This is a genomic window from Paenibacillus sp. JT22N12 (assembly GCF_056269365.1).
On the sequence record NZ_JBWDNU010000004.1, the window covers coordinates 346029 to 807401 of the forward strand.

At 51.1% G+C, this 461373-nt stretch carries 375 protein-coding genes, 3 tRNA genes, 6 pseudogenes and 2 riboswitches (2 of these 386 running past the window's edge); of the genes and pseudogenes, 316 read left to right on the forward strand and 68 right to left on the reverse strand.

Annotated features, from left to right (window positions below; all coding sequences use genetic code 11):
* Together AC0YOA_RS17200 and ilvA are read right to left on the reverse strand one after the other, a co-directional pair.
* On the reverse strand, positions 1-104 hold the beginning of the coding sequence (locus AC0YOA_RS17200) for an MFS transporter (protein WP_475769750.1). 1087 nt of this gene lie to the left of the window's left edge; the window shows 104 of its 1191 coding nt (coding positions 1-104); the start codon lies at positions 102-104; its stop codon lies beyond the left edge, outside the window.
* A 273-nt stretch (positions 105-377) separates the two neighbouring features.
* Positions 378-1652, reverse strand: a complete 1275-nt coding sequence (gene ilvA, locus AC0YOA_RS17205; protein WP_475787623.1) for a threonine ammonia-lyase IlvA — start codon at positions 1650-1652, stop codon at positions 378-380.
* Between the two features lie 607 nt (positions 1653-2259).
* Here ilvA and AC0YOA_RS17210 point away from each other — a divergent pair.
* The 10 genes from AC0YOA_RS17210 (at position 2260) to AC0YOA_RS17255 (ending at position 11259) form a co-directional block, all read left to right on the forward strand.
* The gene (locus AC0YOA_RS17210) at positions 2260-3471 is read left to right on the forward strand and encodes an oxalate decarboxylase family bicupin (RefSeq protein ID WP_475787624.1); all 1212 of its coding nucleotides are present in this window, start codon (positions 2260-2262) and stop codon (positions 3469-3471) included.
* Positions 3472-3529: 58 nt separating this feature from the next.
* On the forward strand, positions 3530-3946 hold the full coding sequence (locus AC0YOA_RS17215; protein ID WP_475769753.1) for a DUF4395 domain-containing protein: 417 nt from the start codon (positions 3530-3532) through the stop codon (positions 3944-3946).
* Between the two features lie 168 nt (positions 3947-4114).
* The gene (locus tag AC0YOA_RS17220) at positions 4115-4789 is read left to right on the forward strand and encodes a response regulator transcription factor (RefSeq protein WP_475787971.1); all 675 of its coding nucleotides are present in this window, start codon (positions 4115-4117) and stop codon (positions 4787-4789) included.
* Positions 4786-5763 carry a HAMP domain-containing sensor histidine kinase gene (locus tag AC0YOA_RS17225; RefSeq protein ID WP_475787625.1) on the forward strand — a complete coding sequence of 326 codons (978 nt, stop codon included), beginning with the start codon at positions 4786-4788 and terminating at the stop codon, positions 5761-5763. Before AC0YOA_RS17220 ends, AC0YOA_RS17225 begins: the two co-directional genes overlap by 4 nt.
* A gap of 189 nt (positions 5764-5952) precedes the next feature.
* A complete protein-coding gene (locus AC0YOA_RS17230) occupies positions 5953-6873 on the forward strand; it encodes an ATP-binding cassette domain-containing protein (protein ID WP_475787626.1) in 921 nt (306 codons plus the stop codon).
* The gene (locus tag AC0YOA_RS17235; RefSeq protein WP_475787627.1) at positions 6870-7655 is read left to right on the forward strand and encodes an ABC transporter permease; all 786 of its coding nucleotides are present in this window, start codon (positions 6870-6872) and stop codon (positions 7653-7655) included. Before AC0YOA_RS17230 ends, AC0YOA_RS17235 begins: the two co-directional genes overlap by 4 nt.
* Positions 7656-7947: 292 nt before the next feature.
* Positions 7948-8559 carry a TVP38/TMEM64 family protein gene (locus AC0YOA_RS17240; RefSeq protein ID WP_475787628.1) on the forward strand — a complete coding sequence of 204 codons (612 nt, stop codon included), beginning with the start codon at positions 7948-7950 and terminating at the stop codon, positions 8557-8559.
* A gap of 79 nt (positions 8560-8638) precedes the next feature.
* Positions 8639-9460: a VanW family protein gene (locus AC0YOA_RS17245; RefSeq protein ID WP_475787629.1), complete on the forward strand. Its 822-nt coding sequence runs from the start codon at positions 8639-8641 to the stop codon at positions 9458-9460.
* Positions 9461-9484: 24 nt separating this feature from the next.
* The gene (locus tag AC0YOA_RS17250; protein ID WP_475787630.1) at positions 9485-10393 is read left to right on the forward strand and encodes an effector binding domain-containing protein; all 909 of its coding nucleotides are present in this window, start codon (positions 9485-9487) and stop codon (positions 10391-10393) included.
* Between the two features lie 11 nt (positions 10394-10404).
* Entirely contained in the window at positions 10405-11259 is an 855-nt protein-coding gene (locus tag AC0YOA_RS17255) for a sugar phosphate isomerase/epimerase family protein (protein ID WP_475787631.1), read from the forward strand.
* 457 nt (positions 11260-11716) lie between these two features.
* Here the strand turns inward: AC0YOA_RS17255 and AC0YOA_RS17260 are convergent, their stop codons facing one another.
* Positions 11717-12547 carry a phytanoyl-CoA dioxygenase family protein gene (locus AC0YOA_RS17260; RefSeq protein WP_210043020.1) on the reverse strand — a complete coding sequence of 277 codons (831 nt, stop codon included), beginning with the start codon at positions 12545-12547 and terminating at the stop codon, positions 11717-11719.
* A 128-nt stretch (positions 12548-12675) separates the two neighbouring features.
* Here AC0YOA_RS17260 and AC0YOA_RS17265 point away from each other — a divergent pair, with 128 nt between their 5' ends.
* The 4 genes from AC0YOA_RS17265 (at position 12676) to AC0YOA_RS17280 (ending at position 17757) form a co-directional block, all read left to right on the forward strand.
* Positions 12676-13539, forward strand: coding sequence for a helix-turn-helix transcriptional regulator (locus tag AC0YOA_RS17265; protein ID WP_475787632.1), 864 nt, complete (start codon positions 12676-12678; stop codon positions 13537-13539).
* Positions 13540-13607: 68 nt separating this feature from the next.
* Entirely contained in the window at positions 13608-15425 is a 1818-nt protein-coding gene (locus tag AC0YOA_RS17270) for a DUF5693 family protein (RefSeq protein WP_475787633.1), read from the forward strand.
* Positions 15422-16828, forward strand: coding sequence for a glycoside hydrolase family 26 protein (locus AC0YOA_RS17275; RefSeq protein ID WP_475787634.1), 1407 nt, complete (start codon positions 15422-15424; stop codon positions 16826-16828). Before AC0YOA_RS17270 ends, AC0YOA_RS17275 begins: the two co-directional genes overlap by 4 nt.
* A gap of 254 nt (positions 16829-17082) precedes the next feature.
* Positions 17083-17757, forward strand: coding sequence for a DUF421 domain-containing protein (locus tag AC0YOA_RS17280; protein ID WP_475787635.1), 675 nt, complete (start codon positions 17083-17085; stop codon positions 17755-17757).
* 3 nt (positions 17758-17760) lie between these two features.
* On the opposite strand, the gene AC0YOA_RS17285 is transcribed toward AC0YOA_RS17280, so the two are convergent.
* A complete protein-coding gene (locus AC0YOA_RS17285) occupies positions 17761-18579 on the reverse strand; it encodes a PPK2 family polyphosphate kinase (protein ID WP_475787636.1) in 819 nt (272 codons plus the stop codon).
* A gap of 187 nt (positions 18580-18766) precedes the next feature.
* Between AC0YOA_RS17285 and AC0YOA_RS17290 the strand changes: the two genes are divergently transcribed.
* The 20 genes from AC0YOA_RS17290 (at position 18767) to AC0YOA_RS17385 (ending at position 35784) form a co-directional block, all read left to right on the forward strand.
* Positions 18767-19291: a YfiT family bacillithiol transferase gene (locus AC0YOA_RS17290; RefSeq protein WP_475787637.1), complete on the forward strand. Its 525-nt coding sequence runs from the start codon at positions 18767-18769 to the stop codon at positions 19289-19291.
* A 168-nt stretch (positions 19292-19459) separates the two neighbouring features.
* Entirely contained in the window at positions 19460-19912 is a 453-nt protein-coding gene (locus AC0YOA_RS17295; RefSeq protein WP_475787638.1) for a GNAT family N-acetyltransferase, read from the forward strand.
* A gap of 15 nt (positions 19913-19927) precedes the next feature.
* Positions 19928-20941, forward strand: a complete 1014-nt coding sequence (locus AC0YOA_RS17300; RefSeq protein ID WP_475787639.1) for a TIR domain-containing protein — start codon at positions 19928-19930, stop codon at positions 20939-20941.
* Positions 20938-21123, forward strand: a complete 186-nt coding sequence (locus AC0YOA_RS17305; RefSeq protein ID WP_475787640.1) for a hypothetical protein — start codon at positions 20938-20940, stop codon at positions 21121-21123. Before AC0YOA_RS17300 ends, AC0YOA_RS17305 begins: the two co-directional genes overlap by 4 nt.
* Before the next feature lie 300 nt (positions 21124-21423).
* Complete coding sequence (locus AC0YOA_RS17310; protein WP_475787641.1) at positions 21424-21639, forward strand: hypothetical protein; 216 nt, start codon at positions 21424-21426, stop codon at positions 21637-21639.
* A 259-nt stretch (positions 21640-21898) separates the two neighbouring features.
* Entirely contained in the window at positions 21899-22087 is a 189-nt protein-coding gene (locus AC0YOA_RS17315) for a hypothetical protein (protein WP_210042986.1), read from the forward strand.
* Between the two features lie 308 nt (positions 22088-22395).
* Positions 22396-22842 carry a tellurite resistance TerB family protein gene (locus AC0YOA_RS17320; protein WP_210042984.1) on the forward strand — a complete coding sequence of 149 codons (447 nt, stop codon included), beginning with the start codon at positions 22396-22398 and terminating at the stop codon, positions 22840-22842.
* A 137-nt stretch (positions 22843-22979) separates the two neighbouring features.
* Positions 22980-23570, forward strand: coding sequence for a TerD family protein (locus AC0YOA_RS17325; RefSeq protein ID WP_475769770.1), 591 nt, complete (start codon positions 22980-22982; stop codon positions 23568-23570).
* Positions 23571-23618: 48 nt separating this feature from the next.
* Positions 23619-24194, forward strand: coding sequence for a TerD family protein (locus AC0YOA_RS17330; protein ID WP_475787642.1), 576 nt, complete (start codon positions 23619-23621; stop codon positions 24192-24194).
* A gap of 91 nt (positions 24195-24285) precedes the next feature.
* Complete coding sequence (locus AC0YOA_RS17335; RefSeq protein WP_475769771.1) at positions 24286-24864, forward strand: TerD family protein; 579 nt, start codon at positions 24286-24288, stop codon at positions 24862-24864.
* An 87-nt stretch (positions 24865-24951) separates the two neighbouring features.
* Entirely contained in the window at positions 24952-26220 is a 1269-nt protein-coding gene (locus tag AC0YOA_RS17340; RefSeq protein WP_475787643.1) for a TerD family protein, read from the forward strand.
* Between the two features lie 22 nt (positions 26221-26242).
* Positions 26243-26989 (forward strand): TerC family protein, encoded by a 747-nt coding sequence (locus AC0YOA_RS17345; RefSeq protein WP_475787644.1) that lies wholly within the window; start codon positions 26243-26245, stop codon positions 26987-26989.
* Positions 26990-27092: 103 nt separating this feature from the next.
* Complete coding sequence (locus AC0YOA_RS17350) at positions 27093-28298, forward strand: HpcH/HpaI aldolase/citrate lyase family protein (RefSeq protein WP_379114197.1); 1206 nt, start codon at positions 27093-27095, stop codon at positions 28296-28298.
* Positions 28243-29667 (forward strand): phosphoribosyltransferase family protein, encoded by a 1425-nt coding sequence (locus tag AC0YOA_RS17355; RefSeq protein WP_475787645.1) that lies wholly within the window; start codon positions 28243-28245, stop codon positions 29665-29667. The genes AC0YOA_RS17350 and AC0YOA_RS17355 overlap by 56 nt, the downstream gene beginning before the upstream one ends.
* Complete coding sequence (locus AC0YOA_RS17360) at positions 29664-30815, forward strand: cysteine protease StiP family protein (RefSeq protein WP_475787646.1); 1152 nt, start codon at positions 29664-29666, stop codon at positions 30813-30815. The genes AC0YOA_RS17355 and AC0YOA_RS17360 overlap by 4 nt, the downstream gene beginning before the upstream one ends.
* Complete coding sequence (locus AC0YOA_RS17365; RefSeq protein ID WP_475787647.1) at positions 30812-31642, forward strand: HAD family hydrolase; 831 nt, start codon at positions 30812-30814, stop codon at positions 31640-31642. Before AC0YOA_RS17360 ends, AC0YOA_RS17365 begins: the two co-directional genes overlap by 4 nt.
* Positions 31639-32670: an ATP-grasp domain-containing protein gene (locus tag AC0YOA_RS17370; RefSeq protein WP_475787648.1), complete on the forward strand. Its 1032-nt coding sequence runs from the start codon at positions 31639-31641 to the stop codon at positions 32668-32670. The genes AC0YOA_RS17365 and AC0YOA_RS17370 overlap by 4 nt, the downstream gene beginning before the upstream one ends.
* 452 nt (positions 32671-33122) lie before the next feature.
* Positions 33123-33866, forward strand: coding sequence for a hypothetical protein (locus AC0YOA_RS17375; RefSeq protein WP_475787649.1), 744 nt, complete (start codon positions 33123-33125; stop codon positions 33864-33866).
* A 16-nt stretch (positions 33867-33882) separates the two neighbouring features.
* Positions 33883-34989, forward strand: coding sequence for a toxic anion resistance protein (locus AC0YOA_RS17380; protein WP_475787650.1), 1107 nt, complete (start codon positions 33883-33885; stop codon positions 34987-34989).
* A gap of 240 nt (positions 34990-35229) precedes the next feature.
* The gene (locus AC0YOA_RS17385) at positions 35230-35784 is read left to right on the forward strand and encodes a hypothetical protein (RefSeq protein WP_475787651.1); all 555 of its coding nucleotides are present in this window, start codon (positions 35230-35232) and stop codon (positions 35782-35784) included.
* 429 nt (positions 35785-36213) lie between these two features.
* On the opposite strand, the gene AC0YOA_RS17390 is transcribed toward AC0YOA_RS17385, so the two are convergent.
* A complete protein-coding gene (locus tag AC0YOA_RS17390; protein ID WP_210042907.1) occupies positions 36214-36729 on the reverse strand; it encodes a hypothetical protein in 516 nt (171 codons plus the stop codon).
* Positions 36730-36944: 215 nt separating this feature from the next.
* Between AC0YOA_RS17390 and AC0YOA_RS17395 the strand changes: the two genes are divergently transcribed.
* Entirely contained in the window at positions 36945-37283 is a 339-nt protein-coding gene (locus tag AC0YOA_RS17395; RefSeq protein ID WP_475787652.1) for a YrdB family protein, read from the forward strand.
* Between the two features lie 26 nt (positions 37284-37309).
* Here the strand turns inward: AC0YOA_RS17395 and AC0YOA_RS17400 are convergent, their stop codons facing one another.
* Positions 37310-38446 (reverse strand): transglutaminase domain-containing protein, encoded by a 1137-nt coding sequence (locus AC0YOA_RS17400; RefSeq protein ID WP_475787653.1) that lies wholly within the window; start codon positions 38444-38446, stop codon positions 37310-37312.
* 189 nt (positions 38447-38635) lie between these two features.
* Here AC0YOA_RS17400 and AC0YOA_RS17405 point away from each other — a divergent pair, with 189 nt between their 5' ends.
* The 10 genes from AC0YOA_RS17405 (at position 38636) to AC0YOA_RS17450 (ending at position 50424) form a co-directional block, all read left to right on the forward strand.
* Positions 38636-39280, forward strand: a complete 645-nt coding sequence (locus AC0YOA_RS17405; protein WP_475769783.1) for an SOS response-associated peptidase — start codon at positions 38636-38638, stop codon at positions 39278-39280.
* A 225-nt stretch (positions 39281-39505) separates the two neighbouring features.
* Entirely contained in the window at positions 39506-40177 is a 672-nt protein-coding gene (locus AC0YOA_RS17410) for a response regulator transcription factor (protein ID WP_475787654.1), read from the forward strand.
* A gap of 20 nt (positions 40178-40197) precedes the next feature.
* The gene (locus AC0YOA_RS17415) at positions 40198-41523 is read left to right on the forward strand and encodes a sensor histidine kinase (RefSeq protein ID WP_475787655.1); all 1326 of its coding nucleotides are present in this window, start codon (positions 40198-40200) and stop codon (positions 41521-41523) included.
* Positions 41524-41639: 116 nt separating this feature from the next.
* Positions 41640-42515 (forward strand): carbohydrate ABC transporter permease, encoded by an 876-nt coding sequence (locus AC0YOA_RS17420; protein ID WP_475787656.1) that lies wholly within the window; start codon positions 41640-41642, stop codon positions 42513-42515.
* Between the two features lie 13 nt (positions 42516-42528).
* A complete protein-coding gene (locus AC0YOA_RS17425; RefSeq protein WP_475787657.1) occupies positions 42529-43494 on the forward strand; it encodes a carbohydrate ABC transporter permease in 966 nt (321 codons plus the stop codon).
* Positions 43495-43610: 116 nt separating this feature from the next.
* Positions 43611-44771, forward strand: coding sequence for an efflux RND transporter periplasmic adaptor subunit (locus tag AC0YOA_RS17430; protein WP_475787658.1), 1161 nt, complete (start codon positions 43611-43613; stop codon positions 44769-44771).
* Positions 44772-44829: 58 nt separating this feature from the next.
* Positions 44830-46236, forward strand: coding sequence for an ABC transporter permease (locus AC0YOA_RS17435; RefSeq protein WP_475787659.1), 1407 nt, complete (start codon positions 44830-44832; stop codon positions 46234-46236).
* A gap of 18 nt (positions 46237-46254) precedes the next feature.
* Positions 46255-47628, forward strand: a complete 1374-nt coding sequence (locus tag AC0YOA_RS17440) for an ABC transporter substrate-binding protein (protein WP_475787660.1) — start codon at positions 46255-46257, stop codon at positions 47626-47628.
* A 118-nt stretch (positions 47629-47746) separates the two neighbouring features.
* The gene (locus AC0YOA_RS17445) at positions 47747-48457 is read left to right on the forward strand and encodes an HAD family hydrolase (protein WP_475787661.1); all 711 of its coding nucleotides are present in this window, start codon (positions 47747-47749) and stop codon (positions 48455-48457) included.
* Between the two features lie 215 nt (positions 48458-48672).
* Positions 48673-50424, forward strand: a complete 1752-nt coding sequence (locus tag AC0YOA_RS17450) for a methyl-accepting chemotaxis protein (RefSeq protein WP_475787662.1) — start codon at positions 48673-48675, stop codon at positions 50422-50424.
* A 226-nt stretch (positions 50425-50650) separates the two neighbouring features.
* Here AC0YOA_RS17450 and AC0YOA_RS17455 read toward each other — a convergent pair.
* Together AC0YOA_RS17455 and AC0YOA_RS17460 are read right to left on the reverse strand one after the other, a co-directional pair.
* Positions 50651-52189, reverse strand: a pseudogene (locus tag AC0YOA_RS17455) (sulfatase family protein).
* A 19-nt stretch (positions 52190-52208) separates the two neighbouring features.
* Entirely contained in the window at positions 52209-53003 is a 795-nt protein-coding gene (locus tag AC0YOA_RS17460) for a helix-turn-helix transcriptional regulator (RefSeq protein WP_475787663.1), read from the reverse strand.
* Positions 53004-53124: 121 nt separating this feature from the next.
* Here AC0YOA_RS17460 and pyk point away from each other — a divergent pair.
* From pyk to AC0YOA_RS17475, 3 genes and pseudogenes are all read left to right on the forward strand, one after another.
* Positions 53125-54156: pseudogene (gene pyk / locus AC0YOA_RS17465) on the forward strand (pyruvate kinase); the annotation flags it as partial.
* 96 nt (positions 54157-54252) lie between these two features.
* Positions 54253-56256, forward strand: coding sequence for an ABC-F family ATP-binding cassette domain-containing protein (locus tag AC0YOA_RS17470; RefSeq protein WP_475787664.1), 2004 nt, complete (start codon positions 54253-54255; stop codon positions 56254-56256).
* Between the two features lie 120 nt (positions 56257-56376).
* Complete coding sequence (locus tag AC0YOA_RS17475; RefSeq protein ID WP_475787665.1) at positions 56377-56526, forward strand: hypothetical protein; 150 nt, start codon at positions 56377-56379, stop codon at positions 56524-56526.
* Between the two features lie 25 nt (positions 56527-56551).
* Here AC0YOA_RS17475 and AC0YOA_RS17480 read toward each other — a convergent pair whose 3' ends face one another.
* Positions 56552-57190, reverse strand: a complete 639-nt coding sequence (locus tag AC0YOA_RS17480) for a TetR/AcrR family transcriptional regulator (RefSeq protein ID WP_475787666.1) — start codon at positions 57188-57190, stop codon at positions 56552-56554.
* A 228-nt stretch (positions 57191-57418) separates the two neighbouring features.
* On the opposite strand from AC0YOA_RS17480, the gene AC0YOA_RS17485 reads away from it, so the two are divergent.
* Positions 57419-58681: a cytochrome P450 family protein gene (locus AC0YOA_RS17485; RefSeq protein ID WP_475787667.1), complete on the forward strand. Its 1263-nt coding sequence runs from the start codon at positions 57419-57421 to the stop codon at positions 58679-58681.
* Positions 58682-58977: 296 nt separating this feature from the next.
* Here the strand turns inward: AC0YOA_RS17485 and AC0YOA_RS17490 are convergent, their stop codons facing one another.
* Complete coding sequence (locus AC0YOA_RS17490) at positions 58978-59592, reverse strand: cysteine hydrolase family protein (RefSeq protein ID WP_475787668.1); 615 nt, start codon at positions 59590-59592, stop codon at positions 58978-58980.
* Between the two features lie 165 nt (positions 59593-59757).
* Here AC0YOA_RS17490 and AC0YOA_RS17495 point away from each other — a divergent pair, with 165 nt between their 5' ends.
* Complete coding sequence (locus AC0YOA_RS17495) at positions 59758-60732, forward strand: LysR family transcriptional regulator (RefSeq protein ID WP_210042845.1); 975 nt, start codon at positions 59758-59760, stop codon at positions 60730-60732.
* Positions 60733-60746: 14 nt separating this feature from the next.
* On the opposite strand, the gene AC0YOA_RS17500 is transcribed toward AC0YOA_RS17495, so the two are convergent.
* Both AC0YOA_RS17500 and AC0YOA_RS17505 read right to left on the reverse strand, forming a co-directional pair.
* A complete protein-coding gene (locus AC0YOA_RS17500) occupies positions 60747-60935 on the reverse strand; it encodes a hypothetical protein (protein ID WP_475787669.1) in 189 nt (62 codons plus the stop codon).
* A 39-nt stretch (positions 60936-60974) separates the two neighbouring features.
* Positions 60975-62369 (reverse strand): amidase, encoded by a 1395-nt coding sequence (locus tag AC0YOA_RS17505; RefSeq protein ID WP_475787670.1) that lies wholly within the window; start codon positions 62367-62369, stop codon positions 60975-60977.
* 332 nt (positions 62370-62701) lie between these two features.
* On the opposite strand from AC0YOA_RS17505, the gene AC0YOA_RS17510 reads away from it, so the two are divergent.
* The 6 genes from AC0YOA_RS17510 to AC0YOA_RS17535 all read left to right on the forward strand — a co-directional run bounded on the left by AC0YOA_RS17510 (position 62702) and on the right by AC0YOA_RS17535 (position 69436).
* Positions 62702-63679, forward strand: coding sequence for an ABC transporter ATP-binding protein (locus AC0YOA_RS17510; protein ID WP_475769801.1), 978 nt, complete (start codon positions 62702-62704; stop codon positions 63677-63679).
* Between the two features lie 101 nt (positions 63680-63780).
* Positions 63781-65433 (forward strand): ABC transporter substrate-binding protein, encoded by a 1653-nt coding sequence (locus AC0YOA_RS17515; protein WP_475787671.1) that lies wholly within the window; start codon positions 63781-63783, stop codon positions 65431-65433.
* Between the two features lie 17 nt (positions 65434-65450).
* Positions 65451-66395, forward strand: a complete 945-nt coding sequence (locus AC0YOA_RS17520) for an ABC transporter permease (protein ID WP_475787672.1) — start codon at positions 65451-65453, stop codon at positions 66393-66395.
* A gap of 146 nt (positions 66396-66541) precedes the next feature.
* Positions 66542-67438 carry an ABC transporter permease gene (locus tag AC0YOA_RS17525; RefSeq protein WP_475787673.1) on the forward strand — a complete coding sequence of 299 codons (897 nt, stop codon included), beginning with the start codon at positions 66542-66544 and terminating at the stop codon, positions 67436-67438.
* A 14-nt stretch (positions 67439-67452) separates the two neighbouring features.
* Positions 67453-68439, forward strand: coding sequence for an ABC transporter ATP-binding protein (locus AC0YOA_RS17530; protein ID WP_475787674.1), 987 nt, complete (start codon positions 67453-67455; stop codon positions 68437-68439).
* 52 nt (positions 68440-68491) lie between these two features.
* On the forward strand, positions 68492-69436 hold the full coding sequence (locus AC0YOA_RS17535) for a carbon-nitrogen hydrolase family protein (protein ID WP_475787675.1): 945 nt from the start codon (positions 68492-68494) through the stop codon (positions 69434-69436).
* Between the two features lie 212 nt (positions 69437-69648).
* On the opposite strand, the gene AC0YOA_RS17540 is transcribed toward AC0YOA_RS17535, so the two are convergent.
* The 3 genes from AC0YOA_RS17540 to AC0YOA_RS17550 all read right to left on the reverse strand — a co-directional run bounded on the left by AC0YOA_RS17540 (position 69649) and on the right by AC0YOA_RS17550 (position 71896).
* Entirely contained in the window at positions 69649-70086 is a 438-nt protein-coding gene (locus AC0YOA_RS17540; protein ID WP_210042798.1) for a Dps family protein, read from the reverse strand.
* A gap of 107 nt (positions 70087-70193) precedes the next feature.
* Complete coding sequence (trxB, locus tag AC0YOA_RS17545) at positions 70194-71174, reverse strand: thioredoxin-disulfide reductase (protein WP_475787676.1); 981 nt, start codon at positions 71172-71174, stop codon at positions 70194-70196.
* A 320-nt stretch (positions 71175-71494) separates the two neighbouring features.
* Positions 71495-71896, reverse strand: coding sequence for a secondary thiamine-phosphate synthase enzyme YjbQ (locus AC0YOA_RS17550; protein WP_475787677.1), 402 nt, complete (start codon positions 71894-71896; stop codon positions 71495-71497).
* A 171-nt stretch (positions 71897-72067) separates the two neighbouring features.
* On the opposite strand from AC0YOA_RS17550, the gene galU (AC0YOA_RS17555) reads away from it, so the two are divergent.
* Complete coding sequence (gene galU / locus AC0YOA_RS17555) at positions 72068-72952, forward strand: UTP--glucose-1-phosphate uridylyltransferase GalU (protein WP_210042779.1); 885 nt, start codon at positions 72068-72070, stop codon at positions 72950-72952.
* Positions 72953-73299: 347 nt separating this feature from the next.
* Here the strand turns inward: galU (AC0YOA_RS17555) and AC0YOA_RS17560 are convergent, their stop codons facing one another.
* On the reverse strand, positions 73300-73743 hold the full coding sequence (locus AC0YOA_RS17560; RefSeq protein WP_475787678.1) for a DUF6220 domain-containing protein: 444 nt from the start codon (positions 73741-73743) through the stop codon (positions 73300-73302).
* A gap of 194 nt (positions 73744-73937) precedes the next feature.
* Between AC0YOA_RS17560 and AC0YOA_RS17565 the strand changes: the two genes are divergently transcribed.
* The 3 genes from AC0YOA_RS17565 (at position 73938) to AC0YOA_RS17575 (ending at position 77623) form a co-directional block, all read left to right on the forward strand.
* Positions 73938-75068 carry a substrate-binding domain-containing protein gene (locus AC0YOA_RS17565; RefSeq protein ID WP_475787972.1) on the forward strand — a complete coding sequence of 377 codons (1131 nt, stop codon included), beginning with the start codon at positions 73938-73940 and terminating at the stop codon, positions 75066-75068.
* A 141-nt stretch (positions 75069-75209) separates the two neighbouring features.
* Entirely contained in the window at positions 75210-75905 is a 696-nt protein-coding gene (gene araD / locus AC0YOA_RS17570; RefSeq protein ID WP_475787679.1) for an L-ribulose-5-phosphate 4-epimerase, read from the forward strand.
* 41 nt (positions 75906-75946) lie between these two features.
* Positions 75947-77623, forward strand: coding sequence for a ribulokinase (locus AC0YOA_RS17575; protein ID WP_475787680.1), 1677 nt, complete (start codon positions 75947-75949; stop codon positions 77621-77623).
* A 298-nt stretch (positions 77624-77921) separates the two neighbouring features.
* Here the strand turns inward: AC0YOA_RS17575 and AC0YOA_RS17580 are convergent, their stop codons facing one another.
* The 4 genes from AC0YOA_RS17580 to AC0YOA_RS17595 all read right to left on the reverse strand — a co-directional run bounded on the left by AC0YOA_RS17580 (position 77922) and on the right by AC0YOA_RS17595 (position 83941).
* On the reverse strand, positions 77922-78305 hold the full coding sequence (locus tag AC0YOA_RS17580; RefSeq protein ID WP_475787681.1) for a hypothetical protein: 384 nt from the start codon (positions 78303-78305) through the stop codon (positions 77922-77924).
* A gap of 694 nt (positions 78306-78999) precedes the next feature.
* The gene (locus tag AC0YOA_RS17585) at positions 79000-79611 is read right to left on the reverse strand and encodes a superoxide dismutase (protein WP_475787682.1); all 612 of its coding nucleotides are present in this window, start codon (positions 79609-79611) and stop codon (positions 79000-79002) included.
* 203 nt (positions 79612-79814) lie between these two features.
* Complete coding sequence (locus AC0YOA_RS17590; protein ID WP_475787683.1) at positions 79815-81356, reverse strand: S-layer homology domain-containing protein; 1542 nt, start codon at positions 81354-81356, stop codon at positions 79815-79817.
* Positions 81357-81514: 158 nt separating this feature from the next.
* Positions 81515-83941 (reverse strand): O-antigen ligase family protein, encoded by a 2427-nt coding sequence (locus AC0YOA_RS17595; protein WP_475787684.1) that lies wholly within the window; start codon positions 83939-83941, stop codon positions 81515-81517.
* 291 nt (positions 83942-84232) lie between these two features.
* Here AC0YOA_RS17595 and AC0YOA_RS17600 point away from each other — a divergent pair, with 291 nt between their 5' ends.
* The 29 genes from AC0YOA_RS17600 to folE all read left to right on the forward strand — a co-directional run bounded on the left by AC0YOA_RS17600 (position 84233) and on the right by folE (position 115139).
* Positions 84233-85021 carry an ABC transporter permease gene (locus AC0YOA_RS17600; protein ID WP_475787685.1) on the forward strand — a complete coding sequence of 263 codons (789 nt, stop codon included), beginning with the start codon at positions 84233-84235 and terminating at the stop codon, positions 85019-85021.
* Between the two features lie 14 nt (positions 85022-85035).
* Entirely contained in the window at positions 85036-86250 is a 1215-nt protein-coding gene (locus AC0YOA_RS17605) for an ABC transporter ATP-binding protein (RefSeq protein ID WP_475787686.1), read from the forward strand.
* Entirely contained in the window at positions 86247-89252 is a 3006-nt protein-coding gene (locus tag AC0YOA_RS17610; protein ID WP_475787687.1) for a glycosyltransferase, read from the forward strand. Before AC0YOA_RS17605 ends, AC0YOA_RS17610 begins: the two co-directional genes overlap by 4 nt.
* Positions 89253-89263: 11 nt before the next feature.
* Positions 89264-90556: a rhamnosyltransferase WsaF family glycosyltransferase gene (locus AC0YOA_RS17615; RefSeq protein ID WP_475787688.1), complete on the forward strand. Its 1293-nt coding sequence runs from the start codon at positions 89264-89266 to the stop codon at positions 90554-90556.
* Positions 90557-90593: 37 nt separating this feature from the next.
* Positions 90594-91481, forward strand: coding sequence for a UTP--glucose-1-phosphate uridylyltransferase GalU (gene galU / locus AC0YOA_RS17620; protein WP_475787689.1), 888 nt, complete (start codon positions 90594-90596; stop codon positions 91479-91481).
* Between the two features lie 39 nt (positions 91482-91520).
* Positions 91521-93488 (forward strand): hypothetical protein, encoded by a 1968-nt coding sequence (locus AC0YOA_RS17625; protein ID WP_475787690.1) that lies wholly within the window; start codon positions 91521-91523, stop codon positions 93486-93488.
* A 261-nt stretch (positions 93489-93749) separates the two neighbouring features.
* A complete protein-coding gene (locus AC0YOA_RS17630; RefSeq protein ID WP_475787691.1) occupies positions 93750-95222 on the forward strand; it encodes a hypothetical protein in 1473 nt (490 codons plus the stop codon).
* 251 nt (positions 95223-95473) lie between these two features.
* Positions 95474-97342, forward strand: coding sequence for a hypothetical protein (locus AC0YOA_RS17635; RefSeq protein ID WP_475787692.1), 1869 nt, complete (start codon positions 95474-95476; stop codon positions 97340-97342).
* 32 nt (positions 97343-97374) lie between these two features.
* Positions 97375-97725, forward strand: a complete 351-nt coding sequence (locus AC0YOA_RS17640; protein ID WP_475787693.1) for a DMT family transporter — start codon at positions 97375-97377, stop codon at positions 97723-97725.
* A gap of 17 nt (positions 97726-97742) precedes the next feature.
* Positions 97743-98867, forward strand: coding sequence for an FAD-dependent oxidoreductase (locus tag AC0YOA_RS17645; RefSeq protein WP_475787694.1), 1125 nt, complete (start codon positions 97743-97745; stop codon positions 98865-98867).
* Positions 98864-99847: a glycosyltransferase gene (locus tag AC0YOA_RS17650; protein WP_475787695.1), complete on the forward strand. Its 984-nt coding sequence runs from the start codon at positions 98864-98866 to the stop codon at positions 99845-99847. Before AC0YOA_RS17645 ends, AC0YOA_RS17650 begins: the two co-directional genes overlap by 4 nt.
* A 22-nt stretch (positions 99848-99869) precedes the next feature.
* Complete coding sequence (locus tag AC0YOA_RS17655; protein WP_475787696.1) at positions 99870-100646, forward strand: pyridine nucleotide transhydrogenase; 777 nt, start codon at positions 99870-99872, stop codon at positions 100644-100646.
* A complete protein-coding gene (locus AC0YOA_RS17660; protein WP_475787697.1) occupies positions 100643-101455 on the forward strand; it encodes a sugar phosphate isomerase/epimerase family protein in 813 nt (270 codons plus the stop codon). Before AC0YOA_RS17655 ends, AC0YOA_RS17660 begins: the two co-directional genes overlap by 4 nt.
* Before the next feature lie 20 nt (positions 101456-101475).
* Positions 101476-102276 carry a glycosyltransferase family 2 protein gene (locus AC0YOA_RS17665; RefSeq protein WP_475787698.1) on the forward strand — a complete coding sequence of 267 codons (801 nt, stop codon included), beginning with the start codon at positions 101476-101478 and terminating at the stop codon, positions 102274-102276.
* On the forward strand, positions 102273-103016 hold the full coding sequence (locus tag AC0YOA_RS17670; RefSeq protein ID WP_475787699.1) for a sugar phosphate nucleotidyltransferase: 744 nt from the start codon (positions 102273-102275) through the stop codon (positions 103014-103016). Before AC0YOA_RS17665 ends, AC0YOA_RS17670 begins: the two co-directional genes overlap by 4 nt.
* 18 nt (positions 103017-103034) lie before the next feature.
* The gene (gene rfbC / locus AC0YOA_RS17675; RefSeq protein ID WP_210042716.1) at positions 103035-103592 is read left to right on the forward strand and encodes a dTDP-4-dehydrorhamnose 3,5-epimerase; all 558 of its coding nucleotides are present in this window, start codon (positions 103035-103037) and stop codon (positions 103590-103592) included.
* An 11-nt stretch (positions 103593-103603) separates the two neighbouring features.
* Positions 103604-104626, forward strand: coding sequence for a dTDP-glucose 4,6-dehydratase (rfbB, locus tag AC0YOA_RS17680; RefSeq protein ID WP_475787700.1), 1023 nt, complete (start codon positions 103604-103606; stop codon positions 104624-104626).
* Positions 104623-105480: a dTDP-4-dehydrorhamnose reductase gene (gene rfbD, locus AC0YOA_RS17685; RefSeq protein WP_475787701.1), complete on the forward strand. Its 858-nt coding sequence runs from the start codon at positions 104623-104625 to the stop codon at positions 105478-105480. Before rfbB ends, rfbD begins: the two co-directional genes overlap by 4 nt.
* Complete coding sequence (locus AC0YOA_RS17690; protein WP_475787702.1) at positions 105480-106439, forward strand: glycosyltransferase family 2 protein; 960 nt, start codon at positions 105480-105482, stop codon at positions 106437-106439. The genes rfbD and AC0YOA_RS17690 overlap by 1 nt, the downstream gene beginning before the upstream one ends.
* A 90-nt stretch (positions 106440-106529) precedes the next feature.
* The gene (locus AC0YOA_RS17695) at positions 106530-107936 is read left to right on the forward strand and encodes an undecaprenyl-phosphate glucose phosphotransferase (protein WP_475787703.1); all 1407 of its coding nucleotides are present in this window, start codon (positions 106530-106532) and stop codon (positions 107934-107936) included.
* Positions 107937-107967: 31 nt separating this feature from the next.
* Positions 107968-108912, forward strand: coding sequence for a glycosyltransferase family 2 protein (locus AC0YOA_RS17700; RefSeq protein ID WP_475787704.1), 945 nt, complete (start codon positions 107968-107970; stop codon positions 108910-108912).
* A 341-nt stretch (positions 108913-109253) separates the two neighbouring features.
* On the forward strand, positions 109254-109676 hold the full coding sequence (locus tag AC0YOA_RS17705; protein WP_475769834.1) for a GNAT family N-acetyltransferase: 423 nt from the start codon (positions 109254-109256) through the stop codon (positions 109674-109676).
* 144 nt (positions 109677-109820) lie between these two features.
* Positions 109821-110372, forward strand: coding sequence for a DUF402 domain-containing protein (locus AC0YOA_RS17710; RefSeq protein ID WP_475787705.1), 552 nt, complete (start codon positions 109821-109823; stop codon positions 110370-110372).
* 7 nt (positions 110373-110379) lie between these two features.
* Positions 110380-111042 carry a signal peptidase I gene (lepB, locus tag AC0YOA_RS17715; RefSeq protein ID WP_475787706.1) on the forward strand — a complete coding sequence of 221 codons (663 nt, stop codon included), beginning with the start codon at positions 110380-110382 and terminating at the stop codon, positions 111040-111042.
* Positions 111043-111089: 47 nt separating this feature from the next.
* Complete coding sequence (gene queG / locus AC0YOA_RS17720; RefSeq protein ID WP_475787707.1) at positions 111090-112304, forward strand: tRNA epoxyqueuosine(34) reductase QueG; 1215 nt, start codon at positions 111090-111092, stop codon at positions 112302-112304.
* 263 nt (positions 112305-112567) lie between these two features.
* Complete coding sequence (locus AC0YOA_RS17725) at positions 112568-113116, forward strand: methylated-DNA--[protein]-cysteine S-methyltransferase (protein ID WP_475787708.1); 549 nt, start codon at positions 112568-112570, stop codon at positions 113114-113116.
* Positions 113113-114177, forward strand: coding sequence for an HD-GYP domain-containing protein (locus tag AC0YOA_RS17730; protein WP_475787709.1), 1065 nt, complete (start codon positions 113113-113115; stop codon positions 114175-114177). The genes AC0YOA_RS17725 and AC0YOA_RS17730 overlap by 4 nt, the downstream gene beginning before the upstream one ends.
* 105 nt (positions 114178-114282) lie before the next feature.
* The gene (locus tag AC0YOA_RS17735) at positions 114283-114504 is read left to right on the forward strand and encodes a YneF family protein (RefSeq protein WP_210042675.1); all 222 of its coding nucleotides are present in this window, start codon (positions 114283-114285) and stop codon (positions 114502-114504) included.
* A gap of 38 nt (positions 114505-114542) precedes the next feature.
* The gene (folE, locus tag AC0YOA_RS17740) at positions 114543-115139 is read left to right on the forward strand and encodes a GTP cyclohydrolase I FolE (protein ID WP_475787710.1); all 597 of its coding nucleotides are present in this window, start codon (positions 114543-114545) and stop codon (positions 115137-115139) included.
* Positions 115140-115271: 132 nt separating this feature from the next.
* Here folE and AC0YOA_RS17745 read toward each other — a convergent pair whose 3' ends face one another.
* Both AC0YOA_RS17745 and AC0YOA_RS17750 read right to left on the reverse strand, forming a co-directional pair.
* A complete protein-coding gene (locus AC0YOA_RS17745; RefSeq protein ID WP_475787711.1) occupies positions 115272-116528 on the reverse strand; it encodes a Fe-Mn family superoxide dismutase in 1257 nt (418 codons plus the stop codon).
* 415 nt (positions 116529-116943) lie between these two features.
* Positions 116944-118089, reverse strand: a complete 1146-nt coding sequence (locus tag AC0YOA_RS17750; RefSeq protein WP_475787712.1) for an alpha/beta hydrolase — start codon at positions 118087-118089, stop codon at positions 116944-116946.
* A gap of 235 nt (positions 118090-118324) precedes the next feature.
* Here AC0YOA_RS17750 and AC0YOA_RS17755 point away from each other — a divergent pair, with 235 nt between their 5' ends.
* Positions 118325-119071: an IclR family transcriptional regulator gene (locus AC0YOA_RS17755; protein ID WP_475787713.1), complete on the forward strand. Its 747-nt coding sequence runs from the start codon at positions 118325-118327 to the stop codon at positions 119069-119071.
* Positions 119072-119277: 206 nt separating this feature from the next.
* Here AC0YOA_RS17755 and acnA read toward each other — a convergent pair whose 3' ends face one another.
* Complete coding sequence (acnA, locus tag AC0YOA_RS17760; protein ID WP_475787714.1) at positions 119278-121989, reverse strand: aconitate hydratase AcnA; 2712 nt, start codon at positions 121987-121989, stop codon at positions 119278-119280.
* 463 nt (positions 121990-122452) lie between these two features.
* Between acnA and AC0YOA_RS17765 the strand changes: the two genes are divergently transcribed.
* The 8 genes from AC0YOA_RS17765 (at position 122453) to AC0YOA_RS17800 (ending at position 130046) form a co-directional block, all read left to right on the forward strand.
* Complete coding sequence (locus tag AC0YOA_RS17765; RefSeq protein WP_475787715.1) at positions 122453-123613, forward strand: amidase domain-containing protein; 1161 nt, start codon at positions 122453-122455, stop codon at positions 123611-123613.
* Between the two features lie 81 nt (positions 123614-123694).
* Entirely contained in the window at positions 123695-124831 is a 1137-nt protein-coding gene (locus tag AC0YOA_RS17770) for a D-alanine--D-alanine ligase (RefSeq protein ID WP_475787716.1), read from the forward strand.
* 115 nt (positions 124832-124946) lie between these two features.
* Positions 124947-125264 carry a hypothetical protein gene (locus tag AC0YOA_RS17775; RefSeq protein ID WP_475787717.1) on the forward strand — a complete coding sequence of 106 codons (318 nt, stop codon included), beginning with the start codon at positions 124947-124949 and terminating at the stop codon, positions 125262-125264.
* The gene (gene uvsE / locus AC0YOA_RS17780) at positions 125261-126328 is read left to right on the forward strand and encodes a UV DNA damage repair endonuclease UvsE (protein ID WP_475787718.1); all 1068 of its coding nucleotides are present in this window, start codon (positions 125261-125263) and stop codon (positions 126326-126328) included. Before AC0YOA_RS17775 ends, uvsE begins: the two co-directional genes overlap by 4 nt.
* A gap of 201 nt (positions 126329-126529) precedes the next feature.
* On the forward strand, positions 126530-127306 hold the full coding sequence (locus AC0YOA_RS17785) for a sulfite exporter TauE/SafE family protein (RefSeq protein ID WP_475787973.1): 777 nt from the start codon (positions 126530-126532) through the stop codon (positions 127304-127306).
* A 95-nt stretch (positions 127307-127401) separates the two neighbouring features.
* A complete protein-coding gene (locus AC0YOA_RS17790; protein ID WP_475769850.1) occupies positions 127402-128259 on the forward strand; it encodes an inositol monophosphatase family protein in 858 nt (285 codons plus the stop codon).
* A gap of 293 nt (positions 128260-128552) precedes the next feature.
* On the forward strand, positions 128553-128945 hold the full coding sequence (locus AC0YOA_RS17795) for a GntR family transcriptional regulator (RefSeq protein ID WP_210042631.1): 393 nt from the start codon (positions 128553-128555) through the stop codon (positions 128943-128945).
* A 6-nt stretch (positions 128946-128951) separates the two neighbouring features.
* Positions 128952-130046: a DUF1648 domain-containing protein gene (locus AC0YOA_RS17800; RefSeq protein ID WP_475787719.1), complete on the forward strand. Its 1095-nt coding sequence runs from the start codon at positions 128952-128954 to the stop codon at positions 130044-130046.
* A gap of 228 nt (positions 130047-130274) precedes the next feature.
* Here AC0YOA_RS17800 and AC0YOA_RS17805 read toward each other — a convergent pair whose 3' ends face one another.
* Both AC0YOA_RS17805 and AC0YOA_RS17810 read right to left on the reverse strand, forming a co-directional pair.
* Positions 130275-131594 carry a glutamate-1-semialdehyde 2,1-aminomutase gene (locus tag AC0YOA_RS17805; protein ID WP_475787720.1) on the reverse strand — a complete coding sequence of 440 codons (1320 nt, stop codon included), beginning with the start codon at positions 131592-131594 and terminating at the stop codon, positions 130275-130277.
* Between the two features lie 128 nt (positions 131595-131722).
* Positions 131723-132856, reverse strand: coding sequence for an LCP family protein (locus AC0YOA_RS17810; protein WP_475787721.1), 1134 nt, complete (start codon positions 132854-132856; stop codon positions 131723-131725).
* 477 nt (positions 132857-133333) lie between these two features.
* Between AC0YOA_RS17810 and AC0YOA_RS17815 the strand changes: the two genes are divergently transcribed.
* Genes AC0YOA_RS17815 through bcp form a run of 4 tightly spaced genes read left to right on the forward strand, consistent with a single transcriptional unit; the run spans position 133334 to position 136587 of the window.
* Complete coding sequence (locus AC0YOA_RS17815; protein ID WP_475787722.1) at positions 133334-134461, forward strand: ABC transporter ATP-binding protein; 1128 nt, start codon at positions 133334-133336, stop codon at positions 134459-134461.
* Positions 134454-135248 (forward strand): ABC transporter permease, encoded by a 795-nt coding sequence (locus AC0YOA_RS17820; protein WP_475787723.1) that lies wholly within the window; start codon positions 134454-134456, stop codon positions 135246-135248. The genes AC0YOA_RS17815 and AC0YOA_RS17820 overlap by 8 nt, the downstream gene beginning before the upstream one ends.
* 6 nt (positions 135249-135254) lie before the next feature.
* Positions 135255-136049 (forward strand): ABC transporter permease, encoded by a 795-nt coding sequence (locus AC0YOA_RS17825; RefSeq protein WP_210042600.1) that lies wholly within the window; start codon positions 135255-135257, stop codon positions 136047-136049.
* Between the two features lie 58 nt (positions 136050-136107).
* A complete protein-coding gene (gene bcp / locus AC0YOA_RS17830; protein WP_475787724.1) occupies positions 136108-136587 on the forward strand; it encodes a thioredoxin-dependent thiol peroxidase in 480 nt (159 codons plus the stop codon).
* 505 nt (positions 136588-137092) lie between these two features.
* Here the strand turns inward: bcp and AC0YOA_RS17835 are convergent.
* The gene (locus AC0YOA_RS17835; protein ID WP_475787725.1) at positions 137093-137959 is read right to left on the reverse strand and encodes a hypothetical protein; all 867 of its coding nucleotides are present in this window, start codon (positions 137957-137959) and stop codon (positions 137093-137095) included.
* A 323-nt stretch (positions 137960-138282) separates the two neighbouring features.
* Between AC0YOA_RS17835 and AC0YOA_RS17840 the strand changes: the two genes are divergently transcribed.
* The 18 genes from AC0YOA_RS17840 (at position 138283) to purD (ending at position 162096) form a co-directional block, all read left to right on the forward strand.
* A complete protein-coding gene (locus tag AC0YOA_RS17840) occupies positions 138283-139317 on the forward strand; it encodes an AAA family ATPase (protein ID WP_475787726.1) in 1035 nt (344 codons plus the stop codon).
* On the forward strand, positions 139314-140909 hold the full coding sequence (locus AC0YOA_RS17845) for a DUF58 domain-containing protein (protein WP_475787727.1): 1596 nt from the start codon (positions 139314-139316) through the stop codon (positions 140907-140909). Before AC0YOA_RS17840 ends, AC0YOA_RS17845 begins: the two co-directional genes overlap by 4 nt.
* Complete coding sequence (locus tag AC0YOA_RS17850; protein WP_475787728.1) at positions 140890-143511, forward strand: transglutaminase TgpA family protein; 2622 nt, start codon at positions 140890-140892, stop codon at positions 143509-143511. The genes AC0YOA_RS17845 and AC0YOA_RS17850 overlap by 20 nt, the downstream gene beginning before the upstream one ends.
* Positions 143512-143555: 44 nt before the next feature.
* Positions 143556-143864: a hypothetical protein gene (locus AC0YOA_RS17855; RefSeq protein ID WP_475787729.1), complete on the forward strand. Its 309-nt coding sequence runs from the start codon at positions 143556-143558 to the stop codon at positions 143862-143864.
* Positions 143865-144046: 182 nt separating this feature from the next.
* Positions 144047-145585 (forward strand): glutamine-hydrolyzing GMP synthase, encoded by a 1539-nt coding sequence (gene guaA, locus AC0YOA_RS17860; RefSeq protein ID WP_475787730.1) that lies wholly within the window; start codon positions 144047-144049, stop codon positions 145583-145585.
* A 145-nt stretch (positions 145586-145730) separates the two neighbouring features.
* Positions 145731-145831, forward strand: a riboswitch (purine riboswitch).
* 159 nt (positions 145832-145990) lie between these two features.
* On the forward strand, positions 145991-147388 hold the full coding sequence (locus tag AC0YOA_RS17865; RefSeq protein WP_475787731.1) for an NCS2 family permease: 1398 nt from the start codon (positions 145991-145993) through the stop codon (positions 147386-147388).
* Positions 147389-147653: 265 nt separating this feature from the next.
* Positions 147654-147755, forward strand: a riboswitch (purine riboswitch).
* Positions 147756-148017: 262 nt separating this feature from the next.
* Positions 148018-148503 carry a 5-(carboxyamino)imidazole ribonucleotide mutase gene (purE, locus tag AC0YOA_RS17870; protein ID WP_475787732.1) on the forward strand — a complete coding sequence of 162 codons (486 nt, stop codon included), beginning with the start codon at positions 148018-148020 and terminating at the stop codon, positions 148501-148503.
* Positions 148500-149780: a 5-(carboxyamino)imidazole ribonucleotide synthase gene (purK, locus tag AC0YOA_RS17875; protein ID WP_475787733.1), complete on the forward strand. Its 1281-nt coding sequence runs from the start codon at positions 148500-148502 to the stop codon at positions 149778-149780. The genes purE and purK overlap by 4 nt, the downstream gene beginning before the upstream one ends.
* A 5-nt stretch (positions 149781-149785) precedes the next feature.
* Complete coding sequence (gene purB / locus AC0YOA_RS17880; RefSeq protein WP_475787734.1) at positions 149786-151081, forward strand: adenylosuccinate lyase; 1296 nt, start codon at positions 149786-149788, stop codon at positions 151079-151081.
* A 300-nt stretch (positions 151082-151381) separates the two neighbouring features.
* Complete coding sequence (locus tag AC0YOA_RS17885; protein WP_475787735.1) at positions 151382-152272, forward strand: phosphoribosylaminoimidazolesuccinocarboxamide synthase; 891 nt, start codon at positions 151382-151384, stop codon at positions 152270-152272.
* Between the two features lie 157 nt (positions 152273-152429).
* Positions 152430-152672 (forward strand): phosphoribosylformylglycinamidine synthase subunit PurS, encoded by a 243-nt coding sequence (gene purS, locus AC0YOA_RS17890; RefSeq protein ID WP_210042497.1) that lies wholly within the window; start codon positions 152430-152432, stop codon positions 152670-152672.
* Positions 152673-152675: 3 nt separating this feature from the next.
* Entirely contained in the window at positions 152676-153371 is a 696-nt protein-coding gene (gene purQ, locus AC0YOA_RS17895) for a phosphoribosylformylglycinamidine synthase subunit PurQ (protein ID WP_210042480.1), read from the forward strand.
* Positions 153349-155592: a phosphoribosylformylglycinamidine synthase subunit PurL gene (gene purL, locus AC0YOA_RS17900; protein ID WP_475787736.1), complete on the forward strand. Its 2244-nt coding sequence runs from the start codon at positions 153349-153351 to the stop codon at positions 155590-155592. The genes purQ and purL overlap by 23 nt, the downstream gene beginning before the upstream one ends.
* Positions 155577-157058 (forward strand): amidophosphoribosyltransferase, encoded by a 1482-nt coding sequence (gene purF / locus AC0YOA_RS17905; protein ID WP_475787737.1) that lies wholly within the window; start codon positions 155577-155579, stop codon positions 157056-157058. Before purL ends, purF begins: the two co-directional genes overlap by 16 nt.
* 127 nt (positions 157059-157185) lie before the next feature.
* The gene (gene purM, locus AC0YOA_RS17910; RefSeq protein WP_475787738.1) at positions 157186-158229 is read left to right on the forward strand and encodes a phosphoribosylformylglycinamidine cyclo-ligase; all 1044 of its coding nucleotides are present in this window, start codon (positions 157186-157188) and stop codon (positions 158227-158229) included.
* Complete coding sequence (gene purN / locus AC0YOA_RS17915; protein ID WP_475787739.1) at positions 158229-158879, forward strand: phosphoribosylglycinamide formyltransferase; 651 nt, start codon at positions 158229-158231, stop codon at positions 158877-158879. Before purM ends, purN begins: the two co-directional genes overlap by 1 nt.
* A 355-nt stretch (positions 158880-159234) precedes the next feature.
* Complete coding sequence (purH, locus tag AC0YOA_RS17920) at positions 159235-160782, forward strand: bifunctional phosphoribosylaminoimidazolecarboxamide formyltransferase/IMP cyclohydrolase (RefSeq protein WP_475787740.1); 1548 nt, start codon at positions 159235-159237, stop codon at positions 160780-160782.
* 45 nt (positions 160783-160827) lie between these two features.
* Positions 160828-162096: a phosphoribosylamine--glycine ligase gene (purD, locus tag AC0YOA_RS17925; protein WP_475787741.1), complete on the forward strand. Its 1269-nt coding sequence runs from the start codon at positions 160828-160830 to the stop codon at positions 162094-162096.
* 813 nt (positions 162097-162909) lie between these two features.
* Here the strand turns inward: purD and AC0YOA_RS17930 are convergent.
* Positions 162910-166230 (reverse strand): DEAD/DEAH box helicase, encoded by a 3321-nt coding sequence (locus AC0YOA_RS17930; RefSeq protein WP_475787742.1) that lies wholly within the window; start codon positions 166228-166230, stop codon positions 162910-162912.
* Positions 166231-166499: 269 nt separating this feature from the next.
* Here AC0YOA_RS17930 and AC0YOA_RS17935 point away from each other — a divergent pair, with 269 nt between their 5' ends.
* From AC0YOA_RS17935 to AC0YOA_RS17960, 6 genes are all read left to right on the forward strand, one after another.
* Entirely contained in the window at positions 166500-168317 is a 1818-nt protein-coding gene (locus AC0YOA_RS17935; protein ID WP_475787743.1) for a sensor histidine kinase, read from the forward strand.
* Position 168318: 1 nt separating this feature from the next.
* On the forward strand, positions 168319-169866 hold the full coding sequence (locus AC0YOA_RS17940; protein WP_475787744.1) for a response regulator: 1548 nt from the start codon (positions 168319-168321) through the stop codon (positions 169864-169866).
* A gap of 209 nt (positions 169867-170075) precedes the next feature.
* Positions 170076-171596, forward strand: a complete 1521-nt coding sequence (locus tag AC0YOA_RS17945) for an ABC transporter substrate-binding protein (protein WP_475787745.1) — start codon at positions 170076-170078, stop codon at positions 171594-171596.
* A gap of 72 nt (positions 171597-171668) precedes the next feature.
* Positions 171669-172607 carry an ABC transporter permease gene (locus tag AC0YOA_RS17950; RefSeq protein ID WP_475769877.1) on the forward strand — a complete coding sequence of 313 codons (939 nt, stop codon included), beginning with the start codon at positions 171669-171671 and terminating at the stop codon, positions 172605-172607.
* Positions 172608-172626: 19 nt separating this feature from the next.
* The gene (locus AC0YOA_RS17955; protein WP_475769878.1) at positions 172627-173538 is read left to right on the forward strand and encodes a carbohydrate ABC transporter permease; all 912 of its coding nucleotides are present in this window, start codon (positions 172627-172629) and stop codon (positions 173536-173538) included.
* A gap of 141 nt (positions 173539-173679) precedes the next feature.
* Positions 173680-174999: a glycoside hydrolase family 125 protein gene (locus AC0YOA_RS17960; protein WP_475787746.1), complete on the forward strand. Its 1320-nt coding sequence runs from the start codon at positions 173680-173682 to the stop codon at positions 174997-174999.
* A 218-nt stretch (positions 175000-175217) separates the two neighbouring features.
* Here the strand turns inward: AC0YOA_RS17960 and murI are convergent, their stop codons facing one another.
* Positions 175218-175997, reverse strand: coding sequence for a glutamate racemase (murI, locus tag AC0YOA_RS17965; protein WP_475787747.1), 780 nt, complete (start codon positions 175995-175997; stop codon positions 175218-175220).
* Positions 175998-176708: 711 nt separating this feature from the next.
* Here murI and AC0YOA_RS17970 point away from each other — a divergent pair.
* From AC0YOA_RS17970 to AC0YOA_RS18005, 8 genes and pseudogenes are all read left to right on the forward strand, one after another.
* The gene (locus AC0YOA_RS17970) at positions 176709-177725 is read left to right on the forward strand and encodes a polysaccharide deacetylase family protein (RefSeq protein ID WP_475787748.1); all 1017 of its coding nucleotides are present in this window, start codon (positions 176709-176711) and stop codon (positions 177723-177725) included.
* 262 nt (positions 177726-177987) lie between these two features.
* Positions 177988-179355: an FG-GAP repeat domain-containing protein gene (locus AC0YOA_RS17975; RefSeq protein ID WP_475787749.1), complete on the forward strand. Its 1368-nt coding sequence runs from the start codon at positions 177988-177990 to the stop codon at positions 179353-179355.
* Positions 179356-179456: 101 nt separating this feature from the next.
* A pseudogene (locus tag AC0YOA_RS17980) lies at positions 179457-179825 on the forward strand (response regulator transcription factor); the annotation flags it as partial.
* Positions 179826-180041: 216 nt separating this feature from the next.
* Positions 180042-180407: a winged helix-turn-helix domain-containing protein gene (locus AC0YOA_RS17985; RefSeq protein ID WP_475787974.1), complete on the forward strand. Its 366-nt coding sequence runs from the start codon at positions 180042-180044 to the stop codon at positions 180405-180407.
* Positions 180408-181829 (forward strand): sensor histidine kinase, encoded by a 1422-nt coding sequence (locus AC0YOA_RS17990; protein ID WP_475787750.1) that lies wholly within the window; start codon positions 180408-180410, stop codon positions 181827-181829.
* Between the two features lie 483 nt (positions 181830-182312).
* Positions 182313-183413, forward strand: coding sequence for a DUF3048 domain-containing protein (locus AC0YOA_RS17995; RefSeq protein ID WP_475787751.1), 1101 nt, complete (start codon positions 182313-182315; stop codon positions 183411-183413).
* Between the two features lie 533 nt (positions 183414-183946).
* On the forward strand, positions 183947-184558 hold the full coding sequence (locus AC0YOA_RS18000) for a DUF47 domain-containing protein (RefSeq protein ID WP_210042353.1): 612 nt from the start codon (positions 183947-183949) through the stop codon (positions 184556-184558).
* A gap of 20 nt (positions 184559-184578) precedes the next feature.
* Positions 184579-185580, forward strand: a complete 1002-nt coding sequence (locus AC0YOA_RS18005; RefSeq protein ID WP_210042351.1) for an inorganic phosphate transporter — start codon at positions 184579-184581, stop codon at positions 185578-185580.
* A 196-nt stretch (positions 185581-185776) separates the two neighbouring features.
* Here the strand turns inward: AC0YOA_RS18005 and AC0YOA_RS18010 are convergent, their stop codons facing one another.
* On the reverse strand, positions 185777-186304 hold the full coding sequence (locus AC0YOA_RS18010) for an aminotransferase (RefSeq protein ID WP_475787752.1): 528 nt from the start codon (positions 186302-186304) through the stop codon (positions 185777-185779).
* Between the two features lie 210 nt (positions 186305-186514).
* Between AC0YOA_RS18010 and AC0YOA_RS18015 the strand changes: the two genes are divergently transcribed.
* The 4 genes from AC0YOA_RS18015 to rlmD all read left to right on the forward strand — a co-directional run bounded on the left by AC0YOA_RS18015 (position 186515) and on the right by rlmD (position 190247).
* Positions 186515-186805 carry a YerC/YecD family TrpR-related protein gene (locus tag AC0YOA_RS18015; RefSeq protein ID WP_188996801.1) on the forward strand — a complete coding sequence of 97 codons (291 nt, stop codon included), beginning with the start codon at positions 186515-186517 and terminating at the stop codon, positions 186803-186805.
* Positions 186806-186808: 3 nt separating this feature from the next.
* Positions 186809-187705, forward strand: coding sequence for a sirohydrochlorin chelatase (locus AC0YOA_RS18020; protein WP_475787753.1), 897 nt, complete (start codon positions 186809-186811; stop codon positions 187703-187705).
* A 160-nt stretch (positions 187706-187865) separates the two neighbouring features.
* Positions 187866-188780 carry a diacylglycerol kinase gene (locus tag AC0YOA_RS18025; protein WP_210042347.1) on the forward strand — a complete coding sequence of 305 codons (915 nt, stop codon included), beginning with the start codon at positions 187866-187868 and terminating at the stop codon, positions 188778-188780.
* Between the two features lie 30 nt (positions 188781-188810).
* Positions 188811-190247 carry a 23S rRNA (uracil(1939)-C(5))-methyltransferase RlmD gene (gene rlmD, locus AC0YOA_RS18030; protein ID WP_475787754.1) on the forward strand — a complete coding sequence of 479 codons (1437 nt, stop codon included), beginning with the start codon at positions 188811-188813 and terminating at the stop codon, positions 190245-190247.
* Between the two features lie 374 nt (positions 190248-190621).
* On the opposite strand, the gene AC0YOA_RS18035 is transcribed toward rlmD, so the two are convergent.
* From AC0YOA_RS18035 to AC0YOA_RS18050, 4 genes and pseudogenes are all read right to left on the reverse strand, one after another.
* A complete protein-coding gene (locus AC0YOA_RS18035) occupies positions 190622-190960 on the reverse strand; it encodes a 2-dehydropantoate 2-reductase N-terminal domain-containing protein (protein ID WP_475787975.1) in 339 nt (112 codons plus the stop codon).
* Positions 190961-190999: 39 nt separating this feature from the next.
* The gene (locus tag AC0YOA_RS18040) at positions 191000-191203 is read right to left on the reverse strand and encodes a helix-turn-helix domain-containing protein (protein WP_475787755.1); all 204 of its coding nucleotides are present in this window, start codon (positions 191201-191203) and stop codon (positions 191000-191002) included.
* 124 nt (positions 191204-191327) lie between these two features.
* A pseudogene (locus AC0YOA_RS18045) lies at positions 191328-191487 on the reverse strand (transposase); the annotation flags it as partial.
* A 106-nt stretch (positions 191488-191593) separates the two neighbouring features.
* Positions 191594-192904, reverse strand: coding sequence for an alpha/beta fold hydrolase (locus AC0YOA_RS18050; RefSeq protein WP_475787756.1), 1311 nt, complete (start codon positions 192902-192904; stop codon positions 191594-191596).
* 422 nt (positions 192905-193326) lie between these two features.
* Here AC0YOA_RS18050 and AC0YOA_RS18055 point away from each other — a divergent pair, with 422 nt between their 5' ends.
* The 5 genes from AC0YOA_RS18055 to AC0YOA_RS18075 all read left to right on the forward strand — a co-directional run bounded on the left by AC0YOA_RS18055 (position 193327) and on the right by AC0YOA_RS18075 (position 197348).
* The gene (locus AC0YOA_RS18055; RefSeq protein WP_475769894.1) at positions 193327-193908 is read left to right on the forward strand and encodes a DUF4256 domain-containing protein; all 582 of its coding nucleotides are present in this window, start codon (positions 193327-193329) and stop codon (positions 193906-193908) included.
* A gap of 317 nt (positions 193909-194225) precedes the next feature.
* A complete protein-coding gene (locus tag AC0YOA_RS18060) occupies positions 194226-195173 on the forward strand; it encodes a helix-turn-helix transcriptional regulator (RefSeq protein ID WP_475787757.1) in 948 nt (315 codons plus the stop codon).
* Between the two features lie 207 nt (positions 195174-195380).
* On the forward strand, positions 195381-195785 hold the full coding sequence (locus tag AC0YOA_RS18065; RefSeq protein WP_475787758.1) for a VOC family protein: 405 nt from the start codon (positions 195381-195383) through the stop codon (positions 195783-195785).
* 291 nt (positions 195786-196076) lie between these two features.
* On the forward strand, positions 196077-196646 hold the full coding sequence (locus tag AC0YOA_RS18070; protein WP_475787759.1) for an SF0329 family protein: 570 nt from the start codon (positions 196077-196079) through the stop codon (positions 196644-196646).
* Positions 196647-196868: 222 nt separating this feature from the next.
* Complete coding sequence (locus AC0YOA_RS18075; RefSeq protein WP_210044765.1) at positions 196869-197348, forward strand: RidA family protein; 480 nt, start codon at positions 196869-196871, stop codon at positions 197346-197348.
* Positions 197349-197519: 171 nt separating this feature from the next.
* Here the strand turns inward: AC0YOA_RS18075 and AC0YOA_RS18080 are convergent, their stop codons facing one another.
* The gene (locus AC0YOA_RS18080) at positions 197520-198260 is read right to left on the reverse strand and encodes an alpha/beta fold hydrolase (protein ID WP_475787760.1); all 741 of its coding nucleotides are present in this window, start codon (positions 198258-198260) and stop codon (positions 197520-197522) included.
* A gap of 466 nt (positions 198261-198726) precedes the next feature.
* Here AC0YOA_RS18080 and AC0YOA_RS18085 point away from each other — a divergent pair, with 466 nt between their 5' ends.
* On the forward strand, positions 198727-199461 hold the full coding sequence (locus AC0YOA_RS18085) for a phosphotransferase family protein (protein ID WP_475787761.1): 735 nt from the start codon (positions 198727-198729) through the stop codon (positions 199459-199461).
* A gap of 188 nt (positions 199462-199649) precedes the next feature.
* Here the strand turns inward: AC0YOA_RS18085 and AC0YOA_RS18090 are convergent, their stop codons facing one another.
* Complete coding sequence (locus AC0YOA_RS18090; protein WP_475787762.1) at positions 199650-200042, reverse strand: YmaF family protein; 393 nt, start codon at positions 200040-200042, stop codon at positions 199650-199652.
* Positions 200043-200419: 377 nt separating this feature from the next.
* Between AC0YOA_RS18090 and AC0YOA_RS18095 the strand changes: the two genes are divergently transcribed.
* Positions 200420-201541, forward strand: coding sequence for a helix-turn-helix domain-containing protein (locus AC0YOA_RS18095; protein ID WP_475787763.1), 1122 nt, complete (start codon positions 200420-200422; stop codon positions 201539-201541).
* 118 nt (positions 201542-201659) lie between these two features.
* On the opposite strand, the gene AC0YOA_RS18100 is transcribed toward AC0YOA_RS18095, so the two are convergent.
* Entirely contained in the window at positions 201660-202064 is a 405-nt protein-coding gene (locus AC0YOA_RS18100; RefSeq protein WP_475787764.1) for a VOC family protein, read from the reverse strand.
* 425 nt (positions 202065-202489) lie between these two features.
* Here AC0YOA_RS18100 and AC0YOA_RS18105 point away from each other — a divergent pair, with 425 nt between their 5' ends.
* Together AC0YOA_RS18105 and AC0YOA_RS18110 are read left to right on the forward strand one after the other, a co-directional pair.
* Positions 202490-203143: a M48 family metallopeptidase gene (locus AC0YOA_RS18105; RefSeq protein WP_475787976.1), complete on the forward strand. Its 654-nt coding sequence runs from the start codon at positions 202490-202492 to the stop codon at positions 203141-203143.
* A gap of 26 nt (positions 203144-203169) precedes the next feature.
* Positions 203170-203646, forward strand: a complete 477-nt coding sequence (locus AC0YOA_RS18110) for a GNAT family N-acetyltransferase (protein ID WP_475787765.1) — start codon at positions 203170-203172, stop codon at positions 203644-203646.
* A 543-nt stretch (positions 203647-204189) separates the two neighbouring features.
* Here the strand turns inward: AC0YOA_RS18110 and AC0YOA_RS18115 are convergent.
* Positions 204190-204567, reverse strand: a complete 378-nt coding sequence (locus AC0YOA_RS18115; RefSeq protein ID WP_475769904.1) for a MerR family transcriptional regulator — start codon at positions 204565-204567, stop codon at positions 204190-204192.
* A gap of 165 nt (positions 204568-204732) precedes the next feature.
* Here AC0YOA_RS18115 and AC0YOA_RS18120 point away from each other — a divergent pair, with 165 nt between their 5' ends.
* The 7 genes from AC0YOA_RS18120 (at position 204733) to AC0YOA_RS18150 (ending at position 211295) form a co-directional block, all read left to right on the forward strand.
* The gene (locus AC0YOA_RS18120; protein ID WP_475769905.1) at positions 204733-205371 is read left to right on the forward strand and encodes a nitroreductase family protein; all 639 of its coding nucleotides are present in this window, start codon (positions 204733-204735) and stop codon (positions 205369-205371) included.
* A gap of 941 nt (positions 205372-206312) precedes the next feature.
* Positions 206313-206969 (forward strand): hypothetical protein, encoded by a 657-nt coding sequence (locus AC0YOA_RS18125; RefSeq protein ID WP_475787766.1) that lies wholly within the window; start codon positions 206313-206315, stop codon positions 206967-206969.
* 4 nt (positions 206970-206973) lie between these two features.
* Positions 206974-207276, forward strand: a complete 303-nt coding sequence (locus AC0YOA_RS18130; RefSeq protein ID WP_475787767.1) for a hypothetical protein — start codon at positions 206974-206976, stop codon at positions 207274-207276.
* 58 nt (positions 207277-207334) lie between these two features.
* Positions 207335-207724 carry an iron chaperone gene (locus AC0YOA_RS18135; protein ID WP_475787768.1) on the forward strand — a complete coding sequence of 130 codons (390 nt, stop codon included), beginning with the start codon at positions 207335-207337 and terminating at the stop codon, positions 207722-207724.
* 359 nt (positions 207725-208083) lie between these two features.
* Positions 208084-210027, forward strand: coding sequence for an ABC-F family ATP-binding cassette domain-containing protein (locus AC0YOA_RS18140; RefSeq protein WP_475787977.1), 1944 nt, complete (start codon positions 208084-208086; stop codon positions 210025-210027).
* A 224-nt stretch (positions 210028-210251) separates the two neighbouring features.
* Entirely contained in the window at positions 210252-210446 is a 195-nt protein-coding gene (locus AC0YOA_RS18145; protein WP_475769909.1) for a DUF3934 family protein, read from the forward strand.
* A 210-nt stretch (positions 210447-210656) separates the two neighbouring features.
* On the forward strand, positions 210657-211295 hold the full coding sequence (locus AC0YOA_RS18150) for a hypothetical protein (protein ID WP_210044742.1): 639 nt from the start codon (positions 210657-210659) through the stop codon (positions 211293-211295).
* A gap of 54 nt (positions 211296-211349) precedes the next feature.
* Here the strand turns inward: AC0YOA_RS18150 and AC0YOA_RS18155 are convergent, their stop codons facing one another.
* The gene (locus AC0YOA_RS18155) at positions 211350-211961 is read right to left on the reverse strand and encodes a transglutaminase-like domain-containing protein (RefSeq protein WP_475787769.1); all 612 of its coding nucleotides are present in this window, start codon (positions 211959-211961) and stop codon (positions 211350-211352) included.
* A gap of 33 nt (positions 211962-211994) precedes the next feature.
* A complete protein-coding gene (locus AC0YOA_RS18160; RefSeq protein WP_475787770.1) occupies positions 211995-212588 on the reverse strand; it encodes an ANTAR domain-containing response regulator in 594 nt (197 codons plus the stop codon).
* A gap of 407 nt (positions 212589-212995) precedes the next feature.
* Here AC0YOA_RS18160 and speB (AC0YOA_RS18165) point away from each other — a divergent pair, with 407 nt between their 5' ends.
* From speB (AC0YOA_RS18165) to AC0YOA_RS18210, 10 genes are all read left to right on the forward strand, one after another.
* Positions 212996-213985, forward strand: a complete 990-nt coding sequence (gene speB, locus AC0YOA_RS18165; RefSeq protein ID WP_475787771.1) for an agmatinase — start codon at positions 212996-212998, stop codon at positions 213983-213985.
* 56 nt (positions 213986-214041) lie between these two features.
* Positions 214042-215019: an agmatinase gene (gene speB / locus AC0YOA_RS18170; protein WP_475787772.1), complete on the forward strand. Its 978-nt coding sequence runs from the start codon at positions 214042-214044 to the stop codon at positions 215017-215019.
* Positions 215020-215123: 104 nt separating this feature from the next.
* Positions 215124-216770: an ABC transporter substrate-binding protein gene (locus tag AC0YOA_RS18175; RefSeq protein WP_475787773.1), complete on the forward strand. Its 1647-nt coding sequence runs from the start codon at positions 215124-215126 to the stop codon at positions 216768-216770.
* 27 nt (positions 216771-216797) lie between these two features.
* The gene (locus AC0YOA_RS18180) at positions 216798-217799 is read left to right on the forward strand and encodes an ABC transporter ATP-binding protein (RefSeq protein WP_210044737.1); all 1002 of its coding nucleotides are present in this window, start codon (positions 216798-216800) and stop codon (positions 217797-217799) included.
* A 19-nt stretch (positions 217800-217818) separates the two neighbouring features.
* Positions 217819-218856 (forward strand): ABC transporter ATP-binding protein, encoded by a 1038-nt coding sequence (locus tag AC0YOA_RS18185; RefSeq protein WP_475769914.1) that lies wholly within the window; start codon positions 217819-217821, stop codon positions 218854-218856.
* The gene (locus tag AC0YOA_RS18190; RefSeq protein WP_475787774.1) at positions 218849-219799 is read left to right on the forward strand and encodes an ABC transporter permease; all 951 of its coding nucleotides are present in this window, start codon (positions 218849-218851) and stop codon (positions 219797-219799) included. The genes AC0YOA_RS18185 and AC0YOA_RS18190 overlap by 8 nt, the downstream gene beginning before the upstream one ends.
* A 26-nt stretch (positions 219800-219825) precedes the next feature.
* Positions 219826-220755, forward strand: coding sequence for an oligopeptide ABC transporter permease (opp4C, locus tag AC0YOA_RS18195; RefSeq protein ID WP_475787775.1), 930 nt, complete (start codon positions 219826-219828; stop codon positions 220753-220755).
* 44 nt (positions 220756-220799) lie between these two features.
* Positions 220800-222095: an MFS transporter gene (locus AC0YOA_RS18200; protein WP_475787776.1), complete on the forward strand. Its 1296-nt coding sequence runs from the start codon at positions 220800-220802 to the stop codon at positions 222093-222095.
* 294 nt (positions 222096-222389) lie between these two features.
* Positions 222390-223112, forward strand: a complete 723-nt coding sequence (locus AC0YOA_RS18205) for an isochorismatase family protein (protein WP_475769918.1) — start codon at positions 222390-222392, stop codon at positions 223110-223112.
* A 100-nt stretch (positions 223113-223212) separates the two neighbouring features.
* Positions 223213-224202, forward strand: a complete 990-nt coding sequence (locus tag AC0YOA_RS18210; protein WP_475787777.1) for an aldo/keto reductase — start codon at positions 223213-223215, stop codon at positions 224200-224202.
* Positions 224203-224211: 9 nt separating this feature from the next.
* On the opposite strand, the gene AC0YOA_RS18215 is transcribed toward AC0YOA_RS18210, so the two are convergent.
* Entirely contained in the window at positions 224212-225150 is a 939-nt protein-coding gene (locus tag AC0YOA_RS18215) for a LysR family transcriptional regulator (protein ID WP_475787778.1), read from the reverse strand.
* A 293-nt stretch (positions 225151-225443) separates the two neighbouring features.
* On the opposite strand from AC0YOA_RS18215, the gene AC0YOA_RS18220 reads away from it, so the two are divergent.
* The 7 genes from AC0YOA_RS18220 (at position 225444) to AC0YOA_RS18250 (ending at position 234070) form a co-directional block, all read left to right on the forward strand.
* A complete protein-coding gene (locus AC0YOA_RS18220) occupies positions 225444-226145 on the forward strand; it encodes an isochorismatase family protein (protein ID WP_475787779.1) in 702 nt (233 codons plus the stop codon).
* 75 nt (positions 226146-226220) lie between these two features.
* Positions 226221-226928 carry an isochorismatase family protein gene (locus AC0YOA_RS18225; protein WP_475787780.1) on the forward strand — a complete coding sequence of 236 codons (708 nt, stop codon included), beginning with the start codon at positions 226221-226223 and terminating at the stop codon, positions 226926-226928.
* A gap of 57 nt (positions 226929-226985) precedes the next feature.
* A complete protein-coding gene (locus AC0YOA_RS18230) occupies positions 226986-228602 on the forward strand; it encodes an ABC transporter substrate-binding protein (protein WP_475787781.1) in 1617 nt (538 codons plus the stop codon).
* Between the two features lie 47 nt (positions 228603-228649).
* Positions 228650-229597 (forward strand): ABC transporter permease, encoded by a 948-nt coding sequence (locus tag AC0YOA_RS18235; protein WP_210044728.1) that lies wholly within the window; start codon positions 228650-228652, stop codon positions 229595-229597.
* A gap of 66 nt (positions 229598-229663) precedes the next feature.
* Positions 229664-230563, forward strand: coding sequence for an ABC transporter permease (locus AC0YOA_RS18240; RefSeq protein ID WP_475787782.1), 900 nt, complete (start codon positions 229664-229666; stop codon positions 230561-230563).
* Positions 230564-230619: 56 nt separating this feature from the next.
* Positions 230620-232773, forward strand: a complete 2154-nt coding sequence (locus AC0YOA_RS18245) for a dipeptide ABC transporter ATP-binding protein (RefSeq protein WP_475787783.1) — start codon at positions 230620-230622, stop codon at positions 232771-232773.
* Complete coding sequence (locus AC0YOA_RS18250; protein WP_475787784.1) at positions 232760-234070, forward strand: MFS transporter; 1311 nt, start codon at positions 232760-232762, stop codon at positions 234068-234070. The genes AC0YOA_RS18245 and AC0YOA_RS18250 overlap by 14 nt, the downstream gene beginning before the upstream one ends.
* A 172-nt stretch (positions 234071-234242) precedes the next feature.
* Here the strand turns inward: AC0YOA_RS18250 and AC0YOA_RS18255 are convergent, their stop codons facing one another.
* Positions 234243-234968 carry a hypothetical protein gene (locus AC0YOA_RS18255; RefSeq protein WP_475787785.1) on the reverse strand — a complete coding sequence of 242 codons (726 nt, stop codon included), beginning with the start codon at positions 234966-234968 and terminating at the stop codon, positions 234243-234245.
* 332 nt (positions 234969-235300) lie between these two features.
* Here AC0YOA_RS18255 and AC0YOA_RS18260 point away from each other — a divergent pair, with 332 nt between their 5' ends.
* The 26 genes from AC0YOA_RS18260 (at position 235301) to AC0YOA_RS18385 (ending at position 267982) form a co-directional block, all read left to right on the forward strand.
* The gene (locus tag AC0YOA_RS18260; protein ID WP_475787786.1) at positions 235301-236179 is read left to right on the forward strand and encodes an NAD(P)-dependent oxidoreductase; all 879 of its coding nucleotides are present in this window, start codon (positions 235301-235303) and stop codon (positions 236177-236179) included.
* Positions 236180-236197: 18 nt separating this feature from the next.
* Complete coding sequence (gene larA / locus AC0YOA_RS18265; RefSeq protein WP_475787787.1) at positions 236198-237469, forward strand: nickel-dependent lactate racemase; 1272 nt, start codon at positions 236198-236200, stop codon at positions 237467-237469.
* 149 nt (positions 237470-237618) lie between these two features.
* Complete coding sequence (locus tag AC0YOA_RS18270) at positions 237619-239922, forward strand: helix-turn-helix domain-containing protein (protein WP_475787788.1); 2304 nt, start codon at positions 237619-237621, stop codon at positions 239920-239922.
* A gap of 423 nt (positions 239923-240345) precedes the next feature.
* Entirely contained in the window at positions 240346-241206 is an 861-nt protein-coding gene (locus AC0YOA_RS18275) for an ABC transporter permease (protein WP_475787978.1), read from the forward strand.
* A 15-nt stretch (positions 241207-241221) separates the two neighbouring features.
* Positions 241222-242118 (forward strand): carbohydrate ABC transporter permease, encoded by an 897-nt coding sequence (locus tag AC0YOA_RS18280; protein WP_475787789.1) that lies wholly within the window; start codon positions 241222-241224, stop codon positions 242116-242118.
* Between the two features lie 126 nt (positions 242119-242244).
* The gene (locus tag AC0YOA_RS18285; RefSeq protein ID WP_475787790.1) at positions 242245-243912 is read left to right on the forward strand and encodes a type 2 periplasmic-binding domain-containing protein; all 1668 of its coding nucleotides are present in this window, start codon (positions 242245-242247) and stop codon (positions 243910-243912) included.
* 188 nt (positions 243913-244100) lie between these two features.
* Positions 244101-246341 carry a glycoside hydrolase family 95 protein gene (locus tag AC0YOA_RS18290; RefSeq protein WP_475787791.1) on the forward strand — a complete coding sequence of 747 codons (2241 nt, stop codon included), beginning with the start codon at positions 244101-244103 and terminating at the stop codon, positions 246339-246341.
* 223 nt (positions 246342-246564) lie between these two features.
* On the forward strand, positions 246565-248019 hold the full coding sequence (locus AC0YOA_RS18295) for an aminotransferase-like domain-containing protein (protein WP_475787792.1): 1455 nt from the start codon (positions 246565-246567) through the stop codon (positions 248017-248019).
* A 16-nt stretch (positions 248020-248035) separates the two neighbouring features.
* The gene (locus tag AC0YOA_RS18300; RefSeq protein WP_475787793.1) at positions 248036-249247 is read left to right on the forward strand and encodes an aminotransferase class I/II-fold pyridoxal phosphate-dependent enzyme; all 1212 of its coding nucleotides are present in this window, start codon (positions 248036-248038) and stop codon (positions 249245-249247) included.
* A 39-nt stretch (positions 249248-249286) separates the two neighbouring features.
* Positions 249287-249610 (forward strand): hypothetical protein, encoded by a 324-nt coding sequence (locus AC0YOA_RS18305; protein WP_475787794.1) that lies wholly within the window; start codon positions 249287-249289, stop codon positions 249608-249610.
* Positions 249611-249687: 77 nt separating this feature from the next.
* On the forward strand, positions 249688-251652 hold the full coding sequence (locus tag AC0YOA_RS18310; protein WP_475787795.1) for an ABC transporter substrate-binding protein: 1965 nt from the start codon (positions 249688-249690) through the stop codon (positions 251650-251652).
* Positions 251653-251761: 109 nt separating this feature from the next.
* Positions 251762-252760 (forward strand): ABC transporter permease, encoded by a 999-nt coding sequence (locus tag AC0YOA_RS18315; protein WP_475769936.1) that lies wholly within the window; start codon positions 251762-251764, stop codon positions 252758-252760.
* Positions 252757-253917, forward strand: coding sequence for an ABC transporter permease (locus AC0YOA_RS18320; RefSeq protein WP_475787796.1), 1161 nt, complete (start codon positions 252757-252759; stop codon positions 253915-253917). The genes AC0YOA_RS18315 and AC0YOA_RS18320 overlap by 4 nt, the downstream gene beginning before the upstream one ends.
* A gap of 12 nt (positions 253918-253929) precedes the next feature.
* Positions 253930-254949: an ABC transporter ATP-binding protein gene (locus AC0YOA_RS18325; RefSeq protein ID WP_475787797.1), complete on the forward strand. Its 1020-nt coding sequence runs from the start codon at positions 253930-253932 to the stop codon at positions 254947-254949.
* 52 nt (positions 254950-255001) lie between these two features.
* On the forward strand, positions 255002-255985 hold the full coding sequence (locus AC0YOA_RS18330; protein WP_210044779.1) for an ABC transporter ATP-binding protein: 984 nt from the start codon (positions 255002-255004) through the stop codon (positions 255983-255985).
* Positions 255982-256371: a hypothetical protein gene (locus AC0YOA_RS18335; protein WP_475787798.1), complete on the forward strand. Its 390-nt coding sequence runs from the start codon at positions 255982-255984 to the stop codon at positions 256369-256371. Before AC0YOA_RS18330 ends, AC0YOA_RS18335 begins: the two co-directional genes overlap by 4 nt.
* The gene (locus AC0YOA_RS18340; protein WP_475787799.1) at positions 256364-256831 is read left to right on the forward strand and encodes a hypothetical protein; all 468 of its coding nucleotides are present in this window, start codon (positions 256364-256366) and stop codon (positions 256829-256831) included. The genes AC0YOA_RS18335 and AC0YOA_RS18340 overlap by 8 nt, the downstream gene beginning before the upstream one ends.
* Positions 256832-256838: 7 nt before the next feature.
* Positions 256839-257603, forward strand: a complete 765-nt coding sequence (locus tag AC0YOA_RS18345; protein ID WP_210044711.1) for a DeoR/GlpR family DNA-binding transcription regulator — start codon at positions 256839-256841, stop codon at positions 257601-257603.
* A 64-nt stretch (positions 257604-257667) separates the two neighbouring features.
* Positions 257668-258573: a helix-turn-helix domain-containing protein gene (locus tag AC0YOA_RS18350; protein ID WP_475787800.1), complete on the forward strand. Its 906-nt coding sequence runs from the start codon at positions 257668-257670 to the stop codon at positions 258571-258573.
* Positions 258574-258909: 336 nt separating this feature from the next.
* Entirely contained in the window at positions 258910-259923 is a 1014-nt protein-coding gene (locus AC0YOA_RS18355; protein ID WP_475787801.1) for an NAD(P)H-quinone oxidoreductase, read from the forward strand.
* A gap of 199 nt (positions 259924-260122) precedes the next feature.
* Positions 260123-262423 carry a helix-turn-helix domain-containing protein gene (locus AC0YOA_RS18360; protein ID WP_475787802.1) on the forward strand — a complete coding sequence of 767 codons (2301 nt, stop codon included), beginning with the start codon at positions 260123-260125 and terminating at the stop codon, positions 262421-262423.
* Between the two features lie 656 nt (positions 262424-263079).
* Positions 263080-264048: an ABC transporter permease gene (locus AC0YOA_RS18365; protein WP_475787803.1), complete on the forward strand. Its 969-nt coding sequence runs from the start codon at positions 263080-263082 to the stop codon at positions 264046-264048.
* 19 nt (positions 264049-264067) lie between these two features.
* Complete coding sequence (locus AC0YOA_RS18370) at positions 264068-264964, forward strand: carbohydrate ABC transporter permease (protein ID WP_475787804.1); 897 nt, start codon at positions 264068-264070, stop codon at positions 264962-264964.
* An 85-nt stretch (positions 264965-265049) separates the two neighbouring features.
* A complete protein-coding gene (locus AC0YOA_RS18375) occupies positions 265050-266744 on the forward strand; it encodes an extracellular solute-binding protein (RefSeq protein ID WP_475787805.1) in 1695 nt (564 codons plus the stop codon).
* 120 nt (positions 266745-266864) lie between these two features.
* Positions 266865-267152 carry a hypothetical protein gene (locus AC0YOA_RS18380; protein WP_475787806.1) on the forward strand — a complete coding sequence of 96 codons (288 nt, stop codon included), beginning with the start codon at positions 266865-266867 and terminating at the stop codon, positions 267150-267152.
* Positions 267149-267982: a phytanoyl-CoA dioxygenase family protein gene (locus tag AC0YOA_RS18385; RefSeq protein ID WP_475787807.1), complete on the forward strand. Its 834-nt coding sequence runs from the start codon at positions 267149-267151 to the stop codon at positions 267980-267982. Before AC0YOA_RS18380 ends, AC0YOA_RS18385 begins: the two co-directional genes overlap by 4 nt.
* Before the next feature lie 98 nt (positions 267983-268080).
* Here the strand turns inward: AC0YOA_RS18385 and AC0YOA_RS18390 are convergent, their stop codons facing one another.
* Positions 268081-268653, reverse strand: coding sequence for an SLOG family protein (locus tag AC0YOA_RS18390; protein WP_210044703.1), 573 nt, complete (start codon positions 268651-268653; stop codon positions 268081-268083).
* Between the two features lie 205 nt (positions 268654-268858).
* On the opposite strand from AC0YOA_RS18390, the gene AC0YOA_RS18395 reads away from it, so the two are divergent.
* Positions 268859-269296: a hypothetical protein gene (locus AC0YOA_RS18395; RefSeq protein ID WP_210044702.1), complete on the forward strand. Its 438-nt coding sequence runs from the start codon at positions 268859-268861 to the stop codon at positions 269294-269296.
* Between the two features lie 75 nt (positions 269297-269371).
* On the opposite strand, the gene AC0YOA_RS18400 is transcribed toward AC0YOA_RS18395, so the two are convergent.
* Positions 269372-269632, reverse strand: coding sequence for a YqkE family protein (locus AC0YOA_RS18400; protein ID WP_475787808.1), 261 nt, complete (start codon positions 269630-269632; stop codon positions 269372-269374).
* A 252-nt stretch (positions 269633-269884) separates the two neighbouring features.
* Between AC0YOA_RS18400 and AC0YOA_RS18405 the strand changes: the two genes are divergently transcribed.
* The 4 genes and pseudogenes from AC0YOA_RS18405 (at position 269885) to AC0YOA_RS18420 (ending at position 273414) form a co-directional block, all read left to right on the forward strand.
* Complete coding sequence (locus AC0YOA_RS18405) at positions 269885-270973, forward strand: DUF4272 domain-containing protein (protein WP_475787809.1); 1089 nt, start codon at positions 269885-269887, stop codon at positions 270971-270973.
* 302 nt (positions 270974-271275) lie between these two features.
* Positions 271276-271413, forward strand: a pseudogene (locus AC0YOA_RS18410) (YiaA/YiaB family inner membrane protein); the annotation flags it as partial.
* A gap of 84 nt (positions 271414-271497) precedes the next feature.
* The gene (locus tag AC0YOA_RS18415; protein WP_475770048.1) at positions 271498-271689 is read left to right on the forward strand and encodes a YiaA/YiaB family inner membrane protein; all 192 of its coding nucleotides are present in this window, start codon (positions 271498-271500) and stop codon (positions 271687-271689) included.
* Between the two features lie 246 nt (positions 271690-271935).
* A complete protein-coding gene (locus AC0YOA_RS18420) occupies positions 271936-273414 on the forward strand; it encodes a multicopper oxidase domain-containing protein (protein ID WP_475787810.1) in 1479 nt (492 codons plus the stop codon).
* A gap of 294 nt (positions 273415-273708) precedes the next feature.
* On the opposite strand, the gene AC0YOA_RS18425 is transcribed toward AC0YOA_RS18420, so the two are convergent.
* From AC0YOA_RS18425 to AC0YOA_RS18435, 3 genes are read right to left on the reverse strand one after another with little or no spacing between them, the layout of a single operon-like run.
* Entirely contained in the window at positions 273709-276207 is a 2499-nt protein-coding gene (locus AC0YOA_RS18425; RefSeq protein ID WP_475787811.1) for an alkaline phosphatase family protein, read from the reverse strand.
* Between the two features lie 18 nt (positions 276208-276225).
* Positions 276226-278406 (reverse strand): alkaline phosphatase family protein, encoded by a 2181-nt coding sequence (locus AC0YOA_RS18430; RefSeq protein WP_475787812.1) that lies wholly within the window; start codon positions 278404-278406, stop codon positions 276226-276228.
* A gap of 13 nt (positions 278407-278419) precedes the next feature.
* Entirely contained in the window at positions 278420-282352 is a 3933-nt protein-coding gene (locus tag AC0YOA_RS18435; RefSeq protein ID WP_475787813.1) for an S-layer homology domain-containing protein, read from the reverse strand.
* A 434-nt stretch (positions 282353-282786) separates the two neighbouring features.
* Between AC0YOA_RS18435 and AC0YOA_RS18440 the strand changes: the two genes are divergently transcribed.
* From AC0YOA_RS18440 to AC0YOA_RS18450, 3 genes are all read left to right on the forward strand, one after another.
* A tRNA-Thr gene (locus AC0YOA_RS18440) sits at positions 282787-282862 on the forward strand.
* 64 nt (positions 282863-282926) lie between these two features.
* A tRNA-Arg gene (locus AC0YOA_RS18445) sits at positions 282927-283003 on the forward strand.
* A gap of 6 nt (positions 283004-283009) precedes the next feature.
* Positions 283010-283086, forward strand: a tRNA-Pro gene (locus AC0YOA_RS18450).
* A 59-nt stretch (positions 283087-283145) separates the two neighbouring features.
* Here the strand turns inward: AC0YOA_RS18450 and AC0YOA_RS18455 are convergent.
* Both AC0YOA_RS18455 and AC0YOA_RS18460 read right to left on the reverse strand, forming a co-directional pair.
* Positions 283146-284600 (reverse strand): 4-hydroxyphenylacetate 3-hydroxylase family protein, encoded by a 1455-nt coding sequence (locus tag AC0YOA_RS18455; protein ID WP_475787814.1) that lies wholly within the window; start codon positions 284598-284600, stop codon positions 283146-283148.
* The gene (locus AC0YOA_RS18460; RefSeq protein WP_475787979.1) at positions 284597-285055 is read right to left on the reverse strand and encodes an RrF2 family transcriptional regulator; all 459 of its coding nucleotides are present in this window, start codon (positions 285053-285055) and stop codon (positions 284597-284599) included. Before AC0YOA_RS18460 ends, AC0YOA_RS18455 begins: the two co-directional genes overlap by 4 nt.
* A gap of 315 nt (positions 285056-285370) precedes the next feature.
* On the opposite strand from AC0YOA_RS18460, the gene AC0YOA_RS18465 reads away from it, so the two are divergent.
* The 7 genes from AC0YOA_RS18465 to AC0YOA_RS18495 all read left to right on the forward strand — a co-directional run bounded on the left by AC0YOA_RS18465 (position 285371) and on the right by AC0YOA_RS18495 (position 294487).
* Complete coding sequence (locus AC0YOA_RS18465; protein WP_210044688.1) at positions 285371-285880, forward strand: CYTH domain-containing protein; 510 nt, start codon at positions 285371-285373, stop codon at positions 285878-285880.
* Between the two features lie 273 nt (positions 285881-286153).
* Positions 286154-287728 carry a response regulator gene (locus tag AC0YOA_RS18470; protein WP_475787980.1) on the forward strand — a complete coding sequence of 525 codons (1575 nt, stop codon included), beginning with the start codon at positions 286154-286156 and terminating at the stop codon, positions 287726-287728.
* Positions 287725-289545, forward strand: a complete 1821-nt coding sequence (locus AC0YOA_RS18475; protein ID WP_475787815.1) for a cache domain-containing sensor histidine kinase — start codon at positions 287725-287727, stop codon at positions 289543-289545. The genes AC0YOA_RS18470 and AC0YOA_RS18475 overlap by 4 nt, the downstream gene beginning before the upstream one ends.
* 101 nt (positions 289546-289646) lie before the next feature.
* Positions 289647-290573, forward strand: coding sequence for a carbohydrate ABC transporter permease (locus AC0YOA_RS18480; RefSeq protein WP_210044685.1), 927 nt, complete (start codon positions 289647-289649; stop codon positions 290571-290573).
* Positions 290574-290583: 10 nt separating this feature from the next.
* Positions 290584-291396 carry a carbohydrate ABC transporter permease gene (locus AC0YOA_RS18485; RefSeq protein WP_210044684.1) on the forward strand — a complete coding sequence of 271 codons (813 nt, stop codon included), beginning with the start codon at positions 290584-290586 and terminating at the stop codon, positions 291394-291396.
* Between the two features lie 95 nt (positions 291397-291491).
* Positions 291492-292967 carry an ABC transporter substrate-binding protein gene (locus AC0YOA_RS18490; RefSeq protein ID WP_475787816.1) on the forward strand — a complete coding sequence of 492 codons (1476 nt, stop codon included), beginning with the start codon at positions 291492-291494 and terminating at the stop codon, positions 292965-292967.
* 29 nt (positions 292968-292996) lie between these two features.
* Entirely contained in the window at positions 292997-294487 is a 1491-nt protein-coding gene (locus AC0YOA_RS18495) for a sulfatase family protein (protein ID WP_475787817.1), read from the forward strand.
* A gap of 63 nt (positions 294488-294550) precedes the next feature.
* Here AC0YOA_RS18495 and AC0YOA_RS18500 read toward each other — a convergent pair whose 3' ends face one another.
* Complete coding sequence (locus AC0YOA_RS18500; RefSeq protein WP_475787818.1) at positions 294551-295363, reverse strand: AraC family transcriptional regulator; 813 nt, start codon at positions 295361-295363, stop codon at positions 294551-294553.
* Positions 295364-295379: 16 nt separating this feature from the next.
* Positions 295380-296138, reverse strand: a complete 759-nt coding sequence (locus AC0YOA_RS18505; RefSeq protein WP_475787819.1) for a phytanoyl-CoA dioxygenase family protein — start codon at positions 296136-296138, stop codon at positions 295380-295382.
* Between the two features lie 470 nt (positions 296139-296608).
* Here AC0YOA_RS18505 and AC0YOA_RS18510 point away from each other — a divergent pair, with 470 nt between their 5' ends.
* The gene (locus tag AC0YOA_RS18510; RefSeq protein WP_475787820.1) at positions 296609-301672 is read left to right on the forward strand and encodes an S-layer homology domain-containing protein; all 5064 of its coding nucleotides are present in this window, start codon (positions 296609-296611) and stop codon (positions 301670-301672) included.
* A 378-nt stretch (positions 301673-302050) separates the two neighbouring features.
* Here AC0YOA_RS18510 and AC0YOA_RS18515 read toward each other — a convergent pair whose 3' ends face one another.
* Entirely contained in the window at positions 302051-302596 is a 546-nt protein-coding gene (locus AC0YOA_RS18515; protein WP_210044678.1) for a GbsR/MarR family transcriptional regulator, read from the reverse strand.
* Positions 302597-302912: 316 nt separating this feature from the next.
* On the opposite strand from AC0YOA_RS18515, the gene AC0YOA_RS18520 reads away from it, so the two are divergent.
* The 7 genes from AC0YOA_RS18520 (at position 302913) to AC0YOA_RS18550 (ending at position 309254) form a co-directional block, all read left to right on the forward strand.
* Positions 302913-303737 carry a carbohydrate ABC transporter permease gene (locus AC0YOA_RS18520; RefSeq protein WP_475787981.1) on the forward strand — a complete coding sequence of 275 codons (825 nt, stop codon included), beginning with the start codon at positions 302913-302915 and terminating at the stop codon, positions 303735-303737.
* A 29-nt stretch (positions 303738-303766) separates the two neighbouring features.
* The gene (locus AC0YOA_RS18525) at positions 303767-304609 is read left to right on the forward strand and encodes a carbohydrate ABC transporter permease (protein WP_475769968.1); all 843 of its coding nucleotides are present in this window, start codon (positions 303767-303769) and stop codon (positions 304607-304609) included.
* Positions 304610-304637: 28 nt separating this feature from the next.
* Positions 304638-306008 (forward strand): ABC transporter substrate-binding protein, encoded by a 1371-nt coding sequence (locus tag AC0YOA_RS18530; RefSeq protein WP_210044676.1) that lies wholly within the window; start codon positions 304638-304640, stop codon positions 306006-306008.
* Between the two features lie 14 nt (positions 306009-306022).
* Positions 306023-306808: an HAD family hydrolase gene (locus AC0YOA_RS18535; protein ID WP_475787821.1), complete on the forward strand. Its 786-nt coding sequence runs from the start codon at positions 306023-306025 to the stop codon at positions 306806-306808.
* Positions 306805-307146 carry a DMT family transporter gene (locus AC0YOA_RS18540; protein ID WP_379114647.1) on the forward strand — a complete coding sequence of 114 codons (342 nt, stop codon included), beginning with the start codon at positions 306805-306807 and terminating at the stop codon, positions 307144-307146. Before AC0YOA_RS18535 ends, AC0YOA_RS18540 begins: the two co-directional genes overlap by 4 nt.
* A 130-nt stretch (positions 307147-307276) precedes the next feature.
* The gene (locus tag AC0YOA_RS18545; RefSeq protein WP_475787822.1) at positions 307277-308143 is read left to right on the forward strand and encodes a metallophosphoesterase family protein; all 867 of its coding nucleotides are present in this window, start codon (positions 307277-307279) and stop codon (positions 308141-308143) included.
* 112 nt (positions 308144-308255) lie between these two features.
* Entirely contained in the window at positions 308256-309254 is a 999-nt protein-coding gene (locus AC0YOA_RS18550; RefSeq protein ID WP_475787823.1) for an ABC transporter substrate-binding protein, read from the forward strand.
* Positions 309255-309647: 393 nt separating this feature from the next.
* Here the strand turns inward: AC0YOA_RS18550 and katA are convergent, their stop codons facing one another.
* Positions 309648-311105: a catalase KatA gene (gene katA, locus AC0YOA_RS18555; protein ID WP_475787824.1), complete on the reverse strand. Its 1458-nt coding sequence runs from the start codon at positions 311103-311105 to the stop codon at positions 309648-309650.
* 663 nt (positions 311106-311768) lie between these two features.
* On the opposite strand from katA, the gene AC0YOA_RS18560 reads away from it, so the two are divergent.
* Together AC0YOA_RS18560 and AC0YOA_RS18565 are read left to right on the forward strand one after the other, a co-directional pair.
* Positions 311769-312038: a hypothetical protein gene (locus AC0YOA_RS18560; protein WP_475787825.1), complete on the forward strand. Its 270-nt coding sequence runs from the start codon at positions 311769-311771 to the stop codon at positions 312036-312038.
* A 501-nt stretch (positions 312039-312539) separates the two neighbouring features.
* On the forward strand, positions 312540-313691 hold the full coding sequence (locus AC0YOA_RS18565; protein ID WP_475787826.1) for a slipin family protein: 1152 nt from the start codon (positions 312540-312542) through the stop codon (positions 313689-313691).
* On the opposite strand, the gene AC0YOA_RS18570 is transcribed toward AC0YOA_RS18565, so the two are convergent.
* Positions 313615-314868 (reverse strand): MFS transporter, encoded by a 1254-nt coding sequence (locus AC0YOA_RS18570; RefSeq protein WP_475787827.1) that lies wholly within the window; start codon positions 314866-314868, stop codon positions 313615-313617. The two genes, AC0YOA_RS18565 and AC0YOA_RS18570, sit on opposite strands and share 77 nt — an antisense overlap.
* Before the next feature lie 685 nt (positions 314869-315553).
* On the opposite strand from AC0YOA_RS18570, the gene AC0YOA_RS18575 reads away from it, so the two are divergent.
* Positions 315554-316168 (forward strand): P-loop nucleotide/nucleoside kinase family protein, encoded by a 615-nt coding sequence (locus AC0YOA_RS18575; RefSeq protein WP_475787828.1) that lies wholly within the window; start codon positions 315554-315556, stop codon positions 316166-316168.
* On the opposite strand, the gene AC0YOA_RS18580 is transcribed toward AC0YOA_RS18575, so the two are convergent.
* A complete protein-coding gene (locus AC0YOA_RS18580; RefSeq protein ID WP_475787829.1) occupies positions 316149-316826 on the reverse strand; it encodes an LrgB family protein in 678 nt (225 codons plus the stop codon). The two genes, AC0YOA_RS18575 and AC0YOA_RS18580, sit on opposite strands and share 20 nt — an antisense overlap.
* Entirely contained in the window at positions 316826-317200 is a 375-nt protein-coding gene (locus AC0YOA_RS18585) for a CidA/LrgA family protein (RefSeq protein WP_475787830.1), read from the reverse strand. The genes AC0YOA_RS18580 and AC0YOA_RS18585 overlap by 1 nt, the downstream gene beginning before the upstream one ends.
* Positions 317201-317323: 123 nt before the next feature.
* On the opposite strand from AC0YOA_RS18585, the gene AC0YOA_RS18590 reads away from it, so the two are divergent.
* The 21 genes and pseudogenes from AC0YOA_RS18590 to AC0YOA_RS18690 all read left to right on the forward strand — a co-directional run bounded on the left by AC0YOA_RS18590 (position 317324) and on the right by AC0YOA_RS18690 (position 343370).
* Positions 317324-318235: a LysR family transcriptional regulator gene (locus AC0YOA_RS18590; protein ID WP_475787831.1), complete on the forward strand. Its 912-nt coding sequence runs from the start codon at positions 317324-317326 to the stop codon at positions 318233-318235.
* Positions 318236-318373: 138 nt separating this feature from the next.
* Entirely contained in the window at positions 318374-319210 is an 837-nt protein-coding gene (speD, locus tag AC0YOA_RS18595; protein ID WP_475787832.1) for an adenosylmethionine decarboxylase, read from the forward strand.
* Positions 319211-319214: 4 nt separating this feature from the next.
* Entirely contained in the window at positions 319215-319466 is a 252-nt protein-coding gene (locus tag AC0YOA_RS18600) for a hypothetical protein (RefSeq protein ID WP_475787833.1), read from the forward strand.
* 375 nt (positions 319467-319841) lie between these two features.
* Positions 319842-320492: pseudogene (locus tag AC0YOA_RS18605) on the forward strand (glycosyltransferase); the annotation flags it as partial.
* 120 nt (positions 320493-320612) lie between these two features.
* The gene (locus AC0YOA_RS18610) at positions 320613-321683 is read left to right on the forward strand and encodes a glycosyltransferase family 2 protein (protein WP_475787982.1); all 1071 of its coding nucleotides are present in this window, start codon (positions 320613-320615) and stop codon (positions 321681-321683) included.
* A gap of 79 nt (positions 321684-321762) precedes the next feature.
* The gene (locus tag AC0YOA_RS18615; RefSeq protein WP_475787834.1) at positions 321763-323784 is read left to right on the forward strand and encodes an exosporium glycoprotein BclB-related protein; all 2022 of its coding nucleotides are present in this window, start codon (positions 321763-321765) and stop codon (positions 323782-323784) included.
* 402 nt (positions 323785-324186) lie between these two features.
* Positions 324187-325476: an ATP-binding protein gene (locus tag AC0YOA_RS18620; protein ID WP_475787835.1), complete on the forward strand. Its 1290-nt coding sequence runs from the start codon at positions 324187-324189 to the stop codon at positions 325474-325476.
* Positions 325477-325630: 154 nt separating this feature from the next.
* Positions 325631-326617, forward strand: a complete 987-nt coding sequence (locus AC0YOA_RS18625) for a bile acid:sodium symporter family protein (protein WP_475787836.1) — start codon at positions 325631-325633, stop codon at positions 326615-326617.
* Between the two features lie 124 nt (positions 326618-326741).
* Positions 326742-327584 carry a metallophosphoesterase family protein gene (locus AC0YOA_RS18630; protein ID WP_475787837.1) on the forward strand — a complete coding sequence of 281 codons (843 nt, stop codon included), beginning with the start codon at positions 326742-326744 and terminating at the stop codon, positions 327582-327584.
* A 14-nt stretch (positions 327585-327598) separates the two neighbouring features.
* Positions 327599-328228, forward strand: a complete 630-nt coding sequence (locus tag AC0YOA_RS18635; RefSeq protein WP_475787838.1) for a glycerol-3-phosphate responsive antiterminator — start codon at positions 327599-327601, stop codon at positions 328226-328228.
* A gap of 542 nt (positions 328229-328770) precedes the next feature.
* Positions 328771-330126 carry an ABC transporter substrate-binding protein gene (locus tag AC0YOA_RS18640; protein ID WP_475787839.1) on the forward strand — a complete coding sequence of 452 codons (1356 nt, stop codon included), beginning with the start codon at positions 328771-328773 and terminating at the stop codon, positions 330124-330126.
* A gap of 165 nt (positions 330127-330291) precedes the next feature.
* Entirely contained in the window at positions 330292-331203 is a 912-nt protein-coding gene (locus AC0YOA_RS18645) for an HAD family hydrolase (RefSeq protein ID WP_475787840.1), read from the forward strand.
* Positions 331157-332227, forward strand: a complete 1071-nt coding sequence (locus AC0YOA_RS18650; RefSeq protein ID WP_475787841.1) for an ABC transporter ATP-binding protein — start codon at positions 331157-331159, stop codon at positions 332225-332227. The genes AC0YOA_RS18645 and AC0YOA_RS18650 overlap by 47 nt, the downstream gene beginning before the upstream one ends.
* 1 nt (position 332228) lies before the next feature.
* Entirely contained in the window at positions 332229-333101 is an 873-nt protein-coding gene (locus tag AC0YOA_RS18655; protein ID WP_210044654.1) for a carbohydrate ABC transporter permease, read from the forward strand.
* 156 nt (positions 333102-333257) lie between these two features.
* Positions 333258-334040, forward strand: coding sequence for a carbohydrate ABC transporter permease (locus tag AC0YOA_RS18660; protein WP_475787983.1), 783 nt, complete (start codon positions 333258-333260; stop codon positions 334038-334040).
* A gap of 25 nt (positions 334041-334065) precedes the next feature.
* A complete protein-coding gene (locus AC0YOA_RS18665; RefSeq protein ID WP_475787842.1) occupies positions 334066-334806 on the forward strand; it encodes a glycerophosphodiester phosphodiesterase in 741 nt (246 codons plus the stop codon).
* 944 nt (positions 334807-335750) lie between these two features.
* Positions 335751-337385 carry an ATP-binding protein gene (locus AC0YOA_RS18670; RefSeq protein ID WP_475787843.1) on the forward strand — a complete coding sequence of 545 codons (1635 nt, stop codon included), beginning with the start codon at positions 335751-335753 and terminating at the stop codon, positions 337383-337385.
* Entirely contained in the window at positions 337382-340000 is a 2619-nt protein-coding gene (locus AC0YOA_RS18675) for a Z1 domain-containing protein (protein WP_475787844.1), read from the forward strand. Before AC0YOA_RS18670 ends, AC0YOA_RS18675 begins: the two co-directional genes overlap by 4 nt.
* Before the next feature lie 401 nt (positions 340001-340401).
* Positions 340402-341679 (forward strand): DNA (cytosine-5-)-methyltransferase, encoded by a 1278-nt coding sequence (gene dcm / locus AC0YOA_RS18680; protein WP_475787845.1) that lies wholly within the window; start codon positions 340402-340404, stop codon positions 341677-341679.
* The gene (locus tag AC0YOA_RS18685) at positions 341672-342127 is read left to right on the forward strand and encodes a very short patch repair endonuclease (RefSeq protein ID WP_475787846.1); all 456 of its coding nucleotides are present in this window, start codon (positions 341672-341674) and stop codon (positions 342125-342127) included. Before dcm ends, AC0YOA_RS18685 begins: the two co-directional genes overlap by 8 nt.
* Positions 342128-342152: 25 nt before the next feature.
* Positions 342153-343370, forward strand: a complete 1218-nt coding sequence (locus AC0YOA_RS18690) for a type II restriction endonuclease (protein ID WP_475787847.1) — start codon at positions 342153-342155, stop codon at positions 343368-343370.
* Between the two features lie 144 nt (positions 343371-343514).
* Here the strand turns inward: AC0YOA_RS18690 and AC0YOA_RS18695 are convergent, their stop codons facing one another.
* Positions 343515-344231, reverse strand: coding sequence for a hypothetical protein (locus AC0YOA_RS18695; protein WP_475787848.1), 717 nt, complete (start codon positions 344229-344231; stop codon positions 343515-343517).
* Between the two features lie 314 nt (positions 344232-344545).
* Complete coding sequence (locus AC0YOA_RS18700) at positions 344546-344758, reverse strand: helix-turn-helix domain-containing protein (RefSeq protein WP_475787849.1); 213 nt, start codon at positions 344756-344758, stop codon at positions 344546-344548.
* Positions 344759-344959: 201 nt separating this feature from the next.
* Between AC0YOA_RS18700 and AC0YOA_RS18705 the strand changes: the two genes are divergently transcribed.
* The 10 genes from AC0YOA_RS18705 to AC0YOA_RS18750 all read left to right on the forward strand — a co-directional run bounded on the left by AC0YOA_RS18705 (position 344960) and on the right by AC0YOA_RS18750 (position 354711).
* Positions 344960-345403 carry a HEPN domain-containing protein gene (locus AC0YOA_RS18705; RefSeq protein WP_475787850.1) on the forward strand — a complete coding sequence of 148 codons (444 nt, stop codon included), beginning with the start codon at positions 344960-344962 and terminating at the stop codon, positions 345401-345403.
* 95 nt (positions 345404-345498) lie between these two features.
* Entirely contained in the window at positions 345499-345753 is a 255-nt protein-coding gene (locus AC0YOA_RS18710; protein ID WP_475787984.1) for a LytTR family transcriptional regulator DNA-binding domain-containing protein, read from the forward strand.
* Between the two features lie 260 nt (positions 345754-346013).
* Positions 346014-346190, forward strand: coding sequence for a hypothetical protein (locus AC0YOA_RS18715; RefSeq protein ID WP_475769999.1), 177 nt, complete (start codon positions 346014-346016; stop codon positions 346188-346190).
* 197 nt (positions 346191-346387) lie between these two features.
* Positions 346388-347278, forward strand: a complete 891-nt coding sequence (locus AC0YOA_RS18720; RefSeq protein ID WP_475787851.1) for a helix-turn-helix domain-containing protein — start codon at positions 346388-346390, stop codon at positions 347276-347278.
* A gap of 60 nt (positions 347279-347338) precedes the next feature.
* Positions 347339-348034: a nuclease-related domain-containing protein gene (locus tag AC0YOA_RS18725; RefSeq protein WP_475787852.1), complete on the forward strand. Its 696-nt coding sequence runs from the start codon at positions 347339-347341 to the stop codon at positions 348032-348034.
* Between the two features lie 40 nt (positions 348035-348074).
* On the forward strand, positions 348075-348743 hold the full coding sequence (locus AC0YOA_RS18730; protein ID WP_475787853.1) for a hypothetical protein: 669 nt from the start codon (positions 348075-348077) through the stop codon (positions 348741-348743).
* Between the two features lie 850 nt (positions 348744-349593).
* A complete protein-coding gene (locus AC0YOA_RS18735) occupies positions 349594-349794 on the forward strand; it encodes a hypothetical protein (protein ID WP_475787854.1) in 201 nt (66 codons plus the stop codon).
* Positions 349791-350192 carry a type II toxin-antitoxin system VapC family toxin gene (gene vapC, locus AC0YOA_RS18740; protein WP_475787855.1) on the forward strand — a complete coding sequence of 134 codons (402 nt, stop codon included), beginning with the start codon at positions 349791-349793 and terminating at the stop codon, positions 350190-350192. Before AC0YOA_RS18735 ends, vapC begins: the two co-directional genes overlap by 4 nt.
* Before the next feature lie 262 nt (positions 350193-350454).
* Positions 350455-350835, forward strand: a complete 381-nt coding sequence (locus tag AC0YOA_RS18745; protein WP_475787856.1) for a (deoxy)nucleoside triphosphate pyrophosphohydrolase — start codon at positions 350455-350457, stop codon at positions 350833-350835.
* Between the two features lie 498 nt (positions 350836-351333).
* Positions 351334-354711 carry a DUF4832 domain-containing protein gene (locus AC0YOA_RS18750; RefSeq protein WP_475787857.1) on the forward strand — a complete coding sequence of 1126 codons (3378 nt, stop codon included), beginning with the start codon at positions 351334-351336 and terminating at the stop codon, positions 354709-354711.
* 226 nt (positions 354712-354937) lie between these two features.
* On the opposite strand, the gene map is transcribed toward AC0YOA_RS18750, so the two are convergent.
* Both map and AC0YOA_RS18760 read right to left on the reverse strand, forming a co-directional pair.
* A complete protein-coding gene (gene map / locus AC0YOA_RS18755) occupies positions 354938-355684 on the reverse strand; it encodes a type I methionyl aminopeptidase (protein ID WP_475787858.1) in 747 nt (248 codons plus the stop codon).
* Between the two features lie 27 nt (positions 355685-355711).
* Complete coding sequence (locus AC0YOA_RS18760) at positions 355712-356443, reverse strand: TetR/AcrR family transcriptional regulator (RefSeq protein ID WP_475787859.1); 732 nt, start codon at positions 356441-356443, stop codon at positions 355712-355714.
* Between the two features lie 568 nt (positions 356444-357011).
* Between AC0YOA_RS18760 and AC0YOA_RS18765 the strand changes: the two genes are divergently transcribed.
* From AC0YOA_RS18765 to AC0YOA_RS18835, 15 genes are all read left to right on the forward strand, one after another.
* Positions 357012-358205 (forward strand): MFS transporter, encoded by a 1194-nt coding sequence (locus tag AC0YOA_RS18765; RefSeq protein ID WP_475787860.1) that lies wholly within the window; start codon positions 357012-357014, stop codon positions 358203-358205.
* 281 nt (positions 358206-358486) lie between these two features.
* Positions 358487-359653 carry an iron-containing alcohol dehydrogenase gene (locus tag AC0YOA_RS18770; RefSeq protein WP_475787861.1) on the forward strand — a complete coding sequence of 389 codons (1167 nt, stop codon included), beginning with the start codon at positions 358487-358489 and terminating at the stop codon, positions 359651-359653.
* A 208-nt stretch (positions 359654-359861) separates the two neighbouring features.
* Entirely contained in the window at positions 359862-360815 is a 954-nt protein-coding gene (locus tag AC0YOA_RS18775; RefSeq protein ID WP_475787862.1) for an aldo/keto reductase, read from the forward strand.
* A gap of 125 nt (positions 360816-360940) precedes the next feature.
* The gene (locus AC0YOA_RS18780; protein WP_475787863.1) at positions 360941-361969 is read left to right on the forward strand and encodes a sugar phosphate isomerase/epimerase family protein; all 1029 of its coding nucleotides are present in this window, start codon (positions 360941-360943) and stop codon (positions 361967-361969) included.
* A gap of 21 nt (positions 361970-361990) precedes the next feature.
* Positions 361991-362896, forward strand: a complete 906-nt coding sequence (garR, locus tag AC0YOA_RS18785) for a 2-hydroxy-3-oxopropionate reductase (RefSeq protein ID WP_475787864.1) — start codon at positions 361991-361993, stop codon at positions 362894-362896.
* Positions 362893-364341, forward strand: coding sequence for a four-carbon acid sugar kinase family protein (locus AC0YOA_RS18790; RefSeq protein WP_475787865.1), 1449 nt, complete (start codon positions 362893-362895; stop codon positions 364339-364341). Before garR ends, AC0YOA_RS18790 begins: the two co-directional genes overlap by 4 nt.
* A gap of 248 nt (positions 364342-364589) precedes the next feature.
* A complete protein-coding gene (locus AC0YOA_RS18795; RefSeq protein ID WP_475787866.1) occupies positions 364590-365141 on the forward strand; it encodes a GNAT family N-acetyltransferase in 552 nt (183 codons plus the stop codon).
* Positions 365142-365296: 155 nt separating this feature from the next.
* Positions 365297-365887 (forward strand): glycerol-3-phosphate responsive antiterminator, encoded by a 591-nt coding sequence (locus tag AC0YOA_RS18800; RefSeq protein ID WP_475787867.1) that lies wholly within the window; start codon positions 365297-365299, stop codon positions 365885-365887.
* A 165-nt stretch (positions 365888-366052) separates the two neighbouring features.
* Complete coding sequence (locus AC0YOA_RS18805; protein ID WP_475787868.1) at positions 366053-366961, forward strand: ABC transporter permease; 909 nt, start codon at positions 366053-366055, stop codon at positions 366959-366961.
* Between the two features lie 52 nt (positions 366962-367013).
* A complete protein-coding gene (locus tag AC0YOA_RS18810; RefSeq protein WP_475787869.1) occupies positions 367014-367916 on the forward strand; it encodes a carbohydrate ABC transporter permease in 903 nt (300 codons plus the stop codon).
* Between the two features lie 124 nt (positions 367917-368040).
* Complete coding sequence (locus AC0YOA_RS18815; protein ID WP_475787870.1) at positions 368041-369675, forward strand: type 2 periplasmic-binding domain-containing protein; 1635 nt, start codon at positions 368041-368043, stop codon at positions 369673-369675.
* Positions 369672-371003 (forward strand): sulfatase family protein, encoded by a 1332-nt coding sequence (locus AC0YOA_RS18820; protein WP_475787871.1) that lies wholly within the window; start codon positions 369672-369674, stop codon positions 371001-371003. The genes AC0YOA_RS18815 and AC0YOA_RS18820 overlap by 4 nt, the downstream gene beginning before the upstream one ends.
* A gap of 26 nt (positions 371004-371029) precedes the next feature.
* Positions 371030-371839 (forward strand): HAD-IIA family hydrolase, encoded by an 810-nt coding sequence (locus AC0YOA_RS18825; RefSeq protein ID WP_475787872.1) that lies wholly within the window; start codon positions 371030-371032, stop codon positions 371837-371839.
* 5 nt (positions 371840-371844) lie between these two features.
* Positions 371845-372750, forward strand: a complete 906-nt coding sequence (locus tag AC0YOA_RS18830) for a metallophosphoesterase family protein (protein ID WP_475787873.1) — start codon at positions 371845-371847, stop codon at positions 372748-372750.
* 122 nt (positions 372751-372872) lie between these two features.
* The gene (locus AC0YOA_RS18835; protein WP_475787874.1) at positions 372873-374198 is read left to right on the forward strand and encodes an ATP-binding protein; all 1326 of its coding nucleotides are present in this window, start codon (positions 372873-372875) and stop codon (positions 374196-374198) included.
* A gap of 60 nt (positions 374199-374258) precedes the next feature.
* On the opposite strand, the gene AC0YOA_RS18840 is transcribed toward AC0YOA_RS18835, so the two are convergent.
* Positions 374259-375353, reverse strand: coding sequence for a sensor histidine kinase (locus tag AC0YOA_RS18840; RefSeq protein WP_475787875.1), 1095 nt, complete (start codon positions 375351-375353; stop codon positions 374259-374261).
* Positions 375350-376036, reverse strand: coding sequence for a response regulator (locus AC0YOA_RS18845; RefSeq protein WP_475787876.1), 687 nt, complete (start codon positions 376034-376036; stop codon positions 375350-375352). Before AC0YOA_RS18845 ends, AC0YOA_RS18840 begins: the two co-directional genes overlap by 4 nt.
* A gap of 151 nt (positions 376037-376187) precedes the next feature.
* Between AC0YOA_RS18845 and AC0YOA_RS18850 the strand changes: the two genes are divergently transcribed.
* Positions 376188-378254, forward strand: coding sequence for a multicopper oxidase family protein (locus tag AC0YOA_RS18850; protein WP_475787877.1), 2067 nt, complete (start codon positions 376188-376190; stop codon positions 378252-378254).
* On the opposite strand, the gene AC0YOA_RS18855 is transcribed toward AC0YOA_RS18850, so the two are convergent.
* Complete coding sequence (locus tag AC0YOA_RS18855) at positions 378243-379814, reverse strand: histidine kinase N-terminal 7TM domain-containing diguanylate cyclase (protein WP_475787878.1); 1572 nt, start codon at positions 379812-379814, stop codon at positions 378243-378245. The two genes, AC0YOA_RS18850 and AC0YOA_RS18855, sit on opposite strands and share 12 nt — an antisense overlap.
* Before the next feature lie 296 nt (positions 379815-380110).
* Between AC0YOA_RS18855 and sigJ the strand changes: the two genes are divergently transcribed.
* The 4 genes from sigJ (at position 380111) to AC0YOA_RS18875 (ending at position 392720) form a co-directional block, all read left to right on the forward strand.
* Entirely contained in the window at positions 380111-380968 is an 858-nt protein-coding gene (sigJ, locus tag AC0YOA_RS18860; protein WP_475787879.1) for an RNA polymerase sigma factor SigJ, read from the forward strand.
* Between the two features lie 635 nt (positions 380969-381603).
* Complete coding sequence (locus AC0YOA_RS18865; protein WP_475787880.1) at positions 381604-385080, forward strand: PA14 domain-containing protein; 3477 nt, start codon at positions 381604-381606, stop codon at positions 385078-385080.
* A gap of 27 nt (positions 385081-385107) precedes the next feature.
* On the forward strand, positions 385108-386892 hold the full coding sequence (locus tag AC0YOA_RS18870) for an S-layer homology domain-containing protein (RefSeq protein WP_475787881.1): 1785 nt from the start codon (positions 385108-385110) through the stop codon (positions 386890-386892).
* A 26-nt stretch (positions 386893-386918) separates the two neighbouring features.
* Positions 386919-392720, forward strand: coding sequence for a GH92 family glycosyl hydrolase (locus AC0YOA_RS18875; protein WP_475787882.1), 5802 nt, complete (start codon positions 386919-386921; stop codon positions 392718-392720).
* Between the two features lie 142 nt (positions 392721-392862).
* On the opposite strand, the gene AC0YOA_RS18880 is transcribed toward AC0YOA_RS18875, so the two are convergent.
* Both AC0YOA_RS18880 and AC0YOA_RS18885 read right to left on the reverse strand, forming a co-directional pair.
* Positions 392863-393285: a DUF2752 domain-containing protein gene (locus AC0YOA_RS18880; protein WP_475787883.1), complete on the reverse strand. Its 423-nt coding sequence runs from the start codon at positions 393283-393285 to the stop codon at positions 392863-392865.
* Complete coding sequence (locus tag AC0YOA_RS18885) at positions 393239-393586, reverse strand: DUF4234 domain-containing protein (protein ID WP_475787884.1); 348 nt, start codon at positions 393584-393586, stop codon at positions 393239-393241. The genes AC0YOA_RS18880 and AC0YOA_RS18885 overlap by 47 nt, the downstream gene beginning before the upstream one ends.
* 437 nt (positions 393587-394023) lie before the next feature.
* Between AC0YOA_RS18885 and AC0YOA_RS18890 the strand changes: the two genes are divergently transcribed.
* The 6 genes from AC0YOA_RS18890 (at position 394024) to AC0YOA_RS18915 (ending at position 405012) form a co-directional block, all read left to right on the forward strand.
* Positions 394024-395151, forward strand: coding sequence for an ROK family transcriptional regulator (locus tag AC0YOA_RS18890; protein WP_475787885.1), 1128 nt, complete (start codon positions 394024-394026; stop codon positions 395149-395151).
* Positions 395152-395164: 13 nt separating this feature from the next.
* Entirely contained in the window at positions 395165-396496 is a 1332-nt protein-coding gene (locus AC0YOA_RS18895) for an extracellular solute-binding protein (RefSeq protein WP_475787886.1), read from the forward strand.
* A 24-nt stretch (positions 396497-396520) separates the two neighbouring features.
* Complete coding sequence (locus AC0YOA_RS18900) at positions 396521-397405, forward strand: carbohydrate ABC transporter permease (protein WP_475787887.1); 885 nt, start codon at positions 396521-396523, stop codon at positions 397403-397405.
* Positions 397402-398250 (forward strand): carbohydrate ABC transporter permease, encoded by an 849-nt coding sequence (locus AC0YOA_RS18905; protein ID WP_475787888.1) that lies wholly within the window; start codon positions 397402-397404, stop codon positions 398248-398250. Before AC0YOA_RS18900 ends, AC0YOA_RS18905 begins: the two co-directional genes overlap by 4 nt.
* A 55-nt stretch (positions 398251-398305) precedes the next feature.
* A complete protein-coding gene (locus AC0YOA_RS18910; protein ID WP_475787889.1) occupies positions 398306-403819 on the forward strand; it encodes an S-layer homology domain-containing protein in 5514 nt (1837 codons plus the stop codon).
* A 185-nt stretch (positions 403820-404004) separates the two neighbouring features.
* Complete coding sequence (locus AC0YOA_RS18915) at positions 404005-405012, forward strand: ROK family protein (RefSeq protein WP_475787890.1); 1008 nt, start codon at positions 404005-404007, stop codon at positions 405010-405012.
* Positions 405013-405786: 774 nt separating this feature from the next.
* On the opposite strand, the gene AC0YOA_RS18920 is transcribed toward AC0YOA_RS18915, so the two are convergent.
* A complete protein-coding gene (locus AC0YOA_RS18920; RefSeq protein ID WP_475787891.1) occupies positions 405787-406500 on the reverse strand; it encodes a TioE family transcriptional regulator in 714 nt (237 codons plus the stop codon).
* Between the two features lie 274 nt (positions 406501-406774).
* Here AC0YOA_RS18920 and AC0YOA_RS18925 point away from each other — a divergent pair, with 274 nt between their 5' ends.
* The 5 genes from AC0YOA_RS18925 (at position 406775) to AC0YOA_RS18945 (ending at position 413906) form a co-directional block, all read left to right on the forward strand.
* Positions 406775-407668, forward strand: coding sequence for an ABC transporter permease (locus tag AC0YOA_RS18925; protein ID WP_475787892.1), 894 nt, complete (start codon positions 406775-406777; stop codon positions 407666-407668).
* Between the two features lie 3 nt (positions 407669-407671).
* Positions 407672-408568 (forward strand): carbohydrate ABC transporter permease, encoded by an 897-nt coding sequence (locus AC0YOA_RS18930; RefSeq protein WP_475770018.1) that lies wholly within the window; start codon positions 407672-407674, stop codon positions 408566-408568.
* 65 nt (positions 408569-408633) lie between these two features.
* Positions 408634-410334 (forward strand): type 2 periplasmic-binding domain-containing protein, encoded by a 1701-nt coding sequence (locus AC0YOA_RS18935; protein ID WP_475787893.1) that lies wholly within the window; start codon positions 408634-408636, stop codon positions 410332-410334.
* 172 nt (positions 410335-410506) lie between these two features.
* Positions 410507-412297: a cache domain-containing sensor histidine kinase gene (locus tag AC0YOA_RS18940; protein ID WP_475787894.1), complete on the forward strand. Its 1791-nt coding sequence runs from the start codon at positions 410507-410509 to the stop codon at positions 412295-412297.
* Positions 412298-412307: 10 nt separating this feature from the next.
* Positions 412308-413906 (forward strand): response regulator transcription factor, encoded by a 1599-nt coding sequence (locus AC0YOA_RS18945; RefSeq protein WP_475787985.1) that lies wholly within the window; start codon positions 412308-412310, stop codon positions 413904-413906.
* A gap of 134 nt (positions 413907-414040) precedes the next feature.
* Here AC0YOA_RS18945 and AC0YOA_RS18950 read toward each other — a convergent pair whose 3' ends face one another.
* Positions 414041-414814: an IclR family transcriptional regulator gene (locus AC0YOA_RS18950; protein ID WP_475787895.1), complete on the reverse strand. Its 774-nt coding sequence runs from the start codon at positions 414812-414814 to the stop codon at positions 414041-414043.
* A 428-nt stretch (positions 414815-415242) separates the two neighbouring features.
* Between AC0YOA_RS18950 and pxpB the strand changes: the two genes are divergently transcribed.
* The 23 genes from pxpB to AC0YOA_RS19065 all read left to right on the forward strand — a co-directional run bounded on the left by pxpB (position 415243) and on the right by AC0YOA_RS19065 (position 447927).
* Entirely contained in the window at positions 415243-416001 is a 759-nt protein-coding gene (pxpB, locus tag AC0YOA_RS18955; RefSeq protein WP_475787896.1) for a 5-oxoprolinase subunit PxpB, read from the forward strand.
* The gene (locus AC0YOA_RS18960; RefSeq protein ID WP_475787897.1) at positions 415998-417077 is read left to right on the forward strand and encodes a 5-oxoprolinase subunit C family protein; all 1080 of its coding nucleotides are present in this window, start codon (positions 415998-416000) and stop codon (positions 417075-417077) included. The genes pxpB and AC0YOA_RS18960 overlap by 4 nt, the downstream gene beginning before the upstream one ends.
* Positions 417049-417825, forward strand: a complete 777-nt coding sequence (locus AC0YOA_RS18965) for an ABC transporter ATP-binding protein (RefSeq protein ID WP_210046315.1) — start codon at positions 417049-417051, stop codon at positions 417823-417825. The genes AC0YOA_RS18960 and AC0YOA_RS18965 overlap by 29 nt, the downstream gene beginning before the upstream one ends.
* A gap of 58 nt (positions 417826-417883) precedes the next feature.
* A complete protein-coding gene (locus AC0YOA_RS18970) occupies positions 417884-418687 on the forward strand; it encodes an ABC transporter permease (RefSeq protein WP_475770024.1) in 804 nt (267 codons plus the stop codon).
* Positions 418688-418765: 78 nt separating this feature from the next.
* A complete protein-coding gene (locus AC0YOA_RS18975; RefSeq protein WP_475787898.1) occupies positions 418766-419842 on the forward strand; it encodes an ABC transporter substrate-binding protein in 1077 nt (358 codons plus the stop codon).
* Positions 419843-419884: 42 nt separating this feature from the next.
* Positions 419885-421309, forward strand: a complete 1425-nt coding sequence (locus AC0YOA_RS18980) for a UbiD family decarboxylase (RefSeq protein WP_475787899.1) — start codon at positions 419885-419887, stop codon at positions 421307-421309.
* 143 nt (positions 421310-421452) lie between these two features.
* A complete protein-coding gene (locus tag AC0YOA_RS18985) occupies positions 421453-422226 on the forward strand; it encodes a LamB/YcsF family protein (RefSeq protein ID WP_475787900.1) in 774 nt (257 codons plus the stop codon).
* Positions 422227-422257: 31 nt separating this feature from the next.
* Positions 422258-423955 carry an FAD-binding protein gene (locus tag AC0YOA_RS18990; protein ID WP_475787901.1) on the forward strand — a complete coding sequence of 566 codons (1698 nt, stop codon included), beginning with the start codon at positions 422258-422260 and terminating at the stop codon, positions 423953-423955.
* Positions 423956-423977: 22 nt separating this feature from the next.
* The gene (locus AC0YOA_RS18995) at positions 423978-424289 is read left to right on the forward strand and encodes a 2Fe-2S iron-sulfur cluster-binding protein (protein WP_210046309.1); all 312 of its coding nucleotides are present in this window, start codon (positions 423978-423980) and stop codon (positions 424287-424289) included.
* 72 nt (positions 424290-424361) lie between these two features.
* Positions 424362-425207, forward strand: a complete 846-nt coding sequence (locus AC0YOA_RS19000; RefSeq protein ID WP_475787902.1) for an FAD binding domain-containing protein — start codon at positions 424362-424364, stop codon at positions 425205-425207.
* A 24-nt stretch (positions 425208-425231) separates the two neighbouring features.
* On the forward strand, positions 425232-426191 hold the full coding sequence (locus AC0YOA_RS19005) for a substrate-binding domain-containing protein (protein WP_475787903.1): 960 nt from the start codon (positions 425232-425234) through the stop codon (positions 426189-426191).
* A 24-nt stretch (positions 426192-426215) separates the two neighbouring features.
* A complete protein-coding gene (locus AC0YOA_RS19010) occupies positions 426216-426701 on the forward strand; it encodes a (2Fe-2S)-binding protein (RefSeq protein WP_210046306.1) in 486 nt (161 codons plus the stop codon).
* A complete protein-coding gene (locus AC0YOA_RS19015) occupies positions 426698-428935 on the forward strand; it encodes a xanthine dehydrogenase family protein molybdopterin-binding subunit (RefSeq protein ID WP_475787904.1) in 2238 nt (745 codons plus the stop codon). Before AC0YOA_RS19010 ends, AC0YOA_RS19015 begins: the two co-directional genes overlap by 4 nt.
* 72 nt (positions 428936-429007) lie before the next feature.
* Positions 429008-430135 carry an XdhC family protein gene (locus AC0YOA_RS19020; RefSeq protein ID WP_475787905.1) on the forward strand — a complete coding sequence of 376 codons (1128 nt, stop codon included), beginning with the start codon at positions 429008-429010 and terminating at the stop codon, positions 430133-430135.
* Positions 430128-430736, forward strand: a complete 609-nt coding sequence (locus AC0YOA_RS19025; protein WP_475787906.1) for a nucleotidyltransferase family protein — start codon at positions 430128-430130, stop codon at positions 430734-430736. The genes AC0YOA_RS19020 and AC0YOA_RS19025 overlap by 8 nt, the downstream gene beginning before the upstream one ends.
* Positions 430737-430903: 167 nt before the next feature.
* A complete protein-coding gene (locus tag AC0YOA_RS19030) occupies positions 430904-431848 on the forward strand; it encodes a serine O-acetyltransferase (protein ID WP_475787907.1) in 945 nt (314 codons plus the stop codon).
* 118 nt (positions 431849-431966) lie between these two features.
* The gene (locus AC0YOA_RS19035; RefSeq protein WP_475787908.1) at positions 431967-432530 is read left to right on the forward strand and encodes a GNAT family N-acetyltransferase; all 564 of its coding nucleotides are present in this window, start codon (positions 431967-431969) and stop codon (positions 432528-432530) included.
* A gap of 135 nt (positions 432531-432665) precedes the next feature.
* Positions 432666-434765 carry a class I SAM-dependent methyltransferase gene (locus AC0YOA_RS19040; protein ID WP_475787909.1) on the forward strand — a complete coding sequence of 700 codons (2100 nt, stop codon included), beginning with the start codon at positions 432666-432668 and terminating at the stop codon, positions 434763-434765.
* 586 nt (positions 434766-435351) lie between these two features.
* Positions 435352-443679: an S-layer homology domain-containing protein gene (locus AC0YOA_RS19045; protein ID WP_475787910.1), complete on the forward strand. Its 8328-nt coding sequence runs from the start codon at positions 435352-435354 to the stop codon at positions 443677-443679.
* An 87-nt stretch (positions 443680-443766) separates the two neighbouring features.
* Positions 443767-444963: a HupE/UreJ family protein gene (locus AC0YOA_RS19050; RefSeq protein WP_475787911.1), complete on the forward strand. Its 1197-nt coding sequence runs from the start codon at positions 443767-443769 to the stop codon at positions 444961-444963.
* Between the two features lie 29 nt (positions 444964-444992).
* Positions 444993-446096 (forward strand): permease, encoded by a 1104-nt coding sequence (locus tag AC0YOA_RS19055; protein WP_475787912.1) that lies wholly within the window; start codon positions 444993-444995, stop codon positions 446094-446096.
* Between the two features lie 10 nt (positions 446097-446106).
* A complete protein-coding gene (locus tag AC0YOA_RS19060; RefSeq protein WP_475787913.1) occupies positions 446107-447021 on the forward strand; it encodes a TIGR03943 family putative permease subunit in 915 nt (304 codons plus the stop codon).
* A gap of 36 nt (positions 447022-447057) precedes the next feature.
* Positions 447058-447927, forward strand: coding sequence for a hypothetical protein (locus tag AC0YOA_RS19065; RefSeq protein ID WP_475787914.1), 870 nt, complete (start codon positions 447058-447060; stop codon positions 447925-447927).
* Positions 447928-447935: 8 nt separating this feature from the next.
* Here the strand turns inward: AC0YOA_RS19065 and AC0YOA_RS19070 are convergent, their stop codons facing one another.
* Together AC0YOA_RS19070 and AC0YOA_RS19075 are read right to left on the reverse strand one after the other, a co-directional pair.
* Positions 447936-448340, reverse strand: a complete 405-nt coding sequence (locus tag AC0YOA_RS19070; RefSeq protein WP_475787915.1) for a VOC family protein — start codon at positions 448338-448340, stop codon at positions 447936-447938.
* A 174-nt stretch (positions 448341-448514) separates the two neighbouring features.
* On the reverse strand, positions 448515-449972 hold the full coding sequence (locus AC0YOA_RS19075) for an amidase family protein (protein WP_475787986.1): 1458 nt from the start codon (positions 449970-449972) through the stop codon (positions 448515-448517).
* A gap of 577 nt (positions 449973-450549) precedes the next feature.
* On the opposite strand from AC0YOA_RS19075, the gene AC0YOA_RS19080 reads away from it, so the two are divergent.
* The 8 genes from AC0YOA_RS19080 to AC0YOA_RS19115 all read left to right on the forward strand — a co-directional run.
* Entirely contained in the window at positions 450550-451323 is a 774-nt protein-coding gene (locus tag AC0YOA_RS19080) for a GntR family transcriptional regulator (RefSeq protein WP_475787916.1), read from the forward strand.
* 256 nt (positions 451324-451579) lie between these two features.
* Positions 451580-453241, forward strand: coding sequence for an extracellular solute-binding protein (locus tag AC0YOA_RS19085; protein ID WP_475787917.1), 1662 nt, complete (start codon positions 451580-451582; stop codon positions 453239-453241).
* Between the two features lie 19 nt (positions 453242-453260).
* Complete coding sequence (locus tag AC0YOA_RS19090; RefSeq protein WP_475787918.1) at positions 453261-454196, forward strand: ABC transporter permease; 936 nt, start codon at positions 453261-453263, stop codon at positions 454194-454196.
* A gap of 16 nt (positions 454197-454212) precedes the next feature.
* Positions 454213-455109 carry a carbohydrate ABC transporter permease gene (locus tag AC0YOA_RS19095; protein ID WP_475787919.1) on the forward strand — a complete coding sequence of 299 codons (897 nt, stop codon included), beginning with the start codon at positions 454213-454215 and terminating at the stop codon, positions 455107-455109.
* A 28-nt stretch (positions 455110-455137) separates the two neighbouring features.
* On the forward strand, positions 455138-457069 hold the full coding sequence (locus AC0YOA_RS19100) for a CehA/McbA family metallohydrolase (RefSeq protein ID WP_475787920.1): 1932 nt from the start codon (positions 455138-455140) through the stop codon (positions 457067-457069).
* A 33-nt stretch (positions 457070-457102) separates the two neighbouring features.
* Positions 457103-459886, forward strand: coding sequence for a phosphodiester glycosidase family protein (locus AC0YOA_RS19105; protein ID WP_475787921.1), 2784 nt, complete (start codon positions 457103-457105; stop codon positions 459884-459886).
* Positions 459887-459923: 37 nt separating this feature from the next.
* Positions 459924-460460: an MgtC/SapB family protein gene (locus tag AC0YOA_RS19110; protein WP_475787922.1), complete on the forward strand. Its 537-nt coding sequence runs from the start codon at positions 459924-459926 to the stop codon at positions 460458-460460.
* Between the two features lie 175 nt (positions 460461-460635).
* On the forward strand, positions 460636-461373 hold the 5' portion of the coding sequence (locus tag AC0YOA_RS19115; RefSeq protein WP_210046295.1) for an NUDIX hydrolase. 27 nt of this gene lie beyond the right edge of the window; 738 of the gene's 765 nt are visible here — the first part of the coding sequence; the start codon lies at positions 460636-460638; its stop codon lies beyond the right edge, outside the window.

The following is a 461373-nucleotide window of genomic DNA, read 5'->3' on the forward strand; positions in this document are numbered from 1 at the left end:
AGGAAGCTGATCAGCATGGCCCCTCGCATAAATTCCACCAGAAACAGAATCGCCGAAAACAGGATGATCTCCGGTCCAAACCATGTTTTGCGAATCGTACTCACTCCTATAAGGATCGAATGTGCTCCTCCCATTATATGCAAGTTGGGGCAAAAGTCCAAGAAGAGGGCATCCGTCAGGCAGGGAGCTGATTATTTATTAAACGAGCGTCAGCGGACAAAAGATGCAATTTTCTCAATAATAGCCAATAAGACCGTTCATCCTGCAAGATTATTCTGTCGGGATGTTAAAAAGAGGCCGCCGGGAGCGAAACCTCCTTGACGGTTCGCTCCCGGCGGCCTCTTTATTTGAAGGACGGCCAGCCGCTGCAGCTATTCTCAGATAAGCAGATTATACAATATCGGATCCTTGTTCAGCTCCAGGAACTGCAGGTCCTTCCGGCGCATTCTCCCGACCAGCGGTTCATAGTCTTCCCGATGCTTGAGCTCAATGCCGACCAGGGCGGGACCGTTGTCCTTGTTGTGCTTCTTCGTATATTCAAATCTTGTAATATCGTCTTCCGGACCGAGCACTTCGTCAAGAAATTCGCGGAGAGCCCCGGCGCGCTGCGGGAAATTAACCATGAAATAGTGCTTTAATCCTTCGAATATAAGAGAGCGCTCCTTGATTTCCTGCATCCGGTCCACGTCATTGTTGCCTCCGCTGATGATGCACACGACCGTCTTGCCGGCAATCTGATCGCGGTACAGATCCAGCGCGGCAATCGGCAGCGCGCCGGCAGGCTCCGCGACGATGGCATTCTCGTTGTAGAGATCAAGCATCGCCGTACAGGCTTTGCCCTCGGGCACAAGCAGCACATCATCAAGCAGCTCGCGGCACATGCGGAAGGTCAGGTTGCCGACCCGCTTGACAGCCGCCCCGTCTACGAATTTATCGATCGTCTCAAGCGTCTTCACCTCGCCGGCATCCATCGATACCCGCATGGATGGAGCGCCTTCCGGCTCAACGCCGATCAGTCTCGTCCCCGGCGATACCGTCTTGACATAAGCTCCGACGCCTGCGGCAAGACCTCCGCCGCCGATCGTAAGGAAGATGAAATCCGGCGCCGCCTCGACTGACTCCATTATTTCTTTGCCGATGGTTCCATTGCCCGCAATGATCTTCGGATCGTCGAAGGGATGGATGAAAGCCAGATCATCCTTGCGGCTGGCTTCAATCGCTTCATTGAAGGCATCGTCGAAGGTATCTCCGGTCAGGATGATCTCCACATCGGGGCCGCCGAAGAAAGCGACCTGGTTCACCTTCTGCCGCGGCGTTGTGCTGGGCATATATATCTTGCCGGGAATCCCGAGCGCATGGCACGAGTAAGCTACGCCCTGCGCATGATTGCCGGCGCTGGCGCACACAACGCCGCGGGCAAGCCGCTCGGCAGGCAGCGACTTCATCATATGGTACGCGCCGCGCAGCTTGAAGGAGCGTACCACCTGCAGATCCTCGCGTTTGAGCAGTACCGTGCAGCCATAACGGGCGGATAACACGCGGTTGTGCTGGAGGGGGGTTCTTGCTGCAACCTCCTTGACATGCATTTGGGCCTGTGCAATCTCGGTAAGGCCCACGGTATAGCTGTTCGTGTGAAGGGATTCATTTGCCATTGCGCCTCGCCTCGCTTTCTTGTTCCAGCTATGAATATAAAAATACTCTAAATATACAAAAAAACCCCGTCCCTCAAGGGACGAGATGCATCTCGTGTTACCACCCTAGTTCCGTCGTCAGCCCTCATGGAGCTTGCGACCGGCGCTTAGTCGCGTACCAGCATACGCGCTCCGTGTAACGGCGGATTCCGTCCGGGCTTATTGTTTCCCTCGCGTCCCGTTATTACAGGACCGGCTGGTGCGCCAAGGCGCAGCACCCTAAGGAATGTTCAGCACGGCTTCTTCGGGAGGATATGTCAATTGACGGCAAACGTTGGCTTTCAGCGGCGTGCCAACTCTCTGGGGATTGCCCGGCTCAAACGCACCTGTTCCCATCAGCGAATTTCTCAGGATTTCGGATTATTATTGTTATACTCCTGCGCGAGCGTTTTTGTCAACCGGCAATCGCCGTTATCTATTTGAGAATGGCATCGGCGGGGCACATAACCTTGAAGCCCGCCTCATAAATTAATTAAATGTGATCCTGATAACGGACCGGAGACAACCTAATAGCTGCAGATGGAAGATGGGGCAAAAAGGGCAATTTGAACAGGAGGGGAATTTGTTTATGGAAGATACACCGAATCAGGTAAGGGGCAAAAAAGTCGAAATACCGGAGCCTATACGCCGCAGTGATGGAGCTGGGGCAACGGACCCGGGGCCGCGCGATATTATGCGCGATCTGGAGAACCCGGATATGCTCGTTCCTCCGGTAACAGATTCAGGTCTTCTGCCGAATTTGAAATTCTCATTCTCCGACACCCATATGCAGCTGAATCAAGGAGGCTGGTCCCGGGAAATTACAGTCCGGGATTTACCGGTTGCGACTACGCTTGCGGGCGTGGATATGCGCCTGACTCCGGGCGGCGTTCGCGAGCTGCATTGGCATCAGCAGGCGGAATGGGCTTATATGCTGTGGGGCTGTGCGCGTGTGACCTCGGTTGATCAGAACGGACGCAACTTCATTGCCGATGTCGGGCCGGGGGACCTCTGGTATTTTCCCGCCGGAATCCCCCATTCCATTCAGGGGCTGGAAGAGGGCTGCGAATTTCTGCTGGTCTTTGACGACGGCAGCTTCTCCGATCTGAATACCCTCTCGATATCCGATTGGTTCGCGCACACGCCCAAAGAGGTGCTTTCCGCGAATTTCGGCGTGCCGGAGCATGCCTTTGACGCTATTCCGTCCGGGCAGGTCTACATTTATCAGGGCAGCATTCCAGGCTCGCTGGAAAGCCAGGCGGTCCAATCGCCGTATGGAACCGTTCCGCAAAGCTTCACCCATAAGCTCCTGGCCCAGACGCCGCTCAAGACGCCGGGCGGGAGCGTGCGGATCGTGGACTCCAGCAATTTTCCCGCGGCCAAAACGATCGCTGCCGCTCTGGTAGAGATTGAACCGGGAGCCATGAGGGAGCTTCACTGGCATCCCAATAATGACGAGTGGCAGTATTATCTCACCGGGCAGGGGCGCATGACCGTATTTGCCGGCAACGGGATCGCCCGGACCTTCGATTACAGAGCCGGGGATGTGGGCTATGTGCCGTTTGCATACGGGCATTATATCCAGAACACAGGTACTCAGACCTTATGGTTTCTGGAGATGTTCAAGAGTGACCGCTTTGTTGACGTATCGCTCAACCAGTGGATGGCGCTGACGCCCCGCGAACTGGTAGAGAGCAATTTGCATGTCGGACCGGAACTGCTTGATGCGCTGCGCAAGGAGAAATGGCCGGTCGTCGAATATCCGGGCTTCTCCTTTATTCCCCCAATAAACAGGTATTGAATTAATAATCCAAATCGGTTAAGTTGGAATTATCTGAACGAACAGGGGAGGTGGCACGGTGAAAGAAGTGCCGATGCCCTATATTAAGGCCAACCAGGCGGGAATTGTGCTGCTGGCTGCTGCCGCTTTTATTTTTCAGGAGCCATGGATCATTGCCGCGCTTTGGGTAATTCAGACTGCAGGTCTGCTGCTTGGGGGACAATGGAATCTGTTTGTCCGGATCGCGAAGCCGTTCCTGACCGTGGCTGGCCGGGAAACGCAAGCCCTGGAGCTGCAAAGGTTCAACAACACCCTGGCGGTCTTGTTCCTTACACTGTCGCTGGCGTCATTTGCTCTTGGCTGGACCATTGCGGGTTATGCGTTTGCCGTGCTGCTGGTGATCGCCGCCGGAGCTGCGCTGCTGGGAGCCTGCATCGGCTGCGTGGTCTATTTTCAGTACAAACAGTTTATGGCCAGAAGACGCCTCAGAACGTAAGCCCGGCTTGATGATTGCGGTAACGGCAGTCAGGCGGAATAAGACATCTCAAGGCACCTTTGCGGGGTGTCTTTTTTCTATCGAAACATAAGGGGAGAGCTCTCGCATCCGGCGAAGCGCGGAATGGGCGATGAGTGGATTGTATGATACGATAAACCAAGGTGATGAATAATGAAAAAGATATTGTACATAGAGGATGATCCGGAAATCGGAAGCTGGGTTGTGGAAGAGCTGGAGCAAAGGGGATTTGCAGTGAAATGGCTCATGTCGGGCGAAGGGGCGGACAAGGAAGGCCGCAACCATGATCTTGTTATCCTCGACGTCATGCTTCCCGGCCTGGACGGCTTCACGGTTGGACAGCGCCTCAAAAAAGAATCTCCCCAATTACCCGTATTCATGCTGTCCGCACGATCGGCTGTAGACGACAAGCTTCAGGGCCTGCAGTTTGCGGACGATTATCTGACCAAACCGTTTCATCCCGACGAGCTGGCTGCGAGAGTGGAGGTTTTGTTGAGGAGGTCGGGTTCGGTACCTTCGAATACGGTCATGCTTGGTCATATTCGCGTCAACCTGTCCGAGAACACGGTCAGGGACGACCGGACGGGAGAGGAAATCAAGCTGACAGGCAAACAGTATCAAATATTGATGTATTTCCTGCGCCACCCGAATCAGATTCTGATGAAAGAACAAATCTATGAAGCGGTTTGGGGCGAGCCCTATATCGAAGGGGATAAAACATTATTGGTCCATATCCGGCATCTTCGGGAAAAATTGGAACTGAATCCGGGCTCCCCCGAAATTGTGGAGACAATCCGCGGCCTGGGTTACAGGGTAAAGCAATGAAACCGAAAAAATCGCTATTGAATCCCTATTTATTGATTAATTTTTTGACGGTGACGCTTTTGCCAATCCTGATCCTGGTAGTGTCCGTTGGTGTTTTTCCAAACTTCAGCGAATACAATCCTTATCTTAATTATATGATCGCAATCGTAACGATCCTGGGTGTCTTTATTCTGATCTCCTGGCTGTTTTTCTACAAAATAAGAAAAAGACTGATGCATCTGCAGGAAGCGATGGCCAAGCCGGCCGGCAATGGGATTCCTCTTCCAATCCGCATTGACAAGAGAGACGAGATTGGCCAGCTGGGGGATTCCTTCAACAAAATGGTTCATGAGCTTGAAATCAGCCGTCAGCGCGAAAAAGAGGAAGAAGCGCTTAGACGGCAGCTGATTTCCAATCTGTCCCATGATTTAAGAACGCCTCTAACTGCGATCAGGGGTCACGCCTATCGGTTGAAGAAAGAATCCTTAAGTCCGAAGGGCCGGGAGTCGCTGGACGCCATCGATCATAAAATCAGTCATCTCGGGCAATTGCTCGAAAATCTTCTCTCCTATACATTGCTGACATCGGGAAAGTATCCGTACCGCCCGGTGAAGACAGATATGATCCGCCTGCTGAAGGCCTCCTTTACCGGCTGGTACCCCGCTTTTGAGAATATGGGCTTCTGCATTGAATTGAAATGGCCGGAAACCGCTTTTCACTGGGAAATCGACCCCCAATGGATGGAACGAATACTGGACAACCTTTACCAGAATATTAACCTTCATGCCAAACAGGGAAAATATATCGGGATAAGCGCAGATGCACAGCTGGAACGGATTATCATTGAAGACCGCGGACCGGGGATGCACGTTGAATCAGCTGCCGGCGGAGCCGGGATCGGTCTGTCGATAGCGGGTCTCATGCTACAGGAAATGCAGCTTCATTGGGGAATTGAAACTAATGAGCACGGAACGAAAATATGGATCAAAAAATGAATGCAGGAGCAAACAGGGGCTGAAGCGGGTTTCAGCCTCTTTTTTGTGCGCAGATAGAGCGGAGAAAATTAACCCAAATTTAAACGCGCCGCCCCTGGTTCTTAACCTTGACAAGCTAATATGAAGGCCGGGGTGAGGATCAGGAGTGGAATGATCGAAACCATCAATAAGAGAGGAGATGCCGTCAGAGTGAGCGACTACGTTCTGAGAACGAATCAGCTGTCCAAGGAATACGGGGGTCATAACGCGCTGGACCATGTCGATCTTTCCATCCGCCGAGGCAGCATTTACGGTTTTATCGGGCAAAATGGAGCGGGCAAATCGACGCTTATGCGGATTGTAACCGGACTCGCCTTCCCGACAAGCGGCTCGATCGAGCTGTTCGGGAAAAGCGGAGCGCAGGAGATCATGGGGGCCAGATCGCGCATAGGCACAACCATTGAAAGCCCGGCCTTGTTCCCGTTCATGACCGCTTACGAGAACATGGAAGTACAGCGGCTGCAAAAGGGAATCAGGGATAAGGAAGCCATTGAGGAAACCCTTGCGATGGTCGGGCTGCAGGAGACCGGCAGGAAGCTGGCGGGAGATTTCTCCCTGGGAATGAAACAGCGGCTTGACCTTGCCATCGCACTGCTGGGACAACCGGAATTTCTTATTCTCGATGAGCCCACGAACGGGTTGGATCCGATGAGCGTCGTAGAGCTAAGGGGGCTGTTAAAGAGGCTGAACCGTGAGAGCGGGATAACTATCCTGATTTCCAGCCACATTTTAAGCGAGCTTCATCTGCTGGCCACGCATTATGGAATCATTCATCAAGGAGAACTGCTGGAGCAGCTGACATTGAAAGAGCTGAGCGGGAAGTGCCGGCAGTATCTGCATATCAAAGTGGACGATTCCGGGCGGGCTGCCGAGGTGATGGGGCGGGAGCTTGAGGGTGCCGAATTCGAAGTGATGCCGGATGGCATCATCCGGCTGTTCAACCCTGTCGAGCATCCGGGCAAAATCTCATCCATGCTGGCAGCCTCAGGTCTCGAAATCGAGCAGTTTACGCCGATGGGCGAGCATCTGGAAAGCTATTTTGTCCAGCGGATCGCCAGGTGCGGGGCATGAGCCATTTGATAGCGTCGGAGTGGTACAAGCTGAGGAAGAACGGCCTGTTCCGTATCATCTGCTTTTTTATGGTTGCGGCGGCGGTCATTTTTCCGTTGTTTACTTATTGGAGTTATCCGAAGGACGGGGGATCGGGCATCACGCTCACCGGAATCGAAATGTATGTGAACGCGATGATGATGAATCAATTTTTTCTTAAAATTTCGCTGGGCCTTCTGGCCGGGTTTTTCATTTCCAGCGAATATTCCTCCGGCGTGTTAAAGAGAACCGTATCTGCCGGGAACAGCAGAAGGCAGGTTTATGTTTCGAAGCTTATGATTTACTCGCTTGGTGTGGGCCTGACCTCCCTGCTGGCTCCTGTCCTCAGCGTCGTCATCGAAATTCTGATGAGCGAAGCCGGCCTGCTGTCCGGATTCGGGCAGCCCACGGGAATTTCCACGATAGCGTATGTGCTCAGAACGCTGGGGTTCACCGTCCTGTTTGCCGCCGCTTTCGCATCCATCGCCGCATTTGCCGCCGTTGTCCTGGCTGACAACGGCAAAACAATCGGCTTTTCCATCCTGTTTTTCCTTTTCGTCGATCAGATTCTCCATTCTTTGGGTAATTACGTGCCTCTCTTCAAGATGGTGTATGATTACTCGCTTTTCAAGCTGTTCACGACGACGATCGAATTCAGAATGGATAACAGCGATCTGTTCCTGTCTATCGTCATGCCGGCCGCAACATTCGCGGTCTTTGCGTTATGGGGGATCTATATTTTCCGCCGGAAAGAAATTCAATGACGGCAAGTCCAGCTCGTGCAAAGGGGTGATATCGTGAAAAACAGCATATATATTATAGTCGGAGTCATTGTAGTGGCGATTGTGCTGCTCATGTTTCTGATGCCGGCCCCGAATAACTAAGACAGATGGACGCAGTTGGATAAAACAAGCAGGCAGCCGGGAGTTTTCCTTGGGCTGCCTGCTGCTGCATGGAGCAGTTCACAAGAATATCCGGATTGCCTGCGTAATCCGAGGGTTTATTTGGTAAGATGAAGAAAGAATCACCAACACGATAAACAGGATGTGCTCATAGATGGATATATCGTCGCTGCTTACGGAGGACAATCTGCATGATCTAATGGAGCGGTACCGGTCATTCGGGCCGCTTCCGGGCATCCTCCTGACGTTTCTGAAATCCTTCATCCCTCCGCTCCCGACGCTGGTTATCGTGGGAGTCAACGCTGCCGTATACGGCTTGTGGCTTGGTTTCTTCTATTCCTGGCTGGGCCTCATGCTGGGCTGCACGGCGACCTTCCTGATTGTCAGAAGAATTGCCCGCCACCCTTACATGCAGCGTTTTGCGGATAAGCCCAAAGTAAAACGCAGCATGGAATGGGCCCGCCGCAATGCGTTCAGCTATGTGATGCTGCTCAGCCTGTTTCCGGTAGGCCCGTTTGTTGTGATCAACATTGCTGCCGCCTTGGCCGGAATGCGCCTGCGGTCGTTTGCGGCGGCGCTTGCAATCGGTAAAGCCATTATGGTGTTCGCCGTTTCCTATATCGGCTACGACCTGTCCCGTTATGCGGAGCATCCGGTTCAAGTGCTGTATGTGGTTGTGTTCCTTGCGGCTTCCATCTTCGTAAGCAAGAAAATTGAGGCCTTCTTCGCACGCAATGCCGCAAAACAGACAGACCCGGACCAATAGGGAGGCCGCCGATTGCTTGCTTCCTTCCTGCTCCATGAGGTTAGTAGTAAGTAGCTCATCCGAAGGAGGCGGTGAAATCATGAAGAGACCCGTACCGCGATCAAGAATGAGACTGGCGGCAGGACGAACCTATTTTATGTGGAAAAGGTATCTGCAGTGGGTGCTGGACCGCACAGCGTTCGCCAGGACATTTTCGGAGATGGATTTGGCGCACAGCATTTTTCGGCACGAAACGCCAACCCTGCGGGAGCTGAGGGATGTCGACATGTGGCTGCAGCATAACAAGGAAACGAATTTGCAATTGGCTGCAAAGCGGCTGAACGGGCTGATTCTCCGTCCCGGCGAGACGATGTCTTACTGGCGGCTGATTGGCAGCCCCAGCAAGCGCAAGGGCTATAAGCCGGGAATGGTGCTGTTCTACGGCGGTTTCAAACCGGGCATCGGCGGCGGCTTATGCCAGCTCTCCAATCTGATCTACTGGATGACGCTGCATACACCGCTGTCCGTCATTGAACGTCACCGCCACAGCTACGATGTGTTCCCGGATTCCAACCGGACGCAGCCGTTCGGAAGCGGCGCAACCTGCGCTTATAATTATCTGGATCTGATGATTCATAATCCGACGGAATCTTCGTATCAGCTTAAGGTTGAGGTTAGAGACCATCAATTAAAGGGCGAATGGCGCGGGACGGCGCAGCAGGTGTACACCTATGAGGTATACGAGAAGGATCACCGGATTACACAGGAATTCTGGGGCAGCTACGTCAGACATAATGTGCTTCACCGGCGGGTTTGCCGGCTCGATGGGGAGCCGCATGGCGATGAATATATTACGGAAAATCATGCACTCATGATGTATTCGCCGCTTTTGGAGCAATCTAACAGAAGCGAACATGAATAATTACGTTTAAGGGGGATTCCGGAAGTGACGAGGCAAAGCGAAACCGAACCATCCATGCAGGTTAGTACGGTTGTGATTGAGAAGATCCATCTGGTCGGTCTGCTGAGTCGGGACGGGCTGAAGAAGGAGCCGGAGCTGCGCGGGGAATTGAGTGCGAGGGCGGCCGAGATTGCAAACCGAACCGGGGAAGACCAGTATCTGGTCATTATCCCCGGGGGGCTGCTCGCAGCCGTGCCTGTGACGAGCATCGCGGATGTTCCTGATGGAATGATGGGCTATACCCTCATGGGGGATGAGTATGTATCGTTCAGTTTTGAAGCCGGCCAGGCCGCGGCATTTTGGGATTTTTTCGGCAAACCGGAGAATCTTGCACGCTATCATCTGGATACTGAAAAGCCGCGTTTTGAAATAATGAGGGAGGCACTGCAGCTCTCGGGCAGGACAGAGGTCTATTTTCCGTTGAAGGAGCGGGATGTGAAGGTGGTGGTGCTGCCGGAGCTGAAGCTGATCGGTATTCGTGTGGCGGCCGCAGATGCCACGGGATACGCGGAGCAAATTCCGCCGGCCTTTGAACGGCTGCGGGCACGGCGGGAGGAGATTGCCGGCAGAGTGGAGCCGGAGAAGCTGTACGGCGCGTTTTATGTCAGCAGCGAAACAGAGCGGGAGGAAGGCTACTGGGCCTGCACGGAGGTGGAGGATATTTTGTCTGTTCCAGAAGGAATGGAAGCAATGAAAGTGCCGCCGCAATCGTATGCGGTTACGGATCACCGGGGACAAATCAGTCAAATATTTCAAACCTATGAGCAGCTGCATAAGTGGATTGCGGACAAGGGCTATGAGCGCGTCCTACATGCCTGGCATCTGGAGCAGTATGAAGCTGCCGGCAGGGGGGCAGTGATCGTTCATTTGCATGATACGATTACCGTAGATTAAGGGGGGAAACCATGATTCGACTTGGAGGATCCATACCTGGAGCTGACGGAGATCCGCAGCAGCTGGCCAGGGCTTATCGTGAATTCGGCTATCGCGCCGCGATTTGTCCGGAGGTTGAGGGGAGCGATTCGGCAGGCATCCGCAGCATACGGGATGCCTTCGCCGGGGAGGACGTCCTGATCGCGGAGGTCGGCTGCTGGTCCAATCTCGTAGACTCGGAGGAGGCCCGGAGGAGGCGCAACCTTAATTTTGCTTATGAGCGCTTGAATTTGGCGGAAGAGGTCGGCGCGCTGTGCTGCATTACATATATCGGCTCCGCCGCTGCGAATACGCAGTATGACCCGCACCCGTTCAATCTGTCGCCGGAAGGCTTCGAGCTGGCGGTTGATACCGTCCGCGGCGTGATCGATACGGTGAAGCCGAAGAGAGCCAGGTTTGCGCTGGAATTTATGCAGTGGGTGCTGCCGGATAGTCCGGAGGCCTGCCTCGATCTGATCAAGGCTGTGGACCGGCCGCAGTTTGCCGCGCATCTGGACCCCGTCAATATCATTCTGACGCCGCGTCAATATTTCAATAACGGAGAATTGATCAAACGCTGCTTCAAGCTGCTGAGCCCTTATATCGTGAGCTGTCATGCCAAAGACATCAAGCTGGGCAACAAGCTGTCTTTGCACCTTGATGAGACGCTGCCGGGAACGGGGAACCTGGATTACGGAACATATCTGCGCGAGCTGAACAAGCTGCCGGGCGAAATCCCGCTGCTGCTCGAGCATCTCCACACCGTTGAGGAGTACGCGCAGGCGCGGGATCATTTGACTGCCGTCGGCAGGGAGGAAGGCATCCTCTTCTACGGAACGGAGCAATAGAGTCCGCCAGTCTGCGGGAGCTTGAAGCTGTGGAGGAACATGAAAAGGGTTTATGGCTGCCGGCAGACAATAATCTGCAGCGTCCATAAACCCTTTTTTTAAAAATATAAGCAAGTATAAACTCCCCCATACTTTGCTTATATTTCTAAGGGAAGAAACTCCCTCTGCCGCCAAAAGGACGGGACAACCGTTTCTTCTTGAAATATGAGCACGTATAAACTCCTCCATACTTTGCTTATATTTCTAAGGGAAGAAACCCCCTCTGACGCCAAAAGGACGGGACAGCCGTTTCTTCTAAAAATACCGGCAAAGTATAAATTTTATCCTGTTCTTTCCGATATTTCAGAGAGAATAGCTTTTTTTTGGGAGCCGCCAGGGGACGATCTCAACCGTTTCTTCCTGCTGCTTGTGCAGCAGTTCGCCTGTCACGCGGCTGATTTTCCCTGCTTGGGTCGCTTCAGCACTCCGCTTTGGTCATTTCATTGGTGAAAATCCGTTTATACTCCTGCGGTCTCAGCTTGACCGCCGATTCCGGGGCATAATGGAACTGAAGCGCGCGGCGGCGTTTGTCCGAGAAGTTGTACGGCGTTCCGTGATAGGTCAGACCGTGGAAGAACAGAATGCCGCCTGGCTTCAGAGGTACGGCAGCATCCCGGTCCACAGGGACATTGGTATCGCAGATCTGCCAGTCGCGGACGGCGTAATGAGGCGTCGCGCCGATCATATGGGAGCGGGGGATCACATGCATGCAGCCGTTATCAATTCCCGCCTCGTCCAAGGCAATCCACACGCCGATCACCGGCTTGTCGAAGGCCAGCGGACCGTAAGCCATGTCCTGGTGCCAGGGCTTCTCGCCGCCGCCGTGCGGAGGCTTGAGCAGAGCCATATCCTGGGCCAGCTTCGATGCTTCTCCCAGCAGCTGCTCAATGATGGCAAGAATACCTGAATGCCCGGCCAGGACGCGCAGCCGCGGCTCCACATCGACAAAGTTGTGGACCTTGCGGACGGCAAGCTCCATCTCCTCTCCGGGTGCAAGCTCGCTCCGCGGTTTGACGAATTCCACTTGCGCACCCGTGTCGGGATCGCCGATAATATCCGAGATTGCCTGCACAGCGGATTGAATTTCCGCATCCGACAGCATGTTCTCAATGGCCAGGAAGCCCTGCTCGTAGAACTGTCTGATATGCTCTCCGGTGAATTCAGCTCCTGAGGCCAGCGGAGTGTGTACAGTCTTGATCGGATACAGCCGTTCATTGATTTCCTGCGGATTGACGGCAACTTTTCTCATCTGCTTCAACTCCCGTTTCGTGGTTGGTTTCTATCTCCAATTTAACCGATCAGGGGGCGGATCCAAATGGCGGAAAAGGCTTTATTTTTGTAGGAAACGGCATAAGGGCAAGAAATGGGGGAAAAGTGATGGAGCCTGGTATGGAGGATATAGGAAGCTGGCATTTCAACAATGCGGGCGCTTGCGGCAAAGCGGTATGCGAACCGGAGTGGCGTTGGGACCCTCCTGCCCCCATGGAGGATTATGACATTTGGTACGTGATGGAAGGGCAGGGAATGATCCAGATCAACGGAACGGCTTATCCCGTCAGCCGGGGCACCTTTGTGCTCCTCTATCCGGGGGACGTCATCCAGGCCCGCCACGAGCCGGATGACCGGTTGACGGTCATTTATGTTCACTTTCAGTTTGAACCGGAAGGAGGGCTTGCGCCCGGACAATCCGGGCTGCCTCGCTATTTGTGTCTGGAGGACCCGCAGTGGCTGGAAATGTATCTGCTGCGGGTGCTGGAGGTGGATCGCTGGGAGAGCAAATGGAAGGAAGAAGAGTTTGACCTGCTGCTCAGGCTGATCATGATCCGTCTTATACGCGAGACGGAGCTGCAGGAGCAGGAAACGCCTGTCTCCCGAATGAACCGTCAGCGGATACAGAAGGTGACCGATTACATGCGCCAGCATATGCGCGAGCGGCTGACACCCGGGCAAATAGGCGATGTCTTCGAATGCTCCCCCCGTTATTTAAGCAGGCTGTTCAAGCAGTATACGGGAATTTCGCTGAAGGAGACTATCACCAGGATCCGTATGGAGCGGGCGACGGTGCTGCTGGCCGAAACCTCGATGACCATCACGCAAATAGCGGAAGCCGTCGGATATTCGGAGCTTTTTTATTTCTCGAAGCTCTTCAAGCATATCCACGGTGTCTCCCCGCAGCATTTCCGCTACAAGGGTGTGCTGTCTGAGAAGCATACTGTATCCCGCGAGCCGGATAAGAGCTGAATCAGCCGTGAGCGGCCTGTTTAATTATGGTATAATAAGGAATAATTTTGCGAATTTGAGGTGTTATTTTGTCAAAGATTGTAAAAGTAATAATATTTGCCCTGCTGGCTGTTACCGTGCTGGGCTCTCTGCCGCTGCTTGCGGAGCGCTGGAAGGCTGAGCATAACGACCGCCGGCTGGAGATAGCCGTCCCCGGAGCCTGGGTTCTGGGAGCTGAGGGACAAGCGGACGGGCCGAAGGCGAAGCGCTGGAAACAGGCGGGAGCAACGACCGTTATGCTGGATACAGCTTTGCTGCCGGGGAAACAGGCAAGCCCGGATAGACAGCTGCCTGAGTCGTATCGCGCTGCGGCAGCTGCGCTGCGTCAGGAGGGCCTGCAGGTTACCGCTTATGTCCGTGCGGTGGCTGTTCCTGAGGATGAGGCGCGAATAAAGGAGCTGTTCCGCGAGCTCGCGGATGTCGGAATTGACCGCGTCCAGTTCGCGGGAATGGAGATTCCGGGCTACCCGGACAAGCTGGGGCCGCTTGCCGGGAGCATTGTGGACAACGGGCTCCATTCCGTTCTGGTGAAAAGCCAGAGAGGGGCGCTTGAGCTCTCGCGGCAAAGCGGTTATCTGTCAATCCGCAGTTTGTTCTTCGACATGCCGAAGCTTGCGTCAATGCCGGTCAGAGAAGCTGCCGACGCTTTTGAGCTTGGCGTCCGTGAACGGGGAATCCGCCTTATTACATATATGCCTGAATCGCCAGGCAGTCTGCAAGATAATGGGGGAGAAGCCTCCGGTACTTATCAGGACCATGTTCAAAGCATCATAGAGACGCTGCGGGCAGAGCTCGGTCCCGAATTTGCTTTTGGCGGGGCAAAGCCGATTACCGGTCATATGGAAGCTCCCGGCAAGCTGCCGCGAGCCATTCCGGTTATCGGAATAGGAGCCCTGTTCCTGCTTTTGGGCAGCTGCCTGTTCGGCGCTTTAACGCGGACACTGCAGAGAGCTGTCGTGTTCGTCGTGGCCGCGGCGACTTTGCTTCTATTGGCGGCATGGTTATTCGCGCCTGCGCCTTGGGATGGCCGGATAGAGAGCGTCATCGCCTTGTGGGGCGCCGTATCGGCGCCATCGGCTGCGGTATTGTGGCTTCGCGGAAGATTGCGAAGCTTCCATCACGCTTCGGCTGCAGATCGGCAGCGGGGAGAGCGGCCGCAAAGTCCGATCGTTTCGGCGATTGCGTCATATATCGGTGCTTTGGCCATCACACTGGCCGGCATCGTCTACGTAACTGCGCTTCTAAGCGATATCTCCTATCTGGCGTATGTCGATCTGTTCCGCGGCGTCAAACTGCTGTATATCGGACCGATTGCGCTTATATCGGCCTGTCTGCTGGTCGATGGCGGCTGGCGTGGCATATGGCCCAAACGTACTTCCACAGCTCTGAAGGGTGGCGGCTCCTTGAAGCCACGCAGATTATGGCTTGGCGGAGCCGCCGTGCTTGCCGCCGCGGTGCTGCTGGTCTTCCTGCTTGCCCGCACCGGCAACAGCGATCTGGTGCTTCCCTTTGAAGCGGAGCTGCGCCAGCAGCTGACAGACTGGTTCGGCATCCGTCCGCGGACGAAGGAATGGCTGATCGGCCATCCGCTGCTCATGGCTGCCGCATGCCTGCTCGCCTATCGGAACAGGGGCGCAATTGTCCTTCCGGTGGCGGCGATCGGCCTCTGCTCCATGATGAATACCTTCACGCATATTCATTCCCCGCTTGCGGTTTCCCTGACCCGTTCATGGACAGGGGCATTGATCGGAGGAATACTCGGACTTGTAGTCTACATTGCAATGTTCAGCAGGAGTGCGCAACAACATAGATCCAAGAAAGCTGCGTTGGAGGGAAACAAACTGTGATTGTAACAGATACAAAGCGCCGTAAACGGCCGGTTTGGCTGTGGATTCTGTGCGGGCTTGTCATGCTGATGCAGCTGGCGATGTTCGGATATGTAGGCTATAACCAATACCGGGTTGTAGATAAGAAGGACTGGACAATCCGCACCAGCCTGAGCGATTACCCGCTTGCCAAGGCAGAGCCGGTCGAAGGTATTTATCTGGGCGGCTATGTGCTGCAGAACCCCGCCATCGAATTCAGCATGAAGACGTTTAACGAACGGACAGGCCGCCCCCACGCGAGCTTTTTCAAATATGTCGGATACGGCCAGCCGTTCCCGGCCAAATGGGTGGAGCAGGTGAAATCCATCGGCGCTGTGCCGCATATTGCATTCGAGCCCAATGACGGGCTTGATGAGGTGCTCGATGATGCCTATTTGCAGGGCTTTGCCGATGAAGCCGGCAAGGCCGGCGTGCCCATATTCATGCGGTTCGCCTCGGAGATGAACGGGACGTGGACGGCCTACAGCGGTGATCCGCAGAAATATATGGAGAAGTGGAAGCTGGTGCAGGGTATATTCAAGGAAAGGGCGCCCAACATTGTCATGGTCTGGGCCGTCCTGTCGGTCCCCGAGGAAACGATAGAGAGCTTCTACCCGGGAGACGACTATGTCGATTGGGTCGGAGTTAATATTTATAGCGTTAAATACCATAACGACAGCCGGCTTCATTCTTCTGACTTTGAGGATCCGCTCGATCTCCTCAATTTCGTCTATAACCGCTTCAGCCGCACCAAGCCGATAATGGTCTCGGAATACGGGGCGACGCATTATTCGGTTACCGACGAGAAGACTGACCTCGCGTTCGCTGCGGGTAAGATCAGCCGCTTCTACCGCGAACTGCCGGACAAGTACCCCCGCGTAAAGGCGGTCTTCTACTTCGATGTCAACAATACAGCCGAATACAACGCCGATCGGCGGATTAACGATTATTCGGTGACGACGGAGAAGGATGTGCTTTCCGCATACAGCGGGACGATCACAGGTCCGAATTATTTAAGCAAGGTTGAACCGCATAGCATTCAGGGGACGAAGACAGAGCAGCTTTTCACTTACAGAGGGCTTATTTACAGTAAAGGCGATGAGGTATATGCCGACCAGACGTACTTTACGCGCACGCTTGGTCTTCGTCTTGAGCAGGATGGCGCCGCGGTCAAGGTCAGCAAAGGAGAGCAGTCCGTACAGGTCCGCTCCGGCAAGAAACGGATCTGGGCAGGCTATCATTATATGAATTATCTTCCCCGCTACCGCTCCATGGTGATGCTCCCGCTGAAGCAGACGCTTGAGCCTCTCGGGTACAAGATTGGAGTCAGCGGCCTGGATGTGACCGTGAAAGAAGCGTCAGGGGACTCCGGCAGCGCGCCATAACCAAATAAAAGACAGCAGACAGGGAATGAACGCACTGGTTCAAGGCTCTGTCTGTTTTTTTGAAATTCCAGAACGTATAAAATAAGTTTTCCTTACTCGATGTTTCTGAGAGAGGCACTGGTTTTACCGTCAATGGTCGTCTTCCGCCGTTTCTTATTAAGGTGGGAAATGATCTCAAGCCGTGTTCCGGTTCACCCCGTTCCCCTAACGGGTATAGGATGCATAAACGGGATATTCTGAAATGGGGAAGCGCTATGGATTATACGTATATTGCGGTCAAATTGGTCACTGCATTTGTTGGATTATGGATCATGACCAAGCTGCTGGGGAAGAAGGAAATTTCACAGCTGACGCCTTTTGACTTTATCTCGTCCCTGATGTTGAGCGAGCTTGTCGGGAACACCATTTATGACAGGGAAGTCCGCTATGGGGAGCTGCTGTTCGCACTTGCCCTATGGATGGTATTATCGCTAGCGCTGGAAAAAGTCGCGGAGATCTTCCCGCAGCTGGCCACAACTTTGAGCGGCAGACCGGATATTATTATACGGGATGGAAAAATTGACGAGAAGGCCATGAAGCGCAATAATCTGGATATGCACCAGGTCGGAATGCTGCTGCGGGAGCAGGAGGTATTCAGCCTGCGGGATGTGGCCTATGCGATCTTCGAAACCAACGGCAATTTGAGCGTGCTCAAATCGTCTGCTGCGGAGAATATCACACGCAAGGATCTTAAGCTTCCTGTGGAACCTGTATATCTGAGCCGCATCCTCATTGATAAGGGCTTTGTCGAGAAGGATGAGCTTCATGCGATCGGCCGCGACGAAGCCTGGCTGCTTGGGGAGCTGCAGGCCCAAGGCATAACCAGACTTGCGGACGTCATCTATGCGGAATGGTCGGAGGACAGCGGCTTGTACGTACAGCGAAGATAAAGATCAGTTCTGCGGTTCTTCGAGATTGAACAGGCTGGAAGCGTCGAGATCGACCTTGGGATAAGACAGCTTCAGGTCGTGCACCGCTTTGACGATAATTTTCAGCACCAGATAGTCGCGGAACCAGCGGTTGTTGGCGGGCACGATATGCCAGGGACAGTCCTTCGTGCCGGTTGCGGCGAAGGCATCCTCGTAAGCCTGCTGGTAGTCATTCCAATACCGGCGTTCTTCCAGATCGGTCGGATCGAACTTCCACAGCTTTTCGGGATTTTCCAGCCGGTCTTTAATCTTGTTCAACTGAAAATCACGGGAAATATGCAGAAAAATTTTGATTACGGCAATTCCGCTGCCCTGCAGAAGCTTCTCGAAGTGGCGGATATGCTTCAGTCTGGACTTGACCTCTCTCTCGTCAATCAATCCGTGGACGCGGGTAATCAGCACATCCTCATAGTACGAACGGTTAAATGAAGTCAGGTAGCCTTTGGCCGGAGTAACCTTGTGTGTGCGCCAGAGAAAATCATGCGCCGCCTCGTCGGTAGTCGGCTTCTTGAAGCTTTCCGCCCGAAATCCCTGGGGATTCAGGTTCGCCAGCACCTTCTTGATAACCCCGTCTTTCCCGCTGCAGTCCATGCCCTGGAATAATACCAGCACGCCGTTTGTTTTGCTTGCGAACAGCTTTTCCTGCTCGTCCTGAAGCTCTTCCTTCAGACGCTCGAATTCTTCCCTGATATCATCTTTACTGCCGATCGACGCGGTGTCTTCGGGATCGAAGCTGCTCAGCCTGACCGTCTCCCGCTTGTTTAACCGATAGTGATTCAGCATGGTATGAAACGCTCCTTTGCTTACAAACAGGTATGGAATGCATTTACCTCAATGGGAACGGTTGAATCACGATTCTAAAGAGGAACAGCCTGTCTAAATATGGGCTCTCCTCTTATTATAGTTCAGTTTTAAATAATTATGGATTATAATGATGGCAAATAATTGAATCGAGAGGGTGGTGCCCCAAATGGAACAATTGCGATTTCCGATCGGAGCGTTCAAGCGTGAGGACGCGCTGGATGAAGTGCGGCGGGCAAGCCTGATCGGCGTGCTGGCACAAGCGCCGGCTTTACTGGGACAGGCCGTATCGGGACTGACGGAGCAGCAGCTGGATACTCCCTATCGGCCAGATGGCTGGACAGTAAGACAGGTGGTCCATCATTTGGCGGATGCGGGTATGAACGGCTATATCCGCACCAAGCTGCTGCTTACTGAAGACCAGCCCATGGTGAAGACGTTTGACGAACAGAGCTGGGCGGAGCTGCCGGATGCGAAGAGCGTGCCGATTGAGCTGTCTCTGACGCTGCACGACCGGCTGCACCGCCGCTGGGTGATGCTGCTGAAGTCGACGCCTGCCGGAAGCTATGCGCGCCAATACAATCATCCTGAGAACGGTCTGTGGTCATTGGATGAAGCACTGTCTTTCTTTGCCTGGCACAACCGTCACCATATCGCGCATATTACCTCGCTGCGTCAGCAGAAGGGCTGGTAAGCAAGGAATGTACCGGAACTCAATTTAATCGACAAACGGAGGTAGATGACGACAGCAGCAAAAGATCATGAACAAGCTGGAGCAGATAGGAACGGAGCAAACCAAACAGACCCTGTATCTGTTAACATGGAGAGTGACTAACCTGTCACAAGAGAGCAAGGTGAGCATTTGACAAGCATAGTGGTGCGTGAAGTGAAGGATTTGAACGAATATGATTTGTCTTCTATGCTTCAGGAGAGTATGAAGGAAGGGTTCCGGCATGTGAGCCGGCTGCTGCAGGATTACGCGGACGGAAGCAACCGTTTCGACCGGGAGGGCGAAGCCCTATTTGCAGCTCTTCATAATGGAAGCGTTATCGGAGTCGGCGGCTTGAATCTGCTTGCGGCAGAGCAGGGAGGCTCAAGCCGGGTCGGCCGCGTGCGTCGGGTTTATGTCCTGCAAAGAGCAAGAAGACTCGGGGCCGGCAAGCTGCTGATGGAGGCGATAATGGAGCATGCCCGCCCCTATGTTTCGGTGCTGGCTCTGCGGACGGAAAATCCGGCCGCGGACCTGTTTTACCAGGCTCTTGGTTTTGTGCCCGCCCCCGGAAAAGAGACTGTTACGCATCAGCTGCTGTTATAGAAAAGGAGTATTGCGGTGACAATTAAACCCAAAGTTTTTATCGGTTCCTCACGGGAAGCGATGGCTTATGTGAATGCCATTCACGATCAATTATCATTCAGCGCAGAAGTCACCCCGTGGCATGCCGGCGTGTTTCGGGGGAATGACTACCCTATGGAAGCGCTCGAGAGACAGCTGGAATCCAATGATTTTGCCGTATTTGTATTATCCCCCGATGACGTCATCCGAATGCGGGGGAAAACCTATTTTATTGCACGGGACAATACGATGTTCGAAATGGGGTTGTTCTGGGGCAAGCTCCGGCGGGGGCGCGTGTTCTTCATGATTCCGGATCAGGTTCAAACCGGCAGGGACGGCCAGGAAGTGGATCAGTATCATCTGGCAAGCGATCTGGAAGGCCTGACGGTGCTGAAATACGAGGCTCACCGGACGGACGCCAACCGCATCGCAGCAGTCAACCAGGCATGTTCGTTCCTGATAGGCCGCATTCATGAGCTTGGGTTCTTCCTGACACCGGATAAAGAATTGGAATCAGCTCATCTGGAGTTAGCTCTTCTTCGCTCCGTCGTTCATTTCTACCGGGATTTCAACAAGGGAATTCTGGAAAGGGACAGGCATGAGAACGAGCTTATCGATGCCGTCCGCAATGCCTACGAAGCAAGCTGCATCCACTATAAAGTAAAAGGCGCCGCCCTCTGGGAAGCAAGCTCTGATGAAATCCGGCAAATTGCGGGTAATGTAGGTAAAGAGCGCATATACTCCATTCAGGCCAATAATAAGCTGGGAGCAGGAGAACCGCGCAAGCTCGTGGTGGATGCCTACCTGAACAGCAAAATTGAGTTCATCCAGATCGGTCAGGATGTTGTAAACGAATATTTGCTGTGCTATCCTATTAGCAGTTCGCATGTCATCAGCATTCACATCACGGGGCATTCACCGGTTAGTCCCGATGATTTTGAACGGTTGTTTCAACAGAATCAGGGACTTATGGGAATCATACATCATTTATTCGGAGGGGATTGGGCATGAACAGATCATTCGACCGCAAGCATGGCGCGAAAGGCATACCTGTTTATACCGTCCATGGATCCAATGCGCCGCTCAGGCGGGAGAAGCAGGCTGTCGGCTCTGTTCCGACTACGGATGGCGATAAGGAAGGCATCGTCGTTTTTTCCAGAAAAGCCGTCTACATGAAACCTTCCTTTCTATAACCAATAAGGCTCCTTCCAGTTCGCATGAAGGGTTTTATTGACAAGACAATCGCTCCTTCAGGTTTACCTGAAGAATTTTACTCTTTCGCCGACAATGCTCCCTCCGGTTTTCCGGAGGGATATTTTTTTATTGACCCGGTTCTATTCGCCGCAGGTTTGGAATAAGATTAGCAGGTATGGCAAATATTACAATGTTACAATTTTGTAGCAAGTTGACCATTGGATTGAAAGCGTTCTCTCTATCCCCTATACTTAGCCTAGATATTGATTTCACTATTTTAAGATTAGGGAGGGCGGAAAGTGGTTAAAGAATGGGTAACCATAAGTGTTATTGCGTTTGGTGTAATTATCGCCGTTATCGGCGTGGTTGCCTATCTGCGTATGTACAAAAAAATCGCCTGGACGTCCTCTCCTCCGCCGGAGCAGTCCCAGCAGACGATTGAGACTGTAAATGATTCAACCGCCCGGCCCGAGTCGGGTCAAGCCCCCTTAAAGGATGAGCACAATACGCCTTAAACAAGAATAAATTAAAGAAATGCCTCATGCAGATTAAAAATTCTTAACAGAAATTGTATATACTGTTCGCTTTCCATACGAATTCAGAACTGTTATAATTAACTGATAAATCAATCTTTTTCAGTCTATGTGCTCGCCTCAAATCAGCCGGATCGTTCGATACAGATGGGGTGCCAGCCGCACGGGTATTCCGTTGAACCGTGTGCGCTCTCGTACATGAAGTGTTAGGACCACCAACCGATGATAGGGAGGGGATTTCATGGCTAAACGCAGCCACAATGAAGTCAAAGAAAGCCTACAGGAACTGACGAGGATTTTTCAACCCAAGGATTCACGAAAATTTGTAAAGGATTATATCCGCAAGTATCGGATCATGGGCGGATACGAGGACGAGCTGACTATGGTGGTCGATCATGAGATGGGAAGGCTTCGGTCTTCAGTTAGCTAAAATAGGTCAACTATCTGCCTTGCCCATATTTTTCGGGTCAAGGCTTTTTTGTGTTTATCGTGCAAGTTCTGGAAGTATCAAAATATATCAAAATAGCAAAAAATGAGGTGCAAGGCAGCCCGGACAGGGTAATAAAAAGATGGATAAGTACCAGGATCCGACATTTATTGCGAATTTACACCTGCTCAAACATTAAATGAATATAAATTCTTGTCTAATGATGTGAAATCTCCTGTCATTTGCGGTACTATTAAGATGGTTAATATAAACGGTGTTTCAACTTTGGAAGAGAACTAAGGAGGAGAAGTATGAGTAATTTTAAAAATTGGCTGAACAATTCCAAAAAAAACCTGGGCGATCAGGTGAAAAAATTCAAAAATAAGGATTTTATGGATGCGGTCGCGGCTGGCTGCGCCGTTGTAGCCTATGCGGATGGCAAAGTAGATGTGGAGGAAAAGAACAAAATGGCGGGGTATATCAATCTCAGCCAGGAATTGAAGGTTTTCAATATGGCTGATGTCATTGACCGTTTCAATTTCTATGTCAATAATTTTGAATTTTCCGCAGAGATCGGCAAGCAGGAAGCATTGAAGGCAATCGCCAAATTCAAAAGCAAGCCAGAGGTTGGACGCGTCATTGTTGGCGTATGCAGCGCAATCGGGGCGGCTGACGGCGATTTTGACCTCCAGGAGCAGGCGGTAGTGCGCGATATCTGCAACGTTCTGGGCCTCAGCCCAAGTGAATTCAGCCTGTAAATCATTAAACCCTTCAAATATATTAATTAATCTAATGAAACTCTTTATCCATGTGATGCGTACAGTCTAGTATCTTCATTTTTCTACATTATCTGATAGACTTCATCACAAATTTGGGAAGGAGGTGACGTAAGCAAATGGCTTCCATAAGTTTGGTTAAAGGCCAAAAGATTGACTTGACCAAAGGGAATTCCGGCCTGGCGAAGGTTGTTGTGGGACTGGGCTGGGATCCGGTGAAATCCAAAGGATTCTTCGGAGGCGCCAAGAAGAATGTCGACTGCGATGCATCGGCCATTCTCTTGAACAGCGAGGGCAAACTTGCGGACGATAATCAGGTTATCTGTTTTCATAATAAGAAAAGTCCTTGCGGCTCCGTGGTTCATTCGGGTGACAACATTACCGGTGAAGGCGACGGCGATGACGAACAGATTTTCATCGACCTGGCCAAGGTCCCCGCAGATGTGCATAAGGTGCTCGTTGTCGTCAATATTTACGATTGCGTGAACCGCAAGCAGGACTTCGGCATGATTCAATCCGCTTATATCCGCATTCTGGACGGATCCGGCAGCAACGAACTGACCAAGTTCAATCTTTCCGACAACTATGCCGGCTTAACGGCTTTGGTCTGCGGTGAGCTTTACCGTCACGGAACGGAATGGAAATTTGCCGCTATCGGCGAAGGTACCCACTCCCCTCATATCAACGACTTGGCTGCACGCTACAAGTAAATTGCTCGACCCTTATACTTAAAATGACGAAAGCGGGTGCTTTATCAGATGGCAATTAACTTATCCAAAGGTCAAAAAATCGATCTCACAAAATCAAATCCGGGACTTTCCAAAATCACTGTAGGACTTGGCTGGGACACCAATAAATACGATGGCGGCAAAGATTTTGACCTTGACGTCTCCGTGTTTCTGACGAATGCGGAAGGTAAAGTCACCAGCGACAAAAACTTTATTTTCTTCAACAATAAGCAAAACGAAAACGGATCGGTTGTGCATGCCGGCGATAATCTTACCGGCGAGGGCGAAGGCGACGACGAGCAGGTTAAAGTGGATCTGGGTTCCGTACCTTCCGATGTTGAGAAAATTGCCTTCACGATCACGATCTATGAAGCACCTGAGCGCAATCAAAACTTTGGACAAGTCTCCCGCGCCTATGCGCGCATTGTCAATGATGCCAATCAGGAAGAATTGGTCCGTTTTGATCTGGGCGAAGACTTCTCGATCGAAACAGGCGTGGTTGTCGGCGAGCTGTACCGCAATGGCAGCGAGTGGAAATTCAACGCGATCGGCAGCGGCTACAAGGATGGTCTTGCCGGATTGACGCGCGATTATGGACTTGCTTAATAAGCTGTAAGTACTGCAGGGCCGCCTGACACGGGCGGTCTTGTATTCTTTATAAACGATGAAACGGTAAACAGCCGGGAAGGAGCATACGATGTCAATTAATCTTTCAAAAGGACAACGGATTGATCTTACCAAAACAAACCCGGGTTTGACCAAGGTGGTTGCCGGTCTGGGTTGGGACACGAACAAATACAGCGGCGGCCAGGATTTTGACCTGGATGCATCTGCTTTTCTGCTCTATGAGGACGGCAAGGCCAAGGGCAGCGATGATTTTGTTTTCTACAATAATAAAAGCGGCGGAAACAACTCCGTTGTTCATACGGGAGACAATCGTACGGGGGAAGGCGACGGGGATGACGAACAGATTCTTGTCGATCTGAGCCAAATCCCGGCTGCCATTCATCGTATCGGAATTACGGTCACCATCCATGATGCCGATGCCCGCGCCCAAAACTTCGGACAAGTGACGAACGCGTTCGTGCGGGTAGTGGATGAAGCCTCAAACCGTGAAGTTCTGCGTTTCGATCTGGGGGAAGACTTCTCTACAGAAACCGCTGTTGTATTCTGCGAGTTTTACCGTCACGGGGCCGAATGGAAGTTTCAGGCGATCGGAAGCGGCTTCTCCGGAGGCCTTGCCGCTCTTTGCCGAAACTACGGGTTGGACGTTTAACGCTCCAGGCTCCAGGGTGGCAGGTCATTATATGACTTTAGCCATCCTTTCTTCTTCATCTTTATCAACCCTTAAGGAGGACGCTTAATGGGCACCACGGTAATTAAGGGGCAGAAGGCGGATCTGACCGCTGCGGTACCAGGATTGCAGGACATCACAGTAGGAATCGGATGGAACGCGCAAGCATCGCTTGAGCTGGATACCTCCGCCTTTTTGCTGGGAGTAAACGGAAAAGTTTCCAGCGATGATGATCTTATTTTCTATAACAATGCTTCCACCGCATTCATTAATTATCAGGATGGACAAGCTGCTCCTGTCCAGAAGCAATTCAAAATCCAGCTGAACCGGGTACCGGGGAATGTAGCGAAAATCGCCTTCACCCTGACGATCTATGAAGGTGAGAAGCGTCGGCAGAACTTTGGCCAGACCAGCGGCATTTTTATTCAATTCCTTAATAATCAGAACGGTGCGGAAGTGCTCCGGTATGATCTGGCAAACGACTTCTCCGTTGAAACGGCCATTGTGGCAGGGGAATTATACCGGCACAATGGTCAATGGAAGTTCAATGCGATTGGCGCAGGCTTCTCGGGCGGTTTGGACGCCCTGTGCGGAAATTTCGGCATTGAGGTCAGCGAGGCTGCGCCTGCTCCGGTACCAACGCCGCCAGCATCCAAGCCTGTCCCTGCGCCAGTCCCTGCACCGCAGGCGGCTGCACCAACCCCAGCTCCAGCCCCGACGCCAGCTCCGGCTCCGCTTAATCTGACCAAGATTGAGCTGAAGAAGAAGGGCGACACCATCAACCTGAAGAAATCGGCAGGCGGTCTTGGTGAAATTCTGATCAACCTGAACTGGAATCAGAAGAAGAGCAAAACCGGATTATTCGGCCGCAGCAAAGGGGTTGACCTGGATCTGGCTTGCCTGTTCGAGCTTAAGAACGGCGATAAAGGCGTTGTCCAGGCGCTGGGCAGCTCATTTGGCTCCTTGGACAGGCCTCCTTTTATCGCTCTGGATGGGGATGACCGCACCGGTACGGTATCGACCGGCGAGAATATGAGGATTAACGGCGCCCGGATAGCGGATATCAAGCGCATTGTCGTGTTTACGTTTATTTATGAAGGAGTCAAGAACTGGTCTGACGCCGATGGCGTTATTACGATCAAGCAGGCCGGCGGCCCGGAGATCGTTGTTCATATGAACGAGCATGACAACAGCAAGGGAATGTGCGCCATTGCCATGATTACGAATGTGAATAACGAAACCTTCAGCATTGAACGGCTTGTGCAATTTTTCAACGGCCACAGAGAAGTCGATGAGGCTTATTCCTGGGGCCTGAGATGGAAAGCGGGAAGTAAATAAATTGGTTGAGAGGCGGCATTAAATGGATTGGTTTATGGATTTCTTTACTAATATCGGCGATAGCTATGGGCAATTCTTCTCTTGGGATTCAATTGTCAATACCTTATCGGATCCCGTGAGCTGGGGAATCATTGCAAGCCTCGTGCTGCTGGAAGGGCTGCTGTCTGCTGACAACGCCCTGGTTCTGGCGGTCATGGTCAAGCATTTGCCCAAAGAGCAGCAGAAAAGGGCCCTATTCTACGGTCTCCTGGGTGCCTATATTTTCCGGTTTATTGCGATCGGATTGGGAACCTTTCTCGTCAAATTTACACTGGTTAAAGTACTTGGCGCTGCCTATCTGTTCTACATTGCCTACACCGGTATCTTCAAGAAATCGGAAGTCGCAGGGGAAGAGAAGGTCAATAAAGGCCATTCCTTCTGGAAGACCGTTCTGCTTGTTGAGCTGATGGATATCGCTTTCAGTATAGACAGCGTCGTAGCCGCATTCGGAATAAGCAACGAGGTATGGGTATTGTTCGTCGGCGGTATTCTGGGCGTATTGATGATGCGGGGCGTTGCCCAGGTTTTCCTCAAGCTCATCGACAAATTTCCGGAGCTGGAGCGGGCAGCCTTCTTCCTGATCGCCATCATTGCAGCGAAGATGCTGGCTGGTGCGTTCGACTATCATCTGCCGCATGTCTGGTTTTTTGCCATTATTATCGCGGTGTTTGCCGGAACGATTATCTACAGCATGAACCGGCAAAAGAAAGAAGCGCTGCGCAAGTCCTGATGCATGACGGGCCTTCAGGCATGGCTAGAATTCAGCCGGAGGCCTGATTATTTTATGAAAGTAGTAGAGACAGATTTGCTTGGGATGGAAGGAGGAGATCAGGCTGAGATACTTTAATTATTTATCGCGTGAAGAAGAAAAGTCGTTGTTTTTCAGCCCGCCGATTTCATTTAATCACTCCTCCGATAAGGAATTATTAGCCCATGCGGTGGGGGCTGCTTTGTACATGCCGGCAACCAGGCCGCATATTGCGGATGATATTATTTCCGGGAAGAATGAAGGATTGGTCACCGCCGTCATGGATCTTGAAGATGCCATTGGCGACAAACAGGTGGAGCTGGCGGAAGAATCCTTGATGCAGCAGTTGTTCCTGATTGCTTCATATATCAAGATCGGAACCCTGCTGGAATCGGAAGTGCCGCTTCTGCTTATCAGGGTACGCTCCGCCGCGCAATTGAAACGTCTGCTCGTACGTCTGGCCGATACGATTACGCTGATTACCGGCTTTGTCCTTCCCAAGTTCACGCAGGAGAACGGACGCGATTATTTTCAGCAGATTGCGGATTACAACGAGAACAGGGCTGCTTCTGCCCCGGTGTTGTACGGACTGCCGATATTGGAAAGCTCCTCTGTTATTTACCGTGAAAGCCGATTGGACTCCTTGCTTGCGATCAAAGCGATTCTCGATGACTACCACGACTACGTACTTAATGTAAGGGTTGGCGCCACGGACTTCTCCAGTTTGTTTGGTCTGCGCAGGAGCCCAGACATGACTATTTATGAGATTGCCCCGATCCGGGACTGCATCGCGGATATTATTAATGTGTTTGGTCGGGTAGAAGCAGGCTATGTGATTTCCGGTTCGGTCTGGGAATACTTCGCCAAGCGTGAGCGGGTAATGAAGCCGCAGCTGCGGGTTACGCCTTTTGAGGAAGCCTTCGGCAGCACAGGTCACGATCTGAGATCCAGATTCACCAAGGATCCCATGGATGGACTGATCCGCGAGGTTATTATGGACAAGGAAAACGGCATTATCGGAAAAACCATTATTCACCCCACCCATATCAAGCCCGTACAGGCGCTTTATGCGGTCACGCATGAGGAATATGCCGACGCCACCAGTATTGTTGCTCTTAATGATGGCCATCATGGCGTGCTCAAAAGCCAGTATGCCAATAAAATGAATGAAATGAAGCCGCATCAGAACTGGGCAAGACGAATCCTGCTCCGATCACAAGTATATGGGGTGTTACATGAACAACAGCATTTCATCACCCTCCTCCAAGGGAACGAACGTGCATACGTATAAGCTCTTTGAGGATTTGCAGATCAAAGTTGCCGAGACCGATAACCCCTTCCAATTGCCCGTGGGGCTTTTGTTTTCCATGGCGGCACGAATCAATAAGAAACGATCCTTTCTGTTTGTCAGCAAGCTGTTGGGCAAGCATATTCCGGTCCATCCCTATACCCCCCTTCTGAGTGGAGCGGCGCTGGCGCTGTTGATACATGCCCGGCTGTTTCAATCAACCAGGAAGGTCATTGAACCCCTGCTGGAGGAATTGCTGTCCGGTCTCAGAGACCCATCCCGGGCCGAGGAGGCTTACCGCCGCCTGATGCGTGATAAGCCCCGGCTGCCGGAGTCCATACTCTGCATTGGTTTTGCAGAGACGGCGACTGCGCTTGGACACAGCGTGTTCCATGCTTTCGCGGACGGCGCCTCTTACATCCATACGACACGTGAGTATATACCGCAGCTGAACTCGCTGATTAATTTCGAGGAAGAGCATTCCCACGCGGTCGCTCATCGCTGCTATGCTTTAGATCCTGAGCTTTTCTCGGGTCATGAGCCCATTGTGCTGGTGGATGATGAAATGACAACCGGTCAAACAGCCTTGAACATTATTCGCGATATCCAGTCCAAATTTCCACGAAAACAATATGTAATTGCTTCTCTGCTGGATTGGCGGACAGCCGATAACGAGCAGCAGGTGCGCAAGCTGCAGAATGAGCTTGATATTGACATCCAATCGGTCTATTTGCTTAAAGGACAGATGGAGGTTGATGGCGCACCAAGGCTTGAGGCCGAGAATGCATTTACATTGATCACCCATAAAAAGGCTGCCGATCTGGTTGTTATGCATCATGCGGAGACTCTTGAAAGCATAGATGCCGTATCCGCCAATTCCGGCGGCGAACTGAATCCGGCGCCTTATATGAAACAAACCGGCCGCTTCGGAATACAATCGGAGGACCATGCGGCTGCCGATGACCATATCAGCGGGCTGGCAGAGTGGCTGAAGACATGCCGCGGCAGCTCCAGTACGCTTGTCCTGGGAACGGGAGAATTTATGTACGTTCCCATGAGAATCGCCGCTGGGATGGGCGATGGCATCAGCTATCAATCCACGACAAGAAGTCCGATCTATTCCGCCGATCTGCCGGATTATGCGGTTGCCTGCGGGTATCCGTATCCCTCGCCGGAGGACGAATCGGTCAGAAACTTCATCTACAATATTTCACCCGGGCAATACGACGAGATTTTCGTCTTGTTCGAGCGGGATATGCCGCCCTCGCGCGTGAAACCGATGCTGGCCATTCTGCGGCAGCTGGCAGGCAGGAAAGTGTTTGCGGTATTTTTCTCAGGAAACGTCCATGGATGGGAGACATTCGAATCATGAAGCAGACGATAACCGGGCAACTCAGTCAGACGCGCATTGCTTCTCCAGAGCCTATGGGCAGCTATGCGCCGTCGGATGTCATATTCCTGCTCAAGGATCTGAGCGGGGTTCAGCTGGAGCGGCCGACCGAGGATCGGGAAGAAGCCATACAGTCGGGCGTGCATTATTCGGAAATGCTGCCGGTTGAATATCAGCCGACAGCCGAATATATCGAGCTGTTTCACCGCACGCTGACAGAGTCTGCGGGGAAGGTGGCGCTTGCGGCGGCTGTAGTCGCGGAGCGGATCGTTCTTAAGCGGGGGCTCAAAGGGGTTCTGGTCTCCCTGGCGCGTGCGGGGACGCCGATCGGCATTCTGATCAAGCGGTATATTGCTTACCGCTATGGCGCAGATATGCCGCATTACAGCATTTCCATTATCCGCGGCAAGGGCATTGACGAGAATGCGGTGCTTTATATGCTGCAGCAGCATGGATTGGATAGTTATCTCCAGTTTGTGGACGGCTGGACAGGCAAGGGCGCCATTCGTCAGGTGCTGACGCAGGCCTCCAATGATTTTGCGGAAAAATACGGCTACCGGCTGGATGATGATCTGGCTGTGCTGGCCGATCCCGGCTTCTGCTGCGAAACCTACGGAACGCGCGAGGATTTCCTGATCCCGAGCGCATGTCTGAATTCTACAGTATCCGGCCTGATGAGCCGCACGGTGCTGCGGGATGATCTGATCGGTCCGGATGAATTCCACGGAGCCAAATTCTACAGGGAATGGCTGGAGAACGATCTATCCAATCTGTTCGTGGATACCGTATCGGATTTCTTCCCGGCTGTCGCGGAGACTGCGTATCAGCAGGCAGTTGCGATGACGGAGCGGGAGGCGGAGGTGTCCTGGAAAGGACTCGCGGATATCCGGGCGATCCAGCAGGCCTTCGGCATCGACGATGTGAATCTGGTGAAGCCGGGCGTCGGCGAGACGACGCGAGTGCTGCTGCGCAGGGTTCCCTGGCGTATTCTCGTGGACCGGATGAACAACCCGTTCCTGCAGCATATTCTGCTGCTGGCCAAGGACCGCGGCGTGCCGGTTGAGGTATATCCGGGTCTGACCTATTCCTGCTGCGGCATCATCAAGCCGCTGAAAGGCGGCACGGAATGATTTACGCCAGCGATTTGGATCAAACCCTGATCTATTCAACCCGTTCCATGGGCGCTCCTCTCGAATCGCCGGACATCCTGCCGGCAGAGACCGTGAGCGGAAAGATTGTATCTTACATGTCAAAATATACACTGTCCTTGCTTCAGGGACTGCCCGCGGGGATGGAATTCGTTCCCGTAACTACCCGCACGGTGGCGCAGTACGAACGGATTCATGTCTTCCGCGATCACGTTGTGCCGGGTTATGCCGTTACCAGCAATGGGGGCAATATTCTGCTGCACGGCAGGGTGGATGAGGACTGGCGGTCGATGATCCGCGGGAAAGTATCTGCGCTTGCGGCCGATGCCGTAGAGGTGCGGAGTTATTTTGAACCGATTATGAATGAGCAGTGGGTTGTGGGGGAGCGCTTCTGCGATGAGCTGTTCTATGCCTTTGTTATAGAGCGCGACCGGATGCCGCTTGAGGCTGTTCTGGAGAAGGCCGAACAGGTGAAGGCGCTGGGCTGGGAGGTCTCGATTCAGGGGAGGAAAATCTACCTGGTCCCCGCTGCCGTCAATAAGGCGGATGCGGTTCATGAAGTCCGCAGGCGGCTTGGAGTCAGCGAATTGATCGCCTCCGGCGATTCCCTTCTGGATCAATGCCTGCTGGAGATAGCCGATTATGCGATTGCCCCGAGCCACGGGGAATTGTTCCGCGAGAAGCAGCGTAGTCCGGACTCGATACCGGAGCGCTTCACAGTGAAATCGGGGATTTTTGCAGCGGATGAAATTCTGGATTATGTTCATGCGGTCTATCAGACGAAGGAAGCGGTGAAGGGTTCTCTATGAAGAAGAAGGTCCATATTTATTTCAATCGCTGGTTCTCTGTTGCGTATCATTATATGAACCTGATACGCAATAACGCGGACGGGCTGGAGGTCAAACTATTCGGCACCCATCCCGACCCGCGGCATATGTCGCTGCAGGCCTGCGATCATGCCGAGACGGAGCCGGCGCTCAAAGGCATGGAATATGTCGAGTTTTGCGTGGAATTCTGCAGGAAGCATGAGATCGATGTGTTCATCCCCCGATTGCATATGCTCGATATTGCCAGGCATCTCGACCTTTTCGAGGAAATTGGCACCCGCGTTGTGGTATGCCGGGATACCGGGCTGCTTGAGATGCTGATGGAGAAGGATCATTTCTACAAATCGGTCGAAAAGACAGGGGTTATGGTCATTCCCGATTACGAAGTGGTCAACGATGCGGAGGAATTCAAGCGCGCCTACGATAGATTAACCGCATTGGGTCACCGCGTCTGCTTCAAGCCGACTAATTCCGAAGGGGGAGTGGGCTTCCGGATCATTGATGATACCAGAGATCCGCTGGAGGAGCTGTTCGGTGTCTCGACCAGACTGGTCTCGTTCCGCGATGCTTATCAGGCCCTGGGCACCGTACAGGAATTCCCGAATCTGATGGTCATGGAGCAGCTCCCGGGACTTGAGTACAGCATAGACTGCTTCGCAAGCAAAGAAGGGGAGTTGCTGGCGGCCGTGCCCCGGCGCAAAGCAGGGGGCCGTCTGCGCCTTCTGGAGCGCAATGAGGAGCTGCTGGCCATAGCGAATAATGTAGCCAGGACGTACCGGATTCCCTACAACTTCAATATTCAAATGAAATATAACGGAGACACCCCCAAGCTGCTCGAGATTAATCCGCGCATGTCCGGCGGATTGCATGTCACCTGCTTGTCGGGAGTGAATTTCCCCTATCTCGCCGTGAAGGAAGCTCTCGGCGGGGAAGTGGGCCCGCTTGCGCCGGAATATGACATTCTGGCAAGCCACATCGAGCAGCCGATGCGTATGGCGGATTGGTCGTAAGGGATTCCACTGATTTTGAGAAAGCCGCTGACTGTGTAATGCAGTCGGCGGCTTTTTTGCATATTCAGAAAGTATGACATCTGGCTTCTGCTTTTCTGATATCTTTATGGGAAGAAACGAACTTGCCTGCAAAGGACGGGGCGAGCCGTTTCTTCTTTCTTATGCAAATATAAAATAGAATAAATCCTGCCTATACGCTGCTTTTATTTCTGAGAGGAAGAAGCCTGCTGGGCAAAGGACCGCATCAGCCGGTTCTCTTGGCTTGACAGCATGTAGAAGTTTCACTTCTATGAATGTCTGTAAGATCTCATGGAACATGACCGCCAAAGGACGCGAATGGTTAACCGTAAAGCGGGTGTAAAATTTTACAGGAAGCCTGCTTTGTTGACAGCGTTCCACTGTATTTCTACAATATAGGTAAGCCAGTCCTTATCGAAGGGGGTTTACGGTATATGCTTTTCAGATCCAATATGCTTATTGCTGCAGCGATCGGTTACGTCGCAGCTGTTGTAACCAGTCCGCTCGTTCCGGAGCTGGCGTCGCTGCTCATTCCCGTTATAGCCGCAATCATCGGCAGCCTGCTGCCCAAGAGGAAGAAGCGGAGCCACAATCCCGCCATTTCTCCTGAATTTTTGCCTGATGCTTCCTCTTCCTTGAAGCCGGGCGACTCTCATTCCAACCCCCCGGTCCGTCAGGCTGGCAGTGAACCGTCCTCCGGGGAACCGCGCGCGTCCGCACCGTCACCCTTCTCTGATCAGTCCGCTGCCGCAAGTGGAGGACATAGACAGGAAATCAGTCCCGAATTTGCCCCTGTTGTGGAGTACCTGGAGGTACTGGAGGATATGGTTATATCCGAAGGCCAGAAGAATGCGCTGGACGATGAGATCGTCCTGAAATCTCTCGCCCTGTTCGCCAGGCTGCAGCGGATTATCCCGCTTCTGCAGGAGCTTAAGGACAGCAATGTGAACCATACGGTCAAGCGATTGATTCTCAAAGATTTGAACGGCATTTTGAATCCTTTTCTGCGTTTGGGCGGCGAAGCCAAGACCCGCAACCGGAGGATGCTGCTTAACGGCATTAAGGAAGTGGATACGAAAATTTCCGATATTGTCTCCACCGTCGAGCACAAGGATTTGCTTGAGCTTCAGACCAAAGCAGAGCTCATTCACCAGCGGTACAGCAGTTCCGAATTATAAGAGGAGGGGTTAACGAATGGCTGCTCAACTTGTAGAGTTAAAAAAAGAAGACCAGCAGAAAGTCGCTGAGGAAGCGTCGCTGCTGATTCAGAAGGTCGCTCATACGGATACGCTGGAGCTGGACTCCCTGATGGACGAGATTGGCAAGCTGGGAGCCAAAACGCAGGAAAAGGCCGGGCAAACGCTGAAAATGCTGGACCGGCCGGTTAATGACCTGATGTCCGGAGACCGCGCCGAAGTATCGAACATGATCTTGAAGCTGCGCAGTGAATGCGAAAGGCTGCAGCAGAGCAAGAATGTCAGCCTCTTCGGCAAGCTGCTGCGCAAGAGCCCGCTCAAAAATTATGTCTACAAATACCAGAGTGTCCGCACCAATGTCGACACGATCGTCGCAGGTCTGCGGGACGGCAAGGATTCGCTGGAAGAAAATATTATCAATATGCGCCAGCTGAAGAAATTGGCGATCGCGGAGATTTACAATCTCCAGACCAAGATCGCTTTTGGCAACAAGCTCAAGCATCTGTTTGAAGCGGAAATCGCCAACCCTGCGCGCGAATCGCGCAAGCCGCAGCTGGAGCGCGGGCTCCGCAAGGTCGTCACGCGGATTCAATCGATGACCGAGATGATCATGCTCTATAATCAGGCGATTGCCGCAACGGATATCATTAACGACAATAACGACAAGCTGATCGATTCCGTGAGCAATGCCATCGACAAGACCGTTAATCTGATCACGGTGTCAGCGATGATAGCGCTCGCCCTTAATGACCAGGAGAAGGTCATTGCGGCGGTGGACGCCACCAACCGGACAATAGAGGAGCAGTTCAAGGAAAATGCCAAGCTGCTGAGGGCGACGACGGAGAAGACGACAGAGCTCTTGTCCAAGCCTGCCATGTCGATGGAATCCGTCAATCAGGCGATTGGCGACCTTGTAGCGGCTCTGGATGCCTCGGAGCAGTCGAACCGCCGCATTATTGACAGCTGCAATGATTACACCACACGCATGACAGCCATCAATGGCCAACTGAGCGATCGTCTCGGTCTGTCTCAGGGGGAAGCGCCCGTACCAGGCGGCGTCAAAGATATAGCTGCGTCCAAAGAGGCGAGCAGCTTTCTTGAATAGTGCGGCAAAACCGCATTCTGCGGATGGCGGCGCAGCTCGCTTCATCCTTACTTTCCGCCGCGGTTATCCACTTTCACTTCAGCTTGCCCGGCTCTTGAGGGCGAGCTTTTTTTGTGCGGCTGACCGGAAACGGATGGCGGAGGTTCTCTCCCTTTACCCCTTTGTCCCTGCTGTATTTATGTGGATCATTTTGGTAGAATAAGTGACAAGATACCATGTGAATAAAGGGGGAGAAGTCCGATGCTGGATTTTTCTTTTGAGCTGATAGACGATTCCATTATTAATATCCATTATCAATACGGGAGCACTGTATTTATCTTTACTCTGTTTATGCGCGATGAAGAGTGGACGCTCCATCCTTTTGACGGCATTCTGCTGCAAAATAAGGAAATGTGCGCGATCGTGGTAACGGATCTGCTGAAGAACAAGGATTTTCATGTGCTGTTGGCCCGTGAGAATATTACGCTGTCCGCGCTCCGAACGTCAATCGATCTGCGGCCGGAGGGCTCGGATGAATACACCAAGCCTTCCCCCCAGCCGGGGCGGGATGAGAAGACTGATTTTATCGAAGCGCACAGCTTTGAGGAGGTCCTCCAGCTGGAGAAGGAGATGGTGCAGGAGCGCATCGCTTTTTTTCAGGATATTATACAGCGGATGTATATGGACGGCTATGGGCCGGAGGATAATGAATTCAACAAGGTGCAGAGCCTGATCAGGATTTATAAGGAGACCTATGAGCGGCTCGGGACGCTTGACGATATTGATTTCAAAGGGAAGTCGGGCAAACGGTGGTAGGTACCCGCGTATAATTGTTCTCTCGCATGGTGAAACTATTCATATTGCTAGACTCACTGACATAGGATAGAACATCCGATGTCGAAGAGGAGAGGTCCTATGGGTGTTTCACTTATCATTGGCTGCTTGATTGCGGTTCTGCTGGTAGTCGCCAGCAGCGAGAAAGCAGAAGCGATTGCGGAGCTGAATGATTGAATCGAGGATTGAAACAAAAAAAAGGGACTGCTCCAGGGTGTCATGAGAATGACATTCCGGAGCAGTCTCTTTTCGTCGAGATATCAGAAAGGTTAGAATTCCCCATACTTTGGCTTCTATTTCCGAGGAAAGAAACTTGCTGTGCCGCGAAAGGACGGCGAAGCCGTTTCTTCTTGATTAATCGACAGGGCGGCAGGCACCCGGTTTCTTCAAATAATCACGAGTCGGCAAGCTTCAATAGGTGGAGTTGTCGTCGGATTTTTTTTTCAGCATCAGCAGAACACCGGCTACAACCAGGGCGACAGCCGCTGTCGTTTGTCCAATGAAGTGAAAGCTGAAGATCGTTCCCAGCGTGAAGGCGACAAAGAAGATGATGGAGGCGCTCCCGAGAATGAACACCGGCACAAGCATCCAGCGGTTTCGTTTGCCGAACCAATAGAATTCAAACAGTCCGAACGCTACAGCCAGCGGGAAGCCCGGCCACATATAAGCCCAGCCGTCGAACAGCATGGAGATCTGGCAGACGATGCCGGCCCCGAATAAAATGCCTCCCGGAATTAACAAGCCGATCCCCCTGCGCTCTGTCGCATAGAAATACATCCAGTGAAACAGCAGCCCAAGCGGAATAACGAATAAACTTGGCCAGAAGTAAGCCATGACCTTGCCTGGTCCCATGACGTTGTCCCGGCTTGTGAACAGGAATATTCCGACCAGAACGAGCAGTGCGCCGAGTGGTGCTTTTTTAGACATAATCTTTTCCTCCGTTCGTTTTATTAGGCTTCCTAGATCGTACCATAGATATCTTTATTGAAAAATATGCTTTAGGATGATTTCTTCTCGGTCTTCAGACCGAGGCAGCCGGCAGAAAGTTATTGACGGTTTAATAACCATTGGTTATATTATTACCAACGGTTATTAAACCTGTGCCAACAAACGTCCATCTCAAATGAAAGAAGGCTGCTCTTATGTTCATTATTCAATCTGTACTGCTGCTTGTGTTGTTCCTGGTAGAGCTGGGTGCTCTGGCCGCATTCGGATATTGGGGCTTTCATATTGACAAAGGGTTACTCGTGAACGTCGTTGCGGGGATCGGCGCTCCGCTGGCGGTTGCCATCCTGTGGGGATTGTTCATCGCTCCCAAAGCATCTATTCCTGTTACTCCGCCGCTGCGCGCCGCGCTTCAGATTATCGTATTCACACTGGCGGCAGCGGCCTTATACACAGCAGGGCAAAAGCAGCCCGCCGCTATATTCCTGGTAATCGCATGGGTGGATTGGGCGCTGGTGCTTGCGTTGAAGCTGTGAATCCATCAGTCTCCTGTCATTCCCGGTTATTTCCTTCTGGTCAGAGTGACTGCAACCAGAACATCCGCGCTTGAAGGACTTCTTGTATAGTCGGAGTATGAATAACTGTACCTGGAGATGTTGTTCGTACCGCTGAACGCCTTCTTGATGTCGGAGGCGAGCGTTCGTTTGTTCGTATAGCGAATGGTGAAGCTGTTCTGATTTGCTTTGATGGCATTCGCGATAAAGCCCGATAGATCGGCAGCATTCCCGGCTGTATAGGCGGCTTCCATATAATGCAGGCCCAGCGTTTTTTTCAGATTTTGATAGAAAGCCGCATTGCCGGCATCCGATTTTCTTTTCGCATCGAGTGTGGTTTCGAACAAAGTAACGGCAGCCGGATAGGAGGCGGATTTTTTCCAGGTGTGCGAGGCTTTCATTTGGGCATCCGTCAGGTTGTAATAATCATACATAATTCGTCCGGGCTTATCCGGAACCGGGTCATTCCATGTGGTGTCCAGATGGTACCATTTCCCGTCCAGCTTGACCAGATTCCACGTATGCAGCTGACCCCCCGCATTCCCTTCGATAATTTTATTCTCAATGCCCGCCTGCGACAGCATCTTGAACGCGAGCAGCGCATAGCCCTGGCAGACTGTCTTCTTATTGCCAAACAGACCGGCGTACGCGGAGTACTGCCTGAGTGTCGTATCATAGGACAGATTGGATTCGATCCAGTCGTGGATCGCTTTTTCCTTCTGAAAATCATTCATATTCCGGGTAATGATTTTGCCCAGAACCTCCTTGACCTTCAAGCTCACCTGATTGGACTGGGCCTGGGTTTCCCAATATTCAAACGTATAGCTTACGGTTGTCTTGCGGCCGTCGGTTGAGGCGGCGTACCGGTACTGCCTGGTGCTGTAGTGAAGATAATCGTTCGCATTGTGAATACGCCGGAGGATGCTCTCCAGCTGATCCATTGCCAAGGTGCCGCCCGTATAAACGATGCTGTATGCGGCAGGTTTCCGGAGCATCGCGGCTCCCAGCTTCTTCTCATAGTCTTGGATAGTGGCCGCAGAATCGCCGGCGGCGCTGGCCGCATCACCCCGCCATAAAAACATCATCAGCCCCAAACCGAGTAGTAAAATGAACGTTGATCCTCGCCTGCCGTATGGAGAATTCATCACTGCCCACCCCCGCCAATAACTGCTTCAAACCTTTGAATGCCTTCAATAGTTGTCCTTTATTATATCGACCGAACTTTTGAAACATGAAGAATTCTTGTGGGATACAGCAAATTTTCATGTTCTCGTACATGGAATGGGGGATATAGGCAAATACTAGTCAAAACATGAAGAGGTAGGTGATTTTGCATGTGCCAATCTATTTCCATTATGGCTGACGCTTCTGAACTGACGGATCGCTTTCAAATCGACCAGGTGATATACCATACGGCAAACCGCCGTGAAATCAGACCGACGGAATCGCTTTCCGCCATATTCGAGCACAAGGAAAACCGGGTCATGGATGAGTGCCGCTGGGGGCTGATGCCTTTCTGGGCCAAGGATTCGTTATGGATGGACAGCAGGACCATGCTGTGGAAACCGATATTCGACCGTGTTGTGAAGAAACAGCGCTGCGTCATTCCATGCAATGGCTTCTACCTGAGCAGAACGGTTGGCAAGGAGACGGAAAGAGTCAAAATATCGATGCGCAGCGGGACATTCGGAATCGCTGGTCTGTATGATGTATTCCGCTCAGCCTCCGGAGGGGAGATGCGCACCTGCACCCTGCTCATGACCCGTGCCAATGCCCTTGTTTCTCCATATCAGGAGCTTATGCCCGCAATTCTGGAGCAGGAGGACATGGACAACTGGCTGAAAAAGGATGGAGTAGAGCTCTCGCCGCTGCATCCTATGCTCCGCTCCATGGACGTCATGCGCATGCTGAGCATTCCGCTTTCTGCCACGGGCAGCGACAAAGTCGAATTTGATTCTCCGCGTCCCGAGGTTATATAGCGTATTGCCGCCATAGATCAGGCCCTCTGTCTTCTGCATTTTGTAGAAGGGGAGGGCCTTTTTTTCATACAAATTTCAGTATTCTCCTGTAAGCTGAGTGCAAGAAGAGCCTGACCTGCGGCCGGCATGACCATCTTGTTATTGCGTCTGTGTCTCTGTTATTGGCCAGGCTATTATACTGGAGTCAGGCATGGAATGGACTGACGTAAGGGAGGAGTGCAGCGTTTGAGAATATTACTGGTTGAAGACGATATCGGGCTTGGGCCTCTGGTGGAGTACAAGCTTGCCAAGCAGCTTCACTCGGTTGATTGGGTTACGGATGGAGGTATGGCTCTCGACTATATGGAGGCCGCCCGCTATGATCTGTTCATCCTGGACTGGATGCTGCCGGGAAAAACCGGTCTGGAGCTCTGCCAGGAAGCGCGGAGCCGGAATTTGCATACGCCGATTCTGATGCTAACGGCACGGGATGCCGTACCGGACCGGGTAAGCGGCTTGCTGTCCGGGGCTGATGATTATCTGGTCAAGCCCTTCGCATTCGAAGAGCTGCTCGCACGCATTCAGGTGCTCGCGAGGCGAATAGAAACGGATTGGACCAGCGGAATTTACCGGATCAGCGACCTGGTTGTCAATATGCAGACTTTCGAGGTGCTCCGTCAGGATATTCCGGTTACATTAACCAGACGGGAGTTCCAGCTGCTCGCTTATTTGGTGATGAACGCCGGACAGGTGCTGAGCCGGCAGCAAATCATGGATCAAGTGTGGGGCTTGTCCGCAGATATAACGCCCAACGCCGTTGACGCGACCGTCAAGCTGCTGCGCAAAAAAATCGACGGACCCTATGAATCCAAATTAATTCAAAGCATCCGCGGCTTCGGTTTTCGGCTGATCAAATAAATGTTAACCAGGGGGCTGCCATGTTCCAGAAAACACGCAGTATGCTGGCGCTCAGCTACGGGGGCATTATCGCTATCATTCTCATCATTGTAGCGCTGGCTTATTACCTGCTGCTCAGCCACACCTTGAAGAACAATGTGTCCACGCAGCTGAAGCAGGTTTTTACACAAGTATCGGGTCAGCTCGAAGGGGTATCGCTCAAGACGGGTCTCAGTATCCCGGAGCTGCTGCAGCTGACTTATCCCAAGACGGTGGCATTCAACTGGGGCTTTCTTGAGCTGGATGAATTCTGCATCATGGTCGATTCCAGCGGACAGCTTCTGACTTCTTCTTATAAGCAGAGCACGAATGGAAGCATACCGACGGAAGACATTCTCGCATGGTCCAAAACAGATATTTCCAGTGGCGGTTTGAATGCGCTCACGGATCATCATACGCCGGAAGGCAGGGATTTCACCACGATGCTCGTTCCGCTGGATAAGAGCACGGTGGATTACGGCTATTTGTTCACGGGCAAGGAAGTCACGAGCAATCAATACGTGCTCAATCAAATGCGGATGATTATGATCATTCTGGGTGCGGGGCTGCTTGTCATCGCTTCGGGAATCGGCTATGTATTCGCAGGACGGGCGATGATTCCGATCCGGCAGGCATATAAGCGGCAGCAGGAATTTTCGGCGGACGCTTCCCATGAGCTGCGGACGCCGCTTGCCGTCCTTCATTCGTCTGTGGAGGTCATCGGGGAATACAGGGACAGATTGCCGCCTTTTCAACAGGATGTGCTGCAGAAGATGGAGGAGGAAATCAGCAGAATGACTCAGTTGGTTGAGGGACTGCTGACATTGTCCCGCAGCGATTCCGAATATCCGCAGCTGCTGCTCGAGCCGTTCGAGCTAAGAGCGATTGTGGCGGAAGCGGTAGAAATGATGCGCCCGCTTGCGCTTAGCGCAGGGGTACGGCTGTATTTGGAAGATAAGCTTGCAGCGGGTGCTTCAAGCAGCTTTCATGGAGACAAGGCAAGGGTCAAGCAGCTTGTGATCATTTTGCTGGACAATGCGCTGAAATACAACAGGCAGGAGGGAACAGTCATGATCCGGCTGGAGGCGGGCGGCAGCGAGGGCTGGAAGCTGACCGTGTCGGATACGGGGACCGGCATTCCCGCGGATGAGCTTCCACTTATATTCGAGCGCTTCTATCGGGCGGATAAGGTACGTTCCCGCAGTACAGGCGGAATGGGACTCGGCTTGTCGATTGCGGCATGGATTGCCAAAGCGCACGGGGGAAGAATCACGGCGGAAAGTGAATACGGCAAGGGCAGCCGGTTCACCGTTATTTTGCCCGGATAAGCAAACAAACAGCGGGGTTGTGCGTGAGTTTCACGTGCGGCCCCGTTTTTTCATGGTTGTTTCATAAACGGCGGATAAGCTGTGGGTAGTCGCAGCAGGAAAGGGGGTGATTGCTTATGGCACAGCGCCGGAGCCGGGGGATAAAGGAATTTGTCGCGGTCAATTTGTTTCTGGCACCCAGTCTGATCGGCTTCTCGGTCTTTTATCTCTTCCCCTTTATGGTTGGCTTCCGTTATTCGCTGTTTGACAGTCCCATTGACGGTTCTTTCGTCGGCATACAGAACTATCTTGACCTGCTGGCTAATCCCGTCTTCCGGCAGGCGGCCCGGAATACGCTCCTCTTCACAGGCATCAGCGTTCCGCTTAATATGCTGCTGTCGCTGGGCCTTGCCATGCTCCTGAACCGCAAGTTATATGCCCGGAACTGGCTGCGGATCGGATTTCTGATACCGCTCGTCGTTCCTGTCGCTTCGGTTGTGTATGTCTGGCAGATGCTGTTCGATCTGAACGGCTCCCTCAATGGCATCCTTGCCGGATACGGGCTGGAACCCCGCGATTGGATGGAAAGCGGCTCGGCGATGGCCGTTGTGATCGTCGTCTATTTATGGAAGAACATCGGCTACAACATGGTGCTGTTTCTGGCGGGGCTTCAGAACATTCCCGCCGATTACTATGAAGCGGCGTCCATGGATGGTGCGGGGAGCTGGAAAAAATGGAGATCCATTACACTTGTGTATCTGACGCCGACGACGTTCCTTGTCTTTATCATGTCGATCATCAACTCGTTCAAGGTATTCCGGGAAACGTATCTGATCGCTGGAGATTACCCGAACGAGAGCATTTACATGCTGCAGCATTTCATGAACAATATGTTCAAATCACTGGACTATCAGAAGCTGACCTCCGCCGCGTTCTTAATGACAGTAATCATTGTGCTGCTCGTGCTGCTGCTGTTTATGGCGGAACGCCGCATTGGCAAATCGATCGGTTAGAGGAGGCGTGAATGTGAGGAAATTGGAGGCGGACCCAGCTGGTCATAGGATCATCATCATTGCGGGGCAAAAGCGCTGGAAGCGTCGGATTGCGGTATGGGCCGGCGGATGGGGGGCCATGCTGCGCACGATTCTCCTGGCTTCGGTGGTTGTGGCATTCATGATTCCGCTGCTGCTGACCTTTACGAATTCGCTGATGACCGAAAATGAAATCTCCGCGCATTATTCCGCGATATCCGGCGGCGCAGCGGTCCTGGATGACTCCTCTTCGGGCGGAGACAGATTTGTGGGCATGCAGTTCATTCCCGACCGGATCACGTTGTCGCAATACTATACCGTTCTGATTGAGAAGCCGCAATTTCTGTTTATGTTCTGGAATTCGCTGAGAATCGTCGTGCCGATTATTGCCGGACAAATCGCCATAGCCTCGCTTGCAGGGTATGCGTTCTCCCGTTTCCGCTTCCGCGGCCGGGAACCGCTGTTCTTCCTGTACATTGTGATGATGCTGATGCCTTTTCAGGTCACGCTTGTACCCAACTACATCGTTGCCGACCGACTGGGCCTGCTGAATTCATACTCGTCTATCGTGCTTCCTGGAATATTCAGCGCATTTGGTGTATTTCTGCTCAGGCAGTATATGAGCTCGATCCCCCATGCGTATGCCGAAGCCGCCAGAGTGGATGGGGCTGGGCACTGGATCATCTTCAGGCGGGTGATCGTGCCCATGTGCAGACCCGGGATGGCGGCGCTTGCGATTCTCGCGTTTGTCGACAACTGGAATATGGTGGAGCAGCCGCTTATTTTTTTGCAGGATGCCATCAAGCAGCCCTTGTCCGTTTATCTGTCCGTCATTGGAGCGGAAGAACGCGGTATCGCATTCGCCGCTTCTACTATTTACATGCTGCCGATGCTCCTGTTGGCCTTGTACGCGGAGAAGGAGCTGGTGGAGGGCATCCAGCTGTCCGGCATTAAAGGGTAACCTCTCTGCCGCCGGGTTGCTTTTCAATCCTATGCTTGCTGCGGTTTGCCGGGCAAAGCGGGGTCGAAGCTAACGAGTAATGATTTTGCCCCGCGCAAAATCGAAGGAGGTTCAATATGCAGCTGCCGGAAACAGCCGGTCCGCTCCCGGCATCGCCCGGACGGTCCGGCAAACGATACCTGCGCAAGGTGATCGTCTTGTTCATCGTTGGCATTGCGTTGCTTACACTGTTCTCAAACACGCTGCTGAATTACTCGGTTCCGCAGGTTACGCTGCAGCAAGCGGCGCCAGGTGCGCTTCAATATGTGATTTCCGGCTCTGGAGCTGTGGAAGCGGCGCAGACTCTTGATTTGTATACGAGAGCAGTCTGGCCGGTCAGTAAGGTTTATGTCCAGACCGGCGACCAGGTCAAGAGCGGGCAGACGCTTGTCGCATTCGACACCAAGGCGGCCAGGGAGGCGCTGGAAGACGACCGGACGCGGTATGAGCAGCGGCGGATCGCGCTTGAGAAGCTTCAGGAGCAGTATATCGAAGCCCAAAGAAGCTCGGAAGGACAGCTTATCCGAACGATTTCGCTGGACATCAAGAGCATGCAGCTTGATTTGGAGATGATGGAGAGGCAGATATCCCGTCAGGAGGACTCCCTTCAGCAGTCTTCCGTCATCAAGGCTCCTACAGATGGAATTGTCATTGAGCTGAATGCGGACAGAGGCGCTGCGGTTCAGGCAGGGATGGCGGCGGTCCGGCTGGCCGATCCCGCCGCTGGCCAGCGCATTACGCTTCTGCTCGATTCAAGTCAAGCCGACCGGATCAGTGTCGGCGATCAGGCGGAGGCTGTCTTTGAATCGCTCGATAATGCGCGTATTCCCGCAGAGGTAGCGATTGTCCGTGCTCCCCCCGTTTCCGGGGACGAAACGGCCGGATCTGCCGCAGAGCCCGCAAGCGGCATGAAGGAAGTTGTCCTCACATTGAAGGACGAGCGGCTGAAGGGTGGAGAAACCGGAGAATGGACGCTTGTGAAGAAGATGCAGCCGTCCGCCATGCTTCTGCCCAGCGGTGCTATTCGGGAGGATGCCGACGGAGAATTTGTGCTGCTGCTGAAGGAACGAAACGGTCCGCTCGGCAGCGAATACTTCCTGCAGCAGGCAGCTGTGGAAACCGGAGATCAGGATGAAACAAAGACAATCGTGGTCAAAGGAATCACTCCCCGGGACCAAGTAGTCGTATCGAGCAGTAAGCCAGTGGCAGACGGCGACAGGGTGCTTGCTGCGGAGTAGCCCGCGGACCGCAGAGCGAAGGGCTATGCGGGATGACTATGAGAAGGAGGCCCACGCGATGCGCCGTATACGCTTGGCTTCTTGGATTGTTTTTGCAGGAGTGCTGCTCCTGATGTCAGGTGCGGGATTATCGACTGCCATAATCCACAGCTGGGAAGAGGCAAATGGAACACAGAAGCTTGACAGGTTAACTGTTCGGGTTAATCCCGAATCCGCTTCAGCGGCTTCTGCCAATCCAACGGGCTCCGCCGGATGGACGCTTCGGCAAATGGAGCGCATCGCCGCTGCCTGGGCGCCCTTGCCTTCATCCTGGTCGGCAAGCAGACCCGATACGATTGCCTATGGGCAAGTGTCGGTGACAGGAGACGTGATTGGCGTCAGTGCGGATGACGGCCTGTTCACGCAGAGATGGATCAGATCCGGCAGTCCGGTTACGGAAACAGCCCTAACGGGGCACAGCAGAGTGGCGGTGCTTGGTACGGAAATGGCGGAGAGGCTCTTTCGTTCTACCGATGTAACAGGGAAAAGCGTTGAGATCGGCGGTACTGCATTCCATATCGTCGGTGTGTTTGAGGAATCCTCTTCACTGCTGCGCAGTATGACGAATGACAGCAGACCGGACATAATCGTACCGGTTACCACCCTGCTTGACCTTTACCCGGGGCTTTCCATACAGGAGATGCGCATTGCTGCTGATAGCGGGTCCTGGATCGCCGACGAAGACAGGATTAGACAGCTTCTTTCAGCAGTAGGCAGCCGATCCGATTCCTTTGTGATCGACAGTGACATGCAGGAGCACCGGTGGATTGCGCAAAAAACACAGCTCCTGCTGTTTGCTGCAGGAGTTGGAGCCATGGCTGCCGCCGCGAGGGTCCTGATTCTCCAGCTGAGCCAGGCTTACAGGCGAATTCAAGCGTCATTGGTCAAGGATGATTGGATGGATGTGCTGCGGAGCAACCGTCTATGGCTGCTTGGAAGAACCGCGACTGGTTTGGCTCTGGCAGCAGGTATCGGCATGATGTGGCTGCTGATCCGTTTTCCCCTCTATCTGCCGGCTGAAATGATTCCCGACCGCTGGATCGATTTATCGTTCTTTCGGGATTTGGTCGGCCAGCGGTTTCTGACTGTTGCCAATCAGGCGGGAGCGGTTTCGTACGATGGGCAGACGCTGATGCGGCAGCGGGTCAATGAACTGGTTAGCGGCCTTGCAGCAGTCGGTCTGCTGGCAGGCTTGCCTTTTACATGGATCGGAATCAAATTATGGAGATCTGCCGGACTCGGCAGCGGCAGTATGGCCGTTCGAATCTTCCTTTACATTCTGGCAGCGCACCTGGTTATGCTCGCTGCAGCCAGGCAGGCGAATATTGAAATCATAATATCCCCTCACGATCCGATCATTTTATGGGGATGGTTACTAAGTGTTGCCGGGTATCACCACCAAATAACGATCAAGAAGGAGTGGTAATTCAGGATGTCCAGTCCAATGGTTATAACCTTGCGCAAACTTTCCATGAGTTTGGTTGTACTGTTCCCGCTTCTGACAGCAGCATGCAGTACAGCGAATAATGAACCGTCGGTGCCTGCGGGGGACACAGCGGGACCGGTATCGGCGGACCCCATTGTTCTGACGATCGCCGTCCAGTCGAATGAGCCTTTTTTTGACTCGCTGAAAGCGGCATTCGAAGCTTCCCATCCGGGAATCGAGGTAAATTTCAAAGAGTATGTCGCGATGCCGGGCGATAAAACCGCCGCAGGCGCATCAGCGCAGATTCAGCGGGATATGGATAAATTCGTATCGACGGTCACGACGGAGCTGGCCAGCGGCAAAGGTCCGGATATGCTGGTTACGAACTATTTGCCTTATAAGAAATACGCAGACAAGAATATGCTCGCCGATATCGGCGGAATGATGAACAGCGATCCCGATTTTAAGCTGGACGATTACTATGCCAATGTGTTCGATACCTTGAAATATAACGGTAAATATGTGACGATTCCAACCTCGGTGCAGTTCACCAACCTGTGGATCGGCGACAGCTCGGCCATCGGACAGAGCGATGTGGGCGACAAGGATTGGAGCTGGCAGCAATTTATCGACCGGGTCAAGCCGCTCGTTCCGTCAGGGGGTTCGGCCATCAGCCAGATGCCGGCAGATACGCTTCTGCAAACGATGCTGAACCCCGGCATCGGACAGTTCGTCGATCAAGAGGCCGGGAAGGCCTCATTCGATGGGGAGGCATTCATCCATTTGCTCAAGCAGGCGAAGCAGATGGTTGATGATGGTATGGTCGCCCCGGATGCGGGGACCAATTTGAAATTGTTTTTGCCCTATCCCTTCCGATATTTGAGCGATCTCATCACGATTCCTCAAGTGATGCTGGGTGCTGAGGGGGCGGTTTACAGAGCTCCGGGCGCAGCCCCCGGATATGCTTTCCGCTCTAATTTGACCCTCTCGATTAATGACAAGTCGCCCAACAAGCAGGCGGCGTGGGAATTTTTGAAATTCATACTGTCTGATGAAATTCAATCCAACAGCTCAAGGAGCGGCATGAGAGGGATGCCCGTAAGCAAGAAGGCATTCCACGGCCTTCAGGAGGCGCTCAAGCAGCAGGAAAACACCGGCGCCACGAGCAAGAAGACATTGGACGGGCAATCGATTGTGATTGAACCGCCGACAGATAAGGAAATCGACAAGCTGGAGAGCTACATGACCGGTATTAATGCTGTTCAGGAAACAGACAGCAAAATCGCCGAGCTGATTGCAGGCGAGACCGGTCCATTCTTCAGGGGACAGAAGAGCGCGGAGGAAACCGCTGCCGCTATCCAAGGCAAGGTCACCACCTACTTGAATGAATAAGCGAGGCAGCACTTATCCGTTTCCGCTGTTTGCCGGCAGGCCTGCCGTACCATTGGTGCCGGGCTTGCCTTGTCCTGTATAATGTACTCAGTCAGTGCAGGAAGAAGGAGAACAGGCAATGGAAACAGCTTTACGGGGGATCAAGGCGGTGTTCTTTGATCTTGATGATACGCTGTATGATCAGATGCAGCCGTTTCGCGATGCGGTGCATCATACGCTGCCGCAATTGGAAATGGCGGAATCAGCAGCGGAAACTTTATTTCGCAGGGTACGGCATTACAGCGACCGCCTATGGGACAAGTACAAGGCGGGAGAGCTCAGCCTTGAGGATGTCAGAATTCAGCGCCTTACCCTTGCCTTCGATGAGCTGGGGCTCGGACTGGATAATGAGCAAGCTTCGCTGCTGCAGAGAGACTATGAACACCGGCAGCACCATATCAGCCTGTCCGGCGGAGCGGCGGAGCTTATCGGAGCCCTGCAGCGGAAGGGAATCGATGCGGGCATTATGACCAATGGGCCTTACGGGCATCAATGGGGCAAAATCAGGGCGCTGGGGCTGGATCTTATGATCCCGGCGGAGCGGATCTTTGTGTCCGATGCTCTGGGAATCGCGAAGCCGGACCCGGAGGTATTTCATCATATCAGCCGTATCATCGGTCAGCCTCCGGCAAACTGCCTGTACATCGGCGATGCCTGGGTGAATGATGTCACAGCTTCAACGGCTGCCGGCTGGCGCGCGATATGGCTCAACCGGAGAGGCGGTAAACCTGAGGACGCAATTCATAAGCCTGTCCGGATTGTGGGCGACCTCCGTGAATTAATTATTTAATATCCTAAAATACGGTTTGAAAAACGCAGCTGAGCCTGCGCTTTTCAAGCCGTTTTTCATGAGCAGCTGCATCGGGGGTCACGCGCTTCTGTCAAAATAACATATAATAATCATACTTCTAACCAAATTATAGCGAAAAATATCGAAATTAATCGAAATAAATAGTAATATATAGGACATGAGATCTATATACCGTCCATTAGGAGGAGAATATCATGATTCCGATAAAGAAAAAAAGGAATTTATCGATTCGGGTCAAATTAATTTTGGTTTCGCTGCTGCTCCTGCTGACTCCTGTTCTTGTACTGGGCATTATCAGTTATCAGGTTTCGTTCAAGGAAGCGGATCTGTTGATTAAAAAAAACCTGAGCAATAGCGTCCACATGGCTATTGAAATGACCGAAGCCTTGTCACAGCAGGTGAAACAAGGCGGCATGACGCAGGAAGAAGCTGAGGAGAACATGAAGCAGCTGCTGCTGGGGCCGAAGGAAGGCGATACGCGGCCGATTAACGCCAATATCGATATGGGGGAGAACGGTTATTTCTTCGTGCTTGATGAGAACGGGGACTTATTGGCGCATCCCCTGCTGGAAGGCCAGAATATAGCCGAGAAGCAAACGAGCGACGGATTCTTTTACATAAAAGATATGATCCAGAAGGGACTGAGCGGCGGAGGATTCTCGACCTTCTTGTGGCCGCTCCCGAATTCTGCCAAGGAAGCGGAGAAAATCGTCTACGCCGAGGCAAGTCCCGAATGGGGCTGGATTATTGCGGCAGGGTCTTATATGCAGGATTATAACAGCGGCCAAAAGCATATCCGCGATACGATTATTATTACGCTGCTGTGCTGCTGGGTAGCGGGCGTTGTTGTCATGACACTGTTTGCCCGCCATATCTCCCGGCCGGTTCGAAAGCTCGCTGCACAGGCCAGAGTGTTCTCAACCGGAGATCTGCGGACAGCAGACCTGAAGGTAGGCAACAAAGACGAGCTGGGTGAGCTTGCTTCTTCGTTCGAGGCGATGTATACCAATCTGCGGCAGCTGGCTTCGGGGCTGCTGAAGGGCTCGGATTCTTTGTCGGCTTCCTCCCGCGAATTAAGCGATGCGATTGAGCAGACGACACAGGCGACGGATCATATCGCCGAATCGGTGCTAAGAAGCGCGACAAGCAGCGAAATGCAGGCGCGAAGCATCAAGGAGAGCTCGATGGCGATGGAAGAGATGGCATCAGGCATTCAGCGTGTGGCCTCGACCTCTGCCGCGGCATTCGAGTCTTCGACCTTGACGCTGGAAGAGGCCCGGCAGGGCAATCTGCTTCTGGAGCAAAGCACGGAGCAGATGGCCGCTGTGAATATGACGGTTGATGAGCTGGCTGTCATCGTGACCAGGCTCGGTGAGCGCTCGCACCAGATCGGCGAGATCGTTGAGGTTATCACGGACTTGTCGACGCAGACGAATCTGCTCTCGCTGAACGCTTCCATAGAGGCGGCGCGCGCTGGTGAGCAGGGCAAGGGCTTTGCGGTCGTGGCGGGTGAGGTCAAGAAGCTGGCCGAGCGTTCCAAGGAATCGGCGCAGCAGGTCGCGGAGTTGATTCAAACGATCCAGGGCGATATCGGACAAGCGGGCGTTGCAATGGAGAAGGGCGAGCGGGAAGTCCGGGAGGGAACAAGGTCGATCCAGCATACCAGCGAAGCGTTGACACGGATTCTGGATGCGACGCAAAGTGTTGTGGATCAGGTGCAGGAGAGCTCGGCCGCCGCAGAGCAGATGTCCGCGAGCTCGCAGGAAATTGCCGCCTCGCTGCAGGAAATAGACCGTATATCGGAGCAAAGCAATACACTCGCTCATGGCATCTCCGATTCTACGGAGAAACAGTTGGCCGCAATGGAGGAGATCGGCGCTTCCGCTGAATCACTAAGCGGCATGTCCAAGGAAATGCAGGAGCTGGCCCACCGCTTCAAGCTGTAATGACAAGCAAAATTCCCGTACCGGATGGCAAGCTTTCCGCTGCTTCAGCGGATGACCGCCATCTTGGATACGGGAATTTTTTTGAATCAGGCCAATACGCCGTTTAGCGGCTGCTATCAAATATCAAATACACCTTAGATGCCGGCTTGATGCCGCGCGCGGATACAAAAGGCGAATGCTTATTGCAGACTATATTCGCCTGCTCCGCCGGCTTATCGCCGGTCTTCTAGGCATGGGCGATCCTCGGCATGGCCAGCGGCTCCTTGCCAAGCTCGGCCCATATATATTGGAGCAGCAGCTGCTACTTCAAGGCTTCATGCTCCGGTTCATTCCACAGATTATGAATTTCTCCGGGATCCTCCTTCAGGTCAAACAGCTCGCCATAAATCTGATTGTAATAAACGGTTATTTTGTAGCGTTCATTGATATAGGTTTTCTGATGGATGGTGGTAGGTTCATGCCGGAACTCCACAATAGCATGGTCTCTCGCTTTTGCCTGCTGGCCGAGCCACACCTCCCGCTGATCGACTCCTGTCATGGGGAGAGGAACCGCAAGTCCGCTGAAGGACAGGAAGGTAGGGGCGAGGTCGACCAGCGACTGTATGGCATGGGAGGATTGCCCTGCAGGTACATGGCCGGGATACCGGACGATGAACGGAAGCTTGATCAGATCCTCATAATGAAATCCGCCCTTGAACTGCAGGCCGTGCTGGCCGAAGAAATGTCCATGATCCGTGGTGAAGACAACAATCGTATTGTCGGTGAGCCCAAGCTCATCCAGTTTATCCAGAATGCGCCCGATGTATTTGTCCATCATGCTGATCATTCCGTAATAGACAGCCACCAGCTTTTTGCGATGCTCATCCGTTAATGGAAAATCCGTCCCGTATCCATAATGCAGATGGGAGCGATAGCCGTGAATGCCGAAGCCGGTTTCGCGAAGGTCCGAGAAGTCGGGCGCTTCCTCCTGGGTCTTGGCAAAATGAGGCGGGTTGCGGTCATGCTCGCCGGGATAAATAGACGGGATCGTCAGCTTGTCAGGGTCATACAGGGTATCCCACGGCTCCGGAACAAGGTATTCAGGATGGGGATCGAAGAAGCTGGACCAGAGGAAGAAGCTCTCGTCGCTTCCGGCATGCTGCTCCAGCCTGGCATTCGTGCGCTCCGCAATCCAAGTATTGTAGTGGTACTCCTCCGGAATCGGCCATTTGTAGGTAATGGAGGAATCCATCGTTCCGGTTGGGGGCAGGAAATAGTCCCGCCAGTTGGCGCAGCCCTGCTGCTCCAGCCAGAGGGCGTAATGCTGCCCTGCATGGGCCTCGTTGGTATGATTCCGCGTCAGCTCCACGTGGTCGAAGCCGTAGAAGGGGCCGTTGAATTGCTTCCAGAATTCCTGATTATGCATGAGCGGGTATGATTCCAGGGACGGATAGTCTTCGGTGGAAACAAGCGGCTGAAAATGAGCCTTGCCGATCAGCCCTGTTTTATATCCTGCCTTGCCCAGGTTATTCGTGATCGTATCCTGATCCTCCGGGAGCTTCGTTCCCAAAGTCCATGCTCCATGCTGGCTCGGGTATTTGCCGGTGAGGATGGAGGCGCGGCTCGGGGTGCAGGTCGGGTTGGGGCAATAGGCGTTCTTGAAGGTAGTGCCTTCTCTGATCAGCCGATCCAGATTGGGGGTGGAAATTTCATGGTTAAAGGCACCTAGTGTGTTCCAATGCTGCTGATCGCTTGTAATCAGCAGGATGTTCGGTTTTTTTTTCAAGAACTCGTCCTCCTTAAGATTATTCTCTTCCTGTTCCATCCCGCTCGGCGAGGAGCATGGAGGGCAGCTTGCCGACGATCCGTTTGAACACGCGGTTAAAATAAGAAGGATCGCTGTAGCCCAGATGCTCGGATATATCCTGCACCGACAGCTGCGAGTGCAGCAGCATAAACTGGGCGGTTTTCATCCGCTTGAGGTGGACATATTCGCTGATTGTCAGCCCCGTCATTTTGCGGAACAATGCCGCCGCATAATTGGGACTGACGCCGATGCAGGCACCCAATTCGACTTTGGTAATATGGCTGCGGTACTGGTCCTCAATATAATGCTTCATACGTTCAATATGCCGGATGGAGGAGGGGGCCTGCTCCCCTTCATCGACCTCGCGGTTGACGGTCACAATCAGCTCGGTCAGCAATGCGCCGCACATCACACTAAAATAAGGATCGCGCTCGCTCCAGTGCTCGGCCAGCTGGAGCAGCTTATCCAGCAGCAGCTCCGGCATATGCGTCATCCAGCGCAGCGGCTCCCTCCGCGCGAGCAGGGGAAGCTGGCCTGCTGCCCCGCTGCTGGCCGGACTGAACCGGACCGTGATGCTCTCGCGAATACCGCCGGCTCCGCGCAGCTCGGCGGCGGGCACGCCTGCGGGGATCAGCAGCAGCTCGTTCTTGCGGCAGAGCGCGATGCTGCCCCTGTATTCGTAGTTGCATTGCCCGAAGCGCACCCAGATCAGCGTGTAGCAGTCACTGCCGATCGGCCTTCTTTCTCTTGCCGGAATTCCCCGGTCCTGTGAGATCTCAAAGATGTGGAACATGCTTATCACCGGTTTCTGTCATACTATAATACAATTACTGTACTATAGTGAGTCCTCTTGCCGCAAGGGTTCTTCTATAATAGAAGAATAGAGATATATACAAGGAGAGAGAGTGACACGGATGAAAAAAACAACAATTGTATGTACAATGGGACCGGCTTGCAATACCGATGAGCTTTTGGGAGAGATGATTCAAGCGGGCATGAACGTTGCCAGGCTGAATTTGGCGCATGGCGAGCTGAACGATCACCGAGAACGTATTGAGAGAGTGCGCTCGGTTGCCCGGAAATTGAATATGCCGATCGCCACGATGCTGGATATCAAAGGGCCGGAAATCCGCACAGGCTTGCTGCAGGAGCCCTCCTATCTGCTGAAGACCGGAGAAGCGCTGTCCTTGACGACAGAGCAGATCGCCGGCACGGACAAACGGATCTCCGTCTCGTATGATTTGACGCAGGATGTGACGCCGGGCTCGCGCATCATGATTGACGACGGTCTGATTGAGCTGCGGGTTGTCTCCGTTAAAGGCTCCGAGGTCGAATGCGTCATCAAGAACGGCGGCATCATCAAATCCCGCAAAGGCGTCAACTTGCCGGGTATCCGCACAAGTCTGCCGGGCGTAACGGAACGTGACAAGCTGCATATCCGGTTCGGCGTTGAAATGAATGTGGAAATGATCGCCATGTCCTTCGTGCGCCGCGCCGAGGATGTGCTTGAGGTGAAGCGGATGCTGGCTGAGCAGGGCGCCGGACATATTCAGATCGTCTCCAAAATCGAAAACCAGGAAGGGCTTGAGGAGCTGCAGGCCATTATCGAGGCTTCCGACGGGATTATGGTGGCGCGCGGCGATCTGGGCGTGGAGATTCCGCTCGAGGATGTTCCGGTTGCCCAGAAGCTGATGATCGGCGCTTGCAACAAAGCGGGCAAATTCGTCATTACGGCGACGCAAATGCTGGAATCCATGCAAAGCCAACCGCGTCCGACACGCGCTGAGGCTTGCGACGTAGCCAATGCGGTATGGGACGGAACCGATGCGGTGATGCTCTCCGGGGAGACGGCTTCAGGCATTTATCCGGTGGAAGCGGTGCGTACGATGGCCGCGATCGCCTTCAAGGCGGAGCAGTCCGCGGCCGCCTATTCAAAGAAAGATTTGATTGAAGCTTAGCTTATCGTTTAAAGTGGATAGAGGACAGGGAATGCACATGCGTGTATTCTTTGTGATCGACTCCATGTTAGGCGGGATTAAGGTATGCATGTATTAACGATTGATCACATTGCCAAAAGCTATGGTGAGAAAATATTGTTTGATGATGTGTCGTTTGGCGTTGAGACAGGCGACAAGATCGGGATTATCGGTGTGAACGGCACCGGCAAGTCGACTTTTCTGAATGTTGTTGCAGGAATAGAGCCCCCTGATTCGGGCTCTATTCTTGTTGCCGGCGGGGCTACTGTGCAGATGCTCTCGCAGAATCCGGTATTCGATCCGGAGCTTACCGTGCTGGAGCATGTGTTGAGCGGCGATTCGGAGCAGATGCGCGCCGTTCGCGTTTCGATCCAGGCGCTTCATGCGCTGGAGCAGATGCCCGGAGACAGCGGCCTGCAGGAGCAGCTGGTACGGGCCAACCAGCGGATGGATGAGCTGGATGCATGGACGCTGGAGAGCGAAGCGAAGACTGCGCTGACCAAGCTTGGCATTGCGAGGTTCGATGTGCGGCTGGGTACCTTGTCCGGCGGTCAGCGCAAACGCGTCGCCATGGCGGCCGCTCTTGTGCAGCCTGCCGATGTGCTGCTGCTGGATGAACCGACCAACCACATCGACAACGAATCCGTTGCCTGGCTGGAGGGCATGCTTCAGAAGCGCAAGGGCGCTCTCTTGATGATTACCCATGACCGGTATTTCCTTGACCGTGTCAGCAACCGGACGCTGGAGCTGGACCGGGGCAAGGCGTACTTCTACACGGCCAATTACAGCCAATTTCTGGAGCTGAAGCTCGACCGCGAGGAGCGGGAGGCGGCGACGGAATCCAAACGGAAAAATCTGCTGCGCAATGAGCTGGCATGGATGCGCCGGGGTGCCAAGGCCCGCTCGACCAAGCAGCAGGCGCGCATTCAGCGCTTCGAGGCACTGCAGGATGCTGCGCCGGAGAAAGCGAATGGCAAGCTTGAGGTGTCCGTCGCGTCCTCGCGGCTGGGCAAGAAAATTATCGAGCTGGAGAAGCTGAACAAAACGTTCGAAGGCAGGACAGTGATTCGCGACTTCAGTTATATTGCCGTTCCGGAGGACCGGGTGGGAATTGTGGGCCGCAACGGGCTCGGCAAATCGACGCTGCTGAAGCTGATTGCCGGCAAGCTTGAGCCGGATAGCGGAGATGTATCGCTGGGAGCCACGGTTCGGCTCGGCGTGTTCTCGCAGGAGCGGGAGGAGATGAACGATCAGCTGCGCGTCATCGAGTATATCCGCGAAAGCGCGGAACGCGTGACGACAGGGGATGGTTCAACCGTAAGCGCCTCGCAGATGCTGGAGCGGTTCCTCTTTCCTCCCGCCCAGCAGTGGACGCCGATCGCCAAGCTCTCGGGCGGAGAGAAGCGGAGGCTGCAGCTGCTGCGCGTGCTGATGGAAGCGCCCAATGTGCTGCTGCTTGATGAGCCGACCAATGATCTGGATATCAGCACCTTAACCGTGCTGGAGGATTATCTGGATGACTTTCCCGGTGTTGTGTTCGTGGTCTCCCATGACCGATATTTCCTGGACCGCACCGTCGACCGCATCTTTGCCTTTGAGGGTGACGGCGTCATCACCCAGCATGTCGGCAATTTCTCCGATTACGAGCAGGTCGCAGCAGCCGCTGGCGGATCGGGAACTGGCCGCAGCGGCGGAGTATCAGCGGAGGGAAGCGCTAGACGCGGCGGCGGTTCGGATGGAGAGGATGCGAAGAATGGCGGGCAGCCGGTACCTGACAAGGGCGGCAGCCCGGCCAGTGAATCCTCCCAGGAGGGCGGTTCCGGACGGCCGCTCAAGATGTCGTTCAAGGAGCAGCGGGAATTCGAAACAATCGACGGGGATATCGCGAAAGCGGAGCTGGAGCTGGAAGCTACAACGGACAAGATGGAAGCGGCATCCAGCGATTCGGCCCAGCTGCAGCTGCTGATTGCCCAGCGGCAGGAGCTGGAAGCCAAGCTGGAGCACTTGATGGATCGCTGGACTTACTTGAATGAGCTGGATGAGTGGATCGCGCAGAGCAAGAAAAAATAAACCCAAAAGGTTTATTGGAGTGTGTGCCGTTGACCATAAAAATAACTTGCTTCGATAGTTCTATCGGGGCAAGTTTTTTTTGTTTGGATCTTATTGTCCTATATTCTGCGAGTTCTGCACATGTACGATTTGCTCCGTAAGGACCTCGGGCCGGGACAGTCGCTGCTGATCGCCGCCATGCCCGAAGGCTGCCCGCTCGCTGCCCGTTTGCCCAAAGCCCATGGCGTGAGCATGCTTCCTGCCGTTCAGGAGCGGCCGGCCGCTCAATGATCGTTAAGGTGATAAATCATTCACATCATTTCATTTGTTTGTTCCCAAGAGGTATGGACAAAAAGTGGTCCAGATGCCCGTACAGCCGGGAGACAAGATCCAGCTTGTCCTCATATTCCAGCCACTCCCCCATGGCGACACGCAATGAAGCCATATAGATGGCCACCAGGAAGCGCATCTCATTGCGGTCTGCCGCAGGTTCGAGGCGGGAGCAAAGCGCGTCACAGATGGCAGGCTCTGTTTCCAGCAGGGCATACAGAAACAAGGAAGCAATCGACGGGGTCTGCATTGCGATCTGATATCGGATTAAAAGACCGGATCGCTCCTGCTGATACCGGCTGGCCAGACAGCCAAAGAGCTCCCGCAGCGCATTATGCGGCGATGCCGTTGACTCAACGTGATAGAGGGAGCAGATACCATCACGCTGTATTGTACGAATGAGCCCGGAGAGAATCTCCTCTTTGGACGCAAAATAGCGAAAGAAGGTGCGTGGAGACATCGTGACCGCATCGGCAATATCCTGGATAGAGGTTTGTTCGTAACCCTTTTCCTGAAAGAGCCGGAGTGCTGCTTCTTCAATCGCTGCCTGAGCCTGACGCTTCTTGCGCTCCCGCAAGCCCGCTTGCTGTGTTTCCTCGTATTGTAAAGATTCTATGTTATCCATATCATTTCTTCCTTCATTGACATTTGTCATTCAGTGACATTATACTTTGTGCAGAGGCAATTGACAATGTAAGATAGTGAAAACGCTGTATTGATTCCGCCGTTGAGGTTATTTCTGGACGGGCTGCGTGGTTCTCTATCTTGAATTCGGCATCCAGACATGTGACTTTGAAAGCTCAATCCCCGTTTTTTTTGAAAAGCAAAGGGTTCTTGAGAAAGGATGGTTATCATGAATAATTCGGATCAAAGCGTATCCAAGAAGGCAGCACTCAGCCTGTTTAGCGGTGAAAGCGATGAAAACCCGTTTTCGGTTTTCGCGCAGATGCGGGCTATGGGACCCGTTATTTCTATCCCGTTTCCGCTGGGCGGAACCGACCGCCAAGCCTGGATGGTCACGCGTATGGAAGAGGCGGCGCAGATACTCAAGGATCATGCCCGCTTTACTGTAGATGCGAGCACCATCGACGGCCACAGCGACATCAGGCAATCAATTGGCGTCAATGCGGATCCATCCGCTCCCCCTACCTTCTTTACCGGAAAATCCATGCTCTCTGTCGATGAACCCGATCACCGCCGGCTGCGCAGGTTGGTGTCCAGAGTCTTCACGCCCAAATATATGGAAAGCTTGCGCCCTCGCGTACAGGAGATTGCTGACGAATTGCTTGAGCGGGTGCAGGCTCAAGGCGAGATGGACCTCGTCAAGGACTATGCCTATCCATTGCCGATCAACGTCATTTCCGACATGCTCGGGGTACCTGAAGCAGACCGGGAACAGATCCATGCCTGGTCCGCGACGATCGCGCACGGCCTGGGCCTCGGAAGGAGAGAGCCGGGGGTCGAGGAGCAAATGCGCGCCTTCGGCGAATATACCGCGCAGCTTGTGGACGACAAGCGCCGCCATCCTGATGGACACTTGATCAGCCAGTTGGTCGCGATCGAAGAGGAGGGGGATCGGCTCAGCGAGGCAGAACTGATCTCGATGATCACCTTATTGATCTTTGCCGGCCACGAGACAACCTCGAACCTGATCGCAACAGGCACCTTCACGTTGCTGGATAATCCCGAGCAGCTGGAGAAGCTCAAAGCCAACCCCAGTCTGGTTCCTTCGGCCGTCGAAGAACTGCTGCGCTTCAATGGGCCTGCCACCATCGCGGGACCGCGTTATGCCACTGAAGATATCGAGTTCGCCGGGCAGCAGATCAAGAAGGGTGATGTCGTCATTCCCGTTTTGAAATCAGCGAACCGGGATGAGCACCAGTTTACGCAGTCGGAGGATCTGGATATTACGCGCACCATCAATCGTCATCTCGCCTTTGGACAAGGCATCCATATGTGTTTGGGGGCGCCGCTGGCCCGCTTGGAGGGAGATATTGCGTTTACCACCCTGCTGAAGCGGATGCCTGACCTGCGGCTCAATATCCCTCGAGAAAGTGTGGTCTGGAGCTTCACGCTGAGCTCGCAGGGGTTAGCCACCCTTCCTGTCGCTTTTTAGCGGAGGAAGAAGGGGAAGTGACGCAGCAGCGGAGCGTTTCTGAGCGTTCATAGAAAGGCAAATCATGAGAAAGCGCCCGTCTCCCCGGTTCTGGAGATCGGGCGCTTGATTTATTTTATAACGCAGAATGCAAAAAATATTGGTCGGAGTACCGCGTATACTTAATAAGGCGGGGCTTCATAGCTCCGCTGCTCAATCCCCCGTGGCGGTTCTGTGTAATCTTGCATAAATGCTCAAACCGGACTCGTTGGAGAACCGCGGTTTGAGCATTTGATGTTCTATGGCAGAAAAAAGGTCTATTGGCTTATGCTCATCGCCTGCTTCCAATAATCGGCGACGCTAGCGGAGTCGGTGGTTTGGCCAAATACCATGTTAATCATATCCAGCGTATTCTGATGGGCGGCCGGACTTGATCCGGCGCAGGCGTCGGAGACGAGGGTTATGTTGTAATCCATCATGAAGCCGTCTCTTGCCGTCGATTCCACGCAGACGTTCGTCAGAACGCCGGTCAGGACAATGGATTTGCGCCCAAGGGAGCGCAGAATCAGATCCAGATTGGTGCCGATGAAGGCGCTGAAGCGGTGCTTCTCCACAATGTAGTCGCCTTTCTGCGGCTGCAGCTTGTAAAACTCTGTTCCCCACGTGTCCTTGACGACAATGGAGCCTCCGGGAAACTTGTTGGACCATGCTTCGGAAATCGTGCTCTCGTCAAGCGTCATCATGACGAAAATCACGGGTACAGAGGCTTCGCGCGCCTGATCGATCAGCGCGTTAATCGGGGGTACAGTGGCCTGGAAGGCCTTGATGTCCCCGGTCCCCATCTTCGCGGAAGCGCCCTCCTCATGGCAGAAATCGTTCTGCATATCAATAATGACCAAAGCGGTATCCTGTGGATTTAAATAATGTTTCATAGTGAATCACTCCTTTTTTAGTTTCTCATGTGAGGAAATTGAATGCTGACCAACCAATAAAAAGCATATCCGCTTTCTTATTTCATAATCATGTAATAGAATATGACATATAGTTCTCGGAATTATCAGACTTCCACTTATGATAACGAAGGGATGTGAGGAAAGATGGATATGGAAGGCCTGCATTCATTCATTGTCGTTGCCCGTGAGAAAAGCATTTCCAAAGCGGCTCAGCTGCTGCATGTGACCCAGCCCACATTGAGCGCCCGTCTGCGCAAGCTGGAGGACGGTCTTGGCGTCACTTTGCTGGAGCGCAACTGGGACGGCATCCGCCTGACGAAGGAGGGGCGCTTCTTCCTGGCATACTCCGTTCAGCTGTTTCAGGAATTGGAGGAAGCTTCGGCTCTGCTTCGCAAGCAGGAGAACAGGGAGCTGGAAGGCCCCTTCGAAGCGGTCACGGATGCCAGGAGGCTGAGGATCGGCGTCGAGTCCTTCTTCCATCCCGCTTTCATGTCTCCGATCATCGAAGGGATTCAGCAGATTGCGCCGGAGATCGAATGCAAGTTTATTCATAAGCATTCCGAAGTGCTGCAGCATCTGCTGGATTGCGGAAGCCTTGATATTTGCATCCATACGCCGACGGACAGCTTTGCCCGTCAGGACTCTCTTTTTGTGATGAGAGATAAAGTGGTCGTGCTTACGCCCAAGGAGAATTATCCGGTCATCGCGCCCGACTTGAGCAATCTGCCGCTGCTGCGCAGCATGCCGTTCGTGCTGTTCGAGAATTCGCCCTTGCTGAGTTACCATGAGATGACAGAGCGCATGCTGATCAGTATGTTTGGCGGCGTTCCGGAGCGTTTCCATATCGTCAATGATGTGGGGGCGGCGCTGGATATTGTCATAAGCGGCTTCGGGCACACCTTCCTGCCGGCGACCAGCATCGCGCATTTGATCGGAAAACCGCTCCCCTTCAATATGGTTCTGGTCGAATACGATTTCGTCAATCTGCCGGTTCTGGTCACCTACTCCGCTTCCCCCACATCCGCACATCCCACCGAACAAATCGCCCGTCGCATTCACAGCAGCCTGGTCGAACGCGTCAGCTGCTTGTTCCCCAATGCCTATCAGATAAAGGGATGACGGCGCTTAGGCGCTTAATCCCTGGAATAGCGCTCTGCCTTCCAGGTGGGGGGCAGGAGCGGCTCGATGCCGGTCAGATCCAGCTCCTTCAATCGCTTTATCTGCGAGGCGAAGGCGTCGATAGCTGAATCCTCCTTGGTGGTCTGAGTATCAACGGTTGTTTCCAGGGCTTCCGTGCCGGAAGTCTTTTTTTGTTCTGTCATGGTTTTTATCCTCCTATGAATGGAATGCTGCTGTCCGTATCAGGAAAGCTCGGGATGACGGCTGTGCCAGGGCGTATTTTGCTCGTACACATAGCCTGCGGCGAGTACGCAGGCATCATCGAAGGGCTTGCCGATGATCTGCATATTGATAGGCAATCCTTCGCTGGAGAAACCGCATGGCATGGACAGGCTCGGGAGTCCGGTGAGATTGGTGGGAGCGGTAAGCCTGGCAAGTCTCATTCCTCCTGCAATATCATCCGCACGAGGTGCAGTCAGGGGAGTGGCAGGGGTAAGCAGCACATCCACTTTGCTAAAGGCATTCAGAAAATCCTGCACAATCAGATGGCGCGCGCGCTGACCCTGCAGATAGGTGGATGCGGGAAGATTGCGTCCTCTCTCCAGCATGAGCCGGACATCCGTGCCGTAATCCTCTATGCGCGAATCCATCCATTGTTCGTGGATCGCTGTAATTTCCCCTAACAGAATAGCGGATAAGGCGGAGGCCGCGTACTCGATTTTCGGCAGCTCCACATCGATGATTTCTGCGCCAAGCTCCTTGTATGCGGCGATAGCGGCGTGAAGCGCGGCTTCCACTTCCGGGTCCAGCTCTTCGTAATAGTAGGTAGCAGGGATGCCGATCTTTAAGCCCTTGAGCGTGGGGAGCAAGGAATCGGCATAGCGGGGAACGGGGGTGTCCACGGTGGATTCATCCTTGGGATCGAACCCGGCCATCGCCTCCAGACAGAGGGCGGCATCCTTGACGCTGCGGGTTAACGGGCCTGCATGGTCAAGCGACCAGGCCATCGGAAATATGCCGTAACGGCTGACCCGGCCGTAGGTCGGCTTCATCCCGACGACTCCGCAGCAGGCCGCCGGTATCCGGATGGAACCGCCCGTATCCGAACCCGTTCCCATATAGGCGAGCCCTGCCGCAACAGCCGCACCGGAGCCGCCGCTTGAGCCTCCCGGCACGCGCTCGAGATCCCATGGATTTTTGCATGGGCCAAAATGCGGGCTTTGCGTCGTTGCGCCAGAGGCGAATTCATGGGTTTGAACCTTGCCCAGCAGAATGGTGCCCGCTTCATGCAGCTTGGCAACGGTCGTGGCATCATAATCCGGGACAAAGTCCCTCAAGATCTTGGAGCTGGCTGTGGTGCGGATATCCTTCGTATAATAAAGATCCTTGTGTACAATCGGAATACCGTGAAGCGGTCCCTTGTATCCGCCGTTCATAATGTCGTTCTCGGCTTGACGGGCTTCATCCATTGCGAGCTCGGCGGTTAAGGTGACGAAGGCATTCAGCTGCGGATTGAGCTGTTCGATCCGCTGGAGCAGCTGCTCCGTAATCTCCACGGGAGAGACTTCGCGCGTGCGGATCTGATCGCCAAGCTCATGGATGGTGGAGAAGGAGAGCTGAGGGTTGATGGTTTTCATTTCTTACTTCCTCCTTGACTTGGATTGTTATAAAACATAACGCAATGAACATTTTGATAGATAAGAAGAAACGGATTCGCCGTCCTTTGGCGGCAAATTTAGCTTCTTCCTTCAGAAATATCAGAAAAGGACAACGAATTTTGCACTTTCTGATAGTTCAAAGAGACTGTTCAAGGCGTAATGATGTTTTATTGGTAAGAAATATAACACAAAATTCTTTGAAAACGACGGAAGGGAGGGTATAGAATGTTTTGATAGCCTGTTAGGATAATTTGTGTGTTAGTATTTATGACATCAAGAGTTCCGCACCTAATCGCAAGGAGGGAGCACATATGTCAGAGATGCTGAAAATGAGCCAATTGGTTACGGAGTTTTCCATTCGGGGTAACAAGGTGGCTGCTGTCAGAGGCGTGTCATTAGAGGTACGGAAGGGCAGGACGCTTGTTGTTCTTGGGGAATCGGGATCGGGGAAAAGCGTGATGCTTCGTTCGATTCTTGGCCTCAAGCCGTCGGGGGCTGCGATATCGGGCTCCATCAAGCTGGGTGATGAAGAGCTTCTGACCAAATCGCAGAAGGAAATGAACCGCATTCGCGGCAACCGGATCTCCATGATTTTCCAGGATGCCTTGTCGGCTCTGGACCCGCTGTACCGGGTAGGAGACCAGATAGCAGAGACTCTTCTTACGCATCAATCCATCAAAAAGGATGAAGCCAGACGACAGGTCGTCGAGCTGCTTGGAAAAGTGGGAATCCCTTCGCCGGAGGAGAGAATGCGGGCTTTCCCGCATGAAATGAGCGGCGGGATGCGGCAGAGAGCCGTCATCGCTATGGCGCTCGCCTGCAAGCCGGATTTGCTGCTTGCGGACGAACCGACTACGGCTCTTGATGTGACGATACAGGCGCAAATCCTCCGGCTGTTCAAAGAGATCCAGGCGGAATATGGTATGTCGGTCGTACTTGTCACTCACGATATCGGGGTAGCGGCTGAAATGGCGGATGATATTGCGGTGATGTACGGAGGCAGAATTGTGGAGTACGGCAGAGCCCGCCAGATTCTCTCGGCTCCGGCACATCCCTACACGGTCGGGCTTATCGCTGCGACACCGAGACGGGGCCAGCAGGGCAAGCTTTCGACTATTCCGGGGCAGCCGCCGCTGATTACCGCCATGCCTGAAGGCTGCTCGTTTGCAGACCGCTGCCCGCTTGCCCGAAGCTCATGCCGTGAGCAAGCCCCTTCGTTTACTTACTACGGCGAAGCCCATGGCGCTGCATGCTTCCTGCTGGATCAGGAGCAGCCGATCGCTCAATAATCGGTAAGGTGATGAGAATAGGGTTGCTGGAGCTAAAATAGACAGAATAATCAGAAAATAAAGAGGCGCAAGAAGCGCCAAAATCATGGAGGGGTTATGAGATGAGAAGCATACTGGGATTCATGTCGGCACGAAAATTAGCAGGATTTCTCCTGATTGCTGCAATGGTGATGATCACCGCATGCGGGGATGGCGGCAGTGGAGGAAGCAATGCAGCTGCAAGCGGCGGAACCGACTCGGGCTCCGGATCATCCAAGGAGCAGACGCTGATTATCGGCATGTCAGCGGCCAATATTCCGGTTCCCGACACGTACCCGACGGAGGGCTACGAGGGTATGCGGTTTGTCGGCTATCAATTATATGATGCGCTGGTCAATTGGGATCTGAAGCAGGGCGATAAACCGGCCGAGCTGGTTCCCGGGCTTGCGGAATCATGGGAAACCTCAACAACGGACCCCACGATGTGGACCTTTCATCTCCGCCAGAATGTGACCTTCCATGATGGAACTCCTTTTAACGCGGATGCGCTCATCTTTGCTTTTGACCGGATTATGAATCCGAAATCGGAATATTACAACGCACAGCTGGCAGGTACCAGCGCCAGCGCATTCCGGTATGTCGAATCGTACACCAAGGTTGATGACAGTACGGTCACGATCAAGACCAAGGGGCCTTACAGCTTCCTGCTGTATGACCTGTCCGGTTTATTGATCGGCAGTCCCGATGCCATTAAGAAAAGCGGAGCCGACTATGTCAACCACCCTGTAGGCACCGGCCCGTTCAAGTTTGACAGCATGAAGCAGGGGCAGGAGCTGACCATGGTCAAGAATGAGAACTACTGGAACGGCGCGCCGAAGCTGGATAAAATCGTCCTTCGTCCGATCAGCGATCCGTCTGCCCGTCTGGCGGCTCTGCAATCCGGTGAGGTCGATTGGGCGGAAGTGCCGCCGACCGAATCCATTGAGCTGCTGAAGAGCTCGGGCTTCCAGGTATTGACGAATCCTTACCCGCATATCTGGCCGTATGTGCTCAATCTGCAGGATGGTCCATGGAAAGAGAAGCTGGTCCGCCAGGCGGCCAACTATGCGATCGACCGCGACGGCTTAAGCACGGCGCTTCTGGGCGGAGCGGCGGCTCCGGCTACACAGCCGATGTACAAAGGCCATGCCTGGTTCAGCGATAAAGGCGAGCCCTACACCTACGATCCGGAGAAAGCCAAACAGCTTTTGGCGGAAGCGGGTTATCCGGACGGCTTCACGACGACCTTCGTCGTTCCCACCAGCGGATCTGGGAATATGTGGCCGATGCAGATGAATGAATATATTCAGAAGAATCTCAAGGATGTCGGCATCAACGTCAAGCTCGAATCGATTGAATGGCAGACGCTGCTGACGCAATTCCTGTCCGGGTTTCCCAAGGATAAAGAGGTGGGAGCTTACAATATCTCGCTTCCGACGATCTCGCCATCCTTCTATTCTCAGTTTTTCGCAACGTCTTCGATCTTTCCGAACGGGATCAATCTGGGCGGCTACTCCAACCCGGCTTACGACGAATTAATCAACAAAGCGACTGCGAGCTTCGATCCCGCGGAGCAAACGGCCCTGCTTAACCAGGCTTCCGCCATCATTGCCGACGACGCGCCCTGGATCTTTGTGGTCCATGACATGAACCTTCGCGCATTGGCGCCGAAAGTAAAAGGCTTTGTGCAGCCGCAATCCTGGTTCGCCGATTTGACCACGATTTCCATTGAATAGATAAGGGGGCACGCGCCATGGGTTCATTCATCTGGAAAAGACTGCTGCTCATGATTCCGACACTGCTTGGCGTTTCCGTCGTCGTCTTCCTGATGCTCAAAATTGTTCCGGGCGATCCCGTCAATTCCATCCTTCCGCCGGACGCCTCCGAAGCGGAGCGCGCGGTCATCAGAGCCGAGCTCGGCCTCGATAAATCGATTGCCATTCAGTATGTGGATTGGCTGGGACGTATTCTGCAGGGCAATCTGGGCGACTCCATTGTCAGAAGGCTGCCGGTGACGGATCTGCTCCTGCCGGCACTGAAGAATACATTGATTCTCGCCCTTGCATCAGCAATCATATCCTTCATTATTTCATTGGCAATCGGTGTCTTCAGCGCCTATTATCCCAAATCCAGGCTCGCTTCCATCGTGAATGGACTCAGCCTTGCGGGTATCGGACTGCCGAATTTCTGGGCGGGGCTGATCCTGATCGGAGTTTTCTCCGTCACGCTGGGGTGGCTGCCCTCCTCGGGGATGACTTCCGTTGGGCAGGGAGGGGCGGCGGACCTGTTCCGCCACCTCATTCTTCCGACCATTGCAACGGTATTGTCGACAGTCGGCGTCATGACCAGGATGATACGGAGCACAGTATCCGGTCTGCTGCAGCAGGATTTTGTGTTTGCCCTGCAGGCCAAGGGAAGCGGATCGCTGACAGTGCTGCGCCATGTTCTCCGCAATGGCATGCCGACCATTCTTAACGTAACGGGACTTCAGTTTGGTTATCTGCTCGGCGGTTCCGTGCTGGTAGAGACGGTATTCTCCTGGCCGGGCGTCGGTCAAGTTATCTATCAGGCGATCGGGCAGCGCGACTTCCCGGTTGTGCAGGCTGGCGTATTGATCATTGCGATTGCGTTCGTCATGATCAATATGATCGTGGACGCCATTCATGCGACGATGGATCCCCGTGTTCGTCAGGTGTAAGCAAACTCAAGGCCTATGCTTCCGAAGTGAGTTTTCAGGACTATGAAGCAGCGCTAAAAACTAAGCCTATGCTTCCGAAGCGGGTTTTTGCTTATCAGGGAGCAGCTTCAAGAAGCAGCGCAAAATCTCTTAAGGAGGCGGTAACAATGTCCACCAATGTTCAGACGGTACGTGATGCGGTATTGGTGCCGGGTGCGAGCCGGGAACCTTCCCGGCTGACCAATATATGGCGTGCTTTCACGAAGAGGAAAGTGGCCGTTGGTGCGCTGGTGCTGCTTATGATCATTATTCTCGCCTGTCTGCTGGCGCCCGTTGTTTCTCCCTATGATCCCGTTAACGGAAATGTCCAGGACCGTCTGCTCAAGGTTGGCTCTGCCGAACACTTGCTGGGTACGGATGAACAGGGGCGGGATCTGCTGTCCCGGATCCTGTATGGCGGAAGGCTCAGCCTGTTATCCGGGATTCTGCCTGTGATTCTCGCAGTCGTAATCGGAGGCGGGCTTGGAGTTATCGCCGGTTATTTTGGACGATGGATCAATACGATTATTATGCGCTCGCTGGATATCGTATTTTCATTCCCCGCGATTCTGCTGGCCATCGGGATATCCGCAGCGCTTGGGCCGGGAATTAGCAATATTATCATTTCCGCGACGGTCGTCTTTATTCCGCCGATCGCCCGGATTGCCGAAAGCGCGGTGAAGGAGGTCCGCAAGGAGGAGTTTATCGAAGCGGCCCAATCCAGCGGAGCCGGTAATCTGCTCATTATCCGCTCTCATATTTTAAGCAATATATTCAGCAAAGTCTTCGTATTCAGCACATCGCAGATCGGTGTATGCCTCATGCTGGCTTCGGGCCTTAGCTTCCTGGGACTGGGCGTTTCGCCGCCAACCCCGGAGTGGGGCTTCATGCTCAATAATTTGAAGCAGCTGATCTTTATCAACCCGCTTGTCACCGTCGTGCCCGGGATTTTCATTTTCCTTACCTCACTGTCGCTCAATCTGGTATCGGATGCGCTCAGTGACGCACTAGAAATCAAGCGATAAACGGAGGGATCGGTATGGAGCATATACTTGAGGTTAATGAACTGGGCAAAACTTTCCCGATCCGCAATTTCTTCGGGCGTACGAAGGGCGGCGTGTCTGCCGTGGACCGGGTATCCTTCAAGCTGGGCGAACGGGGAACGCTTGGCATCGTCGGCGAATCCGGATGCGGCAAATCCACGCTTGCCCGTCTGCTGATGCGGTTGATCGAACCGGACCAGGGTGTAGTGAAATATCGCGAGCAGAACATTCTGGATCTGAAGGGCCTTCCGCTCAAAAATATGCGCCAGCGCATCCAGATGGTGTTCCAGAATCCTTATTCCTCGATTAATCCGCAAATGCCGGTGATCGATAACATTGCTTTCCCGCTGTGGGCGAGCGGTGAGAGCAAAGCGGCTTCCCGGGCGAAGGCCCATCATTTTATGGAATCGGTCGGCTTGTCCCGTACGCATGCCGGGCGGCTTCCGGCCAGTCTCAGCGGCGGACAGAGGCAGCGTGTAGCGATTGCCCGCGCGCTCATTCTGGCCCCGGATATCGTCATTGCCGATGAAGCGGTCTCCGCGCTGGACAAATCCGTTCAGGCTCAGGTGCTGAATCTGTTCCAGGATTTGAAGCAGGACCTGTCGCTGTCGATGATCTTCATATCTCATGACCTGCATGTGGTCGAGTACATGAGCGATGAAGTCATGGTCATGTATCTCGGGCGTGTGGTGGAGAAAGGGCCAACCTCGCAGATTTTTGGCCGTGCCGCCCACCCGTATACCCAGGCGCTGCTTGCCTCTGCCCCCTCTCTGGAAACGGCGTTTGAGCATCACAAAGGAAACGGGGAACCAGTGCTGAAAGGGGAGCTGCCAAGTCCCTTGAATCCGCCATCCGGCTGCCGGTTTCGTACGCGCTGCCCGTTGGCGACAGAACGCTGCGCAGTAGAGACACCGGTTCTGCAGGAGGTATCGCCCGGGCATGAAGCGGCTTGTCTGCTGCTTCAGGAGAGTATGCCGGCTTAATAGAGGTATCACGTTTTCTCATAAACTCAAATATGGAAGGGTTGGATGAACAATGGGGTATGAAAATATCGTTACGGTCGCAAGTGTGAACTTTAATGCGGAATGGGGCAATAAAGCAGGCAATCTGGAGCGGATCAAAGGGTATATTCAGGCGGCGGCAGACCGCGGGGCGAAGATTGTCCTGTTTCCCGAGACGGCGCTTACCGGGTACGATGTGAAGGGTGACTCCATCGAGATGCAGGTTGGAATCGCGGAGACTATTCCCGGACCAGCCTCAGACGGGTTGGCAGCATTGACGAAATCGCTTGGCCTCTATGTTGTACTCGGTATGATAGAGAAGGATGCGGAAGATCCTGCCCTTATCTACAATTCCGCTCTTGTTCTGGGTCCTGAGGGAGTGATCGGCTCCTACCGCAAAATTCATCCGGCCGGCAAAGAGTCGATGTGGGCGAAGAAAGGCAGCGAGCCGCTGATGTTCGATACGCCATGGGGTCCGGTGGGTGTGGGCATATGCTATGATTCCTACTGTTTCCCCGAGCTCACCCGGCATTATTCGGCGCTCGGCTCGCGGCTCTATCTGAATCCGACCGCGGTCTCGGAGATAGAGGGCTGGCAGGAATTCTATTATACGACACTGAAATCGCGGGTGATCGAGAACGGAACCTTCCTCGTCAGCTCCAATCTGGTCGGACCGGATCTGGACAGTCTGAAATTTCCCGGAGGCAGCATGATCATCGGCCCATCTGTGAATATGCTGTCCACCCGATACTATGCAGAGCCGGTTGAGCAGCACGAAGAACTGCTGGTGGCAACGCTTGATCTGTCCCTCGCCGACAAAGCGCGCAAGCTGCTGACACTGTTCAACGACAATCAGATTACGGGCCTGCCGGACTGGAGACCGGATATTTATGTGAGAATGCTGGAGGAAATCAAGCGCCACAAAAAATGGGGAGGGAAGGAAGAGGCGCAGCCGGAGCCGGCTCTGAGCGTACATTAAAGAGTAAGAATGAAAAAGCGCCCGTCTCCCCGATTTCGGGAAACAGGCGCTTCATTCCTATATATAATAGAAGAAAGTTTTTTTGGTCTTTGCATGGCTTGTATTCCATAAGGTGAAGAAGCTTTCTTCTCGCCATAATCGGGTAATAGCGCTTCTTCTTATTGTTAAGAAGAACAAGGAGATCAAGCCTTCTTCGCGAAGGGCTGAAAGGTTTAACGGCCGTTGAAAGCCTTCAGCATCCACAGATGCTTTTCCAGCGATTTATGAACGGCAAGCAGCATATCGGCTGTCGTTTCGTCGCCTTTCTTCTCGGCTTCCTCCATGCCTTCCTTCAGCTCGCCGGCGACTACGGTAAAGTCATCAATGAGCGAATCGACCATCTGGGTCGCTTCTTCTTTGCCGGTAGCTTCCTTGACGCTGGAGAGCTTCAGATGTTCCGTCATCGTTGCTACAGGTTTGCCCTCTAACGCCAACAGGCGCTCGGCAAAATCATCCACGACCAATGTCGCTTCCTCGTAAAGCTCCTGGAATTTCACGTGCAAGGTGAAGAACTGGTTGCCCTTCACATACCAGTGGAAATTATGCAGCTTCACATAAAGAACGCTCCAGGTGGAAATTTGCTTGTTTAAAATATCATGCAGCTTCGTCATTGAAAACACGCTCCTTAATAGTTGATTTCTCTTATCTATTTGATGAACCTCCGGCCTTGCCGGAAAATTATCAACGCTTATGTTAAGGGGCATTATGCTAAAGCTGCTCAGTCTCCGAAGGCGATTTCCTGTGTAACGAGCTCCAGATCCGAGCCCATTAAAGCTGCATCCGCATCTTCCAGGAACCGTTCGGCATCCAGCGCAGCCATACATCCGCTGCCCGCGGCGGTAATGGCCTGGCGGTAATGGCGGTCCTGAACATCCCCGCAGGCGAATACGCCCGGCAGATTGGTTTTCGACGTTCCCGGCTGAACTACGATGTAGCCTTGATCATCGGTCGTGACCTGCCCGCCCAGAAAAGCGGTATTCGGCGTATGGCCAATCGCTACAAATACGCCGTCTGCTTCAAGCAGCACGTCTTCGCCGGTTGCATTATCATGAACGCGAAGGCCGCTCAGCCCCTGATCCCCCGCAACTACCTCCTGCGGAGTTACATTCAGGCTCCACACAATTTTATCATTGGCTCTGGCCCGGTCCTGCATGATTTTCGAAGCGCGAAGCTCGTCGCGTCTGTGAACCAGTCTGACCTCGGATGCGAATCGGGTCAGGAAGGAAGCTTCCTCCATAGCGGAATCGCCGCCGCCGACAACAATAATTTTTTTGCCGCGGAAGAAAAATCCGTCACAAGTCGCACAGGTGCTGACTCCACGGCCAACGTTGTCGCGTTCTCCGGGCACTCCCATATATTTTGCCGAAGCGCCGGTGGAAATAACCACAGATTTCGTAAAAATTTCACTGCCGTTCTCCAGCTTCAATTTATAGGGTCTCTCGGAGAGATCCGCCTCATCCACCCAGCCGGTCTGAAAACGCGCCCCGAACCGCTGCGCCTGTTTGCGCATATTGGACATCAGCTCGGAACCGAGGATGCCGTCCTGGAAGCCGGGGTAATTCTCGACCTCTGTAGTTGTAGTCAGCTGTCCCCCCGGCTGCGGTCCTTCCAGAACCAGAGGGCTGAAGCCGGCGCGTGCAAGATAGATGGCAGCCGTTAATCCGGCTGGCCCGGTACCTACTATTGTGATGTTTTCCATATCGTTTCTCTCCTCTCATTAACCAAGCCGATTCACCTTGAACCATATCGATAATTATTTCTATATTAAAATTATTATAAATAAGGAAAGTTGTCAATAGCAATTTGAAATAATGAAAAACACGCAATCCTCAGCCGGCAGCTTCCAGCTCTTGTGAGATGGAGGAATGCCGCCCGCGCTGCGTGTTTAGGGTTGTTATAGCCATGTATCATGGAAATTGCGGATCAGAAAACAGCACCCGGCTTGAGGCACAGCGTTGGCTGGAAAGCGGATGTTTTTCGAGCGCTGTGGCAATCAAGTCCAAAAGCGATGAACGCCTATCAGTCTGCAATCAGCTTCACATAATACTCGCGTGTGCGGGGCCCGTCGAATTCGCAGAAATAAATCCCCTGCCATCTGCCCAGAAGCAGCCGGCCCTCTGCGATAATGACCGTTTGCGAGGTTCCGGTCGTCATGGCTTTCAGATGGGAGGCGGTATTGCCTTCGCCATGCCGGTATTTCGGGTGCTCCCACGGGTACACCTCATCCAGACGCATCAGCACATCATGCTTCACATCGGGATCGGCATTCTCCTGGATCGTAATTCCGGCGGTCGTATGCGGGCAATAAATGACGGCTAGGCCGTTTTCTATCCCTTTTTGACTGACAATGGCTGTGATTTCGCGGGTAATATCCATCATCTCATCGTGCCGGGACGTCCGCAGCGATCGGGTAATCAGCATGATTAGTCCTCCTTTATACGAGTAATACGCGGAAGTATCCATCGTTTTCAAGTGTGTCATGAGCCAGAAGGGATGTCAAACCGGGACCTGATGCCTATTTTACCATGGTGCGATTGTCCGAATGGGAGTATTATGGAGGTAGTATAAATAACGCTTATGGGGGATATGAAAATGATGATGGGAAAACGCGTGCGCAAGGCCATTATTCCGGCGGGGGGACTGGGTACCCGGTTTCTGCCCGCTACCAAGGCACAGCCTAAGGAAATGCTGCCGCTTATTGATAAGCCTGCCATACAATATATTGTAGAAGAAGCAGTCGCCTCCGGAATCGAGAGCATCATGATTGTGACGGGACGCAACAAACGGGCGATTGAGGACCATTTTGACAAGTCGGTGGAGCTGGAGGCTGAGCTGGAGGCACACGGCAAAGCCGAAATGCTGGATCTGGTCAAAGGCATCTCGCATATGGCGGATATCTGTTATACACGCCAGCGCGAGCCGCTCGGACTTGGACATGCCGTATTATGTGCGCGCAGCTTTGTGGGGGACGAGCCCTTTGCAGTGCTGCTTGGGGATGACATTCTGCTGTCGGAACCGCCCTGTCTGAAGCAAATGATCGACGTTTACGAAACGAACGGTTCCTCAGTCGTGGCCGTTATGGAAGTGCCGTGGGACCAGACGCATAAGTACGGTATTGTCGAGCTGGACCGTGAAGCGGAGCAGGGCCGTATCAGGGGACTCGTGGAAAAACCGCTGCCCGGTGAAGCGCCGTCCAATCTTGCAGTAGTTGGCCGATATATCCTTGATCCGGCAATCTTCGCGCTGCTGGAACGGGCCGAACCCGGCAAAGGCGGCGAGATTCAGCTCACCGATAGCCTGCAGCGTCTGAACTGGGAATCGCCGCTCACCGCATTCCGCTTCCAGGGTCGAAGGCATGACGTCGGCGATAAGCTGGGATTTGTACAGGCTACGATTGATATGGCATTGGAAAGAGAAGATCTCTCGGAAGAGGTAAGGGCATTTATGATCGAGCGCCTTGGGACAGGTGTACGCTAAGCGAGGTTTATAATTAATGAAGTAAATAATGAACTGCTTTAAAAGATTGCCTGGCGGAGCAGGCGGAATACAGTCTGCCGTGGTGTCAGTCGATCGACCTTGTAACCTGCAATTAAGTTAAGAACGATTCCGCATGCGCAGCCTGACTTTCTCACCCCGCCTTAAGCAGGTTCTCTCCTTGCCAGCATGTGCACCCAACACCGTCATAACGTCTTGAGACGTATGATGCTTTGGGTGACGAAGTAAGGAACGCTTAAGTTCAAGCCGTTTGCCCAGGGCACGATCCTTGGCAGACGGCTTTTTTGTATTTCTCTTTAGCTGCCAGGCAGGAGACACTGGAAATTGAATCAGACCCGCCCGCTCCTCCAGGCGCTGAAGGCGCGTTTCACTGCGATCATTGAGATCCAGAACAGCAGCAAAGCGAGCACAGGATGAAGCGCGGCCAGCTCGGGAATCCGGCCTCCCATATGAGCCGTTAGGTACTGCATGATGATCAGAATGACCATTCCAAATCCCAAAAACCGGATGGCGCGGCCGGTTGGGCCAATAAAGGTTAAAACGAGCATAGCCAGTGGGATCATTTCGAAATAGTGAACGAACGACCGGTGATCCTGCCAATGCGACGAATCGACGAATGAAGCCATTCCTGCCAGGAATACCTGCATGACGACACATACGGCGAAGACCGCTGCAAGCAAAAATAGCGCCAGCCGGATATAACTTGCTCCCGTTTGCTTGGCCTTGATCTCGGCGTCAGTCTGATTCTCCATGTCAGCCTGGTTTGTGGGCATCTTCCATACCTCCCTTATGTTGTATATCTCAATTCTATATATCTGTGATCCATATGTTAGGGATAATCCGGTTTGTTGTCAAAACAATCTTGCAGACTGAAAATAATGGGGCAACCCGGCGAGTATGTACGTACAAGTTAAGCACATGATATAATATGAGGCATACAAGCTGAATGCAGGAATCGAGGTGCAGCGTGAAGGAACAGCTTCCGCCCAAGTATATGCAACTAAAGGAAGAGATTTTGACCTGGATCACGGCGGAACAATTCAAGCCGCATGACAAGCTTCCTTCGGAGAACGAGATTGCCGCAACGTTCAGCCTGAGCCGCCAGACTGTCAGGCAGGCGCTTGGGGAACTGGAAGCGGAGGGCTGGCTTTATCGCTCACAGGGAAAAGGAACATTCGTAGCTGACGCGGCTTCTGCGGCTGCCGGCAAGCACCCGCACCAGCAGGGGCTGACCATCGGATTGATGACGACGCATATCTCCGACTATATATTCCCGACGATCGTGCGCGGGGTGGAATCGGCGCTTCGCCTGCATGGGGCCAGGCTGCTGCTGGCCAGCACGGACAATGAGAAGAACAAGGAACGGGAGAGTCTGGAATCCATGCTGCAGCAGCAGCCAAGCGGACTGATCATCGAGCCGACCAAGAGTGCGGAGGGAAACCCTAATCTCGACTATTATCTGTCGCTGGAATCCAGAGGAATTCCATTTGTTATGCTTAACGAGCGATATAGCGATCTGGATGCACCGTGTCTGAAGGTTGACGACGAGCTTGGCGGATTCCGCGCAGCAGAGCACTTGATCAGGCTCGGTCACCGGCGGATTGCCGGATTTTTTAAGACCGACGATTTTCAGGGGATCTACCGGATGCGCGGTTTCCTGCGTGCTTTGCGCGAGCATCAACTGACGCTGCGTTCCGAGCTCCTTATCCGGTATAGTACCGAGGAGAAGCTGGTCAGGCCTGCTGCGGAGCTGTCGGCGCTGCTTGGCCAGGCAGCCGGGGAGCGTCCGACGGCGATTGTTTGCTATAACGACGAGCTGGCTGTGAAGCTGCTTGATGTGGTGCGGGGGAAGGGCTTGACGGTGCCGGAGGATCTATCTATGGTGGGATTTGATGATGCCACACTGGCTACAGCAACGGAAGTGAAGCTGACTACACTGGAGCATCCCAAGACTCGGATGGGTGAGGATGCTGTGAAACTGCTTATTCGTCTGTTGGGACAAGGCCGCAGCCGCAAGCCGGAGGCGGATATTGTATATGAACCGCGATTAATTGTCAGGGAGTCTACCGCCCCGGCCGGAGAAGAAGTAAAAAATTAATCGTGACACACTTGTACGTACAAGTTATAATAATAGCGAATGAAACACCATTATATTTGGCAGCATATTTTCGGGTATTTGAATAAATAGCCAAGATGCCGCAGCGACTATGGATAAATGCGGCGAAAGGAGAACTATTTTATGCTGGATGCTTTAAAAAAAGCCGTATGGGAAGCCAATATGGAGCTGCCCCAGTATGGGCTTGTCACTTTTACCTGGGGGAATGTAAGTGGCATTGACCGGGAGAGAGGTCTAGTGGCCATCAAGCCGAGCGGTGTTCCTTATGATGAGCTGAAGCCTGAGCAAATCGTCATTGTGGATCTGGAAGGGAATGTAGTCGAAGGGAATCTTCGGCCCTCTTCGGATACGCCGACGCATGTCGCTTTGTATCGCGCTTTTGAAGGCATTGGAGGGATCGTGCATACCCACTCTCCATGGGCCACGAGCTGGGCGCAGGCCGGACGGCCGATTCCCGCGCTTGGAACGACGCATGCGGATTACTTTTACGGTGAAATCCCTTGCACACGTCCTATGACGGAAGCCGAAATTCAAGGCGCTTATGAGCTGGAGACAGGCAACGTCATTATTGAGACCTTCACTCAAGGCGGCATCGATCCCAATCAAGTGCCGGCTGCGCTCGTATACAGCCATGCGCCCTTCTGCTGGGGGAAGGATCCCCATAATGCGGTGCATAATGCGGTTGTCGTGGAGGAAGCGGCCAAGATGGCACTGCACACGTTCCAGTTAAATCCGAATATACAGCCGATGGATCAGCATTTGCTGGATCGCCATTACTTGCGCAAGCACGGTAAAAATGCTTATTATGGACAAAAGTAATCGTTTACAAGGACTATATTTCAAAGGGGGATCCCTGAATCATGAGCAGCAAATATGCAATTGGCGTGGACTATGGAACGGAATCCGGCCGCGCGGTGTTGGTGCGTCTGAGCGACGGTGCGGAAATCGCCGAGCATGTGACGCCCTACCGTCACAACGTTATTGATGAGAAATTGCCGGAATTGGGTCTCAAGCTGGAGCATGACTGGGCGCTGCAGCATCCGGCGGACTATATTGAGGTGCTGACGACGTCGGTGCCTGCCGTTATGAAGGAATCCGGAATTGCGGCAAGCGAGATTATAGGTCTTGGCATCGACTTTACCGCATGTACCATGCTGCCGATCGATGAGGCGGGGCAGCCGCTCTGCTTCAATGAGGCGTACAAAGCCAATCCGCACAGCTGGGTGAAGCTGTGGAAGCATCATGCGGCACAGGATGAGGCGAACCTTATTAATGAAATCGCGGCAAGCCGCGGCGAGTCGTTCCTCCCCCGTTACGGCGGCAAAATTTCCTCCGAATGGATGCTGGCCAAGTCATGGCAGATTCTGAACGAAGCTCCGGAGATGTATGAGGCTGCGGATAAATTCGTGGAAGCAACCGACTGGGTTGTCGGCCAGATGACGGGAAACATTGTGCGCAACAGCTGCACGGCCGGATACAAGTCCATTTGGCACAAGCGGGATGGATATCCAAGCAGCGAGTTCTATAAAGCGCTTGATCCAAGGCTGGAAAATCTTGCGGATACGAAGCTCCGCGGCGATGTTCTGCCGCTTGGCTCCAAAGCGGGCGAGCTGACGGCGGATATGGCTGCGCGCATGGGCCTAACCGCAGGTATCGCAATTGCGGTCGGCAATGTCGATGCGCATGCCGCGGTTCCCGCAGTAGGTGTTGTCACCCCCGGCAAGCTGGTAATGGCCATGGGGACCTCGATCTGTCATATGCTGCTCGGCTCGGAAGAGAAGCAGGTTGAGGGTATGTGCGGCGTTGTCGAGGATGGTATCATCCCCGGCTATTACGGTTATGAAGCCGGTCAATCGGCCGTTGGCGATATTTTCGCCTGGTATGTGGATGAAGCGGTTCCGGCCTATGCCATTGAGGCAGCCAATCAGGAAGGAATCAGCATCCATGAGTGGCTGGAAAAGAAAGCGTCAGAGCTCAATGTCGGCGAATCCGGCGTTCTCGCGCTCGACTGGTGGAATGGCAATCGTTCCGTGCTTGTCGATACGGATCTGACCGGGATGATGGTTGGTCTTACCCTGCTGACCAAGCCTTATGAAGTCTATCGCGCACTGCTGGAAGCGACGGCTTTCGGCACTCGTAAAATCGTGGAAGCCTTCCACAGCAACGGTGTGGCTGTGGATGAGCTGTACGCCTGCGGGGGCCTCCCGCAAAAGAACCGTCTGCTTATGCAAATCTACGCAGATGTGACCAACCGCGAGATCAAAGTCGCGGCCTCCCGGCAGACGCCTGCGCTGGGGGCGGCCATGTTCGGCGCTGTGGCAGCCGGTGCGGAAGCAGGCGGCTACGATAATGTTGTCGACGCGGCGGCGGCAATGGCCCGCGTGAGGGAGGAGACGTTCAAGCCGATTCCGGCGAACGTCGCGGTATATGACAAGCTGTACGCGGAGTATAATCAGCTCCACGACTACTTCGGCCGTGGCGCCAATGATGTGATGAAACGGCTAAAGGCCATTAAAGAAGAAGCCAGCGCCCACTAAGCGCAGGGAGTAAATAGAAGGGCCCGATCAGGCGTCAATTGATGACGCTGTAATCGGGCCTTCTTCATTTAAATACAAGAAAGTTTATATTTCCTTTCTTATAGGTGAAGTTGCTGCGCCACCAAGATGACGGTGAAGCCGACTCTTGGTGGCATCTCATGGGAGGATGATCAACTCTTATAGGTGAAGTTGCTTCGTCACTAATTGGACGGGGGAAGCCGGCTCTTTGAGGAATTTCAAAGGAGCATAATCAACGCAAGAGATTTTGAGTAATCGGACCAATCATCCTTCGTCTTGTTTAAAGGTCATCTTCCGAATCGTCGGTGATGAGATCATAATTATTTTCCAGCTGCAAATTGTAAGGCAATGCAGTCCCCGCATCCTGGATGCTCCTCGGTATGACTGCGCCAGCGCCTGTCAGAATGAGCTCGAGTCCGACTGTATCCCCTGACTGTATGGGCAGATAGAGCTGGGACTCCGCAATCAGGCGTCCATTCAGACGCAGAATCGTTCCAATATCACCAGCTATAGCCACGCCGCTGACAAAGATGATCTGGCCAAAGTTATTGAAACGAACAACACCTGTCCCGGCCAAAGCCTGATAAACAGTCATCCCCGGAAAATGGCGCACGGTATAGGCCTGAGTAACCTGAGGAAAGAAACGTCCTCCATTAATGACCACTGTCACGAAGCCAGGGAATATTGGTGGCCCGGGAATCGGGATGGGAATAGGAATAGGGATCGGAATTGGCCACGGCCCGGGCGGAAACGGTCCTGGTCCAGGTGGAAATGGACCTGGTCCCGGAGGGAATGGCCACGGCCCGGGCGGAAACGGTCCTGGTCCAGGTGGAAATGGACCTGGTCCCGGAGGGAATGGCCCCGGTCCGGGTGGAAACGGCCCCGGGCCTGGCGGGAACGGTCCCGGTCCGGGTGGAAATGGTCCTGGTCCCGGAGGGAATGGCCCCGGTCCGGGTGGAAACGGCCCAGGCCCCGGCGGGAATGGTCCTGGGCCGGGTGGAAACGGCCCTGGGCCCGGTGGGAATAGTCCCGGTCCGGGTTGCAGGCCGCCACCGGGGCTACCCATCATTCCACGCGGTCCGCCGCCACAACCGCAATCCCGGCCTGCCGGAGCAGGGGGGATATAGGCGACACTATATCCATCCTGAACGTGGACGGGGGTGTAAAAGTTATACCACATGCATATTCGTCTCCTTCATCAGAGCGTATAGGTCGATATCATGATAAAGCTTATGCGGCAATCGCCTATTCGGTGAGAAGGAATTACAATCAGACTATAGAGCAGCTAAGCTTGAAAAGCATAAAAAAACAGGACGAAGGCAGATTTGCCTTCGTCCTGTTTTTAACTGTTCCAAAGCTTATTTCGCAGCTTCGTAACGTTTGCCAACTTCCGACCAGTTCACAACATTCCAGAACGCTGCGATATAATCAGGGCGTTTGTTTTGGTAGTTCAGATAGTAAGCATGCTCCCAAACATCAAGGCCAAGGAGCGGCGTATCGCCTTCCATGATCGGGCTGTCTTGGTTAGGCAGGCTGTACACTTTCAATTTGCCAGCTTTGTCAGCTGCAAGCCAGGCCCAGCCGCTTCCGAAACGGGTTGTAGCTGCTTTTGCAAAATCCTCTTTGAATTTATCGAATCCGCCAAGCTCGCTTGCAATCGCATCGGCAAGTGCTCCGCTTGGAGCGCCGCCAGCGTTTGGTCCAATCGTTTCCCAGAAGAGGGAGTGGTTAGCATGTCCGCCGCCATTGTTGCGAACGGCAGTGCGGATGGCTTCAGGTACACTGTTAAGATCAGCAATAAGGTCTTCGACCGATTTGCTTTGCAGATCAGGAGAGGACTCCAGAGCAGCATTCAAATTCGTTACATAAGCATTATGATGACGGTCGTGGTGGATCATCATCGTTGTTTCATCAATGTGGGGCTCCAGTGCGTTGTTCGGATACGGTAAAGCTGGTAGTTGATGTGCCATGTTCAAAAAACCTCCTATTATATGTAATGTCTCTATCCATTACCCATTATCCATCTTCTCTAATAATAAATCAACAAAAATGTTTAGAAAGTCTGTATTCATGGATATATTTGCATCAACTATAGGATGATCAATAATGAAATATCTATACATCCGCGGGCAACAAAAAAACGACCCCGAAGGATCGTTTTTAAGTCACTGGATTAGTTGTTGATAAAACCAGCGTTACCGAGCAAACGAATTACCATTGTAGCAGCTTCAGCACGGCTTGCGCTAGCGTCACCTACCACTTTCGTAGTAGTTTGGCCAAGAACAATACCGGATTTAACTGCTGCAGCGACTTCAGCTTTTGCCCAGCCGAGACTGCTTGCATCAGTGAAGGCAGCCAACGCAGCAGATGCTTCCGCATCAGTAAGCGTTACTTCCTTACCAGCATAACCAAGGGCGCGAACGACCATGGCTGACAGCTCTTTACGGGTGATGTTAGCGTTCGGGTTGAATTTACCTTTGTCATCACCTTGTACGATACCAGCTTCTGCAGCCGTAGCTACAACGCCAGCGTACCATTGGCTCGAACTTACGTCCGAGAATTTAGATGTGGTTCCAGTAGCATCAAGACCGAGTGAACGAACGATCAGAGCCGCAAACTCAGCGCGAGTAATGTTGCGTTTTGGTTCGAACTTGTTAGCGCCCGTACCTTCTACAACCAACTTCGCAGCAAGAGTTTCAATATCTTCTTTCGCCCAGTGGTTAGCGAGATCCGCGAAGGATACGTTATCCAGTTGGATGACAGTGTAGATACTTGTGCTGTTGCGGAGCAAAGTAGCAAGTGTGTTATTACCGTTAGCAGCGAATGTAGCTGGGACGAAGCTCAGCTCTTTCGTATCCGGATTATAAACTACACCAGTTACCAATTTGGAATCAACAGAGCCAGTTACCGGAAGAGTACGTTTGAAGTAAACACCCAGGTCATTGACTTGCTGCTCTTTACCGCCACCTACAGCAGTGATTTTGAAATCAACTGGCGTAGCCAGTGGTTTCGCATCAATTCCGTACACAGCATCACTTACCGCTTTAGCAGCGTCGCCAGTAAGTCTCTTAAGTTCTACTTTGATTTTCAGAGCGCTCAGTTCAACCCCAAGGGATTTAGCCAGGTCCTCCAGTTTCAAAGCAGCGATCGGAAGGGTGATGGATGTACCATCTTCCAGTTTGATCGTAAGAGTTTCACCTTTGATCAATGCATCAGCAGGAATTGTTACTACTTCGGAAGTTGATGTAATAGTAGCATTCTTATCGGTTGCAAAGAGATTAGTCAATTGAGTACCGTCTACATTGCCGTTGCTGTCAATGATGCCAACACCCGGAAATCCAGGGAAGCCACCACCTCCACAGTAAGATGAGTTGTAAACATCTTTGTATGCGGAGTCAGCCACGGTCAATCTCACATATGTAGTACATGGTACGGAAGAAGAACTGAATGTATAGAAGCCATCTTTGTCATATACCGCTTTAACAGCAGTTGCGGTAGTTTCACCCGCGCCATAGACATAAACGTTTACTGGCACACCCAGATTGTAGACTGCATCCGTAACATAAACCGTACCACTTACTGTTCCGTATGAATAGTTCGCATCTTTAAAACCATTCGTATTGTGAGCAGCAAATGCAAGAACAGGCACAAGCACTGATATAATCATCAATGAGGCGATAAGAGCTGAAATTTTGCTTGCAAAAATCTTTTTCATTTTTAGTTTTCACCTCCTTTCATTAAACAATCGTAAATACGTTTTTTTTAAACCCATCGAGAAACTATTATATATCATCGTAATCAGGAAAGATAGAAACAATTTTGGGAAATAGTATAATAATGTTAGAGAAATACTGGAAAAGGATAACAGGATATTTACTTGCTGTCAATAACTTGTTGAAGCAAGTTTTTCTCGTTCGCGTCAAATCCTATTAATTTATTCAATAATACCTCATCTTTTTGTCCTATTGCATCCTGCGCAGCGAGGTAATATCTAACATTAATACGGATACTTTCATTGCTTAAATCGCCAGTAATGTCTTGCTTCAAAAGGTTATACGCATCTTCGTAGCTTTTGTTGCGGTATAAAATTTGTCCAATTGCCTGTCTCATAATAGGAGTGACATTAAATTCTCTTCCTTGAAGCTGTCCTGCTGGTAATAACTTGAGTTGTTCCTCCTTGGCGAGCACTTCTTTATACAGCTCCAGAGAGTGATTCCACTTGGAGTCAGGTCCTTTGGAATCCATTTCTCCCTCATTCTGGCCGGCAAGAAAATATTCCATAATAGCGACTTCGTAAAAGTTCATATCCCAAGGGAATTTAGAAATTGATTCGTCAAGAACAGATAATATATGGCTGTAGTCGTTCTCGGCTTTATAGTATTGATACTCGTCCAGAAGTAATTGACGATTGTAAGGTGCAAAAGGTTTCAACTGATCAAGCAATCTTTTATATTCCTGTCTGTATTGTAAATCTTGGGTTGAATTGAAGGCTTGATCCATCCAATTCAATTTTCTTAAAGTATAATCAGGATGGTCAGGAGACACGTTAATGGCATGATCAATAGGTGGCAGTAATTCATTTAACGGCTTTTTCTCCACAATAGCAAGATTCAGAGCTTGACGGTAGCTAAGATTGGCATCATATTCCCTGTAGACCCATATAAAGAGAAACAAGGCCAGTAACGATATGGCTGCTGGATATACCAATCGCCACTTACTATATCTGTATCCCTCCATAGCCGGAATTATCAATGTCTTGTGGAATGGAGCAAGCATCGCACCTAGAGACAGAAAGACGAGAATCGATAAATAACCATAACTCATATCAAAATCCAGAGCACTGTGGGCCAGCAAAGAGATAGAGATGATGAAAAATATAAATTGGCTGCCTCGTAACTCAGGATTTCTAATGTATTCCCGAATGAATAAGTAGTAGACGAGGACAATAAAGCCTATTAATATAATAATTCCGATCCAGCCGATCTCTATCAGTGTCTGCAAATAATAGCTGTGAGCCTGATTACTGGTGTAAGGGTTGCTTTGGTACTTCTCATAAAGTACTGACCAAGCGCCACCACCTGCACCGATTAGTGGATAATCTGCTGAAACTTTAAATGCATCCTTATAGAAGGTTTCGCGCTCGAGAACGCTATGCTGTTCAAGGTTAATGCTTTCTATACGATCAGCAATACTTTGGGGCAATAGGCTTCTAACACTGCTGCTTGAGAAAATTAAAATAGCCGCTAGTGCGCCTACTACAATAAAAAGAAGAGGAACTGCAATGAAAGACCATTTGGATACTTGGATTCTTGTTGTTCGGATATTTAGCCATTTTGAAAGTTTGCCATGAAGGAGGGAAATTAATAATGCAACAACAATGGATGCACCTAGAAGCAGACCCCATCCAGTCAGAGGAACGGAACTCCAAAGAGATATTGTTTTACCCGACTGGGAGACTGGGTCCGTGATTTTGGAGATTTTATCCGCAGCTGCTGTTAACTTACTCAAAATGGCGAAAGATGAAACAACAGCAAGAAACATGTATATTAGATAGGACAATTGCTTACTGATTTTGAGGAAAGGAAGAATAATAAGGACAAGTATTGGAATGAATACAAGCGCTGCCCGTGAATAAGTCAGCATTAAAGAGATCCAAATTGGTACGAGCATAAAGCTGTGCAACGCCCGCCAGTACCACTGCTTGACATGAATGGCTGAGAATAGAGCTCCCAGGAATAAGGCTGTAAGAAGTGCAGCATACGAGTTGGAGTATTGGAAGACAGATGTCAACCGATAGTTCGTGTCTGCCAACCATAGAGCATTATTGAAGTAAGCTTGTCCAAACAGATTCATGAACCCGAATATTACAATGGCATAACCGGACAATTGAATGGATAGTTCAATAAACTTGCGGTGTAATTTATTTTCAGCCATATACAGACCAATGATAAAAAAAGCTGCAATCATAAATTCAAGCAAAATCATCGTTTTGGCATTATGTGAGGAGACAGCGTCTGTTGAAGATAATATATACATGAGAGGAAGGAGGAGCACAAGAACTGACAAAATGGATCTGTAGTCAATTAATTTCCAGGTTTGAAAGAAACGAATGCCAACGATCAAGAAGAGTATGAATGCATACAACATGGATTCGAGTAGAGCCGCCTCAAAATCGAACGCAAATCCGTTAAATAAGGCCACTTGAAAGGGAAAGATGAAGAAAAATAAACATGTGCCGGCAAGTATTGCCCATTGAAGTAATGAAAGATCAGACGATACATTTGGTTTATTCTTTTGCATAACTTTGAAGCTCCTTTTTGTTAACATTCTCAAGCCATTATAAAACTATATCACACTATCAAATCAAACTCATTAATGTGTTTTCTGCGTGGAGGTTCAAGATTCAATATCATTATAGTAATGGCATATTTTAGAACATATAAGCATTTTTAATTCTATGCATGAGCTGTGTAAGTTTGATAAGATAGTTCTGAAGTACTCCTCTCCAGAAACTTTTAATAAAAATATACGTTATATTAGAATAGCTTTGTTTATTCATAGATTCAAATATGATCGGGAGCAGATGTGAATATGGATTTTCTGAAAAATAATATGAAATTGTTGTTTTTGGCAAATGAATTATCAAAGAAAGAATTTCGATTAAAGTATCAAGGCTCTTTATTAGGTATATTATGGGCCTTTATTCAACCGGTTATTACAATTGCAATCCTTTGGTTTGTTTTCTCAGTTGGATTTAAATCAGTACCTGTTAATAATATCCCATTTATATTGTGGCTTATTGCAGGTATGATACCATGGTTCTTTATTTCAGAGGTAATATCAAATGGAGCCAATGCCATTAGTGAAAATTCATTTCTAGTCAAAAAGGTCGTTTTTAAAATCGAAATATTACCAATAGTAAAAGTGATAACATCCTTAAAAATTCATGTTTTTTTTATTGCAATATTTTTTATAATTTATTTTTTCTATGGGTACTCGTTAAATATTAATAATCTTCAACTTTTTTATTATTTATTTTGTACGATTGTGCTGCTTATCGGGGTTAATTTTATCACTTCAGCCTTGAATGTTTTTCTAAAAGATATTGGTCAAGTCGTTGCGGTTGTTGTTCAGTTTGGTTTCTGGATTACCCCAATTTTTTGGATGCTTGATACTGTACCTGAAAAATATCGCTTTCTGATTAAATTAAATCCCGTTTATTATATAGTTGATGGATATAGATTGTCGATGTTTACCCAAGAGTCTGTTCTTGACTATCCAAATTTAACAATATATTTTTGGGCAATCACTCTTGTCTTATTAATTGTAGGATATGGACTATTCAAGAAAATCAAACCGCATTTTGCGGATGTCTTATAAAGAAGAGGTACACAATGGAAAAGTCTATTATTGAATTCATGGGTGTTACCAAGAAATATAAAATATACAATGCTCCAGGAGACCGACTTAAGGAATCCATACATCCATTTCGAAAAAAATATCATAGAGAATTCAACGCATTGAACGAAATAAACCTCTCCATTACGAAAGGTGAAAGTGTAGGGATTGTGGGGACAAATGGATCTGGAAAATCAACATTTCTGAAAATGATCGCCGGTGTACTTACTCCGTCTTCTGGTCAAGTGATTATTAACGGCAAAGTTTCAGCAATTCTTGAGCTTGGTGCTGGGTTTAATCCTGAGTATACAGGAATAGAAAACATATATTTGAACGGTACTATTATGGGATACAGTCATCAGGAAGTCGATTCGAAGATGCAGTCTATTCTGGATTTTGCTGAGATTGGTGAATTTGTTTATCAACCTGTAAAGACATATTCCAGTGGTATGTTCGCAAGGCTTGCTTTTGCTGTCGCTATCAATGTGGAACCAGATATTCTGATTGTAGACGAAGCGTTAAGTGTCGGTGATACGCGTTTCCAGATGAAGTGTATTGAGAAGATGAAGCAAATTCGTGAAAATGGAACTACAATTTTGTTTGTTTCCCACGCTATTGAACAAATTAAACGTTTTTGTACGAGGGCAATTTGGATTGAAAAGGGCACACTAAAAGAAGATGGAGATGCAAACGAGGTTGTTAATATTTATGAGGATTCATTGTATTTAGGAGAGCTTCAGAAGGCTTCTATTGACTCTGAAGATGAACATGTGGATCTGTTTAACGAGATGCCGATTCCATTAGAACCAGATTCTGTAGGTAGAATTGTATCGTTGAAATGTAAAAAATCCACTATAAATACATTTCAATCGTTAGATGTTGAAGTTATCTATGACATTTATGAGGAAGAGGTCCCTAATCTATTAATTGGAGTTGCGATATATGATAGGGATAGAAAATATATATTTGGTCCTAATACCCATCTGGATAAGATTGCAATTCAAAATTCTAAGGGAAGACATGGAATTACCTATTCTATTCCTCGCGTTACTTTATTAAGTGGTACTTACTTTCTCGATGGCGGATTGTTTACCGAAAAAGGTCTGGTGGCGATAGACTATAAAACCGCTGCCGAACAATTTACAATTAAAAGTGATTATTTCACCGAAGGACTTGTCTATATGGAGCATGAATGGAGAATGAACAAATGAATGTTTCAATTCCTTTCGATCAATATCAAAGGTATAACCACGCGGCTGAGATAATAAACAAATGGAAATCTCTTTCAGGGAATAGTCAGGTTTCTATACTTGAAGTAGGTGCGAACGAACATAAGAACCTTGAAGGCTTTTTGCGTGGGGATACTATTATGTATCTGGATATTGTTGTTCCGGATCATTTAAGATCGGATTCTTCCTATATACAAGGTGACGCTACGAATATGTCCTTTTCAGAATCACAATTTGATTGGATCGTAGCACTGGATGTATTTGAACATATTCCTAACGATAGGAAAAAGGCATTTCTTAGTGAATTAAGGCGAGTTAGCAGATATGGTTTTGTGATTTCAGCTCCCTTTGACACTCCAGGAGTTAAAGAATCAGAGAAGCGTGTGAATACTTATTATCATGCACTCTATGGCGAAGATTATATATGGCTGCAAGAGCACGAAGAACTTAGGTTGCCGAATTTGGATGATACTTTAGGTTATTTGAATGATTCGAAGATTCCTTTTTTTAATTTTGGCCACGGATCGCTTAAGTTATGGACGGAAATGACCTCAACCCATTTCTTGTCGGCGGGTATTTCTGATTTATATTCTTTTCGCTCAATTATTGATAATCATTACAATCAGAAAATTTATGAACATGATTATGCCGTTCCTAACTACAGGCAATTTATTGTTTCTATAGATGATGAGTCTATACTTAATGAAATCAGAAATATTTATTCTCTAAAGAAAGAACAAATCATTAATAATGAAGATATAAATGAATTAATGTCATTGCAAGCTCAAATGCAAATACTGCAAAGGCATGCATCTGGCCGGGACCGGGATATTCAGCTAAATGCGAGAATTTCTCATCTCACTGATAGAATTAATGAGGTTTCAGTTCAATTTGAAGCATCCCAGTCTCAAGTTGACTTATCAATTAGTAAAATGAATTCAGAGCATAATGGTACTCTGGAAAGTATTCAACATAAATTAGACTTCATGATATCCAATAAAGAACAAGAAACGGTTAAATTAATTCGTGATGAATATACAACTAGATATAACGAGTTACAGTCGGTTATCAATGAGAAGAATCTTCATATTAAGGAAAAAGATCTTTATATAAATGATCTTCAAAACATAGCCAACTCATTACGTTTGAAAAATAGAATAAAACGTATGCTGCCAAAACCGTTTAGAACTCCAGCGAAGAAATTCTATATGCTCCTAAAGCTGATAAAAGAAAACCCCCATTATTTGAAACGAGGTATAAATGAACTTCGCAGCAGAGGGTTAAATGGTTTAGCTGAAAAAATAAAAGGAGTGTCTATTCAACAGGATCAACCTGAATACTTTCAAAAAGAAGAAATGATTGATATTAACTTAATCAATTATGAGATAGGCAGCTGGAATTTCAGGCCAAAGGTCAGTATTTTAATGCCTGTATATAATGTAGATCCGCAGTGGCTTGATTTAGCAATTAAGTCTGTGCAAGGGCAACTATATCCCGATTGGGAATTATCCATTGTAGATGATTGTTCAACTCATAAAGAAACAGTAGAATACTTGAGGCAGATTAACGACTCGCGTATTAAAATTAAGTTTCTTACCGAAAATCAAGGTATCTCTGGTGCGACCAACTTAGCCGCTTCCCAAGCGACTGGAATTTATTATTCACTTTTGGATAACGATGATGAACTGCGTTTGGATGCTTTATATGAAATGGTTAAGGCGCTACAGCATGAAGAGTCTGATATCTTGTATTCTGACGAAGATAAGATTGATATTCATGGTAATCGAAAAACACCATTCTATAAACCTGACTGGTCACCGGACTTATTACGTTCTCAAATGTATGTCGGCCACTTTCTGATGTTCAAGCGAGAGTTATTTGAAAAAGTAGGCGGGTTTCGTATTGGATTGGAAGGGGCGCAGGACTATGATTTAATGCTTCGAATGTCGGAGCAGCCTTTATGTAGAATACACCATGTGTCAAAAGTGTTATATTCATGGAGGGAACTCAGTACATCCACTGCCGCAAACCCTCATTCCAAACCATACGCACATACGGCTGGTTTAAGAGCTCTTAATGAGCATATGGAAAGGGTGTTTGGAAAAGACGAGGCTTGGGTGGAGGAGACCAATCATTTATTCGTTTACGATGCAAGATACAAACTCCCTACTCCAGCTCCCAGGGTGAGTATTATTATCCCTACAAAAGATAAGATTGACTTATTAGGCCCTTGTGTGGAAAGTATAATAAATGTTACGGATTACCCGGATTATGAAATTCTAATTATGAATAATAACTCGGAACTGATGGAAACATTTAATTGGTTTCAGGATATGACAAGAAAGCATCCATTCATAAAGGTAGTGGATGCCAACTACCCCTTCAACTGGTCTAAGTTGAATAATCATGGGATTGAGGTAGCCACAGGTGAAGTATATGTCTTTTTGAATAATGACACAGTAATACTTACACCAGACTGGCTTAATCGGTTCGCAGAAAAAGCATTGCAGGTAAATGTTGGAACGATCGGCGGTTTGCTATTGTTTGAAGATGGAACCATCCAACATGCTGGTGTTGTAATCGGTGTAGGTGGTTGGGCCGACCATGTATTTAAGGGCTTATCGCCGGTTCACTACGGTTCGCCTTACATTTCGCCTGTCGTAACCCGCAATGTAAGCTCCTCGACAGGTGCTTGCTTAGCTATATCTAAACAAAATATTGAACGGATTGGAAATTTTAACGAGGAATTTATTATTTGCGGAAGTGATATTGAATTGTCGATAAGAGCGATTCAATACGGACTAAACAATATATATGACCCTCATATTAAGTTGTATCATTATGAGTCCAAGACTCGGACGCCATATATTCCAGAACAGGATTTTCGTATGTCGGCAATAGTTTATAAACCTTATCTAGAACACGGAGATCCGTATTATAATAATAACTTGTCGCTCAATCATGTAATACCCACGTTAAAGTAGGGGGAAGAAAATTGACTACATGGATGGACAAATTTAAAAGGTTTGCCAAGAAGAATAAAACGATCAGTAAAGTGTATCATCAGGCTAAGAGTAATTTTATCACAACGCATATTGGGGAGATAACCCCATTCATAGCGCGAAAATCAGACAATGGCATGCCGCGTATAAATTTGTTGGTACCGTCCATTAATAAAGAACATCTTTTTGGTGGTATTTCTACGGCTTTAAAGTTTTTTGATCAGCTTGCATCGGTAGGTGAGGTAGAACGTCGAATTATTTTGACAGATGCTAGTCCCAGTGAAGAAGATGTTGCTTTACTATCGGGCTATAGGTCCATATCGGCAGATCAGGATCCTGATATAAACTATCAGGTTGTAACTTTCAATGATCGATATCAAAAGACAATACCTGTCAGAAAATCTGATGTTTTTGTTGCGACATCATGGTGGACAGCTTATAGTATTCAACGTTTATTGAAATGGCAGGAAGAATCGTATAATCAACCGATAAAGACAATGGTCTATTTTATACAGGATTATGAACCTTGCTTTTATCCGTGGTCTAGTCAATCAATATTGGCAGAGAGTACTTATAACTTTGATGGGCCTCAAATTGCGGTTTTCAATACAAAGTTACTTCAAGATTTCGTCATAGACAGAGGACATCATTTTACTTCATATTATTCATTTGAACCTCAGATGAATGCTGTGTTGAGGGAAAGCCTAAATAAATCAGAGAACATAAAAAGAAAAAAGATACTCATTTACGGAAGACCTTCAGTTGCAAGGAATGCTTTTACATTAATTACTGAAGCCTTGCGAGTTTGGGTATGGAGCTATAGTGATGCGAAGGATTGGGAACTGATCTCTGCGGGTGAACCGCATCCTGATGTCGATCTTGGAAATGGAATCACCTTACGTTCTAAGGGGAAAATGACGTTGGTTGAATATACTCGGGAGCTTCAGGAATCAGCTGTGGGCTTGTCTTTAATGATTTCCCCACATCCGAGTTATCCACCTATTGAAATGGCTCACTTTGGAGCATTGGTCGTGACTAACAGCTATGCCAATAAAAATTTATCGGAATGGCATGAAAATATAATTTCGTTGAATGATATAACACCTAACACAATTGCACAGTCATTGGAAGAGCAATGTATACGATTTGATCAAAATAATTCTGTTGGAATTCTAGGAGAAGGTAAGATGCCGAATTACTTGCAGAATTCTGACACTCCTTTTCATTTTGTGAAAGAAGTATATAAAAAATTAGATATAACGGAATCTTTGTATATTAAAGAATAGTTGGGTTAATTATTTTGATCATTAAGGAGATTTTTTAATGAAAATACGTAAGGCTATCATTCCAGCCGCAGGTCTTGGAACAAGATTTTTACCTGCTACTAAAGCTATGCCTAAAGAAATGCTGCCAATTGTTGATAAACCCACCATTCAGTACATTGTCGAAGAGGCAGTAGCCTCAGGGATTGAAGATATTATTATAGTTACAGGTAAAGGTAAACGGTCAATTGAAGATCACTTCGATCACAGTTTTGAACTTGAAAATAATCTTCGGGAAAAGGGTAAATTTAGACTCCTTGATGAGGTTCAAAAGTCGGCTTCCATGGCTGATATTCATTATATACGTCAAAAGGAACCGAAGGGTTTAGGGCATGCTATATGGTGTGCAAGAAAATTTATTGGCAATGAACCATTTGCTGTTCTTCTTGGCGATGATATAGTTCAATCAGAGCAGCCATGTTTAAAACAAATGATTGATATGTTTGATAACCATCAGGCCTCGATAATTGGTGTAAACCCGGTTCCGTACAAGGATGTATCACGTTACGGTATAGTAGATGCTGTTAGTATTGGTGCAAAATTGTACAGTGTTAAAAATCTAGTAGAAAAACCCAGCCTCGAGTGTGCACCCTCAAATCTAGCTATCATGGGTAGATATATTCTAACTCCTAGAATATTTGAATTACTTGGTACACAAGAAGTAGGGGCAAATGGAGAAATTCAACTGACAGATGCCATTAGTAAATTAAACAGTTTTGAACAAGTGTTAGCTTACCATTTTGAGGGAATTCGATATGATGTGGGGGAGCAAATTGGCTTTATAAAAACAACCATTGAGTTTGCTTTAAAAAGAGAAGGGTTAAGGGAGGAGTTATTAGAGTATCTAATAGCAATAAAAGAAAAGAATAGCATATCAAACAGGTTATAAAAAGATACCTGATGTATCTATGGGGGTAGGAGTTGTTTTATGGTTTTTATCAAGCAGCACAGTAGAGTTCTGGCGATTATTCTAGTAGTAATCTCAATATTATACATTTCTAAGTTAGCCTTTTCAGGTTTATCCAGTGGTCATGTTTATTTCCTGAGTGGATTACTCGCTATCACTCATGTATTTATTATCTATTGTTTTAAATATCGTGCCCTTTATGGTATGTTGCTATTTTATGGCTTATTATTCATTATACTAGTGCCTTATTATTCTCCAATAGATGAAGCAGCACATTTTGACTACATAAGACATATTCTTATAGAAGGTCAATTACCATCTTTATTTGATCAAATAGATACGGATGGGCTATCTAAAGTAAGTTCATATTCTCTCCCAACGGGAGTTCAATATGAAGCAGTTCATCCCCCTTTATACTATATAATATGTGCTTTAATATCAATTCCATTCAAACATTTTCCACTGATTAATTTTATCATTCTACGTGTCGCAGGCTTGATTATGTTAGTTATATCATTAAGATTTTTTATTGGTACTTATCACCAGTTGAAGAATATAGGATTTATAAAGAGTACTACGATTCTAGTTGGCGGTATAGTAGCAATTGTGTATATCAATCCAGGGATTCTAACAAGAATGGTTACGATATCAAATGAAAGTTTAGTTGTTCTTTTATTCAGCACTCAAATATATCATTTAACTAAAATGCATACTGGTAAAAGTATAAATAGAAAAGATATTATTTTTGCTTCTTTACTATCCGCTGGATTGATTCTGACTAAATTAACAGCTGCATTCATAGTTCTTATTCTTGTTTTATTCTTTATAGGTCATAGAATATATCGTGCTTTGCCAATATATTTCTCAATAATTGCATTGTCAGTATTACCATGGATTATTTTTAATTTCATAACCTATCAAAGCCTAACTGGTACAAAGATTCATGTTGACTTTGTTAAGTCAATAGCAAATCCCCAAAATATAAATTACAATATCATGTTTGTAATCGACCATTTGGCATATTTATTTAGTAGCTTCTTTGTTCCCCAAGAATTTAATTTCCCAGCAGTTACTTTGCATTTTCTTACAATTATTAACTTCCTGGCTCTAATTTTACTACTCATAATAGTGACTTTAACCATTAGCAATATAAATGATTTGAAAAAAAACGGGTGGATACTTAAAAAAGATCAAACCTATAATGTAATACTTATATCTTCATGTATTCTGAGTCCCTTGCTATTATTCTATGGAACGATTAGTCAAGACGTCGATATTATTATAGGAAGATATCTATATATTAATATCATCCCTATTTGCATATTGGCAATATGTTTCTATTATAAGGTTATGGTCGAAAAATACATTAAATTTGCCGGTGTACTATTAATAATATGCTCTGCAATTATGCTGGCTAATTCAATCTATATATATGTGCCATCTGAATCAAATATCCTGAATAATATTAACAAATTATCGTATGAAGAAATCACTCCCCTTAATCTAGAGAAAGCCATGAAGCAAAAATTATTAGAGAAACCCAATCTAGATGAGCTTCCTCTAAGGCTAGGGAAAGATTCTAATATGTTATTTAAAGATGTGAATAATGTGACAAATCCATTTATGTTTCACAATATCGCAGAAGAACAACGTGGACTACAAGTCACTGGGGATGATCCTCATATTGTTTTAGCATTATCGTCACCTATTCAAACTTCCGAAAAAAATGTTCTAATAATTAATTTAACTTTAGATTTAAAATCTAAAAAACAATTAGAAGGACAGGTGTTTTGGGCTCCAGAACCATCACTATTTACAGAAGTGAATTCATATAAATTTCAAGTGAATAATGGTTCTTTAGTTTTGCCAATAGGTAAATATAGTCAATGGTTTGGGACAGAACAGGTTAAATATATAAGATTTGATATTGATGGTCTTAGTAAGTTGGATAGTTTCACTATTAATTATAAAATAATGAAGGTCTCTTAAATTAAAGGATATATATCTGATAATCATGCATGATTCCAACTGGCCCATCGAATGTTCTTAAATTCTGGACCAGATCTACTAATAAGAAGAATCATCGAGGCAATAACGCAACCTCGTAGTCTCTGTTTAAAGGAAAAGGAAAACAAAAGATTAGGGGATTCGGAAATCGTTCGGAGTAGTATAACTTGACAAATACAAAGGGACGCTATGATCTAGGCGAACAAGTGGGTTTTATAAAACAAAGATTGGAGCAGGCGATTTATGTTCAAGTTTAACAAAAGAATAACTTCCATCGTTGTTGTTATTCTGGCTATATTATTCATTTATTATTTGTTAACAAATAAAGGGGGGATAAGCCATAAGTATATCTATTTTCTTGGCTTAGTATTATTTGTAGTTAATCTGCTACTTGTAAAAACCTTTAAATATTATGCTACGGGAGTATTAATTGTTGTTTATGGTACTGTTTATGTAACCATGACCTCTTACTTTTCGCTTGTTGACGAAGGCGCTCATTATGATTATATCCGCCATATTATTGATCATTTCTCCTTGCCTACACTCTATGATTATATTGATAACAAGTACTTGACAGAAATTATGAATATCGAATATCCATCTAATTTAATGCAATATGAAGCAGTTCAACCTCCGTTATATTATATAATAAGCGCAATTGTATCAGTAATTTTTATCTCGTCATCCTTATTTCATTTATTCTTCCTGCGTCTTTTTGGAGTTGTGTTACTGATATTGTCTTATTACTATTTTATTAAAAGCTTGAAGTTACTAGAACAAAAATTGAAAGTTGTTTATTCCTATTGGATGGTTTCAGGGATAGCAGCAATTTTTTACCTTAACCCCGGCATATTAACACGTGTGACAAGTGTGTCAAATGAATCCTTGGTCATTCTTATATTCAGCATGCTGATGTTTCATTTTATTAATCTGTATTTCAAAGAAACGATTACCATAAGAGATGTTTTGTATGCAGCAATCTTATCGGCCGCGTTAATACTAACAAAGTTCACAGCAATATATGTTCTTGCCATATATTCATTGTATTTTCTCAGAGCAAGAAAAGTGCGGCTCTTTATTTTATACCTTCTGGAAGTAGGGCTGTTTACCTCCCCTTGGTTTATATATAATATTTATATATATCATCATTTTACTGGGACATATCTTCATGTTGCATTCGTAAAGGGTCTTGTTAACTTAAATAATGAGGATTATGGATTATTTTTTGCATTTGAACAATTGCCCTCTCTTCTGAACAGTTTTTTTGTGCCACAAGAAGAAGTAGCAGCTCTAGGTTTTCCATTTTACATAACGTTTAATAATTTTCTTTCTATGTCTTTAGTACTAATTATTTTGGTATCAATTTATTGGATATACTATGCAGCAAAAAATCCGTTTTACGAAAATGAAAATACCTTTAACTTTTATTTGGGAATTTCTATTATTTTAAATTTTATGGTACTTGTTTACGGAACTATAAGCCAAGAAGTTGACATCATGATTGGTCGGTATTTATACATGAATGTAATTACGATTTGTTTGATGTACATAGTTATTCTGCATAAAGGATTGCATGTTCAATATCAAAAGGTGGTTGGAATAATTTTGATGGGGATTCTATCTTTTATCGTGTCATTTTCTATAAACAACAATTCCTTAATCAAAAATAATGCTATAACAAAAATAGTTAACCACTATGTAGAGGGCCAAGAGTAGAAGAAATGCATAGCTGCATCACGAGCCGGGCGGTAAGAAATGGACCTCTGTCAGGAAAGTGGACTATTAATAAAGTAAAACTAAGCTTTCTTTTTCTCGTGAAAGAGAGCGGCAAACCGGTCCGGGAAATAAGTAACCCAATGCACTGTGAATTCGTTTGCGGTTGTAAAAGAACTTGATTTACGAATAGATTTCGTCATAGGCTTAAACTTGGTGATTTTTTTCTTTTTGTGCAACTGCGGAGGCGAGTAATGATTAGAGCATATCCCACACTTTATACTGGGATTGATTTACAGGGGGTAAATATGAAACTTCAAAGAAATGCTTCTTTTATAGTATTGATTACTATTATAAGTGTGATTACCATATTAGTTAGATATCAAAATATATTCGATAGACCGTTAGCTTACCATAATGAAGACGCTCCCGCGCATGTATTAGTAACTTTAAAATCTTTCAGTGAGAATGCAATAGGGACCCATCATTTTTTACCGATTTTCTCATTAGGTTCAGAAGTTAATAAAGGAATTGATGACCTTCCTTCGGCTGCTAAAACTGACTCCATGGGGAACTTTTACTATACTTCATTTCCACCATTTGGCTTTATTGCACCCTATATTTTTATAAAGCTACTCAATTTACCTATTTCAATATTATCACTGCGAATATTCGATATTTTGTTGGGTATCCTCACATCTATCTTAATTTACTTTCTTGTTTATCGATTAAGTTATACGTATTATATGAAAATAAATTCATGTAGGTGGCTGGCGTTTTCTGGAGCTTTAATATATATTTTTGCTGAAGAGTCTCTATGGACTCATGGAAATGCTTACTGGGCTCAATCTTTAATTCAACCCTTGTGGTTGGGTTCATTAATTTGTCTTTACAGACTAATAGTCCGTGATGGTCCAAGGAAACTGGACTTCGGAATTTTTTTTACTTTATTGTTACTGATGTGTTATACCGAATGGACAGCGTTTGTAATCGCTGGTTCTTATGTTTTATTAAACCTCTGGCTCTGGTTTAAAAAAAAGCAGAAAAAGTATGTATATATTTTGTTAGCTTCGATCCTTGCTCCTTTCTTTTCACTAATAATTATTATATTACAATTTTCCAGTATAATTGGTTTTCACAATTACTTAGCAGGTCTATTATTCAGAGCAACTGTTCGTCAAGGAAAACTCGACCAAATAAAAATAGTTTTTGAAAATTATTTAATTGGTTATAACGCTTTTATTTTTGTTCTTATTTTATTGGGGATTTTATACATATATAAAAGAATTAAAGGATCTGAGTATAAGGAGAAGAGCAGAATATTCCCTTATTTTATATTTTTATCTTGGTTTCCACTTTTAGAGAATCTGTTACTGCTCGATCACGTAGCAAATTATACTTTCGACACTCTAAAGTTTACTGTTCCTTTAATTATTACGATAGTTTACTTGTATCTAAAATCAAATATAAATAAAATATTTCCTTTGGTTATGATTATAGTGCTTTGTAGTGTTGTATCTTTCTATGAATATTTTAATATTAATAATCCCAAATACATAAAAGATATTAGATTTTCTAATTATAAAAGTACAGGTCTGATAATTAAAAGCAGCCTTGCAGATGACGAGTTAGCAATGATAAATACCAATGTTAGAGGACATTTAATTTATTATTCCAACAGAAATATAGTTGAAAATATTATGTCATTTGATGCTGGATTAAATTATCTAAAGGCTACTGAATTTAACAAAGCTAAACTTTTCATTGTTGGCGGAGATTATTATAACGTACAGCCAGATGATATTATTAAGTATGACTGGTTATTTTATGGTAATATTAGCGGGGTAATTGAAATCAACAAAGGATTAAACAAACCAATTAAGCTTAGCATTTATCCTGCTAAATTTAGTGATCAAAATTGGAATAACGGAATTGGTCGTGAAAGTGAAATGTTTTTTGTGCACAATAAAAATGTACTAACATATTTGAAAATAAATGATTTTGTAAAAAATCAGAATGGAGATTTGTTTTTAGTAGAAGATATACAAAATGAACGTGTTTGGCTTAAAGGTAATTTAAATCAGTTTAAAGAATCCACTTTTTTTGTTAAAAGTGACTTTTGAAGTTTTAATTCTTAGATATCGGGGTGTTTGTTATGACTATTATATTACTTTTATTAGCGCTTATTTTTAATTTATTGGCACAGACTTTTCTGAAACAAGCTGTTACTGGAATTCGTTTCGATAGTATAAACTTTACTTTTATCAGTAAAATAATTATGGTACCTCAAATATGGGGAGGTGCATTTTTTTATGGTTTTAGCTTTTTATTCTATATTATGGCAATGTCCAGAGGCGAATTAAGTCGGATTTCACCTGTCTCTCAGGCTTTAACTACAATTGGTGTTGTCCTAATATCTGTCATGTTATTTAACGAGCCCTTGACTATGACAAAGGTCATAGGTCTGGTATTATTAATTGTAGGTACCATTGTTTTGTTTCAATAAACGACAAGGGGAAACATATGAACTCAACAAAATTCGACTTTGTGATCGTTGGAGCAGGAATCTATGGATTATTTGCTGCTAATTTACTAAGTGAAAAAGGATACAATGTAGCTATAATCGAGATGGATGCAAAACCTTTGCAGAGAGCAAGCTATATTAATCAAGCTAGAGTTCACAATGGATATCATTATCCCAGGAGTGTTTCCACGGCTGCCAAATCAGCTCATTACTACGAACGCTTTAATAAAGAGTTTGAGTTCGCAGTTAACAGCAGTTTCCGAAAAATATATGCTATTTCAAAATTTGATTCTTATACTAACCCCGAGCAGTTTGAAAGATTTTGTAATCATGTTGGTATTCCGTCTGAAGAGATTAATCCAACAAAATATTTTAATACGAATATGATATCAGCTGCATTTGAGACAGTTGAATATACGTACGATGCTGAAATAATAAGAGAGTGGTATTTAAATAAATTGAAAACAGAAGAAAAAATAACCTTTTACTTTAAGAACAAAATTAATAATGTAAAAAATGATCTTGAAAATTATTATCTGTCTCTGAATGGTGCAGAAATGTTAGTTACTCCTGCTGTTATTAATGCCACTTATGCTAGCATTAATCAAATGCATGACTTATTTGGATTGGAGAGTTTTCAAACCAAATATGAAATATGTGAGGTCGTGTTAACAAAAGCTTCAGGTAATTTGAAAAATATAGGTATAACAGTAATGGATGGCCCCTTTTTCTCAATCATGCCTTTTGGTCACTCGGGGTATCATTCGTTAACCTCCGTGACTTTTACTCCCCATGAGGCATCAGTGGGTAAATTGCCGGCTTTTTCATGTCAAGCTCACAGAGAAGATTGTAGTTCTAATTTATTGCAAAACTGTAATTATTGTAGTGTAAGACCCATGAGTGCCTGGGATAATATAAGACAACAAACTTCGATTTATTTAAATTCTTCTTTAGAATTTGAATATAAAAAATCATTATATGCTGTAAAAACAATACTAAATTCTGCTGAAATTGATGACTCACGTCCCACAGTAATTCGCAAACTTTCGGACAAACCTACATTTATTTCAATACTCTCAGGGAAATTTAATACTATTTATGATTTGGAGGAAGCATTACTGTGAAGGAAAAGGTGTTTATTTCAGCAGTCCTCTACGTCCACAATGATCAAGAAATGATTGCTGGCTCTTTAAAAAAAATTGACATGGTTCTCCATGAAAACTTTGAATCTTATGAGATTATTGTCGTTAACGATTCGAGTACCGATTTGACAACTGACGTCATCAGAAAGCAAGCGAGTGAAATATATGGGACTATGATGGTTTTAAACCTTTCAAGAAAACATGGAATTGAAAAAGCAATGATGAGTGGTTTGATAAAATCAATGGGGGATTTTGTCTTCGAATTTGAAAGTGCAGTACTAGATTATGAACCTCAAAAAATTATGGAAATGTACCGAACTGTACTAAAAGGATCTGATATTGTTGTTTTGGCACCTGAGTTAAGCAGGTCTTTAACATCAAAACTGTTCTATAAAGTCATTAACAAAGTCACTTATTTGAGTTTAGATTTGAGAACAGAATCGGTACGTCTAGTTTCACGTCGGGCACTGAACGCCATGATGAATCTAAAGGAGAAGGTTAGGTATAGAAAGGCATTGTACGCTTATACTGGTTTTTCTAAGACAACTTTGCTCTACAAGCCAAGTAATGACAATAAAGATTCACGAGCTAATTTTAAAAAAGAGAGTTTTAGTACAGCAGTTGATGTTATGGTTTCTTTTTCAAATATTGGTTTGAAATCCTCTCATTATCTATCGATTTTCTTCTTCTTGTTCAGTATTTTTATGGGAGCATATGCCCTCTATAATTATATTTATAATAAGCATGTTGTTCAAGGCTGGACAACACTGATGATTCTTATCAGCTTTGGGTTCGCCGGACTCTTTTTCATTGTGGGGATGCTTGGTGAATATATATCACGAATTTTAATCGAACTGCAAGACCGCCCTTTTTATACAACTCGTTCCGTTGAGGTATATAAATCAAAACAAGAACAGTTTCATGTAATGAACGAAGTAGCAGCTGGGAAAGAGAAAATATAAATTATAGTTAGGGGAGAAAACAATGAGTACTGCTTTAATCGGTTATACGGGATTTGTTGGATCAACTTTGCTCGAACAGAGCCAATTCTCTGAACTTTATAATTCAAAGAATATAGCCGAGATCAAGGGGAAGACCTTTGAGCGAGTGGTTTGTGCTGGAGCACCTGCAATGAAATGGAAAGCGAATCAAAATCCTCAAGAAGATCTTGAAAATCTAGAGTTGCTAATGGATTGTTTGAAAGAGGTTAAAGCTTCTGAATTTATTCTTATTTCTACAGTTGACGTTTATCAGAGGCCAATCAAAGTTAATGAAGATACACCCATTGATATCGATTCTACGGATCCGTATGGTAAACACCGTTTTTTGTTGGAAAAATTCGTGATGGAACACTTTACAGAGCATTCTATTGTTAGACTTCCAGGTCTTTTTGGCAAAGGGCTCAAAAAGAATTTTATTTATGATTTAATGTATGATAATTGTCTTCATTTGACACATTGTGAAAGTATATTTCAATTTTATGATATGTCCAGACTTTGGAGTGATTTGCAAGAGATACGATCAAGGCAGATAAAATTAGTTAATTTTGCCACTGAGCCCGTATCTGCTGAAGAGGTTGCGAGGGCATGTTTTGGCATAGAATTTACAAACCGTACGGAAAAGGCACCTGTCTTCTATGATATGCATAGTAAATTTGCTTCAATATTTGATAGTGAACAAACAAATTATATGACTTCAAAAAATGGCGTTCTTGACCAGATTAAGTCATTCGTTAGTCAGGAAAGCAGGTCAACTCTATGAAATTAGCTGCTTCTAATATTGCATGGGACTCATCTGACAATCCTGCGGTTATTGCACTGTTGCAAGAATTTGGTGTTACTGGAATTGAACTTGCACCAACCAAGCGTTGGCCAAATCCTGATGATGCGACTGAAGAGGAGTCTAATGCTTATAGACAGTTTTGGCTTTCTAATGGACTGACTCCGGTAGCAATGCAATCTCTTCTTTTTAATCGTTCTAACCTATCCGTTTTTGGTGAGTCCAGTGACGCTACCCTACAGTATTTGAAGTCCATTGTGAAATTAGCCGGGAGTTTAAAGACCAGATCTCTGGTTTTTGGATCGCCTAAAAATCGATTAATTGCTAATGAAAATAGAGAAGAATCATATAGCCATGCGATAAATTTTTTTCGCAGACTTGGAGAAGAGGCCTCACGATTTGATGTTGTAATTTGTATAGAGCCTAATCCCAAAGAATATGGATGTGATTTTGTAACTTCAAGTCTTGAAGGTTTGATGTTTGTTAGAGATATTGATCATGAGTCGGTAAGACTTCATTTGGATACAGGTACGATGCTTTTAAATAATGAATCCCCTGATATAATAATTAGAGAATGTTTGCCGTATTGTACTCATTTTCATATAAGCGACCCATTTTTACTTATTCCCGGTTCTCAACAGTATAATCATGAAGAAATAGCAGATGCATTAAGGAAATACCAATTTGAGGGTTTTGTATCTTTGGAGATGAAAAATGGTATAAGATTAGATGATAAAGAGTCGATAAGAGAAGCATTGGCATATATTAAACGGATTTATCTGCAAGAATAAGTGCAGAAGAGGAGAGAAATATGATTGATCCAGTGGAATGGCAAATTCCTAAACACGAATGCACGGAGTTATCACCAAAACATCATAAATATTGTATCTGTATCCCTGTCATTAATGAAGGGGAAAAAATAAGAAAGCAATTGGTTAAAATGTCTGTCTTCTCTAAATTCGTAGATATTATATTGCTCGATGGTGGTAGCACTGACGATTCTTTAAATATAGAGTTTCTAAAAGAAAATCGAGTTCGATCTCTACTGGTAAAACGTGATCAAGGCAAACTAAGTGCACAATTAAGAATGGGATTCGCTTATGCTATGAAAGAGGGATATGAAGGTGTAATTACTGTTGACGGTAACAATAAAGATAGTGTAGATTCTATTCCTTTGTTTATTGATTATCTGGATAGAGGTTTTGACTTTATACAAGGTTCTAGATATGTAAAGGGCGGTGAAGAAGTAAATACTCCGCTATCTAGAAAACTGGCAATTAAGCTCGTCCATGCTCCATATCTCTCCCTAATATCTGGTTTTAAGTATACAGATACAACCAATGGATTTAGAGGTCATTCAAAACGTCTCTTATTGGATGACAGAGTGCAACCTTTTAGAGATGTTTTCCAAACTTATGAACTACTGGCTTACTTCTCTTATATTGCGCCTAAACAGAAGTTTAAAGTGATTGAAATCCCAGTTAGTCGTACTTATCCAAAAGGTAAAATCCCTACAAAAATAAGCCCGCTGAAGGGGAATTTGATGCTTCTTAAAGTGCTAATAAACGTTTTTATGGGCAAATATAATACTGAAAAGAGTGAATATAGATGAAAGGCATTATCCTAGCAGGCGGTACAGGCTCACGCCTCTACCCCTTAACCAAAGTAACCAACAAACACTTACTCCCAGTGGGCAAATATCCAATGATATTCCACTCCATCGCGAAGCTCAAAGAAGCAGGAGTACAGGATATCCTTATCGTGACTGGCAAAGACCACATGGGTGACGTCGTCAATCTTCTCGGAAGCGGGCATGAATTCGGTTTATTCTTCACCTACAAAGTCCAGGACGAAGCTGGAGGTATTGCACAAGCATTAGGTCTGGCAGAGCAATTCGTCAATGGTGACCAAATGGTCGTTATCTTGGGTGACAATGTTTTTGACGATAGCATCGCAACCTTTGCCGATAATTTTCGTCAACAAAACAAAGGGGCCAAGATCCTTATTCAAGAGGTTCATGATCCGCAGCGCTATGGTGTGGCAGAATTGGACGGGGACAGAATTGTCTCCATTGAAGAAAAGCCGCAGAAACCTAAAAGCAGCTACGCCGTAACGGGAATATATATGTATGATAGCCGTGTGTTTGAAATCGTTCGGACGTTGAAGCCTTCCGGACGCGGGGAACTGGAAATCACCGATGTCAATAATGCCTATATTGAGAGCAATGAGCTTTCTTATGACATATTACAAGGCTGGTGGACGGATGCTGGAACGCATGCCTCACTGACCAAAGCCAATGAATTGGCAAAGGATATCGTATTCGGCGAAGAATTCGGCAAGCTTAAATTGTAAAAAGCAGGTGGGACTCAAATGAAAATCATAGAAACCAAGCTACCTGGTGTGAAGCTGATTGAACCGGCTGTGTTCGGTGATCACCGGGGCTTTTTCACGGAAAGCTACAATGAAGCCACTTTTCATTCCAACGGTATTCTGCATGCTTTCGTCCAAGACAACCACTCCCTTTCCGTTGAGACAGGCGTACTGCGAGGACTTCACTACCAGCTCAATCCGAAAGCTCAAACCAAGCTTGTACGCGTAACGGCAGGCGCCATCTATGATGTTATCGTAGATATTCGCAAGAATTCTCCAACCTTTGGGCAGTGGCAGGGATTTATCCTCAGCGCAGCTAATAAACGCCAGCTCCTTGTTCCTCAAGGCTTCGCTCATGGATTTTGCACGATTGTTCCCAATAGTGAAGTACAGTATAAGGTGGATGCTTTGTATTCTCCCGAGCATGACCGCGGCATCGCATGGAATGATCCGGCACTTGGAATCGACTGGCCGACGTCAACACCGATCTTATCCGAGAAAGATACGAAGCATCCACTGCTGGCGGATGCCGAGATGAATTTTGTTTATGAAGGGTGAGTTATAACGTCATGAAACTGTTAATCACCGGCGGTGCCGGCTTTATTGGAAGCAACTTTGTGCTTTATATGGCGAAGAATTATCCCGGCTATACGATCATTAATGTTGATGCCCTGACTTATGCGGGTAACCTGGAAAATCTTCGTTCGGTCGAGCAGCACCCAAACTACCGCTTCGTCAAAACGGATATCGCGGACCGTGCGGCGCTGGAACCTTTGTTCGCAGAGGGCGTTGATGTTATCGTAAATTTTGCCGCGGAATCGCATGTGGACCGCAGTATTCTGGAGCCGGAGATTTTCGTCCGCACGAATATTATGGGAACCCAGACCTTGCTCGACCTGGCGAAGAAGTATAACATCACTAAATTCGTCCAGGTGTCCACCGATGAGGTGTACGGCACACTCGGCGACACAGGCCTCTTCACGGAGGAGACGCCGCTTGCTGCGAACAGCCCATACTCTGCCAGCAAAGCAGGCGCGGATCTCCTTGTTCGCGCGTATCACGAAACATTCGGCATGAATGTCAATATTACGCGCTGCTCCAACAATTACGGGCCGTATCAATTCCCGGAGAAGCTTATTCCGCTGATGATTCAGAATGCCCTCAATGACAAACCGCTCCCCGTGTACGGCGACGGTCTGAATGTCCGTGACTGGCTGTATGTGGAGGACCACTGCAGCGCGATCGACCTGGTGCTGCATAATGGACGTCCGGGAGAGGTTTATAATGTCGGCGGCAATAATGAGCGTAATAATCTGCAGGTGGTCAGAACGATTCTGGCCGAGCTGGGCAAGCCGGAATCGCTTATCACTTATGTTACGGACCGCCTTGGCCACGACCGGCGTTATGCGATCGATGCCGACAAAATCCGCAATGAGCTGGGCTGGAAGCCGAAATACGACTACGAGAACGGCATCAAGGAAACGGTTCGCTGGTATTTGGATCACAGCGACTGGATGGAGCAAATTCTCTCCGGTGCCTACCAGGATTATTTCAAAACGCAGTACGGCGACCGCCTGGGGACAAAATCATGACAACAGCGCCGAACCTGAAGATTCTTGTCACCGGCGCTAATGGTCAATTGGGCGCAGAGCTTGTTCATCTCTCTGCAGAAGGCTTCACCATTCAAGGCTATGGCCGTGATGTGCTTGACATCACGAGCCTTGCGCAGTGCCGGGAGGTGCTGGCCCGATTCCAACCGGATGCTGTTATCCACTGCGCCGCCTATACCGCCGTTGACAAGGCCGAGTCCGAACCGGACGAGGCCTTTCGCGTGAATGCGGCCGGAACGCGGAATTTGGCCATTGCGTCCAGAGAAATCGGAGCCAAGCTGTGCTATATCAGCACCGACTATGTGTTTGACGGCACAAGCGTGATTCCTTACAATGAGATCGACAACACGAACCCTCGTACGGTATACGGCAAGTCGAAGCTTGCCGGCGAGCAGGCGGTCACGTCTTTGCATGACCGCTATTTTATCGTCCGTACCTCATGGGTGTACGGCAAATACGGCAATAATTTTGTGAAAACAATGCTGAAGATTGGCAGCGAGAAGGACCAGCTGAAGGTGGTGCACGACCAGATCGGCTCGCCTACGTATACGCTCGATCTGGCACATTTTCTGCTGGAGCTTGTCCGGACGGAATGCTACGGCATTTATCATGCCTCCAATACAGGCGTTTGCTCCTGGTTCGATTTCGCAGCGGCAATCTTCGAGGAGAGCGGCTCCGCCATCAATCTTGAGCCCTGCACGACAGAAGATTTCCCGCGTCCCGCACCCAGACCTGCGTTCTCCGTGATGGACCATTCATCTATTCGGGTAAACGGCCTGACTGACCTGCGGCCTTGGCGGGAGGCGTTAATTCATTTTCTAAAGGATGATCAGTAATGAGCCCAGCTGCGGCGACTGCCAGTGTATGCATCGTAACCTATAACAGTGCTTCCGATATCCAGCGATGCATTCAGGCTGTCCTGCAGCAGTCGCATCCGGTCGCAGGAATTGTCGTGGTGGATAATGCCTCTACCGACAATACCTGCGACATTGTTCGCGGGTTCCAGGAATCGACAGTCAGGCTTGTCGCCAACCGTGATAATGTCGGATTCGCTGCCGGCCAGAACCAGGCCATTAAGCAGACGGATTCCGATTATGTGCTTGTGCTGAATCCTGATGTGGAGCTCGGAACGGACTACATAGCCTGCATTGTGGAATTTATGGAGCAGCACCCGGAGGTTGGCAGCGTGACAGGCCAGCTGGTGCTGGCGGCCCGTCCGGACGTCATGGACAGCGCCGGTCTCGACATGGGCGGCTCGCGAAGAGCCTGGGATCTCGGCGGCGGGGAACCGGCTGCGCAGTGGGAGGAGTCCCGTTATATTTTTGGGGTATCCGGTGCGGCATCGGTTTACAGGCGTCGGATGGTGGAGGATATCAGCATGGACGGGCAGTTCTATGACGAGTCCTATTTTGCTTACAAGGAAGACGTTGACGTGGCATGGCGGGCCCAGCTGCTGGGCTGGAAGTCGTATTATCTGGCGGAGGCCAAAGCGCTTCATGAGCGGGGCTGGAAGTATGAGGGACGCCGCAGCCGCAAGCAGATCCCGCTGTTTCTCAGACGCCATTCGTATCAGAACCGGATATTTACCATCATTAAGAATGAGCCTGCGGGCTGGAAAATGTTTCTGTCGATTCCACGATTAATCGGTCTTGAATTCGTTCAAGTCGGGTATATATTACTGTTGGAGCAGGGCTTATTGCGGTGCTGGGCGACAATTCTCCGCCGCATGCCGGAGCTGCTCAGGCAGCGGAGCGCTCTCTGGCGCCGAATTGCTGAAAGAAAAGTCAAAACCTAACAATTCTCATGGTTGGTTCCCTCTCGTTTTTTTGATACAATACTGGTAGATTCGTCATTCGAATACTAGATAGTAAGGACTGAGAGACTTATGATCCGACAGAACCAACGATTTCTGACTCAAATATATGTACTCGCGGATCTCTTGTGCACCCTGATTATGTTCTTGGCCGCATACTGGCTGAAGTTCAACAGCGGGCTCCTGTCGCATTATAATAATCTCCCACTCAAAAGCTATCTCCTCTGGGGCACCATCTATTCATTCGCCGCCATTCTTGTTGGCTTTTATGTGCGTTTCTACGCGCCGCGGCGCCGCAAGAGCTTCTCCTACGACATTCTCAAAATCTTCCAGGTACATGGCTTAAGCTTCCTTGGCCTGCTCAGCTTGCTGTTTATTGCCAAAGAAGTTCATATATCGCGTGAGTTTCTGGCCATCTTCATCGCTGCCAATATTATGGGCATGATTATTTACCGCTATGCCGTGAAGAGCATTCTGACCCGTCTCCGCCGCAAAGGGTTCAACAGACGTTATGTGCTCATTCTCGGCGCAGGCTCGGTGGGGCGCAGCTTCTACGACAGCTTGAAGCAGCATCCTGAGCTCGGCTATGAGGCAATCGGCTTCCTGGATGATTTCCAGACTGAGCATGCGGCCGAGCACAGCGGGCTGAAGCCCATTATCGGGACTACAGACCAGCTGGATGAAATGCTGAATAAGTTTATGATCGATGAGGTCATCATTGCGCTGCCGCTCAAGGCCCATAAGAAATATGCGACGATTATCGATCAATGCGAGAAAACGGGCGTCAAGACGCTCATTATTCCCGATTTCTTCGATATGCTCCCGGCGCGTCCCTTCTTCGACAATTTTGCGGGTATCCCGCTGATTAATGTTCGCGACATTCCGCTGGATGAGCTGAGCAACCGGCTTCTGAAGCGGGCGTTCGATATCGTGTTCTCCCTATTTGCCATCACAATCGTCTCGCCGATCATGCTCATGGTATATATCGGCATTAAGCTGACATCACCAGGGCCTGTCCTGTTCAAGCAGGAGCGGATGGGGCTGGATCGGCGCACATTCAATATGTACAAGTTCCGCTCCATGCATATCTCGGATCCCGGCACCTCGAATACGCAGTGGACGGTGGAAAATGATCCGCGCCGGACACGCTTCGGCAGCTTTATCCGCAGAACGAGTCTGGACGAGCTTCCGCAGTTCTTCAATGTGCTTGTCGGACATATGAGTGTCGTCGGTCCAAGGCCGGAACGCCCTTTCTTCGTGGAGCAGTTCAAAGAGGAAATTCCGAAATATATGGTGAAGCACCATATTCGTCCCGGCATTACCGGCTGGGCGCAAACCAACGGTTTGCGCGGCGATACATCCATTCAGGACCGTATTATGCATGATCTGTTCTACATCGAGAACTGGACCTTTTTCTTCGACCTCAAAATCATCGTGAAGACGATAACGAAAGGTCTTGTTAATAAAAATGCATACTGACACAGCAGTGATGACATCAGGCGGACCCCGTGTGTCCGTTATTATTCCAACCTACAACGCCGGACCCGCTTTTGACGGGCTCCTTGGCCTGCTGCAGAGCCAGACGCTCACACCCCATGAGATTATCGTGGTTGATTCCTCGTCGTCTGACGGGACGGCTGAGAGAGCGAGGCGGGCAGGGGCTCGTGTATTTACCATCCTCCAAAGCGAATTCGACCATGGAGGAACCCGAAACTACGCAGTGAGTCTGGCGGCAGGCGATATATATGTGTTCATGACACAGGACGCGCTTCCGGATAATGAATACTTGCTGCAGGAGCTTGTGCGACCATTTCAGGACGAGAAGATATCCTGTGTCTATGCCAGGCAGCTGGCAAGTCCGGAGGCGAATGTGCTGGAGAAGCTGTCCCGCGGTTTTAACTATCCGGAGCAGTCATCCACCAAGGATAAGAGGGATATCCCCCGCATGGGAATCAAGACCTTCTTCTGCTCCAATGTGTGCGCAGCCATCCGCAAGGACGTATTCATGGAGGTTGGCCGCTTTCCGGAGCCGGTTATTTTTAACGAGGATCTTTTCTTCGCGGCAACATGCATTCTTCAGGGCTACACGGTTGCTTACGCAGCTGAGGCCCGGGTCGTGCATTCCCATGATTATACGCTCATTCAGCAGTTCAGGCGTTTCTTCGACAATGGCGTATCCATGCGCAATAATGACTGGGTCTTCCAGTACTCGGCCGTGGGCAAAGAGGGCTCGCGTCTCGTGCGCACACAGCTGAGCGAGCTGCACCGGCAGCGCAAATGGCACTGGATGCCGCGCTTGTTCGCTGAATCGGCAGCCAAGCTCCTGGGCTACCAGCTGGGCAAGCGTTACCGCAGCCTGCCAAACGGACTTTGCGTCAAATTCAGCATGCACCGCAAAATATGGGACAAGCTGAACGCCGAAGGCGGAGTCAAGGGCAAAGGGATGTCCGTGTAATCAGAGGCAAGCGTATAGGTAAAGCTCAATCCTTCAATAATCATCAGGCTCTGGATACAATCTGGAGCTTTTTGCTTGTGTCCAAAACCCTTTGGGCAGCAAGAAGTTCCTTAACATTAAAATATTACACTACAAGAATCAAAATATCTTCGACACGAAAACCGGGCGTAATTAGCCTCTTTTTAATGAAAACGCTTACTATAAAGCGCTTACATGAGAAAAACAAAGATTTTATGAACTTTTTAAGGTTTTTTTAACTTTTTAGAAGGAATTCGCATGATTTTGTCGTATTATTAACTTTACCTAAATTTTTTTATACTGCGTATAGAGGGGTTTTAGTTATGGACGTTCGTACTTTCCAATTGTCAGACTATCGACCTGTCACCCAATTGCTCGAAACGGTTTTATCGGCAGAATGCTACGAATTGACCATGGAGGCTTTTGGCCGGCAGCTGTCGTGGGACAGTGAGCTAGTGCTTGTAGCTTTGGTGAACGATGTTGTTGCGGGTATCGTAATTGGCACAATCGATAATAATAAGGGTTATTACTACCGTATCGCCGTTCATCCGGATTACCAGCGTCAAGGTATTGGCAAGTCGTTGATTCGCGGGCTTCAGCTGCGTTTTGAGAAGAAGAATGTAACTAAGATCTTGATATCGGCGGACGAGCATAACGAGCCGATTTTGTCGCTTTATGAGTCGCTGGGCTATGCGGCATCGGATTTCTTCCGGTCGTTTCAGAAGCTTAGCATCGTCGCAGGATAACTCTTACGCCCTATTTGAATACATTGTCATCATGGACAAGCATATCTCGAACGTCATTGATTTTGGCGGCGAGATATGCTTTTCTTAACTTATTAAGCAGATTCAGGCAGCGATTCATTCAGACTTCCACGGGAGAGTTCGCATATGGACAATTATCGCCCAAGTGTGATTAAAAGCTTCAAGCATAACGGCCGGTTGCATCGGATGTGGCTGGAAAATTCCCTGCTTCCGGATCAGCTGACGTTACCTGAACATGCAGCGGAATCCATGTATATTCTGATTAACCGGCAGACGCCTATTCAGGAGGCGGATGGCGGGATATGGACGAGCCGCGTGCCGGCTGTTTCGTTCTTTATCCCCGGACAGTGGTATAATATTGTTGCTCTCTTGGAGAACGAGGGGATCCGTTATTATTGCAATGTGGCCTCGCCGCCTTATTTTCAGGATGATGTGCTGACCTATATTGATTATGACCTGGATGTGATTGTCGCGCAGGATGGATCGGTTCATGTTGTGGATGTCGAGGAATATGAACTTCATAAGGCGATGTATCATTATTCGAAGGAAGTTGACCGAAAAGTACAAGAGGGGCTTCATGGTCTGCTGGCCCGGGTGGAATCCGGGAAGGCACCGTTCAACAACAATCAAGTCGCCGCTTATTTCGAGACATGGAATAAACAGACGGGCGAGGTGTAGCAGCAGTATGGACAATTATTCGGATTCAATGCAAGAAACAGAGCCTGGCTCTATCGGTCCCCGCAAACGCTCCCATTCCCCATCGAGGAACAAGGCGCAGTCAGGAAGGACCGACAAACCGGAGAAACCCTCCAGAGAACATACGAGCTGGGGCAAGGAATTATGGGATTGGGCCCGTACGCTGATCGTCGCGGTTGCGATCGTACTGCTGTTTCATTTCTTTGTGTTCAACCTGTCCACGGTAGAAGGTCATTCAATGGAACCGACGCTTTACGAGAAGGAATGGCTGTTCGTGAACAAGTATTCCTACCGCTTTGGATCTCCTCATCTGGGAGATGTGATCATTTTGAAGGATCCTTCCGCGGGAGCGGACAAGAAAGAGTTTCTGGTCAAGCGGATTGTGGGAGTGCCGGGAGATAAGATCGAAATTCGCTCAGGTCAGCTGTACCGCAACGGGGAGCTGGTGGTGGAGCGGTTTACGGACACGGCGATTGAGGATATCGATTATGGACCCTTTGTGGTGGAGAATGACCGTTATTTTGTCATGGGAGATAATCGTCATGCGCGTGCAAGCAGAGACAGCCGCTCATTCGGTACGGTGCCTGCTTCGATGATTCGCGGGCGGGCGGATTATATTCTGTGGCCGATTACCAAGCTGAACACGCTGTAAGAAGCTGCTGTTTGAAAAATAGTGCAAGCTGGAAGGAGGCTATCGCAGTGGACAATGAGACATCCTGGGAGAAGCTGAAGCATGAATTGAAAGCTGCGGCGGCCGGCCTTGGAATTGATAAAATCGGGATCGCCTCGGCGGATCCCTTCGTGGAATTGAAGCAGCGGCTGATCCGCCACCGTGAGCTGGGATACGAGTCGGGTTTCGAGGAGCCGGATCTGGACAAAAGAACGCAGCCCTCGCTGCTGCTTGAGAATCCGCAGTCGATTATTGCAATCGCGGTGGCCTATCCGTCGAAGCTGAAGAATCCCCCGAAGTCCGAGCCCGGAGCGCGGCGCGGAATCATGTCGCGTTCCGCCTGGGGCGAGGATTATCATAAGGTGCTGCGCGACAGAATGCGGAAGCTGGAGGATTGGCTGCGGGAGCGCGTGCCTTCCTTGCGGGCGGAGAGCATGGTTGATACCGGCGCGCTCTCGGATCGGGCGGTTGCCGAGCGTGCCGGCATCGGCTGGAGCGCCAAGAACTGCTCTGTTATTACACCGGAATGGGGCTCATGGGTGTACCTGGGCGAAATGATCACGAATTTGCCGCTTCCGCCGGATGAACCCGTTGCGGAGAGCTGCGGCGACTGCACCGCCTGCATGGATGCATGCCCGACGGACGCGCTGGTGGCGCCCGGGCAGCTGAATGCACAGCGGTGTATTTCATTTGTGACGCAGACCAAGGGTCTTGTCACGGACGAGCTCATGCGCAAGATCGGCAATCGTCTCTACGGCTGCGATACCTGCCAGACGGTTTGTCCCAAAAACAGGGGCAAAAACTGGACCCATCAGCCGGAGCTGCAGCCGGATCTTGAGAAGGCCAAGCCCTTGCTTGTCCCGCTGCTGACGATGGGAAACCGCGAATTCAAGGAAGCATACGGCCAGACGTCCTCGGCCTGGCGCGGCAGAAAACCGATCCAGCGCAACGCGGTAATCGCGCTGGGCAATTTCAAGGACCCGAGCGGGGTGCAGCCCTTGGCGAATGTGCTGCGGAGCGATCCGCGGTTCGAGCTGCGGGCGACTGCGGCCTGGTCGCTGGGCCGAATTGGCGGCGCGGCGGCGCGTGATGCGCTTGAGCTGGCGTTGAAGCTTGAGCGGGAGGAGACCGTGCTGGAAGCCATATCCGCCGCACTGGCGGCCGGCGGCCCCGGCAATCGGGATGCCGCCCAGGAAGCGTCAGGAGCGCCTGGAGAGGATGACGGATTGGTCAAGCATAAATAATGCTTTACATGGTTTTGAGGCTTCAGAGGGGCGTCTAAGGGCTTGTAACAGCCTGACGAGCGAAAGGGAGGTTCGAAATCCAACCTTTTGGCAGCGGTCATGCAGCATGCTGGGATTTGCGCGATTTTGCTTAAATATAAACAGGAAGCGGCTGTCAACCGATATATGTTTTGATTGCAGCTGGCATGCCATAAGCCATACCCGGCATGGCCAAAGTCTGCAAATCCATAACGGCAACAAAACATAAGGAGGGACTTTAGAGGATGAGCGAGACCATCTATTGGACCGAATTGAAGTCGCCTGTAGGGCCGCTTGTGCTGCTGGCAACCGATGCCGGGCTGTGCCGCATTGAATTCGGCGATTTTGCCCTGCGGAAAGAGAAGCTGCGCAATTGGACGCGGGCCTGGTTTCCGGGCGACGCGCAGTGGGTGGTGCAGGTGAAGCCGAATGAGCACACCATGATCAGCGAGGCTGCCGGGCAGCTGGAGCGTTATTTTGCAGGCGGGCTGGAAGCATTCACTGTCAAGCTTGACATGCGGGGGACTCCTTTTCAAACGAAGGTGTGGCAGGCGCTTCTGGAGGTTCCTTACGGGGAAAGCCGGTCATACAAGCATATCGCGGAAGCCATTGGACAGCCGAAGGCGGTCCGGGCAGTCGGCGGGGCCAACAATCGCAATCCCGTTCCGCTAATCGTCCCCTGTCACCGTATCATAGGGGCTGGCGGGGCCCTGGTAGGCTATGGAGGCGGACTGGATACGAAAACCTACCTGCTTGCGCTTGAACGGCAGAAGGAAGGCGGGGGAGTCTCATGAGATACATTGATATGGAATCCGTTGAACCAGGCCATCTGCTGGGAAAGACGATTTATGCGACGAATGGAACGATTCTGCTGTCGGCAGGAGTCCAGATTACGGTATTTATGATCAGCACGTTGAAACGAATCGGGGTTACGAATTTATATATTACGGATCCGAGGCTGCAGGATATTGAGATCGAGGAAGAGCTGCTCTCGGAGGAGACCAAGCGGACGCTGATCCGCACCATGTCGGAAACGATGGATTCGATCCGCTCGGGCAAGGACTTCAACTCGCGTTCGGTCAGTCTCTCGGTGGAAGATATGCTCGAGGACGTGCTTCGCAACAAAGACGTGCTTATCCATCTCAATGATATCCGCACGCGTGATAATGCTGCCTTCGTCCATGCGATGAATGTCTGCATGATTTCGGCTCTGCTCGGCATTCATATGAATCTGAACCAGATCCAGCAGAAGGAGCTCGCCATCGGCGCGCTGCTGCATGATCTTGGCAAACCGCTCGAAGAGTCCGAGTTCGAGTTTGAGCCCGCAGATGATGAAGCCGCGAAGAATAAGAAGATGGCCATGCATCACACATGGAGAGGCTTCCAGCTGCTCAAGGCCAGACGTGAGTTCAGCCTGCTGATTGCCCATGTTGCGCTGCAGCATCATGAGCATATCGACGGCAGCGGAGAGCCAAGAGGCCTTGCCGGCGAGCAGATTCATCTCTATTCACGGATTGTTGCCGTGGCCAATGCCTACGACAACCTGCTGCAGGAGTTTGATAACGGCAAAAGGATGCTTCCGCACGTAGCCTGCGAGCGGCTGCTGGCGATGTCGGGAAAAGAGCTCGACCATGCGGTCGTCATCCAGTTCATGCGCGTGGTCTCGATCTATCCCAACGGGGTATCGGTGCGGCTGTCCACCAGGGAAGCGGGGGTGGTGGTCGGCCAGCATCGCGGACTGCCGGGGCGGCCGGTTGTGCGGCTGCTGGAGCGCGAGGGCGACGATTCCATCGGCAGCCGGGAGATCGATTTGGCCAAGGAAAACACGGTGTTCATTGAGCAGGTAATGGGTTGATTTTATTGTCGAATCCGGGGTTTGCGGTAGGCACCCGTACATGCTATGATAGGTTGCAATATGTACATTCATAACGATCAGATAAAGGTTGGGTGAGAGACGGGCATGTGGAATATTATTATTCCGATTGTTACGCTCCTCTTGGGAGCGGTAGGCGGATTCTTTATTGGTGTCTTCTATCTGCGCAAGCAGCTTGAGAAGATGCAGAACGATCCGGAAATGCTGCAGAAGATGGCCAAGCAAATGGGTTATAATATGAACAAATCGCAGCTGCAAAAAGCACAGAGCATGATGAAAAATCAACGTCCGGGCGGCGGACGCCGATAATCAGCGCGTCGCTTGCAGAAGAAGGGGGACGAACAAGGATGGCGGGCAAGAAAGACTACGTCAATTCTGTCGTTTCGGATAACCGTGAACAGATTGAATATCATATCAAGCAAATATTAAGTCTCATCGGTGAGGATGTCGACCGCGAGGGACTGCTGGAAACGCCTGCGCGCGTAACCCGCATGTACGAGGAAATTTTCGCAGGCTACGAGGTTGATCCGCGGGAAGTGCTCGGGGTCACCTTCGATGAGCAGCACGAAGAGCTGGTAATTGTAAAAGATATCGTATATTACAGCCAGTGCGAGCATCATATGGCTCCGTTCTTCGGAAAAGCCCATATCGGCTATATCCCGAGCGGGAAGATTGCCGGTCTGAGCAAGCTGGCGCGGCTGGTCGATGCCGTCACGCGGCGCCTGCAGGTGCAGGAGCGCATTACCTCGCAGATCGCCAACATCATGGAGGAAGTTCTGCAGCCCCATGGCGTTATGGTGGTCGTGGAGGGCGAGCATCTGTGCATGTGCGCGCGCGGGGTCAAGAAGACCGGCAGCAATACGGTAACCTCGGCCGTGCGGGGTGAATTCCGTACGAGCGCAGCACTGCGTTCGGAGTTCCTGTCGCTGCTGAAGCAGTCATAGGACGAGGCTGCTGATTGTACCCTACGCAGTAAAGCTTTTTGATTCTTGAGAAAAGATTGCCATTCCCTCTCATTCCAAACAGGGAACCGGCAATCTTTTTTCAGCTTTTGGAACTCCACTGCATTGGCATGCTTAGTACGGCTCCCAGACCAGTTTCCTGGCCTCGGAGAAACGGCCGCTGACGTAGGGCCAATTGACGACCTTCCACCAGTTCCGGATATAATCCGGCCGCTTGTTCTGATGCTTGAGATAATAGGCATGCTCCCAAACATCGAGGGGCAGCAGGGGCACGACATCCCATTGGGATAAATTTTGATGCTTCTCGGCGGTCAGAATTTCCAGTCTCCGGCTGCGCGGACTCCATACCAGAATTGCCCATCCGCCGCCTTCAACCTTCTCCGCTGCTGCGCTGAATTGTCTCTTGAAGGCGGCATGGCTGCCGAAGTCCTTCTGGATTTGCTGAGCCAGCGTACCGGTAGGCTCCCCTCCTCCTCTGGGCGACATGACGGGCCAGAATAAAGTGTGAAGATAGTGCCCCGCCCCATGGAAGGCGAGCTCCCGCTCCCAATGCTTAACCAAGTCAAAGTTATTCGTTTTCCTGGCTGTCTCCAGTTCCTTCTCCGCTTGATTAAGTCCACCCACATAGCTCTTGTGATGGATATCGTGATGAATCCGCATCGTAGCCGTATCGATATGCGGCTCCAGCGCATCATACGCATAAGGAAGCGGGGGAAGCGTATGGCCGCCGATAGGGACAGATGAAGCGGCGCGGCGGCTGCCGAATTCAGGCAAATGCACCTGCCCAGGCTCCCCATCCCCGCCCGAATGCTGTGTGGGCACGGAGACGTCGAACTCTTCCTCGAGTTGCTTTTCTTCATAATCATGAAGTTTGACGATTTCTTCTATCCCGTTATCCTCTGCCGTCTTACTGGATGGACCGGGCTGCCGCTCCTCAATCTGCTCATCGCGGGGATGAAGCAGCGACTCCAGAACACATAGAAAATAGTCCGACTCGCGGATAATATGACGGATGACGATCCCTGCGAACGGGCTTGAAGCTGCTGCCGCGCTGTCCTCCAGCATCTTGGTCAGCTGTGCGACGAATTTCCGCGACTGCAGGGCGGATACCTTCAGCAATTCCTCGCTGCTCTTGACCAGATCAGGCGGAATGTCCTCGGGGTTTGCCAGCGCGGCCATGAGCAGCTTCTCCGCCATTTGCTCCGTACGGGCAAATATGGGCTCCCACGCCTGAAGCAGCTGGACATAGGCCGGTTCCAGGTGAGGAATAATCTCCCGGATAACGGCGGTATGCTCCTTCTCCTGCGTTTTCCAGAACTGAATCTCCTCCAGCACTCTCAAGGGCATATAGCCTCTATAAACAAACAGCACAGACTTTAGCCTCCCTCTTCTTCACGAATTGCTAAAAGCAAAAATGCCGCTTATTTTTCACACAAAAACCTGTCTCTCCTGGCGCATCCAGCGAGCGGCATTACGGTGGCAGCCAGCGCACGGTGTGGCGTCGCGTGACGTGGCAGCCAGCGTGTGGTGTGGCGTCGCGTGACGGTGGCAGCTAGCGTGTGGTGTGGCGTCGCGTGACGGTGGCAGCCAGCGTGTGGTGTGGCTGTCGCGTGACGGTGGCAGCCAGAGGCGGTGTGGTGTCGCATGATGCGGTCATCAACCGCTTCCGGCAGGAATGGGTCTGCTCTGCGGCATAAAGGAAGAGCCGTCCGGCAATCCGGACGGCTCTTTATCCTCTTACATCCGATGGCATCCATAATCTAGATGTATTCGGATCAGGCTCTTCCTATGTCGCACTCGCCGTCAAGGTCGGCTGATTGCTCTTCCAGTCTGCATCCACCTGGCTGAGGAACAAGGCGGCGCGCTGAATATATTCTTTCGGACGTGTCTGGAATAACAGCTCATGCTTGCCCCCTTGGACGACCCACTCCCTGGATAACGGGTTCAACTGGCTGGATGCGATATGCTCGGCGGTGGCAATCGGCGCTTTGACGTCGTCGGTGCCGTGCATAATAAAGGTCGGAATCGTATAAGAGGTTTGCATAACCTGCTGGGCAGGGATCTGATTAAAGCTGGTTCCCGTCCAGAACGGCAGCATCAGCTGAACAAGCGGCAGGGAGGGGAAACGCGGCAGATCCAGATACTGCCTGACATTGTTGAACAAGGATTCCGGACTCGGCAGAAACAGACTGTCGAGAATCAGGGCGTCGATATCATCGGATGCGTCTGTTTGCAGCGCTGCCTGAAGGGCGGTACCGCCTCCCATGGAGAAGCCCCATACGACCACCTGTTCTGCCCCCTGGCTGCGGGCATATTGGACAGCTGCGAGCAGCTGCTGCGCTTCTTCGACTCCGCCCGTGGCCGGAGACCGGTCAGCTTCGGACGCATAACCGTAATCGAACATCAGGACGTTGTAATGCAAACGGTGCAGCAGAGCGGCGAGATCATACATCGGGACCCAGGTCTCTTCGCGATTGGCCCCGTAACCGTGGCTGAATACAACGGTCCGGTCAGAGGCAGCTGGAGCTGCTGCAGCTAGCGCGGCTTGATCATCTCCGCCTGCTGCTGCGGTGATTGTTTTAGCTGGCAGCAAAGCGGCTGCGTCAGCAGCGATATACCAGCCATGAACGGTGGTGCGGCCGCTTTTGCTGGGAAAGACGGCATCTGTATAATCAAGGCCTTTGGCGATTTTGGGATTAGAGGTCAGAGGTGCGACATAAGGATGAGCGACGATCCAGGCCACATAGCCGTGAAAAGCAATAAGCGTGACAAACAGCAGCGCCATAAATGCGGAAACGACAGCAATCGCGGCATGTCTGCGGCGCGTCCTGCCGATCGTCCTGCCGGGAGGCTTGAGAGAATGCCCGGGGGAAGGGAGAAAGCCTTGCGGCGTAAAGCCTGCAGGCAGCATCGGAGTGACGGATGTGCTCATGATGGAATCCCCCTTAGGATGGAAAAATATGAAAACGCTTTATAGTCCTATATTCCTATGATAGATGTGGGGACAACGGCCTGTCAATGGATATACGCGTATTGTTATCAACTTGTAATCTACCTGTAAACTGAAATGAAATTATCTCCACCCGCTTTTACTAATGCCGGGTCATGAGTTATACTGGTTGTAACTTAGTTTCATTGAATGAAACTGATGGAGAAGGTGGGATCACATGTCCGAGGATGGAAAATCAACCGTTCGCGCTGTTGAGCGCGCGCTCGATATATTGCTGTGCTTCACCACCAAGAGTGAATGGCCGATGACGGAGATCGCGGACAACGTCGGCCTGCATAAAAGCACGGTCCACCGGATGCTTGCGACGCTGGAGGACAAAGGATTTGTCATTCGCGATCCCGCTTCCGAGCGTTACAGGCTGGGGCTTCGCATCTGGGAGCTTTCCGCCAATATGTCCGGCACGGACGATCCGGCTGTGCTTGGACTGGCTGAGATGGAACGTCTTCGCGATATGCTTGGCGAGACCATCAGCCTTTATTTGCGCGACGGGAATGAGCGGATCCGCATACAAGCTGTTCAGAGCAGCCAGGCAGTGCGCAGAGTCGCTCCTGTAGGCGCCCGTCTGCCACTGTATGTGGGAGCGTCCAGCAAGGTGCTTATTGCCTTCGAGGAGCCGCAAAAACAGGAGGAGCTGCTCCACGACGAATCATGGCCTGCCTATTTCGACAAGGCGCAATTCCGCAAGCAGATTGAGGAGATAAGAGGGCTGGGCTACGCTACAAGTGTTGAAGAGCGGGAACAGGGCGCTGCGGCAGTCTCTTCCCCGATCTTCAACCGGGCGGGAAAGCTGGTCGCCGCCTTGTCCGTCTCCGGCCCCGCGAACCGGCTGACGCCGGAGAAGATGCGCGAGCAGGCTTCAGCTATTATTGAAGCGGCCAACCATATTGGAGCCATGCTGAAGTAATGCTTTGGCGGGCAATATGAATGAAGTTAATGTTTAGCTATGTAAAACAGCGGTGCAGCCCGACTATGTGTCGAAGCGGCCCCGCTGTTTTTTTTGACTTTAGATCCGTGTTTGATCCGCTTGCTTGCCGATATTTCAAAAAAACGGTCCCGCTCCATACAGGAGGGGACCGTCTGTCTACACCTCAGCCAATATCCGGCTCAATATTATTGATTGGCAATCATTTGGCGCAGAACAGCTTGCAGAATACCGCCGTTGCGGTAGTAATCCACATCCACCATGGAATCCAGACGAACGATCGCCGGGAATTCGAATGTGGTGCCGTCTTCGCGGGTGACGACGACATGAGCTTCCTGTCCGGGCTTCACGTCATTGTTAAGACCGATAATATCAAAGGTCTCGCGGCCCGTGATCCCAAGCGTGCTCCAGCCATGTCCTGCCTGGAACTGCAGCGGCAGTACGCCCATTCCGACGAGGTTGGAACGGTGAATCCGCTCGAAGCTCTCGGCGATAACGGCTTTTACGCCAAGCAGCATGGTGCCTTTGGCTGCCCAGTCGCGCGAGCTGCCCGTTCCATACTCTTTACCGGCGATAACGACCAGGTTTTTATTTTTCTTCTGATACAGCATCGAAGCGTCATAGATCGACATAACCTCGTCTGTCGGCAGGTAAGTGGTCACGCCGCCCTCAGTGCCTGGAGCAACCTGGTTGCGGATACGGATGTTGGCGAACGTACCGCGCATCATGACTTCATGGTTGCCGCGGCGCGAGCCGTACGAGTTGAAGTCGATTTTGTCGACGCCATGCTTGATCAGGTATTCGCCTGCAGGGCTGTCGGCTTTAATGTTGCCGGCTGGCGAGATGTGGTCAGTCGTTACCGAATCGCCGAGCAGAGCAAGCACGCTTGCGCCTTTGATCTCGCTGATATCGTCGATATCGGGACCCAGGTTCTCGAAGAACGGCGGGTTTTGAATATATGTGGACTTGTCGTCCCACTCGTAGCTCTCGCCCTGCGGCACATCGATTTGGTTCCAGCGTTCGTTTTGCGTGAAGACATTGGCATATTTCTCACGGAAGGATTCAGGGCTCATCGCAACACCGATCGCGTCGGAGATTTCTTTGGATGATGGCCAGATATCCTTGAGATATACAGGCTGGTTCTTGTCGTCATAACCGATCGGATCGTTAGCCAGGTCGATATTGACCGTACCGGCAATCGCGTACGCCACAACAAGCGGCGGGGATGCCAGGTAATTGGCTTTGACCTGGGCATGAACGCGGCCTTCAAAGTTACGGTTACCGGAAAGCACGGCAGCTACGGTCATGTCGTTATCCGTGATTGCCGAACTTACTTCATCAGGCAGCGGGCCGGAGTTGCCGATACAGGTTGCGCAGCCGTAGCCTGCAACGTAGAAGCCCAGCTTTTCGAGCGGCTTGAGCAGATTGGCTTTCTCCAGATAATCGGTAACGACCAGCGAGCCCGGCGTAAGAGAAGTCTTGACGTAAGCAGGACGTTTGAGGCCAAGCTCAACCGCTTTTTTGGCCACAAGTCCGGCAGCCATCATAACGCTTGGATTGGACGTGTTTGTACAGCTGGTGATGGCGGCGATAACGACAGCGCCTGTTCCCATTTTGCTGACAGAACCGTTCGCATGCTTCACTTCAATCATTTCCTCAATCTTGTTGTCGGACAGTCCATAGCCGCCCTTGTCGATCGGAGTGCGGATAATGCCATTGAACTCTTCTTTCATCGCTGTCAGCTCGACGCGGTCCTGAGGACGCTTCGGACCTGCAAGCGACGGTACGATCGTTGACAAGTCCAGCTCCACGATATCGGAGAAAACCGGCTCCGGCGTATCGTCGGTGCGGAACATGTTTTGTGCTTTATAGTAAGCTTCGACAAGCGCGATCTGCTCTTCTGTACGTCCGGTGTTGCGCAGGAAGCGCAGCGTTTCGGAGTCGACCGGGAAGAAGCCGATGGTTGCGCCGTACTCGGGAGCCATGTTGGCAACAGTCGCACGGTCTTCCAGTCCGATATTGGACAGGCCGGGACCGAAGAATTCGACAAATTTGCCGACAACGCCCTTCTTGCGGAGCACCTGCGTAACGGTCAGCGCCAGGTCAGTCGCCGTAGCGCCTTCCGACAGGCTGCCCGTCAAGCGGAAGCCGATAACCTCTGGCATTACAAAATAAAGCGGTTGTCCCAGCATGCCGGCTTCGGCCTCGATGCCGCCTACGCCCCAGCCAACAACGCCAAGTCCGTTGATCATCGTCGTATGGGAATCCGTTCCAACCAATGAATCCGGGTAGACAACGGTTTCGCCGTCTTTTGTTTTGGTTGCGGCAACCGATGCCAGATACTCCAGGTTTACCTGGTGAACGATACCCGTTCCTGGCGGTACGGCGCGGAAATTATCGAAAGCGGTTTGCGCCCAGCGGAGGAAACGGTAACGCTCTTCGTTGCGCTCAAACTCAATGTTCATATTGTACTCAAGCGACTCGGGACTGCCGAATGCGTCAACCATAACGGAGTGGTCGATAACGAGATCGACCGGCACGAGCGGGTTGATTTGCTTCGGATCGCCGCCTGATTTCTTGACGGTGTCGCGCATGGCGGCAAGGTCAACGACAACCGGTACGCCGGTGAAATCCTGGAGCACGATACGGGCAGGAATGAAAGGAATCTCTTTGTCCTCGCGGCCATCGGCCCAGTTTGCCAGTTGCTTGACATGCTCAGACGTGATGGCGCGGCCGTCAAACTGCCGAACCGCTGCTTCCAGCAGTACTTTAATGGAGAAAGGCAGTTTGGAAATATTGCCTAATCCTTGGTCTTCAAGACCCTGCAGGCGGTAATAAACATAAGGTTTACCTCCGACTTCAAGCGACTCGCGGACAGAGTAATCGTTCTTTGATGTCATTTACGTTTGACGCCTCCTTGTACAATTGGGTAAATAATAAATGGTTCGATGCTGGTTGTGGAGTGCAGCAAGGTATTTCCCCCTCAAAAATATCAAAGAAAAATGGCATGAAGATAACCATGTGATATTTTGAAAATGGTTTTCTTGTTTCACTCTGTAAAACACGATTTCAAAAATCGCTGCTTTTCTTAAGTATAACGTTTTTCGTAAATATAAGAAAGTATAAATTCGCCCTATACTTTGCTTATATCTCAAAAAGGAAGAAACTAACTGTGCATCCAACAGGTGGAGCCCGTCATTTCCTCTTACCCATTTGGAAATTACAGTCCCTTCAATCAGTCGGAATTGATCTGCTGAGCGTTTTCTGCATCAGGTTGTTTTCTCTTCCTCACATGAATTTGCCGTTGGTCTCATATAATGAACCAACTTTGTCAGGCACAAAAACTGCAGGGAGGGAATACTGATGCCTCAAGCGAGAACGCGGACCGGAGTTAGAAAACGCAAAGGGGTGCAAACGTCAAGCAGGCCCGCAGTACGCAGCAGCCGGGGGACCGCCAGGGCGAAGGAGGCGACCGGCCTCAAGGATCCGGAGCCAAGCGGGTGGAAAGCTTGCGTGCACCATTATGTTCAGTTGGTTAACCAGGCCGAGATTGACCGCTTTACGCCGGAATCGGAAGGTATCGTCACCGATGTGGACCATCTGTCCCGCTATCAGCGCAAGCTTTCACGACTTCGCGAGCAGGAGCTGCTGCGCGGCGTTCTGCCTCTGCGCAGCGAGACGAGCGCAGAGCTGCTGCGGATCAGTGAATCGGAATCTCTGGCAGAGGCGACGGCCCTGATCGAGCTGAAGATCAAGCGGACGATGCAGCAGCATGGCCGCACCTATACGGAGGACAGGCGGGAGCGGGAGCGCCTGTGGCTGTCGCTGGACGGCGAGAGCTACCGGATTAACCGTGTGGAGCCGCTCGTCATGGAACGGCGTCCCAGATATAGTATGTCCGATTCCTTCGCTTCACAGCTGTCTGCCGAGCAGCAAGTTGAAATGGAAGATAAGCCGATATCCATACCTTTTATAAATTATGATGTTTTATCGCGTTTCAAACATGGCCGCGCTGGAATTCGTTACCGCCGGGACTTGGCCGCTGCCTATGCGGATCGGTGGTGGAATGAAGGCAATCCGGCTTATGAAACCTTCGATGTCAATTGTACGAATTATGTATCTCAATGCCTCTTTGCAGGCCACGCGCCTATGAACTATACTGGTAAAAGGGATTCGGGCTGGTGGTATCGGGAGAGAAGCGCAGGGCGCGAAATGTGGAGCTACAGCTGGGCCGTTGCCGGTGCGCTGCAGCTGTTCCTGTCGGGCTCCCGCCAAAGCGGCCTCCGGGCGACGGTCGTGGATTCAGCCGATCAGCTGGATCTGGGCGATGTCATTATTTATGATTGGAGTGGAGACAACCGCTTTCAGCACAGCACCATCGTGACCGCTTTCGACGCGGCGGGCATGCCGCTTGTCAATGCCAACACTGTGCCAAGCCGCCACCGCTATTGGGATTACAAAGATTCTTATGCGTGGACCGAACGTACCAAATATCGCTTTTTTCATATTGCCGATGAATTTTAAGCATTATTCCTGTAAGGATGCATGTTTAGATGCATGATTATATCCTGATGTGGGAAATTATTCGTAACCGGAGGATTAGCCATGGGGAAGAAAGTGCGCGTCGGACTCGTTTACGGGGGCCGATCGGGCGAACATGAGGTATCGCTGCAGACTGCGCTTGCAGTCATGAAAGCTTTTGATTACAGCCGTTACGAAATTATTCCTTTCTATATTACAAAAGAAGGCAAGTGGCGCGCAGGACAGACGCTTCTGGCGCCTCCTGATGAACTAGAGCCGCTCCGGCTTGTTGGCGCTCAAGCTGCCTCCGGAACGGACGCGCTTATGCCGGTTTTCAACGCTTTGTCGGCAGAAACCGCCGCTGCCCTGGATACTGCGCCTGCTGAGGCTGGTCCGGCTCTCGATGTTGTTTTTCCTTTGCTGCACGGCACCTTCGGCGAGGACGGTACGATACAGGGCCTTCTGGAAATGGCGGGTATCCCCTATGTGGGAGCGGGCGTATTGGCTTCGGCAGTCGGCATGGACAAGATCACGATGAAGAAAATTTTTGCCCAGGACGGCCTGCCGCAGTGCGTGTACCGGTATTTTAACCGTACCCAGTGGGAGAAGGATCACGGCTTTTTTATTATGGAGATCGAGGTTGCGCTGGGCTATCCTTGCTTCATCAAGCCGGCTAATCTGGGATCGAGCGTAGGCATCTCCAAGGCCCGTAACCGCGAGGAATTGATCACGGCGATCAATTATGCGCTGCGGTTTGACCGCAAAGTGATTGTGGAGGAATTTGTCGACGCCCGGGAGATTGAGGTTAGTGTGCTTGGCAATGACGAGCCGCGTGCTTCCGTGGTGGGCGAAATCACGTCATCCAGTGAATTTTATGATTATAAAGCCAAATATGTTGACGGCAAATCGATGATGCATATTCCGGCCAATATTCCGGCGGAAACATCGGAAGCCGTCCGCGAAATGGCCATCCGCGCTTTCTTGTCGATTGACGGCTCAGGCCTTGCGCGCGCCGATTTCTTCCTGCGCAAAAGCGACGGCAAGCTTTTCATCAACGAGGTCAATACCATGCCGGGCTTTACGCCCTACAGCATGTATCCTCTGATGTGGAAGGAAAGCGGCGTCTCCTATACGGATCTGCTGGACACGTTGATTGGACTTGCAGTTGCCCGCCACACGGAGAAGCAGCGTATCGATTATGGGGGAGGAGACCCGGTCTGATACAGGACCGGAGTCTGTTTCTTCGATGATTGTTGGCAAGACTTGGCTGATTGTTATCAGGCCTTGCTCCTGAGGACAAGAAATACGCCACAATATAATTGCTGGAGGAAATCATATGGGGTTCGAAACGGAGTTTAATTCGGTCTGCAAGTTCAAGAATGACAATGAGCTGAACGAGCTGCTTGAATACGGCCGCAGCAAAATAGTCAAGAACGGATTTCGCGTTTATCCTACCGGACAGAAGGTTATTGCGTATACGCCCAATAATGAAGCGATTGCGATTGTCCGCATTCTGGTGTCGATCGCGGAGATTAATTTTCAGGGCGAGGAAATTACGCAAGTTGAAATGGAGCTTATCCGAAAGCTGACAGAGGAGGAGGCGCGCGTGCAAACCGCCCTTGCCTATGAAATGTTCTTCGGAGAGCATGTATGATTGTCCGCTTTGGCTTTGTCGCGATGAGTCTGCAGCTTGAGAATGCTTCGCCGTCCCGCACCATGACCTACACCAGCTTCTCAAAGCTGCCGGATCGTGAAGCAGCTCTGCGCAGACTGGAGCGCATCGCCGAAGAAAATCTGCATAATACGCTGCGTTTGCTGCGCCATTGTCATGCCCATGATATCAAGGTTTACCGCATGTCCTCCAAGCTCATTCCGCTGGCTACGCACGGGGAGCTTCAGGACTGGTCGCCATGGCCGGCGCTTGCAGAAGCCTTCGCCGCTGTTGGCGCGTTCGTGAAGGACAAGGGGATGCGCGTATCCTTCCATCCCGACCATTTCTGCGTCCTGAGCACGCCGCGTCCCGAGGTGCTTGTAAAGTCCGAAGAGGACTTGAGCTACCACCTGCATATGCTGGAAGCGATGGGACTGGACGAGAAGGTAAAATGCAATATACACGTAGGCGGAGCATACGGGGACAAGCCTTCATCAGCTGAGCGATTTGTCCGCCAGTTCGGGCAGCTGCCTTGGAGGATCAGGAACCGGATAACGCTTGAGAATGACGACAAGACGTTTACCGTCCGGGAGACGCTGGACGCGGCCGAAGCTGTGGGCGTTCCCATGGTGCTTGATATTCATCATCACGCTGTCAATGACGGGAACGAGAGTGACGCATCGCTTGCCGGCGAGCTGTGGCCGCGCATTTTACGGACATGGGATGGCGCTCTTCCTGATGCGGACTCTGAACCTGGAGGAGTCTCTGACGCAAAGCGAGCCATGCTTATACCTGGCGCTCAACCTTCTAGACCGCTTCCGCCGAAGCTCCACGTTTCCAGTCCCAAGAGCGAGCGGGACCCGCGCGGTCATGCCGACTATGTGGAGCCGGCTCCGCTCCTGCGGTTTTTGCAGGAAACGGCTGGTTCGACTGATAAATTGGATGTGATGCTGGAGGCCAAGGGCAAGGATCTGGCTTTGTTCAGGCTGATGGAGGATTTGCGCCAGCTGGCACAGGACGAACAGGGCATACGGATCATCGATGGAGCAAGCATTGAAGTGAACTGATTCAACTGCAGGCCGGTATTGCCGCTGAACATAGCATAAGCTCTCCGGACAACCGCCCGGGGGGCTTTATTGCCTTAAGGGAGGGCAAGGGAGTCTTGCATGCGAGGAATCGGGGTAAAATATAGATGTCATTAAGTATCAGGCGAGGTGACCGGCGTGCTTGAGATTGTCCTTCTCCTCCTTCTGGGTCTGATCGCCGCAATGTTCGGAAGCATTGTCGGTTTGGGCGGGGGAATTATCATCGTTCCAACCCTGGTTCTTCTTGGGCCGCAGCTGACCGGGTCTCCAATCGGCCATACAACGGCTGTGGGCACCTCGCTGTGCGCGTTAATTGTGACAGCGCTTGCTTCCACACTTTCATACGCCAAGAAGAAAAGAGTGGATTTCCGCAGCGCGTGGCTGCTGTTCGTGACGAGCGGGCCTGCCGCTATGGTCGGCTCGGCTCTGACCGGTTATTTGAAGGATGGCAGCTTCCAGCTCGTATTTGGGATCTTTATGCTGTTAATGGCCGCTCTGCTGGTTGCCAGGGATTACATCAGGCCGATCACGCGAAAGTGGCCTGTGGAGCGGCTCTATACCGATCAGGACGGGGTCGGGCATGTCTATGGTTATGCCGTAGGGCCAGCCCTGGTCATCGGATTTTTTGTCGGGCTCATTTCAGGCTTGTTCGGCATCGGCGGGGGTTCGTTATTTGTTCCGGTGATGGTGCTCCTGTTCCGGTTTCCGCCCCATCTTGCCACGGCTACCTCGATGTTCGTGATCTTCCTCTCCTCTGCATTGGGCAGCAGCGTACATATATGGCTCGGCGAAGTAGACTGGCGCATTGTGCTGGCGCTTGTTCCCGGGGCATGGATCGGTGGCAAGTTCGGCGCTTACGTTGCAACCCGGATAAGCGGCAGAGGGCTTATGTGGCTCCTTCGCATTACGCTGGGCCTTCTGGCTGTTGAATTAATTATTGAAGGAGCAGCGAAATTATAGACGGTTTCCTGCAAGAACTGGGCGAAACTTTGAAGATATGGTAACGTATACTAATAAGCATATAGCAACTCATAGGAAAGTAGTGTGATAGAACCGTGAGTGACGAGAGCAACAATACACCTGCAATAGGGGGCAAAAACTTTACCGTAGTGGCAATCAATTGCGCGGCTAAAGCGGGTGAATGGATCAGAACCAAACTTGGAAATCATACAAGCTTGTCTTTAAAATACTCCCCTACCGATCTAGTAACTGAAGTGGATAAGGGTTCTGAGATGATGATCCGCAACCTGGTACAGACGCATTTTCCACATCATTCCTTTCTTGGTGAAGAAGGCGTGGAGCCGGGGCCGGAGGCCTCTGCGAAAGCGCTCAATAATGTGCGTGACGCCGAGTATTTATGGGTGGTCGATCCAATCGACGGGACGACGAACTTCGTGCACGGCTTCCCTTTCTTCTCTGTGTCGATCGCTCTGGCGCACAAGGGAGAGGTCATTGTAGGCGTCGTGTATGATCCCATGCGGGATGAATTATTCGTAGCCGAGAAAGGCAAAGGCGCCTATGTACATGGCAAGCCTATGCAGGTAGGCACGGAAAGCCAGCTTGGCGAGAGCCTCCTGGCTACAGGTTTCCCGGCCGATCAGCAGTACGCGCTGCCGCTCAATATGAAGGGGCTGCAGGCGCTTGCGCCGCAGGTGCGCAATATCCGCTCCGGCGGCTCGGCGGCATTGCATATGGCGTATGTGGCATGCGGACGGCTCAGCGGCTTTTGGGAAATCGGTTTGAATTCCTGGGATCTGGCAGCGGGTTCGCTCCTTGTCTCTGAATCCGGAGGGCAAGTCACCGACATGTTGGGCAGCCCCTATGAACTGGGAGTGCGTAATGTTGTCGCGACTAATGGAGCGATTCATGGGCAGCTTGTAGACGAGCTTAAGAAAGTGGAAGCTGCAGGCTAGATCAGGAAGAGAAGCTGTCATATGTCTGCTGATTGTGCAGAGCAGCAGGGCTTCTCTGAACTGATATGCAGCGATATCGAGAGAATTGGTTTTGCAACAGCATAATAAAATTGTAAAAGGCGTATTCCTGCCATGGTCAAGATGACTTGGGGAAAACGCCTTTTTTCCCGTGCTTTTGGAAATGCTCCTTGCATGAAATTTGATCATCTGTTATATTTGATGTATAACAGACATTCAAAATAATACAGTCATCGACAGATTGAGGCAGGGTCAGGAGAGGCAGGTGAATCATCATGTTTATGGAGTTGGATTTGCAATCGGAGTCGCCGATTTACACGCAAATTGCCGAGCAGCTTATTGAGGGCATCGCCAAGGGCGATTTGAAGCCGGGAGATGCGCTCCCGTCAGTCCGCAGTCTGGCAGCAGACCTGGACATTAATTTGCATACCGTTAATAAAGCTTACCAGACCTTGAAGCAGGAGGGCTTTCTCCAGGTCCACCGCAAAAAGGGGGTCGTCGTACAGCCTGGTGAAATGCCTGGCGTGACCGCCGGGTTCAAGGATAAAGTGCAAAGACAGCTCCGCGCATTGTCCGCTGAAGGAATCGTCAGGGGCATGGCTGAGGAGGAATTTCTGAGGCTCTGCCAGGATGCTTTCAACCGGAAGAATACGAAGGAAGGGGAGTAGGAGCGTATGGATCCGACATGGGGGATTTGGCTTTTTTCGATTGTAATGTATGTCATGATGGGGATTGTGTTTTTGCTGGTGCCATTGATAAGCACACGCGTTTTGTTGTTCGGTGTTTATGTTCCCGAGCCTATGCGGGATGACGAGGCCGTAACAGCTGTGCGTAAAAGCTACATCCGAATATCTGTGTTCATTATGGTATGCGCTGCAGCTGCAGGCGGCTTGGTGGGCTGGTGGATGAAGGGGATGTCCGAAGCCGTATTGCTCAGCGCCACACTGGTTCAAGTCATCGGATTCGTCCTGTCTCTCGCGGCCAGTCATCGCAGGGCGCTTCGCATCAAGCTGGAAAAGGGGTGGGAGCCGCCGCAGAGCACCAAGCGGGTCGCCAATTTGAATTTTCGGAAAGGACCTCTAACGATCCGTGATCGCTGGTATCTCCTTCATCTGCTGCTCATCATCATTTCAGTGATTGGCGCCGCTGTTCAATGGGACAGCATTCCCGATACCTTAACCACTCATTATAATGCCAGCTTTGAAGCGGACGGCTTCTCTGAGAAAAGCTTCAACTCCGTGTTTATGATGAATATTACCCAACTCCTGCTGATCGGAATATTTCTATTTGCGAATTTTGTCATCCGTGCGGCCAAACAACAGCTGGATCCAGCCAAACCGGATGAATCCATGATCAAGCAGCAGAAGTTTCGCCGCATCAACTCGATATTTCTTTATTTTCTCTCCCTGTTCATTGTGGCGTTGTTCAGTTATATTCAGGCGACGATACTATATGGCTGGTCTGCTGATCTGCTCATGCTGACATCGCTGTTTCTGCCTCTTATTCTGATCGGATGTTCCATTGGATTAATCATTTATTTGAGGAGTAAAGGCATCGATCAGGTCTTAGCTGCCGGGGTAAGCGACGACAGTCACTGGAAGGGCGGCTTCTTTTATCATAATCCGGAGGATCCATCCTTTATCGTGAATAAGCGGTACGGGATGGGGTGGACGTTCAACATGGCGCATCCGGTCAGTTGGGTTGTTCTTGGAGGTATACTGCTGATTCTGCTTGTTATCGTGCTGATCACTTCCATATTGGACACTTGACTTGATAGTACTGGAGCTGTGAGCATGCTATGCCTGCAGATGTATCAGTAGTCAAAGCTCCCAGCGTTCTTGTTGACATGAAGCTTTAGAGGAATTCAGAACAGCAGCAGTATTATATGAGAAACCGCGTAAAAGGCCGTCCAGCTGTGGACGGCCTTTTACGCGGTTTCTATGCATAGGATGATGAAACAGGAGTAAGATAACGGTAAACCGCTGCGCCGGATGAAATTAATCCTGGCCCATCGTCTGGAACGCGACCCGGGCAGCAGCCAGGGTCTGGTCAATATCCGCTTCGGTATGCGCGGTAGTGAGGAACCAGGCTTCATATTTGGAAGGCGCCAGACATATTCCCTGCTCCAGCATCAGCCGGAAGAACCGTGCGAACCGCTCGCCGTCGGCAAGCTGGGCCTGTTCATAATTCGTCACGGGATTTGTGCAGAAATGAGTCGAAAATGAGCCTCGGATGCGGTTGATCGTAAGGGGAATACCCTGATCATCCGCCAACTGCTGCAGTCCTGCGCTGAGCTTGAGGGCGAGAGTGCTCATTTGTTCGTAAACGCCGGGAGTCTGAAGCACTTCCAGACAGGCGATACCTGCCGAGATCGAGGCAGGGTTGCCGGCCATCGTGCCCGCTTGATAGGCAGGCCCGAGCGGCGCAACCTGGGCCATCACGTCCTTGCGCCCGCCGTAAGCGCCGATTGGCAGACCTCCGCCGATGATTTTGCCCAGTGCGGTAAGGTCGGGCTCAATCGCCTGCCGATCGGGAAAAGCCTCATAGGTCTGGGCGCTGCCGTAGTGGAAGCGGAAGCCGCTGATGACCTCATCGTAGATGACCAGAGCGCCTGCTTCGCGCGTCATCCGGCATAATTGCTCCAGGAATCCGGGAGCGGGCATGACCATGCCGAAATTGCCGACGATAGGTTCTACCATCACAGCGGCCACATCCTCGCCCCAACGCTCCAGAGCCTGGTGAAGTCCATCCGGATCGTTGAAAGGAACCGTAATGACTTCACTGGCAATGCTGGGCGGAATGCCGGCGCTGTCGGGAATTCCGAGCGTGGAGGGACCGGAGCCGGCAGCCACAAGCACCAGATCGGAATGGCCATGATAGCAGCCCGCGAATTTGATTATTTTATTGCGCTTTGTATAAGCGCGGGCAACGCGGATTGTCGTCATCACCGCTTCTGTGCCCGAATTGACAAAACGGACCTTGTCCATCGAGGGAATGGCGGTCTTCAGCATCCTGGCAAGCTGAATTTCCAGCTCAGTCGGCGTGCCGTACAGGGTTCCATTCTTCGCCGCACGGATAATGGCATCCGTAATATGAGGATGGGCGTGGCCGGTAATAATGGGGCCGTAAGCGCAAAGATAATCAATATACCGATTGCCGTCAACATCCCAGAAATAAGCGCCTTGTGCGCGTTCCATAAAAACAGGGGCACCGCCGCCGACCGCTTTGAACGAGCGCGAAGGGCTGTTCACACCTCCGACGATATGCTCCAGCGCCTCGGTGTAGAGCGCCTCCGAACGGGTATGATTCAAAGACATGTTGTTGCCTCCTGTCGAATTTACTTTATTATGTACTTCTCCGGAAACGGCTTTCGCTTATCCGCCGGAGAACAAAACAAAAGGGCGATCCGCTCGCGAATTCACCCTTTTGTTTATGATGTTACCGGTTATTCGTTCGTTTTGGTGCTTGAGTCGGTATTGGAGCTTGAACTTGTATTGCCTATATTCGTGCTTGAACCGGTATTGCCTGAACCGGAAGTATTTGCGCTTGCTCCGCCTGCATTGCCGGTACCGGTAGTTGTTGTATCCGGTGCTGTTGAATCCTCTGTGAGGATTTCCTGCACGTACGTCAGGAGCTCATCATCATCGCGGATAGAGAGCACCGAAGCGCCGGAGACCTTGCGGTCACCGATGTTATCCATCGGGGGAACCTGCGCTTGACCGGCCAGCTGCGTCTTCACTCCGAGCTGGGCAAGCTTGAGCATATCGGAAATATCCAGATTCGTTTCGATATAAGGATTGACGCTCTCGAGAATTTGTTTCATTTTCAACAAATTCCAACCGTTCTTGAGCTTGTCTGCAACAGTATCCAGAAAATTGCGCTGCCGCTCAGTCCGTGTGAAATCGCTCATCGCATCATGGCGGAAGCGCACATACATGAGCGCATGCTCGCCGTCCAGATGCTGAAATCCTTTTTTGAGATGGATGTCATAGCGGTTGCCGTCGGCATTGTCGACATAGTTCATGTTTTTCTCAACGTCAAAATCAATTCCGCCGATGGCGTCGATCAACGATTTGAAGCCTTCGAAATCCGTATACACATAATATTGAATATCAAGTCCGAGCATACCGCCGATCGTCTTCATGGCCAGATTCGGTCCTCCGAGCGCAAGCGCGGTATTGATCCGGCCCTCGCCATGACCTTCAATCGGCACATACGTATCGCGCAAAACGGAGAACAAATGAGCTTTCTTCGTTACCGGATCGATAGATGCGACCAGCATGGAATCGGATCGTGCCGCTTCATTCTTCTCCAGCCCGCGGTTGTCGCCGCCCATGAGCAGAATGTTGACGCGCTCCGTTCCTTCCCATTCAACCGGTTTTTCTTCTTCTTTCACTTCAAACTGTCCGAAACGGGATTCTTCTTTTGGTTTTTGCAGGGTGTCCAGTTGATTATATATACCATATCCTTGATATGCTGCGTAGGCGCCAACGCCTCCCACGACAACAAACAGGATGGACAAGACGATAATAAGCGGTTTTAGCCATGGTCTTTTCTTGTTTGATTTCACCCGCGGCATCCTTTTTTGTTCCCCTCCTTGGTATGATTCACGTTTGTTTTTGGAATTGTCTGCATGGATTAACGAATGATGAAAGGTACTGGTGATTTCTTCCTGATTGAAAGAAGAACTTATGTGAAGCTGTTCTTCATCATAAAATTATAAAATGTTTTGACATGCAGAAGCAAGTTTTATCTTGTATTTGGTGTGTATTGGTCGTTAAAAAACCCTCCTAATACAATAAAATGTCGAAAATAAAGCTGAAACGGCTCATTTCGGCCACGTATAAAGGAAAATTATAGAAACCAAAGATTAGCTTTGTTTAAGAAATCTTTGTAAAGGACCCCGAGAAACCCCGTGAAAAACGCCGCAATGGAGAAAAAAGGAGGACTTTCCTGCTTGAACTCGCCTGGCTGACGGCGTATAAATAGATAGAGAAATCGAAAAAAAACGAACATTTCCCAGGAAATGTCGAAGAGAAAAGAGGAAGCTTCCGCAATGCTAGCGATTGATGTCAAAGATTTGCGCAAGCAGTTCAGTGTCCAGAAAAACCGCGAAGGACTCGGCGGGGCGCTGAAGGATCTGTTTAAGCGCGAATATAATGAAATTACAGCTGTAAAGGATATTTCCTTCCAAATACCTCAAGGTGAAATATGCGGTTATATTGGAGAGAACGGGGCAGGCAAATCAACAACCATCAAGATGCTGACCGGCATCCTCGTTCCTACCTCCGGACATATTCAGGTTAACGGCTTCGTCCCGTTCAAAGACCGCGAGAAATTTGTGAATGGAATCGGAGTCGTGTTCGGTCAAAGAAGCCAGCTGTGGTGGGATATCGGAGTTATTGAGTCCTTCCAGCTGCTGCGCAAAGTATACCGTGTTCCGGAGGAGGAATTCCGCAAGCGTCTGAATGAACTGGTGGAGCGGCTGCAGCTCGGGGATCTGCTGAACCGGCCCGTACGCAAGCTCAGTCTCGGTCAGCGGATGCGCTGCGAGCTGGTTGCGTCGCTGCTTCATAATCCTTCCATTCTATTCCTGGACGAGCCCACTATCGGGCTGGATATTGTCGTAAAAACTGAAATCCGGGATTTCCTGAAGAAAATCAACCGGGAGCAGGGGACGACCATACTCCTCACCACGCATGACCTTCAGGATATCGAAGCGCTCTGCACGCGGGTTATTATGCTGGATGATGGCAGAATCATCTACGATGGCGGCCTGGATGAGCTGAAGTCGCGCTGGAGCAAAGGGCGTGAAATTCAATTCCAGTTCGGCGAACAGCCGGATATCCGTGTGCTGAAGCAGCAAACGGAAGGCTTAAGCGGAGTGAGCTGGTCCATCGACAATGAAGTAACGGCGACAATGTTCCTGCCTCATGAAATCAATGTTTCCGATGCGCTCTCGCGTGTTGTCGGGGGTGTCGCGGAGATCCGCGATATCAAAATCATGGAGACCAATACAGACGAGATTGTCCGTGAAATTTACAAATCCGGTTCGGCTTCGCAGGAGACGGCGGATAAGCTCAGCCAATATATGGGAGAACGGACAGCGGAAAGCTCTGACGGGACAGCCGCTCCCATAACAAAGGACAGCAGCAGCGAGAAGGAGCCGGTACATCATGGGTAGCGCATATCTGGATCTGATCCGGATCCGTTTCCTGATGATGCTCGCTTATCGCGTTAACTATTACAGCGGTATTGTTATTTATGCCATTAATATCGGAGCTTATTATTTTCTCTGGGAAGCGATCTTTGGCGACCAGAAGGTGCTTGGCGGATTTACGCTTGGGCAGATGACCACCTATGTGGCCGTCTCCTGGATGGCCAGAGCGTTCTACTTCAATAATCTGGATACGGAGATAGCCAACGAAATCCGGGACGGCAGCGTGGCGATCCAGTTTATCCGGCCTTATAATTATTTGATCGTAAAGCTGATGCAGGGCTTCGGGGAAGGGATTTTCCGCCTGCTGCTGTTCATGGTTCCGGGGCTTGCGATAGCCTGCCTGCTGTTCCCGGTCAAGCTGCCTACGGATCCCGGCGTATGGGCGCTTTACTTTGTCATGCTGGTGCTCAGCTTTCTGATCAACACCCAGATTAATATGCTGACGGGGCTGTTTGCTTTTTTTGTGGAAAATAATCAAGGGATGCTGCGGATGAAGCGCGTCCTGGTTGACCTGTTCTCAGGCGTTGTTGTACCGATCTCGTTCTTTCCCGGATGGCTTGCCGTGACGATGAAATGGCTGCCCTTCCAGGCGATTACCTACCTGCCGAGCTCGGTATTTACCGGCAGGGTTGCGGGCTTCGAGGCGGTCCGGGTGCTGGGCGTCCAAATAATCTGGTTTCTCGTGCTGATCATCCCGATCGCATGGGTATGGCGGCAGGCGCGTTACCGGCTGTTCGTTCAAGGAGGTTGAGGCGCAATGCGATTCTATTGGTCATTATGTGCGGAATACATGAAGAATTATGTCAAGACCAGGCTGACTTACCGGATGGACTTCTGGGTCGAGGTGCTTTCGGATTTATTATTCCAGGGCGTGAACCTGATCTTCATTCTCGTCGTGTTTCAGCATACCGCGTCGCTGGGCGGCTGGTCGGAAGCCGAGGTGGTGTTCGTCTATGGCTTCTTCATGGTGCCATCGGGCATTTTCGGGATTTTCTTTAATCTTTGGGGCTTCAGCGAGCGTTATATAGTCAAGGGCGAGATGGACCGCATATTGACGCGTCCAGCCCATAACCTGTATCAGGTGCTGCTGGAAAATATGGACCCGCCATCCCTGTTCGGCTCCATTGTCGGCGCGGTCATTATGGCAATTAGCTGGTCGCAGCTGGGCCTTCCGTTCGAGCTGCTCGATGCGCTCATGCTGGTGGTCTTCACGCTGGGCGCTGTATTTATTTACGCCGGTCTGTATATTGCGCTGACAGCCATTTCCTTCTTCTCGGATGCGCCGACGGGTATTTTGCCGCTTATGTACAATATCCAGAACTATGGACGGTATCCCGTCAACATTTATAATAAAACCATCCGTTTTCTCCTGACGTGGCTGCTGCCTTTTGCCTTCGTCGGCGTCATCCCGGCTTCTTATTTTCTCGACCGCAAGGAAGACGGGCTGTCCACGCTGTCGCTGCTGACGCCGGTGATGGGAATTGTCGTACTGACAATCGGACTCATGGTCTGGAACTACGGAGTCAAGCGCTACCGCGGGGCGGGCTCTTAGGCTGAGCCTGGCCCGGATGTTATAAGGAAATCAAACGAGGAAGGGAGAGGAGCGTACAATGCCGGCAAAAAAAGCAAAGGCGCGCATTGGAAAACCGGCACCGGATTTCTCTCTGGAGACCATTGGCGGGCGCCGGGTGAAGCTGAGCGATTATCTCGGTCAGAAGGTGGTGCTATTCTTTTATCCAAAGGATATGACTCCGGCGTGTACACAGGAATCCTGCGATTTTCGCGATAATTATGCCGGATTTGGCGAGATCGGGACGGCGGTGCTCGGGATCAGTTTGGATACGGCAGAGCGGCATGAGCGCTTCGCAGCCAAATACGAGCTGCCTTTCGAGCTGCTTGCCGATACCGAGCATGAGGTCTGCGAGCTGTACGGTGTCTGGCAGCTGAAGAAGCTGTATGGCAAAGAATATATGGGTTTGGTCCGGTCGACCTTCCTGATTGACGAAAAGGGCAAACTGGTCCGTGAATGGCGCAGTATTCGGGTTAAAGGGCATGTGCAGCAGGTGCTGGAAGCGGCGCAAAGCCTTTAACCGGTGCAGGCAGGAATGCCAGGTGCGAAGTTTATATTTTCTTGAGCGGGTTAAAAAATGCCGTATTGCCGGTGAGGGCAATACGGCATTTTCTATTTTGCAAACTATTTGTGCCGGTAATAATTGAATGGGGATCCGGTGCAAGCAAATCCAAATGACGGCTCCAATGAGGAAAAACCTGCTTACACTCATGCCAGCCTCGGTTCCGATCGCTGTAGGCGGGAAAAACCTTACTGCGTGGCTGGTCCGGGGCCAGCCACAGCCCTGACGGTGGCTCCAGTGAGGAAAAACCTGCTTACATGCAGGCCAGCCTCGATTCCGATCGCTGTAGGCGGGAAAAACCTTACTGCGTGGCCGGTTCGGGGCCAGCCAGACCATGACGGATCTATAAAATGTGAAGCGACTTGTGCAAGCCGCCAAAGCGGACGAGAGCTTTTTAAACCATACAAATTATCCAGCCATGGCTGTACAATGAGCTCCATTCATCCTTGGCGGCAGTACTAACCTAATGAACATGTGATCTGCCACTGGGGACATTGATTCCCTGCTTGCGGACAAGCAGAGCAAGCGGCACCAGTGAGATAAGAAAGAAGCAGCACGCAAGAACCGGAAGGACCGAAAACTCCATAATGGAAGCTCCGTTAACGGTCTGCCAACCGATGGCGCCTAATCCAAGTATAAAACCGATACCCGTGATATGGATCAATCTTCTGCGTTTCTGGCTGTTAAGGGATGAGCGTTCCGTCAACCATGCAACCAGGGGTACAGCCTGCAGCGCATGGAAGCCGAGGCCGTGCAGCCAGATAATATTGCCGCTCATCCCGACGAATCGGCTTTGATTGACTGAAATCCAGATACCGGCCGCAAAAGAGAGCAGGACGGCAATCATCGCATAGCGGATTCCCAGCACCAGCTCAGGACGAAGTCCGGAGGCTTTCCTGCGGAAATATTGAATGCCCAGGAACAGATAGAACAAAACAAGCAGCAGGGCAACGAAAGCAAAGCCGGAACCGACCGCGACATCAAAGCTCGAACCGCCCTCTACGAATCTCGGATTGACGCCGCGGAAGTTTTGGATCGTTTCCGCCCCGTATGAATAAAGTCCAAGCGCGATATAAAACCAACGGAAGAAAGCTCTCCCTCGCGTCCCCATCCCGGACAACGGACTGATAGCGGCTGTCGACAGCAAGAATAATCCCAACGCCGCATCGAAGGATATAGCTTTGGCGACATCCCCATTCGGGGCTACAGGACCTCCGTACAGCAGAACCCATACAGCGCATACCCCTGCAAGCACAAAACCCAGCAGCCCGGTAAGCACCAGCCATTTCTCTCCTTCAAAAAATCTTGCTCCCGTACCCGTTCTTGCCATTGTCAGTTTCACTCCTTAAACACCCTTCCTTCTTATAAAATTGTTACTCTTATCTTATAAGGAGGGGTGGTCTTGACGTGATAGGCGTAAGGATGAAATCCATGCGGTCTCCGGTATGATTTTATGCTCTGTCTCCAGACTTAGTAAGGCCCGTCCTCAAGGGTGCTTATTTTCAATAGCCGATAACGACCAGACTATCGTACAAACCCTGATTGATCAGGGTGGAGCTTCTCGCAAACTATGAGACTAAACAGGAGAGGATGTGGAAATGCTAGCTGATAGACAGGTCGCGAGCGAAAGCGATGAAAGGATTGTGATGCGCAGTGATTCCGAATCAAACGGCAAATGAGCTGAGATCTTCGGTTTTTCAAAATCATGGAGAGCCTGAAGGCTGGCCGGAAGCGTCCAGCGGACTGTTGGAGCTGATGATTGCCAGAATCAACAGTGTTTTTATAGGCAAAAACGAAGTTGTCGTTCAAGTGATGGCAGCGCTGCTCGCCGGGGGTCACGTGCTGCTGGAGGATGTGCCGGGCGTTGGCAAAACGCTGCTGGTGAAGGCGCTGGCCCGTGTGATGGGCGGGGATTTCCGCCGCATTCAATTTACCTCAGATATGATGCCGGCAGATGTAGTGGGAGGGATGGTGTGGGACGGGAAGCGCGGAGAGCTGGTGTTCAGGAAGGGACCGCTTATGGCGAATGTTGTCCTTGCCGATGAGATCAACCGGACTCCGCCGCGTACCCAATCCGCGCTGCTTGAGGCGATGGAGGAACGGAGCGTAACAGCCGATGGAGAGACCATGCGGCTGCCAAAACCGTTCATGCTGCTGGCGACCCAGAACCCGCTTGGCGACGACGGGACTTATCCGCTGCCGGAGGCGCAGCTGGACCGTTTCATGATGCGGCTGTCGGTCGGCTATCCGTCCGCGGAGGATGAACTGTTCATGCTGGAGTCCGGCGAGGGGCGGCTGCAAGCCGAAGAGCTGCGCCCGGTTATTATTCCGGAGGAATGGCTGCGCATGCAGAAGGATGCCCAGTCGGTGCATGTACACTCGGCTCTGCTGACCTATGCTGTAATGATCATCCATGCCACGCGCTGTGCGCCGGAGCTGCTGCTTGGAGCAAGTCCGCGGGCCACCCGCGACTGGGTTCGCGCCGCACGGGCGACTGCTTATGTGGCGGGACGCCGTTTTGTCGTGCCGGATGACATGAAGGCGACAGTCGAGTCCGTTCTGGCACATCGGCTCATTGTTAGGGATGAGTCGCTTGCGCAAGGGCATTCCGCAGCCGCTGTGCTCAGACGGATTCTGGAGGAGACCCCCATACCTGCTCCAACCTCGGATGGCGGCCGAACCCGATGATCCGGTCCGGGGACATGTTTGGAGGATTGAACTCCAATCTTCAGGCAACGAGCAGCACAAGGGGGATTGGCGGGATAGCCGAAACGGCGGGAAGAGGGGCCAATCCCTTGGCCGAGGCCCCGACTACTGTGAAACAGTTGGGAACCAAGCCGCGCAGCCGCCATCTTGCACGGCTTATGCTCGTTATGCTGGTCATTGTCTGCCTGCTTGCTTTGCAATCGCGGGGAGGTGCTGTGGAGTGGCTGCTGACCGCAGTTGTTTGTGCTGCCGCCGTTTGGTGCCTCATCATCCCTTATGCGGCTATAGGCAGCATTCAGATTGTTCGGACCATCAAGGAGAAGGGATCTCTCTCCGATGGGGGAACGATACAGGTCGAAGTGACCGTCAAGACGACAAGGCCGCTTCCGTTAATGTGGATTTCGGTACATGAAGAGCTTGAGAATAATTTCGCTTCCAATGGAGACGGCCGTGCATCGCTGCAGCGGCGGACGTTGGAAATTCCCTGGCTGCGGCGCAGCCATTCTTTTTCATATTCCGTGAGCGGGTTGCACAGGGGAGAATGGCGTTTTCGTCCGGTGCAGATCAGCGCCGGCGATTTGCTTGGAGTAAGCATACGGAGCTTCACGATCCCTACACTGGGCAGCGTAACAGTAGGGGCCGATGCCCCGCAGGGAGAGAAGCTGGAAGGCTTGCCTGCTTCTATGGAGGGGCGCAGCCGGTCCTATGAACGCCGACCCATCGACCGGACGGGCATGACTGCCAAATTCGCCCGCCGCCGATCGGGGGCAGGCTCGCAGTCTCGCGGCTATATCCCTGGAGATCCTCTTTGGCGCATTGATTGGCGGGCGATGGCCAGAGGGCTCGGCATGCAAACCCGGCTGCATGACAATGATGCGCCCAGCGATATCATTGTTGTGCTGGATGGGAATTTGAGCTCGTATGGCGGCGACGGGCGCTTGTTTGACGCCAACTGCGGGCGGGCGGCCCAGGTGATACGCCGCGCATTCTGGGCAGGAAGCGGTATAACGCTCCTGGTGACGGGCCATGAAGAGGCGGTTCTCCATGTTCATGCCCTGGACCAGAAGAGCCTGCAGGCTGCAGAGGAACGGCTTCTAAGATTGCAGCCGTCCGGCCGTCAACCGTTTTTCGACCAGCTTGGGAATATCATTGCCCGCCTCCCGCACGGCTCAGCTGTCATCTGTTTGACAACGGCGCACAGCGGCGGCAAAAGGGCTGTCGGCGGAACAGCACTGACGGCAGGCGCTGTACAGGGAACAGGCAAGAGTGCCCACGTACAGGCGGCAGATGGTTCCGGTTATATGGCGCATGCTTCAAGCGAAGCTTCTATGAATGGCGGAGAGCCGGAGAGCAGTGACAGGGCAGCCTATGCCGCCCGTTTGGCCGCAGCCCGCCGGGGCAAGCTGCATATGCTGCTGGCATGCGCGGGGGATGCTGCAGATAGCGAACGGCTGTATATGGAGGAACTGATTAAGCGCGGCTGCCGGGCGGTGCTGCTCCCGCTTCCCGCTGCTTACCGGAGGCAGCCTGAAATTCTGGAAGGGGGAGACGGCTATGCCAGTGTCCGTATCTGATACACCGGCCCGAGTCAATAAGGATATGCTGGCCATCGAGAAGGAAAGCGGATTTTTTGCCAGCTTCCCGCGCCGTTTTATAACGAGTCTGCTGCTGTTCGGACTCCTGTCGGAGTGGCTTTTGCCCCTGGAGCAGTTAAAGGCTTATACCGAGCTTTACCGGATTTATCCCGTTATTGCGGCGATCGGCTGTTATTTGGCGATCGGCCTTTTTGTGCCCCCGCTGTGGGTTTCGCTGGCGCTAAGCAGCCTTGTATGCCTGACAACGGTATTGGTGCTGTTCGGTGTCCAAACTCCTTCGTTGACGGATGCTTTTGTGCAGCTTGTGGAGGCGCTGAGAGCTGACGCTTTGGGGCTGCTGCAAGGAAATCTGCAGCTTAGCGGAGAGACGCGCACCCTGCTGTTGGTTGCCGGACTTGGCATGATGGCCGCCGCAATTCAATCTCTGGTATGGCTTCGTCAATGGGGGATCGGTCTCGCCGTGCTGACTGCCGCCTATTTGGTGGCCCTGTCCGCATTTCTCGGCCTGGATGTGCTGCCTGGTCTGATTCGTACCTGCCTGGAGGGCTTGGTGCTGGGCATGCTGCTGACCCTGCCGCGCGTGGAGAGAACCCTTGGACCCATTGATGCTTACAAAGGGCGCGGCGGACTTCTGGCGGGATGGCCGTCAGGCTGGTGGAGCGCGGCAGCCTGGGTGGCTGTGCTGCTGATGGCAGGCGGATTATGGGCGGCGCAGGGAGCGGAGTCTTCAGGCAAGCAGGCGCCTTGGGCAGAGCAAGCAGTCGAATGGGGAACCAGCCGGTTGAACGGTGAACATTCGCAAGGGGCAATGAGCGGCCCTATGCCCGGAGACCTGCAGACAGGCGCGGATTGGGGCGGTGGCGCGCTGACCGGCTACGGCTTCGATGACCGCTCCCTGGGCGCGCCGATTTCCCCGGATGACACTATATTGTTTAAGGTGCTCACCCCGCAGCCGACTTATTTGCGTGGAGAGAGCAAGGATACCTACGACGGACAGGGGTGGATTCAAAGCAAACAGCGTCTGGAGCGGCGGGCAGTCGCCGGCGGCGGCTTGATTGCCGGTGATGGCGGCGCTGTTCATGTGGCCAGCCTCTCCGCCGATCCAACCGCCAGAGAAGCCGGGCAGGAGGGGGACCTGCTCCGCCAGACCGTCACGGCCGTTTATCCCGCGGAGGGCTGGCCGCTGTTCAGTGCAGGGGCGGATGCCAAAGTGTTGTCGCTGCAGCTGGCTGCTGCACATGGTGATGCCGACGTCTTGGGCTATCGGGCCGATACGGCAACCGGAGCTTTATACCCGGAGACGGCCAGCCAGCGAATCTATCAATATACAGTGGAAACCACACTGCCGGATTTGCAGGCCATATCATCTGAAGCGGGTAAGCCAGGGCTGCTGGACCCGGAAGATATTGTACGCGACTATACCCGGCTGCCCTTATCCCTGCCGCCGCGTGTCGGCCAGCTCGCAGGAAACATTGCAGGCGCAACCGATGGCGGAAGGTATAAAATTGCAAAGGCTGTCGAAAGCTATTTGCGCAGCCATTATGCGTATACGCTCAAGGATACGGCGATTCCCCGAAAAGGGGAGGATTTCGTCGATCAGTTCCTGTTTGAGCAGAAGCAGGGGTACTGTGTCCATTTTGCCACGGCCATGACCGTGCTTCTCCGCACACAGGGCATTCCGGCCCGTTATGTGAAGGGATTTGCGGCATCCTGGGAGACGGATTCGGATGCCGATCAGCCAGAGGGGCAGCAGAGCGGAGGGCAAGGAGTCAGTGACGGGAACGCGGGAGCGGCAAGGCTGCAAAGCTACAACGTGCGTGCAAGCGACGCGCACGCCTGGGTAGAGGTGTTTTTCCCGGGCGCCGGCTGGGTGGCTTTTGAGCCGACGCCGGGTTTTGCGGCGACGATTGGCAAAGCCGGCGGAGGAGCATCGGCTGATTCGGCCGATGCTGCCCAGCAGGGGCTTGCCGCGCAGGCGGGCGATGCCGCCGCAGCGGGAAGTACCGCGGGCGCGCCGGGCCGCGTTATGCGCGCGGCAGCTCAGCTGCAGGCGGCCGCGGTGCGGGCCGCCGATGCCGCTCTGCGCGAGGCGGATGCCCTCGCGCAAGCGGTTCGCGGCGCAGCGGCGGCCAGGCCATGGGCCGTGGCCGCGCTGGCCGCAGGCGCCACAGCCGTCGCCGTGCTGCTGGCGGCGGCGTGGCGCAGGCGCGAACGCCATGCGTTCGCCACAGCGCTGCACAAGTATGGCAGCGCTCTAGCATCGGGCCGGCGCACAGCGGTCCGCGCGTATTTCCTCGCGCTCGCGGACGCGTGCTGGCGCGAGCTGCAGGCTGGCTGCGGCGCCCGGGGAACCGGCCGCACGGCGCGCGAATATACGGCGGCGCTGAACCTGCCGCCGGACACCGCACGGCTGATCGCCGACTTCGTCCGTTGGGACGAAGAAGCCCGCTACGGCGACGACTGGCGAGAGCCGCCGTCCGTGGAGCAGCTTCAACTGCTGATTAGCGCGCTGCAGCCGGGCGCAGTCGGCAAAGCCGTGCAATCGCAGCAGGCCTTGCAGCGGAGACTGGCAGCCAAATAACTTTCGGCACCCCGCACGGCTCCCAGCGCGGGGTGTGACGATGCGTGATGGTTATCAACTTCATGCCCGCCCAGCTGCCCTTTTCTTTCGCGCCGGAAAGCTTTTTAGGATACGAAGAAACAACTAAGCCTGGGCGGCGTTCAAGCGCCCAGGCTTTATTTGAAGTTTCGCAGCGTATTGAAATCCCGCAACGTTTCAAAGCTCCGCAACGGTTCAAAGTTCCACAGCTCTTCGTCGTTTCGCAGCGTTTTGAAATCCCGCAACGTGCAGCACCCGTCAATCTATTGCCGGAGGCAGGAGGCAACCGCCTCCCTTTATTTTGCCTGAAGCATTTCGTGAACAGTATGCCCTGACAGGCATTCCCTCCCCGATTCCGGACGGCGCTCAACAATCGCCTTTACTATGCCTTGACTGTCCCAAACGACGTTATATATAATGATCACATTGATTTCTAGTATATGCTTCCGAAGCGGGATGGTTTGGCTCGCAGGATCAGATATCCGAAGTATAGCAAAAAATCCTGAGGAGGCACGGCATGGACAAGCCAAATGAAATGATTATCGTCCTTGATTTCGGGGGACAGTACAACCAATTAATCGCAAGACGTATCCGGGATCTGGGCGTATACAGCGAACTGCTCCCTTATAACACGCCGGTGGAGCGGATCCGCGAACTGCAGCCGAAAGGCATCGTGTTCTCGGGAGGACCGGCAAGTGTCTATGAGGAGAAATCGCCGCTTGTGGATCCCGCTATTTATGATCTGGGTCTGCCGATCTTCGGTATCTGCTACGGCATGCAGCTTATGTCCCATCAACTGAACGGCAAAGTCGAACGGGCAGGCAAGCGCGAATACGGCAAGGCCGATGTGGACTTCGTTATGGATGCTACGCTTGTACAAGGACTGGAAGGCCGTCAAACCGTCTGGATGAGCCATGGCGATCATGTCGTGGAGCTGCCGGAAGGCTTCCGCGTCGATGCAAGCACGGACCATGCGCCAATCGCAGCGATGAGTCATGCCGAGCGCAAGCTGTTCGCCGTTCAGTTCCATCCGGAGGTTCGCCACTCCGTTTACGGCAATGAAATGATCCGTAATTTCCTTTATAATGTATGCGGCTGTGAAGGCACATGGAGCATGGAAACCTTCATTGACGATACAATCCGCGATATCCGCGCCCAGGTTGGCACCGGCAAGGTGCTGTGCGCGTTATCGGGCGGCGTTGATTCTTCGGTTGTGGCGATTCTGCTGCACAAGGCGATCGGCGACCAGCTCACCTGCATGTTCATTGATCACGGTCTGCTGCGCAAGGGCGAAGCGGACAGCGTCATGGAGACCTTCGTCGGCAAATTCGACATGAAGGTGGTCAAAATCGACGCCCGCGAGCGTTTCCTCGGCAAGCTGGCCGGCGTAGACGATCCGGAGCGCAAGCGCAAAATCATCGGCAACGAGTTCATTTATGTGTTCCAGGAAGAATCCGATAAATTCGAGAATTTCGAATTTCTTGCCCAAGGCACGCTTTATACCGATATTGTGGAGAGCGGCACGGCAACGGCGCAAACGATCAAATCGCATCACAATGTCGGCGGGCTGCCGGAGGATATCAAATTCAAGCTGGTCGAGCCGCTCAAAGCGCTGTTCAAGGATGAAGTGCGCAAGGTCGGCGAGGAATGCGGACTGCCGGATGCTATCGTATGGCGCCAGCCGTTCCCGGGTCCCGGACTTGCCATCCGTGTGCTGGGCGAAGTGACGGAAGAGAAGCTGACGATCGTCCGCGAATCCGATGCCATTCTGCGCGATGAAATTGCCAAAGCGGGCCTTGACCGCGAGATCTGGCAGTACTTCACGGCGCTGCCGAATATGAAAAGCGTTGGCGTTATGGGCGATGCGCGCACCTATTCTTACACGGTCGGCATTCGCGCCGTTACCTCCATCGACGGAATGACGGCGGACTGGGCGCGCATTCCCTGGGATGTGCTGGAGAAAATTTCGGTCCGGATTGTCAATGAGGTGGACAACGTCAACCGCATTGTCTATGACATTACATCGAAGCCGCCGGCGACGATCGAGTGGGAATAAATTTCAAGAGCCTGGACTCCTCCATTGAGGGATTCCAGGCTCTTTTTAACAATCGAGACTTCAGCCAATCCTCTATGAAACTATTTTTTTTTTAATTGACAGTTTTGCAGCAACGTCCTTAAAATGATGTATAGTCATGTTTCACATTGACAATTGCACAACTTTTCGTATAATCCCAGGAATCGGCCTTGGAGTCGTTTGCGGGATCACCCTAAATGATCTGCTACGAAAAGCTGGAAGAAGGAAAGTGTGGTAACGGTCCGCCATGCGCCTGTCATGCTGTCTCATGGATAGCAGCAGTCCTGATTCCTGTTTTGCCCGGAACCTGGGGAAGATGCTGACTTATAGGCATATATTTCTCAGGTTTCTTGTTGTTCTGTACACATGTTTTGGGGAGGTTAAAAAATGGATGGTTTCTTTCGACTGAAGGAAAACGGAACAAATGTACGGACAGAGATTATGGCAGGCCTCACCACTTTCATGACGATGGCTTATATTCTGGCTGTAAACCCGAGCATTCTTGGCGGAACGGGGCTAAGCGTATATTCCGTATTCCTTGCCACTGCGCTCGCGGGCGGTATTTTTACCATTGCAATGGGCTTGTTCGTCAATTTTCCGGTCGCGCTTGCGCCGGGGATGGGACTCAACGCTTATTTTGCAACGACTGTACTGGCTTCACAAGCCACAAATTCACCGATTTCTCCGGAAATGGCCCTTACGGCCGTATTTATCTCGGGTATCATCTTTCTGATACTGACGCTCACGCAAATCCGCCAAATGCTGATCACCGCTGTTCCGGACAGCCTGAAGCATGCGATTACGGTCGGAATCGGATTGTTCATCACGATTATCGGGCTCAAGAACAGCGGGCTGCTCACAATCGGCGTGGAAAATACGGCAACGGACATTCCGAAAGCCCAATTCACCGATGTACTTAGCTTTGAGACGGTTATTCATATGGGCAGCCTGGAGAATCCGACCGTTTACTTAACGCTGGCAGGACTTGCCCTGATAGCCGTATTGATGGTGCTTCGCGTACCGGGAGCGATACTGTGGGGCATTTTGGCAACAACAGTCATTGCGATTATCACCGGCGATGTGAATGTAAGTGCAACGCTCGAAGGGCAAACATGGGCGCCGAGATTCGGCGAGCTGAATTTCTGGGATTTTGATTTCGAGGGCGTATGGCAAACGGGATTGATCTCCGTTATTGCGACCTTTACGTTCGTTGAATTGTTCGATACCTTCGGTACGCTGGTAGGTACGGCCAACCGCGCGGGTATCATGAAAGACCCTGTAGAGGGCAAGAAACGGGTCGGTAAAGCGATGTTCGTCGACGCAGTTGGCGTAAGCGGCGGAGCGATGCTTGGAACGAGCACGGTCACAGCTTTTGTGGAGAGCTCCGCAGGTATTGCCCAGGGCGGGCGGACAGGCCTTACAGCCGTTACGACGGGTGCAGGCTTTCTGGTTGCTTTGTTCCTGTGGCCGATTATCGCGCTCATACCGGGCTCGGCAACGGCTGCGGCGCTGATTATTGTCGGGGTGCTGATGGTGCAGTCGGTGAAGGAAATCGACTTCAAGGATATGGTTTATGCCATCCCGGCGTTCCTGACCATTGCGATGATGCCGTTCACGTACAATATCGCCAACGGCGTTTCGTTCGGTATCGTCACCTATGTCCTGCTGGCGACTGTGGCTAATTTGTCGGGCAAAAGCGATGTTAAATACAAGATTCATTGGCTGATGTGGGTTTTGGCGGTTCTTATTATTGCCAGGTATGCCTTTATTGGAAGCGCGGGCTAGATCAGCGCGATATGCCGGGTACTGCCAACCAAAAGAAGACAGCCCTGGACCGGTGCTGTCTTCTTTTGGTGTCTCTTTTATCACGATCGTGCACATGGTTCGTAATTAAGCAGACTGGTTTAGTCATGTTAGCAAATGTACAGGGAATATATGGGAATGGTGACACAAACACGAACTATTTTATTAAAATGAAGATTAATGTTCGTCTTTCTGCGTTGACAATCTGACATGGGATTGTTACACTAGAAGAGGTTTGAAAGTGGTTTGTCGATTATTGCTGATGCCTCGTATATCCTTGGGAATATGGCCTGAGAGTACCTACCCGAAGACCGTTAATTTTCGGACTATGAGCTCATGAAACAAAAGAAGCAGGTTGCCGCCTATCAGGGGCAGCCTGATGTTGTCTTTATCCAGTCCAATCCGGTTTGCAGCGCCTGCTTGCAGGACGCCATGCTGCCGGAATCATGAGATGAGATAAAGCTTCTTGGTTCCATGGTTGTTCATGTCCCGAAGCCTTCCTCCAAAATTGGAACAGGTGCTGAGGGGCTTTTTTTCTTCTTTCAGGCAGTTTTAAGGCAAGGACAAGGATAGCGGAACAACATTTTATATAAAAGGTGGTTATCAATCGCATGTCAGCGAAGGTAGGCGTCATAATGGGCAGCAAGTCCGATTGGGAGACAATGAAACTAGCCTGTGACGTTCTGGATGAGCTTCAAATCGCTTACGAGAAAAAGGTTGTATCGGCGCATCGCACGCCGGATCTCATGTTTGAATACGCGGAAACCGCCGCATCCCGGGGACTTAAAGTCATTATTGCCGGAGCTGGCGGAGCTGCACATCTGCCCGGTATGGTCGCTGCCAAGACGATTCTTCCGGTTATTGGCGTGCCCGTCAAGTCCTCGACCTTGAACGGTCTGGATTCCCTGCTGTCCATTGTGCAGATGCCTGGCGGCATACCCGTCGCCACCGTTGCCATTGGTAACGCAGGGGGGACGAATGCAGGACTTCTGGCAGCGCAAATGATCGGGGCCTTCGAGCCGGAAGTGCAAGCCCGCATTCAGGCAAGGCGTGACCGGGTACAGCGCGAGGTAATGGAAAGCAGTGAGACGTTATGAGCGGTCAAGACAAGCAGGTCCCTATTCTTCAGCCGCTTGACCTGGAAGGTATGGAGGGCGGACTCGGAAGCTGCGGCATAGACGGATGCGAGCCGGCCGAGAAGCAAGCTGCTGCTGATTCCCCGCCGGTGCAGGTCATTTTGCCCGGATCCACGATCGGTATTCTGGGCGGAGGCCAGCTGGGCCGGATGATGGCGCAGGCCGGCAGCGCGATGGGTTACCGGTTTGTCGCCCTCGATCCGACGCCTGATGCGCCTTGCGGCCAGGTCGCTCAGCAGATTGTTGCCGCTTATGATGATCGTGAGGCGGCAGCGGAGCTTGCCCGGAGGGCCGATGTCATTACGTACGAATTTGAGAATGTCGATGCCGATGTGGCTTCTATGCTTATGGAGACCTCCTATGTGCCACAGGGCAGCGGGCTGCTGTACACCACGCAGCATCGTCTTCGCGAGAAGCGGGCGATCGAAGCGGCCGGGGTGCGAGTCGCACCCTACAGCGAGATCCGCAGCGTGGATGAGCTGAGAGCGGCTGTCGACCAATTCGGTCTTCCCTGCGTGCTGAAGACGGCAACGGGCGGCTACGACGGCAAGGGCCAATGGGTCATCCGCAGCGAAGCGGAAATCGGCGAGGCATATGAGACGCTGAAGCAGGCAAGGACGGAGCTTGTTCTTGAGAAGTTTATCTCATTCGACAAAGAATTATCCGTCATCGCCGCAAGAAGCCCGCAGGGCGAAATCCGAACGTTCCCGATTTCGGAGAATGTTCATGTGGACAACATTTTGCATCTATCGATCGTCCCTGCGAGAATTGATGAAGCTGTTCAGCATAAGGCGCAGCAGCTGGCATCGCAGATTGCCGAAGGGCTCGGCGTTGTCGGACTGATCGCTGTGGAGCTGTTTGTTACCGGGGATGGGGAGCTGTTCGTTAATGAACTGGCTCCAAGGCCGCACAACAGCGGTCATTACACGATGGAGGCCTGCCGGACCTCGCAATTCGAGCAGCATGTCAGAGCGGTTTGCGGCTTGCCGCTCGGCGATACAGCGCTGCTGACTCCTGTGGTCATGGTCAATGTGCTGGGTGAGCATATACAGTCGCTTGTCGGGCGTATGGCTGAGCATGATGATGCAGCGGAGCGGCTGAACGTCGCATCGAAGGTTCATTTGTATGGAAAGCATGAAGCCAAGCATAAACGGAAGATGGGACATGTCAACGTATTGGCGGATGACGTCGATACGGCGCTTGCCTGGATTGCCGAAACAAACATTTGGAGGGTTTAAAATTCATGTTAGAACGTTACAGCAGACCGGAAATGAGAGCCATTTGGACCGAAGAGAACAAATTTAAAGCCTGGCTGGAAGTTGAGCTTTGCGCTTGCGAGGCCTGGGTTGAGCTTGGTGTCATTCCACGCGGTGATGTAGAGGCGCTTCGCAAGGGAGCAAGCTTCAGCATCGACCGGATCAACGAGATTGAGCTGGAGACACGGCATGATGTCATCGCCTTCACCCGCGCCGTTTCCGAGACGGTCGGTCCGGAGCGCAAATGGGTTCATTACGGTCTGACCTCCACGGATGTGGTTGACACGGCGCTTGGCTACCTGCTGCTTCAGGCAAATGAAATTCTGGAGCGTGACATTACGAACTTCATTGAAATCCTCCGCGGACAAGCGGTGGCATATAAAGATACCCCGATGATGGGGCGTACGCACGGCGTTCATGCCGAGCCGACCACATTTGGTCTTAAGGTAGCGCTTTGGTACGAGGAAATGAAACGGAACCTGGAGCGCTTTCGCCATGCGGCGAATGGCGTGCAGTTCGGCAAAATTTCTGGTGCGGTCGGAACGTATGCAAACATCGATCCTTTCGTAGAAGAATTTACCTGCCGCAAGCTTGGCATCTCGCCGGCGCCGATCTCGACCCAGACGCTGCAGCGCGACCGTCATGCGGAATATATGGCGACACTGGCGCTCATCGCTACATCGCTTGATAAATTCGCCACCGAGATCCGCGCTCTGCAGAAGAGTGAGATCCGCGAAGTGGAAGAGGCTTTTGCCAAGGGGCAAAAGGGTTCCTCGGCCATGCCGCATAAACGCAATCCGATCGGCTGCGAGAATATTTCCGGTCTGGCCCGCGTGATTCGCGGCCATATGATTTCCGCGTACGAGAACGTTACGCTGTGGCATGAACGCGATATCAGCCACTCCTCCGTCGAACGGGTGATCCTGCCCGACGCGACGATGCTGCTCAATTATATGCTGAACCGTCTTGGAAACATCATCAAGAACCTGACTGTATTCCCTGAGAATATGAAACGCAATATGCAGCGCACATACGGCGTGCCTTTCTCCGGCCGTGTGATGACGAAGCTGATCGACAGCGGCTTCAGCCGCGAGCAAGCCTACGACACCGTGCAGCCCCGCGCCATGCAGGCATGGGAGGAACAACGTCAGTTCCGCGAAATTATTGAATCCACTCCTGAAATTACGGCGGTTCTGGGGCTCGAGGATATCGACGATGCCTTCAACCCGACCTGGCATCTGAAGCATGTGGACACCATTTTCAAAAGGCTTGAACTGATCTGATCCGGAGGCATACTGGCGGATTAACACTGATAACGGAGCTGCATAAATTTGCAGCTGACGGTGTGGTAACACAACGATAACCGAGCTGCATAAGCCAGTGGCTAACGGTGCAGCAGCGCAACGATTGCTGACAACCGAGCTGCTAAACTTGCAGCTAATGGTTGCAGCAGCGCAACAACTATTGCTGACAACCGAGCTGCTCAAAAATGCAGCTAACGGTTGCAGCAGCACAACAATTACTGTCAACCGGGCTGCTCTAAATATGCAGCTAACGGTTGCAGTACCAAGGAGAGATAACCAATGACATCACCTGCATTGTCAACGGCTGCAGATTACGTTAAAGCTCCGCTGGTCTATAAAGGGAAAGTGCGGGAGCTGTACGATCTGGGCGAGCATTTCCTGATCGTGGTAACGGATCGCATCAGCGCGTTCGACTATGTACTCGATCCGGCTGTTCCGGAGAAGGGCAATGTACTGAACCGCCTGTCGGCTTTCTGGTTTGAGGAAACGGTAGCCATCCAGCCCAATCATGTTGTACATACCGATGTTTACAAGCTAGGCGATATCGTGACCGAACCGGAGCTGCTGAAGAACCGGATTATGGTCACCCGCAAAGCTGAGCGCATCGATATGGAATGTGTGGTACGGGGCTATATCACCGGCGGTGGTTGGAGACAATATGTTCAAACATCCGCAATTAACGGAATCGAGCTCCGGGAAGGGCTTCGCAAGAATGAGCGGCTGGAGCAGCCACTGTTCACGCCCGCCGCGAAGAACGACGTGGGCCATGACGAAGATATTCCTTTCGAGCGTATGCAGGAGCTGATAGGCGCAGATCTTGCTGTCGAGCTTCGCGACCGCAGCACCCGGTTGTATGAATTCGCCCGGGCCTATTGCGAAGAGCGGAGTATTATTCTTGCAGATTGCAAGTTTGAATTTGGTCTTATTAATGGTCAGATCATTCTGATCGACGAAATTTTCACACCGGACTCTTCCCGTTTCTGGGCAAAAGAAAATTATGAGTACGATATCGAAATCGACAGCATGGACAAGGAACCGGTCCGCAAGTATTTGCTTGATTCGGACTGGGATAAGGAAAGCCGGCCCGACCCGCTTCCGCAGCATGTCGTTGAAGAAACAACACGCCGTTATCTTGACATTTATCAGCGCCTGACCGGCTCTTCTCTATAAAGTCAACATGATTAAACCTTTATAAGCTAAAGTCATACAACATAACCCGCGGGGCAAGCAAAGATGTCCCGCACCCCTAATCCTGCGAACGTCATACAGCCGGCGATGCGGATAAAACGTGATCAGCAACAGAGAATTCAGGAGGCGAACCATCGACATGAAAGCAAAGGTTTACGTGACCATCAAGCAAAACGTACTGGATCCGCAAGGAAGCGCCGTTCAAGGCGCGCTTCACTCCATGGGCTTTGAAGAAGTAGCCAAGGTGCGAATCGGCAAGTATCTGGAGTTTGATCTGGATACAACCGATCGCGCTCAGGCGGAGGCCCGTTTGAAGGAAATGTGCGAGAAGCTGCTGGCCAACACGGTAGTCGAAGATTACCGCTTTGAATTGGAGGGATAAACGATGAAGTTTGCGGTACTCGTTTTTCCGGGATCGAACTGCGACATTGACTGCTTCAAGGCGGTTGAGGACACAATCGGCGAGCAGGTTGAATATGTTTGGCACACTGCGACGGATCTGTCCAGCTTCGACGCCATCCTTGTTCCCGGCGGGTTCTCCTATGGCGACTATCTGCGCTGCGGCGCGATCGCAACATTTGCCCCTGTCATGAATGAAGTGAAAAAGGCGGCCGAAGCCGGCAAGTTCGTTCTGGGCATCTGCAACGGATTTCAAATCCTGACGGAAGCGGGTCTCCTTCCCGGAGCGCTGCTTCGCAACACGGGCATGAAGTTCCGCTGCCACTCCACACTGCTGGAAGTGGTGAACAACGAAACCTCATTCACAAATCAATATGCCAAAGGCGAGATAATTGACATTCCGATTGCTCATGGCGAAGGCAACTACTACTGTGATGAAGCGACGCTTGCACAGCTGAAAGCCAATAATCAGATCGTATTCCGCTACAAAGCGGGTGCGAATCCGAACGGCTCCACAGAAGATATTGCCGGGGTCAGCAATGTCCGCGGCAATGTCGTCGGCATGATGCCGCATCCGGAGCGCGCTGTGGACCAGCTGCTGGGATCGGAAGACGGCAAACGGATGTTTACATCGATTTTGAACGCATGGAGGGAACAGCATGGCGCAGCAGTTAACAGCTAAGGAACCGACGGCGGAACAAATCGCGGAGCAGCGGATTTATACGCAATTCGGCGTGACGGACGAGGAATACGGATTGATCTGCGGCTTTCTTGAGCGCAAACCCAACTACACCGAAATTGGCGTATTCAGTGTCATGTGGTCCGAGCACTGCTCCTATAAGAACTCCAAGCCGATTCTGAAGAAGTTCCCGATTACCGGACCGCGTGTCCTGATGGGACCGGGGGAAGGAGCGGGAATCGTCGATATTGGCGACAATCAAGCGGTTGTGTTCAAGATCGAATCGCATAACCATCCTTCTGCGGTTGAGCCTTATCAAGGTGCGGCGACTGGCGTTGGCGGCATTATCCGCGACATTTTCTCCATGGGAGCCCGTCCTGTCGCGCTGCTGAACAGCCTGCGTTTTGGGAAGCTTACGAATCCGCGGGCAAAATATTTGTTCGAGCATGTAGTCAGCGGCATCGCGGGCTATGGCAACTGTATCGGCATTCCGACAGTTGGCGGCGAAGTGGTCTTTGACGAAAGCTATGAAGGCAATCCGCTCGTAAACGCGATGTGCGTGGGCCTGATCGATCATGATAAAATCCAGCGCGGCGTCGCCAAGGGCGTAGGCAACCCGGTATTTTACGTAGGCCCGGCCACCGGCCGCGACGGTATTCACGGCGCTACCTTCGCTTCCGTTGAATTGTCCGAGGAATCCGAGGAGAAACGCACAGCGGTTCAGGTCGGCGATCCGTTCATGGAGAAGCTGGTAATGGAAGCAACGCTGGAACTGATCGACTCTGGCATTGTTCTCGGCATTCAGGACATGGGCGCGGCAGGGCTGACCTGCTCCAGCGCGGAGATGGCGTCCAAAGCCGGCAATGGCCTGGAGCTGTATCTCGATGAAGTGCCGCAGCGTGAAACGGGCATGACCCCTTACGAAATGATGCTCTCGGAATCCCAAGAGCGGATGCTGTTCGTCGTCGAGCCGCAGCATGAAGCGCAGGCGAGAGAGATTTTCGAGCGTTGGGGCATTATTTGCGCCAAGGTCGGCAAAGTAACCGATGATGGACGTCTCCGCTTGTTCCATCAAGGGCAGGAAGTTGCAGATATGCCGGTTACGGCACTCGTCGACGAATGTCCGGTGTACAACAAGCCTTCCAAGGAGCCTGCTTATTACGGGGAGAACGCGTCAGTGGACACCACTGCCTATCCGGAAGTGACGGATTTGACGGATGCGCTGAAACAAGTATTGGCATCCCCGACTGTAGCAAGCAAGGAATGGGTATATAATCAATATGACTACATGGTTCGTACGAGCACAGCCGTTCAGCCGGGATCCGATGCAGCCGTTGTCACTATCCGCGGTACCCGCAAAGGGCTTGCGATGACAACAGACTGCAACGGACGTTATGTCTACCTTGATCCTGAGGTTGGCGGGCAGATTGCCGTTGCGGAAGCGGCGCGCAATATCGTGTGCTCCGGTGCCGAACCGCTGGCCATTACCGATAATCTGAATTTCGGCAATCCCGAGAAGCCGGAAGTGTTCTGGCAAATCGAGAAGGCGGCCGACGGGATTTCCGAAGCCTGCCGGATTCTGGATACGCCTGTCATTGGCGGCAACGTCAGCTTGTACAACGAGAATGCCAAAGGCGCGATTTATCCAACCCCGGTTATCGGGATGGTCGGCCTGGTGCATGATATTGATCATATTACGACACAGGGCTTCAAGCATGCGGGCGATGTAGTCGTTTTGCTCGGCGAGACGAAGAATGAGCTGGGCGGCAGCGAGCTGCAGTACGTTCTTCACGGCAAAGCCGAAGGACGTCCACCGCAGATTGACCTGGCTGTAGAGAAGAAGCTTCAAGCTGCTGTGCTTGGCGCGATTCAGCAGGGACTTGTCGCTTCGGCGCATGACCTTGCTGAGGGCGGTCTTGCCGTGGCGCTGGCGGAATCCTGCATCAGCGGCAAGCTGGGAGCAGAAGTGAACATCACGACGGATCTTCGTGCCGACGCTGCTTTATTCAGTGAAACACAATCACGTATCCTGCTTTCCGCAAGTGCGGAGCAAGCGGCTAAACTGACGGATTACCTGACGGAGCAAGGCGTACCAAACGCAATTATCGGCGTTGTCCGCGATAGCGGGCTGACCCTTAACATCAATGGCAAACCGGGCGTCAACGCACCGGTTGAGCAACTGGAGAAGGTCTGGAAGGATGCGATTCCATGTCTGATGAAGTAATGCAGCTTTCTAAGCTGTGGGCAGGCTCTCATTACAATGAGGGTATAGGACGGGACGACATTTTTGATAAATTGCGCGAGGAGTGCGGCGTGTTCGGGGCTTTCAATATCCCTCATGCCTCTTCTCTTGGTTATTACGGGCTTCATGCCCTGCAGCACCGTGGCGAAGAAAGTGCCGGCATGTGTTCCGTGGATTCCAGGAACGGCGGGAACTTCAACTACCACCGCGGTATGGGACTGGTCAAGGAAGTATTCAACCAGGAGCGCCTGGATGCGCTGCCTGGTGACCGTGTGATCGGGCATGTCCGTTATTCGACATCGGGTGCCAGCAAGCTGGCGAATGCCCAGCCGCTCATCTTCAAGTATCGTGATGGCGATCTCGCTATTGCGACGAACGGCAATATCGTGAATGCCCCTTCGATTCGTGAGGAATTGGAGCGTCAGGGCTCGATCTTCCAGACGACCAGCGATACGGAAGTTATCGCCCATCTGATCGCCCGCTCCAACAAGGATTTTGTATCAGCCGCCAAGGATGCTCTGCAGCGTATTATCGGCGGATTTGCTTTTCTTATTATGACCAACGGCAAGCTTCTGGTCGCATCCGACCCTCATGGACTGCGTCCGCTGGTTATGGGCAAGCTTGGCGAAGGGTATGTGTTTGCTTCCGAGACCTGTGCATTGGAAACCTGCGGAGCCGTCTACGAGCGTGACGTACAGCCCGGCGAGCTGATCATCCTGGACAGCGACGGCATTCGTATGGACCGTTTCGAGAAGCTGGAGCGCCGCGCGACCTGCGCGATGGAATATATTTATTTTGCCCGGCCCGATAGCGACATTAATGGGATTAATCTTCACTCGGCCCGCAAACGGATGGGACAGAAGCTTGCTCTGGAATCCTTTGTCGATGCGGATATCGTCACGGGTGTTCCGGACTCCAGTATTTCCGCTGCGATTGGCTATGCCGAGCAGACGGGTATTCCTTATGAGCTGGGCCTGATCAAGAACAAATACACCGGCCGTACGTTCATACAGCCATCCCAGGAGCTTCGCGAGAAGGGCGTCAAGATGAAGCTGTCTGCCGTCCGCAAGGTGGTGGAGGGCAAGCGTGTGGTGATGATCGACGATTCCATCGTGCGCGGCACCACTTCTCTGCGTATCGTCAACATGCTGCGTGAAGCGGGAGCGACCGAGGTGCATGTGCGGATCACATCGCCTCCGTTCATGAATCCCTGCTACTACGGCATCGATACACCGGACCGGAAAGAGCTGATTGCCTCCCAGAAATCCGTTGAGGAAATCCGGCAGGCGATTAACGCGGATTCCATCACCTTTCTCAGCCATGATGGCTTTATCGAGGCAGTAGGCGGGAATGATGGGGAATACAATCGCGGCATGTGCATGGCCTGCTTCGACAATGATTATCCGACACCGGTTGATCCAAAATCGGAAAAAAGCTGCAGCTGCTAGAAATCCATCCGGTGGACAAGAACCAGTGAATGGTGCAGCTGTAACATGATTCGTATTTATGTCATTTTATTATAAATGGAATTAACCCTTTGCGGGATTAATTGACTAAGCGTAGGGAGTGACCCTGGTGGCAGAAGCTTACAAAGAAGCCGGCGTTGACATTGCGGCGGGTAACGAAGCGGTCGAACGTATGAAGAAGCATGTGAAAAAAACGTTCCGCCCGGAGGTACTGACCGAGCTTGGCGGCTTCGGAGGTCTGTTCGGACTGAATAAAGACAAGTACGAGGAACCGGTGCTGGTCTCGGGAACCGACGGTGTCGGCACCAAGCTGAAAATCGCCTTTGCCATGGACAAGCACGATACGATCGGTATTGATGCAGTCGCAATGTGCGTCAACGATATTGTCGTTCAAGGCGCAGAGCCCTTGTTCTTCCTGGACTATCTGGCTTGCGGCAAAGTAGAGCCGGAGAAGATCGAAGCGATCATCAAAGGAATCTCCGATGGCTGCCTGCAGTCCGGCTGTGCCCTGATCGGCGGCGAAACTGCGGAGATGCCTGGCATGTACCAGGGCGATGAATATGATATCGCCGGCTTCACGGTAGGGATCGTCGATAAGAAGAATATCATCGACGGGTCGACAATCGCCGCAGGCGATGTGGTGATTGGCCTGGCATCCAGCGGCATTCACAGCAATGGCTTCTCTCTGGTTCGCAGGCTGCTGCTGGAGAAGAGCGGTTATTCGCTTGACCAGACACTGCCTGAACTGGATGGCCAGAAGCTGGGCGATGTTATTTTGGAGCCGACGCGCATCTATGTGAAATCAGCGCTTGAGCTGATCAAACGCGTGAAGGTTAAAGGCATGGCCCATATTACCGGCGGAGGCTTTATCGAGAATATTCCGCGGGTGCTGCCGCAGGGCGTTAATGTGGAAGTGGAATACGGTTCATGGCCGATTCAGCCGATTTTCCAGCTGATGCAGGAGAAAGGCAATATCACGAATCGCGATATGTTTACTACGTTCAACATGGGCGTCGGGATGATTGTTGTCGTCCCTGCCGAGCAGGCTGAAGAAGCGCTGCAGGCGGCGAATCAGCTGGGCGAGAAGGCTTACCGCATTGGACGTGTCACGGAAGGAAGCCGCATCGTAACCTTCACAGGAGCGGATGTCTAATGGCGGAATTACGCATGGCCGTATTTGCATCGGGGCAGGGGACGAACTTCCAGGCGCTTGCAGATGCGGCCAAACAAGGACGGCTCGAGGGCGCAAGCCTCGAGCTTCTTGTATGTGACAAGCCGCTGGCCCCCGTGGTGGAGCGTGCGCGGCGGGCAGGCATTGATCTGCATCTGTTTCAACCCAAGGAATATTCCTCGCGTGAAGCTTACGAGCAGGAAATACTTGAGGAGCTTCAGCGGCGCGGAATCGAGCTCATTGTGCTTGCCGGCTATATGCGGATTATTACCCCCGTGCTGGTTGAGCCCTATTATGGGCGGATGATTAATGTGCATCCGGCGCTGCTGCCTGCTTTTCCCGGTGTGAACGGGATTCGCCAGGCGCTTGACTACGGGGTGAAGGTGACGGGCGTCACCGTCCACTATGTGGACGGCGGCATGGACAGCGGGCCGATTATTGCACAGCGGGCTGTGGAGGTGCAGGACGGCGATACGGAAGCAACGCTTGCCCCGCGAATTCACGCGGCGGAGCAAGAGCTGCTCCCCTGGGTTGTAGGACGCATTGCAGCGGGCGCAGTCACCCTTGACGGAAGACATGTTGCAATAAAAGGCATGCATGCTGCAGCAGGAACCGAAGAGAAGCAGAGATAGCGGACGCAGCAATAACAGTAAATTCAATTCATAGCGATCTCTCCAGGCGCATGTCCCGGAAGAGCATGACGGTGGTCGAGCGTGAACTGCTTGGACTTGGACATGCCGCAATATTTCCGTGTGCAGCAGCATATCAATCATGACGCTCACGCACCAAAGCGGGCTGGAGCTCCCTTACTTGCTGTAAATATCGTAAAATCCGGCAGCCGACATCCAAACCTTTATTCATTTTTATTACCAGTCGCAGTAATCATTTAGCTTGAACCGGATATGAGCTTCGCACTCATGCAGATGCTGCTCTGGCCAGATTCGCATTCTGCTTGAATGACAATAAAACTTTTGGGAGGGTACCCTTTTGGCTATTCGCAGGGCATTGATCAGTGTATCGGATAAAACGGGCATTGTTGAGTTTTCGCGGGCACTTGCGGGACTTGGCGTACAAATTATTTCAACAGGCGGGACAGCAAGTCTCCTGGAGAAGGAAGGCGTTCCGGTTGTCGGTATTTCCGACGTGACGGGTTTTCCGGAAATTCTCGACGGACGGGTAAAAACGCTTCATCCGGCTGTGCACAGCGGACTGCTTGCCGTTCGCGACGATGAAGAGCATCAGCAGGCGATGAAAAACCTCGGTTTGGATTATATCGATATGGTCGTGGTCAATCTGTATCCGTTCGCGGCTACGATTGCCAAACCGGATGTTTCGTATGAGGATGCCATTGAGAATATCGATATCGGCGGCCCGACTATGCTTCGCTCCGCCGCGAAAAATCACGCTTTTGTTACGGTTGTCGTAGATGCCGGCGATTATGCCGGAGTGCTGGAGGAAATACAAGCTGGCGGCGATACAAGCCTTGACACACGCAAACGCCTGGCGGCAAAAGTATTCCGCCACACGGGTGCTTATGATGCGCTGATCGGCGATTACCTCTCCAAGCTGGGCGGCGACCCGCTTCCTGAGCGCTACACGGTCACCTACGAGAAGGTTCAGGATCTCCGCTACGGGGAGAACCCTCATCAGCAGGCTGCTTTCTACCGGAAGCCGTTGGCGGCTGAAGGAAATATCACAACAGCCCGGCAGCTGCACGGCAAGGAGCTGTCCTACAACAACATCAACGATGCCAATGCGGCGCTTGCCATTGTGAAGGAATTCAATGAGCCGGCTGTCGTAGCGGTCAAGCATATGAATCCATGCGGCGTGGGTATCGGAGCGGACATCCATGAAGCCTACCAAAAAGCCTATGCGGCCGATCCTACCTCGATCTTCGGCGGAATCGTCGCGGCGAACCGTACAATCGGGCTGGAAACCGCGCAGCTGCTCAGCGAAATTTTTCTGGAAATCATTATCGCTCCGGACTTCACGCCCGAGGCACTGGATGTTCTGACGAAGAAGAAGAACATTCGCCTCATGAAGCTTGGCGAGCTGCAGGCTGCTGCAGAGCGCAAGCCGGAATGGCTCGTGACCAGCGTAGACGGCGGTATGCTCGTACAGGAGAGCGACGTTCACAGCTTATCGCTGGATGATCTGAAAGTCGTGACCAACCGCAAGCCGACCGATGAAGAGCTGAAGCAGCTGCTGTTTGGCTGGAAAGTGGTGAAGCATGTTAAATCCAATGCCATTCTGCTGGCGGCTGACAACATGACCGTCGGTGTTGGCGCAGGCCAGATGAACCGTGTCGGCGCAGCGCGTATTGCTATTGAGCAGGCAGGGGAGAAGGCCCAGGGTGCAGTGCTTGCATCGGATGCTTTTTTCCCGATGGGCGATACAGTCGAATTGGCAGCTCAAGCCGGAATCACGGCCATCATTCAACCAGGCGGTTCGATCAAGGATGAGGAATCCATTTCGGCAGCCAATGCCAACAATATTGCGATGGTGCTGACGGGCGTTCGTCATTTCAAGCATTAAAACTTGGGGATTGGTTATCGTTTTAAACTTTGGGGAGGGTTTCCTTTGCGGATTATGGTCATCGGCGGAGGCGGGCGTGAGCACGCCATCGTCTGGGCGCTGAATAAAAGCGATAAAGTGAAGAAAATCTACTGCGCTCCGGGCAATGCCGGAATTGCGGAGCTTGCGGAGTGCGTGCCGATTGCGGTTAACCGGTTCGCCGATCTGATCCAGTTCGCATGCGATAATGAGGTCGATCTGGTCGTTGTTGGACCGGACGATCCGCTTGCAGACGGTATTGTGGACGCATTCGAGGAGCAGAACATTCCCATCTACGGTCCGCGCAGGAATGCCGCGGCTATTGAAGGCAGCAAAATTTTCATGAAGAATCTGCTCAAGAAATACAGCATTCCAACAGCCAAATACGAGACATTCACGGATCATGAATCAGCGCTTGCCTATCTTAGCGGGCAAACGGCACCGATTGTGATCAAGGCGGATGGTCTTGCAGCGGGCAAGGGCGTAACGGTAGCGTATACGATTGCGGAAGCTGAGCAGGCCCTGCACGACATGATGGTCGGCAAAGTGTTCGGAGAATCGGGCGGACGTGTCGTCATCGAGGAGTTTCTTGAAGGACAGGAAATGTCAATTCTGGCTTTTGTGGACGGCGAAACCGTGCGTGCCATGGTGCCTGCCCAGGACCACAAGCCGGTCTTTGATAACGACAAAGGTCCAAACACCGGAGGCATGGGGACGTATACGCCGCTGCCTCATATCGATCCGGCGCTGGTGGAGGATGCAATCGAGAACATTATCAAGCCGACTGCCCGGGCAATGGTCAGCGAAGGCTGCCCGTTCCGCGGCGTATTATTCGCCGGCCTGATGATCACCAAGGACGGCGTGAAAACGATCGAGTTCAATGCGCGTATGGGCGATCCCGAGACCCAGGTTGTTCTGCCGCGGCTGGAAACGGATCTGGTGGATATCATTCTGGCTTCGCTTAACGGCCGTCTGGATCAAATCGATATCACCTGGAGCGACGAAGCAGTCGTTTGTGTCATTGCCGCTTCGGAGGGTTATCCGGCTACTTATCCAAGGGGCCGCGTTATTACAGGCTTGGAAGCTGCCAAAGCGCAGGGAGCGCTTGTATTCCACGCCGGCACATCCGAACAGGACGGGGAAATTGTGACGAACGGCGGACGGGTGCTCGGCATCGTGGGGCGCGGCAAGGATATTGCTGAAGCGCGGGCCCGCGCTTATGAAGCGGTCTCGACCATCCATTTCGACGGAATGCACAACCGCACGGATATTGGGGCTAAAGCGCTGAAGAACTAACAAATAGCACAGGAATTTTTATAAAGCATTCATTCATACGTTCAAAGCTATATGAGCTGCCTTGTGAAGATTGATCAATTTACGCCGCTTCCTTAAACAGGAGGCGGCGTTTTTTGTGCTTTATTGCTGGTTGGTTAACAGGGGAGCAAAGAGAAAGGAATTGAAGATGTGGGGGGGGGTGAGACCCCTACTACTGTTATTGAAACTCCTTGCATGCACGTCGGCCATGGATATGTTATTGGCTTTGTTTAAGCGGGTAAAATTCTGCTGCGGCACGACAAAGTGTCAGCCAAGTCTAATCGGTGTCTCTAGTAAGGAAAGTCCTTGTTAGATGTACCCCAGCCACGAATACTGCCTCTGTATGCGGGATTTTCCTCACTAGAGGAAGTGAAGTGGCAATTTTGGCCATGTAATGCGGCTGCAAACCGGAAATTCCTTGTTATAGCGCTGGAAAGCGGGGATAAAGCGCTGTAAGCCGGAAAATCCTTACTAGAGTGCTGAAAAGGTGGACATAATGCTGTAATGGGAAAATCCTAATTAAAGTGTTGAAAAGTGAGGATAAAGCGCTGTAGTCTGGAAAATCCTTACTAGAGTGCTTTAAAGGTGGACATAATGCTGTAACGGGAAAATCCTTATTAGAGTGTTGAAAAGTGAGGATACAGCACTCAAGGCTGGATAACCTTTATTAGAGTGCTGAAAAGTGGATTTTCTTATGGGACTATTGCCAAACTGCGGGTCTGACTCGGCTGCCTCGCTGTTCCAATAAAGAGCCTTGATTGCTGAGTCAAGTCGCTCACCGATCAAGGCTCTTCTTCATCCCATCATCAGAATCTCCCGTACGTCCTGTTCCGTCAGCGTAGACAGCGCCTCTTGGCCTGGCTGGATCACTTCGTCGATGAGATTTTTCTTCTTCTGCTGCAGCTCGTACATCTTTTCCTCTACAGTGCCCTGCGTTATGAGGCGGATGACCTGGACCACATTCTTCTGCCCGATGCGATGGGCACGGTCGGCGGCCTGCTGCTCGACAGCGGGGTTCCACCAGAGATCGTACAGAATAACGGTATCGGCTCCGGTCAGGTTTAATCCGGTGCCTCCCGCTTTCAAGGAGATCAGGAACACATCCCGCTCTCCCTCATTGAAGCGGCTGCACAGCTCGACGCGGTCGGCTGCAGGCGTTTGTCCATCCAGATAGAAGAATGGCACCCCCTGGTAACCCAGTTCCCGCCCGATGAGGTCCAGCATTCGGGTGAACTGCGAGAAAATCAGCATCCTTTTTCCGGAGCTGCGGCATTCCTCTATAATGTCGAGCAGCTGCTCGAACTTGGCAGAGCCTCCATCGTAGCCTTCAATGAACAGGGCGGGGTGGCAGCACAGCTGGCGAAGCCTTGTCAGGCCGGCCAGAATTCGGATCCGGTTCCTCTGGAAGCTGTCCTCGCTCAGATGCTTCAAGGTTTCCTGCTGCAGCTCGGCCAGATAGGCCGCATACAGCTTCTTCTGTTCGGGCAGCAGCCCGGAAGCCTGAACCCACTCAATCTTGTCCGGCAGCTCCTTCAGCACATCCGTCTTCAGCCGGCGCAGTATAAATGGCCTGACCCGCCTGGCAACCGCCTGCCGCGATAAGTCGTGGAATGCCCGCACACTTTGGAACAGCTCGGGAAATACCACATCGAAGATCGACCACAGCTCCTCCAGGGTATTCTCCACAGGGGTTCCGGTCAGCGCAAACCGGTACCGGGCTTGCAGCGCCTTCACCGCCTGCGCGGTTTGGGTCGCATGGTTCTTGAAGGTCTGCGCCTCATCCAGAATAAGCGTATGGAAGGGCAGCTTGATGTACGTGTCAATATCCTGACGAAGGAGCGGATAGGACGTGATGAAAACATCCACCCGGGAATCATTTTTCAGAGCGGCAATCCGTTCGGTTCTGCTTCCGTCAGCAATCATGCAGCGGATCCCGGGAGCGAATTTCTTCAGCTCGTTCTGCCAATTATAGATCAGAGAGGCAGGGGATACGATGATCGCAGGCAGCTTCTGGCTGCGAATCTCAGGCAGAACGGAAACGAGAAAAGCGATGCTCTGCAGCGTCTTGCCCAGCCCCATGTCATCGGCCAGAATGCCGCCGAAATGATAATGGGCCAGCGTTTTCATCCATTGGTAGCCATATTTCTGATAATCCCGGAGCACAGGCTCCAGGCTTTCCGGCACAGGAAAATCCAGATTATCGGGATTTCGCATATTCTCCAGCAGCTTGCGGAAGGATTTGCCCAGCTTGACGGCTTGTCCATTTGCTTCGGCATCCATCATATGCAAGCCGCGGACAACCGGAAGACGAAACTGATTTCCCTTCAGATCCTCCCTGATGAGTCCTGTTTCGTTGATGAAGCGCCTGATTTCCTCGTATTCCGCACTCTCGAGGGGAAGCAGCGCTCCGCTTGGCAGCCGGTAATATTTGCGCTTCTCTTCGATTGCCTGAACCAGATTGCGGATGTCCGCTTCCGGAATTCCATCCATGTCGAAGGTAAACTCCAGCCAATCCGTCCGTTCATCCAGCTCGACTCTGATCTTCGGAGGGACATGTCCGGTGTGAAGCCTGGTCTTCACCGCTGTAGTCGCATAAACCTGCAGCAGCTTCTCCAGCAGCGGTATGACATGATAAAGGAATTCATATTCAGCTTCTTCATCATCCATAAAATAGCCGGCTTCCGTCCGGGTGAACGCGCTTTGCTCCATCAGCGACAGAATTTGTCCCTCCAGTTCTCCGTCCCGCATAAGAATGCGGCCTTCGCCGCGCTTCTCCCCGGTTCCCTCCAAGGCATTGATCACAATATCCCCATATTGAAATTCCAGACCGGCAAGCAGGCGGTTCTTCACACGGTCCAGATACAGCCTTGCCTTAAGCGGGGTCTGCACAATACGCTCCGATACCGCTTGAGAGATGTGAACAGCGCCCAGCTTCATCAATCCGGGAATGACCTTCTCCATAAAAGGCTCCATCTGCTCCGGTAATATCTGCACATGCGGCTTCCCGGAGGTGCTGAGCATCTGCTTCAGATCGGACAGGCGTTTGCATTGATCGGCTGGGAGCCTCAGCATTCTGCCTTCCGAGAGCACAAGCCCATATGATTCCATGACGATCAATGGATCCAGCCCCTGGATATCCAGTTGAAAGCCGCCATCCTCCCCCTCATTGAACCCGAATTCAAGGGGAAGCGCCTCATTGGATATGCCAACCCCGTCTACGATCTGTCCGTCCTGCTGAAACCGCACAGATGGAGCTGCTGCCAGCAATGGATGCAGGGTTTCCCAGGAGACAGGAGGGATGAGCAGGGTACGGTCGCCGCCTGTGGGGTTGGCACGGGCGGAGTAGGCGCCGGATGATTCCCGATACAGCCTTTCATGATTCAAAATATGGATCAGCTGACCAAGGATGGCATCATGCTCAGGCTGGAAGCAGTGAAGCTGCGGATCATAGGTGAAATGCCGGGAGAACCTATACGGTTCCTTCCGGTCAACGCGATCCAGGAAATCTCTTATGTCTGGTACGATATACAGCCGTTTGGGACCGACCTTCAGCTCCAGGCCCAGCATATGCTTGCCATAGCCGTAAGCGGAGGGCTTGCAGATAAACTCGGCTTCGAGAACGGTACGGTTATTGAAAAGAGGTCTTGAAGTACGGACAGGCCGCAGCGTCCTGTCTCCGAACAGCCCCAGCATGCCGTTTACGAGCTTGGCGTCTGCTGCGAAATGGGATGCCGAACCGTCATGCCGTTGTACAAGATGACCGGATTCGCGGGGGAAGGCATCTGCTGGCTGCAAAGCCGCTGACGCCTGCGCAGATATGCGGCCATCCTGCTGCAGATCATGGAGATGGAGCAGCACGGCTGCGATATGCTTGCAGTATTTATCATAGGAAGGCAGAGCAGGGCAGCTGCAGGTCGCATGCACTTCACCGCCGCCATCGATCCGGACGGTGACCTGGCAGCTGCCATTGTCCTTGACGATGGCCTCATAGACGGGAATCCCGGGATCGAAATCCTGAAGCATAACTTTGCCGGAACGGTAATAGGCTTTTCCTCTATCGTAAGAGATCTGGCCGCACAACAATTTAATGACCCTGTGGGTCAGCGAAATGCTCATGGCCTTCTGATCCTTTCTTCTGTGTGAACTGTGATTGGTTATCAAGGGCGTACAGCCTTTATGATACCAGATTTCGCACATCTGTGCGGGGAGGAAGGGCCCGCAGGGTGATCAGGACAGGATAGCGCTCCTCATGGAAGAGAATACTTCCTAATAAAAATCTTATTTTGGACAGAACTGCATTAATCTCTCCCTTTTTTAATTGGATACAGAGCGCTATGATGAAGGGATGTGGATGGACAAGCGGCAGACGCGGAAGGGGGGCGCCAATGGGACTCAGAAGAGGATATCGCAACTACGTCAGCAATAATTTGTTCGTGAAAATGATCCTGATCTTCTCCGCAATAGCTGTTCTTACCATCATGACGCTCTCTTATTTTACGTTCTATTTTATATCCCGCTCGATTGTGCAGAGCGAGCTTACGAATCAGAAGAACGCGATGGAACGGGTCGACCGTTATATCGCGGCCAAGCATGATTCGGTTCAGCTGATGGTTCAGAATATTTACAGGGATCAGCAGCTTTCAGATAATATGACCTACCTGCTCAAGCATTCCTTTCAGGAGTATGTGAACCGCCGCCTGGATCAGTTTATGGGCAGTCAGAACAGCTCGACCGACGGCATTGCCTACTTGAAGAATATGATTGAGGACGATCAGGATATGGAAAATTTATTGCTGTACAGCACGGAGAAGCAGTTTCTCTATGTACAAAGCCAGCGCAATACGTCCCGGCTGATCACAACGAATCCTTCGAGGTCCTTCATCCCCGATGCGATGGCGCTCCAGAACGGAAACATCTCGGTGCCCAATGAATGGGTGCGCAAAACCATCAATCAACCGGACAAGAGGCTGTATTCGGTTCAGAGCTCCATTAACGATCTCGGCACATTGAAGGCGGTCGGGCAATTGATCGTGTATTTCAATTCCGACAGCATCCTGCAATCGATCTCGGGCTACGAGAAGGATTTTCACGGTTATATTCTCGTTCTGGCATCGGAGGGCGGGGTTATTTTCGACTCGTCGGGCAACTATTACGGGACCACCTATCCTTATGCGGACAAGCTCAATTCGCTGAATATCTCAGGCGAGCTGGAGCAGGATTCTTATATCTCCACGCTGACGCCAAACAATCTCGGTTATGTTGTGGTAGGCGTGGCTCCCAAGCAGGAGGTGGCGGAGTCCTACAGGACGCTCCGCAATCTGATTCTGTTTGTCAGCGCGGCGTGCATCCTCGTTGCGGTCATCGTTCCTTCGCTCGTTGTGATCAATTTCGCCAAGCGCACAAACCGGATCATCCGGTCCATGCGCAAGGTTGAAACCGGCGATACGTCGGTGCGTATCCAGGACACCAAAGAGGATGAGCTCGGACAGATCTCGCGCAGCTTCGATCAAATGCTGGAGGAGCTGACGCGTCATATCGACCGTGTCTATAAAGCGGAAATCAAGCAGAAGCATACGGAGCTTACGGCGATGCAGGCCCGCATCAACCCCCATTTTCTCTACAATACGCTGGAGGTCATCCGGATGAGGGCCATCTCGCAGGGCGTGACGGATGTGAGCGAAATGATTTACAGCCTGGCTGTGCTGTTCAAGAGCTTCGTACAGCAGCAGACCGTGGTCACGCTTCAGGAGGAGATGGAGAACTGCCGCCGTTATCTGGAGCTGTTCCGCATCCGCTACAAGGACAAGTTCAGCTACACGATTGCGTATGAACCGGAGCTTGGCAGCCGGAAAATGATCAAAATGTCGCTGCAGCCCATAGTCGAGAATTATATTGTTCACGGCATACGCGCGGATGATACGGATAATGTGCTGGCTGTGCGTGCAGAGGAGCGGGAAGGCATTATCCATATTGAAATTACGGATAACGGGACCGGCATTGCGCCGGACAAGCTGGAGCGCATCCGCAGCTCATTCCTGCTCCCGGAGGACGACGAAACAAGCGGATCGCTGGGGCTTAGAAGCGTATACGAACGGTTGAAGCTGGTGTATGCGGACGAATGCGGGGTTGAGCTTGCAAGCACGCCCGGCAAGGGCACAACGGTGAAAATCTGGTTTCCAAACACATCAGAGGGGGAAAGCTGATATGTATAAGGCATTTCTGGTCGATGACGAGCCGTTTATTCTGGATGGCTTGTACGATGCGGTGGACTGGTCCTCGTATGGCCTCGAGCTCACCGGCCGGGCAGAGAACGGGAAGCAGGCGCTGGAGCGGATGAAGGAGGTTCCGGTGGATATTCTGATCACCGATATCACCATGCCGGTAATGAACGGCCTTGAGCTGATTTCCGCCGCGCGGCAGCTGTATCCTGAGCTTCGGATCATTATCCTGAGCGGCTATAACGAGTTTGATTATTTAAAGCAGGGCATGAGGCTGGGCATTGAGAATTATCTGCTTAAGCCCATTAATTTTACCGAGTTGACGGAGACCCTGCAGAACACGGTGGAGAAATTGAACGCCTCTGCCTCACAGTCCCTGATTTCCGCTTTCACCGATGATGAGATCGGTATCCTGAGGGACAATATTCTATACCGCTGGATGACCGGCCAGATTTCGCCAGCCGAGCTTGCGGAGCGTGCGAGACTTCTCGGCATCGTCTTTGAATGGCCTTATCTGCTGGCGTCGATCGTCAGGCCCGACGATGAGGATGAGCAGATGGTGCTTGAGCTGAGGCGCGAGATCAAGCAGCGGGTGGCTGCGGACCGCGCCACCGTTTGTTTTACCAATCTGGAAGGGGATATTGTCATTGTTTTTATGGGCGACAGCTCGGAGGCCTGCAAGCTTGCTGCCCTTGACCTCCTGACCAGGCTGCGCGATGAGCTGGGTGAATCCTACCGGTCGCGGATTTCGCTCGGCACCGTGAAGCGCATGGGGGAGGAGCAGCGGCAGAGCTACGAGCAGGCGCGGCGGGCGCAGGAATATTTTCTGATGCTTGGCCGGACGGACATCGCTGAATATGAGACGCTTATTCCGGACCGCGATGCGCAGCTGACGCAAATTCCCGTCGATTGGTCCGATCTCGGCAAGCTGATGGTGGCCAAGGACAAGGAGAATCTGTTTACCCGGATCGAGGAGGAATTCCAGCAGGCGCAGAAGCAGGAGGGCGTTACTCCCGCGCTGCTGCGCAGTCTGGCCATCGAGATGATGCTGCGGCTGAAGATGGAGCTGAACGATTTGAAATCGGCGCAGGCTATGGTCAGCGGACTTTATAAGGATGTGTTCGGGAAAGCGGCCCTTGCTTCTGACGTGGCGGAGCTGGTTGCGCTCGTACAGGAAGCGGCCGGGATGATGATCGATATTCTGGGACAGGATGACAGAAGTCCGATTGTCAAACAGGTCCTGAACCATATTCATGAGTTCTATATGGAGGAAATGTCCCTGAAATCGCTGGGGCGCAAATATAACATTCATCCGGGCTACCTGGGCAAGCTGTTCAATAAGGAAACCAACGAAACCTTCACGGATTATATCAATAAATACCGGATTCAGAAAGCGAAGGAAATGCTCAAGGAAACCAATCTGAAGGTGCATGAAATCGCCCGCGGCGTCGGTTATTGGGAAACGGGTTATTTTCACAAGCAGTTCAAGAAATATGTGGGAATCTCGCCGACGGATTATAAAGGGCTTATTTGACGGCCTTTCAGTTGAAGGAAGATGATCCTGCCGGCCCTTGAAGACGGTGAAGGATCATTCTTTCTTAGGAGGAGAAAAGTCCTTCTTTGTTTATTTTGAACACGATATGTCTAGTTTAAGCTCTATTTGTAACGGTTTTCATAAGTTAATGTAAAGAAGAGCCTAAGAGGCATGAAAGAAGCAATCATCAAACGGGAGGGTTAACAAAAATGACAAGAACAAAAAAAAGCGTTGGTCTGGCGCTTGCGCTGATGCTGGTTGTTGCTATGGTCCTGAGCGGCTGCGGCAGCAAGAACAATAACGGCAATACAGCAGCAAATAACGGCGGCAGCACGAACAACAGCACAGCCGGAAACAGCGGCGGCAGCACAGAAGAACCGGTAAATCTGGTCTGGTACACGATCGGTGCTCCGCAAAAAGATATGGACAAGGTTATGGCTGAGGTCAGCAAATATACAGCTGAGAAAATCGGCGTCACTGTAACGATGAAAATGATCGATTTTGGCGACTATGACCAGAAGATGAAGGTCCTTACCGCATCTGGTTCGCCAATGGATATCCTTTTCTCCTGCTCATGGGCGTTTGATTATGTGCAGAATGCACGCAAAGGCGCTTTCGCACCGATTGACGAGCTGCTGACGCAGTACGGACAAGGCATTGTGGATGAGCTTGATCCGGCCTTCCTGGAAGGCTCCAAGGTCGATGGCCATAACTACGGCGTTCCGGCCAACAAAGAGCTGCCTACTCAAGAAGTATGGCGTTTCAACAAAAACCTGGTCGACAAATACAACCTGGACATTTCAAACGTGAATACGCTTGAAAGCCTGGAGCCGCTGCTCAAAACAATCAAGGAAAAAGAGCCGCAGGTTGCACCGTTCGCGGTCAACAAGGATCATGTTCCAGTTGTACCTTATGACTATATTATCCAAAACCTGCCAATGGCAGTAAAACTGGATACGACGGATTTCAAAATCGTCGATGTGCTTGAAACACCTGAAATGAAGCAAGCGCTGGAAACGATGCACAAATACTATACAGCCGGCTACATCTCTCCGGAAGCGGCAACGATCAGCTCGACAGATGACCTGACGAAATCAGGCAAATGGTTCCTGGACCGCGCGTCTTCCCAGCCTTTCGCCGACATTCTCTGGTCGCAAAGCTACGGCTATCCGGTTGTTTCCAAACCGGCTAACGATTCCGTTATTTACAACTGGTCGGTAATGGGTTCCATGCAAGCAATCTCGGCGAACTCCAAACACCCGGACAAAGCAATGCAGTTCCTGAACCTGCTTAACACCGATCCTGTACTGCGCAATATGGTGGATTCCGGTATCGAAGGCGTGCATTACAAAAAAATCGATGATACGCACATGGAAAACCTGCCTGACGCCAAAAACTACGATATGCCTACTTTTGCACTGGGCAATATCATGCTGACTTACCTGAGCGCCGCAGATCCTGCTGACAAATGGGAGCAATTCAAAGCCTATAACGATGCCGGTAAAGCTGCTCCGACGCTCGGCTTCAACTTCGACAGCTCCAAAGTGGTCAATGAACTGGCTGCCATTCAGAACGTGAAAGGCGAATTCTGGCCGGCACTGATGACCGGAACCGCTGATCCGGATAAATACCTGCCGCAGGCAATCGAGAAATTCAAAGCGGCCGGACTGGACAAAATCATTGCTGAGGCCCAGTCCCAACTGGACGCATGGAGAGCAACGCAAAAATAAAGCTTTATGAATCAGGAGGGGGCGGATGCATGCGTCCGCCCCTCCTTTTGTTACCGGATAAGGAGGGATAGAATGAGCACGCTTGGGAGAGTTCTGAAGGATATTGCCAAAAATAGAGCGATGCTGTTCATGGTGCTTCCGGGCACGGTATGGTTTTTCTTTTTCTCCTACTTGCCCATGGCCGGCACCATTATCGCATTCAAGGAATACCGCTTTACACAGGAAGGTTTTCTGGCCAGCATCCTGCAGAGCAAGTGGGTGGGCCTCGATAACTTCAAATTTCTGTTCAGCACCGAGGATGCTTACGTCATAACGCGCAATACCGTGCTTTATAATGTAGCCTTTATTATTCTGGGCCTGATATTCTCAGTGGGTCTGGCCATCATTCTGGTGGAAATCGTCAATAAACGCTTGTCCAAAATTTATCAAACGGCTATTTTCATGCCTTATTTTCTGTCCTGGGTTATTGTCGGCTACTTCGTGTTCAGCTTTCTGAGTGCGGACAAAGGGCTCCTGAACCAGATTCTGGGCTACTTTGGCATGAATCCGATCAATTGGTATGCGGAACCTCACAAATGGCCTTACCTGCTTGTTATTATCAACTTGTGGAAAACCATCGGCTACAGCAGCGTTGTTTATTTGGCAGCCATCATCGGGATCGACAAATCCCTTTATGAAGCGGCCATGATCGACGGTGCAAGCAAATGGAATCAGATCCGGCATATTACGATTCCGATGCTTACGCCGCTTATGACCATCTTGACCCTGCTTGCAATCGGACGCATCTTCTATGCGGACTTTGGTCTGTTCTACCAGGTTACGCGCGATTCAGGCATGCTTTATTCAACGACGAATGTTATCGATACCTATGTGTATCGTGGACTTAAAACGACCGGCGAGATCGGCATGAGCACGGCGGCTGGCTTGTACCAATCGGCAATCGGCTTCATCCTGGTGATCTCATCCAACTGGATCGTACGCAAATTCAACAAAGACAACGCCTTATTCTAATCAGAAAGGAGAAGCGGTCATGTCGAAGACACGAAGCAAGTCCCGCGATTTCCAGCGGTTGTCTCCCCCGGCCAATGTGGTGTTCAACATTATCGCCGCGTTGTTCGCTTTTGCCTGTGTATTTCCTTTTGTTTTCGTGCTGATTATTTCATTTACGGATGAGCTTACGCTGGCCAGCAACGGCTATGCGATTATTCCGGACGTGTGGAGTCTGGATGCCTACCGGTATATATTCAGAACAGGCGATTCCCTGCTTCATTCATACGGCGTCACGATCTTCATCACTGTCGTGGGAACGCTGATCAGCCTGATTTTTATCACCCTGTATGCTTACGCGATTTCCCGCAAAAGCTTCAAGTACCGCCATTTCTTCAGCTTCCTGGCGTTCTTCACGATGCTGTTTAACGGCGGACTTGTCCCGACTTATATCGTCGTAACGCAGCTGTTGCACCTGGGCGACAATATCTGGGCGCTTATTCTGCCGATGGCGGTTAATGCGTTCTACATTATGATTATGCGCACCTTCTTCAGTACGATGGTGCCGGACGCAATCATTGAATCGGGCCGGATCGATGGAGCAGGGGAGCTGCAGACGTTCATCCGTCTGGTTCTGCCGCTCTCTCTGCCGGGTCTTGCGACCATCGGCCTGTTCAGCACGCTGGGCTATTGGAATGACTGGTTCAACGCCCTGCTCTATATCGAAAATCCGGACCTCGTTCCGCTGCAGTCGATGCTGATGCGGATTGAAACCACCATGCAGTTCATTACGCAAAATTCCAATAACTTCAATGCAGGCATGCTTCAGGATATGCCGCAGGAAACCTCGCGTATGGCGATGGTGGTCCTGGCAACAGGGCCGATTATTTTGGCTTATCCGTTTTTCCAGCGGTATTTTGTGCAGGGCTTGACGATTGGCGCGGTAAAAGAATAAATGGAAAGGTTGTTCAAAACGTCCGACTTCGATCGCGAAGATTACCAGGAAGCGGATCTTCTCGGTGCTAAAAGTCGAACGTTTTGAACTTATATTTAAATGATGATCATATCCCCGTGGGGATGCGGGAGGAAATAAGAGATGAAGCAGTTCCGTTTACCGAAAATCACTATGCCGGAGCTTCCGCTTCCGGCCGCCGTTCAGGCAGTATTGGATGAGGCGGAGGAGAAGCTGGCCCATCGTCCCAAGCTGCTCCAGCTGTTCCGGAATTGTTTTCCCAATACGCTGGAAACCGCAACGAAGCTGATGGACGACGATACCACCTTTATCCTGACCGGCGATATCCCGGCCATGTGGCTGCGCGATTCCGTCGAGCAGGTCATCCACTATGTGCCGTTGGCCGCGGAAGATGCGGATCTGCAGCGGATTCTCGGCGGCTTGATCAAGCGTCATATGGCATCGATTATCATCGATCCGTATGCCAATGCATTCAATGAATCGGCGAATGACTGGCATTGGAATGCCGCAGATGAGACGGAGATGGGACCATGGGTCTGGGAACGCAAGTTCGAGCTCGACTCCATCTGTTTCTCGGTCCGGCTGGCCCATATGTATTGGAAGGCTACCGGCCTGACAGACATCTTCGATGCGAATTTCAAGGCGGCGATGAAAGTCATTGTAAAGCTGTGGAGAACCGAGCAGCGTCATGACGAGCTTTCATTTTACCGCTTCACGCGCAATAACGGCGTCGCAACCGACACCTTGCGCAATGACGGCGCCGGGATGCCGGTGAATTATACGGGAATGATCTGGTCGGGCTTCCGGCCAAGCGATGATGCGTGCGATTTTCACTATAATGTGCCTGCCAATATGTTTGCGGCGGTCTCATTGGCCCAGCTTGGCGAAATTGCCGAGTGGGTGTTCCGGGATTCCGCGCTCGTGCAGGAGCTTGGCAGGCTGGAGGCGGATGTCCGCCACGGCATTGAGCTGTACGGCATCTACCGTCATCCGGAATTCGGCTCGATCTATGCGTATGAGACCGACGGCTTCGGCAATTACTGTCTGGCTGACGATGCCGGCACGCCGGGGCTGATGTCAATTCCTTATTTGGGCTATACGACCGCCGACAATCCGGTGTATCAGAACACGCGAAGGTTCGCTTTGAGCCGCAGCAACCCTTACTATTACGAGGGCAGCGCGGCCCGGGGAATCGGCAGCCCGCACACGCCTCCGGGTTACATCTGGCATATGGCTTTGTCGATGCAGGGAATAACCGCCTCATCGGATGAGGAGAAGCTGGCGATGATCGCCATGCTGGAAGCGACCGATGCGGATACGGGCTATATGCATGAAGGCTTTCATGCCGATGACCCTGGCGTGTACACGAGAGACTGGTTCGTCTGGTCGAACAGCCTGTTCTCGCAGCTTGTGTACAAAGCGATGAAGGAAGGCATTTTATAGAGCGGATGGAAGATGAAAGACGCCGGAACGGTTGCTGTTCCGGCGTCTTTTGTGACGTTCATTTCTAATTCTCACTTTTATAAAATGTCGGTGCAGTCCATAATGTACTGTTGATAAGCAAGGAGTTTCCCGCTTGGAGCAGCCGATGCTGATACGAGAGCGAATGGACAAAAAGAAAGGACCATAATGATCCTTTTCTGTTGAGCTTAACGTACCTGTTAGTTCAACGCATCTAACATTAATAATAGGTTTTTATAACGAGATAACGTTTCCGTATCTTCAATTTTATAATCGGATTGAAAAAACAAAATATCCCCTGTACCGCCTCCTACTTGATTCCTTGCTTCGAGTATTCGTCTTAAATTTTTAGCGGTACCAATACTTCCGGAAATAATGTCTACTCCCTCAGGAAATAATTTCTTTAGGCTATCTTCAAAAAAGGGGAAATGAGTACATCCCAAAACAACGGTTCCAAACTGGTTCAAATCAAATGACGATAATTCCTCTCTTAAATAGGGTATAATTCTTTCTTCATCGAATTCAAATTTCTCTGCGAATTGAACAAGTCCGGGAAGGGGTAATCTTTCAACTAAGTCTTGATGGTCTATGCTTCTCACAAGAGTATTAAACTTTTCCTCTTTTAGAGTTAAATTAGTCCCTAAAACCAAAACTTTTTTTTGCTTTCCTTCCCATTTTAGAACAGCTGGTTTTACGGCAGGCTCTATACCTACAATTGGGAAATCATACTTTTTGCGAAGTTCTTCAATACTTATACAGGTTGCAGTATTACAGGCAATGACGAGTGCTTTCACGTCTTGCTCGGCAATAAAGTCGACTGCATGGAAAATATAGTCCCTAACCTCTTCCTTTGGTTTTTCACCGTATGGAATATGTAAGGTATCAGCATAAAAGATGTAGTCTTCATGTGGAAGGAATCGCAATGCTTGATGAAGTACTGTTAAACCACCTATGCCAGAATCAAAAAATCCTATTCTCACGAAAATCACTCTTTCGCATCACAATTTGTGTTCTATCTTATTTTATCATTCATGTCTTTCAAGTAAACTGCCAGTTAACTTTAACAAACGAAAAAGGAGCTGCTGCGCGGCAAGCTCCTCACTAACGTGCCCAGTTAGTCTAAAACACTTTTACGTCTCAATAAGTGGTGTATAAGAAAATCAATAACAACCGCAATCAAGAAGAATGAGCTAAAATGCATAAGATAGGCAGTATAGTGAACTCTGAGTTGTTTAAGCATATTAGTATGCTGACTAAGGAGAGCCAAAATGTAAACTTCTTCAATAAAAACAGCACTTTCACCTCCAAAAATTACCCAAAATACAATATGCCATATGCCTATTAAAAACGACATCTGAAGCAAACCGTTATTCCACTATCATGCTTCTTTAGCTTAACGACTATGCTGAATTAGTTCCCTTACAAAACATTTGATTGTAAGTGATGAAACCCGGGAAAAAATCGATATCTTCTAGATGTTCCAGTGGAAAACCTATCGTCAGTCCGTATGGCGATGCCCCTTTTGGTTGTAATTCGGGAATATAGTGAAGGTTTCAATCTATTCCAGCTCATAGGATTCCCTTGGGAGTGTTAGTAATTTGAAATACATATCCGATGTTACACTTTTGTAACGACTTATTAACATCGCTCCTTTACCATAAAGGTATAGCAATGAACAGGGAGAGAGCGATATGATACCCAGAGAAACAGTCACAGCCAGAAACAGAAAGAAACGTCGTCGGTTTGTGCTGCTCATTATTTCGATAGCCGTCATTTTCTTTATTGCCGGATACAATACCCAGTCTGCATGGGAGCTGTGGGCGGATGAAGGAGTGAGGGGCGCCGTCGAAGGCACTGAGGCTCTTGGCGGAGCGGGGAACGCAGCACCCCTTGAAGGTGGTAATGTAGCGTCGGCAGCAGGCAGGGACGATGGAGCGGGAGCGGCGCAATCGGAGGCGCAAGTCCGGGAGGCTGCTGGCAGCAAGAATACGGCAAGCGGTCAGATACAGAAGGCGCCTGAGGGCGGCAATACGGTGCAGAAGGCGAACACTCCGGGTGGTGCAGCGGCAGTGAAGCTGGATAAACCTACACTCCCGGTTGTACAATATACAGCAAAGACTGGAAGCAAGCTGGTGGCTCTTACGTTTGATGACGGGCCGGATAATCATTACACACCGGCTATTCTGGATATTTTAAAGGAATACAAGGTCAAGGCAACCTTCTTCACAGTAGGCACGCAGGTTAAGAAATACCCCGATATGATGAAACGCATTGTTAAGGAAGGCCATGAAATCGGCAATCATACCTATCATCATAAGGATTTGACGAAGCTTGACAGCCTGCATATCGGCAATGAAATCATGTGGACGGACACGTTGATTCAGAAGGCGGTGGGGTTCGTGCCCCGTCTGGTCCGGGCGCCTTACGGCGCGACTAACAATATATTGGATGCAATGATCGCCGGCAGCAACCGCGATCTTGTAGGTTGGACGGTCGATACGAGAGACTGGGCGGGCGAATCGGTAGCGAGCATCAGGGCCAACGTGAACAAAAATACGAAGCCGGGCGGTATTATTCTCATGCACTCCTTCGGCAGCAGCCATATTAAGAACTCGGTGGCCGCTCTGCCCGGCGTGATCAAGGACCTGCAGAAGAAGGGTTATACCTTTGTAACCGTGGATCAATTATTGGCTGCGAAGAAGCATTAGGCTGCATACAGCATGAGGCTCGGAATGCCATAGGTCGTTCATTCATAAAAGCAGTTTTGCTGCGTACAGAGAATGGCACAACATACAAAAGAAGACATCTATCCTTCGTAAGTGCTGCAAGCGAGTTTGCCGCTTGCCGCTTGGCGAAGAAGCTTTTTTAGAATGATACAGCGGATGTCTTCTCCTGCAGCGGTTATGACGACCGGAAGGGACGGGGCAATAACAGATGAAGCGACGATATAAAAGGGGGAGCCCCGGCTGGATGCCAGGGTTAATCATGGTCGGTATGCTCGTTCTTTCAGGCTGCCAATACACGACTACACCGGCAGACCTGCTGCTCAGTCCGCAATCGACGCCGGAGAACGCGAAGCTGGCTTCAGCGGTGCGCGACGCGCTTCCGGTCCGGGCCAAGCTTGCGCTTCCGGTTCAGGAAGCATCGAATGCCGCCGTCAACAAAACGGATATTGACGGCGACGGGGAGCAGGAAGCGATTGTCACGTTCGTCACGGAGAATGATACGGAGCAGGTTATGGTGCTGAAGCAGCAGAATGACCGCTGGAAAAAATGGTTCACATTCGACGAGTCCTCAAGCTACGGCATTGATTTGCTGCAGGTGGCCGATCTGGATCAGGATGGGCAGCCGGAGGTGCTGATTGGCTGGAATCAATACGGCGAGCCTCAGCATAGTCTGGCTGTCTATCATATTAATGATTCGTATAACGGCGATAGTCTGCCCGGCCCCATTGCCGAGCTGCCCTATGACTCGCTTGGCATTGGCGATGCGGATGGCGATGGCCGCTCGGAGCTGGTGTTGATCCAGCTGGACCGCGAGCAGATGAAGGCTTCCGCCCATTTGCACCGCATTCATGAGGGCAAGGTGGAGGAAATCGCTTCGGCCCCTTTGAACGGGAATGTGAACGGGTATTATAATATCGTAGTGGGCAAAATCGCTGCAGACCGCTATGGCATCCTAGCTGACGCCAGTCTGGGAGCACACTCCTCCAGTACAGTCATGCTGGCCTGGAATGAAGGGAAGCTCAGCAAAATTTATCCCAGGCCTACCTCAAACGGCGAGGTCGTAGAGAATAATTCCCGGCAGACCGTAGGCGGGGACGGGAACGGAGACGGCATTCTGGACATTAACGTGACGCTGGAGGCTCCCGGACAAGCTCCGAACCTGCCGTACAGCGATCTTCTCTGGCTCGAACAATATAAGCAGTGGGATGGCGGGGAAGAGTTCCAGGTGGTACAGGAGAGATATGTGGACGAAACGGACGGCTACGAGCTGCGGTTTCCTGCGGAATGGCGTGAGAAATATACGGTGCATCTCACCAATGACAGCGATGTGAGAGAACTGGCTGTTGATTATTACAATCAGCAGACGGAGGACCGGGCGGAGCTGTTCGCGATTGAACCGGTGCCTCTGGCGGACTGGAGCGATAAAGAGCAGGAGCTGCAGGATGATTCCAGAAGAGTGACGGTGCTGACGGAAGCTGGCGGATTTGTGTATGCTGCCGTCTGGTCGGAGGCTCCGGAGGACTGGACCGCTGACAGCAAGCAGGATTATGATCAGCTGCAGCTGGATGAAGTGACGTTGAAGCAGATTTTCAGGCTGATTCCCCAGCATTAAATATTCATGGGATTAAATAAAGGTAATCGTTGCATCAAATGGACGGTCCGCTCAAGGTTTATCCCGGGCGGCCCGCCGCTGTCGGGAGGTAGAAGCCATATATGCGAATATTGCTGCTGGAAGACGAGGAAGCCATTCGCGGTTTTATCCGCATTAATTTAAAACGCAACGGAATGGATGTAACGGAAGCCGGGGATGGAGAGACCGCATTGGCGCTTGCCTATGCGGCTTCTCCTCCTTTTGACGTAGCGCTGCTGGATGTGATGCTGCCGACGATCAGCGGTTTTGAAGTGTGCGGCGAGCTGCGCGGGAGATTTCCGAGCATGGGAATCATTATGCTGACGGCCAAGTCCCAGGAGGAGGACAAAATCCGCGGCCTGGAGCTGGGGGCCGACGATTATGTGCAGAAGCCGTTCAGCCCCGGCGAGCTGATCGCCAGGCTGAACGCCCTGCACCGGCGGATGATGCCGGGCGGCTTGACTTCGCAGGATGCCCGGGCGGCGGCGGGCAGCGGCGGCATTGCCGAAGCTGGAGCGCCCGATGACGAAGCCGGAAGCACAGGTGCTGGCGGTTCCGCTGCCCAGGGAGCCGGGCAGGGCAGGCAGCCCGGCTCGCCTCATACGGACGAAGCGGCGACGGGAAGTACGGCAGCTAATATGGGGCGATCTGCAGGAGAAAGCCCAGACATGCTGAGCGGAAGCACGCCGGCTCAAGCGGGGCAGCGATCTCCCGGCGAGCGTGCAGGCGAGCTGCGATCAGGACCGTTCCGGCTGTCGGCGGCGGAGCGGCGTCTGTGGAAGGGCGGCGAGGAGATCGTGCTTACGCCGACGGAGTGGACGCTTGTCCTGCTGCTCATGGAGCGCGAAGGGGAAGGACTCAGCCGCGACGATATTCTGGATGCGGTATGGGGGAGGCATTTTATCGGCGACCTGAAAATCGTCGATGTGAATATCCGGCGAATCCGCCAGAAGCTTGAGGACGAGCCATCCGATCCGCGATATATTGAGACCCTCTGGGGCTTTGGATACCGCTGGAAACGGAGCGGATTTTAGATGAGCAGCCTGAGGACTCGCATGGTATGGAGCTACGGGGTGCTCATTACGCTTGTTGTGGTGCTGCTCGGCGCCATGTTCGTTACCCTGGTATGGAATTATTATTATGGAAGCGCCGTCGGTTCCGTCATCCAGCGTGCGGAGACGGAGGCAGCCCTCCATAACCGCAATATTTCCTACCAGCCCATGGAGGATAAGGCAAGCTATATGCTGCAAAATATGTCCGAGGGCACCGCGCATCTGCAGCTGCTGGACTACACGGGCTACCTGGTGGTGGACAGCGACGGCCTGCCGGGAAACGGGGAAGTGGTTGAAACGCCCGATGTGCTTGAGGCGATGGGAGGCAAACGCGGCGTCTGGCGCGGAGTGGATCCTGTGACGAATGAGCGTATTGCGGCTGTCACGCTGCCGGTCAAACAGGATAAGCATATTGTCGCTATGTTCCGTTACACGGCCTCTTTGGTGAGCGTGGATGAAACAGTCCGCAATATGCTGTGGATCACGGTGCTGGTGGGCTTCATTGTGGTGCTGCTGTTCTTTGCCATGAGCGTGCTGCTGGCGAACCGGATTGCCAGGCCGATCCGTAATTTGACGCGGGTAGCCGAGCAGATGGCGGAAGGAGACTGGTCGCGCAGAGCCACCCCGCATGATCATGATGAGATCGGGCGGCTGGCGGAGACGCTCAATACGATGGCCTCCGAGCTTACCCGGCGGGAGAAGCTGAAGAATGATTTTATTTCTTCCATTTCCCATGAGCTGCGGACACCGCTGACCTCGATCAAGGGCTGGAGCGAAACGCTCGCAGGCGACCCTTCCGATGCGGAGGAGCTTCAGATGGGCTTGACGATTATTGACCGGGAGACCGACCGGCTGTCGGGGCTTGTGGAGGATCTGCTTGATTTCTCGAAGCTTTATGCCAAGAGCATCATTCTGCATCCCCAATCGGTGGACCTGCTGAAGCCGGTCAAGGAGACCATGCGCCAGTTCGATGCGCGCGTCCAGAGGGAAGGAATCCGCCTCACGGCAAACTTCGGGAATACGCCGCCGCTGCTGGTGGAAGCCGATGCCAACCGGATGAAGCAGGTGTTGATCAATGTGCTGGACAACGCCTTCAAATTCACCCCGAGCGGAGGAAGCGTGGTTGTATCGGCCGAGCAGGAACCCGGCTGGGCCCGTATTGCCATTCAGGATACGGGCTGCGGCATATCGCCGGAGGATCTGCCCCATGTGCTGGACAAATTCTACAAGGGCGGGAGCCAGAAGATGGGCAGCGGTCTGGGGCTTGCCATCTGCAAGGAAATCGTGGAGCTTCATGGCGGGGCTTTTCGCGTGGACAGTGTATGGGAAGAAGGCACAACGGTGACCATCCGTCTCCCGCTCGCGGTCCAGGAGCCGCCGTCTCCGGAAGAGCCCGGCATCTAAAGGGAGCGGGCTGTTATTCTTTATAAAAGAGGGATTTGCGCTTCGCGAAGATGTAGGCAACAGACGCCGCTGCTCCTATTATCAGGACGATGACAAGCCAGTGGCGGCCCGTCCATTCAATCAGCTGGGGCATTATGCTTCAGCTCCTTTTTTTTGAAACATCAGAAAGCATTAAAGTTGACTTGTCCTTTACTGATATTTCTTCCCGCAGGAAATGAACAGGTCTTAAGTAGTATGGAAACTTAGTGACACAGTATACCCACGAAATTGGCGGTATCCCTTCCTGCTCAGACTCGCTCAATTGACATCAATTCCATTTGCATACTAATCTCTGTTCTGCCCCATGATATCCTCTCTCCAGAACGGACGCTCCTTGTTCGGCCAGGCGGACATCCATGAAAAACAAGACAATCCTCCTTTGCGTATGGTTTAATAAGGAAATAGGAAAAAGGCAGTCATCACAAGCAAAAAGGTGGTTTACTCATGGTTGATAAAGGCCGTACAACCTTCCGGCGCATCGCAGGCAGCGGGCTGATTGCCCTGTTCCTGCTGCTTATGGGCAGTCTCTCCGGGTGCAGTGGAGCCGATAAGCTGAATAGTGATCCCAAGCCGCTCACCGAGGAGAAGCCTGTCCCCATCCCGGAGCCTACTCCCAAGCCGGAGCCGGAGCCGGACCCCGTCCCTGCCTTCAGGGCGTCGCTTACGGGACTGCCGCTTGAGCAGGAAGCGTTGGAGCGTCCGATAGCGGTTATGGTCAATAATATGGCGCTGGCTCGGCCCCAGTCCGGTCTGCCCCATGCCGATATGGTGTGGGAGGTGCTGGCAGAGGGTGGAATCACACGTTTGGTAGCGATTTTTCAGAGCGATAATTTCAAGGATCCGATCGGTCCGATCCGCAGCAACCGCCCCTATCTGATTGAAATTGGAGATACCTTCAACGCGATTCTGGCGCATGCCGGGGCAAGCACGGACGGTTACGATATTTTGCAGCATCAGGGCAAGGCCTATCTCGATGAAATCTCCAATGCGGGCAGCTACTTCTGGCGGGAGTCGTTCCGCAAAGCGCCGCATAATTTATATTCCAACATCGAGAAGCTGCGGGAAGGCGCCGCCCACAAGAAATACAAGGACACGGTCGCAATACCGGCCTATCCGTTCTCCGATGTAGGTGCGACGGTCGGAGGGATGGCGGCCACGAAGGTAGAAATTCATTTTCTGCTGAAGGATTACAAGGTTTCTTATGCGTTCGATGAAGCCAGGAAGATCTATGCACGGTCGATCAACGACAAGCCGCATACGGATTTGACCACGGAGGAGCAGCTGACGGCGACGAATCTGGTTATTATCGGGGCTGCGCACCACACCTACGACGATTACGGAAGACTGGAAATTGATCTGCAGTCCGGCGGCCCGGCGGTGCTGTTCCAGCTGGGGCAGGCGGTCGACTGCGAGTGGGTGCGGGCCGATGACGGAGCGATCAGGCTGATGAAGGAGGGGCGCGAGCTGCCATTTGTCCCGGGCAAGACGTTCTATCACATTGTACCGATGACCCCCTCGTTTGAGGAGCATCTGAGCTACAGCTGATGATTTCAGATGCTTAAGGCATGGTTTCAGACAGATAAAGACGGGTGACCGGGCGGCTGGCATGCTGACCCGGTTTTCTTGTTGTATCCGGTCAATGGGGAGCATCCGGCTGGCTTATTCCGTGCTGTGCAGTTAAGCGGGAAATATCCGGTTTACCTTGGCAGCGGGGATGGCCTTCAGCAGATACACAATGATGATGCGGCTATGCCCATTTACACCGAATGTCCATAAGACTGGTTATTTTAAGCGGTTAAGGAATACAATAGCGGTGCGGGCTGGATTTTTACTTCAATCATGCAGGGGTATTCGGGCAGGAAACGATTCCGGAATCTTAGCGGCAGATCCTTTTCTCCTTGAAAGGACCGAAAAAAATAGCTGGAAAATTTATTTTTGCTGTTTTTCATAAAAAGTCATAAAACCTTTACAATCCCTTAACAATTGCAAGGTAAACTATGTTAAGCTATTGTCGGTTTCATATGTTCACTTAAGTGCATGTTTTTTCACAATAAAGATAAGGGCGAAGGGGAATACCGATGTTTAAGAAAAAGGACATTTTTTTTACGACTTTGGAAGCGATGGCAGATACGATTCTTGAGGCTGTTCAATATTTTGAGGTCAATGTCGCGAAAATCAGGGATGTTACCCAGTTCGCAAAGGATATGAAGGAGTATGAAACCACCTGCGACAGCTATGTACATACCATCCTGACAGAGCTGAACAAAACGTTTATTACGCCGATTGAGCGTGAGGATATCATGGCGCTGACCACATCGCTTGACGATGTGCTGGACGGTATTGAAGCATCTGCATCGCGCTTTGAAATGTACAATGTCACGGAGCCCGATGAGTATATTACCTTGTTCGCCGAAATTCTGCTCCGCAGCGCCCAGCAGATCAAGAAGGCGATCTATCTATTGTCGGAGAAGAAGCTTCTGGCAATCCGGGAGCCGGCTATCTCGATTAATGAACTGGAGAACCAGGCCGATGATCTGCTGCGGGTATGCATCAAAAGTTTGTTTGCCAATGTGAAGGATCCGATTGAACTGATCAAGCGCAAGGAAATCTATGAGCGGCTGGAGCAAACGACCGATTGCTGCGAAGACGTTGCCAACACACTCGAAACCATCATCATGCGCAACAGCTAAGGAGTAGGTGACGAGCGGGTATGGATATGATGTACATCTGGGTTGGAGCAGTCATTTTTCTCGCATTGGCATTTGACTTTATAAATGGGTTTCACGATACGGCCAATGCCATTGCAACGTCCGTATCGACAAGAGCGCTCTCGCCGCGTATGGCGATTGTTATTGCATCCGTCATGAACTTCACAGGAGCCATGCTGTTCACCGGCGTGGCCAAAAAAATCGGCAGCGGCATCGCCGACCCCGCCACGCTTGACAACGGGGTACAGGTTATCGTCGCCACACTGATATCCGCCATTATCTGGAACCTGGTCACCTGGTGGTTCGGCATTCCTTCCTCCTCCTCGCACGCTCTGGTCGGTTCGCTTGCCGGTGCGGTTGTTAGCGCGGACGGATTTGGCGCCCTCAATGAGGGCGGCTTCACCGAAATAGTAAAAGCACTTATTTTCTCGCCGTTAATTGCCTTTGCAGGCGGCTTTATTGTGATGTGGCTCCTGAAGAAGATTTTCGCCAAATCCAGCCCGCATCAGATCAACAAAGGCTTCCGTACGGGGCAGATCATAACGGCTGCCTTCCAATCGTTCACGCACGGCACCAACGATGCGCAGAAGGCGATGGGAATTATGACCTTCGCACTGGTGACGGCAGGCCTGCAGGACAACATCGAGCATATACCGCTGTGGGTCAAAATATCCGCAGCAACCGCCATGGCGCTTGGCACCTCCATCGGCGGCTGGAAAATCATCAAAACGATGGGCACCAAGATTTTCAAAATCGAGCCGATCAACGGCTTTGCGGCAGACATCACGTCGGCATCGGTTATCCTGACCGCCACGCTTACGCATCTGCCGGTCAGCACCACGCATGTCATTACCTCCTCGATTCTGGGCGTCGGCAGCGCGAAGCGCTTCTCGGCTGTGAAGTGGGGGCTTGCCGGGCGGATCGTGGTCTCCTGGATCGTAACCATTCCGGTGACGGTGCTTCTATCCGCTCTGATCTATCAGATTATGCTGCTGTTTATGTAGCTTCCCGTGAATGATAACAGGCTGGCTGTCAATGCCGCAGGCGCATCAAGCGTCCAGCGGCTTCTGACATCCAGCCTTTCTTGTTCAATGTTGGTTACATTTGCTCACTCAAGTTCGTTTTATCCCATAGAATGTTCTTGAATGTCGGGCATCCCAATAGGATGAGCGTGTCTGCCCCCAGGCCGTTTGCGATTTATTAACGCTTCCGTTTCTTGCTGACAGGGCGCCGCTTGCGCTTGGAGCCGGAACCTGCCCCTCTTGGCCGCCGGCGCTTCTTGCGCCGCGTTATTGCCGCATCCTCCTCTTCGTCTGCGTCTTTTTTGCCGAAGGAGCCTGCCAGCACCTTGATCAACGGGGCCATCTGGGTAATGCTGCCGACAACCTTCTGCACCTTGGTCATCGTGCTGACAATACCCTCGATGCCGCCCATCCGGTCGACAATTCCTTTGATATCGCTCAGGCTGGTAGGCAGCGAGAAGCCGCCTACTTTGGCCGGCACTGCCGTTACGCCTTCGGTAATCGTCTCCGCAAGCGGAACGATAGCGCCCGGACCGGGGTTCTGAAACTGCCCGGGATTGAAGGGAGCTCCCTGGTTAAAGCCCATATTTCCTCCGCCGAAGAAGGGATCGGAGATGCCCGGAAAGGGGCCGGGACCCGGCCCCCCGAGAGGCGGCTGCTGAAAGCTTCTATGGGACGGATCGTAGCGGTATTTCACGCGGATCACAACCTTTTTCCGTTTTGTTTATAGTCTATGGCATAGGCAAACATAAGGATTGGACGAATGCCCGGTTTTGCCTTAAAAAATTCCGCAGGTGCGGGTATTTGCGAGCCGAACGGTTCTTCTATCCTGTAATGCGTGAATACGGTAACGCTTGAAAAGTAAGCCTGAAACCGATACAATGAGAATATTAGTTCGGGTAGGGGGAAGCAAACGATGCAGCTTAAGAAGCTTAACGATAAAACGGTCGATCAGCTGTTTGAAGCGGTATTGACGCTCAAAACAGTTGAGGAATGTTATGTTTTTTTTGACGATTTGTGCACGGTGAACGAGATTCAATCGTTGTCGCAGCGCCTTGAAGTGGCGCGAATGCTGGGCAAGGGTTCCACATATAATCAGATAGAGGCGGAGACCGGCGCAAGTACGGCGACGATTTCGCGCGTGAAGCGCTGTCTGAATTACGGCAATGACGGGTACAAAATGGCGCTGGAGCGCGCAGGACGCTAATCGATGAAGCCGGGGGTGCTGGTTATCAGCCACGGTTCGCGGGAAGCGGATTGGGTGCGGCTGGTGGATGACGCGGTGAAGTCGGCAGCCTCGTATGTGAAGCAGCCTTTGGCGAGCGGTCAAACGCAGGCAGGAATATCCCCTAGCGTGCATGGATCTTCATCACTTTCAACGGCGGCCGGGAAGCGGCTGGAGATGGCTGCTGCCTCTGGCGGACAGGCGGTTCCGGTCGTTTCGTCCTTTCTGGAGATTGTCGAAGGGCGGCTAATACAAGATGGCATTGACAAGTTGGAAGCGGAAGGTGTGACGGATATTTACGTCCTTCCGCTCTTTGTCTCGTCCGGCAGCACGCATGTGGATGACATTGCCCAGGCCTTCGGCCAGGCGCCGGTATCCCCGGCGCGGACCGGCGAGCTGGAACGGTTTCGCTGGAAGCCGGGGACGCGTATCCGGTTCGGCGTGCCGATCGACGATGATCCGCAGATCGCCGATCTGCTGCTCGCGAACATACGCGGGCTGTCGGAGGCGCCGGAGCGGGAACGGCTGCTGGTGGTGGCGCATGGCTCACGCGAAGCGGTCTTTCATGACCGCTGGCGAAGCGGCATGACGAAGCTGCTCCAGCGGCTGCAGCAGCTTGGCGGCTTCGCGGGCGGGGATATCGCCATGCTGCTGCCGGATCAGGCGGCAAGCAGGCTGGACGCGATGCTGCGCAAGCGGCCGGATCAGGCGGTTATTGTGGTGCCGCTGTTTCTGAGTGAGGGATATTTCACCCGGACAGTGATACCGGCGAGGCTGGGCGGATTGGCTTACCGCTATAACGGCCGCGCAATGCTTCCGCATTCCTGCATGACCGGCTGGATGGAGCGGCAGATGAGCGGATGGCTTGCCGGGCTGGGTTAGAACCGGATCGGCTGCCGGCGATTCGCGGGGCCGGAGATTGGTTTAATCGATAGAAGTAAAGATATATGATAAGGGGAAGGGTAACAGGCCGGTTTCACTTGTAGCCAAGCGGCCGCGGGAGCGGCGCTTGCACGGTTGGAACATGCCGTAGGTGGCCACAATGTCAATTAAACGGGCAAGATTAATTTATAATCCGACCTCGGGAAGAGAAGAGATCAAGCGGCGGCTGCCGGATATTCTGCAGCGGCTTGAGCGGGGCGGCATCGAGACCAGCTGCCATGCTACTGAGAGCGAAGGGGACGCCACCATAGCGGCATCGGAAGCAGCGGACCGCGGCTTCGACATGATCATTGCGGCGGGCGGAGACGGAACGCTGTATGAGGTTATCAACGGTCTGGCGACCAAGGAATCGCGGCCGCCGCTCGGGATTTTGCCGCTGGGCACAACCAACGATTTTGCCCGGGGACTGGGTATTCCCAAGCAGTGGGAGTCCGCCTGCGATCTGATCATCCAGCAGTTTAAGCGTCCGATCGATCTTGGGAAGGCAAACGAGCGGTATTTTATCAATATTGCGGGCGGCGGCTCATTGACGGAGCTGACTTATGAGGTGCCCAGCAAGCTGAAAACGATGATCGGGCAGCTGGCCTATTATATGAAGGGCCTTGAGAAAATGACGCGTCTGCGCCCGACCGAGCTGATCCTTCAGGCCGATGAGATTGGCGAGATGCACGAGGAGATCATGCTGTTCCTCATCTGCAACAGCAATTCGGTCGGCGGCTTCGAGAAGCTCGCGCCGGATGCCACGATTGACGACGGGCTGCTCGACGTCATCGTGCTGAAGAAATGCAATCTGGGCGAATTCATCCGGATTGCCTCGCTTGCCCTGCGCGGCGAGCATCTGCATGATCCGCATGTGGTTCATTTTCAGACCCGTGCGCTGCAGGTAACGACGCCGGATTATATTCAGCTTAATCTGGATGGTGAATACGGCGGCACGCTGCCTTGTACGTTTAATATATTGCCGTCGCATCTGGAAATCTTCGTGGATGAAGAGGGCAATACAACCTATAAGTAAACTAGAGAATAACGGAGCGATCGAAGGCAAATGAGTGTTCCAGTCAGCAAAAATGATGAAGTCGTCGTCGACATTGTCGGTTTGACGCATGAGGGAGAAGGGGTAGGCCGTGCAGACGGCTTTACCCTTTTTATACAGGGAGCGCTTCCCGGCGAGCGCGTGCGCGCAAGAGTGCTCAAGGTCAAGAAGCAGTATGGCTATGCCAAGCTGCAGGAGCTGGTTGCGGCCAGCCCCGACCGTGTCGAGGCGCCGTGTCCGATCTATATGCAGTGCGGCGGTTGTCAGCTGCAGCATATGGACTACGACGCCCAGCTGCGCTGGAAGCGGCAGCATGTGGTGGATAATTTGGAGCGGATCGGCAAGCTGCGTGTTGCTGCAGGTGAGGGCGGAGATAGCGGAGATGTGATCGTGCATCCTGCTATCGGGATGGACAAGCCCTGGCATTACCGCAACAAGGCGCAGGTTCCGATTGGGATGGTGCCGGAAGCGGGTAGAGCGGCTGATGGTTCGGCAAGCGTCAGGGATATGAGGCTGGTTGCGGGATTTTACGCGAGGGGCAGCCACCGTATTATCGATATGGATCAATGCCTGATCCAGCATTCGGTCAATGACGAGATTGTGGCCGAGGTGAAGGCCGTCGGCCGTGAGCTTGGCATCACGGCGTACGACGAAGAGACAGGCCGCGGGCTGCTGCGCCATGTGATGGCGCGGGTCGGCTTTGTCTCCGGTGAAGCCATGGTCGTGCTGGTGACGAACGGACAGCGGATTCCGCAGGTCGAGCGCTGGGTAGAGCGTATTCGCGAGGCGGTTCCGGGTGTGACGAGTATCGTGCAGAACGTCAATACGCGCAAGACGAATGTGATCTTCGGTGAAGAGACGCGCGTCCTGTGGGGCAGCGATGTGATCTATGACGAACTGGACGGGATCCGCTTTGCGATTTCGGCCCGCTCGTTCTATCAGGTAAACCCCGTGCAGACGGTGGAGCTGTACCGCAAGGCGGTAGAGCATGCGGGGCTGACCGGATCGGAGACGGTCATTGACGCGTATTGCGGGATTGGCACGATCTCGCTGTTTCTGGCCCGCCAGGCGGGCAGAGTGTATGGCGTGGAGATTGTGCCGGAGGCGATAGAGGATGCGCGGCGCAATGCCGCTCTGAATGGAATCGGCAATGCCGAGTTCGAGGCGGGTCCGGCGGAAGTGGTTATTCCGCGCTGGAGGAAGGAAGGCATCGTGCCGGACGTGATCGTAGTCGATCCGCCGCGCAAAGGCTGCGACGAAGCGCTGCTGGAGACCATTCTGGCGATGCGGCCGGAGCGGGTGGTGTATGTATCCTGTAATCCTTCGACACTGGCGAGGGATCTGCGCGTGCTGGAGGATGGCGGGTACCGGACGGTTGAGGTTCAACCGGTGGATATGTTTCCGTGGACGGTGCATGTGGAGGCGGTTGTATCACTGGTGAGGAATTAAACAGGATGCTGGGAAGCCTTATATATTAAGGGTTTTTGGCTATAATGTCCGTTGATGTGAAAATGATGTGAAAAACCTGATTAATAGATATTCGACACAATAGATTACAAAGAAGGCGCTGGGAGCGACACTCTCGAGCGTCTTTATTTTTGTGCTTTTGCTTTTTGGGAAAAACAGGGATTCGAGCTTATCCGCTGCGGCCTGGCCAAGCTGACTGAAGGGCATGACCGTAAATGTTCATCGTGGTCGATATACATCGCTTAACCTACTTAAGCGAATACGCAAGGGAAAATGAACCACTCCGTTTCCCGCTTCAGCGGATAAAAGAGTGGTTCTATATGATATAACAACCTCCCCATATTAAGCCAAGGATGTCACTTGATATTCAAGGCTTGCTGAAATATTCGTTTAGCGAATTTTACGACCGTGCTCCGAGGCAGTAAACGCGGCAGCTGAGCCGTAATATAATTATTTCGTCCAACTATGATGTGGCTGCGATTCCTTTCTACCGCTTTAAATGCCGCGTTCACGACATCAATCGGTTCCATGCGCTTACTTTTCAAATTGTCCGAACCGGATACAGCATGAAATGAGTGGATCGAATGCGTTTCTTGAAGTTCATCTGCAATTTGTTTGAGTTTATCCTCTGACCGGGCAACTAATATTAAGGTACATCCTTTTTTGGCAAGTTCGTTTGCGAAAATCTCCCCTATTCCGGATGATGCGCGTCAATGAACAGGATTCGATCGATTTCACCGTTCAGGAGTTTTTTTATATGCTTCGAACTTCTGCACGAATGCTTCCTGTTTCGCCGGGTCCGCCTTCGCCAAAGTGTATGTAGGCACCGTAAAACTAAGCTTCAAACGATAGAGCAATTCTCGGGATCCACGGTCCGAGTACATCACGCCAAATTCTCGTTCGATCCATTTCCGGATGATCGGTGAAGTCCAGTTCATTTTGGCGGGAAAGCCAACATCCGCAGGTGTCTGATTCACAATTGTTTGATAGACGAGTTGCTCTTGTTCGGCGTTCAGGAAAGGCCTTGCTCCAGATCATTGTTCGTACGGGGTTGTTTCCATCGCGATAATCCCTGTATTTGAAGGTAACTTGTCCGTTTTTCATGCTGCAGATCCTCTGGTTGGAAATCGCAATTTTATGGGTATACCGTCCCAAATAAGCAAGAATGTTCCGGCCTGACGAAGGGAGGCTTGCAGTATACCACCCAACTTTTCTGGTACAACAATGAAACCTGTTTATGTTAATGACATTTTGAAATTAAAGGGACTTTATTTTAGCGTGTATTCTAATTTTACCGATTTACTGTCAAACTCGGGTTCATTCAAAAGTTATTGAACAGAAAAAGGATCTTCTATCCCGGTATAGGGTTCGATAGGAAACTCCTCACCATTCAAAAATTTAACAATGGCATCAGTGTAAGTCTGCTGGTAGGGCTTAGTGATTACGTGTCCAAGCCCCTTAATTGGCAGTAGCCTGGAGTTCTGGAATGTATCCCGGAATTCACGGGTCTGCTCCCAGGCAATATAATCATATTGTCCACGAATGATTAAGACTTGTGTTGTATCCTTTTTCAAGGCTGGCCGCGGATCTGGGACTTTCTGAGAATCCAATGCCATTTTCACATTAACCCAGAAACCAAACCCTTCGGAAGGAGAGACCTCATTCGTATCTGGATTCGGATTACTCGGTTCCATGTTAAGCATATCTACAAAACTTTCGTATAATCCATCGAGTGATTTTTCAGGCATCAAGACGTATAGACCTTGTGTGCTTCCCGCTTGAGAAATGATTTGAGCTAGGGTAAAGCGTAAATTTGCTGAAACTACTTCACTTTGATCCTTTTGTCCGGCTTCATTTAATTTAGGTCCAATATCACTGTTATTTCTAAGCCAGATACCTCCTGGGGACAGAAAGACAGCCTTCTCAACGTTAGGGTAAGCCGCCATGTAGTTTGCAGTCAAGGTTCCGCCCCAGGATTCACCGACTAAAATCACTTTATCCGCATTCAATTGTTTACGGATGGCTTCCAAATCCTGTACTTGTCTATCTACAGTATATTCATCTGGATTATGCCGACTGGAAAGGCCGGCACCGACTTGGTGGTAGTTGTATACGTCATACCCTTCTTTGGCAAGGGCATTAGCATAATCATCGTTCTCCAAAGAGGGTGCGCCTGCGCCCCCATGAACGAGTAAAACGGGATATGGCTTATCCACATTCTCGGAGATATGTGTATACGCAATTCGTGAACCAGTGGATAAATCCCAGTAATGTACATTATCGCTCGGTTGCATTGGATTTGATTCGACAGGAGCATAAAGGAAACCGAACATGAGCGATGCGGACAAAAGTAGAGCTATTCCAGCAGAAAACATGGAGTATTTCCTGTTTGACCGTACCTGATTTCCCTTTAACATTCGTCCGGTGAAATACCCACCTCCACCTGCAATGATAACAAGAATAACTATCCCGGCTACAAAAGCGATTATTCTATTCCCTGAACTTCCAGCAAAGTATATTGTCGCGACCATCGAAACGATCATTCCTACAATGCCAGATACGGTCAATAGAGCCCAAGCTGAAATTTTCTTAAAAATTGTTGGAGTAACTCCTTTTGTTATAGGGGTGATATCTCCCATCTTATCTTCCTACCTTCCTTATATGTGTGGTTGCAACTCTCTGTTGAGAAGCATTCTTGTTTTTGATTCTGCTCGAGACAATCGTTTTCTTACAATTCCAGTAATTTCCATGTAGAGTTATAATTTTACGATATACGACTCTGCTTTCATTGTCCAGAAAATTATTCCAACTATCTAATGCCGAATATATAGTTCACGATGCTCAATGGAAAATTATAAAAAACCTATTTCCACCGGACGAGAAACAAGGGGAAGACCTCCAAAGGACATTCGAATTATATCCTATGATGGGTTCATCGCGAACGTTTCGTTTGATTCGTTAAATATTTAATGTAAAATTGATGGAACAAGAAAGCCTTGGGCAAAAACCCGTTAGATCATACGTTCCCAATCTAAGTAAAAACATTAAGGGGGAAACTAACATGACCAAGAAAAGTGAAGTCAACAATAAACAAAAGTTGTCACCAGAACAACAAGAAGAACTACTCCGAGCATTGAAAACCCGTTTTGATAAATACATGAACCGCCATAAAAGTCTTGAATGGACAAAAATACTAATAAAGCTTGAAGCGAATATTGAAAAACTGTGGTCGCTCAATGAAATGGAAAGAACTGGCGGCGAACCGGATGTTGTAGGTCATGATAATGAGACAGGCGAATACATTATTTGTGATTGTTCAGCGGAGAGTCCCAAAGGCCGCAGAAGTGTTTGTTACGACCGTGAAGGGCTGGAGTCAAGGAAAGAACATAAACCCGAAAACAACGCGATTGATATGGCTGCTGCCATGGGCATTGAGCTTTTAACGGAAGAACAATACCGGGAGCTGCAGAAGCTTGGAAATTTCGATACGAAAACATCAAGTTGGGTGAAAACGCCTGCCAATATCAGAAAACTCGGCGGGGCCATCTTTTGTGATCGCCGCTACGATACTGTCTTTGTATACCACAATGGAGCAGATTCCTACTATGCTGCCAGGGGGTTCCGTGGCTCGCTAAGGGTCTGACTGATAGTGCCAACATTCTATATAATTGTAAAGAGCTTAAGCGACACAGGAGCTCGTCATATCAAGGTTCCAGCGGATAGCAACAGAGATAACATCCCAAGTCAGAATGTTTCAGCATACGGGGCATGTGGAATGCTTAATATTGATGGTTCGAAAATGAGATGTGACAGTACCGCTCAAATGCATTGAATTTTAATGTCTCTGTACACTTAGGTGTATTATTAGACTAACGAGCAGTTAAGGCAAATCGCGGTGAACCTTGCCACAAGTGATGGCAAGTTTTTGGTGAACAGCATTAAGTTTCAAGGGGGCAGCCAATGAACAAAACAGACCGTTTATTAGCCATCGTGCTGGAGCTGCAAAGCAGAGAAGTGGTAAAGGGCGAAGATTTGGCGGACCTATTCGAAACCAGCGTGCGGACCATCTATCGTGACATTCAGGCACTTAGTGAAACGGGCGTACCGATTATAGGTACCCCAGGCACAGGATATTCTTTGATGAAAGGCTATTTCCTGCCGCCGATCAGTTTCACAGTAGAAGAAGCCGTAACCTTGCTTATAGGAACGGACTTTATCGAGCAGCGATTTGATGATGAGTATCGTGTCAAGGCTCAGGCCGCTCGGAGGAAAATCGAGGCCATTCTATCGGAGAGCGTTCGCAATGAGACCTCTCGTGTGCGCAAGGCGCTGCGCTTGCTCAATCCCGGTAAACGGTTCGCGCAGTCAAAAGAAAAGGAATATTTCGAAAAGATCCGTCGAGCGATATTAGATGAACGAAAGATCAGATTTCATTATTCGAAAGGGATTGGGGATTCCAAGGGGAATCACCATAGTGATCGTACCGTCGCTCCCTATGGCCTGGTACTCGTTGAAGGATCTTGGATGCTCGTGGCCCGTTGCGATCTACGCCAAGACATTCGCCATTTCCGTTTGTCCCGAATGACCGAACTTATCGATCTGGAAGAACGATTCGAACTACCGGCGCATTTTAACTTAAGGGAGTATAGCCCTCCGGATGATCGCCACTTACGGGTTCGCCTTCGATTTAACCATGACATCGCAGATAAGGTGAAGGAATCGAACAATCATTACATGGAGGATCTGGAAGAGCATCAAGATGGATTGCATGTGGTCTTACGCGTTCGTCAACTGGATGAATTGCTGGAGTGGGTGCTTGGCTGGGGAGCGGGTGTGATCGTATTGGAACCTGAATCATTCCGAAATCGGATTCGTGAGGAAGCTCAAAAAATGTTAAAACGCTACTGACATAACGTTGTCAGTAGCGTTGTTTTATAATCGGGTATGTAAACATAAAGGAGTGGTGAGAATAAATGCGAAGTACGTCTTGCATCGGTTGGGGGACATAGCCTATCTATTTTTTACAGCTATTATGCCCATTAAGGAAGCTTCGCTGGTTCTGGCCCACGATATGATACGGCATTGTATCATTAATTATAGGAAGGATGATATCTTGTGAATTTCGCTTCTGTGCGCATCATTACCGACGACGTGGATCGTCTCGTCGAGTTCTATGAGAAAGTCATGGGTGTTTCGGCGGAGCGCCCCGCGCCCGTTTTTGCCGAACTCGTTGTGCCATCATGCACCCTGGCAATCGGCCACTCCCAGACGGCGCAACTATTCGGCGCTGGTTCCGTAGTGGCGGCCAACAATCACTCTGTCATCATCGAGTTCCGCGTCGACGATGTCGAAGCCGAATACGCGCGCTTGAAGCCATTTGTCGATGATTGGGTAAAGGAACCGACCACGATGCCGTGGGGGAACCGTTCTGTACTTTTCCGCGATCCCGACGGCAACCTCGTTAACCTCTTCGAGCCGGTGACCGAGGAAGCGATCAAACGGTTCAGCGGTAGGCTTTGACGAGCAAATGTGAAAATTACGCATGCTAAAGAGGAATTGAATGAGGTAAATAAGCAGCTGAGGCATTTAAACGAAGCTCCATACATGCGTTCCAAACACCTATCTTCCTCCTCATCGGGAGGTTTTTTTCATGCGAACATATACTCAGAGATGGGGGTTCGAATTCAGAAGAAAATTGAGAAACGCAAGGTTGCTTGTATTTAGTATGATCGATGTGTTGGTTATTGTATTATGGATAATAGAGAGACTGCCTCTATAGAGGTTTTTATAATATGGAACATAGGAGGATACATGTCCTGGAGCAAATTGAAGCAACATCTGGAGAGTTTTCTCTGTCCTGCGTTATATGGAAGGGTCGAATACCGTTCAACCAGCTACCGTTATTTACCCGATAAAGCCGGACTTTGTTATATTACGGTAGATAAAAAGAACGTACTCAATATGAGTGACATAACTACCTTGATCAGATGGTATCAGACGGAGCTGGAAATTAAGAATGATTCAGATATCCAAATTCCTATCAACAATGAAGAAATTGAAGCGGTCAGAAAAGATACCAAGGGAATAGTTCCGGAGGATCGTCTAAAAGTAATGGCAAGAAGCAGAAAAATATCAGAATATGCAAAGGAGCTTTTGTCAGCACAGTCATCATTAAGTAAATCAAATTTTATCGTTGTAGCTAATAAGTTTTTATCCACTTCTATAGAGGAAAGCATAGAGAGCAATGATATCTTATTGAATATTCTAGCTTTGGTGGACAGACGAGTTGGAAAAAAGCGAATTTTAAACATGACAGAGAAGATGAAGTTAAAGCATCCAATTGTGCAGTATTTTTATAAACTACGGCTTAGTACGTTATGAAAATAAATAACTCATTCACCTCCAATCTGGAGGTTTTTTCATGCCAGTTAGCGCTCATTTGAGACGTTTCCTGTATAACTTTTTTTCTATGTAACAATTTGAAATCTATGCAGTCAGCTGGCGACAGTGTACAGCACACCGGAGATCGCGGAGCATTCGTCAATTTGACTATGAGATAATAGCATATGGTAAGATATTCAATAAATGAGAGGAGCTAAAGATATGGAAATTGAAAATCGAATCCAGGCATTGGGACTATATCTGCCGGAGCCTGCTAAAGTTCCGCCGGATGTCCGCATTCATTTTGCATGGGCACGCGTCCACGGCAATAGGGTGTATATATCGGGACATGGCCCGCAAGCGGCTGACGGCAGTGTAATCGGTCCGTTCGGCCGGGTAGGAGCCGAGGTTACGCCGGAGCAAGCTACAGAGGCCGCGAGACTTGCAACACTGGCCATGCTGGGGAGCGTTAAACGCGCAATTGGGGATTTGGACCATATTGCCGCTTGGCTCCGGGTTGACGGTTTTGTCCTGTCTGCACCGGGCTTTGATCGAACGACCAATGTGGTGAATGGCAGCTCCATGCTGCTCACCGAATTATTCGGTGAGGATATTGCTAGGCACGCACGCACAGCAATGGGCGTTGCAGCCACGCCTCTGAATTGCCCGGTGGTGATCGCGGCGGAGCTTGCGCTGCGCTAATAATATTCAGGAGGATGAGGGAACGCCGTATCCTGCGACATTCCCTTCTCATACAAATAATGGCCGGTCGCTCTGATTATTCAGAGCAGCCGGCTTTTTGCGCTGCAGCGGATTCGATCGGGCTGACCGGGGGGCAGCCAGCCGCTGTACGATCATACCCGGCGCCGTTACCTACTCGTTTGAAGTTTGGGCTATATGGTTCAAATGAGAGGTTAGAACTTCCGGCTGCGAGAAGAACGGCGAGTGAGCCGTATCCATGGTGATGACTTCTTTGCAAGGAGACTGGGCGTACATTTGTCTTTGCAAACCAATCGAGATCGCTTTATCTTTGAGGGTTTCAATATATACCCGTGGAATCGATCCAAAATTATCGTCCGTTAGATGGACAGGCGTGATGAAAGGCCCCATCGGATCAGGGCAAATCCTTTCTTTGGCAAAAAGTACGTCCTCATCTGAGCAATCGTCATAAAAGCTCGCCTTGACGAAATCTCCGTTGAGTGACATGTATGTTTGATCGTCGCTAAGCAAAACGGCAGAAGGCGTATCGGAAGTTGTATCTCTTTGCTCACTTTGAGCGATTTGAAGTACGGTCTGCTCATTTTTTGGAAGATATGCGCATAGATACACAAGCGTTTGAATTTTTTCCGGGCGGTACTCGGCTGTCTGGGAGATGGCATGTCCACCCGAGCTGTGCCCTACCAAAATTACCTTTTCAGACTCGTTGTCTAAAACGCTGCAAAGGCGGTCCGTGTAGTCTTTAAAGGTAACCTCTTGTACCGGTGTTGTATCTAACCCATGTCCAGGCAAGTCTATGGCGATGACTCGATGACCTGCATTTTGCAGCGAAGGGGTAATTTTATCCCAGCACCATGCTCCGTGCCATGATCCATGAACCAATACGAAAGTACTCATGAAACAGTAATCCCCTTCCAATAATAAACATATTTTATGCTTATATAATTTAATCCGAATTTAACATTAAAAGAATTTAATTTTATTGTCAATAAGACGGCGAGGGTTTGCACCATATGGTTCTATTTACCATACTTAAAAAATAAATCGTAAGATCTAGAAAAACGGGCTTATCCTATTCCCGAAGCTGCCCGATGGAGCAGCATATAGGGTTTAAGCGTCCCTTACATTTGCTTATCCTATGTGTTGGAACTGTCTCTTCAACAAACGTGGAGGAGGTTGCTGTACGGGTGAGGGATATAAACAGGATGCTTGTTTTTTCTTTAGGGAAAGTTTGGTAATCTTATAGAGATCCCGATAACTGGACTCTGAGGCATTATGAATAATAGACGATGGGACGATGTGAAACTCAGAAGAGAATCTTATATTACCTACCATTAATGCTATTAAAGGCAGGGTGACATGAATGAAATATGGAAGAATAATGGGTGAAGGCAATACGGCAACTGTATATGAATGGGAAGAAGGTACAGTGCTTAAGCTTTTCGTTCATGGCTATCCAAAAAATGCGGTAGAAAGAGAGTTTCAAAACGCAAAGGCAATTAATGATATGAACTTTGCAAAGCCAAAGGCCTATGAAATTATTAGCTGTGAAGAGCGAACGGGTATTGTCTATGACAGAGTGGAGGGCGAATCCCTGCGGGATTGGGTTTTGAAAACAGGCGACCTTCAGGGCTGTGCAGAATATATGGCGAGGCTGCATAAAACAATCGTTCAGAACAATGCCCGCAATGTACCGGATTACAAGGAATTTTTAAGATCCAATATATTAAACGCGCAATCGCTTAATTTAATGGAACAGGAAGGAGCATTAGCATTCCTGGATAATTTGAAAGAAGGAAATACGCTTTGTCATGGAGATTTTCATCCGGGAAATATATTGCTGTCTAATGAAGATACCGTGGTGATAGACTTCATGAATGTATGCCGCGGAGATTTTTTGTACGATGTTGCAAGAACTGTTTTTTTGGTGGAATATACGCCTGTACCTGCAGAAGCGAATGATCGGGAAACCCTTCTGCAGTTTAAGAAAACATTGGCAGACTTATATCTGATCGAAATGAATGTTACCCGGGAAATGATCCAGGAGTATTTATCCGTCATTATTGCGGCCAGAGCGGGTGAATGTCCCGACGAATAAGGTCGGGTTTTTCTAAGAAGCGGTTCTGTAGAGCCTGTCCAAAGAAGAAATGTTGGAAAACCGCCTTTTGGTGAATGGCGAGCAGATTTACGGCAACAACATATGCCATGTATTCGGGTCAATCGTACAGACATGAAGGACGTATTGGAGAAAAACCAAGATCATGTCCTTCATGTTTGGAAAACAACTTATCGACTATTGACTTCATTACCTGTCCGCCCGCTGTAGGCATGCGAATGGGGACGACTGCCGTCTATTGTCGTAAACCCCTCAAATAAGTGATAATGCCCACCGCCGGGAAGAGCAATGGCGGGGCCGGTAGTTCCCTGGATGTGGTGGGTATGGCCTTGATTCAAGGAAGTAACGGTATTATAGCCGTGTACGTGAGGAACACCAGTCGGGGCAGGGGCAGTCCAGCTTGCATATTGATGGGAATGTCCGTTATTTATAGAAGTTATACCGGACAAGGAATGAACATGAACAGGATTTCCATTCCAAGACGTTATATAAAGCTTGTGTGAATGATGAGTATCGTCATCATCTCCGGAGTTCAATACGAATCCGGATACAGGAATTTTCATAAGAGGCTCCTTTCATTAAAAGGGTAAAGTACAGATTAGTGTATGGTGAATAATGTTAGGGGAAACGGCTTAAGCCTATGGTAGTAAGACTTTCAGCGGTACGGATTGCGATAGCGTCATGACGAAGGCTGCCGACGAACGGCAGCCTTTGCTGCAGCGTTACCGCAGGCGTCTTAAATAAAGTGTTATAAGACATTGAACTGGCATGCGGACGAAGATTCTGTCGGGCAGCAAAAGACCCCGTTGAACCAGTTCAATGGGGTAATTTTAATATTGAGTATTCTGTATCCATTCAGGTTTTAAAAATTAAATAAGCAATAATCCCTTGCTGGCTTTTTCCATCAGACATGAGAAAATCTACATAAGGAGAAGATGTTATGAATATTGGTGAAAAGCTAAAGGCAAGAAGAAAAAAAGCAGGATTTACCCAGGAAGAAATAGCAGAAAAGATGAATATTACAAGACAAACGCTGTCCAATTGGGAAGTCGGTAAAAACTATCCTGACATTGATTCCATTATTAAGTTAAGCCATATTTATGAGCTCTCCTTAGACGAATTGCTGTTAGGAAAAATCTTTTTTAAAGGAGCGTTTCCAATGATAAAGAAGTTAACTGAGGTGGAAATTGGGGCTCTGATCAAAAAGCAATATCCCGCTGCATTAAATATTAAAGAGCTTCACGGCGGGCTGGTTTCACAAACCTACTCCTTTCAGGAAGGCGAAAATCGCTTGATTTTCCAGGCAGGAAATAGCCTGGAAGCATATGAAAAAGAAAAATGGATCGATAAAAATATTCATACCATTCTCCCGGTGCGCAAAGTGTTAGAGGTACACGTGACTGGGAACGAGCTTGTTTACTCCTTTTCAAAATTTATAGAAGGAAACAAATTGTTTGATTTAAACAGTCAAGAGTTACTTGATATTGTTCCTGCCGTAATAAAAACCTTGGAAGCTCTGGAAAAAGTTGATGTGACTGAGTCGGAAGGATATGGACGTTTTGACAAAACGGGACATGCGATTTATCCCTCGTGGTTAGATTTTATTAAGGCAGTCTATAACGAAAATATTTATAATTGGTCGGCCTTGGAGAGTAATGGATTAGACTCGGAAGTAGTAAAAAATGCCATTCAGGAACTAAAGGCTCATATTAGCAGTGTCACATTGAGGGAAAAAAATATGGTTCATGGGGATCTGGGCTCATTCAACCTGTTGGCAAAAGACGATCAAATTTCAGGAATTATAGATTGGAGTCTTGCGTTATATGGAGACCATCTGTATGACAAGGCAAATATCTTGTTCTGGAATGAAGATAAGCTTCAGCCGCTTGTTCAACAAATTACTCAACGGTATATTGCGTCTCCCGAGTCCAAAGAACGAATCTATTGCTATATGCTCCGCATTGGATTAGAAGAAATCTACAATACCGTGATTCTTAAGGAAGTAGGCTATGACATTGAATGGGTTGCAAATCGATTGCAAAAAATTATGGACAATGATTAACACAATGTACAAGATGGAGGGAAAAGTGATTTTCAAGGTATAGGTTGAAGATCCTATTCATGAAAAAAAGCCCTCCCCGATATTATTTTCGGGGCGGGCTTTTGCGCTTGCTTTTATTTCAGGCAGTCGGTCCCGCGGTGGTGATCATCCACATGATGCCGTATTTGTCTTCGATTTGTCCGAACAAGGCTCCCCAGAACGCCGGCTCAAGCGGGCACTTCACATTGCCGCCCTCAGCCAGTTTATCGAAGGCTTCGCGGGCTTCGGCTTCTGTTGCAAACTCGAGACTCAAATTTATGGCGTTTCCCCGAATAATCGGCTCAAATACGGAATCGGACATTAAGAAATTAATTCCTCCTGCCATCAGACTCAAGTTAACGACTTTGTCCTTAAGCTCTTCCCTTGCTTCAGGAAGCTGCCCATGCGTCATAACGGACATAATCTCTCCACCGAGCGCATGAGTGTAGAACTCAGCTTGAGCTCTAGCGTCCTCCGACATAATATAAGTGGTGTGTTTTGCCATCTCATAACTTCCTTTCATCCCTTGTTTTGTGGACTGTCTTGTCAGCCTCTATGAAGACAACGTATGAGATAGGATAAAATCGACAGATTCCAAAAAAAAATTAAAATAACCGGGAATATGTTGTTCCCGGTGCGGGGCGATCAACTAGCTTGACGAACAGATGGAGCAGTACGACCAGACGCCGGAGGCAATTCCGCGTTTCCGCTTAATTTGCCTTGCCTCCTGACAAAAGAGGGCTCATCCATGCGAATGCCGCTCGCAGAATGGGGGAACCTGGGCGAACGAATCCGGGAAGCTTATCAAACCTTCCTCCCAGCCTGCCACTCCGCCGATATAAGCCTGCCTAAACAGAATATGTCTTGATATAATAGGGGAAAGAGAAAAAGGGAAACATGAGAAATAACCCTACAGGAACGATGGTGATTATGAAGATTGATTTTGAAGCTCATACAATCGAATTTAATGTTCAATATGGAAGCAGAGAAAAGATTTCGATTCAAATCGATTCTTTGGGCCACATAACCGTTAGGGCTCCTAATCATACAGGTGATGAAATAATTATGAGGGCTGTGGAACATCATGGGCGAAGGATTTTGGATAAATTACAATCCATTGCGAAGGCCCGGGATACCTCAGGGATAAGAGATTATCAAGACAACGGGAAGTTCCTGCATCTTGGCAAATATTATTTTCTTCATGAGCTTATAGAGACCGGGGATTTAAATGAAGAAGAGCTTAAAAGCAGTCTGAAGAAATTCTATTTCGCAAGCTGCAAGAAGATTGTAGGGGAACGGATCAAAATATATCAGGCACAGCTGAAAGTAAAACCCAAAACCATGGAGGTCGTCGAATCTAAAATCAAGTGGGGAAGCTGCAGCTCGGATAAAAAATTAACCTTTAATTATCGTTTGGCCATGGCTCCAATTGAAGTTATCGATTATGTGATCATCCATGAGCTATGTCATCTCATGCATATGAATCATGATCGTTCATTCTGGCGGCGGGTAGGAAGCGTGATGCCGGATTATAAGGAGAAGGAAGAGTATCTGGCCAGGCACGGGCATAATATGACACTTTAAAAACAAACAGCAAAGGGAGTTCACAAATGCCAACCATTAGCGCAAAACCATTTGATCCAGGTATGCAGAACCTGTTAAGCGAATTGAAATCCGGCTATCATGCAGGAGAATTGAGCAAGAAAGACAAGTCGGAATTACCAGAAGACATCTATATCATTGAAGCGGATACCGCTATGGTCGGGTACGGCGTGGTATGGGAATACGATAACGGGAAACAGTTAATCCGCAAGGCGGAAAAGGATTATTTTAATGATGATGAAAAGTATCTGGAGAGGGACTTCTATATTGATATCAAAAACAGAACCCATTTTATATTTATTGAAGCGTTGGATGTTCTGAAGGAATTTGAAGGCAAGGGATATGCCGCTTTTTTTGTGAACTGGCTTAAAGAGAAGTATTCCAATAAAAAAATGTACGTATATACGCTGGATAAATCGCGGAACTTCTGGTTTAAACAGGGGTTTGAGGTTTTGGGAGATACAGTATGGATGACATATAATTGAATGGGTAATGATGGATATATTTGATTTATATATAGAAATTTATGAAATCTAACTCCCACAGCCTTTGGGCTGATCAAGGATTTTCGAGGGAGCAAATTCAGCCGGACACATCCGAGAAATAAACTCTGAAAATGGCAGGTTGGGAATGATGGCGATCCACGTAGGATTCAATACTAACTTCGCGGGAAGAGCAAGCAACGAATGCTTTCAATTCTCCTTGAGAGAGGGCTGGATTTAAAAATTAAGGATGACTTAGAACAATATAGCTCGAATTCTTGGACCCGAGACTGCCACTTTCAGTCAGGAAGCTGGCTTGAGGGGATAGTGCTCAGCGGGTGTGAGGGTTCAAATCCGTCCGACCGCATAATAAGAAAAACCCTTATGTATCAAGGGTTTTTCGCTTTTTAAGGCTTTTTTTCGGCGTGATGAATTCGTGAATGATCCAGCACAATCACTTAGTCTTCCCCGTGAATGACATGACCCGTTTCGTAATCAATCGGCGCAAATAGTTTGGCTCCTTGATGCTGGCCATAAGTGGCTGCATCAGCTTTGTTCATTTATATGGTTGCACTTTGTTTGAAACTTTGCCTTGCCCTCCAGCAAATCATGTAAAAATGTTTTCGACGTTTCCAGACTCGCCTGAAGGTCTTCTATATGCTGAATTTTACCCGTAACAATGTGTTTCTTTTCCTCATAAGCAGCCTCGTTTTCATTCATTAGCGAACTCAATTCTTGAATCGTAAAACCTACTAATAACAATGTTTTCAGATCGTCAAGTAAATCAATAACTTCTTCATGATATACCCGGTAATTATTCTCATCTCTAGTTACTAGCGGAACCGGAATCAACTTTTTGCGCTCATAAAATCGCAAGGTGGAGATCGGCAACCCTGTTAGTTTTGAAATCTCATTAGCTTTCATATGTCTCTCCCTTCTCATGTGATTATCCTATAACAATACTAAGGCTTATATGGCTTCCACGATGTATTTGCTATAAACCTAGGTTCATAGTTCATAATATAAACATGATAACCAGTGACATGTCTAATGTCAAAAACATCTGGTGTTATCAAAAGGAGAGATAACATGCTGGACCGTATTCAAAACAATGATTTTTCGAATATCATTAAGGGACGACGCACTGTACGCCATTATGAAGAGAATATTAAAATACCGGAAGAAGAATTGAATGACATCATAGCAGAGGCGAGTTTGGCCCCCTCTTCCGCAAATATGCAGCCTTGGCGTGTTGTCATTGTCCATACCCCGGAAGGGAAAAATAAACTGCGCCCGCTGGTGCGTTTCAATACGTTGCAAAATGATACTTCATCTGCCATGTTAATCATTTTGGGTGATACACAAAGCCATTTGAATGTGGAAGAAATTTATGATACAGCCGTTAGACAAGGAAAAATGCCGACGGACGTACGGGATAAACAAGTGGCACAAATTATGAGCATGTATCCGGATCTACCACGAGAAGTCAGAAGCGAGGTGGCGAAAATTGACGCAAGCCTCTTTGCCATGCAGCTTATGCTAGTGGCTCGCGCACATGGTTATGATACCAATCCTATGGCTGGTTTTGAGCAAGACCAAATTGTAAAAGCGTTTGACTTAGATGAAGAGCGGTATGTACCTGTCATGATCATTTCCATCGGCAAAGCTCAATCAGAAGGACATGAATCTGTACGGTTGCGCAGTGATCAAATTACATTTTGGCGCTAAGTAACGGAGACGTCCGCATGACCGCATTGTTTTCCATATAAGCGAGAGTGATAATTTCCTTTCATGCAAAAAAAAGCCGATTGCTCTGAAAAGAAGCAACCGGCTTTTTGCAAAATATCTATAATAAAAGAGAACGACCTGATTTTCTAAATTTTCCATTTCATGAAGGATTACCAATTGAGGGAATGATGATCAATCGGAAGAAACTGAATTTGTTGAGGGGCTGTCCCTTTTGCTGTTTCAACATTCAACAATCGATGAGGAAGGAATATTCTGGTATCGGTAGAATGTATAGCAAGGGGTTTGTATCATATATTTCTAGGGGCGCGACTAATTGAAGAAGATAATAATGATTCCAATATCACTTATATTCTACTTATATATTGCTTTATCAAAAGCAAAGGATTGTATTTTGGAGTCTTAGTTTAGTTCATTTACTGCTAACATTCTGGTTATTTCAACTTAATGGGCATTTAGGATCTACAATCGTGAGGAATTGATATCAGCTTAAAACACCGTATTTTGAAAGGATAAATATGAATAAGAATGTAGTGAGAGTTTTATTGGCTTTATTATTTATCATTATTATTTTGAATATCAGCATTCCAAATGACAAGAGGTATATCAACTGGCTTCTTGAGGAACACCAGATTTCATGTTCCGGTGCTAAAATAACAGAGGATTGCACAATAAGAATATTGGATCAGAATAAAAAACTGGATTGGATTTCAAGAGCAAAAATGAATACAGGTATTTACCTGAAAATAAAAGATACGTTCAAAGATCAGAATGGAAATATAATGGTCATCAAATCCTTAGGGATAATGAATAATTTTTTTAGGAGATAACCTTCCTAGTAGTAAGAGGGTTATTAGTAAAGGGGGGCGTTCGTTTTTTGAGCATAAGTATGTTTGCAAACCCTACAAGAGCAGAGGTGAATAATGTCTACAACACGGAAAGAAGTGCAATCCATGACATGGTTTGTACTCTTGACCATATTGGCATCATTAAGCTCAGTGCTGGTTCTTTATATTAATATATTTCGGTGGAGATTAATTTACGAACTTACCCCAATTCTCGAACCGTTTTTAGAAATGATCATTTATGGATTTTTTTATTTAGTTGTTTGTATTTCATTATTATATGTATTAATAAATTTATTAAAAGCAAGATCGCTGAAGAACTTCCAAAAGAAGAAGACCATACCGTTGTTAATCGGCATTAGTATTATTGGTATAAATTATTTTGTTCCTTTGGACAAAATGATTATTAATAGGGACTTTCATCGTTATTTAAGTGAGCGTCTTGAAGTAGTCGATTTAATTGATGAGGGCAAAATCCGAAGTTCGATTAATAAGAGTACGGCCGTATTGCCAGATAATTACGCTCATCTGTCGAAGGGAGGAGGAGAAGTAATCATACTCGGTTCTCCAGATAATAGAGAAGTGATTTTTTTCACGTTTCGTGGGATTTTAGGTAATTTTTCGGGATTTGTATATACAAGCAATGGTAATGCACCTGATCAACAGTTGATTGGCTCAAAATTTATTGAAGTCAAGAAATATAACGACCATTGGTATTGGTTGAGTGGTACGTAGTGTTATGGGCATCCGGATCGAAGCTGGTCTCTTGTTGTCAATGGACAATGTGGATGATCTCTTTTCAAGATTGACACAAGCTAAGGCGTATACAATAGAGCCTTTTGTTACTCAACTGGAAGTAAATCAATATCGGGATAATAAGTTAAATTGGCTCCAAAATAATGATAACGAGCCAAAAATTAAACCGGCATATTTTCACCCAGAGATTGTTAAGAATTTTATCAGTCAAACATCAAATGAACTGAAGGAGCTATTTAAAGTTTGGCGTATCACGTTTATCGAAGAGGGCCGGATTATCAGCTAATATCATAATCACTTAGAAATTCATAACGTCACGAATAGGAGTCAAGAAAGGAGAAATCATGGACGGAAACAAAGTCACGTATGAATCTGTTGATGAATACATCTCAACATTCCCATCCGAGATTCAGGCAGTGCTTGAAGCGTTAAGGAAAGTGATCCAAGAGGCGGCTCCTGATGCAAAGGAGAAGATAAGCTACCAAATGCCTACATACGCGCAGCATGGGAATTTGGTGCATTTTGCAGCTTACAAAAGCCATATTGGATTTTATCCGGCGCCAAGCGGCATTGTTGCATTCAAGCAGCAGTTATCGAAATACAAAGGGGCAAAAGGGTCCATACAATTCCCTTTGGATGAGCCGCTGCCTTATGAATTAATAAGCAGAATCGTTCAATTTAGAGTGGCTGAGAATATAGAAGCGGCAGCAGCCAAATTAAAAAAGCAGAGTTAGCTTCCTTTTCTGAGAAATAGGGATACGTTGATCAGACTAAACGCAGGTCCCATTTGCCATATCCCTACGGTCTGTGTTATTTTTAACTTACGAACAATGAAGGGGGTGAGGTAGGTGAATCACGAAATGGTTAACAACCGTATTAGCCAGCTGCCGATTGCTATGGCTGGCATTGTTCATGCATTTTCCGCGAACGGGATCAGTCTGTCCAATGAAGATTATACGTTTGAACCATTCGCGAGAAGACGCCTACCTTAACCACACGGATAGCTTTACCATCCTAAGGGTCGCGGGCTTGTTGCCGCGGCTCTTTTTGTGTATTCAAGCTGGGGTCTTCATCCAACAGGAGGCTCTTAATGATGATTATTGTTAATGTTCAACAGATAAAAAAATACCATGCGGCAAACCTGGTGCTGGAAGGGATCACGCTGCAGCTCCATGAAGGTGGGAAAGTCGGTCTGATCGGCCGCAACGGGAGCGGAAAATCCACGCTGCTCCGGTTAATTTCCGGTCTTGAGCAGGCAGATGAGGGTATGCTGACCATCCGGAAGGATTTGCAAATCGGCTATTTGCCGCAAATTCCAGCCGAGTTTGAGGAGCTGACTGTATATGAAGTGCTGGCCTATGGCTATCGGGAGCTTATGGCCGCCAAGCAGGAAATGTCGGTGATGGAGCAGCAGATGTCCAGCTCAGAAGCGGCAGTCGATCCGGAAATGATGGAGCGGCTGCTCAAGATGTATGCGCTGCTTCAAGAACGGTTCGAGCAGGCTGGCGGCTATGAAATGGATACGGCCATTGATCAGGTGGCGAGCGGCCTGCAAATCGATCGAAGCCACGACCGGCGAAGGTTCGGCAGTCTGTCCGGCGGAGAGAAGACAAGGGTTGTTTTGGCATCCCAGCTGGTCATCCATCCCGATCTGCTGCTGTTGGATGAGCCGACGAATCACCTGGATCTCAAGGGCATCGAATGGCTGGAACAGTTCCTTCAGCGCTATGGCGGCGCATGTGTCATCGTATCGCATGACCGTTATTTTCTTGATGCTGTAGCCACAAAAATGATCGAACTGGAGGACGGCGAAGCCCATACGTATCTCACCAACTACAGCGGATATATGAAGGAGAAGGAAGAGAGGCTACTGCAGCAGTTCGCGCAGTATCAAGAGCAGCAGAAGGTGATGAAAAAGATGAAAGAGACGATCCGCCAGCTTGAGGAATGGGGGCGTATCGGCGGAAATGAGAAATTCTTCAAACGGGCAGCCTCGATGCGAAAAGCATTGGAGCGGATGGAGGCGGTAAAGCGTCCCGTTCTGGAGCGGAAAACGGCAGACTTCGAGCTGTCTCCCCTTGATCGTTCGGGCCGTAAGGTCATCACATTCGAAGGTGTGGTGAAGCAATTCGGAGATCGGTTGATTTTGGATGGTACTGAGGGAAGTCTCCTCTACGGCGAGAAGGCCGTACTGCTTGGGGATAACGGTTCGGGGAAAACGACGCTGTTCAAGCTGCTTTTGGGCGAAGCTGAGCCGGATGCAGGCGAGATCGTGCGGGGAGCGCGTGTGGAGATCGGTTATTTGGCTCAGCAGGAGCCGCTGGGAGAGAACAAGCAGACGGTACTGGAGTTTTTTTGCACGGAGGGCGCACTGGAGGAAGGCGAGGCGCGGAATGTGCTGGCAAAATATTTGTTCTATGGCGCGGACGTCTTCAAGCCGCTGAACATGCTCTCGGGCGGTGAATGGTCCCGTCTGCGGCTGGCATTATTGGTGAGGCGGAAGCCGAACCTGCTTTTGCTGGATGAGCCGACGAATCATCTTGACGTGGCATCACGTGAAGCGCTGGAGGAAGCGCTGGAGGATTTTCCGGGGACGGTGCTGGCCATTTCCCATGACCGCTATTTTATTAACCGTCTGGCGAAGCGCGTATGGGAGCTGCATCAGGGCAGGATTACCGCGTATCTCGGTAATTATGATGATTTTAAAGAAAAGCGTGGGGAACCGCCTATTCAGGAGAGCGCACCGTCGCGTGCAGAGACGCAGGGAGCCAAGACGGCATCCGCTGATCGGCAGCAGCCGGGAGCAGGAACCGTCGCAGCAAGCAGCGGTTCGTCCCGGACGGTCGAGCGGAGACGCGAGCAGCTGGAGCTTGAGATTGCTGCACTGGAGACGGAGCTGGCCCGTACCGATGAAGAGCTGCGCCATTTCGATCACAGGGGCGATGCTGTCCTGCTTGAAGCGAGATGGCGTGAGCGGGAAGAGAGGCAATCGCAGCTGGATGAGCTCCTGGAAATATGGATGGAGCTGTCGAATTGAAGGTGCTGGTCAAGCGGGGGAGGCTCGTTGCGTCGATAGAATCGGCGAAATTTGATAAGCGGCGCTGTTGTTAGAAGCTGTTGGTGTAGGTTATACTGGTTTTCATTACTGGTGCGAAGTGATAACAATTAGTGATTGAGCCCCGGATGCCCGAATTGGACGAAGGGGCTCCACTTATGTGGGCCATATTAATGGGATGAACGATAATAGATCGGAGTGGTTATATGGCTAAGGGTAAAGGCGGAACAGGCAGAGGGACAGACCGCAAGGGCTGGACCCGATGGGACAAGAGCGCCAAGGCGAAGAGCGCCGTGAAGGTTTTTGGGAAAGGCAAAGGCAAAGGGAAAGCGGCGGAAGCCGGGAAAAGTGATGGCGGTACAGGCGGGAGCGGGGCTGATGGAGCGAAGGGCAGGAGTTGATGAATAACCGTGGATAGGATAAGGCGTTGAAAATGAATATTTGATCTGGCGAGAGAAAGAAACAACCTGCAAAGATGCTTAGGATGTTTCTTTTTTGCTTTTAAACGGGCAATAAACCTTCTGGAGATGCATAGAATCTGTTCGCATTTGAATTCCCTTTATTTAAGACTGGTTAGAGTTTAGGCTTTAGCGTTTTGAGGAGGTTGTTCGATGAATCACGTTCAGGCGACCGGTACGTTTATCAAAGTAAACGAACATATTTTCAGGACGGCAGCAGAATTGCGCTTTGGGAATGGATCGGGTAAGAAAATCAAGCTCACTATGTTGAATCCAGGCGGATCGCGGCTATCCGATGAAGAGGAATGGACAAATTTGCTTTGCCAAGACGGCTCCCCCGTTACAGGAACGATTGCCCTCGATCAAACGATGAAAGCAGTTTGCGAAATTATGTATCAGGCACTTCCCGGGTATGAAGGAGTTGTTCGCATTGAAAATCTTTTTAACCTGAGATGCGGCAATCTCGATAAAGCGCTAAAGTTATATTCAGAGCTCAAGAATAAGGGAAGTTACATCAAAGTTATTGAAACGGATCTTCATTCCATGTCGGCCGGAACTTACGTTTGCAATTGGGTTGGCTGGTCACTGAAGGAACATAGCTTGCTGAATAAAAGAAAGCGGGAGGTATTCGACTTGTTAAGCGTGGAAAAATCCGGTATTCCAAGGATTGGTAAACACCGGAATGACAATGTTGACAGTATTCATATGTGGCATGTCCGTCCGCAGTTGAAGGTACAAGCAGAAGCGTACAAAACGTTCATCGTTCCTTTATTGCAGCGTTCTTTAATTTAGCAGATTCTTGATAGGATTAACAATGGGTTCATGGGCCAAGAGGCGCCGGGACGATCACAGCTCTACCGGCAAATCATAAAGATACATCCGCAAGCAATCCGTATTCCTCTTCAGGGCATCCATCGTTTTCCGGTTGGGCACTGCAAACAGGAACGGATAATCTTCCTCGCCATATTCTGCCCGGACTGGGAAGGCCAGCTTTTCTTCCGTAATGGAAAATGCAGCATGGACGCCAGCCTTATTGCCGCGGGCGTCCAGACGAATCCATCGCTGCTGCGCCGTAAGATATACGCCGTTCAGAGCATGGATACAGTACCCGGTCTCCGGCGTATCGCCAATCGTCAGCTTCTGATAGCAGAAACCTGCCGGAATCCCCTGCAGCCGGAGCAGTGCGGCCAGCAGATTCGATTTTGCGTAACAGATGCCCTCCCGGTGGAACAATACCTCCGAAGCCTTCCTGGTGATGCGGCTGCTCTGGATATCCCAGGAATGCGAGACTTCGTCCCTCACGAATTCATAAGCGGTCCTGATCCGGGAGTATTCATCCTCATCCCCGTTTGCAAATAATCTGCTGACTAACCGTTCAATCTCAGGGTGATGATAATCGACTTCTTCTGTTTCCTCTACATAATTGGACAAGTATGGGGATTCTGTGATTAGCTGCAAAGGGTCTCCCTCCTGAACGGGTTAATAGGGGTGCTAGCCATTCCTTCGCGAGGGTGTCCGCTCCATGGGACGCCGACTGTCCTGAACGCCTGCCAGAACGGATTGGGCCACATCCACGAGCTTTCTTCTTTCCGCCATAGCTTGGGTGCGCATCATCTCGTAGGCCTTGGTTTCGCTCATATTATTAATGGCGCTAAGCATGATCTTGGCATTGTCTACCACCTTGCGCTCCTCGAACTTGGTAGCCAGAAAGGAATATTCCCGCTCGAGATGAAGCCGCCGTTGGTAGTTTTTGATGCTGACCAGCAGCGACCATTGAAGCTCGTTATCGTTCATGCCGCAGCAGAGCACCCCGTCGATCTTGTCATGGGGAACGGCTGTTGCAGGCTTCCTCTCCTCACACCACCATACAAGCGGCACATTATAGTGATTATTGGCCTCATAAAGCCACTGTTTGAGCCGGCAGGCCGGGACGTCGAGCACCATGAATTCGAACCGGGTTGATTTTAATGTATCCATCGCATTTGCTTCAATAGAGGATACCCTGTAATTCAGTTCCTTCAATTTCTGATCAACCCGGCACTTGGGGGTCGGGATATCATGTACATGCAGCACTCTAGTCTTCATCGTAATCATCACCTCGGGCATAGGATAATAATAAACGAGTTATATATGTGTTAAGTATCGATCATTTTCTATAGGAATGTCAACATCGATGTAATATTATGCAGCTGGGAAAGTTTGATTTCATTAACGGCGTAATTTATATGTTAAATATGTTGACATTACCAAAAAAATCTCCTATACTAGCCATATCAAACAACTGCATATCACAAATTCCCACCCGGTGGGGATTTGTAAAGGCAAAGAGGCCACTTCTCAAAGAAGGGCCTCTTTTTGTCTTTTATTAGAAGAAACGGCTGACACGGTCCTCTGACTGTTAAAGCAGGCTTCTTCCACGCGGAAACATCAGAAGGGTGAGGCTGCATCGTAACCTTTCTGAATATTGCGAAAACAAGGATGGAGTGATGGGGATGAAGTACCGCCCGCAAATCGAGATTGGTACAGGTAAGCCGCAGTTCGCAGGGATTTATACGTTTATGCACCTGCCGCATGTTCAAACGCTGGAGAATGTGGATTATGCCGTAATTGGCGTGCCGTTCGATACGGGAGTCAGCTATGCGGTCGGCGCCCGCTTCGGTCCTTCCGCCATACGCACCATGTCGCAGCGGATTATGCCGATATCCAGGCATCATCAGATTAATACCTCCGACTATCTGTCGGGTATCGATTATGGGGATCTTAAGGTCTACCCGGCTTATATCGAACAATCCTACACGATTATTGAAGAACAGCTGAAGCCGGTCTTCGAGGCGGGAATCGTGCCGATCATGCTTGGCGGCGACCATTCGATTTCATTGCCCCATCTGAGAGCTGCCGCTGCCGCCCATGGTCCGGTATGTCTGGTTCATTTTGACTCCCACTCGGATACGGGACGCTCGGATACGCCAGAACGGATGTGGTCGCATGGCGCGGTGTTCAGCTATGCCGTGGACGAGGGGCTGCTCGATGCGGAGCACTCCATTCAGATGGGGATGAGGGGTACGGCGTATCGGGCAGGCAATCTGGATGAAGCCCGGAAGATGGGCTTCGAGGTCATGACGACAGATGATGTGCGTGCCATCAGCATTCCGGAGCTCTGCGAGAAGGTCAAGCAGCGGGTTGGGGATCGGCCCGTTTTCCTCACCTTCGACATCGACTTCCTCGATCCGGTGTATGCACCGGGAACGGGCACGCCGGAGGTTGGCGGGTTCACCACCTATGAAGCGCAGCAAATGCTGCGGGGTCTGGCAGGGATCAACTTCATTGGCTTCGATCTTGTGGAAGTGCTGCCGGACCGTGATTCCAGCAGCGTCACGGCGCTTAATGCCGCTAATATTGCGTTTGAGTTTGTCAGCCTGCTCGCTGTCAGACGGCGCCTGGAGGGAGTTTCGGGAATTCAGGAGGAAGCCCCAGCCCTATAGCAAGCGAAAGTCGAATCACATGCATGATCCAAAAAAACATAAGGGAGAGGATCCACTTGTATCGTCCTCAAATTGAAATGGGTAGACCGTTGTTCGCCGGCATTCATACTTTTATGCATTTGCCTCATATACAGACCTTGGAAAATGTAGATTTTGCAGTAATCGGCGTGCCGTTCGACACCGGCGTCAGCTATGCAGTAGGCGCCCGTTTCGGCCCTTCCTCGATCCGTACCATGTCGCAGCGGATCCGGCCGATATCGGTCGTTCATGACATTAATATTTCCGATTACCTCTCGGGTATCGACTATGGAGACCTGAAGGTGTATCCGGGGTACATTGAACAATCCTATCAAATTATAGAAGAACAGCTGACTCCTATCTTCGAAAAAGGCATCGTGCCGCTCATGCTCGGCGGCGACCATTCGATCTCCTTGCCTCATCTGCGGGCGGCTGCTAAGAAGCATGGTCCGGTATGTCTGGTCCACTTTGACTCCCATTCCGATACGGGACGCTCCAAGTTCCCTGAGCGGATGTGGTCGCATGGCGCGGTATTCAGCTACGCCGTTGACGAGGGATTAATTGATGCCCAGCATTCCATCCAGATGGGCATGCGGGGAAGCACCTTCAAGGCAAGCGGGCTGGACGATGCGAGAGAGATGGGCTTCGAGGTAATGACGACCGACGATGTCCGGCAGCTCAGCATACCTGAGCTGTGCGAGAAAATTAAGCAGCGTGTTGGCGACAGGCCGGTATTCCTGACCTTTGATATTGATTTCCTTGATCCTGTCTATGCTCCGGGTACAGGTACGCCGGAGGTCGGCGGATTCACAACCTATGAGGCGCAGCAGATGCTGCGGGGGCTCGCTGGTCTGGACTTTATCGGCTTTGATCTGGTGGAGGTGCTGCCGGATAGGGATTCGAATCAGATTACAGCCTTGAATGCAGCTAATATTGCGTTTGAGTTTGTAAGCCTCCTGGCAGTCAGGCGGCGCATGGACAGCATGACTGAACTGCAAAGCGGGATTACGGTGTAGAAGACCGGTGAAAAGCCTGGCAGCCCGCGCGTATCCGTCTTCGGGTATTCGCGGGGGCCTTCCGGATCAGGTGAGGCAGTTCACACACAAAAGGGGATAGATGGATGAGGAGACTATATAAACAATGGGCCGTGTTATCTCTATTGACTGCATTGCTGGTCACCGGCTGCAGTTCAGGCGGCAGTAAGACTGAAGGAACTGCGCCCGCCACGGGTAATGCCGGCGGTACAGCAGCCGCAGTCAAAAACCAATTGAATATCGGGATTACCAATCCCCCGCTTATGTTCAACCCGATTGATTCGGACGGCAGCGGCTCGAGCGGAGCGGTGTTCGCGTACCGTTACTTCTTCGATTCCCTGGTCAAGACCGTCGGGCCGCTCGATTTCAAGATGATGCTGGCTGAATCCTTTGACACCAAGGACGATCAGACCTTCAGCATCGCGATTAATCCGAATGCGAACTGGACCGACGGCAAGCCGGTAACGGCTTATGACGTTGAATTTACATTGAATCTGATTGCCAATCCCGCTACCATCACGACACAGCGTTCTGCAATCTTCGCATTGGATGGACTTAATGAGAAGGGGATGCTGCCGGAAGGCCAAGAGAAGCTGAGCTCGGTTAAGGTCATCGACGACAAGCATCTGGAGATCAAGACGGCGAGTCCGGTCGATCCTAATCTGATTTATGAGCGGTTCTCCGATGTGTTAATCGTTCCGAAGCATGTATTGGAGAATGTCGATCCGGCCCAGCTGAACCAGAATCCGTTCTGGAGGAATCCGAACGTCACATCGGGCGCTTATAAATTCGTGAAATATGAGAATAAGGCTTATGTCGAGCTGGCTGCCAATGCGGATTACTACAGAGGCGCGCCGAAAATCGAGAAGGTGTTCATCAAAATTATGCCGGCAGCGAACATCGTCGCCCAGCTTCAATCCGGCGAGCTGGATATGAACGCCGCGCAGGGAACCGGGAATATTCCGGCCGCGGAATGGAAGACGGTGAAGACCTTCGCGAACCTCAAGACAAGCGAGGAACAGACGCGGCGCTACAACTCCATCGAGATCAATACGGAGCGTTTCCCGGATAAGAAGGTCCGACAGGCGCTTGCTTACGCAATCGACCGTCAGATGATCGTGGACCAGTTAATGCCGGAAGCCGGCGAGCTTCAGGACGGTCCGTACGCGAATTCCCATCCGTATCACGACAAGAATGTGAAGAGCTACGGGTATGATCCCGAGAAAGCGAAGCTGCTGTTGGCGGAAGCGGGCTTTGATATGAAGAAGCAGATCGAGCTGATCGTGCCTACCGGCGACCGTACACGCGAAATGGCGGGAAATATCATACAGCAGAATTTGCAGGCAATCGGGCTTAAGGTGAAACAGACCAATTATGATTTTCCGACGACAGTTTCCTATCTGATCAAGGGTGAATTCGATCTGACGCTCAGCAGCTTCGGGAGCATCATGGACCCGGATGGACCCGCTACCGTCTACCGCTCGACAGCAGCACTGAACGATATGAGATTCAAGAATGCACGGGTGGATGAGCTGTTCAATCTGGGGATGAAAGAGACGGATAAAGACACGCGCTTCAAGCTGTACTCCGAGCTGCAAAATCTGATTCAGGAAGAAGTGCCGCTTATCACGATCTATTCGGAATTTAATCTCATGGCGCTGTCTAAGGATGTTCAAGGCAAGGGTGGCGTCGTGGACGGCATGCATTATGACGTGAATGAATGGTCCCGTTAAACCAATAACGAAAACAGGGTGAGGCAAATGGGCAATCTCTTGGAAGTCAGGCAGCTTCGAACGGCCTTTCGCACGGAGGACGGGGAAGTGACCTCGGTGGATGATGTGAGCTTTTCCCTCGAGCAGGGTGAAATTCTGGGAATCGTAGGGGAATCCGGCTGCGGCAAAAGCGTGACCTCGCTGTCCATTCTGAAGCTGCTTGGACGCAATGGCTACATCAAGAGCGGATCGGTCATGTTCCAGGGCCAGGACCTTGCGGCTTTGTCCGAGAAGGAGCTGGAAGCGATCCGCGGCAAGGATATTGCGATGATCTTCCAGGATCCGATGTCTTCGCTGAATCCGGTATACACGATCGGCAATCAGCTGACGGAGTCGATCCGGCTGCATCTGGGGCTTGACCGCAAGGAAACCCGGAAGCTGGCTGTAGAGCTTCTGAAGAAGGTAGGATTCGCAAGGGCGGAGGAGCTGATGGGGCAGTATCCCCATACGCTCTCCGGCGGGATGAAGCAGCGTGTCATGATCGCCATCGCGCTGGCCTGCCGGCCCAAGCTGCTCATTGCCGACGAGCCGACAACCGCTCTGGACGTTACGATCCAGGCCCAGATTCTGGAGCTCATCAACACGATCCGCAAGGACGCGAACACTTCCATTATGCTCATCACGCATGATCTGGGAGTCGTCGCCGAGATGGCGGACAGGGTCATTGTCATGTATGCCGGCCAGGTGGTGGAGGAGGCGGATGTATTCGAGCTTTTCGACCGGCCCAAGCATCCCTACACCGTTGGATTGATGGGCTCCATTCCGCATATTGAGTTAAGCGACGAGAAGCTGAGCTCCATACCAGGAACGGTTCCTTCGCTGCGCGACATGCCGGCCGGCTGCCGTTATCAGGCGAGATGCCCGATGGCAGCCGAGAAATGCGGTGAGGCCCCGCCTCTTGTCGAGGTGAGGGAAGGACATAAGGTACGCTGTTGGTTCGCAAACGGGAAGAAGACGCATCACGACTTCAAGCAGGTCGTACAACTTTAACGGGAAAAGGGGAATTGCGATGCTGACGACGATAAGACCGGAAATGGCTTTGTCAGAGCCTCTTTTGAAGCTCGAGGGCGTGAGGAAATATTACCCCATCAAGAAGGGCGTGTTCTCAAGGACGGTTGGCCAGATCAAAGCGGTGGACGGCATCGATCTGAATATCTATCCCGGTGAAACCGTAGGGCTTGTCGGGGAGTCGGGCTGCGGCAAATCGACCCTTGGGCGGAGCATCATCAAGCTGGAGGAATTGACGGAGGGCCGTGTTCTCTATCAGGGGCAAAATCTAGCGCCCATGAGCATGTCGCAAATGCGCAGTCTGCGCACGGACATTCAAATGATCTTTCAGGACCCCTATTCATCCTTGAACCCGCGCAAACGAATTGTGGATCTGATGACCGAGCCGATGAAATTGCTGCTTGGCCTCAGTGAATCGGGCGCCGTGCGCCAGGCGGCCGAGCTCATGGAGGTTGTGGGATTGTCGGCCCAGAGCCTGGGCAAATACCCGCATGAATTCTCCGGCGGCCAGCGGCAGCGCATCGGCATCGCAAGGGCTGTGGGACTGAAGCCGAAGCTGATCGTATGCGACGAGCCGGTGTCCGCGCTTGATGTGTCCATTCAGGCGCAAATTCTGAATCTGCTGAAGGACCTGCAGAAGCAGTTCCATCTCACGTACCTGTTTATCGGCCATGGACTGGGAGCGGTCAAATATATGAGCGACCGGATTGCCGTGATGTATTTGGGGAAAATCGTCGAGCTTGCCCCGACGGACATGATATTTAACGCGCCTAAGCATCCCTATACGAGAGCGCTGCTGGATGCCTATCCCGTGCCTGACCCGCATTCAAGAAACAAGCCGCGCATCGTTCTGGAGGGAGATGTGCCAAGTCCGGCCTCCCCGCCAAGCGGCTGCAGCTTCCACACCCGCTGCCCGATGGCTACGCAGCAGTGCAGAGAGCAGGAGCCCGCTTTGACAGGACAACAGGAGCTTGTCGCCTGCCACTATCCGCTAATGGATGATGCTGCCGTCCGGATTGCAGCTGTTGCCCATGGTTAATTATATCATCCGCCGGCTGCTGATCTCGATTCCGGTATTGCTTGGTGTCACCTTCCTGAATTTTGTCCTCATTAATATGGCGCCCGGAGACCCCGTCGATATGTATGTCAATCCGGATGTATCGGAAGCGGATAAGGAGATCCGCCGGGCGGCGCTCGGACTGAATGATCCTTTTATGCTGCGTTATGTCAAATGGCTGTGGCTTCTGGTCCACGGGGATCTCGGACATTCCTTCAGCTCGTTTCAGCCGGTCACCCAGATGATCGCCGAGCGTCTTCTGCCGACGCTGATTTTGATGGGAACATCCATCCTGTTCGGTTATTTGATCGCCATTCCGATTGGAATCTACTGCGCGGTCAAGCAGAATACGAAGTTTGATTATCTCATGTCCGCCGGTTCCTTCATGGGCGTATCGATTCCGAGCTTCTTCCTGGGGCTTGGCCTGATTTATGTATTCGGCGTCCAGCTTGGCGTGCTGCCGACCGGAGGGATGAATACGATGGGCGGAACGGGCGGCTTCTGGGATTCGCTCAAGCATCTGATTCTTCCGACGATCACGCTTGGAACCGGCATAGCCGGGGGGATGGTGAGGTATGTCCGCTCAAGCGTCATGGAGGTGCTGGGGCAGGATTATCTCCGGACGGCAAGGGCCAAGGGAGTCAGCGCATTTAAGGTTGTTAACAAGCATGCGCTCAAGAATGCTCTCATCCCCGTCATTACGATCGCGGGACTGGATATTCCGATCCTGATCGGCGGCGCCGTGATTACGGAAAGCATTTTTCAATGGAATGGAATGGGGCAGCTGACCATCCAGGCGATTTTCTCCCGCGATTTCCCGCTGCTGATGGGGGTTAATATGCTTGCGGCTCTGACGGTGCTTACCGCCAATCTATGGTCGGATGTGATGTATGCGGTCGTAGATCCGCGAATCAAATACGATTAATTCTCACGCGAAGGGAGGAAAACAAAATGACGCCTGAGCTGCAAAAAGAAATGAACGCGCCGGATTCTTTGCTCGCCTTTCTGAAGCCCGAGCCGGTCGTGTATAAGTCCGACAGTTATATGAAGCTGATTGCAAGGCGGTTCGTCCGGCATAAAATGGCTGTAGCCGGGCTTGTCGTATTCGCCCTGTTGATTCTGATCGGCATCTTCGCTCCCTGGATCGCGCCTCATGATCCCAATATAATCGGCAATGCTTTCTCTGCCGCTCCATCCGCAGCACACTTGCTCGGAACGGATCAGGTAGGACGCGATGTGCTCAGCCGTCTCATTTATGCGACGCGGGTATCTCTGACAGTGGGTGTAGTTACCGTTGCCATCTATATGGTGGTCGGGATTATTATCGGTGCCATTTCCGGCTATGTGGGCGGATGGGTGGATATGGTGATCAACCGGATCATCGATGTGTTTATGTCTTTCCCCAGCCTGATGGTCATATTGGTGCTGGTTACGGTCCTGGGTACGGGCTTATCCAATATTATTATTGTGCTCGCTTTGCTTGGTTGGCCGGCTGTAGCGAGGCTTGTCAGGGGCAGCGTACTCTCCTTGCGGCAGACGGAATTCGTCAAGGCCGGCGTTGCGCTGGGGCTGAACACGCCGCGGCTTATCTTCGGTCATATTCTTCCGAATGCGATGGGGCCAATTCTGGTCAATGCGACGTTTGGCGCGGCAGCGGCCATTTTGTCCGAATCCTCGCTGAGCTTCCTGGGCATGGGGGTTCAGCCTCCCACTGCGAGCTGGGGCAATATGCTCAATGCCGCCCAATCCATCACGGCCCTGCAGAGCCAGCCCTGGCTGTGGATTCCGCCGGGCATGATTATTGTGATTTCGGTGCTCTCGATCAATTTCATAGGCGACGGCATCCGCGATGCCATGGACCCGAAGAAAATCAACGCTTAATACGGGGTGAAAATAACCTTAAATTCTAAAAATGGTGGTCCAACATGAAGCCTAATCTGCTAATGTTTCAATCCTTGTCCGTCCTGCGGACATTCCCGAGAGATGCCTTGTTCTTCCTGATGGCAAGCTTCGTCAATTCGACCGGAAAGGCCATTATGTGGCCGCTCACCACCCTGTACGTGCATAATGTCATGGGCAAATCGTACGGGGAAGCGGGTTTGATCCTGCTGTATCAGGCGCTGGCAAGTGTAGTCGGAGAATTTATTGGCGGCAATTTGTATTACCGCGTCGGGCCCAAAACGCTGATCACGGCAGCCTTCACCGTTTCCTCCGCAGCCTTGTTTACCATTGCCTTTACGCATAACTGGCCTCTCTATATGGTGCTTGTCTGCCTGCTTGGCATATCCAACGGGATCTCCATGCCCTCCATGAACGCCTATGTAGGGTTCCGGTGGAAGGAGCATCGGCGCAAGCTCTATAATGTCATGTACGTGTGCAATAATTTCGGCTTATCGATCGGCGCGATGGTCGGCGGGCTGATTGCTTCGATTTCCTTCTCCTTCACCTATATGCTGACGGGAGGCACGACGTTTCTGTTCGCTGTGTTTCTGTTCTTCTTTATGAAAGAAAGCGCTCCGGCTGACCTGCTTGCCGATACGGGAGATGGCGGTAAGCCCGGGCGGAGATCGCGCGGCGCTTCATCCGGCCCGATTGAGATGGATCGGATAAAGCTGCTCAAAAATTTCCGGATCTATTTGTTTCTGGCCTTCGGGGCGATGTTCTTCTGGCTGTCGTTCACCCAGTGGTCGACCGGAGTGGCTCCTTATATCGACCAGAAAGGGCTGGATCTGAAGTATTACAGCCTGCTCTGGACGATCAACGGCGTCGTCATCCTGGTGGGTCAGCCGCTCACCAGCTGGATCAAGAAGCATGCTGCCCCGGAGATCGTGAGGCAGATGGTCATCAGCGCCATCTTTACCGTGTCGGCTTTCTCGTTTGTACTCGTCTTCCACGAATACTATATTTATCTGGTCGTCGGCATGATTCTGGCCACTTTGGGGGAAATGATGCTTCTGCCCACCATCCCGACCTTCTTCTCGGAGCGGACGGGAGCTTACGCGCCGTTCTATATGGGCTTGGCCGGAGGCTTTGCCAATCTGGGGCGTATGGTCGGTCCGCTGATGTTCGGCCATGCGTTCGATTTATGGGGAATCGTTCCGGTGTTCCTGATCGGCACCATCGCTTCCATTGCCGCGCTGCTCATGTTCTATATTCATGCAAATATGAACAAGGAGCCGGATCCCTTGCCGGAGCTGGAGCTGCGCACGTCTTCGTTGTAGGGAAAATAGCCGGCATTCGCTAGCGCGCATCACTCCCGGTGCGCGCGCATGCTGCTGTATAATGATGGCCGGACCGATGCCTTTAGGTAAGAACCGGCTAGGGATTATTTGACGCAAAAACAAGAGCTCAAGCCGGATTCGGCTTGAGCTCTATGTTATTTAATCAGCTGACATAACGAATATGAATTCGCTTTCATTCAAAAAACCGCAAACCACATTCAAATCCGCACATTTACACGCTTTTTCCAGTCGATTACGATAAAGCTGAAACTAAATGACTCGGAGGGATGCGTTATGACCAAGTTAAGTTGGTACGATTTTATGACCGAGCAGGACAAAGCACATGATGAGCTTCTCGGCAAGAAAGAGCTCGCCGGATTCGGCGAGACGCCGGCATTGGTGCTGATCGACATCTATTACAGCGTGCTTGGCTTTCAGCGGCTGCCGATTATGGAGTCCGTACAGACATGGCCGATGAGCACGGGCCTCGAAGGCTGGGAAGCGGTGGACCGGACGGTCACGCTGCTCGCATCGGCGCGCAAGAACGGCATTCCCGTCATTCATGTGAAGGGTCTGCATACCGGCGTCAACACCTGGTCGCGGGGCGGCAAGAAGCGCCGCGATTTCTCCAGGCTGACGGAGGAAATGATGATCAAGGGACGGGAGATCGTCGAAGAGGTCAAGCCGCTGCCGGGAGAGCTTGTCATCGAGAAGGCGGCCGCAAGCGCCTTTCACGGAACGCCTCTGCTGTTTCAGCTGGTCAGCCTCGGCATCGATACGGTTATTGCCTGCGGCGAGACGACAAGCGGCTGCGTAAGAGCTTCGGTTGTAGATGGTGCCACCTACCGCTTTAAGATGGGCGTTGTGGAAGAGTGCGTGTTTGACCGGACGCAGTCCTCGCATTATATGAATTTGTATGATATGCACCAGAAATATGCGGATGTCGTGGATCTTGGCTATGCTACCCAATATTTCGATACGATCGGCAGCCGGAGCGGACAAACCGTTACGGCCTGATTCGCAGTGTAAGCTTGAAGAAAGGGGCGTGCTTCATCCTTGGGCAGGATGGGTGCGTCCCTTTGGGCATTTTAGGGACTATAGAGAGGCGGGAACAGCAGTGGAGCATCGGCAGCTTGGGAACAGCGGCTTGCGCGTGTCGCAAATTTCGCTGGGATGCATGGCCTTCGGTCGCTGGATCGGAGAGAAGGAATCCGAAGCGGTAATGGATGAAGCGATCGAGGCGGGTGTTACGCTATTCGATACGGCGGATATTTACGGCAAAGGGATGGACAACGGCAACCCGCTTGATTCGGGGGAATCGGAGACGATTTTAGGCCGCATATTGAAGGGCCGCAGACCGCAGATCCTGCTCGCCACGAAGGTGAACGGCCGTACCGGCACAGGGGTTAATGATGCGGGACTGAGCCGGTTTCACATCTTTCGCGCCATTGAGGCAAGCCTTCGGCGGCTGCGGACGGATTATATCGATTTGTACCAGGTGCACCGCTTTGACCCGCATACCCCGCTTGAAGAGACATTGGGCGCCTTGCATGATTTGATCGCGCAGGGCAAGGTGCGCTATATCGGCTGCTCCAATTATGCCGCCTGGCAAATAGCCAAAGCGCATGGCATCAGCGCCGTGCATCGCTGGCATCGATTCATTTCTGTTCAGCCGCCATACAGCCTGCTCAGCCGCGGTATCGAAGAGGAGCTTCTTCCGTTCTGCGCCTCGGAAGGCGTCGGCGCAATCGTATACAGTCCGCTGGCCCGCGGCCTCCTGACCGGCAAATACCAACAGGGCCAGGAGGCTGCATCCGGAACGAGAGCGGCGGCGGGGGATCGTGCGCTCATGCGGCTGCTGGATGAGCCGGAGAATTTCCGTATTGTCGAAGAGCTGCAGGCCTATGCGGAACTGGAGAATATGAGCCTGCCGCAGCTGGCGCTCGCATGGGTTCTTGCCCGGAAGGGGGTCGCGGCTGCGATTGTGGGGGCATCCAGGCCGGAGCATATCCGGCAGGCTGTTCAGTATGCCGATACCAGGCTGTCAGGCGCGCAGCTTGATGCGATTGAGCGGATAGCTTCACAGGGGCGGGCGCCGGAGCGTTGACGGCAAGCTTCAGCTTGCGCCTGTCTTGTGGAAAGTCGCGAGAGCGGCGCTTGTCTGGGGCTTCCGGTTGATCCGGTCCTCGAAATGCTTGATGAACAAATAATCCAGACTGTGAAGCTCATTCTCACGGTAGGTGACAAACACCTGGCTGAGTGGGAAAGGATTGTCTTCAATTTCCAGCTGGACCAGCTCCTTGTCGTTAATCTCCTGCAGCATATAGGCGCTGCCGGACAGAAACACGCCTGCATTGCGTTTAAGAAAATGCTTGATGAGCTGAAGGTTGTTTGTTTCCAGCTTCGCCTGATAAGTCAGATTGAACTGATTCAGCGTCACATCGATCATGTTGCGGTACTGGGTTTCCTTCGGGTAAGTCAGTATCGGCTCCTGCAGGATCTCCTCCAGCGTAACCGACTTGCGCTTGGCAAACCGGTGCTCCGGCGACACGAACAGCATCGCCTTCTCGCTCAGGACCGGGCGGTACGTCAAGTTGCTGTCATTACTCGTGTAACGGGTGATGCCCAGCTGAAAATGCTGGTTTTTCATTAGCCGGACCAGCTCGCTGGAGGCATAGGTGTACACCTTGATGGATACATGGGGATAATCCTTGCTGAAGGATTCCATCACATCGGGCAAAATATAAGCGGCGAAGGAATTGTTGCAGCCGATGGACAGCTTGCCCTTCAATCCTTCGCCAACCCGTTCCACGGCTTCCTGTCCTTCCTTCAACGTCCCCAGAATACGCCGCGCGTAAGGCAGGAATGCCTTGCCTTCCTCTGTCAGCCTGACCTTGCCTTTGCCTCGAATGAGCAGCGACTTGCCCAGCTCCTTCTCCAACTGGTTGATCCGGTGGGAAACAGTCGGTTGAGGCAGATACAACAATTCCGCTGCCTTCTTGTAGCTTCCGCTTTGATAGACTGTCAGAAACGTTGAGATTTGCTCCAAGTTCATGATCCCAGATTCCTCCTGTATTTTATTGTTAGTATTCTTAACGCAAGTCTAACAAAATTACAACATATAAACAATGGAATTCACTGTATAATAGTCAGAAAATTCGTTCATGTATCCGCTATCATTCGTTTTATGAATAAAACCATTCAAAACCGATTATTTACCCCTCCAATAATCAACTGTATGATGAGGTCATCACAAGAACGAATAAGAGAGAAGTTAGTTTCGAGTTAGATTTTATAACGCAAAATGTTTGATGAGGATAGCCGTCTAAATCAAGAGGAGGAGCAGGAATGAATTCAAAAGGGTGGGAAAAGTATTTTTCGGAGCGTGACAAGCAGCACAATCAGCTGACAGGCAAGAAGGAACCGGCTGGATTCGGGGAGAAACCGGCGTTGCTGCTGATCGACATTTATTACAGCGTGCTGGGAACGAAGAGAGAACCGATCTTTGAATCGATGAGCTCCTGGCCGGGCAGCACAGGGCTGGAAGGCTGGGCCGCCGTGGACAAAACCGCGGAGCTTGCAGCTGTAGCCCGGGAGGCCGGAATACCGGTCATCCATGTGAAAGGGATGCAGAGCGGCATCACCCCGTGGATTCACCGCAAATCCCGTCCATCGGCCCAAACGGAGGAGCAGCGCAGCATAGGATTCGAGATTGTCGACGAGGTAAAGCCGGCCAGCGGCGAGCTGGTCATTGAGAAAACGGCTCCGAGCGCATTTCAGGGCACGCCTCTCCTGTTTCAGTTAATCAGCCTCGGCATCGATACGGTCATCTGCTGCGGCGAAACGACCAGCGGCTGCGTCAGAGCCACCGTCGTGGATGGCGCTACGCACCGGTTCCGGATGGGCGTCGTAGAGGAGTGTGTGTTCGACCGGACGGAAGCCTCCCACTGGATGAATCTGTACGACCTGAATCAGAAATATGCCGATGTCGTGATGCTGGATTCCGTCAAAGACTACTTCCGCAAGGTGGGCGCCAAGGTAACGGTTTAGGTGCCAAATGATGACCATTAATCAAAACCGAGTGCAGAGCATGAAACGAAAATCAAATTTCAGGAGGTCATGGACATGTATGGATGGGAACCGTATTTAAGCGAGCGGGACAAGGAACACGACAAGCTGTGGGGCAAGAAGGAGCTGTATGGCTTCGGAAGCAAGCCCGCTCTGGTACTGATCGATATTTACTACAGTGTGCTGGGCCTCACGAGGGAGCCGATCTTCGAATCCATGCAGATGTGGCCAAGCAGTACGGGGCTGGAAGGCTGGGAGGCGGTCGATAAAACGGCTGAGCTGCTGGCGGTGGCCCGCGAGAACGGCATTCCGGTCATTCATGTCAAAGGACTGCACAGCGGAGTGAACCACTGGGGCAGGAGAAGACGCAAGCAGGTGGAGATGTCGCCGGAAATGCGGCATCGGGGCACGCAAATCGTCGACGAGGTGAAGCCTCTGGATAATGAGCTTGTGATCGAAAAAGCTGCGCCGAGCGCATTCCACGGCACGCCGCTAACCTTTCAGCTGATCAGCCTCGGCATCGATACGGTTATTGTGGCAGGGGAAACCACGAGCGGCTGCGTCCGCGCATCCGTCGTCGACGGAGCGACCCAGCGGTTCCGGATGGGCGTCGTCTCGGAATGCGTTTTCGACCGGACGGAATCCTCCCATTATATGAACCTGTACGATATGCATAACAAATATGCCGATGTCGTGTTCCTGGAAGATGCCAAGGCGTATTTTAACGGCATCGGAGCGGCCAACAAACAGAAAATCCACGCGTAGCGTAAAAAAGGATAACGCTGCTGCCGGTAAATGTATGATCACAGGGGGAGAAACCATATGAAAAGACAATGGAAGCTGAATCTCGGCATTTGGATCGCTTTTGTACTTCTGTTATCTGCTTGCTCCAACAGCGCAAATCCATCTGCGGACAATGCGCCGCCCGCCGATGCCGCCGCTGCGGGGAATGAAGCAAGCGGGAATGCCGATACCGCCTCGGCGGCAGCCGGTCAGCCCAAGGTGCTCAAGGTCCGGTTCTACGATGATCCCGCGGGATTTGATCCGGCCAATATTTTCCGCATCGAGAACGAGAACATCGCCTTTAATATTTTCAGCGGGCTGACCAGCTACGCGTCCGATACCGGGGAAATCATACCGGATCTCGCGGAATCGTGGGAGACCGAAGGCAACCAAGTCTGGACCTTCAAGCTGCGGCAGGGTGTGCAGTGGCAGAAGGACTATGGGGAATTCACCTCCGCCGACGTGCTGTATTCGTACAACCGGATTCTCGATCCGGCCACCGCTTCGCCATACGCTGCCGAGTTCAATAACGTGGACAGCATCGAAGCGCCTGATGAATACACCGTTGTAATCAAGCTCAAAACGCCGGACGGCAACTTCCTGCATCAGGTGGCGAACTACCATCAGGGACAGATCGTGAAGAAGGAAGCCATCGAGAAATTCGGCGATCAGGTCAAATGGAATCCGGTCGGAACTGGGCCGTTCGAAGTGGAGAAAATCGATCCAAGCTCGGAAATCATCCTCGTCCGCCATGAAGGCTATTATCAGGGCCTGGCGCCGATTCAGAAAATTATCTTCAGCATCATCAAGGATGAAGCGACAGCCAACATCGCGCTTCAGAACGGCGAGATCGATGTCATTATGCGCGCCAACCGCGAGGAGAATCTGGATATTCTGGAGAAAGCCGGCTTCAAATTGAATCATGTGGACAATTATGCGGTTTCATTGAAAGTCTTCAATCTTGACAATCCCATTCTCTCCAACCTGAAGGTCCGTCAGGCCTGGGCCTATGCCGTTGACTTCGATGCTATCTCTGAAGGCGTATCCCCCCGGCTGCAGAAGGGAGCCAAGAGCATCCTGCTGGACTGGATGGAGGGCTACAGCGAGAACGCGACGCAGTACAGCTATGACCCGGAGAAAGCCAAGCAGCTGCTGGCGGAAGCCGGTTACCCGGATGGCTTTACGATCAAGCAGGACGGCACTTCGGCGACAGGGGTTACCGAGCAGATGCAGCTGGAGCAGGAATACCTCAAGGCCGTCGGCATCAATCTGGAATTTGATCTGGTCGACACGCCGACCTACAACGAGAAGCGCAACAGCGGGGATTTCGATGTATCCGGACGGCTGCTGCCTGCGGTGAACCCGGACACGATTTTGTTCAGCTATCTGCATCCCGACAATATTGCTCCCAAGGGGCTGAACGGCGCCCGTTACAACAATCCCGAGCTGACGCAGAAGCTTGAAGCTGCCCGTGCCGAGACGGATTCGGCGAAACGGCTGAAGCTGTATGAAGAGGTGCAGCAGATTGTCATGAACGACCTGCCCTACCTGCCGACATACGCGAGCAACGTCTATTGGCCGAGCAAGGCGAACATTGAGGGCATTGTCATCAACAAGCTGGCGCAGGTCAATTTCTACGGCGTTGATATCAAATAACGGGCAACTCCATTTTTGATAAAGCACGATAGTGGAGGTGAAACGCGATGCTGAGCTATACGATGAAACGGATTTTGCAGCTGGTTGTCACCATGTTTGGCGTCGTAACGCTTGTATTCTTCGCCATCCGCATGATCCCGGGCGATCCTGCGGCGGCGATGGCCGGCGATAACCTGTCCGGCGCCGCGCTTGAAGAATTCCGCCAGAGGCTGGGGCTTGACGCCCCCCTCTGGCAGCAGTACACGGATTATCTTCTCAGTGTGGTCCGCTTCGACTTTGGCAGCACGATTACCACATCCTTGCCGATTGCGGGTCTCATGTTCAAGGCGCTGCCGATTACGCTTATGGTTGCGGGACTGACGGTACTGCTTGCGGTGGTGCTGGCCATACCGCTTGGAACGCTGGCTGCATTTCTGGCGAACAAAGGCAGGAAAACGCTCGATAACGCCATCACCTGGACGGCGATGATCGTCGATCTGATGCCGGCCTTCTGGACGGCTCTTCTCTTGATGCTGTTCCTGTCTCTTAATCTGGGGCTGCTTCCGGCAAGCGGAGCGGTTTCCTTCGACGATCCGGCGCTTATGCTGAGGCGCATTGCGCTGCCCGTTATCGTGCTGGCCATTTCCCAGGTCGCGACGCTTGCGCGCATCACGCGGACAGCTGTGCTTGAAGTGCTGAACGAGGACTATGTCCGTACCGCGCGTTCGCTTGGAATGTCCGAGATTGTGGTCGTGTTCCGCCATGCGCTCAAGAACGCCATGCTCCCGATCATTACCGTCGTCGGACTGAGCTTCGGCAATCTGCTTAACGGCACCGTCATCGTTGAATTTATTTTCTCCATTCCGGGCATCGGCACACTGCTGGTTTACGGCATCAACAGCCGCGATTACCCGCTTGTGCAAAATGTCATTTTATTCTACGCGTTCGTCTTTGTCGCCATCAATTTCATTACGGATATGGTCTACAAAAAGGTTGATCCGCGCGTCCAGTTCTAAAGCCGGCTTGAGCCACAATGAAACGGAAAAAGTACCCCGTGAAGTTAACGTTAGGAGTGATGAAACGTGGAACAAGATGCTGTAGTCAGTGCGGTCCGGCAGCCGGTTGCAGCGGCACCGCCGCGAACCTGGATCCAGCTCCCTTATTTGCGCTTTCTCTATGTCAACAAAAATGCCAAATGGGCGATGATCATCCTGCTGCCCATTCTGCTGTTGACCTTTCTGGCGCCGGTGCTTCCGCTGCCTGCGCCGCTTGTGAGCAATATCCGGGTAAGCCTGAACCCTCCATCGCTGGATCATCCATTCGGCACCGACAAGCTGGGCCGGGATGTTCTCAGCCGTACGCTGTCCGGCATCCAGGTATCGCTGCTTGTCGGCTTCACGGTCGCGCTGATCGCTCTGGTGTTCGGCATTGTGCTTGGCACCATTTCCGGATTTTTCGGAAAAGCTGCCGACCGCATCATTATGGGAGTCGTCGATATTTTCCTGGCGTTCCCGTCGCTGCTGCTCGCAATCGGCCTGGTTGCGATACTTGGCGCGGGAACGGTGCCGGTCATCTGTGCGATTGCGCTGGCTGACGTGCCGCGCTTTATCCGGCTGCAGCGGTCGCTCGTGCTGAGTCTGAAATCCCGGACCTTCATCGACGCCGCCCGAACGGTGCAGGCTCCCCAGCTGTGGCTGATGGCCAAGCATATTGTGCCCAACACCATCGCTCCGCTGCTCGTCGCCGCCAGTATTGCCGCCGCCAACGCCATTCTGATCGAAGCGAGCCTGAGCTTCCTGGGTCTGGGTATTCTGCCCCCCGAGCCGTCGCTGGGCAACATAATCAAGGATGGCCAGATGTATCTGCAGCAGGCATGGTGGATTTCCACGCTGCCTGGAGTCGTTATTCTGCTAATCGCCATTTCCCTTCACTTCCTGTCCGACGGCATTCGCGAAGCGCTTGATCCAAGAGCCCGCAAGTAGCTGTTTACATTCGGTATGCTGTGATGACTTCAACCATGTAAAAGGAGCTGACAGCCATGAATAACGGGGCAGCAGCGGGTACGCTAAACCGCCCAAGCGACATTTCGGCTTCACCTTCTCAGCCCTTGCTGCAGGTCCGCGACCTGCACACCCATTTCTTCACCAACTCCGGCGTCGTGAAAGCGGTCAACGGCGTCAGCTTCGAGCTTCAGCGCGGAGAACGGCTGGCGATCGTAGGCGAAAGCGGCTCCGGCAAAAGCGCAATGGCCATGTCGCTCATTCAACTCATTTCCTATCCCGGCAAGCTTGTGTCCGGCAGCGTGCAGCTGGACGGCAGGGAGCTCGTCGGCTTAGGCGAGCCGGAGCTCAACAAGCTTAGAGGCAGCGCTATCGGAACCGTATTCCAGGACCCGATGTCCTCACTGGACCCTGTCATGCGCATTGAAGACCAGATGATGATGCCCATCCGCATGCATCTGAAGCTTGGGCCCAAAGAAGCGCGCAGCCATGCGGTGGATCTTCTGAGCCGGGTGGGAATCCCCGATGCGGCCAAACGGATTTCCTCCTATCCCTTTGAAATGAGCGGCGGCATGCGGCAGCGGATCATGATTGCGATGGCGCTCTCCTGCAATCCGAAGCTGATATTGGCCGATGAGCCGACAACGGCGCTGGACGTGACGATCCAGGCGCAAATCGTCGAGCTGCTGAAGACGCTGACGGAAACGACCGGCAGCGCGATGATGTTTATTACGCATGATCTTGGACTTGTCGCCCGGTTTGCCCAGAAGGTCGCGGTTATGTATGCGGGCAAAATCGTCGAATTCGGCACGGTCGGCGAAATTTTCAGCTCGCCCAGGCATCCGTATACCCAAAGCCTGCTGATGACCATTCCGAGCATCAGCGGCGAGAAGCGGAGGCGGCTTCTCCAAATCCAGGGCTTTCCGCCGGATATGAAGCTTCCCGTCAAGGGCTGCTCCTACAAGGAGCGCTGTCCCGCCGCGTCGGAGCGCTGTTATCTGGATGCGCCGGAATTGATGCCCCGTCAGGGCCAGCAGGCAGCAGCCTGCTGGCTGGAGGAAGGGCTTATGACCGAAGGATACGAGAGCATCACCGCCATGCTCAGCAGGGGGGAGAAGCCTGCGCCTGCCGATAAGGCGGCTGCACCGACGGCAGCGGCTGCTGCCGATTCCGGATCCATGAACGCTGTCATTCGCGGCGAAGCGGAACCCGTCAGCGGAGCTATGACCGTCGAAGCAGCCCCAGGCGATACAGCTCCTGCAGCTGCTTCCGATGTTATGCTGGAAATAACCGATTTGCATAAGCATTTCACCAAAACCTCGGTGCTGCCGTGGAAGAAGGATTCGGAAATCCGGGCCGTCAACGGCATCAGCTTCAAGCTGCAGCGCGGCGAGACCATCGGGATCGTGGGGGAAAGCGGCTGCGGCAAAAGCACGACCGCCCGCATGCTGCTGCAGCTGGATGAACCGACAAGCGGCCGGATCGACAGGAACGGCAGCATCCAGATCGTGTTTCAGGATCCGTATTCTTCCTTCAATCCGAAGATGAAAATCGCGGATATTATTGCCGAACCGCTTCATGTCCGCAAGATCGGCACACGCGAGGAGCGGAAGCGGCGGGTAAGGGAGCTGATTCTGAAGGTAGGGCTGGACCCGTCTTATCTCGACAGATACCCGAGCCAGCTGAGCGGCGGGCAGCGCCAGCGTGTCGGCGTCGCCAGGGCGCTCTCGCTGAACCCGTCCGTCGTGGTGGCCGATGAACCGACCTCGGCGCTCGACGTGTCCGTACGCGCACAGATCATCAACCTGCTGTGCGATTTGAAGGAAGAGATGGGACTGAGCTTCGTATTTATTTCACATGATCTGTCGACCGTCCGCTATATTTCCGATACGATTGCGGTCATGTATCTGGGCGAGATTGTGGAATACGGCCCGGCAGAGGAGATATTCGTCAGCCCGGCGCATCCGTATACGCAGGCGCTGCTTGCCGCCGTGCCGGTCCCCGATCCGGAAATTGAAGGAGCCAGAAGCATCGAGCTGCTCAAAGGGGAGCTGCCAAGTCCCGCCAATCCGCCGTCGGGATGCGCCTTCAGCTCCCGGTGTCCGCATGCGACCGATGTGTGCACCTCGGCCAAGCCGAAGCTGAAAGGGCATATGCAGCGCCGGGAGGTCGCCTGCCATGCTGTCTCCTGAGTTTTACCGGAAATTCGGCATCTATGGCGGGGGGCTTTTCTTCACGATTACGGGAATGGCGCAGCCGTTCTTTACGCTTTATGCGCAGGAAATTGGCGCCTCGACCGCAGCGATCGGTTTCATGGTGACGCTGCGGTCGCTGCTTCCCATCTTCATCGCTATGCCGATTGGCCAGCTCATCGATTCCATCGGTCCCATCCGGATGCTCAAATACGGCAGCGTGCTGCTCATTTTATCGCTATTCATCAATATGATGGCTACGGGCTTGTGGATGCTGAGCCTGTCGCAGATTTTCATGGGCGCATGCGTCATCATCATGGCTTCCTCCTTTCAGGTGCTGGTATCGGAGGGGGAGAAAACGGAGCGGAACGAGAGCATCAAGAAATACTCCATGTGGATGTCGGGCGGCGGGATGTTAGGTCCGCTTATCGGCGGCGGACTGACTTCTCTCTTCGCCAATGCCCTGTTCGGCTACAAGTTTTCCTTCGGGGTGGCTTGCACCGCCTCTCTTCTCTTCTTCATCGTGCTGATGATCGCAGCCAGAGGTTACCGGAATACGTCCTATGACGGAGCCGCGCATCCCAAAGAGCTGCTCAGGATAAAAGGCATCGCCGACAGCTATGTGAGCGGCTTCCATTTGACCAAAATCCGCTCCGTCCAGTTCGGACTGATCGGAACGTTCCTCATTATGTACATTCAGTCGCTGTATATGAGTTTTATGCCGATTTATCTGAAAGAGCTGGGCTACACGACCCTGCTGATTTCTATCATTATTTCAATCAATGGACTGGCTGGCATGCTGTCGCGCTACGGTCTCGGCTGGCTGATGGCCAGAACGCATATGGAGCGGATTCTGCTGATCGCCGGTTTGACCGCTGCTGTATGTGTCGTGTTTACGCCGATTGCCGGTTTTCATATCGCGGGAGTGATTATATTAGTTCTCGTAATGGGCGGTGCGGTAGGCATCAATCTGCCTGTCAGCATTATGATTGTGGTTAACGATACGAAGGATTCCGACCGCGGCAAAATCATGGGGCTGCGGCTGATCATGAACCGCTTCTCGCAAATTCTAAGTCCCGCCATGTTCGGGGTGCTCGGCCAGTGGTTCGGCTTGACGATCGCTTTCTACGCCGGCGGGGGCTTCCTGGTTGCGACAATGCTCGGCTTCTCCGCCTATACCTCGATGAAGTGGAAGCTGCGGACGCGCGGCTCTGATAATAAAGGGATGGCAATCGGCAAGGAGCGCGCAAGCGGCCACGCGCCGCCCGCGGAGGAGGTCAAACCGGTAGGCTTGTAAAGACGGTCCAATCCAAATTGAGCGGATATACCCGTCCTGATGCTTTAACGCTGCAACGCCTTAAATAAACGCCCGGAAAGCAGCCCCCTGACAGGCTTCGCTTCCGGGCGTTTTAGCGAAATCCAGAAGTCCGGTGATGAACAGGCGCAGCCGGATTTTTTTCACTGGACTGCTAGCGGGCGGCAGAAGAGGCATAGAACCAATTCCAGATCATATTCATCGTCTTCGCGAGATTCGATACGGCGCCTCTCCCCGCTCTGGGGGAGAAATAGTTCGGCGATGGTCCTTCCACATCCAGCATGGCTACATTGTCTGGCGCGTAATAGCGGCGCCCCTTCTCCTGCGAGTTATACAGCAGGCCGGGGTATCGGTGCGAGGTGAAGCGGTACTTGGCATGGGACCAGCTGCCCTGCCAGGCCAGGGGATCGCCTTCCAGCCACGCTCCCTTCTTGACGATGTAGCCGACTCTCCCCTTAAAATGTCTGCCGATCGGCACCTTTGGCGATCCCACCTGCGCAACGAAGCGGATATCGCACCCATCCTGCTCCAGCAGCTCGGCGGCATGATAGGCCGCGGCTCCTCCGATGCCGTAGCCAATAAGCAGAATGGGATCGCGTGCGCCAAGCGTCCGCACAAGCGTTCTGACCTGCTGTCCCCCGGCAGATTGCTGCACCTGCTCGGGATAGAGCCGGACATCCCGGCGCGCCGACCGGATCTGCTTCATGGTGCTGTTATGCTCGCCGCCATACGGAAACAGAATGCGAATGGTCACATTCAGATTCTCCTGCCCGAACCGGTTGCGCAGCGCATCCGCGAGCGGCCGGAACACCGGCTCCGCCGTACGAATGCCTGCCACCAGATAGATATTCACCCGTTTGAGCTCAGTCAATTCAGCCATCTGTACACTCCCTTCCGCCAACGCCTATCTGTTCTATGTCCTTTCGACAATGCGGGAAGCGTATCCTGCAAGGAATATCCCCCGTTTATCCATGGCGGGCTGAGGCGGGGATTGCTCCGGCGTTCGTGCGTCTATTTCGCACTGCGAACTAGCTGCCAGCGCGCGGTGCGGCGGTGCAAGATGGCGGTTGAAACATGCCGGACAGGCATCGCCGCTTCTTGCCATCCCCTCCGGAGAGCGGTATAAATAAGCTAGCGCAAATATTTTCTGTTTATTGCCGGGACGGAATTGTTTACAATGAAGCCAAGTACGAATAAGCGGGAGGAATAATAATGAGCTCAAATCAGGTTAAGCCAGCCATCGGTTTTATCGGGATCGGCGTGATGGGGAAAAGCATTGTACGCAATTTAATGAAAGCCGGGTATTCGCTGCATGTGTACAGCCGGACCAAGTCCAAGGCGGAGGACATCCTGGAGGAAGGCGCCCGTTGGCATGATAATCCGGCGGAATTGGCGCAGCATTCCGATGTGGTGATGACCATGCTGGGCTACCCGCATGATGTCGAAGAAGTTTACTACGGCGAACAGGGGCTGCTGAAGCACGCCAAGCCGGGCACGGTGCTGGTGGACTTGACCACCTCAAGTCCGGAGCTGGCCAAGCGGCTGGAGGAATCTGCACGCGGGCAGGAGTGCTTCAGTCTGGATGCCCCCGTATCGGGCGGAGATATCGGAGCGCGTGAAGCCCGGCTGTCCATTATGGTCGGTGGGGAAGAAGAGGTATTCCAGCGCATCAGCCCTATTTTCGCAGCGATCGGCACGAATATTGTGTTCCAGGGGCCGGCGGGCTCGGGACAGCATACGAAGATGTGCAACCAGATCGCCATTGCCTCCAACATGCTCGGGGTGACCGAGGCCATCCGTTATGCGGAGAAGGCGGGGCTTGATCCCGATACCGTTCTGAAAAGCATCGGAAGCGGAGCGGCAGGCAGCTGGTCGCTCAGCAATTTGGCGCCGCGGATGATTAAGGGAGACTTCGATCCGGGCTTCTATGTGAAGCATTTTATCAAGGATATGGGGATCGCCCTGGAATCCGCGGAAGCGATGGGATTGCAGGCGCATGGCCTCAGCCTTGCCAAGTCGCTGTATGAGCGGCTGGCCGCGTCCGGCGAGGAGAACAGCGGAACGCAGGCACTCTATAAATTATATGAATAATTCAGGGGGCGAAAGAAAATGAGAGCGGAGCTGCTTTACGGCAAAAGCGGATTGAGCATCGAGGTCCCGGACCATGCGGTCATTATTGAGCCAGCGGCTCAGGCTGGACTTGCCGATGAGAAGGGAGCCGTGACGGAGGCGCTGCGCAGACCGGAAGGTCTGCCTCCGCTCCGGGAGCTGGTCCGGCCAACTGACCGGATTGCCATCGTGATCAGCGACATCACAAGACCTACCCCCAATGAGAAGCTGATTCCCTGGATACTGGAGGAGCTGTCCTTTGTACCGGAGGCGCAGTTCGTCATTATCAACGGAACGGGTACCCACCGGGACCAGACCCGCGAGGAGTTTGTCCGGATGCTGGGGGAGGATGTGGTGAACCGGATTCGGATCATCAATCATCACTGCCATGAGAAGGAGGAGCTGACCCATGTTGGTACGAGCTCCTTCGGCTGTGAGGTATGGCTGAACAAGGAATATGCGGAGGCTGATTTCCGAATTGTAACCGGTTTCATAGAGCCGCACTTTTTTGCCGGATTTTCCGGAGGGCCCAAGGGCATTATGCCGGGAATAGCCGGTATCGAAACGATTATGACCTTTCATAACGCGAGAATGATCGGCGATCCCCGGTCGACATGGGGCAATATGGTCCAAAATCCGCTGCAGGAAATGACGTCGGAGGTAAACCGGATGTGCCCGCCGCATTTTATGCTGAATGTTACGTTGAACAAGGAGAAGGCGATTACCGCGGTGTTCGCCGGAGAGCTGTTCGCTGCCCACGCAATAGGCTGTGCCTATGTGACGGAGCACACGATGGTGCCGGTCAAGGAGCGCTTCGACGTGGTCATCACCTCCAATTCCGGTTATCCGCTGGATCAGAATTTATACCAGGCGGTCAAGGGGATGAGCGCCGCCCACAAAATCGTCAAGCAGGGGGGAACCATCATCTGTGCGGCGGAATGCTCCGACGGGATTCCGTCTCATGGGAACTACGCCGATATCCTGCGGATGCGTCCAACGCCCCGGGAGATCCTGGACATGATTAATGATCCCAAGTTCCGTCTGTTCGATCAATGGCAGGTGCAGAAGCAGGCGGTCATTCAAGTCTGGGCCGATATTATTGTATACTCGACACTGTCTGAAGAGGATGTGCGGGCTGCCATGATGACCCCGACGGACAGCGTGGATGCCGCCCTGCAGGGCTTGACGGCTAAATACGGCAAGGGGATGACGGTAGCCGTGATGCCGCAGGGGCCGCTGACCATTCCTTTCGTGCAGGAAGAGCAGGCCTGATAGGCAAAAGGCTTAAATTGCCATCCTGAGTTCACAAAAACAAGAAACATGGAAGCGTAAAATCGTTTATGATTAAAGGAACTAACTTCAGCGCATTCAAGCTGTCAACTTGAATGCGCTGTCATTATTGGAAGGGAGAAAGCGGGCTGGTGCTTAAGCATTCAAGAATATTTCGCAGATTTCTGATCTCTTATATTGTCATTCTGATTATTCCAAGTGCTGCCGGCTATATGTCCTATCGCACTTCCATCAATGTTACGCAGTCCATATCCATCGATAACAGCGTCATGCAGCTTCAGAAGAGCAAGGAGATTCTGGAGCGCAGAATGGCTGAGGTCGAGGGCTACACGAGACAGCTGGCTTTGAACCAGGACCTGAACGTCTTGATGAATGAGGATATGAAGGGCGACAAGACGAATGTATACGGCGTATGGAAGGTCATGCGGGACGTGATGGCGGTCAGCCAGACCAATGATTTCCTGCAGCATTTTTTCATTTATCTGAAAAACTACAATGCGATCCTGACGCTGGGTTCGTCCTATTTTCGGCCGGAATACTACTATGAGACCTCTCATTATACCGATATGTCTCTGGAGGAATGGAAGAAGACGGTGCTCGGGGAAACGCATCGAAGTCAGATCATGCCGCTTCGCTCCTATATGGATAACGGCGCGCAGACCTCCGTCATCTCCTATATGCAATCGCTGCCACTGGACAGCTTCAGCGACTCTTCGCCGGCGACCGTAGTGATTACCATTGACCAGAAGCTGATCAACAGCCTGCTGTCGGGCGTGACTGAGCGGTATAACGGCTGGGCTCATATCAGCGATGCGGATGGACAGACGATCAGCATACAAGGGATCAAGGAGCAGGAAATCGACGCTTTAGCGGCGGATCCCAAGTTCGATGAATCCAAGGTCAGTCAATTCTATGATGACGATCTGGTCGTCACGATCCGTTCCAAAACAAACGGCTGGGTCTATCAGGCGGGAATCCCCCGGCATGTTCTGATGGAGAATGCCAACAAGATCAAGCTTATTACCTGGTGGGTCACCGGCATTGCGCTGGTCGTCGGGCTGCTGGTCGGGCTGCTGCTCTCTTACCGCAACAGCGCGCCGATCAACCGGCTGCTGGGGGTCATGAAGGAGAATTTCGGCAAGGATGAAGTTCCGGGCGGCCGCAATGAATATGATTTTCTGCAGGGGAATATATCCAATATGCTGATCAACAACAAGCGTCTGGAGACCGAGCTGAGCCGCCAGATGCCCCTGGTCAGGGACGCTTTTCTCAAACGGCTGATCGCCGGCGAATTTCAATCGCGGGAGGAAATTATCGCTGCGGCCGGGCAGGCAGACACCGGTCTGAGCATGAACAGCGGCTATGCCGGCATTCTGCAGATTCACGGCTACTCCGGCATGGACAGCGTGGAAATCCTGAACGAGCTCAGCGCCGCGAGGCTGCTGCTCAAGCAGGCTCTGCAAGACAGCGGCAGCGATATCCAGATGACGGATCTGGGCTCCGACCGCATGGTGCTAGTTTTCACATCGGGGGAAGAGGAGCCGGGGGAAGAGAGCCGCAGAGCGGAGATCCAGCTGCTTTTGGAACAGCTTGCGGACTTCGTGCTTCAGGAATACCGCATTACCGTAACCGTCGCCCTGGGCGATAGCTTTCCTTCCGTCATGGAGGTCAGCCATTCCTTCGAGCAGGCCAAGCAGGCGCTGGAGTATGCGGCCTATATGAACCGGAAAGGGATTTTGTGGTTCAGCGATACCCGGATGGAGAGTGCGACCTATTATTATCCGCTGGATATTGAGCTGCGCCTTATCAGCACGATCAGCAGCGGGGATATCGAGGAAGCCAGGCGGATTGTCGCCTCTGTCATCTCGCAGAATGTGGAGAACAGGGAGCTTTCCATCGATATGAAGCAGCAGCTGATCGAGGAATTGAAGGGAACGCTGCTTAAACTGCTGGATCAGAAGTCCTTCATGGAGTCCGAGGTATTCGAGAATGTCAAGAACCGGATTATCGGCATTCAGGCCAAGGAAGCGATCGAGCCGGTTACACGCGAGATCGATGGCATTATGGAAGCCCTGTGCGGGGTTATCACAAGCAAGAAGAATGATGTCCACACCAGAACCATCGAGCAGATTACGCTGTACATTGCCAAGACGTACATGGACCCGGATCTGAATCTCTACCGCATTGCCGAGAAGGTGGAGCGTCCCGAGAAATACATCTCCCAGCTGTTCAAGGATGTGACGGGAACGAATTTATCGGATCATCTGGAGAAGGTGCGGATGGATCATGCTGCCGTACTCTTAAAGAAGAACGATTACACCGTCGACGATATCGCTTCCCGTGTCGGCTATAACAGCTCGCATTCCTTCCGCAGAGCGTTCAAACGGGTCATGGGAGTCTCCCCAAGCTCGTACAGACAATCTGCCGGTGAATGATAATCCCGACTGCCTCGTGCAGCCGGGATTTTTTTCTAACGATTGGACAGACGAGTACATCCTCCTGACGCTGCTGCTCCCTTGAATGCCCGGCACCTCCCAAATCCCGCTTCGCACAAGGGCTTGAATGTCGTTCCCCCTTGATATACAAGGGATTAGAGGACGCTGCTGCGGACAAATGGACCCCCGAAACAAGGAAATCTGTACGCAAAACGACCCAGATGTACCTATTCATTGCCCGGAAAAATCACATACAATCAGTCGTGTAGAAAGCGCTGTCACCTTTCATAAGGCATCGATACATTAGGGGGTATTGTTTTGGATACGGACACACTAACCAATCAAAGGACGCTTCCGCGAAGCGGCAGGGCAGGCTTCGCGGAATCCGCGGGGAAGAGCCTGAAGAAGCATTGGCAGCTGTATATGATTGTGCTTCCGCCGGCTTTGTTCTTCCTTATATTCAAGTATTACCCGATGCTCAACGCGGTTCTTGCCTTCAAGGAATACAACGTAATGAAGGGCATATGGGGCAGCCCGTGGGTCGGATTCGACAATTTCAGACTGTTTTTTGATAATCCGATGTTCTGGACGCTGATCAAGAACACGATTCTCATCAGCGGCTATCAATTGCTCGCCGGATTTCCGATTCCCATTCTGCTGGCCCTGGGCCTGAACGAAATACGCGTCGGAAGGTTCAAGCGGCTTGTCCAGCTCGTTTCCTTCGCGCCTTATTTCATCTCTACGGTTGTCATGGTCTCCATCATTATGCTGTTTCTGGCTCCGCGACTTGGTTTTGTCAATATAGCGATGAACGCCATAGGCATGGATTCCATCAATTTCCTCGGCGAACCGGGAATGTTCCGCTCCATCTATGTGTGGTCCGATATCTGGCAGACAGCCGGTTACTCGGCCGTCATCTACCTGGCGGCGCTGGCCGGCATTGATCCCGTGCTGTACGAGGCGGCCAAGGTAGACGGTGCGACGCGCTTCCAGAAGATACTGAATGTGGATCTGCCCGGGATACTGCCCACGATCACGATTGTGCTCATTTTGAATGTGGGAAGCATTATGGCGATTGGTTTCGAGAAGATCTATCTGCTGCAGAATCCGCTTACTACATCCACTTCGGAAATTATTGCGACCTATGTGTATAAGGTCGGGCTGCTTAATGCGAACTACAGCTTTGCGACTGCGGTCGGTTTATTCAACTCATTCATCAATCTTATTCTGCTGGTAGTCGTCAACGGGATTGCCAAACGGGTATCCAACAACAGTATCTGGTAAAAAGGGAGTGCAGCTATGTCGGCTATGAAAACAGCGATCAGGGATTCAACAGGCGATAAAATATTTTTGACAGCGATTTATGTCGCATTGGCATTTGTGCTGGTAATTGTCTTATATCCGCTCATCTATATCGTAAGCAGCTCGTTCAGCAGCCCGTCGGCCGTCACATCCGGCCGCGTCTGGCTGTGGCCCGTCGATTTTTCGCTCAAGGGTTACGAGACCTTGTTCCATACCCCGCAAATCATGCAGGGCTACGGCAATTCGCTGTTTTATACGTTAGCGGGAACGGTGATCAGCGTATTGCTGACCATCATGATTGCCTATCCGTTATCGCGCAAAACCTTCTACGGGCGCAATGTGCTCATGATGCTGATTACGTTCACGATGCTTTTCAGCGGAGGCTTGATTCCGACGTACATGGTTGTAAAAGAAATGGGAATGATCGATTCCCGGTGGGCTCTGCTCATTCCGAACGCCATCTGGGTGTGGCAGGTCATTATTACCAGGTCATTCTTTCAAGCCTCCATTCCGGATGAGCTGGTGGAGGCCAGCGAAATCGACGGCTGCAGCGATCTGCGCTTCATGCGCAGTGTAGTCGTCCCGCTCTCCAAGCCGATCATTGCCGTACTCGTGCTGATGTATGCCGTCGGTCAATGGAACGCTTATTTTGACGCTCTGATTTACCTCAAATCGGCGGAGCTGTTCCCGCTGCAGCTGATCCTCAGAAGCATCATCGTGCTGAACAACAGCGCAAGCTCCATGGACGCGATGAAAATGGTCGAGAGACAGCAGCTCGCCGAGCTCCTCAAATATTCGTTGATTGTCGTGGCGACGCTGCCTGTTCTGATCATCTACCCGTTCGTGCAGCGCTTTTTCGTCCAGGGGATGCTGGTGGGTTCGGTTAAGGGTTAATAACTGGGGCTTATCCCCATTGATGAAAGGGGTGATTTTTATGTAGTATAGAACCCGAGCCAAAACAACCATAATCATGAGCCTTTAGTATTTTTCAGGATACATATTCATAGGGGAGGAAATAAGTTGAAAAAGAGATTGGTAAGCTTATTCATCATCGTCACGATGGTCAGCATGTTCCTGGCAGCATGCTCGGAGAAGAATAATACAACGGGAACGGCATCCAATGCCGCAGCCGGAGCGGGAACAGGGGAAGCGGGCGCTAAACCGGTTGAGATCAGCTTATTTGCCCAGCAGGAGCAGGGCACGGATCTCAAGACGAATAAATTTACGCAACTTCTTGAAGAGAAATTCAATGCCAAATTCAACTGGGAGATCATCCCTTACGACGGTGCCAAAGAAAAACGTCAAATCTCGCTTGCCAGCGGAGACTATCCGGAAGCGTATATGCTGACGGCTTACATCGACCAATTCTCGCAAGGCGATGTTCTGAAGTATGGCAAACAGGGCGTGCTTATTCCCTTGAACGATCTGATTGACCAGTATGCGCCTAATATTAAAGCAGCCATGGAAAAATACCCTGATTTGAAAGCGTATAACACAGCGCCTGACGGCAATATTTATGGACTTGTCGCTTTCACCCAATGCTTTCACTGTTCATATCCCAACAAGATGTGGCTGAACAGCAAATGGATGAAGCAGTTGAACCTGGAAACGCCAAAAACGACCGAGGATTTCAAAAAAGTGTTGGAAGCGTTTAAAAATAACGATCCAAACGGCAACGGCAAAGCGGACGAAGTGCCGCTTAGCGGATCGAAAGAGGATTTCGGCGTTCACGTCATCCCTTATCTGATGAATGGATTCATTTATGACGACGACCGGAATTACCTGAGTCTTGCCAGCGGGAAAGTGGACACGGTGGCTAACAAGCCGGAGTGGAAGGAAGGCCTGGCATATATTAAATCCCTGTTCGACGAGGGCTTGATCGATCCGGGCGCGTTTACGCAAAATGCCGACACGCTCAAGAAAATCGGCGAGAATGCAGACGCGCAAATTCTGGGTGCGGCGGCAGCCATGCATCCGGCGATCTTCGTGAATACCGATGCGGGCAATAAAAATGGCAGCGATTACGATGCGGTTCCTCCGCTCACCGGACCTCATGCTTCCTATGCGACTCATGATGGCGGAGGCGTTTCATCCGGCGCGAAATTCGTCATTACGAACAAGGCCAGCAAGGAAGCGCAAATCGCTTTGATCAAGATGGTTGATTACATGTTCACGCCGGAAGGCGAAACCAATGCATCAAACGGTATGAAGGGCATCGGCTGGAAGGATCCGGTGGAAGGCGAGCAGGCGCTGGGCAAGGATGTGAAGCCTCAATTTACGCTGATTCCTGCGGTAGAGGGAGCTGCTCCTTCCAATGCGGGCTGGAGCGGCATGGGACATTTCTACCAGCCCAAAGAATACCGTGACAGCTTCGTACAAGGCACGGATATTTATGCGCCGGACGGTTATGAACGCAGACTGTACAATGCGACGCTGCTGTACGAAGGCAAGGAGCCGAAGGAGCTCTTCCCGATTTGGGCACTGTGGGTAGATGCGGCGGATGCGGATGAAGCGAGCATTCTGCAGACGAACATCAAGAGCTATGTCGATCAGAGCGCGCTTCAGTTCATTACCGGCAACAAGGATCTGGACAAAGACTGGGATTCCTATGTCAAAGGTCTGGAAGATTTGAAGGTTGGCCGTTATCTGGAAATCATGCAAAAGGCGTATGACGCTTCATTTAAATAAGCTTTCATTTGCGGAGCGGGGGCTTTGTTTCAATATAAAGCCTCTGCTTCCATGATCACATCCCATATGATATCCTTTAAATCGTAAGTCCTCCCGCTCTTGTCAAGGGAGGGCTTTTTATCCAAATCATACGAAGATGAAGAAACCTGCTTCAGGAGCCAAAGAACGGCATTAGAAAGGTGGTCAAAATGATGGAAAATCGTATCAACAATCCGGGGGAACATGCAGGAGAATTATCCGGTGCCCCAGATAGCAGGCTTTGCCTGTGGTACAGACAGCCGGCTGAGGATTGGATGCAGCAGGCGCTGCCGATCGGCAACGGGATGCTGGGGGCGATGATCTTCGGCGGAACGCAGCGGGAGCATATCCAGTTCAACCACAAGACCCTCTGGACGGGCTCGGCGGAATCATTGGGCAATTACCAGAACTTCGGGGATATCTATCTGGCGTTCCCGGATGCAAAAGAGGCAGCGGAATACCGGAGGGAGCTGGACCTTGCGCAGGCCGTGTCCCGCGTCAGCTACAGCATCGGAGCAGCGCGGTTCGAGCGGGAATACTTCAGCAGCAGCCCGGATGATGTGATTGTGGCCCGGTTTACATGCAGCGAAGCGAACAAAATCAGCTTTACCTTCAAGCTGGCGGACAGCCGGGATGGCATTATTGCCTATTCGGGAAACCGGGCCAAGCTGACAGGGAAATTAACGATTCTTACCTATGAAGCGCAGTTTCTCATCCAAAGTGAAGGCGGTTCCATTGCTTCAGACGAGAATGGTATTATCGTAAGCAATGCCAATGCCGTTACGATTCTGGCGGCAGCGGGAACCGATTATGACCCCGATTCCCCAAGTTATACGGGAACGGGACTATCCACAGCGCTTACGAAGAAAATCAACGAAGCTGCTTCCAAGTCGTACGAGCTGCTATTAGAGCGGCATAGGGACGATTACCAGGCGCTGTTCGGCAGGGTTCAGCTCAGTCTGAATGAACAGAAACCGGAAATTCCGACAGACGAGCTGCTGGCCGGATATTCCGCAGGCGAGCTTAATCCCGCATTGGAGGTGCTCTATTACCAGTACGGGCGTTATCTGCTGATCAGCTCTTCACGGGGGCTGCCGCTTCCGGCGAACCTGCAGGGAATCTGGAATAACTCCAACACGCCGCCATGGCAAAGCGATATCCATACGAATATTAATGTACAGATGAATTATTGGCCTTCCGAATCCGCGAATCTGTCCGAGATGGACAAGCCTTACCTGGACTTTATCTATAATCAGGCCATTGTTCAGCCTGTATGGCGCAGCACGGCGCAGTCGATGGGCGCAAGGGGCTGGACCGTTTATACGCAGATGAACATTTTCGGCTACTCCGATTGGCGGTTGAATAATCCCGCCAACGCGTGGATGTGCATGCAGCTGTGGGAGCATTACCGGTATACGCTTGACCGTGATTATCTGGCGCGCACCGCCTATCCCGTCATGAAGAGCGCTTGCGAATTCTGGCTTGACCGCCTGGTCCTCGCTCCGGACGGCAGCTGGGTGGCGCCGATGGAATGGTCGCCGGAGCATGGCCCTGACGAGGATGGCGTCGCCTATGCGCAGCAGCTGATCTGGGATCTGCTGAGCAATACGATTGAGGCAAGCAAGGCGCTGGATGAGGATGCGGCATTCCGGGAATCGCTGGAGACGAAGCTGAGCAAGCTGGACCCCGGCGTGAAGGTCGGCAGCTGGGGGCAGCTGCGGGAGTGGAGGATGACGGAGGATGATCCGGACAACTCGCACCGGCATATGTCCCACCTGATGGGCCTATTCCCCGGCAGGCAGATATCTCCTGCGCTGGATCCCGTATTGTCGGATGCGGCCAAGGTTTCGCTGGATGCGCGGGGCGACTTCTCGACCGGCTGGAGCATTGCCTGGAAAATGAATCTCTGGGCGCGTCTATTGGACGGAAACCGGGCCTACCGGCTGTTGACCCATGCCTTGAGAGTAACCACGGTGTCCGAGGTGACGATGGATGCCAGTCAGGGCGGCGTCTATGCGAATTTGTTCGACGCCCACCCGCCTTTTCAGATCGACGGCAACTTCGGGGCGGTCTCGGCTGTCAACGAGCTGCTGATGCAAAGCCATCTGCATGCGGTACAGCTCCTGCCGGCTCTTCCGGACGCCTGGCCAAGCGGGCATGTGCATGGTCTGGCAGCCCGGGGCGGCTTCGTAATTGATATGGAGTGGGAGCAGGGCATGCTGAAGCAAGCGGTAATCCGCTCAAGGAAAGGGCAGAAGGCGGTTATTCAGCATCCTTATTTTGCACATCACCAACCATCTGTCACTGATCAGTCTACAGGCTTGCAGGTCGAATATGAGTTAGCGGGAGATACGCTGTCCTTCCCGACTGCCAGCGGTTCAGGCTATGTTATTTCGCTATATGGCGAATAACCGGCGGAGCTGGGTACAACGGCTTCTTCAATGAGTGACAAGCAGATAACCCGCTTGTAACACCTGCGAAGCATCGGAAGACGTTTGCGCAAGTGGAGCTCGCACAATTATCGTTGATACAGCAAGACAAACCGCATGAACCACGACCGGATTAAAAATCCAGGGCCGTGGTTCTTTTTTTAACCCTCCTTCTGTGCCATGATAGCTATGGGGGCGATGAACCGTGTTTAAGGATTTTAAACTCATAGATGAACGTCCGGTAGCCATTCAAGTAAAGGACTACATGAAACGATTAATAATAAAAGGCGCCCTGCAGGCGGGGCAGAAGCTTCCGTCCACGCGCGAGCTTGGCGGGCTGCTGAAGGTCAGCCGCAATACGGTGATGGCGGTCTATGCGGATCTGGAGGCGGACGGCTTCGTCTACGTGCTCCAGGGCAAAGGCAGCTACGTGGCAGCGCTCGCCGATAACGCCAGTGCGGCGGCTCCATCCTGGCGGATGGCCTGGACGGCCCGCTTGAACGGGAATGCCCGGCTGGCCGAGGAGCTGGATCTGATGAAGCACGGCATACGGGCGGACAGGGGAACGATTTCCTTCACCAGCATTGCGCCCGACGAGAAGCTGTTTGATCTGGATAATGTGAAGCGGGCTTTTCTGGACCGGATGTCGGTGGAGGGCAATGTGCTGCTGAATTACGGTTATGCCAAAGGCTACAAGCCCCTGATGGATTATTTGCTCCGCTACATGGATCATAAGGGAGTCGATCTGAAAGGCAAGGATATTCTCATCACGAACGGGTTTACGGAGGGCTTCGACATTGTATTATCGGCCCTGAGCAGGCCGGGCGGCTCCGTAATCTGCGAGAATCCGACTCACCATACGGCCCTCAAGAACCTCAAGCTGCACGGGTTCGACATAACCGGGATCGCAATGGAGCGGGACGGGATCCATCTCGGGGAGCTGGAGCGGGCGCTTAAGCAGCGTGTCTATGATTGCGCGTATTTCGTTCCGTCCTATCATAATCCCACGGGCATTGTGATGTCGCCGGAGAAAAGGCTTGCGCTGATGAAGCTGATGGAGCGCTATCAGATTCCGATTATAGAGGATGGCTTCAACGAGGAGCTGCGCTACTCGGGCTCTCATGTGTCGCCGCTCATTGCAGCGGCTGGCCAGGGCAACAATGTGGTTTATATCGGCAGCTTCTCCAAGGTGCTGTTTCCGGGACTGCGCGTAGGCTGGGTGCTGGCTGACCGGGAGCTGATCTATTATTTGGAAAGCGTCAAGCGGGCCCGCAGCATTCATACCTCTACGCTGGATCAGTCGATCCTGTACCAGTATCTGTACAACGGCAATCTGGAGAAGTATTTGAAGAAAGCGAGAGCCGAGTATAAACGCAAATACGAATGGACCATGCACTGCTGCCGGGAGCATATTCCCTATACCTCGCTTTCCGGAGACGGGGGGCTGCATCTGTTTGTCACATTCCCGGAGGGCTTCAGCACAAGGGAGCTGCTGGAAGCATGCCGGAAGCAGGGCGTTATCTTTACGCCGGGCGATATTTTCTTCACGGACGGCGGAGGGCAGAATACGATGAGGATCGGATTCTCCCGGGTATCCGATGAGGATATCGGCAGGGGAATCCGGATGATCGGCGAGACGGCCAAACAAATGATGAGCTGAAGGGGAGCGTTTGAGAATGGAAGTTAACACGATGAGCATGAATGATTTTATCACGCCGCATATACGGGATATCCCCCCTTCGGGGATCCGCAAGTTTTTTGAACTGGAGGCAGGCAGCGATACGATATCGCTTGGCGTGGGGGAACCGGATTTTGTGACGCCTCTGCATGTCAGAGAGGCCTGCATGCGGGCATTGGCAGAAGGCCGAACGATGTATACGCCCAATGCCGGTCTCCTGGAGCTGCGCGAGGAAATAGCCGGTTATCTGAGCAGCAGCTTTCAGCTTCAATATGAGCCGGCGAGCGAGGTGCTGGTGACGGTTGGAAGCAGTGAAGCGGTTGATTTGGCCCTGCGGACATTGATCGGTGCCGGCGATGAGGTTCTTCTCAGCGCCCCCAGCTACATCGCGTATTCGCCGATTGCCAGTCTGCATGGCGGAGTCGTCGTCGAGGTGGAGACATCGGCCGAGCGGCAGTTCAAGCTGACGGCGGAGGCTCTGCAGGAGCGGATTACGCCCCGTTCCAAGGTGCTCATTGTGAACTTCCCGAACAATCCCACCGGAGCCGTCATGTCCAGGGAGGATTGGCTGCCCATTGCGAAGCTTGCGATCGCGAACAATCTGATTGTCATCTCCGATGAAATCTATGCGGAGCTGACCTATGACCGGCAGCACTTCAGCATCGCATCGCTCCCGGGAATGAAGGATCGGACGATCGTGATCAGCGGATTCTCCAAGGCATTCGCAATGACCGGCTGGCGGGTTGGATATGCCTGCGGCAATCGGGAGCTTATTGCCGCCATGCTCAAGATCCATCAGTACACCGCCATGTGCGCGCCTGTGCTGGGGCAGATTGCCGCAATCGAGTCGCTGCGCCGCAGCGGCCTCGCGGAGAAGGACCGCATGATCAGCTCGTTCAAGGAGCGCCGGGGCTTGTTCGTCCAGGGGCTGCGGGAGATTGGATTGCCTTGTCATGAACCGCAGGGCGCCTTCTATGCTTTTCCTTCTATTAAACACACGGGACTCACCTCGGAGCAGTTTGCCCTGCGTCTGCTGAAGGAAGCCGGAGTTGCAGCCGTAGGAGGCGGCGTGTTCGGACCGGGAGGGGAAGGCTTCATCCGCTGTTCCTACTCGGTTTCACTGCCGAAGCTGAATGAGGCGCTTGCGAGGATGGAGCGGTTCATGCGGATGCACTTCCCCCATAATAACGTTTCCCCATGTTTAGCTTAATTGTTGTTCATCCTTTGATTCTCCCATGGGATGGTTGTCATGATGACACCATTCCATGGGCTTTTTTTTTATCCTTATAAAATTTATAAGTTTCAACGAAATGCCATTGTTCCTCCCCCTCAGGAGCCTCGTATCCATGACCCACAGCTCAAGGTATCCTTCTGCGGATTCCGAATATATCCGATTATTTCCGTTTATGGGACAAGACAAATGTTAAAAGTTGTCTCAATAGACTATAAAAATGTCTTAGTAGACGATGTCAGATACGTTACAACCCCTTATTCTAAAATAGGCAAAAAGAAAACGTTTACATGTAAATTTATACTTATTTTAGGAGGATGGAAGGAGGTTGAAGAAGGATAAATAATCAAATTTTATAGTGGGACAGTGTAAGGCTGCAATAAAAAAACTCAAACATTTTCAAAAATGGAGGGCAAAAGATGAGGAAAACGAGTTTGATCATCCTCTCAACAATACTCGCGGCTATTGTTTTATTAGCTGGTTGTGAGGATTCTGCAACAACTGTCAATACCCCTGCAGCCGAAGAGAACAAAACCCCCTCAAACAATGCCGACACGGAACAAACACTTGTAATGACAGAACCGGCTGAGACGGCTGAATTGAAGGAGATTACCGAGTTCAATCAATCTCCTTTTTTGGATGACAAATCACTGCCGCCTGTCAAAGACCGCCTTCCGAAGGATTACAAGATTACCAATGAAATGCCGGCAGGCCTGCTGAAATATGAGAATGGCACCTTTGGCGGCACTTTAAGAACCATTACCTCTGCCGTAGACTGGGATGCCGATGTTTTTGTTATGAATGACGAGCCTCTCATCAACACGCCCGGTATCCTTGGAGAAGAAATAACGGGCAATGTGGTGAAGGACTTCAAGATGAGCGAAGACCAAAAGACGTTCAGCTTTGTTATGCGTGAGGGACTTAAGTGGTCGGATGGCCAGCCCGTTACAACGGATGATGTCAAATTCACAGTTGAGGATGTCCTGTTGAATACGGACATAACACCCATCTTTCCGGTTTATCTTCGTGGGGGCGGTGTTCCCGAAGGCGCGCCGTTCAAGCTTGAGATTGCGGACCAATATAACTTCAAGCTGATTTTTGACAGGCCCTATGGAGGTCTTGCAATCCGTCTTGCCATTCAAGGCTGGAGAGGCTACTCCGAACTGCTGCAGCCGGCACATTATCTGAAGCAGTTCCATACCAAATACACACCGCTTGATAAATTGGAGCCCTTAATTAAGAAAGCCGGGTTCCAGCCTGGCGAATGGGCGAAGCTTTTCAATGAAAAGGACATTACCAGCGGGGAGCTGACGAGCAAGAAGGCCATCGGCTTTCCTGTGTTGTATCCGTGGGTTTTTGTGAAAAGCACTGAGACAACCGCTACTTTCGAGAGAAATCCTTATTATTTCAAAGTAGATACGGCAGGGAATCAGCTTCCATACATCGATAAGATTGTGAGCACCATGGTGCAGGATATTGAAATGGTCTCATTGAAAACCATTGCTGGCGAAGTGGATTTTTCCCGCGAATCGGCTGCATTGGTCAAAATGCCCTTGTATAAGGAAAATGAAAAAAGCGGCTACAAGGCTTTACTTGCCAATATGCATGTCACGCCAACGGATATTTTCCTTAACATGACCTTCGATGATAAATCCTGGCAGAGCGTTGTGCAGGATGTACGTTTCCGCAAAGCGCTTAATATGGCACTGGACCGGGATGAGATTATCGATGCCATCTATTATGGCTTTGCCGCACCGTCTGTTATCGCTGATCCAACCTTCAATGTCGATGAAGCAAATAAACTGCTTGATGAGATGGGGATGAAGAAGGGTGCTGACGGAATCCGCACGGCCCCGGACGGCAAGAAATTTACGATTCCCTTTGAGGTAGGGGCACAGGCTCCGGATATCGTTCCCATGACACAGCTTGTTGTTGAAATGTGGAAGGCGCTGGGGTTGAATGTAACGATGAAAACCATTGACCAAGCCCTCTGGACCACCCGCAACACTGCAAATGAGCTTCGGGCGACCATGATCTGGACGCATACCCCCCTGTGGTATATGGGCGACTGGGGTATCGGAAACTGGGCGCCAGCCTGGGAAAGATGGCGCACAACTGGCGGCAAGGAGGGTGTGGAGCCGCCGGCCGAGGTGAAAGCCCTATTCACTCAGATTGACACCGCGGCGGCCGCTGCGCCGGCAGAGGCACAGAAAGTTTTTGCGCAAATCAAGGCGGACTTTGTAGAGAAGAACTGGTATTTCATCCCGATTGAAGAAGTGAAGCAGCCATTGATCGTCAATGACAAGCTGCATAATGTTCCAACCGAGGAGTCCTTTGCTATTGCCGCAAACTTTAGCGGGGAGCAGTTCTGGTTCGGCAACTAGGCAGATATCCGCATGAGAGAGCCCGGCGGGTTGCGGGAGGGCTGGGCTCTCTCAAACATTGACCTGGAATCACAAGAGGCAGGAATGCTTGGATGAAGGAGGAAAGTGCTTGTTAAATTATATCGGTTATCGGGTTCTTCAACTTATTCCGCTGCTGGTCGCCATCAGTATTATTGTGTTTGTCATCATTCAACTGCCGCCGGGCGATTTCCTGACCACATACATTGCCAATTTAAAGCTATCCGGTACGGATGTGAATGACAGTGCCATTCTTAATTTGAAGCTGCAGTATGGTCTTGATGAGCCTATGTACATGCAGTATCTGGTATGGGTGAAGAATATCATTCTGCACGGAGATTTAGGGCGGTCCTTCCAATGGAACATGCCGGTAACGGAGGTGATCGGCGAGCGGTTGGCCCTGACCATGACCATATCCATTATTTCGCTTATTTTCGTGTGGATCCTCGCCATACCGATTGGCATTTATTCAGCAACAAGGCAATATTCGGTTATGGATTATGTATTTACGTTTATCGGCTTTATCGGTCTTGCCGTTCCCGGTTTTCTTATCGCCTTGATCATTGTTTATGCGGTTTTTGCCCAGACCGGGATATCCATAACGGGGTTATTCTCGCCGGAGTATCAGGATGCGCCCTGGAGTATCGATAAAGTGTTGAATATGCTCCCAAGACTTGCGCTGCCCGTCGTTGTAATCGGGATGAGCGGCACAGCTGGCCTTATCCGTGTAACCCGGGGAATGCTGCTTGATGAGCTCAGCAAGCAGTATGTTATCACAGCCAGGGCAAAAGGCGTCTCTGAGCGTAAGCTGCTATTTAAATATCCAGTCCGTATGGCGGTAAATCCCTTAATCAGTACCATAGGATGGACTCTTCCCGCGCTGATTTCCGGTGAAGCGATTGTCTCCATCGTGCTCAATATGCCAACAACAGGACCGATGCTGCTCAAGGCGCTGATGTTCCAGGACATGTATCTGGCCGGCAGCTTCCTGCTCATTATTAGTGTATTGACCGTAATTGGGACGCTTCTCTCGGATATTCTGCTGGCGGCATTGGATCCGAGGATTAGATATGGAGGAGGCACTGAATGAGCGCGATCACCCAGCTATCGAGCAGGTTTCGGAGGAACAGGAAGCCAAGGTCCGACAAAAAAAGCAGGCTTGAAAATGTGGAAGTAGCCTCTCAATGGCAGCTGATGTGGTGGAAATTTAAAAAGCATAAAATGGCGGTCGCTGCAGCTATTATTCTTCTGCTCTTTTATTTGGCAGCCATCTTCTGTGAATTCCTGGCGCCAGGCGTTCCGGCCTTACGGTATCCTGAATATAAAAATGCTCCGCCGCAAAAAATCCATTTCACCGATAAGCAGGAAGGCTTCAGCCTGCGGCCCTTCGTCTATGGCCTCAAAGAAGAAATGAATGTGGAAACCTTCCGCCGCACCTTTGTTGAGGATACATCGCGGAAGTACCCGATTTCCTTCTTTGTCAAAGGCGAGCCTTATAAAATGTGGGGGTTTATTCAATCGGATATTCATCTGGTCGGCCTTCAGGATTCCAACGAGGCATTCATTCCGCTTGGTACAGATCAGCTTGGCCGGGATATGTTGTCGCGGATTATTTATGGATCGAGGATTTCTCTTTCCTTCGGACTGCTGGGTATTGTATTTACCCTTATCCTGGGGCTGCTCCTGGGCGGATTCTCCGGTTATTTGGGCGGGGTTACCGACACCATCATTCAGCGGACGATTGACTTGTTAATCTGTATTCCCACCATTCCCTTATGGATGACGCTCGCTGCGGCGCTGCCGAGGGATTGGACAGCGCTGCAAATTTACTTCGGGATGATCATCATCTTCTCCGTTATCGGCTGGACGGGTCTTGCCCGGGTGGTACGGGGGAAAATTCTATCCCTGCGCGAAGAGGATTTTACAATGGCGGCCCGGCTCTCGGGTGCTACGGATTTACGCATTATCCGCAAGCATCTTCTTCCGTCCTTTGCCAGCTATATTATTGTCAGTACAACGCTATCGATTCCTGCGACGATTATCGGGGAAACGTCGCTTAGCTTTCTGGGATTGGGACTTCAGGCGCCAGTCGTCAGCTGGGGCGTGCTGCTGCAGGACTCGCAGAACCTGGAGACGCTCGCGCATCATCCGTGGCTGCTGATACCCGCTATCTTCATTGTCATTGCCGTACTAATGTTCAATTTTCTGGGTGACGGACTGCGTGATGCGGCAGATCCCTACAAGTAGAGGAGGCTTTCCATGGTTGTTAGCGGAGATATCGTTCTGGAAGTGAAGGATCTTACCGCACATTTTCATCTGGATGAGGGTATTCTGAAAGCAGTGGATGGCGTGGATTTAACGATTAAGCGCGGGAAAACGCTCGGGATCGTCGGTGAAAGCGGCTGCGGGAAAAGCGTGACCTCCCAGGCATTATTACGCATCGTACCCAAGCCGGGAAAAGTGGAAGGACAAATTCTGCTGAGCAGGAAGAAGGATCATGATCAGGCCAGAGTTACGGATCTGGTCAAGCTTGATCCAGTGGGAAAGGATATCCGCGATATTCGGGGCGGCGAAATCGCTATGATTTTTCAGGAACCGATGAAGGCGTTCTCGCCCATTCATACGATTGGGAATCAGATTATGGAAGCCATAAAGCTTCATATTACCAATAATGAGGAGGAAGCTAAAGAAATTGCTATTCAGACCCTGAAAAATGTCGGGATGTCCAATGCGGAGCAGCGAATGAACGAATATCCCCATCAATTATCAGGAGGAATGAGACAGCGGGCGATGATCGCGATGGCCCTCTCCTGCAAGCCCTCGATATTGATCGCCGATGAGCCTACAACTGCGCTGGATGTGACTGTACAGGCGCAGGTTCTGTATTTAATTAATGAGCTTAAAGCCAGGAATAATATGTCTGTCGTCTTCATCACGCATGATCTTGGGGTCATTGCCGAGATGTCGGATGAGGTGGCGGTCATGTATCTGGGCAAGGTTGTGGAGTATACAGATGTCGATACCTTATTCCATGGAGCGCAGCATCCTTATACAAAGGCCCTGCTTCATTCCATACCAACCATTAATAGAGTAAATGAGAGGCTTGAATCCATCGAAGGAACGGTACCTTTTCCGATGAATCTTCCAGCGGGATGCGGTTTTTATACACGGTGCAAGCATGCGATCGATGGGGTATGCAATCGGGAGGACATTCCCTTGATTGAAGTGAAGGAAGGGCATCGCGTCAGATGTGTGCTGGCTGAAGTAAACCTGGAATAAAGGAGATGTGGCAGCTGTGGAAACATTGGAACGGGTTCTGGACGTCAAGGGGATGAAGAAATATTTTCCGATTACAAAAGGCTTTTTTCAGCGGACAGTCGGCTATGTCAAAGCGGTTGACGATGTGAGCGTGTCTATAGGTCCCGGGGAAACCTTTGGTTTGGTCGGGGAGTCGGGCTGTGGTAAAACAACCTTGGGCCGTTGTATTTTGCGGGCTATTGAACCGACCTCGGGCGAAGCGCAGTTTCAAAAGCGCAATGGGCAAATGGTCGATATTACCAAGCTCGATACCAAGAGCCTGCGTGCGATACGCAGAGATATGCAGCTTATCTTCCAGGATCCCTATTCTTCGCTTAATCCAAGAATGACCGTGCTGAATATCGTGGGGGAGCCCCTGGTATGCAATAACCTGGCCAGCGGAGACGAACTGAAGGAACGCGTTCGCGAGCTGATGGAGCTTGTCGGGCTAAACAGCCGCCACATGGAGAGATATCCCCACGCTTTCAGCGGAGGGCAAAGACAGCGGATCGGTATTGCCCGTGCATTGGCCACGAATCCCAAGTTTATCGTGTGTGATGAAGCAGTATCCGCCCTCGATGTATCCGTGCAGGCTCAAATCATTAATTTGCTGCAGGATTTGCAAGCCAAACTGAATTTAAGCTATTTATTTATTTCTCATGATCTTGGTGTCATTCAGCATATTTCCAATCGGGTCGGCGTCATGTATGTCGGCAAGATGGTGGAAACAGCCGGCACCAGGGAGCTGTTCAACCGTCCCATGCATCCCTACACGGAAGCGCTCTTGTCGTCCAAACCGATACCGGATCCCCGGAAGAAATCCAATCGGATTATCCTTGCAGGGGAGGTGGCTAATCCTGCCAATCCTCCGTCCGGCTGTTATTTTCATCCGCGCTGCCCCTATGCCCAGGATGTTTGCAAGAAGGAAAGTCCGCCCTGGGTCAAGGTGGATGAGGGTCATTACTCCGCCTGTCATTTCGCAGGAGAACTCAGCTTGAGGGGAGTTGATCATTTATGACGCCTATCCTAATTACCATCCTTGGCTTTCTTATTCTTCTGGGATTGACCATGGTAGGTCTGCTATGGTACCTCAGAACCATAACCGGCGTACTCGTCGTCAGCAGGCATGAGCAGCTGGAGCGGATAACAACGCTGCATGATATTCCTGAGCAATGGAAGGCCAGGTATAACGGGCGGATTATGAAGCTGCATCAGCAAGGGGACCACGTGAAATCCCGGAAGCTGCAGGAAGCGGCGAAAAGAAGTTATGTAAGAAGACTGAGGCGGCTTTCCCTGTATTTAAGAAAAACACGGCTTGTCGATAGTGAAGAAACAAGAGCCTATACGCTTACGCTGCTCGATTCGGTCAGAATGAAGTGGGAGGATCAATCCTCCCATGGATGAGTTTTTGAAAAGGAGTAACAGGCAGGCCAAGGCGGGCATTTATTCTTATTTGCTATCCTTTGCGACAAGTGCTCTGGGGATTTATCTGTGGTTCGAGCTGCGTGATTTGATTTCCAGTTTGCTGATCGTCTTCAATATCAATCCTTCAGCATGGCGGGCGATCGACAACTTTTCCTTTCTTTTGTTGGGTATTCTATGGCTCGCATGCGTATTCTTTGTGCAGCATGTCTATCACAAGAGCTACCTGGCAGGCTGCCTGTTCCGCCGCGTTTGTCTCGTGATCGGCATCCAGATGCTCATAGGGTCTGTTATTCGGCTGATTTCCGTCCTTGTTCGATCCGTGATAATGGATGCGCTGGGCTGGACTATCCTGATCTGCATTGGAGGTGTCGGGATATCCCTGATTTATTACACCAGAAATAAGCGGACGGCCATGAATGCAGAGGAGATCAAGGGGTGATGAAATCATGCTTGCTGCTGTGAGATACCAGCGGATTGTCGACCTGGTCAATGAGCGCGGGAGTGTCCGGGTAACGGAGCTCAGCCAATTATGCCAGGTAACGGAGGAAACGATCCGCAGGGATTTGGGCAGATTGGAAAGCGAAGGCAGACTCTACCGCAGCTTCGGGGGAGCGCTTGGCATTCGAACGTATACGCCGGAAATCTCCTACAAGGAACGGGAGATAACCAATATCAAGGAAAAAAGCAAAATTGCTGAAGCGGCTATCCAGCACATCGCACCTCATGAGCGAATCGTTCTGGATGCGAGCACAACGGCTTGGTACATGTCCTCGAAGCTGCCTGACATTCCGTTAACCGTCATCACCAACTCGCTCAAGGTGAGTCTGGAGCTCAGCATGAAGAAGAATATTCAGGTCTTCAATACAGGCGGTACTATGCTCTCGCATTCGCTGTCCTTCGTGGGTCCGATCGCTGAAAAAACAGTGGATGATTTCCATGTGAATAAGGCCTTTATCTCCTGCAAGGGTGTGCATCTGGAACGCGGGATCAGCGAATCCAATGAAATGCAGGCGAGGATCAAGAAAAAAATGATGCAGATGGCAGAAGAAGTGTATGTATTGGCAGACTACAGCAAATTCGACATTCAGTCCTTCGTTTCTGTAAACGGCTGGCAGGGTATTCATCATCTGATCACCGATGCCAAGACCAGTCCGGATATAATAAATCAACTAAGAGGCAAGCAGATTCAAGTCATTCAATTAATGGAGTGATCGTACAATCCGGGTGAGTGTTCACTACTCAAACTTCAGCATACTTATGCAAAGGGGAGTTGGCATGCTCAATTACTCGAATCATTCGTATTTGGATGAACATAAATTACCCTTCTCGATCTCCCGAGTCTTTCTGGATCAACATAATAGTCCATCGATGCAGGAGCATGATTTTGTTGAGCTGGTTTTTATCGTACAGGGCGATGCGAGGTATATTTGTGAAGGGGAATGTTATGATATCCATACTCGTGATGTCATTATTATCAATCCGGGTGAAACTCACAGGTATGAGGTAGGACAAGGCAAACCATTTGAAATGATCAAATGCCAGTTTAACTCGGAGTTCATCCAGGAGAGTTTATTGCGGCAGCTGGAAATCACAACCTTAATGGACTGTTCATATGTTCACTCCTTGTTGAACAAAGGGGAGCGACGCTATAATCGGTTGAATCTCAAAAAGCAGGATAGCATGCGCGCCATATCACTGCTGAATTGCATACAGCTGGAGTGGAAATTCAAGCAAGCTAACCATCATACCCTGATTAAAATTCTGGTGCTGGAGCTTCTGGTGCTGCTGTCGCGCTACAAAAGCCAGAATACATCCTTCCAGCCGGAACCCAGGCTCCAGCGGAGCAGTCACAACCGGATATTAACACGCCGGGTTAACGGCTTTCTCGAGCATCACTATGCCGAAAAATTGTCCATATCCTCCATATGTGAACTATTTAATATAAGCACGCGCCAAATGAATCGTATTTTCAAAAGAGAAACAGGACAGACGCTCACGGAGCGTGTGCATGAAATCCGCATTAACCGGGCCAAACAATATTTGATGGAAAGCGATGAGAAGGTCATTCAGATTGCGATTCTGGTGGGCTATGAGGATCCTACATTCTTTTCCAGTTTATTTCGCCGCCAGGTAGGCTGTCCTCCAGGGAAATTCAGGAAATTTTATCAAGAGCTGGGGTGAGCTCTTCCAGGCGGTCCAATTTCCGTCGACGTGCAGCCGGATATTCAGATAAAGCTGTTGTCCGGGCTTAACAAAGAAATCATTCAAGGTCTTAATAGTCAATCATGTTAATCAAAGAAACGGTTTGAGCGGGAGATGATTCTCTTCCTGCTCAGGCCGTTTCTTCTTGTGTGATGGAGATTTGCCCGGCCGTCAGGGGCTTCCATTTCCCAGGGGAAATTGAGTCGTCGATACTTGAGTGCTAAACTAAAAGAGAAAACACTCAAGCACGATGAGGCTCGACACGGGGGATAACGCATCGATATGTCCCGATTATGAATCAAGGAGGATGTCCTATTGAGAGCGATAATAGTTGAACAGCCCGGAGGGATCGAACAATTGAAGGCAGGGGAGTACCCGAAGCCGGTTCCCGCGGATCGCGAGCTATTGGTCCGTGTAAAAGCCGCGGCCATCAACCGGGCGGATATTCTCAAGCGCAGGGGACTTTATCCGGCAGCTGCAGGCGCAAGCCCGATTCTGGGTCTGGAAATGTCGGGGGTAGTTGAGCAGGCGGGAGCGGCCTGCGAAGGCTGGAAGGCTGGCGACCGCGTATTCGGGCTGCTTCCCGGCGGAGGATATGCGGAATATGCCGTCATTCCAGGGGAGATGGCGATGCGCATCCCTGACAGGCTGTCCTTCGAGGAAGCGGCGGCCATTCCCGAAGTATTCCTGACGGCCTATCAAACCCTGTTCTGGCAGGGCGGGCTTGCGGCCGGTCAATGGGTACTGATTCATGCAGGAGCAAGCGGAGTGGGGACGGCTGCCATTCAGCTGGCCAAGCATAAGGGGGCCAAGGTCATAGTCACTGCGGGAACCGACGAGAAGCTGGCGGTCTGCCGGAGCCTTGGCGCCGACATTGCGGTTAACTACAAGCAATCTTCCTTTGACGAGGAAGTTAAGCGGGCAACAGGGGGACAGGGAGTCCAGCTCATTCTTGATTTTATCGGCGCTTCCTATTGGGAGCGGAATATCGCCAGCCTTGCTGTCGACAGCCGGATGGTGCTGATCAGCTCGCTTGGCGGCTCCAAGGTGGAGAATGTAGACCTGGCGGCGATTTACGCCAAGCGGATCACCATCGTCGGAACGCTGCTCTCCACGCGGAGCGTCGAATATAAGACGCAGCTAACGCGCGATTTTGTCCGGGATGCCCTGCCTGCTTTTGCCGACGGGAGTCTGAAACCCATTATTGACACCGTTTATCCGCTGGAGGAGGTCGGAGAAGCCCACCGGCGTATGGAAGCGAACAAGAACATCGGCAAGCTTGTGCTGACCGTACAGGATGAAAGTGACCTTGACTCAACCTCCTCCTGAGCCGGGGGAGTTTTTCTTTTGCGCCAGCCAGACGATGCCTGAAATTCAGCTGCAGGAGCATGATGCGGCACTGCGTGGCGGGGTTAAGCCGTATTTGCCTAGCTCCGCAACCTGTTGTAAAGTAAATTTATAACCTCGCGGGGAAGACCCACCATTGACCATGAAAATGGAATCGCTTTCAAAAATAAGGGGCGGCTAAATGATGAAAACCAGGTTTTCCAAAACGTTCAGAAGATTTCTGTTATCCTATCTCATCATTCTGATCATTCCGAATATAGCGGGATATATCACGTATCGGACTTCTATTGACGCCGCTGAGAAGAATTCAATTGACACGAGCCTGCTGCTGCTCAAGCAAAGCAAGGATATTTTGGAGAGACGGATGGCCGAGGTGCAGAATTTCACCAGACAGCTGGCCATCAACCAGGATATCGCGCTGATCATGAATGAAAATGTAAAGAAGGACTCTTATAATATTTATGGGTTATGGAAGACTTGGCGGGATGTATCCTATTACGACAAGACCAATGACTTTCTGCAAAACTATTATATTTATCTGAACAATTATGATGTTGTGCTGACCCCGGCAACCATCTATTACCGTCCGCTTCATTATTATGAGCAAAACTATTACAGCGGTCTCTCGTTCGATGAATGGAAGAAGACGATCATTCAGACGAGCCATCAGGATACGATTCTGCCTCTGCGCTCGTATATCCGCAACAAGACGGAATCCTTCGTCATGACTTATATTCAATCCCTCCCGCTGAACAGCTTCACCAAACCGAGCGGAACGGTGGTGGTGGTCATCGATGAGTCCAAGATCAGCAGCATGCTGATGAGCTTCTCCAGCCAATACGGCGGTTGGGCGTATATAACGGACAAGGATGGGAAGCCGCTCGCTTCCGCGGGAATCGACAATGAGCAGATTGACCAGTTGGGGCTAAAGACGACGCCCGAGGAAATGGAGACCCAGGAATTCGTCGATGATACGCTGCGGATAACCGTCCGCTCGGAGAGCAACGGCTGGGTCTATGTTGCCGGTATTCCGCGAAAGGCTCTGATGGAGCAGGCCGACAAGATTCAGCATATTACGTGGACGGTTACGGTTGTCGCGCTTGTGATTGGCCTATTGATCTGTCTGCTCCTGGCTTACCGCAACAGCACGCCCATCAACCGGCTCGTTCGCATTGTGCGGGAGCAGATCGGTCAAGACTCGTATGTCGCTTACAATGATTATGATTTCCTGCACGGCAATATATCGAGTCTGATAAGCGACAACCGGCTGCTGGAAACGGAATTGAACCGGCAGATTCCGCTTGTGCGGGATGCCTTCATGAAGCGGATTCTCCGGGGAGAGTTCCATTCGCAGCATGAAATCCGGGCCGCCTCTTCACAGTCGGGCACGGAATTTCAAGGCGATTACGGTTATGTCGGCATGATCCGGATTAACGGCTACAGCGGCATGAATACGGAAGAAATTCTCAATGAGCTGCAGGCCGCACGTCTCCTGATTACACAAACCATGCGTACGATTGATGCAGCAGCAGCCATAACCGATATGGATTCCGACAAAATCGCGGTGATTAGCACATTTGCCACGGAGCCGGGCACGGAACAGCGGAAGGATTACGAGAAGAAGATCGCCGGGCTCAGAGCGACTCTCGAAACGGAATACCGCATATCCATCTCGGTTTCCGTAGGCTCCTCCTTCCACAGCCTCTCCGATATCAGCCGATCGTTCGAGGAGGCAAGGCGGGCGATGGATTACGGTGCCGCCGCAAGCAGTGACGGCAGTATTACCTGGTATCACGAGACCTGGAAGGAAACCACAACCTATTATTATCCGATCGATCAGGAAATGCGCCTCTTGAGCGCCTTGAAGGTTGGGGAAACCCTGGAAGCCAAGCGGATCGTGGATCAGATCTTCGTACAGAACTTCGCCGAGCGCGGCTTGTCCGCGGAAATGTCGCAGCAGCTCATCGGGGAGATCAAAGGAACGATACTGAAGCTGATCGATCAGAAGGTGATTCAGGATCCGGATGAATCCGAGCACCTGAAGAACCGGACTGTTCAGATCATGCTGTCGGAAGGCGTCGAGCAGGTGCACAGCGAGCTGGAAGAAATTATTGAACAAATCTGCGAGCTCATCGTAAGGAAGAAGACCGAGAAAGAAAATGAAACGGTGGACAAAATAAGAAAATCCGTTGAAGCAAGGTACGGAGACGCCAATCTGTCTCTATACCAGATCGCCGACTCGGTTGGCAGGCCGGAGAAATATATTTCCCAGCTCTATAAAGAGCAGACCGGTGAGCCTATCTCGGACTATCTGGAGAAAATCCGGATCAAGCATGCTTCCGGCCTGCTGTTTGACTCCAATTTGACAATTGATGAGATTGCTGCTCAGGTCGGCTATAACAGCTCTCACTCCTTTCGCAGGGCGTTCAAGCGCGTCCTGGGCGTTTCCCCCAGTCTATACCGCAAATCCACAAATGAATAACCATTCCTTATCGTGAGCCCGACCCCATCAGGTCGGGCTTTTTCCTTAAACGGTTAAGAATGAATCCACTGCATTGATGATCGTTCGGCAGGAAAAACCGTGCTGCGGCACAGATCCGGAACCAGCCAGACCTAAACGGCTGCTCCAGCTAGGAAAAACCTGCTTGCATGTCCCCCTGCCCTGGTTGAAGGCCCCGCAAGCAGGAAAAACCGTACTTCGGCGCAGATCCGGAACCAGCCAGGCCTAAACGGCTGCTCCAGCAAGGAAAAACCTGCTTGCATGTCCCCCTGCCCTGGCTGAAGGCCCCGCAAGTACTTCGGCGCTGCAAACCGGTTCCTCGCGTATGGTCTTGCCCATGACTCCATTCATCGGCATGGGCGGTCCGTCACAAGTTTGGTCATGTGCCGCCATGGCAGGCGCAGCCGCTTCTTTCAGCAATACGTACACTGGAAAAATCAGGGTACAGCATGCTGCTGTACCCCGATTTCTCAACTGTACCTTTACGCAGGTGCTTGCTAACCCGTAATATTTGCGTAAAGAAAGCGCTGCCATTTCGAATGGGATTGCAGCGGATTGCAGCCTGCCTTCCAGCTGCCCGCCTTTCTCTATGAAAAACGGTACGCACGATGACGAAAAAGACGATGAGGAGGGAATCCATGGAAACGGTTAGGGCTGTGCAGCCTGGAAAAAAAACGACCGCCTTAAGAGGGGCAAAGCTTCGTGCTGACGCCAGAAGAAGCTTTAGAAGACATTGGCAGTTTTACCTGCTCATTATCCCCCCTGTACTTTTCTTCATCATATTCAAGTACGTCCCCATGCTTAATGCGGTCATTGCTTTCAAGGATTACAGCATTGTTAAAGGAATCTGGGGAAGCCCATGGGCCGGGCTCAAGCATTTCAGGCTGTTTTTTGACAATCCGGTCTTCTGGGTGCTGATCCGAAACACGCTGATTATAAGCCTCTATCATCTGGTTGTCGCCTTCCCGATACCCATTCTGCTGGCGCTGGGGCTTAATGAAATTCGCAGCGGCTTCTTCAAGCGCGCTGTGCAGCTGGTAACGTATGCGCCTTATTTTATTTCTACCGTCGTGATGGTCTCTATTATTATGCTTCTGACATCCCCGCGGCTTGGCATTCTCAATATACTCATGCAGAACATGGGAATGGAGCCGGTCAACTTTCTGGGTGACCCCGGGATTTTCCGGTCGGTGTATGTGTGGTCGGATGTATGGCAAACGGCCGGTTATTCCGCAGTTATCTATATGGCGGCGCTTGCGGGTGTGGACCCTGCGCTCTACGAGGCTGCCCGGGTTGACGGCGCATCCAGGATGCAGAAAATCCTTCATATCGACATTCCGGGGCTGCTGCCGGCGGCTGTCATTATCCTGATCCTGTCCGTCGGCAATATTATGGCGATCGGCTTCGAAAAAATCTATTTGCTGCAAAATCCGCTCAACACCAGCACATCCGAGATCATTGCCACCTATGTGTACAAAATCGGGCTGCTCAATGCCAACTTCAGCTTCGCTACCGCAGTCGGATTATTCAACTCCGTCATCAATCTTATACTGCTTGTGCTGGTCAACGCACTGGCACGGCGTATATCCAATAATAGTCTCTGGTAAGAGGGAGGAGTATCCAAAGATGCAAACCAGCCGAGTCCGCATCCGGGAATCTTTAGGGGACCGGATCTTCCTGACAATTGTCTATATCCTGCTGATAGCCGTACTGCTCGTTGTGTTGTATCCGCTTATTTATATCTTCAGCTCATCGCTCAGCAGTCCGAATGCCGTATCGTCCGGCCGTGTATGGCTGTTCCCGATTGACTTTTCCCTGGTCGGCTACAAGGCGGTTCTGGAGAACTCCCAGGTGCTTACGGGCTACGGGAATTCCCTGTTCTATGTCATTGCGGGGACGCTCATAAGCGTGTCGCTGACGGTTGTTCTGGCATATCCGCTGTCGCGCAGATCGTTCTTCGGGCGCAATGCGCTGATGATCTTCATTGTGTTCACCATGCTTTTCTCCGGCGGACTGATCCCGATGTATCTGGTGGTCAAGCAGCTCGGCATGATCGACACCCGATGGGCGCTGCTTATTCCCCAGGCCATCTGGGTGTGGCAGGTCATTATAACCCGGACGTTCTTCCAATCCTCCATCCCGGACGAGCTGGTGGAAGCGAGCGAGATGGATGGCTGCAGCGATCTGAGGTTTATGCGGAGTATTGTCATCCCGCTGTCGAAGCCCATCATTGCGGTGCTGGTGCTGATGTATGCCGTGGGTCAATGGAATGCTTACTTTGACGCCCTGATCTATTTGAAGACGCAAGCGCTTCATCCGCTGCAGCTGGTGCTGCGCAACATTCTGATCCTCAATACCGCTACCGGCAATATGGAGGCTTCGGAAATGCTCAAACGCCAGCAGATGGCGGATCTGATGAAATATTCCCTGATTGTCGTCGCCAGCCTGCCCGTGCTCATCATCTATCCGTTCGTTCAGCGCTACTTTGTGCAGGGCATGCTGATCGGCTCCGTTAAGGGCTGACGAATCAGGCGAATGGCCTTGAGAGGGGGAGTTTGTATGTAAGTGTAAAGGGGGACTTATGATTACACAAACGGGAGGGATTAGATTGAAAAAGAAGATGGCTTTGATCGTGTCACTCATGCTTGTCTGTACGCTGGTACTGGCTGCTTGCTCCAAGGATAACGGCGGTGGCGCCGCCAATAACGGAAATGGTGCCAATACAGGCGGGACGGCTGCGGAAGGCAATGCGAATGCCGGCAGCGGCGATGCGGCGGCGGCTCCTGTTAAGATTTCGATTTTCGCCCAACAAAACCCCGACACGGATTTCACAACCAATTCCTTCACCAAAGAAGCGGAAAAGCAGTTCAACATCCAGTTTGAATGGCAGACTATTCCGTATGACGGCGCAGCTGAGAAAAGACAAATCTCGCTTGCCAGCGGCGACTATCCCGACCTGTACATGCTGATTCCGTGGGTAGACCGCTTCTCGCAGACGGACCTGCTTCGTTTCGCCCAGCAGGGCGTCGTTCTCCCGCTCAACGATCTGATTGACAAATATGCCCCGAATATCAAAGCGGCTATGGATAAATATCCGTTCTACAAGGCGATGAATACTGCGCCGGACGGCAATATTTACGGACTTTCCCAGCTGATCGAATGCTACCACTGTTCCTTCCCGAACAAAATGTGGCTGAATACCAAATGGCTGGATAAGCTTGGCCTTGAGATGCCGACGACCTCCGAAGAGTTCAAAGCCGTGCTGAAAGCGTTCAAAACGCAGGATCCCAATGGCAACGGCAAGGCGGATGAAGTGCCGCTTAGCGGCGCCAACGGAGAGTCTGGCGAGCATATTATTCCTTACTTTATGAACGGCTTCATCTATGACGACGACAGAACCTATCTGCTGCTGGACAACGACAAAGTGGATATTGCGGCCAACAAGCCCGAGTGGAAGGAAGGCCTTGCTTTCGTCAAATCGATGTATGACGAGGGTCTGATCGATCCGGGAGCCTTTACGCAGAACGGCGAAGCCTACAAGAAAATCGGCGACAATGCGGAGATTCAAATCCTTGGCGCCGGTGAGGCGATGCATCCGGGCATCTTCGTGACCACGGGCAACGATGCCCCTTACGGAGCGGATTACAATCCGGTGGCACCGCTGCAGGGACCCAAAGCTTCTTTTGCCACCTACAACTATCCGAGCGATCCCGGCGCAACCTTCGTGCTGACGAACAAGTCAAGCGAAGAGGCCCAGATCGCGGCGATTAAATTAGTCGATTACATGATGACGCCGGAAGGGAATCTTCGTGCCAACTTTGGCGAGGAAGGGGTGGATTGGAGAAAGCCTGCCGAGAGCGAGAAAGCCATTAATGATGCGGTTGCTCCTTACTTCACCACCATTCCGCTCAAGAAGGATGAGAAGCCGCATAACACTAACTGGGGTGCAATGGCGCAGTACTACAATCCGAAGGAGTACAGGGACAGCTGGGTGGCTGCCGATGATATCTATTCCTCCGAAGGCTATGAGCGCAGATTGCAGCAGGCGACAGAACTCTACGACGGCAAGCAGCCGGAGAACCTGTTCCCGCATTGGGCAATCTGGATCGATCCCGCGACAGCCGATGAAGTGGCGATGATGAAGACAAACATTAAGGATTATATCGATCAGAACGCCCTGCAATTCGTCACGGGAGCCAAGGATCTCGACAAGGATTGGGATGCTTACGTCAAAGGCTTGGACAACTTGAACCTGAAGCGCTACCTAGAGCTTATGCAGACCGCTTACGAAGGCACGAAATAAGGATACAACCAGAAGTGCAGGCATATGATCGTTACAAGATCATTTTTTGCATAATTGCAACTTGAATAAGGCGGCAGTCCCCATGCCTGGGGATTGCCCATAGAGGAGGATATACACATTATGGCCAATGAAAGACAGCAGTTGTTGATTCTTCATCTTGCTATGCCCGATCTGGATTCCCATACGGTGGCCTGGGCGTTATACGACGGCGCGCTGCCAGCCAGCCAGCTGCAGATGAATACGGGGGATCAGAATGAGCCTCCCTATAAATCGGTCATCGATGCCATGAGAAACGGCTGGTTTGTCATTCAGTTGGCTCATGCCCCCACTTATCTAAGGGGAGCGGAGCATGAGAGCGGTCATCTGCCCTATGAATATGTGCTTGAGAGGAGAGTTGCAGTATCATGAACATCATTGGAAGCGAGCTGAAGTCTGAGCAGAAGCCGCAGCCCGTGGGCCTAGAGCATCTGCTGACAGCCAGGCAAATGGCCTCCTTCGTCACCGACGGTTATTTGCATATTGAGAACCTTGTGCCGGATGAGCTGAACAGGCTGGTGGATGAGGAGCAGCGCAGCGGACGCGTCAAGCAGCGGGGGTATTGGCAGAATTCCCAGTACATGCAGCAGGTATTCGATCTGCCGCAGGTGAAGGGGATTATCCAAAGCCTGGTCGGCCATTATCCGGTTTATGACCATTCCGCTCTGCATATCGTGCAGCCGAAGCATCTCAAGGCGCAGGAATGGCATGCCGATTCGATCATCAACACGCGCAAGTACGGCTTTGACATACAGGCGTTCTACTTTGCCCACGATGCGCCTGACGAGATGGGACCGACCCTGGTGCTGCCGGGTTCGCATCTGCGCCGGGTCAACACCTCCAGCATCGGACGGTACAAGAACATCGTCGGACAGAAGCGGATGGTATCCAAGGCAGGCACCATGTTCTTCGTTCACGAAGGAATCTGGCACTGCGCCCAGCCGAACCATACGGACGACACTCGTTATGTGTTCAAGCTGCGGCTGCGCCCCGGCCAGGAGCAGCGTGGGCTGTTCAATACGGAGGGCTACCGGGACGAGGAAGTATCCAACATCATTTATAGAGGGTATGAGATCTGGCAGGGCAACGAAGGGCGTCTCGATCATGTGGCGCGGGCGAAGCTGTGGCGATATGTTACAGGTGACGACACCATCGATGTCTCATTCGAGGGAGCGCTGTCGAGGATGAACATCCCGCTTTGATGTAAAAAAAGAAACTTGCTCCGCCTCTTCATGCGGCAGGGCAGGTTTCTTTTTTTGCTACCGGGCTGTCCTCCCGGCCGGTCAATCGCTGACCCGGCTCAAGCCATTCCATTCCAAGAAGAGTCCTCGTAGCTCTCTTCATTGGCGATATCCTGGATCTCCTCCGAGCTGACGTTGATATAGCGGTAGCCCTCCGCCTGCTGCTTCTTCAGCGCCCGTTCCTTGTAGAAGCGGGGGCTTCCTTCGCCGGCATCCTCGTCATAGACCAGCAGGATGCCGTCTGTTTTGCGGAATAACAGATCGTCTCTGGCGGCGAACTGCCAGGTGCCGCTGTACGGTTGATTGCTGACGCTGGCGTAATGATCCACGCCTTTAAGGATTTCATTGTAATATTCCTTCTTGGCGTCGTTCCATTTCTCCTCGGGATTCTGAAAGGCCGCGATAATGGACAATTTCAGCTGCGGATAGGTATGCTTCAATGCGATCACGACCTCGCAGGCCCACAAATCCACACCGTACTGGCCGGGTGTAATGACCCATTCCAGCCCTTCTTCAACAAGAGGGAAAAGGCGCCGGGTCAGGGCTTTTTGAATATAGGGAATGCCCACATGCTTTTGGTTGAAAATATTCAGTTCATGCGCGCGGTAGCCGGTCACCAGAAGATTCTTCAACGCTTAACGCCCCTTCGGTTTATTAGACCTATTATAATAAACGTTCCGGGTGCAAACAAATCCTGCCTTCGAATATCATGCAGCCGGTCTGGCCCCACTTTAAACATTTAGTAAAATATGTCGAAAACAGGAATATTCTATGATAATATAAATGAATTAAAGTCAAGAAATAGAGAGAATAATAGCAGTTATAGGGGGATTGCGAGTGGAGAACAACAGAATCATACTGCCTCTGACAGGCGCATTGCTGGCTGCCGTCATCGGAGGGGTGCTGTGGGCGGTTATCGTGGTGCTCACGGACTATGAAATCGGCCTTGTCGCATGGGCTATCGGAGGCTTGGCCGGGTATTGGGTAACCTTGTTCGCAGGCAGACAAGCGAATCGGGGACATCAGGCAATTGCGGTTATCGGCAGCTTGGCCGGGATATTGCTAGGCAAATATTTTATGTTCGGCTACATGATCAATGGCGGCGTGATCGGAATGTTCGATAATGAGGTGATTACCTTATTCAGTGAACATTTCGCTGAGTTCTTCGGCGGGATGGATATTGTTTTTGTCTTGCTTGCGGTGCTGACGGCATGGCAGCTGCCGGCCAGAATGTCCAATCGTCCGGCTCCAACGGGACAGCCTTTCGGCGCGTAATGTTCTGCAGCCAACGGATTGCATTCGTCTTGAACGGTCATAAGCAGTGAGCGGTGGAGGACAGGCCTCCATCGCTTATTTGTGCTTCCGCCAGTCCATGCTGCTGTTCTTCAACAGATGTCCAAAATCATTCTCCAGCCGTTTCTTCTCGGCATTGGCCGCTTCCTCCGCCCGGAGCCGCTGCTCTTCCTTCGCCTTGGCCTCATCGGCCTTCAAGGCATCGCTTTGCGCTTTTAATTGCTCCAGAACATCCGGGCGCAGCAGATCCTTCAGCGTTGCCGGTTTATCCTGGGCCTCCGCCTTGGGGGTCGGCTTTGTTTTATTTTTCTTCGCCACTTGGCTCACCTCGTTTTTTTCATTCTATCCTACCAGATAACCGTCATCGGAACCAGCAGCAGATGCCTTGACAGCAATATTGCAAAAAATTAACTTTAAGGAATCGTAAAAAGCAAATATAATTGTGATCACCCCCCACACAACAAAAGAAGGTGATCATTTGTGAAAAATTGTGCCATATACAGTACTCAGTTTAATGTAGATCAGGTTGCCGGCATCATCGAGAGTCTATATCCAAAGGCGTCTATACAAATGAATGTGGATAAGACGGAAATCAAAGTTTTGCATAAAACATGGCTCAGTAAAACTGAAAATACGTTTACGGTGTTGACCAGCCGGGCCGATCCGGAAGCATTCACGGTAATGATCGATGAAATCGGATATTTCTTCAGCAGGATCAGAGCCGGGAATGAAACGCTTCATAAGAAGCTGCTGCTCCAGATCTCATCGCTTAATATGGTCATTGGCGTCAAAGCCGGGAAGAAGATAGCGGAGCCGTTCTACTCGGAGCTCCTCCACATCACGCAGCAGTTAAACGGCATGATCCTGATGGATGACCGCAGGCTGTTGAATGAAAAGGGAGAACTCGTTATGGATATCGACGGCCGCTCCCAAATTGAGGACATGCCTGTAACTGCTCACACCAGCTATCTGCACAACGACCTTAACGTTACGGATCCCGCGCTGCAGCGCAAGGAACAATCCGAAAGACTGCTCACGCAAAAGGGCATACCGTTCAATAAAAGCCTGCCAGTCATTGCGTCTGAAGACGCTGTCATGCTCCGCAGCAGAGAAGAAACCGCCAAACGTGCGATCGCACTGTGCATTGTCGCTTTGAAGGGCGAGTGCTGCGGCACTGATTATAAGCCTGAGGAGACACGCTCGCTGATCAACCAGGTGATGAATCAATTTAATGCTTCATCCTGCTTCTCCCCCCGGGAGAGCTTGTTCATCGGGAAGGATCATCCGGATCAAACGGAGATTGTGCAGTTCGCCTGGTGCTATGAAGGATTTTGGGTCATGCTGTGGGCTCTGGGGTATGTGGATCAGTTGGATACGCCTACCGGCATATGTGATGTAGAGGCTGCCGTGTCGATTTTGCACCGGTACGATAACTATGACGCTTTTCTGGCAGATGCAAGGATGCGGCCGAAAAGCGAGATTTTGGATGCGGCCGATCTTATCTACAGGATTGACTGGGCATGTGTGGACGCCCGGCTCCATAACAAACCGGTCCCGGCCGGTCTGGACAGCAGCGTCGTCTATGAGAGGCACCGCGCCTTGAACTGGCTCACGACCTATATGGATCAGGATTGGGACGAGGTTACAACCCATACCTGATTATCCAACAGCCTGGCTTCATCCGGATCCGTCCGGAAGTGGCCGGGCTTTTTCTTTGTGCTGTCTTGAAACTGATGGGATGATGGACTTGAAGCATACGATGGGAATTAAGAGCAGGTACTATAAAAAGATGGTACTTATGCAATCATGGTATTCCTTATAAGATAAGGACATCAAGAATAACGAGCCAACAAACGGGAGGGCTTCACATGGAGACTATGCAGCAGCAGCCGCAAGCACAGACACAATCACGGAAAACGATGAATTTTTACCGCAGACGCAATACACCCACGTATACCTTTATGGCCTGGTCGGCATTCCTGCTGGCATGCGGCTTCGAATTCGCCGGGATCTATACCTTGAAGCAACCGCTGTCGGTACAAGGCTATTATGCGGTTACCGGGTTTCTGATCATCATCACCTCGTTCCTTCTCCAGAAGGTTGCCAGAGATAACGATGAGGATAAATTTCTGAAGGATCAATCGCCAAACTACAGAAGCCGCAACACCTCCGCCTTTACCTTTATGGCCTGGGCCGGTTTCATAATCGCCATCCTGGCTGAATATATCGGGCTGTATACGCTGGAAGAACCCTTCCATGTGAAAGGCTACTATGCCATCGGCGGCGCCTTCCTGATCGTTGCCTGCCTGGTGCTGCAAAAAACAATCCGCGACAATGAAGAGGATCATATGTTTTTGAAAAGCGAGGACGAATAGAGGGCGAAATAAATACTGACAAGAAATGGATTTCCCTTCCGGGAGGTCCATTTTTTACGATTTCTTAATAAAAATTCATAGTAATTTTATTTGGGGATGACACAAATAGAGGATAATTTTAATAAGACTTTACACCTAGAGAGGATGGAGACAAGATTGAAAAAGTTTCTGATTTTATTTGCAGTTTTAGCCATATTTACCTTGGAGTATGCACAAGCGAAATCTAATGACGGAGCGATGTCCGGCATGAGTATGGACCCCGGTATGAGCATGGACCCCGGTATGAGCATGGACTCCGGCATGAATATGGGCACAGGCACGAATACGAACATGAGCATGGATATGGGTGCGAGCACTGGTACAGGTACGGACACGAGCACGAATACGGGCATGGGCATGGATTCCGGTTCAGGCATGAATGCCGGCGTGAGTATAGACGACGATGAGGAAGGCGAAACGACCGGGGATGGGACGATGTCCCTTACCTTAAATGGTAAATTCCTCAGCACGCCAGCGTTATTGGGTGAGGATTTCATACACTCCTATGTACCTATCCGTACCGTTGCTTTGGCTCTCGGCGCTCAAGTCAAATGGGACGCTGCCGATCAAGCCGTACTTATAAATTCTCCGTCATTTTTGAATACGCCCGGTCATGCTCTGAATGATCATCACGGACCTCTGGTGGTATTCAATGAACAAATGTTGACTCCTGCACGCAATCCTGTTTTGTTCAATGGCACTGTTTATGTTTATGACGAAACGGTTGCGAAGTTATTTAACGTAAGCATCAAAGCAAATCAGGCCATGAATCAAGTGCAAATCGTAACACCTGATAATACCAAGCAGTTTCAGGATGAGGATCAGCAGGTAAACGACGTATTCAATGGCGTTGGAATGGTGCCGCATATCGCTGCAGATGGAGCCAAGGAGTTTACGCTGACCGCACAGCAGCATGCCTGGTCTCCTTTGCAGGGCGTATTGACTACGGCCTGGACGTTTAATGGACAAGTCCCCGGACCAACCATACATGTGACGGAAGGCGACCATCTGCGGGTAACGCTTGTGAACAAGCTTGCGGAGCCGACAACGATTCACTGGCACGGCCTGGATGTTCCCAATGATATGGATGGAGTTCCCGGCATTACGCAAAATGCGGTGCTTCCCGGTCAAACATTTGTCTACGATTTTGTAGCCAATCATGCCGGAACCTACATGTACCATTCGCATTACAATGATATGAAGCAAATCGGCAACGGCATGTATGGCACCGTTATTGTCGATCCCAAAGATCCGAAACCGGAGGATCACTATGATCACGACTACACGATGATGATCAGCGGATTTGCCATTAACGGGACGGCGGATGAAAAGGATTATTTCACCATCAACGGCCGGAGCTACCCGGATACCCCTCCCATTGAAGTGAAAAAGGGAGAAACGGTCCGCATCCGCTTGCTGAATATTGATGCAATGGAAGTCCATACGATGCATCTGCACGGCATGCATTTCAAGGTCATCGCCAAAGACGGAGATCCAATTGCAGAGCCTCAAAGCATGGATACCATTCTGATCGGTCCAGGAGAGATTTATGATATTGCTTTTACGGCAAGCGCAGTAGGCGACTGGATGTTCCACTGCCATATTCTCGACCATACGATGAACGGCGATGACATGGCTGGCGGAGAGATGGGCGGGCTTATCACACTGGTTAAAGTGACCGAATAACCACCGAAAACCACTGAATAGCCAGTTGCTCTATCAGCCGTGTTAGCTTATCCTTGCGTGCACCCCTTATCAATCCCATTGGAGCGTTTATCCGATGAGTGATAGGGGGTGTATTTTTTATATAGTGAGTTGTTCAGCCGGGAACCAATGAGAAGGACCAACTGCTTCAGTTAAAATAAAACAAGCTGACGTCGGTTAGAAATACCGGAGCCAGCTTGCATTCTGGAGCTTATTCAAATGTCTGCGGAAGGCGCTTTGCCACAAGATCACAGGGTTAGGGCACTATCCTAATGGTTACTGGACTTTAATTGTAGGGATTGTCCCAGTCGTATCCAGTTTGAATCCGGGTAACTGGGCAATCGACTGCAGTGAGATATACGGTTCATCTTGTGGACTCTTCCAAATCGCATCGGTGAGCTTCAGGGTGTTCCCATCCAGTAGAGCTTGTGCGGAACTCATAGTGAAATCCAGCTCAGAATTATGGTAGAGCATCATGATCTGGGTTCCGTCGATAGTCAAGTCTGCGTTCACGTTTCTGGCCAATGCCCTCAGCGGAACCATAATCCTGCCGTTCTCATTCTTGAAGGCATCTCCGCCTTTGCCGCTCGCGGCAATCAGGTCGTTGTTCAGCTTGACATCAACGGCCGTACCGCTTGGAGATGAAGGATGCACACCATCTTCGCGGAAAATATAAGGCGTAAAATCCGGATGGTCAAAATCGAACATGTCCACCATATTGTCCGCGTTGGCATCCCTGTTGTTCAAAGACTGCAGGTGATAATTCCATTCGAGAAAGCTCAGAACGGATGTTGTATCGTACTGCACATGGCTTACATAGTTTTTCTTGGCATAAGGTGAAATCACGATAGCCGGAATTCGCGGTCCGTCGCCTTGTAGTCCGTCGGGACCCGGATCTACCTGCGGAGGCGGTACATGATCCCACAGTCCGCCTGATTCATCGTAGGTGAGAATAATAGCGGTATCCTTCCAATAAGGGCTGGACATGATTTTGTTGATGGTTTTCAGGGAAAAGCTTGCCGCTGTAGGACCGCTGCTCCCCGGATGCTCATCATCGCCCTCGCCGGCTTTGACATATACGACATCCGGAAGCTTGCCGCTGTCGATATCCTTATCCAGTTCGGAGTAATCCTTTATATTGTCGGTATAATCGCCATCACCGTAGTTCTGGAAGTACTGGAATGGATTATGGTGAGGGATATATTCTTTCCCGTCGCCGTATCCATCCTGGTACCAGGACCAGCTCAGTTTGTTTTCCGATAATACGTCTCCCACGTTCTTGTAGGTTAATGGCTGCCATGTGCCGATGGCATCCGTATAAGGGCCGAAGGATGGGTTGGTATCATCCTTGAGTGGAGTGCCTTCATTTCCGGATTGCGCCGCTACTAAATAAAGAGCGCCGGGGGTCGAAGGCCCGAAGACCGGCTGGTACCAATTGTCTGCCAGGCTGAAATGCTGCGCATACTGCCAGAGGGAAGGCTCCGCCCAATAATCGTAGTGCCCCATCGGGACGGTTTTGTTATTTTTAATAACGTACTGGTTCATAGCGCCCATGTTATAATCTGCAATCATGCCTTCATAAGAATGCTGGACATCCTCGGTTATCGCTTGATCCGGCCCCAATCGGAACGGAAGGACCTTCGCGCCATTCTTATCCAGATTGTAGGCGCCGTCCGGAATTCCATTAACCTCCGGTGTTCCCGGCAGCGGCATAAATCCATCCGCATAAGGGTATGTGCCAAAATAATTGTCGAAGGAACGGTTCTCCTGATAAATGATGACCGTATGCTTGATCGGTGAGGATGTAGGCTGAGCCGCACTGCCGTGAGGCATTGCGCTTCCCAGATTGGAGTAAGCCGTTTTACCGGAGACCGTAACAAAATAATAATAAGTGACCCCGTTCGGAAGACCCGAATCGGTAAAGGAGGTTGTTGAACTGGAATCGATCTTCACGAACGGCCCCAGGGCGGATGTGCTCCGGTATACATCGTAGCCGGCTGCGCCGCTCATCGCATCCCAGGTCAATGCTATTTTTGAATCGCTGCCGACGGCGAAGAGCTTCTTCGGTCCTGCGCCCCGTATAATAACCTGTCCATGCTTATCGATATCCTTGATCACAAAATTATCAAGTGAATAAACATAAGAAGCTGTAATGGAAAACCCGCCCGCATTCGCTGAGACGTTGTTGGTCGTGCCGATCTTGACATAATCGGCATCGCTTGGGCCTTTCACATAGACCTCCAGCTGATTGCCCTGAAATCCGAATTTAACATCGTACAAGGTGTTCGGGCTGAATGTCTTGGCAACGTTCAGATCGCCTGCCGTATTTCCTGGCGAGCCGCTGTTGACGGCTGATTTGACGCCAGTCGGGGTGAATTGCACGACAGTTGCATCGGAACCCCCGTTATACCGCAAATAAAATTTAATATAATTGCCGGTTTGCGTGCCGACGGACTCGAAGCTTGCATAATACCACATGTTTTTCACATTGCTGACGTTCGGCTTGATGGTATTCTTTTTCGATGTATCGTTGTTGTAATTCGCCGCTGTATAGGTTGCATTCAGCATGCCGTTGCTGACATTCCAGCTTCCGGACACGGACGAGGTCGGAGACCATTTCGTCGCGAGCGAATCCAGGCTGAAATCGTCCTGGAAGACAACCGCTCCTTCCGGGTCCGGCTCCGTGTCGGTTTCGTCCGCTGAAGCAGCGGACGCCTGGATCATTGACAGCATGATCGCGCAGACCATCAGCCAAGCTAACATTTTGGTTTTCAATTTATTTCACCCGCTTAATTAGTTTGTGGTAATCACTGGCTGCGTGCTGTTCATATCAACCGTAAACCCAGGCAAACCGGATAGATCCTTCATTGAAACGTAAGCCTCGTTCTTCGGGCTTAACCAGATTTGGTCCGGCAGCGCAGCGGTTTTTCCATCAATCTGGACACTTGTTGAACCAACGGTCAACCGGACCGAATGATGATTGTAGATAAGGCTCAGCTTGCCGTTATTCTCCTTATAGACCGCATTAATATTACGGGCGAGCGCTTTTACCGGCACCATAATCCTGCCATTCGTGTCTTTGAAAGGAGACTCGTTAGCCACACTGTTGGCCAGCAGTGCGCTGTTTAATTTCACGTTCACCGCGGTTCCATATGAAGAAGCTGGAGCGGAGGTGGCATCACGAAACATGTAAGGCGTGAAATCCGGATTATTGAAATCAAACATATCCAGCAAGCTGCCGGCATTCTTATCTCTGTCGTTCAATGGCTCAAGTCCATAGTTCCACTCAAGGAATTGCAGGATGGACGTCGTGTCCGTTTGAACATTGCTGACATAGTTTTTCTTCGCATAGGGTGAAATCACCATCAGCGGAGATCTTGGGCCGAGTCCCTGCAAACCGTCCGGTCCCGGATCGACCTGCGCCGGCGGCACATGATCCCAGAAGCCTCCGGATTCGTCATAAGCGATAATGACGACGGAATCCTTCCAAAGCGGACTGGACATCAGTTTATTAATCAGCTGTACGGAGAAATTGGACGTCAGCGGCGAGCCGTTGCCGCCCGGATGCTCCGAGTTCGATTTGACATATGCGACCTCGGGGAATGTGCCGTTGTCGATGTCCGTATAGAACTCAGCCAGCTCCCGTTCATTGTGGTCCTCGTTGTATTTGTCGTAGTTGTCAAAGTACAGGAACGGGTTGGTGGTCGGGATGCTGCCGGTAGACCAGCCCTGCTGGTACCAGGCCCAGCTGACCTTCTTATCGTCCATCCGGTCGCCGATGCTCGGATAATGCATGCCTTCCGTGCGGGTGCCTGTGCTGCTTCCGACAGGGCCGTAAGCGGGCAGCGGATTTGTGATATTCGCTTTGCCCGCGTTGCCGGACTGTGCGCCAGCCAGGTAAAGCGCACCCGGGGTGGACGGTCCGAATATCGGCTGATGAAGGTTATCCGATATGCTGAAATGCTGGGCGTACTGCCAATAGGCGGGCAGGTAAGTATAGTCGAAATAGCCCATCGGTACGGTATTTCCGTTATTCGTGCTGATATATTGATCCATTTTGCCTTGATCGTAGGAGCTGATCATTCCGGCGTATGCGTGATTCGGATCGGCTGTCGTGGCTTGCGGGAAAGGAAATGGCGCCACCTTGTTTCCCTGCGAATCCAGATTATACATGCCCTTCGGTATGCCATTCACATGCGGTGATCCCGGCAGTGCGATAAATTGATCCGAGTTGTACGGATAAATGCCGAAGTAGTTATCGAAGGAATGGTTCTCCTGAAAAATTACCAGCGCATGCTTAATTGGCGATGTATCGTCAGGAGGAGTACCCGGATCCTCGGTCGGCTCCGAACCAAGATCGCTGATGCTCAGGTTATCGAACGAGAAGGCGTAGGACGCGCCGAGCGACAGGGTCCCGGCTTTAGCCGAGACTTTATCCGTCGATCCGGCTAGGGCATACCCTTTCTCGTCAGCCTGCTTGTAATAGACATCCAGCGTGTTATCCTTCAGCTCGATCTTGATGTCATAGTCGGTATCCGGCAGAAATAAGTCGGGGCAGTTCAGCACAGCATTCCCCGGGCTGCCGACTCCGGCGCTGATGCCCGCTGGGGCAAACTGCACGACCGTGTTATCGTTGCCTCCTGTGTTTCTCAAAAAAACACGGAAGTAAGGATTGGTTTGCCCGCCGGCCATGCGGAAGCTCATTTGGAGCGATACATTTTTTATCGCGCCGGTGCCCTTGACTTTAATTTGATTCTTGGAAGGTCCGCTGCCAACGGAATTTAATTTTCCGCTGGCAATGTTCCAGTTTCCTGCCTCGACCAGCCAATGATCCGCCAAATCGTCGGCTGAGAATTCATCATTGAAAACAGGCGTTCCCGTATCTGCGCCATCATCCGCGAATGCGGAGGGGGCAGGGGAAGCCGAAATAACAACTGCCAGCGCCAGGCACGCTAACCAGACTCTCTTTTTCAAAGGATTTGCCTCCTTAAATGTATTGGAAATATTGCAATAACCGTTTCAGCATGACAGCCGCTTCAGCGCGAGTGGCGTTCTTCTTCGGAGCGAAGGATGTATCGCTTTGTCCGTTGATAATGCCTGCTGCCATGGATTGTCCGATGGCATCCTTGGCCCAGCTGCTGATCAAGCCGCTGTCGCCGAACTTCGACAATGCGGATGCGTCAGCCTGCGGTTGTTTATTGGCCATTACCAGCGCGCGGGAAATCATAACAGCCATTTCCTCGCGGGAAATCGAACGGCCAGGCAGGAATGTGTTGTTCGTGTAACCGCTGATAAGGTCTGCCTTCATGGCAGCGCCAACCGCTCCGGCGTACCAGTCCTGGGCATCAATATCAGAGAATGCTGCGGCTCCGCTGTCTTCCGTAAGTCCGAGCGAACGGACGAGCAGGGCCGCAAATTCAGCACGGGTAATGGATTTGTTTGGCGCAAATTCGGTTGCGGACTCGCCTTTAATAATCAGCTTGTTCGCCAGCATTTCCGCATCTTCCCTGGCCCAATGACCGGTCAAATCTTTGAAAGTAACGTTCAGCTGGATGATGGCAACAACCCGGTCCAACATTCCTTGAATCGTTACCGTGTTTGATTTGAACAAAGCCGGTACGAAAGTCAGTTCTCCGGTAACCGGATCATAGGCGACCACTGTTGTTTTGGCCGAATTCATACTTTGCGGCAGCGTAATCGTTCTTGCTCCGGCAACGCCGAGCGGAACCGATTTCGTCCCCGCTGTGGCTGTAACCTGTGCATGGGATGGCGCCCCGATGACAGTCGCGCCAATCTCTTGCGCCTTGGCCGTCATTTTATCCGTCAAATCACCGCTTATGACTTCAGACGAAATATTAAGTGTGATCCCGGCTGCCTGTTCGCCAAATTGGTTGGACAGATCATTCCAATTAATCGACTGAAGCGGTATCTCATAGCTGGTTGTGTTGTTAGTAATCACGACCGTCGCTTTCGGGTTCGCTGATGCTTCTTCGGCCAAGGTTTTTCCCGGTATATGGACGATCGTTCTCGGGCTGGAGCCTTTCAGCTCGATCGTGACCTTCTGATCGCCTGACGGATTTGCGTTGATTTGGGCAAATGCCGCCTTCAAAGCATCCGCAGCAACATCGGCTGCGCCGACTTCTTTGCCGTCGTGCTGCTCGCTGGTCGTCTGTACAACAAGATGTCCCGTCTTCACGTCACTATTTCCGGACGTATCGGGTGCATCAGGCGCTCCAGAGGCATTGTTTGGCGGTGTATTTGGCGTACCGGGTGTGTCAGGCGTATCTGGAGTATTCGGTGTATCATCCGGATCGTCCGAATCTGTCGGCGGGTTGGAATTGCCGTCATTCAGCGGGGCAGCGCTGACTTCATTCGAATTATCGCTCTCCCCGGAGGCGTTGACCGCCGTGACGACATAATAGTAGGTAGTGCCGCCCGTCACGCTGCTGTCGGTAAACGATGTGCCGGCAACATCCTTTTGCAGGATGACATAATCGCCTCCGCTTGTTGAACCGCGCTTCACATTATAGGAGTCAGCACCAGTTACTTTATCCCAATTCAACAACACCTTCATTGTTTGGGAAACAGCCTTCAGACCAGTCGGTGCATTCGGCGTCACCGGCGCTTCAGCTTTTGTCGGTGTTACGCTGACTTCGTTGGAATTGTCGCTCTCCAGACTGTCTTTCACAGCCGTTACCACATAATAATAGGTTGTGCCTGATGTAAGATCTGTATCGTTATAGGAGGGAGAGATCACGTTTTTTGCCACGACCGTATAATTGCCGCTATGGGTCGTGCTTCGTTTTACGTTATAGCTGAGAGCGTCTTTTACGATATCCCATGTCAGCATAACCTGCCCATCGATTGTTGTTGCTGTTAAATCCGTTGGAGCCGGCAGGATTGTTACTTCCTGTTCTTCTACAACCGCACTCGCTTCGTTGGACATGCTGCTTTCTCCAACCGAATTCACAGCTGTAACCTCATAATAATAAGTGCCGGGAGTTACGTTGGTATCCATATAAGTAGTTGAAGTTTGGTTAGAGGCGATATTAGTGTAATTCCCGCCGCTTGTCGTACTCCGTTTCACATTATAGCCGTCGCTCGCGCATTTGCAGATATCCCAGCTCAGCTTTACGGATAATTTATCTGCGGTGGCCGTCAAATTAGTCGGCGTGGTCGGCACGGTCCGCACAATATGCGGAGTACCGCTGACCGCAGGGGCTGGATCGCCCTCCACGCTGTCGATGAGCGCAGTAACCGTATAATCGTACGTGTGTCCGTTTACCGCCGAATCATCCGTGTAGGAGGTGGAAGTCAGGTTGGCGGCTATGATTGAAAATGAACCTGATCCTTCTCTCCGCTTCACGTTATAGCCGGTTGCTTCTTCCACCGCATTCCACAGCACATCGACTTGTGAATCTCCCTCTGTCACAGTCAAGCCGCTGACGACTCCTGCTGAGCTTGCTGTCGAATGGGCCTCATTGGAGCCGCCGCTTTCTCCCGCAGCATTGAGTGCCGTAACGGTATAATAATAGACAACGCCGCCGGTCACTGCCGTATCGGAGTATGTTGTCCCGTTAACATTATGGGCGATCTCCGTGTAGGGTCCACCGCTTACAGTGCCGCGTTTGACATTGTATCCGGTGGCATTAGCCGCTGTGCTCCATGCCAGATCCACCTTGGCATTGCCTGCATGCGCGGTCAAATTATCCGGAGCCGAAGGGATAACAGCGCCAGCATGCGGTGTAGCGTTCACTTCATTGGACGGAGTGCTCTCAAGCGAAGTGTTGGAGGCTGTTACGACATAATAGTAAGGCGTATCATTAACGACACTCGAATCGGAATAGGTCGCTTCCGTTACGCTATGTGCGATTTCTGTATACGGTCCTCCGCTTGCGGCGCTGCGTTTGACGTTATAGCCCGTGGCGTCTGCCACGGTGTTCCACGCCAGATTCACCTTGGCATCACCTGCTTGTGCGGTCAAATGATACGGGGCCGAAATCACAGTACCCGGAAACTGTGGCACCGCTGTAACCGGATCTGTCGACACGATGTCCCCGCCTGCGTTGGTGGCCGTGACCATGTAGGAGTAAGTGGTGCCGTTATTGACATTACTGTCCGTGTAGCTGGTTCCGGTAACAATATCATCGAGATTCGTGTAGGCACCGCCGTTTGTGGAACGTTTGATGGTATAAGCGGTTGCGCCTGCAACGGCATCCCATGTCAAGTCCACTTTTCCGTCACCCGCGGCGGCGGATAGATTGAATGCAATCGTCCCGTCACCTCTGTCCGTAATCGTTACATTATCGAACGAATACAGTTTTGCCGCGGTCAATTGTACTTGCCCCGCTTTGACTTCGTTGGTACCATAGCTTGCGCTAATATCAACCGAGCCAAGGCTTGTGTAATTGGTATCGCCCTGATTTTTTACATAAACCTCGACCTGTTTATCGAACACGCCGATTTTGAATTCATACATCTGGTTTGCAGCAAACTGACAGGCTGCATTGGCTGTGCTGGTGCATAGTGAAACGGTGGGAGATGCAAATCCCGCCGTAACGCTTTTGGGAGAGATTTGAACAGCGACATTATTGGTACTCGTGGCGTATCTAAAATAAACCCTTGCATAAGGGTTGGCGGCTGTATCTCTATTCTCGATACTCAGATTTACCCACGCGTTTACGGGCATCGCCGTCTTGGTTTTAGCGGTACCGTTGCTCGTGGTGCCGGTGGCATTCAATGTGCCTCCGTTGGTATCCCATGTTTGGTTTAGGGACCACTTGTCCGTATCCACGGTGCTGCCGGAAAAATCATCGGTAAAGACAACCGTTCCTTCCGTATCGGCTAATGCAACGGGAATCGAAAGCAACGGGATCATGACGAATATAATCAGCCATAGGGTAATGATTGTTTTCTTCACCCTGATTCATCCTCCTCAATTATGAGTTATGCGTGTAACTTGGTCGGCGGTGTTTGCAGCTCTAATGGATCATCCGTTCATTTGACTCCTCCCGAACTCGTGCACGTAAGTAGCTTGCAGTATTGAATTATAGTGAGAAAGAAAAACTATTAGATTAAAACCATTATAATTAATTGTAAATCCATGCCGATATATGTCGAATATGGTCGAAGTTGTGGCTGAATTGTGATGAACCACAACCATTTACCCCGATGAGCGGATTATTATGAAGCGCATATCATGTACAAAACGCCAAAGAAGCAGCCGGGGATTCCCCGCTGCTTCTGAAGGTAATTACATGTCCAAAATATTTTTCGGAAGAGGGCTTGTCAAAATAGCTGGGGACATGTTATATTCTTGTTCTAGGCCCTAAATATTCACGCCTTAATAACTGTGCCGTTGTAGCTCAATTGGTAGAGCAACTGACTTGTAATCAGTAGGTTGGGGGTTCAAGTCCTCTCGACGGCACCATGATTGTATTTGAAGCAAGAAGAGGGTTATGGGCACCGTGCCCATTGTCCGCACCAATCAGGTTGCGCCCTTAGCTCAGCTGGATAGAGCGTTTGACTTCGAATCAAAAGGCCGGGAGTTCGAATCTCTCAGGGCGCGCCATCATAACGGGATGTAGCTCAGCTTGGTAGAGCACCTGGTTTGGGACCAGGGGGTCGCATGTTCAAATCGTGTCATCCCGACCATAATGCAATAACTAAAATTCCTTGTATCTGCAAGGTTTTTTTTGTTGTCTTCAGAACCTCTACAGTGATGGCTGCGCCCTAAGCTTGTCCGTTCGATCCAGGAAGGCGGAGACCTTCGCATATAACCCCGTTTTATCGAAATTCACATATTGATTGGCAAAATTCCGCGTGGGATCTCCAGCGTAGAAGCGCTCATACAGCTCATGGCGGGCGCCCAGCTGGCTGCCGATCAAATCCCAGGCAAGCTTGAACAGCCGTACCCGCTGATCTGCATTGACCGTTGTGCCGTTCAGATACTTCCGGATCAGGTGGGCAATGGGACTCTCGAGATCCGCACAGCTGGATGGGACCTGGATGAAGCCGCCCGCGCCGATTGTTTTCAGAATTTCAATGGCCCGGGGATAATAGCGGGTGCCAAGGTTTCTCGCCGTTTCAATGTAGCTGAATTTGGGAATCAGATTCCCGAATTCGTCCAGCCTGGCTTCCACCTCGGAGGCGATGATGAGCGCTTTGATGGATTCGATCTGCGAGACAAGCTCGCCCAGCTTCTCCTGCACATTAATGAAGCCGTCCACGCCAATCTCGCGGGCAATGAAGAACGTGATGCCTGCGACAAATTCCAGCTTGGTCTGCAAGCGGACAATCGATTGGTGATAGGCGAGGCTGTTCGAAGCCTGGTTCGTCCTTATTTTCCACAACGCTTCCGGATTGTCATACAGGAGAACTCTTTCCCATGGGACAAGGACATCGTCGAAGAACAGGATCGCATCCATCTCGTCGAACCGGGAGCCCAGCGGGTGATCCTCATTGGGATGATTCTCGGCAAAGGATTCCCGGCATAAAATATGCAGCCCGGCCGAGCTTGCCGGAACAATCAGCATGTTGGCGCATTCCGGATGCGACTGCGGGATTTTCTGGACAGGATAGACGATAAAGTCGTTGGCGTATGGCCCGGCTGTCGCGATCATTTTGGCTCCGCGGATGATTACGCCCTCCGAGGTTTTCCTGATAATGCGGAGAATGGCATCGGGATCCTCGCCGAGCGCTTTCGACCGGTCGGTCTGCGGTTCCCGCTGGACAGCGGTAAGAAACAAATCCCTGGCTTTGGCTTCCGTATAATAGGCTGCGATCTTCTCATCGAACTGCTTGTCGAAGGAAGTGTAGCTCTGACGTGTCGCATACCAGCCGGTCAAGCGGGAGCGGGCATAATCCGACAGGCGGCTCATGACTCCGAACGTGCTTTCCGACCAGATCCGGGCGGCGGCGGACCTTTTGTCCAGATCCTCTTTATTATGGGGCACCAGAAAAGCATGATGTACATAGCTGTCCGTCGACGAATCGTAATGGGCGAGCTGCTCCCGGGTATCGGGATGATCCGCCATATCGAACAGCTCACGAATGGTAGCAAGCGTTCCCCGGAATGCGGGATGGCTGCCCACCTCGATCCGTTCTCCATTCATCCAGACGTTCCGGTTATCGTTCAGGCTGTTCAGAAAAGCTGAGCCTCTGGTCATGTTAAAGCCACATCCCCGCTTATAGAATGAAAGCTGCCTGGTTTCTTCAGATTGCCTGTAATCAGATCCTCCAGAGTCGTTCGCTCCAGAACGAAAGCGATGATCTCGCGAATCAGCACCCACAATGGCTTCAGCATGCAGCTCCCTTCGAGCTCGCATGGCTCATAGGCCGTAACACTTGCGCAGCCCATCGGCGCCAGGGGCCCCTCCAGCTTGCGGATCACATCCCCGACGACAATATCCCTGGGGTGAAGGGCCAGCTGATAGCCGCCCTGATGGCCTCTTTTGCTTTCCACATAACCCAAACCTTTGATTTGCAGCAAAATCTTCTCCAGGTAGTTCTCCGTTACGAGCGTTTTTTGTGAAAGCTCGCTGATCGCATACAGATGGGGATAGCTTTGGCCTAATACAATCAACGCCCGCAGCGCGTATTCCCCTCTTGAGGAAATTTTCATCATTTCTCTCCTTTTTCAATTATGACTGATTCAGTCGGGTTTAAAGCAGACTGAATTAGTCTGCATTGAGCCGTCATAGGAATGATAAGGGAGAGAGGGATTTACTGTCAACGATATGAGAGAGTTTTAACGTTAGCAGGACGGCGTCACCTCGTCGGCCAATTGGAGGGGCATCACAGGTAAAATCGCACCGCAAATGAAGGACAAGCAGGAACGGCTGCTTGCAATAAAGCTTTTGATAATTTTAGAAACCGGGAATGATTGTGATATGATGGTCTTGAAATGGACCCTTACATATAGAGGAGAATCAATCCTATGGCTTTGGAAATTGAGCGAAAATTTCTGCTGCATGAATATCCGCAAGCTCTTATCAAGAGCGGGGAGCTTGCCGTTCGATCCCGAAGGAGGATCGAGCAGACCTATCTGGCGATTGAGGACACGCAGGAGCTGAGGGTCAGAAGAATTACCGATCTGGTCACCGGTGACGTTGAATATACGCAAACGTTCAAGCGGGGGCATGGGATCAGCCGCGAGGAGATTGAATATTCCATATCGGAGGGCCTGTATGAGCAGCTCACCCAAGCCTTTCTAGCGGTTCCGCTAACGAAAGAGCGGACAACGGCCGACTTGGGATCGAATGTTATCGAAATCGACGAGTATGATCAGCTGGAGCTGCTGGTGGTAGAAGTCGAATTCGACTCCATCGAAGAAGCGCTGCAGTTTGAGGCCCCGGATTGGTTCGGCGAAGATATCAGCCAGAGCAAACGCTACAGCAATAAAACCGTGTGGCGGGAGCTGCAGCAGCAGGCCGCACTGAATAATTAAGCGCATATTGGCATAAAGAAACCCTGTTATGGATCCCTCAACCATAACAGGGTTTCTTGCTGTTCATGCACTATCGTACCCACCAATACCGGCAGTACAAAAAATCAAATACAGCGTAGGACCGCGCTCCTGATAATCATCAGGGGAACGGTCGCCTTTTTTATGAGCTTGCTCTGTGAATCTATCGCTTGGCGTTCAATCTATTTCGTGATTATTTCCTCGTATTGACTATAATAGGAAATACAACGGCCGGAGGTGAACCCCTTGTTTAAAGTGATGATCGCGGACGACGAGTCCTGGATCCGCAAAGGTTTAAAAGCCATGATCGAGTGGGAGCGCTTGAATTTGGAATGCGACAGCGAGGCGGTCGACGGACTGGAAGCGCTTCAAATGGCAGAGGAGCGCATGCCCGATATTCTGATTACGGACATCCGGATGCCGGGGATCGACGGGCTGCGCCTGGCGGAGAAAATGCTCAGAATCGCTCCTCGTCTCAAGGTAATTATCGTAAGCGGGTATAGCGATTTCCAATATGCCAAACGAGCCATCCAGCTGGATGCGATTGATTATATTCTGAAGCCGATCAACCCTGCGGAGCTTAACAAGACGATCGAGAAGGCAGCCGGGAAGCTTAGCTTAGAAATGCAGGAGAAAACGGCAAGCGGCCATTTAGCGGTCGTCCTCGAGAGACTTGCAGGGGATATCTGCCGCTGCGGCGACCTGCCCTCTGCCCGGAAGTTCTGCGAAGAGCTGAAGCTGCAGGGCATTGAGCCGGGCGAAGCGGCGGCGCTGTTGATCCATTATGACGAGGATCAATATGACGTACAGGCGATAACGGGGCTGTTAGAGCGGGCCGCAGCTGCCTGGGGCACGGCGGGCCGGCGTCTTATTATATGGGAACGGAGTCCCCTGCGGCTGAGTGCAGTCGTTCTTGGCGAGAATGGGACGGCTGTCCACAAGTATGCCAAAAACATCTGGTGGGCGCTCAAAAAGCAAAACGTCTCCGGCATTTGGGGCGCTCTCGGCCATCATGTCCCGGTCTCGGATATGCAGTTGATCAGCCGCTCCTATCAAGAGGCGCTTAGCGTATCGGAGAGGCATGCCTTCAGCAAGCCGGAGGATATTATCCCGTATTCGCGGGAGGAGGAAGAGCAGCTCTCCTACAAATATCCGCTGCATCTTCAGAAGAAGCTGAACGAGGCCTTGATCCGGGATGACACGGACGCCTATGAGGGCATTATCGCCGACATCGAAGGGTACTACCTGCACACGGAAGGGGCTTCCCTCAAGCATGCGCGCAGTTTTTTCCTGTCCGTTGTGTCGGATGCCGTCAAGCTTATGCTGACCAAGCCTTCATTCGATGAGAATATCGTCAAGGCCGGTTTTGACTTCTGCCTGGGCATAGACAGCTATGACGATCTGACCGGGATGACCGGATGGCTCAGAGGCTTCCTGGGGAAAATCAGCGATTTCATGGCTGGCTCCTCCCAGGGCGATGTCCACCGGAGCGTCCTGCTTGCAGCCGAGTACATCCGGGAGCATTTTGCGGAAGAGATCAGCCTGAATTCCGTGTCCACACAATTCCATGTAACCTCCAGTTATTTCAGCAGCATGTTCAAAGAAATTATCGGGGAGAACTTCATCGAGTACCTGACCCGCGCCAGGATGGAGAAAGCGAAGGAATATTTGACAGATTCCGGAATGAAGATCGCTGAGGTCGGTGAGAGGGTCGGTTATGCGGACAGCCGTTATTTCAGCAGGCTGTTCAGGAAGCACACGGGACAGATGCCGTCTGAGTACCGTCAGAGCCCTCCGGCTTCACCGGCAGACGGACAGCACGAAGCATGATACGGCTGCCCACGTTCCGCAAGAGCATCCAGACCAAGATGCTGCTCAGCTTTATGACGGTCAGCCTCATTCCTCTTGCCCTGCTGGGCTGGTTCTCATACAGCTGGTATGCCGATCTGGTGGAGAACCGGACAGCGGAATATAACGCCAAATTGATGCAGACGGTCACGGCCGATATGGACCAGCTGCTTATTCAGATCGAGCAGTACTCGTATACGGCCTATCAGGATAACTTCCAGGAGCTCTGGAAAGCAAGCCGGACTGCGGATAATTTTGGCAGGATCCGCAATCAGCTGGAGATGAATGCCCTGTTTCTGAGGCAGGAGGAATTTTATAATTTTCGCGGAATCATCCAATCGGTCACGCTGCTGAATGAACAGGGCTACGTATTCTATCAGAACAAGGAAACGGTAGATCCCACCTATCCTTTCGGCAATGAGCCATGGTTCTTGGAAATGCGTGGCGGACGCAGCAGCGATAAGCTGATCGGTCCGTATTTAACGCAGGCATGGCTGCCCGAGAGTCTTGTCCCGGAGGAGAAGGACGTCGTGGACTTTCATTTGACCTATATAAGAAAGGTTTCGGATCTGCAAAGGCCGCAGGAGGCTCTCGGGTACATCATGCTCCACTTCAGCCTGAAGGAAGTGCAAAAATTTCTTGAGCCGCTTATGCTCGACTCCTCAGGCTCCATGATCATCGCGGACGGGGAGGGCAAAATCGTTTACGATACCGACTACAGGCAGATCGGACGTCCGATATCCGCCGCGCTTAGCGTTTCGGATGACAATAAGGAGGGCTATATGGTCGTGCCGGAGAACGGCAAGAAATATCTGGTCACCGCTTCCTCGCTCAAAATGGTCGATTGGAACGTCTACTGCAAGAATGACCTCGCCATTCTGCTGTCGGACAGCCGCAGGATGCGCGATATCACGCTGCTGTTCGTGCTGGCAAGCTTCGGCCTGGCTGTAGTCGTCTCGCAGTTTCTGTCCGTCGGCCTGGTCACGCCCATTAAGCGCCTGAAGAACGCCATGCTGAAAGTAAGCCAGGGCTATCTGAGCGTACAGACAAGCAGGCTGTCCCAGGACGAGATCGGGGAGCTCGGACGGTACTTCAACGAGATGATCAGCCGGATCAAATATTTGATCGAGCAGGTGTATCAGGCGGAGCTGCATGAGCGGGAAGCGAAGCTGAACGCGCTGCAGGCGCAGATCAATCCTCATTTTCTGTACAATACGCTGGAGACCATCAACAGTATTGCCGCCGTAGAAGGCGTGCCCAAGGTGAGCGAAATCGCCAGGGCTTTGTCGGATATGTTCCGCTACAGCACGAAGGCCGGGGGAATTAAGGTTGACGTGGCTGAAGAGATCAGGCACATAAGGAATTATCTGGATATTGTGTCGATCCGTTTTGAGGATAAACTTTCATTCCGGCTGGATATTCCCGAGCAGCTGCTTGCCTATAAAATGATCAAGCTGGTATTTCAGCCGATCATGGAGAATGCCGTATTTCACGGCATCGAAGTGAAGCGGGGCAAGGGCGAGCTGATCATCGGGGCGCGCAAAGAAGGGGAGGATCTCGTCTTCTCCATACGGGACGACGGGGTAGGCATGACAACCGGACAGCTAGCCGCTCTGAACAAACGTCTGGCTGACCATTCCAGTCTGGACAAGTCCGACCACGCTTCCGGCAAAGTAGGAATCAAGAATGTGCATGACCGGATCCGGTTTTATTACGGGGACCATTACGGAATTACGCTCAGCAGCGTAGAGGGAAGCGGAACGGAGGTCATCGTCCGCATCCCCGCAGTTTCAGAGTAAAAAAGTACACCCAAGCGCATAAATCTGTCGCATTGCCCGGGAATCCCGGCCCCTTCTATAATAAACTCAGAAGAGTTTGGATATAGAAGGGACTGGCACCCATGAATGAATTCGCTTACAGCAAGCCTCGCGGGAAAGGGTTATTCCACCGGATATGGAAACACAGAACCGCTTATATCTTCCTCATACCCGCTTTACTGCTGCTTTCCTCGATTAAGTATTATCCCTTCTTCACAGCCATATTTGAATCCCTGTTCGAATGGAACGGAGTTAATATCAATAAATTCATCGGCTTCGGGAACTATGCCGAACTGCTCAGGGACGAGAAAATAAGGGTCGCCTTCGCGAATGTATTCAAAATTTCGATCGCCACCATCCTGGTTAATCTGACGATTCCGATGATCGTCGCCCTGCTCGTGTTTCGCGTGAAGCACGCTGCCCTGCAGAATTTCCTCAAAATCGGCTTCATCGTGCCGCTTGTCGTCCCGATGATGGTGCTCGTCCTGCTGTGGAGGTGGATGTATTCCGGCGATTTCGGCATGATCAACCAGCTGCTGGATACCGTGGGACTCGAAAGCCTGAAGCATTCCTGGCTGGGAGATCCCTCAACCGCGCTCTGGGCCATCGTATTTGTTGGGTTCCCCTGGGTTGCGGGGCTGCCTTTCCTTCTTTACCTGGCAGGCCTGCAGGGAATATCGGAGGATCTGTTCGAAGTCTCCCGGATCGAGGGGGCAAGCCCGATCAAGAGGTTCTTCTCCATCGAGCTTCCGCTCATGGCCAGCCAGATCCGGCTTGTGCTCATGTATTCGCTCATTCAGGCCTTCCAGGTATTCGAAGCTCCTTATATCCTGACGAACGGGGGGCCGGGGATCTCCACCATCACGCCATCCCTGCATATCTATGACCAGGCCTTCAACTACGGCCGGTTCGGCTATGCTTCGAGCATAGGGGTGCTGCTGTTCGCGGTGCTGCTCATTCTGACCTTCGTCATTCAGAAGCTTATCAAAAATACAGAAAAAATCGATTAGAGGGTGCAGCATGAAAAAAGGAAGCTTGGGAATCAACCTGACCGCCGTTGCCATTCTCGTTCTGTCTCTATATCCGTTCTTCGTGATGCTGGTCTCGGCATTCAAGCATCAGATGCAAATTTACGAGAATCCCTGGTTTTTCTCGATGCCGCTGCATATGGATAATTTCTCGAGCGCGTTTGAGCAAATTTCGCGTCCGATCGTCAACTCGGTCATCATCACGCTCATCGGCATCGTCGTTACGCTGACCGCGTCATCGACGGCTGCCTATGCATTTGCCAAATTTTCATTCCCGTTCAAAAATTTCTTTTATACCTTCATCGTGATGCTGCTGATGATTCCGGGCTTCGTTATCCTGGTTCCGCAGTTTATCAATATCAAGAATCTGGGGATGTACAACACTCTGATCGGCCAGGCGCTTCCTCCGGCGGCGAGCTATACGGCGATGGGGGTCCTGCTGATGCGCACCTTCTTCGAGGGGCTATCCAAAAGCCTGTACGAGGCTGCCGAAATGGAAGGAGCCAGGGATGTCCGGATATTCACGCAAATCGTCATCCCGCTCTCCAAGCCCATTCTCGCAACCGTTGCCATTATGTCGGGTCTGCAGATCTGGAACAACTTTGTATGGTCCCTGGTTGTGACCTCGGGCGACAGCGTCAAGCCGGTTATTCTGGCGATTACCACGATAGCGGGCGGCGTGAATCAAGGCGACGGAGTGAAGCTTGCCGGCTATATCATCGCATCGCTGCCGCTCCTGATCCTGTTCTTCGCGGCCACGAAGCCGTTCGTGTCCGGTCTTACCCAGGGAGCCGTGAAAGGTTAGCCAAATAACCCTGCCCGAGAGGTCAACCTCCGGGAAAGGCTTATATATAATCACCATCCAAATTGAATCATGATCATCAGGAGGGGTATTGCAGGATGCATAAAAAACTAAAATCGGGTCTTCTGGCGCTGAGCCTCATCATCGCGCTAACCGCATTATCGGCATGCGGAGGGAACAATGCCAACGTGAATTCTTCTGAAGCTTCGACAGCCGGGGAAGCGGCGAACACGGGCGGCGAAGCAGCCAAAATCACCGTGGCCTATTGGGGCGCCGAATTCGCCACCGCGCAGAAGGTCGAAGAGACGTACAAAGAAATATTCGACGAATACAAAGCGAAAACGGGCACAGAGGTGGAATTCACCTTCATTCCGGACAACAACTACAGAACGTGGATGGTCACGCAGCAGGCTGCCAACAGCATGCCAGAGGTGGTCCTGACCCGGATGGCATGGGTTTGGGAAGATTTTGCCAAGCAGCAGGTTCTGGATCTGACGCCTTATATGGACAAGGAATCGCCGTACAACCCGGGGAAGCCATGGAAAGAAACGTTCCTCCCGTCCTTTTACAAAGACAGCATCAACCCGGCTAACGGGATCATCAACTCCGCTCCGGCGTTTACTGCCATGATCCGGATCCTGTATAACAAGGAACTGTTCGAGCAGGCGGGAATTGCCAAAGCTCCGGAAACCTGGACAGAATTCATTGACGCATGCAAAAAGCTCCAGGAAGCGGGCATTACTCCGATGGCGATGTCGGGACAATCCAACAGCCATATGAGCTGGTTCTTAACCTCAATATTCGGTCAGCTTGATGAGCAGCTCCGCAAAAAAATGGACACGGACGGAGACAACCAGGTTATCAAAAACGAACTGGCGCGCGCTACGGACGAAGGCCTGGTCGACTATACGAAATATCCGTTCAAGGACGGACTTGAGCTGTTCAAGGACTTCTCGCAGTACTGGAATACGGATTTTAACGGCATCGACGAGAAAACGGCCCAACAGCTTTGGCTGACAGGCAAAGCCGCTATGCTTCCGTTGAATTCCGCCGATCTGTCGCTTGTGGAAGATATGGAAGGCCGGAATTTCGAATACGGCGGCATGCCGATTCCGGTTATCACGAAGGAGCAGTTCCCGGAAGCGATGGGCAAATCCGTTATGCTGGGCGGAGCCGCGAACGAATCGTGGGCAATCTCCAGCAGCGCCAAGGACGAGAAGCTGGACGCTGCCGCAGATCTGATCATGTACCTGACATCGCCGGAAATTCAGGGCAAGCTTGGAGAAACCTTGAGCTACCTGCCGACGATCAACAATGCGAATCTGCCTGAGAAGCTGCAGGGCTTCGTGATGCAGAATGAAGACATCCGCAGGGCGAATTACACCGGACCTGCCACAATCAAGGAATTTTCCGACTTCCTGGTGAAATCGCTGCAGCTTTATCTGGGCGGTTCGGTAGACGTTGCCAAGCTGACGACGGAACTGAATATGGAGTGGAAAAAAGGCATGGACAACGCGAAGACGACAAATGATTGGACGAAAGAGAACGATTACGGCATGAAAAAGGCCGAATAGCGCAGGAGCGCAAGGCGGGAGCGGATCTAATGAAACAACCCAATATTCTGCTGATCATGTGCGATCAGCTGCGTGCGGATGCCATCGGCGCGCTCGGGGACGGCATTGTAAAGACCCCTAATATGGACCGGCTGGTTGCACGCGGACTAACCTACGACAAAGCCTATTCCACCTGTCCGGTCTGTGTGCCCGCGCGGTATACGATCCAGACGGGAAGGGAGCCTTACCATACCGGGTATTACGATAACGGCGGTCTGCATCTTTCGGACCGCCAGCCCCGGGGCCCCGAGGAGCGCTGCGGAGATTACTTGCCGCGGACGATGAAAGCCATGGGCTACAGGACGTTTGGTGTGGGCAAGTTTCATACGGATCCATGGAATGAAGATCTGGGGTACGAGGTTCAGCTGCGAACCGAAGAGCTGATGGACACCGAGGAGCAGCTGCAGGGAGACGACTATGCCAGATTTATCGCCGAGCAGCATCCGGAGTACAGTCATATCGAGCAGCTGCACGGCGAAAGGACCGAAATGTACTACATGCCCCAGACCAGTCCGCTTCCGGCTGATCTGACGGTGGAGGCTTGGGTCGCGGACCGGGCGGTCGAGCTATTGCAGGCAGAAGCGGACGAACGGCCCTATTTCGGGTACGTTTCGTTCATTGGCCCGCATCCGCCGCTCGCTCCTCCCGTTCCGTTCAATCGCATGTACAATCCCGACGCGATGCCAAGTCCTATCCGCGGGGATCTGGAGACGGATTTCATGGACGAACAGCTCAGCTGGATGAATCATCTTATCTGGGCGGAGAATATCGACGATCCCCGCGCCCGGGCGCTGAAGGCGCGTTATTACGGGGAGATTACCTACATCGATCAATGTCTGGGCAGGATCCTCGATGCTGTAGAGAGCAGACCCGATGCGGATGAAACGCTTATTTGCTTTTACAGCGACCATGGCGACCATATGGGCGACCATCATGCCTGGCAGAAGGAAAGCTTCTTCGAAGCGTCGGCCCGCGTGCCGTTCATGGTCAGTTGGCCGGCGCGGCTGCCGAAGGGGGAACGAAGAGATGAGCTCGTCTGCCTTACGGATTTGTTCTCCATCGTCACGCATGCAGGCGGGGACCTTCAGACGAGGGACGGGGTCGATGTGCTGGGAAGCGTAACCGGCAAGGCGGCTCCCCGGGAATTGCTGTTCGGCTGGTACGGCAAGCCGGGAACCCCGAACTTTAAAGTCATGGTCAGGAATCAGGATTATAAGTACATCTACATGTCGAACGGCGGGCGGGAGCAGTTGTTCCATCTCACGGAAGACCGCAACGAGCTGAACCAGCTGGCGGATCTGTATCCTGAGATAACGGCAAGGCTCAGACTGGCGGCTGTCGATGAAATAAGCAGGCATGAACCGCTTGCCGGGGCGCTCACTTTCGGCGGCTTAAGGAGCTTCCCCTTTAAGGAGAGGCCTCTTGCGAGAATCAGGCAGTTTAATCAGGCAATAGGCGTGAAAGATTTCACGGTCAATTAAGGCAAAAGCAGGCAGCAAAAGGCGTCCACCAAGTCAGATTATGGCTTGGCGGACGCCTTTTTTCTATTCATATAACAGGGCTTCCCTCCTGATCTCGCTTGGTGTCATGCCGGTCTGCCGTTTGATCATCCGGGTGAAATGGTAGACCGTCTTGAATCCGGCCTGCCCGGATACCTCGCTGATCGACAGACCCGTGCTGCGCAGCAGGCCCAGTCCCTGCTGCAGCCTGTAGCGCCACAGGTACTGAATCGGCGTCACCCCTTCGTCCCGGCGAAACAGCCGGATCAGATGCTCCGGCGACAGGCCTGCGGCGCGGGCGAGGTCACTCAGGCTCAGATTATCTGCGTATCGGATGCGGATTTCATCCTTCGTCACCAATACCGAGGGATGCTTCCGGACATTGGCGCTAATGCGCCTATGCTCCTCCAGGAAGAGCTGCATGGCGGCCCATCCCAGTGTGCGGATCACGTCCGCCTCCGGAGCGGAGCCGCTGCGCTGCAGGGCGAGCATCAGCTCCGCCAGCCGGTTCATTTCATCGGACAGCGGCAGGGCTAACGGCAGCGTGTTGAAGCCGTCCAGTAGGGAAGAAGGCAGACCTTCAGGACTGACGTTGATCCATAGATGCAGGGTATTCCGATGGGTATCGAATTGAAAAGCTTCATGGTGGTTCGGCTTCAGCAAGGCGGTGTGGCCTGCAGGTACCGCATAAGGACGGTCATCGATCGACACGGTCATGGAGCCGGTAATCACCAGCACCAGCTGGAGATCCTGCTGCACGCGCGGGCCGAAGGTGCCGCCGGGCGCGTAGGTGACAGAACCCGCAGCAGCACGTCGGACGTCAAACCATGAAGCGGGCTGCAATTCATCCTGATTCAAGAACGCTCATCCTCCACTATTCAAGAGAATATTTTTTCTTCAAATCCTCCCGCTCAATTGTGGAATCATGGCGGATATAATGGCAGACATAGGAACGCCGCCAACGCTTAGATCGGTTGCGGGTCGACGAATGGATCAGCAGGCTGTCGAAGAACAGGATATCTCCTTTATCCAGCACGACGGCAACCTCCCGGCTCAGGTCAACGCCTTCGACCTCGTCCGTCCAGGCCTCGTGCTCCTCCAGATTCTTCACCTTGCCGTGCGGAAGAATGCCGATCTTGTGCGAGCCGGGGATGACGTAGAGGCAGCCGTTCTCCTCGTCCGTGTATTCCATCGCCACCCAAGCGGCCGTGAGCGAGTTGGGTTCGTTGCGGATATAGTAATAATCCTGATGGGCGGCCTGACCGGGCGCTCCGGGCTCCTTGTAGAAATACATGCTCTGAACGCCGGCCGCCTCATCCCCGAGCAGCTGGGCGAGAGCGCCGCGGATAACAGGAAGCTTCATCATCTGCTTGGCGAAACCATCGTGCAGATGAGGATTAAATAGACGCATGGAAAAACGGTCCTTGTCTTCCACAACATCCTGTCCCCTCCTGGGCTTTGCCCATTCCGGCATATCCTCAGACAGGCGGATGCTCCGGATATGAGCATTGAAGGCGTCGATCAAATCGTCGCTGGCGCTTTTGCGCAAAATGAGATAGCCGTTATCCTTATAAAATTGAAGCTGTTCCCGGGTAAGCGGGGTCAAGCGGTCAGTCGATGTGGATATATTCATGCAGGCACACTCCCTTATATCGGATTAGTCTTGCCTCTTTACGATACCTGCAAATCCGTCTCATGGAAATGGTTGCAACCGGCATGTTTTTGTCTGAAATTGATATGGGCTTGTGCATGCTTTGGATGCGCGCCATCAAGTTCAGATTTTGTTCAGAATGTACCTGTATGATAGTTTTGAACATCTGAACCGATGTACCTATAAAACATTCTGTTTCGTCATCCTTTTCTATTTTTTTTGAAAATGGATTGTCGAAGTATTTGTTTTTTTGTGGGATTATAAGAAAAAATTCAGATGATCTAGAATAAAATGATTCTGAGAGACTAGACTGAAAGGACTATTTCTATCAGAATCGACATGGAGGGATTGTATGAAGAGGCGGAGGTAGCGAGGCTGCTTCTGGTAGGGGAGGTTTCACCGTTTTGAAGTCATATATCAAATTAAAGTCAACTGAGAGGGGAAAACAAATTTTGAGAAAGAGAACAACGAACAAACGTATAGTCTCGCTTGTAATGGCCCTGTTTCTGCTGCTGGGAGCGGTCACGCCTTCATTTGCGGCGGAGGGAGGAGTACCTGCAGCCGGCGGTTATACATCCTTTGTAACGGAAGATAATTGGGGTGGTGGAACTGTAGGGAATGAAGCGGCGGATGACGATCTTGATTTCTATACACGACTCAATGCAGATACAACTGATGGAGCTGATACGCGAAAAGCAGGGGATCCTCAAAGCAGTACTGCTCTTACGAACGGGACAGATGCAGATCCGAATGATCTGAATCCTTATCCATTCGAATTCAAAATACCAGTACCAGCGGATAAATTACCTCAATCAACAGCTTATTTATTGGTTAGAGCGTATGATGTCGACGAAGAGCAAGGGGAATGGGACAGGGTTTATCTTTCCAATAATCCAATATCGTTAACGCCAGATCCTGGCGTTCCGGCCGGATATACATGGCCATCTACATCAAACTGGGGGAATACTACATATAAACGCGGTTTTGGACTCAGTTCTTATGTAGGTGCATTGTCAGGTAACAATGCCAAATGGAATACGACCGTATTTAAGCTTGATCCAAGTCAAGTGGATGAGAACAATTACATCGGCATTTCGATTCATCATAATCCTAATATTGGCACGCTCAACACAGGTTGGGAAACGACCATTGACTGGGGCCAGTTGGTTCTGGATGGCGGTAAAAAGGAAACTGGTGAGTTGACTGACGTCAATGTTGATTTTACAGGTACGACAATAACGGTGGATACTACCGTACAGGGTAACCAACCGGGCCAGGACTTTGTTATTGAAGCTAATGTAATAGATCCCGCTGGTAACAATGTGGCCACTAAGACAATTAAGGTGCCGGCATCGGCTGTAGGGTCACCACTGGACCCCATTACATTTACGGGTATAAACGCAAACTCAGAATATACGGTTAACATTGTTTTATTCGATGAGGAGGAAGAAATGAGCGGTCCTAACGCTGATATGGGATATAAAGTCCCAACGTTGGCGGAGCATATCTATGCCGTCTCGACATCGAAGGTATCGAATATTGCGAAGACAGCAAAGCAATATGTACCGACTGATTTCACTGCCGATGATTTTAAAAACCATTACTTGAAGCATGATGGTAATGTTAACGGCGGCCAGTTGAGTAAGGTCAGGATCGTGACTTTACCTGATGCAAACAAAGGGAAGTTAGTTCTATACGATGGGGACGGTGCGATTGTCGGAGACATCGCAGCCGGTCAGGAGCTGGATGCAGCAACTGAACTGCCGTACTTGAAATTCGTTCCGGTTGAAGCTGGCTTTACAGAGACAGCGACTTTCGATTGGAACGGTTCTAATGTTGATAGCGGAGAGTATGCACTAGACAACGCAGAGGCAGTTTTGACTGCTAACGGCGCCCCGCTCGTAGACAATATTGTAAAACACATAAATAAGGGTGAAGAGCCCAGCTTCTCTCCGGATGATTTTCCGAATAATGTGAAATTTAATGACCCTGACGGTGACGGGTTGGCAGAAATTGAAATTGTAAGTCTTCCGTTGAGTGGCACACTGGTCTTCAAAGACGGGGATGGCGAGGAGCCCGTTGTTCCTGGTCAGAAAATTGCTAAGAATGACCTGGATCATTTGAAATTTATTCCAGCTTCCGGTCAGACGGGAGTGGCAGCATTCGATTGGAACGGATCGGATGGGCTTGAATATGCAAAAGATCCTGCTACTTTTACATTTATGATTAATACGCCGCCCGTTGTCGGCGACATTAACAGAACCGGACTTGCCGGAGCCATTATAAATTTCGGTGAGGATGATTTTGGCAATGATTCGGTGTTCAACGATTCAGATGGCGATGACAGTTTGGAACACGTCAAGGTTACTGTGCCTGCAGACTTTGACAATAACGGGAAGCTTTGGTATCTCCCTGCTTCTGTTTCTGAGGCAGTATATATTGAAGCAGGAACAACAGTAGAAATTGATGCCATCGAGCTTGATAGTCTCAAATTTGAACCGGCCGACACATTGCCGGATGGCAGCACAGTAACATTTAGCTGGCACGGAAGTGACGGTAAGGAATATTCCGAAAATGCTGGACTTGTAAATATCACATACAACGGCATACCGGTTGCCCAGCCCATGACTTTTGAGGCCGAAGAAGGCACACCGCAAATTATAATTGTTTTGAAGGGATCCGATAGAGAATCGGTCACCGGTCTTGTATACGGAGCATCGAACCCGTTGAAGGGCTCCTTGGAACCGGCTGATCCGAACGATCTGAATGGAGATACTTGGATTTATACACCAGATCCGGACTTTACCGGGGGTGAGGACAGCTTCACGTACACTGTAACGGACCCTAATGGTCAAGAGAGCCAACCAGCGTCTGTGACAATTAAAATCAATAAATCACTCGACGGATGGGTGGGCGACAAAGAGCTTGGTGATCCGAAGGTCGTCAAAGCGATTTCAGGAGAGCCGCTTATGTTGTCTGCGGTAAGCTCACTGCTGGCTGATGGGGTAACAGCGACGGTGAATGGACAACCCGTTGAGCTGACTCTTGCGAATGCTGAGACCTATACAGCAGATGGCTATAAGAAATGGGTTAAAATCAATTTCGTTCTCCCGTCCGAGACGGCAACCGGCGTATACACGGTAGCCTTCGAGGCGAGAAAATCCGATAATTCCCTGCTGTCGGCCGAGCCGGAGAACAAGCTGGCTGACAATAAGTTCGAGGTTGTCGGAGTGGATCTTGCGCTAACCGCAAACCCGGATAAAATCGTGGGAGACGGCAAGTCGACTACCGAGCTGACCGCTGTGCTTAAGGATGCAGACGGCAATCCGCTTTCCGGCGTTGAGGTGGAATTCAACGCACCAATCGGAGAGTTTGTCGGATCCAATAAAGCCGTTACGGATGAGCAGGGTAAAGCTGTCGTAACCTACAAGTCGGCCAAAATTACCGGCATCGACGAGCAGCAGATTCCGGTTACGGCTATAGTCTACGATCCAGAAAAAGGCTTGAGCGGCCAAGATCAAATTACGGTGACCTTCCAGCCCGCTACGATCAAAGGGGTCATCACCAAAGGCGATACGAACGAGCCTGTTCCCGGCGCCAGTGTGAGAGTGACGCTTGATCTGAACGGAGACGGCAAGATCGAAGCCGGCGTCGACTTTGACGGAACGGTCGTAACCGACTCCAACGGCGCTTATTCGATTCCGGTTCCCAAGGGCGATGCGGAATACGATCTGGAGGTTACGCAAACCGTGATTGTCGGCGGTATTGAGACTCCGGTAACCTTTAATCAGAAAGCTCATGTCGGTACGGTTACCGGCAGTGAGGATGAGAGCTTCGATTCCGAGAAGACCGTAACCGGTATCGTTTTGTTCCAGAAGCCGGATGGCAAAACCAGCCTGATCAGCGATGAAATGCTGGGCAAAACGAAAGTATATCTTAAGGATGCCGCCGGAAATTACGTTTCCGAGAATGGTGTTCCCAAAGCATTCGAGCTCCAAGCCCAAGGTCTGTTTAATGCAGATGGGTTAGCAGTAGGCGATTACACGCTGGAAGTCAGCTACGAGCTTGCTCCAGGCCAGGAAATCATTGTCAGCCGCGGCACTGTAGGCGTTAAGGCCAACGGCGAAATGAACATTACCGAGGAACTGGTCGATCCGTACGGTACGATCACGGATGCGGTGACAGGAGCCAAGATTGAAGGTGCGAAAGTCGTTCTGCATTTTGCGGACACGCAGCGCAACAAAGACAACGGCAGAACGCCGAATGGCGAGGTTACACTGCCTCTCCTGGCGGGCTTCGACCCGAACGACAACGCGAGCCCGGAACAGCTCAGCGATGAGCATGGCTTCTATGCGTACATGGTATTCCCGGAGACGGATTATTATCTGACCGTTACAAAAGACGGCTATGACAGCTATACAAGCCCAACAATCTCGGTTGAACGGGATATCGTGAAGCATGATCTACAATTGGCTCCGGTTACTCCAGGGCCTGGGCCTGTCTACATTCCGCCAGCCGCACCTGATGTAACGCTGAATCTTTCTGTGGACAAGAACCTTGTGGAAGCAGGCGGCCAATCGACGATTACAGTCGATTACAAAAATCAATCCACAGCCCAACTGGCTGCGGGAGAAATTAAAGTAACGCTTCCCGAGGGCGTGGAAATTATTGATGCCAATGGCGGTAAAGTAGAAGGAAACACGATTTTCTGGCCGATTAAGGATCTTCCGGGTGGAGGATCGGGAAGCTTCAAGATCGTTGTGAAATGGCTTCAGCTGGATGCAAACGACGCATCATTCAACGTATCGGGCGAGTTTACTGTGAACAATAATTCAGCCGCTCCTGTAAAGGCGCAATCGGCTGTGAAAATTCAAGTATTCTCCATTGAAAAGCTGGAGCATCAGCGTTACATTCTGGGCTACCCGGATGGGCTGTTCAAACCGAACCGCTCGCTTACACGAGCGGAGCTTGCGGCGATTGTTGCCCGTCTGACGGAGAACAATCAGCTGGAGGATACGCTCAGCTTTACCGATGTGCCGGCCGATTACTGGGCGGCAAACTATATTAAAATTGCAACGAAGCACGGCTACTTCAGCGGTTTCGAAGACGGCACATTCCGTCCCGACGCTGCAGTAACAAGAGGAGAACTGGCATCGGTTATGGTGCGCTTCCTCAAGCTTGATGTAAGCAAGCCTGGGGAATTGCATTTCAACGATGTTAAAGGCCACTGGGCGGCGTCTGCGATCGAAGAATTGTATCGCAGCAATTTCGTCGCCGGTTATCCGGACGGATCGTTCAAGCCCCGCAACAGCATTATCCGTTCCGAAGCGGTTACCTTGATTAACCGTATGCTCTACCGGGGTCCTTTGACAGGCCTCGATGCCATGTTCCCGGATGTACCGGAGAGCCATTGGGCATTCGGAGATGTGCAGGAAGCGACAGTATCTCATGAATCCGTCCGGAATTCGGACGGAAGCGAAACCTGGGAGAAAAATATCGCGGACGACGTTGAATAAGTAAAAGAAAGACCACCAAGAACCAACCTCCCTCTTGAAGGGCGGTTGGTTCTTGCCGTTTCCTGCAATATTTATTGGTCCGGTTTATTAGACCTGTATTAAGAACCTGCACGTGAGGCGCTGTTTCCATACGAAAAGGCCCTGGTCGGCGGACTGATCAGGGCCTTTTCAAGCATTTACCATATTGCAGTTTCTGCGGGATCCCACCCTACTGGGAACCTCCGGGATCTTCCCTATTTACCGGATTCAACAGCAACAGCTTTTAACCCGCCCGCTGTGTGGCCGCCCGGGACGAACGCCGTAAGAGGTACGCATTACGAATAACCACGTCAGCTTCAATTAATGCCGCGGCAGGCCGCATTCCGTCATCGCCCCCGGTCACTCGCTAAAATACCGCCCTGCCTGTAGATTGTTGACGAATTCCTGCAGCCATGTGTAATAGCTGAGCCCATGCCGAAGCTTGTGCAGATCCTTCAGGCACAGCTGACGCTCCTCCTCCGGCGTATCCATCGCCAGAATCAGCTCCGTCAGATCCGGAAGAACCCCGTTGATCGCCTCCGTCATCACATCCACTTCGCGCTGCAGCTTGGTCGTAAAGAAGTTCTGGAACGCGAGGAAGAAATCAGTCTCCGCAAGATACAAATCTTTGCGGTCCTCTTTCTCATCCAGCTTGGTGACCATTTTGGAGGCCATCAGCGAACGGACCGCATAGCTCATATTGCTTTTGCTCATATTCATATGGGTCTTCATCTCTTCGAGTGTCATGGGCTTGTCCTCGAAATACATAATGCCATACAGCTCGCCGAATGAATGGGTCGCGCCATACAAATCCATGGTATCCGCTATCGCATCAATGACCTTGCGGCGAAGCTCCCCGCGCTGCAGCGGCGAGCGCTCTTCCCCATCCGAAGCCGTCTGTTTCATAAGTTCACCTGCAATCGCATTGAATTCATCATGGTTCTCCTTGTATCATTATACGTTTTAAGCACAGGAATGAACATGCGGCATTTATCCTTTTTTACATGATCTTAAATTCTATTTTACACTAAGAAAACCAAACTCTACACTTTTAACTGTACAATAAATTTTGAACGAACCCACATGATAATGCGGAATGAGGGGGATAAACGAGAGAATCATTTGTTAATGTTAAAAATATATTGAACGATTAGGAGGGGCAGATTTGAAACAATCGAAACTTGCCGCAGACGGGAAGGCACTGCTCTTCACCCTGCCGGCGATGGTTCCGCTCACGGTCTTCTGGCTCGGTCCGCTTGTGTACGCCTTCTACCTGAGCTTCACCGAGTGGGATTTCATGAGCCCGGACAAGCTGTTCGTCGGCCTTGATAATTACACGGAGCTGATCAGCAATCCGCTCTTCTACAAGGCGCTCGGGGTAACGCTGCTGTTCTGTGCAGGAAGCGTGGTGCCGACCCTGATCGGCGGACTTGCCTTTGCGATGCTGCTGAATAGCAAGCTGCGGTTCTCGGGTTTGTACCGGGCGCTTATCTTCTCCCCGTGGGTGACGCCGACTGTCGCGGTCTCCATTGTATGGTCGTGGATTTTCGAGCCGGAGGTCGGTCTTGCCAACAATGTGCTGCGGGTATTCGGCTCGGATGGCATCGGCTGGCTGAATGATCCCAATTGGGCGCTCGTCGGCATCCTGATCGTTACGATCTGGAAAGCTGTCGGCTGGGCGATGGTTTTCTATCTCGTGGCGCTGCGCAATGTTCCGCCGGATCTGCTGGAGGCGGCCGGGATTGATGGAGCGGGAAGCTGGCGCAGATTCATCCATGTTACGGTGCCGCTCATCTCGCCCGCTACCTTCTTCCTGTCGATTGTTCTGATTATCCAGTCCGTGCAGGCCTACGATCAGATTAATGTCATGACGCAGGGCGGACCTTCCGGATCCACGCGGACCTTATTGTACATGTATTATCAATCGGCGTTCGAATCCTACAATATTGGCGAAGCGTCCTCTGTAGCGGTGGTGCTTGTCATCGGCTGCGTGCTGCTCTCGCTGGCTTCATTCACAGTCAGCCGGCGAAGCGTGCACTACCATTAATAATCAAGGGAGAAGGAGAGAGCACACCTATGACTGAGAGAAAAACAATGCCTGCCCTCACAAGGCATCTGCTGCTGGTGCTGGTCGGCGCCGTAATGGCCTTTCCTTTCTATTGGATGGTTACGAGCGGCCTCAAGACCAATGACGAGATCTGGCAGTTCCCGCCAACCTTCTGGCCGGAAGCCCCCAAATGGGGCAATTTTCTGGAGGCTTGGGAGGCGGCGCCCTTCTGGCGTTATATGACCAACAGCATCGGCGTGGCCTGTGCGATCGCATTCATTCAGGTGATCAATTCCGGCATGATGGCCTACGCGCTGACCCATATGAAATTCCGGCTGAAGGGTCTCTTGACCGCCGTGATCCTGCTTGGATATATGGTGCCGAGCACCGCCGTATATTTGCCCAGCTACATCGTGTTGGCCAAGCTGAATCTGCTTGATTCCTACGCAGGCATGATTTTGTCCAACTGCGTCAGCGTGTTCTCGATCTTTCTGATCAGACAGGCCTTCCTGCAGGTATCCCATGAGATCGTGGAGGCCGGGCAAATCGACGGAGCAGGGCATTCGCGCATATTGTGGACCCTTCTTATTCCGCTTGTGCGTTCCTCGTTTGCGGTGCTGGTGCTCATCACGTTCATTGAGCAGTACAACAACTATTTCTGGCCCATGCTCATCACCAAGAATCCGGATCTGCAGCTGGTATCGGCGGGTCTGCGCAGCTTCTTCGTGGAGGGGGGTGCTTATGGCTTGAAATGGCCGCTGATTATGGCAGCCAGCTCATTCACGATTGCGCCGTTACTGCTGCTGTTTCTGCTGACGCAGAAGACGATTATGCAAAGTGTGAATTTATCCGCGGGAGTCAACAAGGGTTAACAAAACGAATGGAGTGGGGGAAATGAACATGATAGTATTCAAAAAGGGTCTGCTGTTCACGATGGTAATGAGCTTTATCCTGCTTGCGGCATGCGGTACCGGTGGGGAAAAAACGAATAATACGGCCAATACAGCGGCCGGGAATGAGGCAGAGACAGCGGTGAACACCGAGCCTGCAGCGCCGGAAGAACCGGAAGTCAAGGAGCCGGTTACCATCGAGTTCTGGTACGGGCTGGGCGGCAAGCTGGGCGAGCATATGAAGACGCTCATCGACGAGTTCAACGCGTCCCAGCAGGAAGTCATTGTGAAGGGAATCGTCCAGGCCGATTACGCGGAGACCGAGCAGAAGCTTCAGGCTGCCATCGCCGCAGGCAAGGTGCCGGCCGCCGTTCTGGCTTCCAACGTGGATTGGGCGCGCAAAGGTTATTTTGCCCCGATGGACGATATGATTGCCCAGTATCCGGATTATAACAAAGAGGATTTCGTGCAGACCTTCCTGACGCAGGGACAGGTGGACGGCAAGCAATATTTCATCCCGATGTACGGCACAACCCAGGTCATGTACTACCGCAAGGATATGTTCGAGAAGGCGGGCATTAAGCCCGAGGAAGTCAAGACTTGGGAAGACCTTGCAGCCGCAGCCGCGAAAATGACGCAAAAGGCGGATGGCAAAACAACCGTATACGGCTGGGAGCCGATGTGGGGCTACGAGAATATGCTTGATGCCGTATTAAGCAAGGGCGGACGCATTCTCAGCGAGGACGGCAAGACGGTTATGATTGATTCCCCGGAATGGGTGGATACCTGGTCATTGTTCGGCAAGTGGATTCATGAGGACGGCATTATGAGCATTCACTCCGGCGGACAAGGCTGGGAATATTGGTACAAGACGATTGACGACGTGATGAAAAGCCAGGCGGCCGGCTATACCGGTTCAAGCGGCGACCAGGGCGATCTCGACTTTGCGCAGCTTGGGGCAATGGAGCAGCCGGGCTGGGCGGGCGTTGGCGAAGGCAAGCCTGTAGCGAATGCGATTATGGCAGGCATTCCGGCAAAAGCAAGCCCGGAGGAGCAGCAGGCGGCGTTCAAATGGTTCGCGTTCTTCAACAATGCCAAAAACACGGCATTCTGGTCGATGAACACCGGCTACATCGCAGTCCGTCAATCTGCGCTTAACGATCCCGATTTTGTGGCCTACAGCGAGCAGAATCCGCAAAGCAAAATCCCGCTGATGCAGGCGTCGCATGGCTCCGCTCCTTTCCAGGATCCAACAGGAGGCAAAATCAACGATGCCCTGAAGATTGCGGCCGACAAGGTGCAGATCGAGAATGTACCGGCGGAGAAGGCGCTTAAGGAAGCGAAGGAAACCGCGCAGAAAGCGCTGGATAATTTGAAATAGGAGTGACTTGTAAAATGCCTGAACTCATGATCCATCATCGCAGCTATGGTATAACGGGCATTTTATTCGATAAGGATGGAACCCTGCTGGACTTCATATCCATGTGGGGCGGCTGGAGCTGGCGTATGATGAACAGCTTCAGAAGACGGCTTGCGGAGCAGGGCCTGGAGCTGCCGGCGATCGAGCCCTCCCTGTGGGGAACGATCCATAGGCCGGATGGCTCGATCAGCGGCTATGACCGGGGCGGTCCGCTGGCCATGGGGACGATGCAGGAACTGTTTGCCCTGCTGATCGGGCAGGGCTACCGCCTCGGCCTGTCATGGGCGAAGTCCAAGGAGCTGGTGGAGTTATGCCGCTTGGATGCGGATGAGGAGCTGGAGCGGGTTCGTCCCGCCCGGCCGATCGCCGGGATCGTGGAATTTCTTGCGGCATGCCATGCGGAGGGTATCCCGCTTGGCGTGGTAACCGCCGATGAGACACAGGCGGCGGAGAAGCATCTGAATTGGCTGGGCATCCGGCAGTACTTCGGCGCTGTAGTCGGCACGGATCAAGTGGAGCGGGGCAAGCCATTCCCGGATATGATGGAGCTTGCCTGCCGCAAGCTATCCATTGACGCCCGGGGAGCGGCCGTGATTGGCGACACGAACGGCGATATGCGGATGGGCCGGGCCGCAGGAGCAAGGCTCTGCATTGGGCTTGGTGAAGCCGGTTCCGAGAATGCGTTGGCTGACGATTTTCCCGATGCGGATATCATCATTGGCGATTATAGGGAGCTTCGGCCGGGGGGAGGAGCAGCATGAAGACGGAGAGCAGTATAGGCTGGCTGTTTCTTGCCCTGGCGATTGCTCTGGAGCTGTCAGGCACGATATCGATGAAAATGTCCGAAGGGTTCACCCGGCTGTGGCCTTCCGTGCTGATGTTCCTCTTCTACGGAGCGAGCTTTACGTTCCTGAATTATGCGCTGCATTACATGAATATGAGCGTTGCCTATGCGATTTGGTCCGGCATCGGCATCGTCCTGATTTCGCTTGCGGGCGTGAAGCTGTTCAATGAGCAGCTTCCGCTTTCCTCTATTATATGGATTATTGTGATTGTCATTGGAGTAATCGGATTAAATATCAGCTCCAAGGTTCATTAACGGCGGTAAATATACAGGGACATATTCGAAGTGAGCAGCTTATGCTATAAGATGCACATATGAAAAGCAGCTAATGCGAAAGATGCACATCCGAAAAGCAGCCTATTTGAAAAGGAGTGCGGGCATTCCAATGAAGCGAAACGATCATAACGAAGCGGGGAAGCCGCTGGTTACCTTCCAGGTCATAACAGACACTCATGTGACTGCAGATGCCGATCATGAACACAACCGGAATTTGGACAGAGCGCTAAAGGATATTATCGCCAATAGTATGGGCAGCAGCGGTATTATGCATGTCGGCGATCTGACAGATCACGGTTTTATAAAGGAATATGAGCAGCTGAACCACATCATAGAAGCGAATAAAGAAGGGCTCCCCGCAATCCGGTTTGCGGTGGGCAATCACGATGTCGCTTTTGGCGAATGGGCTTCAAGGCTAGGGAATTACACCGCATACAGCGGTATGACGGGCGCCTATCATGATCACTGGATTGACGGGTATCATTTTATCTTTCTGGGGACGGAGCAGGGGCTGAAGGACTTCTGTCATCTGACGCAGGAGCAGCTGGAGTGGCTCGATATGAAGCTGGGCGAGGAAGCCTCCGCGGACCGGCCGGTATTTGTTTTCCTGCACCAGCCGCTTATGGACACGGTGGCAGGCTCTTTGCAGGCTCAGGGGTGGTACGGCGTTGTGCAGGACAGCGAGCTGAAGCAGGTGCTGGGCAAGCATCCGCAAGCGATTATGTTCAGCGGGCATACGCATTGGCGGCTGGAAGCCGGACATACGATGTTCGATGGCCGGGGGGTTACGGCAACCATGTTTAATGCGGCCTCGGTCGCCTATCTCTGGACGGATGAGGACGAGCATCTTGCGGGCAGCCAAGGCTATTACGTGGAAGTATTCGCAGATAAGGTGCTGGTGAAAGGCCGGGACTTCGCATCAGGCAGTTGGGTGGAATCCTCGCAATTCCAGGTGGATTATCCGGCTTCCCGTTGATGGCTTCGGCGATTTGTCCCAAATCCGCCTGACGTTTCTCCATTGTTAGAAGCACGAATCTCCATTATTATAGCTATAACGATAATGATAATCATTATCGAATATTGATTATTTGACGGAGCTGCGGATGAAGCGGGCCAAGGAGCTGCTGCTGCTCTCCAATGATCCGCTGAGGGAAATTGCCCGCAGCAGCGGCTTCAAGGATGAATACTACTTCAACCGGCGTTTCCGCCAAACGATGGGATTCCCGCCGAAGCAGTATGCGCGTGCATATAATCATGGCGTCAGAAGAGAAGACTGGCGCGGCCGGGAAATCGAAATTCCTCTCCACCCCGCACGGGTAGTTGCCATCGGCTATGCGCTCGGGGAGATGATTGCCCTGGGCATCAAGCCGCTGGGCGCTGATCTGACCGTTATCCGACGGAAGGTAGTCTATCGGAACAAGCTGGGCAGCATTTCGGATGTGGGCACTGTGGGAGATCCCAAACGCATTCGCCAGCTTCAGCCTGATCTGATTCTGCACAGCAGCGATCTGAATGAATCGCTTGAAATTTTCTCGGATATTGCGCCGACGGTGAGTATCCGCAGGAGTGAAAACTTATTTGACCGGCTGCGGCTGACGGCGGAATTATTCGGGAAGAAGCGGCAAGCGGAGAATTGGATTGCCCGATACGAGAGCAAAAAAAACGACTTTTGGAGGAATTACGATTCAGGCAGAACGGCCAGGGAAACGGCAGCCGTTCTTTTGCAGCTGCAGGAGCAGCTTTTTATAATGGGGAACCGCGGAATCGCGTTAACGCTTTATCACCCGTTGGCATTCAGACCGGCCAAAGAAGTGGAAACTATGATCGGGGACGGGATTCCCTTTCTCGCGATATCGGCAGCGGATCTGCCGGCTTACGCCGGGGATCGGATATTTCTTCTGATCGGCGAAGACGGGCTGTCGCAGAGCGAGGCACGCAAGCTGACTGGCAGCAGGCTCTGGCAGGAACTGCCTGCCGTCCAATCCGGCCGGACCCATGTGACGGATGCCAAATGGAATTTCGATGATCCGATTACAAGGGACATGCTGCTGGCCATGCTCCCGCAGCTTTTGAGCCAATCTTCGTAAGAGGTTGGTTAAATGGACAAAATTGCGCCTGGAGAAAAAGCGGGAAATGTGATCGGATCGTTGATAGATGGGGGTAAATGGACATTATACCCAACCTGGGATGTGCGCATGTAAAGGAATGCATTTGTGTGTAAATATGCAAAAAATACTCTTTCGCCCATGAGGGGAAAGAGTATTTTTTTTAACTTTACAGCATATATAAGTTTCACCTTTATAATTGCCATTAAGGGTAAGCGAAGATTTGCCGACGGAGGGAGGCAAGAACCGGCTCTTCCGACCTTTTAGAATCCTATATATTTCGCTTCTATAAGCCAGATACGTAAGGTGTTTCTTCCTGAACTGACAGCATTTGATCAGTCTCATACTTCGCTTCAGCCAAGCTTCTTAAAACCCTTAAAGTCCTGGAGGAACTTCCAGTCCAAGCCCCTCTGCAACGCGTCTTCCGTATTCCGGATCCGCTTTGTAGAAGTGGCCGATCTGGCGGAGCTTGATCTCGTCCTTCTCAACGGGAGCCATGGCTCCGACGATGTTCTTGATGAGGCGTGCCCGTTCCTCTTCGCTCAGCAGGCGGTACAGGTCCCCCGGTTGCGTATAATGATCGTGCTCATTATAAGCGACGCTCGCCGCGAGGCCGGATACGGGGTACGCGGCTTGCTTGCTTTCCGGGGACTCTGCAGGTCCGCCATAGCTGTTGGGCTCATAGTAGACGGAGCCTCCGCCATTGCTGTCAAACCGCATTTGGCCGTCGCGCTGGTAGTTGTTCACCTCATTGCGCGGCCGGTTGATCGGCAGCGCCTGATGGTTGGCGCCTACACGATAACGATGCGCATCCGCATAAGCGAACAAGCGGCCCTGAAGCATTTTGTCAGGCGAAACATCGATGCCCGGCACGAGCGTGCCAGGCGAGAAGGTAGCCTGCTCCACCTCGGCAAAATAATTATCCGGATTCCGGTCGAGAACCATCCGCCCGACTTCTATGAGCGGATAATCCTTTTGCGACCATACCTTCGTCACGTCAAAGGGGTCGAAGCGGTACGTATCCGCATCTTCAAGCGGCATAATCTGCACGAATAATTTCCATGCCGGGAAATCCCCGTTCTTAATGGCGTTAAACAAATCCTCGGTATGATGATCGGGATTTTCTCCCGCTATTTGGGTGCCGACCTCCTCGGTCAGATTGCGGATGCCCTGCTCCGTCTTGAAATGGTATTTCACCCAAACGGCGTTTCCCTCCTGATTCACCCATTTGAAGGTGTGGCTGGAGAAGCCGTGCATATGACGGAAGGTGGCGGGAATGCCGCGGTCCGACATCAGAATCGTGACCTGGTGCAGCGATTCCGGGGAGAGGGACCAGAAATCCCATACCGCGTTCGGATTTTTCAGATGAGTGGCAGGGTGGCGCTTTTGCGTATGGATAAAGTCCGGGAACTTGATGGCGTCGCGAATGAAGAAAACCGGTGTATTATTGCCGACCAGATCATAATTGCCGTCTTCGGTATAAAATTTCAGGGCAAAGCCGCGCGGATCCCGCACGGAATCGGCAGAGCCGTTCTCGCCGGCCACGGTAGAGAACCGGGCGAACATGGGGGTGCGTTTTCCCACCTCGGACAAAAAGCTTGCTTTCGTATATTTCGAAACATCCGCTGTAACCTCGAAATAACCGTGCGCACCTGCGCCTTTGGCATGAACGACCCGCTCCGGAACGCGCTCTCTGTTGAAATGAGCCAGCTTCTCGAGCAGGTGGACATCCTGGATCAGAGTCGGTCCGCGGGAGCCCGCCGTAATGGAGTTCTGATTATCTCCAACCGGAGCGCCCCAGCTTGTGGTAAGCTTATTCTTATCTGTGGTCATCGTTCAATCACCTCTTCTGTTTGATTATGTTTTTAACTATAAATTATATGATAATAATTATCAATATAAAACTAATATTAAATTATAATAAATATAATTAAAGGAATAGAATGGGCCTGTTTAGAACACAAAAAGACTGGAAGCACATCTGAAAATGTGCCGCCCAGTCTTTTTTTAATGTGTAATTGCGTTAACCCTTAGGGTGCTTGGTTTACAGGTTGTTCACCTGATTTGGGCCAAGATGGCAATACCCCGTCCTGTTTTTGGAGATATAGGTTTAGACTGGAATTGTTTTGACGGGGTTTTGGGCATTCGGCGATGAAAGCCGGAAAAGCAGGAAAAACCTTGCTGCAGCGCAGATGTGGGCCGCTTGGGACAAACAGTCAGCTCCAGCAAGGAAAAATCGGCTTACATGCACGCCAGCACCGGTATCCGGCGCTGTAAACCGGAAAAACCTTGCTGCAGAGTAGATGCGGGTGCTGGGGGCAGCTGCGGGCCGCTCAAACAGTCAGCCACATGAGTGTCCATTTTCCCCAAATTTCCCCTTATCGCCATACTTTCACCATGTTCGCACGCGCAGTAATAAGCGATGATAAGACACATCAGAGAGAGCGCAGGGGCGCAGAACTTGAAGCACGAAAACATTGGAGGTTCAAGCAAATCATGAATAGGAATTATAGCTTTCATGGAAACAATCATCGCGAAATGGAGCTTGCGCACGGCAAGCTTCATGTCTATGCCAATGAAGAGATTTTTCAATCCTTCCATGCGAATATGTACGAGATGGCGGATAATAATCTGCGCATTCCGCGAAATCAATATATGAGCTATACATCGGATGAGCCAGGTGGTCGCCGTGTGCAAGCCGATGGCGGCTATCAAAGGCATTTAACTTTAGATGCAGCTAACAGCATCAATAATCAGCACTATTAAAGATAATATCAATAATAGATTAGATTCGTGAAATGGGCGGCGAACCTTGGCTGGGATGTCTCATTCATCTCGCAGTGCCTGCACATGCTATGTGTTCGTATGCTGTACGACCGTACCGGCGCGGATCCCACCCTCTGTAGGGGTTCGAATCCCCTATCGTCCCCAACTGGGCGATTAAACTCAAGTGGCAGAGCACTCGACATTTAATCGAGAATGGCAAATCTGAAGCTTTTACCAAGGAGGAAGTCTCATGGCGGGCATTCGTGCCCTGTCGCTGCGGCAGCGGCTATGCAATGGGGCGGATACCGAACCAGCGGACATTCGCTAGGTCCCGGCTGTCAGGTCAGGGGGCGGGGAGCAGGCGGAACCATCGCCTGTGAACAGCAGTCTGACAAGACACCGAACCTGAGAAGGGCGCTGTTCTCAAGCCCGATTCCGTCTAAGCTGCAGGAGGCTTCTCAAGCGTAAAGGCAACAAACGAAAAAAGAGGTGCAAACAAACATGTTGAAAAAAGTGATCATAAAAGCGGATGAACGGGGATTGTTGTTCCGCAAAAGCAGCTATGCCAGACATCTTCAGCCCGGTACATACCGGACATCCGTCTTTTCCGACGATACCATAACGATCATGAATGTGGCGAAGCCGTTTGATGTGGCAGGCAAGGAGCTGCAGCTGTTTCTGCAGGATAGTCAGCTTGTTGAGGAATTGGCGGTCGTGGATGTGGCGGATCATGAATACGCGCTGCATTACGCGGACGGCAAGTTCATATCTATCCTGAAACCAGGCGTATACGCCTACTGGAAGGCATGGAAGAAACACAGCTTTACGCATGTGGATACCGGGAAGCCGGAAATATCGGGCGAAGTGGATGCCGCCATTCTGCCCAGGCTGAACGGGTATGTGCAGACGATTGAAGTTGCGAGCTACGAATCAGCGCTGCTTTACTTCAATAATGTCCTGCAGCGGGAGCTGCATCCGGGCAAATATTATTTCTGGCGCGGCCCCGTTGCCGTTACGGCGAAGCCGGCAGATCTGCGGCAGCAGCAGCTGGATATGACCGGGCAGGAGATGCTGACGGAGGATAAGGTGACGCTGCGGCTTAATTTTGTTTGCCAATACCGGATCGTGGACCCGCTGAAAATTATGGCCATCAAGTCCTTCGAGGACCAGATTTATATTGTGCTGCAGCTCATTCTGCGTGAATACGTCGGCACGCTGAAGCTGGATGAGCTGCTCCGGATTAAGCAGGAAATTGCCGCATTCGTGCTTGCCCGCCTGAACGAGAAAAGCGGCCAGTACGGCGTGCAGTTTATCTCGGCCGGTGTGAAGGATATCATATTGCCCGGCGAGATCCGGGATATCATGAACACGGTTCTGCTGGCGGAGAAGAAGGCGCAGGCCATGATTATCACCCGCCGGGAAGAGACCGCGTCGACCCGCAGCCTCTTGAATACAGCGAAGCTCATGGATGAGAACCACACGCTCTACCGTCTGAAGGAGCTTGAATTTCTGGAAAAGATCTGCGAGAAGGTCGGAACGATCTCGCTGACAGGCGGAGGCAATCTGCTCGAACAGCTCAACGCGCTGGCGAACGCCGCCCAGCGCCACTCCTCGAGCCGTTTGGCCGACTCTTCGCCCCGGGGCGAATCGTAATGAGCGTGATGACAGCGGAGGCGAGCGCCGTGGATGCGATAATGGTAAAAAGCAGTACCATCGACCGGTCCATCAGCAGTGCGCTTGCCGGCGGTCCTGCCGCAACCCCGATGAACCGCATGCTGCTGTACAAAGAGGTCACTGTACCTCTTTGTTCCTTTTCTATGCCTTCCGTGATCAGGGCGTCCAAGCTTGGCAGCGCAGCGCCGATTCCGGTCGAGGAGACGCCCAGCATAGCGACCATCCACCACGTATGACTCCACTGCAGCCATCCGAGTATATACAGACTTGCGGCCGCAACAACCAATCCGGTGAAGCACGACCATTTCATAACAACTTTATTCTCGCCGATCCATTTGCCGCTCAGATACGAAGTCAGGCAAAGGCAGGCGAGCGGAACGGCGAGCACCAGCCCTTTGATGATCGAATTCAGCCCCCGGTCCTCCAGGGTCTCCGACAAATAAAACAGGCTGCCGAAGATGACAAACATGCAGATGCCGCCAATCGCGAAGATGCCGTACAGCCATTTGCCCTTCGACCGCAGCAGGGAGCCGGTGGTTTTCAGGAAGGTCCTCAGGCCGGTGTCGGCTGTTTCCCGCTCTTTGGAAGGGGATTTGACCAGAAATAGGACCAATACGAATGAAAGCATACTGAATATCGGAATGGCAAAAAAAGGAATATACCATGCCCAAATCGCCAGCGATGCGCCCAGAATGGGGCTAAGCACCTTGCCGAAGGTATTGGAGGTCTCCACCACACCCAGCCCGCTGCTGACATCTTCTTTCTTCTTGAACAGATCTCCTACCAGCGGAATGACAACCGGAAAACATCCTGCAGAACCGAGTCCCTGGACCAGACGAGCCGCGATGATCAGCCCGTAGGCGTGATTGGCCCACAATGCCGCGAGGCCAGCTCCCACGCCGGCAGCCGAGACCAGAATAAGGCCGGGAAGAATAACCGCTTTGCGGCTGAACCGGTCTGATAAATAGCCTGCCAGCGGAATGAACAGAATAGCCACCGCCGCGTAGACGGTGATGATCAGACTGGCCCGGAAAGCACTGATGCCCAAAGCCTTCTGCATAGAGGGAAGAATGGGAATGAGCATGGAGTTGGCCAGTGTCATGGTTAAGGGAATTGAAGCTATCGAGAGCAAATCCCATTTCTTTTTCGCTTCCATGCCGGCTGATTCTCCTTATATAAAGTTTATCGGTTTAGATGGAATTAAGGCTTCTGGTGCTTGTAATCGGTGCGCTGATACTCAAACAAGCTTAACCATAATGGTACAGGATTATGCAATACGGGCGGTGCTCTGACGATAGCTGAATTCAGGTGGCCGCTATATCCGGTCAGTACAGAAAGAATACGTTGACAAATGCTGGGTGACGCCATTATGATATACAAAATTAATGAGAGGAGGCCGATGAATATGACCGTATTCCAACCGTTTTATACAAATAGGCAAGGAAATTCCATTCACGGCCCTCTGACGGGATCTGTGAGCATTAAATAAGATTTACGCGTTGAACGGTGAAGCTTAGATAATGAAGCTGCTTGTGAAGCTGTGGACCCTGGCAAGACGGTCCGCAGCTTTTTTACGTTAGTCGTATTCTATTATGCGGGCAGCGGAGTCTGGCTGGCCGATCAAGTCCCTGCCGGCTGCTGCAGCCGCAAGGAAATTTAGCTCGAATTGCGGTATTCAAAGACAAGGTGAGAGGGATGCTTCCCTACCGGAGCCTTGTCTTTTCCCTCTGCGCGTATTTAAATAGGAGTAGCAATTATGCTTCAATTGGAATCGAGATCGTGTTTGGAGAGACGATGAAGACAGACAGGATAGACATGAATACAGGATGGAGGAACAAAATATGCGCAAGCTGGTCTTTTTTATCGGGGGCGCCGGGGCGGGGAAAACAACGGTGGCTAAAGCTTTGGCGGCCAGGCGGCATGCGCCCTTATTCGATATGGATACGTTGTCGAGGCCGGCGTCCGAGGCGATTATGAAGCTTTCCGGCCTTGATCCGAACGACCGCGATTCCCCTGTTTACAAGACGCTTTGTCGCGATCTGGGGTACAGAATCACGATGGACGCCGCGCTGGAGAATGTGGATATCGGCAGTGACGCTTATGTGATCGGACCCTTCACCAAGGAGACCGAAGATCCGCTGTGGCTGGAGCGGGAGCTTGCCGGGATTGGAGCGGCGCTTCAGGATGTGGAGGTCAAGGTCATCTTCGTAGAGCTGCAGAAGGAGGAGCTCTATCGCCAGCGGATCCAGCGCAGAGGCTCCATTCTGGATGCCTGGAAGCTTGCGAACTGGAGTGCGTTCAGCCAGTCTCTTGCTCCCCGCCATACCCTCTGGAGGCTGCCAGCTTCGTCCGTGCTTCATTATGACAACTCCGCATCATTGGATCATGAGAGACTGTCGCTAATTGAGCAGTTCGTCTATGGCGGCAATACCGACCTTATTGAAATAAACCCATGAGCCAGGGAGCTGCGCATAAGGTAATGAAGGCGGTGCAAATCATCGCAATTCCGGCCACCGAGCCGGATACTGAGCCGTACTCCAGTGCTTTGCTGATTCCGGCCGCGTGGGCACCGGTACCAAGCAGCAGTCCCCGTGCAATGGGATGCCTTATGCGGAGCCATTTGACAAGCAGCGGCCCCATAATCATTCCCACCAGTCCCGTAATGACCGTCGCGGCAGCCGTAATGGCGGGGACCCCTCCGATCATCGAGGACACCGAGACGGCAATCGGAGTCGTTGCCGAGCGCGGTGCGAGGCTGCTGGTGATATCATCAGACAGTCCGAATAAATGGGCGAGCCCCGCAGTAGTCACAATCGCGGCAAGAGCGCCGCAGTCGACACTGGCGAGGATGACCACGGCGTTCTTTTTTAATAGATCAACATTCTTGTAGAGGATGACGGCAAGCGCAATCGCAGCAGGCTCCACCATATCGGAGAGAAGGCCCGCGCCTTGATCATAGTCTGCATAGGTGACGCCGCTTAAGCAGATAACCGCGATGACGATAATTGGCGTAATGAGCAGCGGCGTCAGATACGTTTTGTTGAACGTACGGTAGAACCGTTTCGCTGCCCAATAGATGGCAATCGTGCAGCCAAGCCAGAATAATGCCTCCATCAGCTCATCCCCTCCTTCTTTTGCCTCCCGGATATCCATTGACAGATCAGTCCGCTGAACAGCATAACGGCAATTGTGCTCGCGGCGATCGTAAGCATGATGACTAAGCCGCTGTGCACGATCAGACTTGTATAATTCATAATCCCCACCGTGGCCGGAATGAAGAACAGCAGCATCTCTGCAAGCAGCCACCTGGACCCCCGTTCAATCCAGTTCAGGGGGACGAGCTTCAGCTTGAGCAGCGCGAGTGTGAGCAGGATGCCCGCAATGCTGCCAGGGACTGGTAGATTCAGCCATTCCACGAGATGATCCGCGATTTGAGCCATTAATATGAAGAACAGGATCTGCAGAATCAGGTTAAATAATGATTTCATGGCCTTCGCTCTCCTTCGCTTGTAATGCTAGTATACGAAGTCACCTTTCATGAGTAAAATGAATATAATGAATTATTTACATTCTATTTGTCTATGTGAGAAGGGGCAGGGGCTATAGCTATCATGGAAATTCGACATTTGCAGGTTGTTGCCGAAATTGTACGCCAGAACAGCTTCACCAGAGCCGCCGAAATGCTTCATCTCACCCAGCCGACCATCAGTAAGACCATCAAGAATTTGGAGAACGAACTGAACGTTGAAGTGTTCATCCGTGACGGCAAGGCTATTAAGCTGACGGATGCGGGACAGGCCATCATGAATTATACCGGTCCCATTCTTAAGCTGTTCGATCAGCTGCAGTCGGAGCTTCATGATCTGACCTATTTGAACAAGGGGCATATCTCGCTGGGTCTTCCGCCTATGGCAGGGGCTAATTTCTTTCCCTCTGTAATCAAAAGCTTCCAGGAGACTTACCCCGGGATTGCCATCCGGATGGTGGAGGAGGGTTCCGTTAAAGTGGAAGAGAGCGTCGCAAGCGGAGAGCTGGATGTTGGCGTCGTGCTGACCCCGGTCGATGATGAGCTGTTTGAATCCTTCCCCGTCATTGAGGAGGAGCTGAGGGTGATCATGCACCCGTCCAATGCGCTTGCTGGAAAGCAGCGGGTGGAGCTTGCCGAATTGGCAGAGGAGAGGTTTATTCTGTTCAACAGCGATTTTGCCCTGCATAACCGCATTATTGCGGAATGCCGCGCGGTCGGTTATACGCCACGTATTGAATATGAAAGCACGCAGTGGGATTTCATCGGGGAAATGGTAGCGGCGAATCTGGGTATCGCCATGCTGCCGGATACGATTTGCCGGTTCTTTGATAAGGACAAGGTATGCTCGGTTCCGCTTGTCAGTCCCGTCATCCCTTGGCAGCTGGCCATGGTATGGAGGCGGGATGGCTATTTGTCGCGTGCCGCGCGTGAATGGATTTTATTTACAAAAGATTTATTTGCGGACTCAAGCCTGAAGAGAACGAATCTGAGATAATGCAAGGGACGGCTTGGGATGAGGGGCGGGGTTCATCACTTGGCTTTAGTTATGCATTAATGGGTAATATATTAGAAGAATAAGGGTGCTGCCGGAAGAAGAACGGCTCTGAAACCATCAAAAGAGAGGTATTCCACGATGAAACTGACACCAGAGCAGCTCATCACGCTGCACGGTTTTAACAATCTGACCAAATCCCTGAGCTTCAATATGTACGATGTTTGCTATACCAAGACCAAGGAAGAACGAGAGGCCTACATTGAATATATCGACGAGCAGTACAACTCCGACCGTCTGACGGGGATTCTGCAATCTGTTACCGATATCATAGGCGCCCATGTGCTCAATATCGCCAAGCAGGACTATATTCCGCAAGGGGCCAGCGTCACCTTCCTGATTTCCGAGGGTCCTGTGGAGGAGGCTCCGACCGAATCGTTCGAGCAGTCTCCGGGGCCGCTGCCCAAATCCGTCGTGATGCATCTGAATAAAAGCCATATTACGGTTCATACTTACCCCGAATACCATCCGGATGAAGGCATCAGCACCTTCCGCGCGGATGTGGACGTGTCGACCTGCGGCGAGATTTCTCCGCTGAAGGCGCTGAATTATCTCATTCATTCCTTCGATACCGACATCATGACGATCGATTATCGCGTGCGCGGCTTTACCCGCGACATCCACGGCCATAAATTGTTTATAGACCACGATATCAGCTCGATTCAGAATTATATTCCGGATCAAATCAAGGGCATGTATGATATGATTGATGTCAATGTCTATCAGGAGAATATTTTCCATACCAAATGCAAGCTCAAGCAGTTCGATCTCAACAATTATTTGTTCGGCTACACCAAGGACAAACTGGGCCCGGGGGAAGAGCAGGAGATTACGGAGCAGCTGAAGATGGAGATGGACGAAATTTTCTACGGCAAAAATATGAGCGTTGGTTCCATCGGGCAGGGCTCTAAGGAGTGAAGAATTGAACAACAGCATTCTGGACAAATATTGTATCGTGATGATCGGCTATGCCGTCTCCCGGATCGGCCAGGTCAAGAAAGTAACGGGCCGGACGGTGCATGTGGATTGGGGCAACAAGACGATGATCTATATCAACAAGGATTTCAAATGGATTCCCGTGACAAGGGAAGAGGTCGAGACGAAGTACAGGAAGAGCAAGTTCACTCCCGAGTCGCTGAAGCGGGCGGAGGAATTGGGACTGACTATTCGGTAGCGGGGAGCGGATGGAAGCTAGAAGCGCGGCGGGTTATTTGAGAACGGACAGAACCAGGCTGTGCACAGAGTAATAAGCCCGTGACCACAATGAATAATGAAGGCCACGAATATGCTGCGTGCTGCAGCGGGTTCGTGGCTTTTTTTGTGCCAGAAAGTATAGCAGCAGCCTGATTTTTTCTTTGAAATAACAGACCGCTGATGCAGCGCTTGAAGATAAATAAATGATTGAATATTTTTTTAACCGTAGCTGTAATTCTCAACAGGGTTTTGCCATTTTTTAGCGAATATATTGTCAAATGCAGTTGAAAAATGTCGTTTTATGCTGCAAAAGAACGAAGGATCTTATCGAATTTTTTCCTGCGAGGGAGATGCCATGATAGTCAGCATTATCGTATTAGCGAAACATCCAAGTATGTTGAAACAGTGCATTGCCAGCATTGAGCTGTATACGCCTGCGCCCTATGAATTAGTTGTTGTCCATGATGGAGCCGGAGGAGAAGCAGACAGATGGCTGAAGAAAAGAAGCCATTTACGAACGCTGATGGCTTTTTCGCATGCGAGCAATTCAGAGCGATATAACCTGGGCGTGTCGCAAACCAGCGGCGATCTGCTTGTTTTCATACAGGATCATATGCTGGTAGCAGAGCATTGGCTGTCATGCTTGACTGGATGTCTGGAGCGTCATCCGCAGGCGGCGATGGTCGGCCCGATGACCAATTGCGAAAGCGCCGGTTTACAGCAGCTGTCTCTGCCCTTCGAAACCATGCAGCAGTTTGATACGATGGCGCGTGCTTTTGTCACGGCTAAGGCAGGGAAGGACAAAAGGGTGACCAGACTGCTTACCGATTTCCTTGTCATGCGCCGGGAAGCTTACAGGCAGCTGGGGGGCTTCGATGAACAGTTGAGGCTGTCCGCTCATGAGGATGACGATCTCTGTTACCGGACTCTGAGAGCCGGATATACCCTGCACATCGCTCAGGATTGCTTCGTCCGCAGCTTGGTGCCTCCCGACCGGGAATCAGAAGATGCGCAGCAGGTCGCCAGAGAGCGGCAAATGAATCAGGCAAGCCTGACCGATAAATGGGGATTCGATCCAACGGAAGCGTTAACGAAGTGGGAGCAGCCCATCACGATCAGTCTCTGTATGATTGTCAAAAATGAAGAACAAACTCTTGGACGCTGCCTGTCAAGCATCCATAAACTGGTCGATGAGATCATTATCGTGGATACCGGTTCGGATGACCGTACACGGGAAATTGCCCGCGAGTATACCGATGGCGTATACGAATTTACTTGGGTGAATGACTTTGCCAAAGCGCGGAACTACGCATTCAGTCTGGCTGCCAAAGAATATGTACTGTGGTTGGATGCGGATGATATTGTGCTGCCTGAGGACGGTGATGCATTTCGTAAACTCGTGTCTGCGCTCACTTGGGATACGGATGCGGTGTCCATGCATTATAATCTGGACTTCGATGCGGACGGCAATGTGATGACGAGCTTGAGAAGAAACCGGCTGGTGAAGCGGGAGAACGGTTTTCAGTGGATCGGGGCTGTACATGAGTATTTAGAGGTGTACGGAAAGATTCTTTATTCCGATATATCTATTACACATGACAGGAAGCATACGAATTCCTCCCGCAACCTGCATATTTTCGAACAGCGGGAAGAGAAGGGACTGCAATTCCCGGCACGTGATTTATACTATTATGCCAACGAGTTGACCGATCACAGGCAATTTGAGCGGGCTGTCCTGAAATACGAGCAGTTCTTGCAGCATCCGGACGGATGGGTGGAAGATAAAATCAACGCCTGCGGAAGGGCGGCGGATGCGCTGCATGAATTGGGCCGTACGTCTGAAGCGAAGGACAAGGTTCTGCTTTCCTTTGCCTATTCGTTCCCGCGGGCAGAAAATTGCTGCAGGCTGGGGTTCTATCATATGGCAGAAGCAAGCTTTGCCGAGGCTATATTATGGTACAAGCAGGCGATCCAGCTGCCCAAACCGGCCGAGTCCGGAGCCCTGCTGCTGCATGCTAGCTGGACCTGGCTGCCCCATCTGCAGCTATGCGTATGTTACGATCGGCTGAAGCAGTATGAATTAGCCTGCCATCATAATGAAATGGCTGCGAGCTATATACCGAATGACAGCAGAATACTGGCCAATCGGAAATATTTTGCCAGCTTGAATTTGACAGGAACGATCAGGGTTAAATGAGTCACCTCGGTTCCGTTATACGGGACTGTTGCGATAGCATGACAATGAATAACACAACTTTATGGGGGATGAGATGTTCATGAGAAACGCGACAGATCAGGCAATGGTAAAGGAATTAAAAAAGGGCAGTAAAGAGAATAGGAAAAAGGATATGAAGCAGACGCTGGCAAAAACATCGTTGGCGGCGCTTGTCGTAGGTCAAGTTGCGGCCAATATTCCTCATCTTGAATTTATGAAATACGGAGTTGCGAGTGCCGCTTCATTGAACATTACGTTTTCCGATGTGAATGCATCCGCATGGTCATTCAAGTACATTACGAAGCTCGCGGCTTTGGGCGTGACGGTAGGAGACGATGCGGGAAAATTCAATCCCAATAATCCTGTCAGTCACCAGGAGGCGGTCATTTTGATTCTTCGCTTCCTGGGGATTGATACACCGCCTGTCAATTCGGGCGAACTGACACTTCAAGTTGATAATTGGGCGCATGATTGGGTGCTTCAAGCAATCGATAAAGGACTTCTGGTGTCCGGGGAAGAGACGGAAGCAGCGGGCACATCATGGGGACAAGCCCCGGCAAGCCGCGAGTGGACGACAAAATTGCTTGTTCGCGCTCTGGGAAAACAGGCGGATGCAGAAACGCTTGCGGATCAAAAATCGACTTTTACCGATGCTTCGTCAATTACGCAAACCGAGATCGGATACGTGAATGCTGCTGTTCAGCTGAAAATCGTTAACGGTTATCTGGACAACACCTTTAAGCCTCAAGGCTTGATCACCCGTGCCGAAGTAGCAAGCATATTAAGCAACGTGGAGAGTCAATTCAATGATCAGCCTGACAAGGTTGTACGGGGAAATGTTGTGAAGCTGACGGTCGACGGTATAGAGGTATCCTCCACCAGCGGAGAGAACCGCCAGTTCACGTTGGATCCCAAAGCGATTGTTTTTGGTCAGAATGGACTCAGTTCCTCCATCCAGGCAGGACAGCCGGTCACGATTGTTTATAACGGCAGCGCAGCCTACTATGTGGAATGGACAGGTGTACCGCAAACAGAAATCCAAAAACCTGGAGAAAAGGGTGCCGCAGGCGAAAAGGGAGAATCGGGCCCTCGTGGGAATGACGGCTCTCCTGGAGCAAACGGATCTCAGGGACCTGCAGGAACGGCGGGTGCGAACGGGAAAGACGGAGTAAATGGGAAAGATGGAGCCGTCGGAGTTACTGGTGCAACAGGGCCAGCAGGTCCAAACGGAGCCGCCGGAGTTACTGGTGCAACAGGGCCAGCAGGTCCAAACGGAGCCGCCGGAGTTACTGGTGCAACAGGGCCAGCAGGTCCAAACGGAGCCGCTGGAGTTACTGGTGCAACAGGTGCAGCAGGTCCAAACGGAGCCGCTGGAGTTACTGGTGCAACAGGTGCAGTAGGTCCAAACGGAGCCGCCGGTGTTACTGGTGCAACAGGTGCAGACGGAGCCGCCGGAGTTGATGGTGCAATGGGAGCAACGGGCGCAACGGGCGCAACAGGCGCAACAGGAGCGACGGGTCTAACAGGGGCAATAGGAGCAACAGGAGCAACAGGCGCAACAGGAGCATCCGCCATAATCCCATTTGCATCGGGGCTCCCTATCACGGTAACTACAATTGCGGGTGGTTTACAGGGCACTGCGGGCATACTGGGCTACGGTTCTTCCGTTTCGGGTATTAACCTTTTGGGTGGTGCCATAGACCTTACTGGAGCGGCAGGAGTCAATCTTAACTATGCCTTTTCAGTTCCTCGTGCGGGTATCATTACATCATTGTCAGGTTATTTCAGTACTACGCTTGCAATGGCTCTTGTCGGAACAACGGTATCTATCCAAGCTCAATTGTATCAATCAACCACACCAGATAATACTTTCACTCCCATTCCGGGTGCTGTAGTCAATCTGGCCCCTCCTCTGACGGGAGTTATCTCACTGGGCACCATCAGCAGCGGAATTACTACTGGACTAGCCATACCTGTGATGCCAGGAACGAGATTGTTAATGGTGTATACGGCAACAGCCGCTGGAGTCGCCTTGATCAATACAGTAGAAGGTTATGCGAGCGCAGGAGTTTCCATTAATTAGTTTCAGATTGTAGTAGAAGGTAGAACTAACTGGAAAGAAAAGATTGACAATCGATTAAATCACCATTTATTATTGGATTTATCATTTAACGAGGGAGGCTGATGGATCATGATTGGAATGACAAACAGATGCATGCTGCAATTTTCGCTGAACCGTTATCAACTGCATATGAACAATCTGATCTCATCGGCCCCGGGCGGGATAGGTGGCGGACTTTAGGCCCGTCATAGAAGTAATCGGCAGTACATGTGGACGAACGTACCACGCCTGTTGTTTATTCGCTTGAACAAGCTAAGCCATGGATCCGTCGATCCGTGGCTTTTTTGTGCCTTTTTTTGAAGACCAAATGCATGGAGGAACGGGGTGTCAGCCGCAACTTATACCAAAAAGGAGATTAACGAAATGAAAACAGCAAGTCGAATCAAACCGATTATTTATGAATATGGGGCAGAAATGGACAGCACGATAAGAGGATATGCCCAGCATGCGCGTCTGATGGACGGCATTCTCGAAGCACTGTCTGTCCGGTACGGGGTTGCGTATCAACTGTATGCGAGCGATGATCCCAATAATGACTACTGGAAGCTGCTGGAGGATGATGTGAAAAGCGGCAATCCGGAAGTGGAGCATGTTGCGCGGATCTTCGACCGGCTGGAGACCCGCACATTCGCTTATGACGATGATAAGGAGCTCCCGGAATACAAGGTTCACTTATCCGTCCGCAACAATGTTTTTGCTTATCCATCGATGGGGGTGGCACTCGCGCGAATCCCTGTATTTCAGGGGAACTCCATTAACTTTCAGGACTGTGTCTACGCGGTAGGCGACCAGCAGCTGCATGCCTTTCTCAGCGAGATCCGAAACCGCCAGCGGAAGCAGAAAATAAACAAGGTCTCCGTGTTCACGGATATGCGCAACGGGATTTCCCGCGATGACGAACCGATTACCCGTACCGTGAGCCGGGAGGAGGTTGTCATGGACGCTGCGATCAAAAAAGAGATTTACCGCTCGCTGGATCAGTTTTTCGATGCCGACCGCTCCTTCTACCGCACCTATGATATTCCCTATAAGCGGGGCATTCTCTTGTACGGCCATCCCGGCAATGGCAAGACGACGCTGGTCAAATCCATTGCGGGCAGCGTCCCCGGTCCTGTCGCGTACTGGCAAATCACCGAATATACCAACAGCGAATCGGTCGGCGTGGTATTCGAGGCTGCCGTCCGGCTGGCGCCAATGGTGCTGGTCATTGAAGATATCGACTCCATGCCTCAGGAGGTTAGGTCATTCTTCCTGAATACGCTGGATGGCGCGACCTCCAAGGAAGGGATTTTTCTCATCGGAACGACAAACTATCCCGAGAAGATCGATCCGGGGCTGATGAACCGGGCCGGGCGCTTCGACCGTTCTTATGAAATCAGGATGCCCGACGAGGCGCTTCGCCTGCAGTACCTGCAGATCCGCGGGTTTGGCGCTTTTGTGGATGATGAAGGAATGGCTGAGGCAGCGCGGCTGACGAATGGCTTCTCGCTGACACAGCTTGGCGAGCTGTATGTAAGCAGCGCATTGGAGTGGCATGACAGCGGCTCAGTCCATATGGAAGGTCTTGTCCGGAGAATGCGCGGCGAGCTGGATAAGGGTCAAAAACAGGTGTGGATGAAGGATACGAACGCTTCTCAGCTAGGGTTTTTGTAAGGGTAGGATTCTCCTACTCTCAGCCCATTTTACTGCGGCTGGCCGGGAAATCTTCTATTTTGGATGTAAGTACGGCAGGCATCTGGTAGAATACGAGTATAGAATTCCACCTGCCATGTGGTGCTTGGAGTGAAAAAAAGGGAGTCCTGTGACCATGCTTCAGCAGTTTAACCGCCGCTTAGAGCGTTTCTTGCCGCTGCTTACACCTACCAGTGTCCTGATCGGAGTGCTGCTGGGGAATCATTTGTCGGGTTTTACTTTCCTGTCCACCTGGATCTTCGCCTTCATGACCTTCTCGGGGAGCATCAGCTCCAGCTTCAAGGAATTTATTAAAGTACTGACGCAGCCCGTTCCACTGTTCATTACGCTGCTCATTCTCCATATCATTATGCCGCTGGTCGCCCTGGGAGCGGGGCATCTGTTTTACGCGCAGGACGCGTTTACTATGACAGGCTTCATTCTGGCCATGGCGATCCCGACCGGCATATCGAGCTTCGTGTGGGTCGCCATTTACAAAGGAAATACAGCGCTTACTTTGTCGATTATTCTCATCGATACGATTCTGTCGCCGCTGGTCGTGCCTTACACGCTGTCGCTTCTTGTCGGGACCCAGGTCGAGATGGACACCTATGCCATGATGCGGGGGCTCCTGCTGATGATTGTACTGCCGTCCATGCTGGGAATGCTGCTCAATCAATGGACGGGAGGCGGCATCCGGGATCACTGGGGACCGCGCCTGAGCCCTTTCTCGAAAATCGCGATGGGCGTTGTCGTGGCGATCAACAGCTCGGTCGTATCCCCCTATCTGCGCCACTTCAATGCCAAAATCCTGGGGATTGCCTGCACGACGCTTGTCCTGGCCAGCTTGGGGTACATACTCGGCTGGCTCATAGCCAGGCTGCTGGGCTGGGAGAAGGACCTGGTCATTGCCCTCACCTTCAACGGGGGCATGCGCAATATTAGCGCCGGAGCCGTAATGGCCGTGTCGTATTTTGCCGCACCGGTCGCCCTTCCTGTCGTGCTCGGGATGCTGTTCCAGCAATCGCTCGCTTCGCTGTTCGGGTATCTGATCAACCGGCGGTATAATCTGAAGCGGAAACCGGAGTCCGGGGTTGTGGCTGACAGCAATTTCTCGGCATAATCTCTCTTACGGTTTTCATATACCTTTACAAAAACTCCATCCCTATTTAACGGATAATCAATACTTGCTCTATAGCATGAGGGAGTGAGTTACAAATTTGGTTTAAGCCAGGAGGAGAAAAGTAATGAGATTGGTTCTGATGGGCGACTTGCATTATCACGAGATTGATGCAACGATTCCGGGACTGCCGGAGGCTAGGACTGCTTTCTATCACACCTTGCTGGAACATTTTCTGAATACGGATGCCGATTTGCATATATCGCTCGGAGACCTGACAAATTTTGGATCACCCTCGGAGCTGCAGGAGGTTTATGAGCTGCTGCGTCGCGAGGAACGGACATTTATTCACGTGCTGGGCAACCACGATGTCTACTCGCAGACACGCAATCAGGTGCTGGAGATTACAGGGCAGCAGCGCTATCACGCGATTGACGCCGACTCGGCCTTCCTGGTCTTTCTGGATACGGCCAGAGAGATGGACACCGCCGATTGGAGCGGCTGGATCGACGAAGAGCAGCTGCAGTGGCTGGAGGCCATGGTGGAGAAGTCCGGTACGAAGCCGCTGCTCGTCTTCGGCCATCACCCCGTCTATCAGACGACGGCAAGATCGGAGATGGACAAAGGCTCCATTCATCCGAGCATCGACATGTGGCGCATTCTGAATCGGAAAAACGGGGCAGGCGTCTATTTCAACGGTCATACGCATGTGAATTCGATTGTGGCCCAGAACAACTGGACCTTCGTACAGCTTGCCGCCTGTCTGGATCAACCCGGCTTCCGGATCATTGAGCTTGAGGGCGAGAAGATCCGCATCTCCGCTGTGGATATGATGGACGAAGCCATGCTGGAGCATGCTTCTACGATGCACCGGCATATGTCGCATTTTCACCACAATCCCAACGCCCGTGGCCTAGACGCCGACCAACAGTTCGAAATTTCCTTGCCGACAGCGGCGCAGCCCCAATAGTGGAGGTTAGAGGAATGAAGAACGACGTAAACCATGCCGCGTTCCTGAAAGGCCTCGCCGCGCACAGAATGATCGCTTCGATCAAGGATCCGAGGCATATTGAGATCGCCCTGTCGCTGCGCGGCCAGTTGAGCGGCATCTTCCTGCTGACCGGCCACATCGGCGTTGTGAAGGGCTACGTGGACGTGTTCAAGGAGCATCAGCTCCCGGTCTTCCTGCATCTGGAGAAGATGGGCGGCCTCAGCACGGACAATTATGGTCTGGATTATTTGGCGAAGGTGATCAAGCCGACCGGCATTATTTCGACAAAAACGAATGTGGTGAAAACCGCGAAAAAAATGGGCCTGATCACCATTCAGCGCTTCTTCCTCGTCGACAGCGAAGGCCTGGACAACATCGCCAAGAGTCTCTGCCAGAGCGAGCCGGACATCATCGAAGTCATGCCTGCCCGCATCCCCGACATGATCGGCAAGGTGAAGGTGTTCACCTCGCTGCCTATCATTACAGGGGGGTTGTTGTACGAGCAGAGCCAGGCGGAGGAGTGTCTCAGGTACGGAGCGACAGCGATCTCGACGTCCAAGCCCGAGCTGTGGAGAGGCGCAGGCCCCTCGTCGGACAAGTCCAAGGACCGGCAGGTTATATGATAAGTCATTCTATTAAGTAATTCTAGTAGACTGGTGACTAACCGGCGGAGCAGGCGGAAATAGTCTGTAGAAGCGACAGCTGAAAGCTTTCGTAAGAAAGCTGCTTCGGAAGCATCTACTTACGACCTTTGTACCCCGAATTTATCAGATACAGGTGACAAAGCGATTCACGATGTTTATTGTGGATCGCTTTGCACCAAAGGTATCCAAAATAAAAAAATTCTGGGGTACAACAGCTCCTCGACAAGTGACAAGCGGCTAACTCGCTTGTAACACTTGCGAGTATCGGAAGACGGTTCCGCCTGCGCAGCCTGCTTTTATTCTCCGCACCAATCTATGAAAATTCATATAATCTTAGCAATCAGATAACATAGATTTAATAAATATCACGTATCATTCGATATGAAAAGTAAATAGCAATCGGTTGGAGTATTGGAGAAACCTTATCCGCTGGAGGACATGAAATGTCCTCGGCAGGATTAAGGTTTCTTTTTTTGCGCCCCGGTTGTAACTCAAGAAAAGAAAAGGTGGAGGATCAGACAATGGTTAAGAAGCTTACTGCATTAACGCTGGCGATTTTCATGACGGGGGTGCTCTCGGCTTGCGGAGCGGGCGGCGCGAACACGAACAACACCGGCACGAACGCAAACACAGGCACAGACAACGCAACAACCGGGGCTGCAGCGGAGCCGGCGGAAGCCGATTCATCCAAGAAGGTTGTCATCAAGTACTGGTACGCATTCGGTGAGAAGATTGAGGAAGCGAAGCTCCACATGGTCAAAGAATTCAATGAGTCGCAGGACAAAATTGAAGTGGTGGCCGAGCACCAAGGCAACTACGACGATCTTCATGCCAAAGTACAGGCGGCATTCGCAGCCGGAGACGCGCCTGCGGTAACCGACCTCGAGATCGCATCAACCGGCGTATTCGCACGCTCGGGCATGCTGGAAGAGCTCACGACCTATGCAGAGCGCGACAAGGATCAGCTGCAGATTGATGACTTCAATCCCGGGCTGATGGGAAATGCCTATGTGGACGGCAAGCTGTACGGCCTTCCTTTCATGCGCAGCACCCCGATCCTGTACAAAAATGTCACCATGCTCAAGGATGCCGGCCTCGACCCGGCTGGTCCGAAGACATGGGATGAGCTGGAGCAATATTCCCGCGTCCTGAAGGAGAAGGGCAAAGTCGGCATGACCGTGCCCATAGATATCTGGTTCTACGAAGGTCTCGTTGCCCAAAGCGGCGGCCAAATGCTGAGCGAAGACGGCAAATCGGCCGCGTTCAATTCGCCTGAAGGCGTGGCGCCGGTAGAGTTCTGGAAGAAGCTGTCCAGCGAAGGACTGATCAAGATCCCGATGGGCGACGAAGCGGGACCAACCGCGGATAAAGACTGGTCCAACCAGTTATCGGCCTTCAAATTCGCTTCCACAGCCGGTGTAACCGGAAGCCTGGAAATTGCCAAAGGCAATGGTTTTGAAATGGAAACGTCGTTCATGCCTTCCAACGTAAGCTACGGCGTTCCGACAGGCGGCTGTCAGCTTGTCATTACGTCGAAGAGCAGCGATGAAGAGAAGCAAGCGGCCTGGGAATTCCTCAAATGGATGACGTCGAAGGAAAACACAATTTACCAGCATAAGCATGTCGGGTACCTGCCGACCCGTCTGTCTGCCGTAGAGAGCGATGAGCTGAAGGCGCATTTTGCCGAGTTCCCGCAGTTTAAGGTAGCCGTCGATCAATTGGAATTTGCAAGACCGCGTCCGATGGAGAATGCGTATCCGGAAGTGGCGAAGATCATCAAGGAAGCCATTGAGAAGGCGATTCTTGATCCGAAGGTGTCTCCGCAGGATGCGCTCAATCAAGCGGCAGAGAAAGCCAACAAGCTGCTTGGCAAATAATATTTTGCACAACCCGCATGCGGTCCAACTGCATCCTGCACCACCGCTATCCTGCACCGGGAGCTATGAATACAGAAGTAATTCTTAAACCATGGAGGAGCTTCCGCTTCATCGGAAGTCGGAAGTCTTCTCCTTCCAATCATAAGAGCTGAGAGGTTACACCCTATGTACAACGAGAATTGGTTGTCCGCGATCAAAGTTATTATTTTCGATATGGACGGAACTCTCTACCAGGAAGATACCTTCCTCGAGCGGTATATCCGTTATCTGCTGGAGGGAACGGAGCACGAAGGGGAAACCGAAGCGGCCATGAGCATAGGAAGAGCCATTCTGGCAGGAGAGCATGCGATCCAATTCGGCCATTTCTATCATACAGAGGATGATCTCGGATTGGTGCGCGAGGGGGACCGTTTCGTCCAGGGCTTTACCTGGGATGGGGCTGCGATCGAAGAGCATGCCAGCGCTTATGGATCTTTATCCTCCCAGGCGCCCCATCTGATTCATATTGGCGACCCGTGGGGCATTGCGACGGTTCTCAGCCACAAATACAAGCTTCCCGAGCAGAAATTAAGATCGGCGTTCGATCGTGTCCGCAAGGAGATGGTCCTCACCCCCTATCAATTCGAATGCCACAGCGACCTGTTCCGGGCCATTGAAGAGCTTACTGCTGTTGAGAAAAAAAGCCTCATGACCAACACCCACCTCGAGTCCGGCGTCGAGTTCATGAGCTACATGCAGATCCGCCATTTGTTCGAGGATGTGGTTTACGGCGCGAATAAGCCTTTTGGCCTCCAGTCGTATTTCACATCGCTGCTTGAGCAAGGGTACCAGGCTCATGAAATTTTGTCGATCGGGGATAACCCGTGGAATGATCTGCATCCGGCCAAGAGGCTGGGCGGCAGAACCTGTTTTATTTCCCCTTACCCGAGCAGCGATCCGGAGGTCTGGGATTTGCGGCTTAACCATCTGGAAGAGCTGGAGCAGCTCATGCGTGCGATTCAGGAATCCATCACAAGGAGGAACATATCGGATGGCGAAGATCGAGCTGAAGCATATAAGCAAGAAATTCAAGGATGAGACCATTATTGAGAACTTGAACCTGACCATCAAGGACGGTTCGTTCACCGTTCTCGTCGGACCGTCGGGCTGCGGCAAATCCACGACACTGCGCATGGTAGCCGGGCTTGAGAAGGTGACGAGCGGCGAGATATGGATCGACGACAAATGCGTGAACGATACGGCCCCCGGACTGCGGGATGTCGCGATGGTGTTTCAGAACTATGCCCTGTACCCGACCATGACCGTTCGCGGCAATATCGAATTCGGCCTTAAGAACAGAGGCATTTCCAAGAGCGAGCGCGAGAAGCTGATCACGGATATTTCCGAGATTGTCGGCTTAACACCGCATCTGAACAAGAAGCCGCAGAACCTGTCCGGAGGACAGCGTCAGCGTGTGGCACTTGCCCGGGCGATGGTGAAGAAGCCGAAGGTGTTCATTCTCGACGAGCCTTTGTCCAATCTGGACGCCAAGCTGCGCAACCAGATGAGAACGGAGCTGATCCAGCTTCACAAGCGTCTTGGAACCACCTTCGTCTACGTTACGCATGATCAGGTCGAAGCCATGTCGATGGGCGATGAGATCGTCGTCATGAACAAGGGTGTCATCCAGCAGGCGGATACGCCGATGAAGCTTTATCACGATCCGGCCAACCAGTTCACTGCGGAGTTCATCGGAACGCCGGCCATGAACATGATGAATATGCGGGATGTGCAGGGGATGGATATCCGGTCGGCCGCCACCATCGGCTATGTAGGGTTCCGACCGGAGCAGGCGTTTATTGGCGTGGGCGCAGATGTAGAAGGGTATGACATAGAAGGCGAGATTCTGACCCGCGAGAGTCTGGGAGCGGAAAATATTTATCAGATCCAGTCGCGGACCGGCGTCTTCTTCGTTAAGACCTTCCTTGCGCCTCTGGAGACGGCCGAGCGCGTGAAGGTGACGATTCCGCATGACCAGCTCTATTATTTCGGGCTGAACGGGGAAAGGCTGCGCGGCGTCGAGGCAAGCTCGAAGCGTCTTGTGGCGGCTGGAGGAAGATGACATGACCGTATGGGAAAAGCTGCGTCCGTACAGCATGGTCGCTCCGGCCATTATCATTTTCTCCCTGTTCTTCATCTATCCGATCTTCTACATGATCTACCTGAGCATGTTCGACTGGAATTTTGTCAGCCCGACCAAGACGTTCGTGGGTTTCCAGAATTTCAAGGACCTGCTGACGGAGCCGGATTTCCGGCAGGTGCTGACCAATACGACCATCTACACCCTGCTTACGGTGACGCTGACGACCGGAATTTCCTTGCTGCTCGCGCTGTGGCTAAACCGCAAAAGCTTCTTCCACGGCTTCGTGCAGGGGGCGATCTTCAGTCCGCATATTATTTCGCTCGTTTCCATCTCGCTGCTGTGGAGCTGGCTGATGGACCCCGAATACGGGCTGCTCAACTGGGTGATCGGGCTCGTGGGCTTCGGCAAGCTGGACTGGCTGTCCCATCCCAGCACATCGCTCATCTCGCTGGTCATCGTGGCTGTATGGAAAGGGCTGGGCTACAACGCTCTTGTATTCATCGCGGGGCTGCAGAGCATCCCGTCAGACATCTACGAAGCGGCATCCCTGGACCGTTCCAAGCCTTGGACGACCTTCACGAAGCTGATCCTGCCCATGCTGTCGCCTTCGATCTTCTTCCTGGTGGTCATAAACATGATCGGATCGTTCCAGGTATTCGAGACTATCGCGATCATGACCCAGGGAGGTCCGGTCAATTCCACCAACACCCTGGTGTATTACATCTATGAATACGGCTTCCGGTTCTTCAAGATCGGCTATGCCTCCGCGGCAGGCGTTATCCTGCTGGTCATTGTCGGCGTACTTACGATTATCTACTTCAAACTGCTGTCGAATCGCGTTCATTACCGTTAGGAAGAGGTGAAGCTCTTGAAAGCTGTAGACAATACGATCGCCGGAGCCCCGATTGGGACTGCCACTGCCGGCAGCCAGTTGAGCCATGTCCGTACCCGCAAAACGACGATCAAGAAGGTGATATCCGCCATACTGAGCGTATTCAATATTGCCGGCATGCTGGTGCTGGTGCTGATCTTCGCTTTGCCGTTCATCTGGATGGTCTCCACATCGCTCAAGACGCTGCCGGAGACGATGATTTTCCCGCCGGTGTGGATTCCAACTAATCCCGTCTGGCAGAATTACGCGGATGCCTGGAACACCGGGCCGTTCCTCAGTTATTTCACAAACAGCATCATCATTGCAGTCGGCATCCTGATCCTGCAGATGCTGACGATTATTCCGGCCGCGTATGCTTTTGCCCGGTACAGGTTCATCGGCTCGGGCTTCCTGTTCGGCATCGTCATGGTGACCCTGATGATTCCCGCACAGCTGATCTTCCTGCCCGTGTACCTGGAGCTGAGCGCGTTCAAGCTGCTCAATACGCATCTAGGCCTTATCCTGCCATTCGCATCCAGCGCCTTCGGCATCTTCCTGCTGCGGCAGGCGTTCATGCAGATCTCCGATGAGCTGCTCGAAGCGGCAAGACTGGATCAGGCGGCCGAGTGGAAAATCATCCTGCGGATCATGGTGCCGCTCGTGAAGCCGGTGCTCGTCACCTTCGCCTTGTTCAGCTTCATTGCCCATTGGAATGACTACTTCTGGCCGCTCGTCATGACCACCAATGAAACCGCGAGAACGCTGCCGCTTGGCATCGCCAAGATCCGGGAAGTGGAAGGCGTTGCGACCTGGAATATCCTGATGGCCGGCAACCTGATTCTGGTGGCGCCGATCCTGGTTGTATTCTTCTTATCGCAGCGGCAGATTATCAAGGCGTTCGTGTATAACGGAGTGAAATAATAGAACCGAAGGGATGGATGAAACGATGATTACGATAGTGGCACACCGCGGATGTTCGGGAGACGCGCCCGAGAATACGATGGCGGCGTTCAAGCTTGCTCTGGCCGAGCCGGATATTGCGATTATTGAGCTTGACGTGCACCTGTCCAGGGACGGAATTCCTGTCGTTATTCACGACCATACACTGGACCGGACGACAAGCGGGACAGGCATGATCCGCGCTTATACGCTTGCGGAGCTGCGCCAATTCGATGCGGGCAGCAAGTTCGCACCCGAGTTCGCGGCGGAGCGGATTCCGACGCTTGAGGAAGTGCTGGAGCTTGCGAAAGGTCGCTGCAAGCTGCATGTGGAGTTGAAGATGCTGGGCGATGAGTATGAGGGGATTGAGGAGAAGGTTATCACATTGATTCAGCAGCATGGCATGCAGGAGGAGGTTGTGCTGTCCTCCTTCAATCACGATTCCATGAAGCGGGCGCACGAGATCGATCCCTCCATCCCGACGGGATTGATCTTCCTGGGCAAGCCGACGCTGCTTGCGGAGCAGCTGCGTTATACGGGGGCGTCGAGCGTGTCGATGCATTATGCTTTTGTGACGCGGGAGCTCGTGGATGAGATGGCTGGGTTAGGGATTGACATGGGCGTGTGGACGGTGGATGAGCCGGAGCTTCTCGAGCGGATTATTAGGGAATATCCGGGGATGAGGATTACGACGAATTATCCGGAGCGGGTGCTGCGGATTGTGTGGGGGGATGGGGTTAGGGGGTAGAGGTCTTATAGGGGGAAGGTCTAGAGTTATTCAATAGTTATAGATGTACAAATGTGGAGTGCTGTTCACTATTAGTGAGGAAAGAATAATAAAATGCGTGATTGTTACGGTGATATTGGGGGGATCTCAGAGGAGGTCTCTCTTTTATTTATGATACTGTAAACCATATCTCAAGTGAATGAAGTTTTTTGTTTTTTCTTTTCATATGAGGAACCTTGTTTATTACATAAAGTTTGTAAATGGTTTAAATGAAGTTCAAGATTGGACGTAATCTAGTAGCTATATAGATAATCAAATTTTGCTATATTAGAGATAAGACAAAATTGGGAGTTGGTAAATCGGATACATCGATTGAATCATGAAATTAACAAAATGCACAATCTGTTAAGTTGGTGTAATTGCTTCCGGATGATAGATGAAAAGAGGCTTCTAGCTACGCGTTTTTTGTTTGTTTCGGATCCATAAAAATTTTTATTTAACATTTTGATTTCTATTGTATAATTTAGCTAAACATTTCGGGTTACGATCAAAATCCTCATCCAGGATCACTTTAAGGTAATGAGCCTCGACTTCACCTCATATACTCGCAGAGGAAGAATGTCACTGACTTACCTGCCGCATAGCAGGTAAGTCAGCTATTCCCGTCGAGCGAAGGTCCACTTTGGTATTTAAATATCTTTCTTGAATTGAAACATTACCCCTAAAAAAACAGAAATAATAATTATAGCTATCCAACAAAGGAACAGGTTCCTACGTTTGTTCTTTTTTGGGTTTGCAGGAATATGATGGGATTACGTCGAATTATGCGATTATAATTTATTATTAGGATATTTCAATAATAATGAACAATTAATTATTAGGGGGAAGAAATTTGCAGAAAGTAAATGTGAAAATAGAGAATTGTTATGGAATAAAGCGCTTTGAAGGCCAGCAGGAGCGACCAAATGAACAATAATACCAGTGACTTAGAACAAAACATAGAGAATTTACCCAGAGCAGCTAGGGTCTTTTCCGCATTAAGAAATCTGGGATACACTTTGAACGCCGCATTAGCAGATATTGTTGATAATAGCATCTCTGCAGAAGCAGATGAGATACATATAGATTTTAAGAGGACAAAAAATAAATTTATCTTGATCGTTTCTGATAATGGGACAGGAATGAACGAGAAAAAATTGATAGAAGCTATGAAGCTTGGATCTGATAGTGATTATAAGAACGATGATCTAGGAAAATTTGGAATGGGTTTGAAAACCGCCTCCCTTAGTCAGTGCATGAAACTTACTGTCGCTTCAAAGCAAAGTCTCAAAGATCCAATAAACGCATTTTGTTGGGATATTGAGCATGTCTACAATAGCAACAGATGGGATATGCAAAAGCTGGGTAGGACAAATATCAATGTTGATCCTAGATTCCAAAGGTTAGTATCAAGACCTGGAACCGTTGTTATTTGGGAAAATATGGACCACTTGGAAAGGGATATGGCGGCATTTAAAACTCCCTCTCTTGCCGACAACTATTTTGGACGCGTTATTAAAGACATTAAATTACATCAAAGAATGACATTTCATCGTTTTTTGGATGGTTCATTAGGGGAAGAGCAGACTATACAAATATTGTTCAATGGAAGACCTCTAGAGCCGTGGGATCCATTCTACAGAGCTGAAAAAAATACGATTGTAATGGATGCCTTTGCATTTAAGCTTGAGGAGATAAACACTAGAAAAGAAGTATTTATTGAGCCGTTTATCCTACCAGTCAAAGACGGGGAAGGTGGTTTTTCATCATTAGAGGCATGGAACGAGGCTAAGGGATTACTTACGTGGAATGACTCGCAAGGATATTATGTGTATCGATCGAACAGGTTGATTCATTTTGGTGGATGGCTAAGGACACGAGCTAAAGATGAGCACACTAAATATGCTAGGATAGCAATTCACTTTGATAAATTTCTAGATGAGGCCTTCCAAATTTCAGTTGATAAGACGAGGATTCAATTACCTTCAAGTCTATATGATTATCTAAAAAATATAGTAAATCCAGCTGTAGTTGAAAAGGCACAAAAACCATACAGGACAACTATAACGTATACGCCTGCGCACCATAAGTCTACGAATCTGATTAACCGTACTGTAGAAAACATTATCCCTATGAGAACCTTGGAAGTTCAAACAGCTGGAGGTCAGGTTGCGGTTAGGAATTCACACGGGGTCGTACGTTATAATAGTGTCGCTGAGACGATGCGTATAAATTTAAAAGACAGGTTTGGAGTAGAAATTGGTGATGTACCCGATGGGAAATTATGGCAGCTTCTTTGCAGGGATAATGGGTTTGTTGTTTTACTGAATAAGGAGCATGACTTTTATAAAAGAGTTTATATGGACAATGAAACTAACAGCACACTGGTGAAATTTATTGATGCAGTTTTGTTCTCCATGGCTTATGCTGAGCTTTACTCAATAAGTACCGATACAAAACGATTATTTGATGAAGTGCGTGAAACAATGTCAAAAGTATTGGAAGAAGCTTCACGTCAGGATTATGTAGGTTTAGGTATGAAGGGAGAGAGAAAAAAGTGAGTATTGGAATGACTGAGGATATTGCTACATATGCATCGAGAGTGATTTTCAAACAATATGATGATAATGGTTATAGTTTTGATGAGGTTGATAATTTGCTTGATAAGTACAATGATCTATTTTTAGGTCGAACTTTAAATGATGAAGAAAAAGCAGAACTGAAAATTTTAGTCGTTCAAAAGATATTGTTTGAAGAAGCACGCAAAAAACGTGTGGAAGATCCGGCAATGCTAGTTGATCCTGCTCACAAAGAGTGGTATGAAGATTGGTTAAAAACAAAACCATATAGATACAACTGGGATCGATTAAATGATTTTATTAGCACCAAACTACAGAAAAAGTACCCGGAAACTGCCGGTACTATTGTGAAATCGATCGATAATGCTTCAGATAAAATTATTAGCCGCTTATATGATCCTTCCAAACCGGCTTTTAAAACCAAGGGATTGGTTCTTGGATATGTACAAAGTGGTAAGACGGCAAATTTTACTGCCGTTATAGCAAAAGCTGTCGATGCCGGATATAGAATGGTCATCGTGTTGTCTGGAATTCATAATAACCTCCGGGCTCAAACACAAGAACGTTTGGATGTGGAGTTAACAGGTGAGCCTGATCAGTCAGAATTGGATTCTGTATCAGTTCCCCAAGATGCAAGTAGACAGTGGTACAGAATAACCACAAAGGATCTTGATTTTGACAAATTACGTAACCATAGTAAATTGGATAATATCGTTGGATATTCTCGACCTATGCTGGCAGTTATGAAAAAAAATTGCAGTGTGATGAGAAATTTTATTTTATGGTTGAAGGATGCAAGTTCTGACTCAAGGGCAAGTATACCCTTGTTGATTATAGATGATGAGGCTGACCAAGCGTCCATTGATACAAGCAAAAAAGATAAGGATACTGATCCAACAGAAACCAATAAGTTAATTCGAGAAATATTGTCCTTGCTACCGCGGCATGCGTATATAGGATATACTGCAACTCCATTTGCTAATGTTTTCATCGATAAAGATAGGCAACATAGCGATTGGGGAAAAGATTTATATCCTAAGGATTTTATTGTTTCACTGCCTAGGCCTGATGGCTATATGGGAGCTGAACAAATATTCAATACTGGTCAAAGCAAACATTATGTTCGTCCGGTTTCACCAAAAGAAATAAGTATATTGATACCAAAAGGAAAGAAAAAGACACCTCGTGGCCTTGTCGAGATGACAGAAACATTGGAACATGCGATATTATCATTTGTACTAGCCGCTGCAGCTCGTTATGAAAGAGGCGATAAGAATGAACCGATGACCATGCTGGTTCATACAAGTTCGTTACAATATATACACAAGCAAACTCGCACGATTGTAGATAACTATTGTTCGGGTTTATGTGGAAGATGGGAAGACAAATATGAAAAAGAAAAATTGACAAAGAAGCTAATCCATTTATGGAATAAGGATTTTAACCCCGTTACTTTAGTTCATCAGTATGAAGTAACAGCATTTGAGAAACTTGAAAAGCATATTGGTGATTTTCTCAGCGATTTGCAGGTTTTAGAGCTTAACTCTTCGTCAGATGAAAAATTGGACTACACTAAAAAACCAGGTCGATCTGGAATTAAGGTAGTCGCAGTAGGAGGAAATCGATTATCAAGGGGACTCACTCTGGAAGGATTGATGACAAGTTTCTATCTGCGTGATAGCAAGGCGTATGATACTTTATTACAGATGGGAAGATGGTTTGGATATCGCCAAGGCTATGAAGATCTTACACGAATATATACCTCGGATCGATTAGCCAAAAACTTTGAAGAACTTTCATTGGTAGAGCAAGAAATAAGGGATGAAATCAAATGTTATGAAGGTGAAATTACACCAGAGCAACTACCAGTTAGAATTCGCGCAAGTGCAAAGATGAAGATTACAGCCAAGAATAAAATGGGGGTGGCTCAACAGGTCCAAGGGTCATTTAGCGATAGACTAGCACAAACACTTTGGTTCTCTTTTGAGAAACCTGATATATTGCAACATAATCTTGACCAAGGTGAGGACTTCATAACACAATTAAACTTCCTTAAAGTGGAAAAAAGCGAGTCCTATTTGGCAAGTGCAGTTCCAGCGTCGAAAATTATAAAATTTCTGCGAGATTACAAGTTTTATGATGGAGATGAGGCGGCTTTAGATTACAAGGAAATGATTAAATACATTGAGAGGCATTCTTCTGGTGAATTGGCTTTATGGAACGTTATATTGCCAGGACAGAAAGAATATAAGGATGACGGAAATAGGCAGATTTGTTATGGGGAACTTCCGATTATACCTGTTACTCGATCAAAACATAAAACAAAAAACAAAATTGGAGCTGTAAGCGATCCAGCACATTTGGTTCTTGATTTGAAGGGAGCCCCACAGGAAGAGCGCTCGTCAAATCAACCGCCCCTTTTGTTATTATACAGAATTTGGAGTGGATCTAAGTCGGAAAAAAGTAATTTAGCTTCTTTATTTAGGGAAGACCAAGAAAAAGTAGATTTACTGGCATTAGTTTTATCCTTTCCTAAAAGCAGAACCGAACCTGCGGATTATTACTCCCAATTGTTTGAGGGAACAAGACGAAACTAAATTTATTTTATTGGCTATATACTTTGTTTGTATAATAGTTTCACTGATATAGTGTTTGAATCAGTTGATTAATTTGGTATTTGTTATGGTAGTGTGAAGAAGCCTTTGGGAAAGCAATTACAACGTAGTCATCAAAAAGAAATCATCGGACTTAAGTCCGAACACCGAACTATTATAGATATCACAAAAATGTAATTTTATTGATTAATTAATTATGTTTAATTGTTGGTTAGAATGGTACGTGTACGATATGTGTCTCCAAGAAATGCTGATCCATTTGTAGTGGTCAGCATTTCTTGCTGATCATACTAAAGTAAACAATTAAATTAATTTGCGAAAGTATGTTCTATCTGTTATTCTTATGTCAAAAACATTCCCGGGAATGTTTGATAGAGAGAGTGATGAGTTTGAAAACTTTTAGAAATACAGAGTTTGGATACATAAGAGAGATGACAGGGATTTCTGTAAAAGAAGTTGCTCAACTTTTAGGTAAAAGTGAACGGACGATTTATCGTTGGGAAAGGGGAGAGTTGATGCCAGGCCCACAGATTCTCCATGAACTTAAGGCTATATATGACATTCGAACAGGGAACCGCCCAGCTAATCTTACTAGTTTTCGATTTATTGATTTATTTGCTGGTATTGGTGGATTAAGAAAGGCATTCGAATCGATAGGTGGAAGTTGTGTATTTACAAGTGAATGGGATCTGGCATGTAGAAAGACATATCAAGCTAATTATTCATGTGATCATCCCGTAAATGGTGATGTTCGTGATGTAAATCTGGACAATATGCCTGACTATGATGTATTGGTGGCCGGTTTTCCATGCCAACCGTTTTCCATTGCCGGAGTTTCAAAGAAAAACTCTCTCGGTAGAGCTCATGGATTTCACGATGACACACAGGGTACCCTATTTTTTGATGTTGCTCACATGTTGGAGTATCATCGGCCGAAAGCCTTTTTACTTGAAAATGTAAAAAATCTGGTTAGTCATGATAAAGGTAATACCTTTAAGGTAATTCTCAGAACATTGAAGGAAGAACTTGGCTATAATGTTGCTTATAAAGTAATTGATGCAAGATATTGGGTCCCTCAGCATCGAGAACGTATTTTTATCGTAGGATTCAGAGAAAATGTTGGATTTTCCTTTGATGATATGATATTACCAGAAGGCGGTCCAAAGTTGAATTCTATTCTACATACTGGTCAGGAGACCCCTGAATTTCCTTATGTTGAAGAAAGCGGGAAAGTTTCTGATAAATATACCCTCAGTGATAAGTTGTGGCAGTATCTCCAGAGCTATGCAGAAAAGCATCGAGCCAAAGGTAATGGATTTGGCTACGGGCTGTTTGGACCTGATGATGTAGCAAGGACACTTTCAGCACGGTATTACAAGGATGGATCTGAAATTCTGATCAGACAGAATGATGGGCAAAATCCACGTCGTCTTACTCCCCGTGAATGTGCTCGGTTAATGGGTTTTGATAAAACGGGACAAATCCCTTTTGTCATCCCAGTCTCAGACACACAAGCCTATAAGCAGTTCGGTAATTCGGTTGCAGTACCAGTAGTCGAAGCTGTAGCAAATTATATGCTTCCATATCTTCTACGATCAATTAGAACAAATCATGGAGAACCAGAACAACTTACCTTTGAAGGAATGGGGCAATATGTCTGATATTGTGCCACCTAATGTTCGTAGTCGTATGATGGCAGGGATAAAATCCAAAGATACTCAACCCGAGATGATATTAAGAAAGGGCCTTCATAGCTTGGGTTTTCGTTATAAACTTCATGTCAAGGAATTGCCAGGAAAACCCGATCTAGTCTTTCCACGTCATAAAGCAGTGATTTTTGTCCATGGTTGTTTTTGGCATGGTCATTCTTGTCACCTATTTAAATGGCCTTCTACTCGTCAAGAATTCTGGCGTGAGAAAATAAACAGGAACAAGGTAGTTGATGACAAAAGTATCCAGTTACTTGGGAATATGCAATGGAGGATCGGGGTTGTTTGGGAGTGTGCATTAAAAGGCAAATACAAACTATCCAGTGAAGAAATAAGCGTATTATGTGCTCAATGGTTATGCTCGGACATGCCTTTTTTAGAAATTGGTGGCCAGTGTTAGTTAATTTCAATGTGAGGGTGTTTACATGCGGAGAGGATTTCTGTCGCAATATTTTAACGGTGTAGCTATAAAAAGACTTAGCGAGGTTGAGGTAAATAACTCTGTATCGAACCAGCATGAATTTAATGGAAGTAAACAATTGCGTAATCTGCTCGGTAATGGCAGAAGGACATATGTTTCCCGCTTTCTTTGGCTATCTGAAGAAAATGAAGGTATTTCATCAGATGGAAAAGTAACTTGGTACGATGCTAGAGAAAATCACCCCATGCGTACTGAATATCGATTGTACTTTAATAGCAACGATGTGATGGACCAAGCAAAGAGTAATGATCTACTAATTGTTGCTAAAAGACCTAATGAAGAAATTTATATGATTGTTGTACCAGCGGGGAGCACTCTCGAAAATCAACTGCTTTGGCTATTTGGACTGGAGCAAATCGGCTTCAGTTTCAATTTTCAATCCATTGAAGACGGCCATGATCCCAAGGTTGAATATGCGGTTCGGTACATGCTAGAGGAACTTGGTATTGAAGTTCAGGAACCTGATACAGATTATCTAGATTCAGTGCTTGAACCATATCTTAAAGTTGGATTTCCAACAACGGCAGAATTCTCTGCTCTTGCACGAAGGACATTGAATAATGTTTCTCCTCTAGAAGAACCAGATCATACCTTATTAAAATGGATGGAACATGAAGAGAAATTATTTAAGCGCCTGGAAAGGTATATGGTGGCTAAAAGAATAGAAGAAGGATTTAAAGCAAATAGTACCACTGACGTTGAAGGATTTATTCAGTTTTCTTTAAGCGTGCACAATCGAAGAAAGTCAAGGGTTGGCTATGCGTTGGAAAATCACTTGGAGGAAATCTTCAAGGTACATCATCTTTCTTACTCGCGAACTAAGGTAACTGAAAATAAATCTAAACCAGACTTCATATTTCCGGGTATCAACTTCTATCATGATATAAATTTTCCACATTCAAAACTCACAATGCTTGGTGTTAAGTCTACATGCAAGGACAGATGGAGACAGGTACTAGCCGAAGCAACTCGCATCCAGACCAAGCATCTATTCACCCTTGAACCGGGTATTAGTGAAAATCAAACCGAAGAAATGCAAGCAAGCAATCTAAGACTAATACTGCCACAGAAATTACATGAAACTTACAAGCCCCAACAACGCAAATGGATTATGAACTTTGAAACATTTATTCAACTTGTTCGACATCGGCAACTAAGTTGATATTAAGTTGGTAGTTTTTTGAAGGGTCTTGAAGTAGTTTATAAAGATAAAATACATTGCCAATCTGCGACTGTTTCCCGGTATTCAAACTGGGGTGCAGTCGTTTAGTTTTTGAAATGTTCATAAGCTAATTGAGATTTTTGATTATAGCTGATTCAGTGTATCAATATTCAAGGGTTTAAATTGGTTTTTTGGGATCTTGACTACCGTACTACTTCCGCCTCTCATATTTTGCCCACCTCCACTTGGAACCCAAGAAGCGAATTGTGCTAATTCATCAAATGTAATATACCACCAAGCTACAAGATTCCTTTGTTGCACATTATCAATTTCACGTACTATAAATATAGAACGGAGGTTGTTTCTCTTGGCTGCATAAAAAGCCAGTTTAACAAATGGGCCTAGATCTAGTCCGAAATATTCACCGAGTCGGTTATCTCTTGCTATTGTCTTTTCTTTTATTTCAATGGGATATGTGTATTGATTACCCCAGAGTATTCCGTCGACATCAGATATTTCTGTAACATACATATTTTGAAAAGTTACCCGCAGGTGTTCCTTTGTAAATTCATCAGGTACCGAGTCAGAAGGGATTTCAGTAACTTCTGTTTGATAACGCAAAAAGTTGTACCTATTACCACGGGCTCTGAATCCTGTAATATATTCTGGAAAGTCGTAATATTGCTGTTGTACTGGAAGTCCTAATTGAACTGCTTTACACTCAATGGATGTTAGATCATCGTGGCTGTTAATAATTGGGGTGCAAAAATAACTATGTATTCCAATCTGATGGAAAGTGGAACATATTGTGTGTAATCCATGATGGGGATTTGGCAAAGGGCGGTTCGTTTGATACTCCACATGCGGTAGAATCGTTTCTGGAAAAATAACTATAGTTCTTTGAGCGAAGATTCCCGGTCCTTGGCTTCTAGCAATCCATCAACCTACAGATACCCTTTCTTCAAACCCCATCGTTCTCAAATAATTCCTGAAATCTACCTCCGCCAATAATCCATTTAATTTATTTCTGTTCATACTACTTATACTTTGAGATAAATAATTTCTCATTGTTTCTATTGTTAGATACGTCATGGCAACATGGCCACCCCATTCTTATAAATTTAGTTATTCAGATATTAACTTCTTAAGGAGTTAAGCTTGAGTAGTGTGAGAGCTTAACGTTCAAAATTGATGATTTCCCGAATATCATCGATATCCAGAGCTTCTGCAATCCGTTCAATATGAGAAAAGTTTATGCTTTCACGTTTGCCGTTTGATAATTCGCTTAGCGCGGCATGCCGCACATCGGCTATTCGGGATAATTCGCGCAGGGAGATGTTGTGTTTTTCAGCCAACTCTGCAATTTTTATAACTACTTTTCTTCCCATAACGATTTGGTCCCCTAACAATTGACTTTACGCAAAAACGTATCATATAATGAAACTATTGGTGGTACGCATATGCGTACCGTTAGTGCCTTTTCCACTTAAGGTGTCATTGAATTTATAAAAATTTGGGGTATCCGCCCTCTGAAGGACTAGAAGAGATGGCCTCCTCCTTCAAGCGGCTGGTGAAAAGAGGCAATTAGGATGGAGCGATCGGATAAACAGAGTTTATTGGATAGCTTGTTATTGAATCCTCAATACTGGCACGACATCTCCCAACGATACATGGAGTCGGCTGTAATCTTCTTGAATCATGGAATGTATAAACAATGTCAGTCCGTCGCGGAAATGGCTGTAAATGCCATGCTCAAAGCGTTTTATTTAAAGATCAAGGGAGTTTTCCCGGAATCCCCTCAAACACCAGATGTCTGGATAAGTAATGCCCACTTACTCACTGAAGTAAACGTTGATATTGGCCTGCTCACAAGTGTTTTTCGATTGCAATATCATTCATTCAATATAGAAATGACGTATGGATCCTCTGAGGAACAAGCGAGAGCCCTGATGGTCCAGTCGGATTTCTTCTTATATCAATTATCTCCGAGTTTAGTGGATGATAACTCCACACCATATAGATCTGTCTTCTAAAATCCTCAAAAACTAAGGAGCCATATATGCACATCCCAGTTAAAGACACAAAAGGCAATATTCAAATGCTTCATGTGTTTCATGATACGGTGTTCATGCAAACGAATGGGAGCGGGAACCTTCTATTCCATACAGATCATGGGGCGTATCAGTCGATCCGAAGTGTAGAGGAGTGGGCTTCTTTACTGGATAAGGCGGGTTTCTTGCGAGTGGACCGGGGAACCATCGTCAATCTAAATAAAGCTTGGCTGTTCGATTCGGAATTGCGAGCGTTGAAGTCACAGGGGATATATAATTCCATTGTTATTCCGGTAGCGGGAACGTCGGTTCACAAATTTACTAATTCTTGACCCTTCAAATAGGCTATTCTTTCTTCATTTTGGAATAAAGGATTTTCCAGAGAAATGTCGATACAAGGGCGGAACTTAAAATAAATGATAAGTTTCGACTTCAAATATAGTAGCACATGTGAGAAAGTACCGCTTTAAAAGCTGGGTCCGAATTTAACCGGAATCAGCTTTTTGTTTTTTTGCAACCGAGCTCACTTAGCCCAAAGTTTAATTGTGTTATATTGTTTGCAGATATATAGGTTATAGGATGGTGAAAACGCATGAATCAAATCAAAGATCTCCAAAAGCTTATCAAACTCACTGGCGATCGAGCAAAGTTGGATGCCAAGGCTAATGAAACATATATTGTTTATAAAACAGTAGAAGGCCAGATTGTAAAGGAATACTATGACGGTCATGTTATTCCAGTTACTGAGCAGGATGCCCCACATGAATGAATTGTCACCGATCATGTACATATTTGCTGGGAACAATGGGAGCGGGAACGGTACAATTCGAAATCTCATTGTTGATCGGCTCGGAATAAGTGTGAATTACACATTGAGAAGAATTTTTATTTTAGGAAGAATATTCATTCAAATTCTAATAAAGCCGATATTTACTAGTAAAAGTCATGAAGTGAAAGGAACTGCCGATGTCCACGACTAAATATATTTCCACTTCCGCACTATCCAAAGAATTGAAGATTTCAGCAAAAGAATTATTTCAAAAACTACAAGAAAAAGGATTCATTAATCGTGAAAATGATAATTGGACACTAACGGCTTTAGGGAAAGAAGTCGGAGGCGTTATGAAATCTCATCCTCAATATGGATCTTATATCGCTTGGGATGAAGACAACAAGGGTCTGCTATTGACTCCCGATGATGAAGAAGACAAGTTGGTCAATACTACTATGTTAAGTAAGCATTTTAATATTTCGAAGTTAAGAATGAATCCCATATTATCCGAGCTGGGAATGGTCCAAAAGTCCATCAAGGGATGGACATTAACCAAGCTTGGTGAGAGTCTTGGCGGTAAGCAGTTCGAATATGTCCAAACCGGAATTCCTTATGTTTGTTGGAATGAAAGTATTTTGACCAACAAACGTCTTCTGGAGACCATTCAAAGTATTAAGGGTGTTAGTAATAATGACGAAAAAGAGACTAAACCAACCTCAGCGGTAGTAGGTTTTCGTGATAAGTTCGAGGCGAAACATCGGACAGCAGACGGTCACTATGTTCGTTCCCGGGCTGAAATGCTTATAGATAACTGGCTGTATATGTCAGAAATTGTACATGCTTACGAAAGAAGATTACCGATTGAAGAAGAAGTCTACTGTGATTTTTATCTGCCAGTCGGCAAGGTCTACATCGAATACTGGGGATTAGAAAATGACGAGAAGTACGTTGAACGGAAAAAAGTAAAGCTTGAGATTTATAATAAATATGGATTTAAGTTAATAGAGCTTGATGACGCGGACATCCAGAATTTAGATGATATCTTGCCTAAGAAGCTTTTAAAGTTCGGAATTCAGGCGTATTAAACTTCAGAGTAAAGATCAAATAGAGGAAAAAGTGTAAGCTGAAGTCGGGAGAATCCGTAGATGATATACAAATTGCTTGCTCTATTGAAAAAGACCAGTCCAAAGAAAAAACCTAATCCAAAGAATGATAGAGTTCAAAAGATTAATCAACGTAATAGGATAGAGCCTACTCGGATTGGTGAACTAGGCGAGCATAAGATAAACATTCAATTGGACCAGCTGCCAAAGAATTGTAAATATCTAAGTGACCTCCTAATTCCTAATTCAAAATCAAGATCCGGCTATTCGCAAATTGACCATCTTGTCATTACACCTTACGGGCTCTTTGTTATTGAAACCAAGAACTATAATGGCGAAATAAAGGGTGGACGCAATGACAAGAACTGGAGCGTAAGTAACCGATTCAAAATGTATAATCCTCTAATGCAGAACTACGGACATATAAAGGCAATTGAATCTCATTTGGATGAGTATAAGCAAGTTAAATACATCTCAATGATTTCGTTTACCATGAGATGCCGATTCAGTCTCGATCCGGATCTCCGAAAAATTCATTCTGACGAGTTAGTTGTTTATGATGTGGAATTATCAGAGTTTATTCAAAGAAAACTTGCTAGATTACAAACAGAGCATCCAGCACCATTACTCTTACCAGAGGATATTAGATTGATTTACGACAAAATGGAAAGAATCAATATAACTGAACCAAGGGTTAGAGTTGAACATATTGAGCGAATAAAGAAGAATAACGAATAGACTGAGATTATTATCGTATAAATTTGAGGGGGGCAGGGGAATGCGGAGAAGATTCTCAAAAAAAGGGATATTATTCTTCTTGAGCATTGTCATTGGATATTGTATCCTATGGGCGCTCCTTTTTTTTGGATTAAGTAATCATGGACTATTGAGTAACAGACAATCTGCGATTGAATATGGAGTGGCTTTAATCGTTCTGATCGGGATCTACATTCCCTTTCTTGTGTGGTTGGCTAAGGAAGACAAGAGATTGTCAGTCATGAGTGTCACGCTCCCGATTTTTTTATTAATCATTACTCCCGCAATCTCTCAAATCTACTCCACAATCTCAAATGAAGTGCGATCACTAATAGCTTCGCACAAAGAAAACAAGCAAGTTTCTTTAATTAGAGATTTAATTCTACGTGAGGAATTACCCTATAAGATTGATTTAGAAAAAAGCAGTTTTGATTCAAATTATTATGCAATCAATGAGACTTATATTTATCTCACAAAGAAAAATAAAGGCAGAATAATTAAGAATGAGGTAAATAAGCTAATTTATGTTTTACCAAATGAAAACGTGAAATTTCAAATGTATGAAAACGATTTAAACAGGTTTATCGCCATACGAGTAGATAAGAATAAAGAAATCATTGATTGCAGTCCATTTGAAGTATGTGATGAAGTATTTAAATATAATGAGGAGGGCGTGGTAGCAGGGAGATAAATTTTAGCGAACTAAGAATTCTTTAAAGTCTATGGTTAGCTGGCTTTCAATTAGATAATCAACTCCAAGAATAGCATCGAATCCATATGGTATTTTGGTCATAGCCAGTTGTAGGGTGAAATTCTTTAAAATATGAGAATTTATTGTGAGAGTTCTTTTATAGTTTGTTGGAAGGACAGTTCACTCTGCCCGCCAATTCCATACAGAGGAATAGATTTGGAGTTATAGTTTAACTCAAGAGAGACAATGGGCAAGCCATTTGTCATAAAGATTTTCATTGTAAGCCACGTACTCCAGTGAAGGGTTGCTCGATAATTTCAAGCATCTCATGGGAAGTATGGTAGATATAATATTCCCGATTTGGTTCGGAAAGATGATGTTCTTTATAAGCCTGCCATGCTTGTGTAGTGTCTTTGAAATCGGAGAGAACGGCCATTTCATCAACTTGACGTTTTTTATCAATGGATCTTGCAGAAATGGCTTCAAATAAAACCCAACGGTCAGGAAATTGATTTCAAACTGCAGACCACTTCATGAGTTGCACCTCAAATCGAATAGATTACTAAAATTGTACTACTAATAAAATACTAAGCCAATTGTAGGTAGTGCGGAGAAGGCGATTCTTCGATTAACCACAACGCTATAGAGGTTGGATGATGGCAAGGATATTTTACGCTATTTATCTATTACATACAGCCGTGAGGTTTAAGTGTGTATGGTTCTCCAATATTTTGGGGATGCCTTTAGGTAAGTTCTTTCATGGATTGATGTTATGTTATAATTAGTAATAAGAATCGTAAGTTAGGAATGTAAGAAAAACGCTAATTTTCCTTAGGGTAGGGGGAAGTTTATGAAGAAGATCAGTATTACTCTTGAAGATGGTGAGCTTCAGAAGCTGAAAGAATGGTTTCACTCTTCATCTGATGATGAAGCTGTTCGTTCTGCAATATCCCATGTATTGAATCAGAAGACCTACAGTGATTTGCTTGAACTTGAAGGAAAAGTTAGCTGGGAAGGCAACCTGGATGACATGAGGGCGGAACGCCAATGATATTGGTGGATACAAGTGTCTGGATTGATTTCTTTAATGGTAAAGAGTCGAAGGAGAAGGATCAACTACGTCAACTTGTGGTTGCCCAAAGCAGAATAGCGCTGACAGACTTAATTATAACAGAAATTTTGCAAGGAATTCGTGAAGATCAACAATACGAGCGGGTCAAAAATACGTTGCTACAGTTGGATATTCTGCACGCTGTTCCCGTAAAAACATATATTCATGCGGCAGATATTTACCGTATATGCCGCAGCAAGGGATTTACGGTAAGAAAAACTAACGATTGTTTAATCGCGGCCATTGCTATTGAGTCAGATTGCGTGTTGCTGCATAAGGATAAAGATTTTACAGCCATTGCAGAATGTACAGAGTTACAGCTATACCAGCCGGAGTAGTTTTTATAAGAAAACTTAGTAAGGCGAAGAAGCCACACAAAAAAGGCCTCTTCGTCTTTTTTGAGTACAGTAACTTGTGATGCCAATAAGGGAGGGGGACGTATAGATGGGGAGGCCATGCGCCTTTTATATTCCTGGGTGAGGCTGAATATGTGAAGCATGAAGGCCATAAACCGATGAGTTTCGTATGGCGCTTGAAGGAAGAAATGCCGCCATCCCTGGTCCCGGCAGCAAACAAGGTTATTGTATAGGACGTGAGCATATGATCAGAGTAGCCGCAGCGATTATTGAGAATGAACATGGCCAGATCCTGATAGCTAGAAGGAAGCAGGGGAAATCCCAGGAGGGCTTGTGGGAATTTCCGGGCGGGAAGCTGGAGCTTAATGAGACAGCTGAGGAGTGCCTGAAGCGGGAGCTTCAGGAAGAGATGAAAATTGAGATTGAGCCGTATTTGTATGTTGATGAGAATGATCATTGGTATGGTCCGACGCATATCCGGTTGATAGCTTATCGGGCAAGGCTCGTAAGCGGGAAGATCCGGCTTGTGGATCACGACGAGTATTACTGGGTGACGCCTGATCAACTGAAGGAGTTTACTTTTGCCCCTGCAGATATTAAGTTTGTTGAGATGCTGACAGAGTAGAATGGGATGGAATTAATTATAAAAGCTGGACTTGGGGCTATCACGCAGCCTTTTGTCCAGCTTTTATTTATCTTTACAGTCATGGGTATGCGCGGCGATCATTATTTGCGGCAAATATTCAATTAAGTCGGAAATTTTGCGCAAATTAATCGTTGACAATTTGCGGAAAATTGCGTAAATTGAGAACAGAATTTGCTGCAAATATTAACAATTTGCACAAACGAGTTGAAGCAGCAGCAAGGCCAAGCGCATGAATGTGGCTATTACCCTGGCGTCGGCGGCATGGAATTCCCATAAGCCGTTCCCGCCAAGCCGCACCTAAATCCGGAAGGAGGAGATACGCTCCAATAGATATTCACAACCCACCCAATAACAAATAACTACCAACAAGCGGAGCACACATACATAACTAGAAGACAGCTAGAGCAAGCCAACGTTTGTCGATTCGCAGAAATGAGCACGCTTACATCGAATGGGAGGTTAAGGGAGGCTATGACAATGTTCACAACAATTCAGACGCGGCGGTGGCTAGGCTCAGCATTAGCGGCTGTTCTCGTGTCTTCTCTGGCTGTTACAGGAGTTTGGGCGCAAGCCCCCGATGCTTCGGCCGGAGCTGGCGCAGGTTTTGAGGGAAGACCGGAACAATGGGCAGGCGTGCCTCATGCTTCCACGAGTTTAACGCAATCCTTGCAAGAGATAAAGGCGGTACAACAGGATGGAAAGCTGCAATTGCTGGTGCAAGGGCCCGGATTGGAGGGCCAGGGCGTCTGGTATATCGATACGGATGGCAACGACAAGACCGGATCGGCCGTTTCGATATGGAACAACAGCTCCGGAATCGATGCGAAAATTTCGGACGGAAAGATATGGCGTGCCGTTGACGGCAGCTGGAATGAGGTCGGAACGGTCCAGCAAACTGTAAAAGGCGATGTCTTGGAAACAGAGGCTGAATTGAGCGTTCTGGGCGATGGAGTACCCGCTAATATAAGGGTAGGCTTCGCATTGGCAGGCGATCAATACTTGCCGGCTCCGGGGAAACTGATGCTGACTGTTCCGCCGCCGTCCGGCAATGTGTTCGGACCGGATGTGAACGTGACGGTTGATGCGGATGCATCGGATTGGTCGGGTGTAGAGCCGGCCGCCATGTCCGCAGACGGCTTGACTTCGCTGTACGCCGCAGAAGATGCCAACAGTCTGGTGCTGCTGGTGACAGGCAGCATGGCGGAATTCAACGACATTTATCTGGATACCGACCGCAGTGCCGACACCGGATACACCGACGTGGGATGGCCGGAATTCGGCGGCAATTGGCTGATTGAGAACGGTGCGCTGTTCCAAAGCACAGGAGCAGGCTGGAACTGGGCGCCGGTCAACGACGCGGTCCTGGAGTACAAGCAGAAGGATGAGAACGGGATCAAGACGGTGGAGTACCGCATTCCGTTTACGAATATCGGCTTGACAGGGCCCAAGGCATTCTCGATTGGATTTACCTCCAATGACATTACGGTGCCGGACAGAACTCTTCTGGCCCCGCTTGTGGCCCCTCCGATTCCCAAAATAACGGTGGACGGCAGCTCCGATGAGTGGAGTTTACTGCCTGTGACAGCCCAGGGGGAAGCATCCGTTTCCGCGATGAAGGCGTTTGTGAAGGACCAGCAATTGTATGTATTGGCCCAGGCCGCATCCTTCGATGTGGAAACGAACGTATTCATTAATAGCGATAATGATCCGGATACCGGATACCTCGGCTGGGAGTTCAAACGCACCGGGGCCGACTATCTGATTCAGAACGGCAAGCTGCTTCGCAGCGCCGGCCCGGGCTGGACATGGGAAGAGATCGGTCCGGTGGACTGGAAAGTGTCCGATACGGCTGACGCTTCAGGATTCCGTAGCCTGGAAGTTCACGCCGACCTGTCCGCATACCCCAATGCCGGCAAATCGATGCGTGTGGCGATAGGCGTCGGTGAGAGCTATGCGCCGGCCAAATCTTCCGATGGCGAATATGCTCTGGCTTCCGGCGGCAGCGGCGCGCCGATCGTGATCGACGGCGAAGCAAGCGATTGGGCATCCATTGATAATTCAGTTGCCGGAACGGGTGAATCCCTGGAAGCGAAAGTGGCTCAGGATGATTCCAGGGTTTACCTGCTCATCGACAACGATGCCGTGGATACCCGGAACATGTTTTATCTGGATACCGACAATAACGCTGCAACAGGCTTCCGCGGAACGGGCTGGGATGACCTGGGTGCAGACGCCAAAATCATGTATAACAAGCTGTACCTGTACAACAAGAAGAACGGGCAGTGGAACGACGCCGGTCCCGTGCGTGCGGAAATAAACGACAGCTACGCTCTTATTTACTTCTATCAGGATCAAATTGGAAGAAAAAGTGCCAAGCCTTTGAAAATGGGCTATACCGGCAAGGAAGTCTATCATCTTCCCGCAGCGGGAGGCCACTCTCTTGCCCTTAAAGAGGAAATACCGGTCAAGAAGCATAACGATGACTTTGTGCCGCAGGAGCGGTTCGATGTCCTGGATAATCCCTTCATGGGCTGGGCCGGATGGGGCGATACTACAGAGCCCCTGCCACAGCCCCACAAGCTCGTATACGCGAACATTAACTGGCGGGATTTGGAACCGGTGAAAGGCATCTTCGATTGGGCCGGGGTGGAGCAAAAGTTCCAGTTCGCCAAGTGGCGCGCGGAGGGCGACCGGTTGATACTACGACTCGTGCTGGACGATCCCGGCAACGATCCGGAGATGGATATTCCGCAATGGCTGTATGACGAATTGGTTCAAGCGGAAGGCGAAAGCGGCGCCGGCAAATGGTACGATACTCCGTCTTCTGTGGTCGGTAAAGGGTTTGCACCAAACTACAGCAGTCCGCTGCTCATTCAAGAGCATGGACGGGTCCTCCAGGAATGGGGCAAACGCTACGATAATGACCCGACTATCGCATTTATTGTGATTGGCAGTCTCGGCCATTGGGGAGAATTTCACAATTGGCCGGAAGAAGTATCCGGTAAATTTCCGAGCGTGAAGGTGTCGGATCAATATGTGCAGCAATACATCGACGCGTTCCCTCATAAGAAAATCGGCATGCGAAAGCCATACCCAATCGCCGCCTCCAATCAGCTTGGACTGTTCAACGATGTGTTCGGCAGCAAAGGCGCAACCGACACCTGGGTGAATTGGACCGTCGACGGCTGGAATGAGATCGCTCCGTATGTGGAGGAAGGCGAAGATCCGGCAGCTGTGCAAGCCGCATCGAAGATGCCGGATTTCTGGAAACACGGTTATTCCGGCGGGGAATTTTATAACGGAAATCCGTTATTGTCCCTGGGCGATGATACAATCATGGAGACATTGCGGGAAACAAGGGCAAGCCATACCTCCTGGCTAGGACCTTCTTCACCGGCCAGGTATGAGCTGGGCGAGGACATAACGGAAGGCCAACAAGCCAATATCGATTTGATGCATAACACCATGGGGTACAGGTTTGTGCTTGAATCGGTCGCTCATGACAAGAAAGCCAAAGCCGGTAAATCCCTGGGAATCCACATGAAATGGAACAACAAGGGAGTGGCTCCGTTTTACTTTGAATGGCCGCTTGCGCTCGCGCTTGTCGATTCCAAAGGAAAGCTGGTATCGGGAAGCATTCAGCGAGTGGGGTCGGAGGACGTGACCGAATGGCTCCCAGGTCGTCGCGATGTCAATGTAAGCTATACACTGCCGCGTGATCTGCATCCGGGAAAATACACATTGGCCATCGCAATGCTCGATCCGGACACCGGACTTCCGGGCGTTAGCTTGGCTATTGAAGGCGCAAGAAAGGACGGCTGGACAACGCTGGATTCCTTCCAGGCAACCCGTTGATCGTCCTTGCGAGCATCGACATCATAAATAACCGATAAAGAATGGCCGTTGACCTGAACCACGGGACAACGGCCAGTTTGTCGTCAAGTCAATCTTGATCCTTTCCAGATCGGCATCATGATGGGGCTGTTCCCTAGTAGATTGATCCAAAAATAATGTAACTATATTCCAGTCGCTTATACTCTTCATAGAACACTTCGAACGGAGAGATACCATGCCTCTATTCTTATTGTGCAGTTAAAATCAGCGGTCCGTCCGGCGTGATTGCGATCGTATGCTCATATTGCGCCGACAACTTGCCGTCGGCCGTTCTCGCCGTCCACCGATCGTCGTCGATCGTGATACGGAACGTACCTTCGTTGACCATCGGTTCAATCGTAAACACCATGCCTTCCTTTAACCGAATGCCTTTGCCGGCTACGCCGATATGCTCGTAGTTCGGCTCCTCGTGCAGGCTCCGCCCGATCCCGTGCGCCAGCAGATCGCGTACGACCGAAAACCCGTTCGCTTCCGCATGCTGTTGAATCGCCGACGTTATGTCGCCGAGCCGGCCCCCGGGGAGCGCCCGGGCGATCCCCAGATCCAAGCATTCTTTTGTCACCTTCATTAATTTTTGCGCCTCCGGCCGGATATTGCCCACCGCATAGCACCAGCACGAATCGCCGAACCATCCGCCGTATTCCACGACGATGTCAAGCTTCAGCAAGTCGCCGTCCATAAGCGCCCGGTTCGAAGGAATGCCGTGGGCCACCACATCGTTGACCGAAGTGCAGGTTTCGGCGGGGAAACCGTTGTATCCTTTCGTAAACTGCTTGCCGCCCAGCTTGGTGATGTGTCTGGCAACAAAGTCATTGATTTCCCGGGTGGTGATCCCAGGCTTGATCAGTTTGGCCACCTCGCGGTAGCAGTCCGCAACGATTTGGCTCGCCGGCTTCATCTCTTCGATTTCCCTAGGTGATTTTAAAATGATCATCTTTTGTTTATTCGCTCCTTATTAATTCTATAATTTTAAAAACCGGGCGATATCCCTGGCCTCCTCGTGCAGCTTTCCGCGGCGAAGCGAAAGCGAGGCGCAGCCGACCAAGGCGGCCAGCAGCATTTCCGCGCGCTGCAGCCGATACGGCGGCTCCGCCGCATTTCCGCCGGAAGCGGCAGCCCCGTCCGCCGCACGCCCGGTTTCCAGCAGCGCGGCAAGCGGCGCGAGCACCTCCCTGCGAAAAGCGTCCGAGAGCGGGGTAGAGCGCGCTTCAGGCAGCGAGGCAAAGCCCTCACCGGCCAGCTTATACAGCAGGTACAGGGCGTGGTCCTCCGCCCAAAGCTGCAGCAGCCGGACGCAGGCGGCGGCGGGGCCAAGCTCTGCGGCAGCGGCCGTTTCGCGGCTTCCGCTTCGGGAATCCGGGGCAGCCGAGTTCCCGGTGTCCGCCGCAGCAGCCAAGCCGAAATGCCCGCCCGCCGGCGCCTCCCCCGAAGCCGAAGCGCGCGGAACCTCCAGCGGGGCCTCCAGCCATCCCCCGGCCCGCTCCAACGTGTCCCATAGCAGATCGTGGAGCAAATCGCCCTTATTGCTGTAATAATGGTATACCGTGCCATAGCCGAGTCCCGCCTGCGCGGCCACATCGCGGATTTCCAGTAAAGGCCCTTTATTCAAAAACACATCGGCAGCGGCTTTACGGATTTGTGCCAGACGCCGCAGCCGGATATCTTCGTTTTGTTCCTTCGTGCGTGGAGTCATCTCGTCCGTTCACCTCTTTTATTTTTGACCTACTATTATGTCAATATAAAACATCGGCTTGCGAATAACAAGAGATCAGCTGGAGGATTTCCGGCTCAACCTGGAAATCGGCGCTTGACCAACGGGTTAGCCTCGAACGAGTGACCTGTTTGGAACATTGCCAAGCTAACGGTTGTCATAGCGCTTAATCGGCCCAAAAAACGGAGGTTTCTTTTCTAACGGTTGTATGCGCGCTTATTTGGACGAAACAGCCCCTCTGCCTACGTAAAAACGGGAAATAGGGCCCGCTGGCAACCGTTGCATTTTGTAAATCTCCATTTTTACCCAAATAGCGTCGCTCACAGCCATTAGATTTTTCGCCCGCTTTTATGCACTCGCATCTACTCCTCTGGTCCAGCACCGATATCGGTTTTGAGCCGGAATTCCCGTTAATCCCCGGGCTGGGGCTTAAGCACGTTATTTCAGGATCTTTCTACTAGTTCCCATTGTCAGCTCTATAAATCAACAGATGCAGCTGTATAAATCTATGGTATTGTAATAGATATGACAGGAATAACGAGAGGTATCCATGCAAATCATTCGTGACGTCCGCAAGTTTGTTGTGATCCCCGGAGCGGGGACGCTGCTCACCATGTTGTTTCTCTACGGTATAGGAACCGGCATTTTGGCTCCCATGAACGCTGTATATCTTGACGAGAGCATCGGGCTTTCCAAAGTACAGATCGTTGCCGTCTTCGCGGTATCCCTGTTCTGCAACATGGCTATTACCATTACAGTGGGCTGGATCAGCGACCGTCTGAAGAACAAGAAGCGGCTCCCGGTATTGGCAGCTTTCCTGTGCATGATCGGGTTGTTCATCTACATGAACGCGACGGACTTCCGGAGTGCGCTCATCGGCATGACGATTACGGTCGCACCATCGGGATTGATCATGGGTCAGCTGTTTGGCATGGCCCGCAATCATTTCTCCCGCACTGCCGGCGACATTGTGGAGATGGCCCAGCTGTGGCTTCGGGCTTCCTACAGCGTTGGATTTTTTGCAGGGCTGCTGCTCGGAGCGAACATCTTCCTCATTGCCACGTTTAAAGGCGTGCTGTGGGGCAATTTGGCAGGCTATGTGTGTCTGGTGGCTCTGCTGCTGTTGTTTAAGGAAACGACAGGAGAACCGGGAGTGAAGCATGTGGTCAAGGGAGAACCCTTCTCCCTTATTATGCTGATTGCCCTATTGATGCTCTCCTGCGCCGATGCCATCCGCGGATTATATTTGCAGCTTGTCGTACTCAAGCTGTTCGGCAAGCCGGAGATCATGTCCTACATATGGAGCGCACAGGCGGTATTCGAGCTGTTGTTCATGACACTGGGCGGATATTGGGCGGCACGGTACGGAAGTAAGAAGATTATTTTTGTCGGCGGCTGCTTCGCGCTTGCCACTTATCTGATTTATACGGGCAGCTCCGCGCTTCCTGTTTTCTTTGCCGTACAGCCGCTCTATTCGTTCTTCGTGTCCATTCTGTACGGGGTGGCCATGGGATATGTGCAGCGGATGTTCTTAAGCCGGACGGGCTTCGGGGCCAGCTTGTACGTGTTCATCTCGCAGACGGCATCTCTCATTGGATATTTCCTGCCGCTGTTCATTGAGGGCATAACGCCGGATATTTTCTTCATACCGAGCGCTCTGGTAGCTCTATCCTTGCTCATGATCGGAATTGTGCTGTACCGGGAGAAAGTGAGAGGCTCGATGATCAAATCTTTAGAAGGATAGGGGAATAACAGGCGGAGCAGGCGGAAATAGTCTGGAGAAGCGTAAGCGTTCACCTTTGTACCCCGAATTTATCAGATAGAGGTGACAATGCTACCCACAGTGTTTATTGTGTGCAGCATTGCACCAGAGGTATCCAAAATAAAAAAATTCAGGGGTACAACAGCGATCTCGACAAGTGACAAGCGATAGACATGCTTGTAGCACTTGCGAGTATCGGAAGACGTTTCCGCATGCGCAGACATTTTTTTCACCAGACTTTTAGAAGGATAGGGGAAACATTGATGACGGATTATAGCTACTATTGTAATACGAGAATCGAGATGGGGATGGGCAAATCCGGCCAGCTGCCCGAGCTGCTGCAATTCTTGCAGATCGGTTCATCCATTCTGCTGGTCAGTGATCCGGGCGTCGTGAGGGCGGGATTATCCGCACCGATTCAAAATGCGCTGGAAGCGTCAGGATACCGGGTTGTTCTGTTCGATTCCCTCTCGCAAAATCCAAGGGATACAGAATGTCTTGCCGGAGCCAGGCTGTTCGCTGAGCAGGGCATGGATGCTGTCGTTGCCATTGGCGGCGGAAGCGCAATGGATACGGCCAAAGCGATTGCCCTGCTGGGTCCGAATGGAGGCACCCCGGGTGACTATTGCGAGGGAAGACGGGCGTACACCAATATCGCTCCGATCATCTGTATTCCGACCACGGCAGGCACCGGATCGGAAGTGACGCGTTCCTCGGTCATTACCGAGTCTTCCACGCATCGCAAGCTCACGCTTAAGCATGCCTCGCTGCGGCCGCTGCTTGCGGTTCTTGATCCGCAATTGACCTTCACTGTGCCGAGGTCCGTCACCGCAGCAACGGGTGTTGATGCCTTGGTTCATGCGATTGAAGGCTATACTTGCAAAATGACCAATCCGATCTCGCAGGCGCTTGGCGCAAGGGCGATGCAGACGATTGTTGCTGCTCTGCCGACCGCCTTCAGCGATCCCGTACATGAACAGGCCCGTTATAGCATGCTGGAGGGCAGTCTGCTCGCGGGATTATGCTTCGGCTCCAGCGATGTTGCGGCTGTCCACTGCCTGGCCGAGGCGCTTGGCGGATTGTACGATACCCCTCATGGGGTGGCGAACGCGGTTTTTTTGCCGTATGTGCTGAAGTTCAACACGCAGGAAGAGAAGCAGATCCATGCGTCGCTGGCGCGTATCATGAAGTTTGCCGCAGAGCTGGATAATGACGAGGCCGCCATTGATAAAATGATTGCCGGAATCCGGGAGTTTACGGCAAAGCTCGAAATTCCGAAGCTGAAGGACCTGCCGGGCGTGCGGAGAGAGGATTTTCCCCGGATCGTCGAGCTGGCGGTGCAGAATAATTCAACCCCAAGCAATATCCGCCCGATTGGCGCCGGGGACTACCTGCATATTCTTGAGCAAGCCTACGATGATGTGATTTGAGTTATCGGAATTAGCGGATAGCGATCTTAAACTGGAAAGCATCCGCGGCGCTGGCAGCACTTGCGAAATATCGAAAGACGTTTCCGCATGCGCAGCCAGATTTTTTCACCGGGCCTTTAAGGAGCTATCTTTTGACTCTATTCGACAGCGTAAAAGAACTTTCCATGCTATACTAATCGGGAAAATGAATAGATTGGAGGAATATGGTATGCGATATCGGAATTTGGGAACAAGCGGATTGGAAGTCTCGGTGCTGGGATTGGGAACGAATGCATTCGGTGGACGGGCAGACAAGGAAACATCGATTCGGGTGCTGCATCACGCTGTTGACAACGGGATCTCGTTTATTGATACCGCCAACATCTATACAGGCACCAAATCGGAAGAGATTATCGGCGAAGCGTTCGAAGGACGCCGCCATGAGGTGATCCTTACGACCAAAGTAGGCATCAAGCGCGGAGAAGGTCCGAACACCAGGGGTTCCTCGCGTCAGCATATTTTCAAGGAACTCGAAGAAAGTCTGCGCCGCTTGCGGACGGACTACCTGGACCTGTACCAGATCCATGTTTTTGATCCGAAGACCCCGCTTGACGAGACGCTCCGCGCTCTGGATGATCTGGTTACATCCGGAAAAGTGAGATACGTCGGGGCTTCGAATTATGCCGCGTGGCAAATGATGAAATCCCTTGCTATAAGCGAAGGTCAGCATCTGATCAAGTATATATCGGTTCAACCCGGCTATTCGCTGGCAGACCGCGGCGTGGAGCGGGAGCTTATTCCGTTCTGTGTGGATCAGGGAATCGGGGTCATTCCTTATTTTCCGCTGGCAGGTGGAATTCTGACCGGCAAATATTCGGGAGGCTCCGTTCCAGGCGGCTCGCAGCTGGACAAGAATCCCAACTTTGCAGGGCGGGTAAGCTCCGCACGGGTGCAGCTGGGCGAGCAGGTGGCCAAGATCGCGGCGGAGATCGGAACAACTGCTACGGCGCTCTCGCTGGCCTGGCTGATGCACCAGCCTGCGGTAAGCACCGTCATTGCCGGCGCGACCCGTGAATCGCAAATCGACGAGAACTTGAACGCGGTGAACCTCGATCTCTCTGCAGACGTTCTGCAAGCGCTCGATGATATAAGCAAAGACTTTATCTACTCGCCTCCGTTTTGAAGCATACCGTGCCGGAACAGAAGTGTGAATTGCGCGTGAGCCAGTGAAATTTAGTTTCCTGAATTAGGGTACCCTTGGGTGCCCTACATTTTTCTAAAGGTGCCTGCCTGAGAGGAGCCAAGTCAATGAGTAATGTCCAAATCAATGAACAATCGCTAGCCAAGGTATACGAACAAATTCCAACCAGCCGCTATTTGACTGAGAGCCATAAAGGGCCGTATTACACAGGAGATTACAAGCTGGGCCTTAACTTATACAGCTTCAGCCATAATTTGTTTTCATGGCTGCAGGGCAGCCCGGACGGCGCGCCTCCCGTCGATACAATGTCGCTGATTCGGTATGCCAAAGAGGCGGGCTTCGACTCGGTGGATATCACCTGCTACTTTATCCCCGGCTATGAGAATTTCACGCTGCCATCCAAGCCGGATGAGGAAATCTATGAATATGCCCGAACTATTAGAAGGCTATGCGATGAGCTGGGCCTTGAAATAAGCGGGACGGGAATCAAGAACGATTTTGCCGATCCCAGCGCCGGGAGACGGGCAATAGACATTGAGCGCATCAAATATTGGATGGATGTCGCGGTCGTAATGGGGGCGCCCGTGATGCGCGTGTTCAACGGTGAAATCCCTGCAGATATTCTAAGCACGGATTGGGAAGCGGTTGCAAAGGAAAGAATTGTCCCTGCTCTGATAGAGTGTGCCGAGTATGGTGCGCAGCGGGGAATCAGGATCGGTATGCAAAATCATGGAGATATCACCTCGACTGCCGATCAGGTCATCCGGATTCTGCAGTGGGCCAATCACCCCAATCTGGGTGTAGTTAATGATACGGGCTGCTACAAAACGTTCGGGGCACCCACCGGTGAAGGCTATGCCTGGTATGATGACATTGAAGCCGTTCTCCCCTACACGTATAACTTCCAGGTCAAGAAATTGCCCGGCGGACTTCATACGGAGACCGTGACGGATTTGGACGAGCTTTTTACCCGAATCCGGTTCAGCGGGTATAGAGGCCATATTCCATTGGAGACGATATGGGCGAACCCGGATGCAAGTCATCCCAAAGCGCTCTCCGGGCCTCCTTATGATCAAGTCCGCGGGTTTCTTGAACAGATCCGGGCTGCGATGAATCGTACGAAGGTGCAAAAGTGAACGTCTGAGGGAGGAAGCATAATGAACAAGCGGATTGGTTTTATCGGATTAGGCATTATGGGCAGGCCGATGTCCCTGAACCTGATCAAGGCAGGCTATCAGTTGACAGTATATGATATTAATCAGGAAGCGATAGATCAATTAGTTCTTGCCGGCGCCGCGGCGGCGGATTCTCCCCAAGAGGTTGGCGAAAACAGCGATATTATCATTACCATGGTTCCAAACTCGGGGCATGTCAGAGAAGTGGTGCTGGGGGATAAAGGGGTTATCAAGGGAGCGAAGGCAGGAGCGGTCATCATTGACATGAGCTCGATTACGCCCGTTGCTTCCCGGGAAATTGCCGGCGAGGCGGCCGGGAGCGGCCTGCATATGCTGGACGCGCCGGTGAGCGGCGGGGAACCGAAAGCGATAGATGGAACCTTGGCCATTATGGTGGGCGGCCGGGAGGATATTTTCGAGAATGTAAAAGATGTCTTGAACGTGATGGGACAAGATGTGATCCTGGTAGGCGGGAACGGTGCAGGCGCAACGGCGAAGCTGGCGAATCAAGTCATGGTGAATTTGAATATTGCCGCCATGTCCGAAGCCCTCGTGCTGGCTGCAAAAGCCGGAATTGATATCAATAAGATGTATCAGGCCATTAGAGGGGGACTTGCTGGAAGCGCTGTCCTGGATGCGAAGCTGCCGCTGATTCTGGAGAGGAACTTCGTCGCAGGCGGAAGAATCGATATTAATTTGAAGGATATCGCCAATGTGATGGAGACCGCCCATGAAATCGGTGTCCCGCTTCCCCTGACGGGTCAGCTTTTGGAGATCTTCCATGCCTTAAAGGTCGATGGCAAAGCCCATCATGATCACGGGGGCATCGTGCAATATTATGAGAGATTGGCGAACGTCACCGTAAGCGGCGCGGAGGAGCAGCAATGAGGGAGGAAGGTAACGGGTTGTCCTATTCCACCATCTACTCGCAGCTGCCGCCGGTCTGGCAGGGGGATAATCCTCGGGAGCAAATCAGGCAGGCCAATCAATCCGGCAACCGGAAGATCATTGTATTGGATGACGATCCGACAGGCGTTCAAACCGTTCATGATATTGACGTCCTGACGGAGTGGGACAAGGCTCTGCTGCGGGAGGCGTTTGATAATCCGGAGACGGTCTTCTATATCCTGACCAATACACGCGGCGTAGAAGCGATCGAAGCGGAGCGAATAAACCGCGAAATTGCCCGGCATGTGCAGGAGGTGGCGGATGAAACGGGAAAGGGTTTTGTTTTCGTCAGCAGGAGCGATTCCACCCTGCGCGGATATTACCCTTTGGAGATCGATGTTTTATCTTTGGAGATACACCGCTTAACGGGCAAAGCTTATGATGGACATCTGCTGGTTCCGGCCTTTTTCGAGGGCGGGCGCGTAACCTATCAGAATACCCATTACCTTCTGGAAGGCGACACGCTGATTCCGGTGCATCAAACCGAGTTTGCCCAAGACAAGGTCTTTGGCTATGAACATGGGGATTTGACGGAATGGGTCGCGGAAAAAACAGAGGGACGGATTCAGCCGGAGGATTGTACGGTCATCACCTTGGAACAGCTTCGCCGGGGGCCCGCCGCAGTAGAAGAGATTCTTCTCCGGGTTGAAGGAAATGTGCCGGTGATCATAAACTGCATGTCCTATGAGGATCTCGATGTTCTTTCCCTGGCGCTCTTGCAGGCAGAGAAGCAGGGGAAAAGGTTCATCTTCCGGACCGGAGCCTCTTTCGTTAAATCGTACGGGGGCATCGGGCATCTGGACTATCTGCCAAGAGAGCGGCTGACGGCGAAGGGACAGGAATCCCGCGGCGGGTTGGTTGTTGTCGGGTCCTATGTGCAGAAGACCACACGCCAGCTGGTGCAATTGCTGAGCGGCACCGATATATTCCCGTTGGAAATGGAAGTGGGGCGGATTTTGCAGCCTCCTGAACGGGCGCGGGAATTGAACCGGCTGATTTCCGAGGTGAACCAGCGGCTGGCTCAGGGGCAAAATGTCGCGGTATACAGCAGCCGCAAACTCGCAGCATCGAACAACAAGGCGGAGAATATGAAAATCAGCCAGGCGGTATCCGCGGCCCTCGTGGAGATCGTGCGCTCCCTGCAGGTCATCCCCAAATTCATCATCGCAAAAGGCGGGATTACGGCAAGCGATGTCGCGACGACAGGATTGAACATCCGCAAAGCGAGAGTGCTCGGACAAGTGTCTGCGGGCGTGCCGGTCTGGCTGACCGGTGAAGAAGCGAAATTTTCCGGGGTCCCTTATATCGTTTTCCCTGGAAATGTAGGGAATGACCGAACGCTCCTGGAAACGGTTCAGAAAATAGAAGGTCAGCTGATAGAGTAGAATTGGAGTTAACCATTAGAGCTGGACTTGGACTGCTGCGGCAGCCTGATGTCCGGCTTTATTTGTCTTTGCCCGTCATGCTTGACGGAATCAGTGCTGCAATTCGCTCTTTTTTTGCTGGAGGAACCCCACTTCGACAGGATGAGGGGCGGTGGGGATAAATGGTAAGGACAGAGCATTACGCAAACCTGTTTATTTTGATAAACTGAAGCAATAATCAGGCTTGCTTTAAGAGGAGGAATATGACGGTGCCATCATTTGCGCGTACGGATTCAATCGGAGTCATTCAAGGGAACATCAATGTTTTTCAGGCCAAACCGGAGGATACGGAGGCTGTATTGCAGCTGCTCGTCCGCACGGCCGAATGGCTGCGGAGCAAAAATTCCACGCAGTGGAGCGGCTTGCTGCAGGGCGAGGATTCCCACCGGACACCGGAGGCTATCAAGCGCGGCGAGGTTTATATTTTCATGCAGGGAGAAGTATTGGCGGGCATGGTCATGCTTATGCTGAAGGAGAGCGCCTGGGACCGGGAGCTGTGGGGGGAAGGGGGTCATGAATCCTCCGTCTATCTGCACCGCCTTAATATCAACCGGGAAGCTGCGGGTACTAATCTGGGCGAGGCTATCGTACGCTGGGCGGGCTCCGGCATTCGTTTTGCGGGCAAGGACCGTATCCGGCTGGACTGCATCGCGAATAATCCGGTGCTGAACCGGTTCTACCGGACCTGCGGCTATGAATATATAGGGCTGGCCTCCAATTCCATGGGAGAATTCAGCAAGTATGAGAAGCAGTATGACTAAGCATCTGCCGGATCACTTGAAAATGATCATGGAGAATCCCTCTTGAAAGGGTTGCGAAGGGCATCTTTACAATAAGTTCATGCAGAGTGCGATTGCATTTTACACAGGTCGCATACAATGAGGTTGAGAATTTATCGTACAAGAAGGTAATGCGCATGAGTCTGCTGCATAAGATCGGTCAGAAGCCAGTCATTGCTGCCATTCGGAATTCCGGGGATGTCGAAGCGGCCATCCGCAGCAAGGTAGACAATATTTTTTTCATGAGCGGGACGTTGGCCGACATCGGAAAAAATGTGAAGCAAGCCCGTGAAGCGGGAATCGGCACTTTTGTCCATCTCGATTTGATTCGCGGATTGTCCAGCACGGATAAGGAATCCATCGCCTTCATTGCCGAATTCATCAAGGCGGACGGAATTGTGACGCCTAAGGGACATTTGATCAAGGAAGCGAAGAAGCTCGGATTGTACGCGATCTATCATCTGTTTATCCTTGATACGACCGCCATGAACAACGCATTCAAGATGATCGAATCCGTCGAACCGGACGCTATCGAGCTTATGCCGGGTTTGCTGGAGAAGGTCATTACGAGCTTCGCAAAAACATTCGAGCAGATACCCATCATTGCCAGCGGTTTGATCCATACGAGGGAAGAGGCGGTCCGTTGTCTGCAAGCGGGCGCGACTTCACTCTCTGTCAGTCAGCAGGAGCTGTGGGGCCTGACCTTTGGAGAACTGTTTCAAGGCTGATGAATTAAATAGGTCGTTTAGAGTGATGTGTCCAAGAGAGAAAACTCTGAACAATAGGCGAGCGCCCTGTGCGTGCTACGCTTATTGTCCTGTTTTCTCTTTTTTTGTTGTCCCGGGAAGGTAGCTGAGAAATCGGATTTATTTGAAAAACAGGAGGTTGAACAGATGGCCAGACGCTTGCTGCGGAGGTTGAAAAGGCATTATGTTCTTTATCTGTTTGTGGCACCATCGCTTATCTATTTGGCTTTGTTCGAATATTTGCCGCTGTACGGGATACAAATTGCTTTTAAAGATTATTCGCCTTACTCCGGAATCTGGGGGAGCCCGTGGGCGGGGTTGAAGCATTTCAAATCCTTTTTCGACTCTTATTATTTCTGGCAGATTCTTGAGAATACGATCAGTATCAGCCTCTTCTCCATAGCAGCCGGCTTTGTTTTTCCGATTGCGCTGGCTCTGCTGCTGAATTATACAACCTTGAAGTTTCTGCGGAAATTCGCCCAGACCGTAACCTATCTGCCCCATTTTATTTCTACCGTGGTCATGGTGGGCATCATCCTGCTGCTGCTTCTGCCGGATACAGGCGTAATCAACCGAATTATGGAGCTGTTCGGCGGGAGTTCCATCCCCTTCATGGGGGACCCCCAGTATTTCAAAGGCATCTATGTGTGGTCAGGCGTCTGGCAGAACATGGGCTGGAATTCAATTATCTATTTGGCAGCCTTGACGGGGATCAGCCCGGAGCTGCACGAAGCGGCCATCGTCGACGGAGCCTCTAAGCCGCAGCGGATCTGGAATGTCGATCTTCCGGGCATCGCCGGCACGATTACGATTCTGCTCATCCTCAATATCGGACAAGTATTGAACGTCGGCTTCGAGAAAATCTATCTGATGCAAAACAGCGTCAATCAGGAGGTATCGGAAGTCGTCTCCACTTATGTGTATAAACGGGGGCTTCTTGATGCGAGCTACGACTTCTCCACGGCTGTGGGCTTGTTCAATAATGTCATCAATTTCGTCATTCTCATTACGGTCAACCGCATTGTCAAAAAAGTGAACGGCATGAGCCTGTGGTAACAGGTGATGCGTTGCCCGCAAGCGGCAATCGCCATGTGCAGAGGGAGGCAGCATGAATATACGTGAATTGTCCAAAGGGGACCGCTGGTTTGATCTTGCCGTCAACCTGCTGCTGCTTTGTATCGTCGCAGCTGTGTTCTATCCGCTTTATTTCGTCCTGATCGCTTCGGTCAGCGAGCCTGATGCCGTGAACAGCGGCCTTGTTCTGTGGCACCCGGCCGGATTTACGCTGGAAGGCTATGAGCAGATTCTCGGGAACGATCGAATTTGGAGGGGCTATCTGAATTCCATGATCTACATGATCGGAGGTTCCTCTCTGGCGGTCTGCACGACGGCGTTGGCCGGTTATGCGTTGTCCCACCGGCATATGGCCGGGCGCTTCGTCATTATCCGAATTATGGTCTTCACGATGTATTTCAACGGAGGGCTGATTCCGCTGTACTTGATTGTCAAGCAGGTGGGACTTGTCAACAATCCGCTGGTTGTGGTCATATTGGGGTCCGTGAGCGTCTACAATATTATCCTTGTCCGTTCCTTTTACGAGTCCAATATTCCGCATGAGCTCAGCGAAGCGGCTTATATAGACGGCTGCGGCGATGGCCGCTTTTATTTCCAGGTGGCTCTGCCCCTCTCCAAGCCGATACTGGCGGTCATGGCTATTTTCTACGGTGTCACCTATTGGAATTCCTATATGTATCCGCTGATCTTCCTGAACAATGCCGACGATTATCCGCTGCAAATCGTGCTTAAGGATATTCTCATTGCGAGCCAGTCGATGGCATCGTCATCCGATATTCTCAGTCTCGATCCGCAGGAGCAGCTGAGGCTGGAAAGATCGGCACAGCTGGTCAAATACGGAGTCATTCTGGTATCGTCGCTGCCCGTCATCCTGCTCTACCCTTTCGCGCAGAAATTTTTCGTCAAAGGTGTCATGATCGGTTCGATCAAAGGCTAGCGGCTGCGGCGGCTTGAAAGGGAGGTGATGCGTTTCGTCAGCTGTAAACTGTAATATTTATGCAATAATGTGATATTTATCAATGATTTTATTGGACAAACACTCAAAAGGGAGATGGCTGTGTATGTTGCGAAAAATGACCGGTGTTCTCGTTGTCGCAGTTTTGCTATCAATTAGTGTTCTGGGATGCTCCAAAAACGGAGATGCTTCCGACGCTTCCCCGCAGGCGGCTGCCCAGGCGGCGGATAATGTCAACAAAACAGGGATGCCCATCGTCAACGAGCCGGTAACGTTCAAGATTGCGGTCAAGAAGGACCCCAACAGTCCCGTGTCCTGGTCGGAGAAAAAGGAAGTCAACAAGTATCTGGAGGAAGCCAATATCCATATTGACTGGATGGAGATTCCGGCATCGGGATGGGACGAGAAGATTAACCTGCTCTTCGCATCGGGCGATCTGCCTGACGCCATATGGGGCGATATCAAGGACGACACCGTGCTCAAGAACACGGCATCCCTCCTGCCGCTTAACGATCTGATTGACCAATGGGCGCCTTCGCTCAAGGGCTTCATGGATAAGCGCCAGGATGTCAAGAAGGCGATAACGGCTCCCGACGGCAACATTTACGGCTTCTTCTATATGTCGGAATATATTGATGACCTGAACAGGGATAAATTAATGGTCAACCAAAAATGGCTGGATAAAGCCGGCCTGCAGGTTCCCGACACGACGGATGAATTCTATACGATGCTCAAAGCGTTCAAGAGCGATATGAACGGCAACGGGCAAGCGGATGAAATCCCTCTTTCCTTCTCCATGGACGATCCGGATACAAGCATGTACTCGCTGTTCGGGTCCTTCGGTGTGCTGGACAATACCAATCATGTGATGGTGAAGGACGGCAAGGTCCTCTTCTCGCCAGCTGAGCCCGGATACTATGATGCGCTCCAATATTTCCACAAGCTGTACGCCGATGGTCTGATCGACAAGTCCGCATTCTCACAGACGGCGGATGATTACCGGGCGAAGGGTAAAACCGCGGCTCCGACGCTTGGCACGATCATCGATGCGACGAGCGACGAAGTGGTTGCGCCCGATGTGGCGCCGGATTATGTTGGCATCAAGCCGCTGGCGGGCCAGGACGGGGCCAGACTGTGGAACGTATCTGACAAAGTGCCGGTCGGATTGAAAAAGAACATGCTGGTGCTGACGAAGGAAGCCAAAAACCCTGAGGTGCTGGCCAGATTTGTAGACTATATCAATTCCAGCGAACGCAATGTGCTGAGATTTACGTATGGCGAAGAGAATACGACGTGGAAATACGACGGCGATGTTATTAAGAAGGTACAGGACAATGTGCCGGATGGTATGACCTATTCCGTCTTCACCAAGACGTTTACGGACGTCGGCCCGTTCATCAAGGACTACAACATAAACAGCAGACTCGACAATACGGATTCCGGCAAACGCCGCGATGCCATGATCCGCGCCAATATGCCGTATTTTCCGAAGGAATTCGTCACGACGACGGCTTATGAGGATCCGGACAAGCTCACCGAGCGTTCAGCCCTGTATACGGATATCGATAAATACGTCCGTTCCTTTATGTCGAAGGCGATCATGGAAGGAATAGACGACAAAGGATGGCAGGATCACCTGGACAACCTGAAGAAGCTGAAGACGGACCGCTATGTCGAGCTGATGCAGGACTATTACAACAATAACAAGCTTGAAGACGGCATCAACATGGAGAAGAAATGATGAAGCAGGGACCTAATATTCTGATTGTCGTACCGGATACGCTGGCGCGGATGCCGCTTGCGGTATACGGGGGGCCGAACCCGGCCCGAACGCCGAACATGGACCGGATGATTGAGAGCGGCACGGCTTTCTCCCGCTGCTACTGCGCTACACCTCAGTGTACGCCTTCCAAGGCATCGCTGTTGACCGGATTGTATCCGCATAAGGCGAAGATGATGGCGAACGTCAATTTGCCCGGCGGGCGGCCTTTCGATACCGACATTCTCACCATGGGACGCTATTTTCAGGAACGGGGTTACTATACCGGATTATTCGGAAACTGCCATCAGGGGGTGCCGGCTGAATGCGGGGACGCCTATGGCTTCGATGTGCTGATGAATGAGTACGCCATTGGCCGGGACGATACGGAAGTGACACGCCGCTCGATGGAATTCATGGAGAATAGCGCAGGCAAACCATGGCTTGCCATACTGTTCTACCATACGGCGCATGATATTTCCCATATCCGCAAGCTTGGAACAGAGGAGCTCGGGGAGCTCTCCGCCGAGTCGCTGCATATCAAGCTTCCGGACAATTGGAGAGATAGCCTCGCTGACAAGCCCGGCCCCCAGCGGGCCATGCGCGAGGACTACAGCCGGCGGATGGCAGTTCCATTCGGCGACGCGGAATGGCGCAGCTACATTGAGTTTTACAACCGCAAGGTCGCGATAATGGATGCTGAGCTTGGACAGGTGCTGGACAAGCTGGACGGTCTCGGTATGCGGGAGGATACGCTGTTTGTTCTGACGGGCGACCACGGCGACATGTGCGGTTCGCATGGCTTGAGCTTCAAGGGGCCGGTCATGTATGACGAGATTACCCGGGTGCCGCTCGTGATCGGATGGCAGGGCGTTGTGCCCGCAGGCGAAAAACGGGATCAGCTTTGCCACAACACGGACATCTTCCCGACGTTATGCGAGCTTGCGGGCTTCCCTCCTCCGGATGATATCGATGGGCGCTCTCTGAAGACTTGCTTGGAGCTCGCCGATGCCACCGTCCATAAGCGGGTCGTGCTGGAATACTATGTCAGCGGCAAGCTGCAGGAGCCATGCCCGATCCGCGCGCTTGTGGATGAACGGTACAAGTATGTACGGTATCTGGAGGGCGGAGAGGAGCTGTACGATATGCAGGAGGATCCCGGCGAGCTGGATAATTTGGCGCCGCGGTCTGAGCTTGCCGGAGTCATGGGAGACATGAGGCGGGCACTGGCGGACTTTATTGTGGAAACGGATGACCGGCTGTTCATGGAGCCTGGGGAGAATGAGACCCGATCGTTTAATATAGGATAAAGGCAATAGGCCTGGAGGTTAAAGGTATGGATGGTTTTTCATTGCGCAGCCTGGACGCTTTCTTTTTCGACCTGGACGGCTGCGTCTATTACGGGGACTATCCCGCGCCCGGATCACGGGAACTGCTTCGCAGACTGCGCTCGGAGCAGAAAAGGGTGCTGTTCCTGACGAACAACTCCACGCATAACCGGCATGAGCTTGCCAGAAAGCTGATGCTCATGGGTATCGAGGCTTCTGCAGACGAGATTTTTACCGCTACTGACTGCGCAGGTCCCTATATCAGGCAATTGTACGGCAAGGTTCGCGTCAAGACGGCGGGGTCGGACAGCCTGAGGGACGCTCTGCGGGAGGCTGGCCACACCCTGCTCGATATGGAGACAGCGGAGACCGCCGATGTCATCGTGCTGGGCAGAGATACAGGCTTTACCTATGATAAGCTGCAACGATTGGCTGAGGAAGCGGAACGGGGAGCGAGACTGATCGGGACCAACACGGATCCGTATCATCTGGGAGCGAGGGGGCAGCGGGTACCGGAGACCGGAGCGCTCGCCGCGTCGCTGGAATCCATACTCGGGCGGAGACTGGAATATTACGGGAAGCCCAACCCGTTCATGTTTGAATATGCGATGAAGCAATATATGCTGCAGCCTGCAGCATGCGTCATGGTAGGCGACAATCCGCTCACCGATATGGCGGGCGGAATGCTGTCGGGCATGCGCACGGTATGGGTTCGGGGAGGGAGCAGCTTCTTCTCCCAGGAGTCCGCCACGGCAGCAGCCCCCGATGCGGCCGTTCACGATCTGCAAGAGCTGCTTGAGGTTTATGTGGAAGGATGATGACATTGCCGCTATTTTATCATGACCCGTCGCCAGCAGTTTATGAAGCGCGCATCTATGTACGGGGGCTGGAGCGGGAGGTCTCGCTGCTGCATATGGCCGATTCTCATCTCTCCGAGCTTGGCGAGGCGGACCGGGAACGAGTGGAGGCGGTCATGCCCATGGAGGAATACGGCCGCAAGGCATACCGGAGGTTGTCTGTCGAACGGTTCCGGGAGACGCTCAATACCGCCCTTGAACTGCGGGTAGACGCCCTCATGCTGACCGGGGATATTGCCAGCTTTCCCTCCGCGGCCAATCTTGAATTAATAGCTGAAGAGCTCGGCCGCTGCGGGCTTCCCTACCAGTTCGTCTACGGCAATCACGACTGGCATTTCAAAGGCCTTGATAAATGGAACAATGAAGCAAGGAGCGCTGCTTTCCCTCTATTCAAGGGCTTAACCAAAGGCAGTCCGGATTTCCAGACGATACGTATTGGCGGTATCCGGTGCATCTCCATCGACAACAGCACCTATCAGGTAAGCGGGCAACAGCTTCATAGGCTCAGGGAGGAATTGGCAGCGGGCGAGCCCTGTCTTCTGTTCATGCATATTCCGCTGTGGCTGCCGGAGCTGGGACGTGATGTGCTGCGGCGATGGCGGGCGCCCATTCTGGTCGGTGCCCCGAACTCGGCGGAGGAGACGAGCTGCAGGAAGGCTGTTCCGCCTCCTGAGCCTTCGACGCGGGAGTTCTATGAGCTGGTTACTGCGGGCGAAGCCGGCCAGCTTGCAGGCATTTTCTGCGGTCATGTCCACTTTGCCCACAAAGAGGCCTTTCGCGAAGGCCGGTACCAGTATGTATGCCACCCGGGCTACGATCTCGGGTACCGCATTATTCGGCTGCTGCCGTGGGACGGCAGTTTGCCGCGCTAAATGCGATAAATACTTGATGAAGATAAGGAGCAACGGCTGCCCGGCAGATCTTAATCGATCTGATGGGCAGTTTTTTTTGACCTTATAGAATTTATAGTTTCACCCCTGTAAATGCAGGAGATATGACCCTTTATGTTGAAAATCTAAACGTAGATAGAAGAACTGAGTTTTATTACTCGAGAATATGGCAGGTAAAGAACATGACGATAATAAAGGATTTTGTGCTGCAGCTGACGCTTATAGCACTGCCTATGTTTATTTACCATACATTTGTCAACGACAGACTAAAGAATGATAAAACTCAGAGATTGGTATTGTCAGCTTTATGGGGACTCTCGCTTATATTTTGCATGTCCTTTCCCGCGATTGCTGCAAATTTCCGATTGGACATAAGGATTATTCCTCTGCTGATGGGGACGTTATACGGTGGATTTGGAACAGGCGTAATCCTGGCAGCTCTTGTCATCCTATATCGGCTTTATATTGGATTTGACACCGGGTTTTATACGACAGTTCTTGCCTTGCTTACCGCTATGCCGGTTATATTATATTTCCAAAAGCCCTTTGAAAAAGCAAAAAAAGCCAAGAAGGTCAAAATTGCCATCTTTCTTTCTCTTTTCTATACGCTTGTTGGCATTACCTGGTTTTGTACGCTTAGAAATGTTTCGTGGGAAAGCCTTGGCGTACAGGCTGTTCACCTTGTATTTATATTGCTGGTGATCTGGTTCTTCACCACATTAAACGAAAATATGAAAGAGATTCATCAGCTCCGATTAGAGGTGCAAAACGCGGGGAAGCTGCAGGTCATCAGTGATTTAACCAGTGTTTTCGCACATGAAATAAGGAACCCCATGCAGGTTACCCGCGGTTTTCTTCAGCTTCTGAACGAGCCTGATCTAACGGATCAAAAGAAGAAATATATCCGGTTATCCATTGAAGAATTGGACCGTGCGAACGAAATTATCAATGATCTGCTGTTATTCGGAAAACCCTCAACAAACTGCACGGAAAGAGTAAATGTGGGAAATCTGCTGCAGCGTATCCTGAATATTCTCGACAGCTACACGACATCTCAAAATGTTGCGGTCACTATAGATATCAATGATGATTGCTGGACGAATGCGGTTCCCCAAAAATTGAATCAATGCTTGGTCAACATCTTGAAAAATGCCATTGAGTCCATGCCCAATGGGGGAACGGTCTGGGCAAGCTGCGCCCCAACGGGCGATGGACAGATACAAATCAGCATTAAAGACCAAGGGATCGGTATGACAAAAGAAGAGATTGACAGGCTTGGTTCACCCTTTTATTCCCTGAAAAAAAGCGGAACAGGATTAGGCATGATGATCAGTTTTCAAATAATCCGGTCCTTTCACGGCAAAGTTCGGGTAACCAGCGAGAAAAACATTGGGACAGAGATTATTATTCTTCTGCCGAAAGCAGGCTGAGACGAAGTGCAGGTGCATGAATGGACCATTGACTCTCGGCCGTCACTTAAAGCCTGATTGTTACAAAGCAGACTTCTCCGGAAGCAATACCGCAAATTCAGCGCCGCCTCCGACGGCGTTCTTGACTTCAATCCCCCCTCCGTGGGCAATCACGATTTGCCGGGTGATTGCAAGACCAAGTCCCGCTCCTGATGAGTTCCGTTCTCTCGTGCCGGCGCGATAGAAACGGTCGAACAAATACGGGATCGCTTCTGGCGGAATGCCGGGCCCTGTATCCCTGACGAAGATGGACACGAATCCAGGAGTTCCCGCAGGAGAAACTATAATGGAAATAAGACCGCCTGGCGGCGTGTGATGAAGCGCATTTGCCACCAGGTTAAGGAACACCTGCTTGATCCGTCTCGCGTCAAGATCGGCCCAGACCGCTTGATTATAATCCGGTCCGTGAAGCTGAACACCATGCGCCTCAGCTTCCGGTTGGACAAGTTCCGCCAAGCCGGACAAGAGAGCTGCGAGATCGGTCTTTTCTTTACTGAGCTTCAGCTCGCCTGCTTCTGCTGACGTTAGAAGCTGAAGGTCGTCGACCAATTGAATCAGACGGAGCATTTCATCATGAAGCGGCAGCAGCGTCTCGGGCCTCACCTCGGAAGAAGAGTGCTGAATAAGTTCAAGCTTGTTCAGAACGATGGATAGAGGGGTTCTTAGTTCATGAGCGACGTCCTCAACCAATTGTTTACGGCTCTTCTCCGCATCGCGCAACTTATGCGTCATCGTGTTGAACGCATGACTTACCTGTCCGTACTCGTCAACCCTGTTAACAGGTACTTCCGTATCCAATTCCCCCTCGGCCACTTTTTCCATGACCCTGATCAGTCTTCTGAGCGGCTTTACGAGCATACCCGAGAACCAGTAACACATGACGGCGGCAATTCCTGCCACATAAAGCGTGACGGTCAGAGCTTTATTCTCCATCCGCTCCAGAATATAAAGTCTTATCCCTTCCAGCTGTTCCGGACGGACATCGCTTCCGCCCTCTTCCGTGAAATACCGTGCAAACAAACTCCCCAAATAACCCTGCGTCGTCCCGATAAACGCCGCACTTACCAAACAGACAAGCACTGCCATAACGGAGAAAATTTTGCCCCTTACTGTCATGGCTGTTCACCGAACCGGTAACCGAATCCATAAACGGTCTGAATGTATTGCGGGCTGCCGGGATCAGGCTCCAGCTTTTTTCGGAGCTTGCTGATGTGAGAATCCAGCGTTCGTTCATAATTCATCAAGTCCTCGTCCATTGCCGCCTTCATCAGCTGCAGACGGCTAAAGACGATTCCCGGCCGCGCAGCCAGGGTTAGAAGCAGCTTAAACTCGGTTGGCGTAAGCGGCAGGGGCTGCCCGTTTCTTGCCGCCTGACATTTGGCTTGGTCAATGGACAGGTCTCCCCGCTGCAGAACGGGGGTCTCATCCTGCCTTTGTCCGGTCCGCCGCAATACGGCGCGTATGCGGGAGGCAAGCTCCCGTAAACTGAACGGCTTGGTGAGGTAGTCGTCAGCCCCGAGCTCAAGCCCAACGATCTTATCGGTTTCTTCGGATTTGGCTGTGACCATAATAATGCCGCAGGAGATGGATTGTCTGAGCTCCCGGCACACGTCGATGCCGCTCATGCCCGGCAGCATCCAGTCAAGCAATACGATCCCCGGACGCTTCTTCCTTGCGATATCCAGCGCATCCCGCCCATTCGCCGCCGTTAGGACAAGGAATCCCTCCTGCTCCATAAACAGCTTCATGGTTTCAAGCATGGCAGATTCATCTTCCACGATAAGAAGGGTTGTTTCCATGATGCGGTCATCTCCCACTTTTTTAAATAGTATATCACCCTTTTTTTGAACAAAAGGGAACATCCATACAAAAAGCATGAGTTCTCCAACTGTTCTACACATTCGTTTCGTACACTAAAGATCAAACCGAAACAAAAGGAGAACAACCGCTATGAGAATCTGGCTGCTGATTGAATATGAGATGACCTTTTTACTTGTGTTTTTTTGGTGGATGGTTTATGCAAAAGCCAAAGGCTTGCTTCGTTCGCACACAGAGGCGGCTTTGCGCTCCAATATCCGAAAGGTCCATCTATGGCTGTACACGGCGATCGCGATGACCGGGATCAAGGCGGGGGCGGTTATTATGCTGTGGTCGACGGATTGGTCTTACGTGGAGGATAAAATTATGATCCAGCTTCCGCTGTACCTGTTATCCATTGCCGCCATTTTCACATTCTCGCTGCCGTTAATAAAAGCCGCTGCTGCGGACTCCGCCCAGTCAATGGAAGGGCAGCTTAAGGGAGACCTTCGTTTGCGGCTTTACGATCCGGTTATTACGATTCCGTTCGCCGCGGCTTTTATAGCCTCTGTCGTCAACTGCCTGCATATGCTGCTCTTCTCGCAATCGCCGCTCCGGTTTGGAACATTGTTTTTGATATGGAGCGGATTCGGGGTCTGTGCTGCCACTCTATGGTATATGAAATCAAGAGTCTATGAACGTATAGCCGCAAGTGGAGCATTCCCGCCAATCCGGTCGCTTCGCCAGAGGCTTGTGAGAACGGCAATCGTAAGTCTGTCCATTGCCGCCTTGCTCGCAGCCATTATTCTGAGCGGCATGAACGCTTCGCGATTGCCGGATCGTATGAATATGGCAGATCATGGCGGCCACTCGCAGCACGCGGCAGATCCTGCTTCCATGATCAGTGTGGACAGCTTGAAGGGCCCGCAAAGCGGAGCACCGGATCGCATATTTACCCTGTCCGCCCAAACCATGGAGCGCGTACTGCCATCAGGTGAAACAGAAGAGGTATGGGCCTTCAACCAGCTAATCCCCGGTCCTGAGCTGCGTATCAAAGAAGGGGAATTGATTGAGGTTAATCTGGTCAATGTGGATATTGAGGAAGGCGTGACCCTTCATTGGCACGGGCTGAATGTTCCTAATGGAGAAGACGGAGTCGCCGGATTGACGCAGGATGCGGTACTGCCGGGGGAACGGCATAAATATCGTTTTATTGCAGAGCAGACGGGGACGTACTGGTATCATTCGCACCAGCAATCCTCGGTCCAGGTCGCGAAAGGACTGTATGGCACATTGGTTGTGGAAACTCAAGCTTCCGATGAAATCGATAATGTGGATCTGGCTGTGATGTCGCATCAGCATGGAATGAGTAACGGAACGACAATCACGCTGGGATTGCCAGGGAAGCTTCAGCGTGTCGACGTCCGGCCGGAGACGCCAGTCCGTTTGCGTCTGATTAATGCCCGCAATATGCCGCAATCCTTCTATTTGTCCGGCGTACCCTTCCGGGTAACTGCCATAGACGGGATAGATCTTCATGAGCCGCAGCTGATTTCCAATCAGAATCTGTCGCTTGCCGCCGGGGGCCGATATGACCTATCCTTTCAAATGCCGTCCAGTGCGGTCGGACTTGCACATTCCAGTGCCCCCATATCGGAAGACAGCGAAGCTCTCGTATTGGCCGCCAATGGTCAGGATCTGCCCCCTGCTTTCCAGCAGGAATCAACCTTTGATCCCGCGGCATACGGCACTCCAGCCGTTACGCCGTTTAATCTGGAGACGAAGTTCGACCAGAGCCATACCTTCGTCCTGGATAATCGCATAGGGTTCTATAATGGCAAGCTTACCAATCTGCAGACCATTAACGGTTATGTATTTCCCCATACGCCATCCCTTATGGTCCGGGAGGGGGATGTCGTCAAGGTGAAATTCGTAAATCGCGGGTTTATGGACCACCCGATGCATCTTCATGGCCATCATATCCTGGTTCTAAGCCGTAATGGCAAACCGGTTAAGGGCAGTCCCTGGTGGACAGATACGCTCAACGTGGCGCCAGGCGAAATCTACGAAACGGCTTTCCTGGCCGACAACCCGGGATTGTGGATGGATCACTGTCATAACCTGGACCATGCGGCCGCCGGAATGTCCATGCATTTGATGTATGAGGGCGTCTATACGCCATATGATATCGGAACGGCTACGGCCAATCTACCAGAGTGACACGGGAAAGGAATGCTGCGCCAATTCTACCCGGTTGCGTCCGCCTCTTTTGGCTTTGTACAATGCCGCGTCTGCGGCCCGGAGCAGCGATTCAAGCGTATCGCCGTGCTCGAAGGATTGCGCGGCGCCGAAGCTGGCGGTCACCGTAATCGTCCCGTGATTCGTGACCAGGGGCTCGTTCTCCAGACTGGTCCGGACCAGCTCTGCCAGTCGGCCGGCTTCCTGAAGGGTAGAGGAGGGCAGAGCCAGCACGAATTCCTCACCCCCGTAACGGGCGAACAGCGTATCCTGCGTGATCACCCGCCGGCAGACCGTCACCATATGCACGATCACCTGATCGCCGGTTTCATGGCCATAGGTGTCGTTGACCTGCTTGAACTGGTCGATGTCAAACAAAATAAATGACGCAGGCTGATCCTGGAGACGGGCCTGCAGCAGTATTTCCTTGCTTTGCTGGATAAAGTGCGTGCGGTTATAGATTCTGGTCAAGCCATCGTAGTAAGCGAGCTGCTTGAGCTGATCCTGGAGCAGCCTCTGTTCCGTCACATCGATCAGCATGAGCAGGCTCCCCGCCCGTTCGCCGCCGCGGCTTCTGACCACGGAGGAGCGGATCTGGTAGTAAGCGGTGGTGCCGTCCTCCGTCCTGATGCTGGCTTCCTGCACACTGTCCGTGCTTTGTATATCCGGAAAAGGCGAGCCTGTCAGCCGCGTCCAGCTTTCATCCAGCTTTCTGCCGATCATCCCGATGCTCAGCCCCGGAAGCATTCGGCTTACGGCGCCATTGAAGTCGATAAGCCGCTCCGCTGAATCCAGAACGATTACCCCTTCCCGCATACTTTCAAAAATGCTTTCCTTGGCAATCGGCACAATTGTCAGCATCCTCGTCGTTACGATCGCCCATATATACATCGAGGACGTGATACAGACAACGAGAGGCACAGGGTCCATGCCCTCGGGCGTGAGCCCCATAAGATAGATGAAAGCGGATATCATGGGGATGAACTGTCCGCAGATGAGCGTCGCCAGCTGCTTGCGATAGGCTTTCTTGGTTGCTTTCCATTCCCTGGCAAGCAGCACGACTCCGGCGAGCAAGCATCCGAATGTGAAGGCCCCATGCACAATATACCACTCTCCGATGACCACATCGGTTGCGTGAAGCGGAGAACCTGCTCTGAGCTCCAGAGATTTATAGAATAAATGGTGGAAATCGTTGGTTGCCACCATCCCGAGCGTAATGACGGGAATAACGAACAGCAGCGCCGCGGTCATGCGTGAAATCGGCCTGTCAATGTATCGCAGGATAAGCATCAGGCCAATCACAGGGGCGAACGAGATTCCGATATATTCCACAATCGTCCACCCTTTGATCGCTGCAAGCGTGGTGCTTGACATCTGGAAGGCGTAAGCGAATATATAAATGGCCTGTACCGTCATATAAATAATAAACGTACGCGCGCCGGGTATTTCCTGCTTTTTGAAAAACGCATAGAAGCCTAGAAAAATGCAAAGTACGCCCGAAGTTGCGATCAACGAAATATACATCGTAATTTGGGATCCCATAATCTTTTTCCCCATATCATTATAGTTTGTTGGCAGGGCTGAAAAAGTCGAATCAGGGGGGAAGTTGCGGATAGCACAATCTTACCATATTGGACGTTCAAACTGTAGATTCGACGCGGCGGTCCTTACCAATGAAAGACTGTCACAAAAAAAACCGTAAATCGTTGTGTATGCAAACTGATTTAAGGTGATTCTGATCGGCAAAGCTTGGCTGGCCCCCGAGAACATTCACTTCGGATTCGGCGAGTGATAAAATAAGGCAATCAGCTGTTGAGGACAAGATTGGAAGTGGTAAGGTGCAGGAGTTATATGCGCAGTATAAAGGGCTGCTGTTTGCGCTTGCTTATCAGCTGACCGGATCGGCTTCCGATGCGGAGGACGTTGTGCAGGATGTATTCGTGAAGGTGTATGACGTGAAGCCGGAAGGTTTGGCTGAGGAGCCGAAAGCCTATCTGTGCAAAATGGTAACGAACCGAGCCCGCGATTTGAACAAGTCGGCCCGCAAGCGGCGTGAGCGGTATTTTGGAGAATGGCTTCCTGAGCCCATTCCAACAGACGATGAAATGTTCGAATCGGTTGTCCGCGGTGAGCTGTTATCTTATGCCATGCTCGTGCTGCTTGAAAAGCTGTCTCCGTCGGAGCGGGCGGTGTTCGTGCTTCGTGAAGCGTTCGGCCTCGGATATCCCGATATTGCCGGGATTGTGGGCAAAAGCGATGCGAACTGCCGCAAGCTGCTCAGCCGTGCGCGCGGCAAGATGGGAATCGGTCCGGATGAGACGGTCCATTCTGAAGCTGCGGACGAAGAGTGGGTCCGCCAGTTTCTGGAGGCCCTCGAGCAGAATAATGTGGATTCGGTCATAGCCATGCTCGCCAAGGATGTCGTGCTGGTCTCCGATGGCGGAGGAAAAGCGTTCGCCGCCGTCCACCCGATCGCATCAAGCGATTTTGTCGCAAGATTCCTTCTCGGTCTCATTCGCAAGGCTCCCCATTATGAGGGAGGCATGCGTATCGAGATAAGGGATATCAACGGCCAAACAGGGCTTGTTGTCCATTCTGGCGAAGGCATCGAAGCCGTTGGACTTATGCATGTCGCGGGTAATTTGATCCGCAATATTTATATGATCCGCAACCCGGATAAGCTGGGGCGCTTATAAAGTGTCCTCCCGGCATTGGCAGGATTTCGGGAAGGAACGAATTCAAGCAGGCATCTTTTGCGCACTTATCTGGTGCAAAAGATGCCTGTTTTTGATTTGCAAAAGGCGCCGGGAGGGCGATAGCCGATTCTTCCCGCAATCCAATTTATTAAGAGACTTTCAATCGAATTGATTGAAAATGTCTTTTTTATGATCTTTTAATTCACGAAAACGATATATTTACAAAAACAAAATCATATTTTTCTGCTGATGAGATTCCAAAAAAGGGGGTAAATTCCAGTTAATTTTTACGCAGAGCTAACAAATCCCGAACAACCATTAATTTCCTGAAACATCCTCCGCAGAATTTCGGTAAAGCGATACCATTGCCCGCGCGACTGAAAGTAATAGAAATACCACAAAGCCCGAAGGGTGGGACTATTTATACAAAAGAATTTTCTTTCTTACAAATATGAGGAGAATTGAGGCCATGAACCGGTTGTCGGCAAAAAAAGTTTACAATCTGCGGGAGATGGAGCTTCCCCAGTTTACATAGAATTGACTTTCGCTTAACACTACATGAATTGAAAGTATCGGTATGAATCCCTATATTGATCTATTGGAATCAATATATTTTTATTGGGAGGGAAAGAGAAGTGAAAAGGAGTTTCGCGCTGACAACCCGCGTGCTTGCAGCCATCATGCTTTGTACTTCGTTATTCTCCGCAGGCTATTTTCTGTATGGCCCGGCAAATGCGGAGCCTTCCTCAACGAATGTCTTTGCTGAAGCCGGGGTAACGGCAACCGCGAATGGATACATGTCGGAGGAGGTCGCACCATCCCGTGCAATTGACGGCGATATGGAGAGCGGCAAATGGATGTTCGAGGGTGACAAGAATCTGCCCGGTGAGGCAAACCCTTATTGGCTGAAAATTGACGCTGGAACAGAAGTGACGGTTCATCAGTTTGTACTCGCCCATGCGGGCGCGGCAGGAGAACCGGACAGCTACAATACACGGGATTATACAATTGAGACCAGTGATGACGATGAGAGCTGGACTCCTGCGGTAACCGTTACGGATAATACATACGGCATGACGACTCATGATCTTGATGTTCCGGTTACGGCAAGATATTTCAAGCTGAGCATCACCGATCCGGGAGAGGCGGATTCATCGACCGGTCTCTATGCAGCCAATATCTATGAATTTCAGGCCATTGGGCACACGGGTTCCGAACCTGCCGCGGCCGAGGCTGCGCCGCTTGCCGCTGGTGAAAATCATGGCTTGATCGGTGAATATTATACAGGCAACGAAGATTTCAGCTTCAAGGATCTGAAGGCGAAGACGATAGACCCGCAGATCAATTTTACCAATCTGGATCCGGTGCTGCAGAACTGGACCGGACAGGCGGATCATTCCAATGCCCGCTGGACGGGCCAAATTCTGCCGCCGCAAACGGGCGACTATACGTTCTACATGATTGGCGACAACGGCTTCCGCTTGTGGGTCGACGATCAGCTTGTTATCGATCACTGGGTCAATGACTGGGATCTGGAGCAGACAGGCGTTCCGATCTCGCTGGAAGGCGGGAAGAAACACAATTTTAAAATCGAGTATTTCGAATACTCGGGCGGTTCCAATCTGTATCTGCGCTGGTCCGCGCCAGGCATGGCCAAGGATATCGTGCCAAGCTCGGCGTTCTATCTGCCGGCGGATTACACGGGACCAGCAGCGGCCAGCGTCTCCAAGGACGGTCTCGACATTTTGCTTTCCATGAGCTCGAATTTGAATGCACTTCCTGACGCATTGCCGCAGCACTTTACTGCAACGGCCGACGGTCAGCCCATTCCGATTCAAAGCGCGGAGCAGGGAGCGGATCCGTCAGAGCTGAGGCTGCATCTGGCGGAAGCGATCAAGCCCAATCAGGCCGTGAGCCTGGAGTATGACGGCCAAGGCGGCTTGCAATACGCCGATGGAACGGCTGCCGGAAGCTTCAAGCTTGCTCCGGTCAATCTGTCCGAGCTGGTGGATTATTCGCCGATCGCCATCGCGATGTCATTCAATGGAAGTCCGATGACGAACCGCGCTTTTGCCTGGTATACGAGCTATGAGGTACCGCAAAACGCGCCGGCCAACATTATGGACAGCATTGTGGAGGTTGTGCAGGCCGATCAGGATTTCGACTCGGCCAAGGCGCTCCGTTTCACCGGCAAGCCGGAGGAAACCAAAGCCTTGAATCTTAAAATCACCAATTCGACGAACGGCTCGTTTATCAGCCACAAGGTGCTGGCGGACGGCCTGACTCCGGGAACGGCCTATAAGTACCGGGTGGGAAGCGACGGCAACTGGAGCGCGGCCGGAACCTTCACGACCGAAGGGGATAACGAGAACAGCTATGAATTTCTGTATATGACAGATTCGCAAGGCTCCAACTCGCAGGATTATACAGTCTGGGCCAACACCTTAAAGAATGGTCTGGAGGATTTCCCGAATGCGAAGTTTCTGGTGATGACCGGCGATCAGGTGGATGCCGGCTCCCTGGAATCCCAGTGGCTCGATTATTTTGGGAAGCCGCAGGATATGCTGATGAATTTGCCGTTGATGGCTGCGGTGGGCAACCACGAAGGGCCTTATAACGATAACTATTACTATCACTTCAATTATCCGAACGATTCGATCAAAAATCCATTGCCGCCGGGCAGCGTGTATTCGTACGACTACGGCGACGCCCACATCATGGTGCTCAACACGATGGATATCGCCTGGGATGACAGGCAGAAGGAGTCGTTCAGGCAGGAGTTGGAATGGCTGAAAAAAGAAGTGGCCGAAACAGATAAGAAATGGAAGATCGTAACCTTCCATAAAGCGATCTATTCGGTCGGCAACCACGCGAAAGACAGCGATATTCTGGAGATGAGAACGATGCTCTACCCTGTCTTCGACGAGCTCGGGATCGATGTGGTTCTTCAGGGGCATGACCATACTTTCATGAGATCCTATCAGATGTACGGCGACAAGCCCGTTGCGGATATGAATATGGACGAGAATGGCAACCCGTTGAATCCCGGCGGTACGCTGTATATGATCAACAATTCCGCCGCTACCAAGTTTTACGATGTCATGCCAAATGTTGACCGCTATTACGCGGCGAAGTTTGAGCAGCCGAGAATCGCGATCTATTCGGGAATCCGGATGACAGAGAACAGCATCACCATCGATTCCTACAAATCCGGCGAGGACAACCCGTTCGATACGTATACCATTGTTCGGAATGACGGCAGACCTGATCCGGTCGAGAAATTGGCCGCGGTCAAGAACGATGACGGGAAGACGGTCCTCTCGTGGGACAAACCGAAGAATGTGAGCGCGGAGGACGCGGTCAGAGGCTACAGAATTTATGAGGCCGACGGCAAGCTTGGGAACTGGAGTGTTTACATTCCGGCGGTTGATGGCCAGGAAAGCTATCAATATGTGGTAGAAGGCACAGATCCGGGACAAGTCTACAAGTTCGCAGTAACCGCTGTCGACAAGCGGGATAATTCGGAAGCAAGCATCGTAAGCCAAACGCCGATGGCACCGACTGCTCCGGTGGTGGATGACTTAAATAATACATTCGGCTGGACGAACGTCCCCGGATTTGATGAGCTTACAGATTACGAATACAGTGTGGATGCCGGAGCAAGCTGGCAGCCTGCAGCTGCAAATCCGCAGCCGGTCGGAGATCATGATTATGCCGCGGGCTCGGTAATGGTGCGCGTTGCGGCGGACGAAGCCGCCGGCACTGCCGCAGGTCTGACGCTTGCTTCGAATAAGCCGTTCACGGTAAGCAGCATGGATGGCATCTATACACTGACAGGCGACACCAAGAGAAACGGGGATCAAATTCAGGTCAGCGTTGAGGTGGAGAAGGTGGCCGAGTACAGCGGGGACGCTTATGTGGTGTTTGAGCTGCTAAATGGAGAAACGCCGGTTCTGATCAATGCCGTCCCGCTTAAGCAGAACAAGTCGACAATTTCCCAATACTTCAACAAAACCGGATCGGAATATAAGGTGAAGGTATTTGTATTTAATCAATTCAACAGTGATCTTGCCAAACCGGAACGATTGGCGAAGCCCCTTGTGCTTCAATAACGGATAGAATAGAGAGGACTGGATACGGTGAAAAGATATTTGGCGGCCATTATGGCGTTGTTCTTCGCGCTCTCACCGGTTTCAGGCTACGCAGCGGCTTCATTCTCGCTCAACTTGAGCGGGAATGAAGTCCTTCGCGGCGGTGAAATCACGCTTTCCGGGATGGCTTCGAGCAATGCGAACGATGTTGTGGTTAAGATAGTAACTCCCAATCAGACGGTATTTTATATTGATGTTATAACTCCTGTGAATGGCAGCTATTCCGTCAAGGTGGCGATTCCCAAGGACGAGGATCTTGCTCCATTTGGCGTCTATAAGGCAGTTGCCGGCAGCGGCGGCCTGACGGAAACCAAGACGTTCTCGGTAGTCGAGAAGCTTGGTGGCGGACCGGGTAATCCGGGAGATCCGGGTAATCCGGGTAATCCAGGTGATCCGGGTAATCCAGGTAATCCGGGAGATCCGGGTAATCCAGGCAACCCGGGTAATCCAGGTGATCCGGATGATCCAGGTGATCCGGATGATCCGGGCGATCCGAATGAACCGGGTAATCCGGACTTGCCGGACACACCGGGTAACGGAAATCAAGGAAGCGGCTCAAATGGCAGTACCGCTCCGACGGGTGCTACCATCCCGTCCGATGCAGGCACTGCGGCCGGCTCCACCGTTCAACCGGTGCTGGATAAAGACGGACGCTATGTGGTTGGCAGCGATGCAATGACCAAAGGCATACAGCAAGCAGCTGACTCCGTAACGATCCAGCTGCCGGCATCCGCCGGCGAAGCCGGCAGTGCGCTGGAGTTTCCTGCAAGATCCTTACAGGATCTGAAGGATAAAAACCTGGATTTGATCGTCATATCAGGCAACCGTACGGTCCGTTTCCCGGCAGGCTCCATAGCGGCTTCGAATGAGCTGCTGTCGCGGGTCCGCATTGTGCTGAACACGGTTGCGACGGATGAGGCTAAAAACATGATTAATCAGTCGCTTAAGTCCAATCCGGATTATACTTCGACCGGAGCTGTCATCTCCGTCGAAATTCAAGTGATTTCCGGAGGGAAGGTCGTCGATATTCATGACCTGGACAAGCCTGCTGTCGTCACGATGAAGCTGACGGACGAACAGGCGAAATCGATCTCTTCCGATCTTGCCGGCGTCTATTATGTGAATGGCGATCAAGCTGAATATGTAAGGGGCACCCTCAGCAGCGGCATGTTCACGTTCACGGCAGAGCATTTCTCGTATTATACGATTCTTGAATATAACAAAATCTTTTTGGATTTGGCGGGACATTGGGCGGATCAAGCTGTAAAGTCGCTCACTGCCAAGCATATTGTCAATGGTGTGGACGAGCACCATTATGAGCCGAACCGGAGCATCACCCGCGCAGAGTTCGCCACCATGATTATGCGGGAGATTGAGTGGACGGGCAAAGTGACGGTCAAAGCCGAAGCCAATCCGTTCACGGATGTGGCAGCCAATCAATACTACAGCGAACCGATTGCAAACGCGGCATCGCTTGGCATTGTCGAGGGTTATGGCGGAGCATTCAGACCGGATGCGAAGATTACGCGTCAGGAAGCGGTTGTAGCGCTTGTTCGTGCGGCCAAGTATTTTGACCTTGCCGGATCGGACAAAGGAAAGCCTTCCTTTACGGATGTGAACGGGATCGCCGCATGGGCCGCTGCTTCTGTTAATGAAGCCTGGTCGAAAGGATTGATCCAGGGAGACGGCTCCCATTTCAATCCGAGGAAATCGGTAACTCGTGCTGAAGTGGCGGTCATGATCAATCGGCTGCTGCCGAACGGTTCTTTATAAAACGAAAGCGGGAGGACCCAATCGCAATGTGGAAAAAGCTTATTTCAATTGTAATGACGGCGTTGTTCCTGTATGGCATGATGGAGCCGTTAACCTGGAGCGCCGTTGCGGCGGCACCTGTTGATGCGCAGGCAGTTGAGACCAGGAACGTGGCTTTGAATGCGACCGCCACATCTTCAGGGCAGTGCAACGCTAATGAGGCTGCAAGCTTCGCTGTCGACGGCAAGGCCAACACGAAGTGGTGCGACAATTCCACTACGGCCAAGAAATGGCTGGAGCTGGATTTGGGCCAGGTCTATACGATTAACGAATGGGTGATGAAGAACGCCGGAATTAGCGAGAATACCAACAGCCCGTTCTGGAATACGAAGGATTTTCGTCTGCAGAAGAGTACGGACGGCGAAACCTGGGAAGATGTCGATGTCGTGACGGGCAATGTGCAGACGATCGTCGACCGGTATTTACCGGGAGAGCAGGCATTCTCTGCCCAGTACGTCAGACTTTATATCGATAAGGCGGCATATGACAATAACACAGTCCGGTTGTATGAACTGGAAGTGTACGGGGTGGAATCCGGACAGTCGCCCGCGTATCCTGCGACTAACCTCAAGCCTGTGGATTATGTGGACCCCTTCATTAACACACTGGGCGACAACGGACAGACGAATCCGGGTCCAACCACGCCTTTCGGTCTGGTCTCGCTGGGCCCTGACAGTGATGGAGGAGCGTTCAGCGGATACTACTATCAGGATAAAGCTATCAAAGGGTTCTCGCATCTCCGCTTCAGCGGCGTAGGCTGCAGCGGAGCAGGAGGCAATATCCTGATGATGCCGGAAACAAGAGCTTTTACGAAAGACAGCAATCAGTATAAACAGCCGTATGATAAAAGCAGCGAGGAAGCTTCTCCAGGCTATTATGCAGTGAAGCTTGGGTCCGGAATTGACGTTCAACTCACTGCATCCCAAAACGTCGGCTTTCACCGTTATACGTTTCCTGAGAACAATACCGGCTCTGTGCTGGTTGACCTCTCAAACTCTTATGCCGGGATGGTAGATGCCAACCTGACCGTTACGAGCAACAACGAGATTTCCGGTATGATCCAATCGAAGAATGTGTGCGGACATGGGTATTACACCATGTATTATTCCATTCAGTTCGATCACGATTTTGACTCCTACACGTCCTGGCAGGGCGACGCGACGGGAGCCGTGCCTACGCGCACCGGTTCGAACAGCGGAGTCTGGGTGAATTTCAATACGGCAGACAACAAAGTGGTTCAAGCGAAAGTAGGTCTGTCGACGATCAGTGTCGATCAGGCCAAATACGAACGCGATCACGATGTTGAAGGCTGGGATTTCGATGCCCAGCATGAGAAAGCCCGAAACATTTGGAGCGACGTGCTGAACAAGGTTGAAATCACGGACTCCAATGAAGAGAACAAAACGGTATTTTATACCCAGCTGTACCACTCTTTCCTTCACCCGAATAATGTAACCAGCTCGGATGGAACATTCCGTGCGGGAAGGGATGAGAACACGATCCGCCAGGCGTCGGAGCTCGGCGACGACTTCGAATACTACAACGGCTGGTCCACCTGGGATGATTTCCGCAAATATTCCCTGTATTCGCTGCTTGACCCGCAGAAATATCAGAACATGGTGAAGTCCATGGTGGATGTGTATGACACGAGGGGCTCCTATACGCAGTGGGGTGACGGATACTGGCCGAGTCCGACTGTAAGAAATGAGTTCAACGGCGCCGTAATCCTCGATGCCTATTCGAAAGGTCTGGATGATTTCGACGTGTCCAAAGCGCTTAAAGGAATGGCGGTCGATACCGACAACTACGCGGTAAACAACGGCGATATTTCCAGCGGGATGGAAAAAGCGTTCAGCGCTTCTTTCCCGATGAAGCTTGCCGCCATGACCGGCGATAAGAAAACGTATGAGAAATATAAGGATATTGCCTTGTCCTACAAGGATCTCTGGAATCCGGATCAAGTGGACGAGAAAGGCGTTAAACGTGGTTTCTTCACGCCTAACGCGACAACGGTTAACAAAGGGGATATTACCCAGGTTGACAAATATGCCTACCAAGGGAATCTCTGGACATACCGCTGGTTTGTTCCGCAGGATTTCAACGGGCTCGCCGATCTGATCGGCGACAAGACGGAGATGGCGAAGGAGCTGAAGCACTTCTTCGACATCGATGAATACATGGCTGTCAATGAAACGGATTTGAATGTGCCGTATATGTTCGATTATCTGGGTTATCCTTATCTGACCCAATATTATGCGAGAGAATATACGACGGAAGTGGTTACCCAGAAATACCATAACCACGGGTTGTACGCTTATCCGATGAATACCCGTATCTACCGCGAAGATCCGGAAGGGTATATCCAATCAATGGATGATGACGCAGGAGCAATGGCTTCCTGGTTCGTGTACAGCGCCATGGGCTTGTACCCCGGAAATCCGGGAGACCCGTATTACTTGATCGGTTCACCTATATTCTCCGAGATGACACTGCATCTGGACAATGGCAAAAGCTTTACGATCAAGGCCAACAATGTGTCCAGCGACAATCGTTTTATCCAGTCCGCTGAGCTTGGCGGCAAGAACTTCAATCAGGCCTGGATCAACTACGATGATATTATGGCAGGCGGCACCCTTGAATTCCAAATGGGTTCGCAGCCGAATATGAGCTGGGGCGCTGTAGCCAGCGCAGCTCCGCCGACAACGGATTTCTCGGCAGATATTGATGATACGCTGACTCATCAAGAACTCATTTCCGAGGGATCGGAATGGAAGTATTACGATAAAGGCCAGTATGCCGGCAATGGCTGGACAACTGCGGCTTATGACGACAGCGCCTGGGCTTCCGGGCAGGCGATGCTCGGTTACGATAACTACAATAAAGTGAAGACCAAGGTAAGCTACGGTCCGGATACGAACAACAAGTATATGACCACGTACTTCCGCAAAACCTTTGAGGCGTCAGATGTTAAGGATATAACCGAACTGGATGCCAGTCTCATCCGCGATGACGGAGCTGTTGTATATTTGAACGGACATGAAATTATCCGGACGAATATGCCGCTGGGCGATGCGACATACGGCACCATTGCGAATGCGACCGTCAATGACGAACGGGACCGGAACAGCTATATCATTGATCCGTCCTATCTGTTGGAGGGTACAAATGTATTGACCGCAGAGGTTCACCAGGCTGCTGCGAACAGCTCGGATATCGCATTCGAGTTCAGTCTCGATGCGGCTAAGCAAATGGCGAAGCCGGCTGCGCCGACCGCTCCTGTAGTGGACGATAAAGCCAATACCTTCGGATGGACGTTTGTACCTGGATTCGAACAGGCAGGCGATTACGAATACAGCACCGACGGAGGCTTAACCTGGAAACAGGCAGCTGCGAATCCATTAACCGTAGGTCCGCTGGATTTCGAGGCAGGCAAGGTTCAGGTAAGAGTCAAGGCCAATAAAGACCTGGGTCAAACGGCCGGACATGTGCTGGTATCAGACGCGGCCTATACGTCGGACGTCAAGTGGGATGTTTTTGATCTCAAGGCCGATATCAAACGGGACGGAAACATGGTTGTAGATATTAAAGGCACATTGAAGGGCGACTATGCCGATTCGGCAGTTGCGGTCTTTCAATTGATGGATCAGGATGAGAAGGCTCTGATGTCCAGCGCTGTGCCTGTGGACACCGGAAGCTTCGAGCTTTCGAATATTTTCAACGTCAATGCAAGCAAATATCAGGTGAATGTCTACCTGGTAGATGCGTACGACGGCAACATCTACAATTCGCTATGGTTGGCGGAGCCGATTGAATCGAAGCCGGAGCCGGTGACCGATCCGGATCCGAAACCGCCGGGCGATGAAGAACCGCTGCCGGAGCCGATTCCGCTGCCGACGGATGAACCGGATGTTCCGGATGAGCCCGAAGAGCCTGGAGAGGACGGACTGACGATTCAGTTCGAAGGCAGCACGGATCGGTCGTCGGAGCTGAATCAATTTAACCAGGGTCCGTTAAAAACCGAACAAAACAATGGAGGCACGACTGTCAGCAACACGTTCACCGGAGCATGGCTCGCCTATGACAATGTCGATTTTGGAACCGAAGGTGCCAATCACATTACCGTTGAGTATGATGCGCCTTCGACGAAAGTACCTGCAGGCAGCACGCTTGATATCCGATTGGGAGCTAAAGATGGCGAACTGGTCGGAACGGTCAATCTGCCGAATACGGGCAGCGGCTGGGGAACCTACAAAACAACGGATGCGCAATTGAACAAAACGTTAACTGGCAAGCAGAATCTGTATATTGTCATGAATGGAAATACGACCCAATCGCTTCCTTACATCGGCAACTTCGACCGTTTTACGTTTGATTACGTGAAGATTAGAAACGACTTTGCCAAGCTGGAGCTGGAAACCTATGATGAATGGTCGACGGAACTTAATCCGGCTAAGAACAGTCCGCTGAAAACAGAAGGCGGAAAAAGCGGACAGCAGGTTGCGAATACCTTCAACGGAGCATGGCTGGCCTACAAGAAGATGGACTTCGGCAGCGAGGGAGTCAATCAACTGTCCATCGAGTATTCAAGCAACAGCTTGAACTGCGCGCCCGACTCAGCTGTTGAAGTTCGTTTGGGCAGCAAAGAGGGCACATTAGTCGGTACCATCGCCGTACCTCCGACAGCCAGCGGATGGGGTACCTACAAAACGGCAACAGGCGACTTGACCCAGACGCTTACCGGTCTTCAAGACGTTTATCTCGTACTTACCGGCACGACCGATGGCACTTATACGTACGTGGGCAACTTCGATAATGCCAGTTTTTCGTTAAGTGCCGATGAACCGGATGAGCCAGGAGATGAACCCGTCAGAACGGACTTTGCCCAGCTGGAATTGGAAAGCTATGACGAGTGGACAACGGCAACCAATACGTTCAACAACAACACGCCGCTGAAAACGGAAAATGGTAAAGGCGGACTGGGAAAGCAGGTCGCCAATACGTTCAATGGCGCATGGCTGGCCTACAAGCGAATGGATTTCGGCAGCGAGGGCGTCAATCAGTTGTCCATCGAGTATTCGGGCAACAGCGCAAGTTGCCCGGCTGACGCGGCAGTTGAAGTTCGCTTAGGCGGACCCAACGGTACGTTAGTGGGCAAGATCGCAACACCTCCGACAGCGAACGGATGGGGCACGTATCAGACCGTAACAGGCAAGCTGACCCAAACGCTGAGCGGACTTCAGGATGTCTATCTTGTATTTACCGGTACGGGAAGTTCGACCTTTAAGTACATCGGAAATTTCGACAATGCCAGCTTTTCGTTGAGTACGCGAGCGGACTTTGCCCAGCTGGAATTGGAAAGCTATGACGAGTGGACAACGGCAACCAATACGTTCAACAACAACACGCCGCTGAAAACGGAAAATGGTAAAGGCGGACTGGGAAAGCAGGTCGCCAATACGTTCAATGGCGCATGGCTGGCCTACAAGCGAATGGATTTTGGCAGCGAAGGCGTCAATCAGTTGTCCATCGAGTATTCGGGCAACAGTGCGAGCTGCCCGGCTGACGCGGCAGTTGAAGTTCGCTTGGGCGGACCCAACGGTACGTTAGTGGGCAAGATCGCAACACCTCCGACAGCGAACGGATGGGGCACGTATCAGACCGTAACAGGCAAGCTGACCCGAACGCTGAGCGGACTTCAAAATGTCTATCTTGTACTTACCGGTACGGGAAGTTCGACCTTTAAGTACATCGGAAATTTCGATAATGCCAGTTTCACATTGAGTGAATAATTTTTGCACAAGTAAGTCCAGCGGTGCCGCGGAGATTAAATAGTTGAAACAGGTGCTGCCATTTAAGAGATTAATTGAAGAAGCTGCCCGTAAGTCATTCATGACTTATGAGCAGCTTCTATTTTTCTTCTTTAGATGTTCATCAAACTTCCGTCGGAGCCAGCCAATCGAATAGAGGGATATTCCTCAATATACCAAAAGCCACAGTTACCGTAAGCATAACAGTCATTATTGTCTTGCTTATCCGGGGCTTTTGTTTCTTGTTTGCGACCAAATAAGCCGCATACAGAGGTATTATGAAATAAATCAAGGGGTTGTATCTGAAAGACTGATTAAAGTCCAATTGCAGCAAGGATAGAGCACTCCTCGTTATTCCGCATCCCGGACAATACTGCCCCGTCAGCTCGTGAAATACGCACGGGACCCCGAGATTTGTCGCAGGCAGCCATATCTTCAGGTAGATAAATCCTCCGGCGCCAAGCAAGGCACCCCACGCAAGTTTGGGATACCTTGTCGGATTAAGCCCGATACGCCATTTTATTAACATCGGATTGCACCAAAGCATAGACTACGATTCCCAAGCCGACAAATGTGAGAATCAGATAAATAAGCGAATTATCCGAAACCATCAAGCCGCGCTGCCGCTGCGCTTCTCCGACCTGCTTGCCTACCTGATAGGCCCAGACGAAGCTCCAAATTCCGCAAGTCACCAGGGTCAGAAGAAAATGCTTGCCCCCTGTAAACGAGGAATCCCCGCTTAGTTCGCCCGCTTCATTGGTCAAAACAATAAACCAGTAGATTGCATAGATCCCGCATGTGATCAATGACAAAATAACTGCCAATCCGACACTTCTCTGAGTAACCATTACACACCATCCTGATTATTTATTTATATTCAGGCGAAAAATCATGCCATGAAATCTCCGAACAAAATTGATGGGTGAAATGGATGTAACCATCAACTGCGACAAAATATGTCAAAAAACGACATTCTGATTATATGAAATTATGAACATAAATACAAGTTAAAAATGAATATCTAATAGATTGGATACCGCCTCCATTTTTGCCGTCAAGGACGGGGGGCGGCTCTCTTCGATTTGTCATATTTTAGCCTAATGTCGTATTTGGTGTTAGTTTTTCTTACGCAATGATTCATTGGACCCACGCGTTGATGTTATTAAACATAACAAACAAACGAAATTTCTGTTGACACTTTCCTTGATTTGACTTTATACTGATGTCACCAGTTAGTTTTGTCATCGAACAAACAAACGAACTAACAAATAAAAAGGGGATGCATATGGTAAGAAAAGGGAATCTGGAAATGATCAAACAGGTGAATAGCTCGCTTGTGCTCAATCTTATTCGTGAGAAGCAGCCGATTACGCGGGCGAAAATAGCACAGGTATTGAGCTTGAGCCGTTCCACCGTATCTCTGATCGTGGAGGAGCTGATACATAAGAAATTTGTCACGGAGCTTGGCTTAAGCAGCTCGACCAGCGAGGGCGGACGGCGGGGCATGAAGCTTGGATTTAATCCTAAATCGGCGTATGGGGTCGGGGTTGAGATTGGCGGCTCCAAGTGTCTCCTTCGCATAACGGATCTGGATGGGGAGATCGTCTTCAAAGAAGATCATCCGGTTCCGAAGCAGCTTCCGGAGATCGTCGCTCTCATTCAGGCGTGCATTGACAGATCGCATATCAGCCAGGATGAAATTATCGGCATGGGAGTGGGTCTGCCGGGTACGATTGACGCCGAGAACGGAATTCTTATCAATGACTCGCCTGCGCTCGGATATAAGAATGTCAATTTGAAGCAGGTATTCCAGCCGCATTTTTCCTTCCCGCTATATTTCAACAATGATGTCAATTGCGCAGCGTTCGGAGAAAGCGCGTCAGGCTCCGGGGCCAATGAAAGCAATATCGTCTTCATCTCCATTGGAGACGGGCTCGGCAGCGCGATTATTGCCAATGGCACGATTATTACCGGACACCGGTTCTCGGCAGGTGAAATTGGCTATTTCATTACGCCGGACGAAGTGAGAAGCGGTGTGATAAACGAAGCGGAGAAGTTCGGAACATTGGAGCATAAAGTTTCCGGAACCGCACTTGCCAAGAGCGGATATGGCGTAGAGGAGATCTTCAACCTGTATGCTAACGGCGATACACGGGTAATTCCGATCGTGGATGATTTCATGGTGCATTTGTCTGCGGTCATTTCCAATATTGTAAGCTTCATGAATCCTGAGAAAGTGATCATTGGGGGAGAAATTTCCGAATGGTTAAGTCCTTTTTTGCCCGGTATCAAGAAAAGAGTGAGCAGCTCCACACCGATTGAGACCACGATAGAACTGGCTCTCCTGGGTAAGGAAGCCTGTGCGATGGGTGCGATCGCTTACGCTTTTCAACAAATACAAGGAAATGAATAGAGGAGGAAGTCAGATGAAGAGGAAGCTTGGTATCGCTTTATCCGCAATCATGCTAGGTGTGGGGATTTTAAGCGGATGCTCCAGCAGCGGCAACAACAGCGCAGACAATACGGCCGCCACTGGAACCAGCAACACCAGCACCAATGCAGGCAGCAATGAGGGGAGTTCAGACAAGCCAGTCACACTGAAGGCCATTTTCATGAAGCAAGCCGGATACAGCGAGGAGGCGACTCAGGAAGCGACGGATGAGTTCATGAAATTGAATCCGACGATCAAGGTAGAGCCAACCTTCGTTGCCTATGAATCTCTTGAACAGAAAATCATTACCGGCGGAAGCAGCTATGATGTTGTCCTGATTGACGCTCCATGGACTGCGAAATTCGCGGAAGCGGGAATCATCAAGAACGTTTCGGACAAGCTTCCGGCTGAAGAACGGTCAGATATTTTCCAAGGGGCGCTAGACTCCGTAACCTACAAGAATGAATTGTACGGAATGCCGTGGCTGAATGATACCCGCTACCTGTTCTATAACAAAGAAATGCTGCAGAAAGCAGGCTTCGATGCACCTCCTGCAACATGGGATGAATTATTGGCCCAGGCCAAAGTTCTGAAAGAGAAAGGGATCGTGGATTATCCGCTCGTTGCAACCTGGAAGCAATCCGAAGCGCTGGTGTGCGACGTGACTTCGATTACGGAATCGTTCGGCGGGCATCTGGTAAAAGACGGAAATATTACGATTAACGATCCGGCCAATGTGGATGCTATTAATTTTATGGCGCAATCGATTAAAGACGGTTTGACGAATCCGAACTCGCTCGAATATTTGGAGGATGACGTAACAGGCGTGTTCTCAAGCGGCAAAGCGGCCTTTGCCTTGAACTGGACCTATATGTTTAACGCAGCGAACAATGATACGGAAAAATCGCAGGTTGTCGGCAAGGTTGGCATTGCGCTCAGCCCGGGAACTTCCAAAGCGGTAAGCGCGACGGTAAATGGGGGCATGGGGCTTGCGGTAACCAAAGGCAGTAAAAATGCCGATGCGGCCTGGAAGTACATTCAATTCCTCGCGGATAAAGACTTCCAGAAGAAATATGCCAAGGATGCACTGCCGATCTGGAAATCGCTCTATGAAGATCAAGATGTCGTTGCAACCAATCCTGAGCTTGTTAATTTGGCAAAAACGCAATACAACTATCTGGTCAACCGTGCAATCGTACCTTGGTACGGAGAATTCTCCACAGAAGCCCAGGTAGCGGTGAGCGAGGCCTTGAACGGGTCGAAAACGGCGCAAAGCGCATTGGATGAATTGCAGAAAAAAGCCACTGATATTTCTCAAGAGAGTTAATATTTGTCAAGAAAGGGCAATGCCATGAGAAGAATGAGTGATACAACCTACGTCTGGCTTAATATCACTCCCGCTGTTCTGGCGGTATTCGGTATTATTCTCTTCCCATTGATTTATACGTTCATCCTAAGCTTTCATGATATGTCGTTAAATGTTGAATCGATGGGCGATTATGTAGGATTGAAAAACTACTACGAGATTCTTACAGATAAGAGTTTCTGGGAATCCGCAGGCAGAACATTCTATTTCTCTTTCGTATCGATCAGCTTTGAGATGGTGTTTGGTATGCTGATTGCGCTGCTGCTGAACGAGCCGATCCGGGGAGTTGCTTTCCTGCGCACCATCATTATCCTGCCCTGGGCCGTGCCGACGATTGTGAACGGGGCGATGTGGAAATGGATTTATCAGCCGGAATACGGGGCATTGAATGCTTTTCTGACGCAGCTGCACCTTATTCCGCATTATCAATCCTGGCTCAGCAAGCCCTGGCTTGCGATGAACATGGTCATTCTGGCCGATGTCTGGAAGATGACGCCGCTTGTCGTAATCTTTCTATTGGCATCGCTGCAAATGAGCAACAAATCCGTGTATGAGGCGGCAAGCGTGGATGGAGCGGGGCGGCTGCAGCGGTTTTTCGTTCTGACGCTTCCCCATCTGAAGCCGACTATACTCGTCCTGATCGTCATGAGGACGATGGAATCGTTCAAGGTGTTCGACCTGATCTATGCTTTGACTATGGGAGGACCTTCGGACGGAACCAAGGTGCTCACCTATCAAGCCTATATCAAAGCATTCAACAACATGCATTTTTCACAAGGCGCGACGATCTCGTTCCTCATTGCATTGATTATCGGCATTATCACCTTTGTCTACGTCAAGGTGCTGAAGGCAGAGGAGGAGTCGGCATGAGGAGCAGCAAACGGTTCAGGCTGGTGCAGTATCTTTTCGGGATCCTGGTTGCTTTCTGCACGCTGGCTCCCTTTCTCTGGCTGTTTATCTCCAGCATCTCATATCAGGTCGATCTGACAGCGGTGCCGCTGCGTTGGATTCCAAGCCATGTCACGTTTCAGCGATATATCGATATCTTCGTAAATTCGGACAATGATATGGCGTACACGTTCCGGCTTTCCATGGGCAACAGTCTGATTGTCGCCTTATGCACAACACTGCTTGCCTTGATTATCGGAGGACTGGCTGCGCACAGCTTCGCGAGATACCGGTTCAGATTCAAGCAGAAGATGCTGTACCTGTTCCTGTTCTCTTACATGATCCCGTCCGTCGTTATCGTGATTCCGTTGTTTTCGATGCTGAATAAATTCGGCATGATGGATTCCAGATGGACCTTGATTCTATTGGATTTAACTTTTGTCATTCCTTATGTCATTTGGGTTATGCAGAGTTATTTGAAATTTCTGTCAAATGATTTCTATGAAGCTGCGTATATGGACGGCTGCAGCCGGTTCCAGACCATCAGGCTTATTATTTTTCCGATTATTCGTCCCGGCGTCCTGTCCACCTGCATATTCGCGTTTCTGCTGGCATGGGATGAATTTTTCTTTGCGCTGTTGTTTACGTCCAGTCTCGATGCCAAAACCGTGCCCGTGGCCATTGCTGAATTCAGCGGAAAAAATGGAGTGGACTATGGAATGATCGCAACCGGTGGGGTGCTGGCTTGCCTGCCGCCAATTCTGATCTCATTCATTTTCCAGAAGCATATCGTAACCGGGATGACGGCGGGCGGAGTGAAGGAATAAACCCGCATGCAGGCTTGGCATTCTTGCACGAACCATAATGAGGAGGAAGCAGGAAATGGTAAAAAGCAAATCATTCAAGCAGGCTTACCATATTGTAATGGCTGTATTGCTTATATTTACCGGCTTTAACAATCCGCTCAGCACGAAGGTTAATGCAGCACCAGTGATCGATAATGGCCCTTTGCCAGGCTCTTCGAGCAAAGCCGTCACGTTAAACAATGTCTATCCGCTCAAAGACAACTGGAAAATTCAATCAGCCACCGAGGCGACCTACGGCCAATCCGTTGTGCAGGCAGCATACGGCGCCAACATCTCAACGCCGGGCTACGATACAACAGGCTGGTATGACACTCAGGTACCGAGCACCGTACTGGGCGCCCTGATTAATGACGGTGATATTTCCGATCCCTACATCGGAGACGGAATGTCCAAAATCGATGAAAGCCGCTTTACAGTACCCTGGTGGTACCGCACCGAATTTACATTGCCACAGTCGGAGCAGGGTAAAAGAATCATCGTAAACTTCCAGGGAATTGCGTACAAAGGGAATATCTGGGTCAATGGCCATCAGATTGCCGACTCCTCCGACATTGTAGGCAGCTTCCGGACGTATGAGCTGGATATTACCGATTATGTCACTGCCGACGGCGTGACGAAGAATACCATTGCCGTATCTGTAGAGCGATCCGACTACGGAAAAGATTTTTCCATCTACTGGGTGGACTGGGTGCCACGACCGGCCGACAATAATATGGGCCTTTGGCGGGACGTTTTCATTACCACGACCGATTCGGTTGAGGTGCGCAATCCATATGTCGGTTCCAAGGTGAATAATGAGCTGAACATGGCGAGCCTCAACGCTTATGTCGATCTGAGCAACAAGACAAGCTCCGAGATCGAAGGAACATTATCCGCAACCATTACGGATCCCGGCGGCGCAGTGGTAGCGGCTGTTTCGCAGCCTGTTACGCTGAGCGCAGGGGTGCAGGATCAGGAGTTCAATTTTGGCTCTGATAAGTATGCCGAATTGAACATCGCAAATCCTCAGCTTTGGTGGCCGAAGGATATGGGCGGTCAGCCGATGTATTCCATTGAATTCAAATTCACTGCCAACAATGTTGTCACTGATGTGATCAAACAAAAATTCGGGATTCGTGAAATTGATACAGAAATGAATGTTTCACCTTCTGATGAAGACAGTCTTAAGGATATGGTGCAATTTTATGTCAATCATAAGCCCATTCTGATTAAAGCGGGAGGTTATTCCCCTACGGATCTGTTCCTCCGCCGCAATCAGGATACGAACGTTGCCATCATGCAGTATATTGATGATATGGGGCTGAACGCGATCCGCGATGAAGGCATGTTCTTCGATGACCGGCTGCTCGACCTTCTGGATGAGAAGGGGATTCTCTACATGACTGGCTGGGTATGCTGCAGCAGATGGCAGCAGCCGGCAGCCTACAGCGATGCAGAGCTCGATATTGTAAAAGATTCCTTGCAGGCGCAAATTCAAAACGCCCGCGTTCATCCGAGCATGATTGCCTGGCTGAACGGAAGCGACAATCCTCCTTCTTATGGGGACGATCTGCCGAATGGTGGAACGATCGAACGGGGCAAGCAGGTCGAACAGGCATTCCTGGATCTGGAGCATAAAATCCACTGGGATGACTATGGGGCCATTATTTCCAGCGGCTCTGCCAAGAAGGCGGAATTGACAGGTACGTACAGCGGCATGCATATGGATGCCACGTATGATTACGCTCCTCCAGCGATGTATTTCGAGGATATGAATGATGGCGGCGCATTCGGCTTTACTTCGGAAGCGGGTCCGGGTCCGAGTATTCCGGTGACCGAGACGATGAAGAAGATTTTGCCGGCGAATACGCTGTGGCCTTACAATGTGGGCGGCGATAATTTCGCCCAATGGAATTACCATACGGCCAGAGGAAGCTTCAAGGATCTGGCGAATTTCAACAGAGCTTTGGACAATCACTACGGGGAGTCCAACAGTCTTGAAGAATTCAATATCAAAGCCCAGGTTCAGCAGTACGATGCATTCCGGGCGCAGTATGAAGCGCTCCAGGTGAACAAGTACACCAATGCGTCCGGCTGGGTGCAGTGGATGCTTAACAATGCATGGCCGAGCCTGTACTGGAATATGTTCGACTACTACCTGAACCCGAACAGCTCTTATTTCGGAACAAAGATCGCCAACGAGCCGCTTCATATTCTATTCGATTACGGCACCAAGCAGGTCAAGATCGTCAACAGCACGCAAACCGCCTATTCCGGATTGAATGCGAAAGTGCAAATCTACAATATTGACAGCAAGAAAGTATACGACAGAACCTTCAACCAATTGGCGGTTACACCAGACGGGGCAGCACCAGCCGAGGGCGGCGCTCCGAAAACGGTCGGCTATCAGGATATTGACTTCGGAGGGAAGATCAACGAGGCTTATGGCATTACAACGGTTGATCAGATCGACGAGGCCAATTTCACCCTGTCGCCGACTTACTTTATCCGCCTGGAGCTCAGGGACGACGCAGGAAATCTTGTGAGCGTGAACTCCTATGCGGAATCGCTGAAGAAGGATGTGGTCAAATACTCAAGCCACAACTGGAACGCAACCCCGCAAAATCAGTATGCGGATTATACGGATCTTCAGAAGCTGGGACCGGCTGACCTGTCGATTGCAGGCACACCCGCTGCTGTAACTAACGGCGCTGAGGAGACGCTCACCTATACCATCAAGAATAATGGCAGCAACATCGCTTATTCGGTATTCGCCAAAATCAGAAAAGGCGAAGGCGGGGATCTGGTCGCTCCGGTGCGGATGGATGATAACTACTTCATGCTGCTGCCTGGAGAAGAGAGAACCCTTACCGCCCAATATAAGGTGTCGGATCTGGGGAATGCTGCTCCTGTCGTAGAGATCAGCAGCTACAACAATATCGTTGTACCGCAGAAAGGGCTTCCGAGTTCTACGAATCTTGTATTCAAAAAGACGACCGCAACAGCGTCCACTACACAAGGTTCGAATAACGCGAATAATGCGCTGGATAGCAGCTCATTGACTACCAAATGGCAGAGCTCCACGAATGCGACAACCGGAGCCGACCCACAGTGGTACAAGGTTGATCTGGGAGCGCCCACATCCTTCAGCCGGGCAGTCATGAGATGGGATTATGCGAATTATGCGCAGAATTTGACTGTTGAAGTATCTGATGACAATACGAACTGGAAAAAGGTTCTTATCGCCACAAACAGCAATGGTTCAGCCATGAACGATTTGCAGTTTGCTCCCGTCACCAAGCGGTATATCCGCGTTACGATGGAAGGTAAACGTCCGGGCAGCCCTCAGATCGGTTCGGGAGGAACAGGTCAAGGCGTAACCGGTCTTGCAGCTACGAACCCGGCAACGAGCTTCAATCTTGCCGCATTCGAGCTGTATGGACCGGCAGCAACACTGACCGGAGATGCATCTGCAACAACCGGCAGCACGTATTCATTGGATCTTGGACTGCAGAACGTGACAAGCTCCGTATTCGGGGAAGATGTCAATGTCAACTACGACAGCACGAAGTTTGACTTCGTATCTGCCGTATCTGCAGAGAAAACAGTTGCCGTATCGAAAGTGGATAAAAGCGTTCCTGGCACAGTTAAGTTGAAGCTGGCGGCTTCAGGCCCGAGAACGAGCTTGAGCGATACGATTGTGAAACTTCAATTCAAAGCCAAGGATGTTGCTTCAATTGACAACGAGAATGCTGAATTCACGCTGACTGGCGCGTCTTTAAGCTTCCCGTCACCAAGTCTCGTCTCAGCCCCTGAAGTTAAAAATCAGGCTGTGAAGCTGGTGCTCCGTGATTCTGCCGAGGTTCAAAATGCCAAAGCGGAATACGACGGCGAAGGAAAGCAATTGAAGGTGACCTGGAAGGATCCGGATGACATTGTATTCAGCAAAGTCAAGATTACAGTAGATACCCCGGCGAATATTGAACCGGTTATTGTGGACAAAGGCGTGCAATCCTTCGTTCTCGGCGGATTGAACTCCGGCGACAGCTATAGTCTCCGAATATCGGCGTTAAACGGGAATGGCTCCGCTTCAGAAGGTATTGTTCTGTCGAACAAAGTGGCTAGCCCGGTAACAGGCATCGTCATTAAAGCGGATGGCGATGGTACCTCGATTACGAGCTACCAAGGCACACTTCAGTTAACTGCCGACGTAACGCCGTCGTATGCGAGCGATCCTTCAGTAACCTGGTCGGTCTCTGGATTGGGCGGTTCGGCATCAATCAGCGAGACAGGGCTGCTCACGGCAGCCGGCGATGGCGATGTACTCGTGAAAGCAGCGGCAAATGACGGTTCAGGCGTCGTGGGAGAACTGAAGATCGCGATTAGCGGGCAGAATACTTCAATCCCTTACTATCCTGCACCTCCAGTTTCGACTCCTGGTACAGACGGGAAGGAATCACAGCAATCATTCAGCAAAGAAGAGCTGGCCCATGTACAGGACGGCAAAGTGAAACTGGAATTGAAAGACGGCAAAACGGAAGCCGTGCTCCCGATTAACGCAGGAGAGCTTCTGGCTGGAAATGCGTTGGAGGTTCAGGCATCCGGCGTAACGCTGACGATTCCGGCAGCAGTCATTCAGAAATTGGCCGGTCAGCTGGAGGGTCAATCTGATAAGGCTCAGATTATCGTAAGAATGAATCCGGAAGAGAAGGGTCAGGTTAACTCAGGCTACAAGCTTGGCGGATCGTCCTACAACCTGGAGCTCGTTCTCGTGGATCAAGACGGCAAAGAAAGCAAGCTTGCATCATTGACGGAACAGGCAGAGATCGTATTGTCTTATCCATCCGATCTTGATGAAGCCTTGCTGGGAGTTTATACGTTCAATGAAACAACCGGCAAATGGGATTACGTCGGCGGCGATATCGATATAACGAACGATACCGCAGCCGTGAAAGTATCTCATCTTGGTACCTATGCAGTGATGCAGTATGATAAAACGTTCATAGATGTCCCATCCAAGCATTGGGTTTACAGGTCACTGCAGATCCTATCGGCCAAGCATCTGATTAACGGAGTGTCCGATACGCAGTTCAAGCCGTCCGCTCTGACGACGCGCGCTGAATTTGCCGCATTATTGGTGAGAGCGATTGGTCTTGACGCGACTGGCAGCAGCACCGCTTTCGCGGATGTGACGGCATCGGACTGGTTTGCAGCCGATGTGGCAGCAGCTTTCGACGCAGGCTTGATTCAAGGCCTGTCGGACACGGAATTTGCGCCTAATGCGCCAATTACACGGGAACAAATGGCTGTATTGATCGTTCGTGCTTATGAGTATAAGAACGGTAAGAAACAGACGGATGCCAGCAGTCTTGCAGACTTCAAAGATCATAATCAGGTATCGTCATGGGCAGAAGCAGACATTAGCAAAGCGCTTGAGCTTGAGCTAATGCGCGGTCAATCGCCTGCAAACTTTGCTCCGAAATCAAACACTACCCGTGCGGAAGCCGCACAAGCATTGTTGAATCTGATCGATCTTATGGTCGCAGAGTAATTCCGGATTGAAAATTTAAAAAGATATGCACAGTGAGGCCCCGGAGACCCGATCACGGGGCTGTCACTGTGAAATAAGGGGGATGAAGTGAAGTTGGGGGATGTAGTTGTTGATGGAGTAGGGGGAAGCTGACGGTTGCCCGGATAGTTTGAAAGATTTGTAAGATTCGGTATGGAGGTATGACCATGAGTAGAACACAAGAGAGCGGATATACGGCAGGAATTGACGTTGGGGGAACGAAGGTATTTGTTTGTGTAGCCGACCCTCAAGGCAATCCGGTTATTAAAAGTAAACTTCGCACCCCAACAGAATCTGATCCCGAGAGTTTTTTTCGCTGGCTGTTCGAAGAGCTTGCTCTTTTGTTAGTTGAACGGGGTTTGCAAGTATATGATCTTTCCGGCATCGGAGTTGGATTTCCGGGAGTTATTGGAGATAACGCGGGCATTCTGACGAATGCGCCTGCCTTTAGATGGCCTGCCATTGAAGTGAGGCCGATTATCCGCAAATATTATACAGGCTCTGTTTATTTGGACAATGACGTCAACATGGCAGCCTGGGGCGAGAATTGGATGGGCGCTGCCCAGGGCAAGCGACATGTGATGATGATAACGATCGGCACCGGAATCGGCAGCGCGTTTATTTTCAACGGGGAGCTGTATAAAGGAGCAAATAATGCAGCCGGCGAAATCGGGAATTGGGTGGTCGATTCCTGCTTGATCAACAATGATCATGGAAAAGGAGAGAAATTCGGCCCTTTCGAAGAGGCCACCTCCGGTACGGGAATCGGCATTGCGGCGCGCGATTATCTCAGTCAAGGCGGCCGCAAATCGAAGATCCTCGAAATGGCAGGCGGAATACTGGAGCGGATCGAGGCCAAGCATGTTGTGACTGCAGCAGCAGAGGGCGATGAGACTGCGAAGAAAATTATGGACAGACCGCTCAATTATATGGCTGTAGGAATCGCAAATGCCGTTTCTTTGCTCAATCCCGAGGTTGTCGTACTCGGGGGCGGGGTGGTAGATTCCGGGGATTATTATGTGAACGAAGTAAGAGACAGAGCCTCCAAGCTGACGCCGCTGCCGGTGAATATCGTGCTGGCGACACTTGGGAATGAGGCCGGCGCTTACGGCGCTATAGCAGCGGCCAGGCTAAAAGCAGAACTTCATCAAAAAAAGGAAAAAATCAACTTTTAAGATTAATAGTGAATGGCTCGGCTTAAGCATAAAGCTGATGGAAGATCCCTTATTGGCCATGGGGAACCAGCGATCGCTTTATTCGATCATGAACGCCAATGCAGTACTTTGGCGTTCATATTAGAACAAGCTAACGCGAGAAACCTTGGAACTTGCCGAGCGGTTCGGCGGGTTTGATACCCTGTTAAACTTTTAAATAAGGAATGGGGCCATTTCAAAAGATGATTTTCAGCCCCTGCCCTGTCATCATTTTATGAAAACCAAGGCATCTTCAGCCCCACTCAGTAGTGGTTCTGAAGGTGCTTTGTTTGTCTTTCTACTAGGTTCAACTATTATTCACTTCAGGGGGCAGCTGCAGTTGCCTATTAGTCAACTATCACTTAACACACTGCCGGGCATGCAAGCCGGATAAAGCTCGCTGCAGCGCCCATCCGGTGCCGAGTGCACCCGTATGAACGCTCCAGTAAGGCAGTTACGAACCGACAGGCCGGCTCAAACATTCACAGAAGATAATTCCAACTAGCAATATGAAACATGAGCCGGATTACAGGATCAGATTTTCTTGGCTTTCCCCGAACATCTTATTAATAGTAACATATTTCCATAAAATATATAATTTAGCTGAAAATGAAAAAATATAAGCTCACAGGTATTCTGACAGTATTTGAATAATGCGAAGGCTTGACCGCATCGCACGGCCCGCTTGATCAGCAGAAAATAAGGAAAGTCCGTACGTTCCGAATCTTCTTGCCTTGTAGCTATGAAAGAGTAGCATCACCCCTGCGTTTCCAACCCCACCTCTTTGCAAAGCTCTACCAATTGATGAACCCCATAGATTTGCCGGCGGTTGCGCTCATGGATGCTTAACAGGGCATCCTCTGTAACTCTTTTGGCTTTCTCCATGCTATGATGCTCCACGGCCTGAACAATTTCCCTCATATTATCCAGAAAATAGACGGTCCGCCTCAAGGTGCGGATGAGCAGAATTTGTCTGATATGCGTGGACGTAAAAACCCGGTAACCGTTCTCGGGATCGCGGTCCGGCGTCAGCAGCCCTTCCTTCTCCCAGTGCCGGATAGCCGAGGCCTGCACATCGGTTAGAGCGGCGGCCTCGCCGATGTTCATCCTGCTTTTCAGCTTCTTGCCAGCCAGGATGGCGAGCTCGGAATCCTGCAGCAGCGCAAGCGTCTGGTCGGCTACATCTTTTTCATGATGCAGACTTGCCTGCTCCTTGTTGACCAGCCAGAAGGCGGAGTCCATATCCGATTTTTGAATGTGGCGCAGCACGTCACAGGTGACGGCGACGCCAAAGCCGGCGAACATGGTGCGGAGACAGCGGAAATAAGCCAGATGCACCGCCGTATAAAGCCGATAACCATTCGCCGCTCGTTCGGGGATCGGCACCACTCCCCAGGATTCATAATGGCGCAAAGCGCTCGTACTGATATGAAGCTCTCTGGCAATCTCATGGGGCTTATAGTAGCGCATATCCCATCCTCCCCCGTGGTATAAGTAGATTTAAACTTACCAAAACGGTTTGTTTTAGGCAAACCATTGGAACAGAATCCTATAGTAAAAAGGATAGCATTCCCCGAAAAAACTCCAGCACCCAAAGCCAAATAGAGAGCTTTTTCCTCAGACAGCTGCCCTATGCGATTTCCTTTGCCTGCTTTTTTCTCCAATCAAAACGATGGAAATCCAATCGTTGTGATATGGAACTGCTTACATTCAAACCCTATAATGAGTGCAAAGGGGTGACATAATGTTTGCGAGACTGACAAAATACCGCTGGCAGTACACGATGATTGTACCGGCCGTTGTCCTGCTGTTCTTGTTCAGCTATGTTCCGATGGTCGGCATTCAAGTAGCGTTCAAAGATTTTCATATCGGCCTTACGATGTGGAATAGTCCATGGGTCGGATTTGAAAACTTTTCTTTTTTGCAGGATGACCAGTTCTGGGTTGTGGTAGGCAACACGCTTTATATCGCCGTGCTCAAATTTGTTTTCGGTTTCCCTGCACCCATTATTCTTGCGCTCCTCATTAATGAGTTGAGACATACCGGCTTTAAGCGATTCGTCCAGTCAGTCAGCTATCTGCCCCACTTTTTCTCCTGGATCGTCGTCGCCTATATGCTGCAATCCCTGCTCACTCTGGACGGGGGGATCGTCAACCAGCTGATTGTCAATATGGGCGGCGAACCGGTCTTCTTCCTCGGATCGACGGAATGGTTTCGTCCGATGATTGTGGCGAGCGGCTTGTGGAAGGAAGTCGGCTGGAATACGATTTTGTACCTGGCGGCCATCACCACGATCGATCCGCAGCTCTATGAAGCGGCCAAGGTTGAGGGAGCCGGCAAGCTGGCGCAGATGCGCAGCATTACCCTGCCCGGCATTTTGCCTACGATCTCCATCGTACTGATCCTGAGTATGCCAAGTCTGATAGCCGTCGGGATGGATCAGATCTATCCGCTTATGAATCCGGCCAATCAGCCGGTAGCGGATGTGCTGGACACGTACATTCTCCGCAGCGGCCTGCAGCAAGGTTATTTCGGTATGGCAACGGCGGTCGGTCTGCTTTCCTCCATCGTCAGCTTGATCCTGGTGCTCTTTACGAATCAGCTGTCACGGAAATTCAACGGGGAGGGGCTTTGGTAAGCAATGAAACGTTCAGCAAGCGACAAGGTCAGTCAGATTATTATCATTGCGCTGATGCTTCTATTGTGTGCATCGGTCATCTATCCCTTCATGTCCATGCTTTCCATTGCTCTTAATGTGGGGAGCGATGCGGCCAAAGGCGGCGTCTATCTGTGGCCGCGGAAATTTACGCTTTATAACTTCGAGGTGGTTCTCGGCAATTCCGTCATCCAGCATGCCTATCTGATTACGATCGCCCGTACCATTATTGGAACGATCATTGGACTGCTCGTAACGATTCTGGTCGCGTTCGGCTTGTCTTACCGGCAGCTGCCGTTTCGGCAGGTTATTCTCAGCTATATCCTGATCACGATGCTGTTTAGCGGCGGATTGATCCCTTTATATATCCAGCTTAACGATTTGTCCTTGCTCAACTCGTTCTGGGTGTACATCATTCCATCCGCGTTCTCGGCCTGGAATATGTTCGTCATGATGAAATTCATTCAGGGCATTCCCGAAGCGCTGACCGAATCGGCGGAAATTGACGGTGCGAATCCCTTCCGGATTCTGCTTATCATTATTTTACCGCTCTCCAAGCCCATGCTGGCGGCACTCGGATTGTTCACCGCTGTCTGGCACTGGAATGACTGGTTTGCCGGAGCCTTCTACGTCTCGGACCAGAATCTCATCCCTGTCCAGACGTTTCTGCAGCAGCTTTTGTCCGCGCAGGACATATCGGCGGTTCTTGGCTCGAATAATAATCAGGAGGCGCTGGCCAGAGGCTCGATGATTTCCAATGTCACCTTGATGTCCATCAAAATGGCAACCGTCATGGTCAGCGCGCTTCCGATTCTTTGTGTCTATCCGTTTTTGCAGAAGTATTTTGTCAAAGGAGTCCTGATCGGCTCTGTCAAAGGGTAAGAGAAAAGCGGCGGGTATAAGGAAACATCAAATACCAAACGAGAAAAGGGAAGGGGAAGCAATTCATGATTATACGTAAAAAGAGAGCAAGATGGCTGGGAGCCATGACCCTTGCGCTGCTTATGTTTCTGGTGGCGGCATGCTCGAACGGCAGCGGAGGTTCGAATGGCAATGCAGACGCCGGCAGCGGCTCAGCCGCTGACGGCGGAACAAATGCCGCCGAGGGAGCCGGCGGGTCCAAAGCCTTCAAGCTGTGGCTCGGCTGGACGGCAACGATTAATAATGACAGTAAGGTACAGACATACTGGAGAGAGAATGAGCCGGGCATCGACGTGCAGCTTGAGGCTACGCAGGGCGATGCCATGACAGCGCTTAATCTGAAGCTGAACACCGGAGGCTTTGATGATGCGGCAATTTTTGCCCGCGGCGATGTGGTTACATCCGCTATGATCCGGTCGAACACGGTTCTTCCGCTTGAGCAATATTTTGATATGCCTGACAAATATCCCGGGCTCGCGGCTATCCCCAAGCTGTATCTGGACGCGATGAAGGATAAGGACGGCCATATCTGGTCGATACCAACATGGTTCGACCAGAATCCCGAAGATCCGTGGCCAGGCTGGGCTTCCCTCGGCTGGTTTGTCCGCTCCGATGTATTGGAGAAAACCGGTCTGACCGTAGACGATCTCAAAACGATCGGAGGCGTGGAGAAATATCTGGAACTCGCGGCGAAGCAGACGGATGAATCGGGCAAGCCGCTCATTCCGCTGAGCTTCCTCTCGGATGCGAATGACGAGAACGTAATTTTGAGTACGTTCGGGGTGTCGACCGCCACTGCGGGGGGCGTCATTCCGGTTCAGAAAAAGGGTGACGGCTACGAATTTATTTATGATAATCCCCAATATAAAGCCGCCTACCAGTGGATGAACAAGATGTACCGTGCGAATCTTCTGGATCACGAGGCGATCACGGACAAGAGCGAGCGCTACAAGGAGAAAAACAAAACCGGACGCATCGCGATGAACGCCGGCGGATTCTTCAACATGGACGCGCATTTGTGGGAGGTTCTGGATGGACCGACGGAGCCGGCATGGTACTATGAGGCCGTTCCATACCCGCAGGTCGACGGGGTGAGCGCCATCGGCGCCAATCAAATCGTCAATCCGTATCCGGCCGATGATGTATTTATTAATAAGGACACGAAAAACCTGGAAGCCATTCTGAAATTCTTCGATTATACGCTGACGCAAAATCCCGAGCAGCAGCAGGTTGCCGCCGAAGGACCGGCCGGCGTGTTCTGGAACTGGGTGGATAAGCCGCTCGGACTATGGGTATTCACCGATAAAAACTACCAGGAGCTGCACGATTCCGGGGACGCGGCGAAGGTCGCGAGCACAAATCCCGGTCTGTATATGGCCTCTTCCTACAGCAATGAATGGTATCCGTGGTGGAACTACGGCGTAACCGAGCCGAAGGGCCGTCAGAAAACAATCGACTTCTCCGAGCAAATCGGCAAGATGGGCGGAATCCGTGTCGCCGAGCCTCAGGATATGGTGAAGGCGAAGGCGGGAGGCCTATGGGAGAAATACCTGCCTGAGCTGGAAAATGTGCGCAAGGAGTTTAAGGCCAAGCTGATCATGGCCAAGGACGACGCCGCATTCGAGTCAGCATGGAAGGATTTCCAGGCCGCCATCGAGAAGCGCGCGCACTGGAGCGAGCTCAAGGAAGAATGGAACCAGACGCTGCAGGAAACAGCAAAAGCCTAGCGCAGAGGTCCGATTTGAAATAGGGGAAGCAGTCTTGAAGGCTGCTTCCAATGAAGCTCGACATCATTTTAGCTCATCAGGAAACGGGAACCGTCCAACAAGGATGGCTCCCGTTTATGCGTGCTTCACCATGCATATGATATGATTTGTGCGTGTGAAAGGAGGCAGTGCCTTGAGATTGCGGTTGGAAAGAATGATCATCGGGTTCACTCGAGGGATGAACCTGCGCAGCAAAATTTTAATCCTTTATGGCTTGATCCTGCTGCTGCCCACCCTTGTCCTTGGCGGCGGCGCTATTTATTTGGTGATCCGCAGCTTTCATCACAGCTATCTGGTTACGCTCGACGAGACGGTACGGCAAACCGCCCGCAATGTCGATTTCGCCAAGCAAAGCTATGATTTGCTTGCCGTCCGTACGGCCACCGACGGCGAGCTGATCGCCCGGCTCGAACGGGAATATACGGATATGCCCGAGATTGTGGATACGGTTAATTATGTGGACCGGACGTTCCTGATTACGAGCAGATATTTGCCCGGCATCGCCGATTTCCGCATTTACCATACCAATGAGACGCTGGTCCAGGACGGGCAGCTGCTGTGGCGGCCGGAGGAGAGAATGCTGGCAGGCAGAGACGAGCGTTCGTGGTACAACGACGCAATGAAATCGTCGAGTCCGCTTCAATGGAGCAATGCGCGCGATAATCCCAAACAGATCGTCATTACGCGCAAAATCATCAGCGCCTCGGGGAATGTGCTCGGGATGGTCTATATTCTGCTTAATTATGATGCCGTTTTCGGCGAACTGCTAGACCATCCCTTCAATGGCGACGGGAGCCTGTACATTGTGGATGAATCGCGGAGGATTCTCGCAGCGTCGGACAAGGCAAGGATCGGCAGCCTTATGTTGTCAAAAGAATGGCCGGACGCCGGAGAGGATGGGGATGAGGCGGGTGTTTATGATTTGACGCAGGTCAAGGAGCTGCTGATTACCAAGCCCCTCTCCTCCCACTGGAACGTGGTGGCATTGGTTCATATGAAATATATGGGCAGTCAGAACAGGACGGTGCTGTATCTGATTGTTGGCATCACGCTCTTTTTCCTGCTGCTGTCGGTCTTCCTCATGATGACCATTGTCAAAAACATAGTCCGGCGCATCCGCAAGCTGGGCAGCCGGATGAGCGATCTTTCCCGGGGCGAATTTGAGGTGAACGTCCGCAATCACGAGAAAGATGAGGTAGGCGAATTGGAGAATATGTTCAATTCCATGTCGGAGCGGCTCGGGAAGCTGGTGGAGGGCATCACGCGGGCCGGGCTGAAGGAGAAGGAGCAGGCCTTTAAGGCGCTGCAGGCGCAGGTCAATCCCCACTTCATCTACAATTCGCTCAGCCTGATCCGGTGGCGGGCGCTCGATGTGCAGGATTCCGAGCAAATTGTGATCATCGACGCGCTGACGACCTTTTACCGGCTGGCCTTGAATAACAAGATCAGCGTCATCCGGATCCGCGAAGAGCTGGAGCATGTCAAGGCTTACCTGGATATTCAGCAGCTCCGGTACCCGGACCGGATTCAGGTCGAATGGGATATCGACAGCTCTGTGCTTGACTTCTATACGATCAAGACGGTGCTGCAGCCGATTGTGGAGAACTGTTACCTGCACGGGGCCATTACACGCAGGAAGAATGCGGTCATTCGCATTTCCGTTTCAAGAGAAGGCGGGAATATCCGGATGTCCGTCTATGATAACGGCCAGGGTATTCCCGGGGATATCCTGAGCGCCATTGAAGAGGGAACGCATGTAGGGAAGGGCAACGGGTTCGGGACGTCCAACATCAAGGAAAGGCTTGCTCTCTATTTTGGGGAAAACGGAACGTTCACTATGGAAAGCGCGGCAGGCGAGTGGACATTGGCTTCCATCGTATTTCCCGTTTGCCCGGAGCAGCCGACCATCAGGAGGGAACAGTAAATTGCTCAAAGTGCTGATTGTCGATGATGAGCCTTCTAATATTATAGGACTTGTCCGCTATATCAAATGGCAGGAGCTGGGCTATGACGATCCCGTTTCGGCGGAATCGGGGGAAGAGGCGCTGGAGCTGATGGGCGAATCGTCCTTCGATGTGCTTATTTCCGATGTGTCGATGCCCGGTATGAACGGCATTGAGCTGGTAGCGAAGGCCAAGACGCTTTATCCGCAAATTCAGGTTCTGATGATCAGCGGATATAATGAATTTGAATTTGTCCAGGATGCCATTCATGTCGGCGCGCAGGCGTATGTGTTAAAGCCGCTCAAGCTTGATGAAGTGTCAAGCCGGCTGACTGCGCTTAAGATCACATTGGATAAGATGAGGAGTGTCGTCGAGCAGACCAGCGATCTGGAGAAAAAGGTATCAGGAAGTCTCCGGCTGGTGAAAGAGCGCTTCGTCAGCGATTTGATTGCGGAGATCCCCCAGACCGAAGAAATGCTCTCTTCCTGGAGCAGCCTTATGGAGCTGCCGGAAAGCATCCGGGGTCTATGGATCATGGTTATCGGACTTGATCATTTTCTGTCTTCAGGCAAGGAAGCCAGAGACAGAGTGCTTCTTGGAAGCGGCTTCAGAAAAACCGTAGACGTTGGCTTGTCCGATCTGGAGCAGCTCTACATGGCGCAGATTGCCCCGGATGAAATAGCCGTTCTGCATCTGAACCCGACACCCGGGGAGCGGGTGAGGGTCGAGAGGCAGCTGCAGTTTATCCAGAAGATGATGCTGGAGCAGTACAGCGCCACGGTAACCGTCGGCTGCAGCCGGATGGGGAGCCAGTGGAACGAGGTGCCGCTGTTCTACAAGGAAGTCAAGTTCATGATGGCGCAGGCCCGTCTTATTGAAGACGGACAGATTGTCCGGCATGAGAACCGCGATTCGACAGAATTCAAGGACTTCCGCCTGCGCGAGGAGTTTATGCCAAGCGTTGTAAAGCTCATGGAGTCTGGCGACGTGAAGGCGGTCGGTGATTATATGAATCAGATCTTCGACCTGCTGCAGGCGCAGGAGACGTTTTCCTTCTCTTATGTGCAGGCGTTTGGCATGAATTTTCTCAGCGAGCTCGTTCGAACCCTTAAGCCAAGCAGCGGATCCGACGGGGAATTGAATATCCTGATGTGGCGCCGGCTGCTGGACTGCAGCAGCACAGGGCAGATTATCGAGCTATTAATCGAGCATGTGGACCGGTATATGCTGATCGACAAGAAGGAGCACAGCAACCAGCAGCACAACCTGATCCGGAAGGTAGCCAGCTTTATCGGGGAACGGGTGCAGGAGAATTGGACCGTCAAGCAGCTTGCCGAGCAATTCAATCTGAACGCCAGCTATCTCAGCGTATTGTTCAAAAAGGAAATGGGCAAGACCATCTCCGATTTTGTCCAGGAAACCCGCATCCAGCTTGCCAAGGAGCTGCTGCAGGATCCCGGTATCAAGGTGTATGAGGTCACGGAGAGGGTCGGCATTCAAACCTCGGCCTATTTCATCTACTTGTTTAAAAAATGGGTCGGCTGCACGCCTCAGGAATACAGAGATTATCATTATTCGACCCGCGACTAGCTGCAGGCATTCCTATTCAATGAAAGGTCCGATCCTATTCTGAGCTGATCCGATAATTGGCTCTATCGAACAAACTCCGTAGCAAAAAGAGGACGGCGCGGGCCATCCTCTTTTTCTGCTGTTCAATGAATCCGCTATCGGGTAAGGCCAACAGGAGTCGTGCAGCCAAGCCTGCGGGACACTTCATCCGCTGCATGCTTCACCTTGAGGATCAGGGCGGGCATTTGCTCCTCCCCGAACCGTACATTAAGCCCCGCGATACTGATCGCCGCCACGATCTGATCCGAATGGTCGAAGATTGGCGCGCTCAGCTCTGCCGTATAGTTCTCAAGCTCGGAGCGGCTGAAGCTGTAGCCTGTCTGTCTGGATAATTCCAGCGCTTCGCGCAGCTTCTCCTTGCTCAGGATGGTTCCCGAGCCGATCGGCTTCAGCTCGACCTCTTCCAGATACGCCTCTCTCTCATTCTCCGGCATAAAAGCTAGAAAAATCCGCGAGGACGCCCCCGCATACAGAGGAGCCTTCCTGCCAATTTTTGTGAAAAGTCTGACGGGATGATCCGTATCCAGCTTCTCGATATAAATGGACTCATGGCCATCCTTCAGGATGAGGTGGACCGCTTCTTCAACATCGTCGCGCAGCTTCTGCATGACCGGCAGGGCAATATGCCGAATGTCCAGCCGTTCCGCGACCAAATTCCCGAACTGCAGAAACATGAGGCCAAGTGAGTATTGTCCGTTCTTATCTTTATGCAGAAACCCCATCTCTTCAAGCGATCCGATCATCCGGTGGACGGAGGTTTTGGGCACGCCGGAGTGCTGCGAGATTTCATTAATGGTCAGTCTCGTATGGGTCAAAAAAAGATTAAGCAGATCCATGGACCGGATGATGGTTTTGTTTTTATTTAACACTTTTTCCTCCTGTGCTGCGCGCTGCTTATTCATTTTCATATTCAAAATATCGCCTATCCAGTATACACCAAAATGGCTGGGAGAATGAATCATGCCTGGTTGACACAACATAAATCGACAAATAATTAATTTCCTCTTGATTTTTGCTGATTACCTACTATAATGATCGTATATATCGGGTTTCAAAATTCGGATATAAGATACCGAAATTCGGAATTTAATTATATAATATGGCTACCCGAATGACAAAAGGCGGTGAATTGGAAGAGCGTTACGCCTATCTTTTTGCTTTCAATCTTCAGGAGGTTGTTCATGACATACAACACTAATCGTTATGAATCATTGAGATTATCACCGATGCTGCCGGGCAGGGTGTTATTCCCGACCGGCAAGGATGGGTTTAATATGCCAAGAGGTGTCGTTCCGGCATGATGAACAGCGGACTGACCCCTTCAGGGGAAGTAAAGATCGTTCCGCTCGGCGATTCCGGGCTGATTGTTAAATTAGGGGAAGTCATAAGTCTGGAGACCCACAAACGGGTCAGACAGCTATCCGACTATCTGGAGCGACATCCTTTTAACGGGCTGATTGAATACGTGCCGGCGTTCACGTCGGTTACCATCTATTACGAAGGCTTGACGCTGATGACGGAATTTGCGGATGAGGTGGGGCAGGAAGACAGGGATTTCCCCTTTCAAATCGCTGCCGCATTAGTGAATAAAATTATTTTGCAGCTGAAGGATATTTCCGACGAGCCGGAGAGGATTGTCAATATACCGGTATGCTACGGCGGCGATCTTGGACCGGATCTGGATGCGGTGGCAGATCATAATGGATTATTGCCCGAAGAGGTGATAAGCATTCATACATCTGCGGATTATCTGGTGTACATGCTCGGTTTTGCGCCAGGCTTTGCTTATCTGGGCGGCATGTCGGAGCGGATCTCAACCCCGCGCAGGCCAACCCCGCGATTGTCGATACCGGTAGGAACCGTAGGAATCGCGGGAGACCAGACGGGGGTTTACCCCATAGAAACGCCGGGAGGCTGGCAGCTGATCGGCAGAACCCCTACACGATTGTTTCTTCCGGAGCTTATGCCGCCAACCTTGTTAAAAGCGGGTGACATCGTCCGCTTTTATCCGATTCCGCGCATGGAGTTCGATCAATGGGAGGAACATAAGTCATGAGTCTGTTGATAAACAAACCAGGGCTGTTGACAACGGTTCAGGATTCCGGCAGATTCGGCGTTCAAAAATACGGCGTTGTCGTAGGCGGGGCCATGGATTCCTTCGCCCTGCGGGTGGCCAACCTGCTGGTGGGCAACCTGGAGACGGACGCGGGTCTGGAGATTACTATAATCGGTCCGGAAATCCGATTTGAAGGTTCGGCTCTGATCTCCATATGCGGCGGCGATTTGTCCCCAACGCTGAATGGCACGCCCCTTCCCTTGTGGAGAACGATATATGTGCCGGAGGGAAGCCGTCTGAAGTTCGGCAGGATGAGTCGGGGCTGCCGCGCTTATCTCGCGGTTGGCGGAGGACTGGATGTGCCGCTTGAGATGAACAGCCGTTCGACTTATCTGCGGGCGGGAATCGGCGGCTTCCAAGGCCGTGCGCTTCGCCTGGGAGACGAGCTTCCCATTGGCAGCATGTCTGCCCGCAGTTTGAGCATGCTGGACCTGCTGGCGGCCAAAGCGGACGAATCCGGCGCTGTCAGCCACTGGTCGTTAACGCCGGATATCCTCCCGCCTTATTCCCCGGATCCGACGGTGCAGGTCATTGTCGGGGAGGAATACCAGTTGTTCACAGGAGAGAGCTTGTCCAATTTCTTCAGCGAGCCCTATGCGGTTCAGCCGCAATCCGACCGGATGGGCTACCGTTTTGCAGGAAGCAAGCTGGAGCTTAAGAATAAGGCGGAGATGATATCCGCAGCAGTAACGTTCGGAACGGTTCAGGTGCCGCCGGATGGGAATCCGATTGTGTTAATGGCCGATCGCCAAACGACCGGAGGTTATCCGAAGATCGCGCAGGTCATCTCTACAGATCTGCCGCTGCTGGCCCAGGTCAATCCTGGCGGCAAGGTGCGTTTTCAGGCGATTTCGCTAAGAGAAGCGCAGAAACAATACAGGCTTCGCGAGCTTGCTATCCAGACGCTGCGCAGCGGACTGGACCAACTGCAGTCCCCTCAGGGACCGGCAAGGGTAGAGAAATCAGTAGGGGAGAAGGTCATCACGAATGGAGAACAGCAATCGTCCGAAACTTGAGATTCGGGATTTAAAGGTAGAATATTATACAAAAACTCAAACCACAGTTGCTCTGGAGAAGGTTCAGCTGTCAGTGGCGGACGGGGAATTCGTCTCGGTGGTAGGACCCAGCGGCTGCGGCAAATCAACGCTGCTCAAGGTTGTATCCGGCCTGCTCCAGCCGGCTGAGGGAGCGGCCTATATTGACGGTCAGATGGTTCAGGGTGTTCCCGATCAAGTGGGGATGGTGTTTCAGAACGACGCCCTGCTGCCATGGAAGACCGCTTTTGACAATGTCCGGCTTCCGCTGGAAATCAAAGGATTGCCAAGAGACGAGCAGATCAGGGAAGCGGAGCGCCTGCTTAAGATGGTCGGACTGGAAGGATTCCGGGACTATCATCCCAAGCAGCTGTCGGGCGGTATGAGGAAGCGGGTGGCGCTGGCCCGCACCTTTGCTTATGATCCGGATATTTATTTGATGGACGAGCCGTTCGGCCCTCTGGATGCGCAGACGCGCGTCAAGATCGGTGAAGAATTTCTGAAGATATGGGAGAAGGTCGGCAAAAGCGTATTGTTTATTACCCATGATATTGAGGAAGCCATCGCATTATCCGACCGGGTCATCGTCATGTCTGCCCGTCCCGGACGCATCAAGGCCGAGTTCAAAATCAATCTGAAGCGCCCCCGCCCTTTTTACGATATCCGCTTCGATCCCGTATTCAAGGAGCTGCAGAGGGAAATCTGGAATCAAATGTCCAACGAAATATAAGCCTCGCTGCCGGGAATGCAAGTGTCAAGCTACGTAAAATTTTTAGGAGGCTTTGAACATGTCATCAAAATCCAAAGTCGTTACTCCCGGACCCCGCTCGTCAAGGCGCGGCGAGGCTGGCAATACAGCCATTTGGCTGGGGAGAATCGCAGTATTCATCTTGACTGTGGGTCTATGGGAGCTTCTGTCCGGCAGAGCCTTCAATTCCTTCTGGGTCAGCAAGCCTTCGCTTATAATCAAGCGGATTTATGATATGACGGTCGACGGTGATCTATGGTTCCATATGAGCGTCACGCTGCAGGAATCGATTGTCGGACTTCTGATCGGGATGGTTGGAGGAACGCTGCTCGGTATTCTCATTTCCTTCAGCGGTATTTTTCAAAAATGGATTTATCCTTATGTCATGGCCTTATACAGCCTGCCCCGGGTGTCGCTTGCCCCGCTCTTCATCGTATGGTTCGGCATCGGCATGTCCTCCAAAATCCTGATGGTTGTCGCCATGGTCATCTTCGTGGCTTTCTATAACGCCTATGAAGGGGTAAGGAATATTGACAAGGACCTTCTGGACATGATGAGTACATTCAAGGGCAGATGGAACCACAAGCTCAAATGGGTGGTGTTTCCCTCCATTACCGTCTGGATATTGACCAGTTTAAGGCTGAATATCGGAATGGCCCTGATTGGTTCCGTTATTGCCGAGCTGGTAGGGGCGAACAGAGGTCTGGGCTTCTATATCTCCTACTCGTCGAACATGCTGGATACGACGGGGATATTCACCGGACTCGTGCTCATTATGATCATCGCGGTAGTGCTCGAGCAGATTATTATCCAGCTTGAGCGGCGTTTGCTGAAATACCGTTAGGCATCACGATCCAATCAAATCCTAGAGGACAGATTGGGGATTCAAATATAACTTAACCGTAAAGGGGAGGAAACAGCTGTGAGAAGATCCAGATTTGCAATACCCGCTTTGCTCGTTCTGATCATGATCGTATTGAGCGCGTGCGGCGGCAATAATGCGCCAGAGAATAATGCTCCGGCCAATAATGCACCGGCCAATAATGCCGGTTCTGGAACAAACAACACAGGAAGCGAAGCCGGGAATACCGGTGCCAACGCTCCGCAGGAGGATGTCACGATCCGTCTGGGCCTTGTAGGCGGCGGGATGACTCCGATTATTACGCAAATCGGCATCAGCGACGGCTCTTTCGAAAAAGCGGGCATCCACATTGAAGAGAAGGATTTCACAGCTGGCGCCGATATGGTCCAAGCCCTGGTTGGAGGAAGCCTGGATATTACCCTGGGATCCTACGAGCATATTTTGAGACAGCAAAAGAACGGTCTGGGTGTTAAAGCCTACGGCGAGATTTTCAATGGCGTCGGCTACACTCTGATTGTGAAGAAGGATTCCAAGTATCAATCGCTGGAGGATTTGAAAGGCACGACGCTTGCCGTCACCAAAGTAGGCAGCTTGTCGGACACCGGTCTTCGCGAAGGTCTGAAACAGGCCAATATCGATGCGGACAAAGACGTTCAAATCATTAACGGAGGCAGCGGGGCTACGATGCTTGCGGCAATCCAGAGCGGCAAGGTAGCCGGGGGAATGGTGTCGGAGCCGACGATATCCCAAATGCTTGCTACAGGCGAATACCGGGTCCTGTATGATCCGCCGTTCGAATACGCAGGCATTATCATTACGGCCAAGACGGATTGGGTAGAGAAGAACACGGAAACCATGAAGCGCTTCCTGGCAGTCAACAATGAAATTAATGAACGTGTGCAAAAAGATCCGTCCATTGCTGTAGCGGCCATGCTGAAAACATTTGATCAAATACCGGAGGATGTCATGCAATCTGCGGTCAAAAATCAATTGAAGAAGGTTCCCGCAGGCTTGAAGGTCTCCGAGGCGGGTGCGGAAATCGTACAGCAAACCCAGCTTGATCAAGGCATTCTTACCGAGAAGATTCCATTCGAACAAGCGGTGGATATGTCTTTGCTTCCAGCAACAACTCCTTAAGTCGCAAGTTTAATAAGTCCGAGCAGAAAGAAGGTAATCGCAATGGCTAAAGATTTACGAACATATCTGGGACAGCTATCGGAATACGATTCCCAAAGCATTCGCGTAGTGGACAAGGAAGTGGACCCGAAATTCGGGATAACCGCATATGCTGCGGCACTGGCGGAGAAAGGCGACTATTCGGCACTGCTGTTCGACCAGGTCAAGGGCTCCAGTCTGTCCTGCGTCTCGAACCTGCTGACCTCGTATGAGCGAATTGCCCTGTATCTGGGCTGCGAGGTGCAGGATATTCCGCGCGTTTACGGCGAGAAGCTGCAAAAGCCGATTGATCCCGTCGAGATTGACCGTTCCCGGGCGAAGGTCAAAGAAACCATCATTTCCGAGGATGAAGTGGATCTCTCCAAGCTTCCGATCCCTGTCCACAACGAGATGGATGGCGGACCTTACTTATCAGCCGGTGTCATGATTATTCGCGACCCGGACACCGGACTTATCAATGCGGGAATTTACCGCCACCAAATCTTCAATGAACGCGATATGGGCGTATGGTTTCTCGGCGCTCATCACGGCGGGTTGATTTACAAGAAGTACAAGAAGCAGGGCAAGCCTGCTCCGATCGCGATCGCGATTGGCCATCATCCCGGCTTCGTCATGGGCTCCGTTTCCCGCGTACAAGGGATCGGCGGCGAATATGAAGCGGCCGGCGCGCTTATGGGCGAGGCTCTGGAGCTGGTTCAGGCCGAAACCTCTGATCTGCTTGTGCCTGCGCATGCGGAAATCATACTGGAAGGCGTCATTCTTCCGGATGAGGATCACAAAGAAGGACCGTTCGGCGAGTGGCCGGGCCACTATCTGGGCGGCGGTTCGGTGCCGACGATCCGCATTACGCGCATTACGCACCGGAAAAATGCGATTTTCCAGGATATCGTCGCGTCAAGCCGCGAGCATCTTGTCGTGGGCGGAGTGCCCCGCTCCGGAAGTATTTATCAGACGGTCAAAGAGGTTGTACCCAGCCTGAAAACCGTCAACGTACCGTTCTACAGCCGCATGAACTGCTATATCTCTTTACATAAAGAGAGGGATGCGGACGTGAAAAAGGCGGCGTTCGCCGCCCTGAATACCGAGCCGGAGAATCTGCGGCATATTGTCGTCGTAGACGAGGATATTGACGTCTTCAACGGCGAGGAAGTGGCCTGGGCCATCGGAACCCGTTTTGACGCGGAGCGCGACCTGCTGGTCATTCCCAAATGGAACGGTCCGGGCGGCCTGCTGCCGACGAACTGGGATTATAACGCGGAGGGCAAGAATACCCCGCGGATGTCCAGCGCGGTCATCGTCGATGCAACCAAACCGGCTCCGCCGGTCATATTCCCCAAACGGGCGGTTGTGCCGCGGGAGCAGGTGGAGCTTGCCGATCTGCAGGCTCTGCGCGAGCTGAACAAGGAAGAGAAAGACAAGTGGCTGTAAGGCATTCAGCTGCAATATAAGCTTTATTAAGCCTCAAACGACGCGGCGGACCGGCTGTTATCCGGTTCTGCCGAATGCGTTTGAGGCTGCCCTGTTTCATGCGGGCGGAACGCAAGCTGACAAAAGAACGGGAGGAAGAAACAATGAAGGTTGTGGATTTGAACTGCGATATGGGGGAGAGCTTCGGCGCATACAAGCTGGGAAGAGACGCCGAGGTGCTCAAATTTGTAACCTCGGCGAATATCGCCTGCGGATTTCATGCCGGCGATGCGGCCACCATGCGCCGCACGGTCAAGCTGTGTCTGGAGCATGGCGTAGCCATCGGCGCTCATCCGGGACTTCAGGACCTGATCGGCTTCGGACGCAGGGACATGGATATTTCGCCGGAAGAAGCCTATGATATCGTCGTTTACCAAATTGGCGCATTATGGGGCTTCGTTCGGGCGGAAGGCGCAAAGCTTCAGCATGTGAAGGCGCATGGCTCTTTATATAATATGGCGGTCCGCAATGCCGCACTGGCGGAGGCGATTGCCGAAGCGGTATACAAAGTCGATCCTGAGCTTATTTTGTTCGGACTTGCAGGCAGCGAGCTGATCACAGCCGGCCGCAAGGTGGGGCTGCAGACGGCGAGCGAGGTATTCTCGGACCGGACTTACCAGGCTGACGGTTCGCTGACCTCCAGAAGGCTTCCTGATTCGGTCATCACCGACGACGAGCGGTCGCTCAATCAGGTGATCCGGATGGTATCCGAAGGGAAGGTGCTTTCCCAGCAGAAGACCGATGTAGCGATACAGGCGGATACGATCTGCGTTCATGGGGATGGCATCCATGCTGTAGAATTTGCCGAGAAAATCAACCGTTCATTAACGGCAGCGGGCATAACCGTCCAGCCGCCGGGAGCAACGCCGAGCCGGTGAGCTTATGCAGACAGAGAGGAGCAAATCGCAAGTGGAAACATTGCATTTACAAACGGATGTGCTGATTATCGGGGCCGGCGCAGCCGGCATGATGGCGGCAAGAGCGGCGGCCGATGAAGGCGCCGACGTCATTCTGACGGATAAAAGCCTGATCGGCCGGGGCGGTGCCACCATATTGGCCCAGATGACCGTAGCTGTTGCTTTGGGGGAAGCCGAGGAAGACAATCCTGACGTTCATTTCGAGGATACGATGAAGGGCAGCCGTGGAATGGCTGACCCGGCGATCGTCCGCGCGATTGTGGACAGGGGGCCGGAGGTCATCCTGGAAGCGGAGCGTTATGGCGTGAAATGGGCCAGAACGCCGGATGGCAAGCATTCGCAGGCATTCGCTCCGGGCCATTCCAAAGCCCGCTGCGTCTATGTGGATATTCTCAATACGGGCGGAGCAACTTCTGCCGGATTGAAGAAAGCGATCTGGAAGGACGCGAAGATCAAGCGGCTGAAGAATATCATGATTACGAAGATCGTCGTTGAAGAGGGACGCGCGGTCGGGGCAGTGGGTTTTGAAATGGAGAATTACCGTCCGGTAAGCATCGCGGCTTCATCCGTCATTCTGGCAACCGGCGGTCTGACAGAAGTGTATGAACGCAACAGCGCCTCCACCAATATGACCGGAGACGGGTACATTCTCGCCGTAGAGGCGGGAGCCGAAGCGCGTGATATGGAGATGGTACAGTTCTTCCCGATTGCGCATCTGTTCCCGCCGCTTGTCGGAATCGACCCTATCATGTGGGATCCTTTCCGCTACAAGCTGGGGGGACGGCTCCTGAACGGGAACGGCGAAGAGTTCATGGACAAGTACAACGGCGAGGTTGCCGGAAAATATACAGCCGCTCGCGATCAGACGACACTGGCGATTTTCCGGGAGGTTGAAGCGGGAAGGGGAACTCCGCATGGCGGAGCCTACCTTGATTTCCGCATGGTGCCCGAGGAAAAGCTGAGGGAAGCCTTCGGGCCGGTCATCGGCATTTTGGCGGATCAGGGTGTGGACTTGACCAAGGATATGGTTGAGGTGGCGCCGATGGCGCATTTCATGCTGGGCGGGATTCAGGTCGACGACAGCATGAGAACCCGCGTGCCGGGTCTTCTTGCCTCAGGCGAGCTGATTTATGGCATGCATGGCGCGAACCGTCTCTCGGGCAATGCCATCACGGAAGCGCTTGTCACAGGGCGCATCGCTGGGGAAACGGCAGCCCGCGAACGGGGCGGCACGAATCCGGCTGCTGCCAGACAGGCGTTGGATACGGAGCTTGCGCGTCTGGCGCAATTCTGGCATCCGCATCCGGTGGAGCGGGACACCGCTTCGCTGCAGGCTTTCAAGCGCAAGCTGCAGCAGGTGATGTGGAAGGGAGCAGGTCCGCTGCGTACGGAAAGCGGCTTGCTTGAAGCGCTGGAGCAGGTCCGCGGGCTGCGCGCCGAGCTGCAGGCGATTTCGCTGGCCAAGCAGCAGACGTATGCTCTGACGCTGGTCGAGAAGCTGGAGGCTGCCAATTTGCTGAAAATCGGCGAGTCGATCATTATGGGCGCATTGGACAGAAAAGAATCCCGCGGCGCTCACGTCCGCCTGGATTTTGAAGATATGCTGGACATTCCCTTCAGCTCCACCTTCACTTTGGATGGGGACGGGGAATGGGTAATCGGGCAAATTGAACTGCCTGTTAAAGCTTGAATAACATGAGAGGAGAAATCACATGTCGATTGTCAGTTTGAACGTGGTCCGGGGCGATGCCGCAACAGGGGCTTCCCTGGAGCATTTCGAGGTCCCTTATCGGGAGGGAATGAGCCTGCTGGATGCGATTTTCTGGATACGGGAGCATAAGGATCCTTCCCTCTCCGTAAGGTACTCCTGCCGCTCCGCCAATGCCTGCAAGGAATGCTCGGCGATCGTGGGCGGCAAGGCGGGTTATCTCTGCAGCATCCGCGCGGTGCCGGGCAGCGAGGTCACGATTGAGCCACTTGCTGCACTTCCGTGGATCAAGGATTTGGCTACTTCGCTGGAATAGCGGGATTCTTGCCGGGTTTTCCCGTCGAGGCTGTGTCAACCGAGCATTCATCATACGTTGAGGAGGAAAACTATGGCCTGGCTTCAGCCCCGCAGCTTGACCGAAGCGTTGGAGCAGCTTCAGGAGCGCAAGCCCCGCATCGCATGCGGGGGAACAGATCTGTTTGTTAACGGGCAGAGAAGAGAGTCCGAGAGGACGGGCATGGATTGGCTGGATTTGCGGAACGTGGCCGAGCTGAGAGAGGTCAGCCGCCATGAGGACGGTCTTGAGATCGGCGCAGCCGTTACAGCTGCCGAGATATGGGGCAGCGATACGTTCAGCATCGTTCCGGCATTGCAGCAGGCCGCACAGATCGTCGGCGGCTGGCAGATCCAGAACAGGGCCTCCCTGGCCGGCAATGTGGCTAATGCTTCACCGGCAGCCGACATGGTGGTTCCGCTGGTTGCATACCGGGCCGAGGTAAGGCTGGCTGGAGCTGACGGCTCCCGCAGTGTGCCGGTTGAGGAATTTATAACCGGACCGAAGCAGACCGGACTGCGCGAGGGGGAGATCATTACTTCCCTGTTCATTCCGGAGCGGATGCTGGGCATTCCGCAGATTTTCCTGCGCTATGATCAGCGTGCGGCGACCGATATCTCAATCGTCTCCGTAGCGCTGGTGCTTCAGGGCAGCGCAGGACAGGTCGAGTGGGCCACTGCCGCCATTGGCGCAGCAGCGCCAAAGCCGTTCACATTGAATGCCGAAGAAGAGCATTTGTGGAACGGAGAGCTGAATGAGGACAAGCTGGAGCAGCTTGGCGACTTGTATGCGCGCCGCAGCTCGCCGATTACGGATATAAGAGCAAGCGCGGAATACCGCCGCTCATTGGTTGGAACGCATATTAAACGGGCTGCCCGTTTGCTGGCAGGGAACCTGTAGATTTAGGTGGGAGGAGTAAAAAGGATGACAGAGAACAAATTAACGATAGCGATGTCCGAGAGCGACCGTACCCTTAAGCTGCTGACCGGAGCCAAGCGCATACCGGGTTTTGACCTGGAGGTCAAGCAGGAAAGCATCGAGGATATATTCGTCAATCAGATATCCCGGGCTGTATACGATGTGTCTGAGCTTTCGCTGGCATCTTATCTGATTGCCAAGGGCGGAGGCGACACCCGGCTGACAGCCATTCCCGTATTTCTGTCGCGTTCATTCCGGCACAATGCGATTTATGTCCGTTCGGACAGCCCGTATAAGCATCCCTCCGAGCTGAAAGGCCGCCGCTTCGGTTTCCCCGAATTTCAAATGACCGCCGCCGTTTGGGTCAGAGGCATGTTCAGACATGAGTGGGGCATCGGCAATGAGGATATCCAGTGGTTCACCTTCCGTCCGGAGCGTGTTCCTGTCGACATTCCGGCTGTATTGACGGAAGGGGATATATTCGAGGCGCTGGCGGAAGGAAAGGTCGATGCGATTATGTCGGCCCGCCGTCCTCCCGCGAAGCTGTTTGCCGCTTCCGGAGAAGGGGGAGTTCTTCGCCGCCTGATCCCTGACGTATGGGATGTGGAGCGGGAGTATTACGGGCGCACCGGGATTTTTCCGATTATGCACCTGGTCTCGATGAAGGAGGAAACAAGCACCCGTCACCCTGAGCTGCCCCGGCAGCTGTACGAGCTGATGCAGGAAATCAAGAACGAGGGGATTGGCGGACTCCTGGAGACGATCAAGAACAATACCTCGAATCCGTTTGTCTGGGAATCAGTTGAGCAATCCATGAAGCTTATGGACGGAGATATCTGGCCCTACGGTACGGACAAGAACTGGGGACAGATCCGGCAATTCATTACTTATCTGCAGGAAGACGGTCTTCTGAAGCGGGATCTGTCACTGGAAGAGGTTTTCCATGCATCCGTACTGGACACATAAGGATGGGAAGAGGTGCGCGTCAGAATGAATGGTGGAACCGATAGCCCGATTAAATTGACGATTAACGAACAAGATACCGTCTGGCACGGAGAGGCGACAGATTCGCTGGCGGATGTGATCCGCGAAGGCCAGGGACTCACTGGAACCAAGATAGGCTGCCGCACAGGCGAATGCGGAGCCTGCACCGTTCTGCTAGACGGCCAGCCGGTCGTATCCTGCCTGATTCCCGCCGCTTCCGCCCAGGGGCAGAAGATCGAAACGATCGAAGGCTTGTCGCTGAAGAGTGAATTCCAGTCATTGGTGCAGTCCATGCAGGACAACGGCGGCGTCCAGTGCGGCTTTTGCACACCGGGTGTTATGGTGACCTTATGGGCCTGGATGCAGAATCCCGGGCTGTTTGGCGGAGATGTGGGAGCCGCGCTGAAGAACAATTTATGCCGCTGTACCGGCTATCTTGGTATTATCAACGCAGCGGAGCAGGTCGTAGCAGCGAGAGGAGCGGCGCGATGAATACTGTCAAGCCAGCCATGAAGAAATCTCCCGCCGATTTGAAATTGAAGCTTGAAGGACATACGAAATATGTGCATGATATGAATTTTCCTGGCCAGCTGATCGGGGCCATCTACCGCAGTCCTTACCCTCACGCCCGGATTACCCGGATCAATGTGGACCGGGCGAGGGAAGTTGAGGGAGTCGTAGCGGTTATCACGGCTGATGATGTTCCGGATCATCAATACGGTCCGACCAAATTCAAGGACTGGAATATTCTTGCGAAGGACCGTGTGCTGTTTATCGGCGACGAGATTGCCGCGGTAGCCGCTGAGAGCAGGGAAGCTGCGCAGCGGGCGCTGGCTGCGATCGAGGTGGAATTCGAGCAGCTGCCCGGCGTGTTCGATCCCGAGGAAGCGATGAAAGCGGAGGCTCTTCTGCTGCATGACGACGTGGAGTTCAACCGTCCCATGCAGATCGCACTGGAACGCGGAGATATAGAGGACGGGAAGCGGAGGGCTGCAGTCGTTAAAGGCGGCCGCTATCTGTCGAACCGCATTTATCAGGGGCATCTGGAGCCGATTGGCGTCCTTGCCAGCTGGTCGGAGGAGGAAGGCATCACGATCTGGGCGCCCTCTCATATTCCGTACCGGGCCAGAGAGACTTATGCGGCCGGATTCGGACTGCCTGAGGACAAGGTGCGCATCATTGTGCCGCCGATAGGTGGATCGTTCGGCTCCAAATATGTGCTCAAGGTCCATGTTATCGCTGCGGCGCTTGCAATGGCGGCCAACCGGCCCGTTAAGATAATTCTTGACCGTTACGAGGATATGATTACCGCGCATCCCCGCGTCCCATTGACCTTTGATATCGAAATCGGGGCGGATGAGGAAGGCCATTTTGTATACAAAGACCTGACTGTATATGCCGATGCCGGGGCGAGGGTATACTGGAGTCCCAATGTGATCTCGACGGCGTGCACGCGGGCGGATAACATCTATCATTTTCAAAATGTGAAGTCAGCAGGGTATCTGTGCTATACCAACAACAGCCCGACGACCTGCATGCGGGGATTCGGCAATGCGGAGATGCTGTTCGCGGTGGAAAGCGTCATCGATGAAATCGCGCTGGAGCTGGGCATGGACCCCGCCGAGCTTCGCCTGAAAAATATCGTTCACGAAGGCGATACGACGATCCACGGCTACCGCCTCGATACTTGCAAATTGGAGCAGTGCATCGAGAAGGTGAAGGAGATATCCGGCTGGAGCCGGCGCAGCGAGCTGCCGCCTTACCGGGGATTGGGGCTGGGGGTGGCGAACCATGTGTCCGGATTCCGCGCCATAGATCCCCGATTTGACGGCTCAACAGCCGTTGCACGCCTGAAGTCCGACGGTCAGGTGGAGATCGAGACCGGCGAGATTGAGCTTGGCCAGGGCATGTCGCTGTCCTATGCCCGGATTGCGAGCCGTACGCTGGGCATCCCCGAGGCGGAGATCCTGATCAAATCGGGGGATACGGGACGTTATCCGTTCGGCATTGGAACGCTTGCCTCCCGGAGCACCGTTATCGGCGGCAATGCCGTGAACAAGGCGGCCGATTCCTTATTGAAGCAGATTGCCGACTTGGCAAGGACGGTTCTAGGAGAAGGAGCGGTATTCGAAGGCGGCTCCGTAATCCATGATGGGCGCACTTACCCGCTGAGCGAAATATCGGCCTGGTACCGCGCCCGCCACGCCGGAGAGGAAATGGCCGTCAGAGAAACCTACATCCCGGATACGGAGATGCCGGACGCCACTTATTACGGACATCCATCACCGAACTATCCCTTCGCCGCGCATGTCGCGGAGGTGGAAGTGGACCCTGACACCGGCCGGACCAAGGTTGTCGGTTATTGGGCTGTTCATGACTCCGGGACGATTATCCACGAGGTTATGGCCAAGGGGCAGGTGCTTGGGGCAGTAGCCCAGGGCATCGGTTGGGTGACGATGGAGGATCTGATTGTGAAGGAAGGCCGCGTGATGAATCCGTCGATGATGGATTACCGGATGCCGGGGGCGAAGGACATTCCGCAGATCGAGGTTGCTTTTATCGAGGATGCAGACCCTCATGGACCGCTGGGCGCCAAATCGCTGGGCGAAGTGGCGCTGGACCCTGTGCCCGGGGCGATTGCCAACGCCATTGCCCATGCAACGGGCAAACGCGGTTATGCGCTGCCGTTATCGGCGGAACGGGTCTGGAGATCGCTGCATTCTTAGGTGACGATATTCTCTCCAGCCCTCGCGCCCGCCGGGCAGCAGGAGAAGACAAGACAAGGGGCGGAGGTGACAATGGACATGGAGGAGATCCACCGTACTCTCCTGGATTATCAGGCGGAGGGCAGATCGTGCGTGGTGGCGACTGTGATTGATGTGGAAGGCTCCGCGTACCGCCGGGAAGGCGCAAGATGCCTGATCCTGGAGGACGGGGAAGTGACGGGCATTCTCAGCGGCGGCTGTATCGAGGAGGACCTGCGCGGCTATGCCGGCGAAGTCATGCGAACCGGCGGGTCGCACAAAGTCTATTACGATTTCCGCGCGGGGGAAGACGATGTCTGGGGAACCGGCATCGGCTGCAACGGGGCGATTACCGTTTGGCTCGAATCATTCGATCCCATCCGTTATCCGGATGCGGCCCGCGATCTGCTGGAGGACCTGCAGAAGCGCGCGGAGACGCGCCTGCCTTATGAAGCCGTAACGGTTGTAACCTCATCCGATCCGAAGCTCTGCCCTCCGGGCACACGCTGGACCCGTCCCGATGGAACGGCCGACAATCCGCTGGCCGAGGGACGCAAGGCAGGGGTTGTGCCCTTATCACTGAATGGCGTTCGGCTGGAGCTGCTGGTTGAAGCCATCACGCCACGTCCGGAGTTGATCATTGTCGGGGTTGGCGACGATGCCCGGCTTCTGTGCAGCATGGCGGCGATGCTTCAATGGCGCGTCAGCATTCTGTACCACTTGACCGACAAAGCAAGCAAGGAGAGATTCCCGGAAGCGGATGACATCCGGATCATTCCGCGGCTGGGCTTTGAACAAGCGGATATCAGAGGAAAATATGTCGTGGTCATGAGTCATAATCTTGAACTGGACCGCGAGGCGGTAAGGAAGCTGCTGACTGGGGATGTGGCCTATTTGGGGCTAGTGGGCTCCAAATACCGGCTGGAGCATATACTTGCGCATATACGGGCGCAGGATCAGAATTTTGACAGCGGGCTGCTCGACAAGCTGTATTCGCCGGTGGGCCTTGATATCGGGGCGGAGACGGCGCAGGAGATCGCCATGAGCATCATGGCAGAGGTTACGGCCTGCCGCAAAGGCCGATCCGGCGGATTTCTGCGAAGCAGCAAGGGGTTGGGGCTGTCCGCCGCTGCCCGTCATTTCCCGCCCATTCTCCCGGTGAAGGAGTCCCATCATGTCTGAGCAGATATGGGCATTGATTCTTGCCGCTGGCGCTTCGAGACGGATGGGCAAACCCAAGCTTCTTCTTCCGGCTGCTGAGGGAAGTCTGCTGAAGCAGGCCGTTCTTCGGGCGCTTGCAGCGGGAAACTGCCGGACAGCCGTCATTGCGGCGAAGCATGGCCCGGTGAAACGGGAGCATGCGGGGGATCTGCCTGTGGAATGGCTGGAGACCGACCGCTCGCATCTGGGTCTGGGCGCATCGCTTGCCGCCGGACTGGGGATTCTGGCAGCGAAGCATGCACCCAAGGGCCTTATCGTCCTGCTTGCCGACCAGCCTGACATGAAGAGCGATATGATCAGAAGGGTCGGCGAGGTTTACCGGGAAACCGGCGGGTTGATTGTCCAGGCCCGTTACGGGAACCGGCCCGCACATCCCGTTCTGTTCGATGCGTCACTGTTTCCGGAGCTGCTAGCCCTCTCTGAGGATATCGGAGCCAAATCCCTACTTCGCGATTACAAGGAGCAGGTGGTATATGTCGATACGCCAGAGGATGCGCCCCGGGATATCGATACCCCAGAGGAATACCGGCATTATCTTCGGACTGCCGGTTTGCAGCCGTAAATCCCTTTTCACCCCCTCCATCTAAATGATGCATCCAAACATGCTTTACAACTGAAGCAATAGGGAATAAACTAGGCAAACAGGGGTTGCCGGTTTTTTCATCGCCCATGTGCGGCCCTGTTACATTCAATTTGGAAGCTTACGCACTCATTATAGAGGGAGATATTATGAGCCAAATATTTCATAAACAGATCGACAGCCTAGTCAAAGACATTGTTGCCAGTCATAGAGAGCACCCCCAGACCATTTCGCTTGATTCGGCTGATCTTCCCAATAGAGACAGCATTATTGAGATTATCCACCTGCTCAGGGGCTTGTTGTTCCCGGGCTATTTTGGCAAGCAGAAGCTAAGCGACGCTACGATTGAATACCATATTGGCGATATGCTGATTAATATTCACGAGCAGCTTCACGAACAGCTAAGCTGCGTCCTTAAGCTGCAGGAGAGCCAGGATGGCGACCTGTGCCCGGATATCGGGAAAAAATCAGATGAGATCATCTATGCGTTCCTGAGCAAAATCCCGGAGCTGCGGACCGTTCTGGCCACGGATGTCCAGGCAGCCTTCGACGGCGACCCTTCAGCCAAGGATACCAACGAAATCATTTTTTCTTATCCGGGGATTCTGGCTGTAAGCATCTACCGTATGGCCCATGAGCTATATTTGCTTTCCGTTCCTCTTCTGCCAAGAATCATGACGGAGTATGCGCACAGCGTAACCGGAATTGATATTCATGCGGGCGCCACGATCGGCAGTTATTTCTTCATCGATCACGGAACTGGCGTGGTTATCGGGGAAACGACAACGATCGGCAATCACGTGAAGATATATCAGGGGGTTACCCTCGGCGCTCTGTCAACCAGAGGCGGGCAGACCCTTCGCGGCGTCAAACGGCACCCTACGCTCGAGGATGAGGTAACGGTTTACTCCGGCGCTTCGATCCTGGGCGGAGAGACCGTAATCGGCAAAGGCGTGCTTATCGGCAGTAATGTATTCATTACCACATCGGTTCCGGTGGGGACCCGGGTAAGCGTGAAGAATCCGGAGCTGGTCTTTAAAGGCCATACACCGCGGGAATTTATTCAGGAATTCATCGCCGATTGGGTTATTTAACGGTTTGTTTTCCAGTGTTGGATGAAGCAGGATAAAAGATCAGGGGAAATCCTTGGTCTTTTTGTCTTTATGGGCGGATTCAGCGGATAATCCTAGTGAGGAAGAGGGGGTGGAAAGCGTGGGCGATGCCGGTGCGGTCATTCTCGAAACAGAGCGTTTGGTTCTTAGATGTTATCAGGATGAGGATCTGCCTGCACTGCATGATATCTTCGCGGAGCCGGGCATGATGAGCTTTTATCCGGCTCCCTTCACAAGCAGTCAGACCAGGAGCTGGATTGAACGCAATCAGACCCGGTATCTTAAGGATGGTTACGGGCTATGGGCAGTCTGCCTGAAGGAGACCAACGCCTGCATTGGCGACTGCGGCCTGGTTGCCCAGCAAATCGAGGGCAGACCTGAAGTGGAGATCGGCTATCATATCAAGCGGGGATTATGGTCGCAAGGGTATGCGACGGAGGTAGCCCTGGCTTGCCGGGATTACGGCTTTGGGCATTTGGGGCTTTCGCGGCTGATCAGCATTATTCACCCCCGTAATACGGCTTCGATCCGGGTTGCGGAGAAGCTTGGATTTGTCTGGCAGAAGGATGTCTATATATTCAATAATCAGCACTCGATTTATTCGGCAGCGCGGGAGCGCACCACTCATCCATGTATCGTGGAAGTTGTTAAAGGTGTTACCTGATGACATTATTTGCATCTCTCCCATTTCATTATATAAATACCCATAAAACTCCAAACGGTATGTTTACTATATGTTACCCGTAACAAATGCGTATAGATATACGTCTATTTACAACCTGCTAACAGGAGGACCGGCATGCTCAAATCTCTGCTTGCTATTGAAAACTACCGCCAGGATAAGCTGAATGATCGGGAGTCATATCCGTGGCTGCATTATATCGTCTCGGCCGAAGAGCGGATCGTCAATATGGAACGGATTGATTCGCTGGAGGAGCTGACGCATGCCAATCCCGTGCTGGATTATGTGGAGAGAAGCCTTCGCCTGCTGGACGCATCGGGAGTTTCCTTCTGGATGAAGGATGTGCTGGAGGAAGTCCTGATCTGGTCCGAGACGGCCAAAGGGGGAACGTCCCGCGAGCGTATCCGCTGGCAGTCCGAGGGGATCAACTGCTACGTACACAACATTGGCAGCGCGCAGCTGTATCTGCGGCATCACTCCGATTCCGGCCATGACCCAGTCAATCCGGCCGACAGCAGAACCATTGTCATTCACCGGCTTATTGAGGGGCATGGGCTGATCGGCCAGCAAATACGGGGCGAAGTGCCGGATTCCGAAAGCGTGCTGCTGTCCAGCCTCGTGAACGGGGATTGGATCACGGGCGAGGAGCTGCAAAGCCTGCTGGTCACTTTGAATGCCTGCGTCATTGGCGCTGTTTCCCTGCCGCTCTGGAGAGAGGTGGAGGATGAGGTGAAGCAGCGCATCCATCAGGTGGCATACAATTATATGAACGGGGAAGCCGTCTTTGCCGACCGGCTCAGACGGATGAGATCCTTATCCATCGGGCGCGGCGAAGACTTTGATACGGAATATGACAAGCTTGCGGGCTTGTATGATCTTGATGCGCTGTTCTCTCCTCTCTCCGGTACAACCTTCTGGTATGCGGAGCCAGCGCTGCAGGATTTCTCGCTGGAGCAGTTTCTGAAAGTAATGGCGCTCACCTTGCCTGCGGGCAAGCATGGGGATGTGAAGCATATCAGCTTCGAGAAGCTGATGAATGCGATGTATTATGACTATAAAGGCGCGAAGAAAATCAATATTTACAAGAAGCGTATTATTGAGAAATACCTGAGCGGACTGGCGTGGACAGAGCTACAAAACGGACAATGCACCTTGGATAATCCTCATCTGGCGCATCATGCGGGGAGGAAGAAAGGGATACCGGATACGGTATTCTTCGAGTTCGTGTTCTCTCCTGCAGCCGGGAAGCTGATTGAATTTTGCATGGAGGCGGAGAAGTCGGCCATTTATGAGCAGGCTGTGCTGCTGTTGTTTGATCTGTTCGGGCTGCGCCGCGATGCGTATGACCGTTTTCATAATGAGGATGTTTATCTGAGCGATATGAATCGGACAGCCGGTTACAAAAGCGTGATACTGGAGGATATCGTCGGAGAGCGGGTGCTGGATATTGGACCGGGCGGAGGTGTGCTGCTGGATCTGATAGAAGAGCGACTGCCGGACGTGAAGCCGGTCGGCATCGATATTTCCACGAATGTCGTGGAAGCCCTGAGCCGCAAGAAGCAGCTGGAGAGCCGCCGCTGGGAGGTTATGCAGGGCGATGCGCTGAATCTCAAGGAATATGTGGAGCCGGGCACCATCGATACGGTTATTTTCTCCTCAATCCTTCACGAGCTGTATTCCTATATTCCGATGGGCGGCCGCAAATTTAACCGGGATACGATCGCAATGGCCTTGCGCAGCGCATTCGATGTGCTGTCAGAGGGCGGGCGCATCATTATCCGGGACGGCATCATGACGGAGCCAGCGGAGCAGAAGCGGATCATCCGTTTTCTGAGGGAAGACGGGATGCAGTGGCTGGAGCGGTACAGCAAGGATTTCGCGGGGCGCCGGATCCTGTTTGAGAAGCTTGCCGGGGATAAGGCGCTTCTGCCGGTAAACGATGCGATGGAGTTTCTGTATACCTATACATGGGGAGAAGAGGCTTATGTACATGAGATTCAGGAACAATTCGGTTATTTCACGCTATCTGAATATACCGGATTTATTGCAGCGGAGCTGGGAGAAGAGGCGGTCATTCTGAAAAGCCGCAGTTACCTGCAGGAGGGATATACGGAGGCATTGGCGGGCAAAGTCGAGATTTCGGATGAGCAGGGCAATGCGGTTCCGCTGCCGGACAGTACATGCTTGATTGTGATTGAGAAAGCGGAGCGGCAATAGTTTTAGTAGAAAGGGGAGTGCCTGGATAACAGGCATTCCCCTTATTTGTGTATGCCTGCACCCATACGATGAGTGAGGTTTGCAGCGAAGGATTCATGAGCGCAAGCCGCCGAATGAGGAGCAGGAACAAGTCAATCAGGCTTGTTATGCTTGGCATCGTGACTGAGATGGAAGTGTGTGTTTCGTCTTCAGAAATAATTTGGACCGCTTTACAGTGGCAAAACAAACCGATGTTATAGTAACCAGTACAGGCATATTTTTCTTTTTGTTCACATCAATTTGAACAAATGTCCATTTTTTAAAGCTGATTCCGTGCAAATGCGACATTTTTTTAAATAATGGATAGCCCAAGAGAGATTCATCAGTAAAGGTGGGGATCTATGAAATAGAAGACTACAATTAAAAACCGTCTATTCTATGGCTTTTGGCGAGGCGCATGAATAGACGGCTTGTTGTGCGACAACCTTATGATTGGGTTTATTTCCCATTTCATGAGATGGTCATCAGTTAACTTTAGCAATTTTTCTATGGAAGAGCAATGAGGAACGAGAAAGTCTTAAGAATTGTATTTATGGAGGTATACTGCGTGCAAAAATGGTATGGAAAATATAAGAAATGGGTCAGTCTGGCCGTGGCTGCGATCATCCTCATTACGCTGGTTGTCCCATCCGGCTTGATTGACAAAGCATATGCGGCTTCGCAAACCGTTGCCGGATGGTCTTTTACAGCAGGAGGGAGTACTTTCCCTGCAACGAGCGGCACTGCGGACAATTTAAGCAGCGCTAGTTTCACAATAAGCGGTAATCGGACATTGAGCTACACGGATACGAGCCATACGATCTGGACCAATGGCTGGGAGACTTCACCAGGTTATTGGCAAGCAGAGATAAATACTATTGGGTTCACCAATCTGCTGCTTTCCTCTAAAAACTATGGAACAGGAACTGGGCCAAGAGATTTTAAAATTCAATACAGTCTGGATGGGCAGAACTTCACGGATGTGCCCAATGGGACATTTTCTCAGACGACCTCGAATGCAACTATGGTTAATGGTCTTTCTTTGACAAGTGCAGTCGATAATCAGTCCGTTGTATATATTAGATGGCAAAACTATACTACGACGGCTATCAATGGTGGAACAATTGGCTCTACCGGAAATAGTAGAATATCTGAAATCGTTGTTATGGGCGACCCTATCGACGGCTCCACCGATCCCGATCCATCGGAAGGCAAGACTGCCACTCCAAATACGTCCGCAATCACCTTCAGCGACGATTACACAACAGTAACCGGAGCGGCCGGAGCAGTATCTGTCAGTGCGGCGGTATATGCCTATTACACAGACGGCACTTCGGCTGGTACGGTTAATGCAAATGAATTGGGCGCGTTCGGATTGAGCATCAGCAACCCGAATCACGACACCAGCGTCCGGATTTCGGCTAAGGATGGGGAGAAAGAGGAAAGCGATAAGGTCACGGTCTCGATTCCGAAGAGCATCAAGCCGGATGCATCCAGAATCTCGTTCACCGATTACACGAAGATAACGGGACTGCCGGGCGCGGCACCCGCGAATTCGGCGGTTTACGCCTATTACAATGACGGCACTGCTGCAGGCACCACCGCGGCCGGAGCTGATGGGGCTTTTGAGCTGACGATATCAAATGCCGGCCATGATTCTCAAATCAGCGTTACCGATAAGCAAATGGGCAAATTGGAGAGCGACAAGACGATCGTTAATATGGCTGACGGCACTGTGTACAATCCGGGCGACATCATTTTCAGCCAGATTTATGTGAATGGGACCGCCTCCGCCATTTACAAGCAGAAGTTTTTTGAGCTGTACAATACAACCGATCATGATATTAACTTTGGCGGACAGTGGAGCCTGGCGTACAGCTCTGCGACTGCAACTTCTTTTGCCAGCAATACGACTCCGCTGACGGGGGTTATCAAGGCACATGGATATTATTTGATTTCAGGATCAACCACGGCAGCTGCTCCGCTTGATCTGCCTGTGCCTGCAGATCAGTCTTCATCTCTTGGACCAAGCGCGACCGCCGGGGGGCATCTTATTCTGGCCCACAAGACGACGGCAGTTACAAGCGATACGGATCCTGATTTGATAGATCTTGCCGTATTCGGAAACGGTACTTCAACGTTCAAGCTGGATACATCGCATTGGGGAACCCCGTTCTTCACATCATTGATCGCCAGCGGTTCAATGCTGCGCAAGACGGAAATCGGATCTGATCCGCGCGGCGCTCTGGGATTGAATGACACTTATTTCACGAAGGATAATTCCAAGAACTTTGTCATGAACATTCCAGGCAATTCCAAAGATCCGAAAGAGATTATTATTAGAAACTCGAAGTATATGGCGCAGCCAGATTCCGCCAAAATCTCATTTGCGAATGCGGGCGGAACAGCGACCACAGCAGGAGTGGCAGGGTCCGTACCTGGATCGTCAAACGTTAAAGCTTATGTTGTTGATGATGGTGCCATCACATCTGCCGGAACAACGACTGCGTCTGCAGACGGTTCTTTTGCTCTGACCTTCAACGATGCCGGCAATCATTCATATGTGTATTTGACGCATACGGATGCCGTAAGGGAAAGTGCTTATACCCGTGTGGATACAGCGCCTGACGCTAACGCGGTGACCACAATTGGCCAGCTTCGTTTGAATGACCAGAATGGACTTCCCCTGAATATTGGCTTCAATACAACCATTGAAGGTGTAGCGACGAGCGATAATCAGGCGCTGGGAAAAGAAAATACGAATTTCTATCTCCAGGATGCAACTGGAGCCATTAACGTGATCGGCGGATTAACCGCCGCTGTACTTAAAGGCGAGAAATACAAGGTTACCGGACGTTTGGTGTTTACTGCGGGCACCTCGCAGTTTGTTCCTTCTTCCATTACGGATGAAGGCGCAGATACGGCGCCGGCGGCCATTCCTGTCACGTTGGACCAATTGTCGAATTATTCGTCTGCCGAGGCGCTTGAAGGCAAGCTAGTAACCTTTAAAGCCCAGGTGACGAACATCCCTGTCAATGTTGACGACTATAACGTAACGGTGACGGACGGTACGAACTCTGCCATTGTAAGCATTTTGGCGCTCACAGGTATTGACGTTGCAGGCGGAGCCGTCAACCTTGGCGAGACTTACACATTTTCGGGAATTGTAAGCCAATCGAAACTGACCTCTCCCTATACGGGAGGTTATATGGTGCTTCCGCGCAATTCGGCAGATGTAAGGGGCGAGCTTCAATTAAGCCATACGCCGCTTGTGAAAGCCTACATCCATACAGATGTCACTTTTAAAGCGATGGCCCAATATGCCGATTCGGTTACTTTGTACTATAGAGGCGAGTCCGACAGTGCATATACAGCGGTGCCTTTGTTATCGGGAGATAACCACAGCTATAACGGAGTGATCTTAAATGCCGACGTTCCGGCGGACAAGTTCTACTATTACATTGAAGCGGTGGCTTTGAGCGATATCAAATCGCAGGGAACTGCAGCGAATCCGATTGAGGTTCCTCTGGTCGAGGATACCGACGGTCCGGAGGTTTACAATCTTGTCCCGGGTCAAAATGAAGAGATCGAAACGCAGCATCCTGTCATTTCTCTGAACTGGGAGGATCCGAACGCAATTAATACGACGGCTTCGGCAGGCTTTAGTATCCAAATCGACGGAACAGACATTACCTCCAAGGCGGAAGCTTCAGACAGCGCACTTAGTCTGACGCTAACGGCTGCAGATGATCTGAGCTTCGGAGAGCACACTGTCACCGTCAAGGTCAAGGATCTTCTGGACAATGAGACTACCCAGTCCTGGACCTTCAAGATTGCTGAGCGCTTTACCGGCGGCAATCACTATTACGGCACTACCCACAATCACACGAATATCTCGCACGATGCTGCAGGTACGCCGGTTGAGGCCGTACAGGCCGCTTTGGCGCATGACTACGACTTCTTTGCTTTCTCTGACCACTCTCATGATATTGATTCGGATCTCACGGGAACGGATTCTGTCGACCACAACGGGATGCCTGAACGAACAGGCGGCACCGACTGGCAGGAAACGAAAGACGTAGCCAGCGAGTACACCAAGGACGGCAGCTTTGTGGTTTTCCCGGCATTTGAGATGACATCTACTACATGGGGACACTCAAACGTATTCGGGACCGATAACTTTATCGATCGTATGCAGGATAATGGCAAATATCAGGATCTTCAGAGCTACTATGCCTGGATTATGACTTATGACAACATCGTAGCACAATTCAATCATCCGAACGCGCCGACAACCTCATTCAACAACTTCATTCCATACGACAAAAATGTGGATAAGCTGTTTACGATGCTGGAGGTCGGCAATGGTTCAGGGAACTATTCCTATGCCAATTCACAGGATAAATTCTTCAGCGCTCTTGATTTGGGATGGCATATCGCTCCGACTTATGGAGAAGACAACCACGATGCCACCTGGGGTCAAACGAAGCAGCGCACAGTCATTGTTTCGAAGAACCTTACTCAGGATTCGCTGCTGGATGCCATGCGCAAGATGAGAGTTTACTTGACTGAAGACCCGAATGCCAAGCTTGACGCTCTGGCGAGCGGATGGTATATGGGGTCGACAGTCGATACAAAAACCTTGTCGTTTGATATTACGGGGAGCGATTCCGTATGGGAAGAGAAAAGCGATCCGAAATACAGCTATTTAAAGACCGTAACCAATGATAATGTTGCCAAAGTTGAGTTGGTTACCAATGGCGGAACGGTTATCGATACGTTTACTCCTACTTCTGAATCCACTTCATTCCATTGGACTCCAACCGTAAATGTCGTTGGCGGGCAGCAGTGGTTTGTGGTTCGTGCAACCCAGGCGGACGGAGACCGGCTGTATTCCGCACCGTTCTGGTCGCCCGAAGAGCCGGTATCTGTAAGAGTCAGTAATTTGACATCTGCAGACGGTGCAATTGTTGGCAGCACACCAGCAACTCTGAATGCCGGATTAGCCAATATGGGAAGCGTTGATGTTACGAATGTCAAGGCTGCTTTCTATTACGATGATCTGACGCACCCGATCGGAGAGGTTGAAGTCGGATCGATTGCCTCCGGTCAGAATGCCACGGCAAGTGTCGTTTGGACATCGCCGCCAACTGGCAGCCATTCTATACTTGTGGTGTTAACTGCCGATCAGGATCTGGGCGAGAATAAGTACGTGCAGCAGTTCACGATCAAGACGCCACTGGGCAAAACAATCTTGATTGATGCTTCGAAGCATAACGAGAACAGTACGCTGGATACAGGAACGTACAAGGACAACTTGAAGTTGTTCACTACCCAGATGAGACAGCAGGGGTATACGGTGGCAGAAAATCCATCGACACTGACTGATGCTGTCCTGAGCAATGTATCTGTGCTGTATATCTCTCATCCCGCTTCAGCTTACAGTACGGATGAAATCGCAGCGATCAAGAAATTTACAGATAATGGCGGTTCGCTGTGGCTCGCCGACAAGAGCAATTATGGAGGCGCCAATCAAGCTCTGAATCCGATTCTGGATGCTGTTGGCTCGACCATACTGGTCAATAACGACGGTATTGCGGATGAGACGGCATACGGAAACTTTTGGAGCACTCCGCTTACGTCGAACTATTCGGTTCGTTTGCATCCGGGGCTCCTAAGCAACTACCTGACCGACTTCGTGTCGACAATCGAGTATTACAGCGGAGCAAGTCTGGCCAAAAACGATGGAAGCGGCAATAAAGCGGCTCTCACGGATAGTGATTCCGTTACCATTCTGGCAAGAGGCAACGAATCGACGTTCCAGATTTCTGGAGGGCAGGTTAAACCCGATACTCAGCAGTATCTGGTGGTGCCGTCTCCGGCACCTGCTGATCTGACGGGCGGCTCCGTAATCCCTGCTATCGCATCTGAAACATTGAGCGGCGGCGGAAGAATTATCGTATCCGGAATGAATATTTTTAACGATAAACAGATGGACGAGTCCTTCGATCCGAAGGGGAATAATGAATTTGCTCTCAACTCCATGAATTGGTTATCCCATCTGGAGCCGAAGCTCATCAGCATCAGCGATGCGCGTCAAGGACCTGAAGATATGCCATTTGTCGTACAAGGAAAAGTAACGACGGCTGCCGGAGTATTCTTCGATGCGGTATATGTGCAAGACGATACCGGAGGAATTATGGCATATAACGAAATTCCGGAGGGCAGTCTGGCTCTGGGCGATGTGGTCCGAATCTACGGCCACAAGAAAATTTTTGAGAACAACACCGAGCTGGAGTTTGACAGATTCGCCAACAGCATCGTCAAGGTGAGCAGTGGAACACCGGTCGAACCGAAGACCGTGTCTACCAAGGATTCCATTTCCGATAGTTATCAGGGGCAATTGGTAAAAGTATCGGGTACCGTCCAAACCATCCCGGATAACAATTCCTTCATCATCAATGATGGAAGCGGGCCAGTTCTCGTATTTGTGGATGGTTACATTGTCAATCAGAGTGGTCCGATTCCGGCCATAAAGGTAGGCGATACGCTAGAAACGGTGGCTCTTTCGGGCAAGTACGCAGAAGGAGACAGGCTGCGTGTCAGAAATACAACCGAAATGAAAGTGTCCGCTGTGGATCTGACCGCGGCAGAAATAGCAGCGGAGCTGACTAGCATTGATGCACCTGTGAAGGATGCGACAACCTTGACGCTGCCAAGCGTCCCGGCTGGCTTCACGGTAGCAATTAAAAGCTCAAGCAATACTGGCGTCATCGGAACCGACGGCACGATTGTGCCACCGGCAGCGGAGACGAAAGTGGACGTAGTGCTGACCGTCACGAAGACTGCGGACAGCACGAGCGCCGACACCGTTACGATTGAAGTGACGGTTCCGGCGAAATCGGCCGCCCCAAGTCCAACCGCGGCAGAAATAGCAGCAGAGCTGACTAGCATCGATGCACCTGTGAAGGATGCGACATCCTTGACGCTGCCAAGCGTCCCGGCTGGCTTCACGGTAGCGATTAAAAGCTCAAGCAATACGGGCGTCATCGGAACCGACGGCACGATTGTGCCACCGGCAGCGGAGACGAAAGTGGACGTGGTGCTGACGGTCACGAAGACTGCGGACAGCACGAGCGCGGATACGGTCACAATTGAAGTGACGGTACCGGCGAAATCGGCCGCCCCAAGTCCAACCGCGGCAGAAATAGCAGCGGAGCTGACCAGCATCGACGCACCTGCGAAGGATGCGACGACCTTGACGCTGCCAAATGTTCCAAGCGGCTTCACGGTAGCGATTAAGAGCTCAAGCAATACGGGCGTCATCGGAACCGACGGCACGATTGTGCCACCGGCAGCGGAGACGAAAGTGGACGTAGTGCTGACCGTCACGAAGATTGCGGACAGCACGAGCGCGGATACGGTCACAATTGAAGTGACGGTACCGGCGAAATCGGCCGCCCCAAGTCCAACCGCAGCAGAAATAGCAGCGGAGCTGACCAGCATCGACGCACCTGTGAAGGATGCGACATCACTGACGCTGCCAAGCGTCCCAAGCGGCTTCACGGTAGCGATTAAGAGCTCAAGCAATACGGGCGTCATCCAAACCGACGGCACAATTGTGCCACCGGCAGCGGAGACGAAAGTGAGCGTGGTGCTGACGGTCACGAAGACCGCGGACAGCACGAGCGCGGATACGGTCACGATTGAAGTGACGGTACCGGCGAAAACCGATATTCCGTATCAATATCCGAATTCAGGTACTCAGCCGCCTTCAAGCACTGAGCCTGTGACTGAGGATGGAACGACGAAGACGGTTTTGGGTGACGAGCTGAAGGACAGCGGGACAGTGTCGATTGCTTCGACGATAACCGAAGTCAAGCTGCCGTCCAATTCGGCAGAATTGCTGGGAGACAAGCCGCTCGAAGTAGCATCTGATGAGATAACGCTCAGCATTCCATCGGCCGTTATCAAGCAGCTTGAGGGCAAGCTCACCGCTTCGGAATTGCAGGACGGTTCAATATCGCTGACATTAAAACCGCTCAGCAGCGAAGAAGCGTCAGCTGTTCTCAAGCAAGGCGGAAATTCCAGCAGCTCCGTCGTCAAGCTGTCGGGACAAATATACGAATTGAGCTTGTCTATCACTTCAGCTGACGGGAACACGGTCAAGCTGTCTCAATTCGATCAGCCGATTACCATCCGGTTGAAGGCTGATGCAGGCATTAATCCGAAATTGGCGGGAATATATTACATCTCCGACAGCGGAGCATTGGAGTATATCGGTGGACAATATGCGAATGGCGAGTTTGTAGCCCAAATCAGCCACTTCAGTAAATACGCCGTTCTTGAGATCAGCAAGTCATTTGTGGATCTGCCGCTTTCTCATTGGTCCTACAGTATTGTGCAGGAACTCATCGCCAAGCAAATCATTAACGGCACGAGCGCTGCAACCTTCGAGCCTGGCCGAACAGTTACCCGTGCAGAGTTTACAACGATGCTTGTGAAAGCATTGAAACTCACGGAGAAAACGGACATTAGATTCACGGATGTGGCATCGGACGCTTGGTATGCCGATGCAGTCAGTGAGGCTTATAAGGCAGGTATCATAAAAGGCAGGAGTGAAACGGTCTTTGACCCGAACGGATCGATCACCCGGGAAGAGATGGTCGTTATGATGATGAAGGCTTACGAGCTGCTCCATAATGCCAAGCCGGAAGCCACTGCAGAAACTGCGTTCAAAGATATGGGCAAGGTTTCTCCTTGGGCGGCCGATTTTGTCAAGGCTGCAGCCAATCTTAAACTGATCAAAGGCCGCGCATCAGGCGAGTTTGCTCCGAAGGGCGAGTCAACGCGCGCGGAGGCAGCACAAGTCATTTATAACGTAATAAAGGAATAAAGGGCGACGTAGTTTCAAGGGGATGCCATTCGAAAGAATGGTATCCTCCTTTTCTATCAAATCTACCCTCAACCCTGGAGGAAAATCATGCTTGTACGACCAACCAGAGCTTTTCGAATCACGCTGATCTTCCTGGCTGCTTTTGCCCTATCCGTGCTTCCTTTCAAAGAAGTGGCAAATGCCCATGCTTACAGTGCGGCCTATAACACCCTTAACTTAACCAAAGAACAAACGGAAATGACCTTTTCTCTCGATGAATTGTCTGTTATTGAGCTGGCTGCCGGCGACATCGACGACAATAAGATGCTGGATGAAGGGGAATTCGATGCTGTAAAAAATAAGATGCTGGATATCCTTCAAAAAAACATTATTCTCAAAATTGGAGGCGAGCCGCAAGCCTGGTCTGAGATTGAAAGCTTCGTGCTGATCCGTCAGGGAGATGCTTCCAAGATGGCTCTCACTGTCATATATCCGCCTGTCACTGCTTCCCAGTCGATATCCTTAACGGATAATTTGTACAAGGAGGACAGTAAAACCAACTATGTGGATTTGCTGACCGTCAACTATGGAACGCAGAAAAGCACATCGGCCTTGTCGGCCAACAACCGCACCTGGGTGCTGCAGCTGATGGATGCGGAATATTCAGGATTGCCGCAGAATCTAAGCGAGCAAGCGGATGCTGCGCCAGCTGATCCTGCTGCTGCGTCGGAACAACCCGAAAACGGCGGCGGTGCCATGTCCGGATGGTTTTCCTTCTTTACGCTTGGGATGCACCATATTCTCGGCGGCTACGACCACCTGTTGTTTTTATTCTCACTGCTGATCGCGCGGCAAACCTTCAAGCAGTATGCAACGATGATTACGGCTTTCACGCTTGCGCACAGCCTGACACTAACCATAACCGTTCTCGGAATTCTTCATGTATCTCCGAGGCTGGTTGAGCTGGGCATCGCCCTGAGCATCTGTTATGTCGCGCTCGACAATATCATCCGCCAAAACGTATCGCACCGCTGGGTGCTGACCTTTTTGTTCGGGCTCATTCATGGTATGGGCTTCGCTGATATTCTCAAAGAAATGGACATTCCCAAAAAAGAAATGGCGGTTGATTTGATCAGTTTTAATCTGGGAATTGAGGCGGTTCAAATTACCATTGTCGCGGTGTTGATTCCGTTATTGGCTCTGCTTCACCGTTATAAATATGCCAGACAATATGTTCTTGCAGGTTCCGGAGTGGCGCTTGTTCTTGGTGGAGTATGGCTGTTTGAACGGGCGTTCACAGGATAAGGCAGGAAGCGGCCCAGGAGGGGATACGATTGCACCAAGCTGCTGCTCAGACACAACCGCGCAAATCGAACGCAGGGTTGTTTGCAGTCTTGTTTCTTTCCGTAATCTGTGTTCTCTATTACTTCTCAAGCCATACACCGGGAGAAGCCTTGAGAGAACCCAGATTGCAAATATTTAAAACCTTGTTTGTCAGCGTAATATTGGAGGCGCTGCCCTTTATCCTGATCGGCGTGCTTGTTTCCGCTGTTCTTCAGGTTTATGTTTCGGACGCATTCATCCGCAGATTGATTCCAAGAAATCCGCTGCTGGGCATACTTGTGGCAGGACTCATCGGGATCATTTTCCCCATTTGCGAGTGCGGAATGGTTCCGGCTGTAAGGAATTTGATTCGAAAAGGGATGCCCCTTCATGCAGCGTCAGCTTTTATTCTGGTCGGGCCGATCCTGAATCCCATCGTCTTCTGGTCTACCTGGACGGCTTTTCGCAGCCGACCGGAAATCGTTTGGGCCCGGATGGGACTTGCTTTAGCCGTGGCGCTTGTCGTCGGGTTGATGGTATACCGCTATGTGCGTACGGACGTGCTGAGAGGAATCGGATCGCAGAATCATCATCAGGATAACGACCATCGCGATCATGCCCATAATCATAATCACGCCCACCACGATCATGATCATAACCACGACCATCACGATCATGTCCATCAACATGCTCATTCCCCGGCCCGGAGCAAGCTGGCAGATTTAATGGGGCATTCGGTAAGCGAGTTTTTTGACATGGGCAAGTATCTGATGTTTGGCGCGATGCTGGTAGCATTGCTTCAAACTTTCGTTGCGCAGAACAGCTTGCTCGCTTTAGGGCATGGCCAGGGCAGTTCCAACCTGTTCATGATGGGCTTGGGTTTTATCCTTTCTTTATGCTCGACTTCAGACGCGTTCGTTGCGCAATCCTTCATGACGACGTTCTCCAAAGGGGCGCTTGTCGCATTTATGGTATTCGGACCCATGTTAAATCTTAAAAGCCTGCTGATGATGCTGGCGGTATTCAAAACGAAGTTCGTCCTGCTGCTGGCTTCCCTCGTATTCGTATTTGTCTATGCGGGTTCATGGGCGCTTGAAGCCTGGGTGCTGAAGTGAGGGGGATCAGATGAAATACCAATGGAATTTGTTGCATCACGGTTTAAAGGCACTCATTATGACAGGCTTCTCGGCATTGATTTTATATCTGGTGTTTACCGGGAATATCCTGCTCTATATTGCGCCCCATCTCATCATTTACGTGGATATAGCTTCGGGAGGGCTGTTGATTATGGCGGGCTTCCAATGGTATTTGACCGTCATGTCCATTCGTAACCCTGCAGCCGCTTGCGACTGCGGGCATGAACATGATCATGACGGGCATACCCATGAGCCTCCGCGTTCTCTGCTCAAAAATGTGATAATCTACGGACTGTTTGTGCTTCCGCTTGTATTCGGCGGACTGCTGCCCAATACAGCGCTTGCGGGCTCGCTTGCCAAAAACAAGGGAATGAATCTCGGCGGCGGCAGCGCGGCTGCGGGTGGAGCTCCGGCAGAGCTGGTGGAGTTGGACGGCGATGCCGATCCTGTTTTAAAGCAATTGTTCAAAACAGACGTGTACAATAAAGATTACGCGAAGCTTGGAATCCTGCTGTATCAGCAGGATGTTATTGAGATGAAGGACGAGTGGTTTATCGAGAAGCTTCAGGCGATGAATACCTTTGTCGATAACTTCCAGGACAGAACGATAACGATCTCGGGTTTTGTATACCGTCAGAAGGGACTGGCCGGGAACCAGTTTATTGTCGGGAGAATGGCGATGACGCACTGCATAGCGGATATTTCTCCATATGGAATCATTGCGGAGTCTGCCGATGCGGCCAAGTACAAGGACGACAGCTGGATTTCCATCACGGGAACGATTGGCCAGACGGTCTTCGACGGTCTGAAGGTCATCAAGATTAATATCGATTCCATCAAGCCGGCTGCGGCTCCGGAAGTGCCGTATGTATATCCAGATTGGGATTTCGCTTCGAAAATCTAAACGTATGGGCTCTGGCAACCAGAGGAGGACAAATACATGGTGCTCAGTATTAGCAGCCTGGCGATCATTTGGCTGGCAGCAGGTTATTTATTGTTATTAATCAGGCGGCGTAGAGAAAGCATGCCGCAAGCTTCGGCGAAGCTGATCGCTGCCGTCCTGAACATTCTGGCAAGCGCGTCGGTCGGCATCGTCTCCATACAGGTTTTTGAATACAATCTGGCAATATCGATGGCCTTCTCCTTATGCTGCGCCTGGGTGCTCGGATATTTAAGCGGCATACGTTACGGATTGCTGTTCTCCGCACAGGCGGCTCTGCTCGGAAGTATCGGGACGCTTGCTTCCGTAACTTTAGGATTGCTGTTCTTCTCGTCCGGCAAAGTCGTGTTTGCCGTCGATGTCGTATACATTATTTTGCTTGTGCTACTGCAAAAAGCGATGGATTGGCAAGCCGCCAAACCGCCGCGAAAGAAGCTGCCGACTACTGAAGGCAATCAGCCGCGGAAGCTGCCGGTATGGACGACAGGACTGCTGGGCGCTGTCGTTGTCGTGATGGCAGCACTTATCCTTGTTAATCAGAAGCGGATTTCGGTCGGACAACTGGGCCTCAAGAAATCGCAGCAGGCCGCATATGATGAAGACAATAACCTTCAGGTGGCGCAAATTACAGTAAACACGACCGGATTCAATCCTCAAAATACCGATTTTGCAACGGGCTCTATGATTAAAGCGGTGCTTCATGTCGAGTCTGGCGCCGGCAATAACCTCCGATTGATCTCGCAGGATTTGAATATCGACGCTCCTTTAAAACAGGGCGACAATCTGTTTGTGTTCAACAAGCCCCTGCCCGGAGTCTACAATTTCGCGCTGAGCGACGGACGGTTCAAAGGTACGTTCACCGTCAAATAAGAGCTATTTTAAGCCTCCGTTACGATGGTGAAGGTTGCGCCGAACTTGTCTGTTACCGTGCCGAAAGCAGGGCTGAACGGTGTAGTCTCCAGTGGCGCGATCACGCGGCCGCCCTGCTGCAGGGCATTAAAAATTCGTTTGGATTGATCTGCGTCGTTCGTTGTAATGCAGAGGGAAAGATTGTCTCCGATCTGAACGGGTATCCCTGGCGAGTCAGAGAACATAATATCCGATTCCCCGATCCTTATGATGGCATGCGACACACATTCCTTCAATTCCGGCGGAAAAGACATCGGCATTTCCCCGTAGGTTTGGATATGGAGCACTTTGGCATCCAATACCTCCTCGTAAAATGGAATGGCTTCCTTGGCATTTCCGCTCATTTTAAAATAAGGCGCTATCCGTAAAGTCATCTTATTCACTCCCTCATTGTTTCTTGTTTACTATTCTAACATGGACACGATGCCCCTGTTTCTAATCGGTTGCGGGCATTCGCAGGAAAAACCCCGGAATCCGAAGATTCCGGGGTTTGCGCATAAAGACTTGGCTTCAGCCTCCAAAGGGCAGCAGAGCTGGTTCCTCCAGCCTTATTTCAGCACAGGCGGGACGCGGTAATGGGTAGCCTGTTCGAACGAATAGGCCACCTTGATCAAAGCCGGCTCGCTGTAAGCCATACCGGCAAAGGTAACGGCAACCGGTTTGCCTTCCTTCGTGTAGCCTGCCGGAACAGTGATCGATGGATATCCGGCTTTTGCCGAAATGCCCGCATTCCGGGTATTCGGGAAGAGCAGCGCATCCAGGTTGTGTTTGTTCATGGTAAAGTCAATGCCCTCGGTCCGGGACAAACGCAAGTCCTTGAGACGATCCCGGATATACTGCGATTCCGTCAAGGTTCCGCTCGTAGCGTCGGAATCCGTCAGCAGCGTATGGCCGTATTTCAGGTTATCCACGGAATTCTTATTGTCAAACTCAATAATGTCCGTCAATGTCTTCATCGGAGAGTCTGCCTCCAGGCTGCTCAGGTAAGCATTCATATCCCCCTTGAATTCATACATGAAGACGGATGAGCTGAACTGGGCTAATTCATTGGCTGAAGGGATATTCGCATAATCGACGATAACGGCGCCTTGTGCCTTCAAGTCTGCTACCACTTTGTCAAATATGGCTTTCTCTTCATCCGTAATTCCGGATGTGTAATAGTATTCTCTCGGAATCCCGATGCGTGCGCCCTCCAGCCCGTCAATATCCAAAAATTGCGTGTAGTCCGAATAGGATTTATTCACGCTGGCGGAGGTGATAGGGTCCTTGTCATCCACGCCTGTCAGGGCCCCCAGGAGAACGGCGGCATCCGCCACAGAACGGGCGATCGGGCCTGCCGTATCCTGACTATGGGCAAGCGGGACGATTCCGTCCCTGCTGACAAGACCAACTGTCGGTTTGATGCCGACAACCGAATTATTATAGGCGGGACTCAGAATGGAACCCGAGGTTTCGGTTCCGATCGCGATCGCGGTCAAATTGGAGGATACAGAAACACCTGATCCGGAGCTGGAGCCGCCGGTGCCGAAGACGCCCGGTTTGTACGGATTGAGCACCTGGCCTCCGCGGGAGCTGTATCCGCCCGGCATGCCTCTTGTCTTATAATTGGCGAATTCGGTCATATTGGCCTTGCCCAGAATGACGGCTCCGGCTTCGCGCAGCTGCTTGGCCACGAAGGAATCGTCGGGGGCGAACGAATGGGCGAGGGCCAGGGAACCGGCGCTTGTGTGCAGCTTGTCACCGGTATCAATATTGTCTTTGAGCAGAATCGGGATGCCATGAAGCGGTCCGCGTTGTCCCTTCGTGGCCCGTTCAACATCAAGCGCTTCCGCTATGGCCAGGGCATCCGGATTGATTTCGAGAACAGAGTTCAGCTTCGGGCCTTCTTTATCATAGGCGGCGATGCGTTCCAAATACATGGAAACAAGCTCGACAGAGGTCAATTTTCCCGATGCCATTGCAGACTGCATGTCAGCGACAGTCGCCTCTTCAATCTTGAATGTCATGGCGGGAGCGGCAAATGAAACCGAGGATAGAGGCACGAGGGCAATCAAAATAATGGCACTGAGCGTGATAAGTTTTTTTTTCAATTTCATTCCTCCATGATATGTAGTTTGTCTTACATAAAAACAAGGAAACGGGATCGAAAAGGCCGGAACTGAACTCTTCACCTCCATAATATGAAATTTTGTTTTTTATTATGTCAGATTATATGTCATCGAGTGTTATTATTATAGGAATAGAATCATCGAATTGACAAACCGAATAAAACTCGATGTAAGCGGATACAATACCGTCGTTCATTGTTTTGCTTGCAATTGGTAGGCCATCCCTCTTTTATTACAGATAATTCCTGAATTGGCTCCCTGAATAACGTAATGGCAGAAACAACTGCCATCCTCAAGTCAAGCAGCCTTCTTTACAAAATAACAAGATTTATTATACGTGATAAGGATTGACAGGCCTAATGCATTGGTATATTGTTATAACCAGTTAAAGAGGGTATATTGTTATAACCACTAAACGAGAAATACTAAAGGATATATACCTTGCCTGAAATCAAAATTTTATGGAGGAATGGTTGTGTTAGATGAATCATTGCCGGTGACTTTGCAATATCAGTTGCGCAGCAAACTGCACGAAAAAATCGAAAACAGATTCTGGTCCCCGGGCTCCCAAATTCCAAGCGAGCGGGAGCTGTGCGATGAATATGGAGTCAGCCGAATTACAGTGCGGGAAGTGCTCAAGGAATTGGTGCAGGAAGGCTATCTGGTCCGAAAGCAGGGCAAAGGTACCTTTGTATCACTGCCCAAATTCGTGAACGAGCTCTCGAGCACTTACAGCTTATCTCACGAAATTGAGAAGGAAGGATTGTCTTCCAATTTCCAGCTTCTCAGTTTCAGGAAGTGCAGCCCCACAAGTGCCTTGAAACTAATATTCGGCATATCCGACACCGATAGTGTATATGAAATTACACGCCTGCGGTTAATAGGCAGCGAGCTGTTTGCCTGGGAAAGGGCGTATACACCTTGCTCCCTCATGGAGGGAGCGGATGAGAAGCAGCTGGAGAAGGAGGGTTTGTACTTCACGATTTTCCGTTGTTCGGGACTGATGGCGGAGGAGGCTGAGGTGGAGTCCGAAGCCGTTAATTGCCCGGCCGATATCGCAAAATTGCTTCAGCTTAAGAAAAACACGGCCGTCCTGCATCTTACGCGGGTGACGACAGCCCAGAACCGGCCCGTCGAATACTGCGAAAGCTATATCCGCAGTGATACGTACAAATACAAGTATAAGCAAACGTTGAGAAAAAAAGCGCACTACGACGGCGCATATTCGGAGCATACGGACGGACGGTAGATCGACGAAGACCGGTTTTCGGGGATGATAAAATCCAGGTCGTTCATAGAACGGCCGGATTTTTCTGAATATAGCCTTGGAGAAACAAAGTGAAAGGGGGAGTTCTTTGCAGAAATATCATAGAGAACATAGAGTGCAGAGGCAGTCCAATCGCGATATTAATAGGCATTAATATCAGAATATTGTGAAAATTTGTATAATTCAGACTTTAAAGTTGATCCGAGGAATGCAAACCAATCTACTAGGAGGTATTTGCTTGAAAAAAGCTTTATCCAGCGTCATGGTTATCCTATTTCTGATTGTAGTTGCTTCGCTGACCGCGTGCAGCGAGAATGGCTCGTCCCCGCCCGACGAAACGAATACGAGTACGAATACACCCGCCGCTTCCGGCTCAGGAACGGGCAATACGGGCCCGCTGAATGAAACGGGGCTTCCGATCGTGAACAAGCCGATTACGCTGTCCGCTATGGTCTTGTTAAGCCCGGCACAGCCGACGGAATGGAATGACATCATGGTCTGGCAGGAATACGAGAAGATGACCGGCATCCATATCGACTGGGATGAAAATACGAGTGCGGATATAACGGAAAAAAGAAATTTGGCGCTCGCCAGTGACCAGCTTCCGGATATTTTCTTCCGAACAAAAATGCCGGACAATGATATCGACAAGTACGGCGCAGACGGCTCCTTCCTCAAATTAAACGATCTAATCGACAAATATGCGCCGAATTTCAAAGCGGTCATGGAGAAGTATCCGGATGTAAAAAAAGGAATTGCTACTGCGGACGGCAGTATCTACGCATTGCCAAACCTCACCGATTCTCCGAGCATCGAAATTACGAAAAAGCTGTTTCTCAATGAGAGCTGGCTGAAGAAGATTGGCAAGCAGATGCCGACGACAACGGACGAGCTGTACGACGTATTGAAGGCATTCCGCGACGGAGATCCGAACGGCAATGGGAAACAGGATGAAGTTCCGCTCACGGCCGATTCTCTCGACGATATTATGCTGGTACTGCAGGGCGCCTTCGGGCTTGGCGACAAGGGTACGGGTAACGGCAGCTGGGATGTCGATCCCGATTCGGGCGAGCTGCGCTACTTCCCTGCCAGCCAAAACTACAAGGAACTGCTGGCTTACCTGCATAAGCTGTATTCGGAACAATTGATCGACAAGGAAATTTTCACAAACAGCGGCACGAACGTGCTGGCGAAAAATGAACAAAATCAAGTCGGGGGCTTCTCGTTCAGCAATGTCATTGCCCGGGCCAATACGAACGCGGACGACTTTGCCGGTCTTGACAAAGCGCTTGCCGGTCCGAATGGAGACCAGCTTTATACAAGCGCCCGCGGACATATCGGTGCCAGAGGCGCCTTCATGATCAGCAAAACGAACAAATACCCCGAAGCGTCCATGCGCTGGATCGATTACTTCTACAGCGACGAAGGCATCAGAATGCTGTACCTGGGACTGGAAGGCAAGACTTATCAGAAAAATGCCGAGGGCAAATATGATTTCCTGCCGGAAATCGTCGGGAATATCCCCGAAGGCTCATCCTTCGATCAGGTCGTTTCCAAGTATGTTCCATACGCAGGCGGTTCCTTGCCTACCCTCATTCTCGAAGATTATTTCAAAGGCGGGGAGACCGAGCCTTCGGCCAAAGCTGCGGCGGAGAAACTGAGACCTTATTTACCTGACGAGCTGTGGGCGCCATTCAGCTTTACGGCTGAAGAATCGGCTGACAAGCTTACGCTGGAGTCGGATATTTACGGTCTGGTCAGCCAGCGCACCGCGGAATTTGTGCAAGGCAAAACATCCCTCGACGAGTTCGACAAATATGTGGGCCAATTGAAGAAAATGGGTCTTGATGATCTGCAGAACATTTATAAAGCTGCATTCGACCGTTATACGAATAGCTGATTGCTGAAGGGGTGCTCACATGACATCAGGTTCGGAGGGAGGAGCTTCCAAAATTTCGGTGCCTCGCTCTATTCGCAAAAATTGGGATTTATATTTGCTTGTGCTGCCGGTAGTCGTTTATTTTCTGCTCATCAAATATTTGCCGATGTACGGCATTCTGATTGCATTCAAGGATTTCTCCGCTTCGAAGGGGATTTGGGGCAGCGACTGGGTCGGAATGAAGCATTTCATTCGTTTCTTCCATAACTACCAGTTCTGGACGTTGATCAAAAATACCGTCGGGATCAGCTTCTTCCAAATCCTCGTCGGCTTTCCGATGCCGATCATTTTCGCTCTGCTTGTCAACGAGGTCCGCGGCAAATGGTTCAAGAAAAGCGTGCAGTCCATTACCTTCATGCCGCATTTCCTTTCCACTGTGGTGCTGGCAGGTATGGTTATCGCATTTCTTTCGCCTTCGACAGGCCTGGTGAACAATGTGATTCGCTTGTTTGGCGGAGAGCCGATTTATTTTATGACGGAGCCAGGGATGTTCAAACCGATTTATGTGTTATCGGATATATGGCAGAACATGGGCTTCAGCTCCGTCCTGTATATTGCGGTACTGGCCGGCATTGACAAACATCTGTACGAGGCGGCGATGATCGACGGCGCGAACAAGCTTCGGCGTCTGATCCATATTGCGATTCCATGCTTGATCCCGACGGCTGTCATCATGCTGATTTTTCAGTTCGGTACGATCATGGATATCGGCTTCGAGAAGATATATCTGCTGCAGAACGAGCTGAACCACACCTCGTCCAGTGTTATTTCGACCTATGTATACGAGATGGGCCTGCTCGGCTCGCAGTTCAGCTTTTCCGCTGCGGTGGGGCTGTTCAATTCGGTGATTAATTTCGGACTGATTATTATTGTGAATCAATTGGCCAAAAGGGTTGGCGGCACCAGTTTGTGGTGAAGGGAGGAATCGAGCGATGGAATACGCAAAAACAGCAGGCCGGGGAGACCGCCTGTATGATATTACGATATATACGATCCTTACGGTCATTATGCTGGTTACGCTATACCCGCTGTTGTATATTCTAAGCGCATCCCTCAGCGACCCTCTTTTCATCGTAAAGGGGGAGCTGTGGCTGCTGCCGAAACATGTAACGCTGAACGCTTATGAGAAAGTATTTCAAAATCCCGATATTTTGATGGGCTATCGAAATTCCCTGATTTACCTTGTTCTCGGGACAAGCATCAATATCGTGATGACGACGATGGGCGCGTATCCGCTGTCCCGCAAAGATTTCAAAGGCCGTTATGTGCTTGTATTGATTTTCACATTCACGCTGCTCTTTAACGGCGGTCTGATTCCGACTTATCTGGTCTACAAAAATATGCTCGGATTGTACAACAACCTGTGGGTGATGGTCATTCCGAGCGCCGTCAGCGTATGGAATTTGATCATTATGCGGACTTATTTTCAAACCTCCATACCCTACGAATTGCAGGAAGCCGCCTTTATCGATGGCTGCGGCAATATTAAGACCCTTACAAGCGTCATTCTCCCGTTGTCCATGCCGATTATTGCCGTCATGACGATGTATTACGGCGTCGCTCACTGGAATTCGTATTTTCCGGCGTTAATTTATTTGGACGATCACTGGAGGATGCCGCTGCAGATGGTCATCCGAAGCATACTGATCCAGGAGGATATGGCTTCCATGACCGGAGGCGATGGTGAAAGTCTCGTTGAGCAGCAGCTGTTGGTCGAAGGAATGAAATACGCGGTAATCGTCGTGTCGAGCATTCCCATGCTGCTGCTCTACCCATTGGTCCAGAAGCATTTTGTAAAAGGCGTTATGATGGGAGCCGTTAAAGGCTAAGACAAAACTGTTGAATGGGTGAATAGCGATGAGCGAGATCAATGATCAAGAAAATTTCAAGCAGGCCGTGCTGCTCAGTGAAGGCAAACTTGCTACTGCGGAGCACGAGATCGAAGGCTTCGAAGCGGGCAATGCAATCGACGGCAGGGACGATTCATTCTGGGCGGGAGAGCCTTATTACAAGTGGTGGAAGCTCGATCTGGGCAACTGCTGCGACATCGAACGGATCGCAATTTGCACAGCTGCCGGTCCGGATGGCTATACGCATTATTTTGTCGAGTGCAGCCAGGACAATCTGAACTGGCAAACCGTAATCGAGAAGGAAGACGGTACGGTATCCGATGATAGAGGCGAGCGGTACGACGTATCCATAACGGCCCGTTATGTCAGGGTCACCGTTACATATTGCTCGACAGGGGAGACCGCGAGGATCCGCCATTTTGAATTGTACGGCCACGAGTCGGATATACGGCAAGCTGCGCCGAATAAAGTCTCGCCCGGGAAGTTTTCCGCGCTTGCCTTCGACAATGCATACGGATTCGCCGAAACGGAGGTTGACGATATCGAACCCGGGCAGCGGGACCGTGTGCTGGCCGGCGGGGAAATCGCCAGCTATCTGGTTTACCGCAGCGTGGACTTTACGGAAGCCGGAGTGGATCAGCTGCGCGGACAATTCGGCTTTACGGATCTGGATAAATCGAAGCAAATCACTCTGGAAGCAAGAGTGGACGATCTTAACGGCCCCAAAATAGGTGAAATCGTCCTGTTTAAGCAATGGAAACGATGGTCCATCCTGGCCTGCCGCCTGGAGCATGTCAATCCGCTGCTGCTTACGGGCGTACACGACATTTATCTTGTCATTACAGATGCAGCGCCGGGTCAGCAATTGATGATCGATTGGCTGGCGTTCGTCAAGAAGTCGCCATTGCCTGCGCCGAAGCCCTGTCCGGGCGCTTTGCCCGCCCCCGCCGACGCTGAATATGAAATCTATTTTGGCAATTTGCACAGCCATACCGGATTTTCGGACGGGATTGGGGTTCCGGAGCATGCTTACGATTATGCGCGGTATACGGCCGGTCTTGATTTTCTGGCTGTAACGGAGCACAGCAATCTCTACGATCATTATCTGGACTGGGAAAAAAGCCGCAAATGGGTGGATATTCAGCGGATGGCCGACAAGAAAACCGAAGACGGCGCTTTCCTCGCCCTGTTCGGCGCGGAAACGACCTGGTACAACCAGTTCGGCCATATGAACACGTACAATATGGACTTTTTTATAAACGCCTATGAAACGGACTACAACGACATTCCGACCTACTACGAAACAGTGAAGCAATATCCCGATTCGATCCAGCAATGGAATCATCCCTGGTCCTGCGGCAACCGCCATCTGGACGGATTTGCCCCCTACGATCCGAAGCTGGATGAAGTGCTGCATTTGCTCGAAATCAACACGATCGAATCGAAAGAGCTTGGCGGACTCTATTATTATGTGATGGCGCTGGACAAGGGATGGCATGTGGCTCCGGCAGGCAATCAGGATAACCATCACGGGCAATGGGGAACGGAAAATACGCTGCGAACGGCGGTTCTGGTCGACCGGTTGACGAGAGAGCATTTCTACGACGCCGTCCGGCATCAACGCGTTTATTTTACGTCAGCTCTTCATTTGAAGGTGTGGTTCAAGGTGAACGGCGCTATTATGGGATCACGCATCCCGCGCAGCGAGACGATTGATATCGATATCAAGGCGCTATTCGGCGTCGATACGGGCAGCCGCATCGTCAGGGCGGAGATCATCGGCGAGCATGGACAGGTGCTCCATACGATCGAGCATAACGGCAAGTCGCTGGCATGCAAGGTTTCGCTGCCATGCAAGGATCGTTATTATTTTGCGAAGATTTATCAGGAGGACGGCGAATTCGCGGCTACCTCACCGGTATGGCTGGATATGGATTGAATCGGGTTCTATAGAAGACCAGGAGGAGATAGGATGAAAGGTTCAAAGAGAATAGCTCATTTGCTCTTATCCTTTATTTTGATCATGTTTATGATTTCAGCCCTTCAATTTCCGCAAGCAGCAACCGCGGATGCCGTCATCTCTATCGATAGCCAGGCAGACCTGGAGCAAATCCGCAGCAATCCGTCCGGCGATTTTCAGCTGACGGCCGACATCGATTTAACTGGGGAGTTCCTTCCGATCGCTTCGTTCAGCGGTACATTGGACGGCAGCGGCCATATCATTTCAGACCTGACCATAACAGCGAATGCCAGTCAGCCCAAGGCGGCCTTCATTGTCGACAATGAGGGGGTTGTCGAGAGGATCGGGTTCACCAATGTGGACATTACCGGTCTTGATACGAATTCCGCCTATTGGGCCAGCGGCATCGTCGGGACGAATAACGGAACGATCCAGGAAAGCTTCGTTACCGGTTCTATTATTGGCGGCTATCGCAGCGCGGGCATCGCAATCACGAACCATCATATCGTCAGGAATGTTTATTCCGCAGCCACCGTCAGCGCCAACGTGGAAAGCGGAGCACTGGTAGCGGTGTCGGAAAGCGGCTCGATGCTGGAATCCTCTTATGCGGTACCCGATGTCCATTCCGATACGAACAACACGGGCGGCATAGCCGCCTACGCCTATACGGGCGCGGTCATCCGAAACAATGCGCTGCTGGCGGGAACGATTGACAATGGCAGCAACAGTAATATTGCGCGGATTGCCGGACGGCTGAACGGGACCCCCACCCTTCAAAACAATATCGCCTCGTCCAGCGCGCTTGTTCAGGGTACGGCTGTGACAGGCGGTACCTTAAGCAATAATCAGGGAGCGTCCGTGACCGACGCGGCGCTTGGATTGCAGAACACTTATGAAGCTACCTTGGGCTGGGATTTCTACTCCGTATGGGAAATGAGTTCCGTCCTTGACCGGCCAATATTAAGAGAGGTGCAGGAGAGCAGGGATGTCGGGATTGCGACGGCAGCTGACCTGAACCTTCTCCGCAGCAACCCGGATGGAGATTACAGGCTGACAGATGATATAAAGCTGACTGGTAATTTCGTTCCGATCTCCTCTTTCAGCGGGACGTTGGACGGCAATGGACATATCATTTCCGGTCTGACTGTCGCGGCGGATGCAAGTCATCCGAAAGCGGCGTTTATTTTGGTCAATAACGGCATCATCGAAAGGTTTGGGCTTCTTGATGCGGCCGTCGTCGGCAGCAGTGAGGATGCCAGCCATTGGGCGGGCGGAATAGCCGCCGAGAACCATGGGACGATCCAGGAAAGCTTCGTTACCGGCGTCGTTGCCGGCGGTTACCGGAGCGCAGGCATAACCGCACATAATTACGGTATCGTCAAGAACTGCTACACCGATATCATTGCAAAAGCGAAGGTGGAAAGCGGAGCTCTGGTGGCGGTGTCGGAAAGCGGCTCGACATTGGAATCGTCTTACGCGAAGCCGAGCGTATACTCCGAAGTGAACAATACCGGAGGCATATCGGCTTACGCATACACGGGCGCGGTCATCCGGAACAATGCGCTGCTGGCGGGTACGATCAACAATGGCAGCGGCAGCACGATTTCAAGAATTGCGGGGCGTGTGAACGGAAGCCCGGTATTCCAGAACAATATCGCCTCGTCCAATGCGCTCGTCCAGGGCGCGGTTGTGACCGGCGGAACCTCCAGCAACAACAAAGGATTATCTGTGACCGACGCGGCGCTTGGCTTGCAGGCTACGTATGAAACGACGTTAGGCTGGAATTTTGAGCGGATATGGGAAATGGACCCGGTGTCGGACCGCCCTGTTTTGCAATTTTTCGGCGCGCTTCCCTCACCGGAACAGAACCCGATCATTTACAGGGTGCTGAGAGACGAAACGGTTGAGCTCTCAACTGGCGTAGAGCATAGACAGATGGACTTTGTCGATGTCAATGGGAACGTACAGAAAGCGAATATTATCGATGTCGATATCAGCTTGCCGCAAAATCATATTATCGTCGGCGTGAAAAATAATCAGATTCCACCGACGGACGCCAGTGGCAACTACATCCGCACGGTGGACGCCGAAGGCCACGATATCATCAAAGCAAATGTCGCCGTACAAGCGTCAACGACCGTCATACCGGGGGCAGAGGTCGTTGCTGGCATCAACGGTGAGTTCTACACGGAACAAGGACCGGAAGGCTATATGATCAAGGACGGTTCTTCCATTATCAACGGGATCCGCGTCCCCGGGGCCGACGGTAAAGATTATCCGTTCCACGGATTTTTCGGAATCAAAGATGACGGAGCCGCGATGATTGGAAACTACGGAGCTGATTGGGAGAACAACAAGGATGATTTGTACGAAGCGTCCGGAGGACAATACTGGATGGTGAAGAACGGCGAAGCTCAGGACTTTAACGGACTTGTCATTTCGGACCCGGGCGATCCGAACTATGACGAGCAGACGTACTACCGGCACTCCGACCGCCATCCGAGAACGGCGGCAGGCATCCGCAGCGACGGCAGCGTATTCTTCGCGGTGGTCGATGGCCGTGGCGCCAACGGCTCCACCGGATTTTACATCGAGGAGCTGGGGCTTTATATGAAGGAGCTGGGTGCCTATCAGGCTTTGAATATGGATGGGGGAGGCTCATCTACGGCAGTGACGTTGAATGAGGGCGAATACGAAATCAAGAATACGCCAATCAACAAGGTGGATGGAGTCAATACACCTGGAGTTCCAAGAGACGTGTTTTCTTCCCTGCTGGTAGTGGTGGATCAACCGTAACGGGAAGCCATCATTTCGGACGAGGGAGACGATGTGGTTGGACAATATATACCATGGGGCCGAAGAATATATAATTCTTCATTTTACTCAACAATACGAAACCTACATTCGAATCATTCTCAGCGCTTTTCTCGGATTCATTATCGGATGGGATCGGGAATCCAAAAGCAAGCCTGCCGGCCTGAAAACCAATATGTATGTATGTGTTGCAAGCGCATTGATTACAATGATTTCCATATACAGCGTAGGGAAGTTCAGCGCATCGTTTGAGCGCACGATGATGGATCCGATGCGTCTGGCTGCTCAAATCGTGTCGGGGCTTGGATTTTTAGGTGCGGGCGTTATCCTTAAAGACGGCTTGAAGGTCAAAGGACTTACCTCGGCCGCCATGATCCTATTCGTTGGCGGAGTGGGCATAGGCATTGGCGCCGGTTTTTATAGTCTTGTTATATTCGCAGTCACGTTCTGTATGATTATGGCTAGAATAGCTAATTCAATCGAAAAGCAGAGATATAAAAAATTTCAACCGCTAAACAACCTTAGAAATTCGGATGTGCAGGAACTGACGGAATAGGTCCGAAAGAAGAAATAAACCTCAACGCGAGCGCGTTCGGGGTTATTTCTTCTTGTCTTTTCGAATTATGGAATGAGGGATCGTTATTTTAAAATTATTCCTTGACATCTCCTTTAATTATGTCATAATGACATTATCGAATTGAAAATACAGAATGGCGGTGAAGAGGGTCTCTATGGCAGAAAATGAATCCAATTACGAAGCAAGCCGCTATCGGACACCGGACGGTGCGCCCACGGACATTGTTATTTTCACTATTGTTTCCACCGAAAGGGGTACGCTCAAGAAATCATTGCCGAAGCGGGATTTGCAGGTGCTGCTGATCCAGCGCAAGATCTGGCCTTATGAGGGGGCCTGGGCCCTTCCGGGAGGCTTCACGCTGGATACGGAAACCGTATACGACTGCGCGAGGCGCGAGCTCAAGGAAGAAACCGGCGTGGACGATGTACATATCGAATACTTCAATGTTTACAGCGAGCCGGGCCGCGACCCGAGAGGCTGGATCATCTCGCATGCTTTTCTGGCGCTGGTCAATGAGCGGGTGCTGCAAAGGCGCAGAGCCTCAGTCGATGCCGCCGATGTCCAATTGTTTCCGGTAGAGGAAGCGCTGAAGATGGATCTGGCTTTTGACCACCGGCAGATTTTGGAGGACGCCTTGGGCGAGATTCGCCAGCAGATGCTCACGACGACGATTGCCCGGGAGCTGCTGCCGGAGGAATTTACGATCAGCGAGCTTTACCAGGTCATCCAGACCGTCGTGCCGGAATTTCAGGAGCAGAACTTTATCCGCAAGATCACATCCACCCAGAGCCGCCAAGGCATTATTGAGGAAGTCCGGGATGGGAATGGCGGGCTGAAGCAGTCCAATCTGTATTCCCAGCGCGCCGCACAGCTGTACCGGTTCACAGATCTT

Bases quoted from the DNA above. Each gene is read 5' to 3' on its own strand.
- dcm (WP_475787845.1), top strand. From the start codon at position 340,402: ATGAGTTTGAAAACTTTTAGAAATACAGAGTTTGGATACATAAGAGAG.
- AC0YOA_RS18660 (WP_475787983.1), top strand. From the start codon at position 333,258: ATGCTGGTGCTGGTGCTGATCTTCGCTTTGCCGTTCATCTGGATGGTC.
- purQ (WP_210042480.1), top strand. From the start codon at position 152,676: ATGAAGTTTGCGGTACTCGTTTTTCCGGGATCGAACTGCGACATTGAC.
- AC0YOA_RS18840 (WP_475787875.1), bottom strand. From the start codon at position 375,353: ATGACAGTAAGGGGCAAAATTTTCTCCGTTATGGCAGTGCTTGTCTGT.
- AC0YOA_RS18055 (WP_475769894.1), top strand. From the start codon at position 193,327: ATGACCAAGAAAAGTGAAGTCAACAATAAACAAAAGTTGTCACCAGAA.
- map (WP_475787858.1), bottom strand. From the start codon at position 355,684: ATGATCATTTTAAAATCACCTAGGGAAATCGAAGAGATGAAGCCGGCG.
- AC0YOA_RS18490 (WP_475787816.1), top strand. From the start codon at position 291,492: ATGCATAAAAAACTAAAATCGGGTCTTCTGGCGCTGAGCCTCATCATC.
- AC0YOA_RS18300 (WP_475787793.1), top strand. From the start codon at position 248,036: ATGGAAGTTAACACGATGAGCATGAATGATTTTATCACGCCGCATATA.
- AC0YOA_RS18100 (WP_475787764.1), bottom strand. From the start codon at position 202,064: ATGGCAAAACACACCACTTATATTATGTCGGAGGACGCTAGAGCTCAA.
- AC0YOA_RS17225 (WP_475787625.1), top strand. From the start codon at position 4,786: ATGAAACCGAAAAAATCGCTATTGAATCCCTATTTATTGATTAATTTT.
- AC0YOA_RS17985 (WP_475787974.1), top strand. From the start codon at position 180,042: ATGCTGAGCGGAAGCACGCCGGCTCAAGCGGGGCAGCGATCTCCCGGC.
- AC0YOA_RS18120 (WP_475769905.1), top strand. From the start codon at position 204,733: ATGCTGGACCGTATTCAAAACAATGATTTTTCGAATATCATTAAGGGA.
- AC0YOA_RS17625 (WP_475787690.1), top strand. From the start codon at position 91,521: ATGGTTTTTATCAAGCAGCACAGTAGAGTTCTGGCGATTATTCTAGTA.
- AC0YOA_RS17990 (WP_475787750.1), top strand. From the start codon at position 180,408: ATGAGCAGCCTGAGGACTCGCATGGTATGGAGCTACGGGGTGCTCATT.
- AC0YOA_RS18615 (WP_475787834.1), top strand. From the start codon at position 321,763: ATGAGAAACGCGACAGATCAGGCAATGGTAAAGGAATTAAAAAAGGGC.
- AC0YOA_RS17285 (WP_475787636.1), bottom strand. From the start codon at position 18,579: ATGCTGAATCACTATCGGTTAAACAAGCGGGAGACGGTCAGGCTGAGC.
- AC0YOA_RS19000 (WP_475787902.1), top strand. From the start codon at position 424,362: ATGGCCTGGCTTCAGCCCCGCAGCTTGACCGAAGCGTTGGAGCAGCTT.
- AC0YOA_RS18455 (WP_475787814.1), bottom strand. From the start codon at position 284,600: ATGACCAGAGGCTCAGCTTTTCTGAACAGCCTGAACGATAACCGGAAC.
- AC0YOA_RS17810 (WP_475787721.1), bottom strand. From the start codon at position 132,856: ATGCCGCGGGTGAAATCAAACAAGAAAAGACCATGGCTAAAACCGCTT.
- AC0YOA_RS17955 (WP_475769878.1), top strand. From the start codon at position 172,627: ATGTCGAAGACACGAAGCAAGTCCCGCGATTTCCAGCGGTTGTCTCCC.
- AC0YOA_RS17390 (WP_210042907.1), bottom strand. From the start codon at position 36,729: ATGTCTAAAAAAGCACCACTCGGCGCACTGCTCGTTCTGGTCGGAATA.
- AC0YOA_RS18585 (WP_475787830.1), bottom strand. From the start codon at position 317,200: ATGAAATCATTATTTAACCTGATTCTGCAGATCCTGTTCTTCATATTA.
- AC0YOA_RS17355 (WP_475787645.1), top strand. From the start codon at position 28,243: ATGAACAACAGCATTTCATCACCCTCCTCCAAGGGAACGAACGTGCAT.
- AC0YOA_RS18080 (WP_475787760.1), bottom strand. From the start codon at position 198,260: ATGAGTACTTTCGTATTGGTTCATGGATCATGGCACGGAGCATGGTGC.
- AC0YOA_RS18655 (WP_210044654.1), top strand. From the start codon at position 332,229: ATGACCGTATGGGAAAAGCTGCGTCCGTACAGCATGGTCGCTCCGGCC.
- AC0YOA_RS17380 (WP_475787650.1), top strand. From the start codon at position 33,883: ATGGCTGCTCAACTTGTAGAGTTAAAAAAAGAAGACCAGCAGAAAGTC.
- bcp (WP_475787724.1), top strand. From the start codon at position 136,108: ATGCCGGCAAAAAAAGCAAAGGCGCGCATTGGAAAACCGGCACCGGAT.
- AC0YOA_RS19075 (WP_475787986.1), bottom strand. From the start codon at position 449,972: ATGACATTCAAGATTGAAGAGGCGACTGTCGCTGACATGCAGTCTGCA.
- AC0YOA_RS18220 (WP_475787779.1), top strand. From the start codon at position 225,444: ATGAATTCAAAAGGGTGGGAAAAGTATTTTTCGGAGCGTGACAAGCAG.
- AC0YOA_RS18495 (WP_475787817.1), top strand. From the start codon at position 292,997: ATGAAACAACCCAATATTCTGCTGATCATGTGCGATCAGCTGCGTGCG.
- AC0YOA_RS18735 (WP_475787854.1), top strand. From the start codon at position 349,594: ATGAAGAAGATCAGTATTACTCTTGAAGATGGTGAGCTTCAGAAGCTG.
- AC0YOA_RS18000 (WP_210042353.1), top strand. From the start codon at position 183,947: ATGTTTAAGAAAAAGGACATTTTTTTTACGACTTTGGAAGCGATGGCA.
- AC0YOA_RS17820 (WP_475787723.1), top strand. From the start codon at position 134,454: ATGGGTAGCGCATATCTGGATCTGATCCGGATCCGTTTCCTGATGATG.
- AC0YOA_RS19095 (WP_475787919.1), top strand. From the start codon at position 454,213: ATGGAATACGCAAAAACAGCAGGCCGGGGAGACCGCCTGTATGATATT.
- AC0YOA_RS17475 (WP_475787665.1), top strand. From the start codon at position 56,377: ATGTACGATTTGCTCCGTAAGGACCTCGGGCCGGGACAGTCGCTGCTG.
- AC0YOA_RS17940 (WP_475787744.1), top strand. From the start codon at position 168,319: ATGTATAAGGCATTTCTGGTCGATGACGAGCCGTTTATTCTGGATGGC.
- AC0YOA_RS18670 (WP_475787843.1), top strand. From the start codon at position 335,751: ATGAACAATAATACCAGTGACTTAGAACAAAACATAGAGAATTTACCC.
- AC0YOA_RS18130 (WP_475787767.1), top strand. From the start codon at position 206,974: ATGGGCATCCGGATCGAAGCTGGTCTCTTGTTGTCAATGGACAATGTG.
- AC0YOA_RS17340 (WP_475787643.1), top strand. From the start codon at position 24,952: ATGGGCACCACGGTAATTAAGGGGCAGAAGGCGGATCTGACCGCTGCG.
- AC0YOA_RS18790 (WP_475787865.1), top strand. From the start codon at position 362,893: ATGAGGGAGGAAGGTAACGGGTTGTCCTATTCCACCATCTACTCGCAG.
- AC0YOA_RS17305 (WP_475787640.1), top strand. From the start codon at position 20,938: ATGAACAGATCATTCGACCGCAAGCATGGCGCGAAAGGCATACCTGTT.
- AC0YOA_RS18760 (WP_475787859.1), bottom strand. From the start codon at position 356,443: ATGACTCCACGCACGAAGGAACAAAACGAAGATATCCGGCTGCGGCGT.
- larA (WP_475787787.1), top strand. From the start codon at position 236,198: ATGAGAGCGGAGCTGCTTTACGGCAAAAGCGGATTGAGCATCGAGGTC.
- AC0YOA_RS18485 (WP_210044684.1), top strand. From the start codon at position 290,584: ATGAAAAAAGGAAGCTTGGGAATCAACCTGACCGCCGTTGCCATTCTC.
- AC0YOA_RS18385 (WP_475787807.1), top strand. From the start codon at position 267,149: ATGAACATCATTGGAAGCGAGCTGAAGTCTGAGCAGAAGCCGCAGCCC.
- AC0YOA_RS17385 (WP_475787651.1), top strand. From the start codon at position 35,230: ATGCTGGATTTTTCTTTTGAGCTGATAGACGATTCCATTATTAATATC.
- AC0YOA_RS17945 (WP_475787745.1), top strand. From the start codon at position 170,076: ATGACAAGAACAAAAAAAAGCGTTGGTCTGGCGCTTGCGCTGATGCTG.
- AC0YOA_RS18110 (WP_475787765.1), top strand. From the start codon at position 203,170: ATGCCAACCATTAGCGCAAAACCATTTGATCCAGGTATGCAGAACCTG.
- AC0YOA_RS18885 (WP_475787884.1), bottom strand. From the start codon at position 393,586: ATGGTTACTCAGAGAAGTGTCGGATTGGCAGTTATTTTGTCATTGATC.
- AC0YOA_RS18095 (WP_475787763.1), top strand. From the start codon at position 200,420: ATGAATATTGGTGAAAAGCTAAAGGCAAGAAGAAAAAAAGCAGGATTT.
- AC0YOA_RS18850 (WP_475787877.1), top strand. From the start codon at position 376,188: ATGAGAATCTGGCTGCTGATTGAATATGAGATGACCTTTTTACTTGTG.
- AC0YOA_RS17405 (WP_475769783.1), top strand. From the start codon at position 38,636: ATGTGCCAATCTATTTCCATTATGGCTGACGCTTCTGAACTGACGGAT.
- AC0YOA_RS17670 (WP_475787699.1), top strand. From the start codon at position 102,273: ATGAAAGGCATTATCCTAGCAGGCGGTACAGGCTCACGCCTCTACCCC.
- speD (WP_475787832.1), top strand. From the start codon at position 318,374: ATGAAACTGACACCAGAGCAGCTCATCACGCTGCACGGTTTTAACAAT.
- AC0YOA_RS18310 (WP_475787795.1), top strand. From the start codon at position 249,688: ATGAGGAAAACGAGTTTGATCATCCTCTCAACAATACTCGCGGCTATT.
- AC0YOA_RS18575 (WP_475787828.1), top strand. From the start codon at position 315,554: ATGCGCAAGCTGGTCTTTTTTATCGGGGGCGCCGGGGCGGGGAAAACA.
- AC0YOA_RS17460 (WP_475787663.1), bottom strand. From the start codon at position 53,003: ATGTTCCACATCTTTGAGATCTCACAGGACCGGGGAATTCCGGCAAGA.
- AC0YOA_RS17255 (WP_475787631.1), top strand. From the start codon at position 10,405: ATGATTCGACTTGGAGGATCCATACCTGGAGCTGACGGAGATCCGCAG.
- AC0YOA_RS18995 (WP_210046309.1), top strand. From the start codon at position 423,978: ATGTCGATTGTCAGTTTGAACGTGGTCCGGGGCGATGCCGCAACAGGG.
- AC0YOA_RS18590 (WP_475787831.1), top strand. From the start codon at position 317,324: ATGGAAATTCGACATTTGCAGGTTGTTGCCGAAATTGTACGCCAGAAC.
- AC0YOA_RS18710 (WP_475787984.1), top strand. From the start codon at position 345,499: ATGCAAACGAATGGGAGCGGGAACCTTCTATTCCATACAGATCATGGG.
- AC0YOA_RS18815 (WP_475787870.1), top strand. From the start codon at position 368,041: ATGTTGCGAAAAATGACCGGTGTTCTCGTTGTCGCAGTTTTGCTATCA.
- AC0YOA_RS18460 (WP_475787979.1), bottom strand. From the start codon at position 285,055: ATGAAAATTTCCTCAAGAGGGGAATACGCGCTGCGGGCGTTGATTGTA.
- AC0YOA_RS18645 (WP_475787840.1), top strand. From the start codon at position 330,292: ATGTACAACGAGAATTGGTTGTCCGCGATCAAAGTTATTATTTTCGAT.
- AC0YOA_RS18200 (WP_475787776.1), top strand. From the start codon at position 220,800: ATGAAGCCTAATCTGCTAATGTTTCAATCCTTGTCCGTCCTGCGGACA.
- AC0YOA_RS17435 (WP_475787659.1), top strand. From the start codon at position 44,830: ATGCGCCGTATACGCTTGGCTTCTTGGATTGTTTTTGCAGGAGTGCTG.
- AC0YOA_RS19070 (WP_475787915.1), bottom strand. From the start codon at position 448,340: ATGACTTTACGGATAGCGCCTTATTTTAAAATGAGCGGAAATGCCAAG.
- purE (WP_475787732.1), top strand. From the start codon at position 148,018: ATGTCAGCGAAGGTAGGCGTCATAATGGGCAGCAAGTCCGATTGGGAG.
- AC0YOA_RS18825 (WP_475787872.1), top strand. From the start codon at position 371,030: ATGGATGGTTTTTCATTGCGCAGCCTGGACGCTTTCTTTTTCGACCTG.
- AC0YOA_RS18835 (WP_475787874.1), top strand. From the start codon at position 372,873: ATGACCCTTTATGTTGAAAATCTAAACGTAGATAGAAGAACTGAGTTT.
- AC0YOA_RS18515 (WP_210044678.1), bottom strand. From the start codon at position 302,596: ATGAAACAGACGGCTTCGGATGGGGAAGAGCGCTCGCCGCTGCAGCGC.
- AC0YOA_RS18360 (WP_475787802.1), top strand. From the start codon at position 260,123: ATGATGAAAACCAGGTTTTCCAAAACGTTCAGAAGATTTCTGTTATCC.
- ilvA (WP_475787623.1), bottom strand. From the start codon at position 1,652: ATGGCAAATGAATCCCTTCACACGAACAGCTATACCGTGGGCCTTACC.
- AC0YOA_RS18135 (WP_475787768.1), top strand. From the start codon at position 207,335: ATGGACGGAAACAAAGTCACGTATGAATCTGTTGATGAATACATCTCA.
- AC0YOA_RS18085 (WP_475787761.1), top strand. From the start codon at position 198,727: ATGAAATATGGAAGAATAATGGGTGAAGGCAATACGGCAACTGTATAT.
- AC0YOA_RS17835 (WP_475787725.1), bottom strand. From the start codon at position 137,959: ATGGCAAGAACGGGTACGGGAGCAAGATTTTTTGAAGGAGAGAAATGG.
- AC0YOA_RS17995 (WP_475787751.1), top strand. From the start codon at position 182,313: ATGGTTGATAAAGGCCGTACAACCTTCCGGCGCATCGCAGGCAGCGGG.
- AC0YOA_RS18965 (WP_210046315.1), top strand. From the start codon at position 417,049: ATGGAGAACAGCAATCGTCCGAAACTTGAGATTCGGGATTTAAAGGTA.
- AC0YOA_RS18630 (WP_475787837.1), top strand. From the start codon at position 326,742: ATGAGATTGGTTCTGATGGGCGACTTGCATTATCACGAGATTGATGCA.
- AC0YOA_RS19030 (WP_475787907.1), top strand. From the start codon at position 430,904: ATGAGCCAAATATTTCATAAACAGATCGACAGCCTAGTCAAAGACATT.
- AC0YOA_RS18345 (WP_210044711.1), top strand. From the start codon at position 256,839: ATGCTTGCTGCTGTGAGATACCAGCGGATTGTCGACCTGGTCAATGAG.
- AC0YOA_RS17450 (WP_475787662.1), top strand. From the start codon at position 48,673: ATGATTCCGATAAAGAAAAAAAGGAATTTATCGATTCGGGTCAAATTA.
- AC0YOA_RS18635 (WP_475787838.1), top strand. From the start codon at position 327,599: ATGAAGAACGACGTAAACCATGCCGCGTTCCTGAAAGGCCTCGCCGCG.
- AC0YOA_RS17805 (WP_475787720.1), bottom strand. From the start codon at position 131,594: ATGTCTTTGAATCATACCCGTTCGGAGGCGCTCTACACCGAGGCGCTG.
- AC0YOA_RS19010 (WP_210046306.1), top strand. From the start codon at position 426,216: ATGAATGGTGGAACCGATAGCCCGATTAAATTGACGATTAACGAACAA.
- AC0YOA_RS19025 (WP_475787906.1), top strand. From the start codon at position 430,128: ATGTCTGAGCAGATATGGGCATTGATTCTTGCCGCTGGCGCTTCGAGA.
- AC0YOA_RS18115 (WP_475769904.1), bottom strand. From the start codon at position 204,567: ATGAAAGCTAATGAGATTTCAAAACTAACAGGGTTGCCGATCTCCACC.
- AC0YOA_RS17550 (WP_475787677.1), bottom strand. From the start codon at position 71,896: ATGCTGATTACCCGATCGCTGCGGACGTCCCGGCACGATGAGATGATG.
- AC0YOA_RS17695 (WP_475787703.1), top strand. From the start codon at position 106,530: ATGATCCGACAGAACCAACGATTTCTGACTCAAATATATGTACTCGCG.
- AC0YOA_RS18075 (WP_210044765.1), top strand. From the start codon at position 196,869: ATGGAAATTGAAAATCGAATCCAGGCATTGGGACTATATCTGCCGGAG.
- AC0YOA_RS18730 (WP_475787853.1), top strand. From the start codon at position 348,075: ATGCGGAGAAGATTCTCAAAAAAAGGGATATTATTCTTCTTGAGCATT.
- AC0YOA_RS18280 (WP_475787789.1), top strand. From the start codon at position 241,222: ATGTCGGCTATGAAAACAGCGATCAGGGATTCAACAGGCGATAAAATA.
- AC0YOA_RS18060 (WP_475787757.1), top strand. From the start codon at position 194,226: ATGAACAAAACAGACCGTTTATTAGCCATCGTGCTGGAGCTGCAAAGC.
- AC0YOA_RS18640 (WP_475787839.1), top strand. From the start codon at position 328,771: ATGGTTAAGAAGCTTACTGCATTAACGCTGGCGATTTTCATGACGGGG.
- AC0YOA_RS18750 (WP_475787857.1), top strand. From the start codon at position 351,334: ATGTTCACAACAATTCAGACGCGGCGGTGGCTAGGCTCAGCATTAGCG.
- AC0YOA_RS18145 (WP_475769909.1), top strand. From the start codon at position 210,252: ATGGCTAAGGGTAAAGGCGGAACAGGCAGAGGGACAGACCGCAAGGGC.
- AC0YOA_RS18930 (WP_475770018.1), top strand. From the start codon at position 407,672: ATGAAACGTTCAGCAAGCGACAAGGTCAGTCAGATTATTATCATTGCG.
- AC0YOA_RS18920 (WP_475787891.1), bottom strand. From the start codon at position 406,500: ATGCGCTACTATAAGCCCCATGAGATTGCCAGAGAGCTTCATATCAGT.
- AC0YOA_RS18665 (WP_475787842.1), top strand. From the start codon at position 334,066: ATGATTACGATAGTGGCACACCGCGGATGTTCGGGAGACGCGCCCGAG.
- AC0YOA_RS18780 (WP_475787863.1), top strand. From the start codon at position 360,941: ATGAGTAATGTCCAAATCAATGAACAATCGCTAGCCAAGGTATACGAA.
- AC0YOA_RS18480 (WP_210044685.1), top strand. From the start codon at position 289,647: ATGAATGAATTCGCTTACAGCAAGCCTCGCGGGAAAGGGTTATTCCAC.
- purF (WP_475787737.1), top strand. From the start codon at position 155,577: ATGTCTGATGAAGTAATGCAGCTTTCTAAGCTGTGGGCAGGCTCTCAT.
- galU (WP_210042779.1), top strand. From the start codon at position 72,068: ATGATGATGGGAAAACGCGTGCGCAAGGCCATTATTCCGGCGGGGGGA.
- purN (WP_475787739.1), top strand. From the start codon at position 158,229: ATGGCGGAATTACGCATGGCCGTATTTGCATCGGGGCAGGGGACGAAC.
- trxB (WP_475787676.1), bottom strand. From the start codon at position 71,174: ATGGAAAACATCACAATAGTAGGTACCGGGCCAGCCGGATTAACGGCT.
- AC0YOA_RS17245 (WP_475787629.1), top strand. From the start codon at position 8,639: ATGAAGAGACCCGTACCGCGATCAAGAATGAGACTGGCGGCAGGACGA.
- AC0YOA_RS18700 (WP_475787849.1), bottom strand. From the start codon at position 344,758: ATGGGAAGAAAAGTAGTTATAAAAATTGCAGAGTTGGCTGAAAAACAC.
- AC0YOA_RS18125 (WP_475787766.1), top strand. From the start codon at position 206,313: ATGTCTACAACACGGAAAGAAGTGCAATCCATGACATGGTTTGTACTC.
- AC0YOA_RS18290 (WP_475787791.1), top strand. From the start codon at position 244,101: ATGATGGAAAATCGTATCAACAATCCGGGGGAACATGCAGGAGAATTA.
- AC0YOA_RS18225 (WP_475787780.1), top strand. From the start codon at position 226,221: ATGTATGGATGGGAACCGTATTTAAGCGAGCGGGACAAGGAACACGAC.
- AC0YOA_RS17735 (WP_210042675.1), top strand. From the start codon at position 114,283: ATGTGGAATATTATTATTCCGATTGTTACGCTCCTCTTGGGAGCGGTA.
- AC0YOA_RS18890 (WP_475787885.1), top strand. From the start codon at position 394,024: ATGGTAAGAAAAGGGAATCTGGAAATGATCAAACAGGTGAATAGCTCG.
- AC0YOA_RS18570 (WP_475787827.1), bottom strand. From the start codon at position 314,868: ATGGAAGCGAAAAAGAAATGGGATTTGCTCTCGATAGCTTCAATTCCC.
- AC0YOA_RS18215 (WP_475787778.1), bottom strand. From the start codon at position 225,150: ATGAACTTGGAGCAAATCTCAACGTTTCTGACAGTCTATCAAAGCGGA.
- pxpB (WP_475787896.1), top strand. From the start codon at position 415,243: ATGATGAACAGCGGACTGACCCCTTCAGGGGAAGTAAAGATCGTTCCG.
- AC0YOA_RS17360 (WP_475787646.1), top strand. From the start codon at position 29,664: ATGAAGCAGACGATAACCGGGCAACTCAGTCAGACGCGCATTGCTTCT.
- purB (WP_475787734.1), top strand. From the start codon at position 149,786: ATGTTAGAACGTTACAGCAGACCGGAAATGAGAGCCATTTGGACCGAA.
- AC0YOA_RS18415 (WP_475770048.1), top strand. From the start codon at position 271,498: ATGGCCTGGGCCGGTTTCATAATCGCCATCCTGGCTGAATATATCGGG.
- AC0YOA_RS17510 (WP_475769801.1), top strand. From the start codon at position 62,702: ATGTCAGAGATGCTGAAAATGAGCCAATTGGTTACGGAGTTTTCCATT.
- AC0YOA_RS17950 (WP_475769877.1), top strand. From the start codon at position 171,669: ATGAGCACGCTTGGGAGAGTTCTGAAGGATATTGCCAAAAATAGAGCG.
- purS (WP_210042497.1), top strand. From the start codon at position 152,430: ATGAAAGCAAAGGTTTACGTGACCATCAAGCAAAACGTACTGGATCCG.
- AC0YOA_RS18160 (WP_475787770.1), bottom strand. From the start codon at position 212,588: ATGAAGACTAGAGTGCTGCATGTACATGATATCCCGACCCCCAAGTGC.
- galU (WP_475787689.1), top strand. From the start codon at position 90,594: ATGAAAATACGTAAGGCTATCATTCCAGCCGCAGGTCTTGGAACAAGA.
- AC0YOA_RS17445 (WP_475787661.1), top strand. From the start codon at position 47,747: ATGGAAACAGCTTTACGGGGGATCAAGGCGGTGTTCTTTGATCTTGAT.
- AC0YOA_RS17605 (WP_475787686.1), top strand. From the start codon at position 85,036: ATGGAAAAGTCTATTATTGAATTCATGGGTGTTACCAAGAAATATAAA.
- AC0YOA_RS17845 (WP_475787727.1), top strand. From the start codon at position 139,314: ATGATCCGGTCCGGGGACATGTTTGGAGGATTGAACTCCAATCTTCAG.
- AC0YOA_RS17645 (WP_475787694.1), top strand. From the start codon at position 97,743: ATGAACTCAACAAAATTCGACTTTGTGATCGTTGGAGCAGGAATCTAT.
- AC0YOA_RS18245 (WP_475787783.1), top strand. From the start codon at position 230,620: ATGAATAACGGGGCAGCAGCGGGTACGCTAAACCGCCCAAGCGACATT.
- AC0YOA_RS18855 (WP_475787878.1), bottom strand. From the start codon at position 379,814: ATGGGATCCCAAATTACGATGTATATTTCGTTGATCGCAACTTCGGGC.
- AC0YOA_RS17315 (WP_210042986.1), top strand. From the start codon at position 21,899: ATGGCTAAACGCAGCCACAATGAAGTCAAAGAAAGCCTACAGGAACTG.
- AC0YOA_RS17655 (WP_475787696.1), top strand. From the start codon at position 99,870: ATGAGTACTGCTTTAATCGGTTATACGGGATTTGTTGGATCAACTTTG.
- AC0YOA_RS17430 (WP_475787658.1), top strand. From the start codon at position 43,611: ATGCAGCTGCCGGAAACAGCCGGTCCGCTCCCGGCATCGCCCGGACGG.
- AC0YOA_RS17865 (WP_475787731.1), top strand. From the start codon at position 145,991: ATGGATGGTTTCTTTCGACTGAAGGAAAACGGAACAAATGTACGGACA.
- AC0YOA_RS18625 (WP_475787836.1), top strand. From the start codon at position 325,631: ATGCTTCAGCAGTTTAACCGCCGCTTAGAGCGTTTCTTGCCGCTGCTT.
- AC0YOA_RS17595 (WP_475787684.1), bottom strand. From the start codon at position 83,941: ATGCAAAAGAATAAACCAAATGTATCGTCTGATCTTTCATTACTTCAA.
- AC0YOA_RS18305 (WP_475787794.1), top strand. From the start codon at position 249,287: ATGATGACACCATTCCATGGGCTTTTTTTTTATCCTTATAAAATTTAT.
- AC0YOA_RS17665 (WP_475787698.1), top strand. From the start codon at position 101,476: ATGATTGATCCAGTGGAATGGCAAATTCCTAAACACGAATGCACGGAG.
- AC0YOA_RS18340 (WP_475787799.1), top strand. From the start codon at position 256,364: ATGGATGAGTTTTTGAAAAGGAGTAACAGGCAGGCCAAGGCGGGCATT.
- AC0YOA_RS18925 (WP_475787892.1), top strand. From the start codon at position 406,775: ATGTTTGCGAGACTGACAAAATACCGCTGGCAGTACACGATGATTGTA.
- AC0YOA_RS17755 (WP_475787713.1), top strand. From the start codon at position 118,325: ATGTCCGAGGATGGAAAATCAACCGTTCGCGCTGTTGAGCGCGCGCTC.
- AC0YOA_RS18960 (WP_475787897.1), top strand. From the start codon at position 415,998: ATGAGTCTGTTGATAAACAAACCAGGGCTGTTGACAACGGTTCAGGAT.
- AC0YOA_RS18175 (WP_475787773.1), top strand. From the start codon at position 215,124: ATGAGGAGACTATATAAACAATGGGCCGTGTTATCTCTATTGACTGCA.
- AC0YOA_RS18205 (WP_475769918.1), top strand. From the start codon at position 222,390: ATGACCAAGTTAAGTTGGTACGATTTTATGACCGAGCAGGACAAAGCA.
- AC0YOA_RS18040 (WP_475787755.1), bottom strand. From the start codon at position 191,203: ATGAACTGGACTTCACCGATCATCCGGAAATGGATCGAACGAGAATTT.
- AC0YOA_RS17660 (WP_475787697.1), top strand. From the start codon at position 100,643: ATGAAATTAGCTGCTTCTAATATTGCATGGGACTCATCTGACAATCCT.
- AC0YOA_RS18050 (WP_475787756.1), bottom strand. From the start codon at position 192,904: ATGGGAGATATCACCCCTATAACAAAAGGAGTTACTCCAACAATTTTT.
- AC0YOA_RS18980 (WP_475787899.1), top strand. From the start codon at position 419,885: ATGGCTAAAGATTTACGAACATATCTGGGACAGCTATCGGAATACGAT.
- AC0YOA_RS18105 (WP_475787976.1), top strand. From the start codon at position 202,490: ATGAAGATTGATTTTGAAGCTCATACAATCGAATTTAATGTTCAATAT.
- AC0YOA_RS17635 (WP_475787692.1), top strand. From the start codon at position 95,474: ATGATTAGAGCATATCCCACACTTTATACTGGGATTGATTTACAGGGG.
- AC0YOA_RS18525 (WP_475769968.1), top strand. From the start codon at position 303,767: ATGACTGAGAGAAAAACAATGCCTGCCCTCACAAGGCATCTGCTGCTG.
- AC0YOA_RS18715 (WP_475769999.1), top strand. From the start codon at position 346,014: ATGAATCAAATCAAAGATCTCCAAAAGCTTATCAAACTCACTGGCGAT.
- AC0YOA_RS17470 (WP_475787664.1), top strand. From the start codon at position 54,253: ATGCATGTATTAACGATTGATCACATTGCCAAAAGCTATGGTGAGAAA.
- AC0YOA_RS19105 (WP_475787921.1), top strand. From the start codon at position 457,103: ATGAAAGGTTCAAAGAGAATAGCTCATTTGCTCTTATCCTTTATTTTG.
- AC0YOA_RS17770 (WP_475787716.1), top strand. From the start codon at position 123,695: ATGGGGAAGAAAGTGCGCGTCGGACTCGTTTACGGGGGCCGATCGGGC.
- AC0YOA_RS19090 (WP_475787918.1), top strand. From the start codon at position 453,261: ATGACATCAGGTTCGGAGGGAGGAGCTTCCAAAATTTCGGTGCCTCGC.
- purL (WP_475787736.1), top strand. From the start codon at position 153,349: ATGGCGCAGCAGTTAACAGCTAAGGAACCGACGGCGGAACAAATCGCG.
- AC0YOA_RS17585 (WP_475787682.1), bottom strand. From the start codon at position 79,611: ATGGCACATCAACTACCAGCTTTACCGTATCCGAACAACGCACTGGAG.
- rfbB (WP_475787700.1), top strand. From the start codon at position 103,604: ATGAAACTGTTAATCACCGGCGGTGCCGGCTTTATTGGAAGCAACTTT.
- AC0YOA_RS18985 (WP_475787900.1), top strand. From the start codon at position 421,453: ATGAAGGTTGTGGATTTGAACTGCGATATGGGGGAGAGCTTCGGCGCA.
- rfbD (WP_475787701.1), top strand. From the start codon at position 104,623: ATGACAACAGCGCCGAACCTGAAGATTCTTGTCACCGGCGCTAATGGT.
- AC0YOA_RS18720 (WP_475787851.1), top strand. From the start codon at position 346,388: ATGTCCACGACTAAATATATTTCCACTTCCGCACTATCCAAAGAATTG.
- AC0YOA_RS18405 (WP_475787809.1), top strand. From the start codon at position 269,885: ATGAATGTGGATAAGACGGAAATCAAAGTTTTGCATAAAACATGGCTC.
- AC0YOA_RS18025 (WP_210042347.1), top strand. From the start codon at position 187,866: ATGTCAATTAAACGGGCAAGATTAATTTATAATCCGACCTCGGGAAGA.
- AC0YOA_RS18330 (WP_210044779.1), top strand. From the start codon at position 255,002: ATGAAGAAATATTTTCCGATTACAAAAGGCTTTTTTCAGCGGACAGTC.
- AC0YOA_RS18465 (WP_210044688.1), top strand. From the start codon at position 285,371: ATGGCTTTGGAAATTGAGCGAAAATTTCTGCTGCATGAATATCCGCAA.
- AC0YOA_RS17690 (WP_475787702.1), top strand. From the start codon at position 105,480: ATGAGCCCAGCTGCGGCGACTGCCAGTGTATGCATCGTAACCTATAAC.
- AC0YOA_RS18535 (WP_475787821.1), top strand. From the start codon at position 306,023: ATGCCTGAACTCATGATCCATCATCGCAGCTATGGTATAACGGGCATT.
- AC0YOA_RS18275 (WP_475787978.1), top strand. From the start codon at position 240,346: ATGATTGTGCTTCCGCCGGCTTTGTTCTTCCTTATATTCAAGTATTAC.
- AC0YOA_RS17850 (WP_475787728.1), top strand. From the start codon at position 140,890: ATGCCAGTGTCCGTATCTGATACACCGGCCCGAGTCAATAAGGATATG.
- AC0YOA_RS18380 (WP_475787806.1), top strand. From the start codon at position 266,865: ATGGCCAATGAAAGACAGCAGTTGTTGATTCTTCATCTTGCTATGCCC.
- AC0YOA_RS17560 (WP_475787678.1), bottom strand. From the start codon at position 73,743: ATGCCCACAAACCAGGCTGACATGGAGAATCAGACTGACGCCGAGATC.
- AC0YOA_RS17930 (WP_475787742.1), bottom strand. From the start codon at position 166,230: ATGAGCATTTCGCTGACCCACAGGGTCATTAAATTGTTGTGCGGCCAG.
- AC0YOA_RS17490 (WP_475787668.1), bottom strand. From the start codon at position 59,592: ATGAAACATTATTTAAATCCACAGGATACCGCTTTGGTCATTATTGAT.
- AC0YOA_RS17505 (WP_475787670.1), bottom strand. From the start codon at position 62,369: ATGAAAACCATCAACCCTCAGCTCTCCTTCTCCACCATCCATGAGCTT.
- rfbC (WP_210042716.1), top strand. From the start codon at position 103,035: ATGAAAATCATAGAAACCAAGCTACCTGGTGTGAAGCTGATTGAACCG.
- AC0YOA_RS18250 (WP_475787784.1), top strand. From the start codon at position 232,760: ATGCTGTCTCCTGAGTTTTACCGGAAATTCGGCATCTATGGCGGGGGG.
- acnA (WP_475787714.1), bottom strand. From the start codon at position 121,989: ATGACATCAAAGAACGATTACTCTGTCCGCGAGTCGCTTGAAGTCGGA.
- AC0YOA_RS17515 (WP_475787671.1), top strand. From the start codon at position 63,781: ATGAGAAGCATACTGGGATTCATGTCGGCACGAAAATTAGCAGGATTT.
- AC0YOA_RS18520 (WP_475787981.1), top strand. From the start codon at position 302,913: ATGGTTCCGCTCACGGTCTTCTGGCTCGGTCCGCTTGTGTACGCCTTC.
- AC0YOA_RS18800 (WP_475787867.1), top strand. From the start codon at position 365,297: ATGAGTCTGCTGCATAAGATCGGTCAGAAGCCAGTCATTGCTGCCATT.
- AC0YOA_RS17785 (WP_475787973.1), top strand. From the start codon at position 126,530: ATGTTCGGAAGCATTGTCGGTTTGGGCGGGGGAATTATCATCGTTCCA.
- AC0YOA_RS17960 (WP_475787746.1), top strand. From the start codon at position 173,680: ATGAAGCAGTTCCGTTTACCGAAAATCACTATGCCGGAGCTTCCGCTT.
- AC0YOA_RS18970 (WP_475770024.1), top strand. From the start codon at position 417,884: ATGTCATCAAAATCCAAAGTCGTTACTCCCGGACCCCGCTCGTCAAGG.
- AC0YOA_RS17260 (WP_210043020.1), bottom strand. From the start codon at position 12,547: ATGAGAAAAGTTGCCGTCAATCCGCAGGAAATCAATGAACGGCTGTAT.
- AC0YOA_RS18910 (WP_475787889.1), top strand. From the start codon at position 398,306: ATGGTAAAAAGCAAATCATTCAAGCAGGCTTACCATATTGTAATGGCT.
- AC0YOA_RS19015 (WP_475787904.1), top strand. From the start codon at position 426,698: ATGAATACTGTCAAGCCAGCCATGAAGAAATCTCCCGCCGATTTGAAA.
- AC0YOA_RS18810 (WP_475787869.1), top strand. From the start codon at position 367,014: ATGAATATACGTGAATTGTCCAAAGGGGACCGCTGGTTTGATCTTGCC.
- AC0YOA_RS18580 (WP_475787829.1), bottom strand. From the start codon at position 316,826: ATGGAGGCATTATTCTGGCTTGGCTGCACGATTGCCATCTATTGGGCA.
- AC0YOA_RS17730 (WP_475787709.1), top strand. From the start codon at position 113,113: ATGAGATACATTGATATGGAATCCGTTGAACCAGGCCATCTGCTGGGA.
- lepB (WP_475787706.1), top strand. From the start codon at position 110,380: ATGGACAATTATTCGGATTCAATGCAAGAAACAGAGCCTGGCTCTATC.
- AC0YOA_RS17975 (WP_475787749.1), top strand. From the start codon at position 177,988: ATGCCAGGGTTAATCATGGTCGGTATGCTCGTTCTTTCAGGCTGCCAA.
- garR (WP_475787864.1), top strand. From the start codon at position 361,991: ATGAACAAGCGGATTGGTTTTATCGGATTAGGCATTATGGGCAGGCCG.
- AC0YOA_RS18845 (WP_475787876.1), bottom strand. From the start codon at position 376,036: ATGGAAACAACCCTTCTTATCGTGGAAGATGAATCTGCCATGCTTGAA.
- AC0YOA_RS18475 (WP_475787815.1), top strand. From the start codon at position 287,725: ATGATACGGCTGCCCACGTTCCGCAAGAGCATCCAGACCAAGATGCTG.
- AC0YOA_RS18620 (WP_475787835.1), top strand. From the start codon at position 324,187: ATGAAAACAGCAAGTCGAATCAAACCGATTATTTATGAATATGGGGCA.
- rlmD (WP_475787754.1), top strand. From the start codon at position 188,811: ATGAGTGTTCCAGTCAGCAAAAATGATGAAGTCGTCGTCGACATTGTC.
- AC0YOA_RS17825 (WP_210042600.1), top strand. From the start codon at position 135,255: ATGCGATTCTATTGGTCATTATGTGCGGAATACATGAAGAATTATGTC.
- AC0YOA_RS17525 (WP_475787673.1), top strand. From the start codon at position 66,542: ATGTCCACCAATGTTCAGACGGTACGTGATGCGGTATTGGTGCCGGGT.
- AC0YOA_RS17610 (WP_475787687.1), top strand. From the start codon at position 86,247: ATGAATGTTTCAATTCCTTTCGATCAATATCAAAGGTATAACCACGCG.
- opp4C (WP_475787775.1), top strand. From the start codon at position 219,826: ATGACGCCTGAGCTGCAAAAAGAAATGAACGCGCCGGATTCTTTGCTC.
- AC0YOA_RS17400 (WP_475787653.1), bottom strand. From the start codon at position 38,446: ATGAATTCTCCATACGGCAGGCGAGGATCAACGTTCATTTTACTACTC.
- AC0YOA_RS17600 (WP_475787685.1), top strand. From the start codon at position 84,233: ATGGATTTTCTGAAAAATAATATGAAATTGTTGTTTTTGGCAAATGAA.
- katA (WP_475787824.1), bottom strand. From the start codon at position 311,105: ATGACCACAGATAAGAATAAGCTTACCACAAGCTGGGGCGCTCCGGTT.
- AC0YOA_RS17375 (WP_475787649.1), top strand. From the start codon at position 33,123: ATGCTTTTCAGATCCAATATGCTTATTGCTGCAGCGATCGGTTACGTC.
- AC0YOA_RS18530 (WP_210044676.1), top strand. From the start codon at position 304,638: ATGATAGTATTCAAAAAGGGTCTGCTGTTCACGATGGTAATGAGCTTT.
- AC0YOA_RS17325 (WP_475769770.1), top strand. From the start codon at position 22,980: ATGGCTTCCATAAGTTTGGTTAAAGGCCAAAAGATTGACTTGACCAAA.
- AC0YOA_RS17320 (WP_210042984.1), top strand. From the start codon at position 22,396: ATGAGTAATTTTAAAAATTGGCTGAACAATTCCAAAAAAAACCTGGGC.
- AC0YOA_RS18560 (WP_475787825.1), top strand. From the start codon at position 311,769: ATGAATAGGAATTATAGCTTTCATGGAAACAATCATCGCGAAATGGAG.
- AC0YOA_RS18545 (WP_475787822.1), top strand. From the start codon at position 307,277: ATGAAGCGAAACGATCATAACGAAGCGGGGAAGCCGCTGGTTACCTTC.
- AC0YOA_RS18915 (WP_475787890.1), top strand. From the start codon at position 404,005: ATGAGTAGAACACAAGAGAGCGGATATACGGCAGGAATTGACGTTGGG.
- AC0YOA_RS17345 (WP_475787644.1), top strand. From the start codon at position 26,243: ATGGATTGGTTTATGGATTTCTTTACTAATATCGGCGATAGCTATGGG.
- AC0YOA_RS17970 (WP_475787748.1), top strand. From the start codon at position 176,709: ATGATACCCAGAGAAACAGTCACAGCCAGAAACAGAAAGAAACGTCGT.
- AC0YOA_RS17795 (WP_210042631.1), top strand. From the start codon at position 128,553: ATGTTTATGGAGTTGGATTTGCAATCGGAGTCGCCGATTTACACGCAA.
- AC0YOA_RS18090 (WP_475787762.1), bottom strand. From the start codon at position 200,042: ATGAAAATTCCTGTATCCGGATTCGTATTGAACTCCGGAGATGATGAC.
- AC0YOA_RS17330 (WP_475787642.1), top strand. From the start codon at position 23,619: ATGGCAATTAACTTATCCAAAGGTCAAAAAATCGATCTCACAAAATCA.
- AC0YOA_RS17365 (WP_475787647.1), top strand. From the start codon at position 30,812: ATGATTTACGCCAGCGATTTGGATCAAACCCTGATCTATTCAACCCGT.
- AC0YOA_RS18745 (WP_475787856.1), top strand. From the start codon at position 350,455: ATGATCAGAGTAGCCGCAGCGATTATTGAGAATGAACATGGCCAGATC.
- AC0YOA_RS17395 (WP_475787652.1), top strand. From the start codon at position 36,945: ATGTTCATTATTCAATCTGTACTGCTGCTTGTGTTGTTCCTGGTAGAG.
- AC0YOA_RS19060 (WP_475787913.1), top strand. From the start codon at position 446,107: ATGAAATACCAATGGAATTTGTTGCATCACGGTTTAAAGGCACTCATT.
- AC0YOA_RS18140 (WP_475787977.1), top strand. From the start codon at position 208,084: ATGATTATTGTTAATGTTCAACAGATAAAAAAATACCATGCGGCAAAC.
- AC0YOA_RS18350 (WP_475787800.1), top strand. From the start codon at position 257,668: ATGCTCAATTACTCGAATCATTCGTATTTGGATGAACATAAATTACCC.
- AC0YOA_RS17775 (WP_475787717.1), top strand. From the start codon at position 124,947: ATGGGGTTCGAAACGGAGTTTAATTCGGTCTGCAAGTTCAAGAATGAC.
- AC0YOA_RS18365 (WP_475787803.1), top strand. From the start codon at position 263,080: ATGGAAACGGTTAGGGCTGTGCAGCCTGGAAAAAAAACGACCGCCTTA.
- AC0YOA_RS18320 (WP_475787796.1), top strand. From the start codon at position 252,757: ATGAGCGCGATCACCCAGCTATCGAGCAGGTTTCGGAGGAACAGGAAG.
- AC0YOA_RS18765 (WP_475787860.1), top strand. From the start codon at position 357,012: ATGCAAATCATTCGTGACGTCCGCAAGTTTGTTGTGATCCCCGGAGCG.
- AC0YOA_RS18190 (WP_475787774.1), top strand. From the start codon at position 218,849: ATGGTTAATTATATCATCCGCCGGCTGCTGATCTCGATTCCGGTATTG.
- AC0YOA_RS17765 (WP_475787715.1), top strand. From the start codon at position 122,453: ATGCCTCAAGCGAGAACGCGGACCGGAGTTAGAAAACGCAAAGGGGTG.
- AC0YOA_RS17640 (WP_475787693.1), top strand. From the start codon at position 97,375: ATGACTATTATATTACTTTTATTAGCGCTTATTTTTAATTTATTGGCA.
- AC0YOA_RS17750 (WP_475787712.1), bottom strand. From the start codon at position 118,089: ATGAGCACATCCGTCACTCCGATGCTGCCTGCAGGCTTTACGCCGCAA.
- AC0YOA_RS17335 (WP_475769771.1), top strand. From the start codon at position 24,286: ATGTCAATTAATCTTTCAAAAGGACAACGGATTGATCTTACCAAAACA.
- AC0YOA_RS19065 (WP_475787914.1), top strand. From the start codon at position 447,058: ATGGTGCTCAGTATTAGCAGCCTGGCGATCATTTGGCTGGCAGCAGGT.
- AC0YOA_RS19020 (WP_475787905.1), top strand. From the start codon at position 429,008: ATGGACATGGAGGAGATCCACCGTACTCTCCTGGATTATCAGGCGGAG.
- AC0YOA_RS17495 (WP_210042845.1), top strand. From the start codon at position 59,758: ATGGATATGGAAGGCCTGCATTCATTCATTGTCGTTGCCCGTGAGAAA.
- AC0YOA_RS18505 (WP_475787819.1), bottom strand. From the start codon at position 296,138: ATGAATATATCCACATCGACTGACCGCTTGACCCCGCTTACCCGGGAA.
- vapC (WP_475787855.1), top strand. From the start codon at position 349,791: ATGATATTGGTGGATACAAGTGTCTGGATTGATTTCTTTAATGGTAAA.
- AC0YOA_RS17210 (WP_475787624.1), top strand. From the start codon at position 2,260: ATGGAAGATACACCGAATCAGGTAAGGGGCAAAAAAGTCGAAATACCG.
- AC0YOA_RS18180 (WP_210044737.1), top strand. From the start codon at position 216,798: ATGGGCAATCTCTTGGAAGTCAGGCAGCTTCGAACGGCCTTTCGCACG.
- AC0YOA_RS17575 (WP_475787680.1), top strand. From the start codon at position 75,947: ATGAGCAGCAAATATGCAATTGGCGTGGACTATGGAACGGAATCCGGC.
- AC0YOA_RS18875 (WP_475787882.1), top strand. From the start codon at position 386,919: ATGTGGAAAAAGCTTATTTCAATTGTAATGACGGCGTTGTTCCTGTAT.
- AC0YOA_RS18070 (WP_475787759.1), top strand. From the start codon at position 196,077: ATGTCCTGGAGCAAATTGAAGCAACATCTGGAGAGTTTTCTCTGTCCT.
- AC0YOA_RS19050 (WP_475787911.1), top strand. From the start codon at position 443,767: ATGCTTGTACGACCAACCAGAGCTTTTCGAATCACGCTGATCTTCCTG.
- guaA (WP_475787730.1), top strand. From the start codon at position 144,047: ATGGACAAGCCAAATGAAATGATTATCGTCCTTGATTTCGGGGGACAG.
- AC0YOA_RS19005 (WP_475787903.1), top strand. From the start codon at position 425,232: ATGACAGAGAACAAATTAACGATAGCGATGTCCGAGAGCGACCGTACC.
- AC0YOA_RS17370 (WP_475787648.1), top strand. From the start codon at position 31,639: ATGAAGAAGAAGGTCCATATTTATTTCAATCGCTGGTTCTCTGTTGCG.
- AC0YOA_RS18775 (WP_475787862.1), top strand. From the start codon at position 359,862: ATGCGATATCGGAATTTGGGAACAAGCGGATTGGAAGTCTCGGTGCTG.
- AC0YOA_RS18325 (WP_475787797.1), top strand. From the start codon at position 253,930: ATGGTTGTTAGCGGAGATATCGTTCTGGAAGTGAAGGATCTTACCGCA.
- AC0YOA_RS17280 (WP_475787635.1), top strand. From the start codon at position 17,083: ATGGATTATACGTATATTGCGGTCAAATTGGTCACTGCATTTGTTGGA.
- AC0YOA_RS17935 (WP_475787743.1), top strand. From the start codon at position 166,500: ATGGGACTCAGAAGAGGATATCGCAACTACGTCAGCAATAATTTGTTC.
- AC0YOA_RS18805 (WP_475787868.1), top strand. From the start codon at position 366,053: ATGGCCAGACGCTTGCTGCGGAGGTTGAAAAGGCATTATGTTCTTTAT.
- AC0YOA_RS17530 (WP_475787674.1), top strand. From the start codon at position 67,453: ATGGAGCATATACTTGAGGTTAATGAACTGGGCAAAACTTTCCCGATC.
- AC0YOA_RS18370 (WP_475787804.1), top strand. From the start codon at position 264,068: ATGCAAACCAGCCGAGTCCGCATCCGGGAATCTTTAGGGGACCGGATC.
- AC0YOA_RS18235 (WP_210044728.1), top strand. From the start codon at position 228,650: ATGCTGAGCTATACGATGAAACGGATTTTGCAGCTGGTTGTCACCATG.
- purK (WP_475787733.1), top strand. From the start codon at position 148,500: ATGAGCGGTCAAGACAAGCAGGTCCCTATTCTTCAGCCGCTTGACCTG.
- AC0YOA_RS17420 (WP_475787656.1), top strand. From the start codon at position 41,640: ATGGCACAGCGCCGGAGCCGGGGGATAAAGGAATTTGTCGCGGTCAAT.
- AC0YOA_RS17725 (WP_475787708.1), top strand. From the start codon at position 112,568: ATGAGCGAGACCATCTATTGGACCGAATTGAAGTCGCCTGTAGGGCCG.
- AC0YOA_RS17630 (WP_475787691.1), top strand. From the start codon at position 93,750: ATGTTCAAGTTTAACAAAAGAATAACTTCCATCGTTGTTGTTATTCTG.
- AC0YOA_RS18685 (WP_475787846.1), top strand. From the start codon at position 341,672: ATGTCTGATATTGTGCCACCTAATGTTCGTAGTCGTATGATGGCAGGG.
- AC0YOA_RS17535 (WP_475787675.1), top strand. From the start codon at position 68,492: ATGGGGTATGAAAATATCGTTACGGTCGCAAGTGTGAACTTTAATGCG.
- AC0YOA_RS17800 (WP_475787719.1), top strand. From the start codon at position 128,952: ATGGATCCGACATGGGGGATTTGGCTTTTTTCGATTGTAATGTATGTC.
- speB (WP_475787771.1), top strand. From the start codon at position 212,996: ATGAAGTACCGCCCGCAAATCGAGATTGGTACAGGTAAGCCGCAGTTC.
- AC0YOA_RS17520 (WP_475787672.1), top strand. From the start codon at position 65,451: ATGGGTTCATTCATCTGGAAAAGACTGCTGCTCATGATTCCGACACTG.
- AC0YOA_RS17235 (WP_475787627.1), top strand. From the start codon at position 6,870: ATGAGCCATTTGATAGCGTCGGAGTGGTACAAGCTGAGGAAGAACGGC.
- AC0YOA_RS17710 (WP_475787705.1), top strand. From the start codon at position 109,821: ATGGACAATTATCGCCCAAGTGTGATTAAAAGCTTCAAGCATAACGGC.
- AC0YOA_RS18540 (WP_379114647.1), top strand. From the start codon at position 306,805: ATGAAGACGGAGAGCAGTATAGGCTGGCTGTTTCTTGCCCTGGCGATT.
- AC0YOA_RS18705 (WP_475787850.1), top strand. From the start codon at position 344,960: ATGGAGCGATCGGATAAACAGAGTTTATTGGATAGCTTGTTATTGAAT.
- AC0YOA_RS17290 (WP_475787637.1), top strand. From the start codon at position 18,767: ATGGAACAATTGCGATTTCCGATCGGAGCGTTCAAGCGTGAGGACGCG.
- AC0YOA_RS18905 (WP_475787888.1), top strand. From the start codon at position 397,402: ATGAGGAGCAGCAAACGGTTCAGGCTGGTGCAGTATCTTTTCGGGATC.
- AC0YOA_RS17265 (WP_475787632.1), top strand. From the start codon at position 12,676: ATGGAGCCTGGTATGGAGGATATAGGAAGCTGGCATTTCAACAATGCG.
- AC0YOA_RS18005 (WP_210042351.1), top strand. From the start codon at position 184,579: ATGGATATGATGTACATCTGGGTTGGAGCAGTCATTTTTCTCGCATTG.
- AC0YOA_RS18185 (WP_475769914.1), top strand. From the start codon at position 217,819: ATGCTGACGACGATAAGACCGGAAATGGCTTTGTCAGAGCCTCTTTTG.
- AC0YOA_RS18335 (WP_475787798.1), top strand. From the start codon at position 255,982: ATGACGCCTATCCTAATTACCATCCTTGGCTTTCTTATTCTTCTGGGA.
- AC0YOA_RS17485 (WP_475787667.1), top strand. From the start codon at position 57,419: ATGAATAATTCGGATCAAAGCGTATCCAAGAAGGCAGCACTCAGCCTG.
- AC0YOA_RS17885 (WP_475787735.1), top strand. From the start codon at position 151,382: ATGACATCACCTGCATTGTCAACGGCTGCAGATTACGTTAAAGCTCCG.
- AC0YOA_RS17705 (WP_475769834.1), top strand. From the start codon at position 109,254: ATGGACGTTCGTACTTTCCAATTGTCAGACTATCGACCTGTCACCCAA.
- AC0YOA_RS17540 (WP_210042798.1), bottom strand. From the start codon at position 70,086: ATGACGAAGCTGCATGATATTTTAAACAAGCAAATTTCCACCTGGAGC.
- AC0YOA_RS17440 (WP_475787660.1), top strand. From the start codon at position 46,255: ATGGTTATAACCTTGCGCAAACTTTCCATGAGTTTGGTTGTACTGTTC.
- AC0YOA_RS18820 (WP_475787871.1), top strand. From the start codon at position 369,672: ATGATGAAGCAGGGACCTAATATTCTGATTGTCGTACCGGATACGCTG.
- AC0YOA_RS18150 (WP_210044742.1), top strand. From the start codon at position 210,657: ATGAATCACGTTCAGGCGACCGGTACGTTTATCAAAGTAAACGAACAT.
- AC0YOA_RS19040 (WP_475787909.1), top strand. From the start codon at position 432,666: ATGCTCAAATCTCTGCTTGCTATTGAAAACTACCGCCAGGATAAGCTG.
- araD (WP_475787679.1), top strand. From the start codon at position 75,210: ATGCTGGATGCTTTAAAAAAAGCCGTATGGGAAGCCAATATGGAGCTG.
- AC0YOA_RS18020 (WP_475787753.1), top strand. From the start codon at position 186,809: ATGAAGCCGGGGGTGCTGGTTATCAGCCACGGTTCGCGGGAAGCGGAT.
- AC0YOA_RS17240 (WP_475787628.1), top strand. From the start codon at position 7,948: ATGGATATATCGTCGCTGCTTACGGAGGACAATCTGCATGATCTAATG.
- AC0YOA_RS17590 (WP_475787683.1), bottom strand. From the start codon at position 81,356: ATGAAAAAGATTTTTGCAAGCAAAATTTCAGCTCTTATCGCCTCATTG.
- AC0YOA_RS18650 (WP_475787841.1), top strand. From the start codon at position 331,157: ATGGCGAAGATCGAGCTGAAGCATATAAGCAAGAAATTCAAGGATGAG.
- AC0YOA_RS18895 (WP_475787886.1), top strand. From the start codon at position 395,165: ATGAAGAGGAAGCTTGGTATCGCTTTATCCGCAATCATGCTAGGTGTG.
- AC0YOA_RS18015 (WP_188996801.1), top strand. From the start codon at position 186,515: ATGCAGCTTAAGAAGCTTAACGATAAAACGGTCGATCAGCTGTTTGAA.
- folE (WP_475787710.1), top strand. From the start codon at position 114,543: ATGGCGGGCAAGAAAGACTACGTCAATTCTGTCGTTTCGGATAACCGT.
- AC0YOA_RS18935 (WP_475787893.1), top strand. From the start codon at position 408,634: ATGATTATACGTAAAAAGAGAGCAAGATGGCTGGGAGCCATGACCCTT.
- AC0YOA_RS17815 (WP_475787722.1), top strand. From the start codon at position 133,334: ATGCTAGCGATTGATGTCAAAGATTTGCGCAAGCAGTTCAGTGTCCAG.
- AC0YOA_RS17500 (WP_475787669.1), bottom strand. From the start codon at position 60,935: ATGACAGAACAAAAAAAGACTTCCGGCACGGAAGCCCTGGAAACAACC.
- AC0YOA_RS18770 (WP_475787861.1), top strand. From the start codon at position 358,487: ATGACGGATTATAGCTACTATTGTAATACGAGAATCGAGATGGGGATG.
- AC0YOA_RS18725 (WP_475787852.1), top strand. From the start codon at position 347,339: ATGATATACAAATTGCTTGCTCTATTGAAAAAGACCAGTCCAAAGAAA.
- AC0YOA_RS18610 (WP_475787982.1), top strand. From the start codon at position 320,613: ATGATTGTCAAAAATGAAGAACAAACTCTTGGACGCTGCCTGTCAAGC.
- AC0YOA_RS19100 (WP_475787920.1), top strand. From the start codon at position 455,138: ATGAGCGAGATCAATGATCAAGAAAATTTCAAGCAGGCCGTGCTGCTC.
- AC0YOA_RS18690 (WP_475787847.1), top strand. From the start codon at position 342,153: ATGCGGAGAGGATTTCTGTCGCAATATTTTAACGGTGTAGCTATAAAA.
- AC0YOA_RS17480 (WP_475787666.1), bottom strand. From the start codon at position 57,190: ATGGATAACATAGAATCTTTACAATACGAGGAAACACAGCAAGCGGGC.
- AC0YOA_RS18420 (WP_475787810.1), top strand. From the start codon at position 271,936: ATGAGTATGGACCCCGGTATGAGCATGGACCCCGGTATGAGCATGGAC.
- AC0YOA_RS18255 (WP_475787785.1), bottom strand. From the start codon at position 234,968: ATGGCTGAATTGACTGAGCTCAAACGGGTGAATATCTATCTGGTGGCA.
- AC0YOA_RS18230 (WP_475787781.1), top strand. From the start codon at position 226,986: ATGAAAAGACAATGGAAGCTGAATCTCGGCATTTGGATCGCTTTTGTA.
- AC0YOA_RS18880 (WP_475787883.1), bottom strand. From the start codon at position 393,285: ATGCTTTGGTGCAATCCGATGTTAATAAAATGGCGTATCGGGCTTAAT.
- AC0YOA_RS18900 (WP_475787887.1), top strand. From the start codon at position 396,521: ATGAGAAGAATGAGTGATACAACCTACGTCTGGCTTAATATCACTCCC.
- AC0YOA_RS18565 (WP_475787826.1), top strand. From the start codon at position 312,540: ATGTTGAAAAAAGTGATCATAAAAGCGGATGAACGGGGATTGTTGTTC.
- AC0YOA_RS18260 (WP_475787786.1), top strand. From the start codon at position 235,301: ATGAGCTCAAATCAGGTTAAGCCAGCCATCGGTTTTATCGGGATCGGC.
- uvsE (WP_475787718.1), top strand. From the start codon at position 125,261: ATGATTGTCCGCTTTGGCTTTGTCGCGATGAGTCTGCAGCTTGAGAAT.
- AC0YOA_RS17415 (WP_475787655.1), top strand. From the start codon at position 40,198: ATGTTCCAGAAAACACGCAGTATGCTGGCGCTCAGCTACGGGGGCATT.